A 401,456-nucleotide genomic window follows, 5' to 3' on the forward strand; every position below is an offset into this window, starting at 1 on the left:
GGCGCTGAACGCCGCCATTGAAGCGGCCCGCGCCGGCGAACACGGCAAAGGCTTTGCCGTGGTGGCGGCCGAGGTGCGCAAGCTGGCCGAGCGCAGCCAGGTCGCCGCGCAGGAAATCGGGGAAGTCGCCGCCAGCAGCGTCGGCATGGCGGAACAAGCGGGCACGCTGCTGAATCAAATCGTGCCAGCCATCCGCAAGACGTCGGAACTGGTGCAGGAAATCTCGGCCGCTTCCGAAGAACAAAGCCTGGGCATCGGCCAGATCAACTCGGCGATGGCGCACCTGAGCGAAAGCACCCAGACCAATGCCGCATCGTCGGAAGAACTGGCCGCCACCGCCGAGGAATTGAGCGGTCAGGCCGCGACCTTGCAGGACACGATGGAATTCTTCAAGGTCTGAAAAAAGCAGGGCACAGTGAACTGGGCCCTGCTTTTCATCCCTTACACCCCGACCGCCTTTTCCAGGTCATCGAACGCTTGCCCGATATACCCGCTGAGCGACTGCAGGTTCGGCAACTGGTCGGTGGCGATCAGGCCGAAGTGCAGCAAGCCGCCATAACTGAACAAGGTGATATTCAGCAGGTTACTTGGCGGCAGCGTGGAAATCGGATGCATTTCTTCCAGCAGCGCGCCCTTCAGGTACATGCGCTGCTTCGGCCCCGGCACATTCGACACCAGCGTATTGCCCATCGGCGGCACCCGCTCCGACAGCTTCAGCATTTCCGCCAGCTGGCCGATCAGCGCCGTCACGATGGTGTAGGTTTCAATCGCGGCGGGCGCCACGGAATCGACCATCACGCGCACGTTACGCAGCGAAAAGCCGATATTGCGCAGGCGGACATACGGGTCGTCGGTCGGCGGCGACAGTTCGACCTGCACGATACCGATCTTGTTGCCGGCTGCTTTCTCGCCTTCCTTGCGCAAGTTGACCGGCATCTGGATCACGATCGGCTGTTCCAGCTCCACACCCTGCTCTTCCAGGTAGCGGCGCATTGCCCCGTCCAGGCAAGTCAGCGCCACGTGGTTCAAGGTGGAACGGGTGGCGGCCTGGATGCGGGACACGCGTTCCATCGGGATGGTGATGGCGGAGAATTCGCGGCCCGACGTCACCTGGCCCGTCAGCGGCGTATGGCGGCTGGCCACGAATGGCAATGAAATAGCATTCTTGGTCAATTTCATCGATTCCAGCAGCAGCATGGCGGACAGCCTGCCGATGCCGAACAGCCGCTGGCTGACGCCCCGCGCGCCGCCGATGGCTTTGGACAGCGCGGTTTCCACCATGTCCTGCCCCAGCTTGCGGCGCAAACGTCCTTCGCTGCTGCTGTGCCGGACCGACCAGATCGGTTTCAGCTCATCGTCTTCCGGCGATTCCGACATGCTTTGCGCGAACCAGCGCGTCATCGTCATGCCGTCCGCATAGGCATGGTGCATCTTCTGGTACAGCGCAAAGCGCCCCCCTTCGAGGCCGTCAATCACGTGCATTTCCCACATCGGGCGCGAACGGTCCAGCACGGGCGTATGCAGTTCCGCGACGAATTTATACAAATCCTCGCGGGAGTTGGCGTCCTTGGGCATCTTGTGGAAATACACATGCTGTTCCATATCGACGTCGGCGCATTCCGCCCAATGCGGCAACGCCGTCAGCGAATACGCGAGGATGCGGTTGAACGGCGGCTCAAGGTGTGTGGCCGCCAGGTATTCTTCATACAGTTTCTTGGCAAACGTCGCACGCGCACCGGCCGGGCGCTTAAAGATCAGCAAACCGGCAACGTGCTTGGGACTGGCTTCCGATTCCGTGATCAGGAACCCGAGATCGAGGAGTGAGAGTTGGCTCATAGAAATTACTATAAATGTAATGAAAAACCAGTATCTCGCGCTGCAGGAATCGCAGTCAAGGAAGGAATCCTCGGGTTTTACGGGCTGTGCGAAATTGCGACGGATGGTGGGTGGTACAGGTTGACTTTCATGCATCTATGGCTCAGCATACGATTAACAAATTAGTTAATTCAATAATGAGCAAAGAGTTAGATAAAACTTTCGAGGCCCTGGCTTCGCTGCCGCGCCGCAAAATCATGGCGCTGTTGTCCCATGCGGAACTGACCACATCGGAACTGGCGGAGCATCTGGGCATCAGCGCCCCGGCCATTTCCCGGCACTTATCGGTGCTGGAAAACGCCGGGTTGGTCACCAACGAAAGACGCGGGCAATTCGTCTACTACCGGCTGAACGCGGACAGCCTGGTCAACACCTTGTCAGGCTTCCTGTTCGAACTGTGCCCAACTGCCGGCCCGCTGAAAAAGACATCGAAAGCATTGGCAAAGAAACGCGAAACCACCTAGGAGGCAATCATGCGCAGCGACCAGATGACGCACGTGAAAGATGGCAATGTCGTAAGCGGAACCATGCGCTGGTCGCCGGCGAAGTCGTTGTGGATCACCACCATGGCGACTGTCACACTGGTGGGCGGTTGCCTGACGTTTTCATGGTTTAACCTGCTGCTGTTTATCGGTTCAACTGCTTTTGTCCTGCTGTTCGGCCATACGCTGGGCAGCCACCGCAAGCTGATACACGACAGTTACCAATGCCCTGCATGGCTGGAATATGCGCTGGTCTATACGGGCGTCCAGGTGGGGTTGGCCGGCCCGCTGGGGCTGCGCCTGCAGCATGACTTGCGCGACTACGCCCAGCGCCAGCCGGATTGCCACCCATACTTGCGCCACGGCCGCCCATTACTGGCCGACGGCTGGTGGCAATTGCATTGCGAACTGACACTGGACCAGCCACCTCAACTCACACTGCCGGACGCCATCGCGCATAACCCCTTTTACCATTTCCTTGAGCGCACGTGGATGCTGCAGCAATTGCCGCCGGCCCTGTTGCTGTATGCCCTGGGCGGCTGGCCTTTTGTGATCTGGGGTGTCTGCGCCCGCATCACCGCTGGCGTGACGGGGCATTGGCTGATCGGCTATTTCGCCCATAACCACGGTCCGATGCACAATGCCATTGCCGGCGCCGCCGTGCAGGGACACAATGTCCGGCTGGCGTCCCTGATCACCCTGGGAGAGTCCTGGCACAACAATCACCATGCCTATCCCGGTTCGGCGCGGCTGGGCCTGTATCCAGGCGAATGGGATCCGGGCTGGTGGACGCTGATGCTGTTGCGCCGCTGGGGACTGGTGTGGCATATCACGCAGGCACAGGATTTACCGGCGCGGCCGGAACGCCTGGCGCTCGATGCCGCCGTATTACCCGGGGTGAAATCGCCGTCGCCGACCGTGCGGCATATGTTGGGTGCCTGTTTTGCCATGGCGCACACGAAGGGGGAATTGCAATTGAGCAGCCCTTGCACAACGTTGCCTGCATGGGTGCTGCGCCGCCTCGTTAAAGGCAATATTGCAATTTATACCAACACCACCCAGCATCGGCTTCAGTTAAATGGTCAGGGCATGACGCTGTATGGCTTGCCGGCACTGGCCCTGGCAATGTGGCGCTCCCGGCAGGTTGTGGCCGCGTGCGCCGCACTGGCGCTGCTGCCACTGGCCCTGGCAAGCGAGGCAGTACGGGGGCAATTTGCATAGTGCACACTGCGCAACCGTTGTGCGCAGCGCCTTTCTGTCAGATAATTCCGAACTATGAACGATACTACCCGCCCAGAACTGCCGGACCATCTGTCGATCGATCCGCGCAGCAAATTCCACGTCCCTGCCGTGTTTGAACACGAAGTAGGGATTACATTCAATGAAAAAGAACGCACTGATGTCGAGGAATACTGCATCAGCGAAGGCTGGATCAAAGTGCCGGCCGGCAAAGCACTGGATCGCCGCGGCAATCCGATGCTGATCAAGCTGAAAGGCAAAGTCGGCGTGTTCTACAAATAATCCTGCGCATTGCACGGGAAATGATGGCTGGCGCCGGGTAACCGGGCCAGCCATTTTTATTGGCTATGTCACCATGAACCGTGGAAAGTGTCCGATCGCTGCTTTAAGCATGCTTTCGGACGTATCGATACGACGCGCATCAAGCACGCAACGCCAGCCGAGGTAGTTCGGCAGATAGCGCGTGGCCACGCCGTGAAAACGGTGCAGCCAGTTGCGGAAACGGCTGTGATAAGCATTGACGTTTTGCACATGCAGCGCGCCACGGGTGCGCACCCCGGCGCGCAGGTTGACCGGTGCATGGCTGATGCCGGCCTCGCGGGCAAAGGCGCGATACGCGGCGTTGGCGTCCGTGACCAGCAGGATGTCGGGGTCCAGCGCGGGCAACAGGCACTGGTGCAGGCTGGTGGTGGTCAGCGGGCCACGCCCGGTGACGTAGTCCAGCGTGCGGCCATTGCGGTCGCGCGCCACCAGGATGCACACCTGCTCATGTGAAATGCCACACCAGTGCGCCTTGCCGCCCCGGCGGCGCGCCGGCCGGGACAGGTGGCGCGATCCCTTCTGCGATTCCAGCAAGAACATTTCATCGGCCTCGGCAATGCCATGCAGCAGCGGCGCGCGGTCGGTCCGGGGCAGCGCCAGGAAGCGGTGGCGCCAGCGGAAGCTGGTGTTGCGGTGCACGCCAAGGCGCGCCGCCGCCTGGCGCACCGTGTGCGAGGCCAGCATGCTGTCGAGGTAGGCCAGCCAGCGCTCCTTATGGTGCAGGCGCGCCAGCGGGGTGCCGGTCAGGGAGTTGAACGTCTTGCCGCAGGCGCGGCAGCGGTAACGCTGCAGGCCGCTTTCGCGGCCATGGCGGTACCAGTGGTCGGCGTGGCAGCGCGGACAGCACAACTGCGGCTGCGCCGCCTCATCCAGCAAGCGCCCAACCTGTTGCCGGGTATCGACTTGCCCCAGTTGCGCCTGCAGCAGCGCACACTGGCGCGCCGTCAGTTGCGGCAATTGCGCCAGCAGCAATCCAAAACTTTGCATTTCCATGATGCGCCTCCAATCCCGGGATCCGATTCCTTGGACCGGGGGCGCCTGGAGAAGTTCCACGATTGTTGCAGACAGCGCCTTTTTATTTGTCCGACGCTTCGTCATTTCGCCGCCGCGCCAGCGCGGCATCGCCGTACACCTGACGTATAATGCACATTCGTTACCCACATTCCTTATGCGCATTGGAGCGAACATGAGCCCGGCACGCTTGACCTCGCATGCAGCCAAAGCACCATCCAAAAAGGCCACCAATATCAGCCTGGCCACGGACGTCTACCTGGATGCAAAAAAATTCGGCCTCAACATTTCGCAAATTTGCGAACAACGCTTGCGTGAAGAAATACAGTCGCGCAAGGAACAGCAGTGGAATGAACAGCATGCCGATTTCATCGCAACCTACAACAACCAGGTAGAAACGGAAGGCGTTGCACTGCAAGAATGGCGGGCCTTTTGATGGCACGCTTCGATCTCTACTTCAATCCCGGCAAGAATAACGAAAGCATTCCTTATCTTGTTGACGTGCAAAGCAATGTCATCAGTGCTCTGGCAACCAGAATAGTGATTCCACTACGCACCTTGAGCAGATTTTCATCGCTGACTCCGCCAAGCGATCTGTTCCCTGTTATTGAAGTCGATGGTATCCCCCATTTTCTGGACACGCCGCAAATGGGCGCCATCCCGTGCAGCGAGCTCAAAGTCAAAGCAGGTTCTGCCCTGGCACATCAGTTTGACATCCAAACAGCGCTGGATCGGGTATTTGGCGCTTATTGAAATCCCGTCATAGGCCCAGCTTGCGCCACTCGGTGAGCTTCTGATCGAACGGCATTGCGGCATGCGCTGGCGACGTCGATGGCAGCACGACCGTCCGATACCCCTGCGCCGCAAACTGCGGGGCGAATTTGCCCGACGTTTGTCCGTTAAATCCCACCACCGCCAACTCCGGGCACAGCCGGTGCAAGCGCTCGAAATCATTGGCGGCGGGTTTGCGGATGGCCGAATCCAGGCTGCCCTTGCGCTCGCAGGCACCCAGCACATCCCACAAGCCGATGCCATGTGCCAGCAGACGCGGCAAACGCTGCGCATACGGCAACGACACCAGAGCGTCACCGGTGAGCGCCGCCAGGATCGGCCATAGCGCATTGCGCGGGTGTGCATAGTACTGCTGCGCCTTCAGCGACGCGTCCCCCGGGAAGCTGCCGAGGATCAAAATACGGGTATGGCGATCGAGAACGGGCGCCAGGCCAGTCAGGGGAATGGACGAACTCATGGCGGCATTTTAGCCCACGGTTCCAGTGTAGAATCAAACGAAAGTTCCAAATAACAAGTACTTCGGGAGATCTCCGTCATGAGCGAACCACGCCAGATCGACAGGCTGCTGGAACGGTACAGCGAAAGCCACCGGCATCCCCGCAACGAGTTAATCCACTTCGTTTGCGTGCCGGCGATCGTCTTTTCCCTGTTGGGCCTGATCTGGCATGTCAACCCCATGGCGGCGGTCGGCGCGAGTTTTCTGGCGCTCGCGTATTACGTCACCCTGTCGATTCCCTTTGCCGTCGGCATGCTGCTGATGTCGGGCGCCATGCTGGCGGTGCTGGCGTCGCTGCAACCGACCGTGATCCTGCCAATGTCGCTCACCATCTTTGTGGTGGCGTGGATCGGCCAGTTTATTGGCCACAAGATCGAGGGTAAAAAGCCATCGTTTTTCGAAGATGTACGCTTCCTGCTGATTGGCCCGCTGTTTGTGCTGGGCTTTCTGTATCGCCGGATGAAAGTTGCTTATTAACGCGAATTTAACGCGAAGTCGCCGGGAACCGCTGCCAAATAGTCTGTAAATCGCCTTCAAGTAGCCTGTCAGCAAGGATGGGCGAATATGTCTATACTGGTCGGATGTTTTCTTCTCCCGTCCTGTTTTCCGCCGCCTGCCTGATCTGGGGTTCCACTTTCTGGGCCATCACCCTGCAATTGGGCCACGTCGCGCCGGCCGTCTCCATTATTTACCGCTTCGGCCTGGCTGCCGCGACCTTGTTCGCATGGTGCCTGGTGCGCGGCGACAAGCTGGCCTTGCCCTGGAAAGTCCAGCGCTGGATGATGGCGCAGGGCTTCGCCACCTTTGCCGTCAGTTACCTGTGTACCTACACCTCGGAAGAACACTTGATTTCCGCCATGGTGGCGGTGCTGTTTGCCCTGATGGTGATCTGGACGCCGATTTGCAGCCGCGTCATGTTCGGCACGGCGCTGACCTGGCGCACCTGGGGCGCCGCTGCCGTGGCGATCATCGGCGTCACCATGCTGTTCTATGACTCGATCCATGCGTCCTGGAAAGATATCGTGGCGGGCGGCGCCGGCCATTTCCTGCTGGGACTGGGATTGGCGCTGACGGCCACCATTGCCGGCACGATCGGCAACATGATGGTGGTGAAAGTGCGCGAGCATTCGTCCAATGTGCTGTTGACCATGGCGTGGGCCATGTTGTGGGGCACCCTGTTCGTCACCGCCTTCGCCCTCGCGACCGGCGTGCATTTCACGCTGCCCGCGTCCACCAGTTACTGGGGCGGCCTGGTGTATTTGTCGCTGTTCGGTTCCGTGATTGCCTTTGCCGCCTACTTCACGCTGATCCACCGCTGGGGGGCGCAAAAGGCGGTCTATATTGGCGTGGTCACACCGGTGATTTCCGTGCTGATGTCGATCCAGCTGGAAAGTTACCGGCCCGGACCGGTTGAGTGGCTGGGTATGGTATTGTGCTTGTCCAGCGTCGCCTGGGTATTGAAATCGCCTGCGCCGGCTGTCAAGAAACCTTCAACCGACACGACATCGATCCATGAGCCTGACCATACGTCCAGCCGAACCGCATGATGTGAACGCCATTTTTGGCATGATCTTCGAGCTGGCGGTTTTTGAAAAACTCGAACACATCGTCGTCGCCGACGAAGCCAAGCTGCATGAAAGCCTGTTTGGCGCCCATCCCGCCGCCGAAGCGCTGGTCGGCGAAGAAGATGGCGAAGTCGTGACGTTTGCCCTGTTCTTCCACAATTTTTCCACCTTCCTGTGCCAGAAGGGCCTGTATCTGGAGGACTTGTACGTCAAGCAAAATGCCCGTGGCAAGGGTTACGGCAAGCAAATGCTGGTGGCGCTGGCGCAGCTGGCCGTGGACCGCCAGTGCGGCCGCTTTGAATGGTCGGTGTTGGACTGGAATGAAAACGCGATCAGTTTCTACCAGGGCATGGGCGCCACCGTGATGCCCGACTGGCGCATTTGCCGCGTGACGGGCGATGCGCTGACACAGTTGGCTTCGGAGTAATCCCCCCAAAAAAAAGACCGCGCAGTATGCTGCGCGGCTTGGAACCCAGTGTCATGTGGGAGGGGAGAATGGAGCGACGAGTTCAATATAGTCGCGCCCGCTTGACGCTGCCTCCCCCTTTACAAATGGTTACCGGCGCCGCCGATTCCTTACATTTTCCGGTGCACACAAGCACAGCCGTGGGGCGGCGCGCACCAGCGCGGCGCACGCTCCCCGCATTCGCACAATCCGCGCTGCAACATCTCTAATAATTGCTGGCACAACACTTGCGTTCCGTACTCATACCGAGACTACCGGGACCGAGACATGCTCAACTTCTACAATGAAATGCACGATAGCGCGGCCGCGACGCCGGTGCGCGAACACTACCGGGAGTTCTGCCGCTGGCTGGAGCAACAGCCGCAGGAAACGCTGGCGCGCAAGCGCGCCGAAGCCGATCTGCTGTTCCGCCGCGTCGGCATCACCTTTGCCGTGTATGGCGACGATGCGGGCACCGAACGCCTGATCCCGTTTGACATCATCCCGCGCATCATTCCCTCGACTGAATGGGCGCAATTGCAGACGGGCCTGGCACAGCGGGTCAAAGCCCTGAACATGTTCATCCACGATATTTACCACGACCAGAATATCGTCAAGGCCGGCATCATTCCCGCCGAACAGATTTACCGGAATGCGCAATACCGGCCTGAAATGCAAGGCATCAATGTGCCGTCCGACATTTATGCGCACATTGCCGGCGTCGATATCGTGCGCGCCGGCAAAGGCGAGTTTTACGTGCTGGAAGATAACCTGCGCGTCCCGTCCGGCGTGTCGTATATGCTGGAAGACCGCAAGATGATGATGCGGCTGTTCCCGGAACTGTTTGCCCGCAACCGCATTGCACCAGTCGACCATTATCCGGACTTGCTGCTCGATAACCTGCGCTCGGTCGCGCCGCAGGGCGTCGACAATCCCACCATCGTGGTCATGACACCGGGCATGTATAACTCGGCGTATTTCGAGCACGCATTCCTGGCCCAGCAAATGGGCGTGGAACTGGTGGAAGGCAAGGATTTGTTCGTGTCCGACAACGCCGTGTATATGCGCACCACGCACGGGCCGCGCCGCGTGGACGTGATTTACCGCCGGCTCGACGACGACTTCCTGGACCCGCTGGCGTTCCGTCCCGATTCGTCGCTGGGCGTACCGGGCCTGTTGTCGGTGTACCGGGCGGGACGGGTGACGCTGGCCAATGCGATCGGCACCGGCGTGGCGGACGACAAATCGATCTATCCCTATGTGCCGGACATGATCGAGTTTTATTTATCGGAACGGCCGGTCCTGAACAACGTGCCGACCTGGCAGTGCCGCCGCAAGGAAGACCTCGATTACACCCTGGCGCACTTGCCGGAACTGGTGGTCAAGGAAGTGCACGGCGCGGGTGGCTACGGCATGCTGGTGGGCCCGGCCTCGACGCGCGCACAAATCGAGGAATTCCGCCAGCGGCTGATCGCCAAACCGGATGGCTACATTGCGCAACCGACCCTGGCCCTGTCGAATTGCCCGACCTTCGTGGAATCCGGCGTGGCGCCGCGCCACATCGATTTGCGGCCCTTCGTGCTGTCCGGCAAAACCGTCTCCATGGTACCGGGAGGATTGACGCGGGTGGCGCTGCAAGAGGGATCGCTGGTGGTCAATTCGTCGCAGGGCGGCGGCACTAAAGATACGTGGATTTTGGAAGGGAATTCCTGATGCTAAGCCGCACACGTGACAATCGGATTTTGGAAGGGAGTTCGCCATGCTGAGCCGCACCGCCGACCATTTATTCTGGATGGCCCGCTATACCGAACGGGCGGAAAACACGGCGCGCATGCTGGACGTGCACGTGCAGGCCGCCATGCTGCCGCAATCGGCGCAAGACGCGGAGCGCAGCTGGCGCGCCCTGCTCGGGATTTCCGAATTGCAGCAAGCGTATGACGCCCGTTATGACACGGTCAATGCGGTGGACGTGATTGATTTCATGGCGCGCGACCCGGACAACCCGTCGTCGATCGCCGCGTGCCTGAAAGAAGCGCGGGAAAACGCGCGCGCCGTGCGCGGCACGCTGACCACCGAGGTGTGGGAAATCCTGAACCAGACCTGGCTGGACTGGAAAAAGCGCGTGCCCTTGTTGGAAAACGATCCAAGCCAGGTGTTTGAATGGGTCAAATACCGCTCGCACCTGTCGCGCGGCGTCACCCTCGGCACCATGCTGCGCGACGATGCGGTGCACTTCATCCGGCTCGGCACGTTCCTGGAACGGGCCGACAACACGGCGCGCATCCTGGACGTCAAATTCCACCGCGCGGACGACGCGACACAACGCGACTATTATTATTGGGCCGCACTGCTGCGCTCAGTGTCCGGCTTCGAGATTTACCGCAAGGTGTACCGCGACGTCATCACGCCCGAACGCATCGCGGAATTGCTGATGCTGCGCGCCGACATGCCGCGCTCGCTGCTGGCCTGCATGGATGAAGTGGTGCACAACCTGGCGCAGGTGCGCAACGACGTGTCCGGCGATACGGAGCGTTATGCGGGACGCCTGCACGCGCAACTGCGCTTCGGGTCGATCGACGATATCCAGAAGTCCGGTCTGCACGGCACGCTGACGACATTCCTTGCCAATATTTATGAGCTGGGCAACCGCATCAGCCGGGACTTCCTGGTACCACTGGCAGCCTAGGAATGACTTCGGCGATGCCCGCCAACAAGGAGATGTGATGCAACTATGGATACGGCATGAAACCACTTATACCTACACCGCGCAGCAGGCCTACAGCATCCAGCAACTGCACCTGACGCCGCGGGTGGAACCGCACCAGCATGTACTGTCCTGGCAGCTCAACGCGGCCGGACAATTACACGGCTACACGGATGCCTATGGCAACCTGTCGCACATGCTGACGCTCAATGCGCCACACCATGCGCTGGCCATCGTGGCGGCCGGCATGGTGGAAACCACTGCGCCCATCGGCGGACGGTTGAGCGGCACCGACACCTTGTCGCCGCTGGTGTATACGGTACCGACACGGCTGACCGCCGTGACGCCGGCCATCGCGGCGCTGGCGGCCAGCCATGCGGCGCCAGCCGGCGGCCTGCCCGCCACCGCCGATTGCATGCGGCTGGCGGAAAGCATCGCGGCCGCCGTGCGCTACGAGTCCGGCAGCACCGGGGTCGGCACCACGGCGGCGGCGGCGTTGGCGCTGGGCGCGGGCGTGTGCCAGGACCATGCGCACGTGTACCTGGCCTGTTGCCATGCGAATGGCTGGCCGGCGCGCTATGTGTCCGGTTACATCGACCCGGGCAATACCGGGCATGCGGCCAGCCATGCGTGGGTCGATGTCTGGGTCGATGATGGCAGCCACGTGGGCTGGGTGTCGCTCGATATCACCAATGCGCGGCTGATGTCCGATGCCTATTGCCGGCTGGCGGTCGGCCGCGATTACGATGGCGCGGCCCCGGTGCGCGGCGTGCGCCGGGGGGGCGGCGAGGAAACCATGGCAGCCATGGTGCAGGTGGCGTTGCAATAGGCGGCGCTGCAATCACCGGATGGGGAAAACCCGGATGGTAGAATCGGGGCTTTCCCCGTACGAACGAAAACAATGACTTATTGCGTAGCGATGCGGCTCGACGCGGGCCTGGTCTTCCTCAGCGATTCGCGCACCAATGCCGGCGTGGACCAGGTCAGCACGGCGCGCAAGATGCAGGTATATGAACATCCGGGCGAACGGATGATGGTGTTGATGACGGCGGGGAACCTGTCGATTTCACAGTCGATCCGTGAACTGCTGGGCAGCCACGTCGGGGCCAGCGGCCACACCATCTGGACCGCGCCCGGCATGTATGAAGCGGCGCGGATCGTGGGTGAAGTGGTGCGGCTGGTGCACGCGCGCGACGCCAAGGCGCTGTCGGAATTCGGCATTGATTTCAACGTCGGCATGATCTTTGGCGGCCAGGTCCGAGGCGAGCCCTGCCGGCTGTTCCAGGTGTATTCGGCCGGCAATTTCATCGAGTCGCACAATGAAGCGGCTTACTTCCAGATCGGTGAAGCGAAATACGGCAAACCCATTATCGACCGCGTGGTGACGCCCTCCACGCCGCTCGATGAAGCGGCCAAGTGCGCGCTGATTTCCATGGATTCCACCTTGCGCTCGAATGTCTCGGTGGGCTTGCCGCTGGATTTGCTGGTGTATGAAAACAATGCGCTGGCGGTCACGCAGTTCGCCACCATCGATGAAAACAACCAGTATTTCCGCATGATCCGCAGCACCTGGGGCCAGCAACTGAAATCCATCTTCGAAGGCATTGCCGCGCCCGTATGGAATGCCGCGCCGGAAGCCACCGGCAATGTGCTGTCGTCGGCCGCCTCGCGCAGCCAGCCGATGCGCGCGCCGCTGCCGCCGACGCTGGAACCCGGCGCGCAACCGTCGGCGCCGATCCAGACCCTGGCGCAGCAATTCCGCGACGGCCAGCAATAACCCGCCGGATGGCGCTTAGCGCCGGCGCCGGGACAGCCGTTCCAGCCCTTCAAACGCGCCCTGCACCAGCAGCGCCAGCACGGCGGCGGGCAAGGCGCCGGCCAGCAGCATGGTGTGGTCATTGAGCGCCAGTCCGGTGGTAATGCGTTCGCCATAACCGCCGGCGCCGATCAATGCCGCGATGGTGGCGGTGCCGACGCTCATCACGGCCGCGGTTTTCACCCCGGCCAGCAGCACCGGCATCGCCAGCGGCAATTCCACGTGGACCAGCCGCTGCCAGCCCCGCAGGCCCAGCGCCTGCGCCGCCAGTTTCAAGCCTTCCGGCACCTGCTCCAGTCCAGTGCAGGTATTGCGCACGATCGGCAGCAGCCCATACACCACCAGCGCCGCCAGCGCGGGCGCGGTACCGATCGCGCCCATCAGGGGAATCAGCATGGCCAGCAGCGCCAGCGACGGAATGGTTTGCAGCACGCCCGCCAGCGCCATGACCGGCTGGCGCACCGTAGGCTGGTACGCCGCCAGCACGCCCAATGGGATGCCCGCCAGGCACGCCAGCGCCACGGACAGTACCACCAGCGTGACGTGCTGACGGGTCAGCGGCCAGAAGTCGTCGGCGAACAGGCGGGCCAGCAAGGCGGAACGCGGGGTGTCGCCCTCCGCGCCGCCGGAGCGCGCCGGCATTGCCGCTGCCACACTGCCTGGCGCGGCAAGCTGCAACGCGGCCGGTGCTTCGGCGCCGCCCTGCCCTGCCGGATGCGCCGCCAGCCAGCCGCGTGCAATCGTGGCGAAGTCCTTGCCATCGATTTCCGCCGCCGCATTCATGGCGATCATGTCGCCGGCCGGAATCCGTCCCTGCAACTGGCGCAGCGCTTGCCACGCGGCGGGGAAGCGCTGCGCCGCATCGAGGCGGTACAGCAGCACGGCGTCATAGCGGGGAAAGTAGCCCCGGTCATCTTCCAGCACGCGCAAGCCGTATTGCCGGATTTTCGCATCCGTCGAATAAATATCGATGACGTCGACCTGGCGCTGTTGCAGCGCTTCATAGGCAACGCCGTGATCGAGGCCGCGCGGCGGCTGTGCCAGGCCATAGCGCCGCGCCAGTCCCGGCCAGCCATCGGCGCGGCCGATGAATTCGTGGGACAGGCCGAAGCGGTAGCCGCCCTTCCCGGCCAGGTCGCCCACCGTGCGCACGCCGGCCGTGTCACCCCGCACCGCGAGTGCGTACGTATTATTAAATCCCAGCGGCACATCGAGGCCAAGTCCCAGCACCGCCAGTTCATGGCGCATTTGCGCCAGTTCCGGTACTTGCGTGTGCTTGAGGATTTCCAGCGCAATGGTGCCGGTGTATTCGGGATAGACGTCGATCTCGCCCGCCTTCAGCGCGGCCAGGACAATGGCCGTGTTGCCAAGGCCTTGCCGGTGTTGCGTGCGGACGTGGGGCGCGGCGGTTTGCGCCAGCAGCTCGCCAAGGATGTACGACTCCGTGAAGCGTTTGGAACCGATGCGCAGCGTGCCGGCGGGCGTGCCGGCAGCCATGGCAGCCATTGCCACCGGCGCCGCCCTGGCGCCCGGCGTGACGCCGCTGAATGCCAGCCAAGCCAGCCAAACCAGCAGCGCCAGCCAGGGAGCGGCACCGCGCGGCAAGTCAGAGACCCGTGCGCAGCATCGGCGCCTTCAAGGCCTGGCTCAACGTTTCATAGCTTTCCGCCAGGTGCGCTTTCGCTTCCGGCGACAACGCGCCATTGCCCATCGCGCGCTGGATATCGCGCTGCAATTCCTGCGCGTGCAAGCGCTGCAGGCTGCGGCCGTCGGCGCGCATGGCGGGCGACGTGCGCACCAGCGCGGCCGTCACGCGCTTCAAATGTTCGCGCTGCAAATCGCGGCGCATGCCGGGGATTTCCTTGCCTGCTTTCAGCTCGCTCCACACCGCCGATTGCACGGTGGTGTACAGCTCATCGAGCGACAGCGCCAGCTTGGGGTTGTCGAGTTTTTCCTGCGAGTCGCGCAAGCGCCCCGCCACCGCATCGGACAGCAACTGGTCCAGTACGATGGTTTGCAGGTACAGCACCACGGAATTGATGGAGATGTCGGTCCGGTAGCTGAACATCATCTGGTTGCCCGACAGGCGGCTCAGCAGCGATGGCGAGAACTTGAAGCTGTCGGCCTTGAACAGGTGATTGGTCAGCAAGGACAGCGCTTCGCGCTGGCGCATCGCCGGCACCGGCTGGAACGGCGTGCGCCCCGAACCGGCGTGGTCGCGCACGTGCACGACACCGCCCACATACTTGACCATCACCGGCACCGAGCGCGCAAACTGGTCGATGCCGAAGACAAAGCTGCGGCGCAGCGATTCATAGCTTTCGCCTGGTTTCAACTGGCGCGCCTGGACCCGGTCCCACAATTCACGGGAAATCGTCAGCCGCTTTTGCGCATACGCCATCGGATCGCTGCCGAGGTCGAACAAGTTCACTTCCGGGTCGGACATGCCGTTGTAGGCTTCATTGTCGGTGGCGAACGCCAGCAGCGGCTCATTCGAGCGGCTGGCTATGCGCGCCAGTTCGTCTTTTTCCTGTTCCAGCGAAATCGGCTTGTACGCGTACTCGATCGCCCAATAATCGTAGGGTCCGAGCCGGTCCATCACATAGGCGCCCTGCTGCTCGCCTTTGATGGCCAGGTTGAACGGCGTGTAATCCATGACCGAACCGCTGATGCCATGCTTGTCCGTAAAAGCCTTGTCGCGCAGCTGGAACAGGCTGTAAATGGTCGAGGAGCGGAAGTTGTGGCGCAAACCCAGCGTATGTCCCACTTCATGCATGATGACGGACTTCACATACGCCTGCGCCAGTTCTTCCGCCTTCGGGCTGTCCATATCGAACTCGCCGCGCGCCTCCATCAAGTCCAGCGCAAACCCCATTTCCTGTGCGGATTCGTGGCCATATTCGCAGTGCGCTTCGCGCGGCGGCGATGGCCGCGGCGCCTCGGCCAGCAGCGGCGGCATGCCGGCCGTCGCGCCGTAAGCTGACAGTGCCTGCGTCCAGCGCATGTCTTCGCTGGCCTGGCGCCGCGCATTGCGGGCAAACACGTCGGACATGGCGATGTCCGCATCGAGGATTTCGCCGCTGCGCGGGTCCACCTGGCGCGGGCCGATCGCCATCCCGGCATCGGCGCCGACATACCAGCGCACGGACGCATGGCGCGCATCCATGGTGTCAAACGTATCGTTCGGTCCCTGCTGCCTCACCACGATGGCATTCTTGAAACCGATGCGCTCAAACGCATCGTTCCACGCCAGCACACCTTGCCGGACCGACTCGCGGTATTTTTCCGGGATGTTGCGGTCCAGCCAGTACGTGATGGGCTGTTTCGGTTCCGACAGCGCCTGCGACGGGTCGGCTTTTTCCAGCCGCCAGCGGTTCACCACGTGGGTGTACAGCGATGGTTTGACGTCATCGGTGTAATCGTAGGTGGTCGTGACGAAGTGCCCGAGCCGGTCATCCGCCTGGCGGCCATGCATGGCGGTTTCCGGCAGCGGCATGAAACTGTAGTACAGGCCCAGGAACAGGCTGCGCGGGTCGGGCACCGAATACGGCGGCGGCACATACGTCGGCAGGTACACCGGCGGCGCGGCCGGCACGCGCGGCACGAAGTAATGCGCATTGATGGCCAGGCCGGTCATGCCGGCATCGCTGCGGATGCTGGTAAAACTGCTGTTGCGCGCATCCATCGCGTATTGCATGCGGAACGCCGCTTCCAGCTGGGTGGAATAGGCGGGGATGTCGCCGAACAGCAGCGCATTGGCTTCCACCAGGATGCCTTTGGATTGCGGGTGCGCCGCGCTTGCCACCGGCGCCACGGCCAACAAGCTGTCGGAAAAGCCCTGCGACACGGCCGTGCCCAAGGCGGTACCGGGCTTGGCGCGGAAATCCGTGTTCAGCGCGATCAGTTGCACCAGGTTGCCCAGCTTGCGCAACACCACCACTTCGCTGCGGCCCATCTGGCTGCCGTAGATACCCCGCTCCCCCACCCCCTTGGTGGTGTTGACGCTCATGAAGAAGGGCTTGTCGAAATGTTCCGGGCGCAGCTCCAGCCAGACTTTTTCGTCTTTCTGGTACAGGTGGAAAAAGCCCGCCAGGTGCTGGGCGCCTTTGATCACATCGGCAAAGGGTTTGGCGGCGGTCGGATCGGTGGCGCGGGCCGCGGCGGCTGCCGCGGCGGCAGCGGCGGCAGCGGCGGCGATGGTGGCGGCTGACGGCGCCGACGGCGTGACCGGCTGCGGCGCGGCCGGTCCGTCCGGCCCAGGATTGGGCGGCACGGGAACCGGCGGTGTCGGCGGTGTCGGTACAGGGGGGACCGGCGTACTCTGCCCCGCAGCTTGGACGCTCAGGGCTAACAGGAGGGCGGCACTGACGGCTTTCAGGACTGGCTGACGCATGACGATTCTGACGCGGGTGCGGTGGTACAGGGATCTTCATACTGTACACGATCGCACGGGCGCTGCGGCGGAATTGGCCCTCTAATTTGTTATCTTATTTGCCAGCTTATTAATACCAGGCGCTTATATCAGGCGCCCGCCAAACACCACGCCCTGGCACGGGTTGAAGCCAAAGGCATACGACAAGTCCGCCGGACGCGCGATGTTCCACAGCGCGAAATCGGCGCGCTTGCCCACTTCCAGGGTGCCGATTTCGGCCTCGCGGCCCAGGGCTTTCGCCGCATGCACCGTGGCGCCGGCCAGTGCTTCGAGCGGCGTCAGGCGCCACAAGGTGCACACCATGTTCAGCGCCAGCAGCAAGGATGTCATGGGCGACGTACCCGGGTTGTTGTCGGTGGCGACCGCCATCGGCACCCCGGCCGCGCGCAACGCCGCCACCGGTGGCGGCGTGGTATCGCGCAGGAAGTAATAGGCGCCCGGCAGCAGTACCGCCACGGTGCCGGATTGCGCCATGGCGGCGATGCCATCCGGCGTCAAATGTTCCAGGTGGTCGGCCGACAGGCCCTTGTATTGCGCCACCAGTTGCGCGCCCTGCTGGTCTGACAATTGCTCCGCGTGCAACTTGACGGGCAAGCCGTGGCTGGCCGCCGCCTGGAACACTTTTTCCGTCTGGGCGCGGGAAAAACCGATGCGCTCGCAAAACGCATCCACCGCATCGGCCAGGCCCTGCTCCGCCAGCGGCGCGATCATGTTGCACACTTCGGCCACGTAATCATCGGCGCGGCCGGCAAATTCCGGTGGCAGCGCGTGCGCCCCGAGGAAGGTGGTGGCCACATTCACCGGCAACTCCCGGCCGATGCGGCGCGCCACGCGCAACATTTTTGCTTCCGCTTCCAGCGTCAGGCCGTAGCCGGATTTGATTTCAATGGTGGTGACGCCTTCAGCCAGCAACGCGCGCACACGGGGCAGGCTTTGCGCCAGCAACGCGTCGTCGGACGCCTGGCGGGTGGCGCGCACGGTCGACATGATGCCGCCGCCGGCGCGGGCGATGTCTTCATAGGTGGCGCCATTGAGGCGCGCTTCGAATTCATCGCTGCGGTTGCCCGCATGGACAATGTGGGTATGGCAATCGATCAGGCCCGGCGTCAGCCAGCAGCCGGCGCCGTCGTGCACCTGGGCGGCTTGTGCCTGGTCCGCGTCGGCCGCGCTGCCCAGCCATGCAATCTTTCCATCCTTGACCGCGATGGCGCCGTCGCGCAGTTCGCCATATCCCTCCACCATCGTTGCCAGGTGTACGTTCGTCACCAGCAAATCCCACGTTGCCATGCTGCCTCGCTCTTAATTATTGTTTTCGATGATGTCGACAATGAACACCGTGGCCTGCCCGGCCTCCAATGTCCAGACATCCTCGTCGTCCAGGATCACCGCGTCATAGCGCACCAGTGCGATGCGCTCCTTGCTGCTTTCCAGGTACAGGCTTTCGCCTTCCGCCAGGAACACGATGGTGATGTCGCTGCGCCGCTCCAGCGTGGAGAAATCGCGCACATCGCGGCGCTCCAGCTGGTGGCGGCAAACCGCGCGCCGCGTCATCACGTTGAAGTCGGTGGTCGAACCCGAAGAGACAGTCGCCGCCACCTGCGCCTCGCCCGGGAAAGCCACGGTCGGCTCGCGCTCGCTGAGCGCCACCTGGCGTTCGTTGCCCACGTCCAGCACGACGCCGGGACCGGACACCAGGGTCAGGGTGCGGTCTATGCCGGCAAAAGTGGAAAACGGGCCGCTCTGGGAAATCGTGGCCAGGCTGATGCGCCAGTCGAAATCGGCAAAGGTGGCGCCTTGCGGGGCAATGGCAATCTCGGTGGTGCTGCCGCCGCCGTTTTTCCACGGCGTGGCATGCAGGCTTGCGTACTGGATCAGCTTGCTCATCAGCGGTACTCCCTCAGCTCGGCCAGGGTCTGCCTGAAGCGCGCGGCGATGGCCTGTTGCGCCACGTGCTGCTGGCCGCGCACCACCCACTGGCCGCCGGCCATCACGTCTTTCACCAGATTATCGTTACCGCTGAATACCAGGCTGCCCAGCACTTCGTGCGCGGCGCGCCCGTACAAATTCGGGTGGTCCGCATCGAGCACGATCAGGTCGGCCCGCTTGCCCGCCGCCAGCGCGCCCACGGCGCGCCCTGCCGCCTGTGCCCCGCCCTGCAACGCGCCCTGCCACAGGAATTCGCCGACGTGGCGCTGGGCGCCCGACACGGCGATATTGCGGCGTTGCTCGCGCAGCCGCTGGCCGTATTCAAGCCAGCGCAATTCTTCCACCGGGCTCTGCGACACGTGACTGTCGCTGCCCACGCCAAACACGCCGCCCTGCGCCAGGAACGATTCCAGCGGGAACAGGCCGTCGCCCAGGTTGGCTTCGGTGGTCGGGCAAATGCCGGCGACCGCGCGGCTGCGCGCGATGGCCGTCACTTCCGCGTCCACCAGGTGGGTCGCATGCACCAGGCACCAGCGCGCATCGACTTCCAGCTCATCATACAGGTATTCGACCGGGCGGCGCTGACTGTAAGCGAGCGATTGCTGCACTTCGCCCTGCTGTTCCGCGATATGGATGTGGATCGGGCGCGAACGTGGTAAAGCCGCCACCACTTCGCGGATTTGCCCCACCGACGCGGCCCGCAGCGAATGCGGCGCGACGCCCACTTCCACCTGCGCGCCGCGCAGCGGTTCCAGCGCGCCGATGATATTGAGGATATCGGCGGCATCGGTCTTGAACCGGTTTTGCTGCGGGCTCAACGGCGCTTCGCCAAAACCGGACCAGTTGTACAGCACCGGCAACATCGTGATGCCGATGCCGGTGTGGCGCGCGGCGGCGATGACGCTTTCCGCCGTCTGCGCCACGCGGGGATACAGGGCGCCATCGGGCGCCCTGTGCACGTAGTGGAATTCGCACACCGACGTGTATCCATACCGCAGGCATTCCGCATACAACTGGGCGGCAATGGCTTCCATCTGGTCCGGGGTGATATTGCGGGCAAAGCGGTACATCAAGTCGCGCCAGGTCCAGAAACTGTCTTTGCTATCGCCCGCAATTTCCGTCAGCCCGGACAGCGCGCGCTGGAACGCGTGCGAATGGAGGTTGACCATGCCGGGCAAGACATATTCGGCACTTTCCACGCCGGCCGGCTTGATGGCATCCGGCGTCACGGCCTGCAAGTTGCCGGTACTGTCCCACTGCAGCAGCACGTCGCGCGCCCAGCCGGACGGCAGCAGCGCGTGGCTGGCAAACAGCGCGTTCATGGCGCCGCCTTTCCAGCCACCCAGCCGGCGCACGCCTGCACCAACTGTTTCAACAGCGGCTGCACCTCGCCCGCCAGGTCTTCGCGGTAGGCGTAAGGCGCGCGCTCATCCATGTAAGTGGACTGGCACATTTCCAGCTGGATCGCATGCACGCGGTCGGCCGGTTTGCCGTAATGGCGGGTGATATGGCCGCCCTTGAAACGGCCATTGACGGCCACCGAATAGCCGCCATGGCGGCGCGCCACGGAGGCGATGGCGTCCGTCATGCCGATGTCGCACGACGCGCCGTCTGCGCTGCCGAAGTTCAAGTCCGGCAGCTTGCCGTCAAAGAAACGCGGCACGTGCGAGGCGATCGAATGGGCGTCCCACAGCGCGACCGTGCCGTGGATGGCTTTCAAACGATCGAGCTCGCCGCGCAGTTGCGCATGGTACGGTTGCCAGTACAGGCGCAGGCGGCGCTGCACTTCCGCTTCATCCGGCGTCCCGCCTGCCGGATACAGCGGTTCGCGCCCGAACGTGTCGACCGGGCACAGGCCCGTCGTATCCTGGCCCGGATACAGGTTCGTGTTTTCCGGCGGACGGTTCAAGTCGATCACATAGCGCGACCAGCGCGCGGACAGCACGGACACGCCCATTTCCTTAAGGAAATCATACAACCGCACCAAATGCCAGTCGGTGTCGGTCTTGACGCTGGCGGCCGGTGCAAACGTGGCCGCGATATCGTCCGGGATGTCCGTGCCCACGTGGGGCATGGACACCAGCAATGGCAGTGTCCCTTCCGAGAACTGGAAATCCATGGTCATGGCAACCTCGTTCCTTACGGGTGCAGCGATGCGAACAGGGTCTTGCAGGTGGCGCTCAGCTCGCCCTTCAGCACCAGCTGCTTGGCGGCCTCGATGTCCGGTGCGAAGAAGCGGTCGGCATCGTAGAACGGCACGTGCTGGCGCAGTTGCGCATGCACGTGTTCCAGCTGTGGCGAGGTTTTCAGCGGGCGGTGGAAATCGATGCCCTGCGCGGCCGCCAGCAATTCAATGGCAACGATGGCGGCCGTGTTTTGCGCCATGTCTTCCAGGCGGCGCGCCGCAAAGGTGGCCATGCTGACGTGGTCTTCCTGGTTTGCCGAGGTCGGGATGGTGTCGACACTGGCCGGATGGGCGATCGACTTGTTTTCCGAAGCCAGTGCGGCGGCCGTCACGTGGGCGATCATGAAGCCGGAATTCAAGCCCGGTTCGCGCACCAGGAACGGCGGCAGGCCGGACAGGGTGGCGTCGATCAGTAGCGACACGCGGCGCTCGGAAATGCTGCCGATTTCCGCAATCGCCAGCGCCAGCGTATCGGCGGCAAACGCCACCGGTTCCGCATGGAAGTTACCGCCCGACAGCACGACCGCTTCACCGTTATCGTTGGTAAACAGCAGCGGGTTGTCGGTCACGGCGTTGGCTTCGATCAGCAGGGTGCGGCCCGCGTTGGCAATCAAATCCCAGCAGGCGCCCATCACTTGCGGCTGGCAGCGCAGGCAGTACGGGTCTTGCACGCGCTCGTCGCCGACCAGGTGCGAGGCGCGGATCGCGCTGTTGGCCACCAGTTGGCGATAGATGCCGGCGGCGGCGATCTGGCCCGGCTGGCCGCGCACTTCGTGAATGCGGGCGTCGAACGGGGAATCGGAACCCTTGGCGGCGTCCAGCGACAGCGCGCCCGTCACCATGCCCGCTTCCAGCAGGCGCTCGGCCATGAACAGGCCGTGCAGCGCCAGCGCGGTCGAAGCCTGGGTGCCGTTGATCAGCGCCAGGCCTTCCTTGGCGGCCAGCACCACCGGTGCGATACCGGCGGCTTTCAGCGCATCGGCGGCCTGCATCAGTTCGCCGTTCACGCGCACTTCGCCCACGCCCAGCATGGCCAGGGTCATGTGCGACAGCGGCGCCAGGTCGCCGGACGCGCCGACCGACCCTTTGGAAGGAATCGCCGGCACGATGCCAGCGTTGTACAGCGCAATCAGGGTGTCGACGATCAGCGGACGTACACCGGAAACACCGCGCGCCAGGCTGCCGACTTTCATCAGCATGATCAGGCGCACCACGGCGTCCGACATCAGCGCGCCGGTGCCCACCGAGTGCGACAGGATCAGGTTGCGCTGCAATTCTTCCAGCTTGTTATCCGGAATACGGGTTTTCGCCAGCAAGCCGAAGCCCGTGTTGATGCCGTAGGCGGCATCGCCCTTGGCGACAATAGCTTCCACCACGGCGGCCGAGGCCTGGATCGCGGCATAGGCTTCTGGCGCCAGCGCCACCGGCCCAGGGGCGGCCCAGGCGGCGCGCAGTTCGGTCAACGTGATTTTGCCGGGGTTCAGGGTCCAGCTGGAGGTGTTGTGGGTAGCAGTCATGGTCATTCCTTACTTAATCATCGGCAGGTTCAGCTTATTACGTTTTGCGCATTCAATGGCGGACTCGTAACCGGCATCCGCATGGCGCATCACGCCCGAACCGCAATCATTGACCAGCACGCGGGCCAGGCGCTTGGCGGCGGCATCGGTGCCGTCCGCCACGATCACCACGCCGGAGTGCTGGGAATAGCCCATGCCCACGCCGCCGCCATGGTGCAGCGAGACCCAGGTCGCGCCGCCGGCCGTGTTCAGCATGGCGTTCAGCAGTGGCCAGTCGGACACGGCGTCGGTGCCGTCTTTCATGGATTCGGTTTCGCGGTTCGGGCTGGCGACGGAACCGGTGTCCAGGTGGTCGCGGCCGATCACGATCGGCGCTTTCAGTTCGCCGTTGCGCACCATTTCATTGAAGGCCAGGCCAGCAATGTGGCGCTCGCCCAGGCCCAGCCAGCAAATCCGCGCCGGCAAGCCCTGGAAGGCGATACGGTCGCGCGCCATGTCCAGCCAGCGGTGCACGTGGGCGTGGTGCGGGAACAGTTCCTTGATTTTCGCGTCGGTTTTATAAATGTCTTCCGGGTCGCCGGACAGCGCCACCCAGCGGAACGGGCCACGGCCTTCGCAGAATTGCGGGCGGATGTAGGCCGGGACGAAGCCCGGGAAGTCGAAGGCGTTTTCCACGCCCTGGTCAAACGCCACCTGGCGGATGTTGTTGCCATAGTCGACCACCTTGGCGCCCAGTTGCTGGAATTCCAGCATCGCTTGCACGTGCGCGGCGCAGGAATCGGCGGCGGCGGCTTTCAGGCGCTCGTGGCGCTCCGGATCCTGTTGCGCGGCTTTCCAGTCCGCGACGCTCCAGCCGCGCGGCAGGTAGCCGTTGATCAAGTCGTGCGCGGACGTCTGGTCGGTCACCATGTCCGGCACCAGGCCACCGGCCCTGGCGCGCTTCACCAGTTCCGGCAGGATCTCGGCGGCGTTGCCGAGCAGGCCGATGGAAATCGCTTCCTTGCGTTCGGTATGGTATTTCACCAGTTCCAGGGCCTCATCGATCGAGGCGGCCTGCTTGTCCAGGTAGCGGGTGCGCAGGCGGAAGTCGATGGACGTCTGCTGGCATTCGATGTTCAGCGACACGGCGCCGGCGAACGTCGCGGCCAGCGGCTGGGCGCCGCCCATGCCGCCCAGGCCCGCCGTCAAGATCCAGCGGCCCGCCATGTCGCCGCCGAAGTGCTGGCGGCCGGCTTCGGCGAAGGTTTCATAGGTGCCCTGCACGATGCCCTGGGTGCCGATATAAATCCACGAACCGGCCGTCATCTGGCCGTACATGAACAAGCCCTGGCGGTCCAGTTCATTGAAATGTTCCCAGTTGCCCCATTTCGGCACCAGGTTCGAGTTCGCCAGCAGCACGCGCGGCGCATCTTCGTGGGTCTGGAACACGCCAACCGGCTTGCCCGACTGGATCAGCAGGGTCTGGTCCGCTTCCAGCTCTTTCAACGATGCCAGGATCTGGTCATAGCACGCCCAGTTACGCGCCGCGCGGCCGATGCCGCCATACACCACCAGGTGTTGCGGATTTTCCGCCACTTCCTTGTCCAGGTTGTTCTGCAGCATGCGGTAGGCCGCTTCCGCGCCCCAGGTTTTGCAAACGCGCTCAGGGCCGCGCGGGGCGCGGATGTCGCGGGTGGCGTCGAAACGCGGATCGTTGGCGAGGGAAGTGCTCATGTCATCTCCTTGTGAACTGGTGGGGCGGACGGCTGGTACGGGCATGCGGAGTCCGCGGATGATTCAAGGATAAGTTGTATATACAAATTCGTCAACCACTTTAGTCAACCGCTGTTCCGCCCCGCTGCCGGGTGGCGGCCAGCCCGCGCCGGTCGCTATCAAATTTGATCCAACATCCCCCTGCCTTACGAATAAAAAGAATGCCATTCCTCCGTACCACTATCAATCGAAATAAACCTTTCGATAACTATAGAAAACCGGGTAAAAACAAGAATAATTTTGCGACCGTCGCAAATTACCATTGTTTTCGCTGTTGAGCTTGTCAAGGTGTGGGGGGCTGACGCCAACCACGAAAAGTAGTCCGAAACACAATGCAGAGAGATCACTAGATGAAAACAATGAAGATCCGCAGTTCCGGGGCCCGTGAGCATGGCCAGTTGCGTTTGATCCTGATTGCCGGCGCCCTGCTGCTGGCGCTGAACCCGGCGTATGGCCAGCAGGCGGACGAGGAAGCGCCCGCCAACAAAGTGGTGTTGGTGGGATCCCGTTCCACCGCCAAGACTGCGCTCGACACCGCGGCGCCGGTCGGCCTCATCAATATCAAGGACATGCAAAATGCCGGCCCGCTGGAACTGGGCAAGCTGTTGCAAACACTCGACCCTTCGTTCAATTTTTCCTCCACCTTCATTAGCGACGGCACCGACAGTATCCGACCGGCCACGCTGCGCTCGCTCGGACCGGACCAGTTGCTGGTGCTGGTGAACGGCAAGCGGCGCCACCAGCAAGCCCTGGTCAACGTGCAGCAGACCATCGGCCGGGGTTCGGCCGGCACCGACATCAATGCGATTCCACTGTCGGCCATCCACCATATCGAAGTGCTGCGGGATGGCGCCGCCGCCCAGTACGGCTCGGACGCGATCGCCGGCGTCATCAATATCGTGTTGAAATCGCAGACGGGCGAAACCCAGTTTTCCGGCGAAGTCGGCCAGACCTCGGAAGGCGACGGCCGGGTCATCTCGGGCAGCATCAATCGCGGCTGGTCGATCGGCGACGGCGGCTACGTCAACCTGTCGCTGGAGGCGCGCAAACGCGGCGAGACCAACCGCGCCGGGTTGGACACGCTGCGCGTCAACCCGCCCCGCGTCACCCAGCACATCGGCGATTCCAACACCAAAGACGCTTACCTGTGGTGGAATGCGGCGCTGCCGCTCGACCAGAACAGCGAACTGTATGCGTTCGGCGGCCTGTCCAAGCGCCGTGGCGATTCGTTCGGCTTCTTCCGCTCGGCCGGCGACGGGCGCACCGTCCCGGCGCTGTATCCGGACGGCTTCCTGCCCAACATCGTCACCGACATCCAGGATGGCTCGTTCGCGCTCGGTTACCGGCGCGACCTGGCCGACGACTGGAAATTCGACCTGTCGCTCAACCATGGCGCCAGCCAGTTCGATTACAACGAAAAGAACACCGTCAACATCAGCTACTGGTACGAGCCGAAACCGGGCGGCGGCATCTACGCGGCCTCGCCGGTGTCGGCGCATACCGGCCGGCTCAAGTTCGACCAGACCACCGTCAACGCCGACCTGCGCGGCCCGCTGACGCTGGGCGGCGCCAAATTCGCCTTCGCCACCGGCTTCGAATACCGCACCGACAATTACCGCATCGACGCCGGCGATCCGGTGTCGTACCAGTATGGCCGCAGCAACAACCTGGCCATCGTGATCCTGGACCAGAACGGCGGCCGCGCCGCCGCCGGCACCCAGGGCTTCCCCGGCTACACCCCGGCCACGGCGGTGAACGACGGGCGCCACAATATTGCGCTGTATGCCGATGTCGAACATAACCTGACGCAGCAATTGATGGTGGCGGCCGCCATGCGCCATGAGCGCTATTCGGACTTTGGCAGCACCACCACCGGCAAGCTGTCGCTGCGCTACGACCCGGCCCCGACACTGGGCTTGCGCGGCAGCTTCTCGACCGGTTTCCGCGCGCCCAGCGTGCAGCAAGAGTTCTACAGCTCGGTGTCCACCAACCTCGACGGCGCCGGCAACCTGACGGAAACGCTGACCGCGCGCCAGGGCAGCGCCGTCACGCGCGCGTTCGGCATTGCGCCGCTCAAGCAGGAAACCTCGAAAAGCGGCAGCATGGGCCTGGTGGTACGGCCGGCGAAAAACATGTCCGTCACGGCCGACCTGTACCGGGTCGACATCAAGGACCGCATCGTGTTTTCCAGCGAAATCACGCCGGAAGCGGCGGCCGGCTGCAACGCCACGCTGAGCAATTGCCCGATCCGCAAGATTCTGACGCCGCTGGCGGTGGGCCAGGCGCAATTCTTCACCAACGCGGTCGATACCCGTACCACCGGCCTGGACATCGTGGCCGAGCACAGCAGCAACGTACCGCTGGGAAAGCTGGTGCTGTCCGGCCAGTTGGGCTTCAACCGCACCAAGGTGACGTCGCGCCATTCGCAATCGCCGGTGCTGGCCGGTAACCAGTTGTTCGACGACATGCAAGTGCTGCTGATCGAACACGGCCAGCCACGCCAGCACCACGTGCTGGCCGCCGACCTCAACGCCGGCGCCTGGAACCTCAATACGCGCGCCAATTACTTCGGCGCGGTGAAGGCCGGTTACTTCACCAATCCCTATGTGCAGACGTGGGAACCGCGTTGGGTGGTCGACAGTTCGCTGCGCTACAACTTCAGCAAGAAGAGCAGCGTGGCGTTCGGCGTGAACAACCTGTTCAACGTGTATCCAACCGAATGGGACAAGACCAAAGCCGCGCCCTTCCCGCAACTGGGCTTCACGCACTGCTGGGAAACCTGTCCCATCGGCATTAACGGCCGCTCGATGTACGTCCGCTACGACACCGCGTTCTGACAGGATGTACGAGGCGGGAGGCCGCACCCGCGGCCTGCCCGCATGACCGGGACGGCCCGCGCGGGCCGCCCCTCCCCAGCCGGATGGAGATATGCAATGAGCCTGTTCCGCACCAAAAACCTGGACCACATGGTGGCGCAAAGCCGCGCCACCGGTGGCTTGCAAAAAGTACTGGGGCCGCTCGACCTGGTCATGATGGGCATCGGCGCCATCGTCGGCACTGGCATCTTCGTGCTGACCGGCACCGGCGCGCTGACCGCCGGGCCGGCGCTGACGCTGTCGTTCGTGATCGCGGCGCTGGCCTGCGGTTTCGCCGCCATGTGTTACGCGGAATTCGCGTCGACGGTCCCGGTGGCCGGCTCGATTTACACCTATTGTTACGCCACCATGGGAGAACTGGTGGCATGGATGATCGGCTGGGATTTGCTGCTCGAATACGGACTGGCGACGTCGGCGGTGTCGGTTGGCTGGTCCGGCTATTTCCAGTCGCTCACCGCCGGTTTCGGCATCCGCCTGCCACTCGAACTGACGGCCGCGCCGGGCGCCGTGCCTGGCGTACAGACCTGGCTCAACCTGCCCGCGCTGGTGATCATGCTGCTGTTGACGGCCATGCTGTCGTGGGGCGTGCGCGAATCGGCGCGCCTCAACAGCATCATGGTGGCGATCAAGATCGGCGTGGTACTGCTGTTCATCGTTGTCGGCGCGCGCCATGTGCAGCCGGCCAACTGGCAACCTTTCATGCCCTTTGGCATGCAGGGCACCATGGGGGCGGCGGCACTGGTGTTCTTTGCCTTCATCGGCTTCGACGCGGTGACGTCGGCGGCGGAAGAAGTGCGGCGGCCCGAGCGCGACCTGCCGATCGGTATCATCGGTTCGCTCGCGGTCTGCACCGTGCTGTACGTGGTGGTGTCGGCGGTGATGACCGGCATTGTGCCGTTCCGGCAATTCACCGGCGTCGACCACCCGGTGTCGCTGGCCTTGCAGTACGCGCGCGAAAACTGGGTGGCCGGCTTCGTCGACCTGGGGGCCATCGTCGGCATGACCACCGTGATCCTGGTGATGACGTATGGCCAGACCCGCGTGATTTTCGCCATGTCGCGCGACGGCTTGCTGCCGGCCCGCCTGTCGGCGCTGCATGCACGCTACGGCACGCCGTTCTTCGCGACCTGGGTGGTGGGACTGGTGTTCGGCCTGGTCGCCGCGCTGATTCCACTGGGTGTGTTGGCGGAGCTGATCAATATCGGCACGCTGGCGGCATTTTGCCTGGTGTCGGCCGCCGTGCTGGTGCTGCGCCGGCGCCGCCCGGACTTGCCGCGCGGATTCCGCTGCCCCGGCGTGCCGCTGGTGCCGCTGCTGGCGATCGTTTTTTGCATGGCCTTGATGACATTCCTGAGCCGCACCACCTGGATCGCCTTCGGCGTCTGGCTGTTGCTGGGCTTGGCCGTGTACTTCGGCTATGCGCGCCGCCACTCCGCGCTGCAGCGGCGGCCCGGTGACAGCTGACCGTTCAGCGCCGGTTAAGGTTTGCCATAGACCTGCCGGCCCGCGACCCACGTCTGCAAGACCTGGATCTTGCCGATGTCCGTGACCGGTGCCTTGAACAGATCGGTGTCGGTCACGATAAAGTCGGCCCACTTGCCCGCCTCCAGCGACCCGATGACTTTTTCCTGGTGCGCCGCATAGGCCGCATCGAGCGTGAAGCAGCGGAATGCCTGCAGCAGGGTCATGGCCTGGTTTTTATACCAGCCGCCCATCGGCACGCCGGCGTTGTCCTGCCGCGTCACCGCCGCATGCAAGCCTTCGAACGGGTTCGGCGCCTCGATCGGGAAGTCCGAGCCGCAGGCGATTTTCGAGCCCTGTTTCAGGAAGGTATGCCAGGCATACGCGCCCTTGATGCGCTGCGGGCCGACGCGCTGTTCGGCCATGTTCTGGTCCGACGTCGCGTGAGTCGGCTGCATCGACGGGATGATGTTCAACGCCTTGAAGCGGGGAATATCCGCCAACGCCACCACTTGCGCATGTTCGATGCGGTGCCGCGCGCCCGCTGCTTGCGGATATTGCTTCAACAGTGCCGCATAACCGTCGAGGATTTGCCGGTTGCCGGCGTCGCCAATCGCGTGCACGTTGACCTGGTAGCCCGCCTTCAGCGCTTTTTCCATCTTGGCGCGCATGTCCGCATCGTTGTAGAACAGCAGGCCGTGCGTGTGCGGCGCGTCGCTGTAGGGGGCGATCAGCGCGGCGCCACGGCTGCCCAGCGCGCCGTCCGAATACAGTTTCACGGCGGCCAGCGCATATAAATCATTGGCGTACGATGTCAGCGGCCCTTGCCGCGCCAACTGGTCGAAGTCCGCCGTGGTGTCGCCGATCATCGCGTACACGCGCGTGGTGAGCTTGCCACTGTCGGCATAGCTGCGCAGCAAGCGGTCCTCAAGCACGCCGATGCCGGCGTCATGCACGCTGGTCAAGCCCACTTTCGCCAGCGCCGCCAGCGCGCCATCGAGCGACGTGCGCGCCTCCGCCTCGGTCGGTTTTGGAATCGCGGCGCGCACGATGTCCATCGCCGCATCGACCAGGATGCCGGTGGCGTGACCCTGCGCGTCGCGCTCGATCTTGCCGCCGGCCGGGTCCTTGGTGTCTTTCGTGATACCGGCCAATTGCAGCGCCCGGGTGTTGGCCCACACGGCATGGCCGTCGACCCGCGTCATCACCGCCGGACGGTCCGCCACAACACTGTCGAGTTCTTGCGCGGTCGGGAAGCGGCCCAGTTTCCAGATTTCCTGGTTCCAGCCATTGCCCAGCACCCAGGCGCGCTGCGGATTGGTTGTGCTGAAGTCGGCCACGGCTTTCAGCGCCGCGTCCAGCGATGGCTTGCCATACAACAGCACCGCCGTGGAAATCTCGCCCAGTCCAAACACGTGGCCGTGGGCATCGATCAATCCCGGCAAGACGGTCTTGCCCTGCATATCGATGCGCTGTGCGCCGGGCGCCCTGGCCGCGACAGTCTTGGCATTGCCGACCGCGAGGATGCGGCCGGCATCGTCATAAGCCAGGGAGGTAAAGCGCACCAGTTTGCCGGCGCTGTTGAGCGTATAGCCGTTGGCGTTATCGATGATGGTGGCGGCATGGGTCGGCAGGATCGCTGCGGCGGCCATGGCCAGGGCAAGTCGGGTCAATCGCATGAAGTCTCCGGGTCGGATTCGAAAGCAAACCTGGAGTGTAGCGAAATTCCCCGCCCTGTATCTTCAAAACGTTCCCTGCAGCGACAGCGACAGCAGCTTGGAGTCACCGAAGAACGGGTAGCTGTAGTGCGACTTGTCCTTGCTGATGTCGTACTGCGCCTTGAACGCCATGTTTTTACGGAAGTCCCAGCGCAGCGTCGCATACCGGGTACTGCGTGCCTCGATTGGCGCGGCCACGGTGGTGTAACGGGAGTAGGTCAGCATCGGCGTGAATTCCCCAATCTGGTAGCCCACGCCAAACAGCGCATATTTGTAAATGCCGTTCAGACCCTTGCCCCGGTCGACCTGTTCATAGCGGTCCACCTCGGTACGCACCAGCCAATCCTTGTAATCCATGTTGGCTGAGATCCCCATGATGCGGGTACGCTGACGGTCGATTAACGTGACCGGCCCTGTCGCGCCATCCTGCCACAGCGTGTCCTGGTAGGTCATGAACATGCCGCGCACGTCGAAAATACCGTTGTTGGCCGACACCGACAGGCCCGTGATGTGCTTCCATTTCTCGTGCGTGGGCGTGGTGTAGTAAATCAGCGTGTCGTACGCATCATTTTTTTGCTCATAGCCTCCGGCCCAGCCATGCACTGTGGCGGCCCAGCCGGAGTCGCCCAGTTGGGTGCGGTAGCTGGCGTTGGCGCCCAGGTAAGCGTAGATGGGCCAGCCATACACGTCCGGCGCCGGACGCACCCATGGATAGGCATAGCCGATGTACAGGTAATCGCTGTAGTAGTACAGCGGGATGCGGAATTTGCCGGCCTGGAACGTCCATGCGGAGTCAGCGTGCGGCTGCCAGGTCGCATAGGCCCAGTCCACCGTTGGCGTCGAATGATGGTTGGGATTGCGGGCGCGCATCACGATTTGCGCGGTGGCGGACAAGGTTGGGCTGAATTCCTTTCTGACCTGCACCCCCAGCAGCGATTCCTGGTCGAACTGCCAGCCCTCGCCTTTCTCATACACGGCCGCATATTCCCAGGCCTGCATCGAGCACGGGCATTTCCATTCCTGGTATTGCCATGGCGCGCTGCTCCCTTGCGCCGAACCACTCATTACTTTGGCCGCCGTGAGGCTGTAAAAGCCGGTCAGACGCAGGCTGCCGTCGCCGCCCAGGTCGATGGCGCCGGCACTGCCGGCAGCAAGCATGGCCGCCAGGGCCCATAAGTGTTTTTTCATCGGTGTCTCCATTCTGCGGGTAAAGGATCAAGGGATGGTGGCGATCACCTTGACGGTGTCATCGACCGCCGCCTTCTCGATGTACCCGATGGCATTGACGTTTTCGCTGACGACCTTCTTTACCTCGGCGCTGGATTTGCATTCCTTGGGCGCTTTGATCTTCCCCGTGAACAATAACTTGGACCAGATCGCCTCCACCTGGGACGGCGTTTTCTCCAGGACTTTCTTGTAAAACTCGGCACGGATGGGGGAGCTTTCCGGCTGCTCCACCGGCGAAAACTGCACCGAGCCACCCAGGAAGAATTGGGCCGCCTGGGAAGGGAACATGCGGGTCGCGGGATTTTGCGGGTGGACTATGATGACCAACTCGGCACGGGCCGGCGCCGCCAGGGCGGCTAACAACACAGCCGGTGCAAGCGGCTTATACAGACGTCTCATCGGTACTCCCTCTGATAACAATCCAATGAGTCCAGTCTAACAACAGCCCTCGTCGAAAATCCTGAAATTGTGATATTTGCGACACAATTTACGTGCGTCGTTTCCGTAAAACAACAAGCTACCGCGCATCATGCAAGATGAGACCCAGTGTGTGGCGGACGCCACTACGCAGGCGCGACACGCCATGCCGCATATTGACGCGGTAGACGCCGCGCGTGCCGTTCACCGGACGGTGGTGGACCGGGAATATCACCAGACTGCCCTGTTCCAGCGGCACCACTTCGGCCCGCGATTGCATGCGCGGGCGCTGTTCGGTCAGCACAAATTCGCCACCGGTGAAGTCGCGTCTTGGCTGGGACAGCAGCACGGCCGCCTGCAGCGGGAACACGTGCTCGCCATATAAATCCTGGTGCAGGCAGTTATAGTCGCCCGCCTGGTATTGCAGCAGCAAGGGCGTCGGCCTCACCTGCCCTGCGCCATGGCAGCGTTCGATGAAGTCCGCGTGCACCAAGGGGAAGCGGACATCAATGCCCATGGCCTCATGCCAGCGGTTGGCGACGTACGCCAGCGGCCCGTACAGCGCGGCGCGCAGCCGGGCGATCGGCGACGGCAGCGGATACGCGAAATACTGGTATTCGCCCTTGCCGAAGCCATGCCGCTCCATCACCACGCGGCTGCGGAACAGTTCCGGCTTCGCATAGGCCGCGGCCAGCCGCACGCACTCTTCCGGGCTGAAAAATCGCGGCACGACGGCAGCGCCCCACGCATCCAGTTCCGCGCCGATGGCTTCCCAGTCCAGTGCGGCGCAGCGGTCCGCGAGGCCGCTCCAGGGGGGGAACTCAGCGCTTGCGCCGTTCCGCTCCGGCGACACGGATGAGTGCACGCTGGTAGCCTCCATGCCCGCCACGCTCACTTGGCCCCCTCGCGCTCGAGCAACACCTGCTTGCGCTCCACACCCCAGCGGTAACCCGACAGTGAACCATCGGTGCGCACCACGCGGTGGCACGGGATCGCAATGGCAATCGCATTGGCGGCGCAGGCGCTGGCCACGGCGCGGGCGCCATTCGGTGCGCCCACCAGTGCCGCCAGCTCCGTATAACTGACGGTGCGTCCCGCCGGGATGTTGCGCAGCACTTGCCATACGCGCTGCTGGAACGCGGTGCCGCGCACATCGAGCGGCAAATCCAGGCCGATTTCCGGCGCTTCCACCATGCCGACCACGGCCGCCACCACGCGCTCGTAATCGGCTTGCGCCCCGGCCAACTCAGCGTTGGGGAAACGGTCCTGCAAATCGCGCGCCAGCAATTCCGGATCGTCGCCAATCAAAATCGCGCAAATGCCCTTATCGGTGCTGGCCACCAGGATCGCGCCCAATGAACACTGGGCGATCGCAAAGCGGATGGTTTCGCCCTGGCCGCCGCCCCGGTAGGCACGGGGCTGCATGCCCAGCGCGCCGTTCGACTGGGCATAAAAGCGGCCGCTGGAATTGAAGCCCGCCGCATAGATCGCATCGGTGACCTTGTTGCCATCGGCCAACTGTGCCTGCATGCGGCGCTGGCGCACGCCGGCCGCATAGGCTTTCGGCGTCAACCCGGTCTGCGCCTTGAAGATGCGGTGAAAGTGAAACCGGCTGATGCCGGACGCTTCGGCCAGGCTGGCCAGGTCCGGTTCGGTTTCCGCTTCTTCGATCAGGCGGCACATTTGCGCCACCAGCGCCGCATGGCGTTCGGCCAGCGGCGGCAAGTCGGGCTTGCAGCGCAGGCAGGGACGGAATCCCGCCTGTTCCGCCGCCTCGGCCGACGCATGGAATGTGATATTGACACGCTTGGCGTGGCGCGACGGACACGATGGCCGGCAATACACGCCGGTGGTGCGCACCGCGTAATAAAACGCGCCATCGGCGTCGCTGCTGCGCTGCTGCACGGCGGCCCAGCGCTCTTCGTCATTGACAAACATGTTGCACTCCCTCGGTTCACAGTATGCATCATGTTAGAAAGTTCCAGCCCCCACCACACTCCGCCGCTTGCTTTTGAATTCCCGCCATATGCAATAACCATGCATTGATGCGGCGCAGCAATGCTAAAATCGACACTTGCCCGCGCCGGCCCAGGCGCTGCCACGGAGACCAGGCTTTGGAACAATCAGCAACAGACAATACCCCCATCTTCCAGCGCATCAAGGATTATTTGCTGGCCCAGATCGCCGCCGGACAGTGGAAGGAAGGCGATGTCATCCCTTCCGAGCAGGCGCTGGTCAAGCAATTCGGCGTATCGCGCATGACCGTCAACCGCGCCGTGCGCGAATTGACGGCGGAACAGATCTTGACCCGGCGCCAGGGTTCCGGCACTTTTGTTGCAGCACAGAAATTCCAAGCCACCCTGCTGGAAATCCGCAGCATTGCCGATGAAGTCCGGGCCCGTGGTCACGCCCACCGCAGCAGCCTGCAATTGTTGGAGCAAACCAAAGCCGGCGAATTGCTGGCCAAACAGTTTGAGTTGTCGGCAGGAACTATTTTATTTCACTCCGTGATCGTGCACTTCGAAAGCGGCGTGCCGATCCAGGTGGAAGACCGCTGGGTCAATCCAGCCTGCGCGCCCGACTACATGAGCCAGGACTTCGCGGCCATCACGCCAAATGAATACCTGGTGGCGGCCGCTCCGCTGGCCGGCGCTGTCTATAGCGTGGAAGCGCTGAGCCCGCCGCGCGACATCGCCGACATGCTGGCCATCGATACCCGCCAACCATGCCTGGTGCTGAAGCGGCAAACCCGCTCGGCCGGACAGGTCGCGTCGATCGCCACCATGTGGCACCCGGGACACCGCTACCAGTTCACCGGCAGCTTTGCGTAACGGGATTTTGCAGGCGCGCTGAAAAGCTTCTAGCATGCTGCAAGCCGGATATGCCCCATAGGGTTTGCCGTCAGTAAATTCCGACACCGGGCTTGGGCTTCGATGCTATAGTTGATCGACCATGGACGGGCAGGTTCCCGTCCCGACCAATCGAAAGGGAAGCTCCTTGCAGCACCGCCGTCCTCTGTTCCTGCCGGGCCTGCGCCGCATCGCGGCCGCAGCGGCGTTTGCCTGCGCGGCAATGCCGGCCCTGGCGGTGGAACATGTCACGCTGCAGCTGAAATGGCGCCATCAATTCCAGTTTGCCGGCTATTACGCGGCGCAAGACAAAGGGTTTTATCGCGACGCCGGCCTCGAAGTGACCTTGCTCGAAGGCAAGCCTGACGAAGATGCGGTACGGCCGGTCCTGGAGGGCAAAGCCCAATATGGCGTCGGCAACAGCACACTGTTGCTGAAGCGGGCAGCCGGCGAACCGGTGGTGGTACTGGCGTCGATTTTCCAGCATTCCCCGGCCGTGCTGATTGCCCGCCGCGGCGACAATGGCGAGACGCTGAACCTGGCCGGCAAGAAGATCATGTTATCGCCCAGCAACGAGGAGTTGCAGGCCTACCTGAACAATTTCGGCGTCGCCAAAGACAAATACCAGCGCGTCCACCACAGCTACAACCTCGATGACTTAATCAGCGGCAAGGTGGACGCCATGTCCGCCTACCTGACGGCGGCGCCGTATGTGCTGGACCGCAGCAACCTCAAATACGACATCCTGGCGCCGCGCACGGCCGGCATTGATTTTTACGGCGACAACCTGTACACCACGGAAAGCGAGTTGCGTGAACATCCGCAGCGCGCCGCCGCCATGCGTGCCGCCACCTTGAAGGGGTGGCAATACGCGATGGAGCATCCGGGTGAAATCGCCGACCTGATCCGCGCGCGCTATCCGAACAGCCATACGCGCGAACACTTGATGTATGAGGCGCAACAAACCATTCCGTTGCTGGAGCAGCGGCTGATCGAGCTGGGCTACAGCAACCCGGAACGCTGGCGCGCCATTGCCGCCACCTTTGCCCAGCTCGACATGATGCCGGCCAATACCAGTCTGGACGGTTTTTTATACCAGCCTCCGCCGGATTACCGCGCCTGGCAACTCGGCGTCACCCTGGCCGGCATGGCGCTGCTGTTCGGCGGCCTCGCGTGGTGGCGCATCCGCCGCATGCAACGGGCGCTGCAGGAGGCCAACGAACGCACCGCCAAGGCCGACCGCCTGACCACGTTTGCGCTGGAAGGTTCCGGCGAAGGCGTGTGGGACTGGCAGCCGGTGGCCGATATCCTGACGGTATCGCCGCGCTATTGCGAAATCCTCGGCCACGACCCGCAGCAATTCAAGCCCGCCGCGCAGGATATCCTCGACCTGGTGCACCCGGACGACCGCGCCCGCGTCGACCAGGAATTCATGGTGCAGGCCAACGGGCCGGCCGATGGCAAGACCAGCCTGTCGTGCGAATTCCGGATCCGCTGCCGTGATGGCAGCTGGAAGTGGGTGCTGGGCCGGGGCATGGTGGTGGCGCGCGCAGCCGATGGCCGCGCCTTGCGCATGACCGGGACGCTGGGCGACATCAGCGACCGCGCGGCGGCGGAAGAAGCGCGCGTGGCGGCGATCCTGGAAGCGGCGCCGTCGGCCATGCTGGTGGCGGACCGCAACGGCATCATCCGCCAGGCCAATCACGTCAGCGCCGAATGCTTTGGCTACGACAGCATGGCGGGCCTGTCGCTCGACTTGCTGGTGCCCGACACCATGCGCAGCACCCCCGGCCGGCCGCGCGAACTGGTGTCGCGGCCCGGCTTGCCGGGCCGCGTCCTGACCGCCCACCGCAGCAATGGCAACCAGTTCCCGGCCATGGTGCAGATTGCGCCGATCCAGCTGGCCGGCCAGGGGCTGTCGATCGTGTCGCTGCGCGACGTCACGCAGCGCCAGCGCGCCGAGGAAGCCATGCAGGCGTCCACGGAACGCTACCGCCAGATCGTGCAGACCGCCGCCGAAGGCATCTGGATGACCGATGCCCACGACCACACCACCTTCGTCAATCCCACCATGGCGCGCATGCTGGGCTATGAAGTGGATGACATGCTCGACCAGCCGATGGCGTCGTTCATGGATGACGATGGCCAGGCGCTGCTGCGCCAGCACCAGCGCCGCCGTCCCTCCGGCCACGCGGAACAGGGCGACGTGCGCTTTTTCCGCAAAGACCACTCGACCATGTGGGGCTTGCTGTCGACCACGCAGGTCAACGATGAAACCGGGGCCTATGCCGGCATGCTGGCCATGATCACCGACATCACGGACCGCCGCCTGGCCGACCTGGCGCTGCGCAATTCCAGCCGCCGCATGGCGTCCGTGTTCAACGCCGTCACCAATGGTCTGGTGGTGCTCAATGGCGACGGCCTTATCCTCGAAAGCAATGCCGCCGCCGCGCGCATGCTCGGCCCGGCCGCGCAGCCCGGCGCGGGACTGTGGCCGGGCGTGCATGAAGACGGCAGCATCTTTGCCCGGGATGAACACCCGGTGTACCTGGCGCTGGTGTCGGGCCGCTCCGTGCGCGACGTGGTGATGGGCGTGCGCCAGGCCGACGGCACGCAATGCTGGCTGTCCGTCAATGCCGAGCCGATGAAGGATGAACTGGGCGACGCGCCGATGGCGGTGGTGGGCCTGACCGACATCAGTTACCGCAAGCGCAGCGAAGATGCGCTGCGCCAGGGCGAGCAGCGGCTGCAGGAAATCATCAAGATGATGCCGATCGGCCTGTTCATCAAGGCGCCGGACGGCCGCTTCCAGCTGATGAATCCCGCCTGCGAGGCGCAATTCGGTTTCCGCTTCCATGAATTGAACAGTGGCGACGATACGCCGTTCCACTCGCCGGACGTGGTGGAAGCAATCCGCGCACGCGACCGCGAAGCCTTTGCCGGCGGCGTGCTGGTCGATTACGAAGAAACCGTCTGGAACCCGACCCTGCGCGAACAGCGCCACCTGCGCACGTTCAAGAAGCCGGTGTTCGATGAGCAGGGCCGGCCCGCTTACCTGATCTGCATGTCGATCGACATCACCGACAGCAAGCGCGCCGAACGTGAATTGCGCGAATTGAATGAACACCTGGAAGAGCGGGTGGCGCGCCGCACCGAACAGCTCGGCCAGGCCAAGCAGCTGGCCGAGGAAGCCAGCCAGGCCAAGGGCCAGTTCCTGGCCAACATGAGCCATGAAATCCGCACCCCGATGAATGGCGTGATCGGCATGGCCTACCTGGCGCTGAAGACCGACCTCGATCCGCGCCAGCGCGATTACCTGGAAAAAATCCGCTTCGCCGGCGAACACTTGCTGGGCATTATTGACGACATCCTCGACATTTCGAAGATCGAAGCCGGCAAGCTGGAAATCGAGCATGTGGACTTCGCCCTGGACCACGTGATCCAGACCCTGACCACGGTGGTGGCGCCCAAGGCGGCCGGCAAGGGCTTGAACCTGGTGTTCGATATCGACGCCAACCTGCCGCCGGTGCTGCGCGGCGATCCATTGCGGCTGGGCCAGGTCCTGATCAATTACACCAACAACGCCATCAAGTTCAGTGACCAGGGCAACATCGTCGTCAAGGTCGTCAACGCGCAATCGGACGCCAGCCATTGCCTGGTGCGTTTCGAAGTGCGCGACCATGGCATCGGTTTGTCCGAGCAGGAAATTGCCAAGCTGTTCCAGTCATTCCAGCAAGCCGATACGTCCACCACGCGCGAACATGGCGGCACCGGCCTGGGGCTGGCGATCTGCAAACAGCTGGCGCACCTGATGGGCGGTGAAGTCGGCGTGACCAGCGCGCCAGGCCAGGGCAGCACGTTCTGGTTCACCGCGCAGTTGGGCGTGTCGAGCCGCGCGGTGCCGGAAATCATCAATTCCATCAGCGACGCGGCGGCCGAACTGGTGGCCTCGGCCCGCACCGCCGCCGTGATGCAGTCACTCAAGCACGCCCGCATCCTGCTGGTGGAAGACAATACCTTCAACCAGCAAATCGCGCTGGAAATGCTGGAAGAGGCCGGCACCTCCGTGTGCCTGGCCAACAATGGCGAGGAAGCGCTGGAATTGCTGCGCCAGGCCAGTTTCGATTGCGTCCTGATGGATGTGCAAATGCCGCTGATGGATGGACTGGAAGCGACCCGGCGCATCCGCGCCGATCCCAAGCTGGCGGACTTGCGCGTGCTGGCCATGACGGCCACCGCCACCAGTGAAGACCGGGTGCGCTGCCTGGATGCGGGCATGGATGACTTCATTTCCAAGCCGATCCAGCCGGCGCTGATGTACCAGACCATTGCCAACTGGCTGCCGGCGCAGCGGGTCGATGAAGAAGAAGCGCGCGCCGCCCAGCGTCCCGGCAGTACCTACAAGCCGACCTTGTCGGGCGACCCGGCGATTATCGATTTGTCGGTGCTGGCGCAATTGCTGGGCTACCACCCGCAAAAGATCCGCAAGTTCGCCTTTAAGTTCCTGCACACCACCAAAGATGGCTTCGATGAAATCGATGCCTGCATGAAGGCGGGCGACCTGGAGCGCATTCGCGAACTGGGCCACCGCATCAAGTCGGCCGCCCGCACCGTGGGTGCGCTGGGCATGGCCGATATGTGCGAAGATCTGGAGCACCTGCCCAAGGAAGAAGCCGGCGCGATCCAGGCCCGCAACGTCATGGCCCGGCTGTGGCCGCTGCTGGACCTGGTCACCGAGCAAATCATGACGAACACCACTTTTGCCAACGACGATTAATAACCCTATGAACGACCGCGCCTCCGCCGATCCCTTGCGCGTCCTGCTGCTCGACGATGACCCCTTCCAGCTGTCGCTGCTGGAAGACATGCTGGAAGACCTGGGCGATTTCGATGTCGCCAGCGCCACGCACTCGAAAGCCGCGCTGGCCATGCTGAAAACCAGCCCGCCCGACCTGATGGTGTGCGACTTGTCGATGCCGGATATGGACGGCATCGAATTTTTGCGCCATGTCGCGGAAGACGGCTATAACGGCACCGTGGTGCTGTTGTCCGGCATGGAAAGCGGCGTGCTGAAAGCCGCTGAACGGCTTGCCATGGCGCAGGGATTGACGATCCTGGGCGCCTGCGCCAAGCCCGTCGCACTGGTGGAATTGAGTGACCTGGTGAGCCTGGCGCGCATGCACCGCCGGCCCCGCCGCACCGCATAGGCTTTTAGCAAGCTTGAGATTAATCAAGCACCACGCAATTTCCGCGCGACAATTTGAGCAAAATCCGCACAGGCGGCAAAAATGCGTTATTATTTGAGCCATTCCCCGCCTGCTATCCGCTATTCCACACTTCCAGTTTGCCTTCCACACCGTTGCACACTGTTGAATTCCTGGATACGGTCACCATTTGCAGTCTGTCATCCGCGCAGCCCCGGACGGCATCCAGCGACAAATGGCATAATCATCCAGGCGACATTCCAATAACGTGAGAACAACATGAGCGAAAACATCAAACACATCACCGACGCATCCTTCGAAGCCGACGTACTGAAATCCGACCGCCCTGTGCTGGTTGATTTCTGGGCTGAATGGTGCGGTCCTTGCAAGAGCATTGCCCCGATCCTGGAAGAAGTTGCCAAGGAATACGACGGCAAGCTGACCATTGCCAAACTGGATGTGGACGCTAACCAGGCCGTGCCGGCCAAATTCGGCATCCGCGGCATTCCGACCCTGATTCTGTTCAAGAACGGTGTGGCAGCGGCACAAAAAGTCGGCGCGATGGCCAAAGGTCAATTGACCTCTTTCATCGACAGCAATATTTGAGTAAGATTTGAGACAATACGCAGCGTTGCGCCCGCAGCGCTGCCGAAGATTGCAGGGAACCGGACCATACCGCTTCCCGCTTTGATCAACCCCACGCAGTTCCCTCCCCTACCTTTACTTTCCCGTCACGGGACACTCAGACTATATGCATCTATCTGAATTGAAGGCCTTACACGTCTCCCAGCTGTTGGAGATGGCGATCGGCCTGGATATCGACAACGCGGCGCGCTTGCGCAAACAGGAATTGATGTTTGCAATCCTGAAAAAGCGCGCGAAAGCCGGCGAACAGATTTTCGGCGACGGCGCCCTGGAAGTGCTGCCGGACGGCTTCGGCTTCCTGCGCTCGCCAGACGCCAGCTACATGGCATCGACTGACGACATTTATATTTCCCCGTCGCAGATCCGCCGTTTCAACCTGCACACCGGCGATTCCATCGAAGGGGAAGTGCGTACGCCGAAAGACGGCGAGCGCTATTTCGCCCTGGTCAAGGTAGACAAGGTCAACGGCGAATCGCCGGAAGCCTCGAAACACCGCATCCTGTTTGAGAACCTGACGCCGCTGCACCCGAACCAGCCACTGCGCCTGGAACGCGAAATGAACGGCGCGGAAAACATCACGGGCCGTATCATCGACCTGATCTCGCCGATCGGCAAAGGCCAGCGCGGCTTGCTGGTGGCGTCGCCAAAATCCGGTAAATCCGTGATGCTGCAGCACATTGCGCACGCCATCACGGCCAATCACCCGGATGTGACCCTGATCGTGCTGCTGATCGATGAGCGTCCTGAAGAAGTGACGGAAATGCAGCGCTCGGTGCGCGGCGAAGTGGTGGCGTCGACCTTCGACGAACCCGCCACCCGCCACGTGCAAGTTGCGGAAATGGTGCTGGAAAAAGCCAAGCGCCTGGTGGAAATGAAAAAAGACGTGGTGATCCTGCTGGACTCGATCACCCGCCTGGCGCGCGCCTACAACACCGTGATCCCGGCCTCCGGCAAAGTACTGACCGGTGGTGTCGACGCCAATGCGCTGCAACGTCCGAAACGCTTCTTCGGCGCCGCGCGCAACATCGAAGAAGGTGGCTCGCTGACCATTATCGCCACCGCGCTGATCGAAACCGGTTCGCGCATGGACGACGTGATCTACGAAGAATTCAAGGGCACCGGCAACATGGAGGTGCACCTGGAGCGCCGCCTGGCGGAAAAGCGCACCTACCCGTCGATCAACCTGAACAAATCCGGCACCCGCCGCGAAGAGTTGCTGATCAAGGCCGACCAGCTGCAAAAGATCTGGATCCTGCGCAAGCTGCTGTACTCGATGGATGAAATCGAAGCGATGGAATTCATCCTCGACAAGATGAAGGCGACCAAGACCAACGTCGAGTTCTTTGACTTGATGCGCCGCGGCGGCTAACTCCGCTGGTTGGTAAGAAGAAAGCCCTGCGTTTACTGCGCCGGGCTTTCGTTGTATAATCGCAGGTTGTTTTTAACCCCAGGCAAGTGGATAGCAATCGGGTCGAGATGCCGTACTGACCGCCGAAGTGCCGTTTGGCTACCTATCTTTAGAGAGAAACACATGAAAGCAGAAATCCATCCAGATTACCGTGAAGTTGTTTTCCACGACGTTTCGTGCGACTTCAAATTCATCACCCGTTCGACCATCCAGACCCGCGAAACCATCAATCACGAAGGTAAAGACTACCCTCTGATCAAGATCGAGGTTTCGTCGGAGTCGCACCCGTTCTACACGGGTCAGCACAAGATCGTCGACACCGCCGGCCGCGTGGAAAAATTCCGCCAGAAGTTCGGCAAAGTCGGTTCGAAAACCGCCATTGCAGCAGGCTAATCAGCTTCGCAGCACGAAAAAAGGCAGCCTTGGCTGCCTTTTTTTTTCTTGACCCCTGATAAGCTTACGCACCATGAAGCCAGTCCGCCTCCCCGCCGCCGCCACCCTCGCGCTCCCCCGCTGGGCGCTGTTCGCCCTCGGCATGCTGTATATCCTGCCGGGCCTGATTGGCCGCGAACCGTGGAAAAATGACGATGCCGCCAGTTTCGGCGTGATGTGGACCATGGCGCAGGGCACCTGGCAAGACTGGCTGTGGCCGAACATTGCCGGCCTGTCGGTCCCGGACGAAGGCCCGCTGGCCTTCTGGCTGGGCGCGCTGTGCATCAAACTGTTTGGCCCGCTGCTGGGCGACGTGCTGGCGGCCCGGGTGGCCACGGTCGGCATTTTCCTGCTGGGCACGCTGTCGCTGTGGTACGTGACGTTTGCGCTGGGCCGCCGCCAGGATGCCCAGCCGTTGAAACTGGCCTTTGGCGGCCAGCCGGACCCGGATTCGTTTGGCCGCACCCTGGCCGATGCCGCGGTGCTGATTTACCTGGGCTGCCTGGGCTTGATGGTGCACAGCCATATGACCACCTCCGAACCGCTGCAGGTGTCGCTGCTGGCGCTGACCCTGTACCGCTCGGTGCGCTACATGGAATTGCCGTCGCTGCGCAATGCCGCGCTGATCGGCATGGCGCTGGGCTTGATGGCGCTGGTGCGCGGCTGGGTCGCCCCCGCCTTCTTTACCCTGGCGCTGCTGCTGTGCGGCGCGTTCCTGGAAAAACCGCTGGCCCGCACAGTACGCGACCTGGCCTTCGCTGTCGTGGTCGCCACCCTGCTGGTGGCGCCCTGGGCCATCGTCTCCATGCTGGCGCAGCCCTACGGCGCCTCGCCGCTGCCGGGCTGGATGCAGTGGAATATTGCCCAGTTGGCACTGCCGGGCGCAAATTCGGTGCGCTATTTCTTCCGCGTCGGCCTGTGGTTCTGCTGGCCCGCGTGGCCGTTTGCCGGCTGGGCGATTTACGCCTGGCGGCGCCAGACCCGCGTGCTGCACATCGTGGTGCCGGTCACCTTTGTCAGCATGGCGGCGCTGCTGGCGCTGTTTCATCCGGCGCCGGAACAGGGCCAGTTGCTGTTGCTGCTGCCGCCGCTGGCGATCATGGCCGCCTTTGGCCTGCTGACCATGAAACGGGGCGCCATCAACGCCATCGACTGGTTCTCCGTCATGGTGCTGACCCTGTGCGCCGCCACCTTGTGGCTGTTCTGGAACGCCAAGCTCAATGGCTGGCCCGCCAAGGCGTCGCATAACGCCCTCAAGCTGGTGCCGGGCTTCACACCGCAATTCGATACCGCCGCCGTGCTGGTGGCCCTGCTGGCAACGGTGGGCTGGTTCGTGCTGGTGCACTGGCGCCTGTCGCGCCGCCCTTCCGTGCTGTGGCGCGCCGTGGTGCTGTCGTCGGGCGGCGTGATCCTGGTCTGGATCCTGCTGATGACGCTGTTCTTGCCGGACATGAATTACAGCAAGAGCTACGCCACCGTGGCGCGCCAGGCGGCGGCCAGTTTGCCCGGCAACACCGATTGCGTGGAATCGAACACGGCGCCCGCCCAGCGCGCCTCGTTTGCCTACTTCGGCCACTTGCCGTTTGTCGGCGTCAAGGGGGGCCGCTGCAATGTCCTGCTGTTGCAAGACAACTTGCGGGTGCCCGATGAACAGGAAATCGTGCCCGCCTACCGTGCACCGCACTGGACCTTGCTGTGGGAAGGCCGCCGGGCGTCCGACCACCAGGAACGCTTCCGCCTGTACCGCCGGGAGGATGCGGCGGCGCAATAAGCACGGCCGCATCATTCGCCGTGGCAACTGTTACAGGGCCCATGCTATGCTGTCCATAACATGAAAGCCTTCCATCGATTTTCCTGCCTGGCGCTGCTGACAGCGCCGGCCGTGATGGCGGCGCAGCTGGCAAGCGCAGCGCCGCAGGAATCGCTATTCATCGTCGCCGAACACGCGCCGCCGGCCAGCATGAAGGAAGGCGAGGAAGTCACGGGCCGCGAGACGGAAAAAATCCGCGACATGCTGGCCCGGCTGGCGATTCCCTACAAGATCGACATCCTGCCGTGGAAGCGCGCCTTCACCATGGCGCAACAGCAAAAAAATACCTGCGTGTACTCGACCTCGCGCACGCCGGAGCGGGAAAAGCAATTCAAATGGATCGGTCCGACCGATGAGGCGGAATGGGTTTTCGTCGGCCGCGCCGACCACAAATTCCAGCTGCGCACCCTGGACGATGCCCGCTCGCTGCGCATCGGCACTTATAACGGCGACGCCCGCGATGAATTCCTGCGGGCGCGCGGGTTTAATGTGGAGCCCGCGCCCAACGATGCCTCGAATCCCAAGAAACTGTTATTGAACCGCATCGACCTGTGGGCGGTGGGCCTGCGTGCAGGCGCCTCGGTGCCGGCGGAATTTGCCGGCGACAAAGGAGAGATCATTCCCCTGCTCACCTTCCACCGTGTCAAAGTCTATTTGGCATGCAATCCCAGCGTGCCCGATATGCTGGTCGAACGCATGAATGCCGCGCTGGACACCATGCGCCGTGATGGTACTTTTGCCAAACTTGAACGCAAATACACCGAGTTGGAAAAGCGTAAATAACGCTTCCCGGAAACTCTTGTCATTCTGAAAAAATCTTTTGCAATCAAGGCATTGCAGCTTTTTCTATTGTGTTGCGGCAGGCTTTTTTTTCTCGCCCCGAACGCCCACAAATCAGGCAAACGCCGCTATAGTCGAGTGACAATCTCATGCCTCCCGGCATAGTCGCTGGCCCCGCCCCGCTCCGCGCGCCAGCCCGACAGGCCACGTTCCGCAGCGCCCAATCATCGCGCCGCGGCGGGTCACTGCGCTGTTTTTTGCTTAATCTGCCATGTTCAATTTATACAAACTACAGCTCGCGCTGAAAAATTTCTGGGTCCGCATTGCCTTGCTGGCTGGCATTGCCCTGGCGGTGGCACTGGCCGTGTGGAGTACGGAGGTGCCGCAAGACACCAGTCCGATCCAGCGCTCCCAGGATATTTCCCGCATCACGGCGCTGGCCATGCAACGGGACAAGCTGGAATACCTGGTGGTGGCCAAGCCACTGTCGGAAGCGCCCCGCTACATTTACAAATTCAAGGACGCGCCCGTATTGCACGTGGTGAAAGTGCCCAGTACATCCCACCTGAGCCTGGAGCGCGAAGTATTGCTGCGCAATAGCATCCCGTATGCCATTGCGCAAGATGCATGGCTGGCGTCGCACAAGGCGGTGCTGCAGGATGACGTCGGGCCGATGGCCGGCGCCAGTGAATTCCTGCGCCGCCATGCCTTTGACATCCTGGTCGTGGTGCTGCTGCTGTTTGTCTTGAAATTCGGCTTGCCGGGCATGAATCCCAGCGCCACGGTGCTGTCGCCGGACCAGTTGAAAGGCAGCCTGGACGACTTGATCGGCATGGAAGACATCAAGCAGGAAGTGCTGCACCTGGAAGACATGATCCGCAATCGCCACGTGTACAAATCGCACAATATCGACAAGCCATTCAATGTGATGCTGACCGGTCCCGCCGGCACCGGTAAAACCAAGCTGGCCGGCTACCTGGCCAAGCGCCTGAATATCCCGCTGATCCAGGCTTCCGGTTCCGCACTGGAATCGGGCTATATCGGTGGCGGCTCGAAAGCGCTGAACGCCCTGTACCGCAAGGCATGTGCGCGTGGCAATTGCATCATTTTCCTCGACGAAGCCCAGGCGCTGTTCATGCCGCGTGGCCGGGGTGAAAAAAAGTGGGAAGACGATACCGCCAATACGCTGCTGGGACTGCTCGATGGCGTGAAGAGCAACGATGGCGCCGGGGTGATCTGGGTGGTGGCGTCGAATTTCGACGACAGCAATTCGCAAATGGATGAAGCGATGCTGCGCCGCTTTTCCGTGAAGATCAATTTCCGTTTGCCGAACAAGAGCGAGCGGCGGGCGCTGGTGGAATCGTTCCTGAAACGCAAGCAGGATGGCTGTGTCAACTGGGACGACATGAACCTGGAGCAAGTGGCGGAAATCACCGCCAACCTCAGCCCGGCACTGCTGGAAACCGTGGTGGAACGGGCCAGCATGATTTCCATCCAGGAAGGCAAAGTCATCGATACCGACATGATGTTCCGCGCGTTCGAGCGCGCCACCATCGGCTTGACGGACCGCGCCACGACGGCGGAAAAAACCCTCCAGCGCGAACGCATCGCCTTGCATGAACTGGGCCACTTTTTCATGCAAATCGACCCGTACCTGCGCGCCGGCATGGCGCTGTCCGACATCAAGGAAAAATCGCACCTGCTGAAGATCAGCACGGAATCCGTGTCGAAACTGGGGGCGCTGGGCTATGTGCTGTCCGCCGGCGACGACATGTCGCTGCGCACGCTGGAAGAACTCGAACGCGACGTCATCCAGTTGTATGGCGGCGTGGCGGCGGAGGAATTATTTTATGGCGCGCGCGGTATTTCCGTCGGCAGCCAGAACGATATCCAGAAAGCCACGTCGATGCTGGACACGATGGTCAACCGGCTGTCGATGTATTCGCGCTCCAAGCTCGATTACAGCCAGTTCAAGCAGGAATCCAGCGGTGAACACACGCTGCGGCATGTGGAAACCAAGGCCGATGAACTATACAGCTACACCCTGCGCGCCATTGGCGATTACCGCGCCGCCATGGATGACATCAAGGAGGTGCTGCTGGAGCGCTATGTGCTGTCGAAAGACGATATCTTTGCGCTGCTGGCGCAGCGTGATGATATCCAGCCGGCGCTCCAGGCCGCGGCGTAACAACGCAGGGCGGTTTCGCCAGAGGCGGCAACCGCCCTGGTGTCAGCGCTTCGCCATCACAATGGTCTCGGCACGGTTCTTGACTGCCAGCTTTTCAACATCGCGGATCGATACCGTGTCGCCATAATCGCGGAACTGGATGCGGGCGCCATTGGCGGTCATGAAAACGCCGGGCGCTTGCGGGATCAGCTGCATCTTCAATCCACGTTCCTGTTTGACGTAATACTTGCCGACCTGCTGCGTGAATTCGACGCGGGTGCCATCTTCCAGCACAAACTGTTTGGCGTAGTCATTGAATTCGTTGACGGCCAGCTCGTAAGGGGCGCTTGGGGTCTGGGCCGAGGCGGCGCCGATGGCGGCGAAGCTGAAGAGTACTGCGTAGATGATTTTTTTCATTTCTGTTGTCCTGTTATCGGGTAAGGTGGGCACGCGCTGCGGGCGCAGCGCGGCGGCATGCGGTCTGCGATTCCTGTGGTGGTGTCAGCGCTTTGCCAGCACGATGGTGTCGGCCGGCAGCTTGCTGTTGACGGCCAGCCGTTCATAATTGCGGATCGCCACGGTATCGCCGTCATCGCGGAACTGGATGCGGGCGCCACTGGCCGTCGTGAAGACGCCTTCCGATTGCGGCAGCAATTCGGTTTTCTTTTCCCCTTCCAGCTGTGCGTAATAGTGGGCGACGCGCTGCGTGAACTTAATGCGTTTGCCGTTCTCCAGCACATAGGTGTAGGCGTATTCATCGAACTCGTTGTTGCCGAGCTGGTAGGCGGAAGGCGCCTTGATTTGCACGGTGTCCTGGTCGCCGGCCGGAGCGGCAACGGCGCTGGACATGACGGCTGCCGACAGGGCAATGGCAAGGAATGCGGTTTTCATGATGTTCTCCTGTGGTGTGACGTAAGGGCGCACTGCCATGTGCAGGCGCGCGACTGCACCGCCGCGCACCGCGGCACAGTCATCCAAGTAAGTTTTTTAAAAAGCCGGTACGCCGACTTCTGGCGTCAGGGCGGTCCGCCCCGGGGCTGCTGCCCGTCAGCGGCTCGCGATGTAGACGCGATCAGAAGAGACCGGCACCAACCCTGTGTAGGGGATGCGGTCCAGGTGGGTCACGGCGATTGTGTCGCCTTCATCCATGAATTCGACTTTCGCTCCTTGCGCGGTAGTGAATTTACCGGGCGCCTGAGGAAAGAGTTCAACTGGTGCTTCGTGATACATCTGAGTAAAGAACTGGCGGCGCCGCTGAAAAAAATGAATCACGATGCCGTTGTCGAGCAGGTACGGGCGGGCATAAGTATCAAACTCTTGCGGCGCCAGCCGGTAGGCCGGTGCCACGGTTGCCCTGCTAATCTGTACCTGCGGTGGGGCGCTACTATCTGTAGCCTGTTGCTGCGCCAGCGCGGTGCTCACGCACCCAGCCAGCAAGGCCGCAGCCATCGCGCCGATGGCCGTAGGTTTCATGCTTGCCTCCATTGATCAACACACATAGCAAGATCGCTCCTGGCAGGCAGCGACTTCTTCATACTAGCAGTCTGTTGCACTAACAACAGGCCGGCTGTGGCTGATTATTTCTATGCAAGGCGGGAACCCCATAGCCAGGCAGTACCGGCTATCCGGTGTGGCGCGGCGCGGTGCGGGGACACGGCGGGGTGAAGGCGACAGCGGAAACCGCTGCGGTGGGCGAGTTGAACATGATACGTCTCCTAAGGGTGGGCCTGGTCGCCCCCGGCACCTTCTGTAATGTGCGGGGACAAGTTCAAGATAGCAAAGCGCTACAAGGCTTGCGCGCGACGCGCGACAAACGGCGTTTTTTGTGGGACAGACTGCATGCAGAACGGACGAACTGCATGAAGGAAATCAAGCGAAAATTTGGCCGCAAGCAATGCGATACAGCCTGTGTTTACACGACAGGAAAGCCGTAATATCCGGCCCCGCACTGACAAGCCGGCACGCCGCGGGTAAGATAGGGTGATGTTGATCCGACCTTATTACCCTGGCGAAGAGGCGCAGTTGCATGCGATCTTCCACTCGGCCGTGCATGGCCTGGCGCACCGTGACTACACCGCCGAGCAATTGCACGCCTGGGCGCCGCACGACTATGACAGTGTGCTGTGGTCGCAGCGCATGCGCGCCAACCAGGCACTGGTGGCGGAACTGGACGGCCGCGCCGTCGCGTTTGCCGACTTGCAGCCGTCCGGCTACATCGACATGTTTTTTGTGGACGCGTCCTATGCGCGGCGCGGTGTCGGCAGCGCGCTGCTGCGCCATATCATGGCCATGGCGGGCGCCCGCACCATCGGCGTGCTGCGTTCCGATGTCAGCCTGACGGCGGAACCGTTCTTTGCCCGCCACGGCTTCCGGGTCGAAACCCGCAACCATGTGCAGGTGCGCGGCGTCACGTTCGACAACGCCACCATGAGCAAGATGCTGGCGCCATAAGCGGGTGGCGGCGCGCAGCCGCGGCGGGTTACGCCTGAACCGGGAACGGGAGCGCGCCGTGTCCGGGCTCGCGCCGGCGCCGCGCCGTCCAGCCCACCACGCCGAGACCCGCCAGCAGCATGCCATACGTGGCTGGCTCCGGCACCGGCGTCAGCACATACGCGCCACACGTACGCGGGTCGGCGATGGCGCAGGCCCTGCCCGTGATTTGCCCGGCATCATTGATGCCGGTCGCCGTTTGCAAGTCCCACCCCTGCGCGCCACTGCGGCTGGCCAGGGTATCCACATCGGTCCATATGCCGTTCCCATACAAGAAGGCGTCGCTGGAACCATGCCGGCTGACGATCTGCCCGTGGCGATTGATGCCTTCCGGTGCGAACGTGAGGTTGCTGACCGCACCCAAGTCGGTCATCGTGCCGTTCTGGTAGAGGAAGGTATGCCAGCTGTTCGCCTGGTCCGCATAGACACCGGCAATGGCGCCGCTCTCGCTGATGGTGGTGGCATAGGCTTGCTTGCCAGGTGTGGCCAGTTCGCGAAAGCCGGTCGCGTCATACACAAACGCGCGGTGGAAGCCTGCCGCGTTGACGAAGTTGCCCACCACCGTGCCCGCATCGTTGAGATCGGCAGCCTCCGCCGATCGCCCGCCAAAGGTGCCCAGGTCGGTCACCACGCCGCCAGCGGCAACAAAAGCGCTGCGCACGCCCTGCTCGCCATAGGTGGGCTCGAGATAGCCGGCGACCACGCCGCTGTTGTTGACCGCCTGGCCCATCACATCCCGGCCGGCAGGATTGGCGAGGTAGTTGCGCACGCCATTCTGGTAGAGGAAAGTGCGGTGCAACTGCCCCCAGTCGCCCTTGCTCCCCAGGACCGTTCCCTGGTTATTGATGTCGACGAATCGCTGGTATCCCTGTTCGGGGAAGGGATACCAGGCATGGTTGGCGGCCGGCTGCCACAGGGAGCCATAGTGGCTCATCATGGATGGGTCAGCAATCGTGCCAGCCACCATGCCGCCAGCATTGATGGAAACGTCACTATAAATCCCTGGCAAGACTTGCAGGCGGTAGCCTTCCGCCGCCTGCGCCAGTCCAGGCAGTGCGGCAATCAATCCTAAAAATTTCCAAACACGCATCATATTCCTCCAGGCAATTGTGTGCGCTTTGCAGCGCCGCTTTGATCGGAGGCACTATCCTAAGACAGGCTCCGGTCCGCACAATTGCCTTTTAGGCTATTTTTATTTTTATTTAACTTTATGACGCGGTAAAAACGGTTACACCTTCATCGGCAAGATCACCATCTGCAACCCTTCCAGGTGCAGCCGGCGCTGCACCGCCAGCGCGGCCTGGTTGTGCAGCACGCGGCTCATCCAGTTGTCGCTGGCGAAGATCAGTTTACTGGTGAAGAAAATCGCGTTCGGGAATTCGTTGCTGATCTCTTCGCACATGCGCGTGATTTCATCGACCGCGTCGGTGCCAAAGCCCAGGTACGATGACGACGCCATATTGTGGCTGTGGCAAAAATCAACGAAGTATTCCAGCGTGCTTTCCGCGTCGTGCCGCATGGCTTCCAGCGCGCCCTCGCCGCCATACGCGTGGGAATCCACGGTACGGGCATTAACGAAGATAAAGTTCTTGAAGTGGCCCGGGAACATGCGCTGCACCCACAGCAGCGCGTGCAGGCCGCCCCCCTTGGACGAACCGACGATGAAGACGGCGGTCTGGTTGTCCGGGTCCGGTTCCACCGCGTCCGGATGGGGGCCGAACGGCTGGCTGGCAAACACTTCATCGACCGAGTGGATCGCGTGCTTGGTCTGGCGGTAGTGGTTGCGGACCCACACGCAGATGGCGGCAATGCCGCCGATGATGACCGCCGCCGCCCAGCCGCCGTCCATGAACTTTTCCACCAGCAGCACGCCGAGAATACCGGCGCAAATGGTAAAACCGACCGTCGACAGCAGCAAGCGGGCGATCCACTTGCCGCCCGCATCGCGGTTGCGCACCCAGTACAGGCACAGGCCGAACAGGGCGATGGCAAAGGTCAGGAACACGGAAACCGAGTACAGCACCACCAGCAGGGTCACGCTGCCCTCGGTCCAGAACAGGATCGCCAGCGCCGCCACGCCCATCACGAGGATGCCGTTTTGCGTCACCAGGCGCGTCGACAGGTAGCGGAACTTGTGCGGCACCCACGAATCGCCCGCCATGTTCGACAGCACCGACGGACCGCCCAGGAAGCCGGTGTTGGCCGCCACGAACAGCAAACCCGCTTCAAACGCCAGCACCACCGCCAGCATGACCTGGTTGGCCAGCGGCGAGCCGGGATTCATATGGCTGATGATGCTGGCAAAGGTCGATGCATTCAAGGTCTGGCCTTCGGTCGGCCGCGCGTCCCACAGCAGGTACAGCATGATGATGCCGCCCGCGGTAAACGCCAGCGACAGCGCCATGTACAGCATGGTCATCTTGCCGGTGCGCACGCGCGGCTCGGCCAGCAGGTTGACGTTGTTCGAGACGGCTTCCAGCCCGGTATACGTGCCGCCGCCCTGCGAATACGCCAGCAGCAGCATGCTGGCCACGCCGGTCCAGCCGATGCTGCCGGCCAGGCTGACGGTTTCATTGATGGTGCCCGGCACCAGTCCCGGCAGGTTTTCCGAGTGCGCGACGATGCCATACACGATCAGGAACAGGTGCGTGATGACGAAGCCGATGAAGATTGGCAAGAGGATCTGGATCGCTTCCTTCAAGCCCCGCAAATTCATCACGATCAGCAAGCCGATGAAGAAGGCCTCGGCCCATAATTTATAGGGTTGGAACCCGAGCGGCAGGAACGACGCCAGCGCATCGACCCCGGACGCGATGGAAATCGCGATGGTCAGCACATAGTCGAGCACCAGCGCGCAGCCGGAAATCAATCCCATGTACGGCCCCACCAGCTTGGTGGCGACGCGGTAGCCGCCACCACCGGTGGGGAACAGTTCAATCACCTGGTTATAAGCCAGCGCAATAATGAAGACCGTGACCGCCGTGGCGATCGCCATGTACAAGCCCAGGTGCGTGTGGGCGCCCAGCGCCTTGAAGGTTTCTTCGGGGCCGTACGCGGACGACGACAAGCCGTCGGCGCCCAGGCCCACCCAGGCCAGGAACGCCACCAGGGCCATCGAATGGCGCGTTTCGCTTTTCATGGGGTCCAGGGCCTTGCCCAGGATGATTTCGCGGATCTTCTTATACTTCATGCGGATTGTCGGCGTTCGGCAGGGGTAGCAATGATGACACAAATGCTAGTGACGGACATCAACCCAAGATGAAGTATGCGCATTAAATGCGTGCGGGCCATTACAATTTTGTTTGGAGTGCACTATAATGTGGCTCTTGCACGAACATACCTGCCTCGGTGGTGGAATTGGTAGACGCAGCGGACTCAAAATCCGCCGCCGCAAGGCGTGCCGGTTCGATTCCGGCCCGGGGCACCAAACACCTGCATTACATTGAACCCGCATCACCTTTCCGGTATGCGGGTTTTTTGTTATGTCACGCACTACCTGGCAGCCAACTCCACCGCTGTCGCCTCCACTTGCTTGGCTCGTGTGTAATTCAATTCAGCCACACATGCCAGCCGCTTGATGTCGAGCGCGTTGCCGATAGCGCCGCCACCCAGCGCTACCGCCAATGCACACTGGGCTTCCCGGTTTTTACTGAAAACCTGCGAAGCGGCGGCCAGCCTCGATTTCGCTGCAACGACATACCTTTTATCCTCATCCCATCGGGATAACGCGACCGTCAGTTTGCCTTCGGCGTCCTTGACTGCCTGCTCGCTTGTTGCCACGTGCATCGCCAAACAATCCCGCATTCCAGCTTGGGAATAAGCACCACACTCATCGCGCAGCGCTCTCTCATCCAAAGTGCAGGAAGCAGAGCCAGACATGGCGGGTAACCCAAAGACGATCCCCACCCCAATGATTTTTACGATGCGCATGCAACCTCCTGCCCGTTATGCATAACGCTCAAGGCAAACTCCAGCTTCTCTGCATAGCCGGGATCGCCACCTCCGTTATATCGTCTGGCGATCGTATCCGTCGAGATAAGCCGCCACCCCACAATGACCCGCTGGGGCCGCATCCGCCTGCGCACTCTCCTGCCATCGGGTTGCGGCGAACCGACATCCGGACGCCGGTACTCGTAATTCGCCATGCGCATCAGCAAATAACCTATACCTGCCCTGATATTGTGACGCGGGATAGTCCGCGCAGATCCTGCTGTCAGCTGTTTTTGCCAGACGGGCGGTATGATCAGGTCTCCGCCTTCATTCCCCGACAATAGTGCCGCCAGGCCTGGATCGCCAGTCACACCGATTTGCATCGGTTTTCGTTCCCACTCCCGATGCGCAGCTCCAGTTTCAGTCCACACCATTGCCTTAATCAGCTTCCAGTCCAGCGCCGAATAACCTGGCGTGCCAGCCAAATGCCGGTTGAATTCGTTGACGGCGCTTCGGATCTCGCAATCCCAAGAGTTCCACTTCGTATCGTACGCGGCCTTGCTGATGCCATCCTGCCATTTCTGAAATCCTGTCTTCTGCGTTGCCATGCCTGCCTCCTCGTCAACAAAGATTCATTACCAGATGCTGCAAGAGGCATGATTGCTTGTGGCCGGCGTATCGGAATTGGCGACGATCAAATCGACGGGTGCGCTGCCGATTTGCTCTACAATGAGCGCCAATTCCCGCCTTGGTATGCGTTTTTTTTGTTCACCTGCCGTCCGTATCCCGCCTCCGATGACCACCCCCTACCCTCCGCTGGAACCCTACCGCCACGGCATGCTGCCAACCGATGCGCTGCATACGATGTACTGGGAAGAATCCGGCAATCCGCACGGCGTGCCGGTGCTGGTGCTGCATGGCGGTCCCGGGGCGGGCAGCTCGCCGCTCTGGCGGCAATTCTTCGATCCGGCCCATTACCGCATCGTGCAATTTGACCAGCGCGGCGCCGGCCGCTCGACGCCGGCCGGCGAATACCGCGCCAACACCACGCCACTGCTGGTGGGTGACATGGAAAAGCTGCGCGAATTGCTGGGTATTGAACAGTGGCTGCTGTTCGGCGGCTCGTGGGGCGCGACCCTGGCGCTGGCCTATGGCGAGGCGCATCCGGCACACTGCCTGGGGTTTATCATGCGCAGCCCATTCCTGTGCACGCGCGAAGAAATTGCGTGGTTCTTTGAAGGGGCGCGCCTGTTCCACCCGGAAGCCTATGCGGAGCTGGCGGCGGCGCTCCCCGCCGACGAGCGCGGCGATTTGCTGGCGGCCTACGCGCGCCGCCTGTTGTGCCACGACGCGACGCAATACCTGCCGGCCGCGCGGCGCTGGAGCCATTTCGAAATACGGCGCGCATCGCTGCGCGGCGTGCCGCCGGAAGGCTTGCCGCAATCGGACGCGCTCGATATCTGCCTGGCGCGCCTGGAAGTCCATTACTTCCGCCATGGCGGCTTTCTCGAAGATAACCAGTTGCTGCGCGACCTGCACCGCATCGCCCACCTGCCCGCCATCGTGATCCAGGGCCGCCATGACGTGCTCTGCCTGCCGCTGACGGCGTTCCGCCTGGCCGGCGCATGGCGCGGCGCGGTGCTGCGCATTATCGAGGATGGCAGCCACACGGCATTCGAGCCGGGCATGCAGGCCGCCTTGCTGGACGCCGTGGAACGCTTCAAGCGGGATCGCCGCTTCACCGCGTCCTGAACCTGGCAAACCGGTGAGGCGCCGCCGGTTTGCTCTACAATGAGCGCCATTTTCTGAATTGCCGATACTGCAATGGTTTTTAGCTCCGTCACTTTCCTGTTTTACTTCCTGCCCGCTTTCCTGCTGCTGTACTACGTGCTGCCGTGGAAAAACAGCGTGTTGCTGATTGCCAGCCTGCTGTTTTATGCCTGGGGTGAGCCGCGCTTCGTCCCGCTGCTGATGGCGTCCGCGCTGCTCAACTACGGGTTTGGCGTGGCCATTGCGCGCGCCGGCGCGCGCCGCACGCTGGTGCTGGGACTGGGCGTGACGGCCAACCTGGGCATGCTCGGCTATTACAAATACGCGGGCTTTTTCACCACCGTCGCCGCGCAGGTGACCGGCAACGACTTTGCGATCCCGTCCATCGTGCTGCCGCTGGGGATTTCATTCTTTGTGTTCCAGGGGATTTCCTACCTGGTCGACGTGTACCGTGGCGACGTCGATCCGCAAAAGAGTTTCTGGAACTTCGCCATGTATAAAGCCATGTTCCCGCAACTGATTGCCGGGCCGATCGTGCGCTACCGCCAGATCGCCGCCGATGTCGATCACCGCGACGTACCGGCGCAGCGGCTGTGGCAAGGCGTGCGCCAGTTCATGCTGGGCCTGGCGCAAAAAGTATTGGTGGCCAATACCGTGGCGCAGGCGGCCGACGCGCTGTGGCAAGCCGGCCCCGCCAACCTGTCCACCGCCGGCGCCTGGCTGGCCGTGGCGTGCTATACGATCCAGATCCTGTATGACTTTGCCGGCTATTCCAATATGGCGCTCGGCATCGGCCACATGATCGGCTTCACGTATCCGCCCAACTTCAACCGTCCCTACAGCGCCGTCTCCGTCACGGATTTCTGGCGCCGCTGGCACATCAGCCTGTCCAGCTGGTTCCGCGACTATTTATATATCCCGCTGGGCGGCAACCGCCATGGCGCGCTGCGCACGTATGTCAACCTGGCGCTGGTGTTCCTGCTGTGCGGCCTGTGGCACGGCGCGGCCTGGACCTTCGTGCTGTGGGGCGCCTGGCATGGCGCGCTGCTGGTGGCCGAACGCGGCTTCCTCGGCGCATGGCTGGAGCGCCTGCCACGTTCGCTGGCGCAGATGTGGACCCTGCTGATGGTGATGGTGGGCTGGGTCCTGTTCCGCGCGCCGGATGTGCCGACCGCGCTGCACATGCTGCAGACCATGTTCATCCCCACCGATGGCGGCGCCATGGCGCATCCATGGCGCATCGATGTCGGCGCCGTGCAATGGACCGCGCTGGTGGCCGGTACGGTGCTGGCGATCTGGCGCGTGCGGGAGTCCACCGGCACGGTCCCGGCCGCGCCGGCGCGCTGGAAACTGGCCGTGCAATTGCCGCTGGCGCTGGCCGCGTTCGTGCTGTGCAGCGCCAGCCTGGCGTCCGGCACCTATAACCCGTTCATTTATTTCCGATTCTGATGCAGCCCGTCCCACACAATAAAACGCTGTCGGCGCTGGCGAAGGCGTTGCTGGTCCTGCTGCTGGCCACGCCGGCCCTTGCCACCTTGAGCCACAAGCAGCGCGAAGGTGAAAACCGCCACCTGGCCGCGCCGCCGCAACGCCCGACGTCCGTTGAAGAAGCCTTGAAGTACAGCGCCTCGTTCGATGCCTGGGCCAATGACAACTTCAGCCTGCGCGCCGCGCTGGTGCGCCTCAATACCAAGGTCCGCTACAAGCTGTTTGGCCAGTATCCCACCGCGCAAGTGGTGCAAGGCCAGGAAGGCCGCACCTTCCTGACCACCTCGCACCCGGCTGCGCCGGCGTATGCCATGGTGTTTTCCGCCTGCGGCTACCAGACCGAGGTGACCGGCGCCATCGATACGCACATCCGGCGCCTGCTGTCGCTGTCGCGCGAACGGGGCATCGCCGCCAATTTGCTGGTGGTGCCGTCCGCCCCGGCCGTGCACGTGGATCAATTGCCAGGCTGGGCGAGTGCGCTGTGCCGCACCGCCACGCCGCCGATGCAGCGCTGGCTGGCGCAACCGGACATCGATCCGGCCGTGCGGCAGCATGTCGCCTACCCGCTGGACCAGATGCGCACCGCCTCGCGTGAAACCGACCTGTTCCCCCGTACCTTTTTCCACTGGGGCGGCGCCGGTCCGCGCCTGACGGCGGAGTGGACCTTGCGCCAGTTTTATGGCGTGGACCCGGACGCCGCCACGCGCTATGTCAGCCGCAAGGAATGGCTGCCGTCCGATATCGGCCACCTGTTCCCGGGCATCAAGCGGCCCAGCGAAGTCGATGTGATGGATATGGCGGCGTCGCATATCGACTTTTGCTACGGCGCGGTCTGTTTCAACAACGCGCCGGCCATCCTGAAGGATTTTGAAGTGATCCGCCTGCGCAACCAGTCTGCGCCGCGCAAACGGCTGGTCTTGATCACGGATTCGTTCGGTCCGCCCGCCGCGCCGTGGTTTGCCCGCTACTACCAGGAAACCGTGCTGGTCAACGCGAATACGCTGTACCTGGTCAAGCAGGAAGCGGACATGGAACAGGTACGGCAATTCGTGTTCGGCGATGCCGCCAACACCGACTTTATCGTGCTGTACCACGACGCCACCGTGCACGCGGCCCGCATCGAGCAGGATTTCTCGAAGTTGTTGCCGGGTTTTTAACAACGCCGCAACAACTTTGATATTTCCGTGTGGAAATATGCTACTGTATGTCGCTAGGTAAATTACCAATACTCTAACGACAACAATCCACTATGGCTTCCCAAGCTCCCGCCATGCTGGCCGGCTTTGCCATCGCCTGCGCCGTCGCGGTCTTCGCGATGGCGGCCTATGGCTTGCTGCGCTACCGCCGGCTGTATTACCAGTTGCGCCAGCGCGAAGGCTGGATGCGCGCCCTGCTGACCACCACGGTGGACGGCGTCATCACGGTGGACCGCCAGGGCGTCATCGTGGACTTCAACCGCTCGGCGGAACGCATCTTCGGCTGGCCGCGGGCGGACATCATCGGGCGCAATGTGGCGCTCCTGATGGCCGACCCCGCCTCGTCCGAACGCGAGGGCTTGCTATACCACCTGAAACGGGGCGACACCGGCGCCATCAAGAGCGACCTGGAATCGATGGGCGTGCGCCGCGATGGCAGCTGTGTGCCGATCCGCCGCGCGCTGGGCCACGCGCACAACCGGGGCCAGGATTTGTTCGTGCTGTTCATTACCGACATCAGCGAACGGCTGGCCATGACACAGGCGCTGCGCGAAAGCGAACAGCAATTCCGCTCGCTGATCAGCCATATCCCCGGCGTTTCGTTCCGCTGCCTGGCGCAACCGGGCTTTCCGCTGGTGTTTCTCAGCGATGGGGTGGAACTGGTGGCCGGCCACCCGGCGGCCGATTTCATGGGCACGGCGCCCCGCCGCACGCTGACGGAACTGATCCTGCCGGCCGATGCGCCGCGCATGGCCATCGCGCTGGCGCACAGCATCGCCACCGAGCAGCCTTACCTGATCGAATACGCGTTGCAGCACGCCGACGGCAGCATGCGCTGGATATGGGAACATGGCGCCGTGGTGCGCGATGCCGCCGGCGCGGTGCGCTGGATCGATGGCGTGATGCTGGACATCACGGAACGGCGCCGCATGGAGCAGGAATTACGCGGCGCCAAAGACAAGGCTGAACAGGCGGCCGCCGCGCGCGCCGCCTTTGTCGCCAACATGAGCCATGAAATCCGCACGCCGATGAATTCCATCCTCGGCTTCACCGACGTCTTGCTGGACGGCGCACTGCAGCCGGAACAGCGCCGCCACCTGGACACCATCCGCAGCGCTGGCCGTTCGCTGCTGCGCCTGCTCAATGAAGTGCTCGATACCGCCAAGCTGGATAAGGGCGCGGTGGAACTGGAGCTGGCCGACTACAGCCTGCTGGCGCTGGTCGACGAACTGGCGTCCACCGCCAGCGCCACCGCGCACGCCAAGGGACTGGCGCTGGACATGCACTATGCGCCGGACTTGCCGCGCCACGTCCATGGCGATGCGCTGCGCATGCGGCAAGTGCTGGGCAACCTGCTCGACAATGCCTTGAAATTCACCGCGTCCGGCAGTGTCGCACTGCATGCGGGCATCACGGACGGCTTGCTGCACCTGCAGGTGCGCGACACCGGCATCGGCATCGCCCGGGAACGCCTGGCCGCCATCTTCGATCCATTTACGCAAGCCGATGCGTCGATGACGCGCCGCTATGGCGGCACGGGGCTCGGCACCACCATCAGCAAGCAGCTGGTGGAATTGATGGGCGGGCACATCCGCGTCGACAGCGCGCCTGGCGAGGGCGCCTGCTTCCATGTGCTGTTGCCGCTGGTGCCGGCGCATGGCGAACCGGCGCCGGCCGCGCACCATGCCGGCGGCCCGTGTACGTTGCCGCCGCTGCGCGTGCTGGCGGCCGACGACGTCGCGCAAAACCTGGAATTGCTGCGCATCCTGATGGAAAAGCGGGGCCACATGGTGACCACGGTGGCCGACGGCGCCGCCTGTGTGCAACTGGCCACCCAGCACCAGTTTGACGTGATCCTGATGGACGTGCAAATGCCTGTGCTCGATGGCCTGGCGGCAACCCAGGCGATCCGCGCCGCGGAAGCGGGACTGGGCCGCCGGCGCACGCCGGTCATTGCCATGACGGCCAGCGTGCTCGATGCGCACCGCCAGGCCAGCCGCGACGCCGGCATGGATGGCTTTGCGTCAAAGCCGGTGGAATGGCATGCGCTGTCGCAGGAAATCGCCCGGGTGCTGGCGGCGCAGGGCGTTGGCGCTGCGCCAGCCTCCCCGGCTGGCCATGCGGCTGGCCACATGCCGGGCCTGGCGACGCCGCCGGTGACGCCAGCCTTCACGGCCGGCACGACCGGCACAACCATGACCGGCGCCGCTACCGGGCAGCCGCCTGTGCTGGAGCGCAGCGCCGGCCTGGCGCGCTGGGATGGCGACCTTGCCGCCTGGCGCGCCGCCCTGGGCCGCTGGGCCGATGACTACCGCGATACCGCGCGCCAGTTGCATGCGCTCGATGAAGCGGGCGACCGCGCCGCCATGGCGGCGCTGGCGCATCGCGCACGGGGCATTGCGATGAGCCTGGGCTTCGCCGCGCTGGCGCGCCTGCTGGACCAGGCCGAGCAATCGGCCACGCGCACCGACGGCACGGCAGCCTTTGCCCTGCATTCAGCACTGACGCAACTGGGTCCCGCGCTGGCCGATGCGCTTGATGCGGCGCGCAGGGAACAAGCCGGACAAGCACCCGGCGGCGTAGCTCGTGCAGCGGCAAGCGCGCCTGCCGTATTCTGCCCGCGGGAAGCCGCAACGGCGGCGCAAGCACTGGACCAAGCGCTGCGCCGTGGCGCGCTGGATGACGCCGCGCTGGCCCGGCTGCGGCAGCAAGCGCGGCACGCCGCAGCGGCGGATGCGCGCGAAGCATTGATTGCACTCGATGCGCTGGACGCCGCGCTGAACGACTTCGACTTCCCCCTTGCACAAACCCGTCTGGCCACCGCCATGGCCTCCCTCCCGCAATGTGAGCCGATAACATGAATGCCGCCCCGCAGCCGCTGATCCTGGCGGTCGATGATGAAGCCAACAACCTGCAATTGCTGCGCCATATCCTGCAAGACCACTACCGGCTGCTGTTCGCCAAGGATGGCGCGCGGGCGCTGGAACTGGCGCGGGACGAAGTGCCCGACCTGATCTTGCTGGATGTGATGATGCCCGGCATGAACGGCCACGAAACGTGCCGCGCCCTGAAAGCCGATCCCGCCACCAGCGCGATTCCCGTCATCTTCGCCACCGCGCTCAGCGATCCGGCGGATGAAGTGGCGGGCTTCGATGCGGGCGCCGTCGATTACATCACCAAACCACTGAGTCCGCCCATCGTGCGGGCCCGCGTACGCACGCATTTATCGCTGGTGCGCACCGATGAATTGCGCGAGACCCGGCTGCAAATCGTGCAGCGCCTGGGCCTGGCGGCGGAATACAAGGATAACGAGACCGGCCTGCACGTGATCCGCATGAGCCATTACGCGCGCATACTGGGACTGGCCGCGGGCCTGTCCGCAGTGGCGGCGGAAGATTTGCTGCATGCGGCGCCGATGCATGACGTCGGAAAGATCGGCATCCCGGACCGCATCCTGCAAAAGCCGGCCGCGCTGGACAAGGAAGAATGGGCGGTGATGCAATCGCACGCCGCCATCGGCGCGCACATCATCGGCGAACATCCGCATGGCATGCTGGCGCTGGCGCGCAACATCGCGCTGACGCACCACGAAAAATGGGATGGCAGCGGCTACCCGGCAGGATTACGGGAACGCGAGATTCCGCTGGAGGGGCGCATCGTGGCCATTGCCGACGTGTTCGACGCCTTGACGTCGGCGCGCCCGTACAAGGCGGCATGGCCGGTGGCGGAAGCCTGTGAATACCTACGCCAGCAAAAGGGACGGCACTTCGACCCGGAACTGGTGGACCTGTTCCTCGACAAGTTACCGGAGATGCTGGCGGTCAGGGAGAAATGGGCGGAGCGATAATCTGCCGCACGCCGGCAGCCTGCTTCAGCTCGCGGTATAGCTGCATATAGTTGTGGGCCATCTTTTCCGCTGTGAACAATTCCCAATAGCGCAACCCGGCGCGATGCCCCATTTCAGCGGCTTGCCGCGGGTTGTCCCACAGCGTGCGCATGGCTTCACGGAAGGCGCGGGGATCGCTGGGGGGCACCACCAGGCCGGTATCGCCATCGATGTTGATATAGGTGGTGCCGGTACCGATTTCGCTGGAAATCATGGGCTTGCCATACATCGCCCCTTCCAGCAGCGAGATGCCGAACGCTTCCGAGCGCAGGTGCGACGGGAACGCCAGCGCGTAGCACAATTCCAGCAGTGCGACCTTGTCTTCTTCGCCCACCGCGCCAACGAACATGACGTTCTTCAATCCCAGGCGCTGCGCATGCTGCTTCAATTCCAGCTCGATCGGGCCGGCGCCCACAATCACCACCGGATATTCCGTGTTCGCCACGGCGTCCAGCAGGATATGCAAGCCTTTGTAATAGCGCAGCACGCCAACGAACAGGAAGAACCGTTCACCGCATCGCTGGCGCCACTGTTCCTTGATTTCCGGACGCGGACGCGGATAAATCGTTTTATCCAGGCCAATCGGAATCACGCACGCCTTTTCCTGGTAGCGTGTCAGCACTGGCGACGACGCCAGGTAATTCGGCGACGTCGCGACGATCGCGCTAACGCTGCTCAGGAAGCGGCGCTTGAGCGGCGTGTACACCTTCATCAGGGCTTTCTGGCGCACGATGTCCGAGTGGTAGGTCACCACGCTGGGCTTGTCGATACGCGCCAGGAAGTGCGCCATGTCGGCAAACGGCCACGGGAAATGGTAGTGCACGACGTCCGCATCGCGCGCCAGGTGCGCCAGTTTGCGCACGGCGCCCAGCGACATGGCATTGGATGCGATTTCAAAATTCAACGGTGCGCGGTGCACCGTATGGCCTTCGAACTCCAGCTTGGCAGGACCGCTATCGCGCGTCAGGGTCAGTACATCGTTGCTGACGCCCAGGCGTCCCGTCCCCACGCAAATCTGGCGGATCACCTGCTCGATACCGCCCCACGAATCAGGATAATAAGTTTTGCAAAAATGGAGTACGCGCATAGGGACAGGGAACCATCAGGAAAGCAATTGGTTGTAAACCGCAGCCGTCTTGCGCGCGCACTCGGCCCACGTCAAGTCCAGCGCGCGCGCCTTGCCCGCGGCAATATGGCGCGCACGCAGCGCATCGTTGCGCGCCAGTTCCAGCATGGCGGCGCCAATTTCCGCCACCGACAATGGGTCCACGTCCACCGCGGCCCCCATCGTCACTTCCGGCAGTGAGGTGGTGTTCGATGTAATCACTGGCACGCCGGAGGCGAATGCTTCCGCCACCGGAATACCGAAACCTTCGTACAGCGATGGAAATACAAACACACCGGCCGCCGCATACACATGGCGCAACTGGTCGTGGCTGGTCAGGTTATCGAGCCAGATGACATTTTCGCCGTTTTGCTGCGCGGCGCGGATTTGCGCCTGCAACGCCGCACTGCGCCAGCCCGGCTGCCCCACGATCACCAGCTGGCGCTTGGCGCGCAGCACGGGCGGCAGCGCCAGGTAAGCTTCCAGTACGCGGCCCATGTTCTTGCGCGGCTGCAGCGTGCCAACCGTCAGGTAATAACCGGATTGCAAACCATACAGCGCCAGCGTGGCTTGCACATCCTCGGGCGCTGGCGCTTCCAGCCATTCTTCATCCATGCCACATGGCACCACGCTGATGCGGCGCTCGTCGACGCCAAAGCATTCCACCAGTTCGCGGATGGCGAATTGCGTATGCGCGATCACATGGTTGGCCTTGCGGGCGGCTTTCGCCTGCAGCCAGTTCTTCAGCTTGCGCAGGTGCGGGCTGCACCATTCCGGATGCTTGATGGTCAGCGCATCGTGCAAGGTGGCGACCACCATGCAGTCCATCCGCACGATGCGGTAATCCGTGGCGTGGTACAAGTCGACGTCCGGCATCTTCAGGCGCATCGCGCCCGGCAGCACCAGGTCGCGCAGGGTCGCCAGCGCGAACGCCGCCGGCAGGCGCGTCCCCGCTTCCAGCTCGATGCCGCCCGGCGCAAACGAATACGGCCGCACCGCGCAACCCTGGCGCGGCAGGCGGCGCACCAGCGCGCGGCTGTAGACGCCGATGCCGTCCAGCCGGCCGCCGTTCAGCGCCGGTTCTATGGTCGTGGTGGAGATTCCGATCCGCACGATATCAAGCCTCGTACATCCAGCGCAGCGTCTGCTCCAGCGGCGCTGGCGTGATGGCGCCAACCACGCCGGCCAGGCGGGTATTGTCCCCGACCAGGCGCACCACTTCATTGGCGCGCACGAACGCGGGATTGACACGCACCTCGATCTCATAGCCGGCGATGCGGTTCATCATGGCCAGCGCCTCGCCCAGTGAATAAGCGGTGCGCGAACTGATGTTGAACGCCTGGCCGGCGGCGGCCGGCGCCTTGTCGAGCAAGGCGCGGTAACTGGCGGCCACCAGGCGCACGTCGGAAAAATCGCGCCAGACGTGCAGGTTGCCCAGCTCGATGGCGGGCGCCTTGCGGCGGAAGTGCGCGACGATTTTTGGCAACAGGAAGTTTTCATGCTGGCCCACACCCGTGTAATTGAACGGGCGCGTGAAAATGATGGGCAGCTTGTCCATCCACAGCCGCGCCATGTATTCCATGGCCAGCTTGGAGACGGCGTAATCATTGGCCGGCGCGGGAGGCGTCTGCTCATCCAGCATCGGCACATCCGCATTGCCATAAATATTGGCGCTGGACGCGATCAGCACGGCGGTCGGCTTTTTCGGCTGGGCCGCGAGTGCTTCCAGCAGGTTGCGCGTTCCCATCACATTGACGTTGTAGAACTGCCCGATGTCGGCATGGGCGACAAAGGCAATGGCCGCCAGGTGCACCACGACGTCCGGCTGCACTTGCTCCACTGCGAAGAACACCGATGCGCGGTCGGTCAGGTCGACCGGCAGCAAGTCTTCGCTTGCGCCGTGGCCCGGCACGGTGGTGCCCACCACGCGGTAACCGGCCGCACGCAATTCGTCGGCCACATAACGGCCCGTAAACCCCGCCAGGCCGGTGACCAGCGCGGTTTTGCCTTCGCCTTCACGGCGCGGCGACAGCAATTGCAGCGTGGCGTCCATCAGAACGAGAAACCGGCCTGGTTACGGCGCAGGTCGGCGTCCACCATCATCTGGCACAGCTCTTCCAGCGTGGTTTTCGGTTCCCAGCCCAGTTCCGTCCGGGCCTTGGCCGGATCGCCGATCAGCAGTTCCACTTCGGCCGGACGGTAGAATTTTGGCGAGACGCGCACCAGCACTTTGCCGGTGTGGGCATCGTGGCCGGTTTCATGGTCGGCGCTACCCTGCCATTCGATCGCGATACCGACCGCTTTAAAGGCCATCGTCACGAAATCGCGCACCGTCTCGGTACGGTTGGTGGCCAACACGTAGGTATCCGGCTGATCCGCCTGCAGGATGCGCCACATGCCTTCCACATATTCCTTGGCAAAGCCCCAGTCGCGCTTGGCGTCCAGGTTGCCCAGTTCCAGCACTTCCAGCTTGCCCAGCTTGATCTTCGCGACCGAGTCGGTGATCTTGCGGGTCACGAATTCACGGCCGCGCAGCGGCGATTCGTGGTTGAACAAGATGCCGGACGCGCCAAAGATGCCATACGACTCGCGGTAGTTCACCGTCATCCAGTGCGCATACAGCTTGGCCACGCCATACGGGCTGCGCGGGTAGAACGGCGTGCTTTCCTTTTGCGGGATTTCCTGCACCTTGCCGAACATTTCGGAGGTGGATGCTTGGTAGAAGCGGATCTTGGGGTTAACGATGCGGATCGCTTCGAGCAGGTTGACCACACCCACGCCCGTGATTTCCGCCGTGGTGACCGGCTGCTCGAACGACACCCCGACGAAGCTTTGCGCCGCCAGGTTATAGATTTCATCGAAGCCCCCGTTTTGCAACAGGCGGATCGACGACGACAAATCCGTCAGGTCGTATTCGACCAGGTTCAGATTCGCGTGGTTTTGAATACCAAGTTCTTCAATACGCCAAAAATTGACCGAGCTGGTACGGCGATAAGTGCCAGTAACTTGATACCCTTTACTCAGCAGTAATTCAGCAAGATAGGCGCCGTCCTGGCCAGTGATGCCCGTGATGAGCGCTTTTTTGGTCTTATGCATGGTATTGAATGAATGACAAACAAACGGAATAGCCAGATATTGTAACAGAGACCCCAACGCGTCCCGCCAGCACGCCAGACGCATTACAGAAATTACATATTGTTACAGAGAAAGAAAAACCCCGGCACGAAGCCGGGGTCTGTGCGCTGCAGCAATTTTAACCGCTAATGGCGTCCTTACGCCGCACCGCTCTTACGCTGCGCCACAGCATCGACCACGCACAGCGCCGTCATGTTGACGATACGGCGCACCGTCGCGGACGGGGTCAGGATGTGCACCGGCGCCGCGCAACCCAGCAGGATCGGGCCAATCGCGATACCGTTGCCGGCGGCGGTCTTGACCAGGTTGTAGGAGATATTGGCGGCATCGATGTTCGGCATCACCAGCAGGTTGGCATCCTGCTGCAGGTACGAATCCGGCATGATTTTCTTGCGCAGTTTCGAATCGAGCGCGGTGTCGCCATGCATCTCGCCGTCGACTTCCAGTTCCGGCGCCTGTTCACGCACCAGCGCCAGCGCCTTGCGCATTTTTTGCGCGGATTCGCTGTTGGACGAGCCGAAGTTCGAGTGCGACAGCAGCGCGGCGCGCGGCACCATGCCGAAGCGGCGCATTTCGTCCGCCGCCATCACCGTCATGTCCGCCAACTGTTCCGCCGTCGGGTTTTCATTGACGTGGGTGTCGAGGATGGCCAGTTGGCGCTCCGGCAGCACCAGCACGTTCATCGCGGCATACACGTTGGCGCCCGGCTTCTTGCCCAGAACCTGGTCGATGTATTTCAAGTGCAGGTCGGTGGTGCCGAAGGTGCCGCAGATCATGCCGTCGGCATCGCCCTTCTTGATCATCATGGCGCCGATCAGCGAGTGGCGGCGGCGCATTTCCAGGCGCGCATATTCCTGCGTCACGCCCTTGCGGCTGGTTTCCTTGTAATACTCTTGCCAGTAATCGCGGTAACGCTCGTCGTAATCCGGGTTGATGACGTCGTAATCGACGCCCTGGCGCAGGCGCAGGCCGAATTTTTGCACGCGCGATTCCAGCACGGCCGGACGGCCCACCAGGATCGGACGGGCCAGGCGTTCATCGACCACCACTTGCACCGCGCGCAGCACGCGCTCTTCTTCGCCTTCCGCATACACGATGCGCTTCAGTTCGGCCGGGGTCTGTTTCGCCACCGTGAAGATCGGCTTCATGAAGGTGCCGGAACGGTAGACGAATTGCTGCAGGTGATCCGCATAGGCGTCCAGGTCCTTGATCGGACGGGTCGCCACGCCGGACTCCAATGCCGCTTGCGCCACGGCCGGTGCAATCTTGGTCAGCAGGCGCGGATCGAACGGCATCGGGATCAGGTATTCCGGACCGAACGACAGGTTCTGGATGCCATAGGTGGTGGCCACGATATCCGACTGTTCGGCATGCGCCAAGTCGGCAATCGCGTGCACCACGGCGATTTCCATTTCACGGGTGATCGTGGTGGCGCCGCAATCGAGTGCGCCACGGAAGATGTACGGGAAGCACAGCACATTGTTGACCTGGTTCGGGTAATCCGAACGGCCGGTGCAAATGATGGCGTCGCCGCGCACGGCCTTGACGTCTTCCGGCAGGATTTCCGGATTCGGATTGGCCAGCGCCAGGATGATCGGGTTCGGCGCCATTTGCTTGACCATGTCCTGCTTCAGCACGCCGCCAGCCGACAAACCCAGGAAAATGTCCGCACCAGCGATGCATTCGCCCAGCGTCCGGGCGCTGGTCTCGCGGGCAAAACGTTCCTTGTCCGGGTCCATCAGCTCGGTGCGGCCTTTGTAGACCACGCCGGCCAGGTCGGTCACCGTAATGTTTTCAATCGGGAAGCCCAGGTCCACCACCAGGTCCAGGCAAGCCAGCGCCGCGGCGCCCGCGCCGGACACCACCAGCTTGCATTCCTTGATGTTCTTGCCAACGACTTTGATGCCGTTCAGGATCGCCGCGCCGACGATGATCGCGGTGCCGTGCTGGTCGTCATGGAAGACCGGAATCTTCATGCGGTCGCGCAGCTGGCGCTCGATGTAGAAGCACTCCGGCGCCTTGATGTCTTCCAGGTTGACGCCGCCAAAGGTCGGTTCCAGCGATGCGATGATGTCGCACAGCTTGTCCGGATCCATTTCATTGATTTCGATGTCGAATACATCGATGCCGGCGAACTTTTTAAATAGCACCCCCTTGCCTTCCATCACAGGCTTCGCCGCCAGCGGGCCGATATTGCCCAGGCCGAGCACAGCCGTACCATTGGTAATCACTGCTACCAGGTTGCCGCGGGAAGTGTACTTGTAGGAATTAGCGGGATCGACAACGATCTCTTCGCAAGGGGCTGCTACGCCGGGGGAGTAGGCCAGCGCCAGGTCGCGCTGATTGGTGAGGGTTTTGGTGGGGGTGACGCTGATCTTACCGGGTTTGGGACATTCGTGATACTCAAGTGCGGCTTGTCGCAATTGCTGACGAATTTCCTCTTTCTTATCAGATGACGAGTCCATGCTGATGCGGCCTTCCTATTTGTCTATCGGAAAGGCCAAATTTTAGCAGAGGGCTACTTCTAATTCCCTAGGTATTTTCACCAACTCCGGGCGAAAAACTATTGACTTAAAGGTTATAATAGATTTCTTATATGTTGACGCATTCCTTAATATCGTAAACATATATCCACCGCGGTTTTATCGCGAAAATTGCATTAATAAAATATGTTGTTTCATATAATCGGTCGCAAAAACAGCAGGGATTTCACCTTGCTGTTCTTGCTGGACATGCGCGCCACACAGGCATAGACTGATTCCATTGCCTTCTTAGAAAGGGACGCAATGAGCTACCTGTTCTGGCACCGCTGCTTCCGCTATTCCCGCCTGCTGTTTCCCCTGACTTTTATCCTGTTGCTGTTCGTCCCGCAAGGCACCGGCATCGCCGCCATCCTGGCCGCCACGTCCGTCGCCTCGGCCATGCTGTGGCAATACAGTGAACGCCGCAGCCACCGCCCCAACGTCAACTACGCGCCGATGCAACTCGAAGACGAACACCATGCGTAACAACAACGCGGCGGGCATGGCGGCGGCCATCGCCATCGGCGCGGTTTTTGCGCTGGTTGCGGCGCCATTGGGCGGCATGGTGTTCCTGGCCGTGCTGGTGCTGGCCATCGCGGCGCTGTCGTTCTGCGTCTGGGCGCTGGTGCGCAACAGCCGCGGTGGATATGGAGGCGGTGATAGCGGCGGCGCCGGCGCCGGCCATGACGATGGCATGCCGTCGTACCTGGCCACCAGTACTTATCTGGACAGCGTCTCTTCCGGTTCGGATGACGGCCAGCGCGGTTGCCGCTTTGATGCGGCAGCTGACAGTTCGTCCGGTTTCAGCGACAGCGGAAGTTCAGGCGGCGATTGCGGCAGCAGTTCCAGCGACAGCGGCGGCGGCGGCGGCGATTAAGCCGGCGCGCGGTTTCGGTACAATGCCGCATGCTCTCCGAATTCGACCTCATCACTGAATACTTTGTCCGTTCCCGCCCCGGCACCGCGGTGCTGGGCATCGGCGACGATTGCGCCCTGCTGGCGCCCACACCAGGCATGCAAACCGCCATTTCATCGGACATGCTGGTCGAAGGCCGCCATTTCTTTGCGGGTGAAGACCCGCTGCGGCTGGGCCATAAATGCCTGGCCGTGAACCTGTCCGACCTGGCGGCGATGGGCGCCAAACCCACGGGTTTCACCCTGGCGCTGGCGCTGCCGGCCGCCGACCGCGCGTGGCTGCGCGGCTTTTCGCAAGGACTGTTTGCGCTGGCCGATCATCACGGCTGCGAACTGATCGGCGGCGATACCACCAAAGGCCCGCTCACTATCTGCATCACGATTTTCGGCGAAGTAGCGCCCGGGCATGCGCTGCGGCGCGATGCGGCGCAGCCGGGCGACGATATCTGGATTTCCGGCACCCTGGGCGATGCCCGCCTGGCGCTGGCCGGCTATAACAATGAACTGGTGCTGACCGCCGGCGAACAGGACGCGGCCGGCGCCCGCATGCACCTGCCAACGCCGCGCGTGGCGCTGGGCATGCTGCTGGCGTCGCAGCGGCTGGCCCGCGCCGCGCTCGATATCTCCGACGGGCTGGTGGGCGACCTCGGGCATATCCTGAAAAAATCGCAAGTGGGCGCCACGCTCGATGTGGATGCGCTGCCTTGCGGTCCGGTGCTGGCCACCAAGGACCGCGACTTGCGGCGGCGCTTCATGGCGGCGGGCGGCGATGATTACGAATTGTGCTTCACCGCGCCGGTGTCATCGCGCGAGGCGATCATCGCGGCGGGTGCGCAATGCGGCACGGCGGTAACACGGGTCGGCGTCATCGAAGCGGCGCCAGGGCTGCGGCTCGTGGATGGTAATGGGGCTGAGCTGGCATTGCGGCTGCAAGGATTCGACCACTTTGCCGGCACGGCGGCTTTGTAAAAGCCGCCCTACGGAGTTCAGGCCGCCGTCCATAAACAGTGCCTGCGGAAGCCGCCAAACTATGCCAGCGCAGTGTGATCCTGGTCTGGATCCCCGACACGGCGGCCGGTCCCATGCATCAGCCAATAATGATGGAACGCCAGCCGGACGTTATCGCGCAACTGCGTGTCATCCCATGGCTTGGTATAAAAGCGGTAAATCGCGCCCCGGTTGATCGAATCGAGCACCGATTCCACACCGGTATAGCCGGACAGGATGATGCGGATCGTGTCCGGGTACATTTCCTTGACCTTGCTGAGAAATTCCGTGCCGCTCATGATCGGCATGCGCTGGTCGCACAGGATCACTTGTACCGGGTATAAAGCCAGCAATTCAAACCCTTCGGCCGGCGACACGGCCGTCAGGATGCGGTAGCCATCGCGCCGGAACAGCCGGTGCAGCGACGACAGCACATTGACATCGTCGTCCACGATCAGCAGGGTTTGCTGCGGCTCACCCGACTGGTTCGGGTCCGGCGGCAAGCCCTTGCCCGCTTCCACCAATTGCCCCAGTTCGGCCGGTGGCAGCGGGCGGCTGAAGAAGAAGCCCTGGATTTCATCGCAGCGGTTGCGCCGCAGGTATTCCAGCTGCGCGCGCGCTTCCACCCCTTCCGCAATCACGCGCAATTTGAGGCTGTGCGCCATGCTGATAATGGCCACGGCAATCGCGGCATCGTTGGGATTGGTCGTGATGTCGCGCACGAACGCGATATCGATTTTCAGCTTGTCGATCGGGAAGCGCTGCAAATACGCGAGGCTGGAATAACCGGTGCCGAAATCGTCGATCGCGCATTTGACGCCCAGTTCCTTCAGCCGCGTCAGCACGCCGATAGTGCGTTCGGCATTCGACATCAGCGCGGTTTCCGTCAATTCCAGTTCCAGCAATTCCGCTGGCACCTTGTGACGATCCAGCGCAGTCCGGACTTCCCCCTCGAGGTCGCCCTCAATGAACTGGCGGCTCGACACATTGACCGCCACGTGCACCGGTCCCACCATCGAGCGGTTCCATGCGGCGATCTGGCGGCACGCGGTATCGATGATCCAGGCGCCGGCGCGGATGATCAGGCCGGTATCTTCCAGGATGGCCACGAACTCGGACGGATACACCAGCCCGACGCCGGGCCGCTGCCAGCGGATCAGCGCTTCCACGCCGCTGATGCGGCCCGTGGTGAGGTTGATCTTGGGTTGGTAATGCAGCACGAATTCATTGTCATCGAGTGCCCGGCGCAGCGCCATTTCCAGGTCCAGCCGCGCCAGCACCTGCACATTCATGCCGGCCGTGAAGAAGCGGTAGCCGTCACGGCCGGCCTGCTTGGCGCGCTCCATCGCGGTATCGGCATATTTGACCAGGGTTTCCGGCTCCGTTGCATCGTCCGGATACATGGCGATGCCGATCGACGCGGTCAGCGCGGCCTGGTGGCCATCGAGGTCGAATGGCGCGCGCAGCGCTTCGCGCACTTCATTGGCCACCGCCACGGCATCCTGCTGGTCGCGCGTCATGGTCAGGATCAGCCCGAACTCGTCGCCGCCCAGGCGGCCCACCGTGTCGCGGATGCGCACACATTGCACCAGCCGCGTGCTGAACTGGCGCAACAGATCATCGCCGGCCGCCGTGCCCAGCGTATCGTTGACGCCTTTGAAGCGGTCCAGTGCAATGAACAGCACGACAATGCGCCACTCCTTGTCGCGCGCCAGCTCGATCGCGTCCAGCAGCGTCTGGAAGAACAGCGTTCGGTTCGGCAATCCGGTCAGGCTGTCGTAATGCGCCATGTGGCGCAACCGTTCTTCCGCCAGGCGGCGTTCGGAGATGTCGCGCGCCACGCAAATCAGCGTGCTGCTGCCGCCGCCTTCCGTATGCACTTGCCAGTACAGTTCCACCGGCACCACCGTCAGGTCCTGGCGCGTCAATTCCTGTTCAAACAAGGCCGGCGCGCGGGCGCCCTCGCTGGCCGCATCGCGCGCTTCCCGGCTGCGCAGCGCCAGTTCGTCGCGCGAACCCAGGCCGATGCGGGTCAGGACCGGGGGCGCCATGCCGCCATGGCCCGGCACGGGATCCTGCATGGAATCGGGCGTCGGATGCAGCATCTGAGCGCGCCCGAAGCCCAGCATGCGGCAGGCGCCGTCGTTGATATCGACCAGCGCCAGCGTACCGGAATCGATCAGGAAGATCGCATCGGCGGTGGCGTCCATGGCGCTGCGGAAGCGCTGCAAGTCGGCCGTGCGTTCACGCACTGTCTGCTCCAGCAGCGCGTTATAGTGCATCGCTTCGCGGTGCATCAGCCGGACTTCCAGCATGCTGCGGATGCGCGTCAGGACTTCGATGGGATCAAACGGCTTGCTGACGAAGTCACGGGCGCCGGCTTCCAGCGCGGCCAGCTTGTGGTCCGGCTGCGCCGTCACCACCAGCACCGGCAGGTACGCATCGGTTTCCAGCGGCTTCAAGGCTTCCATGACGGCAAAGCCATCCATGCCCGGCATTTGCAGGTCGAGGATGATCAGGTCATAGCGGTTTTGTTCGTGCCACGGCGCGACCACGCGCGGGTCGGTGGTGGAGCTGACGGCGGTATAACCGGAAGAGGACAGCAGGTATTCCAGCAACTGGACATTGACCGCCTGATCATCAACTATCAAAATCTTGGCGTTCAGGATGTCCGCTGGCGTAATCATGTACCTACCTTGCTTGCCTTATTTTGTGCGAGATACACCACCGTACTGTTGATGGCGTCCGTGAATTCATCAATGTTGATCGGTTTGATGAGGTAACGGAAGAATCCTGCCGCAATTCCTTTTTCCACGTCGCGCGGCATGGCATTGGCCGTCAGCGCGATCACGGGAATGTGGCTGGTGCGGGGATCGGCTTTCAGCAATTTCAGCGCATCAATCCCGTTCACGCCCGGCAAATTGATATCCATGAGGATGATGTCCGGCTGGTGCGCGCGCGCCAGCTCGATGCCGAGATGGCCATCCGGCGCCGCCACCAGTTGCAAATCAGGCCGGAAGCTGATGATTTCCTGGACCAGCTTGAGGTTGGCCGGATTGTCCTCGACATACAGCAAGGTGGTGGGACGCGTCGGCATCGGTCCGTCGGTCGGCATCGCATCGGCAATCGCCTGCCCCACTTCCGGCAACAGGCGCAACGGTTCGGCCGCCCGCAGCTCGATCCAGAACATGCTGCCCACGCCCTGGCTGCTGGACACGCCGATCACGCCGCCCATCAGTTCCACCAGCCGCTTGGTCACCACCAGGCCGATGCCGGTGCCCTCTTCGCCACCGGTTTCCTGGCCCAGGCGGTTGAACGGCTGGAACAGTTGGGCGATCTGTTCCGGCTTCAAGCCCATGCCGGTGTCCTGGACGGACAAGCGCGCCATATCGGGCGCCTGCATCGAACAGTCGACCACCACGGCGCCGCCTTCGCGGTTGTACTTGATGGCGTTGGACAGCAGGTTGAGCAGGATTTGCTTGAGGCGCGTGCGGTCGGCCGCGACGTTGATATTGCACGCCGGAGGGAACAGCAGGCGGATGCCGCGGTTGCCGGCCAGCGGCGCCGTCATGGTCTGGCATTCCTGCAGGATTTCACCCAGGTCGACCGGCTCCATCGACAGCGCCACCGCGCCCGATTCAATCTTGGCCAGGTCGAGGATTTCATTAATCAGGGTCAGCAAGTGCCGGCCCGACTTCAAAATATGATTGGCGAATTCTTTTTTCTGCACCAGGGTCGAGGGCAGCTTGTCCGAAGTGAGGATTTGCGCGAAACCGAGGATGGCGTTGAGCGGCGTGCGCAATTCATGGCTCATCGATGACAGGAACGCGGACTTGGCCTGGTTGGCGCTCTTGGCTTCTTCCATCGCCATCGCCAGTTCGCCATTGATGGCTTCCAGCTGCAGCGTGCGTTCATGCACCCGCTCTTCCAGCGCCTCGTTCAGGCGCATGACTTCATGCTGCGCTTCGGCGCGCTGTTCCGCTTCACGCGCCAGTTCCAGGTTGGATGCTTCGAGTTCCTGCTTGCGCGCGCCCAGTTCCCTGGCGCGCGTCTCGATTTCACTGAGCATGGTGTTGAACGATTCCACCAGCTGCGCCACTTCATCTTCACTGGTGCGGGCGGCGCGGCGCGAATAGTCGCCGGTGGCAATCACGTCGCGCGCGACGTCGCGGATGTCGAGGATCGGACGGGTGATGATGAAGTCCGTGCGGCTCATGATCAGGTAAGCGATCAGCATGGCCGGCAAGATCACCAGCAAGGCGATGGTGAGGTAATCGCCGATGCGGCCCACCATTTCATATTCGGCCCGCAGGTACACGGTGCCCAGGGTTTCGCCATTGTCGACGATACGCCGGAACAAGGTCAGTTTACCCGCTTCATAACGCACCCCCTCTTCCTCCACGCCAGTGGGGAAATGGTCATCCTGGCCAGGCGCCACATAGCTGGCAAACAGTTTGCCTTTGGCATTGAAAATCGCACCGGCGTTGACTTTGGGGCGCAGCCGCAGCAGCGCCAGGGTTTCCTTGGCCAGGCGCTGGTCATCGAACGCCAGCGCGGCGGTGGACATGTGGCCGACCAGTTCGGCCTGTGTCGCCATGTCGGACGTCACACTCTGGTGGTAGGCGCGCAAGTCGTAGACGACGATGGTGGCCAGCGAGACCAGCAGCGCCACCAGCGTCGACAGCATCACCACGCCCAGGAGTTTTTGCCGCAATGAGCGCAAGGCAATCATGAGGCCCCCGTATTCACGCGGTAAGCCGCCGACAGCATACGTGCACTGATGCGCAGGCGCGCCGTCGCTGCGGGCTTGAGCGCGACTTCGAAGCGCAGCCGGTCATCGGCCACCACAAAATTGATGATGCTGCCGTGCGCATAGGCTTCCTCGTTGTCGGAAACAGTCAGCAGCGGCTGGTTGCGGCTGGCGTTCATGACGTCGGCCAGCGCAGCTTTGTCCATGACACCAAGGAACAGGATATGCACACTGCCGGTGGCCTCCCCTTTCTTGAGTTTGCGCACCTGCAGCGGACGGCCGTTGGCGGTATGCCCCGTCACCGTGCGTTCCAGCTGCTCGGCCAGCGCATCCGCGCCCATCACGCCGATGACCACCGGGCTGTCCGGCCGGACAAAGCTGCCTTCCGGCCACTCGACAAAGCCGGCGAATTTATACAGGTAGGCCGCCTTGATCTGGCGCTCGACGGGAGTGGGCGGCTGGGCATGGGCGAAGGCGGGCAGAAATGCGGGCAAACAAGCCAGCGCCAGCAACAGGCGCCAACAATGGAACAGGTAATGCGGAGGCAGATATGCCATGGATGCTCGGCCCAGGAAACGGCAATCGGAAAATGCCCGGCAGCGAATTGCCGCATCGTCTATTGTATCGCTCCCTCAGAGTTGTGTGCACCTGTTCAGAAGTGTCTGCGTGCATGCCGGCATGCCTGTGAGCATGCCCAACAACACTTGGCTAGCGATTTGCATGTTGAACCGCGCCGCAGCGCCGGATGCGGCCGGTGGGCTAGAATGGGCGCAGCCCAACAAAGCGGAGGATCAGTGGACAAGGCAATTGAAACGCTGGCAAGCGAGGTCGGCGCAGCGCTGCAGCGCAAAGGCTGGATGCTGGCCACGGCGGAATCGTGTACCGGCGGCGGCGTGGCGCAAGCCGTGACGGAGATCGCCGGATCGTCGGCCTGGTTCGACCGTGGTTTCGTCACGTATTCCAATGCCGCCAAGACTGCCATGCTGGACGTGCCGGCGGCATTGATCGTGCAACATGGCGCCGTCAGCGCGGAAGTGGCGGCCGCCATGGCGGCCGGGGCGCAGGCCAACAGCATGGCGCTGGTGGCGCTGTCGACCACGGGGATTGCGGGACCGGGCGGGGCGGTGCCAGGCAAGCCCGTGGGCACCGTGTGGTTTGGCTGGTCGGTGGATGGTGTGGTTGATACCGAGCACCGGGTATTCGACGGCGACCGGCAGTCCGTGCGCGAACAGGCCGTCGTGCATGCGCTGCGGGGCGTCTTGCGCAGGCTGGCGTAACCTTGCGGTGCTCCTTGAAGTCTTCCTTTCGGTATCTGTTTCGCGGCTTGCCTGCGCGCTGCACCTGGCTGGCAACGCTGTGTTGCGCCGCATCGGCGCACACTGCCGGCCCGGACACCGAGCCGGTCCGCGCCACCGTGTTTGCCGCGGGCGATATAGCCGATTGCCGCGCCAGCCGCCCGGCCTATTCCGGCGCCGCGCGCACTGCCGCGCTGATTGCCGCCGGACCGGCCGACGCCACCGTCCTGACCCTGGGCGACCATGTGTATCCCGTTGCCACCCCGGCTGCGCTGCACGGCTGTTATGACGCCACATGGGGCGCCTTCCGCGCGCGCACGCGGCCGGCGCCGGGTAACCATGATTATGCGGGCGGCACGGCCGACGCGTATTACCAGTATTTCGGCGCCCAGGCCGGGCCGCCACGGCGCGGCTATTACAGTTTCGAACTGGGCAACTGGCGCCTGTATGCACTGAACAGCCATTTAAAAGGCCCCGACCATGCGGCTCAGCTGCAATGGCTGAAGGATGAACTGGCGCGCCACCCGGCCCGCTGCACGCTGGCGTACTGGCATGTGCCGCTGTACAGTTCCGGCGGCCATGCGGCCAACCACCATATGCGTGAAACCTGGCGCGTCTTGCACGCGGCGGGGGCGGAACTGGTGCTGTCCGGCCACGACCACGATTACGAACGCTTCGAACCAATGGACGCGGAGGGCCGCATCGACGTACCGCGCGGCATCCGCCAGTTCGTGGCCGGCACCGGCGGCGCCTACCTGACCCCGTTCCTGTGGCCGGAACCCGGCAGCGCCGTCCGGCTGAACGCCAGCCATGGCGTTTTGAAACTCGAATTGCTGGCCGACGGCTACCGCTGGCAATTCCTCCCTGCCGATCCCATCGGCTACATCGCGGAATTCCCCGAACCGCCCCAACAAGACAGCGGCAGCGCGCCCTGCCATTAACTGCCACACCGTGGGGTCAGGCGTGCATTGATGCGTTTTTCTGGTGGGGTCAGGCGTGCAATCGTGCATTCCTGATCCGTGCGAAACCGCGCCGATGCTGGCTCTTAGGGGAAGCAGCATCGCGGGGGCAAGATGGGTTTGACACACCAAACCCGAACCGGACCAGGGAATTCCGCCCTTATTCCCGCATTTTCAAGGCCACAACGGCCATCGTGGCCTTGAAAATGCACGATTGCACGCCTGACCCCACAGATTGAATGCACGATTGCACGCCTGACCCCATGGTGTGCTAACATATGAATATATATTCATATGTTTAAATTATGACAGCCTCCCCTGTTTCCGACGCCTCCATTGCGCAGTTGGCGGATTTGTTTCATTTACTGGGCGACCCGACCCGCTTGCGCATCGTGCTGGCGTGTCTGAAAGAACCCATCGCGGTGGGCGACATTGCCGCATCGCTGCAACTGTCCGGATCGCTGGTGTCGCACCATTTGCGCCTGCTGCGCGCGGCGCGCATCGTCAAATCGGAACGCCAGGGCAAGCAAGTCTTTTATGCCGCCGCCGACGCCCACATCAGCGGCGTCCTCCACGATATGCTCGAACACATCGCCGAACCGGACTGACACCATGGGCCACGACCACCACCACGCACACGGCCATGACCATGGCCACGATCACAGCCACGATCGTCAAGGCTGCAGCCACGGCAAGCATGCCCATGACCACGGCCACGGCCACCATCACGGGCATGGCCACGGCCATCACCACCATCATCACGGCGATCCGAACAGCCAGGGCCGCGCCTTCGCCATCGCCATTGCGCTCAATGCCATCTTTGTCGCGATCGAATTCACTTACGGTTTCCTGGCCAACTCCACCGCGCTGATGGCCGATGCCGGCCACAACCTGTCCGACGTGCTGGGCCTGGCGCTGGCGTGGGGCGCCGCGATTCTCGCCAAACGGGCGCCCAGCGCGCGCTATACCTATGGCTTGCGCAGCAGTTCCATGTTGGCGGCGCTGTTCAACGCCATGTTGCTGATGGCGGCGTGCGGCGCCATTACCTGGGAAGCCGTGCTGCAGTTGATGAACCCGACACCGGTCGCGGGCGCCACCGTGTCCGTGGTGGCGGCCATCGGCATTGCGGTCAACGGCTTTTCCGCCATGCTGTTCATGTCCGGCAGCAAGGACGACATCAATATCCGGGGCGCCTACCTGCACCTGGCGGCCGATGCCGCGATTTCACTGGGGGTGCTGCTGTCCGGCCTGGCCGTGATGGGGACCGGATGGACCTGGCTCGACCCGGCCGTCAGCCTGGCGATCGTCGCCATCATCATGGTGAGCACCTGGTCGTTGCTGAAGGAATCGCTGAAAATGGTGATGGCGGCCGTGCCGGCATCGGTCGACGCCAACGCCATCGACCACTTCCTGCGTGAACGGGACGGCGTGAGCGACGTGCACGACTTGCACATCTGGGCCATGAGCACGACGGAAACCGCGCTCACCGCCCACCTGGTGATGCCCGGCGGTTATCCGGGCGACCAGGCGATCGATGACATTGCGGCGCGCCTGAAAGCGGAATTCTCAATCCACCACTGCACGCTACAGGTGGAACTGGGCACCACCGAACATGCGTGCTGCCTGCAAAAGCATTAAGCCTACGGCTGGTCGGCTAGCCCGGCATACAGCGCCGTGCTCAAATAGCGCTCGCCAAACGATGGAATGATCGTCACGATCACTTTCCCCGCGTTTTCCGGGCGCTGCGCCACCTGCATGGCGGCCCACAAGGCCGCGCCGGACGAAATCCCCACCATCAAGCCTTCCTCCGCGGCGGCCCGGCGCGCGGTGTCGAACGCGTCGTCGTTCTTCACGCAGATCACTTCGTCGTACACGTGGGTATTCAGCACGGCAGGCACGAAGCCGGCGCCGATGCCCTGGATCGGGTGCGGCCCCTTGGTGCCTTTCGACAGCATCGGCGAGGCTTCCGGTTCCACCGCGATACACTGGAATCCCGGCTTGCGCGCCTTCAGTACTTCGCCCACGCCGGTAATGGTGCCGCCGGTGCCGACGCCGGCCACCAGGATGTCGGCGCGGCCTTCGGTATCGCGCCAGATTTCTTCGGCCGTGGTGCGGCGGTGCACGTCCGGGTTGGCTGGGTTATTAAACTGTTGCAGCATCAGGTAGCGCGGATCGGCTTCCGCCAATTCTTCCGCCTTGCGGATCGCCCCCAGCATGCCTTCACTGCCCGGCGTCAAGATCAGCTGGGCGCCATAAGCGCGCAACAGCATGCGCCGTTCGCGGCTCATGGTATCGGGCATCACCAGGGTGCAGCGGTAGCCGCGCGCGGCGCAGACCATGGCCAGCGCAATGCCGGTATTGCCGCTGGTGGGTTCGATGATGATGGAATCAGGACGGATCAGTCCCCCCGCCTCCGCCGCTTCAACCATGGACAGGCCGATGCGGTCCTTGACGCTGTGGGCGGGACTATAGAATTCGAGTTTGGCCAGGATTTGCGCCGGGGCGCCGGCGGCCAGCCGGTTGATGCGAACGAGGGGCGTATTGCCGATCAGTTCCGTGACGTCATTGGCTATTTTCATAGGGACTCCGAACGGGTGGCGGGAGTCCCTAATTTACGCGCTTTATTTCACGCCGACCAGTTCCACGTCGAAGATCAGGGCGGAATTGGGGGGAATGTCGTTGCCCATGGCACGCGAACCGTACGCCAGTTCGGCCGGGATGATCAGGGTACGCTTGCCGCCGATCTTCATGCCCTGCACGCCCTGGTCCCAGCCCTTGATGACCTGGCCACGGCCCACGGTGAATTCCAGCGGTTCGCGGCCAACCGACGAGTCAAACTTCTTGCCGCGCTGGTTCTTGGCCAGCGGACGGTACAGCCAGCCCGTGTAATTCACGCGCACGGTATTGCCGGCCAGCGCTTCCTTGCCGGCGCCGACTTTATGGTCGGTGATGATCAACTGGTCCGCCACCGGTCCGGGCTGGGCGGAACCGGCCACCACCGGCGCCGATGCGGCCGATGGCGCGGCTTCCGCCTGGGCCACGGGTTTATCCTGAGGCGCCTCGGGCGTCTGGGGAGCCTGGGCAAAAGCCTGCGCCGTGGCCGCAGCAGCGAAAACGAATGCAAACAAACTACGGGTCATGATGTAATGTTTCCTTCAAATTAAGGTGCGCGAATGATATCAAATGACTCCCCCGCCACAGCCAAACGCAAGCTTTTTTTCGCGCTGTGGCCCGATCCCGCCACCCGCGCCGCCCTGGCCCGGCTGTTGCCGCTGGTGCAGGGACGCCACATTCCGCCGGCCAAGCTGCACCTGACCCTGGCCTTCCTGGGCCAGCAGGAAGAAACGCGGCTGCCCGCGCTGCTGGCCATCCTGGAGCGCCTGACGGTGCCCGCCATGCCATTGCGGATCGACTGCTTCGGCTATTTCGCCCGGCCCCATATTGCCTGGGCAGGCATGGCGCAACCGCCGGCCGCGCTACTGGACATGCAGGCGCAATTGATGGCGGAATTGACGGCAGCCGGGTTCGATCCGGCCACCCATGGCGCCTTCAAGCCGCACGTCACGCTGGCGCGCGAGGCCAAACATGCGCCGCCCACCACCGCGTTTGAACCCGTGTTGTGGAACGTGTCCCAGGTCGCGCTGGTGGAATCCGACATGGCGAGCAGTGAATACCGGCCGCTGGCGCTGAATCCGTAGGGCGGTTTTCGCAGCGCGAAAGCCGCCCTGCATGCAGCCCCGGCGAGCCACCGCGCCACGTTACCGCACGCATGGCTACTCGGTTTCAGCCGATGGCGTCTCCTGCGGGTCCGGCGCCACCTGCGCCGCCAGCTTGCGCAGCAAATGCCCCGCAGCCACCATGCCAAACGTGGCCGTCACCACCATCGATGAACCAAAGCCCGCGCAATTGAGGCCGGTCACGCCGGTGCCACGGTCATCGCCATCGACCGAACACACTTCGCCCGACTCGGGATATTGCAGCGGCTCCATGGAAAACACGGCGTCCACATTGAACTTGTTTTTCTCGCCGCGCGGGAAACCGTAATCGCTGCGCAAGCGCCGCCGCACTTTCTTCAACAGCGGTTCCTGTTCCGTCCTGGCCAGATCGCGCACGGCGATCTTGGTCGGATCGGTCTGCCCGCCCGCGCTGCCGATAATCACCAGCGGAATCGCTTTCTGGCGGCAATAGGCGATCAGCGCTGTCTTGGCCTTGGCGCTGTCGATCGCATCCACCACGTAGTCGTAGTGGTGCGCGCCGATCATGGCGTCGAGGTTATCCGGCGTGACGAAATCCTCGACTTGCGTGACCTGGCAATATGGGTTGATTTGCGTAATGCGCTCGGCCAGCGCATGGATCTTGGCCTGGCCGATGGTGCCGGTTAATGCCTGGATCTGGCGGTTGATATTGGACTCGGCCACATTGTCGAGGTCGATCAGGGTCAGGCGGCCGATGGCGCTGCGCGCCAGCGCTTCCACGATCCACGAACCTACGCCCCCCACGCCGACCACGCACACATGGGCGTCGCGGAAGCGCTGCAGCGCGGCCTGGCCATACAGGCGGCCGATTCCGCCAAAACGGCGGTCAAAATCAATGTCTTCTGGGTTGGTTAATGCGTTCATCCCGTCATTTTAACGGACGCGCGCACGAACTATCTCTTAGAATCCCATTATTGCCATCCTCGCCACGCCCCGCCATGAGCCCATCCCTGTTCGACACCGCCCCTGATTTCAGCCAGCCCATCGCCGTCCTCAAGCATTGCCACGACCGCATCCGCAAGCAACTGGCCACCCTGCAAAAACTGCAGGCGCACCTGCCGGAACACGGCGCCGACGCCCAGGCCCAGCAGGCAGCCCAGGCCGTGCTGAAGTATTTCAACAATGCGGCCCACCTGCACCACGAAGACGAAGAACACAACTTGCTGCCGATGCTGCAAGCCACGGCGCAAGGCGCCGATGCCGCGCTGTTAAATGACCTGGCGCCACGCATCCTGGCCCAGCACCAGCAAATGGACGCCGACTGGCTGGCCATCAAAGCGCAGCTTGACAACATTGCCACGGGAACGGACAGCGCGTTGTCCGGCGCCCTGGTGCGCCAATTTGCCGAGGCCTACACGGCGCACATGGAAGTCGAAGAACAAAACATTGCGCCGATGGCAAAGCGCCTGTTCAGTGACGAACAAATGCGCAGCCTGGGCGACGCCATGCAGTTGCGGCGCGGCATCGCGCCTGCCGCGCAGGGCGCCACCACCACGGCCGGCGGCGTCGATATCGCCGACTTGCGCCTCGATTACGGCCGCGCCAGCCTCGATGAAAGCGCAGTGCTGGGCCATCCGGTCGACCAGTTCGCCAAGTGGTTCGATGAAGCCATGAAAGCCGAGGTATTCGAAGCCAATACCATGAGCGTGGCCACGGCCGGCAGCGACGGCAAACCCAGTTCGCGCATCGTGCTGATCAAGCAATACGACCACAGCGGCTTCACGTGGTACACCAATTACGACAGCCAGAAAGGCCGCCAACTGGCGGAAAACCCCAACGCGGCGCTGCTGTTTTTCTGGCGTGAACTGGAGCGCCAGGTGCGCATCGAAGGCCGCGTGGAAAAGACCAGCAGCGAGGACAGCGACAAGTACTTTTACAGCCGTCCCGTCAAGAGCCAGCTGGCGGCGGTGGCTTCGCAGCAAAGCGAACCGATTGCCAGCCGTGAGCAGATGGAAACGAATTATGCGGCCGTGGAAGCGGCCAGCGGCGATCATCCGCAGCGTCCGCCACACTGGGGCGGCTACCGCCTGATTCCGGAACGCGTGGAATTCTGGCAAGGCCGCGCGTCACGCTTCCATGACCGCATCGTCTTCACGCGGCAAGCGGATGGCAGCTGGACCAAACAGCGGATCCAGCCTTAACGTCCACCGCCCGCCCCTGCGCCGCGCTATCGGGAGGGGCGCGAACTTTGTTGACAAAAAGAAAATTTCCAATTTATTATCCGTGGCTTTCCCCTTGCCAGAAAAGCCATGACCCCATTTCGCAGGACCGTCCTGCTTGCCGCGCTGGCAGCGGCATGCAACTCCCAGGCGGCGCCAGCCGCCCCCGCCACGCCGCAGACGCCGGCTGACTGGAGCGCATTGGCGCAGCGGGATTTACAAGCCGTCGCCGACGCGATACAGGCCGGCCATTACGGCATCCACGCCGCGCAACTCAATGTGGCCGAGCCGCTGCAGGCCGCGCTGCCGGTGGCGCGGCTGGAAGCCGCCGAGGTCGGCAGCGAAGTGCAGTACAACCGCATGCTGGCCCGCTTTGTCCGCGCGTTCGGCGATCCCCATACCGGCTTGCAACTGACGTTGCCGGTGCGCGCCTGGACCGGCGTGTTGCTGGACCAGGTGCATGGCCGCTACCGCGTCGCCTGGCGCGAGGCGGACTGGCCCGTACCGCTGCCGCCGGTCGGCGCGCAAGTGCAGCAATGCGACGGCGTCTGGATCGGCACCTACCTGCAAAGCCGTGTCGCCCCGTATAGCGCAACGGCCGGGGAATACCCGCATGCGCACAGCGACATGGCGCGCGCCGTCATGCAGGAGCAGGGCTATGGCTGGACGCCCGCCGCCTGCACCTTTGAACTGGCGGACGGCACGCGCCGCAGCTATGCACTGCCGCAACGCCGCATCGGGGACGACGTCGCCGCCGGCCGGCTCGACGCGGCATTGGGCCAGCTGATCGCCAGTGCCACGCCGGTGGCGGTGCGCCGGCTGGACGGCAACCAGTACTGGGTTGGCATGCCCGATTTCAATCCGTCCGATGGCGGCAAAGCCTACCAGGCGGTGTATGCGCAACTGAAAACTCTGAAGCAGCCGCAATGGGTGGTGTTCGACCTGCGCGGCAACGGCGGCGGCGATTCATCCTGGGGCACGCGCGCGCTGGAGGCACTGTACGGCAAGCCGTTCGCCGACCGCCTCGAGCCGCGCGGCGGCTACGCCGTGTACATGGTGGCCAGCCAGAATGTGATCGACTTACAGCGGCGCATGGCCGCCCATCCGAACTTCGCGCAGGCCAGGAATGCGTTGCTGGAAAATGCGGACAAACTCCAGCACGGCCTGGCGCAGGGCCGGAAAATTGTGCTGATATCGGGCGCCGATGGCGAGGCCGAGGCGCGGGAAGCCGGGCAAACCTGGGCGGCGCCGCAAGGACCGCGCGTGGCCGCCGTGATCGACCGGGGCTGCTTCAGCTCCTGCATGAATTTCGTGCAGCAACTGCGCGGCGTGCGCGGCGCCGTCGTCCTGGGCGAGGCGACCCAGGGTTATTCCCCGTATGGCGAAATCAGCCAGTCGGCGCTGCCCAGCGGCCGTGGTTCGTTCCAGCTGCCGACCGCCTTTTTCAAGACAGCGACGGCGACCCGCGAACCGCTGGCGCCGGATGAAACGTATCCGGGCAATATGGCCGACAATGCGGCGCTGATGCGCTGGGTGAACGCCCGGCTGGCGGCGCGCCGCTGATCCGCGCTCGGTGGCGCTCAGTGGCGCTGCGCGCCCCTGGCCGCCAGTTCGCGGTAGACCTCGGCCAACGCACCCGCCAGCGCATCGCCATCGGCGCTGCCCGCCAGCAGCCGCTCCGCCGCGGCAATCGCCTGCTGCGCGCCGAAGTTCACCAGCACGCCTTTTAAACTGTGCACCGCACGGGCCGACCGTGGATGGTCGCCCGCGGCGCGCGCCTCGAGCACTTCGCGCCACAGTTGTGGGCCATCCTGCAGGAACAGCCCGGCCAGTTCATGCAGCAAATCGACGTCGCCGTCCAGCCGCAGCAGCGCGGCGTCCCAGTCCAGCACCGGAGCGGCGGCCTGCGCCACGTACGGCGCCAGCGCCTGCCGCAGGCGCGCCAGGTCGATCGGCTTGGCCAGGTAATCGTCCATGCCCGCTTCCAGGCACTGTTCGCGGTCGCCCGCCATGGCGCGCGCCGTCATGGCAATGATCGGCACGTGGCGCTTGCCGCCCAGTTCCCACTGGCGGATATGGCGCGTGGCCGCCAGGCCGTCCAGCACCGGCATTTGCACATCCATCAGCACCACGTCGTAGTCGGTGCGGGTCGCCTCTTCCAGCGCGGCCACGCCGCTGTCGGCCAGCGTCGGCCGGTGGCCCAGCTTTTCCAGCAGGCGCAGCGCGAGGCGCTGGTTGACCGGGTTGTCTTCGGCCAGCAGCACGCGCAGGCTGCCCTGCGCCGCCGGTATGGCCTCCGCCGCCACCGGCGCCGGGCCGGCGGCCGCATCGGCGGCGCCAGCGCCGGCGGCGCGGTCGGCCGCCTGCGCACTGACCGTGCGCAGCGGCGCCACGGCGGCCAGGCCGGTATGGCGCAACGGCACCGTAAAGGAAAACCGGCTGCCCCGGCCAGGCTCGCTGCTGACGCCGAGTTCCCCCTGCATCAGGATCACCAGGCGGCGGCAGATCGTCAATCCCAGCCCGGTTCCGCCGAACTGGCGCGTGGTGGAGCCGTCCACCTGGGCAAACGGTTCGAAGATCAATTGCTGCTTGGCCAGCGGGATGCCGATGCCGGTATCGCTCACCATAAAGCCAATGCCGCACTGTTCATCGTCATCGTGTTCGAGCGCCAGCGCCACCTCCACATGGCCGCTGGCGGTGAATTTGATGGCATTGCCGATCAGGTTGATCAACACCTGGCGCAGCCGTCCCGGATCGCCGCGCACATTGCGCGGCAGCGACGCCGGCAGCGTGCAGCGCAACTCCAGCCCTTTCTGGCGCGCCCGCAGCGCCATCACGCGCACCGCATCCTCGACCATTTGCCGCAAATCGAACGGCACGTCCTCGATATCGAGCTTGCCCGCCTCCACCTTGGAAAAATCCAGGATGCCGTCGACGATATTCATCAACGCCTCGGCCGACGCCTTCACCAGCGCCAGGTCGGCGCGCTGTTCCGGCGTCAGGCTGGACTCCATCACCAGTTCCGTCATGCCGATGATGCCGTTCATCGGCGTGCGGATTTCATGGCTCATGTTGGCCAGGAATTCGCTCTTCGCGCGGCTTGCCGCCTCCGCCGATTCCACCGCCCGCTGCATGGCGTCGCGCGCGGCGCGCTGTTCGCTGATATCGATGAAATAACCCAGCATGTATTCATTGCCGCCGCTGCTGATGACGCTGCGCGACACCATCACGTCGCGCGGCGGGTCAAAGCCCATCAGGCGCCGTTCGCTGTGCACGTTCTGTCCCTGCCAGGCCAGCGCATCTTCGCGCCGCGTGGCTTCGGCCCAGCGCGGCGAAGCGATATGTTCAATCGTGCGGCCGAGGATTTCCTCGCGGGTGCGCTGGGTGACTTCCTCGAAGCGCTTGTTAAAGCGCAGGTAGTGGCCGGCGCGGTCCTTGAGGAAGATCGGGATCGGCAACTGATCGAGGATCTGTTCCGTCAATTCCTGGTTGTGCAGCACATCGTCTTCGCGGTGCAGCTGCAAGTCTTGCAGCAAGGACGCCAGGCGGCGCGCTTCTTCGCGGCCACTGCGCGTGCCCAGTCCGTGGCGCGCCGCTTCCTGGTGCAGCAGCAGGTTTTCCGCGCGCACCAGCGCCAGCTCCGCTTCCACTTCGCGCAGCCGCGGTTCCAGGCCGGGATCGGCCCGCTCGCCTTCCCGCAACAGCGTCACCAGGCCGTTGGCCAGCGAGGTTTCACCGATCGCCCGCAGCGACGCCAGCCGGTGCGCCATTTCTTCTTCATTGACGGCGCCCAGTGCGCGCCGTATCAGTTTCAGCAGGCGGAAATACTGCATGTCAGGCGCCGCCGGCGGCCTGCCCGCTGTCGGGTTCCGTTGCAGGCCCGGGATCTTCATAGCGGGCGCGCACGGCCTGCACATCGTCCCAGCGCGCCAGCAACGCCGCCACGCATTGCGGATCGAAGTGGCTGCCGCTGTTGTCGAGCAGATACTGGCGCGCCGCGTCCATGCTCCACGCCTGCTTGTAAGGGCGGCGGCTGGTCAGCGCGTCGAACACGTCGGCCACCGCGACGATCCGGCCCGCCAGCGCAATGGCGTCGCCCCGCAATCCGTTGGGATAGCCGGCGCCGTCATAGCGCTCATGGTGTGTCAGGGCGATGGTGGCGGCCAGCTGCAGCATGTGCGCCTGGCTGCTTTTCAGGATGTCGTAGCCGATTTGCGCGTGCTGGCGCATGATGGCCATTTCATCGCCGCTCAAGCGTCCCGGCTTCAGCAGGATCTGGTCGGGGGTGCCGACCTTGCCCACGTCGTGCATCGGCGCCGCATTAAAAATGTCGTCCTGTTCCTGCGGCGGCAACCCCAGTTCATGGGCAATCAGGCGCGAATAATGCGCCATGCGCAAGATATGGGCGCCGGTTTCCGGGTCGCGGTATTCCGAGGCGCGCGCCAGCAGCATGATGGTTTCCTGCTCGCGCGACCGCAATTCCTGCGTGGCCTTGGCCACTTCGTCGGCCAGCCAGCTGGCGCGGTGCTGCAAGCCGACCGTGGCGCGCCGCAATTGCAGCATGTTGCGGGTACGGGCCAGGAATTCGACTTTATCGATCGGCTTGATGAGGAAATCGCTGGCGCCGTTTTCCAGCGCGCGGTGCCGTACTTCGACATCCATGCTGGCCGTCACCATCAGCACCGGCGGGCGTTCGCGCGGGTCGCCCTGCAAGCGGGCGATCAATTCCAGCCCGTCCATGTCCGGCATCATGTAATCGATGATCAGCAAATCCCACGGGTGGCTGTTGCACCAGTCCAGCGCCGGCTGCGCCGCCTGGAACGTGACGGTCTGCACCCCATCGAGCTTGCCGATCAGGCGCGACATCAAGACCAGGTTGATATGGGTATCGTCGACGATTACGACGTTCATGTGCGCTTATCGGTATTTTTATGTGCGTTGCCAGGTGCGTTGTTATGTGCGGCTTTGCACGCGGCTATTTCAGGCGGTTGCTGTGCATCTTGCGGAATTTGACCACTTTCGGTTCCACCACGAAGGCGCAATAGCCCTGCAACGGGTGCTGTGCAAAGTAATTCTGGTGATAGTCTTCGGCCCGGAAATACGGCTGCGGCGCCGCCAGTTCCGTCACGATCGGCGCATCCCACACGGCGGCCATTTCCGCCATCACCTGGCGCGCCGTGGCTTCCTGTTCCGGCGACTGGTAATAAATCACGGAGCGGTACTGGGTGCCGACATCGTTGCCCTGGCGGTTCAGGGTGGTGGGATCGTGGATCGTGAAGAAAATTTCCAAGATATCGCGGTACGTGATGACGGCGGGGTCAAATACCAGTTTCACCACTTCGGCGTGGCCGGTGCCTCCGGTGCACACTTGTTCATACGACGGGTTCGATTGCTGGCCCCCGGTATAGCCGGATTCCACCTGGGTGACACCCCGTACTTCCAGGTAGACCGCTTCGATACACCAAAAGCAGCCGCCCCCAAGAACGGCAGTTTCCGTTGTCATACAGCCCCCTGCGCAGAGATCACTTTCATAAAGGCTACTGTAACGCAAATGGGGCCAGACTGCACTCTTGCGTTCTTTGGCATAATGGCGGAAAGATACAGGCATTCCCTATGAATATAAGCTCCCCCCGCGCCGAATCACGCGAATTCGATTCCCTGCATTTCCGGCAGGCGCTGTCGCAATTCGCCACCGGCGTCACCGTCATCACCACCCGCCTCGAAGACGGCAGTTTTCGCGGCTTGACGGCCAGTTCCTTCAATTCCGTGTCGCTCGACCCGCCGCTGGTGCTGTGGAGCCTGGGCGGCTCCGCCAACAGCCTGCCGATTTTCAGCGGCAATTCCCATTACGTCATCAATGTCTTGAATGCGGAACAGGCGCACCTGGCCAAGCTGTTTTCGCGCCGCTCCGACGATCCGTGGGACGGCGTGGAATTTGAATTGTCGCGCACCGGCATGCCGATCCTGAAAGGCGCGATTGCGTGGTTCGAATGCCACAACCGCAGCCGCTACCCGGAAGGCGACCACGTGATCTTCGTCGGCGAAGTCGAAGACTGCGCATTTGCGCCGCAGTCTCCTCTTATCTTCCATGGCGGGCAGTTCGGCAAGCTGAAGTAGGGTCAAAAACGGAAATTGGTGTCGCCATTTCAAAAGCCGCGCCGGTAACACCGTTCTAGAATGGCGGGATCATCCACCATAACGAGAGACCACTACGATGAGCCAAGCCCGCGCGCAATTCCACTGGGATGATCCCCTGTTGCTGAATAGCCAGCTGAGCGACGACGAGCGCATGGTGCGCGACGCCGCCGCCGCGTATTGCCAGGACAAACTGGCGCCCCGCATCCTGGAAGCCTTCCGCCACGAGCGCATGGACACCAGCATCTTCCGCGAAATGGGCGAACTGGGCCTGCTGGGCCCGACCATCCCGGAACAATACGGCGGCCCCGGCCTGAACTACGTCAGCTACGGCCTGATCGCGCGTGAAGTCGAGCGCGTGGACTCCGGCTACCGCTCGATGATGAGCGTGCAATCGTCGCTGGTGATGGTGCCGATCTATGAATTCGGCAGCGAAGCACAGAAGCAGAAATACCTGCCCAAACTGGCGACCGGCGAATGGATCGGCTGCTTCGGCCTGACCGAACCGAACCACGGTTCCGACCCCGGCTCGATGATCACCCGCGCCCGCAAAGTCGCCGGCGGCTATGAGCTGACCGGCTCGAAAATGTGGATCACCAATTCCCCGGTGGCCGACGTGTTCGTGGTCTGGGCCAAGGACGACGAAGGCGCGATCCGCGGCTTCATCCTGGACAAGGGCATGAAAGGCTTGAGCGCACCGGCGATCCACGGCAAATTCGGCCTGCGCGCGTCGGTGACCGGCGAGATCGTGATGGACAGCGTGTTCTGCCCGGAAGAAAACGCGTTCCCGGACGTACGCGGCCTGAAAGGCCCGTTCACCTGCCTGAACTCGGCCCGCTATGGCATCGCCTGGGGCGCCATTGGCGCCGCCGAAGATTGCTGGCACACCGCACGCCAGTACACCCTGGACCGCCAGCAATTCGGCCGCCCATTGGCCGCGAACCAGCTGGTGCAAAAGAAACTGGCGGACATGCAAACCGAGATCACCCTGGCGCTGCAAGGCTGCCTGCGCCTGGGCCGCATGAAGGATGAAGGCACGGCGGCGGTGGAAATCACGTCGATCATGAAGCGCAATTCCTGCGGCAAATCGCTGGACATCGCCCGCGTGGCCCGCGACATGCTGGGCGGCAACGGTATCTCCGACGAATTCGGCATCGTGCGCCACATGGTGAACCTGGAAGTGGTCAACACCTACGAAGGCACGCACGACATCCACGCCCTGATCCTGGGCCGCGCGATCACCGGTATCCAGGCTTTCCAGTAATCCGGCAAGTCTGAAACAAGAACGCCGCAGGGGTCACCTCCTGCGGCGTTTTTTTTATTCACGGCATACAACGATCTACTCGACATTTCGGGGCCTGGCCCCAAATAAAAAACGCCGCAGCGGAGTGACGCTGCGGCGTTTTGGGGTCCCGTTCCGTTAAACCACGGGGCCGGGGCGGATTACCACTTCCAGTTGAAGTTGTGGCCGACCGAAATTGCGACAGCGGTCGGATCCAGCGCGGCGACCTGGGTCTGGCCGGTCGAATACGTGGCGGTGGTTTTCAGCTTGGTCTTGACCATGTGCACGTCGACGAACCAGTTTTCCTTGAACGAAATCGTGGTGCCGATCTTGGCGCCGACGGCCCACTTGTTTTTCATGGAGAACGTGACCGGCTTGCCGCCCGGATCGAGCACGGCGGTCAACTGGCCGGAACCCGTTTCATTCTGGAAAATGGCATAGGTGATACCCAGGCCGACGTAGGGACGGATCTTGCTGTTCGGCTGGAACAGGTGGTACCGGATGAAGGAGGTCGGCGGCAACACTTCCGACGACCCCATCTTGCCCGTGCCTTCCAGCGCGCCCGCGCCGTACAGCTTGTGCTTGTACGGCACACCCAGGTCCACTTCCACCGAAATGTTATCGGTCAGCATGCGGGCGATGGTGACGACCGGCTGCATGTCCGCACCAATGTCCGCCCTACTGTTCGGCAATGCCGGGGCCGACACCGGCTCGCTCTTCACATCCGGCTCGATCTTGTTCATGCCGACCGCCACCACCCATTGGCCGGCCGACTGCGCCGACGCACCGGACGCCGCGCCCAGCGCCGCCGCCAGCGCCAGCAATTTCACTGCGCAATTGATTTGTTTTTTCATTGTGTCTCCAGTATCCGAGAGTTGCCGCGGCTTACAGCCAGCGCTTCACGACCATTTGTTCCGAAACGAAACGCGCCAGCAGCCAGTAGTTGTACGGCGTCGGCAACGTATCGTCGGCGAACGAGTAGCGGCCCACGTCACCCGGCTTCAGGTTGTTCAGGTTGCAAGTCAGCGAGCTGCCCAGCGGGTTTTTCGCCGGGCTCAGGTCGCATGCGGTGTCCTTGACGTTGGTCAGGCCATATGGCGCAGGATTGGTCGCCTGGTCGCGGGACGACGTGAACACGTCGATCAGCAGCACGGTATCGATGCCGGCCAGACCTTTGGTCAGCTCGTCATTGAAGGCTTTCACCATGGCCAGGATCAATTGCTGGTTGGCCGCCGACTGCGCCAGGCCCGACGGCGTGGTCGACACGTCTGGCAGGTTATTGACGGTCACATATTTTGCGCCATTCGACAGCAGCTGGTTTTTCACGATGGCAACCAGTTCCTTGCCGGCGGTCGCCATGGCCACCACTTGCTCCGCAGCATGCGCGGCAGCGTAGTCGGTACCGGCCTTGGTGCCGGTGGCAGTGGCTTCGGCCTGGGCCTTGGCCACCATCGGGCCATACACGGTTGGCGACGCTGCGGCGGTATTGCCCGCCATGACGGCGGCCGTCACGGCGGCAGCCACGACCGAGGCATCGGTCTTGGTCGGTTTCGCGGATTCCGCCGCCATCGCCAGGCCGATGGCCTGTGCCGCGGTTTGCGGATTGGTGGCGCCGGCAGCCAGTTGGCTGATCAGGCTGTTGGCAAAGGCCGTGGTGCCTGCGGCGGTGCCGGCAGCCGTTGCGGCGGCCGACAGGGCGCCCAGGTTGAACAGCAAGTCATTGCCGCCTGCCATCACGAAGACGATTTCATCGCCCTTGAACTTGCCACCGGCCGCAGCCAGGTGGTTTTTCACTTGCTGCACCACCGGCACCGTCAACAGGCCCACTGGGCTGCCAGTCAATTTGTGGCCAGGGCCAACCGGGCTGGTGACGCGGGCGCCGCCCTGCGCATAGCCGTAGCAGCCGGCTTTCGTCGTGACCGGGACGCTGAAGCCCTTGCTGGCATCGCCGTCGAGGCCGGTCATGGCGGCGCAAGGCGCCGGCAGGCCCAACTGGGCGGCCATGTGTTCGAGCCAGATCTTGCCGGAGAATTCAGGGCCGGTGCCGGTGGCGCCGTTGATGGCGTATTTGCCGCCGCCCAGTGCCTTCACGCCGCCGACCGCGTAGGTGCCGAGATCGGACAGGCTGTCGCCGAAGGAGACTTGCGAACCGAATTTGACCCGGATGGTTTGATCGCCGGCATCGGGTTTGCCGCTGTTGCCGCTGCAACCTGCCAGAACGGCCGCCATGGCCATGACTGCGAGCGCAATTTTCGTTTGTCGCATTGTGTCTCCTTAGAAATTTATTCTACTAATCGAACGTACGTGCTATTAGGCAATCCGCGTAATATGCCAGCCGGACACATCCTTGTATAGGGCAATTTTGTAAATTACTCAACTAACTGAGGGCGTATTCTAACGGGCAGTTAACGTGCGCGGAAGAAGTCCCGTGCGGCGCGCAGGCAAAAAGGCGCAACCAGTCCCGCGTGGTACGCGTCCCTGACCGCGGCATCACCGGAGCCGCCGCTGACAGCGGCATTGATCTTGACCGCACTCTTCGCGGCCAGGAACCCCAGCTTGGCTTGGGCATAGTCATCGCCCAGGCCCGGCGTACTGTCGACATTCACCACATGCAGCGGGGCGCCGGTCTTCTGTGCGCGGTAAAAATCAGCGGCTGCCGTGGTGTTGTAAAACGGCACAATCGGATCGCTGTCGCCGCCACACAGCAACAGCGGCGCCGACGGTCCATAGTTGCGCAAATCATTGCGCAACAGCCATTTGCGCAGCGGTTGCACCGGCGCGCACGCCAGTGGCTTTTCCGCCGTGGCGTTACACGGATTGTTGCGCATGTCGGCAGTCACGCTGTCGCGGTACGCGGTGCGCACCAGGTTGTTATCGCCAAAGAAAGCCTCATGGCCGCTGGTCTGCGGCACGGAATTGCCGGCAAACAGCGCCTTTTCCGGCAAACGGCCGCTACCAGCCAGGTCGCCCAGGGTTTGCGTGCCCGGCAACAGGGTTTCAATGCCGGCGGCATAGCGGCTTTCATACATGTCCGGGGCATTCGCATAGGCGCCCTCGCCGGCGCGCTGCGCGGCGGTCGTCAGCATCGGCAGGAACGCGGTGGCGCCGGTGGTCGGCGCGCCGCCAAAGATCGCCTCGCCAAACTTCAGCAAGGCGTAGGGACCGGACAAGCCGGCCGCCCCCGCCACGGAAAATTCCGTCGGATAGCGCAATTGCATGGCGCGCTGCGTGGCGACCGCCACGTGGCCGCCCTGCGAATACCCCGTCACAAACAGTTTGGAGGCGCCCAGCACTTGCGGGAACGCCTTGCGGGCCGCGCGCAGTCCATCGATCATGTCGGCGGCCTGCTGCTCGGCGTCGAGGTAAGCGTGGTAAGGCAGCGACGACCCGGCATAACCCGCATAGTTGGGCGCCACCACGATAAAGCCCTGGGCCGCAAAGATGCCCGCCACCAGGCGCGCTTCGGTGCCGGCCAAGTTGGTCATGTCATACGATTTCAGCGGCGAGGTGCCGTGCGCGTACAGCAGCACCGGACGGGCGCCCGTGCACGCCGGGTCCGTACCGGACGGCAGGTAGACCGCCGCCGACGCTTCCGTCGCTTCAAACCCGGACCCCACGGTGTTGTAGCGCACGGTCTGCACCGAAACCGCGCACACCGGTGTGCTGGTAATGCCGCTGGCGCCATATTGGGCGCCGTCCAGCATTTGCTTGAATTGCTGCGGTTCGAGCGTGTTGACGGCGACGCCGTTGACCATGACGGGGACCATGGACGGGCCGCCGACCAGCGTGCCGCGCTGCGGCGCCGGCGGTTGCGGCAAAACCACCACGCCGCCGCTGCTGGGGATACCGTTGCTGCCGCCGCTGCCGCCGCCGCAGGCGGTCAGCGCCACAGCGGCTAGCAACGTGAATGTGTGACGCATGTACTGCTCCCGATTAAACAATCGGGTCAGAATAGCAGACTGATGTGATCTAAGGACTTGCGGAATTGAAAAAGTCGCGCGCCGCCATCAGGCAAAAGCTGGCAGCGAGCCGACTGTGGTAACGGTCAGACACTGCCTTGTTAGGATCATTACCCTTTTTGGCAGCATCCTGCACCAGGTTGTGCAATTCACGCGCAAAACCCTGTTTTTGCGCCAGGTAGGCATCCTGTGCCTGGATGGTTTCCAGGTCGACCAGCACGGTGGCGGCGCCATGCGCGTTGTAGTACGCGCTGGCGCTTTCCGCATTGGCAAACGGCACCACGGGATCGCGCGCACCGCCGCACAACAGCAGTGGCGCTTGTGGCACAAAGCTGCGCAGGTCGTTTTTCACCATCCATTTGCGCAAGCCGTGTTCCGGGGCGCAGGCCAGCGGTTCGGCCAGGTCGCCGCGGCACGGATGCGCCGCCATGTCTTGCAGGTAGGCGTTGCGGTAGCTGGTGCGGACCAGGTTGCGGTCGGCAAAGAACGCGGACGCATCGACCGCCTGGGGTTGGGAATCGCGGGCAAACAGCGCGCCTTTCGGTAGCTTGCCCTTGCTAACCAAGTCATCGAGTTTCACCTTGGTCGGCAGCAGCGCTTCAATGCCTTCGGCATAACGGGCTTCATACAGATCTTCCGGCGCAGCATACAGCGCCGCCCCAGCGCGCTGGCCGGACGTGGTCAGCAGCGGCAGGTAAGCCGTGATGCCCGTGCTGGGACGCCCGCTGAAGATATCGTCGGCCATCTGCGTCAATGCGTACGGGCCGGACAGGCCGGCCGCCGCCGTCACCTTGAATTCTTCCGCGTGATGCTGCTGGATCGCGCGCTGCGTGGCCAGCGCCACAAAGCCGCCCTGCGAATAGCCCGTCAAGAACAGCCGCTGCGAGGGCTGCAATCCCAGCGCGCCATAGGCGGCGCGGGCCGCGCGCAGGGCATCGATCATGTCGGCGGCCTGCTGTTCCGCGTTCAGGTAGGGGTGGTAGGGCAGCGACGACACGCCATAGCCCGCGTAATCCGGCGCCACCACGATATAGCCCTGCGCCACGAACATGGCGGCCACCAGCCGCGCTTCGCCATTGAGCCGCGCCATGCTGAAGGTCTTATCGAGCACGGTGCCGTGCGCATACAACAGGACAGGACGGGGGCCGCTGCAGGCCGGGTCTTTGCCGGACGGCGCCATGATGACCGCGCCCGCATCCGTCGGCTCGCCCTGCCCGCCCACGGTCTGGTAGCGCAGGCTGTGGATGGCAATTGCGCAACGCGGTTCGCCGGTGATGTTCAGCAAGCCGTCACGCCGCTTCAACAGCGTGCGCAACAACGGCGGTTCCAGCTTGTCGATGGTGTCGGTGACGACGTCGATCGGCACCAGCGTGGGCCCCGACAGCAGGGTGCCCCGCGCTGGCGCTTGGCGCGCCAGCTGGACCGCGACCGTCCCTGCCACCGTGGCGCTGCCGCCGGCCATGGCGGGGGCATAGGCAGGCGCGGTGCTGACGGCAACGGCGGCATGAGACGGATCGGAAGGGTCGGACGGGCGCTCGGCGGCGCCAGCGGGAGCCATTGCCGAAGTGACAGCAATGACAAGGACAAATGCATACAAGCGCAAGACCATGGCTGGCCTCCTATTCTTGTTATGCGCGCCGGTTTTGAACCGGCGTGGCACTGTTCATCAGTACCACTCAACAATACCAGAATAGCAGATGCGTGCGAGGACACGCTGTGTGCGTGTGCGCACACAGCCATGTGTTTACGGCGACGGTTGCAACAGCCGGTCGACGATGCCGGCCGCGCCAAACGCGGCGCGGCGCAAGCGGTCATTCACGCCCAGCCAGGCATCGGTGTGCGGCGGCGCTTCCACCAGGATCAGTGGCGCATCGCTTTGGTCCATCGCGCGCAATGCCGCATACAGGCCAAAGGCATAGCCTGGCGCGTCGGACGGCATGTGCTGGTGCGCGCTGAACGCGCCGGCAGGCAGGCCCCCGTTGTCGCAATAATGGATGACGGCAGCCTGGTGGCCCTTGGCCGCCAGTTGCGCCAGCACCTCGGACAAGCGCGCGGCGTCCACCAGCGCCACCGGCGCTTTCGGCGCGTAATGCGATTCCAGCGTGCCGGAGGCGCGCGGTGCGCCCTGGTCCGGCAAGTTCGGCATCACGCCGATCACATCGCAGATATCCTGCGCGCCGATATGGCCGGGACGCAGCAGCACGGGGCCGTGGGTAGCGAGGCGGGACAGGTCGAGGATGGTCGATTCAATGCCCACCTGGCTGGAACCGCCATCGAGCACGGCCACGCGCAGGCTGCGCGCGGTATCGAACACGCGGGCGTCGGGGTTTTCCATGCGCTTGGTGATCATGGCCGCCACCGCGTGCGCCGCGGTTTCCGCCATGCCGGCAGCATCGAGCACATCGGCGCCGAATTCATCGCGCACGTGCTGCGCGGTGGTCGGGCTGACATTGCCGAACTTGTTGGCCGACGGCGCCGCCACGCCCCCTTTGCCGCCTTTGAACGCCGACAACAGGGCAATCGCCACCGGGTGCGACGGGCAGCGCAAACCCACCGTATCCTGGCCGCCGGAGACGGCGTCAGGAATTTGCGGATGGCGTTTCAGGATCAAGGTCAGCGGGCCGGGCCAGAAGGCGTCGACCAGCTGGCGCGCCGCCGGCGGGATGTCCGTGACCCAGTAATCGAGGTCGGCGCCGGGCGCCACGTGCACGATCACAGGATGGTCATTGGGACGGCCCTTGGCGGCATAAATCCGCGCCACGGCGGCGGGATTTTCCGCATCCGCGCCGAGGCCGTACACCGTCTCGGTGGGAAACGCCACCAGGCCGCCGGATTCAAGAATCGCGGATGCCTGGCCCAGGACCTTTTGGTCGATATTGCTCATGCTCACTACACCGCTCACGCAGGAATACCCAGGATAGCGCACGCGGCGTGCAACTGGCGCTGCGCATCGTCCAGCGTGGCGCTAATAAACGTGATGTGGCCCATCTTGCGGCCACGGCGCGGATCATCCTTGCCATACAGGTGCAAACACGCGCCCGGCAAGCCCAGCATCTGGTCCCAGGCCGGCGTGCGCGGGGTATCGCTGCCATCTTCGAACCAGACGTCGCCGAGGATGTTGAGCATCACGGCCGGCGAATGCTGGCGCACGTCGCCCAGCGGCAGGCGCGCCATGGCGCGCACTTGCTGTGCAAACTGGCTGGTGGCGCAGGCATCGATGGTGTAATGGCCGCTGTTGTGCGGACGCGGCGCCATTTCATTGACGACCAGGGTGCCGTCGGTCAGGACGAAGAACTCGATGCACAGCACGCCGACATAACCGAGTTCGGCCACGATGGCGGTGGCCGCCGCCTGCGCCGCCTGCGCGCACGCGGCCGAGATATTCGGGCCCGGCACGGTGGTGGTAAACAGGATGCCGTCGCGGTGCACGTTTTCCGCGATCGGATACACCACCGACGCGCCATCCGCGCCCCGTGCCGTCAGCACCGACACTTCATAGGCCAGCGGCAGCATTTTCTCCAGCAGGCAGGTGACCTTGCCCATGGCTTCAAAGGCGTTGCGCACGTCGTCGCGCGACTTCACGCGCACTTGCCCCTTGCCGTCGTAACCCATGCGCACGGTTTTCAAAATACCGGGCAACAAGTCATCGGTGATCGCATCGATGTCGTCCTGGGATGCGATGACCTTGTGCGGCGCCGGCAAAACACCGGACTTCGGCGCGCAACCGACAAAGAAGCGTTTTTCCGCAATCCGGTCTTGCGCAACCGAGACGCCATGGGCGTTCGGCGCGACAAACACGGTTTGCGCCAGGCGCGACAGCGAGTCGGCCGGCACGTTTTCAAACTCGGTCGTGACCGCCACGCACTGCTTCGCCAATTCGTCGAGACCGTTGGCGTCGCTGTAACCGGCATTGACCAGGCGCTGCGCGACTTGTCCGGCCGGACAATCGGCGGCGGGTTCCAGCACGGCCACCTGGTAACCCATGCTTTGCGCGGCCTGCGCAAACATGCGGCCCAGTTGGCCGCCGCCCATCACACCCAGCCAGCTCGGCGGGTTATGTGCATTATCGGCGCTGTTACTCATTCATTCACCGGCAACGTCATCGCTTGCGCCGCCGCCGTTTGCGTGGCGCGGAATTCCAGCAGCTTGGCCGCCAGCGCATCGTCGGTGGTGGCGATAATGGCCACGGCCGTCAGCGCCGCATTGGCGGCGCCCGCTTCGCCGATGGCGAAGGTCGATACGGGCACGCCTTTCGGCATTTGCACGATCGACAGCAGCGAATCTTCGCCGCGCAGGTATTTCGACGGCACCGGCACACCCAGCACCGGCACGATGGTCATGGCCGCCACCATGCCTGGCAAGTGGGCGGCGCCGCCGGCGCCGGCGATGATGGCGCGCAGGCCGCGCTCGCGGGCGCTTTTCGCGTACGCATACATTTCATCGGGCATGCGGTGGGCCGAGATCACTTGCGCTTCAAACGGCACGCCGAACTGCTTGAGGATGTTGGTAGCGTTTTGCATCACGTCCCAGTCCGAGGACGAACCCATGATGACGCCGACCAGTGGTTTGTTCACGTCAGTCATCGCTTACACCTTCAGCTTTTCGCCGGTCAGGCGTTCGATGGCTTCGAAATACTTGGCCTGGGTCTTGTTGATGACGTCCGCTGGCAGCGCCGGCGCGGGAGCGGTCTTGCCCCAGTCGGTCAGGGTTTCCAGGTAATCGCGCACGAATTGCTTGTCGAACGATGGCGGCGACATGCCTGGCGCGTACGAATCGGCTGGCCAGAAGCGCGACGAGTCGGCCGTCAGCACTTCATCCATCAGGTGCATCACGCCATTGTCATCGAGGCCGAATTCAAACTTGGTGTCGGCGATGATGATGCCCTTGGTGGCGGCGTATTCCGATGCGGCCTTGTACAGGGCGATCGAGACGTCGCGCATTTTCGCGGCGAGTTCCGCGCCGATGCGGCTTTCCATTTCAGCAAAGCTGATGTTTTCATCATGCTCGCCCAGATCGGCCTTGGCGGCCGGGGTGAACAGGGGCTCAGGCAGCTTCTCGGCCTGTTGCAAGCCTTCCAGTAGCTGGATGCCGCAGACGGAACCCGTTGCCTGGTAATCTTTCCAGCCCGAACCGATGATGTAGCCGCGCACCACGGCTTCCACCATGATCGGCTTCAAACGCTTGGCCACCACTGCACGGCCTTTGACCTGCTCCACTTCATCGGCCGCAACAACCGACTCTGGCGCCACGCCGGTCAGGTGGTTCGGCACGATATGGCCCAGTTTCTCGAACCAGAAATCGCTCATCTGGTTCAGCACCATGCCTTTGCCGGGAATCGGTTCGTTCATGACGACATCGAAGGCGGACAGGCGGTCGGTGGTGACGATCAGGATCTTGTCGTCGCCTACGGCGTAGTTGTCACGGACTTTGCCGTGACCCAGCAATGGCAGGGACTTGATGGAGGATTGGTAGAGGCTGTTCATAGCGGAGGGGATTTGTAGATATGCAAAACCGGCGGCCCTGAAAAGAGCCGCCGGCTGGAAAGTCGGGCTTGTGGTGAGCCCGTCCAAAAACAGAATTTTACTTCACAATCTGGGCCAGCGCGCCGGCCTTGTAACGCTCGGCCATCTTGTCCAGCGGCAGCGGCTTGATCTTGCCAGCCTGGCCTTCGCAGCCGAATGCCAGCAGGCGGGCCTTGACGATTTCCTCGGCGGCGGCACGGGCCGGCTTCAGGTAATCGCGCGGGTCGAATTTCGATGGATTTTCGAACAGGTATTTACGGATCGCAGCGGTCATCGCCAGGCGGATGTCGGTGTCGATGTTGATCTTGCGAACGCCGTGACGGATGCCTTCCTGGATTTCTTCGACTGGCACGCCATAGGTTTCTTTCATGTCACCGCCGAATTCGCGGATGATGGCCAGCAGATCCTGTGGCACCGACGACGAACCGTGCATCACCAGGTGGGTGTTCGGGATGCGCGCGTGGATTTCCTTGATGCGGTCGATCGCCAGGATGTCGCCGGTTGGCTTGCGGGTGAATTTATAAGCACCGTGCGAGGTGCCGATCGCGATTGCCAGCGCGTCGCACTGGGTGCGCTCGACGAAGTCGGCGGCCTGGGCCACGTCGGTCAGCAATTGTTCGCGGGTCATGGTGCCGTCGGCGCCGTGGCCGTCTTCCTTGTCACCCTTCATGGTTTCCAGCGAACCGAGCACGCCCAGTTCCGCTTCCACCGTCACGCCGATCGCGTGCGAGAATTTCACCACTTCGCGCGACACGTCGACGTTGTATTCATACGAAGCCACCGATTTGCCGTCCGCTTCCAGCGAACCGTCCATCATGACCGACGTGAAGCCCGAACGGATCGCGGCCATGCAGACTGCCGGCGACTGGCCGTGGTCCTGGTGCATGACGACCGGGATGTGCGGATACGCTTCCACAGCGGCGTCGATCAGGTGGCGCAGGAACGCTTCACCGGCGTATTTACGGGCGCCGGCCGACGCTTGCATGATCACCGGGCTGTTCAGCGCGTCGGCGGCAGCCATGATGGCTTGCACTTGTTCCAGGTTGTTGACGTTGAAAGCTGGAATGCCATAGCCGTTTTCTGCGGCGTGGTCCAGCAACTGGCGCATGGATACGAGGGACATGGTAAAACTCCAATAACAATGATAAAAAAGAAATCTTTACGCGGCGTCAGGCAAACTCGCCGACTTTGACGATCTTCAGGGCATTGGTGCCCCCCACCTGGCCCATGGGTTCACCCCATGTGACGACGATCATGTCGCCCTTGCGGACGATGCCATATTCCACCAGCAGCTCTTCCGCTTCCTTCAGCACGATCGCGCTGTCGGTGCCCTGCTGCAGCTGGTAGGCGCGCACGTTGCGGTACAGCGACGCCTTGCGCGCCGTGGTCACGCTCGGGGTCAGCGCGAAAATCGGGGTATCGATGCTGTGGCGGCTCATCCACAGCGCCGTGGAGCCGGATTCCGTCAGCGCCACGATGGCTTTCACGCGCAAATGGTGCGCCGTAAACAGCGCGCCGTACGCGATCGACTGATCGATGCGGGTAAATGTCACGTTGAGGAAGTCGGCGTCGAGCTTGTTGTATTCGGATTGCTCGGCCTCGACGCAAATGGCCGCCATCATTTCGACGGTTTCAATCGGGTATTTGCCGGCGGCGGTTTCCGCCGACGCCATCACGGCATCGGTGCCGTCCAGCACGGCATTGGCCACGTCCGACACTTCGGCGCGGGTCGGCACCGCGTTGACGATCATCGACTCCATCATCTGGGTCGCCGTGATCGCCAGTTTGTTGGCTTCGCGCGCCATTTTGATCATGCGCTTTTGCAGCGCCGGCACGGCGGCATTGCCCACTTCCACCGCGAGGTCGCCGCGCGCCACCATGATGCCGTCGGAGGCGCCCAGGATTTCAGCCAGCGCCGGAATCGCTTCGGCGCGTTCGATCTTGGCGATCATCATCGGCTTGTGGCGGTATGGCTCGCCGGCGATATTGGCCAATTGGCGCGCCATCGCCATGTCGGTGGCGTTTTTCGGGAACGAGATGGCCAGGTAATCAGCCTGGAAGCTCATCGCGGTCTTGATGTCTTCCATGTCCTTGGCGGTCAGCGCCGGCGCGGTCAGGCCGCCACCCTGGCGGTTGATGCCCTTGTTGTTCGACAGTTCACCGCCGATTTTCACGGTGGTGTGAATTTCACTGCCCACCACCCGCACCACGGTCAGCACGATCAGGCCGTCGTTCAACAGCAAGGTGTCGCCCGTATGCACGTCGGACGGCAGCGCCTTGTAATCGAGGCCGACTTTTTCCTGGGTGCCCAGTTCGCCGTTTTCACCCCATTTCGCATCGAGGATGAAAGGATCGCCATTGGCCAGTTCGATCTTGCCGTTTTCGAATTTGCCGATGCGGATTTTCGGTCCCTGCATGTCCGCCATGATCGCCACTTCGCGCCCGCATTCCGCCGCCGCGCGGCGCACCAGGGTCGCGCGGTCGATATGGTCTTGCGCTTTACCGTGCGAGAAATTCAGGCGGACGACATCGACGCCGGCCCGGATCATTTTGCACAAGACATCAAAGTCGGTGGAGGCTGGACCGATGGTGGCGACGATTTTAGTACCGCGGGACATAGGGTTCCTTCGCTGGGGTGGGCCGGGCGGCGTCCCTCCAGTGCATGCGGCGCCGCACCTTGCGGTGGGGCGCCAGGCATCCGCCGGCGGGACGGAATTACTGCTGCTTGCTGCTTCTTACTTGCTGTGACGCTGGGTCAGGATTTCCACGGCTGGCAGAATCTTGCCTTCCAGGAACTCCAGGAAAGCGCCGCCACCGGTAGAGATATAACCAATTTTATCGGCAATGTCATATTTTGCAATCGCTGCCAGCGTATCACCGCCCCCGGCGATCGAATATGCTTTGGAATCGGCGATCGCCAGCGCCAGGGTCTTGGTGCCCTCGCCGAACTGGTCGAATTCAAACACGCCGACCGGGCCATTCCACACCACGGTGCCGGCTGCGGCGATTTTCTCCGCCAGCAGTTTCGCCGTTTGCGGGCCGATATCGAGGATCATGTCGTCGTCGGCCACATCTGCCACGGCTTTCACGGTGGCCACGGCGGTCGGCGCGAATTCCTTGGCGCAGACGACATCCACGGGAATCGGCACTTCGGCGCCGCGCTTGGCCATGATTTCGATGATGGCCTTGGCTTCGTCCAGCAAATCGTTTTCCACCAGCGACTTGCCGATGTTCAGGCCGGACGCCTTCATGAAGGTGTTGGCAATGCCGCCGCCGACGATCAGGCCGTCGACTTTTTCCGACAGGGCTTTCAGGATCGACAGCTTGGACGATACTTTGGAGCCGGCCACGATGGCCAGCAATGGACGGGCCGGGGCGCCCAGCGCCTTGCCCAGCGCGTCGAGTTCGGCCGCCAGCAGCGGACCGGCCGCGGCGATCGGCGCGAACTTGGCGATACCGTGGGTCGAGGCTTCCGCGCGGTGCGCGGTGCCGAACGCGTCGTTGACGTACACGTCGCACAGCTGGGCCATTTTCTGGGCCAGTTCATCCGAATTTTTCTTTTCGCCCTTGTTGACGCGGACGTTTTCCAGCAAGACCACCTGGCCGTTTTGCAGGTTGTCCAGGCCAGCGCCATCGACCCAGTTCTGCTTCAGTTCCACCGGCTGGCCCAGCAGCTCGGACAGGCGCTGCGCGACGGGCGCCAGGCTGTCTTCGGCCTTGAATTCACCTTCGGTCGGACGGCCCAGGTGCGACGTCACCATGACTTTGGCGCCGGCATCCAGGGCGGCGCGGATGGCCGGCACGGAAGCGCGAACACGGGTGTCTTCGGTGATGTTGCCGGCGTCATCTTGCGGAACGTTGAGGTCGGCGCGGATGAAAACGCGTTTTCCTTGCAGTTGTGGGAGCAGGTCTTGCAGGCGGGTGAAATTCAGGACAGCTTGCATGGCTAGGCTAGGGGCAAAGTGTTGGAAAGCCGCTATTCTACCGCAATGCAGCACCGGATTCGTTTAAAAAACGTGCAACAGCCTGAGTGCCGTGAAGAAGGCCATGCCGAAAATTATGGTTTCCAGCATGTTGCGCCGTAGTAAATAAAATACAACAGAAACCAGCGCCGACACCAGTTTCGGGTTGCTGTAGTCGAAGTGCACCTGCCCTGCCGGGCCGAGCAATAAATCCGGCGCGACAATGGCCGCCAGCGCGCAGGCCGGGGCGTAACGCAGCACTTCATGCACGCGCTTTGGGATATTGATATGGTGGCCCACCACCCAGAACGACGCGCGGGTCGCGGCCGTGGCCACGGCCAGCGCCACGATGGTCAGCCAGATTTCCCAGTCAGCCACGGCGCATCCCCTTGAGTTTATCGGTCAATTCCTCGGCCGCCATGGCCGACACCATGCCCACCAGCACCGCCGCCAGCAAGCCCAGTTTATAAGGCAGCGCATGGCCCCAAACCGCCACACCGCCCGCCACCAATACCCCCACCAGCGCCGGCCGGTTGGCGATCAGCGGCACCAGGATGCACATGATGGCCAAGGTGCCGGCAAAGCCCAGGCCCCATTCGGCCGGCACGGCGCTGCCGGCAAAAATGCCGGCAATCGAACCGATTTGCCACGCTGCCCAGTTGGGATACATTAAGCCGGTTAAATACGACAGCTTGCCGCGCTGCGGCTGCTCCGATGGATAACGCTGCAGGAACAGGGCCGAGGTCATGTCGCCGGACGCATAGCCCAACAGGAAACGTTTGCGTAATGGCAAGTGCTGGAAATGCGGCGCCAGCAAGACGGAAAAGATCACAAAGCGCAGGTTGACGGCGATCGCCGTGCAAAACACCACCCAGACCGGCGCGCCGGCGGCGATCAGCGGCAACGCCGCCAATTGTGCGGAACCGGCGAACGCCAGGAAGGTCATGCCCAGCGCCTGCGCGATGGTCAGGCCACTCTTGACCATCGCCACGCCCACCACCAGGCCCCAGGCGCCGATGCCGAACAGGGTCGGCATGCCATCCTTCAAGCCATCGCGCCAGGCGGCTTCGTCGTGGGAATCAATGTCGGAGGGATGCGGCGGCGGCGCGCGGTGAGGTTCGGTCATGTCAAAAGATTGGCCATGCACGATTTGCAATTAGTTATCAACCAAGTTGCAATTATGGAATGTATCGCCGCAGGCTAGTGCTGGAATCAGCCGCTATTCTACCGATGATTTTTGCTGGCCGCCCGAATCCGTTAAAATCTGTGCTTTATCAGTTACCGCATCCGGAGATAGCCAAGATGAGCAATGCCACCACCCCAGCAGTCGAACTCGAAGGCAAGGATTTGCCGGCACACTGCCCGAACCCAGCGATGCCACTGTGGTCGTCGCACCCGCGCGTCTTCCTCGACTTCCACGACGGCCAGGCCAAGTGCCCGTACTGCGGCACCGCCTACCGCCTGAAGCCGGGCACGGTGGTTTCTCACCATTAATTTGTGAATGCCCGGAGCGCACCATGCCCACCAAAAGAAAGCAGTTGAACGGCAGCGCCGCTGAAGTCGAAGCTGCTTTTTACGATGCGCTGAACCGGGCCGATGTCGATGCCTTGATGGCGCTGTGGGCCGATGACGATGAAATCGCCTGCATCCATCCGGGCGGCCCGCGCCTCGTGGGCCACCGCGCGATCCGCGAATCCTGGTCGATCATCCTCGAGCATGGGGGTTTGCACATCATGCCGTCCGTGCTGCATGAAACCCATAACCTGATGTGCTCGATCCACTCCGTGGTGGAAGGCGTCACCGCCGCCAGCGGCGAAGCGGCGCACCTCATCGCCAGCAATGTCTATATCAAGACGCCGAAAGGCTGGCGCATTGTGCTGCACCACGTATCGGTCGCGCCCGGTCCCGTGCCGATTGAAAATCCGGCGCAAATACTGCATTGACCTGATGAAGTACACCGCCCCCTTCTGGCTGCCCAGCGGCCACCTGCAAACGATTTATCCGGCCACGTGCATCCGCAAACCGGACGTCCCGTTCCGGCGCGAGCGCTGGCCCACGCCGGACGGCGATTTCATTGATGTGGATTTCGTCGATGGCGATGCCGATAAACCGTTTGTCGTGCTGTTCCATGGCCTGGAAGGTTCGTCCAACAGCCACTATGCGCGCGCCATGATGGCGGAATTGAAAGCGCGGCGCTGGTCCGGCGCGGTGCCGCATTTCCGCGGCTGCTCGGGCGAGCCCAACCTTGCGCCCCGCTTTTACCATTCCGGCGACGCCGGCGAAGTCGACTGGATCGTGCGCCGTTTGCATACGCAGGCGCGGGCCGTCCCATGCAGCCGCTTTTATGCCACCGGCGTGTCGCTGGGCGGCAATGCCCTGTTGCGCTGGCTGGGCGAATCGCAATCCCAGGCCGGCTTTGTCGATGCGGCCGCGGCCGTGTCCGCCCCGCTCGACCTGGCGCGCGGCGGCGATGCCCTGTCGCGTGGTTTCAACCGCGTCTACACCCGCATGTTTTTGAAGACGCTGAAACCCAAATGCATCGCCAAGCTGAAGCAATTCCCCGGCTTGTATGACCTGGCGGCGCTGCAGGCGGCCAACGATTTATATGCCTTCGATAACGTGGTGACGGCGCCGCTGCACGGTTACCGCGATACCGATGATTACTGGCACCGCGCCAGCGCCAGACATGTGCTGACGGACATCACCGTGCCGACCCTGGTGCTGAATGCGCTGAACGATCCCTTCCTGCCCGGCATTCACTTGCCGCGCGAGGCGGCGCCGTGTGTCACATTGGACTATCCTGAACAGGGTGGCCACGTGGGATTTGCAGCCGGCGGCGTGCCGGGCAGCCTGGCTTGGCTGCCGCAGCGCTTGCTGCAATTCCTTGAAAACCCCGCCACCAGCACCGCTGGCGCGGCCGTGCAATCCTGCGAGGCGTAACCATGGACGAGATCGTCAAACAGGCGCTGGCGAAATGGCCGAACGTGCCGCACTGCTATGGCTGGCTGGGCCTCGATGCGAGGGGCAACTGGCGCATGCGCGACGAGCGCGCCCAGCATTTCAATTTGCCGGGCGACAAACTGACCCATCCCGCGCTGGTGGGGTTTATTGTCCGCAATTACGACCGCGACGAACGGGGCTGCTGGTATTTCCAGAATGGGCCGCAGCGCGTGTATGTGAACCTGGAAGCCGCACCATTTGTATGCCGCACCGACCCGGTCCACGGCTATGTGCTACATACGGGCGCGCCGCTGGGGGCAATCGATGCCGCGTGGCTGACGGATGAGGGCCACCTGGTATTGCGCAGCGGCGCGATCGTGGCGCAACTCGATGACCGCGACATGGCGCAGGCCATGGCGCAATTTGTCCCGCCAGGCGACGAGGCGCTGAGCGCATGGATGGACGGTGGAGACATCGCGCTGAAACTGGGTCCGGTGCCAGTGCAGCGGTTGGACACGGCGGACATGGCGGCAACATTCCAATTCCAACGGACGCCGGCCCCGTAAAGTCACGGCTCCTTGTACTTGTCCCCCATCGCCTCCTTGCGGCGCTGCTTGAATTCCCGCTCGCGCGCATCGATCTGCGACTGGTCATAAAACGACGCGTCGGCCGACTTGCGCGCCAGCCCCAGCTGGTCGATCGCCGCCAGCATGCCGCCTTGCAGCATGTACGATTCCGCCAGCGCCATATGCTGCAAAGCAATCTTGCCCTGCTTGGCATACGCTTCCGCCAATAAATCAAATCCTTCCGGCTCTTCGCGGTATTGTTGCACCTGGTCGCGCAGGAAGCGCGCCGCTTCCTCCAGCTTGCCGGACACGATCATTGCTTTCGCATACTGGTGCACGATGCCGCGCGACAGCGGGTATTTCAAATGCGCGCTTTCCGCCTCGGCCAGCGCAGCGGCGATCACGGGCGCATTGCTTTCCTGCGCCAGCTTGATGTCCAGCGCCAGGTTGATAAAGACTGTCGGCGCCGCATCTTGCCGCGCCACGCCGAACGCCCCCGGCGGTGGCGGCGCACCGACGGTCGCACGCGCCTTGTCGAGCCAACCCTGTGCGGCGGCAAAGTCGCCTTTCTTTAACATGGCAAACGCCAGGCCATACTGGCCCGCGGTTTTTTGCTGGCGGTTATCCTGCAACAGCAAATCCTGGAAGGTGCGAATCGATTCCGCCAGGCCCTGCGTACTTTCATCCTGCAGCACGCGGGCGCGGGCGCGGATCAAATGGAACGACAGGCTGTCGGCGCGCTGGCGGTAGGGCTGCTCACGGATACGGGCCTGGATATCGGCAATCCGCTCGGTGGTCAACGGGTGCGTCAACAGGTAAGCGGGAACGTTATCGCTGTAATTGCGGCTGGCCGTTTGCATGCGCTGGAAAAATCCCACCATGCCGCTGGTGTCATAACCCGCCTCGCCCATGATCTGGAACCCCACGCGGTCAGCTTCCCGCTCCGCATCGCGCCCGAAATTCAACTGGCGCTGGATGGCCAGGCCCTGCCCGCCCATCATCACGCCCATCGCCACGTCCGGACTCGATTTCATGGCCAGTGCGGCCAGGATCATCGCGGCCAGCGGAATCAGCGCATCGGTCTTTTGCTGGCCCAACTGGCGCGCAATATGGCGCTGCGCCACGTGGCCGATTTCATGTCCCAGCACGGACGCCAGTTCCGATTCGTTTTGCGCCGCCAGCAGCAGCGCGGAATGCACGCCGATAAAACCGCCGGGCAACGCGAACGCATTGAGCTGGTTGTCGCGCACGGCAAAGAAGCCATAGTCAAAGCTGGCCTCGCCCCGGGCGCCCGGATGGGCCGCCACCAGCTTGTTGCCCAACTCGTTCAAGTATTCGAGGATCGGGGCGTCGTCGAGATAATCCTTGTTGCTGCGGATCTCGTACATGATTTGCTCGCCCAGCTTGCGCTCCATCAGGGGCGACAATTCCTGCCGTTCCGTATCCCCCAGGCTGGGCAAATTGATCGGCTTGGACGGCGTCATTTGCGCGCCGCCTTGCGGCGCTGCGAACAGTAAGGAAATCGCGAGGGGGATTATCAGGCGCGATGAAAAACGTTGGAGAGTCACGATGCTATGATACCTATCAACACCAGCTAAGAATCCAACTATACATGAACAACACCAGCAATGACGAGAACGCAGGCCTGACCCACTTTGACGCCGCAGGACAGGCGCATATGGTCGATGTCGGCGGCAAGCAGGAAACCCACCGCATCGCGGTGGCCAGCGGCAAGATCAAAATGAAGCCGGAAACCCTGGCCATCATCGTATCGGGCTCGGCCAAGAAAGGCGACGTGCTGGGCATTGCCCGCATTGCCGCCATCATGGCGTCCAAGCGCACCAGCGATTTGATCCCCTTGTGCCATCCACTGGCGCTGACCAAAGTCGCGGTGGAATTCGACGTCGATGAACCCGCCGCCACCGTTCACTGCCGCGCGCAAGTGGAAACCTACGGCAAGACCGGGGTGGAAATGGAAGCGCTGACGGCCGTGCAGGTGGGGTTATTGACGATCTACGACATGTGCAAGGCGGTCGACCGGGGCATGGTGATGTCCGACATCCGGGTCATGGAAAAGCATGGCGGCAAGTCGGGTGACTGGAGTGTGACCAGTTAAGTTATTGATTTGACTTGTTCAACTCACTTCCGTTCCTGCCATTGCTGCTGTAAGCACCCGGCGCCAACATAGACAGTAGATCGTTAGTTCCGCTGATTTTCTGATTCTTGTCCCACGTTTGTCCCAATAGGAAAACGTAATGGCATCGATCAGACAACGTGCAGGCTCGTGGCAGGCACGCGTACGCCGCAAAGGCTACCCCGACGAAGTAAAGTCTTTCGCCACAAAGACCGAAGCACAGACATGGGCAAGGAGCCTTGAATCCGCAATGGATAAAGGCGCCCATGAATCGGCACGTTCAGCAAAGGACATTCTCTTATCCGACCTGCTCAAGCGCTACCGGGATGAAGTTAGTCCCACCAAACGCAGCATGGAGCGGTAGCACTACACCATTCACTTCCTGCTAAGGCACAAGATTGCTGCCTATAGCATGGACAAAATCACGCCGTCCGTGGTTGCCAGCTTCCGCGATGAGCACCTGAAGTCCATATCCGCAGGCACGATCATTCGTGACCTCAGCATTCTGTCCAGCGTCATTTCTCACGCACGCCGGGAATGGGGTCTACCCACACCAAACCCCTGCGCACTGGTTCGCAAACCAACTACACCTCAAGGCCGTAGCAGGCTCCTTGCTGCCGACGAGGAAGCTGCCCTGCTGCATGAATTGAGGCCGATACGGAGGCGCAGCCCATGGATGGTGCCATTAGTGTCGCTGGCGCTGGAAACAGCTATGCGGCGAGGTGAATTGCTCGCGCTACAGTGGGAACACGTCAACTTGAGCGCGCAGACTGCGTATCTGCCTATAACGAAGAACGGTACGTCTCGCGTTGTTCCGCTATCGAAGAAAGCCGTATCGATTCTTGATGCCCTTCCTCGGCATGACAGCGGCATGGTTTTTCCGCTTTCGTACATGGTGGTGAACAACTGCTTTGTCGCTGCTTGTGAGCGTGCAGGCATCGTGGACTTGCACTTTCATGACCTCCGGCACACCGCGACCAGCAAACTTGCTGAGAAGCTGCCGAATGTAATTGAACTGGCGTCGGTAACTGGACACCAGACTATCCAAATGCTGAAGCGCTATTACCATCCGAAAGCTGAAGCCTCAGCTCAGAAGTTAGGGTAACCAGGCAAGCCCTTCGCATTCAAGTAAATTTCCATTGGGGAATTTTACGAAAAGAAAAAACATAGAAAAGCACTCAACACGAAAGTTTTTTTGATAAAATTCCCGTAACCCGCAACATATCCATGAGGAAGTGTATGTCATCCGTATCTGCCGCTGGTATCAAAGACTTAGAAAAACTCATCATGCAGCACATCCCGCGTGACGCACTCATGGCTTTTGAGGATGCTTGTTACAACGGAGACGAAAAAGGGCGTATGCAAGCGACAACGTTTGCAAAAGGTCATCGCCCATCCGCAGTAGGCCAGAACCGACATTTCTTCACGAATGAAGCATTTTACGAGGCGCTGTTGGTTCATGGTGCAAATCCGACTGCACTGCGCGGCACGCAAGTTGTGATTGGGCAACTTGGCATCTTCAAAATTGCCCGAGTAAACGTTCCAGGCCATAAATGGTCGAGTGGATTCAAGCGCAGTGCGACTCGGCAACAGTTGTCTCAAATCAATATTGATATTGCCCGAATGTATGTACAGCCAGACATTTTCGATGAAGCATCATCTCCGGTTGGCGGAACGATTTTCATCATTGGCGTACTAGATGGGCAGGATGAAAATGGCATGTCAAAGTTGACGCAAGTAATGCTGGCGCTACCTGCTCCTGATATGCAATCATTCCTATATGTGAGTCCAATTCCGGACTTTTTGAATTTGTACGATCAACTCGACATTACTGTCCAGGCTGACGACGCCAAGCCTAAACTCAAGCCGAAGAAACAAACTGGCAATGACCAAAGGAATTAAAGACCTTCAACCAGAGCGCCTCGAACAAGCACTTGCTGCACGAGGCCTCACTAAAGGCCAACTAGCAAGCCTAGTCGGCGTGGCTGCCTCAACCATTACAAAATGGTGTAAAGGTGGCCAAGCTCCAGAAGCAGCTACTTTTGATCGACTTGCTTTTGAACTGAATGTTCAACCTGAGTGGCTAACACGCCCTATTTTGCAGCCTATTTCTAAACCACTCTTTCGAAGCAATGCCTCAGCACTTAAAACTGCTCGTAGTAAACTAGAAGCGCGTACAGGATGGGGGCAGGAAATTGCTCTCCTTCTTAGCGACTATGTTGATTATCCGGAACTAAGAATTCCAGAAAGAAATTTCAAAGACCCAGAGCAAATTAGCAGTAGCGACATCGAAGCTGCTGCTGAAGAATGCCGGAGTTTATGGCAACTTGGTCGTGGTCCTATCCAAAATCTTGCACTTGCCGCAGAAAGTGCCGGGATTCTCATTATCCGAGAGGAAACAGAAATTTCAGCTATTGAGGGGTTATCAAGCTGGAGCGCCATCTTGGGCCGCCCCATAGTGCTCCTTTCATCCGATAAAGCAAATGGGTTCCGTAGTCGTTTTGACTTGGCTCATGAAATAGGCCATCTCATTCTGCACAAGCATATACCTAGGTCCGACGAACTGGACCGATATAACCAAATGGAGAAACAAGCCCATCGGTTTGCTGGAGCACTTCTGCTCCCGGCTGAGACTTTTGCTCGTGAAGTTCGTGTACCAGCAAATCTTGACAATCTTCTGATCCTAAAACAGCGCTGGGGAGCCTCTGTTGCTGCAATGATGATGCGCCTTCATGCGCTTGGCCTCCTACGCGACGAAGAAAAGCTAGCGCTGTTCAAGCGTCGATCAGCTCGCTGGGGCTCTAAGTCAGAGCCTGGTGATGAGAAATGGGTACCCGAAACACCTCGCTTACTTCGTCGAACTATTGAACTACTGATTAGCGAAGGCATATTGCCAACGGAAGGTATTCCACGTCATCTCGGCTTCTCTCCCCGTGATGTGGAGAAGATCTGCGGCCTCCGCGATCATTATTTCGATGCCCCACCTGAAGTGGTTGAGCTTGCAACTCTTCGACCTCGGAATGCTGGAGCGACTAGCAGTAAGGTCGAGAGAAAGCCTGGGGCAGTTCTATCCTTCCTCAACTTTAAAAAAAGACAAGTTAGTAATTTTTGACTTGTCAGCTATCTCTTGGATAAACAAACGGCTATCTAGAATGGCCGTTTTTTTTGGCCACTTCCGTCGCAATAACAACCCCTTAGAACTTTTGCATCTTCTTCACCGCCACACCAGATGAAGCAACGCTGAAACTGATCCGTAAGTACGAGTTGGTGACACACGACACCGACAGCTTTCACGCCTTCGCTCCTGAAGCACAGCGGTTAAGTAAAGCCGGTGTTCGACTTGACTACGTGGCTGCGGAACAGCACAGCTTCAAGGCGACTAGACGTGCCAGAGCGGAAACAGCTCGACGCCAGAAAGTCGTCCTCTTGATCAAGTTCGTCAATGCGACCGAATGGAATACTCACTTACGTTACTTGCTGGAACTTTGACGGGCAATCAACTGGAAAGCCGCATCTGGATGAGAATACAACTTCTTTCGAGTGGTTATCCCAAATACTAGGTACTTAGTCAAGCCGAAGATTTTCTAGGTAATCATTCAGGCCAATGAACTTTGAGGCCGCCTCCTTCAACTCTCTCGCTGCGTGATCCCAGAAAACAACTTCAACTATGTAACCATCCTTTTTTAATTCATTTATCACCGGAACATAGTCCGCATCACCTGCAACCAATGTGAACAGATCCTCTTTCGGTTTTCCGGTCTTGTACGCGTCCTTTGTCAACAAGGTCGCTATTCCGGTATCGATTTTCTTTTCCTTATTCTTTACATTCCGATCTTCCAAGTGAAGTTCAAAACCAGCCTTCTCTGCAATCTTCCAGATTCCATCATTGGGTGGGGGACGCGATCCATATAGTGCAGCTCTTTTTATTGATTTATTATCGCTTCCACAAAGAAATTGGTAAAGCTTTCCAAAGCTGATGGTGTAAGCATGATCGAATATTCCATCGCGCATTGCTTCATTAATATCCGATGCCAATCTCTGCGATACAGCACTTGCTCTTCGCCCTTCAATGTAAAGATTCGAATTGTCTACGTAAATGAAATCCGCCATCACCATCTCCTTGAAAAGTTGTTTTCACATAATAGCAGGTGATGCAAGACGTGATGCCGCTTCGCAAGATTCGAAGCATCAGCGCAACAACTTCTGCATAAATGCTGACTATTGGTAATCTTATGGCATAATTTCCTATTCCACCTTCTTCCAGAGTGAGGCCATGTCGGCACCGTTATCTGATGCAATTCTCTTCGCTGTAGCTCGCCTTGTAGACGATGCGCAAAGTGAAACGAGAGAGCCAAGTCATTCCGACCTTGAATTTCTTTTCAAGCAAGCGAATTTACTGCAAGTTGATCCCCGTACGCAGGGGCAACTAGTTGGTAAGGCAAAGCGGGTCCGTGGAGTGTTGACTTGGGCGTTAGAGAACGACATTTCGGCAGGTGAAGCACTCGTTGCGAAGCTGATAGCCAAGCTTCGATCTTGTGGCGGGTTTCGGAGCAGTTCACCAAACTACGTAGGTGCCAATCCGATTCAAGATGCAATTGCTACTTTTAAGAATGAAGGTTATGTCCTGAGTTTGGATGGAGAACTTAGCTCTACTGTTCTTGATAATCTCTCAGGTGTAGCTCTGACCAATGCTTTGAAAGCGTATGTCCAAAGAGCAAAACGAGGTGCTGACGATGCTGCTTTACTGACTGGTACTAGTAAAGACCTTTTGGAAGCGGCGGCAAAACACATTCTTGTTGAGCGGAATGGTCAATCACCAGAGAGCGCAAATTTCGAAACTTTGCTTGGTATGGCTTTCGTTGCCTTGGGCCTAGCTACGCCACACCATCCACCTCAACCGGGTGAGCATCCAAAATGCAAAGCTGAACGTGGTATGTTTACCCTGGCATTGGGAATTAATACGATGAGAAACAAACTGGGGACTGGGCATGGAAGACCATGGTTGCCAGACATCACCGATATAGAAGGACGATTAGCAATACATTTCATCGGCGGGATAGTTGAATGGCTATTGCATGCACACGAAGGACGTCCTAAATAGGAAATCTATGCACCACCGCTTTCGCGATTCTTGGAAGAGGTTGCACTCAATTCTCTCATTAAGACCAATTAGTTTCTGAAGGGTTTCATGAATTAGATTTTCTAGCAGACTTTGTGAAGTGTGTTTTTGGAGAAGGCATCCGAGCGAATCCTTTGATGCTATGTGGATTTGGAAAGCTGGCGATGCTGGCCCGTACAGCGCAGACCTGCGTTGACGAGTACGGGACCTGTCAGGAATTTTGTGTGCGGGGCCAAAGTTTAATTAGCTGATCGCGTTGGTGAAACGCTCACCATACATGATGGCGAACTGGTTAACTGCCTGCTTCCAAGTTCGTGCAGGCATCTTCCAATCTTTTTCAATATTGCGCAATGCCAGGAAGAGCAGTTTGGTGGCCGCATCGTCGCTGGGGAAGTGGCCCCGGTTCTTGACGATTTTACGCAGTTGCATGTGCAGACTTTCGATGGCGTTGGTCGTGTAAATGACGGTGCGCACTTCCGGCGGGTAGGCAAAGAACGGGATCACCTGCTCCCACTGGCGCTTCCACATGGCCGCCACGGTCGGGAATTTGGTGCCCCATGGGCCAGCCGCAAAGTCGTCCAGGGCTGCGGCAGCCACGTCGGCGTTGACAGCCTGGTAGATGGGTTTGAGCGAGGCAGCCAGCTCCTTGCGATCCTTCCACGAAGTCAGTACCAAGGAGTTACGGATCAGATGGACGATGCACGTTTGAATCTGCGCCTGCGGATAGCCCCCCTCGATGGCTTCGGGGAAGCCTCGGGCATACATGCTGATGACGTGGTCGTCAAAGCCTTCCATGCGCCGCTGGTGCTTGGCGACCAGTTTCGGCTCGAAACTGGAAAGACGGTCGCGAGGGACATCCAACTGGATTTTCCCGCCCGGCGTCAGCACCGAGTACGTTGATTCTCTGGTGGCCTAGCGCTAGCCGCACGTTAGCGAGGCCCACACGTGAGCTTCACTTCCACGACATACTACGGCGTTCGGCGTGATCCACGGCTTGTAGGGTTTGAGGAAGATATCAAATTCGACCGCATGGAGTTCGGCGGTGACACCATCGATGCCACCGCCACCACCAGTAAGCTACCGTTCTAGTTCATCACATCGGCCACTGGTGCGGAATGAACGGAGCAACCAGTATCACGATGCCGATTACGTTCTTGGCGATACGCAGCCAAGTTTCCGCTTCCTTCAACTTCTCCAGCATCGATTTCTTCGGTTCCTGCGAGACATTCGGTTTCTTCGATTTGCACATAGCGCGTTCTCCTTGACGGTGAATTGAGACAACTACGTTTGAAAATAGCCATCGGTTTTTATTCCCGATGCGCTGTGTGTTTACTGTTTTGGTTTTCGCCTTATGGCTGTTGGGCTAGTTTGACGTCACGACTCCGACAAAACACAGAAAAGTGCGCAGATTAGGTACGCAAACCTAATTTCCGACTGCTTTTTCTCCGCAGCAACGATGTACCTACTTTGCAACAATCTCCTCGCCGAATTTACGTTCAGATTCCCGTACGTTGCCGCTGCACGCAAGCGTTCAGTGAAAGCCTTGAGCGTGATTGAGGTTCGTAGTTTCCTCGCCAGCGAGGCTACGAAAATACTAGATGCATACACTGAATGACCATACAATCACTGCATATTCACTTCAAAACGCAGCTCAATGACCATCAAGCCCGCCATCGTCTACCTGCGTGTGTCCGATCAAGAGCAGGGAAAATCCGGCCTTGGCCTTGAAGCTCAACACGAAGCCGTAAAACGTTTCGCTGCTGCGGAAGGGTTCGAACTGGTGGACGTGGTACGGGAGATAGCCAGTGGCAAGTTGGGCGTGGAAGACCGCGAAGGCTTGCGTGCAGCACTGGCCAAGGCCCGCAAGTTGCGCTGCCCGGTGATCGTCTCCAAGCTCGACCGTCTCAGCCGGGACGTAGCGTTCATCAGCGGCTTGATGTCCAAGGGTGTGCCGTTCATCGTGTCGGAACTCGGTGCCGATACCGACGCCTTCACCCTGCACCTGTACGCAGCACTGGCAGTGAAGGAACGCCGGTTGATATCGGAGCGTACCAAGGCGGCACTGGACAGGATCAAGGCCGAAGGGCGTACGCTGGGCAACCTCTCCAGCTTGGAAGCCCATCGGGCCAAGGGCTACGACACGAACAAGGCCCGTGGTGCAGCATGGCGTGCCAAAGCCATTGCCCGTATTGACCCGCTGCGCGCCGAAGGCAAAACCATGAAGGCCATAGCCGACCTGTTGAACGAAGAAGGCTTCGCTACCTTCAACGGTGGCCAGTGGCACCAGACGACAGTTACCCGGCTGTACCAGAATAGCGGCAAGGCATCACACGCGTAACTTGGCTGGCGTTCTCTCGCCGTTATTCGGCACTGAAATTCAATGCCGATTTGGTACGCCAAATTCAGCGGAGAGCTAGGCTAGATGTGGCTTCCAGGCCATAGAGCATCATCATCTTGGTCTGATTTGGAAGGCGTTTAGACCTGTGGTTGGTGCTTGCCGTGGTTGATATCTTGCGAGGTCACAGCACCCTTTCTAAGGCCCTACAAACTGGTTTAAATGGACATTGGGGCTTGCTCATATTTTGCCAACCTGAGCATTGAACGCTGTGGACTGCAACATATTCAGCCACATGCTGGTCACGGCTGGTATTTTGAAACACAGGTCACCTGCCATAAAGGAAAAATGCCGGGGCATGGAGAACATTAAGAATTGAGAACACTTGACCCAAACTCGCAATACTGATGAGCGAAGATCGCGAAACAGAAATCTGTCGGCATGGGACAACTAGCCCGTGCCGTCATCCAGCTGTAAACTGACACTAGGATCGGGTAAATCCTGTCCCATTTTTGTGTAACTAAGTGGTGACAAGAACCAGAAATTTGCGAACCCAACGCCACCGTCCACTGCCGCGCGCAAGTGGAAACCTACGGCAAAACCGGGGTCGAGATGGAAGCGCTGACGTCCGTTCAGGTGGGACTGCTGACCATCTACGACATGTGCAAGGCGGTCGACCGGGGCATGGTGATGTCCGACATCCGGGTCATGGAAAAGCATGGCGGCAAGTCGGGTGACTGGAGCGCCACCAGTTAATACCGTGCCGCGGTCCGCGCACGATCATGCCAAATTTACAACCATCGGTATATAATTGCCGCCCGAACATGGTTACAGCAAAGGACAGGCATGACCAGCAGCACAGCGGCGGCGGAAGCGCGGACGCAAGAGGTTGAGTTCGAGCAAATGAATTTGCAGGTGGGTGGACGGATCCAGTTGATCACGCACCGCACGCTGAAGCCGATCCAGCACTTTTCCACGGTCATCGGCTGGATCAAGGATGAATACATGATCGTCAAGGCGCCACTGGAAAATGGCGCCCCGGTCGCCTTGGCCGAAGGCGACAAGCTGACGATCCGCGTCTTTTCCGGCGTCAACGTGTGCGCTTTTTCCACGGTCGTGCAGCGCGTCTTCGACCGTCCACTGCTGTATGCGCATGTCGCCTTCCCTGCACGCATCCAGGGCACCAGCCTGCGCACGGCGATGCGCGTCAAAGTCGACATTCCCGCCCAGCTCGCGTGCGCGGGCGGCATCAAGGCCAACGTGTTCCTGGTCAATCTCAGTGTCTCGGGCGCGCTGCTCGAATCGGAATTGCCGCTGCCGGGAGGTGACGCCAAGGTCGGACTGTCGTTTACGTTGCTGGCGCCGCCGGATAACCGGCAAGTGCTGGTCAATACCTATGCGCACGTGCGCAACTCCAACGCCATCAAACCCGCCACGCCGGAGCGGCCGTCCATGCATACCTATGGCGTGCAATTCTCGGGGCTCGATCCGTCGCATTACACTTTGCTGCAAAACCTGACGTATGAAGCGTTGATCGCGGACCGGCAAAAGATTGTCTAAAAACAAAAACCGGGCCTCAGCCCGGTTTTTTTGCCGCCCTAACCGGGCGGTATCAGCCAGATGGATTAGTTGTTTTTCGTGATCGCCGCCGCAGCTGCGGTATTCGTCACGGTGGTGGTATTGTTCCAGGTGATTGCCGTGCCGTTGGCGGCAGCAGTTGGGGCCATGGTGATGACCAAGCCATCAACGCCGGTGCCGATGCCGGTTGCCAGCGTCACAGTAATCGTACCACCGGCAACCGTTGCCGATGCCACTTCCTTGGTCGCGGTAAAGACTGGAACGACGGTCACGGCGCCAGCGGCGGTCGTATTGCAACCGGTCAGCACGCCTCCAGCTTCCTGGGCGCACAGGCCAACCGCAGTTTTCAGCGGAGTAACGGCGCCCAGCGCATTAGCAATCTTGGCTTTTATCGTGTAATCACTGTACGCTGGAATCGCCACAGCCGCCAGGATACCGATAATGGCAACCACAATCATCAGTTCGATCAGGGTGAAGCCGGCTTGTGCTTGCTTCTTGATTTGTTTAATGGATTTCATTTTGATTCTCCTCAGGCGGTGATTGGTACAGGTTGTTTGGTGCCACGTTTGAGTAAGAGCAAACCGCGTGCCAGCCTGTTTTCGCCATTGAAAGTCATGATTTACGACAATTTCTGTCAATCCAGGCAGCCGGATTGACGTTTTTTGTCAGTCAACCGGCAAAATTTGTCAGCTCGCATGGCCAAAAATTGGCAACTGACAGATTTTGTCAGATCAATCTTGTCGAAATGCCATTTGCGTGCCGCTGAGATCGATAATGTCGCCGTTTTTCAGCCGCACCGGCTGCTTGCCCAGCACGGCGCCATTGACCAGGGTGGGCGCGTCGCCCTCCACCTGGGCAATGGAATATGCATCGACGCCACGGGAAATCACCACCACTTGCACCACCGGACGGCCCAGAGTCGTCAAGGGCTTGGTGAGCGCCAACTGCTTGCCGGCATTGGCGCCATTCATGACTTCGACCCGTCCTGGCGCCGTCACGGCCACCTGGGGCAGCGGCACGGTGGCGTCCGACGGCGTGGCGGCTTCGGCTTGCGGGCGCACGCCATCGGCCAGGTAATCGATCTGGTACTTGGCCAGTTTGATGGCGTCGCCATGCTGCAGGAAATGTTTGCCGATGCGCTGGCCGTTGACGAACGTGCCATTGGTGCTGCGAAGGTCTTCCAGGAAGGAATCATCGAGGATGGTCGTGATGACGGCATGTTCGCCGCTGACGGCCGGATGGCTGAGCACGATGTCGTTATGGCTGCGGCGGCCGATGGTCATGCGTTCCTTGTTCAACGCGATTTCCTGTTCGACCACGCCGTCGCGCGCAATGATGATCTTCCCCAACCAGCGCCTCCGAAGTAGGAATAAAAAAAGGGGAGCTTGACGCTCCCCCTTATTATTCACCAAAAGCTTGAATTACAGCATTGCTTTCAGCAGACGCGCCATTTCGGACGGGTTGCGGGTGACGGTAATGCCGCAGGCTTCCATGATTTCCAGCTTGGCATCCGCGGTGTCAGCGCCACCGGAGATCAGCGCGCCGGCGTGGCCCATGCGTTTGCCTGGAGGCGCGGTAACGCCGGCGATGAAGCCAACCACTGGCTTCTTCATGTTGTCCTTGATCCAACGGGCTGCGTTGGCTTCGTCCGGACCACCGATTTCACCGATCATGATGACCGCGTCGGTATCTGGATCTTCGTTGAACATGCGCATCACGTCGATGTGCTTCAGGCCGTTGATCGGGTCACCACCGATACCAACTGCCGACGACTGGCCCAGGCCCAGTGCGGTCAGCTGACCCACTGCTTCATAGGTCAGCGTGCCCGAACGGGACACCACGCCGATGCGGCCTTTACGGTGGATGTGACCTGGCATGATGCCGATCTTGATTTCGTCAGGGGTGATCAGGCCTGGGCAGTTCGGGCCCAGCAGCAGGGTCTTGGAACCAGCTTTGGCCATGCGGTCTTTGACTTCCATCATGTCGCGGACTGGAATGCCTTCGGTAATGCAAATAGCCAGGTCCAGTTCAGCTTCAACGGCTTCCCAGATCGCGGCGGCAGCGCCTGCCGGCGGCACGTAGATCACGGAAACAGTGGCGCCGGTTTCCGATTTGGCTTCCTTGACGGACGCGTAGATTGGAATGCCTTCGAAGTCTTCGCCGGCTTTCTTCGGGTTCACGCCAGCAACGAATGCTTCGCGGCCGTTGGCGTAGTCGCGGCAACCGCGGGTGTGGAACTGGCCGGTCTTGCCGGTGATGCCTTGGGTGATGACTTTGGTGTCTTTGTTGATCAGAATAGACATGTTGATTCCCTTAATTATTTACCAGCTGCAGCGGCAACAACGCTCTTGGCAGCGTCTTCCATGGTGTCAGCAGCGATGATCGGCAGACCAGAGTCAGCCAGCATCTTCTTGCCCAGATCTTCGTTGGTGCCCTTCATGCGCACGACCAGCGGCACTTGCAGGGAAACGGCTTTCGATGCGGTGATCACGCCTTCGGCGATCACGTCGCAACGCATAATGCCGCCGAAGATATTCACCAGGATGGCTTTCAGGCCAGGGTTCTTCAGCATGATCTTGAACGCTTCGGTCACTTTCTCAGCCGTGGCGCCACCGCCCACGTCCAGGAAGTTGGCAGGTTCGCCGCCGAACAGTTTAATCGTGTCCATGGTTGCCATGGCCAGGCCGGCGCCGTTCACCAGGCAGCCGATGTTGCCGTCCAGGGAGATGTAGGCCAGGTCGAATTTCGATGCTTCGACTTCGGCTGGATCTTCTTCGTCCAGGTCGCGGTAAGCGACGATTTCCGGATGACGGAACAGGGCGTTGGAGTCGAAGTTGAACTTCGCATCCAGGGCGATGACTTTGCCCGAACCGGTCAGGATCAGCGGGTTGATTTCAGCCAGCGATGCATCGGTTTCCCAGTACGCTTTGTACAGGCCTTGCAGGTTGGCGCGCGCGTCCAGGATCGATTCGGCTGGCACGCCGATTTTCGCCGCAACGGCGTCCGCATCCGCGTCGGTCAGGCCGACGGCTGGATCGATCACCACGTTGTGGATCAGTTCAGGGTGCTTTTCAGCGACTTCTTCGATGTCCATGCCGCCTTCCGACGACGCCATCAGCACAACGCGCTGGGTCACGCGGTCGGTGACCAGCGAGACGTACAGTTCTTTCTTGATGTCCGCGCCTTCTTCGATCATCAGGCGGCGTACTTTCTGGCCTTCAGGACCGGTCTGGTGCGTGACCAGCTGCATACCCATGATCTGGTCCGAGTACTCTTTCACTTGTTCCAGCGACTTGGCAACTTTCACGCCGCCGCCTTTACCACGGCCGCCAGCATGGATCTGCGCCTTGACCACCCACACCGGGCCGCCCAGGGTTTCAGCAGCTTTCACTGCCTCTTCCACGGACATGCACGGGATACCGCGCGGAACCGTCACTCCGAACTTTCGGAGGATCTCTTTGCCTTGATACTCATGGATTTTCATGCTGGCTTCCCTTTTGATTGGTACTGATAAAAATGATTAAACTGCTTGGTTAAACTGCCGGGGGGATTCTTCTGCGTTCGCCGGCTCAGCCGTGGTTGCCACCCAGCGCGGATAGAAGCGGGCAACCGCCCCGCCATCGGTGCGCAAGGCATGGCATTTATCGAGCTGAAACGGCTTGTTATGCGGCACGTCGGCGCTGGCCCCATCGTGCGTGGGCCAGACATCGTTGGCGAAAGCCTGGACTGCCGCCGTTGGCAAGACCTGGGCCAGTTCCGTAATGTGGGTACAACCAGCAATACCATTCAAGCGCTGCTTGAGTTCTTGCCGGAAACCTTTTAACAAGTTCAGTCCCACCAACGCCTGGTAAGCGGGCGCGATGGTGTCACAAAAACCTGGGTACGGAACGGAGGCGGAATCGGCTTCGGCTGCAACGATGTTCAGTTGACGGTCCACAGTAATGCGCAGCCACAGGTCATGCAGTGGCTGGCCAGCGGAACGCAGGCCGGAAGCGAGCAGGGTGTCTTTTTCTTTGATGTCGGTGATATGGGCGTCGAGGTCCCACAGGCCATCCTCGCGCGCATACGCCTGGATGTCTATGGCACGCGTGTGCCGTAGCGCACGTCGAGAGACTGGAGTTGACAAGGACATAATACCGATGCCGCTTTCGCGGCAGAAATTAAAAGCAGCCATGTACTTTTATGCATCAAAAAGCACGTTGCCGCAGCTTCTACGGACAACCACCGCCCCCGCGGTGCTGCAAAAACCGTCAAAGTGTAGCACACGATTGCGCGAGTTGCGATGTGCCTTATATCAACTAGCAGGCAAATTCACACTACTTAGTAATTAAATATGGCAGGGTGATTACCACTTACTCGTCGTCGTCCGGACTGCCCTTCAGCGCTTCGCGCACCGCCTTTTGCGAAAACCCCCGCTGCATCAGGAAGCGCATTTGTTTGGCTTTTTGCTGCGCATCTTGCGCCACCGCGCCGAACTTGCGGCGCCACACTTCGACGCAGCGCGCGGTTTCATCTTCCGCCAGACCCGCCTTTAACTCGTGCAGCGCTTCGCCCTGGATGCCGTGGCTTTGCAATTCCGCCACGATGCGGCTGGCGCCATAGCGGGCGGAACGGCGGTGCACCAGCGATTCGGAAAAGCGTTCCTGCGACAGCCAGTTATTCTTTTCCAGGAAGTCCAGCAAGGCATCGATATCGTCGCCCTCTTCCGCGTGCCGGGCCAGCTTGCGACCCAGCTCGAGCCGGCTGTGCTCGCGCGTGGACAGCAGGCGCAAGGCACGGGCTTTCAGGCTGGGTTTGGGCATGGGCATCACGGACTCCGGAAATAACAAAGGCGGATGACGCGCTTGCGCGTGTCTCCGCCTTACATTGCTACATACTAATTAAAGCTTAGTCGACAGCTTTCAGCTTCGGCGCCGGTGCGGCGTCTTCCGCCGAAGGCGGCAATTCCCGCACACCCAAGGCTGCACGCACCTTGTTCTCGATTTCGCGCGCCAGGGCCGGGCGCTCTTTCAGGAACGTGCGGGCGTTATCCTTGCCCTGACCGATACGCTCACCGTTGTAGCTATACCAGGAACCGGATTTCTCCACGATCTTGTGCTCGGCGCCCAGATCCAGGATTTCACCTTCGCGCGACGTGCCTTCGCCATACAGGATGTCGAAGTGCGCTTCCTTGAACGGCGGCGACACTTTGTTCTTGACGACTTTGACCTTGGTTTCGTTACCGATCACTTCATCGCCGGACTTGATGGAACCGGTGCGGCGGATATCCAGGCGTACCGACGCGTAGAACTTCAGCGCGTTACCACCGGTCGTGGTTTCCGGGCTGCCGAACATCACGCCGATTTTCATGCGGATCTGGTTAATGAACACCACCAGCGTGTTGGTGCGGTTGATGGAACCGGTCAACTTGCGCAGTGCCTGCGACATCAGACGCGCCTGCAAACCTGGCAGCGAGTCGCCCATGTCGCCTTCGATCTCGGCGCGCGGCGTCAGGGCGGCGACGGAGTCGATGACCACCATGTCCACACTGCCGGAGCGCACCAGCGCGTCGCAGATTTCCAGGGCCTGTTCGCCGGTATCCGGTTGCGAAATCAGCAACTCGCTCAGGTTCACGCCCAGTTTTTGTGCATAGACCACGTCCAGCGCGTGTTCCGCGTCGATGAACGCGCAGGTGCCGCCCAGTTTTTGCATTTCTGCAATGGTCTGCAGGGTCAAGGTGGTTTTACCGGACGATTCCGGACCGTAGATTTCCACCACGCGGCCGCGCGGCAAGCCGCCGACGCCCAACGCGATGTCCAGGCCCAGCGAGCCGGTGGACACGGTTTGCACTTCTTCGATCGGCACGCTGGAATCCATGCGCATCACGGAGCCCTTGCCGAATTGCTTTTCAATTTGCGCCAGCGCAGCGGCCAGCGCTTTGGCCTTTTCCGATGCGGGTACTGCGGCTTTCTTGTCGTCCATGATGGTCTCTCGGCGTGATGTTGACAGATGCGTGATTAGGTACAGGTGATACTGTATAAAAATCCAGTGGTTTTTGCAAGCGCTGTTTTTGCCGGCGTGCGAAATAACGAAATCGCGTAAAAGCTGGCAATGTTAAGCAAACTCTTACAAAATACCAACTCCCGCAGCTGATTCGAATCAACCATGCGTATTTTACTTGCCGAAGACGATAGCGTCCTGGCCGATGGCCTTACCCGTTCGCTGCGCCAGTCCGGCTATGCGATTGATTGCGTCAAGAATGGGCAGGAGGCGGACACTGCCCTGTCCACCCAGGAATTCGACTTGCTGATCCTGGACCTGGGCTTGCCGAAGATGCCGGGACTGGAAGTGTTGCGCCGGCTGCGCTCGCGCGGTTCGCTGCTGCCGGTCTTGATCCTGACGGCGGCCGATTCGATCGAACAGCGCGTCAATGGCCTCGACCTCGGGGCCGACGATTACATGGCCAAGCCGTTTGCGCTATCCGAACTGGAAGCGCGCGTGCGGGCGCTGACGCGGCGCGGCCAGGGCGGCGGCTCCACCGTCATCAAGCACGGCCCGCTGACCTATGACCAGGTCGGCCGCAGCGCCTATATCAATGACCAGATGCTGGATTTGTCGGCGCGCGAGCTGGGCTTGCTGGAAATCCTGCTGGCCCGCACCGGGCGCCTGGTGTCGAAAGAACAGTTGGTCGACCATCTGTGCGAATGGGGCGAAGAAGTGTCGAACAATGCCATCGAAGTCTACGTGCACCGCCTGCGCAAGAAGATCGAAGTGGGCGGCGTGCGCATTGCCACCGTGCGGGGGCTGGGCTATTGCCTGGAAAAATTCAGCGACGCCCCGCGCCCTGAATCCAAATAAAGCGCAGCGTGGGCGCCCCCTCCCCTGACGACGATCCCCAGTCCGCCTGGCAGGAGGGCGGCAGCAATGGTGGCGATGGCAGCGCGGAAATCCAGCATTCCCTGTTTGGCGAAATTCTCGACTGGATGCTGGCGCCCCTGCTGCTGCTGTGGCCCATGAGTATCGCCATCACCTACCTAGTGGCGAAATCCATCGCCAACCAGCCGTTCGACCACGCGCTGGAAGACAGCGTCACCGTGCTGGCCCAGCAAATCCGCGAAGTCGATGGCCGCATGGTGCCCCGCACCGGCGGTTCCGCCCGCGATTTGCTGCGCGCGGACGATGTCGACACCGTGTATTACCAGATCGTCGCACCCAGTGGCGAGATACAGGATGGCGACCGCGAATTGCCGCAGCCGCCGGAAGATGACCGCGACCGCCCGGGCGCGGTGCACTTCAGGAATGGCAACATGCATGGCACCCAGGTGCGCATCGCCTATTCTTTTGTTGTGCTGGAAGACCGCGGCGCGGAGGAAACCCGGCTGGCGCTGGTGCAGGTGGCGGAAACCCTGGAAAAGCGCGCCAAGCTGGCCAATGAAATCATCAAGGGCGTGATCCTGCCGCAATTCATCGTGCTGCCGATCGTGCTGGCGCTGGTGTGGTTTGCCCTGTCGCGCGGCTTGTCGCCGCTGGCGCAATTGCAGGAGCGTATCCGCGCGCGCAACCCGGATGATTTAAGTCCGATCGATGCGCGCCAGGTGCCGGAAGAAATCACGCCGCTGGTGCGCTCGCTCAATGACATGCTGGAGCGGCTGTCGCTGTCGATCGACATGCAAAAGCGCTTTATCGCGGACGCGGCGCACCAGATGAAAACCCCGCTGGCCGGCATGCGCATGCAGTCGGAACTGGCGCTGCGCCAGACCGACCAGGGAGAAATCCACCGCTCGCTGGAACAGCTGGCCAAAAGTTCGGAAGCGGCGACGCGCCTGGTCAACCAGTTGCTGGCGCTGGCCCGCGCGGAAAACCAGCCGCAGGCCGGCGCCGCGCTGTTGCCGCTGGACTTGCCGGAACTGGCCCGCAGCGCGGTGCGCGACTGGGTGCCGGCGTCCTTCAGCCACCGCATCGACCTCGGTTACGAAGGGCCGGACGACGGCATCGCGATTGCCGGCAATCCCACCATGCTGCGTGAAATGCTGTCCAACCTGATCGACAATGCGCTGCGCTATACGCCGCAGGGCGGCGCCGTCACCGTGCGCGTCAGGGCGGCCGGTGGCATGGCCGTGGTGGAAGTGGAAGACACCGGCCCGGGTATTCCGGAAACCGAACGGGGCCACGTGTTTGAACGCTTTTACCGCATCCTCGGCAGCACGGCGGAAGGTTCCGGCCTGGGACTGGCCATCGTGCGCGAGATCGCACAGCAGCATGACGCCAGCGTCGAACTGACAACCAACCCGCGCAGCCTGGCGCCGAAAATGCCGGGCTGCCTGTTCCGCCTGACGTTCCCTTTCTATACACCGCCGGCGCTGCCGGAATCGAGCGAGTATGAATGACCCCCGCCTGCATGCGCTGCGCATGGAACACTGGAGACAGACCCGCAACCTCACTGCCGTGCTGTTGCTGTTGTGGGTGGCCACGGTGTTCAGCGCGGTGTTCTTTGCGCGTGAACTAAGCGGCATGACCCTGTTCGGCTGGCCCCTGTCGTTTTACCTGGCGGCCCAGGGTGCGCTGCTGATGTTCCTGGCCATCATCGGCGGCTATGCGTGGCGCATGCGCGTGCTGGACCAGCGCTACCGGGACCAGTCGCCATGAAGCGCACCTTCTTCCAGCGCCTGTCGCGCTACTACCTGTTGTTTACCGGCGGTTTCGGCTGCTTCCTGCTGGCGCTGGCCATGCTGGAAAAAGAAGGCATGCCACGCGTGTGGATCGGCTATTTATTCATGCTGGCCACCATCACCCTGTACGCCTTCATCGGCCTGGTCAGCCGCACCTCGAACGTGTCGGAATATTATGTCGCGGGACGGCGCGTCCCGGCCCTGTTCAATGGCATGGCGACCGCCGCCGACTGGATTTCCGCCGCCAGCTTCATCAGCCTGGCCGGCACCCTGTACCTGCACGGCTTCGAAGGCCTGGCCTATATCCTGGGCTGGACCGGCGGCTATTGCCTGGTGGCGCTGCTGATCGCCCCTTACCTGCGCAAGTTCAGCCAGTACACGATTCCCGATTTCCTCGCGGCCCGCTATGGCGGACCGCATCACGGCCGCATCGTGCGCATGATGGCGGTGGCCGCCACCATCATTGTGTCGTTCACCTATGTGGTGGCGCAAATCTATGCGGTGGGGCTGATCGCGTCCCGCTTTACCGGAGTGGATTTCTCGGTCGGCATTTTCCTGGGCTTGGCCAGTATCCTGGTGTGCTCCTTCCTCGGCGGCATGCGCGCCATCACCTGGACCCAGGTGGCGCAATACATCATCATCCTGGTCGCGTTCTTGATGCCCGCCATCTGGCTGTCGGCCAAGCATGGCGGCAACCCTGTGCCGCAGGTGGCTTACGGAAAACTGTTGCCGCAATTGACCGCGCGCGAACAGGCCCTGCAGCACGATCCGAAAGAACAGGAAGTTCGGCGCCTGTACCAACAGCGCGCCGCCGACTATGCGGCCAAAGTGGAAGGCTTGCCCGGCACCTGGGACGCGGGGCGCTTTGACGCCCAGCGCCAGCTGGACGCCGTGAAGCAGCGCAATGGCAGTTTGCTGGAAATCCGCCAGGCGGAAAAAGCGCTGCTGGCCTATCCCAAGACCGTGGAAGAAGCCGCCGATGCGTGGGACGCGGCGCGGCGCTATTATGAACAGCGCGCCCTGCCCCCGGTACCACACGCGGAACCCTTTGCGGCGCCCAGCGCGCAGGCCTCCGATATCAAGCGCAATAACTTCCTGGCGCTGGTGTTTTGCCTGATGGTGGGCACGGCCGCCTTGCCGCACATCCTGATGCGCGCCTATACCACGCCGTCGGTGCATGAGACGCGGGTGTCGGTATTCTGGACGCTGTTCTTTATCCTGCTGATTTACCTGACCATTCCCGCGCTGGCCGTGATGGTGAAATACGACGTGTACACCGCCATGGTGGGCAGCAAATTTTCCCAGCTGCCGACCTGGGTGTCGTACTGGGCCAACGTGGACCGGGCGCACCCGCTGATCAGCATTGCCGACATCAACCGGGATGGCATCGTGCAACTGGCGGAAATCGCCTTCGATGGCGACGTACTGGTCCTGGCCACGCCGGAAATCGCGGGCTTGCCTTATGTGATTTCCGGGCTGGTGGCGGCTGGCGGCCTGGCGGCCGCCCTGTCCACCGCCGATGGCCTGCTGCTGGCGATTTCCAATGCGCTGTCGCACGACATTTATTACCAGACCGTCGATCCGCACGCGTCCACGCAAAAACGCGTGACGATTTCCAAGCTGCTGTTGCTGGCCGTGGCCTTCATTGCCGCCTATGCGGCATCAACCAAACCGGCCGACATCCTGTCGCTGGTCTCGGCCGCGTTTTCGCTCGCCGGCTCGACCCTGTTCCCGGCGCTGGTGCTGGGCGTGTTCTGGCGGCGCGCCACCCGCCAGGGCGCGGTGGCCGGCATGGCGATCGGGTTCCTGGTGTGCGTGTATTACATGCTGCACACCAATCCCATCCTGGGCGGCAACGCGGCCGGGCAATGGTTCCAGATCGCGCCGGTCTCGGCCGGCGTGTTCGGCGTGCCGGCCGGTGTGCTGGCGATGGTGATCGTGAGCTGGCTGACACCGCCGCCGGGCAAGGATGTGCTGGCGCTGATCGACTTTATCCGCACCCCGGAAGCGTCGCCGCGGGACCGGTGACGACTAGAGGGAGTTATCAGGCAGGCTAGCCAAATTGACAGGGCGATGTTAATCTAGGGAAATTATTTTCTTTATAACGTACGTCGTGCCGCTCCCATCCCTTCGCTTTGCCGCCAGCGCGGTTTTCGCTGCATTTTCCGCCGCATCGTCCCTGTCCATCCCGGCCCATGCCGCCGACGCGCCATTGATTCCCGCAGCGGATTTCTTTAGCAATCCCGCATTCGGCGGCCTCAAATTGTCGCCCAGCGGCCGCTACCTGGCGGTCAAGCTGACAGGACCCAATGGCCGTGAGCAATTGACCGTCACGAACATTGCAACCCACGAATCTACCACGGTCGCGTATTACAGCAAGGCCGACATCGGCCGTTTTGCGTGGGTCAACGATGAACGCCTGATTTACGACACGGCCGACAAAAAACTCGGCCTGGGTGACCAGCGATATGGTCCCGGCTTGTTTGCCGTCGACCGCAATGGCGAAAAAAACCGCCAGTTGGCCAGCCGCACAGGCTCGGTCATCCATAAAAACCAGTTCAGGGACATGCTGCCATGGCATACCTTCATGCTGGCGCAGGATGGCGCCCAGGACAAGGACGAGGTGTACGCCATCGACGCCGAATTCAATGCGCCTGGCGACTGGGCCTATTCGAAGCTGATCCGGGTGAATACAAAAACAGGCCAGCGCGCCACGCTCGACCGGCCCGGCGACGTCATGAACTGGCTGCTGGACGCACAGGGCGAACCGCGCCTTGCGACGACGCTCGATGCCGGCAAGGAAACCGTGCATTACCGCGATCCGCAAACGAAAGCCTGGCGCAAGCTGGCCACCTTCGACGCGTTCACCAGCGATAAAAACGCCTACGCGCCGCTGGCCTTCGGCCCGGACGGCGTGCTGTATGTCGCCGCGCGCGCTGGCCGCGACCACGCCGCCCTGTACACGCTGGACGTGGCGACAGGCGCCCTCGGCGCCAAGCCGCTGGTTGAGCTGGATGGCTACGATTTCCATGGCAAGCTCATTATGGGAAATGGCAAGCTGCTGGGCATCCGCTATCTCACCGACGGCGAAGGCACGACGTGGTTCGACGCCACCATGAAGGCAGCCCAAGCGGAAATCGACGCCAAGCTGTCGGACACCGTCAACGTGGTCACGCCTCCGGCGCGCCCGGAGACTCCCTATCTGCTGGTGGAAGCCTATTCCGACTCGCAGCCGAACACGTACTTTATCTACGATACGGCAAAAAAAACCCTGACGTCGATCGGTGGCGCCTATCCGAAAATCCGGCCGGCACAAATGGGAACCATGCATCTCGTACGCTATGCGGCACGCGATGGCTTGTCCATCCCCGCCTGGCTGACCTTGCCGAAAAACGAGAAAAAGAATTTGCCGCTGGTGGTCATGGCCCACTCCGGCCCGTTCCGTCGCGGTGGCGAATGGGGCTGGGACCCATCGGCACAATTCCTGGCGTCGCGCGGCTATGCCGTGCTGTCGCCGGAATTCCGTGGCAGCACAGGCTATGGCGAGAAACACTTCCAGGCCGGCTGGAAACAGTGGGGCCTGGGTATGCAGGATGACATCGCGGACAGCGTCAAATGGGCCACCGCCCAAGGCATCGCCGATCCGGGCCGCATTTGTATCGCCGGTACCAGCTATGGCGGCTATGCGGCGCTGATGGGCCTGGCGAAAAATCCTGAACTGTTCAAATGCGGCATTGAATGGGCCGGCATCACCGATCTGGGTCTGATGTACTCCGGCCACTGGAGCTTCCGCTCGGATTTGCCGCCGATGTGGAAGAAGTACGGTATGCCCGTGCTGATCGGCGACCCGGTCAAGGATGCGGAGCAGTTGAAAGCCACGTCGCCGGTGCACCAGGCGGCGCGCATCACGCAACCGCTGTTGATGGCGCACGGAGTCCTCGACATGAGCGTTCCGCTGTATCACGGCACCAAATTCCGCGATGCGGTCACGGTCCATAACAAACAGGTCGAGTGGGTTGAATATGAAGAAGAAGGCCACGGCTGGTTCCTGCCATCCAATCGTATTGACTTCTGGACCCGCGTGGAAAAATTCCTCGATAAACATATCGGCGCCGGTAAAACCGCCGCCAAACCAGCATCGTCAGCACAATGAAACACGTCACTTTGCGGCAAGCTGCCGCAGCCATCATCATGGCGCTACCCCTGCTGGCCGGCGCCCAGGCGCCGCAGGCCGTCTCCGCACCGCCGCCAATCGGGGATTTCTTTCAGAATCCCGACTTCAGCGCAGCCCGGCTGTCGCCCAGCGGCCGCTACCTCGCGGCCAAACGGATCGCGGAAAACGGCCGCGAACAACTGGCCGTGGTCGACTTGGTCAACACGTCGGCCAAATCCGTGGCGGTGTTCAAGGATACCGACATCGGCCGCTTTGCCTGGATCAGCGATGAGCGCCTGCTGTTCGACACCAGCGACAAACAGATCGGCGCCGGTGGCCGGCGCTATGGTCCCGGCCTGTATGCGGTGAACCGCGATGGCCAGGGTTTCCGCCAGCTGGCGCGGCACAGCAATCCGTTCATCCACAGCGGTGACGACCCGAAACTGTTGCCATGGCATACCTTCATGCTGGACGCCGATGGCGCCCAGGATTCCGAGCAGGTGTATGTCGTCAACGTCAATATCAATGCGCCCGGCAATGTCGACCATGTGGAATTGCTGAAGCTGAACACCAAGACCAGCCGCGCCACCACCGTCGAGGGTCCGGGCGACACGCGTGACTGGCTGCTCGACGCCAAAGGTGAGCCGCGCCTTGCCGTCACGCATGAAAAAGACGAGCAAGTGCTGCATTACCTCGACCCGAAAACCGGCCACTGGCGCAAACTGGCGTCGCACCCGATGTTTAAAGGCGGCAAGGGCGTCTTTTACCCGCTGGCGTTTGGCGGCGATGGCGTGCTGTACGTCAGTACCAGCACCGGCAACGGCATCGCCACCGTCCACACCATGGACCTGGAAACCGGCGCCATCAGCCCGCAACCGCTGGTCCAGCTGGGAGAATTCGACTTCAGCGGCAAACTGATTTTCAGTCGCGGCAAGTTGCTGGGCGTACGTTTCATGGCCGATGGCGAAGGCACACAATGGTTTGACGCCACCCTGCAGGCTGCGCAAAAGGAAATCGATGCCAAGCTGCCCCGCACCGTCAACATCGTCACGCCGCCCACCCGCGCGGAAACCCCATACCTGCTGGTGGAAGCGTATTCCGACCGCCAGCCGCGCACCTACTTCATTTATGACTCGGAAAAGAAAACATTAAGCCTGGCGGGCCATTCTTATCCGAACATCAAATCGTCGCAAATGGGCACGATGGACTTGCAGCATTATGCGGCCCGCGACGGCTTGCGGATTCCAGCCTGGGTCACCACGCCGGCCGGCGCCGGCAAAAACCTGCCCATGGTGGTGCTGGTGCATGGCGGCCCCTACGCGCGTGGCGGCGCCTGGGGCTGGGACCCGGAACGCCAATTCCTCGCATCGCGCGGCTATGCCGTGCTGGAACCGGAATTCCGCGGCAGCGCCGGTTACGGCTACCAGCACTTCCGCGCCGGCTGGAAGCAGTGGGGCTTGAAAATGCAGGACGATATTGCCGATGGCGTGAAATGGGCCATCGCGCAAGGCATCGCCGACCCCAAGCGGATTTGCATTGCCGGCGCCAGCTACGGCGGCTACGCTACCCTGATGGGGCTGGTCAATGATCCCGGCCTGTTCCAATGCGGCGTCAATTGGGTCGGCGTCACCGACATCAACCTGCTGTTTACCGGCCACTGGCGCTTCACGTCCGATTTCTCGCCGCTATGGAAAAAATACGGCATGCCGGACTTGATCGGCGATCCCGTCAAGGATGCCGAGCAATTCAAGGCCACGTCGCCGCTGCAGCAGGCCGCGCGCATCACGCAGCCGCTGCTGCTGGCCTACGGCGGCGCCGACATGCGTGTGCCCATTATCCACGGCACCAAGTTCCGCGACGCGGTCAAAGCCACCAATAAACAAGTCGAATGGATTGAATACGACGAGGAAGGCCACGGCTGGGCCTTGCCCAAGAACCGGATCGACTTCTGGTCCCGCGTAGAGAAATTCCTCGATAAAAACATCGGTTCCGGTAACGCCGGCGCCAAACAAACACCATCCGCACCATGAAACACGCTGTCTTGCGGCATACCGCAGCCCTCCTGATTGCCGTGCCACTGGCCGCCGCCGCACAGGCGCCGGCATCCGCACCGGCGCAACCGGCGCCATCAGCGCAGCAAGCAACCCAGCCCGCGCCTTCGCTGGCGGATTTCTTCAACAACCCGGAATTCGGCGGCGCCAAGCTGTCACCCAACGGGCGCTACCTGGCGGCCAAACTGGCCGCAGCCAACGGCCGCGAACGCCTGGCTGTGGTGGACCTGACCACGCAGAGCGCGGCCTCGGTGGCGTACTTCAGCGATGCCGATGTCGGCAACTTCACGTGGATTAATAACGAACGCCTGCTGTTCAACACCACCGACAAGCAACTGGGCCTGGCCGACAAACGCTTCGGCCCCGGCCTGTACGCGGTGAACCGCGACGGCAAGCAATTCCGCCAGTTGGCCAACCGCTCCGGCATCCTCGCGGCGTCGCCGACCGCGCGGCAACTGCTGCCCTGGCATACCTACATGCTGGGCCAGGATGGCGCGCAGGATAGCGAACATGTGTATGTCACCAGCAGCGTCATCAGCGGCACCGGTGACCTGGACGCGGAAAATCTGCTGCGCCTGAATACGCTGACCGGCCACTACACTTCGGTGCGCCGCCCGGATCATGCCCGTGAATGGCTGCTCGATGAAAAAGGCGAGCCGCGGATAGTCAACTCGTCGGACAAAGGCAAGAGCGCGATCCACCTGCGCGATCCACAGACCGGCGAATGGCGCATGCTGGTGGACTTTGCCACCTACAAGGGCGGCAAAGGCGCGTTTACGCCGCTGGCTTTCGGTCCGGACGGCGTGTTTTACGTCATGGCACGCCGTGGCCGCGACAAGTCCGCGGTATTCACGCTGGACCTCGCCACCGGCCAGACCAGCGAAAAGCCCGTGGTCGAACTGGATGGCTATGACTTCAGCGGCAAGCTGATGTTCAGCGACAGCAAGCTGGTGGGCGTGCGCTACATGACCGATGGCCAGGGCACCACGTGGTTCGACGAGGGCTTGAAAGCCATGCAGGCCGAGATTGACGCCAAACTGCCCGGCACCATCAATCTCGTGACACCGCCGAAACGCCCGGAAACCCCGTATGTGCTGGTGGAATCGTATTCCGATATCCAGCCGTGCGTGTTCTTCATTTACAACCGTGAAGCCAAGACGCTGCTCACGGTGGGCGCAGCCTATCCGAAGATCCAGCCGGCGCAGATGGCGCACCAGGATGCCGTGCGCTATACCGCGCGCGATGGCTTGCGCATTCCCGCCTGGGTGACCACACCACGGGGCGAAGCCAAGAACCTGCCGATGGTGGTGCTGGTCCACGGCGGCCCCTATTTGCGCGGCGGCGAATGGGGTTGGAACGCGGACGCCCAGTTCCTCGCGTCGCGCGGTTATGTGGTGCTGGAACCGGAATTCCGCGGCAGCACGGGCTTCGGCGCCAAGCACTTCCGCGCCGGCTGGAAACAATGGGGCCTGAAAATGCAGGACGACATCGCCGACGGCGTAAAATGGGCGATTGATAAAGGCCTGGCGGACCCGAAGCGGGTGTGCATCGCCGGCGCCAGCTATGGCGGCTATGCCACCCTGATGGGGCTGGTGAACAACCCGGAACTGTACAAGTGCGGCATCAACTGGGTCGGCGTCACCGACATCGGCCTGCTCAGCACCGGCCACTGGAGCTATGTCTCGGACATGTCCGATATGTGGAAAGAGTATGGCATGCCCACGATGATCGGTGATCCGGTCAAGGATGCCGAACAATTCAAGACCACCTCCCCGCTGCAACAGGCCGCGCGCATCACGCAACCGCTGCTGATGGCCTATGGCCGCGCCGACCAGCGCGTCCCGCTCTACCACGGCAACAAGTTCCGCGACGCCGTCACCCAGCACAACAAGCAGGTCGAATGGATCGTCTATGAAGAGGAAGGGCACGGCTGGGCGTTGCCGAAAAACCGGATAGATTTCTGGAGCCGGGTCGAGAAATTCCTGGACAAGCATATCGGCCAGCCATAAGGAGTCTCCATGCGCTTACACACTCTTGTCTTGATGCTTGCCTTGCTGCCAGCCACGGCGATGGCCGCTGTGCCGCCAGCGGAAGCATTCTTTTCCAATGCCCGCTACAGCGCGGCAAAGATATCCCCGGAAGGCACGCACGTGGCGATACGCGGCAGCATGGCGGGCCGGCGCGACGCCTTGTATGTGGTCGAATTGAACTCCATGGGGTCGAAACCGGTTGCCCAGTATGGCGATGCCGACATCGATGATTTCGAATGGGTCAATGAACAACGGCTGGTATACGACACCCGCGACCGCAACGCCGCTGCAGGCGACGTGAAATATGCGCCGGGCCTGTTTGCAGTCAATCGTGACGGCAGCGGCGCGCTGCAACTGGTCGATCGTGGCTACGACCGGCAATACACCACCGGCACCCACATCAAGCAAACCTTGATGCCTTGGGATACCTACCTGCTGGTCAACCAGCCAGGAAGGCAGGACAGCGACTATGTGTATGTGGAGCGTCCGGAAGAACATGGTGGCAAAACCGTCGGCTGGACGCTGATGCGCCTGAATACGAAAACCGGCCGCGCAATAGGCGTCCCCAAACCGCCCTTCATGCAGCATGTGCTGATCGATGCGGCCGGTGAAGCACGCGCAGCGACCTCCCTGCACAACGACCGTGCTTCCGTACACTACCGCGATCCTGGCACGGAAGAATGGCGCAAGCTGGCGGAGTTTCCCGCCTATGGCGTTTCGCCGGATACCTTCTCGCCTGTTGGCTTCGGTCCGGACGGCCTGCTGTATGTCGCCGCAGGCGCCAACTCCGACCGCCGCGTGGTACGCAGCTATGACGTCAAAACTGGAAAACTCAGCGACAAGGCTGTGATCGACCTGGGTGAATACGACTTCCGGGGCAGCTTTGTCACAACCGACAACAATGTCCTGGGCGTGCGCCTGTTGACGGACGCAAGCAGCACGCATTGGTGGAACAAGGAGATGGCGGCGCTGCAGGACACGGTCGACCAACTGTTGCCCGGCACCATCAATGAAATCAGTGTGCCGCGCCGGGGCGATGCGCCGTGGGTGCTGGTCAAGGCCTGGTCGGACCGCCAGCCGCCGGTCTACGTGATGTACAACAAAAAGACGCGTGAGCTGAAAAAACTGGGCGATTCCAATCCCGATATCCAGCCGGCTGCAATGGGTACGCGCTCGCTCATCCATTACACCGCGCGCGACGGCATGAAAATCCCCGCCTGGCTGACCATGCCGCCCGGCGGCAAGAAAGACAAGCTGCCGCTGGTGGTGCTGGTCCACGGCGGCCCGTTTATGCGGGGCGGCGAATGGAACTGGGATGCGGAAGCGCAATTCCTGGCGACGCGCGGCTATGCCGTGCTGCAGCCGGAATTCCGCGGCAGTATGGGCTTTGGCGCCCGCCACTTCCAGGCCGGCTTTAAACAGTGGGGCCTGGCGATGCAGGACGACCTGTCCGACGGCGCCCGCGCACTCGTGCGGCAAGGTGTGGCCGATGGCAGCCGCATTTGCATCGCTGGCGCCAGCTATGGCGGCTATGCGGCGCTGATGGGCGTCATCAAGGATGGCGATTTGTTCAAGTGCGCCGTCAACTGGGTCGGGGTCACGGACATCAACCTGCTGTACACGGGAACCTGGCGCATCATCGATGACCTGTCGGACGGCTGGAAAAAGTATGGCATGCCGGTGCTGGTTGGCGACCCGGTCAAGGATGCGGAACAGCTGCACGCCACATCGCCGCTGGCGCAGGCCGCGAAAATCAAGCGCCCTCTCCTGCTGGCCTATGGCACGCATGACCGCCGCGTCCCCATCGTGCACGGTGAACGCTTTTACAAGGCGGTCAAAGCACATAACCCGGATGTGGAATGGATTACGTACGACGGCGAAGGCCATGGCTGGACGTTACCGGAAAATCGCATTGATTTCTGGACCCGGGTCGAACGCTTCCTGAATAAACACATTGGCACCACGTCGCAACCGCAATAACTGATGAAACTCAACCACCTCTTCTCCCTCCTTCTGTTCACCATGGCCGGCGCCAGCCACGCTGCCGCGCCAGCCAAACAGTTCTTCGAAAACGCCGTCTTCAGCGACGCGCGCCTGTCGCCCAGCGGGCGCTATGTCGGGCTGCGCGTCGGCGGAGACACCACGCGCGACAGCCTCGTGATCATGGCGACGGACACCATGAAAGTGGTCGGTTCCGCACGCCTCGAGAAAGAAGACATCGGCACTTTCCGCTGGCTCAATGACAACCGGCTGGTCTTCACCATTAATGACCGCACCGTGGCGCCAGGCGACGTACGCTACGCGCCGGGCCTGTTTGCGATGGACCGCGACGGCAGCAATTTACGCCGGCTGGCGCACCGTAATGAGCCCGAGCTGTCAGAAACAGGGACCATGATCAAATCCCGGGTTCAGCCATGGAATACCTACCTGATGGCGCAGGAAGGTCCACAGGACTCTGACGTCGTGTATGTGCAGCGTCCGGTATGGCGGGAAGGCACCTATGAACGGGACCGCACGGAACTGGTCAAGCTGAACTCCGCCAACGGCGAAGCCGTGACGGTAGCGCGTCCCGGGGTACCGCAGGGCTGGCTGCTGGACCAGAAAGGCGAACCGCGCATCATGGTGCAAACGCGGCAAGGGCGCGAAAGTCTCCATTACAGGGATCACGTCACGGGCAACTGGCGCCAGGTGGCCGAATTCAACGCCTACGATCCGCAAGGCGGCATCAATCCACTCGGCTTTATCGATGACACGCACCTGCTGGTCGAATCGCTCGATGGCGGCAAGAGCACCTTGCGCCAATTCGACCTGGCGGCCGGCAAAGTGGGCGGGAACGCCCTCGTTTCCATGGCGGAGTACGACTTTTCCGGCGAACTGATTTACACCGGCAACAAGCTGGCCGGCGTACATTACCTGATCGATGGCCGTGGCACCGTCTGGTTCGATCCCGCGCTGAAGGCAGTGCAGCAAGACATCGACGCCCTGCTGCCCGCCACGACCAACCTGGTGACGCCGCCACGCCAGCCGCAGACGCCATGGATGCTGGTTAAATCCTACTCCGACCGCCAGCCGGCCATTTTCATGCTGTATAACACGCAGAGCAAGCAGTTGAGCATGCTGGGTGGCCAGCATCCCGACATCCAGGCCGGCGACATGGGGCTGCAGGATTTGGTGAAATTCAAGGCCCGCGATGGATTGACGATTCCCGCCTGGCTGACCTTGCCGAAGTCCGGCGGCAAAAACCTGCCGATGGTCGTGCTGGTGCACGGAGGCCCCTATGTGCGCGGCACCGAATGGCAGTGGGACGCGGAAAGCCAGTTCCTCGCCTCGCGCGGCTATGCCGTGCTGGCGCCGGAGTTCCGCGGCACCACCGGCTATGGCAGCACCCTGTTCAGCGCGGGTAAAAAGCAATGGGGCCTGGCGATGCAGGACGATATCGCCGATGCCGTCAAATTCGCGGTGGCGCAAGGCATCGCCGACCCGAAACGCATCTGCATCATGGGCGGCAGCTATGGCGGTTATGCCACTTTAATGGGGCTGGTGAAAGACCACGACTTGTACCAATGCGGCGTTGCCTATGCGGCAGTGACCGATATCCCGCTGCTGTTCAACAGCGGCGCCATGGTGTTGTCGGACATGAGCGAACAGTACAAGAAATACGGCGCGCCGGAATTGATCGGCGACCTGGAAAAGGACGCGCAACAGTTCATCGCCACGTCGCCGCTGCAACAGGCCGCGCGCATCAAGCGTCCGCTGCTGCTGGCGCACGGCACCGACGACGTGCGCGTTCCGCTCGTGCACTTCAAGAAAATGCGCTCGGCCCTGGAAAGCAACAAGGCCGACGCGGAATTCGTCGAATACGTGAGCGAAGGCCACGGCTGGTCGCTGCTGAAGACCCGGCTCGATTTCTGGACCCGGGTTGAAAAATTCCTCGACAAGCATATCGGCGACGCGCGCAAATAGGAGTACCCTGACGGCTGGCCAACTTCGCTGAAGGAGCTGCTTATGTCGTCTGGAAAAATACTGGTCGCCCAAGGCGGCGGTCCCACCGCCGTCATCAACCAGTCGCTGGTGGGGGTGGTGCTGGAAGCGCGGCGCCACCGCCATGTGACCCGCGTCTATGGCGCACTGCACGGGGTGCGCGGCATCGTCAATGAAGACTTCGTCGACCTGACCCAGGAAACCAGCCATAACCTGGAACTGGTGGCCGCCACGCCATCGTCGGCGCTGGGTTCCACCCGCGACAAGCCGGATGAAAAGTATTGCGCGCAAATTTTTGAGGTGCTGCGCGCGCATGAAATCGAACACTTCTTTTACATCGGCGGCAACGATTCGTCCGACACCGTGCGCATCGTCAGCCAGCAGGCGCAGGCGGCCGGCTACCCGCTGCGCTGCATCCATATCCCGAAAACCATCGACAACGATTTGGTCGGCAATGACCACACGCCGGGCTTCCCGTCCGCCGCGCGCTTCGTCGCGCAAGCGTTTGCCGGCGCCAACCTCGATAACGCTTCCCTGCCGGGCGTGTATGTCGGGGTCGTCATGGGCCGCCATGCGGGCTTTTTGACGGCCGCCGCCGCGCTGGGCAAGAAATTCCCCGACGATGGCCCGCACCTGATTTACATCCCGGAGCGGGTCTTCGACCTGGAGCGTTTCCTGGCCGATGTGAAAGCCATGTACGCCAGGCACGGGCGCTGCGTGATTGCCGTCTCCGAAGGCATCCACGACGCCTCCGGCGAACCGATCGCCACCCTGCTGGCCAACGAAGTCGAGCGCGATGCGCACGGCAATGTGCAACTGTCCGGCACCGGCGCGCTGGCCGACTTGCTGTGCGACGCCATCAAGGACAAGCTCGGTATCAAGCGCGTGCGCGGCGATACCTTTGGCTACCTGCAGCGTTCGTTCATCGGCTGCGTGTCGGACGTGGACCAGCGCGAAGCGCGCGAGGTGGGCGAAAAAGCCGTGCAATTTGCCATGTGGGGCGACCGCGACGGCTCCGTCGCCATCAAGCGCACCGGCTTTTATTCGGTCGATTATGAATTGCTGCCATTGGAAGCAGTGGCAGGCAAGACGCGCACCATGGAGGACGCTTTCATCACGCCGGAAGGCACCGATGTCACCGATGCGTTCCGGCTGTACCTGCGGCCGCTGCTGGGCTCCGGCATGCCGGACGCGTACCGCTTGCGGCCCGCGCCGGTGGCGAAAATCCTGAAACGCTAACCGGCGCCCAGCCATCCGGGCGGCGTCCTGCCGCCCGTCTTTACCTAACTTTACGTATTTTGACATCCGCTAACACCGAGTCGGCGGAGAATACAGACAGTTGCCTCACGGCACTTTTTAACGGTACAGCGCCGCGCAACGCGATCTGGCGCCAGCCCCTGTTCAGAGAGGACTGTCATGTCAAATACCCCAATGCCGGCCGCCGACGCGGCAAATCAACCGTTACGCCGCCGCGCCGCGCTCGGCGCACTGGGCTCGCTCAGCGCCCTGTCCCTGCTGGCCTGCGGCGGCGGCGGCACCGCCGGCAGCACTGCCGTCACCACCACCACGTCGGCCACGCTGATGGGTGGACTGAGCTTGTCGGATGGCGCGCTGTCGCCGGAATTCACGGCCGCCACCGGCAGCTATACCGCCAATGTGGCCAATGCCACGACCGCCATCGCGTTTACGCCCACGCTGACCGACAGCGCCGCCAGCGTGACGATCAATGGCGTCACCGTCGCCAGCGGCGCCAGTTCCAGCGCGTTTGCGCTGAATGTGGGCGACAACAGTTTCGACATCGTCGCCACCGCGAAAAGCGGCGGCGCCACCAGCACACACAAGGTGACCGTGAAGCGCGCCACGCCGGCGCTGTCGTCCGATGCCAGCCTGAAGTCGCTGACCATTTCCACCGGCAGTCTGTCGCCCGCCTTTGCCGCGGCCACCACCAGCTATGCGGTCACGGTGGCCAATTCCGTGACGTCGGTGACATTAACGCCGGCCGCCGCCGGCGCCGGCGCCACCATTAAAATCAACGACGCCACGGTTGCCAGTGGCAACGCTTCCGGCGCCCTCGCGCTCAACGTCGGCAACAACACGCTGAGCGTGACGGTGCTGGCGCAGGATGGTGTCACCAGCCGCAGCTACACCGTCACCGTGGTGCGCAGCGTGGCTACCGCCACCGTGTCCGGCGACGCCACCCTGAGCGCGCTGGCGCTGTCGGCCGGCACACTGTCGCCCGCTTTCGCTTCCGGCACCGTGGCGTACACGGCATCGGTGGCCAATACCGTGGCGTCCGTCACCCTGAGTCCGAGCGCCACCAATGCCGGCGCCACCATCACCGTCAATGGCAGCGTCGTGCGCAGCGGCGGCGCCTCGTCCGGCCTCGCGCTGGTGGTTGGAACCAATGTACTGTCGGTGGTGGTCAGTGCGGAAGACGGCACGCACATCATCACGTACACGGTGGCGGTGACGCGCGCGGCCGCCGTCTCCACCGACGCCAGCCTCAGTACGCTGGTCATTTCAGCGGGCACGCTGTCCCCCACCTTTGCTTCCGCCACACTGAGCTATACGGCATCGGTGGCCAATGCCATGGCGTCCGTGACCTTACGGCCGACCAGCAGCGCCAGCGCCACCATCAAGGTCAATGGCGCCACGGTCGCCAGCGGCGCCGCCTCGTCCGCGCTGGCGCTCAGTGTTGGCGCCAATACCTTATCGGTGGTGGTGACGGCGCAGGATGGCAGCACCACGCGCACCTATACCGTGATCGTCACGCGCGCCGCCGCGGTGCTGTCGTCGGACGCCACGTTGAGCGGCCTGGCGATTTCGTCAGGTACCCTGTCGCCATCGTTTTCCGCCGCCACCACCAGCTATACCGCCAGTGTGGCCAACGCAGTGGGCACGGTGACGCTGACGCCCGCGGCGGCCAGCAGCGGCGCCACCATCAAGGTCAACAGCGCCACCGTGGCCAGCGGCGGCACGTCCGCCTCGCTGGCGCTGAACGTGGGCAGCAATACGCTGAGCGTGGTGGTGACGGCGCAGGATGGCGCCACCAGCAAGACGTATTCGGTCACGGTGACGCGCGCGGCCGCCGCTTCCTGCGCCGTGATTCCCGAGGAAACCGCCGGCCCGTATCCGGCGGACGGCTCCACCGCCAGCAACCGCACCTATAACGTGCTGGCGCTGGCCGGCATCGTGCGCCAGGACATCCGCAATACGCTGGGCAGCGCCACCAAGGTGGAAGGCGTTCCGCTGACCGTCAACATCACGGTGCAAAACGTGAACAACGGTTGCGCGCCGCTGGCCGGGTATGCGATCTACCTGTGGCATTGCACGCGCGAAGGGGCATATTCCGTGTACACGGAATCAAGCGTCGACGCCAATTACCTGCGCGGCGTGCAGGCCACCGACGCCAATGGCGTGGCCACCTTCACCACCATCTTCCCCGGCTGCTATGCGGGCCGCATGCCGCACATGCATTTCGAGGTGTATCCGAGCGTGGCCAAGGCCACCACGGCGGGCAACAAGGTCAAGACGTCGCAACTGGCGTTCCCGACCGACATCTGCACCACCGTGTATTCGAGCGCCAGCGGCTACACCAGCAGCCTGCGCAACTTCAACAGCATCAGCTTCGCCACGGACAATGTGTTCAGCGATGGCTATTCGCTGGAAATGCTGTCGATCAGCGGCAGCGTGGCGACCGGGTATGTGGCCAATGTGACGGTATCGATCGCCGTGTAGCGGTTTGCTAATTGCGGGGAATGCCGGCCTGGATCCGGTATTTCTCGATCAAGCCTTCCTTCTTCATGTCCGCCAGCACTTGGCCCAGTTTCTGGGCCAGGTCGGCGTGGCGCTTGTTCAGGTGGGCATGGACGTCGGCACTGTCCATCAACGCAATTTTACGGATCGACGTGCCGCGGAATTCGTCGGCGGCCAGCAGCGCGTCAGCGACCGCATCGACTTCAACAAAGATATCGCTGCGCCCCACTTGCAGCTTGCGCAGGCCCAGCAGCGAGCTGTTGGCCACCATCAGGCGCTCCGGCGGCACCACCAGCGGCAATTGCGCGCTGGGCAAGGCGACGCCATTGCGGTACTCGACGCGAAAATCCGTCTGTTTCAGCGCTTGCCAGCCATTTCCAAGTATCAGGGGGCGCGCCGCGTAGGCGGAAAAACGGATCGCAAAATGCGGCACCGGCACTTTCACCAGTTCAGGGTGCATCTGGCTGTATTCGGCGACACGGTTGATTTCCCCATCCACTTCGCCGCTGTCGGACACCATGCTCGAACGCTTGGCTGGATAGGGCCGGTAATCGAGCCGGTAGCCAAGGCGGCCCAGTGCTTCCGTATAAATCAGCGCGAGCCATGGGCCGAAGGTATTGTGTATTTCAATCGCGCCGCTCAACACCAGCGCGGGACGCGGGTCGTGCGGGACGCCGGCGCCTGTCGCCGGCAACGTCGGCTGCGCCTGGCCATACGGCGCCAGCGCCAGCAGTGCTGCTGCCATGCCTACCCTGAATCCGGCCATCTGCGCTCCCACCAATAAAAAAGCGGACGATGCCACAGCATGGTCCGCTCCCGGGCATCACTGGCGCGTTCAATGAACGCGCCTTGCCGGCATTACACCACGATGGTCTGGTGCTCGCCATCCTGGCGTGCACGGATTTTGCCGATGCGGTACACGGTTTCGCCGGCGGCTTTCAGCTGGGCTTCGGCCGCATCCGCGTTGTCTGCCGAAACGATCACGGTCATGCCGATACCGCAGTTGAAGACACGGTGCATTTCCGCGTCGGCCACGCCGCCGTGCTGCTGCAGCCACTGGAACAGCGGTGGCAGGGTCCACGATTTGCCATCGAGTTCGCAGGTCAGGTGGTCTTGCAGCACGCGTGGGATGTTTTCCACCAGGCCGCCGCCCGTGATGTGCACCAGGCCTTTGACTTCCATGGAAGCCATCAGCGCCAGCAGCGGTTTCACGTAAATGCGGGTGGGTTCCATCAGCACGTCGGCCAGCTTGCGGCCGTGGAAGTCGCCTTCCAGGTCCGGTTTTGCCACTTCGATAATCTTGCGTACCAGCGAATAACCGTTCGAGTGCGCGCCCGACGAGGCCAGGCCCAGCACCACATCGCCCGGGGCGATCTTGGTGCCGTCGATGATTTTCGACTTTTCCACCACGCCGACCGCGAAACCGGCCAGGTCGTATTCGCCGGCCGGGTACATGCTCGGCATTTCAGCGGTTTCGCCGCCGATCAGCGCCGCGCCGGCTTGCTCGCAGCCCTGGGCGATGCCTTTGACCACGGCGGTCGCTTGTGGCACGTCCAGCTTGCCGCAGGCGAAATAGTCGAGGAAAAACAGCGGTTCGGCGCCCTGCACCAGGATGTCGTTGACGCTCATGGCCACCAAGTCGATGCCGACGGTGTCATGGCGGTTCAGTTCAAATGCCAGTTTCAGCTTGGTGCCGACGCCGTCGGTGCCGGACACCAGTACCGGTTCCTGGTATTTCTTGCTGATCTCGAACATGGCGCCAAAGCCGCCAATGCCGGCCATCACGCCTTCGCGCATGGTGCGCTTGGCAAACGGCTTGATCGCATCAACTAAAGCGTCACCCGCGTCGATATCGACGCCGGCGTCACGGTAGGACAGGGAAACATTAGAAGTTTGGCTCATGGTGTATTTCGCAGCGGAGGCGGTAAAATAGAAGGCGGTGGCCGGTTCCAGCGCTTTTGGCGTCGGTGGCGGCAAGACCGCTATTCTATCAAAATGCCTGTTCAATCTCCCATTTTTAGCCAAAAATCCCTAACCCTATGCCTTTTCCCCTCTCGGTAGAACAAAAGCAGACGGTATTCTGGGTGGCGGTTTGGGTGGCATTCTGGCTGCTGTTGCTGGCGCTGGGGCCGATTTTGACGCCTTTTTTGGCCGCCGCCATCATCGCCTATGCCTTGAATCCCGGGGTCGACCGGCTGGAACGGTTGCGCATTAGCCGCATCGGCGTGCCGCGCGCACTGGCCGTGGTGGTGGTGGTGGTGCTGTTTATCGCCGCCATCATGACGCTGGGCCTGATCGTGCTGCCCGTGCTGCAAAGTGAAATCCCCCTGTTGCAGGCGCAAATTCCCGCCTTCCTGGCCAAGGCCAGCGAAACCCTGGTGCCGCGCCTGCGCGAACTGGGGGTGAATGTGCCGATGAGCAGCGCCGGCATCAAGGAACTGGTCACCCAGCAACTGACCTCGTCCGGCGATGAAATCTGGCGCTCGCTGCTGGTCTGGGGCCGCGCCGGCGGCACCGCCGTGCTGGGCTGGCTGTTCATCGTGGTGCTGGTGCCGGTGTTGCTGTTTTATCTGCTGCTGGACTGGCACAAGGTGATTGCCCGGATTGCCGACTGCGTGCCGCGCCGCTATATCGGGCGCACCATCGCCATGGCGGAAGAAGTCGACACCTTGCTGGCGCAATACCTGCGCGGCCAGTTGCTGGTGATGCTGGTGCTGGCCGTGTATTACTCGGTGTCGCTGATGATTGCCGGTTTCGACGTGGCGCTGCCGGTCGGTATCCTGACCGGCTTGCTGGTATTTATTCCCTACCTCGGCTTTGGCCTGGGCCTGGTGCTGGCGCTGATTGCCGCGGTGCTGCAATTTACCGACTGGAGCGGCGTGATCGCGGTGGCCGTGATTTATGGCGCGGGCCAGGTGATCGAAGGGTTCTTCCTGACGCCGCGCCTGGTGGGCGAGCGCATCGGACTCAATCCGCTGGCGGTGATTTTCGCGTTGCTGGCGTTCGGCCAGCTGTTTGGTTTTGTCGGCGTGCTGCTGGCGCTGCCGGCATCGGCGGTGCTGATGGTGGCTTTCAAGCACTTGCGCCGCCACTACCTGTCCAGCAGCTTTTATAATGCGTAGTGTGATGACGACGACGCAAGGGCAAAGGCAATGAAACAACTGGTGCTGGATTTAGGCGCCGAGCCGGTGCTCACCCTCGATTCTTTCGAAATCGGGCAAAACGCGGAACTGGCCGCGCTGATGCGCCAATTCCAGGACCGCTCGTCGCGTGAGCATTTCGCCTATATCTGGGGCGACATGGGCGCCGGCAAAAGCCACTTGCTGCGCGCCCTGGGCACGGCCGACCGCGCCCGCTACATCTCGCCGTTTTCGATCGAGTCGGAATTCGTGTACTCGCCGGAGATCGACCTGTACCTGCTGGACGACTGTGAAAAGCTGTCGCCGCTGGCGCAGATCGACGCTTTTGCGCTGTTCAATGAAATCCGCGCCAACAACGCCTTCATGGTGTGCAGCGGAGCCGTCGCGCCGGCCGTGCTGCCGGTCCGTGAAGATTTGCGCACCCGCATGGGCTGGGGCCTGATTTACCGCCTGCACAGCCTGACGGACGATGAAAAGATTGCCGCTTTGACCACGGCGGCGGCGGCCCGGGGATTGACGCTGTCGGCCGGCGTGTTACCCTATTTGCTTTCCCATTACCGGCGTGACATGAGTTCACTGTCCGAAATGCTGGATGCGCTGGACCGCTATTCCCTCGAAACCCAACGCCCGATTACCCTGCCGCTGCTGCGCGAGTGGCTGCAGGAACAAGCTCAAAAATGATGAAACTGGCCCTGTTTGACCTCGACCACACCCTGTTGCCGATTGATTCCGATTTCGAATGGGGGCAATTCCTGTGCCGTATCGGCGCCGTCGACGCCACGGAATTCGCCCGCCGCAATGAGGGATTTTTCGCCCAATACCAGGCCGGCACGCTCGATCCGGTGGAATACCTGGAATTCTCGCTGGGCACCCTGGCCAGCTTCCCGCGCGCCAAGCTCGATGAAATGCAGGCGCAATTCATGCGCGAAGTGATTGCCCCGGCGATCCGCCCGTCCGCCCAAGCGTTGCTGCAGCAGCACCTCGACGCGGGCGACCTGGTGGCCATCGTGACCGCCACCAACCACTTCGTGACGAAACCGATCGCCGACGCGCTGGGCGTGGAACACCTGATTGCCGCCATGCCGGAAGTTTCCAGCGACGGCGCCATCACCGGCAAGCTGCTGGGCACGCCGACCCAGGGCGCCGGCAAAGTCGTCCACACCAAAGCCTGGCTGGAAAAGCTGGGCAAACGCCTGGAAGACTTCGAAAGCTCGCACTTCTACAGCGATTCGCATAACGACATTCCGCTGATGTCGGTGGTGACGCACCCGGTTGCCTGCAACCCGAACGCCGCCCTGACCAGCCACGCCGCCGCTCAAGGCTGGCCTACCATTAATTTGTTCAATGATTAAAAAACTGATCCGCAAAATCCTGGGCGTCAAAGGCAAGGAAGCTCCCAGCGGCCCGGTCATCCTGGGTCCGCAACAGCACAGCATCGATCCGAAACTGCTGTCGAATAACGCGGTACGGGTCACCAGCACCTTGCAGGAAGCCGGCTTCCAGGCCTTCGTGGTGGGTGGCGCCGTGCGCGACCTGCTGCTGGGCGTGAAGCCGAAAGACTTCGACATCGCCACCAACGCCACGCCGGAACAGGTCAAGCGGCTATTCCGGCGCGCCTTCATCATCGGCAAGCGTTTCCAGATCGTGCACGTGATGTTTGGCCAGGACTTGCTGGAAGTGACGACCTTCCGTGGTCCCGCGGTCGACAACGCGCCCAAGGATGAACATGGCCGCGTACTGCGCGATAACACCTTTGGCACCATGGCCGAAGACGCCGAGCGCCGCGACTTCACCATCAACGCCATGTATTACAACCCGGCCACGCAGGAAGTGATCGATTACCACGGCGGTATCGAAGACATCCGCGCCAAGACCCTGCGCATCATCGGCGTGCCGGAAGCGCGCTACCGTGAAGACCCGGTGCGCATGCTGCGCGTGGTGCGCTTTGCCGCCAAGCTGCAATTCACCATCGAACCGCATACCGGCGCGCCGATCCGCGTGATGGCGCCGCTGATCAACAACGTGCCGGCCGCCCGCGTGTTCGATGAAATGCTGAAGTTGCTGATGTCCGGCCAAGCGCTGGCCTGCCTGCAGCAATTGCGCAAGGAAGGCTTACATCACGGCTTGCTGCCGCTGCTGGATGTGGTGCTGGAACAGCCGCTCGGCGTCAAGTTCGTCACCCTGGCGCTCGATTCCACCGACCGCCGCATCCACGCCGGCAAGACCGTATCGCCGGGCTTCCTGTTCGCGTCGCTGCTGTGGCACCAGGTGCTGGAAAAGTGGAACGCGTATCTCGCCGCCGGCGAATTCCCGATTCCCGCATTGCACCAGGCGGCCGACGACGTGCTCGATTCGCAGACCGAGAAACTGGCCTTGCAGCGCAAGATCGGTTCCGACATGCGCGACATCTGGTCGATGCAGCCGCGCTTCGAGCGCCGCACCGGCAAGAACCCGTACAAGCTGCTGGAACACACGCGCTTCCGCGCCGGTTACGACTTCCTGCTGCTGCGTTGCGCCTCGGGCGAAATCGACCTGGAACTGGGCCAGTGGTGGACCGCATTCTACGAAGGCGACGAGACCGCGCGCGAAGCGCTGATCGCCGGCTTGCACACGCAATCGCAAGGCGGCGGTGCGGCGAAGCGCAAGCGCGCGCCACGCCGCGGTCCACGCAACCGCGAAGGCGGCGACGGCGCACCGGCACCAGCCCACCCTGATGGCGAGTAACCGCTTGGCGGCCACCACTTCCGTTACCGGCATGGTGACCGCCTATATCGGCATCGGCGCCAACCTGGGCGATGCGCGCGCCAATGTGCTCGACGCGGTCGCGCGCCTGGAACGCGCCCCCGGTTGTGTGGTGACGGCCGTCTCCAGCCTGTACCGCACCGCGCCGATCGACTCGTCCGGCGACGATTACGTCAATGCCGTGGCGGCAATCGGCACCACGCTCGACGCGGAAGCCCTGCTGCAGACGCTGCACGCGATTGAACAGGCGCACGGCCGCGAACGTCCTTACCGCAACGCCCCCCGCACGCTGGACCTGGACTTGCTGTTATATGGGCAGGAACAGATCGACTCGCCTACACTGACTGTGCCGCATCCGCGCATGTGCGAGCGCGCCTTCGTGCTGGTACCGCTGCTGGAAGTCGCCCCCGGCGTCAATATCCCGGGCCGCGCGCCGGCGCGCTGCTTTGAATCCGCTGTCCAAGACCAGGCCATAACAAAGGAGAATATATGACCACCCTGCGCCAACCATCGCAGCGCCGCCTGCGCAACACCAACAACCGCCAGCGCAAGAAACTGCACCTGGGCGACTATAAACAGCTGCGCGGCGACGTCTCGGTGCGCTTCAAGCAGGTGCTCGACAGCGCCGCGTTCGAAGCATGGCTGGGCGCGTGGATCGAATGGGTCGAGGCCAATGGCCTGTACGTCGCCTGCTTCGGCGGCGGCCAGCCGTTCGCCACCACCGACGGCATGCTGATCGGCGAAACCTCGCTGACGCAGGACCAGCTCGACGCCGCCGTGGCCTGGCTGAAAGCCCGCCCGGAAGTGGCGGAAGTCACGCAGGCAGTGCTGCGGGATGCGACCTACGACGAGTTCAAGTCGGTCGAATAATTCCTTTCGGCAATTCCCTTCCGTATCCCAAGCGGAGACAATCGTCTCCGTTTGGGATACATCTTCGCGCCACAAATCCCATGAACATCCCCGTCCTCCTGCAAACCGCCGGCCTGCTGACCCTGTCCAACATTTTCATGACCGTGGCCTGGTACGGCCATCTGAAAAGCCTCAACACCAAGGCATGGTATGTCGCCGCCATCGTCAGCTGGGGCATCGCGCTGTTTGAATACCTGCTGCAAGTGCCGGCCAACCGCATCGGCTATACGCAATTCTCGCTGGCGCAGTTGAAGATCATGCAGGAAGCCATCACCCTGGCCGTGTTCGTGCCGTTTGCCATGATTTACATGGGCCAGCCGTTCAAGACCGACTACATCTGGGCCGCCCTGTGCCTGATCGGCGCCGTCTACTTTATCTTTCGCTCATAATTTCCAGCAAGAAACTTCGAGCCCCCGCTCGGAAAAGAATGACCGTTCGGCGTTAGAATACGCGGTCCGCAGCGTAACGCCGCGATATTGAGGATCGAGGAACACATGTCTGGTTATTTGCAAGGAAATGAAATGGCCGCCAGCACCCCAGCGCCGGCCGCAAGCACCACGCCCGCACCGGCAAAGCCGGTCGCCAGCAAAGCCGTGACGGGGCCCGCGCTGATGGCGCGCCGCGCCGCCGGCGACAAGATCGCCATGATGACGTGCTACGACGCCAGCTTCGCATCGCTGATGGACAGCTGCGGCGTGGAAGTGCTGCTGATTGGCGATTCGCTGGGGATGGTGTGCAATGGCCTCGACTCTACCCTGCCGGTCACCCTGGACGACATCGCCTACCACACCCGTGCCGTGGCCCGTGGCAACAAGTCGGCGCTGGTGCTGGCCGACATGCCGTTCGGTACCTATGCCACCAAGGAAGAAGCGTTCGCCAACGCCGTCAAACTGATGCAGGCCGGCGCGCACATGGTGAAAATCGAAGGCGGTGCCTGGCTGGTGGACACCGTGCGCTTCCTGACGGAGCGCTCGATCCCGGTCTGCGCCCACCTGGGCCTGACGCCGCAATCGGTGCACCAGCTGGGCGGCTACAAAGTGCAAGGCAAGACCGCCGAAAGCGCGGACTTGCTGAAATCCGACGCATTGAAACTGCAGGCCGCCGGCGCCACCTTGCTGGTGCTGGAAGCCATTCCGACCGCGCTGGGCAAGGAAGTCACGGAGCTGCTGGCAATTCCCACCATCGGCATTGGCGCCGGTCCGGATTGCTCCGGCCAGGTGCTGGTCATGCACGATGCGCTGGGTGTATTCCCGGGCCGTAAGGCGCGCTTCGTGCGCAACTTCATGGAAGGCCAGGCCAGCATCGGCGCCGCTGTCAGCGCTTATGTGGCGGCGGTGAAGGATGGCAGTTTCCCGGCGTTGGAACACTGCTTCTGATCCACTGCGGCATGCCATACCGGTGGCGCGGGCATGGCGGCTTCCGCCTTTGGCGGAAACCGCCCTACGCATTGTGAGATAGCGGCTTACGCCACTGGATTTGGCCGCTACGTCATCCGACCTGGATCCAGGTCGTCTTCAACTCCGTGTACTTGTCGAACGCATGCAGCGACTTGTCGCGTCCATTGCCTGACTGTTTATAGCCGCCGAACGGCACCGTGATGTCGTCGCCGTCATACTGGTTCACGTGCACGGTCCCGGCGCGCAATGCGCGCGAAACCTGGATGGCTTTCGTCAGGTTGGCGGTCCATACCGCCGCATGCAAGCCATAGGGCGTGGCATTGGCCTGGCGCACCGCCTCGTGCACATCGGTGAAGGTCAGCACCGACAGCACCGGCCCGAAGATCTCTTCCTGCGCGATGCGCATGTTCGGGTTCACCTGGTCGAACAGGGTCGGCGCCACATAGTAGCCGCCGGACTCCGTGCGTACCCGTTCACCGCCCGCCAGCAACCGCGCCCCTTCCGCCTTGCCCGATTCGATATAGCCCAACACCGTGTTCATCTGCATGTCGTCGACCAGCGCGCCCATTTCCGTGGCCTGGTCGAGCGGATCGCCCGGCATGTGCGCGGGGATCAGTTTCAGCGCTTTTTCCATGAAGGCATCGCGGATGCTGGCTTCGACAAACAGGCGCGAGGGCGCGTTGCAGCTTTCGCCCTGGTTGAAATAAATCGAGCCGATCGCGGCCGACACCGCCGCGTCGAGGTCCGGGCAATCGGCGCAGACGATATTGGCTGACTTGCCGCCCAGTTCCGTCCAGGCCCGCTTCAAATTCGACTGCCCCGCCATTTGCATGATCAATTTGCCGGTGCGGGTCGAACCCGTGAAGCCGATGGTGTCGACATCCATGTGCAAGGCCAGCGCGCTGCCCGCCTCGTTGCCGTAGCCCGGCACCACATTGAACACGCCGGGCGGAATGCCCGCTTCCAGCGCCAGTTCGGCCAGCCGCATCGACGTCAACGGCGCCTTCTCGGACGGCTTCAGCACCACGCTGTTGCCCGCCGCCAGCGCCGGGCCGATCTTCCATGCCGCCATCAGCATCGGGTAATTCCACGGGATGATGGCGCCCACCACACCAACCGGTTCGCGCGTCACCAGCGCCAGCGAATTGCCGGCGGTCGGCGCGATTTCATCGTAGATCTTGTCGATCGCTTCGCCATACCAGCGCACGCAATTGGCGGCCAGCGCCACGTCCACGCTCTGGCTGTATTTGATCGGCTTTCCCATGTCGAGCGTTTCCAGCAGCGCCAGTTCGTCCTTGTGCTGCACCATCAGATCGGCAAAGCGGATCAAGGTGCGCTTGCGCTGCGCCGGGGCCACGTTGGCCCAGCGGCCATCGTCAAAGGCGGCGCGGGCGGCCGCCACGGCGGCGTCAATATCCGCCTCGCCGCAGCGCGCCACTTCGGCCAGCTTGCGGCCATCGATCGGGGATGCTTTATCGAAGCGCTGTTCCGTGCGCGACCAGACGCGCTGGCCATTGATAACGGCGCGGCCGTCGATGTTCAACGCGGCGGCACGTTCGTGCCAGTTAATGTCTGCCATGTTCTCTCCTCTACCGTTTTTCTTAACAGCAACGCATGTCACACCTGGGGTCAGACCCCATTTATGACAAAAGCAGACATTTTTTCGCAGCAGATGTCTACTTTTGTCACATTGGGGGTCTGACCCCAGGGTGTGACATCGGTTTATAGCCAGCCGCGCTGTTTGACTTCGGCCAGCGTCAGGTCCAGCGCGTGGCGGATCAGGTCCACCATTTCATCGATTTGCGCATGCGTCATCACCAGCGGCGGTGCAATGATCATGCGGTCGCCAACGGCGCGCATGATGACGCCGTTGTTGAACATGTGCGCGCGGCACACCATGCCCACGGACAGCGCCGGATCGAACGCCACTTGGTAATGCACGTTTTCCGCCTTGCGCTTGACCAGGTTCAGCCCCGCGACAAAACCGCAGGTCTCCGCCACGCCCACCAGCGGATGGTCCGCCAGTGCGGTAAAGCGCTGCTTCAGGTAAGCGCCGGCTTCTCCGGCCACCCGGCCCACCAGGTTTTCCGATTCGATGATGCGCAGGTTTTCCAGCGCCGCCGCGCACGCGACCGGATGGCCGGAATACGTGAAGCCATGGTTGAATTCACCGCCCTGCCGGATCAGCACGTCGGCCACGCGGTCCGACACCAGCACGCCGCCCAGCGGGATGTAGCCGGACGTGACGCCTTTGGCAAACGTGATCAGGTCAGGCTTGTACGGCTCCGACGCAAACCAGCGGCCCAGGCGGCCAAAGCCGGTGATGACTTCATCGGCAATCAGCAAGACGCTGTATTTGTCGCAGATGCGGCGGATTTCCGGCCAGTAGGTATCGGGCGGAATCACCACGCCGCCGGCGCCCTGCACCGGCTCGGCAATGAACGCGGCGACCTTGTCCACGCCCACCTCGAGGATTTTTTCTTCCAGCCAGGAAGCGGCCTTGACGCCGAATTCCTCGCGCGTCATGCCGACGCCGGACTCGATATAGTTGGGCTGGCCGATATGCACGATGCCGGGAATCGGCAAGCCGCCCTGCTCGTGCATGCCGCTCATGCCGCCCAGCGACGCCCCCGCCATCGTGCTGCCGTGGTACGCATTGTGGCGGCTGATGATGACGTGGCGCTCCGGGTAACCCTGCAAGTCCCAGTAGCGGCGCACCATGCGCACATTGGTGTCATTGGCTTCCGAACCGGAGCCCGTGAAAAACACGTGCTGGAATCCGGGCGGGGCCAGTTGCGACAGGCGGTGCGCCAGGTTCACCGCCGGCACCGTGGTGGTGTTGAAGAAGCTGTTATAGAACGGCAGCGTATCGATCTGTTCACTGATGGCTTTGGTCATGGTCGAACGGCCATAGCCGATCGCCACGCACCACAGGCCGGACATCCCGTCCAGCACCTTGTTGCCTTCGGAATCCCACAGATAAATCCCCTCGCCGCGCACCATCACGCGCACGCCTTTTTCACCGAGCGCCTTGTGGTCGGTGAACGGGTGCAGGTAATGCGCATGGTCGAGTTCACGCAGGGTATGGGTATCGTGTGTCGTCATGATGTTCTCCTGTCGATAACTTACACATGCAGCAGCAGGTGCTCGCGCTCCCACGGGCTGATCACCGTCATGAATTCCTGGTACTCCAGGTCCTTGATGGCGGCATACACGTCGATGAAGCGGTCGCCCAGCACATGCCGCAACTTGTCTTCGCGCCGCAGCGCCGCCAGCGCCTCGGACAGGCTTTGCGGCAATTCGTGGCGCTGTTCATACGCGCTGCCGGTGGTGACGGCGTTCGGTTCCAGCTGTTCAGTCATGCCGAGGTAGCCGCAGGCCAGGGTCACTGCCAGCGCCAGGTAAGGATTGGCGTCGGCGCCGATGATGCGGTTTTCCACGCGCCTGTCCTGCACGCCGGATTCCGGCACGCGGAAGCCCACCGTGCGGTTATCCACGCCCCACTGGATGTTGATCGGCGCGGCGGTGTGCCGCACCAGGCGGCGATAGGAATTCACGTATGGCGCGACGATGGCCAGCGCGTGCGGCATATAGCGCTGCAAGCCGCCGATGTAGTGCTTGAACAGGGACGATGGCGAACCGTCGCTGTTGCTGAAGATATTTTTGCCGGTATGCGCATCGACCACGCTCTGGTGCACGTGCATGGCCGATCCCGGCTCGCCCGCCATCGGCTTGGCCATGAAGGTCGCATACATGTCGTGCTTCAGCGCGGCCTCACGCAAGGTGCGCTTGAAGAAGAACACCTTGTCGGCCAGACTCAATGGTTCGCCATGCAGGAAGTTGATTTCCATCTGGCCGGCGCCGATTTCGTGGATCAGCGTATCGACGTCCAGCCCCATCAAATCGCAGTAATCGTAGATATCTTCGAACAGCGGATCGAATTCATTGACCGCATCGATGCTGTACACCTGGCGGCTGGTTTCCGCCCGGCCGCTGCGGCCGATCGGCGCCTTCAATGGCAAGTCCGGATCGGCGTTTTTCGCCGTCAGGTAAAACTCCAGTTCCGGCGCCACCACCGGCTTCCAGCCTTTATCCTCATACAGTTTCAGCACGCGCCGCAACACGGTGCGCGGCGCGAAATCCACCAGCTTGCCATCGGCAAAATAGCAATCGTGGATCACTTGCGCGGTCGGGTCGTTCGCCCACGGTACCATCGTGATGGTGGTGGGGTCGGCCCGCAACACCATGTCGCGGTCGGTCGATGAAATCGCGCGGTCATAGGCGTCATCTTCGGTCGGGTAATTGCCCGTCACCGTCATGCCCAGCACGGCTTCCGGGATGCGCATGCCGCGGTCTTGCGTGAATTTCCCGCGTGGCAGGATCTTGCCGCGCGCAACGCCGGTCAGGTCGGGCACCAGGCATTCGATTTCCGTGACCCGGTTTTCATTGAGCCACACATCCATGTCGGTGTAAGTAAAATTTTCGCGTATCGTCATAAGTTCCTCTCAAGGTTCAGGCCCGGCCAACATGGCCGGGTTGGCACAGGTTGAGAGGGGCGCTAGGGGATACGGTCGCGGTGCGCGCGGCAGGCATCGCCAAAGGCGGTAAACAGCCGCATCGACACCGGGTTATCGGTGACTTGCCACTCCGGGTGCCATTGCACGGCCAGCGCAAAAGGCGCGGCGCTGACGGAATACGCTTCCACCAGGCCGTCTTCAGCCAGCGCTTCCACCTGCAAGCCGGGCGCCAGGTTGGCGATGCCCTGGCCATGCAGGGAATTGACAGCGATATCGCGCGCACCGTCCAGCAGACGCGCCAGCATCCCATCCGCCTGCAGCCGGACCTTGTGCGCCGGCGCGTATTGCATCGCCAGCGGCTGGTCCTTGCTTTCGCGGTGGTCGTTCAAGCCCGGCACCTCATGCACAGCCTGGTGCAGGGTGCCGCCCAACGCCACGTTGACTTCCTGGAAGCCACGGCAAATCGCCAGCATCGGCAAGCCCCGCTCCAGGGCCGCGCGGATCAGGGGTAACGTCGTGGCGTCGCGGGCGGGGTCTTGCGGCAGCGACGGATCGCGCACCGGCTGCCCATACAGGCCGGCATGCACATTCGACGGCGCCCCGGTCAGCATGACGCCATCGGCGATGGCCAGCAGCGCGGCGAGATCCATGGCGCCGCCCAGCGCCGGCACGATCAGCGGCGTGCAGGCCGCCCCCTTGACGACGGCATCCACATACTTGTGCTGCGCGGCGTAATACGGATGCGCACCGATCTGGTGGCTGCACGATGGAACAAGGACGATGGGGTGGCGCATGGGATGGCATATTTGTTAAGCTGGTTCCATCATATGCCTGTTTTGGTATGATGACGAGCGCCACTTTTAGCAAATCGATAGAACCACTTTATGACGCCCGTCTCGGAAATGCTGGCCGCCACGTTGGCGCAAGCGGACTTCCAGTCCCGCCTGCCACGCCAGCGCCGCCTGTATGAAGCCGCCAAGGCGGCGATTTACCAGAACCGGCTGGCGGCCGGCAGCAAGCTGCCATCGAGCCGCGACCTCGCCGCCGACCTGGGGATTGCACGCAATACCGTCATTGCCGCTTTTGAGCAATTGGCGGCGGAAGGCTATGTGGTCAGCGTAGCAGGCAGCGGGACCTATGTCGCGGATTTAAAAGCGATGGCGCGCGCACAGCGCGGAGAACGCAACATCCGGACCACAAGACCGATCGAACAAGCGCCGCGCGGTGAGCAGGATGTCGCCCACGCCACAGAGGCAGTACGCCCTGCCACTGTGGCGCGTGCAAGCAAGATTGCGGTCAGTGCCCTCGGCACAGCCGATGCGGCGAACGCCGGCCGGCACGCGGCATGGGCGGGCAACGACGCAGACGATGCGGCGGCATTGCCCTCAGCCGCCACGCTGTCGCGGCGCGGCATGGAACTGACGCAATTTGCCGCCGGCGCCCGCTATGAAATCCAGCCCTTCGCGCCGGGCGAACCGGATTTTTCATCGTTCCCCGTCAAGCAGTGGCAACGCCTGCAAAACCGCGTGTGGCGCGATGGCCGTGCCGATTTGCTCGACTATGGCCAGTCCGGCGGCTACCTGCCGCTGCGCCGCGCCATCACGGAATATTTACGCCTGTCGCGTTCCGTCAGCGTGTCGGTGGAACAGGTGCTGATCACGTCCGGCACCCAGCAGTCACTGGACCTGTGCGCGCAATTGCTGGCCGATGCGGGCGATACCGCCTGGGTGGAAGACCCGTGCTACTGGGGCGCGCGCCGCGTGTTCCAGGCGCGCGACCTGCATTTGCATCCGGTCACCGTCGATGAAGACGGCATGGCTCTCGACGCGGACGACCTGGCAACAACGCCGCGCCTGGTGTACGTCACGCCGTCGCACCAGTACCCGACCGGCGCCGTCATGAGCCTGGCCCGGCGCCGCGCCTTGCTGGAAGCGGCGGCGCGCAAAAACGCCTGGATTCTCGAAGACGATTACGACAGTGAGTTCCGCTACAGCGGCCGTCCCCTCGCTTCGCTGCAAGGCCTGGATGGCGGCAACCGCGTGGTTTACATGGGTACCTTTTCCAAGGTGCTGTACCCGGGCATCAAAGTCGGCTACCTGGTGGCGCCGCCAACGCTGGTGGAACCGTTCAAAAGCGCGCTGTATGACTTGCAGCGTCCCGGCCAGATGATGGTGCAAGCGACCCTGGCGGACTTTATCGCACTGGGCCACTTCACCACCCATGTGCGCAAGCTGCGGCACACGTACGGCGCGCGGCGCGAACTGTTGCGGCATGCCTTGTCCCGGCACCTGGGGACGGACGCCGCCCAGTTGGCCACCATCAGCCGCCAGGAATCGGGCCTGCACCTGGTGGTGGAATTGCCTGATTGGGCCGACGACGTGGCGCTGCATGGCACGGCACGAGCAGCGGGACTGTCGGTCAATGCCCTGTCGATCTATTACCTCGCGCCGCCCATCCGCAAAGGATTACTGGTGGGCTATGCGTACGTGACGGAAGAAAAGATCGAGCGTTACGGCAAGGTGCTGGCGGCGCTGATCCGGGAGGCGGTACTGCGCTAGGCCCGGCCATCACACGTGCAGCAGCAAGTGCTCGCGCTCCCACGGACTGATCACCGTCATGAATTCCTGGTACTCCAGGTCCTTGATCGCCGCATACACGTCAATGAAGCGGTCACCCAGCACGAAGCGCAGCTTGTCTTCGCGGCGCAGCGCGGACAATGCTTCCGACAGGCTTTGCGGCAATTCATAGCGCAATTCATAGGCGCTGCCGGTGGTGGCGGCGTTCGGCTCCAGCTGTTCCGTCATGCCGAGGTAACCGCAGGCCAGGGTCACTGCCAGCGCCAGGTAAGGATTGGCGTCGGCGCCGATAATGCGGTTTTCCACGCGCCGGTCCTGGACGCCGGATTCCGGCACCCGGAAACCCACGGTACGGTTATCCACGCCCCATTGAATGTTGATCGGCGCGGCGGTGTGCCGCACCAGGCGGCGGTAGGAATTCACGTAGGGCGCCACAATGGCCAGCGCCGGCGGCATATAGCGCTGCAAGCCGCCGATGTAATGCTTGAACAATTGCGACGGCGAACCGTCTTCATTGCTGAAGATGTTCTTGCCGGTCTTGATGTCCGAGACACTCTGGTGCACGTGCATGGCCGAACCCGGCTCGCCCGCCATCGGCTTGGCCATGAAGGTCGCATACATGTCGTGCTTGAGGGCGGCTTCGCGCAAGGTGCGCTTGAAGAAGAACACCTTGTCCGCCAGGCTCAATGGTTCGCCGTGCAGGAAGTTGATTTCCATCTGGCCCGCGCCGATTTCATGGATCAGGGTATCGACGTCCAGCCCCATTAAATCGCAGTAATCGTAGATATCTTCGAACAGCGGATCGAATTCATTGACCGCGTCGATGCTGTACACCTGGCGGCTGGTCTCCGCCCTGCCGCTGCGGCCGATCGGCGCCTTCAGTGGCAAGTCCGGGTCGGCGTTTTTCGCCGTCAGGTAAAATTCCAGTTCCGGCGCCACCACCGGTTGCCAGCCTTTATCGGCATACAGTTTCAGCACGCGCCGCAGTACGGTTCGTGGCGCGAAATCGACCAATGCGCCGTCGGCAAAATAACAGTCGTGGATCACTTGCGCGGTGGGATCGGCGGCCCACGGCACCATCGTGATGGTGGTGGGGTCGGCGCGCAAGATCATGTCGCGGTCGGTATTGGAAATCGCGCGGTCATACGCCACGTCGTCGGTCGGATAATTACCCGTCACGGTCATGCCCAGCACGGCCTCTGGAATGCGCATGCCCCGCTCTTGCGTGAATTTCACGCGCGGTAAAATCTTGCCGCGCGCAACGCCGGTCAGGTCAGGCACCAGGCATTCGATTTCCGTGACCCGGTTTTCGTTGAGCCACACATCCATGTCGGTGTACGTAAAATTTTCCCGGATAGCCATATCAGTCTCGCTTGATGTCTTGATCGGACGCGGCCAGGGAATGGGGAAATGCAGGGCCGCGCACCTCGTGTGTGCAGACTAGGACTGGGCGTACCTAAGGAATGCGTTCCTGGTACGAGTGGCTGGCGGGGCTTGATGCGATGGCACGGCGCATGGCGTCAGTCTCTGGGCAGAGGCCTCTGTTAAGCGATAAGCCAATTTATCACATTTTTACGCCGGGAACGAACGCGCAACATGTCATGCACGAGTATCAATGCTGCCAGTATTGCAATACCCATTGCATGGCAGCGTCCACCGGACGGCGCGACCGGTGACGCCAGGGCGGACCGGTGGCCGCCCCGGGTGGCTCAGGCCGGCATTTCCGCGCTGATTTCCGCCCGCGTTTCAATCAGGATTTTCTTCAGTTCCGGCACGCACGAGCCGCAATTGCCGCCCGCCTTCACGCACGCCGTGACTTCCGGCACGGATTTCAAATCCTTGTCGCGGATCGCCGAGCAAATCGTATTGCGGCCCACGCCAAAGCACGAACACACGGTCGGGCCCGCATCGACGCCTTGTTTCATCGGACGTCCGATCAGCAAACCGGCACGGTCCAGATCGGACAGCGTCTCTTCCGCGAACAAGCCGGCCAGCCAGCCGCGCGCCGGTAAATCCAGGCGCGGAGACAGGAACACGCACTGTTCGATGCGGTCATTCACCACGTGCACGGCGCGGTACATGCGCTCGCTCTTGTCGGCATATTCGAGCCAGTCGGCGTCCGGGTCGGTCACGCCCAGCAATTCGCGCGCCCAGGCCGTGAAATCATCGATGTTCTTGCGCCCGGCCATTTCATAGCGGGCGAATTCCTTGCCCTGGATACGGGTCCAGTGCGCCACACTCTCCAGGTTCAGTTCCGTGCGCGACAGCACGAACGCATGCCAGTTCACACGGAATTGCTCGATGCGCACCGGCGTGTGCTTGAATTCCGGTTCGCCCGACACCGGGTCCACCACCGGATTGACCAGCGCACCGACGCGGGCATCGGACGAAGTCTGGTTATTCCAGTGGATGGGCACGAACACGCTGCCGCGCGCAATGCCGCCGCCATGCTGCACCCGCGCCACCATCGCGCCCCACTTGCTGGTGATGCGCGCCAGTTCGCCTTCGCGTACACCGTAAATCAGCGCATCTTGCGGGTGCATGTCGATGAATGATTCCGGGATGTGGTCGGCCAGCTTGGCGGAACGGCCTGTACGCGTCATCGTGTGCCACTGGTCGCGCACGCGGCCGGTGTTCAGGGTCAATGGAAAATCTTCTTCCGGCATGTTGGCAGGCAGGCGCGGGGCGGTGGCGATAAAGCGCGCCCGGCGGTCCGGGTGCGAGAAGCGGCCATCAAAGAACATCCGCTTCGCGCCCTCCTTGTCACCCGCCAGCAATGGCCACTGCACCGGCGCCATCGCGTCATAGGCTTGCGCGCCCTGGCCCGCCAGGCCGGCCATATTGAACTTGCGCGGCAAATCGCTGTCGTCATTGCGCCAGGCGGACAGGCGCGCGTGTTCATCGAAGACTTCATAGGCATTGGCGAAATCGAAGCCCGTATAGCCCATGCGCTGCGCGAATTGCGCAATGATCAGCCAGTCCGCGCGCGCTTCGCCCGGCGCCGGCAGGAAGGCGCGCTGGCGCGACACGCGGCGTTCGGAATTGGTGACGGTGCCATCCTTCTCGCCCCAGCCCAGCGCCGGCAACAGCACGTCGGCAAAGGCATTGGTGTCGGTGCGTTCGATGATGTCGGAAGACACCACCAATTCGCATTTGGCCAGCGCGCGGCGCACCTGGTCCGCATCGGGCAGGCTGACCACCGGGTTGGTCGCCATCACCCACACGGCTTTGACTTTACCTTCTTCGATCGCGTGGAACAGGTCCACGGCTTTCAGGCCGCCTTTATCGGCCATGCGCGGCGAATCCCAGAACGTGCGCACCGCGTTGCGGTGTTCCGCATTTTCCAGGTCCATGTGCGCGGCCAGCATGTTGGCCAGGCCGCCCACTTCACGGCCGCCCATGGCGTTCGGCTGGCCGGTGATGGAAAACGGGCCCATGCCTTCCTTGCCGATACGGCCGCCGATCAGGTGGCAATTGATAATCGCATTGGCTTTATCCGTCCCCGCCGATGACTGGTTCACGCCCATCGAGTAGCCGGTAATGACTTTCGCATTGGCGGCAAACGCTTCATAAAATTCCGTCAGCGCTTCGACACTGACGCGGCACGTCTTGGCCACCTTGGCGATATCGCCGCATTCCTGATCGGCAGCCGCCAGCGCGGCGTCCAGGCCATTGGTGTGCTCCGCGACAAACTCGGCATCGATGGCGCCGATCTGATTCAGGTAGCTCAGCAAGCCATTGAACAGCCAGACATCGGTGCCGGGTTTGACCGGCAAGTGCAAGTCCGCCAGTTCGCAGGTGGCGGTGCGGCGCGGATCGATCACGACCAGTTTGATGTCCGGACGCTTTTCTTTGGCTTTGGCGATGCGCTGGAACAGGATCGGATGGCACCATGCGGCGTTGGAACCGACCAGCACGATCATGTCCGCCGATTCCAGGTCGTCGTAGCAGACCGGCACCACGTCTTCGCCAAACGCGCGCTTGTGGCCGGCCACGGCGGACGACATGCACAGGCGCGAATTGGTATCGATGTTGGCGCTGCCGACGTAGCCTTTCATCAATTTGTTGGCGACGTAATAGTCTTCCGTCAGCAACTGGCCGGACACATACAGCGCCACCGCGTCCGGACCGTGTTCATCGATGATGGCTTGCCATTTATCGGCCACCTGTCCCAGCGCGTCATCCCACGAGACGCGGCGCAGCGCATCCGAACCACGCTGGTCACGCACCATCGGATACAGCAGGCGCCCTTCCAGGCTGATGGTATCGCCCAATGCGGAACCTTTGACGCACAGGCGTCCCGCGTTGGCCGGGTGCGCCGTGTCGCCGGCAATCTCAAAACCGCCGTCAGCCTTGGGCGTCGCCTTCACGCCACAGCCGACGCCGCAATAGGCGCAGGTGGTTTGTACGGACAGGGGGACGGTGGACAGGTTCACGATATTCTCACTTATTTCAATTTTTGCTTCAGTGGCGACTCATGGCGGCTTCCTGCGGAAACCGCCCTACGTTCCTCGGCACACCACGGTCCGTAGGGCGGCTTTTACAAAGCCGCCATGCAGTCACGCGGCGCTTAACTCTTCGCCAAACAACAAGGTCTGCCGCATACGCGTGATATCGGCCTTCTTCTGGATCAGGTCGAAGTACCACGGGCCATCCTTGACATCGCCATACAGCACGGCGCCGATGATGCAGCCTTCCTTCAATACCAGGCGTTTATAAACGCCCTTGCGCGGATCGCGCAGCACCAGGTCTTCGCTGCCTTCGCCGCCGATAAAGTCACCAACCGAATACAAGTCTACACCCGTGACTTTCAGGCGGGTCGGCGATGCTTGCTGGACGTAGCGGCGGTGGCCGGCGCCGGCCAAGTGGGCGCCGCAAACGCGCGCCTGGTCCCAGATCGGCGCCACCAGGCCAAAGGTGGCGCTGCGGTGCTGCACGCATTCGCCCACGGCATAGATACGGGGATCGTATGTCTGCAGCGTATCGTCCACCACGATGGCGCGGTCGCAATGCAGGCCCGCGTCCTTGGCCAGCGCAATGTTCGGACGCACACCGGCCGTCATCACCACCAGGTCGGCGGGAATCTCGGAACCATCCTTGAAGCGCACGCCGGTCACGCGGTCCGGGCCGGTAATCTCGGCGGTCTGCGCGTTGAGCAGGAAACGCAGGCCGCGCGCCTCCAGCGCTTTTTGCAGCAGCGCCGCGGCAGGCTTGTCCAGCTGCTGGTTCATCAGGCTGTCCGTCACATGCACCACCGTGACTTCCATCCCCTGGCGCATCAAGCCGTTGGCCGCTTCCAGTCCCAGCAAGCCGCCGCCGATCACCACCGCGTGGCGATGGTTGCGCGACGCTTCCAGCATGGTTTCCACGTCCTGGATGTCACGGAACGCAATCACGCCCGGCAATTCATGGCCCGGCACCGGGATGATGAACGGCTTCGAGCCCGTCGCCAGCAGCAGGCGGTCATAGCGCACTTCCTTGCCCGACTGCGCACGCACGATGCGGCGCGAACGGTCGATGTGGACCACCGGGTCGCCGGCGTGCAGGGTGATGTTGTGGCTGTCGTACCATTCACGCGTATTGAGCATGATGTCGTCCACCGTCTTTTCGCCGGCCAGTACGGGCGACAGCAGGATACGGTTGTAATTGCCGTAAGGCTCCGCGCCAAACACCGTGATGTCGTACAGGTCCGGCGCGAGCTTGTACAGCTCCTCGACGGTGCGCATGCCAGCCATGCCATTGCCGATCACTACCAGCGCGGGCTTCATGATTACGCCCCTACCAGCACTTTGCCGTTTTCAATCCGCGCCGGGTACGTTGCGATCGCATGTTCCGGCGCTTCCAGGCACTCGCCCGTTTGCAGGTCGAAGTGATGCTTGTAGATCGGTGAGGCCACCACGATGCGCTCACCGAGGTTGCCGACCAGGCCGCGCGACAGCACGGAGGCGTTGGAATTCGGGTCGAAGTTGGATACGGCAAACACGCGCTGCTCGCCATCGCTCAGATGGAACACCGCCACGGCTTCGCCGTTCAGCAGGGCGCACACGCCGGTGTTGGGCACGATGTCGGCCAGGTCGCACACGGTGGTCCAGTTGGCGGTCATATTGTCACGATGCATGATGTTCTCCTTACTGAGGATGCCCGGCCTGAAGGTCCGGCACCTGTGTCTGCTATGAGGATGCCCGGCCTGAAGGCCCGGCACCATGGTACTTAAGCTGCTTTGATCGGGATGATGCGGGCCTTGCGCTCTTCCAGCGTGGCCGGGCGGATCTGGCCGCGCTCGTCCATGAAGACCACGTTCGGATCGGCCTTGTCGCTGTTGACGAAGGTACGGAAGCGCTTGCGGGTTTCCGGATCCGTCACGGCCAGCTTCCATTCGCATTCGTAGGTATCAACCACGTGCTGCATGTCTTTTTCCAGCTCCGCTGCGATCCCCAGCTTGTCGTTGATGACCACGTCCTTCAGGTAATCCAGGCCGCCTTCCATGTTGTCGCGCCATACGCTGGTACGCTGCAGGCGGTCCGCGGTGCGGGTGTAGAACATCAGGAAGCGGTCGATGTATTGCACCAGCGTAGCCTTGTCCAGGTCGGACGCGATCAGTTCCGCGTGGCGTGGCTTCATGCCGCCATTGCCACACACGTACAGGTTCCAGCCCTTCTCGGTGGCGATCACGCCGACGTCCTTGCCTTGCGCTTCGGCGCATTCGCGGGTGCAGCCGGACACGCCGAACTTGATCTTGTGCGGCGCGCGCAAGCCCTTGTAGCGGTTTTCCAGTTCAACCGCCAGGCCCACCGAATCATCAACACCGTAACGGCACCAGGTCGAGCCCACGCACGATTTCACGGTGCGCAGCGACTTGCCGTACGCGTGGCCGGTTTCAAAGCCGGCGGCAATCAATTCTTCCCAGATCAGCGGCAATTGCTCGACGCGGGCGCCAAACAGGTCGACCCGCTGGCCGCCCGTGATCTTGGTGTACAGGCCATATTTTTTCGCCACCGTGCCGACCGCGATCAGGCCATCGGCCGTGACTTCACCACCGGCCATGCGCGGCACCACGGAATACGTGCCGTCTTTCTGGATATTGCCCAGGAAGTAGTCATTCGAATCCTGCAGGCTGGCGTGCTCTTTCTTCAGCACGAAGTCATTCCAGCACGATGCCAGGATCGATGCCGCCAGCGGTTTGCAAATATCGCAACCGAGGCCTTTGCCGTGCTGCTCGATCAATTGGCCGAAGCTGCGGATATTGCCGACTTTGATCAGGTGGAACAGTTCCTGGCGCGAGTAGGCAAAGTGTTCGCATACGTGGTTGTTGACATCCATGCCGAGTTTTTTCATCTCGGCCTTCATCACTTGCGTCACCAGCGGCACGCAGCCGCCGCAGGCCGTGCCGGCCTTGGTGCAGCTCTTCAGCGAACCGATCGTGGTGCAGCCGCCGGCCACGGCTTCGCACAGCGCGCCTTTCGACACGTCGTTGCACGAACAGATTTGCGCGGTGTCCGGCAGCGCATCCACGCCCAGGCCCGGCCGGGCCTTGCCATCGGATTGCGGCAAGATCAGGAATTCCGGCGATTCCGGCAATTCCATCTTGTTCAGCATCATTTGCAGCAAGGTGCCATATTCGCTGGCGTCGCCCACCAGCACGCCACCGAGCAGGTAGCGGCCGCAGCTCGACACGACGATTTTCTTGTACACCTGCTTGCGTTCATCCATGAACTGGTACGAACGCGCCCCCTCTTCCTTGCCATGCGGGTCGCCGATCGATGCCACATCGACGCCCATCAATTTCAACTTGGTGCTCATGTCGGCGCCGTTGAACTCAGCCGCCTCGCCCAGCATGTGCTTGACGGCCACGCGGGCCATTTCATAGCCCGGCGCCACCAGGCCGAAAATCAGGCCGCCCCACAGTGCGCATTCGCCAATCGCGTAAATGTCGCGGTCGGACGTCAGGCAATTGTTGTCGATCACGATGCCACCGCGCGCGCCGATTTCCAGGCCGCATTCCTTGGCCAGCATGTCGCGTGGACGGATACCGGCGGAGAACACCACCATGTCGGCATCAAGGTGCGAACCGTCAAAGAATTCCAGGCGGTGCGTACCGCTTTCACCGTTCACGATGGCGGTGGTGTTTTTCGCCGTGTGCACCGTCACGCCCAGCGCTTCGATCTTCGAGCGCAGCATGCGGGCGCCGCCATCATCGACCTGCACCGCCATCAGGCGCGGTGCGAATTCCACCACGTGGGTTTCCAGGTTCATGTCGCGCAGCGCCTTGGCGCACTCCAGGCCCAGCAAGCCGCCGCCGATCACCACACCGGTCTTCGAGCGGGCGCCGCATTCCGACATGGCTTCCAGGTCTTCAATGGTGCGATACACGAAGCAATCCTTGCGGTCCTTGCCTGGCAGCGGTGGCACGAAAGGATAGGAACCGGTGGCCAGCACCAGCTTGTCGTAAGACAGAACATCACCGTCATTGGTCGTCACGGTCTTGGCGGCCGGATCGATCACGGTAGCGCGGGTATTCAAGCGCAGCACCATGTCGTCACGGTCGAAGAAGCCTTCCTTCACCAGCGACAAGTCATCCGCGCTTTTCCCGGCAAAGAATTCCGACAGGTGTACGCGGTCGTACGCCGGACGGGGTTCTTCACACAGCACCGTCACTTGCACGTTAGTGCCAGGCGCCTTGTGCGTCGCCAGGCTTTCCAGGAACTTGTGGCCTACCATGCCGTGGCCGATGACGATGATTTTCATGTTCTTACTCCTTGAGGTTTTTAAGCGGCAGCCAGGGCTGTCTCTTCTACTTTTTCGGCGCTGAAGCGCGCTGCGATTGCGCACAGGGCGGAAGCCGCCACCAGTACGCCGAGGATGGTGAGGGTTTGCTGCGTGTCGCCGGTGCCCTTCATCAGGAAGCCCGCGGCCACGGCGCCAACGTTGCCGCCTGCGCCGATGATGCCGGCCACGCCGCCCAGGGCGCGCTTGTCAACGAACGGCACCAGCGCATAGGTCGAACCGCAAGCCATGTGGGTGAACAGGCCGAAGATCAGCATCGCAATGACGGCCATCGCCACGCTCTCGGCTTTCGCGAACCACAGCAGGCCGATGCCTTCACCGATCATCATGATGAACAGCACGGTCACGCGGCTGTTCAGGGTGCCTTTCAGTGCCGCCTTGTCCGAGATATAGCCACCCAGTGCACGGGCAAACAGCGCCAGCAGACCGAAGCTGCCCGCCGCCATGCCGGCCTGGCCGATGCTCAGCTTGAAGTGGTCAACGTAGTAGGTGGCGGCGATGTTGTGGATGAAGATTTCCACGCCGAAGCAGGCGCCGTACGTAATGAACAGCAGCCAGACGCGGTAGTTGCCAGCAGCCAGCTTGAAGCTATCCCAGCCGCCTTTTTTGCCGCCTTCGATGGCGACACCGGCAGCGCGCAAGTCGCTGTAGTTACCTTCCGGGCAGTCTTGCGTATATTTGTAGTACACCACCGACATGATCAGCATCAGCACGCCCGGCACCATCAGGGCGGCGCGCCAGCCCAGCGATTCATGCACGCCCAGCATCACCATGGCGCCCATCAGCAGTGGCATGGCCGCTTGTGCCGCGCCGCCGCCGGCGTTACCCCAGCCGGCCGACGCCGCGTTGGCGGTGCCCACGACTTTCGGGGCGAACATCACGGACGTGTGGTACTGCGTGATCACGAAACTCGCGCCGACCGCGCCGATCAACAGGCGGAAGAACAGGAAGGTTTCATAGGTCTGCGCGAACGCCACACCCAGCACCGGGATCGAGCCCAGCGCCAGCAAGCCGGTGTAGGTCTTGCGCGGGCCGTAGCGGTCGCACATAGGGCCGATGATCAGGCGCACGATGATGGTGATGGCGACGGCCGCGATATTGATGTTGGCGATCTGCGCCGGGGTCAGGCCGAATTCACCTTTGATGATCGGCATCAGCGGTGCGCAAGCGAACCAGGCGAAGAAGCAGACGAAGAATGCCATCCACGTCAGGTGGAACGCCCGCATTGGCGCCGAAGAGATTGAAAACAAGTTGATGCTGTTAGCTTTGGTGGCCATTTTTTTATCCCGAAATAAAAACGGCGTCCGCTCAGCACTGATCTATTACCAGTCTGGGCGGACGCCGTTGTCCTTAGCTGTTCCTCCGTTGGACCAGCAGAATGTTTGGGAGGATCGCCTTTGATCCTATGCCTTAGCTATTGCAAGAGGTGTGCCAGGTGTTTTGACGGTGTTTACTTGTTAGCTATGAAAGAAAAACAGACTTTCATGCATATTGCGGTGCAGCAGTGCACGCTTATGGTGCATCGGATTGGTGCGCATCAGGCGGCGTTGCGGGCAGCTTCGACAACATGGGCTTCGCCTGGCCACGCATCCGCACAGCGCACCACATCGCCCACCACGATCACGGCCGGGCTGCCGATACCGCTGGCCGCCAGCGCTGCCGGCAATTCGCCCAGGGTGGTGATCAACTGCCGTTGCGCCGTGCGGGTGGCCGATTGCACCACGGCGACCGGGGTCTCCATGGAAGCGCCGCCCGCCAGCAAGCCGGCCTGGATCTGCGCGCAGCGCGCCACGCCCATATAGATGACCAGGGTCAGCCTGCTTTGCGCCAGTGCGGGCCAGTTCGGTTCCGATTGCGCATCCTTGCCGTGGCCCGTGACGAACACCGCGCCCTGGCTCCAGTCGCGGTGGGTCAACGGAATGCCGATCGAGGCGGCGCCGGCCAGGCCGCTGGTAATGCCGGGCACCACGTCGACGGTAATGCCCTGCGCCAGCAAATGCGCGCGCTCTTCGCCGCCCCGCCCAAACATGTAAGGATCGCCACCCTTCAGGCGCACCACGTGGTGGCCCGCTCGTGCCTCCGCAATCATCAGGCGTTCGATGAATTCCTGCGGCGTCTGCGCGCAGCCACCGCGCTTGCCGACATACACGACGCGGGCCGATGACGGCGCCAGCGCCATGATGGCGTCGCTGACCAGGTCATCGACCAGCAATACGTCGGCCGCGGCAATCGCCTTGACGGCTTTGACTGTCAGCAAATCCGGATCGCCGGGGCCTGCACCTACCAATGTCACTTTGCTCATGTTGCACCTATCCTGTTCCTGCGGCCATTAAGCGCTGGCGGTAGCCAATGCTGTTTTCACCATGTCGTCGATCTCTCCCGTGATGCCGGACATCACGCCCGCCACCACCGCGAATTCCTTGCCGGCCGGCCCGGCCCGCGCCGCCACCACGCGCGCATTGAACGACACCATGCGCGCCTGCCGGGCAATGGTTTCAATGTCGGTGATCACGGAGCGCAGCTGGTTTTTCATCTTCAGTGCATGGCGCTTGGATTGTTCTTCATAGATCGCCGTCACCTGGTTCAGCAGCGCCAGCAGCGGCGTGGTGCTGGCCACCAGTTCCGCCAGCAAGCCCTGCACGCTGCGCAAGCCGTTTTCCGCCGCGCTCAGGGTGCGCTCGGCCAGTTCGATGAATTCGCGGATCTGGCGGTCGCCGCCAGTACGGCCGAAATATGCTTCTTCCAGCGCCGGGCAGAAAATGCCGGGCAAGGTGTCGCTGCCATTGACCAGCACCTGGTGCGCATCGCGGAACAGTTTCAGCGCCTCGCGCGCCACCGCCACCGCGCCTTCCTGGCCCTGGCCCGCCAGCACCGCATACAGCACCAGCCGTTGCGACGTGAACCGGCGGCGGCCGGACAGGTTGATCAATGCGCCAAATACTTCGCCCGACAGCTTGGGCGCGTCCTTCTTGACGGCGGCTGCTGCTGATCCGTGTGCCATATGCACCTCTCTCTATTTACTGCCTGATGCCGAACGACGCCGCATAGCGGGCCGGGTCGCGCCCGTCCCATACCTTGCCGTCCATCAGGGTTGAACTTCGCAATACGCCTTGCGGCACCGGTGTCTCCGTCCATTCCGCCGCCTCGCGGTACAGGCTGGTCTGATGAACTGCGCTGGCCACGTCGTGGTAATCCGGGTCGGATTTCAGCAAGCCCCAGCGGCGCTGCTGCGTCATGAACCACATGCCGTCCGACAGGTACGGGAAATTGACGGCGCCTTCGTGGTGGAAGCGCAGCGCATGCGCATCTTCCCAGCTGTGCCCCATGCCGTCCTGGTAATGGCCGAGAATGCGCTGGCTGATCGCATCCTTGCCGGTGTTCACATAGGCTGTGCCGGAAATGATTTCCGCCATCGCCATGCGGTTGGCGCTGGATGCATCGATCCAGCGGCTCGCGTCCAGCACGGCGGCAATCATGGCGCGGCTGGTATTCGGGTGGCTGCGCACGAATTCACTCGACGCCGCCAGCACTTTTTCCGGGTGTTCCGGCCAGATGTTCTGGCTGGTGGCCGCCGTGATGCCGACGCCATCCATGACCGCCTTGTGGTTCCATGGTTCGCCCGCGCAAAAGCCATCCATATGGCCGGCTTGCAGGTACGGCACCATTTGCGCCGGCGGCACCGTGATGGCGCGCACGTCGCGCAGCGGATCGATGCCATGCGCGGCCAGCCAGTAATACAGCCACATGGCGTGGGTGCCGGTCGGGAACGTTTGGGCAAACGTGTAGGTGCGCCGCTGTCCGTCATGGCTGCTGGCCATCAGCGCGGCCAGGCTGGCGCCATCGGTGGCGCCCTGCTCCGCCAGGCGGCGCGACAGCGTGATGGCCTGGCCGTTGCGGTTCAGGTTCATCAGCACGGCCATATCCCGTGCCGGGCTGCCGATCCCCAGCTGCGTGCCATACACCATGCCATACAGTGCATGGGCGGCATCGAGTTCGCCCGTCAACAGCTTGTCGCGCACATTGGCCCACGACGATTCCCTGCTGGGCACAATCTTGATGCCATACTTTTCATCGAAGCCCAGCACGGCGGCCATGACAATGGAGGCGCAGTCAGTCAGGGGATTGAAACCAATCCTGACCAGTTGTTTTTCCGGACTTGCCTTACCCGCCATTACCGTCGCCATCGTCATCGCTCCATTGCAAAATAAAAAAGCGTCCCTACGGCACGAAACCATTCGTACTGTCGAGACGCCATTGTCTGGTGGGACACGACCGCCGTTGGCCACGTCCACACTTTGTTATTTGCAAGGAGCGTGCCAGTGGCAGCACGCGTGAGAAGGGGGAAAGAAGCAGGAAAAACCGCACCATCGTGGTGCAAATGTGTTGCAATGCACCAAATCAGGCCAGGTTCAGCCCAATAAATCTTCCACGTCGAGGACTCGCTGGGCGATTTCCGCCAGCCGCAAATTCTTGTTCATGGCCATGGTGCGCAGCTTTTGATAAGCCTTGTCTTCGGAAATGCCGTGGCGCGCCATCAGCAAGCCCTTGGCGCGTTCGACAACTTTGCGCTCGGCCAGCTTCATGCGGGTATCGTCCAGTTCCGCCAGCAGCTTTTGCTCCTGGGCGAAACGGGCCAGCGCCACGTTGAGCACCGGCTTGATGCGTTCCGGCTGCAAGCCCGCCACGATATAGGCGGACACGCCGGCCGCCATGGCGGCTTCCATGCTTGATTCCGTCTCATCTTCGGTAAACATGACGATCGGGCGGCGCTCGTCGCGCGTGGCGACGACGATATGTTCCAGCACGTCGCGCGCGTCCGATTCCGCGTCAACGATGATCATGTCGGGCTGGATCTCTGCAATCCGTTCGGGTAAATGAAAGTCGGCCGGCAGTGAAGCGACCAGTTGGTATCCGGCTTTTTTCAGGCCCGCCTGGACGGCATGGGCCCGCAGCGAGGCGTCACTCTCGTCAGGCGGATGTACTAAAACGATGCGTAATTTGCGGCTCATGCCTCATTTGCAAGCAATAAACGCGCCAAGGAGGGGCACGCCAGCACATTTTACGCTGAATAGGCGCGGGCGAAGCCACTCTTTATATTTTCCTCTTCGACTTATCGTTACATGCCCCAACGGAGCACGGTGCGGCGTTCGAGCGAGCGAAACATATTCAGAAGGCTGGCCGCGCCAGCGGGCTATGGCGCCGCATCATGCAGGATGGCGCCGGCCCATAAGACCTGTCCGGAACAAAGCAAACGGCCCCGGCGCCATGTGGCGGCCGGGGCCGTTTCAAACAGAATGGCAGCGGGCTTTTACAGTTCCGCGTACAGCGACAGGCGCTTTTGCTGCGCCGGCGCCAGTTGATCCAGGCTGGAGACAGCCAACTGGTCGCGCAGGTGGCCGTCCTGCAAGCCATAGACCCAGCCGTGCACCGTCAATTCCTGGCCACGGGCCCAGGCATCCTGCACGATGGTGGTCGAGCACACGTTAACCACCTGCTCCATGGCGTTCAGCTCGACCAGGCGGTCGGCGCGCGCGCCTTCCGGCAACACGGCGCCCAGGTAGCGCTCATGTTTCTGGTGCACGTCCTGCACGTGGCGCAGCCAGTTGTCGGCCAGACCGACACGGGTATTGGTCATGGCGGCATGCACCCCCTTGCAGCCGTAGTGGCCCACGATGATCACGTGCTTGACCTTCATCTGTTCAATCGCGAATTGCAGGACGGACAGGCAGTTCAAGTCCGTGTGCACCACCACGTTGGCGATGTTACGGTGCACGAATACTTTGCCTGGAGGCAGGCCCAGCAGTTCATTGGCGGGAACGCGGCTGTCCGAGCAGCCGATCCACAGGTATTCCGGCGTGACCTGGGTCAGGTCCTTGAAATAATTCGGGTCGTGCTGGACCTTCAAGTGCGCCCAGGCGCGGTTATTCTCCAGCAGGTTGGCCAGTGGGGAAGTCGTGTTGATGTCGCTCATGTATGTCCTCTCATATACGATGCATGGATCGGCTTTTACGATTCCGCTATTCGCGGGCGCGCAAAAAACCGCCTGTTGCCGGTAAAGCAACAGGCGGTCCGGGGATTTGCCGCTATGGTACCTCAATCAGGCCGATTGATCATTGGCCCGGATTGATCCCACTTATTCGAAGAAGTCTTTGACCTTGTCGCGCCACGTCTTCGATTGCGGCGAATGCTTGGCGCCGCCTTCGGTCATGGATTGTTCAAAGTCGCGCAGCAGGTCTTTTTGCTTGTCGGTCAGCTTGACCGGCGTTTCCACCGCCACGTGGCAGAACAGGTCGCCCGGATAACCGGAACGCACGCCCTTGATGCCTTTCCCTTTCAGGCGGAACGTCTTGCCCGACTGGGTGCCTTCAGGAATCGTGAACGCGACTTTGCCGGACAGGGTCGGCACTTCGATTTCACCACCCAGCGCCGCACGGGCAAACGAAATCGGCATTTCGCAATGCAGGTCGTCGCCTTCGCGCTGGAACACCTGGTGCGGCTTGATATGGATTTCCACATACAGGTCGCCCGGCGGACCGCCATTGGTGCCCGGTTCGCCGTTGCCGGACGAGCGGATACGCATGCCGTTGTCGATACCGACCGGGATCTTCACTTCCAGCGTCTTGTTGCGCTTGATCCGGCCCGCGCCGCCGCAAGGCGAGCAAGGGTCGGTAATGATCTTGCCGGTGCCGTGGCACTTGGGGCAAGTCTGCTGGATGCTGAAGAAGCCCTGCTGCATGCGCACCTGGCCGTGGCCGCCGCAGGTCGAGCACGTGACCGGCGAGGTGCCCGGCTTGGCGCCGGAACCGTGGCAGGTATCGCACTTGTCCCACGAGGGTACGCGGATGGTGGTATCGAAACCGTTGGCAGCCTGCTCCAGCGTGATTTCCAGGTTGTAGCGCAAGTCGGCGCCGCGGTACACCTGCGGACCGGCACTGCGGCCGCCACGGCCACCACCGAAGATATCGCCAAAGATGTCGCCAAACGCGTCGCCGAAGCCGCCCGCGCCAAAGCCGCCGCCACCGCCGCCCATGTTCGGGTCAACGCCGGCATGGCCGTAGCGGTCATAAGCCTCGCGCTTTTCCGGATTGGTCAGCATCTCGTAGGCCTCTTTGACCTCCTTGAACTTCTCTTCCGATTCTTTGCTGTCCGGATTGCGGTCCGGATGGTATTTCATCGCCAGTTTGCGATAGGCTTTCTTGATCTCGTCTTCGGACGCATTTTTTGCGACCCCGAGAATCTCGTAAAAATCACGCTTTGCCATATTCTAGGCCTGATATGTGGATGCCCGGCCTGAAGGCCCGGCACCCAAGTTGTCCAACTTACTGATGTACTGATTATGCGAAAAAGCCGAGCCGGCCTGAAAAGGAACTCGGCTCGGCATCGGCGAACCCGGGGGCCCGCCCTACACAAACTGATTACTTGCTGTCTTTAACTTCTTTGAAGTCAGCGTCAACCACGTCGTCGTCTTTCTTCGCTTCGCCGCCTTGCGCGCCGGCGCCTGGCTGGGCGCCCGCTTCCGCGCCGCCGGCAGCAGCTTGCTGCGCCTGCATGTCAGCGTACATCTTTTCGCCCAGCTTTTGCGAAGCGGTCGACAGCGCCGCCACTTTGGCGTCGATGTCAGCCTTGTCGCCGTTCTTGATCGAACCTTCCAGGTCGGTGATGGCCGCTTCGATCTTTTCCTTTTCGCCGCCTTCCAGCTTGTCGCCGTATTCGGTCAACGATTTGCGGGTCGAGTGCACCAGCGAATCGGCCTGGTTGCGGGACTCAGCCAGTTCTTTCAGCTTCTTGTCTTCTTCCGCGTTCAGCTCGGCGTCCTTCACCATCTTCTGGATTTCATCTTCCGACAAGCCCGAGTTGGCCTTGATGGTGATCTTGTTTTCCTTGCCGGTGGCCTTGTCTTTCGCGCCCACGTGCAAAATGCCGTTGGCGTCGATGTCGAAGGTCACTTCGATCTGTGGCGTACCGCGTGCTGCCGGTGGAATGCCTTCCAGGTTGAATTCGCCCAGGCCCTTGTTGCCGGCGGCGATTTCACGCTCGCCCTGGTACACCTTGATGGTCACCGCAGGCTGGTTGTCGTCCGCGGTCGAGAACACTTGCGAGAACTTGGTTGGAATCGTGGTGTTCTTGTGGATCATCTTGGTCATCACGCCGCCCAGGGTTTCAATACCCAGCGACAGTGGCGTCACGTCCAGCAGCAGCAAGTCCTTGCGGTCGCCCGACAGCACGGAACCTTGAATCGCGGCGCCCACGGCCACGGCTTCGTCCGGGTTCACGTCCTTGCGTGGATCCTTGCCGAAGAACTCCTTCACTTTTTCCTGCACCTTCGGCATACGGGTCATACCGCCGACCAGGATGATGTCGTCGATGTCCGAAACCTTGACGCCGGCATCCTTGATCGCGGTGCGGCATGGCTCGATGGTGGCGTTGATCAGCTCTTCCACCAGCGATTCCAGCTTGGCGCGGGTAATCTTCAGGTTCAAGTGGACTGGCGCGCCGTTCGCCATGGCGATGTACGGCTCATTGATTTCAGTCTGCTGCGACGACGACAGTTCGATCTTCGCGCGCTCGGCCGATGCCTTGATGCGCTGCAGGGCGATTGGATCTTTTTTCAGGTCCAGGCCGTTGATCTTCTTGAATTCGTCGATGATGTAGTCGATCACGCGCTGGTCGAAGTCTTCGCCGCCCAGGAAGGTGTCGCCGTTGGTCGACAGCACTTCGAACTGCTTTTCGCCATCCACGTCAGCGATTTCAATGATCGACACGTCGAACGTACCGCCACCCAGGTCATACACGGCGATCTTGCGGTCGCCCTTGTCGGTCTTGTCCAGGCCGAACGCCAGTGCGGCAGCGGTTGGTTCGTTGATGATGCGCTTGACGTCCAGGCCGGCGATACGGCCGGCGTCCTTGGTGGCCTGACGCTGCGAGTCGTTGAAATACGCTGGCACGGTAATGACGGCCTCGGTGACTTCTTCACCCAGGTAGTCTTCCGCGGTTTTCTTCATCTTGCGCAGCACTTCCGCGGAAATTTGCGGTGGCGCCAGTTTCTTGTCGCGCACGCCGATCCACGCATCGCCGTTATCGGCTTTGGTGATTTCGTACGGCATCAGCGAGATGTCTTTTTGAACTTCTTTTTCTTCAAATTTGCGGCCGATCAGGCGTTTTACCGCGTACAGCGTGTTTTTCGGGTTGGTGACCGCCTGGCGTTTTGCCGGCGCGCCAACCAGGATTTCGCCGTCTTCCTGATACGCAATGATCGAAGGCGTGGTACGCGCGCCTTCCGCGTTTTCAATGACTTTTGGCTGACCGTTTTCCATGATGGAAACGCAGGAGTTGGTCGTACCGAGGTCGATACCGATGATTTTGCCCATGATTTATTTTCCTTGTAAGCGAAGTTTCTGTTGAACCGTATATTGGGAATTGCCGTGTAATTTCAAGCGTTTAAGTACGCCCTGGGCGCTTATTTTGCTTGCGCGGCAGTCACGATGGCCGGACGCAGCAGGCGGTCGGCAATCATGTAACCTTTTTGCAACACCGTCACAACGGTATTCGCTTCCTGGTCGGCCGGAACGACCGATACGGCCTGGTGTTTATTTGGGTCCAGTTTCTCACCCTGGGCCGGCTGGATTTCCAGCAGGCGATTGCGCTCGAAAGCCGAGCTCAGCTGTTTCAGGGTCATTTCAACGCCTTCCTTCAGCGATTCCAGCGATGGATTTTCGACCTTCAACGCCATTTCCAGGCTGTCACGTACTGGCAACATGGCTTCGGCAAAGCTTTCAACAGCGAATTTGTGTGCCTTGGCCACATCTTCCTGGGCGCGGCGACGGATGTTCTCGCCTTCCGCTTTGGCACGCATGAATGCTTCATGCATTTCAGCCAGACGTGCTTCGGTGCTGGCCAATTGCTCTTCCAGCGATGGGGTGGCGTCTGCCTGGGCTTCGGCGGGAGTCGATTCGGCCTGGGCCTGGTCCACCTCTGGATTCGGGACCGTTTGATTTTCCTGATCTTGCATCTAAAAGACTCCTACAAATCGTGTTTGTTTGATATTACTGCTTGCGGCACGGGCACCAAGTGGGGCTATAACCTTGCATTTCAAGGGGTCTTTCCAGACCCGGCGCCGGAAGTCACTGTCGAGTGACGTACGTTTGGCAAGTCCTGCAAACCGGATATTTTAACAGGCTGGCACTCACCGGCGGCAAGTGCTAATAATTGTTTTCAATTTTCCGCGCCGAGCTTGAGGGCGGCGGCGCGGGCCTTGTCCAGGTCTTTCCTCGCGATGTCCTGCTGCACCCCCGTGATCATCGTGGGCCAGCCGATCATTTGATGTTCCGCCAACTCCGCCAACGCCGCGATCCATGTCGGCGATTCATTCAGGCACGGGATGTAATGGAATTCCTTGCCCCCCGCCGATAAAAAGTCATGGCGCACTTCCATCGCGATTTCTTCCAGCGTTTCCAGGCAATCGCTGGTAAAGCCGGGGCAGATCACGTCCACGCGGCGCACGCCCTGTTGCGCCAGCGCCTGCACCGTGGGCGCCGTATACGGCTGCAGCCATTCGGCCTTGCCGAAGCGCGACTGGAACGTCACGAGGTAGTCGTCTTCCTTCAATTTCAATTTGGCGGCCAGCAGGCGCGCCGTCTTGTGACATTCGCAGTGGTACGGGTCGCCCAGCAGCAAGGTGCGCTTGGGCACGCCATGAAAACTCATCACGAGTTTTTCGCCGCGCCCATTGGCTTCCCAGTGGGCCAGCACGGTCTTTTTCAAGGCATCGATATAGCCGTCGTCATCGTGGTAGTCGCGCACCATGCGCAACTCCGGCACATTGCGCACGGTTTTGAAGTGATCAAACACGGCATCGTAGATCGAGCCGGTGGTGGTGCCGGAATATTGCGGATAAGCAGGCAGCACCACGATGCGGGTGCAGCCATCGGCTTTCAGGCGCGCCAGCACATCGGGCAGCGACGGCGAACCGTAGCGCATCGCCATGGCCACCGTCACGTCGCGGTGGCCCCGCTCGCCCAGCGCGCCGCGCAGCAGCAGCGCCTGCTTTTGCGTGTGGATTTTCAGCGGCGAACCCTCTTCGGTCCAGATCGACGCATATTTCTTGGCCGACTGGCCGGAGCGGAAAGGCAGGATCAGCAGGTGCAGGATGCACCACCAGATCGCGCGCGGAATTTCCACCACGCGCGGATCCGACAGGAATTGCTTCAGGTAGCGCCGCACCGCCGAGCGGGTCGGCTGGTCCGGCGTGCCCAGGTTGACGAGCACCACGGCGCTGCTCGAGCCGGTGCCGTGCGTGTGGGGGGGTTCTTTTTGGAAGGCCATGGATCTGCAATGACGGAGGGGAGCCGTCATTATAGATTCATTAGGTCGCCGTCGTTATTTACCTGCTATTTATAGTACCTGTATTACAGCGCCAGCAATTCCTGCGCATGCTTGCGCGTGGTGGCCGTGATTTCCAGCCCGCCCAGCATGCGCGCCACTTCTTCCACGCGGGCCCGCTGATCGAGCACGTCGATGCGCGACGCGGTCTTGCCCGTGGCCGTCAACCCTTTCGCCACCTGGAAGTGCTGGTTGGCCTGGCTCGCCACTTGCGGCAAGTGCGTCACGCACAGCACCTGGCGCGCTTGGCCCAGGCGTTTCAGCAAGCGCCCCACCACTTCCGCCACGCCGCCGCCGATGCCGCTGTCGACTTCATCGAAGATCAGCGTCGGCACGGTGGTCGCGTGCGAGGTGATGACGGAAATCGCCAGCGAGATACGGGCCAGTTCGCCACCGGACGCCACCTTGGCCAGCGGGCGCAGCGATACGCCGGCATGGCCCGCCACCAGGAATTCCACCTGCTCGACGCCAAACGCCGTCGGTTCGCACGGACGCAGCGCAATGGCAAACACGCCGCCCGTCATGTTCAATTCCTGCATGGCGGCCGTCACGGCAATGCCCAGACGGTGCACGGCGCGCTCGCGGATCGCGGACAACGCTTCGGCCGCCGCCATGTACGCGGCCTTGAGCTTTTGTTCTTGCTGGCGCAAGCCGTCGAGGTCCGACGCATCGGCCAGCTGGCGCAGCTTGGCGGCCAGGTTCGCATGCTCTTGCGGCAAGTCTTCCGGCGCCACGCGGAACTTGCGCGAGGCCGAATGCAGCGCTTCCAGGCGTGCATCGACCTGGCGCAAGCGGTCCGGGTCCAGCTCCACCTTGTCCAGGTAAGTGTTCAGCGCATACACGGATTCCTGCAACTGGATGCGCGCCGATTCAATCAATTCCACGGTCGGCTGCAATTCCGTATCGATGGCCGCCAGCTTGCCCAGCTTTTGCTGCAGCGACGACAGTTGCGACACGATCGGGTGGTCATCCGATTCCGACAGCGCGGCCAGGGTTTCCTGCGCGCCTTCGAGCAGGCTGGCGGCGTGCGACAGGCGGCTGTGTTCGTGCGACACCTCTTGCCATTCATCGGCTTTCGGCGCCAGCTTGTCCAGCTCGTTTACCTGCCATTCCAGGCGCTCGCGCTCGAACGCCAGGTTGGCGGCGTTGGTTTCGTATTCCTGCAATTGTTTGGCCAGCGCGCGCCAGGCGCGATAGGCGATGCCAACCGCTTGCAGCTGGCCCGCCACGTCGTCGCCGTCCTCGGCGCCATGCAGCCTGGCATAGTTATCCAGCAATTCGCGCTGCGCATCGGCTTTCAGCAGCGACTGGTGCGCATGCTGGCCGTGGATATCCACCAGCAAATCGCCGAGCTCGCGCAACTGCGCCGCCGTGGCGGCCACGCCGTTGATGTAGGCCTTGGTGCGGCCCGCATTGTCGATCACGCGGCGCACCAGCGCGCCGCCTTCTTCCGTGGCAAATTCATTGGCGGCCAGCCAGCTTGCCGCCACCGGTGTCACCACGAAGTCCGCCGTGATATCGGCCTTGGCCGCGCCCTCGCGCACCATGCTGGCATCGCCCCGCCCGCCCAGCGCCAGGGACAGCGCATCGATCAGGATGGATTTACCGGCGCCCGTTTCGCCTGTAAACACAGTGAAGCCGGCGGAGAATTCCAGTTCAATGGTATCGACGATGACGAAATCGCGGATGGACAGGGTACGAAGCATAGGCAGCAGGGTGTGTAGTTGAGGGGATCAGGCCAGTTTGCCTTCGCCTGACGGATATTCGTTCCAGTGCAGTTTTTCGCGCAGCGTATTGTAGTAACTCCACCCTTCCGGATGCAGGAACGTGATCGAGTGCGGCGAGCGCTGGATGATGATGCGGTCGTGCGCCTGCAGGCTGGCAAAGGTCTGCATGTCGAAATTCACGGTGATGTCGCGGCCTCGCATGATTTCAACCACGATTTCACTGGAGTCCGGCAACACGATCGGCCGGTTCGACAGCGCGTGCGGTGCAATCGGCACCATGACGATGCCGCCCAGGGTCGGATGCAGCAAAGGACCGCCGGCCGACAGCGCATAGGCGGTGGAACCGGTCGGCGTGGAAATGATCAAGCCATCCGAACGCTGGTTATACATGAACTGGCCATCGACATCGACCCGCAGCTCCGCCATGCCGGCGCCCGCGCCGCGCGACACCACCACGTCATTGAACGCGCGCCCCACATAGATATCCTGGCCGTCGCGCACCACGCGCCCTTCGACCATGGTGCGGCGCTCGGCCTGGTAGTGACCCGCCAGCATTTGTTCGAGCACCGGCAACATGCCGTCGAGCGGGATATCCGTCATGAAGCCCAGCCGCCCCTGGTTAATGCCGATCAGCGGCACGTCGAAGGGCGCCAGGCGGCGCGCCATGCCCAGCATGGTGCCATCGCCGCCCATGACAATCGCGGCATTCGCGTGTTCACCGATTTCAGCCGCCGTCATCGAGGGCACACCCGGCACGCTCAAATGCGCCGCGGTTTCTTCTTCGAACACGACGGTGTGACCGGCATGGCGCAGGAAGTCCAGCAAGCTGCCCACGGCTTCTTCAATGCCGGCGGTATTCTGGCGCACTACCAGGGCGATTGTTTTAAACAGAACTTGCGTAGCTGGCATAAATCTCTCGGGCTATAGGCCACAAATCGGGCCGCGAATGACATCGCGATACTGGGCAACAACACTGGGGTGGTAACACCCGGCAGAGTAACCCATAATGCAACCTTCTGCCATGCACGCAATACTGTACATACAACCAGTATAATTTGTGCAGCAACAGACTGCAAGCACACTCAACGGGGGAACAGATGGCAAAGGTACTTGGCGTGGGCGGTATTTTCTTCAAGTCGCGCAATCCGCAGGCATTGATGGCGTGGTACCAGGAACACCTGGGCTTTTCCACGGAATCCACCGACTACGCGAGCTTCTTTCCGGCCGCGATGCCCGATGGCGGCTGCACCGTGTTCAGTCCATTCAAGGACACCACCGGTTACTTCGCGCCATCGAAGCGCGACTTCATGTTCAACCTGATCGTCGACGACCTCGACGCCGCGCTGGCGCAAGTCAAAACCGGCGGCGCGGAACTGGTGGGCGATCCGCAATCGTTTGATTACGGACGCTTTGGCTGGTTCATGGACCCCGATGGCAACAAGGTGGAGTTGTGGCAGCCGGCCGCGAAAACCGAGTAAAAGCTTAGTGGGCCAATGCCAGGCCCACACCCCACGCCGATATGAACGCCATGCCGATTGAAATACTGTGCGCCAGCATCAGCAGCGACCAGCGGAAGAAGGTCGCCCAGCGGCTGCCGCCATAGACGCGGCGCATGGCCCAGGGCAGGTAGCCGACCAGCCAGCAGAATTCCAGGAATACCACGAAGCTATTCGCCGTCAGCTGGATGGCGGTAAACAACACAAATGCAAATGCGCTGGTGTGCAGCGCGAATAGCATGTGCTCGCCATAGCGTTTGCCGGAACCGAGGTACAGGAATTTCAAATACAGCGCAAACAAGGGCATCAGCGCAAACATCGCATACGGGCCGTATTTGAAGAAGCTTTCCGTCAGCAGTTCGCCGCGCTGTTCCGTATCGAGCGTATTCAAGTGGTCGATCTGCTTTTCAACATGCTTGGCCAGGCCCGGCGCCTCCTCGCGGAAGCGGTCCGGTAATTCAATCTGATTACCCCTCGCATCCACAGTCCTGCCGTTCTTGATAATCTCGTCGCGGATGCCGGCCGCCTCTTTGGTGATTTCCTTCGTCACCTGCTCTTGCTTTTCGGCGACCGCGCCCTTGCCCGTCATCTCCACCGGGTCGGTCCCGGTGAATTTCATCAGCGCAAAAAAGATAATCGACAGCGACAGGTACAAGCGCAGCGGTTCCACATAACGCTTGCGGCGCCCCCGCATGTATTCCAGGGTCAGCAGGCCGGGACGGAACATCAGCCGCGTGAACGTGCCCCACAGGCGCCCTTCCAACGCCACGTAATGGCCAATGAACTCATGGGCGAATTCGCCAAAGCTGGCTTTGTGCAGGCGCGTTTCCTGGCCGCAGTGCTGGCAATAGTTGCCGCCGCTGGTGGGCGTTTCGCAATTGGGGCAAATGGCCGGGATGTCGTGATGCTGGTGGGCGACGTCGTTCTTCATCTAAATTCCTGTGCAGTTAGCCGGGAAATGTTACCTGAGTTCATGCCGTAATTGCACTGTTTCAAAAAAGTTCAAACGCGCGACTGCACACAATTCACGGGACTATGATGGCCGCGAAGCGACGACAGGAGGACCCATCATGGTAACGGAAGCCAAAGACCGGCAAGTCAATACCGCCCTGCCGGCAAAGAGCGACGACGGCAAACGCTTGCCGCATGAGCGCGATGAATCGCCTGACGGCCATGATCCGAAACCCCGCAGCGTGATCCGCCAGGCCGCCAGCGACCTCGAACAGGGACTGGTCGACACGGATTTGCATGGTGTCCGGGGTGTGGAAAAAGTGCAACCCAAACCGCCCGGCACGGCGGTGCCGCAACCCGGCGGCAAGCGTGATTGAACAGGGCATATGACTGACAGGAGCCGACAATGAAGCCAGCAGTACCGTTTGCATTGATCGCCACGCTCAGCCTGACGGCATGGGCGCAACAGCCAGCTTATCCCCCGGGCTTCGGCCCCTCGCCCGCGCTGCCGCCACCGGAAAAATCGCTGATCCCCACCGTCAACGTGGCCGCCGTCGAACGCTTCAAGGACAACGAGGCGCCGGTGGCCGCGACGGGCTTCACGGTGCGCGCCTATGCGCGTGGCCTGGACCATCCGCGCTGGGCGTACGTGCTGCCGAACGGCGACGTGCTGGTGGTGGAAACCAATGCGCCGCCCAAGCCGGAAGACGGCAAGGGCATCAAAGGCGCCATCATGAAGTCGCAAATGAAAAAGGCCGGCGCCGTGACGCCCCCGGCCAACCGCATCACGCTGTTGCGCGATATCGATGCCAACGGCATGGCGAAAACCCGCACGGTCTTCCTGCAAGGCTTGCATTCCCCGTTCGGCGTGGCGCTGGTCGGCAATGATTTGTATGTGGCCAATACCGACGCGGTGCTGAAGTTCCCATATCAGCCGGGGCAAACCTCGATTACCGCGCCCGGCGTCAAGGTCATGGATTTGCCGGGCGGGACACTGAACCATCACTGGACCAAGAACATCATTGCCAGCCCCGATGGGAAGACGCTGTACGCCACCGTCGGCTCGAACAGCAATGTGGCGGAACACGGCATGGAGCGCGAGGAAGGACGGGCCGCGATCTGGCAGCTGGACCTGGCCACCAATAAGGCCACCTTGTTCGCCACCGGCTTGCGCAATCCGAACGGCATGGCGTGGCAGCCGCAATCGAAGGCGCTGTGGACCGTCGTCAACGAACGCGATGAACTGGGCAATGACCTCGTGCCCGACTACCTGACGTCGGTAAAACCGGGCGGCTTTTACGGCTGGCCCTACAGTTATTTCGGCCAGCATGTCGATGCGCGCGTGAAGGACCCAAAGCCGGACCTGGTGGCGAAAGCCATCGTGCCTGACTATGCGCTGGGCGGCCATACCGCCTCGCTGGGACTGACTTTTTATGAGCGGGATTTATTCCCCGCAACGTACCGTGGGGGCGCCTTCATCGGCCAGCACGGTTCATGGAACCGCAAGCCGCACAGTGGCTACAAGGTGGTGTTCGTGCCGTTTGCCAACGGCCAGCCATCCGGGCCGCCGCAAGACTTCCTGAGCGGGTTCCTCAGTGCCGAAGGCAAGGCCCGTGGCCGGCCCGTCGGCGTCGCAGTGGACAAGGCGGGCGCATTGCTGGTGGTGGACGATGTCGCGAACATCGTCTGGCGCGTCACGCCGAAGGGAAGCTGAACCATCGGCATCGGGCTAACTGACAGTTAACTTTCGCCGGTACAGCCCAGCCGGCTTACCAGGAGATTGCTATGAGCTATTTGGACAGAGATAAATTCGGTATTTACCGCGACCGTGACGCCGACGATGGCCCGGGGCCGCGCCTGATGGGCGCCGACACCCTGATGGGCGAAGACGTCTACAACCGCCAGGAAGAAGACCTGGGCGACATCAAGGAAATCATGATCGACATGCAGAGCGGGCGCATTGCCTATGCGGTGCTGTCGTTCGGCGGCCTGCTGGGCATGGGCGACAAGCTGTTTGCCGTGCCATGGCAAGCGCTGGAACTTGACACGACCAATAAACGCTTCATCCTCGATGTCAGCAAGGACCGGCTGGAAAACGCACCGGGCTTCGACAAGGACCGCTGGCCCGACATGGCCAGCAGCGAATTCACGTCGCAAGTGCACGGTTTCTATGGCACGCATCCGGATGCCGGCTACCGCACTTCGACCGGCAGCGTGATGGGACAAGGCACGAACACCATGCAAAGCAGCCCGCAAACGTCGGCCACGTACAGCACCGGCCAGGGCAACATCAGCCGCGGCACGGGGTCTTCCAGCCAGAGCGCTTATCCTGATGATGATGCGAAGGATTTACACCTGCGCGATAAGGATACGGGCAAGTATTAAGCCCATCCCAATGAAAAATGCGGGCCTGTGTGGCCCGCATTTTTTATGCCCGCTTCATCATGACGAACTGGCTTTTCGCGTGCAGTTGCGGCCGCAGCGCTTCCAGTTCCTGCTGCGCCTTTTCCAGGCTGGCCAGCTTGACGTGGCCAAAGCCGCGTACTTTTTCCGCTGCTTGCGCCAGCTTCAATGCCACCGGCTTGTTGTCCGCCGTCAGGCCGCCCGCCAGCTCTTCCGCCAGCGCCATCACCTGGTCGCGCCAGGCGCGCTCGGTGCGGCGTTCTTCCGTATAGCCGAACACGTCCAGCGCGGTCCCGCGCAAGCCTTTCAGCTTGGCCAGCATGCCCATCGCAGGCAGCATCCAGGCGCCAAACGTACGCTTGGCCGGAATATCGGTGCCAGGCTTGTGCTTCGGCAGCAGCGGCGGCGCCATGTGGAATTGCAGCTTGAAGTCGCCATCGAACTGCCCGGCGATCTGTTCACGGAAAGCCGGGTCGGCATGCAGACGCGCCACTTCATACTCGTCCTTGTACGCCATCGCCTTGTACAGGCTGCGCGCCATGGCTTTCGACAGCGCCAGTTTCGAGCCGTCGCCTTCCAGCGCGCGTTCTTTCTGCTCGACCAGGCGCACCAGCGCCACATAGCGGTCCGCATACTGGCGGTCCTGGTAATCGGTCAGCAATTGCACGCGCAGGGCGATCATCTCTTCCAGCGACTTCGGCTGCGCAAACTGGATCACTTGCTGTGGTTGCGCCAACCGGTCCACGGCACCCATGTCGGCAGCCGCCAGGCGGCCCAGCATGAAGGCGCGCTTGTTGAGGTCAATTGCCACGCCATTCAATTCAATCGCACGCATCATCGCGGGCAAGCCGACCGGCACCAGGCCGCGCTGCCAGGCATAACCCAGCATCACGATGTTGGCCGTGATCTGTTCGCCCAGCGCGCGCAGCGCCAGGTCGGCCGGGTTGATGCCGAAGACGTTTGCGTCACCGGCGCCGTGGCGCAGCTTGGCCAGCAAGCCATCCTTGTTGATGTCGGCATCCGGATTACGCGTAAATTCCGCAGTCGGCGTTTCACGTTCATTGGCCACCACTTGGGTGTGGCCATGACGCATCACGGACAAGGCGTCCGGCATGGCGGCCACCACCAGGTCGCAGGCCAGCAAGGCGTCGGCCTGCTGCAAGTCGATCCGGACCTGGTTCAGCAGCGCGGGCGACGCGGCCACCCGCACATGCGACATCACGGCGCCGCCCTTTTGCGCAAAGCCCATGAAGTCCAGCGCGGACGCGCCCTTGCCTTCCAGGTGCGCCGCCATCGTGATCAGCGCGCCCAGGGTGACGACACCGGTGCCGCCGATCCCGGCCACCAGCATCTCGAACGGTTTCGCGAAACCATAGGCCGGTGGCAGCGGATGGGCCGCCAGCATGTCTTCCAGCTGCTGCAGCGTGATCTGCGCGGCGGCCGGCTTTTTCAGCGCGCCGCCCAGCACCGAGACGAACGAAGGACAGAACCCTTCCACGCACGAGTAATCCTTGTTGCACGACGATTGCTCGATCTGGCGCTTGCGGCCCAGGTCCGTTTCCAGCGGCAGGATCGACAGGCAGTTCGACTGCGTGCCGCAATCGCCGCACCCTTCGCACACGGCCGGGTTGATCATCATGCGGCGGGCCGGGTCCGGGAACACGGTTTTACCAGGCTTGTTCTGCTTGCGGCGGCGACGCTTTTCAGCGGCGCAGGTCTGGTCGTAGATCAGCACCGTCACGCCCTGGGTATCGCGCAACTCGCGCTGCACCACGTCGAGTTCTTCACGCGGACGCACCGGCACGCCGGCAGGCAGCACCACGCCCGCATAGCGCGACACATCATCCGTCACCACCACGACCCTGGCAGCGCCTTCCGACACGACTTGCTGCGCAATTTGCGGCACCGACAAGCCGCCATCGACCGGCTGGCCGCCCGTCATGGCCACCGCATCGTTGTACAGGATCTTGTAGGTGATATTGGTGTTGGCGGCAATCGCCTGGCGCACCGCCAGGTAGCCCGAGTGGTAATAAGTGCCGTCGCCCAGGTTCTGGAACACGTGCGGCGCCTTGACGAAGCGCGACGCCGCCACCCATGTGACACCCTCGCCGCCCATCTGCGTCAGGTTGAACGTATCGCGCTCCATCCACGTTGCCATGAAGTGGCAGCCGATACCGGCCAGCGCACGCGAACCTTCCGGCAATTTGGTCGACGTGTTGTGCGGGCAGCCGGAACAGAAATACGGCGTGCGCTTGACGGCGTCCGCGCTGTTCGACAGCAAATCCGCCGCGCAGAACGAGGGCAGCTGGCGCTCCAGGCCCAGTTGCGGCAGCAGCGGCGCCAGCCAGCGGATCAATGCCGGGGCGATGCGCGATGGACGCAATTCACCCAGGCTGGAGAGCAACGGCTCGCCTTGCGCATCGGTCTTGCCGAGGATGACGGGACGGCTGGCGGCGGGCAGGTTGTACAGCAAGCCCTTGATCTGGTCTTCGATCACCGGGCCTTTTTCTTCCACCACCAGGATTTGTTCCAGGCCTTCGGCAAACGCGAACAGCCGGGTGCGCTCGAGCGGATAGGTCATGCCGGGCTTGTACAGGCGGATGCCCAGCTGTTCCAGCAAGTCGAACGATACGCCCATGCGCTGCAAGGCTTCCAGCAAGTCCAGGTACGCCTTGCCCGCGCTGATGATGCCCAGCTTGGCTTGCGGCGCTTTCACCACCAATTTATCGATGGAATTGACCTTGGCAAACGCTTGCACGGCGTTGAGTTTGGCCGCCAGGCGCTGTTCCAGCGCCAGTGACGGCAAATCCGGCCAGCGGTAATGCAAGCCGCCCGGCGGGTACAGGTAATCGGTCGGCACGTTGAAGTCGCGCGGCTCCGGCAACTCGACCACGGCGCCGCCTTCGACGGTTTCCGAAATCGCCTTGAAGCCGACCCAGTTGCCGGAAAAGCGGGACAGCGCCCAGCCATACAGGCCGAAGTCAAAGTATTCCTCGATATTGGCGGGATTCACCACCGGCATGTGCCAGGCCATCAGCGCCTGTTCGCTCTGGTGCGGCATCGACGACGACACGCAGCCGTGGTCGTCGCCCAGCACCACCAGCACGCCGCCGTGCGGCGACGAACCGTACACGTTGCCATGCTTGAGGGCGTCGCCGGAACGGTCGACCCCGGGGCCTTTGCCGTACCACATGGCAAACACGCCTTCGACGGTGCGGGTCGGATCCGATTCCACCTGCTGCGAACCGAGCACGGCGGTGGCGCCCAGGTCTTCGTTGATGGCCGGCAAGAATTCAATCGCGGCTTCCTTCAACAGCGGCGCGATGCGCCACGCTTCCTGGTCCACCGCGCCCAGCGGCGAGCCGCGATAGCCGGAAATGAAGCCGGCCGTATGCAAGCCGTGGCGTTCATCCATGCGCTTTTGCATGATCATCATGCGCAACAGCGCCTGCGTCCCGGTGATGAAAATGCGGCCGGTTTCGCGGCGCATATTGTCGTCGAGGCGGTAGTCCGGATCGGCCAGTTCACCCGATCCCGGTACCTGTTTTACCTCGTTCACATCATTCATCGACCCCATGTTTTATCTCCGCGTATTAGCTTGTATATAGCTTGTATAGGCAGGCTCATCGCCTGTAACATTGATGCAGAGATAGTAGGAGCCGGGGTGCGGAATAATTTTTCTGCTTTAGGTCAAAAACGGCTCAAAAAAGTACAAGATTTTTATTTTTAGGCATTCATGGAAAATCCCACTTTTGATGCGGTATCGCTGAAAATTCTTAGCGAATTGCAACAAAACAGCCGCATTTCGACCAACGAACTTGCTGAAAAAGTAGGCATGTCGGCAACCCCTTGCTGGCGCCGCCAAAAAGAGCTGGAAGAAAAAGGCGTGATTAAGCGCTACGCCGCCATCGTCGACCGGCGCAAGGTGGAGTTGTCGCAATGTTGCATGTTGCACATCTCGCTGACGCGGCATGACGCCGCGGTCGTGGCCGGTTTTGAAAACGCCATGATGCTGCGTCCCGAAGTGATGGAGTGCTATGAAGTGACGGGCAGTTCCGATTACATGGTCAAGCTGGTGGTGAAAGACATGAACGCGTACCACGACTTCCTGCATAACGTGCTGCTGAAACTGGCCGGCGTGTCGCAAGTGAACACCAGCGTGGCGCTGCGCGAAGTGAAGTATGAAACGGCGCTGCCGCTGGCCTAATTTTACGTGCCCATTTCCGGGTCGCTGACCCCGTGGCGCCCCGTCTCCAGCCTGCCCGCAAAGCGCCGCATCCAGCCGTCGGCCTGCACCGCATAGTCATACCAGTACTGTTGGCCATCGAGCGCCAGCAAAATCCGCGCGCTGTCGCCCGGCGCCAGGGTGCGCCATTGCACCGGCGCGTCGCCATAGGCCAGCTTGCGCAACGCGATATCGCGCGGCGCCGCGCCATCGTTGCGCAACGTGACGCGCAGCGCGCCGCGCAGTTCACCACGCAGTTCCCTGGTGATTGGCGCCAGTTCCAGCGCCAGCGCGGCGCCGTCCGCATCCACGCTCCCTTGCAGGCGGCGATGAAAACCGTTCGGTCCCAATACCCATAAATCGTAGCGGCCCTGGTCCGCCGCCGCAGGGGTCCACAGGTCCTCGAGCGACTTGCCCGCCTCCACCGTGTAGCGGCGCGGCAGGCGCTCCAGGTGCAACTGGTCATATACGTGAAAGACGGCGCCGGCCTGCCCGCTATTTACGAAGCGCAGCGACACTTGCTGGCGCGATGCCAGCACGCCGCACGCGACTTCCAGCTGATAAGGCAAGGCGCGTGACGGCCGCACGCCGCGCGGCTGGCGCGGTGCGCTTTGCATGCCTTCACTCGGCACGTCGATGCCGCCTTGCGCGCGCTGCTCCCGGCGCCATGCATCGGCCCATTGCCTGCCGCGCGAGACCTGCAATGGCGGCGAGGCATCGGGGTTGGCGAAATCAAAGCAGCTGCTCAAATCGCCGCAGACCGCGCGCCGCCACGGGCTGATGTTCGGCTCCCGCACGCCAAAGCGCAATTCCAGGAAACGCAGGATCGACGTATGGTCGAACACTTGCGAATTGACCCAGCCGCCCTTGCTCCACGGCGACATCACCAGCATCGGCACGCGCGGCCCGAGGCCGTACAGGCGCTGGTCCGTGTGGCATTCGTCGCCGCAGTCGACGGTCGACGCCCCGGCGCGGCTGCCATCGCGGTTGAACGCGGGCGCGGCCGGCGGCGGCATGTGGTCGAAGAAGGCATCGTTTTCGTCATACATTTGCAGGAACACGGTCTTGCTCCAGACAGCCGGATCGGCCAGCAGCGCTTCCAGTACTTGCTGCGTATAGACGCCGCCCTGCACCGGCGTCGATGGTCCCGGATGTTCGCAATACAGGCGCGGCGCGACGATCCAGCTCACTTGCGGCAGGCGCCCGGCCACCACGTCGTCGCGCAAGCCTTGCAGGTTGGCGTCCCACAAGGTGCTGCTCAAGCCCTTGTCGTACAGCGGCCCGGCCTTGCGGTCGTACTGTTCGCGGAACTGGCGGAACACGGCCAGCATGTTGCAGTCGTAATTGTCTTTCATGTCCTGGTACACCTTCCAGCTGACGCCGGCCTGCTCCAGGCGTTCCGCATAGGTGATCCAGGTAAAGCCGTCTTCCGGCCGGCCCAGTCCTTCCATGCGGTTATCGATGGCGGGACCGCCGCACTGCGCGCGCGGGTCGTTGGTGCCGGTCAGCATATACAGGCGGTTGGGATTGGTGCCGCCCTGCAGCGAGCAATGGTAGGCGTCGCACAAGGTAAAGGCATCGGCCAGCGCGAACTGGAACGGCAATTCCTTGCGCGTGTAATACGCCATGGACGCATCGGTCTTGGACCGGGCCCAGAAACTCATGCGGCCGTCATCCCACGCGGCTTGCGCATCCGGCCACGTATGCGGCAAGTCCAGCGCACACTGTGCATTGCCGGCTTCCTGGTCGAGGTGATACGGCATCACGATGCGCCGGCCATTGCTCTGTTCCCACACGCTGTTGCGGCCCTTGAGCGGAATCGTGAAACGGTCGCCGAAGCCGCGCACGCCGGGCAAGGCGCCGAAGTAATGGTCGAATGAACGGTTTTCCTGCATCAGGATCACCACATGCTGCACATCCATGACGCTGCCGGTGGCGCGGTGCGCCGGCACGGCCAGCGCCTGGCGCAGCAGCGGCGGCATAAAACCGGTCAATCCGGCAGCCAGGGCCTGGCCCAGAAAACGGCGGCGTTTGACTGTCACTGCGCTCTCCTTACATGATGATGCGTTAACGTTACCACGATAGCGCGTGGATGCAACTGTTTTTTCGCCTGCACGGATGGCGCGCAACGCCTACAATCGCAGTTTTACCCTCAAGGCACACCATACCATGCGAATCTTGCACACCATGCTGCGCGTCGGCGACCTGCAGCGCTCCATCGATTTCTACACCAAGGTGCTGGGCATGAAACTGCTGCGCACCAGCGACAACCCCGAATACAAATACACGCTGGCCTTCCTCGGCTATGGCAGCAATCCGGACCATGCGGAGCTGGAACTGACGTATAACTACGGCGTGGACAAATACGAGATGGGCACGGCCTACGGCCACATCGCCATTGCCGCCGACAACATCGTGGCGGCGTGCGACGCCGTGAAAGCCAATGGCGGCAACGTGACGCGCGAACCGGGCCCGGTCAAAGGCGGCACCACGGTGATTGCCTTCGTGACGGACCCGGACGGCTACAAGATCGAGCTGATTGAGCGCAGCTTTGACGGCGCGGGCGGCGGATTGCGCTGATCAAGAAAAAAGCCGGGCAAGCCCGGCTTTTGGGATGAAGGACAGCGGCAATCAGTTCTGCAGCAGCGCGTTGATCGGCGCCAGGTCCGCTTCCTTCAGCGAGCCCGCCGCCGATTTCAGGCGCAAGCCATTCATCAGCGTTTCGTAGCGGGCGCGGGACAGGTCGCGCTGGGTCGAGTACAGCTGGCGCTGCGCGTTCAGCACGTCGATGTTGATCCGCACGCCAACCTGGTAACCCAGCTTGTTCGATTCCAGCGCGGACTTGCTCGACACTTCCGCCGCTTCCAGCGCGCGCACTTGCGCCAGGCCGCTGTTCACGCCGAGGTATGCCGTGCGCGCACCCTGTGCCGCGGCGCGGCGGGTCGCTTCCAGGTCGTTGCGGGCCTTGTCTTCCAGCGCGATCGATTCACGCACCTTGCTGGTGACGTTGAAGCCGCTGAAGATCGGCACACTCCAGGTCACCCCGATCGAATTCGCCTTGTTGATGCCGAGGCCCGTGGTGCTGTCCCGGCCTTTGCTGGCCGTCAGGTCCAGGGTCGGCAAGTGGCCGGCGCGCTGGCGGGTGATTTCGCGCTTGGCGATTTCCACGTTCAACTGGGCGCCCACCACGCCATAGTTTTGCTGCTCCGCCGACGAGACCCAGGGTTCCATGACGGCTGGTTCCGGCGACGCAATTTTCACGCCGGTGCGCAGCGTGGCCAGCGAACCTGCCGGCTTGCCGATGATCTGTTGCAGCGCGGCGCGTTTGACTTCCAGGTCGCTTTGCGCGGCGAATTCCTGCGCCACCACCAAGTCGTATGCCGCTTGCGCTTCATGCGTGTCGGTGATGGTTTGGGTACCCACTTCGAAGTTGCGCTTGGCCGACGCAAGCTGTTCGGTAGTCGCCGTCTTTTGCGCCTGGATCGACGTCAGCGCATCCTGCGACGTCAGCACATCGAAGTACGCCTGCGAGACGCGCACGATCAAATCCTGCTGCGCCTGCGCGAACTGGGCTTCGGACACCGCCTGGGACAGTTTGCTCTGCTGGTACGATTCCCAGCGGTCCCAGCGGAACAGCGGCTGCGTCAGTTGCAGCGCATATTTATTGTTCGAGCTGTCCAGCGAGCGGTCCAGGGTCGGCGAATTCTTGGAGTCGAAGTCGCCCGTGGTTTTGGTGCTGCTGCCGCCCAGGCCGATCGTCGGCATTAACAGGGAACGCCCTTGCGTGGTCCGCTCCTGACCCGCTGCCAGTGCGGCACGCGCGCTGGCATACGTGGCGTCGTTGGCGAGCGCCTGCTGGTATACCTGGAGGAGGTCAGCCGCCTGTGCGTTCATCGTCAACATTGCGCTGCCGATCAGCATGGCGAGTAAGGGTTTCTGCATTGCGTTCTCCGTGGGAGTCATCGTTGTTGGAAAAGACAGCTTAATATTTTGGCATGGCGCTGTCGACTTGCACAGCCCATGCGTGAATACCGCCGGTCAGGTTAATGACCTTGCCAAAGCCGTGGTGTTCCAGGAATGCCGCCACATTCATGCTGCGCGCGCCGTGATGGCAAATGCATACGATGGTGGCCTCTTCATCGAGATCGTCGATGCGGGCCGGGATCGTATTCATCGGCATCAGGGCCGAGCCTGCGATATGGCAGGTTTCGTATTCCCAGTTTTCACGCACGTCCAGCAAAAACGGGCTGGGACGCGCTTCATCAGCCAGCCAGTCGGCCAGTTCAGGTGCGGTAATGTGCTGCATGGCCGGCGCCTCCTCAGAACGTGAAATGCGAAGGCGTGACAGCCGATTGCAGCGGCTTCACATTGGTTTCAAAGACTTTGACGGTGTCGTAGCCGGCTTCACCGGTGCGGGTGATCACATGGCCCGACATCACCGGCGCTTCGCCGATGATCGCGAAAATGCGGCCGCCCGTTTTCACTTGCTTGAGCAGCGCTTCCGGCAACACCGGCACCGAGGCGGCAATCACGATCACGTCGAATGGCGCGCCATTGGCCCAGCCTTGGGCGCCATTACCCAGCTCGACCGTCACGTTGGTGACGCCGCTGGCGGCGAGGTTGGCTTCAGCCTGGGCTTTCAGTTCCGCCGAGATTTCCACGGAAGTGACATGGCGGCCACGGTGCGCCAGCAGGGCAGTCAGATAGCCGCTGCCGGTACCGATTTCCAGCACGTTTTCGTGCTTTTTCAATTGCACTTCCTGCAGGATGCGGGCTTCCAGCTTCGGGGTGAACATGAATTCGCCGCCGCCCAGGGGAATTTCGGTATCGACGAAAGCCAGGTTCTTGTGTGCAGCCGGGACGAATTTCTCACGCTTGACGACTTGCAGCGCATCCAGCACGTCCGTATCGAGGACGTCCCAGGGACGGATTTGCTGTTCGATCATGTTGAAGCGGGCTTGTTCGATATTCATCTTTAGACTCGTGATGGATTAGTTGGTAATGAATGGCGCCTGATACTACCGGTGTCAGGTGCCACTGATTGGAATAATCCGACATTTTATCGTTGAACTGCAATGGACGGCATATTAACTATATCGGCAGCGGCGGGCAGGAAATTGCGACAGCCTGCAGTTTGGCGGGGTTGAATGCACAAATTTGACCCAAATCTGCTTATTTATTGTGCAAAGTCGTGGCGGACGCCAATGGCATGCAGTAGGGCGCGCCCTCTGGCGCGGCGGGCGGACGCAAGCCGCGCAAGGTGTTGTCGATGAAGGCGCCCAGGAACACGTACGGGTCGATATCGGCGCCGGCGCACAGCTGGGGCGACTGCGACCACAGCATCAGCATGAGCACCGGCGCCGTCAGCACCGGCATCATGACGTCCGGGTCCACCGGCCGGAATTCGCCGCGCGCCACGCCGCGCGCCAGGATGTTGGAAATCAGGGCATTGCCCCGGGCGATGACTTCCTCGTTATAAAACTGCATCAATTCCGGGAAATTGGCGGCTTCCGCGATCATCAGCTTGGTGATGCCGGCGGCCCGCGTGGCGCCGACCTTGTCCCACCAGCGCATCAGCAGGGTGCGCAGCAAATCCGCGCTGTGGCCCTCGCCGGCGGCAAAGTCGGTTTCCGCCTCGCCGATCGGCTGTACGATGGATTCGCGCACCACAGCCTTGAACAATTCTTCCTTGTTGGCGAAATACAGGTACAGCGTCCCTTTGGACACCCCGGCGCTGCGCGCCACGTCTTCCAGCCGGGTGGCCGCATAACCGCGGCTGACGAACAGGTCCAGCGCGGCGGCCAGCAATTCCTGGGGCCGGGCATCCTTGCGCCGCTCCCAGCGCGGCTTGGATTCTGTTGGATCGTGCATGGTGGCGGACGAAGTGATGACTTGATAGTTACTTACTCTAAGGTCATTAATGGTAGACCTCGGGTATGGCCGCGTCAAGGCGGCCAGCCCGTCCATGCACGACGCCGGCGCTTACCCGTCAAAGCTTGCCGATTTGCCGATCAATCGCCTTGAGCGCCCGCTCGTTGCGCTCGCTGTAGCGGTCGGTCAGGTAGTCCGTACGCCCGCGCAGCAGCAAGGTCATCTTGAACAGTTCCTCCATCACGTCCACCACGCGATCGTAATACGCCGACGGCCGCATGCGCCCCGCATCGTCAAACTCCTTGTACGCCATCGGTACCGACGACTGGTTCGGGATGGTGAACATGCGCATCCAGCGTCCCAGCAGGCGCATGGTATTGACCACGTTGAACGATTGCGAACCGCCGCACACCTGCATCACCGCCAGCGTACGCCCCTGGCTTGGACGGATCGCCCCCTGCTCCAGCGGAATCCAGTCGATCTGGTTCTTCATCACAGCCGTGATGGCGCCATGCCGTTCCGGGCTGCACCAGACCTGGCCCTCGGACCAGATGCACAGCTCGCGCAACTCGACCACCTTGGGATGGTCTTCCGCCACGCTGCCCACCATCGGCAGCTCCATCGGGTCGAAGATTTTCACGTCGGCCCCAAAATGCGCCAGGATGCGCGCCGCCTCATAGGTCAGGAAGCGGCTGAACGAGCGCTCGCGCAGCGAGCCGTACAGCAGCAGGATGCGGGGCGGATGCGCCATGTCGCCTTGCTGGACCAGCTTGGCCATGTCCGGCATGTCCAGTTGCGCCTCCTTGATGTTCGGCAAGTCCGAAATCACCATCACGCCCCCGCTTTCCTGGTGGTGTCCGCGAAATCACCGGGCGGGACCGTGCCTCCCACCGTCGCATTGGCCGGTGGCGCCGGGTACAGCCAGCAAAACAACACGGACGCGGACGCGGCCCCGGCCAACTGCGCAAGGATAAAGCCTGGCGCATCGATCGGTCGGATTCCGGCAAAGGTGTCGGTCGCGGCGCGGGCCAGCGTGACGGCCGGATTGGCGAACGACGTCGACGACGTGAACCAGTACGCCGCCACGATGTAAGAGGCCACGGCAAACGGCGTGACGGCCGGGCGGCTGCGCGAAGTGCCGATGATGACGGCGATCAGGCCGAACGTCGCCACGCATTCGCTCCACCATTGCGCCGGTCCCGTCCGCACGTGCTGCGATGCCAAGAACAGCGGCTCGCCGAACATGCCGTGCGCCGCCGCGACGCCGGCAAAGGCGCCGATCACCTGCGCCGCGATATAGGGCAGCACTTCGCGGCCCGGCACATTACCTTGCCACGCTTCCGACAGGGTGACCACCGGGTTGAAATGGGCGCCCGAGATGGTGCCGAACATCAGGATCAGCGCGATCAGCCCCGCGCCGGTGGCCATCGCATTGGCCAGCAACGCGATGGCGACATTGCCCCCCGCCAGCCGCTCGGCCATGATGCCCGAGCCCACCACCACGGCCAGCAGCAGCGCCGTGCCCAGGCCCTCGGCCACGATGCGCCGTGCCAGCGTCATGCCAGGTCTCCGATCCGGTCCAGCTCCACCTTCATGCGCGCCGGATCGTTCTTCAGTTCGTCCAGCGGCAGTGCCAGGAACGCTTCGATCCGGGCGCGCAGGATGCGGTAGGCCGTCATGAAGGCCGCGTTGATTTCCTCATCGGTGCCGGTGGCATGGGCGGGATCTTCCACGCCCCAGTGCGCGCGCAGCACCGGGCCCAGGTAGGCCGGGCAGGTTTCGCCGGCGGCATTGCCGCACACGCTGATGACGATGTCCGGCGTCACCGGCAGGTTTTCCCACGATTTGCTGTGATATCCCTCGATGGCGATGCCTTCGCGCTGCAGCAGCGCAAGCGAGCGCGGGTGCACATAGCCGGCCGGTTTGCTGCCGGCGCTGATGGCGCGCCAGCCGGCCGGCGCCAGGTGGTTAAAAGTGGCTTCGGCCAGGATGGAGCGGCACGAATTGCCGGTACACAGCATCAATACGTTCATGAGGTTTTCCTTGGTTTCAGTGGAGATCAGGCGCAGCCCTGGCCCGATGGCGCAGGACTGCAAGCGACCGGCACGGCGCACGGGATGCCGCCGCAGCAGTTGTCAGTCAGAAAAGCGAGCACGCCGTTCATGGTGTCGAAGTTGGCGCTGTAAATGATGAAGCGGCCGTCCTGCCGGGCCGTGATCAGGCCGGCGTGGCTCAACTCCTTCAGGTGGAACGACAGCGACGATGGCGCCACATCGAGTTGCTCGGCGATCTTGCTGGCCGCCAGCCCGCCCGGTCCGGTCTGCACCAGCAGTCGGAAGGCGGCCAGTCGCGACTCCTGCGCCAGGGCGGCCAGCGCGGCGATGACTTGTTTGGTTTCCATGATGAGGGGCTTTGAAGTGGGCGTGCCGGCGATAATACGACATTTCGAAGAATATCAAAATATATTGACAGGACGATGACAACGGCCGTAATCTTCGTTCGTTAAGTGACGAATGACGAATATGACCAACTGCTGCACCGTGGGAACCGGCGAGAACGCCATGGAAGTGAACGCCGAAGAGATTGCCATGCTGTGCAAGGCGCTGGCGCATCCGGCTCGCGTGCAGTTGCTGAAATACCTGGCCGCCTATGGCGCCTGTTACTTCGGCAACCTGGCCGACGTGCTGCCCCTTGCGCCGTCGACCATTTCGCAGCACGTCACGATACTGAAGCAGGCCGGCCTGATCCTGGGATCGTCGGACGAGCAGCGCGTGTGCTATTGCGTCAATCCGGAGCGCATCGCCCAGCTCAAAGCCCTGGTCGCCGCTTTATAGGAAAAAAATTTGCTTATCAATTCGTAATTCGACGAATAACAAACAGGAGAATGCCATGACTGCCGTATCCGCACTTGCCATCCGTACCGCCGCTGCCGCCGACTGGAGCGCCATTGCCGCCATGCTGACAGCAGCGGACTTGCCGCTGGACGGCGCGCGGGAACACCTGGAGCATTTCATCGTAGGCGAGCACGAGGGCCGCATCGTGGCGGCCGCCGGACTGGAACCCTACGGCGACACAGCACTGCTGCGCTCGGTAGTGGTGGACGGCGCCCTGCGGGGGCATGGCTATGGTGAGCAGCTTCAAAAGGACATCGCACAGCGCGCCGCCGCGCAAGGCATTCACCGCCTGATCCTGCTGACCACCACGGCGGCGGCCTTCTTTGCCAAACGGGGTTTCCGCACCATTGCGCGCAGTGACGCGCCCGCCGCGCTGCAGGCGTCACGCGAGTTCCAGGGGGTGTGCCCGGCATCGGCCACTGTGATGCGGAAAGACTTGCTGCCGGTGGCCGTGCTCGGCGCGGGACCGGTCGGCCTGGCGGCGGCGGCCCACCTGGTCGAGCGCGGCATGACGCCGCTGATCCTCGAAGCGGGCCGCACGATCGCGGCCAACCTCGACAGCTACCGCCACGTGCGCCTGTTCTCGCCATGGCGTTACAACATCGACCAGGCCGCCAAAACACTGCTGGAACGGGCCGGTTGGCAAGCTCCGCCGCAGGACGCCCTGCCGACCGCCGGCGAGCTGGTTCGGCAATACCTGCAGCCGCTGGCTGAACTGCCCGTCATCGCCGCGTCGCTGAAACTGGGCCATCGAGTCACCGCCATCACCCGCCTGGCAACGGACAAGGTGACAACCCGTGGCCGCGAACAGGCGCCGTTCGTGATCCGCGCCATGACGCCGGACGGTGAACGCACCTTCCTGGCCAGCGCCGTGATCGACGCCACCGGCACCTGGAACCAGCCCAATCCGCTGGGTGCGGACGGCCTGCCAGCGCTGGGAGAAAAAGCCGGGCACGAACAGATCGCCTATGGCATGCCCGACGTGCTGGGGGCCGCGCGCGCACGCTACGCCGGGCGTCATGTGCTGGTGGTGGGCGCCGGCCACTCCGCCGCCGGCACGTTGCTGGCACTGGCGCAACTGGCGGAGGAGGCGCCGGACACCCGCATCGCATGGGCCATGCGCGGCACCAGCTTCACGCGCATATTTGGTGGCGGCGCCGCGGACGGCTTGCCGGCGCGAGGCGAACTGGGCGCCCGATTGAAGGCGTTGAAGGAATCCGGCCAACTTGAACTGCATACGGGCTTGCGCATCCAGGCGATCGAGCCGCATCAGGGCAAACTGCGCATTGCCGGCCAGGCAGGCGTCCCCGGCATTGACGGCATCGACGAAATCATCGCCGCCACCGGCGCCCGGCCGGACCTGTCTCTGGCGCGCGAACTGCGCGTGCGCAACGACCCATGGCTGGAAAGCACGGATGCCCTGGCGCCGCTGATCGACCCGAACGAACACAGTTGCGGCACGGTGCGCCCACATGGCCATGCGGAACTGGCGCATCCGGAACCAGGCTATTACGCGGTGGGCGCCAAGAGCTATGGCCGCGCGCCGAACTTCCTGCTGACCACCGGCTACGAACAGGTGCGCTCGGTGGTGGCCGCGCTGGCGGGCGATTTGGCCGCGGCCAACGATGTGCAGCTGGCGCTGCCGGAGACCGGCGTATGCAATACCCGTCTGGTAACGGGCGAGGCAGCCGGCGCCGCGTGCGGTATCCAATCAGCCGCCGTGGCGTCGGGCTGCTGCGGTGGTCCGGCTCCGGCGGAAAGCAACGCCTGCTGCCAGCTGGACGCGGCAGCCAAGGCGCAAGGCCAAGCCGGCTGCGGCTGCGCCTGACCCGGCAATACGAAAGCATGCCATGCAACTGATCATGACACGCTGGTTTTTCCCCACGGCGCTACTGGCCAGCATCGTATCGTTTTTCGCGGTGCATGCCGCCGGCGGTAACCTGGAACTGGCGGTGGTGCTTCCCGGCGCCGTCACACTGGTCCTGGCCATGATGTTGGAACGCCGGGCGCCATTGCGTCCCGAGTGGAACCGCGCCGACGGCGATACGGGCACGGACTGGTTCAGCATGGCGGCGCTGCTGGCGGTGATCGATCCGGTGCTGAAATGGGGGGGGCCGATGCTGGTGGTCGCCCTCCATGGCCACCTGGGCGTGGCGGGCAAGCTGTTTCCCGTCGGCCTGCCATTCGCGCTGCAGGTAGCCATCGCCACCCTGGCCGCCGAGTTCGGCTATTACTGGGCACACCGCCTGCACCACAGCCGTCCCGCGCTGTGGTGGCTGCATGCGCTGCACCACGGCAGCGGGCGGCTGTACACGGTGAACAATTTCCGCCTGCACCCGCTCAATCACGCCCTGAACTATGCCTTCGGCATGCTGCCGCTGCTGGCGATCGGCGCGCCCGCCGACGTGTTGTACGGCTATCTCGCATTGACTTACCCGGTGCTGATGCTGCAGCACGCGAACCTGCCGCTGCGCAGCGGCTGGCTGAACTACGTGTTCAGCACCAATGAAGTGCACCGCTGGCACCATTCGGCCGTCGATGGCGAAGGCGACAGCAATTTCGGCCGCTCGCTGGTGCTGTGGGACATGGTGTTCGGCACCTTCCGCTACCAGCCGCAGGGCGCCAACCTGCCGCGCGCCATCGGCCTGTATGCCGGCTCGGCCTATCCGGCCCACGCCTCGTACTGGCATCAGGTAATGTCCATGTTATTACCGCGCTGCTGCAAGGCGGCCTCCTAGCGGATCACCAGGCAAGCATCACCATGCGCAATGACGCCACCTCAAGCAGGCACCTGCAGACGGTATCCAACAGCGGTTTCCGTGAGCAGGTATTGCGGCTGGGTCGGATCGTCTTCCAGTTTGTGGCGCAAGTGCCCCATATAAATGCGCAAGTAGTGCGCGTTGTCGGTTTGCGCCGGCCCCCACACGGCGCGCAGCAATTGCGTCGCGGTGATGACACGGCCGGCATTGGCCACCAGGACCGATAGCAGCCGGTATTCCGTCGGGGTCAGGTGAACCGGTGTCCCTGCCTTGCTGACACGCCGGTTTGGCAAATCGACTTCCACATCGCCAAACCGTACCACCCCTGCCAAGCTGGCCTGCGGCTGGCGCTGGCGGCGGATCGTTGCCCGCACCCGCGCCAGCAGTTCGGACACGCCGAACGGCTTGGTCAGGTAGTCGTCCGCGCCGGCATCGAGCGCCATCACCTTGTCCGCCTCGCTGACCCGCGCCGACAGGACGATCACCGGCACCGTCGACCATTTACGCAAGTCGCCCAGGAAATCAATGCCGTCGCCATCGGGCAACCCCAGGTCAAGAATGATCAAGTCCGGATGGCGCGTGCCGGCGTCGATCAGCCCGCGCTGCATGCTGGTCGATTCATGGACATTCCAGCCCTCCTCCTCGAGGGAGCTGCGCACGAAACGCCGGATTTGCGGCTCATCTTCCACCAGCAAGACGACCGGCGCGACTTCAGTCAGTGGTTTATTCATCAAAAAACTTCCTCAATTTCCGGCGCCTCTGGCGGCGTACCGACCGGCAGCGTGAAGCACACTGCCGCTCCACCCAGCGGCGACTGGGCGGCGTCGATGGCGCCGCCATGCGCCTGGACAATAGCACGGCAAATGGCCAGCCCGAGCCCGACACCGGGCTTGGCCGACTCTTTCTCGCCACGCGTAAATTTCTCGAAGATGGCTTCCTCGCGGCCCTTGGGCAATCCCGGCCCGTCATCATAGACCGTCACCCGCACCAGGTCGCCGCTCTGCCGGGCATGCACCACGATCGAGGAGCCAGGCGCCGTGTACTTTGCGGCGTTTTCCAGCAGGTTGCACAACACACGTTCCACCAGCACGGCGTCAAAGCGCAACAGCGGCAAGGTCGCCGGCAATTGCGTGCTGACATGATGTTCCTTCAACGGCAACCGGCTGGCGCGCAGCGCGCTGCCGACCACCTCTTCCAACGGCTGCCATTGCAGGTTGAATTTCAGCCCACCACTCTCGATGCGCGCCATGTCGAGCAAATTGGCCACCAGGGCGCTCATGCGCAGCGACTCGGCATGCAGGGAATGGGCCAGTTCCAGCTGCTGCGCGGACAAGGCGGGCCGGGAGCCCGCCAGCGATTCGGACAGGCCCACCAGGGACGTCAGCGGCGTGCGCAAATCGTGCGACAGCGCCGCCAGCAGAGAGTTGCGCAAGCGCTCCGATTCCATATTGACCAGCGCTTCCTGCGCCACTTCAATGTAGTGGACGCGCTCGAGCGCGATGGCGGTCAAGGCGGCAAACGTATCGAGGTGCTGCCGCTGTTCTGGAATCATAATCCAGCGCCTTTGTTGCGGCTCCACCGCCAGCACGCCCCGGGTGCGCATCGGCGCCACCAGCGGCATATAGAACATCGGGCTGGCGGGCAGGGTATCCGTCCCCAGGCCGGCCCCTTCCGCATGGTCGAAAGCCCATTGCGCTACTCCGATATCGAGCGTGGCCGGCGGCTCGGTGCCCGGCGGCGGCCCAAGGCGGCCCGCCGCATCGGGCACCAGCAACGTCGCCCTGGCGCCGAAGGTCGACTGCACGAAGCGGGCCGTGGTGTCGACAATCTGTTCCGTCAGCAGCACGCCCGACAATTCACGGGCAAATTCATACAAGGCACGCGCCCTGGTTTCGCGGTAGGAGGCGACCCGCGCCTGAAACCGCAGGCCCGCCGTCAGGTGACCAGTGATCAAGCCCACCGCCAGCATGACGGCAAACGTGATCGTGTACTGCAGGTCCGAGATGGCAAAGCTGAAGCGTGGCGGCACGAAGAAGAAATCGAAGCACGCCACGCTGACGCAGGTGGCCAGCACCGAGGGCCCACGGCCAAAGCGCACCGCCACCAGCAGCACCACCAGCAAGAACAGCATGGCGATGTTGGCCAGGTCGAACCAGGCCAGCAGCGGGGTTGCCAACAGCGCCATGCCCAGGCTGGCCCCGGCTGCGGTGGCGTAAGCCCCCACGCGCAATGGCGCCTGCGCATCCTCCTCCGTGTCGGTGGCGGCGGCCGTATTGAGGCGGGAGCCGGCATCGGGTTCGCCAACGGACACCTCGGTCAAATCGATATCCGGCGCATACTCCGCCAGCCGCAGGATATGCGAGCGGCGCCAGGGCCAGGTCCAGTGGCCGCGCCCCATCGTGATCCGCGACAGATTGTGGCTGCGCGCATAATCGGCCGCCGTGGCGGCGATATCGCCGCCCGACAGGACCGCGGTGACCGCGCCCAGATCCTCCGCCATCTTCAGGGTCTTCAGAATGCGTTCGCGCTCGGCATTGGGCAGGCGCTGCAGCACCGGTGTTTCAACATAAATCGCATGCCATTCGGTTCCCAATTGCCCCGCCAGCCGCGCGGCGCTGCGCACCACCTTTTCGCAGCCGGGACGGGGACCGATCAGGGCCAGCACCGACGCCCCGGTCTTCCACACCGCATCGATCGATTGCTCGACGCGGTAGGCGCGCACATCGTCCTCGATGCGGTCGGCCGTGCGGCGCAACGCCAGTTCGCGCAAGGCGATCAGGTTCCCCTTGCGAAAGAAATTTTGCGCGGCGCGCTCGGCCTGCTGGGCGTGGTACACCTTGCCGCCTTTCAGGCGCGCCAACAGTTCGTCGGCGGGGATATCGACCAGCACCACCTCGTCGGCGGCGTCGAACACGGTGTCCGGCACGGTTTCCTGCACCTGGATGCCGGTAATGCCGCCCACCACATCGTTCAGGCTTTCCAGGTGCTGGACATTGACGGTGCTGAAGACATCGATGCCCGCCTCCAGCAATTCTTCGACGTCCTGCCAGCGCTTGGGATGGCGCGAACCCGGTGCGTTCGAGTGCGCCAGTTCGTCGATCAGGATAAGGCTTGGGCGGCGCTCCAGCGCGGTGTCGATGTCGAATTCACCCAGTGCCTTGCCCCGATAGACAATCTGGCGCAGCGGCAGCACTTCGAGCCCCGTCACCTGGGCGGCCGTCTCGCTGCGTCCGTGGGTTTCGACGATGCCGACCAATACCCCGGCGCCGGCCGCCTGCACCTTGCGCGCGGCCGACAGCATGGCGTAGGTCTTGCCGACGCCGGCCGAGGCGCCGAAATAGATGCGCAGCTTGCCGCGCGCGGCCTTGCGCTCCAGTTCCCGCACCTGGGCCAGCAGCGCATCCGGGTCGGGGCGGTCGTCGTCGAAAGGCATCATGTCAGTATCAACGGGTATGGAGTGTCTTGCCGTCCAGCGCCAGGTTCAGCGCGAGGACATTGACACGCGGCTCGCCAAACACGCCGAAATACTGTTGGCTCGCATGCTGGCCGATCAGCGCTTCCACCTGCTGCAGCGTCATGCCGCGCTGGCTGGCGACGCGCCGGGACTGGTAATACGCGGCGGCCAGGCTGATTTCCGGATCCAGGCCGCTGCCCGACGCCGTCACCAGGTCGACCGGGATGGCCGCCGTGTTAGCGGGATCGGCCGCCTTCAATGCACCGATGCGGCCCTTGACGGCATCGGTGAAGGCCGGATTCAGCGGTCCCTGGTTGGAGCCGCTGGAACCGTTCGCGTTGTAGGGCATCGGACCGGTGGCCGACGGACGGCCCCAAAAATACTTCGGCGACGTGAACTGCTGGCCGATCAGGGAAGAACCGGCCGGCTTGCCGTCCACCTCAAGCATGGAGCCGGCCGCTTGCGCCGGAAAGACGGCGGCGCCGACACCGGTGACGGCGAGCGGATACAAGACGCCGCAGGCGACGGTCAGGGCGCCAAACAGTACCAGCGCGGGGCGGAACGTTGAAATCATGGTCATCTCCATCTCAAATAAGATTGAACGCCGCCAGCAGCAGGTCGATCAGTTTAATGCCGATAAACGGCAGCACCAGGCCACCCAATCCGTACACCAGCAAATTGCGGCGCAGCAGCGCGGTGGCGCCGATCGCGCGGTAGCGCACGCCTTTCAGGGCTAGCGGTATCAGGAACACGATGATCAGGGCATTGAAGATCACGGCCGACATGATCGCCGAATTCGGGCTCGACAATTGCATGATATCGAGCGCCTTCAATTGCGGATAGGTGCCGACGAACGCGGCCGGGATAATGGCGAAGTACTTCGCCACATCGTTGGCGATCGAGAACGTGGTGAGCGAGCCGCGCGTCATCAGCATTTGCTTGCCGATTTCAACGATCTCCAGCAGCTTGGTGGGGTTCGAGTCGAGGTCCACCATATTGCCCGCCTCCTTGGCGGCCTGGGTGCCGGAACTCATCGCCACGGCCACATCGGCCTGGGCCAGCGCCGGCGCATCGTTGGTGCCGTCGCCCGTCATCGCCACCAGGCGGCCATCGGACTGATAGTCGCGAATCAGTTTGAGCTTGTCTTCCGGCGTCGCTTCGGCCAGGAAGTCATCCACGCCGGCTTCGGCCGCGATCGCGGCGGCGGTCAGCTTGTTGTCGCCGGTGATCATCACGGTTTTGATGCCCATGCGGCGCAGTTCGGCGAAGCGTTCCTTGATGCCGCCCTTGACGATGTCCTTCAGCTCGACAACGCCGATGACCCGGGCGTTATCGGCCACCACCAGCGGCGTGCTGCCCCTGCGGGAGACGTCTTCCACGCAGCGCGCCACTTCCGCCGGCCACTGCCGGCCGGCGGCCTCCACGTGCTTGCGCAACGCCTCGGCGGAACCCTTGCGGATTTCGCGGCCGTCCAGGTCAACTCCGCTCATGCGGGTATTGGCGGAAAACGGAATAAACTGCGCATGCAGGGATGACAGTTCGCGTTCGCGGATATTGAACTTTTGCTTGGCCAGCACCACGATACTGCGCCCTTCCGGCGTTTCGTCGGCCAGCGAAGCCAGTTGCGCCACGTCGGCCAGTTCGCGCTCGGTCACGCCGGCCGCGGGATAGAAAGCGGAAGCCTGGCGGTTGCCCAGCGTGATGGTGCCGGTTTTGTCCAGCAACAGCACGTCCACGTCGCCCGCCGCCTCCACCGCGCGGCCCGAGGTGGCGATCACATTGGCCTGCATCATGCGGCTCATGCCGGCCACGCCGATGGCCGACAGCAAGCCACCGATGGTGGTCGGGATCAGGCACACCAGCAACGCGATCAGCACCGTGATGGTGACCGGCGTACCGGACTGCGCGGCTTCCACCGAAAAGATCGACATCGGCAGCAGGGTCGCGGTGACCACCAGGAACACGATGGTCAGCGCCACCAGCAAGATGGTGAGCGCAATCTCGTTCGGGGTTTTCTTGCGCTTGGCGCCTTCCACCATCGCAATCATGCGGTCGAGGAAGGTTTCGCCCGGATTGGACGTGACCTGGATCACCAGCCAGTCCGACAATACCCGGGTGCCGCCCGTCACCGACGAAAAATCGCCGCCCGATTCGCGGATCACCGGCGCCGATTCGCCCGTAATGGCGGACTCGTCCACCGACGCCACACCCTCGATCACGGTGCCGTCGATGGGAATGACATCGCCCGCTTCGGCCAGCAGGTAATTACCCTTGCGCAGGTCGGTGGCGGGGCATGGCAGCCATGCCGTGCCGTGTTTGGGCGCCTGCAGTTTCTTGGCGCTGACACTTTGCTTCAAGCTGCGCAGCGACGCGGCCTGCGCCTTGCTGCGGCCTTCGGCCAGCGCTTCCGCGAAATTGGCGAACAGCACGGTGAACCACAGCCAGACGGCGATGGCCAGGATAAAGCCCGGGGCGGCCTCGCCCTGCCCTGTCAGCGCCTGGGCATACAGCAGCGAAGTGACGATGCTACCGACATAGACCACGAACATCACCGGGCTGCGCCATTGCACGCGTGGGTTCAGCTTGTAGAACGATTCAATGATGGCCGGCCAGAGCAGCGTCGACTCGAACAGTTTCAGGCGTTTTCCTGGCTGGGCGGCGCTCATGGATTGCGCTTGTGATTGCGACATGTTGACGCCCTCCTTATTTAGTCAGTTGCAAATGTTCAATCACCGGGCCCAGGGCCAGCGAGGGAACATAGTTCAGGACACCCACCAGCAGCACCACGGCCACCAGCAGGAAAATAAACATCAGGCCGTGCGTCGGCATGGTGCCGGCATTGGCTTGCAGGCGCTGCTTGCCCGCCAGCGAACCGGCAATCGCCAGCACCGGCACGATCACGGCGAAGCGGCCGAACCACATGGCCACGGCCAGCATGGTGTTGTAGAACGGCGTATTGGCGGAAATGCCGGCAAAGGCGCTGCCATTGTTGTTGGCGGCCGAGCTGAAGGCGTACAGGATTTCCGAGAAGCCGTGCGCGCCGGGGTTGGCCACACTGCCCTTGCCGGCGTCCAGCATGACGGCGATGGCGGTCCCCGCCAGTACCAGGGTCGGCGTCACCAGAATGGCGATCGACGTCATCTTCATTTCATAGGACTGGATTTTCTTGCCCAGGTATTCCGGCGTGCGGCCAATCATCAGGCCGGCGATGAACACCGCCATGATGGCGAAGATCAGCATGCCATACAGGCCGGAACCCGCACCGCCGAACACCACTTCGCCCAGTTGCATCAACAGCATCGGTCCCATGCCGCCCAGCGGCGTGAAGGAATCGTGCATGCCATTTACTGCGCCGCAGGAAGCGGCCGTGGTGACGGTGGCGAACAGGCTTGTCGCGGCGATGCCGAAGCGCGCTTCTTTGCCTTCCATATTGCCGCCCGGTTGGAGGCTGCTGGCCGTCTGGTCGACGCCCATCGCGTGCAATGCCGGATGCGCCTGCTGTTCCGCGGCCATGACGCCCCAGGCGGCCAGCACGAACATGATGGTCATGGCGGCCAGCACGGCCCAGCCCTGGCGGCGGTCGCCCACCAGTTGGCCAAAGGTGAAGCACAGGCCGGCCGGAATCAGGAAGATCGCCACCATCTGTGCAAAATTGGCCAGCGGCGTCGGGTTTTCATAAGGGTGCGCCGAGTTGGCGTTGAAGAAACCGCCGCCATTGGTGCCCAGCATTTTAATTGCCTCCTGCGAGGCGACCGGTCCCATCGCAATCAACTGGGTGGAGGAGTGTTGCTCTTCCATGACAGGCTGGCCGGCGGCGTCCTTCACAGGTTGCCCGTCCGCGCCGGTCTTCGGCACGGAATACGTGACCGGTTCGACAAGCTGCACTTCCTTGTACGCCGAGAAGTTCTGGATCGCGCCCTGCCCCACCAGGAAAATGGCGAACACGAACGACAGCGGCAGCAGCACATATAGGGTGACGCGGGTGATATCGACCCAGAAGTTGCCGATCGTTTTAGTGGAACGGAAGGCGAAGCCTCGGATCAGGGCGAAGGCCACGGCAATGCCGGTGGCGGCCGAGAAGAAGTTCTGGCCGGTCAGGGCCAGCATCTGGCTCAGGTAGCTCATGGTCTGTTCGCCCACATAACCCTGCCAGTTGGTGTTGGACACGAAACTGATGGCGGTATTGAACGAGGAATCGGGGCCGACATTGGCCAGCCCCTGGGGATTGAGCGGCAGCCATGCCTGCAGGCGCTGCAAGGCGTAGACGAACAGCACGCCCACGCCATTAAACACCAGCAGCGCGAACGCGTAGGCCTTCCAGCCCATGCCTTGCTTCCCGCTGTCGAGCGGCACGCCGGCGGCGCGGTAAATCCATTTTTCGGCAAAGGCCAGCCAGCCCAGGCCGGGAATGGCGCGGCCGTCGGCGACGCGCGTCAGCAACATGCCGACCGGCCAGGCCATGGCAAGCAGCACGACCAGGAAGACCGCCAACAACAAGAATGATTGCGTGGTCATGTTACAGCTCCTCCGCGTTCAACAGGGCCACCAGCAGGTAGACCAGCAGGCCCGCCGTGGTGAGCGAGCCCAGGATGTAAAAGGCGCTCATTGCCGGCCTCCCAGCTTGTCACAGCCGCTGGCCATGGCGGCCACCAGCACGAAGAAGGCGGCGAACGCGCCGATAAATACGAAGTCCATTTCTGTTCCCGAAAGGTCTTGTTTGGATAAGGGAAGCTTAGCCAGCACCGTATAAAATCAGTGTAAACACTGGCCATCGCGGTGTAAAAAAGGTGTAAAAATGGCGCCTTGCGGCGCCAGAGACAGTGCCCGCCGTGGCAATCAGAAAGTTCTACCGAGCGTCAGCAGCACCGCGTTCTTGCCCATGAACTTGCCATTGGCGGGCGACGCATACGCCGTCTTGCCAGCATTGGTGCCGACGGCGGCCAATTGCAGGCTGGCGAATCCGACATCCCTGGTGACACCGATCTTCCAGTCGGTGTAGTTGGCGGCGCTGGTGTTCTTCACGTCCTGGTGGCCGGCGTGCAGGTTGAGGGTCCAGCCTTCAACCACCGCAATATTGGCGCTGAGGTCCAGGTAGCCGCTGTTCTTGCTGTTCACAAAACCGAACAGGTTGGTGACGGCGTGCGAATACTTCAGCGTCGCCGGGCCATAGCCGAGCTGGCCATAGATTTCCGTGGTGTCGGTGTTGGCGAAACCTGGAACATGTTTTAAATCGTTGCCGGCATAGACATAGGCCAGCACACCGACGTCGTAGCTGATCGCCTCGCCGAGCTGGCCGCGCTTGCCACCGTAGATGTCCAGTTCCACGTCGCCACCACCACCAGCATCCCTGGTCCATTTGATGGTGGACGCCCAGGCGCCGGCATACAGGCCGGCTGGATTATTGACATAGTCCGCGCCGCCCTGCAGCGCGGGTTTCAGGCGGGTCTGGGAAATGCCACGGTAGCGGTAGTCCGACGTGACGGCGGCATTGAAGCTCACTTCATGGTCCGGCTTGGCTTCCTCGGCGGAAGCAGCCACCGACACGGAGAAAGCCGTCAACATGGCGGCGGCAAGGACGATTTTTTTCATGGTTTCAGGTTCCTATCGATACAAATCACCGCGGGTGCGGCAGGCCGAAACTGTATCGAACGCCCCGTAAAAACGGTCTAAAAAGCCATGATGACAAAGTAAAAATGGTGTATACGGCCGGCTCGGATCGAGCACCGCTTACGAGAAGACGTATTCCTTTCCCTCACGCCGCCGCCAGTTGCTGCCGCAACGGCAACACCACCCGGAACGTGGTGCCCTCGCCCTGCGCGGTCGTCACTTCGATGCGCCCCTGGTGCCGCTGCACGATGCCATATGACAGCGACAGTCCCAGCCCCGTGCCCTTGCCGATTGCCTTGGTGGTGAAGAACGGGTCAAAAATACGGGGCAGGACATCCTCCGGTATGCCGCAGCCGCTGTCCTGCACTTCGAACCACGCTTCGCTGCCGGCCGCTCCCGTGCGGATCACGATATGTCCCCGCTCCGGCCCCACCGCATGCACCGCATGCACCGCGTTGACCAGCAAGTTCATCACCACCTGGTTCAGTTGCGACGGCAGGCACTCGACGTGCGGCAATTCGCCATAGTCGCGCACCACATCGGCCGCCTTGCGCAGGTCGCAGGCAATGATCGTCATGGTCGATTCAATGCCCCGATGCAGGTCGGCCCACTCCCATTTCTGTTCGGTGTCGGCGCGCGAAAAATCCTTCAGCGATTGCACGATCCTGGCCACCCGCTCCATCCCGTCTTTCGACTCCGCGATCAGCACGGGTATATCCGCGCGCAGGAAGTCCAGCTGCGATTGTTCGCGCAAGCGGCGGATCGGCGTCGCCGCCGCTTCCGCCATCCCGGCCTCGGCCGACTCGTAGGCACTCAGCATGGCGAGCACACTGCCCAGGTATTCTTCCAGCATGCCGAAGTTCGACGATAAGAAGCCCAGAGGGTTGTTGATTTCGTGCGCCACACCGGCCGCCAACTGGCCGATCGACGCCAGCTTTTCCGTCTGCACCATCCGGCTTTCCAGCTGCATGCGCTCGTCGATTTCCGCCTGCAGCCGGTGGTTGGCCTGCGAGAGCTCTTCAGTGCGCTGGCGCACCGCGGTTTCCAGCGTGTCATTGGCCTGCTGCAGGCAAGTGTTATAGCGGTTGATGAGGGCGTGGTTGCGCAGCAGGCGCAAGGCGGCATACAGCAACAGGGCGCTGAGCGCCACCGACAAGGCCAGCAGGTAAAAGCGGTGCTGGCGCACACGCTGCGACGCCAGCTGCAGTTCGCGCGACAACAGCACCTGCATTTTATCCAGCAAGGTGTCGGTCGGCACTTTCGTGATATCGCCCAGCAAGCGGTTGACGGCCGCGCGCTCGCGCAGCACGATGCTGGCGTGAAGTCCGAAACTGTCCACCATGCGCTGCAACTCCCGGCTACGCACACCTTGCGCCTGGCCGGCCAGGCCGGACAGGCGGTGCTGTAAGCCTTCCGGTTCTTCGGCGCCGCTAAATTCGATGTACTTGAGGATGTCCAACAATATTTCGTGCAACGAACGGGCCAGGCCGGCATGCGCCGGCATGTCCTGCGTCGCCAGTTCCGCCTCGTTCGACACCGAGATCAGGTAAGTCAATGAATTGCGAAATACCGCGTTATGCGACTTGAACGATTCCACCAGTTCGGCCTTGGCCTCCTGCGCCTGCAAATACTCCGTGACACGGGCAGCCAGTGCGCTGTTGCCGGGATACTGGTGCAACTGGCGCGGCAAGTGCGTCATCTCGGCCAGCGGCGCCACCAGCGCATCATAGCCATGCAACATGTCCAGGCGCGCCAGCAGCAAATCCTGCTCCCACTGCGCATCGAGCTGGCGTATCCGCTGCACCCGCGCGACATCGGCGAAATAGGCCGGCTCGTCATACTCCGGCGCCTGCGACAGCACATACAGCAGCGCCGCCATCAGCGCCAGCGCCAGCGCCATGCCAACATGCAGGCGCGGCTTCATGGCTGTTCCGCCGGTTCGGCGTTCAGCGTCGCCAGGAAAGCGGCGATCAGCTTGCGGTCCTCGGGACTGCCGGCGCGTCCCAGCTGGTAGCGGAACATGGCGTCGATCGCCTGGTCCAGCGTGGCGGCGGAGCCGTCGTGCAGGTAGGGCGCCGTGCGCGCCACGTTGCGCAGGCCGGGCACCTTGAATACGTGCATGTCCTGCGGATTGCCGGTGACGCGGAAACGTCCCAGCTCCATGCCTTTCACCAATGGCGGCGAGGCAACCACGCCATATTTCTGGAACATGTTTCCTCCCACATTGACGCCCTGGTGGCACGCCACGCAGCCATATTGTTTGAAGCGCTGGTACCCGGCCTTTTCCGCCACCGTGATGGCGCCCCGGTCGCCTTTCAGGTAGCGGTCAAAACGGGAATCCGGCGTCACCAGCGTCCGTTCATAGGTGGCCAGCGCATGCTCGATATTGGCGCGGGTGATGCCGCCGTATGCCGTGTCAAAGGCGCGCCGGTAATCGCTGTCCGCCGCCACCTTGCGCACCACGTCCGGCCAGCGGGCGCCCATCTCCACAGGATTTTCCACCACCATGCCGACCTGCTGTTCCAGCGTGGCCGCCCTGCCATTCCAGAATTGCCGGAAGTTGAGCGCGGCATTGAGCACCGTGGGCGTATTGAAGCCGGTCAGGCGGCCGCCGAAACCCATCGACCGGGCATTGCCATCCATGCCCCCTTTGCCGACATCGTGGCAGCTGGCGCAGGACACAGTGCCATTACCCGACAGGCGCGGGTCGGAAAACAAACGGCGTCCCAGCGCCACCCTGGCGGGATCCTGTGGCACCGCTGCCGGCACAGGCAGGATCGGTTCCTCCATCCGTACGCCGCCGGCGATGGCAGACATGGCCAGCAAGCCTGCCGCGCCCCACAGCCAGCGCGATCGCCGCGTCATGCGCATCGCATACCCCTTATGCCACCACCGTCTGTGCTTCAGCCGGCGCCATGCCATACCGCTGCCAATAATCGCGGAACGCATCGCGGATATTGTCGCGCAATACCTGGTTGCTCCACGGCTTGGTATAAAAACGGTATAGCGAACCGCGGTTGATGGACTCCATGATGGTGGCCAGGTCGGTATAGCCGGACAGGATGATGCGGAACGTATCCGGATACATATCCTTGATCCGGTCCAGGATTTCCGTACCGCTCATGCCTTCCATGCGCTGGTCGCACAGCACCAGGTGGACCGGGTGCTGCGCCAGCAGGCTGAATGCGTCCGCCGCGCATTGGGCTGTCAAGATGTGGTAGCCGTCCGGGCGCAGCAGGCGCTGCAGGGCCGACAGCACGTGCGGTTCGTCGTCGATGATCAGCAAAGTACGCCGCTGCACTGCCGGCGCCACGGGCGCGGCCAAGCCGGAATGGCTGTTCAGCAGGACTTCGCACTGGCCCGCAGGCAGCGGCCGGCTGAAGTAGTAACCCTGGATATGGTCGCAGCGGCGCCGCGTCAGGTATGCCAGTTGCTCGGCGGTTTCCACGCCTTCCGCCACCACGTCCAACCCCAGGCTGTGCGCCATCGCAATGATGGCGTCCACCAGCGCGGCATCGCCCGGGTTGCGCGTGACTTCGCGGATAAAGGCGATATCGATTTTCAGCGTATCGACCGGCAACCGTTTCAGGTACGCCAGGCTGGAATAGCCGGTGCCAAAATCATCCACCGCCACATGGACGCCGAGCCGGCGCAACGCGGCCAGGATACCGGCGGCGCGGTCGGTGTCGTCCATCACGGCGCTTTCCGTCACTTCCAGGCTCAGCATGGCCGGTTCGATGCCATGCGCGATCACCGCCTGGCGCACGATGTCTTCCAGGTTGCCTTCGGCGAACTGGCGGCTGGCGACGTTGACGGCGATATGGAATGGCTGGCTGGTCACGTTTTGCCACAGGGCGGCCTGGCGGCAGGCTTCATCGATGACCCATGCGCCCACCGCAACAATCAGCCCGGTTTCTTCCAGCACGGGAATGAAGTCGGCCGGCGACACCATGCCGTGCCCCGGCCGGTTCCAGCGCAGCAGCGCTTCCACGCCGGCCACGCGGCCGCAACTGATATCCATCTTGGGCTGGTAATACAGTTCGAATTCACGCTGGTTATAGGCCTTGCGCAGCGCGTTTTCAAATTCAAAGCGCTGCTGCACCTGGGTGTTCATGCTCTCGGTGAACCAGCGGCAACTGTTGACCCCGGCCATGCGAGCCTGGTGCAAGGCCACACCGGCGTGCCGCACCAGGGTGGCGGCATCGGCGGCGTCTCCCGGGTGCAGCGCAATGCCGATGCTGGTGGTCAGGCATACGTCGCCACCGTCGGTGACAAACGGTTCGCTGCACACCAGGCGGATTTTTTCCGCCATGGCCAGCGCCACGGCGGGCGACTCCAGCGCCGTCAGCGACAGCGCGAATTCATCATTGCCGACCCGCGCCAGCGAAGCGCTGGCCGGCGCGCACTGCTGCAGGCGGCGCGCGGCCTGCTTCAGCACTGTGTCGCCGGCGGCCTGGCCCAGCGTATCGTTGACGCGGGAAAAACCATCGAGGTCAACCAGCAGCACAGCGCTCATGTGCTGCGCGCCCTGCCGCTCCTCCGCCACCATCATATGTTCCAGTGCGCGCTGAAACAGTTCCCGGTTCGGCAACCCTGTCAATGCATCGTAATTTTTCATCCGCTCTCCATGGCTGCAGGACTCGTTGTACAGCAGCCGCACTTCCAGCATATTGCGGATGCGGCTCAGCACTTCCGGGTGATCGAACGGCTTGGCGACAAAGTCCTGGGCCCCCTCGGCCAGCGCGCGCAGCTTGTATTCCGGCGCCGCCGTCAACGCCAGGATCGGCAGGTAATGATCGTTATTGAGCTGCTTCAGGTGCTGCATCACCGCGAAGCCATCCATGAACGGCATGTTCAGGTCGAGCAGGATCAAATCGTAATTATGCGCACGGTGCAGCTCGCACACTTCGCGCGGATCCATGGTGGACGTAACGTCGGTATAGCCGGCCATCTGCAGCATGGCGGCCAGCACCGCCACATTGAATGGATGGTCGTCGACGATCAGGATTTTCGCTCCCGATATTTCAGCTGCACTGATCATGTTATTCCTCCTGCTGTAACGATTGAGCCCAGGTACTGCAAGCAATGGACACCGCATCAAGCAGCGCCCTGATATCCATCGGTTTGCGCAGGTACGCCGCCGGCTGCAGGCGCAGCGCGCGCGCATGGTCTTCCGGGTTATAGCGGCCGGTGACGAACACCACGCCGGTACGCGGCGATACCTGCGCCAGCTGCGCCTGCACCTCAAAGCCGGACATGGCGGGCATGTGCACATCGAGCACGGCACAGCATGGGGCGCAGCCATCGAGGGCATCGAACAGCGAGGCGCCCGATTCGAAAGCGCGTGCGGCGATGCCGGCGGAACGCAGCAGCCGGACCAGCGCGCGGCGTATCGCCGCTTCGTCGTCCACTATCGCCACCCAGGGGGAATTGGTATCCATGGAGTCCAAGATAGCCCGCCCGTGGCGGACTGGATATTGGACCTTGTGCTTACAGCTCGGGTTCCGAGGGGGCAGTGCGCAAGCGGTCCACCATCCGCACCAGCGCGGACACGGATTTCGCTTGCATTTTCGTCATCACGCGTGCCCGGTGCACCTTCACGGTTTTTTCCACCGTGCCCAGGGCGGCGGCAATCTGCTTGTTCAGCAAGCCTTCCGCCACCAGGTCCATGACTTCGCGTTCGCGCGGCGTCAGCGTGTCCAGCCGGCGGCGGATATCGTCGCGTTCCGCGCCGTCGGCCAGGCTGCGGCGGTTGCGCTCGAATGCGGCCTCCACCGCCGCCAGCAAGCGCTCATCATTGACCGGCTTGGTCAGGAAATCAGCCGCCCCCTGCTTCATCGCTTGTACGCCGGTGGCGATGTCGCCCTCGCCCGTCAGGAAAATCACTGGCAAGTGGCTGTTGCGCAGCGCCAGTTCCTGTTGCAGCGCCATGCCGCCCATGCCTGGCATGGCCAGGTCCAGCACCAGGCAGCCGGGCGTGCCGGCGTCGCCGCTGTCGAGAAATTCGCGGGCCGACGTGTAACTTTGCACCGCATAGCCGGCCGAGGCCAGCAGCCGGCCCAGGGCCTTGAGGATCGCCGGCTGGTCGTCGACCAGGAAAACGCGGGGTGTCATGGCAGCTGGCTACTCCTGTAACGGCAAGACCACGTGGAACGTGGCGCCCTGTTCCGGGTTGTTTTCCGCCCACAGCTCGCCGCCGTGCGCCTTGATGATGGTGCGGCAAATCGACAGTCCGAGTCCCATGCCGCGCGCCTTGGTGGTATAGAAGGACTCGAAGATCCGCTCCAGCATCGCTTGCGGGATGCCGCTGCCGCTATCGGTGACGGCAATGTCCGCGCGCCCCGCCTCCGCCAGTCCGGCACGCACCGTAACCGTGCGCTCACGATGCTGGTCGGCCATCGCGTCGCAGGCATTCATCATCAAATTCACCAGCACCTGCTGCAATTGCACCGGATCCGCAGACACCGCCATCCCGGCCGGCGCCGGCTCCAGTATCAGCTTGACGTCATGGTTGATCAAGTCGTTGCGCAGCAATTGCACGACACCCTGCACCAGCTCATTGAGTTCGACCGGCTGGCGCGGCATGTCGGCATTGCTGAACAGGCGGCGCAAACGGCGGATGATGTCACTAGCGCGCTGGTCTTCATCGACGATGTCTTGCAGGATGTCGCGCACTTCGTCCAGGTTGGGCTGTGGCTGGCGCATGAAGCGCTGCGCCGCCTGCGCGTTGCTGAGGATGGCGGTCAGCGGCTGGTTCAATTCATGCGCCAGCGCGCCGGACAATTCGCCCAGCATGGTCACACGTGACAAATGCATGATTTCCTTTTGCTTATGCTGCACTTCCAGTTCCGCCAGTTTGCGCTTGGTGATGTCGAGCGACATGCCGCGCGCCAGGCTGGCCTGGCCATCGGCGCCACATTCGATGCGGCCATGCGAACCAATCCAGCGCAACGTGCCATCGGGCAGCACGACCCGGTATTCCGTCTGGTAGACGCCACCCCGCTCCTGCGCTTCATACAGCGTCCGCATCAGGGCGGCGCGGTCATCGGCATGCACCCGCTCGAGGAACTGGCCCATGGTGACTTCCTGCTCCGGCGCAAAGCCCATCAATTCGCGCCAGACATCCGACGCCCAGACGCCACCATGCACCAGGTCGCGCACCCAGATCCCCATCCGCGCAGCATCGGCCGCCAGCGCCAGCCGCTGTGCGCTTTCACGCATATTGGCCTGCGCATCGCGCACCACGGCTGCGGCCTCGTGCAGCGCCAGCGCCACTTCATTGGCTTCGCGCACCGCCAGCTGCGGCAACGGCGCCATGCCGCCGCCGGCCACGTCGCGCGCCGGCTCCACCAGCGCGTGCACGGAACGCGCGATGCCGCCGCCGATACGCCATGCCAACGCCAGCCCCGACGCCAGCGCGGCCAGCGTGCCGACGATCAGCCAGGCCAGTGAGCGGCGCAAGCCCACCGTCAGTTCGTCGAGCGGAATACCGAGCGCCACCGACCAGCCGCTGGCGGCGGAGCGGCTATACGCCGTCAGCACGGGAATGCCGTCGAGCGTTTGCGCCTTCAGCACGCCTTCGCTCGATACGCGCAACCGCTGCAACAGGGCCGGCACCACCTCCTTGCCGATAAACCGGGCGTTCTCATGGCTGCGCGCCGCGATGTGGCCTGAACTGTCGATAATCGCCGCGCGCCAGGCCGGCGCCAGCTTTTGCTCCGCCAGCACGCGCTGCAGGCGTATCGGTGTCCACGTCGCATTGAGCGACATGACAATCTCGCCCTCGCGCCGCACCGGCACGCCAACGGTGTAGACATACTGGCCGCCGATCGGGCCCATGAACATGTCGGACACGCCGGGTTGACCGGTCTTCAGGATGCGTTTTAATAATGGCGTGCCCGGCAGGCGAGGCAGCGGCGCGCCATACGGACGGCGGGTGGATAGCAGTAACGCGCCCGATGGCGCCACCAGCACGAGACTGTCCGCATGGATCATCTCCAGGACATCAACCGCTCTTGCATGAAAGTCTTTCAATTCATCGTCATGCAGCTGGCGCGATGTTGCCAGGGCTTGCAGCGCGGAGGCGGTACTTTCGAAGCCATGGTCCACCACGGCCATGATGGCGCGGGTGCGGCTGAGCATGTTTTCCGTCAGCACGGCTTGTTCGCGCTCGTAGAAATCGACTATCAGGAAAGCAGCGACAGAAGCCAGCGGCAACACGCATCCGACCACCAGCACGGCCAGGCTGGCCCTGACGCCGGGGACTTTTCTCCGCTTGATTTCCGATTGCGCTATTGCGGGCATCGCGCCGCACTCCGGGAGGCTGGACTTGATACCGATTGTATATAGAAAAAAAAGGCCCGTCTGCCTTTTAAGCGACGGGCCAAACATTCAATGGGAGAGACTATGAACGGTAGCTCGCATCATGACAGCCAATTGTTACGTGGTGATGACGCCGCCAGTCACCCGCGTTGCGACGACGATTCCACCTTCTCTTCAAAGTAGTAACCGACCCCATACATGGCATGGATAAACCCGCGGTCCGGCGCCAGCTGCTTCAGTTTGCGCCGCAGGTTTTTAATGTGGGTGTCGATCGCGCGGTCGCCGATGTCGCGCATTTCCACGCTCATCGCATTGATCAGCGCTTCACGCGTAAACACCCGCCGCGGCGCCGCGGCCATGGTGCGGAACAGCCGCTCTTCGATGCGGGTCAACGGCACCGGCTGGCCGTCAAACAGCACGCGCTCACTGGCGCCGCCGATCACGAAACCGGTTTGCGCCGGTTTGACTTTCAGTGACGGATCCGCGCGCCGCAACAGCGCGTGCACACGGGCCACGATTTCACGGGGAGAAAACGGCTTGCAGACATAATCGTCGGCGCCGGAATTGAGGCCATTCAAGCGATCTTCTTCCGACGACAGCGCCGTCAGCATCAGGATCGGCACCGGACTGCTGTGGCGCACCGTGCGGCACACGGCAATGCCATCCATGCCAGGCAGGGTCACGTCGAGGATCACCACCGACGGTTCGTCATCGAGGATGCCTCGCAGCGCTTCGCGTCCGTCGGCGACGCGCCGCACAGCAAAGCCTTCCCGCACCAGGTAGTCCGACAGCACGCCGGCAATCTGGTCATCGTCTTCCGCGATCAGCACTGTGTAACTCATGGCGCCTGGTCCTCCGGAGTGGTCGGCAATTCGATCCGCACCAGCACACCGCCCAGTGCGGACCCCGCGACGCCGATGGCGCCATGGTGCGCATCGACGATTGCTCGGCAAATCTTCATGCCAAGGCCGCTGCCGTCGCTGCGGCGGCTGCGCGCCGCCTCGGCGCGGAACAACGGCTCAAACACTTGCGCCAGTTCCTCGCGCGACAGGCCCGGGGCGCTGTCTTCAATCACGATGCGCACGCGCTGTTCCAGCGGCGTGACCCGCACCGTGATACGGCCCGGCGCGTCGGTGTAAGCGATGCTGTTGGACAGCAGGTTGATCAACAGCTGGTTGATCCGTGCGCTATCCCATATTGCCGTTGTTTGCGGCGCATCGCAATGGACTTCCAGTTCCAAGCCCTTTTTACGGGCTTCGCCGGCGAAATAAGGCGACAGGTCGGCCAGCAATTGCTGGTAGTCGAGCGGTGCGAACTTGCAGCGCAACGGCCGCAGGTAACTCATGGCAAGTTCATGTAAATCGTCCACCAGCCGGGTCAGCCGCTCGCAGGTGCGGTGCAGCGACTCCACGTGTTCCATGTCGATCGGATGCACGCCATCGAGCATGGCTTCGATTTCGCCCACCAGTCCCGCCAGCGGCGTGCGCAATTCGTGGCTGATTTCCGCGATCCAGTGGCGCCGCGCGCCCTCCAGGCGCGCCAGCGATTCCGCCATGGCGTTGACGCTGACCGCCAGCGGCTGCATGGCGCCATCGTCCGGCAGCGCCAGCCGCGCCGTGAATTCGCCGCCCGCCACGCGTTGCGTGACGGCGCCCACTTCGGCGACAAATGCCGCGCGCCGTTCCATCGCCGCCATGGCATTGCTGCGGTTGACCATTTCCGCTTCCAGGAAGGCATTGCGCTCGGCCAGCGCGCGCTCGTGGTCTTGCTCCAGCTTGCGCTGGCGGTCTTGCATGCGGCGCACGTGGTCATGCTGCGCCACCGCCAGCAGCAGCAATTCGGCAAAGTAAATGCCCTGGAAATTCACAAATCCGTCATAGGCATAAAAGCCGAGGCGGATGCCGGCCAGCCCGACCGCCACCGGCACCGTGCTGCAGAACTGCGCGAAGAAGAACCAGCGCGCATGGACCATGCCCATGCGCCACGCATGCCAGGCCGCCAGCGCCGTAATGGACGTCATCGCCATCAGCAGCAGGGTCAGTTGCGTCACGGGTGTGAATACGCCGCACAGGCGCAGTGCGATACCGATGCAGGCCGCCACGATGATGGCCACGAAGATGCGGTCATAGCGCGGCATGCGGGTGCGCGTTTGCAGGAACTGGCGCGCAAACAGGATCAGGAATATCGTCTGCACCAGCATCAGCATGTGCAGCAGGTTGTTGAACAAGTCCGGATCGTCGAAATGCAGGAAGCGCGCGAAGTGGCCATTGAAGCCGATCCAGGTGGCGATGGTGGCCAGCGCATACAAGCCATAAGTGGAAAAGCGCCGGTCGCGCGCGACGGCGGCGCCCACCATCGAGGAAAAAGCCAGCGCCAGCGGCACGCCGTACAAAATGCCCAGCTGGTTTTCACTGCGCGCCATGTTGGACACAAACGACGCCAGCGTATCGAGCCGGAACACCATCTGCATTTCCGCTTTATTAATATTGCCAAGGCGGATATACACTTCCGCACTTTCCCCCGGCGCGGACGTGAACTTAAAGCTGGGCAAATGCGCCGGCAACTGGCGCTCATCGACCCGGGTGCGGTCGCCCGCCACTTCGTGCATGCGCACCTGCCCTGTCAAGACCCACGCTTCCACATAATCCGTAAACGGCAGGCGGTGCTGCAGCACCCAGACCACCGGCCGCGGTTCGGGATTGGTCAATGTGAAACGCACCCAGTAGGCGGAAGCGGTGAAACCTTTGGTGAAGTTGTCCGGCGTGAGTGGCGTATAGCGCTGCGCCGGCAAGGCGCGCACCTGGTCCAGGGTCAAGTGGCCGGACGCGTCTTCCACATATTCGAGCTTTCCTTCTAACCGCAGCGGGAAGCGCTCCGGCAATTCCATCACGGTGCGCGTGGCGTGCGCGCCGGACGATGCGCCCAGGGCGAGCAAGAGGAAAAACAGGCGGAACAGCCAGACAATGGACGGGGGGCTTGTCATCGTGCGCGCCCTCTAATTTGCATTATTGAAACAGAAATTGTAACGCAGACATACAACACTCTCCACATTCTGGACTAAATGTTCACAATTTCTCCACAACTGTTTTGTATCCTCACCAACCTGCCTGAACGTCACGCCCAGACCCCTGCGTGCGGCTGGCATATAACCACAACAACGCTTTGGGATGACATCATGCTACAAGCTTCAAAAGCGCCAGCCCCACAATTGCTGGCCAAATTCGTACTGGGCGCTATCGCGGCGGTGATCCTGCCGATGCAGGGCGCCAGTGCGGGCGCCGGCAACTCGCTGGCAGCCGCCCGCCCCGGTTTTCAGGAACAGGTGGATTTGCGCAACACGGAAGGCTATACGGAATCGGCGCGCCTGTGTACCTTGCGCGCATCAAGCAGCGGTGAAATCACCGCCATGCTGGTGCGTCCGGGCGACCGCGTGAAAGCGGGCCAGGTGCTGGCGCGCGTCGGCCACTCCGACATCACGGCGCCGTACGACGGCATGGTGTCGGCGGTGCTGGCGCGCGTGGGCGAATCGGCCGCGTCGGGCCGCCATTTGCTGACCGTGTTCGATCCATCCCGCATGCGCGTGGTGGCGTCGATTCCCCGCTCCAAATTGCGTGACGTGAACGTGGACGAGCCGGTGGAAATCGAATTCCCATCGAGCAACCAGCGCATGACGGCGCAAAAAGTCATCGTGATTTCGCAGGCCGAGCGCCCGATGCAGATGGCCAAGGTGTACCTGGAACTGGGCGCCAATTCGGGCTTGCAGCCGGGGCAACTGGCGCGGGCGAATTTCGCGCCGGGTAAGCAGTAAGCCGCCGGCACCGGCTACAGCGGGCACGGGAGCTTGCGGTACAATCCCCCTTTCGCCCGTTTGTTTTTTCTCTATATGGAATGCCGTCCCAACTGCGGCGCCTGCTGCACGGCGCCGTCCATCACCTCCCCGATTCCCGGTATGCCGAACGGCAAGCCCGCCGGCGTGCGCTGCATCCAGCTGGCCGATGACAACCGCTGCCTGATTTTCGGCAAGCCGGAACGCCCCGCCTTTTGCGGCGGCCTGCAACCGGCGGCCGACATGTGCGGCGACAGCCGGGAATATGCGGTGCACTGGCTGGGGGAACTGGAACGGGCGACACGGCCGCACGGATGACGGCGCACGTCGATCCGGAATTGCTGCGCCGCTGGCTGACCGCGCGCTCGGTGGCGCGCGGCTTGCCATTGCCGGTCGCCTGCCATGGCGGCTGGCGTGTCGATACCGGGCTGCCGGCTGAGCGCTGCCGTCATGTTTTCGCCGGCCCGGTGCCAGGCATCCACGCGCTGGCGCCGACGGTCGATGATCCCCTCACCTTCATCAAGATGTGCGGCACCGGCGAGCAATTGCTGGCGCTGATGCCGCCGGGATGGCGGCTGCAGCACATCGGCTACTTGATGGTTCACGGCGGTGCGCCCATGGCGGCACAGCCGCTGCCTGCGGGTTACCGGCTGGCGATCTCCGTGGAAGGCGCCGCGACTGTGGCACGCATTTTCTTTGAAGATGATTCTCTTGCCGCCAGCGGCTATGCCGTCGAGCATGACGGCGTCTTTATCTTCGACACCATCGTCACGGAAGCACCGCACCGCCGGCGCGGCCTGGGCAAGGCGCTGATGGCGGCGTTGGGCGCGGCACAGCAATCGGCCGCGTCGCGCCGGGTGCTGGTGGCCACGGAAGAAGGACGGGACTTATATCTGGCGCTGGGGTGGACGATATTGTCGCCGTATGCGACAGTGGGGTTGTAACACCTGCCCACAGCCCGTGCGGCGAATACGGGCGCTAATCCCCGCATATTGTGCGGAGATTAATCCAGCAAGGCGGATCAAGCGCCAGCATGCAGCCGCCACAGCACATCAAATTCCCATGCACAGATTTCCGCGCCGTGGCGCTGCGGATCCGCATTGATCTGATCCAGTCCAGGCAACGGCGCCGGGTCCAGTTCCGTACTGCCAAACGCAAAATCGCCTGCCGCAAACCCCACGCCCCGCGTACGGAAAAATTCCAGCTTGCGCACTTCATAACGGTGCGCATCGAGTTCCGACACGATGCGCACAGGTTGCCGGTCATTGGTATGCAGCCACAGCACGTCAAGATAAGTCATGGGAACTCACTGTGACATGACATAGTGGGCGCGGTAGGCGATGTCGAGCACGCGCTCGGCCCACTGGGCCGCTTCGTGCGCGGGACGCTGCAGCGTCTTTTCGTAATAGGCGGCCAGCGCCTGTTGCGCCAGCGGATATTGCTGCACGATCTCCTGGTACAGCTTCCTGCTGGCCGCGTCGCCTTCCGCCCATTCCCGCAAGCCCTGGTCGACGCGCTGCCGCGAATTATGGGGCTCAGCCATCGCCCACGGACGCACCGCCGCATTGGCCCAGGTCTGCTGCACGGCCAGGCGCAAGCGCGCGGTCTGTTGCAGCGTCCCCTCATCCTGGCCTGATCCCATGGTCCGGTCCAGCAACGTTTCCAGCCGCTGTACCGGCAGCGGCAACAGGCTGGCGGCTTTTTCCACCTGTGCATGAAAGCGGATCGTGCAGCGCGGCGCCAGCCTGTCCGGCTCCACCGAATAAACGGTCCAGTCATGGAGGAAATGGTACGGCTCTCCCATGTCCAACAACCACAGCGCAGCGCCATCACGCAAGACCAACGGCGGCCACCAGCGGTCGGATAGCACTTCCCGGGCCGGCAGCGCCGCGCGTTGATTCAGCGCGCGCTGGAAGGCGTCCCGGGACGTGGCAGGTTCGACCAGGAAATAGCTGTGCATGTCGCCGCGCCATCCCACCGGCCAGACAACGACCGCCAGCCGCACGCCCTGCTCCGCCCGCGACTGCCACATCACGCTGACACCATCGCTCCGCGCTTTCTCGAATACCTGGGCGTCCAATACCAAGCCATCGCCTTCGCCATCAAACAGGTCGAGCGATGCCGGCGCCAGCGCCAGCGTGCTGCCAAACTGGTCCGGTATAGGCTGAGGCGCATACAGCGTCGCCAGCCGGGACTCGAACCGGCCGGCCGCCATCCGCATCGCCTGGCCACAAATCGCCGAACCGGCGCCGCCAATCTGCTGCGGCCAGGTGTCCGGTTTGCCGCCGGCCGCCTTGCGGCGTTCGAATTCCACCAGCCGTTCCTGATAACGGGCCGTCACGCACGCGGCGTCTTCGCAGGCATTGCGCTGCTTGAGCCAATACAGTTGCGAGGCTTTCACGACATGCTCGTCCGGCCCCTGGCCGGCCAATTCGCGGTAGGCAGCGCCCAACTGTTCGTCGAGCCGGGACAACCGCGGTTCGCTGCAAATCAGGCGCTCCGTCTTGCCGGCAACTTTGGCGCAGTCGAAACTGGCGGCGGACGCCGCTCCCGTCCAGCACATCACGGCAGCCAGCATGCCCCGTCCAACCATTCGCACTGCGCCCATCGCTCACCTCTTTTTCGCATTCACCGCCAGCGGCCGCACATGTTCCAGCAAACTCACCAGCATCTTGCCCGGCTCTTCCCACGGCATCATGTGCGCGGAATGTTCGAACATCACGGTGCGTTTATACGGCGCCTTCACTTTATTCATCCATTCGACCGTGGGCGTGGCCGGCGTCGTGTAATCGTGGCGGCCCAGGAACATCACGACGGGAATCGGGAATGCGCGCACGCCCTTGAAATCGACTTCGACAAATTCCGGCAGGATTTTCCCCAGCGTGTAGACGTTGCCTTCATCGATGGCTTTCGCATCGGCCTTGTCATATTCGGGCGACAGCAGCGGTGCGCCATAGTAGTACTGCGACGAATCGCGGTAAGCCGTCAGGCCGCCATAGTATTGCGGCCATTTGCGCGCCGTGATGATGCGCTCGCGCGTGATCGGCTGGTCGCCCGGATACGGCGCGATCGACGCCAGTTCCTTCAGCGCTTCTTCATTGTTCTTTTCTTTCGCCACCCGCACCGCATAGTCATAGCTGATGCGCTCGTTGTCGCGCACATTGATGACCTGCCCCACGCCGACATACGCATGGAACAAATCCGGCCGTTTCAGCGCCGCCTGCATCCCGACGATGGTGCCCCAGCTGTGGCCCAGCAGGATCACCTTGTCTTTCTTATAGCGCTGGCGCACGTAGTCCGCCACTTCGATCGCGTCATCGACATAACGGGCAATGTGGATGGTGTCGGCAATCGACGCGGGATCGGTTTCGCGGAAAGTTTTCCCGGCGCCGCGCTGGTCCCAGTGCACCACCGTGAAATATTCCTCGATGGGGCGCTGGAATTGCCACAGGGTCGGCATGGCTGTCGAGGCCGGGCCACCGTGGACGAACAAGATGATCGGATTGTCCTTGCTCTGGCCACGCACATTGAGCCACTGGTCGATGCCGCCGATGCGCGTCTTGTACGACTCCTGCAGTCCGCCCGGCGCCAGGATGCGGCCCAGGTCCGCCACCACGGCCCGCTCCTTGCAGCCGGCGTCACCGGCGGCGCACTGCTGCGCGCGGGATGCATTCGCCGCCAGGATCAACACTGCCGCCACCATCGCCAGTTTCTTCATTCCGCCCGCTCCGTCACATGTGAAAAGGCTAGTGTGACACGCACAATATTGCCGTGCAATTAACATGCGTATGGCTACCGACAGTTCCTATAATGGATACAACATCAGGGAGAACACCATGAGCACAGTGGAACGCGCGCTTGCCATTGCACGCGAAGCGCACCAGGGACAAGTCGACAAAGCCGGGGCGCCGTATCTCGGCCATCCGGTCCGGGTGGCCCATTCCTGCGTGTCGGACGATGCGAAAATCGTCGCGCTGCTGCACGACGTGGTGGAAGACTGCGACGGCTGGAGTTTCGAGCGCCTGCGCGCGGAAGGTTTTAGTGACGCCGTGATGGCCGGCATCGACTCGGTCACCAAGCGCGATGGCGAGGTGTATGACGATTTCGTGCGCCGTGCGGCGGCCAACCCGCTGGGACGCGAAGTCAAACTGGCCGACCTGGCCGACAACATGGACTTGTCGCGCATTGCACAGCCCACGGCAAAGGACATCGCCCGTATCGAAAAATACCGCCATGCGACCGCATTGCTGCAGTCGCTCGGCTAGTGTATTGGTGAATTAATTAAAGCCCGCCACCGCGTGCGGGATATACGCTTCTTCCAGCAGGCGGATTTCTTCCTTCGTCAATTTGACTTTCAGCGCCGCCACAGCGTCATCGATATGGCTGTTTTTTGCCGCACCGATGATCGGCGCCGTCACCGCCTGCTGTTGCAGCACCCACGCCAGCGCCACCTGGGCGCGCGGTATGCCGCGCGCTTCGGCCACCTGCTTGACGCGCTCGGCCACGATGCGGTCGGCCGCCTCGGTCGCCGTATACATTTCCTTGGCAATCAGGTCGGTTTCCGAACGGTGGCTCGCTGCATCCCAGTCGCGCGTCAAGCGGCCGCGCGCCATCGGGCTCCACGGAATCACCCCGATCTGTTCATCGGCGCACAGCGGCAGCATTTCGCGCTCTTCTTCGCGGTTGATCAGGTTCAGCTGGTTTTGCATGCTGACGAAACGGGTCCAGCCATTGCGCTCGGCCACATGCAGCGCCTTGGCAAATTGCCACGCATACATCGACGAAGCGCCGATATAGCGCGCCTTGCCGGCCTTCACAATGTCGTGCAGCGCTTCCAGCGTTTCTTCGATCGGCGTGTGGTAATCCCAGCGGTGGATCTGGTACAGGTCGATATAGTCCGTGCCGAGGCGGCGCAGGCTGTTGTCGATTTCCGCCATCAGCGCCTTGCGCGACAGGCCGCGCTGGTTCGGTCCCTTGCCCTGCGGGAAAAACACCTTGGTGGCGATCACCACTTCATCGCGGCGCGCGAAGTCGCGCAGGGCGCGGCCGGTGATTTCTTCGCTGGTGCCGTCGGAATACGAATTCGACGTGTCAAAGAAGTTGATGCCGGATTCCAGCGCATGGCGGATGATGGGACGGCTCTTGTCTTCATCCAGGGTCCATTCATGGCCGCCACGATCCGGCGCGCCAAAGGTCATGCAGCCCAGTACCAGGCGGGATACTTTCAGGCCCGTACGGCCCAGGTTGACGTATTCCATCGCGATCTCCGAGTTATAGGAAAGTTAATATAACCTGCTTCACCCCATCTCACTAGATGCGTAGAGTGATATGACTAACAACCACCGGTTGTAAATCCAGGGCCATCAACCCAACACAGCGTCCGGTACGCCGGGGTAACAGGGTAGAATACCGACCTCAGCGCACAGTACATCTTGCAATGCGCCCACCATGGTAAGCTTCGACTCCCCGCCGTTTCCTGATTGACAATTAACATGGATATCACACTCGTAATTCAGGCCTTCATCATGGGCCTGGTTGAAGGCTTTACCGAATTTCTACCCATTTCTTCCACCGGCCACCTGATCCTGGCCGGCAGCCTGCTCAATTTCGTCGGCGACAAAGTCAAAGTTTTTGAAATCGTCATCCAGACCGGCGCCATCGTCGCCGTCATGTGGGAATACCGCGTGCGGATTGCCACCGTGTTGTCCGGCATGTTCAGCGACAGCCGCGCGCAACGCTTCATCGTCAACCTGATCATCGGTTTCCTGCCTGCCGCCATCCTGGGTTTCCTGTTCAACAAGGCCATCAAGGCTTCGCTGTTCACTCCGGTGCCGGTGGCGCTGGCGTTCATCATCGGCGGCTTCGTCATCCTGTGGGTGGAAAAGCGCGCCAAGGCCAATCCCCACGCGGTGCGCGTGCACACGGTGGACGACATGACCGCGCTGGACGCCTTCAAGGTCGGCTGCGCGCAAGCATTTGCCCTGATCCCGGGCACCAGCCGTTCCGGCGCCACCATTATCGGCGGCATGATGTTTGGCCTGTCGCGCAAAGCCGCCACGGAATTCTCGTTCTTCCTGGCGATCCCACTGCTGCTGATCGCCAGCGCGTACTCGCTGTACAAGGAACGCGCACTGCTGTCGGCCGCCGACTTGCCGATGTTCGGCATCGGCCTGCTGTCCGCCTTCATTTCCGCCTTCCTCTGCGTGCGCTGGCTGCTGCGTTACATCAGCTCGCACGACTTTACGATCTTTGCCTGGTACCGTATCGTGTTTGGTCTGGTTGTCATCGCCACTGCCTACTCGGGCATGGTGGTCTGGGCTGACTAAATACTCTCTATTCAATGAACGATACCGCCGACCGCTCGCTGCACCTGCTGCAAACCGTCTTTGGCTACCCGGAATTCCGCGGTAACCAGGCCGACATCGTCGAGCACGTCGGCAACGGCGGCGATGCGCTGGTGCTGATGCCCACCGGCGGCGGCAAGTCGCTGTGCTACCAGATTCCGGCCATGGTGCGCGACGGCGTCGGTGTCGTGGTCTCGCCACTGATCGCGCTGATGCAGGACCAGGTCGATGCATTGGAAGAAGTCGGCGTGCGCGCCGCGTTCCTGAACTCGACCCAGACCTTTGAAGAGACCAGCCGCATCGAGCGGCTGGTGCGCACCGGCCAGCTGGATTTGGTCTACGTGGCGCCGGAACGCCTGATGACGCAGCGCTGCTTCGACCTGTTCCAGGATTCGAACATTGCACTGTTCGCCATCGATGAAGCGCACTGCGTGTCGCAGTGGGGCCATGACTTCCGGCCCGAGTACATCAAGCTGTCGGTCTTGCATGAACGATTCCCGGACGTGCCGCGCATCGCGCTGACGGCCACCGCCGACCAGCAAACCCGCGCGGAAATCGTGCACCGGCTGGCGCTCGACAATGCGCGCCAGTTCGTGTCGTCATTCGACCGCCCCAACATCCGCTACCAGATCGTTGAAAAGGCCAATGGCCGCAAACAGCTGATCGATTTCATCACGGCCGAGCACCAGGGCGATTCCGGCATCGTGTATTGCCTGTCGCGCAAAAAGGTCGAGGAAACCGCGGAATTCCTGGTGGAACACGGCATCAAGGCGCTGCCCTATCACGCCGGCATGGAACACGCGAAACGGTCCAGCAACCAGGCCCGTTTCCTGCGCGAAGACAATATCGTCATGGTCGCCACCATCGCGTTCGGCATGGGGATCGACAAGCCGGACGTGCGCTTTGTCTGCCACCTGGATTTACCAAAAAGTATCGAGGGCTATTACCAGGAAACCGGCCGCGCCGGCCGCGACGGCATGCCCGCAAGCGCGTGGATGGCTTACGGTTTGCAGGACGTGGTGCTGCAGCGCCGGATGATCGATGAATCCGAAGCGGACGAGAATTTCAAGCGCGTGCTGAGCATGAAGCTCGACGCCATGCTGGGCCTGTGCGAAACGCTCAGTTGCCGCCGCATGCGCCTGCTTGAATACTTTGGCGAACCCGCCACGCCGTGCGGCAATTGCGATACCTGCCTGATTCCACCGGTGTCATTCGACGGCACCGTGCAAGTACAAAAACTGTTGTCGGCGATTTACCGCGTGGACCAGCGCTTCGCGGCCGGCCACGTGGTCGATGTCTTGCGCGGTATGGAAAGTGAGCGGGTGCAAACTTGGCATCACAATAAATTATCCGTGTTCGGCATTGGCGCGGAAATCTCGGAACAGGAATGGCGCGCCATCCTGCGCCAGGTGATCGCACTGGGCCTCGTGACCGTCGATCACGAGCAATACAGTTCGCTGAAACTGACGGATGCGGCACGCCCGGTATTAAAGGGTGAGCACAAGGTGCGGCTGCGCCAGTACCAGAAACCCGTCAAGCACAAGCGCACCTCGTCATCTTCGTCGCGGGACTATGTGGAAACCACGTTGTCGTCCGGCGAACAGGCGATCTTCGAAAAACTGCGCTGGTGGCGCCAGGGCACGGCGCGTGAACACGGCGTGCCGGCTTATACGATCTTCCACGATGCGACCTTGCGGGAAATCGCCAAGATCCAGCCCAACACATTGGGCGAACTGCGCGGCATCAGCGGGGTCGGCGAGAAAAAACTGGTGTCGTATGGCGACCAGATTCTTGCCATCGTGGCGGAAATGGCCTGAGCGGCCCTATACGCCCCGGGACCATCAACCTGGCGGTACGGCATCTGCGTAGGGCGGGTTCTACGAACCCGCCATGCGTGCGTCAATGCGGCGCATGCATGGCGGCTTCGCTGGCGCGAAACCGCCCTACGGGATTTACCACGCGGCTCAAATCCATATCAGGCCAGCGCCAGCCGGTACTTGCCCGGCGGCGCGCCAATCGCCGCCTTGAAACGGTGGCTGAAATGACTCAAATCCGCATAACCACACAGATCGGCGACTTGCTGCAATGGCAAGGCGGTTTCTTTCAACAGCGCGCGCGCCCGGTCCAGGCGGCGCTGCGCGACCCAGCCTGACGGCGGCATGCCAAACGAGACGCGGAACATGCGCGCCAGGTGGAATTCCGACAAACAGGCAATCTGCGCCAGTTCGCCCAGGGTGATGGGACGGGCCAGGTTGGCGTCGATGTAATCGGCCAACCGGCGCCGCACCGCCGTCGACAGGCCGCCGCGCAAACGCGCCCCGGGATCCGTCATCGCCTGCGACTGCAGCAACTCGGACAGGGCCGCATGGGTGATTTCATTGACGCGCAACAGCGCATCGGCGCCCTGCCACGGTGTTTCCACCAGCCGTTCGCACAGCGCCAGCAGGCGCGGATGTTCGAAATAGGTACGGTCGGCCAGGGTCAGTTCGCGCGGTTCGCGGTCCAGTTCCAGCACGGCGCGGCTGGTGAAGTGTTCCGGCATGAAGTAGACGTGCAGCAGGCGCAGGTTGCCCCGCACCATCCACGACGATTCATGCCAGTCTGGCAAGGTGCACAGCCGGTTCGGGCCGCCGTAGACACCCGGCGTGCCATTGCGCTCGGTGCGGTAGCCGCCGCCGAGATAGCACGAAAACGTGTGGTGGCCCGGCTGCGAATACGTGGTTTCCGCCTCGACCGTCTCGCGTTGCCAGATCGCCGCCGCCATGCCATCGCCCAGCCATGCAAAGCGCTCCAGGGTCGCATCGGTGCCGCGCATCGTGTTGAACACAGCGTGCGCAATCGCGTTCGCACCGGGCGCGAAGGAAGCAACGGCTGAAGGGGAATTGGAGGCCATATAGCCAGTCTAGCACCGGGAAAGTCACCTTGCAGGCCAGCGAACAAAAGTGCGCAAGATCAGACAATTGCACCGTAGGGCGGCTTTTACAAAGCCGCCGCAGAGCCGTCGAAACGCATCCATGGCGCCGCGACATTTGCGCAAGCCAAGACAAGCGCATACGTCGATCACCCCGCAAGATGGCAGCATCGAACCTGGGACCACCACCATGAATGCCTTTCTCTACCTGCTCACCGTCCTGATCTGGGGCACCACCTGGATCGCCATCAAATTCCAGCTCGGCGCCGTCCCCGCCCCCGTTTCCATTGCCTACCGTTTCTGGCTGGCCGCCGCCGTCATGCTGATTGTCCTGCAACTGTTGCGCAAGCCGGTGTGGCCGCCGCGCGCCGCCTGGCCTTATTTGCTGGCGCAGGGCCTGGCCCTGTTTTGCTGCAATTTCCTGTGCTTTTATTACGCCAGCCAGTGGGTGCAGAGCGGCCTGGTCGCCGTGGTATTTTCCACCGCGCCGATCTGGAATGCGCTGAATGGCCGCCTGTTCCTGGGCCGCGCCATCAAGCCGCAAGTGGTGGCGGGGGCATTGCTTGGCTTATCCGGCATTGCGCTGCTGTTCCTGCCGCAAATGCAGGGACACTGGAATGACAGCGGCATGCTGGCCGGCCTGGCGCTGGCGCTGCTGGGCACCCTGTTCTTTTCAACCGGCAATCTGCTGTCGAGCCGCATGCAGGCGCTGGGCCTGACGCCCTGGACCACCAACAGCTGGGCCATGCTGATCGGCGCCACGATACTCACCACCGGCGCGCTGGTACTGGGCATGCCGTTCACGTTCGAACCGAGCGCGCGCTATGTGGGATCGCTGCTGTACCTGGCGATTCCCGGTTCGGTCATCGCGTTTACCGCCTACCTGTTGCTGGTGGGCCGCATCGGTCCCGACCGCGCCGCCTATTCCACAGTATTATTCCCCATCGTGGCGCTGACGGTGTCCACGGTGTTTGAAGGCTACCACTGGAGCGCCGCCGCATTCGGCGGGCTGGCGCTGGTATTGGCAGGCAACCTGCTAGCCTTCCTCCCGGGCCTGCGCTGGCCCTTTAACAAACCCGCACTGGAATAGGAGTACCGGATGGACCATCAGGCAGCAGGCAGGACCCGCGCCCCTTCGACCGCACCGTTCGCAGCGTTTGCCACGTCCGCAATGGCGGCGATGGCGGTAGCGATCGCAACCTGCCTGCCTGCCGCCGCATCGGCTGCCGCTCCTGCCACTGCAGCAGCCGACACCGTGTACCGCAACGGCTACGTCTACACCATCGATGCGCAAAACAGCGTGCACCAGGCGCTGGCGGTGCGTGCCGGCCGCATTGCCTATGTCGGCGATGACGACGGTGCGCAAGCGCATATCGGCAGCCGCACCCGCGTGGTGGATTTGCAGGGCCGCATGCTGATGCCGGGACTGGTCGACGCCCACATGCACCCGCAATCGGGCGGCTCGCGGCTGCTCAATTGCAGCCTCAATTACGAGCGCCTGACCGTGCCGCAATTCCAGGCCCGCATCCAGGCCTGCCTGGACCAGGAAGCCGATGATCCGCGGCGCTGGCTGATTGTCGTCAACTGGTTCCAGCAAGGCATGCAGCCGGAAACTGCGGACATGACCCGCGCCGTGCTCGATACCCTGAAAACCCGCCGCCCCATCGTCGTACGCTCGTCGTTCGGCCACTCCGTACTGCTCAACACCAAGGGCTTGCAACTGGCCAAGGTCACGCGCGATGTGAAAGATCCGCCGGCCGGAAAAATCTCGCGCGACGCACACGGTGAACCGAGCGGCCTCCTGGAAGACGCCGCCCAGGATATGGCGATGGACTTGTTGCCGGCCCTGACGCCCAAACAAAACCTGGCCGCCACCAACGCCGCGCTGGACGCGATGCGGCGCCAGGGCGTCACCACCTTCCTCGATGCGTTTACCGACCCGGAAACCCTGACGGCCTACCGGCAAGTACAACGCGCCGGCAAGCTGACGGCGCGCGCGCATTTCGCCGTGCTGATCGACCATAACAAGGAAGCGCCGGGCAAGGGTGTGGCCAACGCCGTCAAACTGTCCCGGCAATTCGACCAGGGCGCGATCCGGCCCGCGCCCTCGATGCAGGTGCGCCACGCCAAGCTGTTCATGGATGGCGTGATTTCCGCCCCCGCGTTTACCGGCACCATGCTGGAACCCTATTGGGTCAACCGTGGCACGGCGGAGACACCTGACTGGGGGCCGGGCGATAACAAAGGACCGGACAGCTACTTCAGCCCCGCGCTGCTGCGCGCCACCCTGCACGCACTGGCCAAGGTCCGTATCGATCCGCACATCCACACCGATGGCGACCGCGCCGTGCGCGACACGCTCGATGCACTGCAAGCTGTGCGCACCACCCCGGCCGGCAAGGCGCTGCGGCCCGCGCTGGCGCATGCGGAAATCATCGACCCGGCCGACTATCCCCGCTTTGCGCAACTCGATGCGACGCCGGTGCTGTCATTCCAGTGGGCCAAACCCGCGCCGGACACGGTCGGCGCGCTGAAGGATTACATGGGGCCGCAACGCTATGCACTGGTGGAACCGCAAGCCGTGCTGCAGGCGGCCGGCGCCCGCGTGGCATTCGGCAGCGACTGGCCGGTCGATCCGCTGGACCAGTGGTTTGCCCTGAAAGTCGCCGTGACCCGCGCGGCGGCGCCGGATGCGGGCGCGGAATATGCGGGACGGCTGACGCGGCAGCCCGGCATGTCCGTGGCGGATGCGCTGCGCGCGATGACCATCAACGCGGCCTACACGCTGCGCATGGAACATCAAACGGGATCGCTGGAAGTGGGCAAGCTGGCCGATATGATCGTGCTGGACCGGAATGTGTTCACCATTCCGCCTGACGACCTGGCCAATGTGAAGGTGGAACAGACGGTGGTCGGAGGACGCACCGTCTGGCCTTGACGATTATTTTTTCGTGAACACCAGGTCCCACACGCCATGGCCCAGTTTCAGGCCACGGTTTTCAAACTTGGTCAGCGGGCGGTAAGCCGGTTGCGGCGCATAGCCGTCGGCCGTGTTTTGCAGGCCCTCTTCCGCGCCCAGCACTTCCAGCATTTGCACGGCGTAATCTTCCCAGTCCGTCGCGCAGTGGATGTAACCGCCCGGCGCCAGCTTTTGCACCAGGTGTTTGACGAATGGCGACTGGATCAGACGGCGCTTGTTGTGGCGCGCCTTGTGCCATGGGTCCGGGAAGAAGATATGCACGCCGGCCAGTGAATTGTCGGCCACCATGAAGTTCAAGACTTCGACCGCGTCATGCTGGATGATGCGCAGGTTGGTGAGCTCTTGCTCACCGATCAGTTTCAGCAGGCTGCCGACGCCGGGCGTGTGCACTTCAACACCGATGAAATCCTTGTCCGGCATGGCGGCGGCGATATGGGCGGTGGTGCCGCCCATGCCAAAGCCGATTTCCAGGATCACGGGCGCCTTGCGGCCAAACGTCTGCTCGTAGTCCAGCGGCGCTTTGGTGTATTCAACCAGGAATTTCGGGCCGTGCTCGTCCAGCGCGCGCGCCTGTCCGGTCGACAGGCGTCCGGCGCGCGTCACAAAACTGCGGATGCGGTGCTCGGTCGGGTCATACAGCATACCGCGCACAGGACTGGTATTCGGCTTGTTATCAGGCGTATCAGAAGACATGGATGTGCATAAAAATCGGAGACAATCCACCATTATACGTCCGTTGCCGCCATCGTCCTCCAGCCTGCGATAATAGCGGCCTTGTTTCCCTCACCGTTACCGATATGATCGACGCACTCTTGCTGGCCGCCATGGCCCTGTCGCTGGCCGCCATGGCCTGGCTGCTGAAAGGCGGCTTCCGCGCGCCCGCGCCACCGCCCGCCGCGTTGAAAGACACGCGCGCCTATACGCCGCCTTCCCCGCCGGAACCGGCGGCGCACTGGTCCGACGGCGGCCGGATGCAAACCGAAGTGGTGGCCGAATCGCGCTATGCCGACACGGTGCGGGAACTGGCGGGCCAGCACGGCGACGACGGCGCCGACACCCGTGCGCCGGCCGTGCTGATGGTCGATGCAGCCAATCCCTATGACGACAAGCCGGTCGCCGTCTTCGTGGCGGGCAGGATGGTGGGCTACCTGGCGCAGAAGGATGCACAGGCGTTCCGCGCGCAGCTGCTGCGCCAGGCGCTGGAAGGGCAAGCCGTGTCGTGCGACGCCGCCATCCGTGGCGGCAAATTATGGAATGGCAAACACCTGACCTACGCGGTGTGGCTCGACATCGAACCGCAACGCTGACGATATTCCCGAGGCGTTGTCACATTGACCTTCAGTTCAATTGGAACACGCCGATAAGGACAGCAGACGGGCTGCTTCGTATAATGGCGGGACCCCGCAAGCTGCATGGACGTGCCATGACGGCCTCGTTTTCATGGAGTTTGTATGACCACTGTCGCAATCAATTATTCCCAGGCGACGCTTGATGCGCTGGCGGCGCAGCGCGCCAGCGCTCCCATTGCCCCGACGCTGGGCAAGGTCTTCAACCAGGTGATCCAGGCCGGCTACGACTTCGCCGCCAACCACTATTACTACAGTGACATCCTGCTGGAAGCGCCGGAAGGCTGGCTGACGTACCCGGACGGCGCCTACCAGTATTTTTATGGCATGACCAAGACGGGCACCACCAGTGGCGCCATTACCGCCACCCGGCTGGAAGATTATGTGCCGGATGCCTACAAGCTGACCTATGACGGGCAGCTCAAGTTCGGCTATACCACCACGCCCACCAGCGGCACCGTGCTGACCAACGAAGGTGGCACCATCAACAGCGTCGCGCTGGAATCCCGGCTGGCCGCCAGCGATGCGCTGTATGACAAGGTGTTCGGCAATACCGTCACCACGGTGAAAGGCGCGCTGTCCACCGTCGATACGGTCCAGTTCAACAGCACCATCACATCGATCGACATCACGGCGGAAAATGTGCTGGCCTCGACCCGGATCACCGGCTCGATCACTGCATCGGGCAATACCGTCGATGTCGGACTCGGCACGTCCAGCGCCACGGTGAGCGGCACCCTGACGTCACTGGTCCAAACCTATGTGGATGGCAGCACGTTTACCATCGGCAGCCCCATGGCCGCCACCGGCGCCCTGGTGCTGGACGACCGCATCCTGGCCGACAGCACCTATTTCTCCGGCAACGACACCATCAGCGTCACCTTGCCGGCCAGCGTCACCAGCCTGACCAGCGCATATAGCGCCAATGGCGGCGATGGCAACGACCGCATCACCATTACCGGCGCCGGCAGCATGCTGTCGGCCAATGGAGGCAACGGCAATGACACCATCGTGCTGGGCGACCATGGCCACACAGTGAACGGTGGTACGGGCATGGATACCGCCATCTTCAGTGGCACGCGCGCCACCTACACGGTAGCGGCCAGCACCAGCGCCGCCGGCAACAGCACGGTCACCTTGAACGGCGGCGCCAGCGACACGCTGTCAGGCATCGAACGCATCCAGTTTGACAATGCCTACCTGGCGCTGGACATCACCGGCAACGCGGGCCAGGCCTACCGCCTGTACCAGGCCGCCTTCCACCGCACGCCCGACTCGGCCGGCCTGGGTTACTGGATCAAGCAGATGGATAACGGTATGAGCTTGCTGGATATGGCGCGCAACTTTTCGCATTCCGCGGAATTCCAGTCGCTGTATGGGGTAAATCCCACCAATGATGAACTGGTCACCAACTTTTACCGCAACGCGCTGCACCGTGAAGCGGAACCGGCGGGCCGCGCATATTGGCTCGATGTGGTGGACCGGGGCCTGGTGACGGCCACCGAAATGCTGGCGTTTTTCAGTGAGAGCGCGGAAAACCAGGCGGCGGTGCAGCCGGTGATCATTACCGGGATCGCCTACACGCCCTACGGTTGAAGTTGAAGAGTGATGGCTGTTGGCAACACCGCCGGTGTTAACAGCTTGTAAAGGATAACTTTCGGATAGTAATATCAAAGCGAAAGTTTTATTTATCCGGTGCAAGTTGCCCAACGACTGGCGCCGGATGACCACCTCGTGCGCTCCGAAGGAGAAGTCTCATGGCTGCAATTGGGAATAGTCCTAAGCCTTGCCAGCGCACCGATCAGCGGACGGAAGCTATCGTCCAGCATGCGATCGCGCTGATGTCCGTTGCCGGCGTCCAGGAAGCGGCGCGCTACCTGCGGCGCTTCAACGTCGCACCGGAAACCATAGAACGGATCGTGGGGAATGGCCGGCGGCGTTTGGTGCCGCTGCGCAGTGTGCGCTGACGAGAAGGAAAGCTGGAGCGGGTGAAGGGAATCGAACCCTCGTATGAAGCTTGGGAAGCTGCCGTTCTACCATTGAACTACACCCGCGTTAGCCGCATTCTACGCGGCTTTGCACGTTGTTGACAAGATCGCAAACCGGGTAGTGTGATGGGATCGAGATCGCCGAAATCATGAAGCAGCAGGTTTTGCCCTTTGCAGACCCGAGGCTACCACTTACGCTCAGTTGTCCGTCAACTTCAGGTACTTCACCAACAGCCGCTCGTGCTCGGCCTGCCGTACTTCCGCCAGCGCTTTCCAAATCTTCTCCGCCATGCCGGGATGACGCTCGTTAAACTGGTGGCTGATCTGCAGATAGTAATCGCGCGTGATAATGGGCGGCCCGGATTTGACGATGCCGCTGAACGCGGCATTCTTACGCAGCACGATATCGCCGAAATCCGTCAGCTGCGCAAAGCCGTCGGCACGCCCGGCCTGCAGCATGCGGAACGCGTCGTCCGGGCTATTGACCTCTTTAACCGCGATGCTCATGTTGCGCAACTCGCTGACGATAGCATAGCCACGGATGGCAATCAGGCCATACTGGAGATTGGCAAAGCTGCGGCCATCCCACGTCAACGGTGCATCGCGCAGCTTGTACAGGCTATAAGACTTGGTGTCAATGCGGTAGCGCCGGTCATCCCGGCCGTCCACCATCGGGTAAATACCCAGCTTCATGCGCTCGGGCCGGAAACTGCTGGAAAACACCCCGTCGATCGTCCCCACCTCCAGCTCGGCCAGGCAGCGCACCCATGGTTTGCGGTAAAACACGATGCGCAGGTTCGGTATCTTTTTTTCAATCATGCCGACCAGTTCCACCACGATGCCGGGATTGCTCAGCATGGTGGTGCCGACGCCCATGTGGTCATGCGAGTCCTTGTCTTCGTAGGCGACACGAAATTCCACCGCCTGCGCCCGGGCGGCAGGCGGCGTAAGGAACAGCCCCCCAAGAATCAGCAGCACGCGCAAGGCAATCGGCATGGTTTTCCTCGCAGATGGCAACCTCAAAAACAACGGCTTCTCCAGTGTAACCGAAGCGCAAACGGCTGCGGGCAACGCTGCTTACCTGAGCGCATCCATCCAGGACGGCATGCCGCTGCCAGCCGCCATTCCAGCAGTGAACGACACCCGCATGCCTCGCACGGCTTATTCCGGCGCCTGCACCGTATAGCCTTTGGCCTGCAATTCCGCCAGCAAGCCTTTCGGGTTCATTAATTCACGCATCGACAGCACCGCGAACGTGGTGTTGTTGGCGGCCAGCGCCTTGTCCGCCGCCGCCAGCCACATCGTGCGCTGGCGCTGTTCGGCGTCTTTCAGCGCCACCTGGTCGCGCATGCCGCCGGCGCCGAACACGGCGTCGTTGCAGGCTTTTTCACGTGTGTTGAAATCGACTTTGCGGATCACTTCCATATCGCCGATCGCCCAGGCCGCCGCCCGCTCGCGCATGGCGCCGATCTCGCTCTCGACGCGATCGAGTGTCTTGGCAAAGCATTCCGCATCTTCCATCGGCGTCTTCTTGAAGTTGCGTACCGTCTTGACCGGATCTTCCATATCGAGCGCCAGATGCGTGGGCGTGAATTTGACTTTGTGCTGCTTGGCCATCTGGTCGATGGTCTTGGTCACGTCCCGGCTGTTCGTCAGTCCCGCCTGGGACAAGCCTTTGCTCATCAAGTTTCCCGCAGCAAAGAACGGACGCTGGCGCTCGATATCGTCATCGGCGCCGATATATTTTTCCTTCAGCGCCAGCCAGCGTGCATAGGTGTCGGCCGGCAGCACGTCTTTGAGGCGCGCGCCATCCGGATTGTTTTGAATTCCAGGCAGGAACGGCAGCACCGTCAGGCTGCGGAAAAAGCCCACTTCCACCGACACGCCCGGCATGCCGATGTATTCCTGCGCTTGCGACAGGATGGATTCGACCTGCTGCGAACGCCATTCCATTTTTTTCGGCAGCGGGCCATACGTGCCGAAGATCCACATGACGTGGTCACCGCTGCTGACTTTCCATAAGCCCGGGCCGGGGCGTTGGCCCGTGATCTGGATGGATTGCAATTCCTCCACCGCCGCTTCGGACGATACAGGTGCGGATGCGGGTGCGGGTTCAGACTGGGACCAGGCGGGCGCCATGGCGGCGCACAGGCACAGCGCGGGAATCAAACGTTTCAGCATCGGTCATCTCCTGGAAAGGGAAGCCGATGTTACAACGAAGAAATTTAAATCTGACAACTCATTCGTTACAAATTGTGTAAGAACGCGATCCGGCGGCGGCAAATTTTGTCAAACCCGTGCCATGCGGGTATCGTCATGGTCCTGTCCCGCCTGATCCACGTTGACGCCATGCCCAAGCCAGCCCGCCTGATTGCCTCCACATTGCTTTCCATGGCGGCGCTGGCCGCCTCCGCGCAGGCGGCGCTGCCGCAAGCGGCCGGTATCACGGACAACATGCCAGCCTTCCAGCAAGCGTTGAAAGCCAGGCTGGCATTCCCGCTGGCGTGGTCACCGCAAGTGAACGATCTGACCGCGTGGCGCGCGGCGGGCCGCGCCAGGGTATGGGAAGCGACCTTGCAGGCGCCGGACCACACACCCTTTGCACCACAGGTGCTGGCCGAGCAAGACCGGGGCGCTTACGTGGCGCGCGACATCGTGTTCAGCGTGAATCGCGACAGCCGCGTGCGCGCGCTGCTGCTGGCGCCGAAAGGCGCCGGCCCCTTCCCCGCCGCGCTGATGCTGCATGACCATGGCGGAAAATTCGACATCGGCAAGGAAAAAGTGATTGCGCCGTGGGGCGATGCGGCGCGCATTAGCGCGTCACAGGCGTGGGCCGACAAATATTTCAGCGGCCGCCACCTGGGCGATGAACTGGCGCGGCGCGGCTACGTGGTGCTGGCGGTGGATGCGCTGGGCTGGGGCGACCGTGGGCCGCTGACGGGCGAGGCGCAACAAGCGCTGGCGGCCAACAGTTTTAATCTCGGCACCTCGCTGGCGGGCATGATGGCGCAAGACGATGTGCGCGCCGCCGCGTTCCTGGCAGCGCAGCCGCAAGTGGACCCGCGCCGCCTGGCCGCGATTGGTTTTTCCATGGGCGCTTACCGCGCGTGGCAAGTGGCGGCGCTGTCCGATGCGGTGACGGCCGTGGTGGCGGCCAACTGGATGGCCACCACCGAGGGCTTGATGGTGGCGGGGAACAACCAGTTGAAAGGCAGCTCCGCATGGCACATGCTGCACCCGGGCCTGGTGCGCTATCTCGATTACCCCGACATCGCCAGCCTGGCCGCGCCCAAGCCGGCGCTGTTCCTTGCCGGCGCCAGCGATCCGCTGTTCCCGGCCGCCTCCGCGCAAGCCGCGTTCAGCAAGATGGCGCTGGTGTGGAAAGCATGGCAGGCGCCCGGGCGCTTCGAGGCGCGCATGCTGCCGCATGCGCACGCATTTCCCAGGGAAGCGCAGGACGCCGCATTTGAATGGCTCGACCAGCAGTTTCAGCGGGCAACCCCATAAACCGGATCACGCCCGCAACAGCAGCAATGCCTGGTTCGGCAGCGAATTGGCTTGCGCCACCATGGCCATGCCGGCCTGTTGCAAGATTTGGTTGCGGGTCAGTTGCATGGTTTCCGTCGCGTAGTCCGCGTCGCGGATGCGGGAGCGGGCGGCGCTGGCGTTTTCCACGCTGTTGACCAGGTTATCGTGGGCGGCGCTGAGGCGGTTTTCCGTTGCGCCCAGCATGGAGCGCATGGCATTGATGCTGTCGAGCTTACCGTCGATAAAGTCCAGCATGCTGGTGGCGCTGGCCGCCGTACTGAGGTCGATCGGCGGGTCGCCGGATCCCACGGCCCGCACCGCCATGACCGTGGCGCCGGTCGCCTGGGGCGGGATGACACCGCCGGCGAATCCCGCGATGCCGGGATTGCTGCCCGCGATGACCACATTTTCCGCATCGATCGACGCGATATTGGTCAGCGTGACTTTGCCGTGATGCATGGTGGCGGTCAGGCCCAGTCCGGCCGCCGCCGTGCCGCCGATAGCAATATCGCGCCCGTCGGCAGCTTCCAGCGTGATGGTGCCGCCGCTGGCGCTGGCGACCACGCCCGAACTGCCGGCCGCGCCGCTGATGGCGCCGGCGGCCGCCGCCGCATAGGCCGCCGGCGAACCGCCGGAAAAGCCGCCGATCGCCACGCCATTGATGGTCAGGTCGCCCGCTTGCGCCGTCCCGCTGGCGCCCGCCGTGCCGGACACCTGGTTTTCCGCCGTGGCGGTCACGCCGGACGGGTTGGCATTGTTGATGGCGCGCGCCACCGCCCAGGCGGAAAAACTGTTTTGCCCCGGATCGATGCCGGCCGCCGACGCGCCGATCACGCCGCCGTTGATCACCAGGCTGCCCGTCGCCAGCGCGCCCTGCACCTGCCCGACGGCCTTGACCTGCATGACCGGCGTTTCCACCAGTTTGATCTGGGTCTGGTTGGCGGGAATGACGGCCGGAATCGCCAGCGACACGGTTTGCCCGACTTTGTCGCCGACCTGGAAATCTTCGCGGAACGAGCCGTCGAGCAAATTGAGGTTGTTGAAACGGGCGCCCTGGATGATGTCGGTGTTGGCCTTCATCAGCGCCGTCACTTCGCCCTGGATCGACTTGCGGTCATCGGCCGTGTACGTGCCATTGGCCGCCTGCACCGCCAGTTCGCGGATGCGCTGGAAGTTATTGGCCAGCTGGCTGGCCGCCCCGTCGGCCACCTGCAGCAACGAAATCCCGTCATTGACGTTTTTCGCGGCCCGGTTCATGCCGTTGACACCCGCCGTCAGGCGCTCGGAAATCGACAGCCCCGCCGCGTCATCTTTCGCGGAATTGATGCGCATGCCGGAAGACAGCCGCGCCATGCTGACGCCAACATCGGACGCCGACCGCAGTAAGCTGCGGCCGGCCGTCATCGCATCGATGTTGGTGTTGATTTGCATTTTTTGCAATTATCCAGGGAAAGGCGGTTCTACGCTGGGTAACGGCAGGTTAACCGGCCGGCTTTAACTGGTGGAAACAAATAAAGGCGGAGTGAGTACTTACAGCAATATGGCCTGCGCTGGCGGTGACGCTGGCATGGCGGCTTCCGCTTTGCGGAAACCGCCCTACTCAGTTTGATCTTGCGGGTGAAAAAAGGGGCCGGTCAGGCCGGCAACAATTCCGTGCGTTGGTGGACCAGCGCCAGCTGCGCCTCATCCATGCGCGAGGCCGCCGCCTGCATGTAGCGGGCCGCGCCTTGCGCGCCGCCCTTGTCGGCCATGGCCAGCCACAGCCACGCCTGCGCCATGTCGGCCGGCACGCCCTGGCCGCTGTAATACATCAGGCCGACATTGAACTGGGCCCGCACGTGGCCCTGCTCCGCCGCCCGCAGGTACCACATCAGCGCCTGCGCATAGTCACGCCGACGCGCATCTTGCCTCATCCCCTGTCCGATATCCTGCCCCGCGCCCGGTCCGAGGCCCTGGCCGGTATCGAAGCGCAGCCCGATTTCAAACTGCGCCAACGTATGGCCCTGCTCCGCCGCCCTGGCATACCACTGCGTGGCCTGGGCCGGATCGGGCGCCGGGCCGTCATCGCGGTCCAGCAATTGGGCCAGGTTGTATTGGGCCGCCACGTAATCCTGTTCGGCCGCCTTGCGGTACCACAGCAGCGCCTTGCGCGCATCGTGCGGCACGCCGCGCCCGGTTTCATAGCGCAGGCCCAGGTCGAATTGGGCGCGCAAATGGCCCTGGTCGGCCGCCTTGCGGTACCAGAACACGGCTTCCTGCGCATCTTGCGGCACGCCGTTGCCATTGTCATACAGCAGGCCAAGGTGATACTGGGCGGCAGGGAAACCCTGTTCCGCCGCCTTGCGGTACCACTGTTCCGCGCGCAGGTAATCCTGCGCCACGCCCTGGCCATGGTCATAGCGCAAACCCAGGTTGTTTTGCGCGGCCGCGTGGCCCTGCTCGGCCGCCTTGCGGTACCAGTGCAGCGCCTTCTGTTCATCGCGCGGCACGCCATGGCCATTATCGTAAATCAGCCCCAGGTTGAATTGCGAGCTGGCGTGGTTTTGCTCCGCCGCGCAGCGGTACCACTGGATCGCCTGCGCGCTGTCCTGCTGCACGCCGTCACCCTTGTCATAACGCAGCGCGAGGTTGAACTGGGCCGGGGCATAGCCCTGGTTGGCCGCCTTGCGGAACCAGGAAATGGCCTGGTGCACGTCCTGCTGCACGCCTTGGCCATTGTCATAACGCAGCGCCAGGTTGAATTGCGCGCGCGGATAGCCCTGTTCGGCCGCCTTGCGGTACCAGTGGATCGCTTGCCGGAAATCCTGCGGCACACCCTTGCCGGTGTCATACATCATGCCCAGGTTGTTTTGCGCCCCCGCGTCGCCCTGCTCGGCCGCCTTGCTGAACCAGTACATCGCCTGCTGCGTATCGGACGGCACGCCCTGGCCTTTGGCATACATCCAGCCCAGGTTGTACTGCGCCGCCGCATAGCCCTGCTCCGCCGACAGCTGGTACCAGCGCGCCGCCTCGGTCAAGTCCAGTTCGACGCCCTGGCCCTTCTGGTACATCACGCCGAGGTTGTATTGCGCGTGTTCCAGCCCCGCGTTGGCCGCTTGCCGGTACCAGGCCAGCGCCAGCTCATAGCTTTGTTCGACGCCCTGGCCATTGAAGTACATGAAGCCCAGGCTGTGCTGGGCGTTGGCCACGCCGCGCTCCGCCAGGTCTTTGACACGTAAAAACTCGGCGGTGTAACTGCTGGCGCCCGAAGCCTCCGCTTCCGTGGCCGTATATTTCTGCATGATGCTGCCTTATGCCTGGATCGCCACCATCGACGGCGCCGCGTGCAGCACTTGCGGCGACAGGTCGCCCGCTTCCTGCCTTTGCAGCACCGTAATGAAGTCCGTCAGCGAAATCGGCCGGTGGTACAGGTAACCCTGCATCGTGGTGCAACCGTTGGCCTGCAGGTAGCGCGCCTGCGTAGCGGTTTCCACGCCTTCCGCCACCAAGTGCAAGCCCAGGCCGCGCGCGATGGAAATGATGGCGAGGATGACCGGATAGTGGCCATGCTCGTCGTGGATTTCCTTCACAAACGACTGGTCGATCTTCAGGGTGTGGATCGGGAAACGGTGCAGGTAAGACAGCGATGAATAGCCGGTGCCGAAATCGTCGATCGCCACCGAGACGCCCAGCTGGCACAGTTTATTCAACTGTTCGATCGCATACAGCGGATTGCGGATGCAAATGTTTTCCGTGATTTCCACTTCGATCTGCGCCGGCGAAATGCCATAGCGCGTCAGCGCGCCACGCATCTTTTCAAAGAAGTCGCCACGGTCCAGGTATTGCGGCGACAGGTTCAGCGACAGGCGCATATGCTCGCCGCCCGCCGCGTTCCACTGCAGCAGGTCGCGGCACAGCGCGCCCAGCATCCAGTCGGAAATCGGCAGCATCAAGCCGTTTTCTTCCGCGAACGGCAGGAACTCGCCGGCCGACAGCAAGCCGCGCTGCGGGTGATTCCAGCGCATCAAGCCTTCCGCGCCCGTGATGCGGCCGGTGTTCACATCGACCTGCGGCTGGTAATACATTTCCAGCTCATTATTTTCCAGCGCGCGGCGCAGTGCCTGTTCCAGCGCGATCTTCTGGTGCGACATGTCCAGCATCGAGTTGTGATAGAAGCTGTGGCCGTTCTTGCCCAGCGCTTTCACCTGGTACATCGCGATGTCCGCATGGCGCAGCAATTCATCGATGGTTTCACCGTCGGACGGATAAATCGCGATGCCGATCGAGGCGGAAATGTGGACCTGGTGGCCATCGAGATCGAACGGCTTTTGCAAGGTTTCCAGGAACTTTTCCGCAATGACTTTCGCATCCTGGCGGTCGCGCAATTCCGGCAGCACAATGGTGAATTCATCGCCGCCCTGGCGCGCCAGCGTATCGCCACGGCGCAAACAGTCTTTCAGGCGCAAGGCGGCCTGCTGCAGCAATTCATCGCCTTTCACATGGCCCAGCGTATCGTTGACCAGTTTAAAACGGTCCAGGTCGACGAACATCACGGCCAGTTCGGTCAGCTTGCGCTTGGCCTGGATCACGGCCAGGCCCAGGCGGTCCTTGAACAGCATGCGGTTCGGCAGGTCGGTCAGGATGTCGTGATATGCCTGGTAGGAAATCACTTCTTCCGCGCGCTTGCGGTCCGTGATGTCGCGCGCCACGCCGTAAATGCCGTAATGCTGGTGCCGCGCATGTTCACTCTCAGGCACGTGCATGCCGATCGCATTGAGCGGTATCGTCATCAGGGTATTGCTGAACGTGCGCTCGATGCCATTGCCTTTGCAGCGCAGGCGCAATTCCACGTTGCGCGAGGCGCGCTCGTCGCCACGGCGTTCGGTGAACACATAGCGCGCGCGTTCCTGGTCTTCGTCATGCACCAGCACCGAGTAATGCCGGCCGATCAATTCATCGCGCGTAAAACCCAGCAACTGGTAGGCGCGGTCATTGACGAAGGTGATGTGGCCTTCGTGGTTCAAGGTGTAAATGATGTCCGGCGAGCTGTCGACCAGGTAGCGGTACATGCGCTCGGAATTTTCCAGGCGCTGTGCGATGCGCTGGTTTTCAACCGCGAGGCGGCGCTGCTGCAGCGCGTTTTCCACGGTCTTCAGCAATTCTTCGCGGCTGTACGGCTTGCGCAGGTAGTCATAGGCGCCGCGTTTCAGCGCGCCGATCGCCGCTTCAATGCCGACGTCGCCGCTCATCACGATCACGTCGGCATCGATGCCTTTGCCGTTCATGAAATCCATGATTTCATGGCCGCTCATGTCAGGCAGGCGCAGATCAAGCAGCACCAGGTCGAAGTGCAGGCGGTTCAGCTGCGCCAGCGCTTCGCTGCCGCACGTGGCCGTGACCAGGGTGTAATCGCGGTCGCGCAGCAATTCATACAGCGACGACAGCAATCGGGGTTCATCGTCCACAAGTAACAGCCGCGGGCAGTAATCGCTGGTAAGCGGTACCGCGTGCGGCGCGTCAGTTGCCAGATGCAGGGTTTGGGCGTTGGCAGGAGTCGCGTTCATCTCGGATTTAGACTGAATCCATCGCCCGCGCTTGTACGCTGGCGATTTGGCTGGAGCTGCCGCGGGCCGGCAGCAGGATTTCGAAGGTAGTGCCGGTTTTCCCGCTACGGCATGTCACCATGCCGTTTAACTTCTTGACCAGGCTGTGGACGATCGACAGTCCCAGCCCATGGTGTTTACCTTCCTTGTCGCTGCGCACCGGCGTAAACAGGTTGGCCAGCACATCGGCCGGCATGCCGGGACCACTGTCGGCGACCACCAGTTCCAGGTACAGGCGGCGCTCGCGGTTGACGTGGCCACGGTTGGCGATTTCAATCTTGCCGCCGCCGCGCAGGGCTTCCACGGAGTTCTTGATCAGGTTGACCAGGATTTGTTTGAGGACGTCCGCGTCGCCATCGATTTCCGCCGGCTCATCCTGCATGCGTACCAGGATCTGCACCGAGGCCGGCACGAATTCGGTGGCGCGGAACAGGCGCAGCACATCATCGACCACCCGCGCGACGTTGGTGACTTGCGTGGTGTCGGTCGGCTGCAAGTCGGCCAGGCCATTGATCAGTTGACCGACGCGGTCGATTTCCTCGTTCAGGATCGACATTTCGCCGACCACCGGTTCACGCCGCGCCAGTTTGGAGTCCAGCACCGACAGGTAATTCTTGATGATCGACAGCGGGTTGTTGACTTCATGGACCACGCGGCGCGACGCTTCGCGGTATTCCTCGGCCACGTGCGCGATCTGGCGCCGCGCATGGCCACGCTCACTGAGCGCTGTTTCCAGCGCCGATGCGGCCTGGTTGCCAAACGCCTGCAGGAAGCGCTCGCGCTTCTGGTACGACGGCAATTGCCAGGCGGCCGTACCGCCAATCAGCACGCCAAGGCAACGCTGGCCCGCCACCAATGGCAGGCAGACCAGGCTTTCCGAACCGAGGATACGGAACAATTGTTCTTCGGCGATGCCCAGGTTCGGTTGGCCCACCCGGGTCAGCAGCGCCAGCTTGCGCTGCTGCGCGCTGGCCGCAATCGCGCCGCCTTTGGCCAGCGGAATGGAAAACTCGGCCAGACGCTGCTGGTGCTCGCCGGCGGCCACGCCGACCAGCGCCTGGCCGGTCGGGTTTTCCAGCAAGATCACGCACGAACTGAAATCAAACAGGATGCGCGCCGAACGTGTCATCGCTTCCAGCATGCCGGTTTCGCCCTGCTGGCGCGCAAAGGTCTGGCCCATTTCCTGGACCAGCACCATGTTGCGCACTTCTTCGGACAGGCGCTGCTGCACCGGATCGGCCGGCGGCATGTAGGCGGGCGGCGGCACGATATCGTCCGCGCCGGCCAGATCGATGCCGAGGTAATCGGCGGATTTTTCCACCTGGCGCGCGGCGGCCTTGACGATCGCATGCAGCGTCTCGCCCTCCAGGCTGCACAGGCCCGCGCCGGTGGCCACGGCTTCATCCACATCGTCGTGATTGGCCAGCACGTGCGCCAGGCGCACGATGCGAATCAGCGGATGGGCCGATTCCAGGCGGCTGACCGGTTCGTGGTGGTACAGCACCGAATCGGCCAGGAAGGAATCGAGGTTCCAGCGTTCGATCAGCCACGCGCCGGCTTCGGCATGGGTGATTTGCAGGGTGCGCTGCTCGACTGCGCACAAGTCTTCGTCGTCGCGCGCCGTGAAATTGAACGCATATTCTTTCGGGGCGGTGGCCAGCAAAGCCAGGCGTCCCACGTTATGCAGCAAGCCCGCCAGGTAAGCTTCTTCGACGTGCGGGTATTCCAGGTTTTTGGCGATATCGCGCGCAATCACGGCGGTGGTCAGCGAACTTTTCCAGAACGCGCGCAAGTCGGTGCTGCCGGAATGGGGGAAGCTGTTGAAGGTCTGGAATACGGATTCGCTGATGACCAGCGTCTTGATCATGTCCGTGCCCAGCGACACCAGGGATTGTTCCAGTCCCACCGCGCGGCCGTTGCGGTGATAGGCGGAACTGTTGGCGACCGCCAAGATCTTGCTGGTCATCCCGGCGTCCTTGGCGATCAGCGCCGCCAGCTCCGGCATGCCGGCGTCGTCCGCCTGCAAGTGCTCGATCAACTTGATCAATATCTGCGGCATGGCCGGCAGACGGGCAATCAGCAAGCGATTGCGGATGTCATTGTCTGATTGATGCATCGTATCAAGCATTTGCCGCTAAGAGTGGACGTCGACGAAAGTGCAAGCGCCCAACGGCATCGGCGCTTAGCAAATGATAAAAAGCCATCTGACCACAGATAGTGATGCATGGCAACTTTTTTGCATGGAAAAATCATACTAGCACAAACGAAGTCGGCAACTTATCAGACCAGGGCATTACCCTAAACTATTTTCTAAAGTTGCCGTTATAACTCACCGTCCGGCTGGCGTAGTAGCATGCTACGGTATTGTCTTGACGTCAACCATAATGCCAGCGCTGTCAACGTAAAAGTGAGTTGACCGTAGGCCAGCCACAACACCGAGTGCCATAGCGCCGGTGCGATCGCCCCCGCCACCACCGCCGCCAGCAGTGTTACCGTGAATGACTGGCAAGATGCCGCCGTGCCCCGCAAGTGCGGGAACAAATCAAGACCTAACAGGGTGGCAGCCGGCGACACCGTGGACATCCCGATCGTGTAAAAGAACAGCGGCGCCACGGTCCAGGGCAATGCGGGCGGCTGGAACAGGTGGTACAGCACATTGCAGGCGGCCGCCGCCAGCATGAAGCCGAAGCCGATCGCGATCTGGCGCGCAAACGAGATCTTGCCCGCGATGCGGTTGGCGAACAGCGCGCCCAGGAAAATACCGCTGACGGCGGGAATGAACAGCCAGCCGAACTGGTCCGGCCCCAAATGCAGATGTTGCGGCAGCATGAAGGGCGCGGCGGTAATGTAGACAAACAAGCCCGCGAAATTCAGCGCCACCACGGTCGCCTTGATGTGGAACAGCGGCGAACCCAGTACCGTGCGGTAGTTGTGCAGCAAATAGCGGGGATTGAACGGTTGCCGCTTATGCAACGGCAGGGTTTCCGGCAAACGCCGCCAGCACACAATAAACAGTCCGATCGTATAGACGAACAGGAACAGGAAAATCGCCCGCCAATTCAGGTGCTTGACGATATAACCGCCGAACACCGGCGCCAGCGCCGGGGCGATGGAAAAGATCATGGTCACCATCGACAGCAGCCGGGCCGCCTGCGCATCGGCATAACGGTCGCGGATGATGGCCCGCCCGACCACCACCCCGGCGCCGGCCGACACGCCCTGCAGCACGCGGAAGAACCATAAATAATGGACGTTCGCGGACGCCGCGCAGCCCATGGTGCCGATCGCGAACAGCACCAGCGAGACCAGCACCACATTGCGCCGGCCAAAGGCATCGGACAGTGCGCCATGCCACAGCACCATGCCGGCAAATGCCAGCATGTACGCGGTCAGGCTTTGCTGCACTTCCAGCGGCGACGCGTTCAAGCTGGCCTGGATGTCGGGAAACGCAGGCAGGTAGGCATCGATGGAAAACGGGCCCAGCATGGACAGTGACGCCAGCACGAAGGCCAGGGCGACCCGGGACAGCGGTTTGTGGTGACTGGGTTCGGGCGGGGGGATGTGGACGTCGTCAGAGGATGTGCTGGCGGGGGAGTCTGGGAACATCTGGGAGTCCTCATTGCGCCGCCAACACGCGGCATTGAATGCGTAGGGCGGTTCGCTTAGCGAGCCGCAATGCATGCGTCCCGGCGGCGCATGCATGGCGGGTTCGTGGAACCCGCCCTACGTTGTCACAACACGACGGAAATTAAGCCTTCGGCTTCGCTTCTTCGCGGCGGTTGAACCCGGCCACCATATCGAAGCGGAACAAGCGGCATTCCAGCGCGCCGTTGAAGAATGGCGTCTTGCGCGCTTCCTTCAAACGCAGCAGTTTAGGCAAGCCCAGGTCCGCAGTGAACAGGAACGCGGTCCAGCCGGCAAAGCGCTGCTTCAGGGTGGTGCCGAAGGCCGAATAGAACGTGGTCGCCAGTTCGTCTTCGCCCAGCGTACTGTCGCCGCGCACGCCGATACGCTCGCCGTACGGCGGATTGGTCAGCATGATGCCCGGCACGCTGGTCGGCGCCTGCACTTGCTGCGCTTCGATCTGCTTGAGCGGCACCTCGAACAGGATACCGGCGCTGCGCAAATTATGGCGCGTCATGGCCACCATGTCGCCGGAAATGTCGGAACCGAAAATCGTCGGCTCGGCCGGCAGCGGATTGGGCTTGATCGCGGTTTTCATGTCCATCCACGGCTGCGGATCGAAGTCATGGAATTTCTCGAACGCGAAACGGCGGCGCGCGCCCGGTGGAATGCCCTGCACCATTTGCGCGGCTTCGCACAGGATGGTGCCGGAACCGCACATCGGGTCGAACAGCGGCACGCCCGGCTTCCAGCCGGAGACGCGCAGCAAGCCCGCCGCCAGGTTTTCACGCAGGGGCGCGTCGCCGGTTTCATCGCGCCAGCCGCGCTTGAACAGCGCTTCGCCGGACGTGTCGAGATAGACGATGTACTGGTGCTGGTCGAGGAAGCCGACGATGCGCATGTCCGGCTCGCGCGTATTGACCGACGGCCGCTTGTTATACATGTCGCGGAAGCGGTCGCAGATCGCATCCTTGATCTTCAGCGTGGTGAACTCCAGGCTCTTCAAAGGCGATTTCACCGCCGTGACATCGACGCGGATGGTGTGGTCGGTGCCGAACCATTCTTCCCAAGGCTGTGCCAGGGTCAAGTCGTAGATATCGTTTTCATTCTTGTAGCCGCCGGCGGCCATGCGCATCAGCACGCGCGACGCGATGCGCGAGTGCAGGTTGACGCGGTACGCATCTTCCAGCGATCCGGAACAGTGCACACCGCCCGGCACCTGGTTGTGCACTTTCAGCGTGCTGCCAGGCAGTTGGGTGATTTCACCGAGTTCTTCGGCCAATGCCGCTTCCATGCCGCGCGGGCATGGGCAAAAATAGGAAGCCATAGGGGAACCTTTTATCCGTTAATTGAAAACTACTGCTGGCGCCGCTTCCTGGGGTCAGACCCCAGGGTGTGACACATTCTGGTCAGAATGGCCGTACGATCACCAGGATTACGATGCCAACCAAGAGCAGCACCGGCACTTCATTGAACCAGCGGAACCACGTGTGGCTGCGCTGGTTCTTACCCATCTCGAATTTCTTGAGCAGGCTGCCGCACGCGTGCGAATAGCCGATTGCCAGCACCGCCAGCGTGATCTTGGCATGCAGCCAGCCCGGCATCTTGCCGCCGCCTTCCAGGTACAAGGTCCAGACCAGCCACGCACCCAGCAACACGGCCGGCACCGACAGCATCATCATGAAGCGGTACAGCTTGCGCGCCATCAGCAGCAACCGTTCGGTTGCCACGGTTTCCTTTTCCATCGCCAGGTTGACGAAAATGCGCGGCAAATAAAACATGCCGGCGAACCAGGAAATGACGAAGACGACGTGAAACGCTTTCACCCACAACATGCGTTGAGCCCTTTTTATTTGCGAATTTCGCCGTGGCCGAACACCACGTACTTCAGCGACGTCAGTCCTTCCAGTCCGACCGGGCCGCGTGCATGCAGCTTGTCGTTGGAAATGCCGATTTCCGCACCCAGGCCATATTCAAAGCCGTCCGCAAAGCGGGTCGAGGCATTGACCATGACGGACGACGAATCGACTTCGCGCAGGAAGCGCAGCGCATCCGTGTAGTCTTCCGTGACGATGGCTTCCGTATGTTTCGACGACCAGGTATTGATATGGTCGATCGCTTCATCGAGGCCGCCGACGACCTTGATGGACAGGATCGCCGCCAGGTATTCGGTGGCCCAGTCTTCTGCCGTGGCGTGCGCCAGGTGGGCATACTGTACTCCGGCCAGGATCGCGTGCGCCTCGGCATCGGCGCGCAATTCCACTCTCCTGGTGGCGTACAGCCTGGCCAGTTCCGGCAGCACTTGCGGTGCAATCGCACGGTGCACCAGCAGGGTTTCCATCGTGTTGCAGGTGCCGTAGCGGTGGCATTTGGCGTTGAAGGCGATATCGAGCGCTTTTTGCAGGTCGGCCCTGGCGTCGATATACACGTGGCAAATGCCATCGAGGTGCTTGATCATCGGCACCGTGGCTTCTTCCATCAGGCGCGCGATCAAGCCCTTGCCGCCGCGCGGCACGATCACGTCCACATATTGCGGCATCGTGATCAGGGCGCCGACCGCGGCGCGGTCCGTGGTGTCGACCACTTGCACGCCGTTTTCCGGCAGGCCGGCCCCAAGCAGGCCTTCCTTGACCAGCTTGGCCAGCGCGCGGTTGCAGTGGATCGCTTCCGAGCCGCCGCGCAAGATGGTCGCGTTGCCGCTCTTGATGCACAGGCCGGCGGCGTCCACCGTCACGTTCGGGCGGGCTTCGTAAATGATGCCGATCACGCCCAGCGGCACGCGCATCTGGCCGACCTGGATACCGGTCGGGCGGAATTTCATGTTCGAGATTTCACCAATCGGATCCGGCAGCGCGACGATCTGGCGCAAGCCTTCCACCATGGTTTTAATGGCGGCATCCGACAGCGCCAGGCGGTCCAGCATGGCCGGCGCCAGGCCGTTGGCGGCCGCCGCGTCCATATCCTGCTTGTTGGCGGCGCGAAGCAGCTCCGCTTCGCGTTCGATCGCTTCGGCGATCAGCAGCAGCGCGCGGTTGCGCTGCGCGGAATCGGCGCGGGCCATGGCGCGCGATGCGACACGCGCCTGCTGGCCCACTTGTTCCATGTACTGCTTGATATCCATTTCAAATCCTCAGTCGTCAACCACGTGCAACTTTTAGCGCCAATTGCAGCATCGCGTCCCAGTGGTCGCCCGCATAGGCTTTGGCGCGCAAGCCTTTGATCATCTTGTCGACCTGCGCCGCATCCTGCATCGCCCGTTCCAGGGTGGGCAGCGATATACGGCGCAGGGCAGGTTCCATCATGCGCTCGCGCGGTCCCCAGATGCGGTACTCCTTGAGCAACGCCCCCAGTGGCCGGCCTTGCGCCATTCCGGCCTTCAATTTTAGCAGCGTACGGATTTCCTCGGAGACCGCCCATAAAACCAGCGGCAAGGCTTCGCCTTCGCCCTTGAGCCCTTCGAGCATCCGTACCAGCCGCGCGGGATCGCCGGACAGCATGGCTTCGCTGAGTTTGAACACGTCGTAACGCGCCACATTGAGCACGGCATCGTGTACCTGCTCATAGGTGAGCTTGCCCGCTTCATGCAGCAAGCCCAGTTTCTGGATTTCCTGGTGCGCCGCCAGCAAATTGCCTTCCACGCGGTCGGCAATGAAATCAATGCTCTGGCGGTCGGCGCCCTGCCCCTGGGCGGCCAGGCGCGAACCTATCCACCCGGGCAATTGCGCCCGCTCGACATTCGGGATGTCGATATACACGGCAGCCTGCTGCAAGGCCGCCACCCAGGCGGCCTTTTGCGTCTGCCAGTCCAGCTTCGGCAACGTGATCAACGTCAGGTTGTCCGGGCTGAGGTCTTTCACGTAATTTTGCAGCGCCGCGCCGCCATCCTTGCCCGGCTTGCCGGAAGGGATGCGCAGCTCGATCAGCTTTTTATCGCCAAACAGCGACAGCGCCTGGTTGGCCGCCAGCAGTTCGCCCCATTTGAAGCTGCGCTCGACGGTCAGCACATCGCGCTCGGAATAGCCCTGCGCGCGCGCCGCGCGGCGGATCTTGTCGGCCGCTTCCAGCGCCAGCAAATGCTCGTCGCTGGTGATCACATACAGGGGCGCCAAGGTTTTCGCGACATGCGCGTCCAGCGCTTCCAGCCTTAACTGCATGTCATTCCTTTGGCGCCATCGACATCAGCGCCACCGGCTTGATGGCCGCCATGCGGCGCATCATTTGCTGCACCAGGTCGGTCTGCATATCCTTGTACAGCAACGCTTCTTCCTGCTCTTTCGCCAGCAATTGCGTTTCATTGAACGTGATCGGGCGGTTCAGCGAGATTTGCGTGGGCGCCAGCAATTCATTGCCCAATTTATCCCGCACGCGGAACATGATGGTATAGGTGAGCAAGTACTCACGCACACGGCCATTGCTGTTCAGCGACAGGATGGATTTGCTGCGGGTTTTTTCGGGATCGGTCAAGACCTCGATCACGCCATCGGCCAGCTTGGGGTCACCCACGACCTCGGTGCTGCCATTGGCGCGGATGTTGCGTTTCAAGTCGATCGCCAGCGGCGACGATTCCGGCAAGCCCACGTACATGGACGGGAATGGCAGCCGGTAATGGCCACCATCGCCGCGCAGGTGGAAGCCGCAGGCGGACAGGGAACCGGCCAGCGCTGCCGCCAGCAAGAACTTGCCCAGCGTGCGGCGGCCATTCGTGTGATTACCGGAATGCGTCGTCATAGCGTTACACCACGATGTTGACCAACTTGCCAGGCACCACGATGACCTTTTTCGGCGTGCCTTCGATGAACTTTTGCACGCTTTCCTCGGCCAGCGCCGCCGCTTCGATGGCGGCCTTGTCGGCAGCCTTCGGTACTTTGACGGAGCCGCGCAGCTTGCCGTTCACCTGGATCATCATCTCGATTTCCGACTGTTCCAGCGCGGACGCATCGACTTGCGGCCATGGCGCGTTCAGCAAGTCGCCGGCGGCCTTGGCGTAACCGAGTTCGTCCCACAGCACGTGCGTGATGTGCGGCGCCACCGGGTTCAGCAAGCGCAGGAAGATCGCGAAGCCTTCGGCGATCACCGCGTTCGATTCCGCCGAATCATCGAGCTTGGCCGACTCCAAAGTGTTCAGCATTTTCATGCAAGCCGACACCACGGTGTTGTACTGGATGCGCTTCAAGTCGTAATCGGCTTGCTGCAGGATCTTGTGGACTTCGCGGCGCAGGGTTTTCTGCGCATCGGTCACGGCATTGCCCACCAGCGCGCCGCCAACTGCGGCAATCGCGTTTTTCTGTGCATAGCCGAACGCCCACACGCGGCGCAGGAAGCGGTTCGCGCCTTCCACACCGGAGCCGGACCATTCCAGGGTCTGTTCCGGCGGCGAAGCGAACATCGTGAACAACCGGGCCGTGTCGGCGCCGTACTGCTCGATCTGGGCTTGCGGGTCGATACCGTTGTTCTTCGACTTCGACATCTTTTCCGTGCCGCCAATGTGCACCGGCTGGTTGTCCGCTTTCAGCAACGCGCTTTGCGGACGGCCTTTGTCGTCGGTGGTCAGTTCGATGTCGGCCGGGTTGTACCAGGTTTTCTTGCCGGCTTCATCTTCGCGGTAGTACGTTTCATTGAGCACCATGCCCTGCGTCAGCAGGTTGACGAACGGCTCGTCGAACTTCACCAGGCCGAAGTCGCGCATGACCTTGGTCCAGAAGCGCGCGTACAGCAAGTGCATGACCGCGTGTTCGATACCGCCGATGTACTGGTCCATCGGCATCCAGTAATCGTTGCGGGCATCGACCATCGCGTCGGCGCCCGGCGACGTATAGCGCATGTAGTACCACGACGAATCCACGAAGGTGTCCATGGTGTCGGTTTCGCGGCGTGCCGGCTTGCCGCAGCTCGGGCAGTCGCACTTCAGGAAGGCTTCATGCTTGTTCAGCGGGTTGCCGGTGCCGTCCGGTACGCAATCCTCCGGCAATACCACCGGCAAATCTTTTTCCGGCACCGGTACGGAACCGCAGGATTCGCAGTGGATCATCGGGATCGGCGTACCCCAGTAGCGCTGGCGCGAAATACCCCAGTCGCGCAGGCGGAACGTGATTTTCTTTTCGCCCAGGCCTTTGGCGGCCAGGTCGGCGGCCACCGCATCGACCGCGGCGGCGTAGTTCAAGCCATCGTACTTGCCGGAATTGGTCACGACCGAGACTTCCTTGTCGCCATACCATTCCTGCCATTCCGTGGCCGAGTATTCAGGCTGTTCAGCCGTGGTGATGACTTGCTTGATCGGCAGCTTGTATTTGTTGGCGAACGCGAAATCGCGCTCGTCGTGCGCCGGCACGCCCATCACGGCGCCATCGCCGTAGGTCATCAGGACATAGTTACCAACCCACACTTCCACTTGCTCGCCCGTCAGCGGGTGCGTGACGAACAGGCCGGTCGGCATGCCTTTCTTTTCCATCGTCGCCATGTCGGCTTCGATCACGGAACCCATCTTGCATTCAGCGATGAACGCTTGCAGTTCCGGCTTGTCCTGGGCGGCGTGCGCGGCCAGCGGGTGCTCGGCGGCCACGGCGCAGAAGGTCACGCCCATGATGGTGTCGGGACGGGTGGTGAACACATACATCTTGCCGTCCTGGATCAATGCGCCGTCGGCGCCCTTGATCTCGTGCGGGAACGCAAAGCGCACGCCGGTCGACTTGCCAATCCAGTTGGTCTGCATGGTGCGCACGCGCTCCGGCCAGCCTGGCAGCTTGGTGTCGACGTACTCCAGCAATTCATCGGCGTAGTCCGTGATGCGCACGTAGTACATCGGGATTTCGCGCTTTTCAATCGGCGCGCCGGAACGCCAGCCCTTGCCATCGACCACCTGTTCGTTGGCCAGCACGGTCTGGTCGATCGGGTCCCAGTTCACGGTACCGGTCTTCTTGTAAATGATGCCTTTTTCCAGCATCTTCAGGAACATCCACTGGTTCCACTTGTAGTACTCAGGCTTGCACGCGGTCATTTCGCGCGACCAGTCGATGGCCAGGCCCATCATCTCCATTTGCGAACGCATATGGGCGATGTTGGAGTACGTCCAGTTGGCAGGCGGCACGTTGTTGGCCATCGCCGCGTTTTCCGCCGGCATGCCGAACGCATCCCAGCCCATCGGCATCAGCACGTTGTAGCCGTTCATCCGCAGGTAGCGGTACATCACGTCATTGATCGTATAGTTGCGCACGTGGCCCATGTGCAGCTTGCCCGAAGGGTATGGCAGCATCGAGCAAGCGTAATACTTGCCTTTAGGGAAACGCGGGTCGTTTTCGACGGCCTTGTAGGCATCGATGGCTTTCCAGTGGGCCTGGGCGGCTTTTTCAACGTCGGCGGGACTATATTTATCTTGCATGATGGTTGCGGCCAGTAGGAATATTGGTGGATATTGATGAATATGAACCTTTCATTATACTGGTTCGCGCCCTCAGTTAGCACGCACAGTCATATACCCCATGGTCTACGAAGAAATCCCGCCGCATCCCCTGCTGCGCCGTTACGTCGCGTGCCTGTGGCGCAGTCATTCCGCCGGCGGCTTGCCGGGGGCGTCGCACCGGGTGTTGCCGGACAATTGCATCGATATCCTGTGGCAGGATGCCGGCCGGCCCGCCTTTGCGGTCGGCATGATGACACGCGCCATCCACGTGCCGCTGGGCGCGCCCGTGCGCACCGTGGCGGTGCGCTTCCTGCCCGGTGCGGCGGGCTGGTTTCTCGGCGTGCCGTTGCATGAACTGACGAACCTCGACGTGGCGGTGACGGAATTCCGTGCGTTAGGCGGCGTGGACCGGCTGGCGGAACTGCTGTGGCAGGACGGCATGGACGATACGGCGCGGCTGGCGCTGATCGAACAGCATTTATTGTCGCGCTTGCAAGTGATGGCATTGCCGGCGGGCCCGTCGCTGGTGGGCACGGCGCTGGCCATGCTCGATGGCAGCGGCGGCGCTGTGAGGATTGAGTCATTGGCCGATCAGTTAGGCGTGTCGCGCCAGCACCTGGCGGCGCAATTCCGCACGCACGTGGGCTTGTCGCCGAAACTGTACGCCCGCATCCAGCGCTTCCGCCGCGCGGCCGGGGCGCTGCGGGGCCCCGATCCGGCCGCGCTGGACTGGGCGCAATTGGCGCTGGACTGCGGTTATTTCGACCAGTCGCACTTGATCCGGGATTTTCGGGAGTTTGCCGACAGCACGCCGGAAGGATTCTGCGCGTGACTGGGGCCTGCGTCCCATTCAACCCTGTACGGTAAACGTTCTGGGATACCATCTGATTTGTTCTGATTTCGCCTTTTTTGAACTGGTTTTCCGAAAAACAGAGCAAAGCCAATGAAATCAGACCATTTCAGACGACATTACAGTCGGTTTACCAGACAGGCGGCGGTGACAGGGCTCACCTGCATCACTTTCCATTTTTCCAATCGCGCCCGCCGGCGGCGTGGCATCATGCCTGCATTGCAACCTTTTCAGGAGACTCAAGATGATCAACGGCCTGCGCACCGTCAAGTACCCCGTCAGCGACCTGGATAAAGCCAAGTCGTGGTACACGGAAGTGTTCGGCACGGCGCCCTACTTCGACCAGCCGTTCTATGTGGGTTTTGCCATCGCCGGCTTTGAACTCGGTCTGGTGCCGGATGGCGAACCCGGTGTGGCCGGCTGCTGCGCGTACTGGGGCGTCGATAATATTGAAGCGGAAGTCGAGCGCATCACCGGGTTGGGCGCATCCGTGCATGCGGCGATCCAGGATGTCGGCGAAGGCATCAAGGTGGCGGAACTGGCGGACCCGTACGGGAACTTGCTGGGGTTGATTTATAACCCGCTGTTTAAATTGGAAGACGTGCGCTGAACCAGGTTCACGCGGCATCCGATAGCGGCACATCCGGCGGCGGGAACGCTGCCTTGAACGTGAACGCAGCTTCGGTGGGACCATTTGCCCGCAACAACTCCAGCCTGGCGATGGCGTCCGCCACACTGGGGCGGTGACCGGCGGGCACCCACCACAACACCATATACGCTTCCCGCATCCGTTCAAACCATTCCTGACGGCGGCGCATGATTTCCACATGCGCCGCACCGTACACATAGCTGTTCAGCGCCTCGACATCGCTCCAGACCGACATATTGACCAGCGTATCCTCGCCCATCGGGCGCACCGCCGTGGCATCCCCCTCTTCCGTTTGCAAGCGCCAGATAAAGCCGGGCGATGCCTCGGCCAGGGCATTGATACGATCCAGATTGGCCACGAAATCGGCCATGCCTGGCGATTCCAGTGACTCCTTCATGACGGCGATGTTCAGTTGGGCGAGTTCATAAGCGGGCATAGCATCTCCTGTGGTTGCATTAAAAATAACATGCTTTACCACCCTGGCGCCATTGCCAATTCATGGTAATATACGTTTCATATACACTTCATATATAACTCATACTCCATGGGCATCGTAAAAATCTCCGACCAGATGCATGAAAACCTGCGCATCGCGAGCACGGCACTGAACCGTTCGATCAATGCGCAGGCCGAGCACTGGCTGCGTATCGGCTTGCTGGCCGAAACCAATCCCGACTTGCGCTACAGCGACATCTGCCAGATGTTGATGCGCACCGCCTCCAGCGAAGGCGGCCTCACCCTGGCGGACGCCATGGCGGGAGGCGTGCATGCGTAAGAAGAAAGACAACGCCATCCTGATCAAGACCCCCGCGCAAATCGAAGAAGCGCGCGTGGCCGCGAAATTGGCAGCCGATGTGCTGACCATGATCGGCCCGCATGTGCAGGGCGGCGTCAGTACCGAATACCTCGACAAACTGTGCCACGAATACATCGTCGACGAGCTGAAAGTCATCCCGGCCAATGTCGGCTATGGCGGCTTCCCGGCGTCGATCTGCACGTCCGTCAATGAAGTGATTTGCCACGGCATCCCATCGCCCAAACGCGTCTTGCGCGACGGCGACATCATCAATATCGACGTGGCCGTCATCAAGGATGGCTGGCATGGCGATACCAGCCGCATGTATTACGTGGGCCAGCCCTCGAAACAAGCCGAGCGTTTGGTGAAAACCACGTACCAGTCGATGTGGGCAGGCATCCGCGCCGTCAAACCGGGCGCGACCCTGGGTGACGTCGGCCATGCAATCCAGCAGTTGGCGGAAGAAGCGGGCTATTCCGTGGTGCGCGATTATTGCGGCCACGGCATCGGCCTGGTGTACCACGAAGAACCGGAAGTGCGCCATTACGGCCGCCCGGGCGCGGGCATGGTGCTGCAGCCAGGCATGCTGTTCACCATCGAACCGATGATCAACGCGGGCAAGCCGCAATCGCGCCAGATGCCTGATGGCTGGACCGTGGTGACGGCGGACCGGTCACTGTCGGCCCAGTGGGAACATATGGTGGCGGTGACGGAGACGGGGTTTGATGTGCTGTCGCTGGCGCCGGGGGAATCAGCGTAACGTCAGTTTCAGCGCCGGCTTCTCGCCATAATCTTCATAGCGCTCATTGATGCCGCCAATGCAATACGTGATTTCTTCGACGATGTCCGGCGCTGCCGCCTGCATCGCCGCGGCATCCTTGATGACGATTTCCAGCACTTCATTCGGCTTCAGGCGGAACTTGGTCATGCCGTCTTCATCGCGCAAGTAAGACAGGCAGTCGACCCACGCATCCATGGTGTCGCCATACGAATCGGGGAAACCGAATGCAACGCGGCATGCGCTGTGGAAGGTGGCGAAATCCTTGATTGCTGCGCCGTTCAATTCTGCGGTAGCCATTATTTTTTATCCTTGGGGTCGGTGACGAAGCCCATCTTTTCCAGGCCGCGCGCCTGCGCCGCCCCCATCACCTGGGCAACCGTTTCGTAACGGGTGTCCTTGTCGGCGCGCAGCTGCAATTCCGGCTGCGGCGCCATCTTCGCGGCTTCCTGCAGGCGCTGTTCCAGCACCGGCATCGTCACCGCCTGATTGTTCCAATAGAGTGCGCCGGCAGCGTCAATCGCCACCGTCACGGTGGCGGCCGGCTGTTGCGCCGCCTGCGCCTCGGCCTGCGGCAAGTCGAGTTTCACGGCGCCCGTAAACACCGGCGCGCCGAGGATGAAAATCACCAACAGCACCAGCATCACATCCACCATGGGCGTGACGTTAATGTCCGACATCGCTTCTTTTTGCCGGTGGTGATTGAATCCGCCGAACGCCATGTTCAGCCTTTCAAGTGGGCGCGGTCGCCCGTCGTCAGGTACGCATGCAAGTCGTAGGCAAACGCGTCCAGCTCGGACAGGGTCAGGCGGTTCACGCGGTTGAAGCCATTGAAGGCCAGCACGGCGGGAATCGCCACCATCAGGCCGATGCCCGTCATCACCAGCGCTTCGCCGACCGGGCCGGCGACCTTGTCGATCTGCACCGCGCCGCCGGACGACACCGCGCCCAGCGCGTGATAAATGCCCCACACGGTGCCCAGCAAGCCGACAAAAGGCGCCGTGGCGCCGATCGACGCCAGCAGGGTCAGCCCGCTCTCCAGCTTCATGGTGGAACGGTGGATGGCGCCGCGCAGCACGCGCGTCACCTGTTCGCTATAGCCCATTTCACCGGCTAGCGTATGGCGGGTGCCGACCGCCATTTGCGCTTCGCCCTGGCGCGCCAGGCCGACATAAATCTGTTCGGAATCGGTGGCCGCCAGCGCCGCCACGCCGTCGGCGATGGTGGGGGCGGACCAGAACGCATCGACCGCGCCCGCCGAACGGCGCACCCGCCATGACAGCAGCGCCTTGGACAGGATGAAATACCAGCTGACCAGCGACATCGCCAGCAAGGTGTACGCCACCGCGTGGCTCAGGGCATCGCCCTGCGCCCAGTAGCGCGCCAGGCTGAAATGATTTTCGACCAGGCCGGTATCCATTGATTACTTCAGGTTCAGCACGTCGTACATGTCGTACAGGCCGGTGCTCTTGTCGGCCAGGAAGCGGGCCGCGCGCAGCGAACCGTGCGCATACGATACGCGGCTGCTGGATTTGTGGCTGATCTCGATCCGCTCGCCGTCACCGGCGAACAGCACGGTGTGGTCGCCAATGATGTCGCCGCCGCGCACGGTGGCAAAGCCGATCGACGATGGATCGCGCGGACCGGTCACGCCTTCGCGCGCATAGACCGCGCACTCTTTCAAATCGCGGCCCACCGCGTCGGCAATCACTTCGCCCATCTTCAGCGCGGTGCCCGATGGCGCATCGACCTTGTGGCGGTGGTGCGCCTCGATGATTTCAATGTCATAGCCCGTCGCCATTTGTTTGGCGGCGAATTCCAGCAATTTCAGCGTGACGTTCACGCCCACGCTCATGTTCGGCGCGAACACGATGGCGGTCTTCTCGGCCGCTGCCGCGATCGCGGCCTTGCCGGCGTCATCGAAACCGGTGGTGCCGATGATGACCTTGATACCGTGGTCGGCGCAGTATTTCAAATGTTCCAGCGTGCCTTCCGGACGCGTGAAATCAATCAGGAACCCGGCGCCGGCCAGGCCCTTGGCCAAGTCCGATTCAATCGCCACACCGGCTGGTTTACCCAGGAAAGCAGCCGCATCGGTGCCGAGGCCGGGCGCGCCCGGCACGTCCAGTGCGCCGGCGAGCGTCATGTCCGGCGCTGCCTGCACGGCTTCGATCAGCATGCGGCCCATGCGGCCGCCTGCCCCTGCAATTGCGATATTCAACTGACTCATGATGTCCTTATTTCTTGTCGATCTTCGGCGTGACGTCGACCGGCTGCGCTGGCGAAGTATCCGTCCCGGCCGGCAATGGCGCGCCTTGCGCTGGCAATACCGTCTTTTGTTCCCTCAATACTTCTTTCGCGCTTTTGGCGGGATTGGCGATCAGGGCGATGTATTCCTTCTCGGTCGGCAAATTGCCGCCTTCGAAGCGCTCGACTGTACCGTTCTTGAAATGGACCACCACGGCGCTTTCGATGACTTCGCCATTGCCACGCGCCAGGCGGAACGGGTAGTCCCAACGGTCGGCGTGGAAGATGTCCGTCAGCAGCGGCGTACCCAGGATAAAGCGCACCTGGTCACGCGTCATGCCGACTTTGAGTTGCTGCAGCATTTCCTCGGAAATGAAGTTGCCTTGCTGGATGCTCGGGCGGTACGGGGAAAAGAACCACATGAACTTTTGCAGCTGGCTGATGGTCCTCACTTGCGCGCCCTGGCTGGCGACGACAGTCGAGTCTTCCTTCGTATCATTCGCGCCCAGCTTATTGGTGGACGCGCAACCGCCTACGGCGAATGCGACGCAAATCATGCCCGCAATCACGGGTGTACGGCGTTTCAAACGGTGCAACAGGGACTGCGGTAAAGCCAGGGTGACGCGCATAAGGACCTCAATTCATTTGAGCATAAGTGCCAAAACACTATATGATAAAGCACTTTGCCCCCCAACCGAGTAAGAAACATGAGTAACAATCCTGCAGACCTGAAGGCAAGCGGCCTGAAAGCGACCTTGCCGCGTCTGAAGATCCTCGACATTTTCCAGAACAGCCCGGTGCGTCACCTGACGGCGGAAGATGTCTACAAGATTTTACTGGCTGACAACATGGACGTGGGTTTGGCCACGGTCTACCGTGTCCTGACCCAGTTCGAACAGGCCGGCCTGCTGCACCGTAACCATTTCGAAACCGGCAAGGCGATTTTCGAATTGAACGCCGGTACGCACCATGATCACCTGGTATGCCTCGATTGCGGTCGCGTGGAAGAGTTTGTCGATGAAGAAATCGAAAAGCGCCAGCATTCGATCGCCGAGGAACGTGGCTTCCACATTGCGGAACACGCTCTGGCGATTTACGGTAATTGCACCAAGAAGGAATGTCCGCACCGCCAGCACTAAGCACGGCGGCGGATGAAAAAACCGGGCTCATTAGCCCGGTTTTTTACATCTTCTTACACTTAATTGTTGCTCAGCGCATTCGACAACAGCTTGGCTGTAATGTCGACGATCGGAATCACCCGCTCATACGCCATGCGCGTCGGCCCAATCACCCCGAGGGTGCCGACGATCTTGCCGTTGGCTTCATAGGGCGCCGTCACCACGCTCATTTCATCCATCGGCACCAGGTTCGATTCGCCGCCGATGAAAATCTGCACGCCGGAGGCCTTGCTCGAGACGTCGAGCAATTGCATCAGCCCGGTCTTTTGCTCGAACATGTCGAACATCTGGCGCAGCGACGTCATGTTCGACGACAGGTCGCTGACCGACAGCAAGTTGCGTTCGCCGGCAATCACCATGTCTTCCGCACTCTCGGCCATGGCTTCGCTGCCCGCCTCCACCGCCGCCTGCATCAGCCGGCCCATATCGCTTTGCAACTGGCGCAATTCGCCTTGCAGGCGGGTGCGCACATCGTCAAAGGCCAGGCCGCTGAAATGCTGGTTGATGTAATTGGCCGATTGGATCAGCTGGGCCGGCGTGTAATCCACGTCGGTCAGCAGCAAGCGGTTTTGCACGTCGCCGCCTGGGCCGACAATCACCAGCAAGATGCGCTTCTCACCGAGCCGCAGGAATTCGATTTGCTGGAACACGGATTCATGGCGCGGCGTCATCACCACGCCGGCGAATTGCGACAGCGACGACAGCATTTGCGCCGCATTGGCAATGAGTTTTTGCGGCTGCTGGTGCTGCAGGCGCATGCGCGATTCAACCGAACTTTCATCGATATGCTGCACCGTGAGCAAGGTATCAACAAAGATGCGGTAGCCGCGCGGGGTCGGAATCCGGCCAGCCGACGTGTGCGGACTGGCCACATAGCCCATCTCTTCCAGGTCGGCCATGATGTTGCGGATGGTGGCCGGAGACAATTCCAGCCCTGAAATCTTGGACAGCGCGCGCGAGCCGACCGGCTGGCCGTCAGCAATATAGCGTTCCACCAGCGCTTTCAGCAGGGTTTGGGCACGGATATCGAGTTGCATGTTTCTAAACTTCCAAGCTACGCATGTTTGCGCCTCATTGAGGCGCCTGAGTGATTCGCCTATTATGCACGCAGCCACAGGCCGTGGCGAAAATCATTGTTCCAGGTGCGCTTCCAGCCACGCCAGCAATTCATCAAGCGTGGAGCATACGGCATCGGGCGCAATGCCCAGTTCCACGTGGGCGCGACTCCCGGTGCGGTTCATCCAGACGGCGCGCAAGCCGGCTTTTTGCGCCCCTTCCACGTCGAACTTCAAGTCATCGCCGACATACACGGTTTCGTGTGGCGCCACGCCCAGCGCGGCGCAGGCGGCATGAAAAATCGCCGGGTCCGGCTTGGCGGTGCCGAAATCGCAGGCCGCCAGCGATACCTTGAAATGGTGGGCCATGCCCACGACTTCCAGGTCGGCGTTGCCATTGGTGACGGTGCCCAGCACCAGCCGGTCTTTCAGCTTCAGCAAACCGGGCAGCACGTCGTCATACGGCGTCACGGCATTGCGGGCCGCCAGGAAGTGGCGCATCGCGCCATCGATGTGCGCCACATCTTCGCCCGCTTCGGCAAATGCGGCTTCCAGGCCCAGTCGGCGCAATTGCGCCAGGTTGAAATGCAACTGCGGCTGCTGCGCCAGCAGCGCCATGCGGCGCGCGCGCAGGGTCTCGATGGAAAACTGTTGCGCGACTTTCGGGGCGTGTTCCGCCAGCCACGCGTGCAGGGTGGCTTCGGCCTGCGCAATCACCGGGGCGATCGGCCACAGCGTGTCGTCGAGGTCGAACAGGATGGCTTTGATGGGAGGTGCGGGATTCATTTGGGTATTGTCGCATGCCGGGCGGCGGCGGAAATCAGGGCGGCCCATGGTAAATTAGCGGATTGCCCCTCTGGAGCCGCCCTTGCCCACGCTCTTCCCTCTTAGTGCCCAACTTGGCGCCCCACCCGGCGCCCTGCCCGCCTTATTGGTCCCGCTGGTCCCGCTGGCCCTGCTGGCCGGCTGCGCCGTGCCGCCCACGGCCACGCCGCCCGCCGAACTCACGGCCTACGTCATCATGGGCGAACAGGGCGCGGCCATGGCCCGGGTGGTCACCCCCGCCGCCAGTTGCCCGGCGTTGACCGTGGATGGCAAGCCGCTGGCCATGACTGTGCGCGCCCTGCCCGCCACCATGCCGCTGCGGCCGACCGCCTCGAAACCGGAGGAAAGCAAACCGTCGGCGTTCCCGCTGCTGACCTGCGAAGCCACGCTGCCGGCCGGCGCCCTGGCCGCCAGCGTGCAAGGCCAGGCGCTGCCGGTGCCGCGCGCCGCGCCGCGGCGCATCGCCGTGCTGGGCGATACCGGCTGCCGGATGAAACAAAAGGATAACGAGTTCCAGGAATGTAACGACCCGCAGCGCTTCCCGTTTGCCACGGTCGCCGCCGCTGCCGCCGCGTGGAAGCCGGACCTGGTCGTGCACGTGGGCGATTACCACTACCGCGAAAACGCCTGCCCGGAAGGCAATGCCGGCTGCGCAGGCAGTCCGTGGGGCTATGGCTGGGATACCTGGAACGCCGACTTGTTCGCGCCTGCCGCGCCGCTGCTGAAGGCGGCGCCATGGGTCGCGGTGCGGGGCAACCATGAAAGCTGCGAACGGGCCGGCCAAGGCTGGTGGCGTCTGCTGGACCCGCGTCCGCTGCTGCCGGGCCGCGACTGCAACGCGTCCACCGATGACAGCCGGGGCGACTACAGCGATCCCTATGCGGTGCCGCTGGGCGGCGACGCGCAATTGCTGGTAATCGATACCGCCGCCACCACGTGGAAAGGCTTCAAGCCCGGTTCGACCGGCTATGAAAAATACCGTGACACGTACCGCAAGCTCGATGCACTGTCACAGCGAGCCACGTGGAATATCGGCCTGACGCATCACCCTATCCTCGGCGTGGGTGCGGACCGCAAGCCCAATGGCGACTATGACTGGCACAAGGGCGACCTGGGCTTGCAGCAAAGCTTTGGCTCGATCAACCCGCGCCTGCTGCCCGATAAGGTGCAAGCCATGCTGTCCGGGCACGTACACCTGTGGGAACAACTGAGTTTTTCCAGCGGCCACCCGAGCCAGTTCATTGCCGGTTTTTCCGGTTCGGCGGAAGATACGATCCCCCTGCCGGCCGTGCTGCCGCTTGACGCCATGCCGGCGCCCGGTGTCACGGTCGAACATTTCAGCTCCTGGATCGACGGTTTCGGCTTCATGGGACTGGAGCGCAGCGGGCCGGGCGACTGGAATGTGACAGTGTTCGACCGCCATGGACAGATAAAAAACCGCTGCAAGATCAGCGGCAGACGCTCCGTGTGCGACGTGGCGCAGGTAAAATAGCCGGTTTGGTCACAAGCTGTTACAAGTTCAATCTTGTGGATGCACTAGAATAGGCGCCGTTTGCGTGCGCCACAATGCCGCCACACCCCGGCCTTCCGGCCTTTGTTTTGGAGAGTTTGATGAAGAGTTTGACTATGCGTTGCGCCGCCCTCACGCTGTGCGCAACCACGCTGGCGGCATGCGGTGGCGGCAGCGGCGGCAGCATTCCCCTCAGTGGCAGCATTTCGGGCCTGAACCGCGGCGGCCTGGTCCTGACCAACAAGGGCAAGGATCTGACCCTGACGGCAGCCGCCGCCACCTTCACGTTCGCCGAACTGGTGGCGAACGATTCGGAATTTGAAATTCTCGTGAAAACCAACCCGGTCGGCCAGGTGTGCACGCCATCGAATAACAAGGGCCGCGCCAACTACTATTCGTACACGCAGACCATCATCACCTGCACCACGGACCTGTACACGCTGGGCGGCACCGTCAACGGCCTGAAAGGCGCCGGCCTGGTGCTGGCCAACGGCTCGATCACGGTCGCGGTGCCGGCCAACGCAACCACGTTCACCTTCGGCAAAACCGTGCCGAATAAGCTGCCCTATGGCATCACCGTCCTGGCGCAGCCTGCCGGCCAGACTTGCTCGGTGCAAAACGGCGCCGGCGAAGAAATGTCGGTCGGCGATAAAAACGACGTCATCATCACTTGCATTTGAAAGTAGAGCATCCCATGAAAGCAATCCCTGTGCGCAACGCAGCTGCGCTGGCCCTGCTGCTGGCGCTGGGCGCCTGCGGCGGCAAAGCGTCGTTTGAACTGACCGGCAACCTGGTGGATACCTTCGAGCAGCCAAAACCGCTGGCCAATGCCGGCCTGGTGCTGGCCAATGGCGACCAGCGCCTGAGCGTGCCGGTCGGTGCGACCACCTTCAAATTCGCGAACACGATTTCGTACGGCACGGAATACGCGATCACGGTGTCGCAGCAGCCGAACCATATGAAGTGCACGTTCACCCGGGGATCGACCGGCGCCGCCGGCCGCACCGCCACCATTTCCGCCTACCTGGTCTGCCTGCAAAACTCGTACACGGTGGGCGGCATCGTCAAAGGCCTGGGCACCGATTCGCTGAAACTGGTGAACGGCACCGATACGCTGGAAATCACGCAAGCCAAAACCGACTTCACGATGCCAAGCGAAGTGCCGGACGGCACCGTGTACGGTGTGACAGTGCTGAAGCAACCGGTCGGCCAAACCTGCACGGTGGCCAACGGCACCGACGTGATGGGTGAAGCGCCACGCAATAACATCGTGGTCACCTGCGTGAATAACTGACCGGATATTCAGGGGGAGAATGGCTGGTATGGCCAAAATAAATTGGCCACACCGTTAAGACCGCAGCATAATGAATCCGTCTCCTCCACTTCTTCACAAAGAAATGGATTCAGCCCGCTCCCGTAGCGGGCTTTTTTTTATGCAGTGGGTTTCAGCAGGTTCGCCAGCGCCACGTAGCCTTCCAGCGGCACGGTTTCCGGACGGTCGGTTGGCGTCACGCCGGCGGCGATGATTTGCTCTTCCGTGAACATGCCGGACAGGCAATTGCGGATCACCTTGCGGCGCTGCGAAAACGCTTTGGCCACCACGGCTTCCAGGGTCGCCTGGTCGCACGGCAGCGGATTGGCGACCGGGATCATGCGCACAATGGCCGAATCGACTTTCGGCGGCGGATCGAACGCGTCCGGCGGCACGATGAACAACAGCGTCATGTGATAGCGCCACTGCAGCATCACCGACAAACGGCCATAGGTCTTGCTGCCCGGTTCCGCCACCATGCGCTCGACCACTTCCTTTTGCAGCATGAAGTGCTGGTCTTGCACGCCGGCCGTAAATTGCGCCAGGTGGAACAGCAGCGGGCTGGAAATGTTGTATGGCAGGTTGCCGACCACGCGCAGCTTCTGGCCTTCCGGTACGGGGATCGAGCCGAAATCAAACTTCAGCGCATCGCACGAATTGACCGTCAGGCGCTCGCGCGGGTACTGCTTTTCCAGGCGCGCCACCAGGTCGCGGTCCAGTTCCACCACGTGCATGTGCTTGACGGAGCGCAGCAGCAAATCCGTCATGGCAGCCAGGCCCGGACCGATTTCCACCATGGCGTCATTGGCTTGCGGGTTGATCGAGTCAATGATGTGGCCCAGGACATTGTCGTCCTGCAGGAAGTTCTGGCCGAAGCGTTTGCGTGCGATGTGTTTCATGTTCTTCAGTCTTATTGGTTGTTGCGGGCGGCCAGCACGGCATCGGCCATGGCCACCGCCGTGGTGATGGCTTCCATCATGCTGCCGTGGTCGGCGTGGCCCAGGCCGCGCGCCGCCAGGTCCAGCGCGGTGCCGTGGTCGACCGAGGTGCGGATCAGCGGCAAGCCCAGGGTAATGTTGACGCCCCGTCCAAACGTGGCGTATTTCAGCACCGGCAAGCCCTGGTCGTGGTACATGGCCAGCACGCAGTCGGCGTCTTTCAGGTATTTGTGCTGGAACAGCGTATCGGCCGGATACGGGCCGGTGGCGGCAATGCCGCGCGCCTGCGCGGCGGCCACCGCCGGTCCCACCACGTCGATATCTTCGCGGCCCAGGTAACCATTTTCACCCGCGTGCGGATTCAGCCCGGCCACGAGAATGCGCGGCGCGGCGATGCCGAATTTGGTCTTCAAGTCATGGGCCAGGATGTCGAGGATCGCGCCCAGCCCTTCCTGCGTGAGCGCGCCCGCCACGTCTTTCAGCGGCAAGTGCGTGGTGGCCAGCGCCACCCTGAGCGGTGGCGCATCGGCCGGGGCGAACGGCTGCCCCGCCAGCATCATCACCACCTGCCGGGTATTGGTTTGATCGGCAAAGTACTCCGTGTGGCCGGAAAACGGCACGCCGGCATCGTTGATGGTACTTTTTTGCAGCGGCGCCGTGGCCACGGCTTCGAACCAGCCGGCCTCGATGCCTTCAATCGCGGCATCGAGTGTGGCCAGCACGGCGCGGCCGTTTTCCTTGTCGAGGATGCCGGGTTTGACGTGGGCCGAGACAGGAATGTCGATGACGGTGATGCGGTCCGGCCCGAAATGCGGCACGCCGCCATTGCGCACCGCCATCAGCGACAGCGAAGAAACGCGGATGGCCGGATCGATGTCGGCCGCCGTCATCGCAAGGAAGGCGGCATCGCCCAGCAGCACGCAATGGACTTGCTCGCGCAACGCCCACGCTGCGCGGATGGCGATTTCCGGGCCGATGCCGGCCGGTTCGCCGCACGTGACGGCAATCGCAGGACGCGCTCCACGGCGCCGGTTGTTGAATTGGGCGCTCATGGAACGTTCCCTCCCTGTCTTATTTTGTTTCTTTCAAGTCTTCCGCGCGGTACTCGACGTAGGCACGATCCCGCACCTGGCGTTGCCAGTCTTCGTTCGCTTCCTCGGTCTTGCGTTCGCGGATCGCATTGCGGGCCGCATTGCGTTCTTTTTCCTTCGACACGTCTTCCGTTTTGCGCTCCAGCACTTCGATCAGGTGGAAGCCAAAGTTGGTTTCCACTGGCTGCGACACTTCGCCCAATTTGAGGCCATTCATGGCGGCTTCGAATTCCGGCACGGTATCGCCTGGATACAGCCAGCCCATGTCACCGCCCTTGCTGGCCGAACCATCGTTGGAGAACAGGCGCGCCAGTTCTTCAAACTTTGCCGCCTTGTTATCCAGGCGCTCTTTCAATTCCGTCAGCTTGCGCTTGGCGTCCGCCGCAGGCACCGCCGGCGTCACCTTGATCAGGATGTGGCGCGCGCGGGTTTGCTGCACGGAAGCCGCCGCCTGGGCTTCGGCCACGCTGCGCTTGTCCACCAGCTTGATGATGTGGAAGCCCGACACGCTCTTGATCACTTGCGTGGTCTGGCCCGGCTTCAGCTTGGACAGGGCTTCGGCAAAGACCGGCGGCAGGCGGTCCGCCGTACGCCAGCCCACTTCACCGCCTTTCAGCGCATCGGACGAATCCGAATAGGTGGCCGCCATCTTGGCGAAGTCGCCGCCCACGCGCAGCTGGCGCATCACTTCATCGGCGCGCGCCTTGCGCTGCGCAATGACTTCCGGCGAAGCGTTTTCCGGGATACGCACCAGGATTTGCGAAATGTTCATTTCAAACTGTTCGGCCGCGGCAGCTTTTTCCAGCGCGATGTGGGCATCGACTTCAGCTTCGGAAATATTGATCTTCGCATCGACTTCATGTTCGCGCAGGCGCGTCATGATGATTTCTTCGCGGATCTCTTCGCGGAACGCGGCAAATGTCGTGCCGTCCTTTTCCAGCTGGTTGCGCATCTGCTGCACCGTCAGCTTTTGCTGTTCGGCGATGCGGCTGATGGTGCGGTCCAACTGGTTGTCATCGACCCGTACGCCCATTTCCTTGGCCAGCTGCATTTGCGCGCGTTCGACGATCATGCGTTCGAGAATCTGGCGCTGCAAATCGGCTTCCGACGGCAACTGCACGTTTTGCGCCTTCATGCGCTGCATCACGGTTTTCACCCGCTCCGTCAATTCTCGACGCGTGATGACGTCTTCATTCACCACCACGGCGATCGAATCGACCGCCGTGTTGTTGGTCTGGCCGACCGGCACTGGCGGAGTAAAACCTTTGCTTTGCGCCGCTGGCGCAGCAGCCTGCGGGTTTGCAGCCTGGGCCAGAGCTTCCCCGGAAGCGCCGGCGGCGAGTGCGCACAGCAGGGCTGCGATCTTCAGTTGGTGCATACGGGCATTACGCATAAAAGTGACGCTCATGTGGTTCATGGATTAATGACGGCCTTCGTTCAGGCGCTGGTAGCCAGGGATGCTGTTGCGCAGCACCTCCAGCGGGTTGCCGAAGCCGAAATCGGACAAGCCATTCAGCTCCAGGCGGAAAAAGATCGGGGTCGACGCCTGGTTGGCCGTCGTCACGAAGCGCTGCGCGCCCATGCGGAAAACCCAGCAATCGCCTTTGTACTCAAGCCCGATCAGGCTTTCGAGGATTTTTTTGTCTTTCAGCGAATAGCTGACACGGCCCACGCCATACCAGCGCGTCGACAACGGCCACTGGCTCGACACATCGACGTTGCGGAAACCATCGTTGTTGCGCACGCCGGTGGAACTGTTGAACGTGTCGCGCAGGTAGCGGTAGCCCAGGTTCAGCACTTTCTTCGGGGCCGGCATGAAGTTCAGCGCCATGTTCGAGCTGACCACGTGCTTGTCCGACGGATTGTACTGTACCGCGGAGTCGAGGCCCCAGGTCTCGGAAATGCGGCCCTGCGCGGCCAGCAGCATGTCGGACTTGGCATCCTTGGTCGGCGTGCTGGCGTCCAGCTGCACGCGCTGGTCGGCAAAGTAAAAGCGCTGGCCGAACGCCAGGCGCATACGCTCGGCGCCGCTTTCTTCCAGGAAGCGCGACACCACGGCCGCCGTCACCTGGTTGGCGTCGCCAATGCGGTCGGCGCCGACGAAACGGTTTTCGCTGAAAATCTGCGAGAAGTTGAACGTCGATGCGGCGGTATCGAAGTTCGGGAAATCCTTCTGGTCGCGGTATGGCGTCTTCACGTAAAACAGGCGCGGTTCCAGCGTTTGCGTGGCAGCGCGGCCGAACATCGTGGTTTCGCGCTCGAACACCAGGCCGGAATCGAGCGACACGGTCGGCACAGTGCGCGTCAGCGACCGCTGTGCCGTGAAGACCGTCCCTTCGGTATGCGGGTCGAGCTGGTAGGCGCTGGCGTGCAGCTGGATTTTCGGCGTGATGAAGAAGCTTGGGCCGATCACCGGGTAACTGATCTGCGGAATCGCGACAAAACGGTTGCCACGAATCGCCGTCGGGTGCCAGAAGCTGGTCAGCTCACTGTCCACGGCCCAGTCGAAACCACCGACGTCATAGCGCGCCGCATGGAAATTGATGGCCGGCAGGCGGTCATACGGCCGCGTGACGAACAGCGTTGAATTGGTGATCGACGCCGGGTCTTGCAGCACCTGGTACTTTTGCACGCGCGCCGACAGGCTCCAGAATTCACCGCGGTAATCGCTGCGCAATTCGCGCAGCAGTTGGCGTTCCACGCTGCCGGCCACGGTCTTGGAAAAGTCGTTCGGATAGTTTTCGTCCGACGCCGCGCGCGCATTCCAGCCAAAGGTCCAGTCTTTCGCAATCGCCTGCGTGTGGCTGGTGTTGATCATCCAGCGGTCCATATGCCGCTGGCTGTCGTTCGGCAGGTATTCAATGAACGTATCGCCGGCATAGCCGCCCGCATCGGTTTCACCGATATAACGGCCGTGTGCGCCGAGCTGGAAGCCGCGGCGTGCGATCAGGCGCGGGTACACGGTCAGGTCGCGGTTGGGCGCAATATTGAAGTAGTACGGCACCGTCAATTCGGCGCGGCCCTTGGAGCCGAAGCCCGGGATCGGCGGCAGCCAGCCGGAGCGGCGCGCGCCCGACAGCGAGAACGACAGCGCGGGCGTGCCGATCAGCGGCACGCCTTTGAAATACACCACGGTTTTGCCGGCCACGCCCACATCGCGCCCGGAATCGAGGTTCAGGGTTGACGATTTCAGGTACCAGTCCGGATTCGGCCCCTGGCACGTGCTGTAGGTGCCGTCGACCACTTCGGCGACATCTTCGTTGATGAAGTTGACGCGGCTGGCCTTGCCCTGCGCATGATTCAATTCCAGCTGGTAGGTCGGGTTCAGCAGGTAACCCTTGCCCGAATCCAGGTTCAGCTTGAACTCATCGCCGGTGTAATAGTCGCCATAACGCCAGATGCGCACATGGCCTTTCGCTTCCACCTCATCTTCCACCTGGCGGAAACAGGCCACATCGGCCGTCACGCGGGTTTTATCGCGCACCAGTTCAACGTTGCGCTCCAGGTTCAGTTCCCGGTCCGGACGGCCAGCGATGTCTTCCGCCTGCACAATAGTGGGTGCATCCTTGTCCGTCACGTGCTGGGGACGTGGTTTGGGCGGAGTTTGGGCGTGGCTTGTCGTTGCGGTAACGAGCGCGGTGAAGGCGAACGCCCAGCGGTGCGCGTTGGGTGGGGCTTTAAACCGGCTCATGAAGGTAGGGGTCGTAACACTGGCGATTTTTTAAGTTGAATCCCTTATTATATGGGAATCTACGACTTCGACTGCTTTTGTCAGACTTTGTTTCATGTCCTTATTGCCTAATTCATCACACGACGCCCGTTTCGATTCCCTGCAAACGTGGCTGTCCGCAACCGCCCTGGTCGATGTGGCCAGCGCCCGCCCCGCCTCGGCCGACGCCAGCTTCCGCCGCTATTTCCGCGTCGATGTGCTGCCGGAACACCAGACCAAACACGGCGCCACCCTGATCGCGATGGATGCGCCGCCCGAGCGGGAAAACGTGCCGGCCTTCCTGAAGGTCGACCAATTGCTGCAGGATGCCGGCGTGACCGTGCCGGTCATCGTGGCGCAAGACCTGGAACAGGGTTTCGTGCTGATGTCCGATCTCGGAGTAAGCACTTACCTGCAAGTGCTGGACCACGACAATGCCGCCACCCTGTATGCGGAAGCGCTGGGCGCGCTGGTGAAAATCCAGAAAGCCAGCCAGCCGGGCGTGCTGCCGGAATTCGACCGCGCCTTCATGCTGCGGGAAATGAATTTGTTCCCCGAGTGGTATATCGAAAAACACCTGGGCGCCACCCTGACCGAAGCGCAAAGCGCGGAATTGCAAAAAGTGTTCGATGCGATCCTGGCCAATTGCCTGGCGCAACAGCAAGTCTATATGCACCGCGACTACCATTCACGCAACCTGATGTGGATCGATGACCTTAAGAACCCGGGCATCCTGGACTTCCAGGACGCCGTGTATGGTCCGATCACGTACGACGTGGCGTCCCTGCTGCGCGACGCCTACGTCCAGTGGGATGAGGAACTGGTGCTGGACTGGGCGATCCGCTACTGGCAGCAGGCGAAGGCGGAAGGCTTGCCGGTCCACCGCGATATCGATGCGTTCTACAAGGACATGGAATACATGGGCTTGCAGCGTCACATCAAGATCCTCGGCATTTTCTGCCGCCTCAATTACCGCGACGGCAAGGCCAACTACATGGGCGATTTGCCGACCGTGATGGAATACGTGCGCAAGGTGGCCAACCGCTACAAGGACTTGCGTCCACTGGTGAAGCTGCTGGACACGCTGGAAAACACGGCGCCCCAGGTCGGCTACACGTTCTAAAGGACCGCAATGAAAGCAATGATTTTCGCCGCCGGCCGCGGCGAGCGCATGCGTCCGTTGACGGACACGGTCCCGAAGCCCCTGCTGAAAGTACGGGGCCGTCCGCTGATCGTATGGCACATCCTGAACCTGGTGCGCGCCGGCATCACGGAGATCGTCATCAACCACGCCCACCTGGGCCACATGATTGAAGAAGAACTGGGCGACGGCAGCAAGTATGGTGCAAAGATCCAGTATTCGCGCGAAGCGGAAGCACTGGAAACCGCCGGCGGCATCGCCTATGCGCGCGCACTGCTGGGCGATGAACCGTTCCTCGCGATTTCCGGCGATATCTATTGCCCCTACTTCGATTTCGAACAGGTCAAGGATGTCTTGCACGACAAGGATATGTGGGGCAATCCGTATGCCAAGGACAAGCGCGACGTGGCGTGGCTGTACCTGACGCCGAACCCGTGGCACAACCCCAAGGGCGACTTCGCGATGAACATGTACACCTTGGCCAATACCGGCGAGACGCTGTGGAACTTCGGCAATATCGGCGTGTACCGTCCTGAAATGTTCGACGGCATCGAACCGGGCACCAAGGCCGGCCTGGGCAAGCTGCTGCGCGACTATGTCGAACGGGGCCAGGTTGGCGGCGAACTGTATGAAGGCGAATGGGTCAATGTCGGCACCGTGCAGCAACTCGACGAGCTCAATGGCGCCAAGGCGGGAGGCAAACCACAATGACGTTTAATCCGGCGGCATTTGCCGCGAGGCGCACTCGCCTGCTCGGGCAAATGGAGCCGGGGTCCGTGGCCGTGCTGGCCACGGCGCCGGAAGTGGCGCGCAATGCCGACAGTGACTACCCGTACCGTCACGACAGCCATTTCTTTTACCTGACCGGATTTCCGGAGCCGGAAGCGGTGCTGGTATTGGTGGCCGCGCAGGGCGACAAGCCGGCGCAATCGCTGCTGTTTTGCCGCGAAAAAAATGCCGAGCGCGAAATCTGGGATGGCTTCCGTTATGGTCCCGAAGCGGCGCGCGGCACGTTTGGTTTCGATGCCGCGTACGCCATTACCGCCCTCGATGCGGAAATGGCGAAATTGCTGGCCGATGCGCCCGCCGTGTATTACCCGCTGGGCCGCGACCGCAAAACCGACATGCAAGTCAAGCGCTGGCTCGACGCCGTGCGCGCGCAATCGCGCAGCGGCGTGACGGCGCCGGACACGGCGCACAACCTGCTGCCGGTGATCGATGACATGCGCCTGGTCAAAGACGACACGGAAATCGCCACCATGCGCCGCGCCGCCGCGATTTCCGCGCAAGCCCATGCCCGCGCCATGCGCGCCACGCAGGCGGGCATGCGCGAATATGAAATCGAAGCGGAATTGCTGCATGAATTCCGCCGCAACGGCGCGCAATCGCCGGCCTACACCTCGATCGTGGCGGCCGGCGCCAATGCCTGCGTGCTGCATTACGTCGCCAACAATGACACCATCAACGATGGCGACCTGGTGCTGATCGACGCGGGCTGCGAACTCGATGGCTATGCCTCCGACATCACCCGCACCTATCCCGCCAACGGCCGCTTTACCGAACCACAGAAGGCGCTGTATGAACTGGTGCTGGCGGCGCAATCGGCGGCGTTGGAAGCCATCCGCCCCGGCCAGCCTTACCAGTCGGTGCACGACGCCGCAGTCCGCGTGCTGGTGCAAGGCATGCTGGACCTGGGCCTGCTGTGCGAGGACAAGCACGGCACCGTTGATGAAATCATCGCCACCAAGGCGTATACGCGTTTTTACATGCACGGCACCGGCCACTGGCTGGGCATGGATGTGCATGACGTCGGCCAGTACCGCGACGTGCACACGCCGGGCAAGCCATCGCGCCCGCTGCGTCCCGGCATGGTGCTGACGGTGGAGCCGGGCATTTATGTGCGTCCCGGCGACGACGTGCCGCAACAATACTGGAACATCGGCATCCGGATTGAAGACGATGTGCTGGTGACGAACGATGGCTACAGCATCCTCAGCGTGGGGGCGCCGAAAACCGTCGAGGAAATTGAACAAACGATGGCAACTGCATGACCGGCTTGGCAACTGATGATATTCCGGGTGAAACGCCCGACTACGACGTCGCCATTTGCGGCGCCGGCCCGGCCGGCATGGCGCTGGCGGCGCTGCTGGTGAAACGCGGCATAGCGGCCAGCCGTATTGCGCTGATCGATGCCCGCACCTTGCAGCAGGCAGGCAACGACCCGCGCTCGCTGGCGCTGTCGTATGGCAGCCGGCAAATCCTCGAGGAGATTGGCTGCTGGCCCGTCCCTGCCACCGCCATCAACGAAATCCACGTTTCGCGGCGCGGCCAGTTCGGCCGCAGCATGATCACCAGCGGTGAACACAAGCTGCCCGCGCTGGGTTATGTGACGCGCTATGGCGCGCTGGTGGCGGAACTGGGCGGCGCCTGCGAGCGGCTTGGCATCACGGCCCTGCGCCCGGCGCTGGTGACGGCGCTGCGCGAAGCGGACAGCCACGTGGCGCTGGACCTGGCGGAAGATGCCAATGGCAGCGCTGGTGCCGGGACTGCCGCAAGCACTGCGGCGGCGGCCTTGGTGGGCACGGCAGAGCCCATGGCGGCGGCCGGTGCTGGTGCGGCCGGCGATGTGCGCAACGCGGCGTCAGCCGCGCCGCATCGGAACCGTACGATCACTGCCTCGATCGTGGTACAAGCCGAGGGCGGCCTGTTCGGCGAACAGACCGTGAAATCCATGCTGCGCGATTACGGCCAGACCGCCGTCATTGCGCAGGTGCGCGCCAGCCGCCCGATCGCCCACCGCGCCTACGAGCGGTTCACGGACGAAGGCCCGCTGGCCCTGCTGCCGCAAGACGACGAGTACGCGCTGGTCTGGTGCGCCACGCCGCGCACCACCGAAGAATTGATGGAACTCGACGATGCAGAATTCCTGGCGCGCCTGGGCAATGCCTTTGGTTCGCGCCTCGGCGCGTTCACCCACACGTCGCGCCGCGTCGCCTTCCCGCTCGGTTTGAACGCGGGCGCACAGGGCACCGCGCGCATCGCCGCCATCGGCAATGCCGCGCAAACCCTGCACCCGGTGGCGGGCCAAGGCTTGAACCTGGGCCTGCGCGACGCCACCGTGCTGGCGCGGCTGCTGTCGCAAGGAGCGAATCCCCTCAACCTGGCGCAATTCCACGGCCAGCGCGAAAAAGACCGCACCACGACCGTGCACCTGACCGATGCGATGGCCACGCTGTTTGCCAATCAGTCGCCGTTGCAAGCGGTGCTGGGCGCGTCGCTGGCCGCGATCGACCTGGTCAGTTCGGCGCGCGGGGTGCTGGCGGAATTGATGATGTACGGACGGCGATAGCACAAGTACTTCCTGGCCCATGAATCAGCCCTTGAGCCATGTCTTGCGAAATGCTACCGTGGATGCAGACCTGCAACGGAGCTGTCAAATGAACGTACCGCACCGCCTTTTCCAGCAACCGCTGGCGGCCACGCTGGCCGCCATGTGCGCTACTGTGCTCACCACGGCGTTCGCCACGGCGCATGCCAGCGCAGCCACGGAAACCATGGTCTGGGTCATGCCCGACTTCCCGCCCGCATCGATCCCCGAAAACGGCCAGCCCGGCAACGGCGTGGCCGACCGCGTGGTGCGCTATATCGTGTCGAAATGGCCGGAAGCGGAACACCGTTTTATTTACGCCAACGCCAAGCGCACCTGGCAAATGCTGGAACAGGGCGACAAGGTCTGTTACGCCGCAGCGCTGCGGACCAGGGAGCGGGAACAGGTCGCCTATTTCACCAATACCAATATGCTCGCGCCGCCCAGCCTGATTGTGCGGCATGCATCGCTGGCGGCGGTGCCGCGCAATGCCGCCGGTGAAGTGGACTTTTCCACCTTGCTGGCCAGCCGCAAGCTGCGCGGCCTGCTGGTGGAAAAACGCAGTTATGGCGCGAAGGTCGATGACTTGATTGCGCGCAGTCCGCAACAGGCACGGCCGGCGACCACGTCCACCGGCAACTACGGCCAAAAGATCTTCCAGATGATCGTCGCCGACCGCGTTGATTACACCATCGATTACGACTTCACGTTCAGCTATGAATGGTCGCGCCACAGTGAACTGGCGGCGCTGCAAACCATCCCCATTGCCGGCAATACCGCGCTGGTCACCACCGGGGTGGCGTGTCCCCGCACCGACTGGGGCCGTGCCGTCATCACCAAGGTCGACCGCATTGTCGGCACGAAGGACGGGGCCGACGCGCTGCTGCAGGCGCAAAACGCGTGGCACACGGAAGAAGCCAAGCAGCGCTATGCGGCCCAGTTTGCGGAATTCGCGCGGCAGCGCGCCAAACCGGCGCCTGCCACGGAGTACAAATAAAAAAACGGATCCCGGGGGATCCGTTTTTTGTGGTGTGCGATCAGTCTTATTCGACTGCTTTCACCATGTCTTCAATGACTTTCTTTGCGTCGCCAAACACCATCATGGTGTTGGCCTGGTAGAACAGGTCATTGTCCAGGCCCGCGTAGCCGGACGCCATCGAGCGCTTATTGACGATGATGGACTTGGCTTTGTACGCTTCCAGGATCGGCATGCCGGCGATCGGCGACTTCGGATCTTTCGCGGCGGGATTGACCACGTCATTGGCGCCCAGCACCAGCACCACGTCGGTCTGGCCGAATTCGCCGTTGATGTCTTCCATCTCGAACACCTGGTCATACGGCACCTCGGCCTCCGCCAGCAGCACGTTCATGTGGCCAGGCATGCGGCCCGCCACCGGGTGGATCGCATACTTCACGGACACGCCCTTGTGGGTCAGCTTTTCCACCAGCTCTTTCAGCGAGTGCTGGGCGCGGGCCACCGCCAGGCCATAGCCCGGAACGATGATGACCGACTCCGCGTTGGCCATGATGAACGACGCATCGTCGGCCGAACCGGATTTCACCGGACGGGCCGCCTGCGCCGCGCCACCGGCCGAAGCCGCCGCCGCGTCGCCGCCGAAGCCGCCCAGGATCACGTTGAAGAACGAACGGTTCATGGCCTTGCACATGATGTACGACAGGATCGCGCCGGAGGAACCCACCAGCGAGCCGGCAATGATCAGCATCGAGTTGTTCAGCGAGAAGCCGATACCGGCCGCCGCCCAGCCCGAATACGAGTTCAGCATCGACACCACCACCGGCATGTCGGCGCCGCCGATCGGGATGATGATCAGCACGCCCAGCACGAAGGCGATCGCCGTCATGATCAGGAACGGGGTCCACGCAGGTTCCACACCACCGGCAAACACGAACACCAGGCCCAGGCCCACCATCACGGTTGCCAGCACCAGGTTCAGCATGTGCTGGCCCGCGAACACCACCGGCGCACCCTGGAACAGGCGGAACTTGTATTTGCCCGCCAATTTGCCGAACGCAATCACGGAACCGGAGAACGTGATCGCGCCAACAAACGTACCGATGAACAGTTCGATCCGGTTACCCATCGGCAGTGCTCCGTCGGCTGCGGCAATACCGAACGCCTGTGGCTCGGAGACCGCCGCCACCGCGATACACACCGCCGCCAGGCCGATCAGCGAGTGCATTGCCGCGACCAGCTCCGGCATCTTCGTCATTTCGACTTTTTTCGCCAGGGTGGCGCCAATACCGCCGCCCACGATGACGCCCAAAGCGACCAGGCCGAAGCCCATGCCACCGGTGGACGATGCGGCTTCCGCCTGCAATTTGAGGATCAGCGCCAGCGTGGTGACCACCGCGATCGCCATGCCGATCATGCCAAAGGCATTACCCTGGCGCGCGTTGGCGGGAGAAGACAAGCCTTTCAGTGCCTGGATGAAGCAAACCGATGCCACCAGGTACAGCAGGGTAACGAGATTCCAGCTGATGAAACTCATGCCTTGTTCCCCTTATCTTTTTTCTTGAACATTTCCAGCATGCGCTGCGTCACGAGGAACCCGCCGAACACATTGACCGCGGCCAGCGCCACGGCCACCGTGCCGGCGATCTGGCCGACCTTGCCCTGCGTCAGCGCGGCCGCCAGCATGGCGCCCACGATGATGATCGCGGAAATCGCGTTGGTCACCGCCATCAGCGGCGTGTGCAGCGCGGGCGTGACGGTCCACACCACGTGGTAACCCACGTAGATGGCCAGCACGAAAATGATGAGGTTGATGATGGTATGACTGACTTCCATGTCGCTTCCCCTTATTTGCGCAGCACTTCACCGCCGAAGGCGATCAAGGTGGCTTTAATGATTTCATCTTCCCGGTCGATGACCAGCTTGTCCTCTTTGTCGATGACCAGCTTCAGGAAGTCCAGCACGTTGCGCGCATACAGCGCGGACGCGTCGGCCGCCACCAGGCACGCCAGGTTCGGTTCGCCAATGATGTGCACGCCGTGTTTGGTTACCGTCTTGCCCGCTTCCGTCAGCGGGCAGTTGCCGCCCTGCTCGGCCGCCAGGTCGACAATCACGGAACCCGGCTTCATGGCTTTCACGGTCTCTTCGGAAATCAGGACCGGGGCTTTGCGGCCCGGGATCAGCGCGGTGGTGATGATGATGTCGGCCAGTTTCGCGCGTTCGTGCACCAGTTCGGCCTGGCGCTTCATCCATTCTGGTGGCATCGGACGGGCATAACCGCCGACACCCTTGGCGATTTCCTTTTCCTCATCGGTCAGGTACGGCACGTCGATGAATTTCGCGCCCAGCGATTCCACCTGTTCCTTGACCGGCGGACGCACGTCGGACGCTTCAATCACGGCGCCCAGGCGTTTCGCGGTCGCAATGGCTTGCAAACCGGCCACGCCGACGCCCATGATCAGCACGCGGGCCGCTTTCACGGTGCCCGCCGCCGTCATCAGCATCGGCATGAAACGCTGGTACGTGTTGGCCGCCATCATGACCGCTTTGTAGCCGGCAATGTTTGCCTGCGACGACAGCACGTCCATCGATTGCGCACGGGTAATACGGGGCGCGGCTTCCAGCGCAAACGCGGTCAGGCCGGCTTGCGCCATCAAGCCCGTGTTATCCGCGTCGAACGGGTTCAGCATGCCGATGACGACCGTACCGGGCTTGATCTGGGCCCGTTCCGCGTCGTTCGGCGCACGCACCTTGAGCACCATGTCCGCGCCAAACGCTTCTTGCGCCGACACGATGGTGGCGCCCGCCGCCACGTACGCTTCATCGGTAATCGATGCCTGCAAGCCTGCGCCGGACTGCACCAGTAACTGGTGTTTTGCGGCCAGCTTCTTCACCGTTTCGGGCGTTGCCGCCACCCGCGTTTCTCCCGGCCTTGTTTCGGCCGGTATGCCTATCCTCATAACTACCTCCGGTAATGTCGAATATGAAATTTATTAAAATTATGGATGGGAAAAGTTGCAAAAGTATGACGTTCTGCTAAGACCATAACATGAATTTTGGGAAAGTTACCCCTTTTTAGAGCGCAATAACCATATTCTGTAGCGCATGACCAACCGCATGTTTCATAGCGTGAAAGCAATATCTCACTTCGTGCAATTAACCGGTTTTAATAGAAGATACTGTCAAATTCGGCACCAATCGTAGTCCGTTAGGACGTGATGTCGAATTTGCATCGGAAAACCGCAGCTTTTCGGAGCTTCGTTCCCGGAACAAGATAAAATGGCGGCTCTTTCATGGACGACCCTATGCCGCGCACCTGGAAACCCTCTGTCACTGTTGCCGCCATCATTGAAAAAGATGGCAAGTTTTTGCTGATCGAAGAAGAAACCAGCGAAGGCATCCGCCTGAACCAGCCGGCCGGCCACCTGGATCCGCATGAATCGCTGGAACAGGCCGTGGTGCGCGAGGCGCTGGAAGAGACCGCGTATGAATTCAAGCCGACCGGCCTGGTCGGCATGTATATGTCGCGCTACCGTTCGGCCCGCACGGGTGAGGCGGTGACGTATTTGCGCTTTGCCTTTTGCGGCGAAGTGGGCGCCAAACTGGACCGCCCGCTCGACGACGGCATTTTGCGCACCATGTGGCTGACGCGCGAAGAAATCGCCGCCTGCCCGGAACGCCACCGCAGCCCGCTGCTGTTGACGTGCATTGATGAATATTTGGCGGGCAAGCGCGCGCCGCTCGATTTGCTGCACACGCATGCGTCGGTGTTCGGCGAGATTTGATGTGTTTTACATGTAATTTAATAAGTAACTAAGCGGAATTAGCACTATGAGCAAGAAACGTGTCGTGATCGGGATGTCTGGCGGGGTCGATTCCTCGGTCTCGGCATGGCTGCTGAAAGAACAAGGCTATGAAGTCATCGGCCTGTTCATGAAAAACTGGGAAGACGACGACGATTCGGAATACTGTTCGACCCGCCAGGACTGGATCGACGCGGCCAGCGTGGCCGACGTGGTCGGCGTGGACATCGAAGCCGTCAACTTTGCCGCCGAATACAAAGACCGCGTGTTCGCGGAATTCCTGCGGGAATACCAGGCCGGCCGCACGCCAAACCCGGATGTGCTGTGCAACGCGGAAATCAAGTTCAAGGCCTTCCTCGACCACGCGATGCACCTCGGCGCGGATTTGATCGCCACCGGCCACTACGCGCGCGTGCGGCAAAATACCGCGTCGGGCAAGTTCGAATTGCTCAAAGCGCTCGACCATACCAAGGATCAAAGTTATTTCCTGCACCGCCTGAACCAGGCGCAGCTGTCGAAAACCTTATTCCCGCTCGGTGAAATCCCGAAAACCGAAGTGCGCAAGATTGCCGAACAACTCAAGTTGCCGAACGCGGCCAAGAAGGACTCCACCGGCATTTGCTTCATTGGTGAGCGCCCGTTCCGCGAATTCCTGAACCGCTACCTGTCGCACCAGCCCGGCCCGATGAAAACGCCGGACGGCAAGGTCGTGGGCCAGCATATCGGCCTGTCGTTCTACACGCTGGGCCAGCGCAAGGGTATCGGCATCGGTGGCGTGAAGTCGTACCAGAACGCCGATGGCAGCAGCGACGCATGGTATGTGGCGCGCAAGGATGTGGCGGAAAATACGCTGTGGGTGGTGCAGGGCCATGACCATCCGTGGCTGCTGTCGCCGGCCTTGCAAGCCAGCCAGGCCAGCTGGGTGGCGGGCGAAGCGCCGGCCGCCGGCCGCCTGTCGGCCAAGACCCGCTACCGCCAGGCCGACGTGCCGTGCGACGTGACGGCGGATGGCTTGCTGGATTTCTCGCTGGCGTTCCCGGATGCGCAGTGGGCCGTGACGCCGGGCCAGTCGGCCGTCTTGTACGACGGCGACGTGTGCCTGGGCGGCGGGATTATTGCTTAAAAATTAATATCAGGCGGCGTCATTCCCGGCGCTGCCGCCGGTCGCCGCCTGCATGTCCGCCTGCGCTTTTTGCTGGCGCTTGACCATGGTGATAATGGTACTGCGGATGGTTTTCAGCACCGTGCCGGCATTGAACGGCTTGACGATAAAGCCGATAAAGCCCATGGCGTGCGCTTTTTGCACGGTGGGCGCGTCGAATTCACTGGACACCATGAACAGCATGGCTTTCGGCCAGCCCTTGCGTACTTCGGCAATCGACGCTTCGTCGGCCTCCACCACGTCACGCGCAATGCAAACGATTTGCGGATTGTGCTTCACCATCAGTGCAATGGCGCTGGCGCCCGTGTGTCCCTGCCCCACCACGTCATAGCTGCCATCCATCAGTACGGTATTGAGCAAGCCGCGCGCCACCGCACTGGAATCAATAATGACCGCCTTTAACATCTTGTCCCCTGTTTATTTTTTAGTTATGTTGCCAGGCCAGCATGTTCCAGCTGACGCCGACTTTGACATCGGTTTTCAGTTGCACCAGTTGGCGCGAAAGATACAGCATTTCACGTTCTTTCCGTAACGTTTCGCCCAGAGTATCTTTCAATATACCAGCCCCAGCCATAATCGCATCCAATGTGCCGTATGTGCGCAACAGCCTGGCAGCGGTTTTTTGCCCCACGCGCGACACGCCGGGAATGCTGTCGGTGGCGTCGCCCATCAGCGCCAGCAAGTCCGGCAACAGTTCCGGCGGCACGCCCCATTTGTTTTCCACCCAGGCATAGTCATGCCACTCGCTCTTGAAGTGATCCCACACCAGCGCGCCGTCGGCGATCAGGCAGTGCAAATCCTTGTCGGTGCTGGCCACCACGGCATCGCCCCGCCCCTCACTCAGCCAGCGCATGACGACCGTGCCGATCACGTCATCGGCTTCCACCCCGGGCAGCGACACCGGCAGCAAGCCGATTTTTTCCAGCGACACATAAAAGCCGGGCAAGGCGGCGCGCAGCGGTTCCGGCATCGGCGCCCGGCCTTCGCGGTAGCCTTCATACAGGTCGTGACGCCAGGTGCGGCCGCCGAAATCAAACGCGGGCAGCACGTGGCTCGGCTCGTGGCCGTTGATCAAATGGCGGAACGACGACAGGGCGTGGCGCAGCGCGATGTCCGCCTTCAAGTCCGAATCCGGTTCGGGACTGGCTTCATACACGCGGCGCACGATGTTCAAGCCGTCGATGGCAAGGAGTCTGGCCATGGTGGAATACAAATGTTACTGATCCGATATTGTACCCGCTCGCCGGCACTGCCCTATTTGATCAACTCGTAAGGACCGCCCGCCTTGAGCGCCTTCTTGTACGCCGGCCGCGCATGGATGCGCTTCAGGAACGCCGTCAGCTTCGGCCGCTCCTTGGCCAGCCCGCCGCGCGCCGATGCCGCTTCCAGCGGAAAACTCATCTGCACGTCCGCCGCGCCGAATTCCGCGCCGGAAAACCAGGGCGCCTTGGCCAGCTCGTCTTCCAGGTAATCGAGGTGGGTTTCAATCTGCGGCTGGATGTAGGTGCTGAGCACCTTGTGCGCGATGGCTTTCGCGATCGGTTTCACAAAGAACGGCGCGGGCGCCGATGCCACCCGGTCAAACACCAGCTTCATCAATAGCGGCGTCATCAGCGAGCCTTCCGCATAGTGCATGAAATAGCGCCAGCGCAGCTTGTCCGGCGTGCCGGCGGCGGGAACGAAGCGGCCATCGCCATAGCGCTCCACCAGGTATTCGACGATGGCGCCCGATTCCGCCACCGTCACGTCGCCATCGGTGATGACCGGCGACTTGCCCAGCGGGTGGATGGCGCGCAGCGACGCCGGCGCCAGCATGGTTTTCGCATCGCGCTGGTAACGCACGATTTCATACGGCAAACCCAGTTCTTCCAGCAGCCACAGGACGCGCTGCGAGCGGGAATTATTGAGGTGATGGACTACGATCATGGCAATCTTTCAGAAAAAAAGCACGGCCGTGCGCCGCAAGCTTCCAGCTTAACAGTTTCGCCAATATTGCGTCGCAGATGGCCTGAATATCAATGCAAATGATAATAATTCACATTTACTTACAGGTAAGAAGTTTGCTATCATCTTTCGGATATTCACTACTTTCCTAAGAAAAAGATCATGGCAATCAAGAGCCGCAAACATTCGACTCCAGGTTATACCCAGATGAGTACTGTCCTGGCCGCCATGCTGTTGCCGGTTGCAGCAGCGCACGGTGCCGACGCCACGCCTGCCCCGCCGGTGGTTGCCGGTGGCGTGATGCAGGAAGTGCGTGTCGAAGGCGTCAAGGAAAACGAATTCAAGGCCGACCGCGCCAACTCCACCAAATACACGGAATTGCTGGTCAACACGCCGCAAACCATCACCGTCATCAAGAAAGAATTGATTGAGCAGCAAGGCGCCGTGACCCTGGCCGACGCGCTGCGCAACACCCCGGGCGTGGGCGCCTTCTTCCTCGGTGAAAACGGCAACACCAACACTGGCGACGCGATCTATATGCGCGGCTTCGACGCCTCGTCCAGCATTTACGTCGATGGCCTGCGCGACATGGGCTCGATTTCGCGCGACATCTTCAATATCGAACAGATCGATATCGTCAAGGGCCCGGCCGGCACCGACGGTGGCCGTGGCTCGCCGACCGGCTCGATCAACCTGGGTTCCAAGCAGGCGACCATGCAAGATGCCTATTCCGGCATCGTGACGGCCGGCAGCGGCCAGCAAAAGCGCGCCACTGCGGACTTGAACAAGGTCATCGACCTCAACAGCGGCACCGCCTTCCGCCTGAACGTGCTGGCGCAAGATTCCGGCAATCCGGCCCGTGACGTGATCAAGAACAAGCGCTGGGCCGTGGCGCCGACCATCGGATTCGGCATCGGCAGCCCGACCCGCGTGTCGCTGAGCCTGCTGCACGTGGACCAGGACAATATGCCCGATGGCGGCGTGCCGACCATCGGCTTGCCTGGCTATACCAGCCCGGACAGTGCCAACACCGTGGCCGCCAAGCGCCGCCTGTACCTGAACGACGCGATGCGCGTCGATCCACGCGGCTTCTATGGTTCGACTTCCGACTATGACAAGGTCAAGGCCGACATGGCGACCGTGCGCATCGACCACGACTTCTCGCCGTCCGTCAAACTGCAAAACATGACGCGCTATGGCAAGACCCAGCAGGATTACCTGTTGAGCGCGTTCCGTGGCAATGCCGCCAACCTGGTGACGGAAACCGCCGCCGGCGTGGTGCTGCCGGTTGCGCAATGGAGCTTGAAGCGCCCTGACCTGCGCACCATCAAGGACCAGGAAAACCAGCTGCTGGCCAACCAGACCACGGTGACCTTCGACTTCAATGGCGCGGGCATGAAGCACACGGCGGTGGCCGGCCTGGAACTGATCAATGAAAAGCAGCTGACCTACGGCTATGACACGGCCAGCCTGGGCGTGCTGGCCGATGCCAACCTGTACAACCCGAATCCATCGGCGCCGTTCAAGACCGCGCCGGCGCCCAAGCGCAACGGTGTGTACAGCGACGCTTCCACCAACACGCAGGCGCTGTACCTGTTCGACACGGCCAAGCTGGGCGAGCAATGGATGTTCAGCGGCGGCGTGCGCGTCGACCACTACAGCACCAGCTACAACGCGGTGGTGCTGACCACGGCCACCTCGAACCCGCCAGTCCCGGCCGGCGTCTTCCTGCCGGTGAAACTGGACCTGGCCGATACCCTGCTGACCGGTAAACTGTCGGCCCTGTACAAGCCGACGGAAAACAGCAGCGTGTATGCCACCGTGGCGACGTCCAAGCAGCCTCCGGGCGGCGGCACGTTCGTCCTGAGCACCTCGGCCAGCAGCGCGGCCAATCCGAAGTTCGATCCGCAATCCACGGTCACCAAGGAAATCGGCGGCAAGTGGGACTTGCTGAAGCAAAAGCTGGCGCTGGCTGGCGCGATCTACCGCACCGAGGTGCGCAACGAGATCGAGCAGGACCCGACCGACCTGCTGTACTACCAGACCGGCAAGAAGCGCGTGGATGGCATTGAAATCAGCCTGACGGGTGAAATCGCCCGCAACTGGCTGATCTCGGGCGGCTACGCGCACATGAAGACCAGCGTCACCTCCGGCAAGGTCATGACCGCCGCAAACGAAAACGTCCTGAGCTACACGCCGAAGGATTCGTTCACCGTGTGGACGTCGTACACCCTGCCAATGGGCCTGAAACTGGGCGGCGGCGCCAACTACGTCGGCAAGCTGATGCGCGGCACCGACAGCGCCGTGGGCACCCCGGCGTTTGCCGATGCCTACTGGGTCGCCAACGCGATGGCCGCCTACCAGGTCACCCGCAACGTCGAGCTGCAAGTCAACATCAACAACCTGTTCGACAAAGAGTACATCCAGGCAATCAACAAGTCCGGCTACCGCTACACCCCAGGCGCCCCGCGCTCGGGCAGCGTGACGGCCAACATCCGCTTCTAACCGGATCAGGCTCCAACGCAAAACGCCACCTTCGGGTGGCGTTTGTCATTGTGGGGTCAGGCGTGCATTGATGCGTTATTACGGTGGGGTCAGGCGTGCATTCGTGCATTCGCGGTGCACCACCCGGTTTCCCCTGCATTAGAAGGCATTCGTTGCGAGGAATGGATGCAGTAATGGCATGTCCACGGCGCGCCCGCATCGATGCCTGCGGCCGTGAGGGTACGCCGCATAAGGCTTCCTGAGAAATGCACGAATGCACGCCTGACCCCACAGGTTTTGTGCATCAATGCACGCCTGACCCCACGGGGGGGAGAAAAAAATCAGCGCTGCACGTGCAGGCGGATCACGCGGCGGGTGGTGGTGGTATCGGTTGGCGCGGGTGCGCCGATGGGGGGCGACGATGTCCCGCAGGCGGAAGCTTTGGACGACGACGACGACGCGGCGCCGCAGCTGCCGCAACCGCTGCCGCAGCTCGATTCGGTTTTAAACAGCTTGGCCAACCGCGCCTGGTTGAAGCCGCGGCGCGTCAGCACATAGACGATCTGCTGGCGCCAGGCCAGCGGCAGGTAGCGCGCGCCCGCATGCACGGCGCATGCGGCCACGATCACGCCAACAGTTATCTCTTGCCACATATCAGCCTCCCAGGGCCAGCGCAACACGGTAAGTGATGAACGACGCCGCATACGCCAGCGCAAACATGTAGCCGGCCATCATGAACGCATAGCGCACATGGCCCGTCTCGCGGCGCACCACCGACAAGGTGGAAATGCACTGCGGCGCAAACACGTACCACGCCAGCAGCGACAGCGCGGTCGGCAAGGGCCAGCTTTGCGTCAGGATCGGTTCCAGCTGCGCGGCCAGTTCATCGCCGGTCTGCGACAGCGCATACACGGTGCCCAGCGCGCCCACCGCCACTTCACGCGCGGCCAGTCCCGGCACCAGCGCAATGCAGATCTGCCAGTTGAAGCCGATCGGCGCGAAGATGACTTCCAGGCCACGGCCCAGGATCCCGGCGATGCTGTAGTAAATCGGCGGATGGGTCGCGCCGTCCGGTGCGCCCGGGAAGCTGGACAGGAACCACAGCAAGACCATCAAGGTCAGGATGATGGTGCCGACGCGGGACAGGAAAATCTTGGCGCGTTCCCACAGGCCCAGGCCCAGGTTGCGCAGGTGCGGAATGTGATAGCTCGGCAGTTCCAGCATCAGCGGCTGCTGGCGGTTGGAACCCATGGTGCGCTTCATGAAATACGCCACCGCCATGGCCGACACGATACCGGCCACATACAGGACAAACAGCACCAGCCCCTGCAAATTGATCATGCCGCCCACCATGCGATCGGGAATAAACGCGGCAATCACCAGCGCATACACCGGCAAGCGCGCGGAACACGTCATCAGCGGCGCGATCATGATGGTGACCAGGCGGTCGCGCGGGTTTTGAATGGTGCGCGCCGCCATCACGCCGGGAATCGCACAGGCGAAGCTCGACAACAGTGGAATGAACGCGCGGCCCGACAAGCCCACGCCGCCCATCAGCCGGTCCAGCAGGAAGGCGGCGCGCGGCAGGTAGCCGCAATCCTCCAGCACCAGGATAAAGAAGAACAAAATTAAAATCTGCGGCAGGAACACCAGCACGCTGCCGACCCCGCCCAAAATGCCATCGACCAGCAGCGACCGCAGCACGCCATCGGCCATCTGCGCTTTGACCAGTTCCCCGAGGCCTTCCACGCTTTCCTTGATGAAGTCCATCGGCACCGCAGCCCAGCTGAACACCGCCTGGAACACCAGGAACATCAATACCGCCAGGATGATGGGACCGGCCACCGGATGCAGCACCACGTCATCGATCTTTTCCGAGAAATTGCCGGTGTCGGCCGTGGTATTGACCACCAGCGCCAGGATGCGGCGCACTTCCTTCTGGGTCTGCTCCACCGGCACCGCGTCGATCGCGGCCAGCGGATTCGGCGCGCCCTGCCGCAGCGGCCACATGCTGTCGAGTTGCTGCAGCAGCGCTTTCTCGCCGCCGCTGTGCACCGCCACGGTTTGCACCACCGGCATCCCCAGTTCCTGGGACAGCAGCGCGGCATCGACAATGATGCCGCGCTTTTGCGCCACATCCATCATGTTCAGCGCCAGCACCATCGGCAAGCCGAGGCGTTTGATTTCCAGCACCAGGCGCAGGTTCAGGCGCAAGTTGGTCGCATCGACCACGCACACCACCATATCGGGCGCCGCGTCGCCGGCGCGCAAACCGGCCACCACGTCGCGCGTGATTTCCTCGTCCGGCGTGTGGGCCGACAAACTGTATGCGCCCGGCAAATCCAGCAACCGGAATGGATGCCCCGCCGGCGACGTGAACTGGCCTTCCTTGCGTTCGATCGTCACGCCCGCATAGTTCGCCACTTTTTGGCGCGCGCCCGTCAGGCGGTTGAACAAGGCCGTCTTGCCGCAATTCGGGTTACCCAGCAGCGCCACCATCGGCGACTGCGCCACGGCTTGCGCCGGCTTTTCTACTGCACCCATTATTTATTCCGGTTGGATAGAGATCAGCGCCGCTTCGAAGCAGCGCAAGGCGAAGGTCGCGTTGCCAACTTTAATGGCCAGCGGTTCGCCGCCCGGCATGCCGCGTTTCAGCATGCGGAGCCGTTCACCTGGCACAAAACCCAGTTCCATCAGGCGCCGCGCGAGGTCGGCGCCATCTTCATAATTGCCGGGAGCAACGTGGACCACGGTGCCGCTCTTGCCGACCGCCAGGGTGTCGAGCTGGATCAAGGTTGGAGCTTGCGTCATGGTCATTCCGAGGGTTCTGTGAGGAAATTTTGAGCAGCCATTATAAAGCGTAAATGGGAATGGTTTGTATTCTCAGGATTTTCTTGCATTGTACGCTGGACTGGGGCAGAATAGGAAACGTAATGATAACGATTCTCATTAACCAGAAGGCAATAGTGAAAGATCGTTATCAACATCAATCCCGTTTAGCCAGAAGGTAACGCAATGATCGTTTGTGTCTGCAACAACATTTCCGACCGCGAAGTCCGTCAAGCCATCGAACTGGGTATCACTTCTTTGGATGAATTGCGCCGCGACCTCGGCCTCGCCACCTGCTGTGGCCAGTGCGCCGACACCGCTGCGGAAATCCTGAATGAACACCTGGGCAGCTTGAACGAGACTGTGCTCAAGCGCCCTACCTTCACTGCTTAAGGACGCTATGAACACAATGACGATGCCGGCGCCTGGCGCCGACGAGACGCTGGCTGGCCTGTCTGCCTTTTGGCAAGAGAAGCGCAGCAAGATCATCAAGGTATCCGTCGTTGTGGGCTTGCATGTGGGCCTGGCATATGGCCTGCAGTCCGGCATGCTGCACAGCGCAGTGCAAGCGGTCATGCCGGAACCGGTCATGGTCACGTTCGTGACCCCGCCTCCGCCACCAGAAAGCAAGCCGCAGCCGAAGACGGTGGAAGTCGCCAAGGCGCCGACCGTCACGCCGCCGCCCCTGCCGCAAATCAATACCGTGGTGGAAAACACCATCACCCTGCCGCCGCCCGCGCCGCGCGTGGCGCAGGAAACTCCGGCCGCGCCCGCCGCCGTCGCCTCGGCCCCGCCGGCACCCCCGGCCCCACCCGCCCCCGCAACACCGCGCACGGTGCAAGGCGTGGAATATGTCCGCCCGCCGGCACTGGTCTATCCATCGGTCTCGAAACGCCTGGGTGAAACCGGCGTCGTCATGCTGCGCGTGCTGATCAGTGAAAAAGGCCAGGCCGAGCAAGTGCAAGTGCATAAATCGTCCGGCCATACCAACCTTGACGAAGCCGGCCGCCAGGCCGCGATGCGCGCCCTGTTTAAACCTTACCTGGAAGATGGCAAGGCCGTGCCGGTGTATGTGCTGGTGCCGATCAATTTCTCGCTGAGCTGACGCCAGGCGAATCGCGCAAGTTACGAGGCAACACCCCTTCAGCGCCCAACCCACGAGCAATCCAGGCAGGGACTTTTTTGAGGGGACAACAGGGGCCATGCATGGCCCCTTTGCTGTTTACATGTCGGCCCACATCCGCAACAGGTTGTGGTAATGCCCCGTCAGTCCCACCACCGCATCGCCATCCCCGATTTGCGCGCGCAGCTTCTGGATATTCTGGTCCAGGTCGAACAGGATGGAACGCTGCCAGTCATCGCGCACCATGCTTTGCGTCCACAGGAACGACGCCACCCGCTCGCCTTGTGTCACGGGCGCGACGCGGTGTACGCTGCTGGACGGATAGACGATGGCATCGCCGGCCGGCAACTTCACTTCGTGCGCGCCATAGGTATCCATGACGATCAGTTCGCCACCTTCATACTCATCGGGATTGCTGAGGAAAACCGTGGTCGAGACGTCCGCGCGCATGCTCTGCATATTGGTACTGTTGACGCGCACGGCGCCATCGATATGCAAGCCATATTGCTCACCGCCGGCATAGCTGTTGAAGTATGGCGGCAAGACGCGGTGCGGCAGCACGGCGGAGAAAAACAGGGGATTGGCGGTCAGCGCACGCGTGACGATGTCGCCCAGTTCCAACGCCAGCGGCGACCCTTCGGCCAGCTGGCGGTTGCGCTTCACTTGCGCGCCCTGCGCGCCGACGCTGGCGCGGCCATCGACCCACTCCGTGGCAGCCATCTTCTGGCGGAAATATTTGACTTGATCCGGCGTCAAAATGCCGGGTATGTGCAGCATCATGTTGCTATCCCTTCCGGTTAACTCAGCCGTCATTATGCGACATCCAAAGCATAATGAGAACGATAATTATTCGCGCTCTCACCAGCATTTTTGCCACCAATGTTATCTAGCCATTTTTTCATCATTTACTTACAGTTATCAGCAAGTTCGTGGCAAAATGGCGAAAAATCCCGCTCCATTAACTGATATGTGGATGCCCGGCCTGAAGGCCCGGCACCCAGTTATCCAACAATAAAAAGGTACTCCCATGAAGGGCGATAAAGACGTTATCCGTCTGCTGAATGCACAGCTGACCAATGAATTGACTGCGATTAACCAGTACTTCCTGCATGCCCGCATGTACCGCCACTGGGGCTTCGAAAAGCTGGCGAAGAAAGAGTACGAAGAATCGATCGGCGAAATGAAACACGCCGACAAACTGATCGACCGCATCCTGATGCTGGACGGCCTGCCGAACCTGCAAGCGCTGCACAAGCTGCTGATCGGTGAATCGACCCAGGAAATGCTGGAATGCGACTTGAAACTGGAACGTGCCGCCCACGTCACGATCAAGGAAGGCATCGCCACCGCTGAAAAAGCCACCGACTATGTGTCGCGCGATTTGCTGCTGATGATCCTGGAAGATACGGAAGAACACATCGAGTGGCTGGAAACCCAGATCGACCTGATCGGCAAGATCGGCCTGCAGAATTACCTGCAAAGCCAGATGGCGTCCGGCGAATAAACCGTCCCTGCCAAATTGAAGATGCCCGGCCTGAAGGCCCGGCACCCGTGACGAACATACCAAAGGCGCCGGCGTTGTCCAACGCGGCGCCTTTGGCATTTATGCGGGCACGCCCTGCGCGAGCGGCGCATCCTTCCCCGCCACCTTCACGAACAGCACCGCCACCGCGCCGCACAGCAGCAGCGCACCCGCCAGCCGGATCACGTTTTCCGGATGGCCGCCCAGCCACGCGTGGTAATACAGCGGCAAGGTCAGGATCTGGATGATCATCGGGATCACGATGAACATGTTGAAGATCCCCATGTAGACGCCGGTGCGCTCGGGTGGAATGCTGCCCGCCAGCATTACATACGGATTGCCCATCATGCTGGCCCACGCCAGGCCGATGCCGATCATCGGCACGAACAGCAACGCCGGCGAGGTGATCATCGGCAAGCACAGCATGCCGATCCCGGCCAGCACCAGGCACACGCTGTGCATGGCTTTCGGCCCATAGCGGCGCGTGAACGGCACCAGCGCAAAGGCCGCGATGAAGGCCACGAAGTTATAAAACGCCCCGATTTCACCGTTCAGCAAGCCGGCCTGGCGGAACCCGGCCGACGACGAATCCGTGGTGCCATACAAGGTCGAGGACAGCGACAGCATGATGTACTGCCAATAGCAAAACATCGCATACCACTGGAACAGTTTCACCAGCGCCAGCTGGCGCATGGTCAGCGGCATGTTGCGCAGCGCATCGGCGATTTCCGCCAGCGTATCGCGCCAGCCGCCGGGCGCGGCCCGCAGGCGCGCCAGTTCGGCCGGCGCCAGCGGCAATTCCGGCGTGGTTTTCACGGTCCACAGCACCGACGCCAGCGAAAACACGGCGCCGATCAAGAACGCGGCAATCACCGTATGGGGGATATGGTGGCTGTTGACCGCGTCGCGGCTCATGCCGAACGCCACCAGCAGCGACGGCGTCAGGTACGCCAGTGTCTGCCCCAGCCCCGTGAACGCGCTTTGGGTCAGGAAGCCCAGCGAATGCTGCTCCCGCTCCAGCCGGTCGCTGACGAAGGCCCGGTACGGCTCCATCGTCACGTTGTTGGCCGCATCGAGTATCCACAGCAGGCTGGCCGCCATCCACAGCGCGGGGCTGAACGGCATCGCCAGCAAGCCCAGACTGCACAAGATGGCGCCAATCAAAAAGTACGGCGTGCGGCGTCCCCAGCGCGACACCGTGCGGTCGCTCATCGCGCCGATCAGCGGCTGCACCAGCAGCCCCGTCACGGGGCCGGCCAGCCACAGGTAAGGCAGGCTGGCCTCATCGGCGCCCAGGTATTTGTAGATCGGGCTCATGCTGCTCTGCTGCAGGCCAAAACTGAACTGGATGCCGAAAAAACCCACGTTCATGTTGACCACTTGCCAGAACGACAGGCGAGGTTTGTACTGCGCCATTTTCTTGCTCCGGTTGGGTGAAAGGGGCGGTCAGCTGGCTAACCAGCGCCCGTTCCAGTCAGAATAAAAGGACAAGTCGGCCGGCACCGCGCCGGCCAGCCCGCACACGGCGCCGGCAAACGCGTTGGCGCGCTGCAAAGTGGTGTCCAGCGGCCAGCCGCGGGCGCGGCCCGCCAGATAGACGGCGGAAAACGCATCGCCCGCGCCCACGGTATCGACCAGCCGTTCCAGCGGCGTGCCCTCCACCGCCGTCATGCCGCCATCGGCGCCGTAGTGCACCGCGCCGCGTGGTCCCAGGGTCACGATCATGCCCTGCAGCGTGAAATTCGACATCAGCTGCGCGCATGCCATGCGCACATCGAGGCTGGCCATGTCGTCCAGCGGCGGACACAGATGGCTGTACCACTCAAACAATTGCGCCAGCTCGTCTTCATTGACTTTCAGGATATCGGCCTGCGACAGCGAATCGAATACCGTGCGTTCGGTGTACTGGCCGTCGCGCAAATTCAAGTCGAGGTAGCGCAGCGCCCCCGCCGCCTTCAGCACCGCTTGCAAGGCCGTGCGCGACGCTTCTTCGCGCTGCGCCAGCGTACCGAAATACAGCACATCCGGCTGCGCCTGCGCCGCCGCCTGGGCCGCCGCCTGCGCATCGATCGCGTCATACGCCTGGTGCGGCAGGATCTCGAAGCGGTGGCTGCCATCGGGCGCCATCTCCACCGCGACGCGGCCGGTGGCTTCGCCTGCGCCGGTTTGCAATCCCGCGTCCGCCATGCGGTAGCGCGTGAACTCATCGCGCACCAGCGCCCCATTGGCATCGTTGCCGATACGTGTGACCATCAGCGCCGGCAAACCAAGTCCGGCCAGGTGGCGCGCCACGTTGAACGGGGCGCCGCCCACCACTTGCACCGTGCCGAAATCATCGACCAGCGCTTCACCGAATACTGCAATTTCCTGCCTGACCATCGTCGTCTCCTGTGCATTCATGCCGCACGCTCCAGCCACAGCAGGGCGTACGGTTCCAGCACCACTTCACCTGAAAAGCCCTGGCCGGTCAAGCAATCGGACCATGCGCCATCGAGCGCCTGCGCCTGCTGCTGTTGCGAGAAATTGCACAGGCAAAGAAAGTCATCGCCGCGCGCCAGCGCCAGCACCGGGGCATGCGACGGCAACACCGTGCGCGGCGCGCCGGCCGCCAGCGCGGGCAGGCGGCGCCGTGCTTGCAACAACGCGCGCAAGCCCATGAACATGTGGCCGGCAGGCGTTTGCACATCATGGCGCTGCACCAGCGCCGCTTCATCCAGGTAAGGCCGCTGCAGCCAGCGGCTGTCCATCGCGTGTTGCGGACGCTGGAGGTAGCGGTCGTCGTTCAATTGCGCCAGCTCATCGCCCATGTACAGCACCGGCAAGGCGCCGAAGGCCAGCGTTAGCCCATGCAGCAGCAGGTTGCGCCGCAGGGCTGCCGCACGCTCGGCATCATTGCCCGCCGACTGCAATCCCAGCAGCGACGCGGTGGCGCCATTGCTGCCGTGCGCCGCGTTCGGATCGCTGCTCTGGAACGATGCGCCGGCCGCATAACTGCCTTCCTCGCCCATGTAAAAGCGCGCGATTTTTGCCAGGCGGGCAGCGGCATCGCCGCCGCCAGCGCCGGGACTTGCGGCGGCCAGTGCAATCCGAGCTGCGCCAGGGGCATCCGCTTCCGCCGCCTCGGCGCGCAGCACGTTCCAGCCGATATCGTCATGGCAGCGCACATACGACAGCCACGAGGCGGCAGGCGGCAACGCCGGCGTGCGTGCAATCACGGCCTTTAACAGCGCCGCATCCTGCTCGGCCAGCGCGCCCCAGCCGGCCGCCATCAGGCTGCTGTGGTACGCGATATGGCATTCGGCCGCGCCGCCGTCACTACTCTGGCTGCCCTGGCTGCCCAGGTAGGCGGGCAACTCCCGCGTCGGCACGATGGCTTCGGCCTTCAGCAACACACCCGGCGCGGCAATCGCCACGATGGCGCGCAGCGCCTGCAACAGCAGGTGCGCTTCCGGCTGGTTCATGCAGTTGGTGCCTTCCCGCTTCCACAGGAAGGCAGTGGAATCGAGCCGGAACACGTCGATGCCCCGGTTCGCCAGCCGCAGCAGCGCCTGCGCCATGTCCGCAAACACGGCCGGATTGGCGTAATTCAAATCCCACTGGTACGGATAAAACGTGCTCCACACCCAGCCTTGCAGCGCTTCCACGTACGTAAAATTGCCGGGCGCCACTTGCGGGAAGACCTGGCCCAGCGTGGCTTCATAGCGGTCGGGCACGGCGCGGTCCGGGTACACCAGGAAGTAATCGCGCAGCGCCGCGTCGCCCGCCTTCGCCCCCTGCGCCCATGCATGGTCATCGGCCACGTGGTTGAGGATGAAATCCGAACACAGGCTGATGCCGGCCTGGCGCAGCCTGGCCGCCAGCAGGTCGAGGTCGCCGTTTTCGCCCAGCGCCGGATTGACGTCATCAAAGCTGGCGACCGCGAAGCCGCCATCGTTTTCTCCTGCGCGGGGACGCAGGAACGGCAGCAAATGCAGGTAGCGCACGCCCAGCTCTTCCAGGTAGGGAATGCGCCGCGCGACACCGCGCAGGGTGCCGCCGAAGCGGTCCACATAACTGCAGTAACCCAGCATGCGCTGGTCGAGGAACCAGTCCGGGTCCGCCTCGCGGCGCGCATCCTGCGCCTGCAGGGCGTTTGGCCGCTGCGCCAGCAGGCCGCCGATGGCGCCCAGCAGCGTGGCATACCACTGCGGGAAATCCGGGCGCTGGCCATACAGCGCATGCAGCCGCTGGTGCAGCACCGCGTGCTGCGCCGCGTAGCGGCGGGCCGCCGTGTCGCGCAGCCCGCCTGCCAGCGGCGTGACCAGTGCAGGTAAAAAGTCAGGAAAATCAGTCATCGCATCAGCATCAGTTAGAACGAATATTGCAGGCTGGCCTTGATGGAGCGCCCCGCGATGGCGCGCGCGGCATGGCCGTCGCCTTCCACTTCGGTGTAGCCCAGCTTGTTGAACAGGTTGTTGGCCGACAGCGTGACCGTTGCCTGCGGCGTCACCTGGTATTGCAGGGATGCGTTCACCACGTGGTAGGCCGGCATGATGATGGTATGCGCATCGTCCGCCCACGATTTACCGGTGCCGATCAGCGACACGCCAATGGTGGCGTCGCCAATGGTGTAGCTGGGCGCCAGCTGGTACACGACTTTGGCCTGGCGGCGCGGCGTGTGGCCGATCACGGCTTCCTGGCCGGGCGCCGTGCCGGTGATCTTGGCATCGGTCACGGTCAGGCCGCCATTGATGCGGAAATCGCCCGCGCTGTATGCCGCTTCCAGTTCCACGCCTTTCGCGCTGTAGCGGTTCGAGGTGCTGATTTGCGTGGTGGCTTCGTAATTGCTCTCGGCGGTCTTGGCCTGGAACAGCGTGATGAACGCACTGGCGCCGCCCTGCCGCCATTTCACGCCGCCCTCGATCTGCTTCACCATGTTGATGCTGACCGGCGCGCTGCCGTCGAGCGGCGTGCCGAACAGGATGCGGTCGGCGTTGAACGCCACGCCGTCGCTGACGCGGGCAAACAGGGACAGGTTGCGCTGCAACTGGTAATTGCCGCCGACCGAATACGACGTGCGCGCGAGATCGTAATTGACCAGTTGCTGCGTGGCCGGGTCATAGCGCAAACCAGCGGTGGCGATGTTGGCGCTGCCGGTGGCGCGCTGGCTGTCGCGGCGCACGCTGGCGTCCATGTTCAGCGGGCCGCTTTCCCAGCCCACGTTCACATACGGCGACACCAGCTTGTATTCCATGTCAACCGCGCGCATGCAGCAATTGCCCCAGGCCGGGCCGATATAGCCGGGCGTGCTGCTCGCGGTTTTCAACAGCGCCGGGCTGTCGGTCTTCGCCTGCAGCAGGTATTCATTGAAGTTCCACGTCAGGCCCAGGTTTTGCAGCGACGAATACAGGCCGGCGGTCCCTGTCAGTTTGCCGCCGTCCAGCGCCCAGGTCTTGGACAGCTTGACATCGTTGAGCGTATTGCCCGCGTCATCGATCGACGTGTTGAAGACCACGGCGCGCATGGCGCGGCCGTTGTACAGCTGGCCGGTTTGCGGGCCGGTAGCGATGGTGTAGGCGCCGACCGTGCCGTTATCGGCCGGGAACACGCCGATAAAGCGGCCCGTGTTGCGGCTGTGGCGGAAGCTTTCCGTCAGCGCCACGCCCTGCCCCAGGTCCAGCGACAGCGCCACGCCAAACGTGTCGCTCTTCACCGACAAGCCATCGTTGACGTTGGACGAGACCTGGCCATTCCCCTTGGCCAGCGACACATCCTGCACCCAGTACGGTGAATAGAAACTGGCTGTGCGCGGATCGATGCCGGCAATGGTGTTGACGCGGCCGCCGGTGACGGACACCGGTACCGGCAGCGCGGTCGGCGACTTGTCATCGAGGTGCTTGAACGACAGGCGCAGGTAGCCACGGTCGAATTCGTGGGTCAGGTTGCCCTTGATCTGGCCGCCGCTTTCCGTGCTCATGCCGGTGGGGCGAATGCCTTCGCCGGTGCGGTAATGGCCACCGATAAAGAAGCGGGTTTTCTCCGTCAGCGGCGCGCCATACGAAAAGTCATAGCGGGTCTGGTCGTAATCGAGGCCGCGCGTGATGCCGATGCTGCCGCCCTGGCGTTCGCCGGTCTTGCTGATGAAGTTGATAATGCCGCCCGGCGAATTGCTGGCCAGGGTCGAGGCGGAGCCGCCGCGCACGGCTTCGACGTGGTCCAGCGTGCCGTCGATTTTCACGTAGCTGTCCGGCGTGATGAAGTTGAAATCGCCCGACTGCAGCACCGGCAAGCCATCTTCCTGCATTTGCACATAACGCGAACCGCCGGCGGAAATCGGCACGCCGCGCACGGTGATGTTGGCGTTGCCCTCGCCGCCGGACGATTCGGCGCGCAAGCCTGGAATCGAGCGCAGCAATTCCGCCGCGCTGGTCGGCACGGCGCGGGCAATGGCGTCGTCATCCATGGTGGACACCGACACGCTGGTTTTCATTTTCGACTGGCCACGGGCGGTGCCGGTCACCACGATACGTTCGAGTTTCAAGCCATCATCAGCGGCGGCCGTTGTCGTGGCGGCAGCCGGGGCGGTGGTTTCAGTGGCGGCGGTGTCAGTTGCCTGCTGGGCTTGGGCGGCAAAGTGCATCAGGGCGGCGGCGACAGCGGTCGCCATGCGGCCGCGCTGGGCGGTACGAACTTGCATGATTCATCTCCGGTTATAGGTGGGCGCCGCTGCGCTGGCGGCTGCTGGTTCTGCACTGCAGATGCCACATTATTTATCAACTGGATTTTTATTGCAATCGATTGCAATAACATTTTTACGACTATTTGCAGAACACGCGTGCGGCTAACTTGAAATCATATGCAAACGGTTGCAAACGAAGTGGCAAGCATGTCACTCCCTGGGGTCAGACCCCATTTGTGACAAAAGCGGACATATCCCTTCGGAAATGTCCACTTTTGTCATATTCGGGGTCTGACCCCAGAGGGTGACACAGCGGGTTCAGCGGCTGCTGGCGCGGATGATCAGTTCGGTGGGGAGTTGTTGCGAGACGGCGCTGCGGCCTTCGGCCAAGTCCAGCACGGTGGCGACCAGCGCGCGGGCCGCGTCGGCCAGGGGCTGGCGGATGGTGGTCAGCGGCGGATGGAAGTACGTCGATTGCTCGATATCGTCATAGCCGGCCACCGCCACGTCGCGTGGGACGGTGCGGCCCTGCGCGCGCAGCGCGTTAATCGCCGTCATGGCCAGCAAGTCGCTGCAGGCAAACAGCGCGTCATAGGCGGCATCGCGGCGCGCCAGTTCCTGCACGCCTTCGGTACCGCCCTCCGGCAGGAACGAGACCGGCACGTGCAAGGCCGGATCCGGCGCCAGCCCGGCCTCTTCCAGCGCCTGGCAATAGCCCTGGTGGCGCATGGCCGCTTCCGGCATCGCGGTGTCGCCCAGGAAGGCGATGCGGCGGCGCCCCTGTTGCAGCAGATGGCGCGTCGCCAGCAAGCCGCCCGCCACATTGTCGCCGCCCACCGTGCAATACAGTTGCTGCGGCAATTGCGCGCCCCACACGGCGATCGGCACCCCGCGCGCCGCCATCTGGTTCAACTGGTCATGGTGGCGCCACTGGCCAATCAGGATCACGCCGATCACGCGACCGGTATCGTAAGGCTGCGCGGCCGCATCGAGCTGGTCGGCATCGACCCGCGACAGCAGCATGTCGAAGCCCTGTTCCGTCAGCGCATCGGCCAGGCAGCCCAGCATGCCGAGGAAAAACGGGTCGGTCAGGTGCTGCCGCGTGTGCGCATCCGACACGGCGGGAATCACCACGCCAATCGTACGGTTTTGCTTCAGGCGCAGGTTCTGGGCGCCGATATTGATGGTGTACTTCAGCGAGCGCGCCAGTTCCATCACGCGGTCGCGGGTTTCCTGGTTGACCAGTTTGCTGCCACTGAGGGCGCGCGACACCGTGGACGTCGAGACACCGGCCAGGCGCGCGATATCGGCCATTTGCAGGCGGCGGTTGTCCGCGTTCGACAGGGGGGACGTTGCGGTGGACGTTGCGGCGGGCGGCGCAGCCGGATCGGGCTGCGCGGGCACTTTTTTCGGCATCAGCGGATTACGGGATAGGGGCGGGATTTATTGCGGGACCGTGTCGCGGAACGAGGGACGCTCGGACAATTTATCGTACAGGCGGGCCAGGTTCGGATGGTCGCCGCGCCAGTCGATTTCCGGGAAGCGGAAGGCCAGCCAGCCCACCGTGCAGCCGACAGCCACGTCGGCCAGCGAATAATGGTTGCCGGCGCAGTATGGCGACTCGCCCAGCTTGTCCGACAGGAACGCCAGGCCCTGACGGACCTTTTGCAGCTGGCGCTCGATCCACTCCTGGCTTTGCTGCGATTGCGGGCGCTGGGTGCGCTCCAGGCGCACCAGCACACCGGCGTCCAGCACGCCGTCGGCCACGGCTTCCCAGCATTTGATATCGGCACGCTCGCGGCCATTCGGCGGCAACAGCTTGCACACCGGGGTCAACGTATCGAGGTATTCCACCATGACGCGCGAATCGACCAGGGCGTGGCCATCTTCCATGATCAGGCACGGCACCTTACCCAGCGGATTCACGTCGTGAATGCGGGTGTCCGCTTGCCACACGTTTTCCAGCTCAAACTGGTAATCGAGCTTTTTTTCAGCCAGGACAACCCGGACTTTCCTTACGTAAGGACTGGCGAGAGAACCGATAAGTTTCATAGACGCTAACAAAAGGAGGTTAGGAAGCAGTATAGCATCGGGTTTGCAGCCCATCGACTATCACCGGCCGCCGGCAAGCGGGGACCGGGCAATGGTAAAATCCTGACTTCACGTGTTGTTTGCCTGTTTTTTCAGGCGCCGCCACCCCTTTACGGCATCGTTGTGGCGACAACGGTGCGGCGTGGTTTTCCCACCACGCCGCGCATCGGCCACATGCAGTATTCCCTTGCTTTACCCACTTTTAACTTAGCATCCGCTTCCCATGACCACTACGCCCTACTCCACCCTGTCGGCCCTGTCCCCGCTGGACGGCCGTTATGCATCGAAGACCGATAAACTGCGCCCGATCCTGTCGGAAGCCGGCTTCATGCACAACCGCGTGAAAGTTGAAATTTCTTGGTTGCAAGCCCTGTCGCACGCCGGCTTTGCTGAAATCAAGCCATTTTCGCCTGACGCGACCGCACTGCTGGACAAGCTGGCGTCGGACTTCTCGGAAGCCGATGCGGCCCGCATCAAGGAAATCGAAGCCGTCACCAACCACGACGTCAAAGCCGTCGAGTACTGGCTGAAGGAACAAGTGAAGGATGTGCCGGAACTGGTCGCGGCAAGCGAATTCATCCACTTCGCCTGCACCTCGGAAGACATCAACAACACGTCGCACGGCATGATGCTGAAAGCCGCCCGTGACGGCGTGATGCTGCCGTCGCTGCAGGCCGTGGTGGCCAAGCTGACCGAAATCGCCCACGTCAACGCGGAATTGCCGATGCTGTCGCGCACCCATGGCCAGACCGCCAGCCCGACCACCCTGGGCAAGGAATTCGCCAACGTGGTGGCCCGCCTGCAGCGCGCCATCAAGCGCATCGAACAAGTGGAAATCCTGGGCAAGATGAATGGCGCCGTGGGCAACTACAACGCCCACCTGTCCGCGTATCCATCGTTCGACTGGCCAACCTTCTCGAAGAACGTGATCGAACAGCGCCTGGGCCTGGTGTTCAACCCGTACACCATCCAGATCGAACCGCACGATTACATGGCCGAACTGTTCGACGCGTTTGCCCGCGTCAACACCATCTTGCTGGACTTGAACCGCGACATCTGGACCTATGTGTCGCTGGGCTACTTCAAGCAAAAGCTGAAGGCCGGTGAAATCGGTTCGTCCACCATGCCGCACAAGGTCAACCCGATCGACTTTGAAAACTCGGAAGGCAACCTGGGCCTGGCCAACGCCGTGCTGAAACACCTGTCGGAAAAACTGCCGGTGTCGCGCATGCAGCGCGACCTGACCGACTCCACCGTGCTGCGCAACATCGGCGTGGGCTTCGGCTACACCCTGCTGGCCTACGACAGCTGCCTGCGCGGCCTGAACAAGCTGGAAGTCAATCCGCAGCGCCTGGCCGCCGACCTGGACGCGAACTGGGAAGTGCTGGCCGAGCCGGTGCAAACCGTGATGCGCCGCTATGGCATTGAAAACCCGTACGAACAGTTGAAAGAACTGACCCGTGGCAAGGGCATCTCGAAAGATGCGCTGCAAGTGTTCATCAATGGCCTGGCGATCCCGCAAGAAGCCAAGGATGTGCTGCTGCAGATGACGCCGGCGAATTACATCGGTATCGCCGACAAGCTGGCCAAAGCCATCTAATCCATATTGAAGTTCCGACATGCAATATGCCGGAACTGCTGTAAAGTTTAGGGCGGATCAATGATCCGCCTTTTTGTTTTATCCCCGTTTAAGCGTCCCGTAATTCTTCCGTTCAGCAAAGTTCCCGTTTCTTTGTTATATTTTAGTCCTAACACGTACTAATTCGAAGGACCACCATGGAACGCTACACCAAGACCGCCATGCTGCTGCACTGGCTGGTAGCCATCCTGATCATCGCGGCTTTTTTGCTGGGCCTGACGATGGTCGATATCAAGGGCATCACCCCCACCAAGCTGAAGTACTACTCGTGGCATAAATGGCTGGGCGTGACCGTGCTGTTCCTGGCCGTGGTGCGTGCCTTGTGGCGCGCCAACCATACGCCGCCGCCGCACCCGGCGCACATGCCGGTATGGCAAAACAAGGCGGCCGATGCGGTCCACTACCTGCTGTATTTCTTTATCTTCGCCGTGCCCATTTCCGGCTACCTGTATTCGCTGGCGGCCGGCGTGCCCGTGGTCTACCTGGGGGTCTGGCACATGCCGGTATTGTTCGAAGGCACGCCGGAACTGAAAGCCTTCTTCAAGCCGGTCCACTACTGGCTGACCATGAGCATGGCGCTGTTTGTCATCGCCCACGCCGGCGCCGCGTTAAAACACCACTTCATTGACCGCGATGGCGTGCTCAAACGCATGCTGCCATAACCCGAATTTCGACCCATTTACCGGAGCTGATCAACATGAAACAACGCGTATTGCTGGCCTCGCTGCTGGGCCTGTCGCTGGCGGCCAGCGCGGCCGTCCTGAAAACCGATGCCGCGAAAAGCTCGGTGTCCGCCACCTTCAAGCAAATGAATGTGCCGGTCGAATCGAAGTTCAAGAAGCACAACATCGTCATCGATTACAACGACAAGTCGCCGGAAGCGTCAAAGGCCACGGTTGAAATCGACACGGCCAGCCTGGACCTGGGCGATGTGGACATGAACAAGGAAGTCGCGAAGAAGGAATGGTTTCATTCCGCCCAGTTCCCGAAAGCCACCTTCACGTCCACCTCGATCAAGAGCGCCGGCGCCGGCAAGCTGACCGTCACCGGCAAGCTGACCATCAAAGGCAAGGCCGCCGACGTGTCCTTCCCTTTGAGCGTGAAAGCCGACGGCAAGAACCAGGTATTCGATGGCGCGCTGCCGATCAAGCGCCTGGCCTTCAACATTGGTGAAGGCGAATGGAAAGACACCAGCATGGTGGCCGACGAGGTCACCATCAAGTTTCACGTCATTGCAGCGCAATAAGCGCAGCAGATTACGCAGTACAACACCCTCACACACGGAGACACCCGCATGAAAGCTAAAGTCCTGATCGCCGCCCTGATCGCCGCCACCGCAGGTTCGGCCTTCGCCGCCGACACCTACAACATCGATCCCAACCACACCTACCCAAGCTTCGAAGCGGACCACCTGGGTATTTCGGTATGGCGCGGCAAGTTCACCAAAACCTCCGGCAAGGTGACCGTGGACCGTGCCGCCAAGACGGGCACGCTGGACATCGTCATCGATGCGAAATCGATCGACTTTGGCCACGAAAAAATGAGCAATCACGCGCGCTCGCCGGAAATGTTCAACGTCGAAAAATTCCCTGAAGTGACGTACAAGAGCAAGTCGCTGAAATTCGACGGCGACAAGCTGGTCTCCGTGGAAGGCGACCTGACCCTGATGGGCGTGACCAAGCCGGTGACCCTGACCGTGAAATCGTTCAAGTGCATCCAGCATCCGATGCTGAAACGCGAAGTCTGCGGCGCCGACGTTGCCGCGGAATTCAAGCGCAGTGACTTTGGCCTGAACTACGGCCTGCCACGCTTCTCGCCGGAAGTGAAACTGGCGATCCAGGTGGAAGCCGTCAAGGCCGACTGATCGTACGCCCCTGTTGGCAAGGGCCGGCCGGAGATTCCAGCCGGCCCTTTGTACTTATGGGGTTTCGCGGTAAGGATCCCCCGGATTCGGGTTATTCACCCGGTCCCAAGCGGCGCGCGTTGCCGTCTTGGCCTGTTCCCAGTTCAGCCGCGAACGCTCCTTGGTGGTTTCCCAGTCATTGCGCAGACGCGCTTCCGCCGCATCCCAGTTGCCGCCATAACGGCCATGACTGTTGTAACCCAGCGCGTAAGCCGGACCATAATCGTCATAGTCATAACCCGGCACATAGTAATCTTCGCGCCGGAAGTGATCTTGCCAGTAGCGCTGTTCGTCGGCCGGATTGATGGCCGCCCCCACCCCCAGCCCCACCGCGCCGCCCGCCAGCGCGCCAATCGCCGCGCCTGCCGCCATGCCCACGGGACCGCCGGCCGCACCGATGGCCGCACCCGCCATGGCGCCGCCACCGCTACCGATGCCTTCCGCCATGTGATGGTCTTCCAGCTCATCGCCCGGCTTCGGATTGACCACTTCGGCCGCGCCTTTACCAGCCAGGCCGCCGGCAATCCCGCCAATCACGGCGCCGGCCGCCATCCCCACCGGTCCGGCCGGCGCGCCTGCCGCAATACCGGCCAGGGTTCCCGCCCCCGCACCGACACCGGTGCCCAGCACGTGTTCGCCCGCTTCCTCTTTCCAGCTATCGGCCAGGTAGGCCGCATCGGCTTCGGAACGGGCGTGTATGCCCATCACGATGCCGCCGTTTTTAATGCCCTCTTCATACAGCTGCGCGCGTTCTTCCGGAATACCGGCGCCCACCAGCGCCCCCAGCACGCCGCCCGTCAGGGCGCCCGCGCCCGCACCGGCAATCGCGGCAGCCACCGGCCCCGCCACCACCACACCGATGCCCGGCAACACCACCGTGGTGCCCACCGCGGCAATCGCCGCCAGTACCGCCCCCACCGCGCCGCCGATGCCGGCGCCTACACCGGCGCCTTCCGCCGCCATGCTGCCCAACTCCGTGTCGTCCTTGCTGAAATGGCGCTTGCGCGCCTCGTCCGACATCACCAGATTGACGTCGTCCTTGCCGTAGCCGCGCTGGGCGGCCCGGTGGTATGCGCGCTCGGCGCTGTCGCGGTCATGGAATAGGCCGGTGACCAGCCGGCTGCTGTCATAGTTACTCATCATTAGTCTCCCAAGATGGTTGTCATTGCAAGACTGTCACCTTACGGCCGCAATCCCCCCGCATCTGTGCGGGCACGCACACGGCCGCCTGGCGGCTCTGCCGTTTGAATTGCACAGGTGAAAAGCCGTATAAGGCAGATGGCGTCTGTTCGTTGGCGCACGGACGCACAACTGGTGACGCGAACACAATGGGTTCAAGGGCCATCCCACCCGGGCTGGTCCGTCGTCTATCGATAGGAGGGCATATGAGCTTCGTACTTTGGATCGTCATTGGCGGTATTCTCGGCTGGCTGGCCAGCATGGTGATGCGCACTGACGCACAACAGGGCATCTTCCTCAACATGATTGTCGGGATTGTCGGCGCCTTGCTGGGCGGCTGGCTGCTGACACCATTCTTTGGCGGCGGCACCATCAATGCCGATGATTTCAGCGCGGTGTCACTGATCGTGTCGTTCCTCGGCGCGCTCGTCTTGCTGGGCGTGGTCAACCTGATTTTCCGCGGCCGCCTGCGCTGACCCTGAAACATCCTTCCGGCCGGGCTGTCGTCCGGCCAACTCCCCTCCGCTCCTCCCCATGATGTGCAGTTTTACTCATTACTATTTCCGTCCGTAATTAAATAAACACCAATTCCAATTTCCATAAAATAATTAATATATTCAATCTGGTTTTTGATTTGTCATTCAGCCGACATTTAATTTGTCACCCTATTGACAATTCAGAAGTTTATTTAATTTAGATGGTTGACTTTCGGTTTTTCGGAGTCTAAAGTTCGGTCCGGGTATTGAGAAATATCCAATTTGATTGAATAATAAACCTTTCCACGAGAATTGAAATGAAGAAAATCTCCGCCATCAAGAAGCAGGAACTAAAAACCACCACCATGGCAATGTATCCGCTCTTTTGCAGTTGGCCATTTCCGCTGTAGCAAATAAAAATACCTGGTTATTTACATTTAATGACCGGCACACAAAGGGATGTTAGAAATATTAGTTAATAACGCTGTCTATTAAAAATCAATAAATAGCCTTCCACGCTTATTAATAATTCCAGGCATTGAGGAATCGAAATGCTGAATACCACCCACCTGTACCGCATCCGCCCAGTCCAGCAACTGGATGCGCCCGCGCTGGCCACCGCCGTGCGCACGTATGAACTGGACGCCAGTTTCGCCCACCACGGCGTCTGGGCCGGCGCCAGCAACCTGGTTGAACAGGCCTATCTTTATTACGCCGCTCAAGGCCGCCAGGATGTGCTGGATGAACACAATTACGCGCTGTATATGATGTTGCCGCAACACCGCGACGCTATCGGTTTGAAATATGCATGCCTGACCGACACGGCCAGCTTGGCGGAAAAAACCCGCAATTTCCCGCTCGACCGCGCCTACCGCCTCATCAATGGCGCGGTGGGATTGATCCGCGCCTGGAAAGCCGAAGCCGGCGCCGTCGAGCAATGGGCGCTGCTGGTGCGTAACTTCGATGCGGCCGGCCACCTGGCGTCGCGTTTCGTGACGGAACTGGCGCGCCGCCTCACCATCGGCAGCCACATCGTGGTGTGCATCGAATCACCCGCCGCGCCCGATCCGGCCGCGCCGCCACTGGCCGGATCGCACCTCGCCATGACGCCGGAAACCGGCTTCCTGCCGTTGAACCGCTTGACGCCGCAAGACGATGCGCCGGCGGTGGTGGAAGGCTTGACGTACCAGGATTTGTACGGCGCCGGCATGGCGGAGTGGCAGCGGCTGTACATCCCGCTGCTGCGCTATTACCGCAACCGTGGCGACGGCTTGAATACGGCCCGCGTGGCCATGCGCGCACTGTGCGTGCACAACCACTATGGCTTTTATCATGAAGCGGCGGGCTTTGCCGATACCGTGCTGCCATGGCTGGACCAGCTGGTGGGCGGCGATGAAGCGGCGCGTTGGGACTACATCGGCAATATCTTCCAGGCCCTGGTCACGACCGGCCACGAACAGCGGGCGCTGGAGATCGTGGAAAAACACGCGCTGCCATACCTGTCCCACAACGTGCTGAAAGCCAGGCTGCACTACCTGCTGTCGATGGTGCACTTGCGCTACCTGCCGGAACAAAGCGTGCCGCTGTCGCACATGCACCTCGAACAGGCGCTGCATTGCCTGCAACTGGCCGAAGGGGAGATCCCCGATGAACAGTTCGCGTTCCTCAATGTGTTCCTCAATAATGCCCTGGCGCTGGTGCGGATGCGCCAGGGCCGGCCGGACGAGGCGCTGGCGCTGTGCCAGCAAGGCTTCCAGCATTTGACGGACATGCTGGGCGACGATGCGCACCGGCTGCACCGTTCGGTACTGCTGTATAACGCGGCGCAAGTGCTGTCCGCGCTGGACCAGCACGACGATGCGCTGCACTATTACTACCGCGCCATGGAAATGGACCCGTACTACTCCGAGTACTACAACGAGAGCGGCAATATCCTTCAGCGGCTGGGCCGCTTTGATGAAGCGCTGGCCATGTACAGCCTGGCGGCGCGCTACAGCGCACCGTATCCGGAAGTGTATTTCAACAAGGGCGCATGCCATGCCCAGCTGGGACAATGGGACGCCGCCCTGGCGTGCCTGCGCACCAGCCTGGAACTCCAGCCACAACAGCCGGAAGCGCAACTGCTGCTGGGTGAAACGTTCGACATGCTGCAGCGTCCGGTTGATGCGCAGGCGGCCTACAGCGCCGTCATTGAACTGGATCCACTGCACGTGGCGGCGCGCGTCAACCGCGCCGTCAACCACTATGCGCATGGCGACCTGGCCGCCGCGCTTGCCGATATGGACCGCGTACTGGAACTGGAACCGATGGTGGCCAGCCACTATGCCAACCGCGCGGAAATCTACAAGGCGCTGCAATTGCGCGACATCACCGCCATGCGGCAATACCAGGAGGCAGCGTAATGAATACCCAACGTCCCGCCACGCAGCTGACGCGCCGCGCCCTGGTGCTGGTCGCCGCGCTGAGCGCCACCTTTATCGCCCTGATCCTGTTTATGGGCGGTTTCATCATGTACACCCAGGCCGTCGCCGTCGAAGCCCCGTCCAAGCCGCCGGCCAGTAATGTTGCAAATAAGAAAATTCAAGAGCGGCCGCTAAAACAGAGTTGACGTGGGGTTGACGTATACGTAAAGCGGGAGGATACTCACGCGCTGTGGCCCGATCCGGGCCACAGTCATATCCAACCCGCCAAGAGCCCGTAATGAAAAAAACCCTGATCGCGCTCGCGATTCTGAGCACCGCCAATGCCTATGCCGATGAAGGCATGTGGATGCCCCAGCAACTGCCGCAAGTCGCCAAACAATTGAAGGCCGCCGGCCTGAAGCTGGACCCGGCCACCCTGACCCAGCTGACCGCGTTCCCGATGAATGCCATCGTCAGCCTGGGCAATTGCTCGGCATCGTTTGTCTCGCCGCAAGGCCTGGTTGCCACCAACCACCATTGCGTGTACGACAGCGTCGCGCACAACTCCACCGCCGCCAACGATATCCTGACCAATGGTTTCCTGGCCAGGACGCTGGCGGAAGAGGTGCCGGCCAAGCCGGGCAGCCGCATCTACGTGACCAAGGACGTGTCGAACGTAACCACCAAGGTCATCACGCCGGACGTGGCGAAGCTCAACGGCAAGGCGCGCAGCGACGCGATTGAAAAGCACCAGAAAGCCCTGGTGGCCGAGTGCGAAAAAGATGAAGGCCACCGCTGCACGGTCGCCGCCTTCTACGGCAGCCTCGAGTACTACATGATCAAGCAGCTGGAAATCCGCGACGTGCGCCTGGTGCACGCGCCGCCAGCCGGCGTCGGCAAGTTCGGCGGCGATACGGACAACTGGATGTGGCCGCGCCACACCGGCGACTATGGCTTCTACCGCGCCTACGTCAGCAAGGATGGCAAGGCTGCCGACTACAACAAGGACAACGTTCCTTACCTGCCGAAGTCGCACCTGAAACTGGCCAAGGAAGGCGTCAAGGAAGGCGATTTCGTCATGGTGCTGGGCTACCCTGGCCGCACCAACCGCCACCGCCTGCCATCGGAAGTGGACTTCACGTTTGGCTGGAACTATCCGAGCTTCGTGAAAGCGTCGGGCGACGACCTGGCCATCATCGACCGCGAAACCAAGGGCGACCGCGACATGGCGCTGAAATACGCGGGCCGCGTCGCCAGCGTCAACAACTACTACAAGAACCGCCAGGGCATGCTGGATTCGTACGCGAACAGCGACTTCCTGGCCCGCAAGACCAAAGAACACGCGGACATGAAAGCCTGGGTCAACGCGGACGCCAAACGCAAGCAGGAATACGCGGCCGGCATCGACCAGGTGGAAGGCTTGATCGCCAAGCGCGACGCCGAAGTTAAACGCGACTTTGAACTGAGCAATGCCCAGCCACGCCTGCTGAACGCAGCGCGCCAGCTGTACCGCCTGGCCAATGAATCGCAAAAACCGAACGCCGAACGCAAAGCCGGCTACCAGGAACGCGACCTGCCGCGCATCAAGGCCAACATCGCCGCCATCTCGCGCAGCTACGACGCAAAAGTCGACCAGGCGCTGGTGCTGCACCACCTGGCCAAATATGCCGCGCAGCCAGCCGCCGAGCACAATGCCAACTGGGACGCCGCGGTCGGCGTGAAAGCCGGCATGGGCGCGGCGGAACTGAAAGCGGCGATGGACAAGCTGTACGCCGGCAGCAAGCTGGGCGACGCAGCCACCCGCGAAGCGTGGATTGGCAAGACCCCGGCCGACTTCAAGGCCAGCGACGATGCGTTCATCAAAGCCGCCGTCGCCATGTATGACGTGGCGATGAAGGAAGAAGCGCAAGAGGAAGAGCTGGCGGGCAACCTGCAGCAAGCCTATGCGACTTACATGAAAGCCAAGATTGCTTACATGACGTCCAAAGGCCAGGCTGTGTACCCTGACGCCAACAGCACCCTGCGCGTGACCTTCGGTAATATCGCCGGCCGCCCATGGGGCACCGCCGACGGCCTGGCATGGAATGCGTTCACCACCGTGAAAGGCATCACCGCGAAAGCCACCGGCGAAGGCGAGTTCAATGCGCCGAAAGCCCAGCTGGACGCCATCAAGAACAAGGACTTCGGCAAATACGTCGATCCGAAGCTGGGCACGGTGCCGGTCAACTTCCTGGCAACCCTGGACATCACGGGCGGCAACTCCGGTTCCGCCGCGCTGAACGCCAAGGGTGAATTCGTGGGCCTGGCCTTTGACGGCACCCTCGATTCCATCATTTCCGACTGGGACTTCAACAAGGCCAACACCCGCGACATCCAGGTCGACCTGCGCTACATGTTGTGGAACATGAAGCACATCGACAAGGCGGGCAACCTGCTGAAAGAAATGGGCGCGGAGTAATTTCGCAGGCCACGGCGCTGGCGTTCCGCTGCCGCTGTAGGGCGGTTTCGCGTCAGCGAAGCCGCCATTGCATGCAGCCCGACATTGTCCGCCACCGTGGCGGCGCATGCATGGTGGCTTCCGCTAGCGCGGAAACCACCCTACGCATTTACGATTCTCAAGCCAGCGATCCCCACCACAATCAGCGCAATCAACATCAGCCGCAACGGCGACGCGCTCTCCCCGAAATACACGATCCCCAGCGCCGCCACGCCGGCCGCGCCCAGTCCCGTAAACACGGCAAAGGCCGTCCCCACCGGTAACTGCTTGAGCGAGACCGTCAGCAAGACAATCGCCCCGTTGGCCAGCGCCAGCCCCAGCACACTGGGCCACAGGCGGGTCCAGCCCTGCGCGTATTTCAAAGCGATGGCCATGCCGACATCGGCGATGGCCGCCGCCAGCAGCAATAGCCAGGCCCCCATCACACGCGCTCCCCCACCGCGCAAGCCGCCACCCGCCTGGTTTGCGCCACGCCGCGCCGCACCGCATCGCGTGCGCCGATACGCGCCAGCCAGCTTGCCACGTGCGGATACTCGGCCATATCGATCCCCAGTTCCTGGTGCGACACCAGCCACGGCCACGTCGCGATGTCGGCAATCGAATATGCGCCGCCCGCCAGCCATGCATGCGTGGCGAGGCGCTGCTCATAGACGCCATACAGCCGCCGCACTTCGCGGTCATAGCGCTGCAAGGCCTGCGCGTTATCTTTCCCGCTTTCCTTGGCTGTATGGCGGAACCACCACAGTTGCCCCAGCATCGGCCCCACGCTGCCCACTTGCATGAACAGCCATTGCAGCACGTCGCTGCGCGCCGCGCCAGACGCTGGCAGCAAACGGCCCGCCTTGTCCGCCAGGTGGATCAGGATCGCGCCGGATTCAAACACCGCGCGCCCGTCATCGACCAGCAGCGGAATCTTGTGGTTCGGGCTCATCGCCGCAAATGCTTCCGTGTGCTGTTCGCCCGCATTCAGGTCGACCAGTTGCACCGTGTGCGGCAGTTCCAGTTCCTGCAAGGCGATGGTGGCTTTGTGGCCGTTGGGCGTATCGGCGGTGTACAGGGTCAGCATGGTGAAACTCCTTGTCGGTGAATGATAGAGCCCAGTATAGATTCGGCAAAAACGCATTAATATTCTGAATATCCTCAAAATAGTTATGCAAATATGCCGAACCAACCCGACCGCCTCGACTGGGAAGATTTACGCTATTTCGCGGCAGTCTGCGATGGCGGCAGCATCGCCGCGGCGGCGCGCGCGCTGGCCGTCAGCCACTCGACTGTCCTGCGCCGGCTGGACAGCCTGGAACGCACTCTGGGCGTGCGCCTGTTCGAACGCTTCCAGACCGGCTATGTGATGACGCCGGCCGGCGACACGCTGCGTGAAAAAATGGGACCGCTGGCGGAACAGGTGGCGGCCGCGCAGCGCGCCGTCGAAGGGCGCGACACGGCGCTGTCCGGCGAGATCCGCATCACCACCACCGATACCCTGGCGCGCTCGATGCTGTTGCCGGCGCTGGCCCGCTTCCGCCTGCTGCATCCGGACGTGCGGCTGCACCTGGTGGTCAACAATGCGTTTTTAAACTTGAACCGGCGCGAAACGGATATCGCGCTGCGCCCGTCGAATACGCCGCCCGAGACGCTGGTGGGCAAGCGCCTCGGCGCCATGCACAGCGCCATCTTTGGCGCCCCAAGCTACCTGAAAGCCGCGCGGAGCCGGGGCATCGCGCCGGACAACTGGGCCGCACATGACTGGGTCGGCCTTGACGATTCCCTGGCGCACCTGGCGCAGGCGCGCTGGCTGGCGGACAACGTGCCGGAACAGCGCATCGCCCTGCGCGCCGACAGTTTGCTGAACATGGTGGACGCCGTGCGTACAGGCATTGGCCTGGCGCCGCTGCTGCTGCACCTGGCCGGCAATGACCGCCACCTGCGCCAGCTGGCCCCACCCGATCCCGCCTTCGATACCGGACTATGGCTGCTGACGCACCGCGACCTGAAAGACACGGCCCGCATCCGCGCGCTGCTCGATTTCCTGTACGGCGAGTTGCGCACTTTTTTCACGCCTGAGGTACATTGACATCTTATTCCTTCAACAACAACCGGAGTCTGTGATGCCCAAGAAAATCGCTGTCCTGATTGGCAGCCTGCGCAAGGATTCGCTGAACCGCAAATTTGCCCAGGAATTGATCGCGCTGGCGCCCGCGTCGCTGGAATTCGAAGTGGCGGAAATTGGCGACCTGGCCTTGTATAACCAGGACCTCGACGATGCCGGCGCCGCGCCCGCGCCCTGGACCCGCTTCCGCGAACAGTTGGCCAAGGTGGACGGCGTGCTGTTTGTCTCGCCCGAATACAACCGTTCGATGCCCGCCACCATCAAGAATGCGATCGACGTCGGCTCGCGTCCGTGGGGCAAGAGCATCTGGAATGGCAAGGCCGCCGCGGTCTTCACGGCGTCGCCCGGCGGCGTGGGCGGCTTTGGCGCCAACCATGCGATCCGCCAGTCGCTGGTGGCCCTGAACGTGGCCACCATGCCGGCGCCGGAAGCCTACATCGGCAACGCGGCCAACCTGCTGGGCCCGGACGGCCGGGTTAATAATGACCAGACGCGCGAAGTGCTGGCCAAGTTTGTCAATGCGTTTGCCACCTGGGTGGACAAGAACGCCCCTGCCGCGTAATCAAACCCGGGCCGGCGCAATACGGGAAAGACGGAACCCCACCGCAAACCCCGCGCCGGCCAGGCCCCACACCAGCGCCGAGACGATTTCAAACATATTGCGCAATTCCGGGTGCGAAACCATCAGCGGCCACAAGACCAGCCCGCGCAACAGGCATACCGCCGCCATCCCACACAACATCAGGCGCAGCAACGGCAAACGCCGGATGCCGCCGGCGGCGGAAAACGCATAGGCGGCGCACAGCGCCATCAGCGCGGCGATCACTGCGGCGCTGATGGGCGCCAGCCAGGTCCCGTCGCGCGCCGAGGCGACGACGACGGGCGGCGCGCCAAACCAGGCATACCAGGCGGCCCCGCCCGCGATCGCCGCCACATGTATCAACGCCCCCAGCACGGCAATCCCGCCCGCCATTCGTACCCACACCACACCTGCCTGCTTCATGCGTCCTCCAAACAAAAATCACAGGCAGCGATAGTAAGCTGGGAATATAAATTTAACAATATTCACTTGAGTGCGATATCGCGCGGGTGCTAGCATGACGGGCTTACCGGAGTCCTGCCCATGCCTGTCCGTCCCTTGTTATCCGCGATCGCCTTGGCGGCGCTGCTTGCCGCCTGTGGCGGCGCCGATACCCCTGCCACCTCCGCAGACACCACGCGCGTGCGCCAGGGCCAGGCCATTGATACTGAAACAGCCTACTGGTTTTCGCCAGGCCTGCGCGCCAATTACACGGTGACTGCCGCCAATGGCATGCTGACCATCACGGACAATGTCGGCAGCATGCCGGTGCGCAGCGGCCCAGTGCCGAAACTTGTGAGGTTCGCCGATAGCCTGCTGGCGTTCGAACCGGATGGTGCGCCGGGCCAGGCATACCGTATTTACCAGGCAGCCTTCGACCGCAAGCCCGATGGCGCGGGCCTGGGCTACTGGATTAGCACCATGCGCAACGGCGCCAGCGTCTTCGAAGTGGCGGCAGCCTTTGTCGCGTCCGACGAATTCAAGACCCTGTATGGCGCAGCGCCGTCGAACCGCGCGATGGTGACGCAGTTTTACCGCAACGTCTTGCACCGGGCGCCGGACCAGGCCGGCCTGGATTACTGGGTCGACGTGCTCGACCGGGGCGCCGCCACGCCGGCCGCCGTGCTGGCCAGTTTCAGCGAAGGGCCGGAAAACAAGCAGCAGGTGGCGGACGCCATCGCCAACGGCATCGCTTACACCCCTTATCCCGGCATCGCTTATAGCCCGGACGATGCCTATCTCAGCGCAGGCGGAGAGCTGGACACGTGCCGCTGGTTTGACTGGAGCGCGGGCGGCGCGGCGGCCGGATGGAACAATGGCCTGACTTTGCAGACCAGCGCCACGGCCAGCCCGTCGCTGGGAAAAATCATTTCGCAGTTCAGCGTGCGCGATGACTTCACCGTGGAAATCAACGTCAATGTCGATGACGCGTTTGAACAGGCGATCCCGGGCAATGCGCAAAAATATGCGGGGTTCGGCGTGCAAGTGGATAACCACAATTACGCGCTGCTCAGCCTGGCGCGTGAAGGAACGCGGACCGTCATCAAGCCACTGGTGGCGCGCAACGGCGTGTTTGACAACCTGCCGGTGGCGGCCCTCTCTGGCCGCAGCGCGCGGTTGCGCATCGCCTCCATCGGCGGCACGCTGTCGTTCGGCTATTGGAACGCCGACAATACCGCACTGATCCCGCTGGGCGGCACGGCCAGGCTGGGCGACGGCGAATACCAAGTGACCATTAACGCCAACACTATCGGCGTGCAGCAGGCGTTCACAGCCACGTTTGGCAATTTCCAGGCCGGCAGCGGCAGCACCACCAGCTTCCGTCCCTACATCAAGGGACCGCTGGCCACGCGCAGCGGCTTCATGACCGGCGGCGTCATCGAAGGCTATCCGTACGATAAATTCCTGGGCGCGGACAACTGGGGTAATACCGACATGTACGCCGTGCTGGCCGCCAACGGCATGCAATGGCAGCGGGTGGCCGTCACCACGCAATCCATCGCCACGCTGCGCAATACGCCTGTCAGCAACTGGAAGTCGCTGCCATGGGATGGCAATTACTGGCAATCGCAGGAAGTCGTCGATGAAATGCTGCGGCTGGGGAAAAATCAGGGGCTCAATCCGCTGCTGGTGTTTTACTTCAGCGATATTGCCGCCAATTCCGGCAACCAGAACGCGCCTGCCGCATGGAAGGGCTTGTCGGTGGAAGAAACCGCCAACCGCCTGCGCCAGCATACCCACGACGTGGCGGCCGCCTACAAGGCCAAAGGCTACAACATTGCGGTCTATGAACTGGGCAATGAAATCGATTCCGGCATCCTGAATTTTACCGCCGGCGACCGCATTCCCTTGCCAGCCAGCGGCGATCCCGTGGGCGACCTGGCCTACATGCGCGACAAAGTGTGGTCGGTGGAAGCCACCCTGCTGAAAGCCGCTGCGGAAGGCGTGAAAAGCGTGAATCCCGACGCGAAATTCGTGCTGCACGCGGCCATGACAGGCGTGACGCCAAGCGACGTCTATGTCAAAGCGTTTTACAAGGCCATGAAGGACTTCGGCGTGCCCTACGACATTGCCGGCCTGTCGATTCCTTATCCGCAGGGACAATGGAATTTGCACCGCTACAGCCAGCAATGCTGGTTCCAGCGCCTGCAGGAAACCACTGACTACATTGCCCGCATCGGCAAGCAAAGCATGATCAGCGAAGCGTCATATGCCAGCAGCGCGGCCGGCACCGTCGCCGCGCCAATGGCGGGATTCCCGTATACGGAAGCGGGACAAGCCGAGTGGGTGCGCGAATACCTGCGCTTTGCCAACAATAATCCCAACATGGCAGGCTTCATGTATTTCTATCCGGACTGGTACGCGGGCCGCTCGCGCAACGACCCGGGCACGCTGGTACTGGACAGTTATGGCTTGTTCTATCCGGATAAAACCGCCAAGCCGGCGCTGAAGGCATTCAAATTACCGCTGGCTGCGCCGCAATAAGCAGCGGCACGGCATTCATCGCCGCTTCACCGCCACGATGCCATAGGCCGGATCTTCCGGCCGCAGCGCCACTTCCCGCATCACCCGGCTGCCGTCGCGTCCCGCCTCGACGGCAGCCAGCACCGGCGCCCCGCCGCGCCGCACGATCGCCAGATCGGCGCCGGGGAACCGCTGCGCCAAGCTGGCCAGCGCCGGGCCATCGGCTTCGCCGCCCGCATAAATGCGGTATGACGTCCCTTTGCCATCCGAGAAATCCATCATCACGCCCGGCACCGCCGCCAAATCCGGCTGGCCCGGTTGTTCTGGCTGGCCCGGCAAGGCGGCATCATGGTTCCCGGTCACGGCCGGCATCACTGTCAGGCGCACGGCGCCCGCGCCCAGCTTCAAGGTATAGGCCCCCCACATGCCCAGTACCTGGATCCGGCGCACACCCTGTCCCCGCACTTCCGTCGTGCACTGGCCGCCCGGCGTGGCCACCACGGCCACGGCGCGGTCCAGCCGCTGGCGCGCCAGCCAGGCCAGTTGCGCGGGGCCGCAGCCGCGCAACAGCACCAGGTCCACCGGCGGCACCTCCACCGCCCCGCCGTCGGGATCGACCAAGACCGTCATGCCCTTGAAACGCACCAGCGCGCGGCCGCCGTCGAAGCGGATCGCATCGCCGCCATCACGCTGCGGCTGCGCGGTATGCACCGTGGCGCCCGCCCCCTGCACTTTCGGCGCGATGGCCACCGTCGCCAGCGCCGACAGCAGCGCCGTGCAAATGCCGACTTTCAACCCGATATGCAACCGGTTCCGTTGCTTCATTTTCTGGTTCATTTGCCGCTTCATTTGCCACCTCCGCACGCAGACGCCGGGCGCACATGCACCCTGGCCGGAAATCCAGTGGAGCATGGCAATCCGGGCCGCCATATGAAGGAGCGCAAGCCCGGCGCAAAGCGCCTGAAAAAAGGCCGCCGCGCGGCATGGGGCGCGGCTGGCGCGCCACACCGGTGATACAATTCTTCCCCTGCGCCTACCCGGCCGATCCCGCAGTTTCCATCGACATATCCTCTGAGATCCAGACGCCATGCACCCAGAAATGCTCACGCCTTATGAAAAGGGCAACCGTAACCAGACCACCCTTTGGACCGAATGCATCGCCTTTTATGAAGAATTGGCGCGCCGTTTCCCGCAGGTGCTGCGCTTCGGCCAGATCGGCGTTTCCGATGGCGGGATTCCGATCCACCAGGGCGTGGTCAGCTTTGATGGCGTGTTCGACCGCGACGCCATCAAGCGCGCCGGCCGCACGGTGTTCTTCAACAATAACGGCATCCACCCGGGCGAACCGGAAGGCGTGGACGCCTGCATGGCCATGGTGCGCGACCTGTGCTTCGAACCGGAGCGCCTGGCGGCGCTGGGCGACACCGTGCTGCTGTTCGTGCCGGTCTATAACGTCGATGGTTGCCTGAACCGCGCCGATACCTCGCGCGTAAACCAGGATGGCCCGGAACAATTCGGTTTCCGTGGCAACAGCCGCCACCTGGACTTGAACCGCGACTTCATCAAGTGCGACAGCGTCAATGCGCAAGTGTTCAACCAGTTGATCACGGCCTGGGACCCGGACGTGATGGTCGATACCCACACGTCGAACGGCGCCGATTACACGTACACGATGACCCTGATCCACACCCAGGCTGACAAGCTTGGCGGCGGCCTCGGTCAATTCCTGCGCAACACCATGCTGCCGGCGATCTATAGCGACATGGACCGGCGCGGCTGGCCGACCTGCCCGTACGTCAATCCGATGACCGACGTGCCGGACGACGGCCTGGTGGAATTCCTCGAAGTGCCGCGCTTCTCGACCGGCTTCACGGCGCTGCACCACATCATCGGCTTCATGCCGGAAACCCACATGCTGAAACCCTTCGCGGACCGCTACGATTCGATGCGCGCGCTGGTGGAATCCGTGATGGCGTTCACCGTCGCCAATGGCGCGCACATCAGGCAGTTGCGCGCCGCCGCCAAAGCCGAAGGCCGCACCCGCGCCGAATGGCCCGTCATGTGGCAACTCGATGAAACCAATACGGCGACCTTCCGCTTCAAGGGCTATGCGGCCAAGCGCCACGCCAGCGTGATCGGCAATTACACGCGCCTGTCGTATGACCGCTCGCAGCCGTGGGAACGCGATATCAAGTACTACAACAGCTTCCCCGTCAGCGTGGCGGTGCGCGCCCCGAAAATGTACGTGGTGCCGCAGCAGTGGCGTGAAGTCATCGCGCGCCTGCAATGGAACGGCGTGCAAATGACGCGCGTCGAACAGGCCACCACCGTCGAGGCGCAGTACTACCACATCGCGTCCGTGACTTCGCGCCCGACCGCGTACGAAGGCCACATGTTCCACGATGACGTGCAGGTCGAAGCGCGCACCGGCGCGTTCGGGCTGGCGGTGGGCGACTACCTGGTGCCGCTGGACCAGGACAACGCCCGCTATGCGGTGGAAACCCTGGAACCGCAAGGCCACGACAGTTTCTTCCGCTGGGGCTTCTTCAACAGCGTGCTGGAAAAGAAGGAAGCGTTTTCCGATTACGTGTTCGAAGACCTGGCGCTGGAAATGCTGGAAACCGAACCGGAACTGCGTACGAAATTCGAGGCCTGGAAACAGGCCAACCCGGAACTGCTGGCCAACCAGGACGCGGTGCTGACCTTCATCTTCCACAACGGCAAACGCCATGCGGAACCTGAATGGCGCCGCTACCCGGTGCTGTCGGTGTTCTGACCTGCCAGTCTCTTTGAAATACGTAGGGCGGTAAGCCACAGGCTTGCCGCCGTGCGTGCTCTGCCGCGCTGCGTGATGCCGGCGCAACGCCGGCATGGCGGCTTTGCTGCGCAAAACCGCCCTACGGATTCATGGTTCCCACATGCATTACGCTTTAAATCCCCGCACCTTCTTCTACAGTCATTACTTCCACCTGGGCCTGCGCTTTGCCGCAGGCCTGATTGGCGTCACCCTGATCGCCTTGCCGCTGTCCGACATGAACACGGCAATGACGGTCTGCATCGGCGCGCTGTGCACGGCGCTGATGGACATGCCCAGTCCCCTGCGCCACAAATTCAATGAAATGCTGGCGTCGGTGCTGCTGTGCACGGGCGTGACCCTGGTCATCAGCCTGTGCGGGCCGTATCCGTGGCTGTTGATGCCGATGATGGTGGCGGTCAGCTTCTTTGCCTGCATGATGGTGGTGTACGGTAAAAAGTCGATGCCGCTGCAACTGGCGGCGCTGTTCATCATGACCATGTCGATGGAGCACACGATGACGGCGCGCCAGGCGCTCGGCCATACCGGCTTGTTCCTGCTGGGCAGCGTCGCCTATCTCGGCTATGCGATGGCGCTGGCCTGGCTGCTGCGCCACCGCATCAAGCAGCAGGTGCTGGCCGAGGCGCTGTTCGAGCTGGCCGCCTACATCGACATCAAGGCGGATTTCTACGACACGCGCTTCAACCTGACGGAACAGTTCAACCGCCTGGTGCGCCACCAGAGCGTGCTGGCCGACCGCCAGCAGGCGTCGCGCGATCTGATCCTGCGCGCCCACCAGAACCGCAAGGACGCGATCGTGGTGCAAATCCACGTGTGCATGCTGGACTTGTATGAACTGGTGTTATCGACCCATACGGATTACGCGCTGCTGCGCGCCCACCTGGCCGATTCGCCGGTGCTGAAAGCACTGCACGACCTGGCGTATAAAGCGGCGCGCGATATCGAATCGGTCGGCTATGCCGTCACGCGCAAGCAGGCGTCCACGCAGGCGATCGATTACAGCGCCGAACTCGATACCCTGGAGCGCCACATTGCGCAATTGCAGCAGCAGGTGGCGGCGGGCGTTCCGGCGCAGGAAGCGCTGGCCGTGCTGCGCGCGCAGCGCAACAAGATCCGCGCCCTGATCCGCGCCATCGGCGAATTGCACGTGGCCAGTCAAAAGGCTTACGACGGCACGCCGTTCTGGGTCGACGCCGACATGCAGCCGTTCCTGTCGCAGCAAAAATATGAATTGCAGCTGATGTGGTCGCACCTGCGGCGCGATTCGCCGGTGTTCCGCTTTGCGCTGCGCGTGGCGCTGGCCATCAGCACAGGGCTGGCCGTGGCGGAGTGGCTACCCTATGCGGCGCACAGTTACTGGATCGTGCTGACCATCGTCATCATCCTGAAACCGTCGTTTGCCATCACCAAACAGCGCCGTGCCGACCGTATCGTCGGCACCGTGATCGGTTGTGTGATCACGGCGCTGGTGCTGAAGTTTTTCCCGTACACGCCGGTCATCATCGGTGTGCTGATCCTGGCCACCGTGGCCACGCCGACTTTCCTGTATGTGCGCTACCGCTACGCGGCGATTTCCGTGTCGGTGATGATCCTGCTGCAAATGTACCTGGTCGCTCCCGGCAATACGAATCTCGTGATGGAACGGCTGGTCGATACGTTTATCGGCGCGGCGGTCGCCACGCTGTTCAGCTTTGTGCTGCCGAACTGGGAATTCCAGTCGCTGCCGCGCCTGGTGCGGCAAGTGCTGGAAGCGAATTTGCGCTACATGGAATCAAGCTTTGAACTGTTGCAGGGCAAGTGCCGCAACGATTTCCGCTACCGCATCGACCGCAAGCACCTGATGGACAGCCTGGCCGCGCTGTCCGCCGCGATGGTGCGCATGCTCGATGAACCGGCCAGCAAGCAGCGCGCGGCGGAAGACATCAATTTGTTCGTGGTGCAGAATTACCTGCTGGTGGCGCACGTGGCGGCGCTGCGCGCGATCCTGCGCCGCCACGTCAACGATATTCCGGCAAGTCCCGTCAATGCGCTGCTGGAGCACAGCCATGCGCAAGTCTGCAAACCGCTGGCGCGCGCCCTGGCGCAAACGCTGGCACAGCAAGACGCCAGCGTTGCCACCAAGCAGGATGCACCGGCACCGGAAATCCACGGCGACGCGGTGGCCTGGTCCGGCTGGCCGCTGGTGCAGCGGCGCATCCGCCTGCTGCAGGCCGATGCGGAAAAAATCATCGTGCACAGCGAGGCGATCCGCCGCAACGCCACGGTCTAGGCAACGCGCGGCAGGCTGATTCGGGATTCACTTGGCGTACTGGTTCAGGACGGCGGCAACACTGCCATCCTGCACCAGCGCATCGATGGCATGCTCGGCCTGGGCGAACGGGATTTTCGAGCGCAGTGAAAACGCGCACTGCGTCATCACCGTCGCATACACGACTTCCTTGCGCAGCGGCAGCGACGGTTCCTGGCGCATGCGGTATTCATACGCGGTCTGGTCGATCGTCGCATAGTGCATGCGGCCCACGAGCAGCTTGCGGAGATTGAGTTCCGTGCTGGGCGCATCTTCGCGCGCAAAATGCTTGCCCAGCGCACGCTCGAGTTCCGGATAGCGGTAGCCGATCACGGTGCCGATCGGCTTGTCGGCCAACTCGCCCAGTGATTTCACGACCGGCGCTTCCTTGCGCGCCACGATGACCGCGTTGGACGTAATGAACGGCTTGCTCCAGTTATAGCGGCCATCGATCCATACCGGCACCACATAGCACAGCGCATCGGCGCCGCCGGCGGACAGTACTTCGCTGACCCGCTTGCTGGGCACGCTGACATACACGGCGCGCCGCTCCATGCGCCGCGCAATCAAATCGCCCAGGTCTTTCAGCACGCCATCGACCAGCATGCCGTCGCGGAATTGCGCCATCGGCATGGTGTGGTTGGTGGGGGCGATGAAGACGATGTCTTGCTGCTGCGCGATGACGGCGCCGTGCGCCAGGGCGCAGAGGGTCAGCAAGGCGGACGGGATGGGTTTCATGGATGGGCCGTAGGGTGATTTCAGTATAGCTGAGCATTCCCACGCTGGCACCGGTTCGCTGCGGTCATGCCACGGCAATGACACGCCGGCGACACACCGCAGCAACAGCGGGTATCATGGCAGCCGGTCTTTGTTTCGCTGTCATCCGATGTCATCTTGCCAAAGCTGCGGCGCCTGCTGCGCCAATTTCCGTGTTTCGTTTTACTGGGCCGAGTCCGACGACCATCCGGGCGGCTCGGTGCCGGCCCGCCTGGTGATTCCCGTTACGCCGCACCACGTGGCGATGCGCGGCACCGAGCGCAAGCCGGTGCGCTGCATTGCGCTGCAGGGGGAAGTCGGGACGTCGGTGGGATGTTCGATTTACCTGCAGCGCTCCTCGACCTGCCGCGAATTCACGGAAGGCACGCCGGAATGCGACAAGGCGCGTGCGGCGCACGGATTGCCCGCGCTGGCCGCCGTCGAAGAAGGGTGAACCGCTTTCACCTCACGCGTGACACACGCGGTTACGCCCCGTTTCCTTGGCCTTGTACAGCAACTCATCGGCCTTTTGCAGCATGGCTTCCGCCGTGCCCGCCGCGTAATCGGCATACACGCCCATGCTCATCGTGACCTTCAGGTTTGGATGCACTTCGTGCCACGGGTGCGCTTCAATCATGGCGCGCAACTTGTCACACAGCACGGCTGCCTGGCCGGCGTCGGTGTCCGGCAGCGCCAGCACGAATTCTTCACCGCCATAACGCGCCACCAGGTCGGACAGGCGCACGTGCTGGCGCAGGATCGCGCCGACGTGGCGCAACACCACGTCGCCCGTCGCATGCGAGAAGTTATCGTTGATCTTCTTGAAGAAATCGATATCGCCAATGACCAGGCTGATCGGACGCTTGTGGCGCACGGCCTGGTGGTACAAGGTATTGGCCTGTTCATCGAAGTGGCGGCGGTTGTACAGGCTGGTCAGCGCATCGCGGATGCTCAGCTCTTTCAGCTGTTCGGCCTGTTCCAGGATGGTCTGGTGCGACGCTTTTAATTCTTCATGGCTGCGCGCCAGCTGTTCACTCATTTCATTGAAGGCGCCGGCCAGCGCCGCCACTTCATCCTTGCCGTCCACCGGCACTTGCTGGCGCAGCGCGCCGCCCTGCATGGCGCGCACCGCGCCCGTCAGTTTGCTCAGGCGGCTGCTGAGGCCACCGGCCAGCAGCAAGCCCAGGCCCAGCGCCAGCGCGGCCGCCGCACCGGCGCCGGCCAGCAGCGATGACTGCATCGCGTCGAGGAATTCCTGTTCCTGCTTGCTGGGGGTGATGACGCCCTCGGTCGAGACGTAGGCGACGGTTTCGCCTTTGACGACAATCGGGCGCGCCTTGGCGCGCGCCTCGTCGGCCAGCACGGAGCCGGGGCCATATAGTCCGGCGCCCAGCAGCACCGTGTAATGCTTGTCGGCCAGCACGAAGCGGAATGGCGGCGGGCCGCCGGGACGACCATCGCGGTCGCGCGGACGGGGGCCACGCTCGCCGTCGCCTTCCGCGCGCGGCGGGAAAGGAGAACCATCCAGCGCACGGCGCAGGTCGTCGCGGCTGCCGCCAGGGCGGCGGTCATCGGCGTGGCGCTCATCGGTACCACTGTCGTCGTTGTGGCCGTCACTGGCCGATGCTGGTGTGCTGGTTGCGGCGGCGGATGCGGCTGGGCCGTATCCGGCGCGGTACACCTGCGCTGGCGGCAGCGCACCCTGGACCTGCGGCGGGCGCTCGCCGTCGCGTGGACGGCCTTCCGGCGGCCCGTCACCGGGGCGGGGACGCATGCCGTCGCGCGGCGGCGGGCGCGAACCGTCGGCGGGCGGCCGCATGCCATCCCGTGGCGGTGAACGCATGCCGTCGTGTGGAGGCCATGGCTGACCGTCCGGTGGCGGCGGGCGCATGCCATCGCGCGGTGCGCGCCCCTCGTCGGCGCCGCCGGCACGAGGCTGGCCCGACTGGCCGTCAGGCTGTCGCGGTGCGCCATAGGCCGGTGGGCGCTGGCGCTCAGGTTGCCCGTCCGGTTGAGCACCATGTGGCTGGACACCACCCTGGCGTGGCGCACCATACGCTGGCGGCCGGGCACCATCCTGCGCTGGCTGGCGTGCATCGCCTGGCTGTTCCGGACGGAGGCGTCCATCCGGGCCCCGTTCCGGCCCCGGCTGTTCAGGCCGGCCATCCTGTCCGAGCCGCCGCTCTGGCGGACGGCGTTCGTCAGGACCGGGCCGGCCATCTTCGCCGGGGCCACCCCGGTGTGACTTCTGGTCGATACCCGGCGGCATGCGTTCCAGCATGTCACTGGCGCGTTCGCCCTGTGGTGGCGCCTCGGCCGTTTCCTTGCGCTGCACAAACCGGTCGAACGATTCGGTCGAGATGGCGGTTTCCCAGTCACCGTATTCGGTGAGGTAAGCCGTCATGTAGTGGTGGAAATGGTCCGCCGCCTGGTGATTGCGGATGCTATCGAACTTGGAATGCACGCTGTATGAAGTCAGGCCGCCCACCATGGCGACGGCCGCCAGTCCGGTAACAAACAGCGCCAGCATCAGCTTGATGCGCAAAGACATTGCAGCTCCCCTGATTTACTTGCTTATAAGTATCAATGATACCTGAGTGCCGGTTTGTTAATCACAGGGGGCCGAATCTCACAACAAGATATTCACATTTCAAATCGCCTGCATCACAAATGAAAAGTTCAATTATTTCTCGCCAGTCCATATACTTCAACGCAGCAACTCATTGAAAGGATGCACATCATGGAACTGTTCGCCATCATCACCACCGTTATCGGCGCCGCCGCCGTCGCTGCCCGCCTGTGCCTGCTGCCGGTACTGGATTGCTCGCTGGAAGAATTCGAAGCGCTGTCCCGCAAATAAAAAACCCGGCGCGCGGCCGGGTTTCATGGGGACGTACCAGGCTTAGACGCCTTGTGGCGCCGCCCCGCCATTGCGGTTCATGTTGGAATTGCGCATGCCATACAGGAAGTACATGGCCACGGCGGCCACCATCCAGATCGCGAAGATGCGGAAGGTGGTGGCCGACAGGTCGCGCATGATGTACAGGCAGGCGAAGATCGACAGGCACGGAATCAGGTAAGGACCGAACGGGACGCGGAAGCCCAGGCGGCCGCTGGTATCCCCCGTCAGCCGGTCTTTGCGGCGCAGCACCGGCACCGCCATCGACACCACCATGAACGCGGTCAGCGTACCCATGCTGACCATGTCCCACAGGAAGGTCGCATCGACCAGGCCCGCCACCAGCCCCACCACCACGCTGACGATCACCGTGTTGGCCACCGGCGCGGCCGTGCGCGGATTGACGCGCTTGAACGCTTTCGGGATCAGGCCATCCTTGGCAATCGCGTACAGGATGCGGGTCTGGCCGTAAATCGTCACCAGGGTCACGCTGAACACGGAAATCACTGCGCCCGCCGACAGCACCAGCGCCGGCCACGTTTTACCGGTCACATTCGACAGGATCACGGCCAGCCCGGCTTCCTGACCCGCGAACTTGGCGGCAGGCTGCGCGCCCAGCGCGGCCACGGCCACCAGCAAATAAAACACCGTCACGATGCCCAGCGCGGCCAGGATCCCGATCGGCACATTGCGTTTCGGGTCTTTGACTTCCTCACCCGCGGTGGCCACCGTGTCAAGGCCGATGAACGAGAAGAACACGGTGCCGGCGGCCGCCGTCACACCAGCCATGCCGCCCACGCTCTTGGCGCTGACTTCCGTGAAGAACGGGTGGAAGTTATTGATGTCGAACCCCGTGAAGGCGACCGCCACGAAGAAAATCAGGATCGCCAGCTTGACCAGCACCATCAAGGCATTGGTGGTGGCCGATTCCTTGGCGCCGCGCGCCAGCAGGAAGCAGCACAGCGCCACCAGGATCATCGGCGGCAAGTTGAAATGGCCCGCATGCCATTCCACCCCGTTCGGGCCGGACACGATCATGGGCTTGTGCAGCGCCGCCGGTATCTGCCAGCCGAAGGCATTGGTCAGGAAATTGTTCAGGTAATCGGACCAGCCAATGGCCGTGGCGCTGGCCGCCAGTCCGTATTCCAGCAGCAGGCAGGCCGCCATGATAAAGGCCAGGAATTCGCCGACGGTGGCGTAAGCAAACGAATACGACGAACCGGAAGCGGGAATGCGGAACGCCAGTTCGGCATAGCACAGCGCGGTCAAGCCGGCGGTAATCGCGGCCATCAGGAACGACAGGATCACGGCCGGGCCGGCCTTGGGAACTGCTTCAACCATCGTAAAGAAGATACCGGTGCCGATCGTGGCGCCCACGCCGATCATGGTCAGCGGGAACAGGCCGATCGAGCGTGCCAGGCCGGTCGAAGCGTGCGCATCGCCGTGGTCGGCTGCGGGCGGCTTGGTACGGGTCAATTTCTGGACCAGGGTTTGATTCACAGGCGATTCCTTGTATAGGTAGAGCTGCCGCGCCGGTTGTGCCGCCGCGTCCTGCTGCGATTCTCAGAAAACTAGCGATTATAGGGCTACACCGGTTGCCCCCACGAGCATTATTTGTACAAGAAGGCAACTGTGTTGCGGACTGTGGCAGTTACACATACTTACTTTTGATACAGCTCACGGGCTAGCTTTGCGTTATTGCAAAACGATAATCTTGAGGCTCGTACAAAACCAAGGAAAACAAGGAGCCCAGGATGGCCATCATCAAGAAAATCCCAACCGTCAGCAACCGTGTGCCTGCCATGGCCGCCATGGCAACAGGTTCCGTGATTATTCTGTGTGTGGCCGCGACCGCAGCCATCCTGGGCTGGATGCCTGCGCACCAGCAGCGCGCCAACGCGCTGCCGCCGGTGTCGTCGGCGCCGGAAGCCGTCGACAGCGCGCTGCGCAAAGTGTCGCTGCCGGCCGCACCGGCCGCCAAGCAGCACGCGCCGCGCACACTGCAGACAGCGTCCGCGACGTAACCCCACCCGCCCCTTTCCCCGACGCCCCGTGGTTCACGCCACGGGGCGTTTTTTTGTCCGCCATTTATCAATTTGTTTTACCTATGAGACGGTGATTTTTATTTGAAACAGAAGTTGGGCTGAAACAGATTCTCAACTATATTTCATAGCCATGAACAACACGCCTGAACAAGACGATAACGGCGCCGATAAATACACGGTGCCTGGCCTGGAACGCGGCTTGCGCCTGCTGTGCGAATTCAGCCGCCATGAACGCAGCCTGTCCGCGCCGGAACTGGCCAGGCGCCTAGACGTGCCCCGTTCCACGGTATTCCGCCTGCTGGCGACCTTGGAACGCATGGGCTTTGTCGAGCGCAACGAAGGTGGCCGTGACTACAAGCTGGGCATGGCGGTGCTGCGGCTCGGCTTTGAATACCTGGCGTCGCTGGAGTTGACGGAAATCGGCCGCCCCTTGCTGGAACGCCTGCGCGAAGAGATCCAGTATTCCACCTGCCTGGTGGTGCGAGACCACCGCTCCATCGTGTACGTGGCCAAGGCCACCATGCCGGAGCCCTTCGTCAGCGCGGTCAATGTCGGCACCCGCCTGCCGGCACACGCCACGGTACTGGGCCGTGTCCTGCTGCAAGACATGAGCTTGCCGCAGTTGCGCGAACTCTATCCGGAAGAGCAACTGAAAGTGTATTCGGACAGCACGCCGAAGACGGTGCGGGACTTGTTCGCTCTGCTGCAGGCCGACCGCGAGCGCGGCTATGTGCAGGAGGAAGGCTTCCTGGAACGGGGGATCTGCACCGTGGCCGCGCCGGTGCGCGACCACAGTGGCCACATCGTCGCCGCGCTGGGCATCACGATTCCCGCACCGCGCATTGCCGCCAACGAGCTCGATTACATGGTGGCGCAGGTGTGCATGTCGGCCGCCGAACTGTCCCGCCTGCTGGACCATGCGCCGCCCCCTCAACCCGCCGTCACCGCGTAAGGAGCCACCATGCTGCATGTATCGATGATCGGTTGCGGCGCCATCGGCGCCGGCGTGATGGCGCTGCTGAAAAGCGATCCGGAAGTCGTGTTCGACCTCGTGATCGTGCCGAAGGCCGCACTGGAAACGGCCGGCGCCACCGTGCGCCAGTTGGCGCCGCACGCCAGGGTCGGCGTGGGTCTGAATGGATCGCGTCCGGACTTGCTGATCGAGTGCGCGGGCCACCGGGCAATTGAAGAACACATTATTCCCGCACTGGCATCCGGTATTCCATGCATGGTGGTGTCGGTCGGCGCGCTGTCCGAGCCCGGCCTGGCGGACAAGCTGGAGCTGGCCGCGCGGCGCGGCAAGACGCAGGTGCAATTGCTGTCCGGCGCGATCGGCGCCATCGATGCGCTGGCGGCCGCCCGCATCGGCGGCCTCGACTCCGTCGCCTACACGGGCAGCAAACCGCCCGCCGCCTGGAAAGGCACGCCTGCGGAACAGCAGGTGGACCTGGACCAGCTGGAACAGGCGGCCGTGATCTTTGAAGGCACGGCGCGCGAAGCGGCGCGCCTGTATCCAAAGAACGCCAATGTGGCGGCCACCCTGTCGCTGGCGGGCCTGGGCCTGGACCGCACGCAAGTGCGCTTGCTGGCCGATCCCGCCGTGACGGAAAACGTGCACCACGTGGCGGCGGCCGGCGCATTCGGCGACTTTGAATTGACGATGCGCGGCAAGCCGCTGCCGGCCAACCCGAAAACCTCGGCGCTGACCGTGTACAGCGTGGTGCGCGCCCTGAACAACCGCGCGCACGCGCTATCAATCTAAGCGGCGGAGGGCAAGGATGGAAGAAATACGCATCGCCACATGGTCGGAATTCATGGCGCTGACGGACACGCTCGATGCCTGGGCCTTCCGTGGCCAGCAGGATGCGCGCTGGCCGCTGCTGACCTCCCTGTCGCGCTACCTGCAAGCGTACATTCCCAATCAAGCCCTGTGGCGCGCCCGCGAAGAGCGTGCCATCCGCATTTTCCGGCGCAAGGCGCACAACTACCTCGGCGACATGCCGGGACTCGACAACATCCTGCGCTGTCTCGCACTGATGCAACACCATGGCGCCCCGACCCGGCTGCTGGACTTCACCAAGTCACCTTATGTGGCGGCGTTCTTTGCGCTGCAATCGGCCACCTGCGATGCGGCCGTCTATGCGCTCAATACTCCGAAGCTGTGGGTGGCGTCACCGGACGGTCCGCCCGGCATGGGCCGCGACCAGATCGACCCGCGCGTGCCGGGCAACTTTGAACAACTGTATCTGTCCAATGCCAACGCGATTATCTGGACCGGCGAGCCGGAGGAAATGGACCGGCGGCTGGTGGCGCAAGCCGGTACGCTGGTGGTGCCGGGCATGCTGGACAAGCCGCTCGATGAAATCCTGGGTTTTTATGGCGACAGCGGCGTGCTACTGAAGAAAATTGTGTTGCCGCTGGCGATGCGCTCGGAAGCCATGCGGGCGCTGTACCGGATGAATATCACGATGGCGACCTTGTTTCCCGATCTGGATGGGTTGGCGCGGTCGATTGGGTTGGAGCTGGAGATGACGTGGCCGGCGGGGGAAGGGGATACCAGTCGCCCACCGCATGCAGTTTAGTGGTACGCTAAAATGCACCAATAGTATGAATTTCGATCCACACCGGAGATCTGCCATGGGAACCGTGCGCAAGACCATCACATTGACTGATCAGCAAGACAACTGGATCAAAGCCCAGATTGACGCTGGCCACTACACCAACGACAGCGAGTACATCCGTGATCTTATCCGCCGTGAGCAGGAGCGCGGCGCGGAGATCGAAGCGATCCGCGCCGCACTAATAGAAGGAGAAGCCAGCGGGGAGCCACAGCCCTTCGATGTGAACGCGTTCAAGCAGCGCATGCGAGCAGCGCGTGGCTGAATATCGGCTCTCCCCGGCTGCAGAATTTGATCTGGAGACGATCTGGGAATACACGCTCAAACAATGGGACGAGCAACAGGCAAGCCGTTAGCTCAACAATTTGAAATTCATTAGGTTCAATGGTTGCTCGAAGCGTATTGAAACCGATAAACAATGCCGCCATCCCCATGATTAATGAAGCGCGCAGGTGGGGGGCGATGTTCCCTGGATCAGGCGTACTTGCCGAGGTAATCAAGCTTCCCGATCTTGACACCCTGCGCCCGCAAAATGTCGTACGCCGTGGTCACGTGGAAGTAAAAGTTCGGCAGCACAAACGTCAACAGATAATCCTGCCCGGTAAACGTCTGGCTGAACGGTCCAAACGTCAGCGTGATTTCACGCTCCTCGCTGCCCGCAAACTGCTTGTCGTTGACGCTCTTGAGGAAGGCCACCGTGTTGGCGATCCGTTCCTGCAACTGCTGGAACGAAGCTTCGTCATCGTCGAATTTGGGGGCGTCAATGCCGCACAGGCGGGCGACGCAGAATTTAGCGGTGTCGCTGACGCGCTGGATTTGCGCGGTCAGGGGCATCATGTCTTCGGCCAGACGGGCGCCCAGTAAAACGTCCGGCACGATGCCGTGGGCCGCAGCGTGTTCCTCGCCTTTGGCCAGCACTGCGGACAGCACATTCAGTGCGCGCAGGAAGGCGGGAACGGAAACCTGGAACATGGTCAGGGACATGATGGGAACTCCAGAGGTTGGCGTGTCCTTATCTTACACCGCTCAGCTGAGAGTGAAGCACTGGGCAGTCCCCTCCCACATCCTGTCTGGCTAACTGTCTGCAAACCTTGTCTTTTTTTGTCTGATTCCTCCCCCTATTGAACCTTTTTCAAAAACACAGGTCAAAAGGAGCTGGATCAGACAGAAAAAGACAGGAGGCCAGAATGTTTACCAGACTGACCGTGGAGATACCCCACACCCTGCTCCTCGAATTACTGGAGCATTTGAAAACCCGTCGTGACCAGTGCAATGTTGATCGGGCCACGGTGGACGCGCTGCGGTGCTGGCTGCTGGCGCAGACCGGCAAGGCACCAGTAGAACCCGGCGTTCGCGGCTACCAGTGGAAAATGCTGTTCCTGCCCGAAGGCACCTGCCTGCGCCCGTGGAGCTATGGCGAACACAATTATGCTCGCGTGGTCGGCGATGAAATCATCTGTGATGGACGCTCCGTCACGCCCAACCAGTTCGCACGCTCACTGGCCCGCACTGAACGCAATGCATGGCGCGACTTATACATTAAACGGCCGGAAGATAAAAACTGGCAAATTGCCAGCCGTCTGCGCAAACAATTACTGGCAGAAGCAGCAAACAACAAGCTTAATGGCGTGCCATTGGCTGCTGCCAGAAAGACCGCAGACAGCCAGGCATCTGCGAAAACGGCGGAGCCCCGCTGTACCGGCCCCGCCAGCACCGCGCAGGCAATAGGGGCCTGCGCGCGGGACTTGTTACGACACCCGCACCACCATCAGCGCCGCCCGCAACCCGATCCGCACATCCGGATTCGGGAACACCACCAGTTCTTCCGGATGTTCAACCCGGTACACCGTATCGCCATCGCGGGCGATTTCGTCGCCCTGTTTCAGCGGCGTGAAGTTCCACGTCTCGCGGCCGAAGGCCATCGTGAACGCATCGCTCAATTTGATGACCTGGCGCGCCGTGTTGTACACATTCGGCTGACGTGCATCGCCCTGCGCCGCCTTGCCGCGCAACAGCGCATCGAGCGCCCGCGACGCATCGTCAAACTGTTCCAGGTTGTTCTGGCCCAAGGTGCCGATGCGGCCCAGTTCCACCGTGGTGCCGGCCGCGCCGTGGTGCTCCGCCGAGTAATAGCTGTAGGTACCCACCGACTTCGGATTCATGATGACGGCGCCCACACCGGCCTTCCCCAGCCAGGAAATCAGCCGGGTGCGGGCTTTATCCTCGATCAGTTCCGGCACGATGGCAAACGCCGGATAGTGCGACGGGCGGATCGCCGTGTGCAAATCCAGGTGCCAGCGCTGCGGACCGGCGTTGACGAAGAAATCATCCGTCACCGCGATCATTTCATCGGCCCGCGCCGCTTCCGCCGTACCGGCCAGGGTACCGCGCTCGGTGCGGAACATGCGGTTCAAGTCCGCATCGATGAAGCGCTTGCCGGCACGGATCGCGCCGATATTGCCGACGCAAAGCATCAAATCCACTTTCAGCGCCTGCGGTTCGCGCGACAGCGCGTCCAGCAGGTAAGCCAGGATTTCAATCGGGCCGGTTTCATCGCCATGCACGCCCACCGACACCAGCACCGCGGGGCGCTGGTGGCCGGAATCGCTGTGGATCGTCAGCACGCCATCGGCGGGCTGCGACACATCGAACCCGGCATGGGAAAAACGCTGCGCGACCGCGTTGAAGTCGGCGGTCGCGAAGGCCCGGACGCACTCAGGTAACTGAGCGTCCAGGCCTTCCGGCAGTCGTTGCGGTTGCTGCATATCTTGCTGTACTGCCGTCATACTTTACGCCGCCATAGGAATGCCGTTCACCGCTTCAGACAGCGCCCACACATCCAGCATCGCCTGTTCCAGATCGGTCGATTGCGCGTAGCCCGACAAGCCCAGCGTGTTGGTCACCAGTTCCACCGCCTCGCCGGCATCGTGGCCGTTGGTCGCGCGGCTCAGCACTTGCGTCAACAGGCGCTGCTGGGTACGGCGCAGCGCTTGCTGTGCATAGCTGCGCAGCTGCTCTTGCGAGCGGGTGTGCGCCGGCAGTTTCAGGCCGCGTTCCAAGGTATCGATGCCGGCCTGGCTGCGCAGGGCCATGCCCACTTGCAGGAAGGCTGGCAAATCCATGCCTTGCGGACGTTTCACCGACAGCGCGGCGAACACGAATGCCGCCACGCCTTCGATCGCATCGACGGCTTTCCACGATTGCACGAATTGCGCGCGCAGGCCTGGCGCGGCGGCGTCGGCATCCGACTCCACTTTGGCCGTCATCGATTGCAGCATGGCCGGATCGGCGAACAAACGGGTCAGTTCGGCCAGGCCGGCGCCCGGGTTGTTGGCATGACGCAGCTGGTCGCTTGGCACCGACAGCACGCCTTGCATCACGGCGCGCAGCATGGCGCGGGTGCGGGCATCAACCTTGGTTGCCACGGCGCGCGGCACGTTCAGCGCGTCCGCATCCAGCGTATCGAACACCGGCGCCAGGTTCAGCGCAGTCCATGCCTGCGCCCACGCCAGGATCACGTCGGTTTCATCGACGTTATGTTCGGCAGCCAGTTCACGCAGCATCAGCGGGCCGCAGCGGTTCACTACTTCGTTGGCCAGCATGGTCGACAGGATCGCGTTCGACAGCGGGTGCGCCAGCGGTTTGCGGGTGGCCACCAGTTGCGCCGGGAAGTAGGGACGCAACACGGATTCCGCCCAGCTTTCATCGGTCAGCGGCAAGGCCAGCAACAGGCGCTTGTAGCGGTTCTTCACGTTGGCGATCACCACCGCCAGTTCCGGCGTGGTCAGGCCACGGCCATCGGCCTTGCGGCGCGCCAGTTCCGCCACGGAAGGCAACTGTTCCAGTTCGCGCGACAGCGCGCCCTCTTCTTCCAGGCTGGCGATCAGCGCGGCGTAGCCATCCTGCACGGCGGCATCAAACTGCGCCTGCTGTTCGCGCACCAGCAAACGGGTTTGCTGGGTGTTGTCGCGCAAGACCAGGCGTTCCACTTCCATGGTCATGTCGTTCAACAGCAGGTTACGGTCGGTTTCCGACAGCTGGCCGGCGTTCATTTCCACGTCCAGCCACATCTTGCAGTTCACTTCGTGGTCGGAGCAATCCACACCGGCCGAGTTGTCGATCGCATCGGTGAAGATGCGGCCGCCGGCCAGGGCGAATTCGATACGGCCAGCCTGGGTCGCGCCCAGGTTGCCACCTTCGGACACCACCTTGCAGCGCAGTTCATTGCCGCTGACACGGATATTGTCGTTGGCGCGGTCTTTCACCTGGGCGTGGGTTTCGCTCGATGCCTTGATGTAGGTACCGATACCGCCGTTGTAGAACAAGTCCACCGGCGCCAGCAGGATGCGGTGCATCAGTTCTTCCGGCGTCAGCGCGGTTTCTTCGATATCGAGCGCGGCGCGGATTTCCGGCGACAGTTCGATCGAACGCGCATTGCGCGGGAATACACCGCCACCTTGCGAGATCAGATCCTTGTTGTAGTCTTCCCACGACGAGCGTGGCAGCGCGAACATGCGCTGGCGTTCAGCGAACGACACGGCGGTGTCCGGATTCGGGTCCAGGAAGATGTGGCGATGGTCGAACGCTGCCAGCAGCTTGATCTGGTTGGACAGCAGCACGCCGTTGCCAAACACGTCGCCCGACATGTCGCCCACGCCCACCACGGTGAATGGCGTGGTGTTCATGTCGTGGTCCATCTCGTAGAAGTGGCGCTTCACGGCTTCGAACGCGCCCTTGGCGGTAATGCCCATCTTCTTGTGGTCATAGCCATTCGAACCACCCGATGCGAACGCGTCGCCCAGCCAGAAGCCGCGCTTGACGGCGATGCTGTTGGCGATGTCGGAGAAGGTTGCGGTGCCCTTGTCGGCCGCCACCACCAGGTACGGGTCGTTGCCGTCGTAGCAGATGGTGTCCTGTGGCGACACGATATCGCCCAGCACGCGGTTGTCGGTCACTTCCAGCAGGCTGGCAATGAACAGGCGGTACACGGCTTCGCCTTCGGCCGCCACCACTTCACGGGTCGCGTCTTTCGGCATCATCTTGCACACGAAACCGCCCTTCGCGCCGGCCGGCACGATCACGGCGTTTTTCACCATCTGCGCTTTCACCAGGCCCAGCACTTCGGTGCGGTAGTCTTCCATGCGGTCCGACCAGCGCAAGCCGCCACGGGCGACCGGGCCGCCGCGCAGGTGCACGCCTTCGAAGCGGCGCGAGAACACGTAGATTTCGCGGAACGGACGCGGTTCCGGCACCAGCGCCAGGTTGCTGGTGTCGAACTTGAAGATGATCTTGTCGCCCTGCTGGTCGTTCTGGTAGTAGTTGGTGCGCAGGGTGGCGTTGATCAGGTCAACGTACGCTGCGGCGATTTCTTCGGTATCGGCGTGATTCAGTTTGCCCAGGCCGGCCTTGATTTCCGCCAGCTTGTCTTTCGCGGCGGCGCGGGTGGCTTCATCGTTGGCTGGGTTGAAGCGCTGTTCGAACGCATCGACCAGCGACTTCACCAGGGCCGGCTGCTTGCGCAGGGTTTCCGCCACATAGCGCACCTGGAAGCGGGCGCCGGCCTGGCGCCAATAGCTCATGTACGCGCGCACCAGCTGCACCTGGCGGGTCGACAGGCCACCTTCGATCACCAGGCCATTCAGGCGGCCATCTTCAGCCTCGTTGTTGAACAGCGACGTGACCAGGTCTTGCACCACTTCGGCCACACCAGGCTGCGCCAGTTTGGCGGCGCTGGCGGCGTCCACCAGCAGGCTGGTGACGAAATGGCGCTTGCCATCGGCCATCGCGATCGAATACGTATGTTCGCGGTCGATGGCGACGCCGGCATTGTGCAGCGCCGGCAGGATGGTCGACAGCGATTGCACTTTTTCCACCGAATACATGCGGATGGTGGTGGCAGGGCTTTCCGCGGTGCCCAGTTCCACGCGAGCGGATACATGGGAAACTTCGCGATGACCCTCGGCTTGCGCCAGCAGCACGCCCAGGTCGTGGTACGCCACGGCCGGCGCGGTGGCGGCAACATAATCCACCGGCAAGGTGGCGCACAGCTTGCGCAGCGACGAGCGCTTGCCTTCATCGGCTTCAGCGTCGGACAGCGTGGAGAACGTGTTGTGCCAGCCATCGAGCACCGACAGCAGCGGACGCTGGATATCGCTTTCCAGGTCCAGCGGGTAGCGGGCCGCGTGCGCGATCAGGTAGACGCGGGCCAGCGGGCCATCGGCCACCAGGGTTTGCGTCGACACGTGGGTCGCGCCCGAGCTTTGCTGCAGGGCCTTGGCCAGTGCGTGGGCCACGCTGGCCGAGTAGCGTTCGCGCGGCAGATACACCAGCACGTTCAGGTGGCGGGCGTAGACGTCGCGGCGGGCGAAGACTTTGGTGCGCGGCTGCTTGTACAGCGACACGACTGCGCCGCACACGTCGGCCAGCCATTGCGGCTCCGCTTCCATGGCTTCAGGACGCGGCAGCGATTCCAGGATTTCAACGAATTTCTCTGCGCGGAAGCCTTCCTTGCGCACACCGGCGATTTGCAGCACTTGTGCAATGCGGCCGCGGGCGAATGGCATGCGCGCCAGCGGCGTGATCGATGCCGCACGGGTGAACAGGCCGACGAAGCAATGTTCGCCCAGGATCGCGCCTTGCGCATCCGTGTGGCGCACGCCGATGAAGTCCAGCGCCTGGTCGCGGTGCAGGGTGCCTTCGACGTCGGCTTTGACGATCGACAGCGAGTGCGCGCGCTTGGACAGCGTGTCGAAATCGCCAGGGATATTGGCCAGGCAGGTGCCATACACCGGATGCGCGGTATCCTGCAGCACGCCGATACGGGATGGGACGTCGCGCTCCAGTTCACGCACGCCTGGAATCACTTTGTAGTAGGCGTAGCCGAACGGTTCGAAACCTTCGGTCTTGGCCCAGTCCAGGAAGGCGGCAACTTCCTTGCCTTCGTCGCCGTTCGCGGCGGCCGCTTCAGCGCCTACTTTATCGAACAGGTTTTGCATCGCCACCAGGTCGCGGCGCACGACAGCGGCGTCGCTTGCCACCATCTCGATGCGCGACACCAGCGCGCCCAGAGCGCTGCCTGGCAAGTCTTCCGACAACAATACCAGCACATACGATTCCGCCTTGCCTTCGCCGCCCACGCTGGTCGCCACGCCATCGGCGGTACGGGTCACCGGCAACACGGCATTGAGCACGCCATTGGCGGTCAAACGCTGCTTGCGCAATGCCATCACGATGGAGTCGACCAGGTAAGGCATGTCATCGTTCAGGATCAGCAATGCGGTAGCCATGCCGCCACGGCCATCCGCGTAGCGCAATTTGGCGACTTCGCAACCGGCCGCTTCGCGCTTGGCTGCCTGGGTGAAGCCTTCCCACAGCACGGGAACCAGGCTGTCGGGCGCAACGCCGGACAGGTCTTCTTCATCGATCGCGGCGAGCCAGGCGCCGATCAGTGCGGAAACTTGGCCGCTGTCGGCACTCTTGTTCGCATTGATCAGGTCCAGCGTCTGCTTGCGCAAATCTTGTGGCATTTGTGTCATCGTTGCTTCTCCAATACGTTGTAGGTATTACTGCAGGCCCGGATTAGCTTGTGGCTGGGCCGGCGGTGAATGCTGGTGCGGCGCGGGGGATCACCCCGCAGCCATATTAGGTGTCGAATTCTGCTTCTAAAACGGCTTTAAGGCAACCAAAACCCATCTCACACGTAGGGCGGTTTCCGCCTTGGCGGAAGCCGCCATGCATACGGCGCGGTAACGCATGGCGGCGTTGCTAGCGCAAAACCGCCCTACGGTCCGCGGCGGTTCATCTTAAAACTCGTACAGGCCCGGCAATCCCAAAATCCGGCTCAAGTCTTCCAGCGCGGCGTGCACTTCCAGCGCCAGTTGCGGATCGGCCAGGTCGGATGGCTCCAGGCGGTCGCGGTAATGTTTCTCGACCCAGGCCACCAGGGTCTGGTACAGGGCTTCCGTCATCACGACGCCCTGGTGCATGGCGTTGGCTTCCTCATCCGTCAGCGCCACACGCAGGCGCAGGCACGCCGGGCCGCCGCCATTGCGCATCGACTGGCGCAGGTCGAAATGGATCAGTTCATCGACCGGGCCGCCGGACGCCACCATGGCTTTCAGGTAGCGGTCGACCGCGCCGATTTCCTCGCATTCGTGCGGGATCACCAGCGCCATCTTGCCGTCGGCTTTCGACAGCAGCTGGCTGTTGAACAGGTAGCTCGATACCGCGTCCTGCACCGACACTTCGGCGGTCGGCACGCGGATCGCCTGCAGTTGCGCGCCCACGCCTTCCATCGCGGCTTTCAGGCGCGCCAGGCCGGCCGCTTCGTCGGCGAATGCCTGTTCATGGTGGAACAGCACATTGCCATTACCGACCGCGATCACGTCGTTGTGGAACACGCCCTGGTCGATCACGTCCGGGTTTTGCTGGAGGTAGACGGTGCGCTCGCCAACCAGGCCATGCAGGCGGGCCACCGCTTGCGATGCTTCCAGGGTCTGGCGCGCGGGATAGCGGGTTGGCGCCGGGGCCGATGCGTCAAACTCCACGCGGCCATACACGAACAATTCCACGCCTTCCTTACCGTGCGCGGCGCACAAACGGGTGTGGTTCGCGGCGCCTTCATCGCCAAACGCCGGGGTGCCTGGCAGTGCGTCATGCACGGCGAAGTAGCGTTTGTCGTGGAAGATGGCGCGCAGCGCGCGCGCCGATTGCGGGTGTTCGAACGCGCGGTGCAGCTTGTTGTTCAGGTTCGCCGCGGTGAAGTGCACGCGGCCATCGCCGGTGTCGGCCGACGGGCTGACGGTGGCGGCATTCGCGGTCCACATTGGCGAGGCTGAATAGGCGCAGGCCAGGATCACCGGGGATTCTTTATAGGCCTTGGCGATGATGTCGGCATCGCTGCCGGTGAAACCCAGGCTGCGCAGCAAACGGAAATTCGGACGGTCTTGCGGCGGCAGCAACGCCTGCGCAAAACCGCGCTGCGCCAGCGCGCGCATCTTCGCCAGCCCTTGCAGGGCCGCCTGTTTCGGGTTCGACGCGCTCTTGACGTTGTTGAACGAGGCGACGTTGCCGAACGACAGGCCGGCGTAGTTGTGGGACGGGCCTACCAGGCCATCGAAGTTGTATTCGCGTGCTGGGCGCATGGTTTTTTTCCTCTGCTTTAGAACGTCATGCCTGGCGACAGTTTGGCCGGCATTTCAAGGGTGCTGTTTTCGATCGATGCGACCGGGTAGGCGCAGTAATCGGCGGCGTAATACGCGCTTGGACGGTGGTTGCCGGACTTGCCGGTGCCGCCGAATGGCGCGCTGGACGCCGCGCCCGTGGTCGGACGGTTCCAGTTGACGATCCCGGCGCGGGCCAGCACCTGGTATTTCTTCCACAGCGCTTCATCTTCCGACAGCAGGCCGGACGCCAGGCCGTAGCCGGTATTGTTGGCGGCCTTGATGGCGGCGTCGAAGTCTTTCACGCGGATCACTTGCAACAGCGGGCCAAACCATTCCTCGTCCGGGATGCCAACCGCGCTGGTGGTATCGACGATACCGGCCGAGACGAAGCCCGTGCCTTCCTGCAGCAATTTCATTTCCAGCAGCATCTTGCCGCCCTTGGCGACCATGTCTTGCTGCGCCTGCACCAGGCGCTTGGCGATCGCCGCCGACACGACAGGGCCCATGAAGGGCTGCGGTTCCGCGTCGGATGGGCCCACCACCAGTTTCGAAGCCACCTCGATCATGCGGGCAATGAACGCATCGCCTGCGGCGCCCTCTTGCACGATCATGCGGCGCGCGCAGGTGCAGCGCTGGCCGGCCGAAATGAAGGCCGACGAAATCGCCATGAAGACGGCGGCGTCGACGTTTTTCACGTCCCACACCACCAGCGGGTTATTGCCGCCCATTTCCAGCGCCAGCAGCTTGCCGGTCTGGCCCGCGAACTGGCGGTGCAGCGCGGCGCCGGTCTGGCTGCTGCCAGTGAACAGGACGCCGTCGATTTCCGTATTCTGGCCCAACGCGATACCGGTATCGCGGCCGCCGTTGACCAGGTTGACGACACCGGCGGGAATGCCCGCTTTTTCCCACAGCTGCACGGTTTTCACGGCGGTGCGCGGCGCGTATTCGCTCGGTTTGAACACGATGGTGTTACCGGCGATCAGGGCCGGAACGATATGGCCGTTCGGCAGGTGGCCAGGGAAGTTATAAGGGCCGAACACGCCGAACACGCCATGCGGACGGTGGCGCAGCACGGCGTCGCCGTCGGCGATCTTGTTGCGCGATTCACCGGTGCGGGTGTTGTACGACTGGATCGAGATATCGACCTTGTTGGCCATGGTCGTCACCTCGGTGCGCGCTTCCCACAGTGGCTTGCCCACTTCCTCGGCAATCAGGCGCGCCAGTTCTTCCGCTTCTTCCTTCAGCAAGTCACGGAAACGCGTCACGATGGCGATACGGTCTTCCAGCGACGTCAATGCCCAGCCTTCGAAGGCGGCGCGCGCCGCACTTGCGGCTGCGGCCACATCTTCAGCGGTGGCCTCACGGCTGGACCAGGTCTGGCGGCCATTGGATGGATCGACGGTAACCAGTTCGGCGCCGTGGCCCGCTTGCCATTGACCGTTAATGAAGTTCGAAAGGGATGTGGTAACTGCGTCAGACATTATTCTTCCTCGCGTTGAGAGTCAGGGTACGCACCGTGCTGCCGGGTTTGCAGCGCAGCACTTGCTGTTCTTCCGTGGACAGGTCGATATGCCCATTCACGGTGGCGGCTTCCGACAGGATCATGCGGAAGTCGCGCAAATCGGTATTCGACACCAGGGTCGGTTCCAGTTCAGGGGCGCAGGCGTGCGCCATATCGGTATCCGGATCGACCACGGCCAGCACGCTGTCGCGCACCGCGCGCAATTCGGAGACGCGGCCTTGCAGCACCGGGCCCGCGTCAAAGATATCGACGTAGCCTTCGTAGTGCATGCCTTCCTGCTCCAGCAGGCGGCGCGCCGGCGCGGTGGACTTGTGCACCGCACCCACCACGTCCTGCGCTTCCTGCGGCAGGTAAGCGACATACAAGGGCTGGCGCGGCATCAGCTCGGCGATGAACGATTTCTTGCCGACAGCGGTCAGCGCATCGACGTCATCGAATTCCATCTTGAAGAAGTGGCGGCCCAGGCCTTCGTAGAATGGCGAGCGGCCATTCTCATCCTGGTAGCCACGCATTTCCGCAATCATCTTTTGCGTGAACAAATGCTGGAATTGCGAGATGAACAGGAAGCGGCATTTCGACAGCAGCTTGCCGTTGTTGCCCTTGCGGTAATCCGGCGCCAGGAACAGCGAGCACAGTTCCGAGCTGCCCGTCAGGTCATTCGACAGGTACAGGGTTTCCATGCGCGTAAACACTTTCAGTTCACGGCTGGAGTGCACCAGGGTACCGATGCGGTAGTTGTAAAACGGTTCTTCCAGGCCCACGGCAGCCTTGATCGCGCACACGCCCGCGATGCGCTGGCTGTCCGTGTCTTCCATGACGAACATGTAATCGCGCTTTTCCGGCGCGATGGTTTCCGCAAATGAAGCGCAGGCGATTGCCACACGGTCGCCCAGCATCTTCATGTCGGGCTTCAGGGTGGTCATGCCCGAGCCCACCTGGGTCGCCATCGTGTACAGGGCGTCCAGGTCGTGCTCTTGAATGGCGCGTACTACCAGCATAACGGTCTCTCTTCAGTTTCTCGGTTTTACTTCAGATGCGGACGCAGATCACATCGTCGCCTTCGGCGACCTGCAGCACATCGAGCACTTCCTGCGGCAGCGCGATACTGATGCCGCCTTCGATCGATGGCACGGACACGATCACGGCGCGGAACTGCTGGCCCGCGTTGGCCGCCACCGCGTATTGCACCACCGGCTCGCCGGCGCGCGACGGACGGTACAGCACGGCGCGGCACTGCATCGATTGGGTAATCGTACGCAGCGCATGCTTGTGCGCCTGCAGGATCGGGCCGCCATCGAAAATATCGATGTAGTCATCGGCTTCGAAACCTTCGGACGTCAGCAGGCCGAACGCCAGTTCGCCCGATGGATGGATCTGGCCCATGACGGCTTGCGCCTCGCCCGGCAACAGCGGCACGTACACCGGGTAATGCGGCATCAGTTCGACGATCGCGGTGCGGTTACGGGCGCCGCCGATGGTGCCTTCGGCATCGAGGAAATCCATCTGGAAGAATTTGCGGCCCAGCGCATCCCAGAACGGAGAACCGCCGTTGTCGTCCGTGACCCCGGCCAGCGGCACGAAAAAGCGGTCGGAAAAACGCTGCGGCGCCAGCGCGGCAAACATCAGACGGGCACGCGACAGCAGCGCGGCTTCCGGGCGGTTTTGCACGCGCTCGTCCACATAAAAACTGGACAATTGCGAATACGACGTCAGTTCCGAGCACAGGGTCAGCGCATGGATGCTGTGGCTGATGCCCAGGTCGCGCGACACTTGCTGGATGACGTCATTACGGAACGAGAAATAGGTGCCATTGGAACCGGCTGCGGCGTGGATCGTGGCGGTGCCGACCAGCGACTGGTCAGCCAGTGCTTCCAGCACGAACAGGTACGATTCTTCGCTGGGAATATCGACCTGGGCGCCGAACGACGCGATCGAGGCTTCGACCGCTTGCACGATTTTTTCGCGCGTCTTCGGCAAGGTATGAACACCCGGCATGCTTACCGCAGCCAGCTTTTCCAGCGCCGCGATATCCGCAAGTTCTACCGGACGGACTACATACATGAGAACTCCTTTGTTGTTATCTTACGGACAGGCCGGGTTGTAGTGGCGGGCATGGCGGCTTCAGCGTTGCGGAAACCGCCCTACGGTTCATGGTCCGGCCCCCGCCAAAAAATCGGGGACGTCAACTCCGTAGGGCGGCTTTTACAAAGCCGCCAAGCTCCGCCTGCGGCTTAAGCAGCCGCCTTGAGCCCATCCAGCGCCAAGCGCAAGATGCGGCCCGCCTCATCGATCTGCGCATCGGTCACGATCAGCGCCGGCGCGAAACGCACCACGTCGGTACCGGCGATCAGCATCATCAGGCCCTGTGCTTCAGCGGCTTTCTGGATGTCTTTCGACTTGCCTTTCCACGCATCGGCCACGACCACGCCTTGCAGCAGGCCGGCGCCGCGCACGGACAACAGGATTTCCGGATAGTCCTTGCACAGACCGTTCAGCATCGCCACCAGCTTGGCGGCGGCTTCGTTAACGCGCGCCAGGAAGGCTGGCTGGTTGATGGTATCGACCACGGCCAGCGCCACGGTCGCGGCCAGCGGGTTGCCGCCGTAGGTGGTGCCATGGCTGCCCACGTTCAGGGTGGCTGCCAGTTCATTGGTGGTCAGCATCGCGCCGATCGGGTAGCCGTTGCCCAGCGCCTTGGCCGAAGTCAGGACGTCCGGGGTCACGCCGTAGCCCTGGTAGGCGAACAGGTGGCCGGTACGGCCCATGCCGCATTGCACTTCGTCGAAGATCAGCACGGCGCCGGTCTTGTCGCACAGGTCGCGCAACTCTTGCAGGAATTCCTTGTTGCCCGGTACCACGCCGCCTTCGCCTTGCACCGGCTCGACGATCACCGCGCACACATCATCGGTAATGGCGGCGCGCGCCGCTTCGATGTTGTTGTACTCGATGTGGTTGATCGCTGGCGGCAGCGGCTCGAAACCTTCGGTGTACTTGGCCTGGCCGCCGACGGAGACGGTGAACAGGGTACGGCCGTGGAACGACGAGAAGCACGACACGATACGCGACTTGTGCGCGCCGAACTTGGTGTGGGCGTGCTTGCGCGCCAGTTTCAGGGCGGCTTCGTTGGCTTCCGCGCCGGAGTTGCAGAAGAAAGCGCGGTCGGCGAAGGTGGCTTCGGTCAGCGCCAGCGCCAGGCGCAGCACCGGCTCGTTGGTGTAGCCGTTACCCAGGTGCCACAGGGTGTTGGCTTGCTTGGTCAGGGCTTCCACCAGCACCGGGTTGCAGTGGCCCAGCGAGGCCACGGCGATACCGGACGTGAAGTCCAGGTAATGCTTGCCGTTCTGATCCCACAGGTCCAGGCCCGAAGCACGCACCGGCACCATCGCGGCTGGCGCGTAGGTCGGGACGATCACATCATCAAAAGTCTGCCGGGTGACAGGGCGGGTGGTTACAGAAGAGTCAAGCTTTGCATTCATGGCATTCCCCAAAAGTAGAGATACGGTCCCCATAGCGACGAGGTGTGGTATCCCATTATAAAAAGCGGGATGCTAAAACTCTTTTGCGGATGCGACAAGGTTTTTCATTTTTCAGAAGGTATGCAAAATCCCCGCTTGCAAGCCCTTGATATCTCCCCCCGGCAGCGGCGAGCGCACTTGCGCGCCGGGCGATACAACCGCCGCCCCGCTGAGGAAAAAACTGTTACGCAAGGCTTGCTGCTCCAGCCGCGACAGCGTGCCGTACAAGGTGGTCCTTGTTGACAAAAAATAACGCCCCATCAGGCCCAGTTGTGAGGCATCGCCGTGGCCGGCGCCGCCGGCCCGGTCGCGCAAGCCGGTCCAGCCAATACTGAGCGAGGCTTGCGGACGGAAGCGGTATTGCGCCGAGACCTGGGCAATGCGCGTATCGATCCGGTTAACCAAGGCGCCATCGGTGCGGCGCTCCGCCCCGGCGGAACCATAGACGGTCCAGGCGCCGTTGATCCGGTACGACGCGCCCACGGTGGTGCGTTTGGCGCTTGCATTCAGGGCCGCCGTCCGTACCGCCTGCCAGTTGGCGCCTATATATAAGTCGCCCTGGCTGTATTCCGCGCCGAGGTGCGTATTGCGGTTGGCGGCCCGTTCATCGAGCGGCGCGGCGCCGCCGGTGGCGCCACGGGCCAGCAGCACCTGCACTTTGACGCCATACACTTCGGAAAACAGGCCGATCGCGTTGTCGGCGCGCGGCGGCGCGCCCACCAAATTGTTCCAGCCGGAGGCCTGGGTGCCGCTGGTAAAGGCATCGTATTTGCCGTTCATGATGAATTGCGGCGTGTTTTGCCGGCCCAGGCGGATTTCCCCCATGGTCCCGGCCAACCCGACCCACGCCTGCCGGTTGGCCAGGCGGTTGCCATCGGGCGCGGTGCCGTCGTCGCCATTGAGGCCAATCTCGAGCGTGAAGTTCGCGCTGGTCCCGCCGCCCAGGTCTTCCCTGCCCCGGAAACCCAGGCGGCTGGCCAGCAGGCTGCTGGTATCCATGCGCGTCACGGCGGGCGCGCCATCGGCATGGATGCTGGTGACGAAGGTATCGAGGACGCCATACACGGCGACATTGCTCTGGGAGTAAGCAACGTCGCAGCAGAGCAGCAACAGCGAGGCCAGTACGGGGGGATGGCTGGAATGACGCATGATGCACTCTCTCCTTTTTTATTATCTACCCTGTCAGCTTGCGCTGCCGCTCTTCCCTCGGTGTATTGCCAAACAGCGCGCCAAACGCGGTGGAGAAATGCGAGCCCGATGAAAACCCGCACATCAGTCCCACCTGCACGATCGAGTGATTGGTTTCCAGCAGCAGCTGGCGTGCCCGCTGCAGGCGCAATTCCAGGTAATACCGTGATGGCAGGCTGCCGAGATATTGCTTGAACAAGCGTTCCAGCTGGCGCCGCGACAAGCTCACCAGCCCGGCAATGTCATCGGTGGACAACGGTTCTTCGATATTCGCTTCCATCAGGGTCACCGCTTCCGACAACTTCGGCTGCAGCGCCCCAAAGCGTGCCTGCAAGGCCACCCGCTGCCGTTCTTCCGGCCCGCGCACCTTGTCGATGCACAGCGCTTCCTTGATTTCCGCCTGGACGTTGGCGCCATACAGCGCGTCCACCAGGGTCAGGGCGAAGTCCGCGCTGGCGCCGCCGCCACAGCAGCTCAAATGCGGACCATCGAGTTCATACAGGTTGGGCGCGAGGATGGCGCCCTGGTCGATTTCTTCCGCGTCGCCATACAAATTCCACGGCAGCGCGATGCGCACGCCGCCCATCAGGCCGGCCTGCGCCAGCCACAGCACGCCCGCACCGACGCCGCCCCAGAAAGGCGCGCTGCGGCAACGCTCGATCACGGCGCGCAGTTGCTGCGGCGGCAGCGGCGCTTGCATTTCATCGGCCACCAGCAACCCGATATGCCAGCCTGCATTCATCGGGCCGCCGGCGAGCAATTGCTGCGGCGTGCACACGTCCAGCACCAGCTGCTGCGCCTTGATGCGGGCAGCCAGCCGCAAAGGCTGGATCAGGCCGGCCCAGGTCAGGGTGTCCGCCTCGCCCGCATTCACCAGCAACACGCGCAGCGGCTGCTCCTGGGCCAGGTGGGACAAATTTGCAAACGACATCGGCGATACGATCGTGGTTATTCGGGAGCGAGGACAGTCGGCGGACGCGCTGTGCTCCACTGACTGGCTATCATACCGGAGATCATCAATGCCGCGCCCAGCAAGCCGCTCCACGCCAACGTTTCCCCCAGCCAGAAATAGGCAAAGATGGCCGCACAGCCCGGCTCGAACGCGTACATGACGGCTGCTTCATTGGCTGTGCTGTGGCTCTGGCCCCACGTTTGCAGTGAAATGATGGCGGCGGTCGCCACCACGCCCAGGTACAGCAAATTCGCCTGGTACATCTGCAATCCCTTGGCAATGTATTCCCAGTAGTCGCCGATATCCTGCGGTCCCGCCACGTCGCCACGCGGCATTTCACGCAAGGCGATCCACAGCGCCGCGCACACGGCCACCGTGAATACTTGCGCCGCCGTCAGCGACATCAGGCGCTCCGCCTTGCGGGTCTGCACTTCCATCAGCTTGACGTACAGGCCAAAGGTCAGTGCAGCCATCAACGCCAGGGTATCGCCTTTGCCCCACGTGAAGCTGCCATCCCAGCACAGCGCGAACAAACCGGCCAGCGCCAGCAACAGCGCCACCACGATGCGGCGCTCCGGCAACTTGCCGATGAAAATGCCCAGCAGCGGCGGCACCAGCACATTCAGCCCGCACACGAACGCATTGCGGTTCGACGTGGTCAAGGCAAGCCCCTCGACCTGGAACAGGTAGCAAAAGAACAGCAGCACGCCGCTGATGGCGCCATAACGTAAATCGGTCGCCGATGACCGCAGCAGGAATGGCGACAGCAGCAGGCTGGCGATACTGAAACGGACCACCACGATCCAGTTGGCGGACAGGTAATCCGTCATGTCTTTCATGGCGGGGAAGGTCGTCCCCCACACGATGGTGACGACGAACAGGGCAAGAATGCCGCGGAAATGAGCTGTCATGGTCATTTTGACTATATGCGTGAACCGCATATAGTACCGTGGCTGCGTCCTTGACGTACTGTCATCGTTACGGGACGCTATAATCAAACTCTATGGGCGAACGATATTTGAAGAGTATCCGGCTGCTGGCCGAATGCATGCAGGGCTTTGAGCGCCTGTCGGGTGAGCACGTGCGACAGTGCGGACTGACCCATGCCCAATTCGACATCATTGCCACCCTGGGGAACACGGAAGGCATGTCATACAAGGACCTGGGCGACAAAACCCTGATTACCAAGGGTACGCTGACGGGCGTGATCGAACGACTGGAACAAAAAGGCCTGGTCGAACGCGAACGCAGCCTCGATGACAAGCGCTCGTGGTTTATCCGCCTGACGCCGCAGGGCGACCGGGTGTTCCGCGACGTGTTTCCCCAAGTTGTATCGAAAGGCGGCGCCGTGTTTGCGCACTTTACTGAAGATGATTTCGCCGCCCTTGAAAAAACGTTGTCCGGCCTGAAGCAAGTGATCACGGCCGGCAGCGACCGCTAATCCCAGACACTCAAGAACATTTAAAAAACCTATGTCCCTGAAAACCACCCTGATCCCCGGCGTCGCGGCGCCTGACTTCGACAAGCAAATCACGACCAACCTGTTGCTGGACCACGTCACTCCGGACGAAGTGCGCCAGCAAAAACTGTTGATCGGCATCCGCAACGATGATGGCGATATTTACCGTTTGATCGGCGCCACCAAGCACAACAGCTTTACCAACGCCATCGAAGAATTGTTCGACCTGGACCTGGCCGATGAGTTGCAGGATACCGAAGGCACGCAGGAAGGCTGCGACGCCATCTTCAGCGCGGCGGAATAAACCCGCCCTGCGCTTTTTAGGCGCATAATTTTGCGGAAAATTTCAGCAAAGTGTGTCACAATGGATTAATTCCACAGGGCAACATTCTGGACGATTTCGCAATGACTCGACTGGCCGCCTTCAAGCACATTTCCGCGCAGGCTGCGCGGGGGGAACTTGCGTTCCCGACCAATGTGACGGCCTCGCTGAAATTGCAGCGGGCGCTCAACGATCCCGATTGCCATTCCGATACGGCCGTCAAACTGATCCAGGCCGATCCGCTGATGGCGGCCCGCACGGTCGCCATCGCCAATTCCGTCGCCTACAACCGTTCCGGCACGCCAATTTCCGGCGTGCGTCCGGCCGTCCAGCGCCTGGGTGTGCGCACCTTGCAATCGCTGGTGGCATCGCTGATCGTGCGCCAGCTGGGCAGCACTATTACCGACCCCGTGTTGAAAACCATGACGTCGCAACTGTGGGAGCACACGGCCCATGTGGCGGCGCTGGCCCAGGTGATTGCGCGCCGCGTCACCCACGTCGATCCCGATACCGCGCTGTTTACCGGCATCGTGCATGAAGTAGGCGGCTTTTACATGCTGTCGCGCGCCCAGGAATTCCCCGGCATCCTGGACGGCCACCCGGAAGACTGGGTTGAACATGGCGAAGTGGAAATCGGCCGCGGCGTGCTGCGCAAGCTGAACGTGCCGGAAGCCGTGATGAATTCCGTGGAAGCCATGTGGGAAGGCTTGCGGGCGCTACCGCCGGAAAATCTCGGCGACACCCTGCTGCTGGCCAACGACTTGGCGCCCGTCCCCTCCCCCCTGCACCAGCCGCCCGGCGCCACCACGCGCGCGGGCGCCCGCACCATTGATTTCGTAGTGGGCGATGGCACGCTGGACGACATCCTGCGCGAGTCGGAAGAAGAAGTGAAATCGCTGATTGCGGTGCTGATGCTGTAGTCCTGGCAGCTATTAGTAGCCCAGCTCTACAGGCCATATTTGTGCGATGCAATAACGTTAGTCGGTTTGGTGATATATTAAAACCAATCTCAACTAACATACCTTCAAGCAATGATCGCCGCTCCGCAAGTCGATAGCCTCAATCTCGTCCTCCCTTCCGAACCGTTGCTGATGATGGGCGCCGGCCCCGTGCCAATCCCGCACAGTGTCGCGCAAGCCAACTCCATCGTCATCAACCACCTGGGCGACACCATGGCCAAGGTGATCCACCAGATGAAGGAAATGGCGCGCTATGTGTTCCAGACTGAATCGCGCTGGATCCTCGGCGTGGCGGGTCCGGGTTCGGCGGCGATGGAAATGAGCGTGGCCAACCTGGTATACCCGGGCACGCGCGTACTGAGCGTGTGCAACGGCTACTTCGGCAAGCGCTTTGCGGAAATGGCGACCCGTATCGGCGGCGTGGTGGAAATCGTCAACGTACCCGATGGCGCAGCCGCCCAAATTGAGGTTGTGCGCGAACACCTGGAACGCTTCAAGCCGGAAGTGCTGACCATCGCGCAGGGTGAAACCTCGTCCACCGTGTTCAACCGCCACCTGCCGCAAATCACGCGCATGGCGGCCGAATATGGCTGCTATGTGATTGTCGATGCCGTGTGCACCTTGAGCACGATGCCGTGCGAAATGGATAACTGGAAAATCGACGCCGTGGTGTCGGGCGGCCAGAAAGGCTTGTCGTCGATTCCCGGCGTGTCGCTGATCGCGTTTTCCGAGCGGGCCTGGGACCGCATCAGCTCCCGTACCGCCACGCCGCCACACTGGTGCCTGGACGCCAAACTGGCGGAAAACTTCTGGCACAACGCGTCCTACCACTACACTGCGCCGGTGTCCGGCATCCTGGCGCTGCATGAAGCACTGCACCTGGTGTGCAAGGAAACCCTGGAAGGCCGTTTCGAGCGCCACCTGCGCTGCTCGCTGGGCTTGCAGCGCGGTATCGAGGCGATGGGCCTGAAACTGTTTGCACCGACGGAATCGCGCTTGAATTCCGTGGTCGGCATCAATGTCCCGGAAGGCGTCAAAGGCGCGGACATCTGCAAGCAAATTTCGCTGAAATACCGGGTGGAGATCGCCGGCTCGTTCGGTTTGAATATCGTGCGCATCGGCCAGATGGGCGAACAGTGCCGCGAACACAACCTGTTCCGCACCCTGCACGCGCTGGGCTCGACCATGAAAGACCTGGGCTTTGACGCCGACGTGGCGTCCGGCGTGGCGGAACTGGAGCGCGGACTGCAGGGCAACCACTGACAATCGCTAAATCGGCAGCCGGTGATCCGCTTTGTGCTGGCGGATCACAAACAGGGAACGGTACGACTTTACGTTGCTGTCAGCCGCCAGGTGTTCTTGCGCAAAGCCGGAAAACTCGGCCATGTCGCGCACCACCACATGCAGCAGGAAATCGCTGTCGCCAGCGATTTCGCTGCAGCTCAATACATTCCTCAGCGGCTGCATGCGCCGCGCAAACGCCTGCACTGCCGCTGCCGAGTGGTTGTGCAGCGCTACTTCCGCATGACAATGCAAACCCAGTCCCAGCTTCAGTGCATCGACCACGATGGTGTCGTGGCGCAGCACACCGGCTTTGCGCAGCGTACGGATACGGCGCAGGCAAGTCGGCGCTGACATCCCAACCTTTTCCGCCAGTGCCCTGACCGTTTGCTGGTTGTCTTCTTGTAGCAGCCGCAGCAAGGCACGGTCCAGCTCATCCACATTCACTGTCATCCGGCGCTTTCTCATGAAACAAATGCGAAGAATGATAACTGAATTGTTTCCTCTGATACATCGGAATCCCGGACAATACCCCCCACCCCGCCATGATTGAAAAGGACTGGAATTGATCAAATCGTCGACCCGCGCCGTGGCCTTGCTGCTTTGCTGCGCTGCGCCAGTGCATGCGGAAAGTGTGCCGGACCTGGCAGACCGGCTGTTCGCGCCATGGCACAAGGACACCACGCCCGGCTGTTCGCTGGCGGTTGCCCAGGCGGGTCAACCGGTATTCCAGCGCGCCTACGGACTGGCAAACCTGGAAACCCGCACGCCGAACACCCCGGAAACCGTATTTGAATCCGGTTCAATCGCCAAGCAATTCACCGCCGCCGCGATCCTGTTGCTGGTGCAGGACGGCAAACTGGCGCTGTCTGACGATATCCGCAAGTACTTGCCGGAGATGCCGGATTATGGCGCGCGCATTACCGTGGACCACTTGCTGATGCACACCAGCGGCTTGCGCGACTGGGGCAGCATCGCCGACCTGGAAGGATGGCCGCGGGGCACGCGCGCCGTCACCATGGAGCAGGCGCTCAGTATGGTGGCGCGCCAGCGCGCCTTGAATTTCCAGCCCGGCGAACGCTATTCGTACACCAATACCGGCTACGTGCTGGCAGCCCTCATCGTGCAGCGCGTGTCAGGCCTGTCCCTGGCGGAATGGACCCGCCAGCGCCTGTTCCTCCCGCTGGGCATGCACCAGACGCAATGGCGCGACAATTTCCGGCGGGTGGTCGCGAACCGGGCCGTCGCCTACAGCCGTACCGACGCAGGCTATGAGCAAGACATGCCGTTCGAAGACGTGTACGGGCATGGCGGCATGCTGACCACGGCAGCCGACCTGCTGGCCTGGAATGACGCGCTGGCCCGCAACTTGGCCAGCCCCGCCCTTGCCGGCCAGTTGGCGCAAAAACCGCCGCTGCCCGCCGGCCAGGCCAGCCACTATGGACGCGGCCTGTCATTGCTGGCGTATCGCGGCACGGCGGAACTGTCGCACGACGGCGCCACGGCGGGCTATCGCACCTGGCTGGCGCGCTTTCCTGAACATGGCTTGTCGATCGCCGTGCTGTGCAACAGCGCCGATGCGCATGCGGCCCGGCTGGGACGCGCGCTGGCGCAGGGCATCCTGCGATTGCCCGCCACCGCACCGGATGAGGCAACGGACTTGCCGGTGGCATCCGATATGGCGGCGTATGCCGGCGGTTATTACAACGAGCTCAATGGCAGCCCGGTACAACTGGCGTGGCGCGATGGCGTACTGGCGCTGTCAAACGGCACACCGCTGCGCGCGCAGGGTGGGCGACGGTTCGCGGTGGGGAGCGGGACGTTTACCTTTGCCGGCGCTGACGCCTTTGTGGCGCAGTCGGCATCCACGGAACCGGTGCGCTACCGCAGGATGGCCAAGGCGCAGTCTGCGCCGGCGGCATTGCAAGCCTACACGGGCACGTACCGCAGCGATGAAGCGCAGGCGGCATACCAAGTCGCCAGCGACCATGGCCAGTTGGTGTTGCGGCATGCAAGCCGGCCGGAATATGTGTTCCGGCTGGCGCCGCTGGCATCCGATACCTTCGGCGCCGGGAATATCGTGGTGCGCTTCCAGCGCGACGGCAAGCAGCGCGTAACAGGCGCCAGTGTTTCAACCGATCGCCTGTTCGGCATGGCGTTCACACGGATGCGTTGATCGAAGGGCGCCTTGCAGGCGGACCGCATGCAAGGCGCCGGACACTACGAGGCTGCCGTGCAGGCGCGGTCGAACTGCATGCCCGGCCGCGGCGGCCCGGCAAGCTTGCTGGTCAATCCCGCCCGCTGTAAAAACTGTTGCGCCGTCTGTTCCAGGCGCAACTTTTCCACTTCCTGCCGCTGGCGCGCCCGGCGCGCCGTATCGCAAATCATGCACATGTTCAGGTTCCAATCACTGTGGGGTCGACAGTCTGCTGCCATGCCGGCAGTTGCTGGATGCGGGCAAACCAGGCCAGCAGGTTCGGATAATCATCCACTGGCAGCGCAGCCTTGGCGCGGTACATCAGCGGCGCCGCCACCGCGTAATCCGCCAGGGTGACGTGGTCGCCGACCAGCCAGGTGCGGTCTTTCAGGTGGCTGTCCAGCACGGCGGCGTATTGCGTCAGCTCTTCACAGCCGCGCGCTTCTTCACGCGGATCGGCTGGCTGGCCGGTGACAAAGCCTTTCCAGATGCGCTCCCACGTCAGGACGGCGACCGATGCCGAAAAGTGCTGGCAAGCCCAGAACATCCAGCGGTTGATGTCGGCGCGCACCTGGATATCCCATGGGTACAACGGATCCGGCTCGCCGCGCTGCTGGGCGGTCTTATCGGCCAGGTATTGCATGATGGCGCACGACTCCCACAGCACGAAGCCATTGTCTTCGAGCACGGGGATCTTGCTATTGGGATTCACTTCACCCAGGCGGCGGCGGTCGTCTTCACTGGCCAGGTTGATCTCGATGATTTCCACATCAGCCTTCAGGGCAGCCACCACCATATTGACGCGGCGGGAATTGGAAGAAATCGAGTGGGTGTACAGGCGCATGTCAAATCTCCTTATCGTGGGTGGCTGATAAAGAAATGATAAGACGGTGCTGCGACAGTTTCTGTCAGTAGCAAAAAAAACCCCGCCGGGGAGCAGCGGGGCGAAGTCCAAAACTAGGGATGTCCTGAAAGAGACGAGTCCATGGTATGCCCATGGATTGCCGCATTCTGTGCGTTACTTCACACTTGAAGCATATTCATGTCGCATGCCATGTCACGCATCGTCGCGGATATGGTTTTCCGCGCGCCACGCCTTCAGCAGCGCATGGCGCGGCGTCGGGTAGCGTTCCGTGATCGTATCGGCGGCCTGGATCCGGTCGATGCGGAAATGGCGCAGCGCGGCACGCATTTCACACCACGCCGCCAGCAGGCGCTTGCCCTCCATGTACGCCAGTGCAAACGGCCACACCACCCGTTCCGAGGTGCGGCCCTGCTCGTCGCTGTAATGGATGCGCATCTTGTGCTGGTGGCGGATTGCCAGCCGCGTGGGCGTGATGAAGGTTTCGTCGGGCGGCTCATCCATACCCAGCGGCACCCATAAACTGGTTTCCGCCATGCTGTCGCGTAAGTCTCTCGGCGACGCGGTGGCGATCTTGGCCAGCGCGCTGGCGGCGGCTTTCGCCAGTTCCGCATCGCCTTGCCGTTTCACCCAGCGCGCGCCCAGCACCAGCGCTTCCAGTTCATCGGCGCCGAACATCAGCGGCGGCAAGAAGAATCCGGCGCGCAGCATGTAGCCGATGCCCGCCTCGCCCTGCAGCGGCGCACCGAGTTCCGCCAGCGTTTGCATGTCGCGGTAAATGGTCCGCTCGGACACACCCAATTGCTCCGCCAACGCGGCCGCCGTCACGGGGCGGCGATTGCCCCGCAACGCATCCATCAACTGAAACAGGCGGCCGGTACGACTCATGATTGAATGGTTAGAAACAAAAAAAACGCCGGGTTGTGACCCGGCGTTTTCGGTTTGACACAATTGCGCTATTACACCACAGCGCCGTCGGTTTCGTCTTTTTCCTTGACCGGCTTGATCAAGTCTTCGCGCTTCACGCCCAGCCACATGGCGACAGCGGCCGCCACGAACACCGACGAGTAAATACCGAAGCAGATACCGATGGTCAGCGCCATCGCGAAGTAATGCAGGGTCGGGCCGCCGAACACCAGCATCGACAGCACCATCATTTGCGTGCAGCCGTGGGTGATGATGGTGCGCGAGATGGTCGAGGTGATCGCGTTGTCGATCACTTCATGCACCGACGCCTTGCGCTGCTTGCGGAAGTTTTCGCGGATACGGTCGAAAATCACCACCGATTCATTGACCGAATAACCCAGCACCGCCAGCACGGCGGCCAGCACGGTCAGCGAGAATTCCCACTGGAAGAACGCGAAGAAGCCGAGAATGATGACCACGTCGTGCAAGTTGGCGATGATGGCCGCCACGGCGTATTTCCACTCGAAGCGGACCGCCAGGTAAATCATCACGCCGACAATCACCATCACCAGCGCGTTCAAGCCGTTCTGCGCCAGTTCCTCGCCCACTTGCGGGCCGACGAATTCCACCTTGTGCAGTTCCAGCGCTTCCTTGCCGGCCGCGTCCACGCAGGCGTCTTTCGCCACCTGCTCACCCTTGGCCGTCGTGGTGTCGATGCGCTTGATGCTGCCGCTGTCGGCCTTGCACAGCGCCTCGAACACACGGGCCGAGGCGCCGGCGGCGTCCTTGCCGGCGGCGCCGGAAATCGGCAGGCGCAGCATCACGTCGCGCGCGGTGCCGAAACTGGTGACTTCAGGATGCTCGTAACCAAGGCTGGACACCGTACCGCGTATCTTTTCCAGATCGGCCGCGTGCTGGTATTGCAATTCCATCACGGTGCCGCCGGTGAATTCGATCGACAGGTGCAAGCCCTTGTGGAACAGGAAGAACACGGCCGCCACGAAGGTCAGCGCGGAAATCGCGTTGAAGACCAACGCGTGGCGCATGAACGGAATGTCTTTTTTAATGCGGAAAAATTCCATGTCTTATACCCCTTATTTCGACTGGCCAGGAACCCAGACCGTGCCGATCGACACCGACTGCAGTTTCTTCTTGCGGCCATACCACAGGTTGACCACGCCACGCGATACGAACACGGCGGAGAACATCGACGTCAGGATACCCAGGCAGTGCACCACGGCGAAGCCGCGTACCGGACCGGAACCAAACACGTACAGCGCAATGCCGACGATCAGGGTGGTGACGTTGGAGTCGATAATCGTGTCCCATGCGTGCTTGAAGCCGTCCGCAATCGCCGACTGTGGCGAATTGCCTTTGCGCAGTTCTTCACGGATACGCTCGTTGATCAGCACGTTGGCGTCAATTGCCATACCCAGCGCCAGCGCGATTGCGGCAATACCCGGCAGGGTCAGGGTCGCTTGCATGCGCGACAGCAGCGCCATCAGCAACAGCAGGTTGACGCCCAGCGCCAGCACCGAGAAGAAGCCGAACAGCATGTAATAGCCAACCATGAAGATGGCGATGGCGGCAAAGCCATAGATCATCGACATCTTGCCCTTCTCGATGTTTTCCGCACCCAGCGCCGGACCGACGGTGCGTTCCTCGATCACGGTCATCGGTGCGTACAGCGCGCCGGAGCGCAGCAGCAGCGCCAGTTCCGCCGAGTTTTCAGCGTTGCCCATGCCGGTGATCTGGAAGGTGCTGCCCAGTTCACTCTGGATGGTGGCCACCGACAGCACTTCCGGTTTGCCCTTTTGTTCGTACAGCACGATGGCCATTTTCTTGCCCACGCGGTCGCGGGTGGCTTCACGCATCTTGCGGCCGCCGTCGCCGTTCAAGTCGATCGATACGGCAGGCTGCTGGTTCTGGTCAAACGAGGCGGTGGCGCGGGAAATATAGTCGCCGGACAGCACGATGTCCTTGTACAGCACGACCGGTACGCCTTTGCCGACGGTGAACAGTTCGGAATTGAATGGCACCGCCGATTGCAATTCCGTGCCGGGCACGATGGTTTCATCGACCATGCGCACTTCCAGGGTCGCGGTACGGCCGATCAGCGCTTTCGCGCGGGCCACGTCCTGCACGCCCGGCAACTGCACCACGATACGGTCGGCGCCCTGTTGCTGGATGATCGGTTCAGCCACGCCCAGTTCATTGACGCGCTTGGACAGCGTTGCGATATTTTGCTTCACGCCATTGTCCATGGCTTCTTTCAGCGCGGCCGGTTTCAGGCTCAGCACCAGTTTCAAGTCGGTGCTGTCGGCGCCTGGCGCGCCGTCGGCGATGTTCAGTTCCTGCTGTTCAGCGATGATGGCGCGGGCTTTCTTGCGGGTCTCGTCATCGCGGAATTTCACTTCCACGGTGTTGCCCTTGCGCTCGATACCGGCGTGGCGGATGTTCTTGTCACGCAACGCGGCGCGCACCGAGGTCTGGATACCCGACACGCGCTTTTCCAGCGCGGCCTGCACGTCCACCTGCATCAGGAAGTGCACGCCGCCGCGCAAGTCCAGGCCCAGGTACATCGGCAGCGCACGGATTTTCTGCATCCATGCCGGGGTATTGGCGGTCAGGTTGTTGGTGACGATAAAGGCGGGATCGGTGGCGTCCGGGTTCAGCGCACGCTCCAGCGCCAGCTTGGCCTTGAACTGGGTGTCGGTGTCGAAGAAGCGGGCGCGCACGGAAACGTGGCTGCCTGTGCCGTCCAGCGAGATGCCGTCCGTCTTGAGGCTCTCCTGCTTCAGCACTTGCTCGACTTTGGCGGTCAGGTCGCTCGTGACTTTGACCGTGGACTTGCCGCTGGTGACCTGCAGTGCAGGCGACTCGCCGAAGTAGTTGGGCGCCGTATACAGTGCGCCCAGCAACACCGTAATGGCAATGACGATATATTTCCAGACTGGATAGCGATTCATGGTTATCTGCGTTCGGGAAGAAACTTAAACGGGCCTGGATCGCAGGCCCGTCTCGGGGATTACAGCGCTTTGAGCGTGCCTTTTGGCAGCAGCGTGGTGATCGACGCTTTTTGTACGATCATTTCGTTACCTGCGGACACTTCCAGGGTCACGTAGACGTCGGTGACCTTGACGACCTTGGCCAGGATACCACCGGCGGTCACGACTTCGTCGCCTTTGGCCAGCGCATCCATCATGGCTTTCTGTTCCTTGGCGCGCTTTTGCTGAGGACGGATCATGAGGAAATACATGACCACGAACATCAGGATCAGCGGCAGGAAGCTGGTGAGGTTGCCACCCAGGCCGAGTGGATCTGCGGCGGCTTGGGCGTAGGCGTTGGAAATGAACACAGTAAACTCCAGTGAGATTGTGAAAAAATTAGCGCTGTATTCTAGCACCCGTGACCGAGCGCAAAGACATCCGGGCGTATGTGAGGCTGATGAAATGTTTTACAAGGTGACAATTGCGCGACAACCGTCACCTTGGCAAGGCGAACAAGCAGTTGGTAAGTACTTACACGCCGCGTGCACGATCCTTGTGGAATTCCAGGGTCCACGCATGGAAGCGGTCGTCATCCAGGGCTTCGCGCATCTGGCGCATGATGTCCAGGTAATAGTGCAGGTTGTGGATGGTGTTCAGGCGCGCGCCCAGGATTTCCTGGGTACGGTGCAGGTGGTGCAGGTAAGCGCGCGAGAAATTGCGGCAGGTGTAGCAGGCGCACGTCGCATCGAGCGGTTCCTTGTCATCCTTGTAACGGGCATTCTTGATTTTCACGTCGCCAAAGCGGGTGAAGATCCAGCCGTTACGGGCATTGCGGGTCGGCATCACGCAGTCGAACATGTCGACGCCATTCGACACGCCGGCCACCAGGTCTTCCGGTGTACCGACGCCCATCAGGTAGTGCGGCTTGTTGGCCGGCAGGCGCGGGCCCACGTGTTCCAGCACGCGCATCATGTCTTCTTTCGGCTCGCCGACCGACAGGCCGCCGATCGCCAGGCCCGGGAAGTCGATTTCTTCCAGCTTGGCCAGCGATTCGTCGCGCAGGTTTTCAAACATGCCGCCCTGCACGATGCCGAACAGCGCATTCGGGTTTTCACCGCGCTTGAACTCATCCATCGAGCGCTGCGCCCAGCGCAACGACATGCGCATGGATTTCGCCGCTTCATCGAGCGTGGCGGGACGGTCGTTGATTTTATAAGGCGTGCATTCGTCGAATTGCATGACGATGTCGGAATTGAGCACGCGCTGGATCTGCATCGAAATTTCCGGCGACAGGAACAATTTATCGCCATTGATCGGCGACTGGAAGGTCACGCCCTCTTCGGTGATCTTGCGCATCTCGCCCAGCGAAAACACCTGGAAGCCGCCCGAATCGGTCAGGATCGGCTTGTCCCAGCCCATGAAACCGTGCAGGCCGCCAAACTTCGACATGATGTCGTTGCCCGGGCGCAGCCACAGGTGGAAGGTGTTGCCCAGGATGATCTGGGCGCCGATTTCCTTCAATTCCAGCGGCGACATCGCCTTCACGGAGCCATAGGTGCCAACCGGCATGAAAATCGGCGTTTGCACTTCACCGTGGTTGAGTTTGACGGTACCGCGGCGCGCCTTGGTCAGGCCGCTGGTATCAGTCTTAATCAGTTTAAATTCCAACATGGTTATCTTTCGTGTTTTATGCGGCGCGCGATTGCGTGGTCAGCAGCATCGCATCGCCATAGCTGAAGAAGCGGTATTCGCTGGCGATCGCATGGGCATAGGCGTTGCGGATCTCGTCGAAACCGGCGAAGGCCGACACCAGCATCAGCAGGGTCGACTTCGGCAAGTGGAAGTTGGTGATCAGCCTTGTCACCGTCTTGAATTGATATCCGGGCGTGATGAACAGCGCCGTATCGGCACTGCCCGCCTCCAGCTGGCCCGTTTGCGACGCGGATTCCAGCGCGCGCAGGCTGGTTGTTCCCACTGCCACCACGTCGCGGCCCGCCGCGCGGGTTGCCCGCACGGCGTCCACGGTTTCCTGTGGCATGGTGTACCACTCGGTGTGCATTTTGTGCTCGGACAGGTTTTCCGTCCGCACCGGCTGGAACGTGCCGGCGCCCACGTGCAGGGTCACGTAAGCAAAATTGACGCCCTTGTCTTTCAGTTGTTGCAGCAGCGCATCATCGAAGTGCAGGCCGGCCGTCGGCGCGGCCACGGCGCCCGGCACCTTGTTGAACACGGTCTGGTAGCGCGTTTCATCGAATGCGTCCGCCGCGTGTTCGATATACGGTGGCAGCGGCAGGCGGCCATACGTCTCGATCAGGTCGAACACGTCGCCTTCAAAGTGCAAGGTAAAGAATTCGCCGGCGCGTTCGCCCACCGTGACGTCAAACGCATCGGCCAGCCGCAGCCTGGTGCCGGGCAGCGGCGAGCGCGAGGCGCGCACCTGGGCCAGCACGGTGCGGGTATCGAGCACGCGTTCGACCAGCGCTTCGACCTTGCCGCCGCTTTCCTTCATACCGAAGAAACGCGCTTTCAGCACGCGCGTGTTGTTCATCACCAGCAAGTCGCCAGGCTGCAGCAAGTCGAGGATGTCGGTGAACTGGCGGTCGACCAGCGTGCCGCCGTCGACGTGCAGCAGGCGCGAAGCACTGCGGTCCGGCAGGGGAAATTGTGCTATCCGCTCTGGCGGCAAGTTAAAATCGAAGTCTGATAAGGAATACATGAAAACGCGTGTATAAAACCGTGGGGCAACCCTCTATTGTACACGAGCTTCTGAAACACCCTGAATTGCCGCCCGATGCCGTCTACCCTGCCTGAAATGCCGCCTGACGTTCTGCCGCCCGCTCTTTCCACAGCGGCAAAGCCTGCGAAGAAGCCGGCGGCCAAAGCCCCCGCCAAGAAACCCGTCACACTGGAAGCCAAGCTGGCCCGGCTGGGTTTGCGCACGGATATGGACCTGGTGCTGCATTTGCCGATGCGTTACGAGGATGAAACGCAAGTCATCTCCATCCAGGAAGCGTGCCTGCATGGCGGTGAAACGTCGCAGGTGGAAGGCATCGTCACCAGCAATGAAATCACGTATAAACCGCGGCGCCAGCTGCTGGTCCACATTTCCGATGGCACCGGGGACTTGCAGCTGCGCTTCATGAATTTCTATGGCAGCCAGGTCAAGCAACTGGAGGAAGGCACGCGGGTGCGGGCCCGGGGCGACTTGAAACACGGCTTTTTTGGCGCGGAAATGGTGCATCCGCACTATAAAGTCGTCAATGCCGGCGCGCCGCTGCCAACCTCGCTGACGCCGGTGTATCCGGCCGGCGAAGGTTTGCCGCAACACGTCATGCGCAAAGCCATCGCCGATGCGATGAAACGGGTGGATTGGTCCGACACCCTGCCACCGCGCCTGCTGGAACGGCTCGAACTCGGCAATTTCGAACCCGCCGTGCGCCTGCTGCACAACCCGCCGCAGGATGTCGATACCTACACCCTGCTGGACCGCACCCACCCCGCGTGGACGCGCATGAAATTCGATGAATTGCTGGCGCAGCAATTGTCGCTGAAGCGGGCACAAAAGGCGCGCCGCGCCAAGGGTTCGCCGCCGCTGTCGGTGGTGGGTACATTGTCGGAAAAGTTCCAGCAAGCACTGCCGTTCAAGCTGACCGGTGCGCAACAGCGCGTACTCGATGAAATCCGCGCCGACATCAGCGAGGCGTATCCGATGCAGCGCCTGCTGCAGGGCGACGTCGGCGCCGGCAAGACCGTGGTGGCGGCACTGGCGGCCGCGCAAGCCATCGACAGCGGTTACCAGGCGGCCCTGATGGCGCCGACGGAAATCCTGGCGGACCAGCACTTCCGCAAGATCGCCGCCTGGATGGAGCCACTGGGGGTGAAGGTTGCATGGCTGACCGGCAGCCTGACGAAAAAGAACAAGGCCGCCGCCACGGAACTGGTGGAAACCGGCGAAGCGCGCCTGGTGATCGGCACCCACGCCATCATCCAGGACACCGTGCAATTCGCCAACCTGGGCCTGGTGATTGTCGATGAACAGCACCGCTTCGGCGTGGGCCAGCGCCTCACCTTGCGCAACAAGGGCAACGAAGGCGCCGTGCCGCACCAGTTGATGATGTCGGCCACGCCGATTCCCCGCACCCTGGCCATGACGTATTACGCCGACCTGGAAGTGTCGGTCATCGATGAATTGCCGCCGGGGCGCAGCCCCATCGTGACGCGCTCGATCGACCAAAACCGGCGCGATGAAGTCATCGAGCGGGTCCATGCGGCGGCGCAGGAGGGGCGGCAAGTGTATTGGGTCTGTCCACTCATTGAGGAGTCGGAAGCGCTGCAATTGCAAACGGCCACGGAAACCCATGCGCTACTGGCCGAAGCGCTGCCCGACCTCAACGTCGGCCTGGTGCACGGCAAATTGAAGCCGGCGGAAAAGCAGGCGATCATGGATGCGTTTTCCGCCAACACCATGCAAGTGCTGGTGGCCACCACCGTGATCGAAGTGGGCGTCGATGTGCCGAATGCCTCGCTGATGGTGATCGAGCACGCGGAGCGCTTCGGCTTGTCGCAGCTGCACCAGTTGCGCGGCCGCGTGGGGCGGGGCTCGGCCGCGTCGGCGTGCCTGCTGCTGTACCAAAGCCCGCTGGGCGGCGTGGCCAAGCAGCGCTTGATGACGATGCGCGAAACCACCGATGGCTTTGAGATTGCGCGGCGCGACCTGGAAATCCGGGGCCCCGGCGAATTCCTCGGCGCGCGCCAGTCAGGACAGGCCATGCTGCGCTTTGCCGACCTGGAAGCCGATGCGTGGCTGGTGGACCGGGCGCGCGACGTGGCGGCCGCGCTGCTGAAGGATGAAAAATACCTGCCCGTGGTGGAAGGCCACCTGGAGCGCTGGCTGGGCGGGCGGGAAGAATTCCTGAAAGTCTGATCCTGCTACGGGCTGGTCGCTTAATCCCGGTAAGTCAGCCGCAAGCCCACCGTGCGGGGCAGCTCCGCGCGGAATGGCAACGGGCCGTATTCCGCATGGGCGCCGTTGAGGTTCTGGCCCACCAGCGCCAGTTCCCATGGCGGGCTGATACGCCAGCCCAGCCGCGCATCGACTGCCGTGTAGCCCGGCACGGACTGGTTGCGCAACTGACCGATCCGGCGCAGCCCGACATCGATTTCCACGCCGTTCGCCAGCGTGTGGCTGGAGCGCAGCTGCAACTGGTGATGCGGATCGCGCCCCGACGTGGCGGGCGACGCGGTATCGTTGCTGCCAGGCTTGCGCCAGAAGCGCTCGTTCAATCCGGTGAAACCGCCCGACAGCCGCCAGGCCGGCGATAGTTGCACACTGCCCCACGCTTCGATCCCCGTGGCCTTGCCTTCCATGCCGCTGGCAAAAATCGCAAACCTGCGCGACGGTGCAATTTCCTGCGTGCGCAAGTCGTCATAACGGTGCTGGAACAGCGTGACGGCGGCGGAAACGCCGGCGAAGGGCTGGCCCCGATAGCCGATTTCATAGACGCGTGCCACTTCCGCCTTCACGGCATTTCCACCGTTGAGCAGGAAGGGCGGCTTGCCGGGAATGTAGGTATCGACGTCGAGCCGGGATGGCGCCCGCACCGTGCGCGAAGCGCCGCCCCACAGCAAGGCCCGATCGGCCGCCATCCAGGCCAACCGTATGCTGGGCAGGAATTCCGCGCCGGTATAGGGATTGCGTTCGACACGCGCCCCCGCGGTCAGGCGCAAGCCGGGCCGCAAGGTCCATTCATCCTGTGCAAAGACGCTGGCCCAGCTCTGCGTCACATGGGCCGGCAGGAACGCCACCGTGGCGCTGTTGGTGGCGCGGTCGCGGTCGACGCGGTAATTGACGCCCCAGGTCGGCTGGTGCGCGGCGAACATGCCAGTCCCGGCGGCCAGCGTATGCAATAACTGGAAATCCAGCACGTCCAGCCGCTGGCTGTAGGTCGGCGGCACCGTGCGTTCGGTATGGTCCAGGTAGGCTTGCAGCGACAGGGCGCCGCCATCGGCAAACTGGCGGGTCCAGGCCGCCGTCACATTGGCGCCGGCGGAATCGATATCGCCCAGCACCAGGGTGGTGCCCGTCACGGCAATCGATCCCGGCCTGGGCTGGCCGCTGCGGCCATCATAGGCATTGCCATGCACGGTCAGGCGGTCATTACCCATGGCGATATCGCCACGGAATCCCGCCTGCGTATGGCGCCGCTGGTCGCTGATGGCGGTCCCGGCGGCGGTGGCCGTATGCCGCTGGTGAACGGTGCGGGCGTACGCGCGCCAGTTCTCCGCGCCATAGCGCACGGCGGCGCTGCCGCCCGGGTTGCCGCCGTTGACCGCCGCCAGCAGGCCGCTGGCTTGCTGACGGGTAATGATGTTGATCACGGCATTGACGGCGTTCACACCCCACAGTACGCCGCCCGGCCCACTGATGACTTCAATGCGCTCGATGTCTTCCAGCAGCGTATCCTGGACATCCCACAGCACACCGGAAAAGAACGGGGAATACGTGGAGCGCCCGTCGATCAGCACCAGCAGTTTATTGGGCGTGCTGTTCTGGGTGCCGTTCATGCCGCGCGCGCTGACCGCGTAGGTGAAACTGTTGGTGCGCGCCACTTGCAGGTTCGGCGCCAGGCGCAATACTTCCGGCAGCGCATCGGCGCCGGAGCGGCGGATGTCTTCCGCTGTAATGACATAGACCGAGGCGGCAGCCTGCCCCAGCACCTCGGGTTTGCGCGATACGGACGTGACCCGGATCTGGGACAATTCCTCGATCGATAAATCAACAAAATTGGTTTCAGCCGCCGCGGCCCCGGTAAACAGAAGCGGCAGCGCAGTCAATAGTGTGCGCATTGCGGTCCGTACTCGTGAGTGTGTCTCATTATGCGGCAGCGCATGGCAACACAAGCGCCCGGGATGCAAATTTAACAATACTGTCCCGGACAATTCGCAGGTGCGCCAGCGTCCCGCTAATTGCGTTCCATGGCCTGCTTGTACAGGCTGCGCCGCGGCGTGGCAAAGACGCGCCGCAGGATCGGCATGAATTCACTGATCGGCAGGGTGTCATAGTCTTCGTCAAACGACGGGTTGTCATAGCACTCGCAAAATGCCGCCGTCTTTTCGTAGCAGGGATGATGGCGGAGCTGGTCGCGCATGTCGCGGTCCATGCCGAGGTGATGGAAAAAATAATGGCCCTGGAAAATGCCGTGGTGCTTCACCATCCACAGGTTGTCATCTGACACGAACGGTTGCAGCATGGCGGCGGCAATATCAGGGTGATTGAACGTGCCCAGCGTGTCGCCGATGTCGTGCAGCAACGCGCACGCCACATATTCATCATCGCGGCCATCGCGCAGCGCGCGGCTGCCGGTCTGCAGTGAATGGGTGTAGCGGTCCACCGGAAAACCGCCGAAGTCGCCCGTGAGCAGCGCCAGGTGCGCGGCGATCCGGTCCGGCAAGCCCTCGGCGAAATGCATGAATTGGCCTGCGATGTTCAGCCAGTCGTCGCGGGTGCTTTGGTCCAGGCTGGTAAATGACGCGGTTTTCATGGCTGTCTCCTTTGCATCAACCATTGTGCTCCCGCTCGGCCGGTTCAATGCGGCTATCGCCATCGTTGTCAGCATTTCACAACATGGCAAGCCGTCAACTGAGAAAATACCAATGTTGCATTAGGGAATCGAAATTCCTTGCGCGAGATCAGCCCCTGTGCGACACTCGCCTGCTATGCCGAAACTTGCTCAACTTACGCTCGCCCTGTTGCTGGCCGCCAGTCTGCCGGTACACGCCACCGGTACGCCGGAGCCCTCCGAAGCCCCGGCCTCGCGCTGGAACCTGCCGCTCGATGGCGGGAAAGTCAGCAGTTTCTTTGGCGCGCTGCGCGGCAAACGCGCCCACGGCGGCGTTGATTTTTCCACCCCGACCGGCACACCGATCAAGGCAACCGACAGCGGCACGGTGGTGGCGTCCACCAACCGCTACGACGGTGACAAGAAGTATGGCGAGGTGGTGGTGATCGAACATTCGAACGGCTTGCGTTCACTGTATGCGCACTTGAAGGAGCGCCTGGTGCGCGTGGGCGATATGGTCTCGGCTGGCGAACTGATCGGTCATTCCGGCATGACGGGCCGCTCCACCGGTCCACACTTGCACCTGGAAGCGTTCAAGGATGGCAAACGCATCGACCCGCAACACTTGCTTGATGAGCCGCTGGAAGACAACGCCCTGCGCCAGGCGCTGAACGCGAAGCGCAACGGCGATGCCGATGCCGTGTATTCCGCGCCCCGCTTCGAAGCCAAAGCCGGCAAAACCAGCAAACGTACCCGCCACGGCGGCGGCAAGGCCGCAACGGCCAAGGCGCCAACCAAGGCAAAAGCCGTCGCATCCAAATCAAGCAAACGCACCAGGCGCGGTTAAATGACGCGAACCGATGGCAGCGCCCGCGTCAAAAACACAGCGCGATCCGATTCCCCAAATCCAGCATAAAATCCGGCCGCAAATAAGCAGCGAAGGCCAGCGCCGTCGCCGCCATGGCCAGCGCCCACGCCAGCCACGGTTTCATCACGCAGCCTTCAGCGCGCCGCCGCGCACGACGGGACGCTCATCGACCGGCAAGTTGGCCAGCGCGGCAAACACGCCCAACGCAATCGCAATGCCCCACACCACGTCGTAATTGCCTTGCAGCGCGAACAGGTACCCCCCCAGCCATACGCCGAGGAAGCTGCCGATCTGGTGCGAGAAGAACACCACGCCGGCCAGCATCGACATGTGCCACACCCCGAAGATGCCGGCGATGATGCCGTTCGTCAGCGGTACCGTCGACAGCCACAGGAAGCCCATCGCGGCGGCGAACAGGTACACCGAGACCGGCGACAACGGCGCCAGCAGGAACAGCACGATGGCCACGGAGCGCAGCGAATAAATCCCCGTCAACAGATAGCGCTTGGGCACCACGCCGCCCCATTTACCGGCCAGGAACGAGCCAAAGATATTGAACAGGCCGATCAGCGCCAGCGCCAGCACCGCGACTTTCGGGTCGGCGAGGCCCTTGTCTTTCAGGTAGGCCGGCAAATGCACGCCGATGAACACCACCTGGAAGCCGCACACGAAGTATCCGGCCACCAGCAGCAGGAACGAGCGGTTGCCCAGCGCTTCCCCCAATGCTTCGCCGATGCTCTGGCGCGGGCCATCGGCATGGGCAACGGCGGGTTCGCGCAGCCAGAACGAGGAAGGCACCATGGCCAGCACCAGCACGCCGGCCAGCAGATAAAACGCTTGCTGCCAGCCCAGCGCGGTAATCAGGAATTGCTCGAGCGGCATCATCAGGAACTGGCCAAACGAACTGGCCGCGCCGGAAATGCCGAAGGCCCACGAGCGCCGTTCCACCGGCGCAACGCGGCCAATGATGCCGCTGACGGCGCCAAACGCGGTACACGCCAGGCCCAGCCCGATAAATACGCCGGAACCCATGACGAACAGCATCGGCTGCGTCACGAACGCCATCCACAGCAAGCCCGCCATATACGCCAGCGCGCCAACCAGCACCACGCGCATGGTGCCAAAGCGGTCGGCCGCCATGCCGGCGAAGGGGCCGAACGCGCCCCACAGCAGGTTTTGTACCGCCAGCGCCAGCGAATAGGTTTCGCGGGTCCAGCCATTGGCCTGGGAAATCGGCTGCATCCAGAAGCCGAAACCATGGCGCACGCCCATGGCCAGGGTCAGCACGACACCGCTGGCCAGCAGCACGGATTTCAGCGACGGGGCGCGGTCGGTGGTAAACATGGGCGCCTCCTTATGCGTCGGCGGCAACGTCGGCGGCATACCGCACGCCAATCTGTTCGCGCATGGTGTCGAGCCAGCCCATCAGCGCCACCGATTCCGCCAGCGGCATCACGGGACTTTCCAGCAAGCCCTCGCGCAGGCAGCGGTTCACTTCCAGCGCTTCGTGCGCATAGCCGTTGCCGATGCGCGGCGCGGACAATTCGCGCCTGCTGCCGTCATTCAAACCAATGGTCAGCGATTCAGTGCAGTAAAAGCGCGGGTTCAGGCGCAGGAAACCCTTGCTGCCGGAAATCGTCAATTCATTCGGTGTATGCGCGCGCAGGCTGCTGACGCACGATGACAGCGCGCCCGACTCATGGCGCAGCACGAACGAGGCCTGCATGTCGACGCCGGTGCCGGCCAGTTCGCCGACGGCTTTCACACCGGCGACAGGCCCCAGGAAATACGCCGCCAGCGACAGCGGATAAATACCCAGGTCCAGCAGCGAACCGCCGCCCAGGTCCGGATTGAACAGGCGATGTTCCGGGCCCACCACGGCGGCAAAGCCAAAGTCCGCCGACAGGCCGGCGGGAACGCCGATCGCGCCGCTGTCGAGCAAGCGCTTGGCTTCCATGATGGCCGGCAGGAAGCGGCTCCACATGGCTTCCATCACGAACAGTTGTTTCTCGCGCGCCAGCGCGGCAATCTGCCCGGCTTCGCGGCGGTTGACGGTAAACGCTTTTTCCACCAGCAGCGCCTTGCCGCCCTTCAGGCACATGATGGCGTTTTCATGGTGCATCGGATGCGGCGTGGCGATATACACCACGTCGACATCCGGATCATCCGCCAGTTCCTGGTAACTGCCATGGCAGCGCGCGACGCCAAACTCCGCGCCGAAGCGGGCCGCGCCGGCCGCCGTGCGCGATGCGACCGCTACCAATTCAGCGCCGGGCGTATCGCGCAAGCCATGTGCCATGGCCTTGGCGATTTTGCCCGTGCCCAGGATGCCCCAGCGGATGATTTTTTCCATTTACCGTTCCTTTGTTTATCTGGTCTGTGCAATGCGCTTGGGGCGGAACACCGCCGTATCGCCATAAAACGCATCGTCCTGTTGCGGCCACCAGCCCGGCACGCCCAGCATGGGCAGCGGCGTGAAGCAGCCTTTGCTCAACCCTTCGGCAGCCAGTTCATTGGCCACCCTGTCGTCCACCCATGCGCGGCGGCCGGTACTATCGCGCGCAAAATAACCGTCGTCCGCCAGCACCACGCGCGTGTGCGCGGTGATCGCCTTGTAGGGCGCCACCAGCTTTTCCATCAGCGCGTGGCCGAACAGCCAGACTTGCGCGTCGCGTCCAAACACGTCGCGCAAGCCGACGAACGCCATCCGCCAGTCATGGCTGCGCAACGCCTGCACCAATTGGCGGCCCGGCTCCGCATCCCGCACCACCAGCAGCGCCGCGTTTTCATCGAACAAGGTGGCGGCGTCGCGCGCCGGTCCGCGCGATTTGCCGACGCCATCCTGCGCGATCTGCGCCGCCTGCAAGGCATTCAATTGCTGCTTGATGCGGGGGAAACTGAGCCAGACCAGCGCATTGAAAAAATCATGCAGGTTTTCGCGCGTGGGCACATTGCCGGTGGCGCCGATGAATGCTTCATAGGCGACGCCTTCCGGCAGCGCGCTTTGTGGCACGAACTGCAACGGCAAGCCTTGATGATTACATAATTCGCGCGACGCTGCTTGCGCGCACAAGGAGGGAATAATGCTGGCGGCATCGAGATCGATGCCGCCGGCGGCATCCCGTACCGAGTCGTACCAGGATTGCCGCCAGTCGATATCAGAAAACACGTTGTATCAGACTATCTGCTTAAACCATCTTCCAGTGGATGGTTTCACCGGCGTTCAGCGGCACCACGTCCTGGTCGCCCAGCGGCAGGGTGGCCGGCAGGGTCCATGCTTCGCGCTTCAGGGTGATGCTGTCCTGGTTCGGTTCAACGCCGTAGAAGGCCGGACCATTCAGGCTGGCGAACGCTTCGAGTTTATCCAGCGCACCGGCGCGCTCAAAGGCTTCCGCATACAATTCCATCGCGTGCAGCGCGGTATAGCAGCCGGCGCAGCCGCAGGCGTTTTCCTTGGCGCCCTGCGCGTGCGGCGCGGAATCGGTGCCCAAGAAGAAGCGCTCATCGCCGCTGGTGGCGGCCGTGACCAGCGCCAGGCGGTGTTCTTCGCGCTTCAGGATCGGCAGGCAATAGTAGTGTGGACGGATGCCGCCCTTGAAGATTTCATTGCGGTTGTACAGCAAGTGGTGCGCCGTGATGGTGGCGGCAATCGGGCCTTCCGCTTCCGCCACGTATTCGGCGGCGTGGCGGGTGGTGATGTGCTCGAACACGACTTTCAATTCCGGGAAGCTCTTGCGCAGCGGACGCATCACGCGTTCGATGAACACGGCTTCACGGTCGAACACGTCCACTTCCGGATCGGTGACTTCACCGTGCACCAGCAACGGCAAGTCCAGTTCCTGCATGACTTCCAGCGTCTTGTGGCAATTGGCGATGTCGGTCACGCCGGCGTCGGAATTGGTGGTGGCGCCGGCCGGGTACAGCTTTACACCATACACAAAGCCGCTGTCGACCGCGCGGCGGATTTCATCGGGCGGCGTATTGTTGGTCAGGTACAAGGTCATCAGCGGTTCGAACGCCATGCCTTGCGGCAGCGCCGCCAGGATACGACCACGGTACGCTTCGGCGGCCGCCACCGTGGTGACCGGCGGTTTCAAATTCGGCATGACGATGGCGCGGCCGAACTGGCGCGCGCTGTGCGGCAGCACGCTGGCCAGGGTGGCGCCGTCGCGCAGGTGCAAATGCCAGTCGTCTGGACGGATGAGGGTGATGCTGTCGGGAGTGTCAATGTGGGACATGGCGGCTGCTCGCAGGGTGTCGGATGAAAAGAATCCCGACATTTTACCGCGTGGCGCGTGATGTCACTCCCTGGGGTCAGACCCCGTTTGTGACAAAAGTGGACATTTCCTTGTGACAATGTCCACTTTTGTCATATTTGGGGTCTGACCCCAGTGGTGGACATTTATTGGGAGGCTACCCAAGCCTTGGCGTCCGCCAGCAGCTTGTCCAGCCGCGCCCGGTCGTAAATGTCGCCGCGTGACACCACCATGCGGATCTTGCGCGTATTGGCAATGTCTTTCAGCGGGTCCGCATCGAGCACCAGTAAATCCGCCACCTTGCCCTGTTCCACGCTGCCGTAACGGTCCAGCTTGCCCAGGAAACGGGGGCCGTTGATGACCGCCGTGCGCAGCGCCTGCGCTGGCGTCAGGCCATAGCGGACATACAGGCCGATCTCGTCATGCAGCGCCGGGCCGGGGTAATCAAATGAATTCAAAAACCCCGCATCCGTGCCGGCAATGATGGCCACGCCTTCCTGCGCCAGCAACGGCAGCAGCGCTGCGGACTTCTCAAAAATCGCATGGCGCAGCGCAACCGCTTCCGGCTTGTCTTGCGCGGCGCGCTGCACGCGCCAGTCATACGTGGCGCGCAAGCCCTTGCCGATGTATTGCAGGTAGGCGTCCTTGCTGTGGTCTTCCTGGTCCAGGTAGGCGGTGATGCGCGACACCGATAAGGTCGGCACCACGGCCGTGCCCCTGGCCGCCATGTGGCGGAACGCGGCGCGCGCGGTCGCTTCGTCATAACTGTCCAGGCTATGCTTCATCGCTTCGCGCGACGTCATGGTTCCCGCCGCCACCTGCGCCGTCAATTCCCGCTCGCGGGGCGTAGCGGCGCGCAGCAGGTAGGACTGGTGTTCCACCGTGCCCAGCCCCGCGTCGAAGACGTCCCCCAGGGTCAGTTGCACCGGCAAATGGCCGGATGTGCGCATCCCGCGCGCCTTGGCCTGCTTCAGCGCTTCCAGGTAAATCGCCGGGGTCATGGTGTTTTCCGTGATCTTCACGAAATCGACTTGCTGGCCCTGCAATTTATCCAGCGCGGCCGATACTTCGGCCGGCGTGCCCACTTCGATCGTGCCTTTCCACAGCGGCTTGTAGCCTTCCAGCTTGGCGCCGGACGTGTAGATGGTCGGCCCCGCCAGCTTGCCGGACGCCACTTGCGCGCGCCAGTCCAGCACGATGTCGGCCAGGTCGCCCGAGCAATCGCGCACCGACGTGATGCCATGCGCCAGGTACAGCGGCAGCAATTGCTTGTTTTCTTCGATCAGTTCAGGGCCGCCTCCGAAGTGCATGTGGGTGTCCCACAGTCCCGGCATCAGGTATTTTCCTGGCAATTTGATGGTCTTCTTCGGCGCGTAATTCTTTAGTGTCTTGTCGTCGACCACGGCGGCAATCGCGCCGCCGTTGATGATGACGGACTTGCCTTTAATATGCGTACCGCGTTCGGCATCGATGATGGTCGCTTGCGTCAAGACCGCATCGACGGGAAGTCTGGCCGCATAGGCCGGGTGCAACATGCCGAGCGCCAGCATGCTTGCCGCGAGAGTGGTGAGTTTCATTTTGCGCTCCAGGGAAAGGCGGCAGTGTACTCCTTAGCGGATGATGGCCACGCGCCGCTGCAGTTGCCGCACCAGCCACGACAAGCCGCTGCACAGCACGAAATACACCAGCGCCACGAACAGATACATTTCCACCAGCCGCCCGTCGCGCTGCGCCACCTTGCTGGCCAGCCCGACAAAATCCGGCGCAGACAGCACATAGACCAGCGACACGTCCTGGAACAGTACGATGGTTTGCGTCAGCAGCACCGGCAACATGTTGCGGAACGCTTGCGGCAACACCACCGTGCCCATCACTTGCCAGTAACGCAGGCCCAGCGCCTGTGCCGCCAGCACCTGGCCACGGGGGATCGCCTGTATCCCGCCGCGCATGATTTCACAGTAATACGCGGCCTGGAACAAGATAAAAGTCACCAGCGCCGACCAGAATGCCCCGACCTTGACCGGTTCCGGCGCGCCGATCAGCCACGCGCCGATATACGGCACCAGGAAATAAAACCAGAAAATCACCAGCAGCAGCGGCACGGCCCGCATCAGGTTCACATACCCGGCGGCCAGCCACGACAACGGCGCAATCGGCGACAGCCGCGCCAGCGCCAGCAAGGTCCCCAGCACCACGCCGCCCAGCATGGACAGCACCGTCAGCTTCAAGGTGAACAGCATGCCGACCTGGAACAGGTAGACCCACGAGCGCGAAATCACATCAAAGTCGAATTGGGAGAACATTATCGTACGCCCTCCCCCAGGGTGCCGGGCAGCGCCAGCCGCCGTTCCAGCCCGTGCATACCGGCCACCACGATGATGTTGAGCGCCACATAGATGACGGTCGCGGCGGTGAACGCTTCAAAGACCTGGAAGGAAAATTCCTGGATCGCATTGGCGCTGTTCATTAATTCCACCAGCCCGATGGTCAGCGCCACCGCGCTGTTCTTGATGATGTTCAGCCCTTCGCTGGCCAGCGGCGGCAGGATCACGCGCAACGCCAGCGGCAGCAGCACATAACGGTAAGCCTGCGGCCGCGACAGGCCCAGCGCCAGTGCCGCCAATTGCTGGCCGCCGGCCAGCGATTCGATCCCCGCCGTCACCTGCACCGCCACCCGCGCCGACGTATAAAAGCCCAGCGACACCACCGCCGCGACAAACGGCAAGTTGGGCAGCACCTTGACCCAGGCGCCGGCGGCGGCCGGCAACAATTCGGGCGCCACGAAATACCACAGGAACATTTGCACCAGCAGCGGGATATTGCGGAACACTTCGATATACGCATTGCCCGCCACGCGCAGCCAGCGCCCGGACGCCGACGATTGCGGCAAGGTGCGCAAGGTGCCGATCAAGACACCCAGCACCAGCGCGATAATCCAGCCGCAGCCCGCAGCGGCCAGGGTCCACTGCAGCCCGTCGATCAGCGTTGCGCCATAGGTGCGCACGCCGTCCGGCGATTCTTCCCAGAAGATGCGCCAGTTCCAGTGGTAATTCATGCGGTGCTTACTTCGCTTTTCTCTTGGCCGCGGCTTGCTGCGCCGCCGGCACGGCGGCATAAGCCGCGGGGTCAGGCGAATCGGTGGGTTTCACCAGCACCGCCTTTAGTTGCGGCGGCATCGGGAAATTCAGGTTGATGCCCTTGGGCGGGATCGGGCTCATGAACCACTTGGCATAGACTTTCTGGTAATCGTCGGTCTGGTAAAAGCGCGCCAGCGTGGCATCGGCCAGTTTCTTGAATTCGGCGTCATCGCGCCGCAGCATGATGCCGTACGGTTCCACCGACAGCGCTTCCTGCGCAATCGCGAAATCGGCGGGATTTTTTGCCGCCGCCACCTGCGCCGCCAGCAAGATATCGTCATTGGCTTCGGCCACGGCGCGCCCGGTCTCCAGCATCAGGAACGATTCCGGGTGGTCCTTGCCGATCAGGATCGTCATGCCCAATCCCATCTCGTTATTCAAGATCGTCATTTGCTTCAAGGTCGTGGTGCCGGCCGTCGCCACCAGGGTCTTGCCCTTCATGTCCGCCAGCGAATGGATATTCGACGCTTTTTTCGCCAGCAGTTTATTGGCCACCACGAACATGGTGGGCGCGAACGCCACCTGTTTTTGCCGCTCCGCGTTATTGGTGGCGGAGCCGCATTCGAGGTCGATGGTGCCGTTCGCCATCAGCGGAATGCGGTTGGCCGGCGTCACCGGCTGCAGGATGACTTTCACGTCCGTCATGCCCAGCTGCTTTTGCGCGGCGGTGACGATTTTCATGCACAGGTCGACTGAATAGCCCAGGTATTGCTGCTTGTCGTCCAGGTACGAGAACGGTACGGAGCCATCGCGCACACCAAGGGTGATGGTGCCGGTGCGCTTGATCTTGGCCAGGGTGCCGGTCGGTTCCTGGGACGATGCCGTGACCGGCACAGTGGAAAACGCAGCCAGCAAGAGTAATACGGACAGCCTGTGCAGCGCCATGATGCCCTCCCCTGTAATGAACGACTTCTAATGAATAATACGCGCGAGGAAATCCCTGGCGCGCTCGGACCGGGGCGCGCCGAAAAACTCATCCTTGCCGCAATCTTCCAGGATGCGGCCCTTGTCCATGAACACCACGCGGTTGGCGACCTTGCGGGCAAAGCCCATTTCATGGGTCACCACCATCATGGTCATGCCTTCCTGCGCCAGTCCCACCATCACGTCCAGCACTTCATTGATCATTTCCGGGTCCAGCGCCGACGTCGGCTCATCGAACAGCATGGCGATCGGGTCCATCGACAGCGCGCGGGCAATCGCGACCCGTTGTTGCTGGCCGCCGGACAGCTGGTTCGGAAATTTATCCTGTTGCGCCAGCAAACCGACCCGGTCCAGGTAGCGCAAGCCCCGCTCGACGGCTTCGTCGCGGCTGCGCTTCAATACTTTAATTTGGCCCAGGGTCAGATTGTCGCGCACCGATAAGTGGGGAAACAACTCAAAATTCTGGAACACCATGCCGATGCGGGCGCGCAACGCCGGTAAATCCGTGCCTTTTGCCCCCACCGACGTGCCATCGACCAGGATTTCCCCCTGCTGGAACGGTTCCAGCCCGTTGACGGTCTTAATCAGTGTGGACTTGCCGGAACCGGATGGACCGCAAATGACCATGACATCCCCCCGGGCGACACTGGTGTTGCATTCCGTCAACACCTGGAAATGGCCATACCACTTGCTGAGGTTCTTGATGTCTATCATAAATTCCGAGAAAAATATCCGGTTGTACCAACTCTTTTCCGTCTGACACACAGTTGCTTGACATGCATCAGGGTCGCAACGATACTCCCGACTTCCCTGCTTACAGATTCATCAATTCTACCGGTAGTGACGGTTTGCACTGCAAAACAGTGTGGCTGGACAGTACCACAGGAAACACGCACATGAAAATCGACAACAGCGCTTCCGGCGCCAGCCCTTCCTCCCGCAGCAATCTCACCACCTACATCCTGGTCAGCCTCGTGCTGGGCATCGTGGTTGGCTATTTTGCCAACGCCAACATGGCCAAGCCGACTGACTTTGCCGACTATATGTCGCTGCTGACAACGATTTTCCTGCGCCTGATCAAAATGATCATTGCGCCGCTGGTCTTTTCCACCCTGGTGGTGGGGATTGCGCGCATGGGTGACGCCAAGGAAGTGGGCCGCATCGGCCTGAAAACCCTGGGCTGGTTCCTGGTGGCGTCCGTGGTGTCGCTGACCCTGGGCCTGATCATGGTCAACCTGTTCCGTCCGGGCGACGCCCTGGTCGGTCACCTGCCGGCCGCCGCTTCGACCGGCATCGCCGCCACCAGCCTGTCGCTGAAAGAATTCATTACCCACCTGGTGCCGGCGTCCATCATCGACGGCATGGCCAAGAATGAAATCCTGCAAATCGTCGTGTTCTCGCTGTTCTTCGGCACCGCGGCCGCCGCGGTCGGCAAGAAAGCCGAACCGCTGGTGGACGCCATCGACGGCCTGGCCCACATCATGCTGAAAATCACCGGCTATGTGATGCAATTCGCCCCAGTGGCGGTGTTTGCCGCCGTGGCCGGCACGATTGCCAAGAGCGGCCTGGGCGTGCTGGGCACGTACGGCGTGTTCATGGGCGAGTTCTACCTGAGCATTGCCATCCTGTGGGGCATCCTGATCTTTGCCGGTTTCCTGTTCCTGGGCAAACGCATCTTCGCGCTGATCGCGGAATTGCGTGGTCCGTCGCTGATCGCGTTTTCGTGCGCATCGAGCGAAGCCGCCTATCCGAAAACCCTGGAAGGCCTGGAGCGTTTCGGCGTGCGCAACCGCATCGCCTCGTTCGTGCTGCCGATCGGCTATTCGTTCAACCTGGACGGCTCCATGATGTATTGCACGTTCGCCACCGTGTTCATTGCACAGGCGTACGGCATTGAAATGTCGCTGGGCACACAAATGACCATGATGGCGGTATTGATGCTGACGTCCAAGGGCATCGCCGGTGTCCCGCGCGCCTCGCTGGTGGTGATCGCCGCCACCCTGGGCCAGTTCAACATCCCGGAAGCAGGCTTGCTGCTGTTGCTGGGCATTGACCACTTCCTCGACATGGCGCGCTCCGCCACCAACGTGATCGGTAACGGTATCGCCGCTGCCGTGGTCGCGAAGTGGGAAGGCGAGCTGGTAGAGCCGCTGCAACGCGAACTGTCGGATTCGCCACTGCCATAACCGGCACGGCATCAACGGAGGCATCCCACAAGGGTGCCTCTTTTTTTTCAGCGTACGGCTTGTCAAGAAGGAAAGCACAGACTTTCCCGGGAATGGGCCGGCGTTCTCTATTGGAGGAGACAGATGGACCGTAGGAGTATGTTGGGCTTGTTTGCCACATCGTTTGCCGCGTCGTACATGGCGCCCAAGGCATTCGCGGCAAGCAGCAATTGGGAAGACGACTTTTCCCGTTTCATGAACGATGGCTTGCGCAAGACCGGCACCGCCGGCGTCAGCGTGGCCACCGTGCGCAATGGCCGGACCCAGTTCGTGCGGGGCTTCGGCCTGGCCGATGTGCAGGCGCGTACCCCCGTCACCCCGGACACGGCATTTCACATCGCCTCGGTCAGCAAGGTCGTCACCGGCACGGCCATGATGATGCTGCATGAACAGGGCGCGTTCCGCCTGGATGACCCGATCGCGCCGTACCTGGATTTCCCCGTGGTGCACCCGGCTTTCCCGGACACGCCGATCACGTTCCGCCACTTGCTGAGCCATACGTCCGGCATTGCCGACACCGTGTATAACGAGCGCCATGGCGATTTTTCCGCCGGCGTCACGTTGCAATTGCGCGACTTCCTGGCGGGCTACCTGTCGCCCAATGGCCGCTGGTATGCCCAAGCCGGTTCGTTCAGCGAGACGAAGCCAGGCAGCACCTGGACCTATTCGAATGTCGGCATTGCGCTGCTGGGCTACCTGGCCGGCCGCGTGAATGCGGAGCGCCAGGGCCTGGACGTGCTGACGCAAAAGCGCCTGTTCTCCCCGCTCGGCATGCGCCACACCGGCTGGACCCTGGCGGCCATGGGCAAGGCGCCGCTGGCGCAGCCGTACGCCCGCCTGGACCATGGCTTGAAGGCGATGGCGCCGGCCGGCGCGCCAAGCTGGCCGGCCGGCCTGCTGCGCTCTTCCGCCCGCGATTTCGCCCGCATCCTGGAAATCTTCAGCGGCGAAGGCGCGGTCGATGGCCGCCGCTACCTGCAGCAAGGCACGCTGGCCACGTTCCTGTCGCCGCAGCCAGTGGCGGTGGATCAGAACGTGCAGCAAGCACTGATCTGGACCCTGCGCGAGCAAAACGGCAACATGGCCATGCACTACGGCGGCGATGTGGGCGCGGATTCCGTGGCGGCGCTGGATGTGAGCAAGCGCGTCGGCGCGCTGATGTTCAGCAACGTGACGGGCAATGACGAATTCCGGGCCTTCCAGAAGGAAGCCATGGAGCGCTTGCTGGAGCGGGCGCGCACGGCGTAAGTAGTTTTGCATGCACGGCGGCTTTGCATGCGATGCGGGCCACCTGGTCCCAATCGCCCTGCGGCGTGATTCCGTAGGGCGGTTTTGCGCAGCAAAGCCGCCATGCCTGCGTCAAGCCAGCCCCGGCCTTCCCGCCACCACCGAAAAGGATGCGACAGTGGCGATCTTGCTCCCCGCATCCCGCACCTCGTCCAGCCCCCGGAAATCCACCACACACCGCTCCGGCCGCACATCGAGCAACATGAACCCGCGCTTGTCGCTGCGGCCATATTTCAGCTGCGCATTCATGTCGACATACTGCTGCGTCCGCGCCTGCGGCCGCGAACTGGACGTAATCGACGTGCCGCAAAACTCCGTCGCCACCAGCCGGTTGGCCTTGCTCGCGGGCCGCAATGGATCGGGCCGCAATTCCGCCGCATAAAACGTATGGACGTCGCCCGACAGCACCAGCGGATTACCCGCGCCGCTGGCCTGCAAGACGTCATACAGCCGCTGCCGCGCGGCCGGATACCCATCCCAGCCATCGGTCCAGTAGCGGCCATCGCGGCTGTCGCCCCGCAGCGCCAGCGGCAACTGGCTGCATTGCGCCATCAGGGTTTGCTGGGCCAGGATATTCCAGCGCGCGGCGGAGGTTTTCAAGCCCTGTTCCAGCCACCGTTCCTGCTCGCCGCCCAGCATCGAGCGGCGCGGATCCAGCAAGGCGCCGCAATCGCGCGGCCGCACCGAGGTGGAACCGCCCCGCCCCGCCGTACAGGCCTGCGCCGCGCGGTACTGGCGGTTGTCGAGCACGTGGAAGCGGGCCAGCCGCCCCCAGTCATAGCGCTGGTGCATGCGCATCATGCCGTTCTGGATGCCCGGCGCGGGCAGGCGCAGCGGCTGGTGTTCGTAGTACGCCTGGTAGGCGGCGGCGCGGCGCGCGGCAAAGTGCGCATCGAGCCGTTCGTCGCGCAATCCGGCGTAATCATTGGCCACTTCATGGTCGTCCCACGCGAGGATCCATGGCGCCGCATGGTGCGCCGCCTGCAAGTCCGCATCGCTTTTGTATTGCGCATAGCGGGCGCGGTAGTCGGCCAGCGTGAAACTTTCGTCGGAACGCACGGCGCGCGCGGGATGGCGCAACTGGTAGGGGCCCCACTCGTAAATGTAATCGCCGACAAAGGCCACCAGGTCCGGCGCGGCGGCCGCGATATGGCGGTGCGCCGCATAGGTGCCGAACTCCCAGTGCTGGCACGAGGCCACCGCCAGCTTCAGGGCCGCCGGCAAATCCTGCGCGGCGGGCGCGGTGCGGGTGCGGCCGACGGGACTGACCGCATCGCCCAGCATGAAGCGATACCAGTACCAGCGCGCGGGCGACAGGCCGCGCACATCGACGTGCACGCTGTGCGCCAGTTCCGGCAGCGCGGTGGCGGCGCCTTGCGCCACGATGGTCCGGAACGCGTCATCGGCCGCGACTTCCCAGCGTACCGGCAGCGCCACCGGCGGCGTGGCGTGTGCATTCAGAGGGTCATGCACAATGCGGGTCCAAAGCACCACCGCGTCGGGCAAGGGGGCGCCAGAGGCGACGCCCAGCGTAAACGGATACTTGCCGTGTCCATTGCCGGCGGCGCGCGCCTGGAAGGAGGTGACGCCAGCGGCAGCCAACCCCGCCAGCGCCGACACGCGCGCCGCCGTCAGCAGCAGCGCGCGGCGGCTAACGGCGGCGCGCGTGTCGGGCGGCATGGAACGCGTTGCAACGATTACTGGAAGGTTTCCAGCGGCGGCACCTGGCGCGGCTTGCGGTCCGGGCCGGTGGCAACGTAGGTCAGCGTGGCTTCCGTGACCTTGACGATCGATGCCTGCAAGCGGTTACGCTCCGCATACACTTCGACATTGACGGTAATCGACGTATTGCCGACCTTGACGATGTCGGCATAAAACGAAAGCAAGTCGCCAATGAACACCGGGTTCTTGAACACGAACGAATTCACGGCGACCGTGGCGACGCGGCCATTGGCGCGGCGGGTGGCCGGCAGCGAACCGGCAATGTCGACTTGCGCCATGATCCAGCCGCCAAACACGTCGCCGTAGACGTTGGCGTCGGCCGGCGCGGGCATCACGCGCAGTTCCGGCATTTTTCCTGGAGGCAGGCCGCGGCGTTCCGCGGAAAGTTCGGGCGTTTCTGGCGTGGTCATGGGGTTTTCTCACAAGGGCTACAATTGAGGGGAAATTGTAAACTACAGGAACCAGCCCTGCCATGCGCCGTCAGTCTTCCGAACCACTGCCCCCCGACCCTTCCGGCAAACCGCCCCGCAGCGACCTTGCCACCCTCAAAACCCTGATGCCCTATCTGTGGGTCTATAAATGGCGCGTGCTGGCCGCCCTGATGGCGCTGGTGGGCGCCAAACTGGCCAATGTGGGCGTGCCGGTGGTGCTGAAAAAGCTGGTCGATGACATGACCGTCACGCCCGAGCATCCGCACGCGCTGCTGGTGCTGCCGGTGGCCGCGCTGGTCGCGTATGGCCTGCTGCGGCTGTCCACCACCCTGTTTACCGAGTTGCGTGAATTCCTGTTTGCCCGGGTCACGCAGCGCGCCGTGCGCACCATCGCCCTGCAAGTGTTCCGGCATTTGCACTCGCTGTCGCTGCGCTTCCATTTGAACCGGCAAACCGGCGGCATGACGCGCGATATCGAACGGGGCACGCGCGGCGTCGGTTCGCTGATTTCCTACACGCTGTTCAACATCCTGCCGACCCTGGTGGAAATCTCATTGGTGCTGGGCTACCTCGTCACGCACTACGACATCTGGTTCACCGCCATCACCTTGACCGCGCTGGTCAGCTATATCGCGTTCACCGTCATCGTCACGGACTGGCGCACGCACTTCCGCCGCACCATGAACGACCTCGATTCGAAAGCCAATACCAAGGCCATCGATTCGCTGATCAACTATGAAACCGTCAAATACTTCGGCAACGAAGATTATGAAGCCAAGCGCTATGACGAAGGCTTGCAGCGCTACGAAGCGGCGGCCGTCAAATCGCAAACTTCGCTGTCGTTCCTGAATACGGGCCAGTCGCTGATCATCGCCACCGCCGTCACCCTGATCCTGTGGCGCGCCACGCAAGGCGTGATCGATGGCACCATGACCCTGGGCGACCTGGTGCTGGTCAATGCCTTCATGATCCAGCTGTATATCCCGCTGAATTTCCTCGGCGTGATTTACCGTGAAATCAAGCAAAGCCTGGCCGACATGGAGCGCCTGTTCGGTTTATTGGACCAGAACCGCGAAGTCGACGATGCGCCCGATGCCAGGCCGCTGGTCACACATGGCGCGCAAGTGCATTTCTCGCACGTGGATTTCAGTTACGAATCCAAACGGCAAATCCTGTTCGACGTCGACTTCACGATTGCCGCCGGCACCACCACCGCCATCGTCGGCCACAGCGGTTCCGGCAAATCCACCCTGTCACGGCTGCTGTACCGGTTTTACGAGGTCGGCTCGGGCGCGATCACCATCGATGGCCACGATATCCGCGCCGTCACGCAACATTCGCTGCGCCACGCGATCGGCATCGTGCCGCAAGATACCGTGCTGTTCAACGACACCATTGAATACAACATCGGCTACGGCAAGCCCGGCGCCACCAAGGACGACATCGTGGCCGCCGCGCGCGCCGCATCGATCCACGACTTTATCGTTACCCTGCCGGACGGCTATGCCACCGTGGTGGGCGAGCGCGGCTTGAAACTGTCGGGCGGTGAAAAGCAGCGGGTGGCAATTGCGCGCACGCTGCTGAAAAATCCCGCAATTCTGATCTTCGACGAAGCCACGTCGGCGCTGGACTCCAAGGCGGAACAGGCGATCCAGGCGCAATTGAAGGACATCGCGAAAAACCGCACCACCATGGTCATCGCGCACCGCCTGTCCACCGTGGTGGAAGCGCAGCAAATCATCGTGCTCGACCACGGCCGCATCGTGGAACGCGGCACGCACCACGCGCTGCTGGCGGCCGATGGGTTATATGCCCAAATGTGGCAACGCCAGCAGGCCAACAAGGAAGACGAAGCCGAAACAATCTAACCGTAGGGCGGTTTTCGTGGGGGCGCCGAGCCCAGCGAAAGCCGCCATGCATGCAGCCCGGCGTGCTATGGCGCCAGGTTGCCGCATGCATGGGGCGGCTTTGCCTCTGGCAAAACCGCCCTACAAAAAAAGGCGCCGTGCATTCACGCGGCGCCTTTTTCTTTGCAACAGCCAGGGACTTACGCGGCTTCTTTCGCCTTCGGCTTTTCATCGCGCAATTCGCGCCGCAGGATCTTGCCGACATTGGTCTTCGGCAGTTCATCGCGGAACTCGATGTATTTCGGCTTCTTGTACGCGGTCAGTTCATTCTTGCAGAATTCCTGCAGCGCTTCGGCCGTCAGGTTCGGGTCTTTGCGGACCACGAACAGTTTCACGGCTTCGCCGGAATTCTTGTCCGGCACGCCGATGCAGGCCACTTCCAGCACGCCAGGGTGCGACGCCACCACGCCTTCCACTTCGTTCGGATAGACGTTGAAGCCGGACACCAGGATCATGTCTTTCTTGCGGTCGACGATGCGGGTGTAGCCGCGTTCATCCATGATGCCGACGTCGCCGGTCTTGAAGAAGCCATCGGCCGTCATCGACTTCGCGGTTTCCTCCGGACGGTTCCAGTAGCCCGCCATCACTTGCGGGCCACGGATCGCGATTTCACCGGTGGCGCCGATCGGCAGCACATTGCCGTCGTCGTCCAGGATCTGCACTTCCGTCGAGGGAATCGGCAAGCCGATGGTGCCGGTGAATTCCTTGATGTCGACCCGGTTGGCGGTCGCCACCGGCGACGTTTCCGACAAGCCGTAGCCTTCGATGATCGGCGTGCCCGTCAACTTCAGCCAGCGGTCCGCCACCGCCTTTTGCACGGCCATGCCGCCGCCGTTGCAAATCTTGTAGGATGAGAAGTCCAGCTTGGCGAAGTCCGCATTGTTCAACAGCGCGTTGTACAGCGTGTTCACGGCCGGGAACACCGTCACCTTGTACTTCGCCAGTTCCTTGACGAAACCCGGGATATCGCGCGGGTTCGGGATCAGCAAGTTCAGGCCGCCCATGCGCATGCTCATGAAGCACGAAATCGTCAGCGAATAAATGTGGTACAGCGGCAGCGCGGCCACGAATACCATTTGCTCGCTGCTGGCCTTGAATTGCAGCCACGCTTCGTTTTGCAGCACGTTCGACACCACGTTACGGTGCAACAGCACGGCGCCTTTCGACACACCGGTGGTGCCGCCCGTGTATTGCAGGAACGCGATGTCGTCGTGCGTCTGCTTCACAGCCCTCATCTTCAGGCGCGAACCTTCGGCCAGCATTTGCTTGAACGAGATGGCTTTCGGCAGCGAATACGCTGGCACCATCTTCTTCACTTTGCGCACCACCAGGTTGACGATCATGCCTTTCAGGCCACCGAGCAGGTCGCCCATGCTGCCGACGATCACGTGCTTGACCTTGGTCTGGCCCAGCACCTGCTGCACGGTGGTGGCGAAGTTTTCCAGCACGATGATGGCTTCCGCGCCGGAGTCGTTCAACTGGTGCGCCAGCTCACGCGGCGTGTACAGCGGATTGACATTCACCACCACGTAGCCGGCGCGCATGATGCCGGCCATGGCGACCGGATATTGCAGCACGTTCGGCAGCATGATCGCCACGCGGGCGCCTTTTTGCAGGCCCTTGTTCTGCAGCCAGGCGCCGACGTGCTGCGACATCGTATCGACGTCGCGGTACGTCAGCGTCTTGTCCATGCAGGCATACGCGTCACGGTCGGCATAGTTACGGAAAGACTCTTCCAGCAATTGCGTTACTGAGCTGTACTGCGTGTTGTCGATCTCCGCCGGCACGCCTTCGGGATAGGATTTCAACCAGATCTTTTCCATCTATAGCCTCGTGTTGGATGTGTCAATAATTTTTCTTATGCCGCTTTCTTGCCCTCGTCACGCAAGGCGCGGCGCAGGATCTTGCCGACGTTCGTCTTCGGCAACTCATCGCGGAATTCGATGTACTTCGGTTTCTTGTAGCCGGTCAGGTTGTCCTTGCAGTACGCCATCAGGGTTTCCGCCGTCAGGTTCGGGTCCTTGCGCACCACGAAGACTTTGACCGCTTCACCCGAATGTTCGTCCGGCACGCCGATGCACGCGCATTCCAGCACGCCCGGGTGCGACGCCACCACGCCTTCCACCTCGTTCGGGTACACATTGAAGCCCGAGACCAGCACCATGTCTTTCTTGCGGTCGACGATTTTCACGTATCCGTTGGCATCCATCACGCCCACGTCGCCCGACTTGAAGTAGCCGTCCGGCGTCATGACCTTGGCGGTTTCTTCCGGGCGGTTCCAGTAACCCGCCATCACTTGCGGGCCGCGAATTGCGATTTCGCCCGGCTGGCCCAACGGCACTTCATTGCCGTCGTCGTCCAGGATGGCAATCTCGGTGGAGCAGACCGGCAAGCCGATGGTGCCCGTGAATTCCCTGCCGTCGCCCCGGTTGCCGGTCGCCAGCGGCGACGTTTCAGACAAACCATACGCTTCGAGGATCGGCACGCCAGTGGCCTTCAGCCATTTGTCGTTGACCGCCTGCTGCACGGCCATGCCGCCGCCGTTGCAAATCTTCAGGCCGGAGAAGTCCACTTTGGAAAACTCGGGGTGATTCACCAGCGCGTTGTACAACGTATTGACAGCCGGGAACATGTTGAACTTGTACTTGCCCAGTTCCTTGATGAAGCCGCCGATATCGCGCGGGTTCGGCACCAGCACGTTCAGGGCGCCGGCATGGGTGCCCCACATGGCGCAGGCCGTCAGCGCAAAGATGTGATACAGCGGCAAGGCGCAGATGATGGTCAGCGGATCCACTTGCGGCGCTTTTTCCAGCGCCGGCGCGGCCCACGCATCGATTTGCAGCAAGTTCGCCACGATATTGCGGTGCGTCAGGGTGGCGCCCTTGGACACGCCGGTGGTGCCGCCCGTGTATTGCAGGAATGCGACGTCGGACGATTTCAGCTCGACCGGCGTGAGCTTCATGCCGGCGCCCTGCCCCAGCACGGACTTGAAGCGCACCGCGTTCGGCAGTGAAAAGGCCGGCACCAGTTTCTTCACGTTGCGCACCACGAAGTTGACGATGGCGCCTTTCAGGCCGCCCAGCATTTCCCCCATGTTGGCCACGACGATGTGCTTGACCTTGGTGCGCGGCAGGACCTGCTCCAGGGTGGTGGCGAAGTTTTCCAGGATGATGATGGCTTCCGCGCCGGAATCGTTGAGCTGGTGTTCGAGCTCGCGCGGGGTGTAGAGGGGATTGACGTTGACGACGGTGTAGCCGGCGCGCAGGATGGCGGCGATCGACACCGGGTATTGCAGCACGTTCGGCATCATGACAGCCACGCGCGCGCCTTTTTTCAGGCCCCGGCTTTGCAGCCACGCGCCCAGTTGGCGCGACAGCTTGTCCAGCTCGGCGTAGGTCAGGAACTTGTCCATGCACACGTACGCGTTGCGGTTGGCGTATTTCTGGAACGATTCTTCCAGCAGGTGTACCAGCGACCGGTATTGGTCAGGATCGATCTCGGCGGGAACGCCGGGGGGATATGACTTCAGCCAAATTTTGTCCATCCTGTGCCTCGTCTCTCAGTGGTTTTTATATGTGGCGCGCGGCGCACAGTGCCGGCGTTGAAAGCTGCTGCAAGCTAAAAATAGTACGCTCGTACACAAATACTATGATGATGCTATCGGGCTGCCGCCCGGTATGCAAGCAGTTTTGTATTTTTTGAACGCCTCCTCTACGGGAAAACCAACGCTTGCCGCAGTGCTGTTCTTGCTGCTATGCAGCAAGGCTTACTGCCCATCGACTGCGCATTTACTGCACAGGCAAAGCTATCGATTGCGTAGCCACCGAATTGCTTACGTCAGCGCCCGCTGGCGGTTGAGGCTGGGCCAGTTGTATCAGTTGGGCTTGACGCTCCGCCTGGCTCAGGTTTTTCATGCGCTGCACTGCAACATAGAAGCGCGGGAAGGTTTTTTCCTGCGCCAGCAGGGCACGGAACCCGGGCAGGAAATCATTATAGGTTGCAACAGAGGCAAGGTGGGCATTGTTTAAGTGGTCCGAAAAATACCTGTCGTAACCCGCATATCCGCCCCAGGCGCCATTGCGCAGCGTCTGGTATTCCGCCTTCAGCGACGCAAAGATGCGCGCCTTTTCTTCGCGCTTTTTCTTGTCGCTGACTTTGCGCGCGTAATTGTCGGCCAACAGCTGGCGGTGTTTGACCAGCAATTCCAGGAAGTCCTGGCGCCGCGCGTTGTAGCGCAGGTAGCCTTCGCGCATGGCTTCATTGCCGTACATTTCCAGCCACTTGTGCACGCCCGCTTCTTCCACGGCCGATGCAAACGCTTCATTGAAACGGGAATCGCCTTCGGCATACACCACCTGGTGCGCCAGTTCATGGAACACCATGCGCGCCAGTTCCACGTCCGAATAATTGATGAACGATGACAGCAGCGGATCGCTGAACCAGCCCAGCGTGGAATAGGCCGGCACGCCGCCGATCTGGACGTCATTGCCTTCCGCGCGCAATTGGTCAGCGTAGCCTTCCGCATCGTCCTTGCTGTAATAGCCACGGTAGCTGACGCAGCCGGCAATCGGGAAACACCACTGGATCGGGCGCAGCGACAGTTCCGGCGTGGCCACCACATTCCACAATACATACGGGCGTTTCAGCGCCGCGTAATTCTTGTAGCTGGCATTGTCCGGCAAGTTCAGTTCCTTGACGGCGAAACGGCGGATCAGCAGCGCCTTTTCCAGGCGCGCCTTGAGTTTGGGATCGGTGGTGGGGTCGCCCAGCCAGTCTTCAATCGGCCGGGCGTCGGACCAGAGCGCATACTGGCCCTGGGCCGCCTGGAAGTAATACTTAAACTGTGCACAACCCGCGAGCATCAGTGCGCACGCACCCGCCGCCAGCCAGAATCTGGCGCGCCTTAATTGACGGGCAATTTCGCGCATTCTTCACCTTCAGGTGCATTTCTCTACCTGAACCAGTGTATCGTAAAAAGTCGGCGCACGGCCCATATCCGTAAGGCGCTGGCTGGTGACTTCATTGGCGTTCTTGCCATCTCCGGCCAGCTTTTTCCACCAGATCGACAGCCCCACCACTAGGCCGGCACGGGCTTTGTCCGTCACCCGGGCCTTGCACGTGAAACTGCCCCGATCGTTGTATATCCGCACCATGTCACCGTGTCCGATACCGCGTGCGGATGCATCTGTTGGATGAATGTCCAGATGCGGCTCGCCCTCGGTGGCGCGCAGGCTGGACACATTGACAAAGGTGGAGTTCAGGAAGTTGCGCGCCGGTGGTGAAATCATGGCAAGCGGATAGCGTTTTGCCAGTTCCGGATTGCTGGCCACCGATTCATAGGGCGCGATGTACGCCGGCAACGGATCGAGGCCGTCGGCCAGCATCGCGGCGGAATAAAACTCGCATTTGCCCGATGGCGTCAGGAAGCCGCCGTTGGCAAACGGCGCGGCTGGCATGTTCAGCTTTTGCCAGCCATCGCGCTTCAGCGATTCCCAGTCGAAGTGGATGGCGCGCACGTCTTGCTGATTGAACGCCTGCGCCGCCAGGGCGTCGTCGGACTCCTTGAAGCACGGGTCATCCATGCCCATACGCTCGGCCAGCAGGCGGAAGATTTCCGTGTTGGCTTTGGCTTCGCCCATCGGTGCGATGGCCGCGTTATTGGCCATCATGTACAAGTGGCCATACGACGTGTGCGTATCGACGTGTTCCAGCTGCGTGGTGGCGGGCAGCACGATGTCAGCGTAATCGGCGGTATCGGTCTGGAAGTGTTCCAGCACCACGGTGAACAGGTCTTCGCGGGCGAAGCCCTGCGCCACTTTGGCCGACTCGGGCGCCACCGCCACCGGGTTCGAGTTGTAGACAATGACGGCTTCCACCTGGGGCCCGAATTCCGGTGATGACGGTTTTAACAGATCATCGCCGATGGTGGACATGTTGATCGTGCGCGGCGTGCGGCCGGCCAGCAAATCCGGGCGCTGCAGCTTGGCCTTGTTGGTCGGGAAGGAACCGGACGACGACAATTGCACGCCGCCGGCCGGATGGCGCCACGCGCCCACCAGCGCCGGCAGGCACGCGATATTCCGCACCGCCATGCCGCCGCCTTTGACGCGCTGCACGCCGTAATTCATGCGGATGGCGACCGGTTCGCCGGCTTTGGCCATGCCGCCATACAGGCGCGCCAGCTGTACCACCTCGTCTTCCGTAATGCCACAGGTTTCCGCCGTGCGTTGGGGCGTCCATTCCGTCACGCGCTGCTTCAACTCTTCGTAACCGATGGTGTAGCCGGCAATGTACTCGTGGTCGAGCAAATCTTCCGCGATCAGCACATGCATCAGGCCCAGCGCCAGCGCCGCATCGGTGCCGGGCAGCGGCGCGATGTGCTGGTGGCATTTCTCGGCCGTCAGCGAGCGGTAAGGGTCAATCGCGATCAGCTTGGCGCCGTTGCGTTTGGCCGCTTGCGCGCGGGTCCAGAAATGCAGGTTCGAGGCGATCGGGTTGCCGCCCCAGATGATGATCAGTTTGGCATCCTGGAATTGCTCCATGTCGGTGCCGATCGATGCGCCCACCGTATAGCGGTAGCCGGTGGCGCCCGCCATCGCGCAAATGGTGCGGTCCAGCAGCGAGGCGCCCAGCTGGTGGAAGAAGCGCTGCGCCATCGATTCGCCCTGTACCAGGCCCATGGTGCCGGCGTAGCTGTACGGCAGGATGGCTTCGGGGTCGCGCGCGGCGATCGGCTTCAGTTTGGCCGCGATGGTGTCGAGCGCCTCATCCCAGCTGATGCGCTCGAACTTGCCTTCGCCTTTTTTGCCAATGCGGCGCAATGGCGTCAGCAGCCGGTCCGGGTGATACGTGCGTTCCGCATAGCGGGCGACCTTGGTGCACAGCACACCGGCGGTGGTGGGGTGATCGGGATCGCCTTTCACTTCGGTTGCGACGCCGTTTTCGACGGTAACGATCAGCGCGCAAGTATCGGGACAATCGTGCGGGCAGGCCGCACGAACATGGGTGGTGGTCATGGAATTCCCTGGAAATACATCGATGAAACCGCCATCGTAAACCATTTTCAGCGCGCTCTCAGACTGCCCTTCCGCGCCCGGCGAGGCTACAATGCAAGGATAGCAACTGGCATGGTGGAGACCAGGTATGAAACTTGTAGAACCTATCATTGCATTTCAATCCGAACTGCAACAAATCCGGCGCGATATCCACGCGCACCCCGAACTTTGCTATGAAGAGCAGCGCACTTCCGACGTGGTGGCCGACAAGCTGGCGGAATGGGGCATCCCCGTCATCCGCGGCATGGGCACCACCGGCGTGGTCGGCATCATCAAGAGCGGCACGTCGGGCCGCGCGATCGGCCTGCGCGCCGATATGGATGCGCTGCCCATGCAGGAAATCAACACCTTCCCCCACGCTTCGCGCCACCCGGGCAAGATGCACGCCTGCGGCCATGACGGCCACACGGCCATGCTGCTGGGCGCCGCGCATTATCTGTCCCGGCACCGCGATTTCGACGGCACCGTGTACCTGGTGTTCCAGCCGGCCGAAGAAGGCGGCGCCGGCGCCCGCGCGATGATCAGCGATGGCTTGTTTGAACGCTGCCCGATGGATGCGATTTACGGCATGCACAACTGGCCGGGCGAAGCCACCGGCACCCTGAGCGTGACGGAAGGCCCGATGATGGCGTCCAGTAACGAGTTCCATGTGACGGTGCGGGGTAAAGGCGCCCATGCGGCGCAGCCGCACAACGGGATCGATCCCGTCATGGTGGCCGTGCAAATTGCGCAAGCATGGCAAACCATCATCACCCGCAATAAGAGCCCGCTGGATACGGCGGTGTTGTCGATCACGCAAATCCACGCCGGCAGCGCCACCAATGTCATCCCCGACGACGCCAAGCTGGTGGGCACGGTGCGCACCTTCACCACCCAAGTGCTGGATCTGATTGAAAGCCGCATGCGCGCGCTGGCCGAAGGCATTGCCGCCGGCTTTGGCGCGGAAGTCGATTTCACGTTCCGCCGCAATTACCCGCCACTGGTCAACCACGCGAAGGAAACCCGGTTCGCGGTGGAAGTCATGAAGTCGCTGGTGGGCGAAGACCGTGTCAACGACAAGGTCGAGCCGACCATGGGCGCGGAAGATTTCGCGTTCTTCCTGCAAGAAAAGCCGGGCTGCTATATCTTCATTGGCAACGGCGACGGCGACCACCGCGACGGTGGCCACGGGCTGGGGCCATGCGTGCTGCACAACGGCAGCTATGACTTCAATGACCAGTTGCTGCCGATCGGGGCGAGTTTCTGGGTCAAGCTGGTGGAAGCGTCGCTACCGAAAAACCAGTAATTACGGCAACTGGTCCGGGCCGCTGCCCACGCGGTGGCCCGTATTCAATTGTTCCAGCGCCAGCAGCGCCGCCGAATGGTCCGCATGCGGGAACACCTTCTCGATCGACTCATAACGCTGCGTCACCAGGTCCGTCACCGGCAACTCCACCCCCGCGTCGGCTGCCGCTGCCAGGATATTGTACTGGTCCTTCAACTGCGTCTTGACCTGCCCGCCCGGCATGAAATTACGCTCCAGCATGCGCTGGCCATGCACTTCCAGCACGCGGCTTTCCGCAAAGCCGCCACGGATCGCATCGCGCACGGCGGCCGGATCGGCCCCTGCCGCCTGCGCCAGCAACAGCGCTTCGGCCACGATATTGATGGTGCCGCCCACGATCAGCTGGTTGCACAGTTTCGATACCTGTCCGGCGCCGGCCGGCCCCACGCGGGTGGAGCGGCCCATGGCGGAAAACACCGGCTGCGCTTGCGCGTAATCGTCTTCGCCGCCACCGGCCATGATGGCCAGCGTTCCCGCCTGGGCGCCACCGACGCCGCCCGACACGGGCGCATCGATAAAGCGGCACCCCGCCGCGGTGAGGCTGCGGTGGAACGCCTGCGCTTCCGACTGGCGCGTGGAACTCATGTCGATCCACAGCGCGTTGGCCTTCAGCGACGGCAGCGCCGCATCGATCACGAGGCCGACCACCGGCCCCGCCTCCAGCATGGAAATCACGATATCGGCCGACGAGACGGCGTCGCCCAGGTCAGCGACGGGCATGGCGCCGAATTCAGCGAGCGGCTCGGCTTTGCTGGCCGTACGGTTCCAGACCGTGACGGCGTAACCGGCGTTGAGCAGGCGGCGCACCATGGGATCCCCCATCAAACCGATGCCGAGGAAAGTGATTTGCATTAGGATCTCCAAACAAGTTGAGAACAATGGGTGCCGGGCCTTCGGGCCGGGCATCCACATATCAGTATCTGGTCAGCATCTTAGCGCCACCGGATCGTTTTTGTGAATGTCGCTACAATGAGGGAATGCTATATAACTCGAGATATGGCATCGACTATGAAAGAGCCTATGCACACATTCAAACTTATCGCGGTTGCAAGCGCCATGCTGGCCATGCAATCCGCCCAGGCGGCACCCGATATCGACACGGCTTACACGGAATTTGGCAGCGGATCAAAGGTCCGCATGGTGCGCGCAGGCGTCACCTCCGACTGGAACACGCGCTGGTTCCAGTCCAACGGCACCCATGTCACGGCCTACTGGGATGCCAGCTTCGGCGCATGGCGGGGCACGCGGGCGCGCAATATTCCGGGCGCGCACCAGAACCTGGTGGACGTCGGCCTGACGCCGGTATTCCGCTTCCAGCGTGACGACGGCCTGGGATTATTTGCGGAAGCCGGTATCGGCATGCACCTGCTGTCCAAAAAATACGACAATAATGACGACCGGCTGTCGACCACTTTCCAGTTCGGCGACCATATCGGCGTCGGCTATGTGTTCAACAAAAACTGGGAAGTGGCGCTGAAGATGCAGCACTATTCCAACGGCGGCATCAAGAAACCCAACAGCGGCGTGGATTACGGCGTGGTGAAGGTGTCGTACCGCTTCTAGGCACCTGGATGAGGATGCCCGGCCTGAAGGCCCGGCGCCCATTTATAAAACTCAATAAAAAACCCTCCGCAAGCGCAAGCCTGCGGAGGGTTTTTATTTGCTGCTACGGCTTATTCAGCGACGTCGGTACCGACGTTGATGGCGGCGTAGGCACGCTGCACGGCTTTCGCTTCCGCGCTGTTGGCACCATACAGTTCCGTCGCGGCGGCCAGCACTTTGGTGCGGGCATCGGCATAGTTGGTCGACGACGTAAACTTGGTGGTCAGCGCCTTGAACCAGATGCGGTATGCCTTGTCCAGGCCGATGCCGGTCATGTTTTTCGGCGACTGGGTCAGGTACGGCGAGTAGTAGTCGCTGGACGTGGTGGCGCTGGAACCCTTGGCCAGGAAGTAGAACATGCGGTTGTTCGGGCCGCTGCTGTAGTGCACGTCCAGGCGTTTCAGCGACGAACTCCATGCATCTTTCGATGCGCCGTCTTTCGAAGGTTTGTACATCCAGCGCAGCGGATTGCCATCCTTCGAAATTTCCTTGCCGGTCATCCAGTCGTTGGCGCCAGGCGATGGCAGCGATGCGCCGGTGCCGCCGGCGCGGGCATAGGCTTCCACGGCTTCGCCAGCGATGTCCGATGCCGATTCATTCAGGCCGCCCGATTCGCCGCGGTAGGCCAGGTTGGACGTGGCGGCGGTGATGCCGTGGCCCATTTCATGGCCGATCACGTCGATCGAACCCAGGTTGTTGAAGTACGAACCGCCGTCGCCGATGTACATGCACTTGCAACCGTCGCTGTAGTACGCATTGTCATACGCGGTGTTGACGTGGGCCGCGATATAGGTGGCGGTATTGTTACCGTCCAGCGATTGCCAGCCCAGCACGTTCTTGTGCATGTCGTAGGTGTTCATCAAGCCCCACAGTGCGTTCACCGCGGCGGTCTGGCCGTTGGCGTTGGTGGTGCTGCCGCCGGCGATGTATTGCTGGCCATCGCCCCAGATATTGGTGGCGTTGGTGTACACGCTGCCGGCGCTGGTGGTGTGGTTGGCGTTGGTGATGGCCATGGCGCCGAAGGTGCCGCCGGTGCCGCGCGAACCATCGATCATCTTGTAGTTGGCGCCGTCATAGGTGGTGTTGATCGGCACCTGGCCGTTGTACTGGCTGTGGCCGGTGCCGATCACGGTTTGATGCATGTTCCACTGGTCGAGCACAGCGCCATTGGCCGCGTCCACGATGGTGTTGTGGAAGACCGGCTTGTTGCCATTGGCCTGGCGGGTCTGCACCAGGTACGCCAGCTTGTAGCTGTCCACCACGTCTTGCACGTCGGTCGCGTTCAGGTCCGCTTCGGCCTTGTTGGCGGCGCCGGCGACACGCACGGTTTTCATCACAGGGAAAATGATCAGTTCCGCGCTTGGCGGGTCGATCTGTACATTGTGGGAACCCACTTTGCCCAGCGCGACCTTGATGGCGTCCTGGCCGCTCATGGACGGCTTGGTGTTGATGCGCTTGGCGCTCAGGTCTTTGCGGCGCTCGGCAATCGATTCGCTGACGATGTTGCCGCCCGCATCGGAGACCACCACGGATTCGGATTCAAACACGCGCACACCCTTGTAGGTGTGGTTCAGGCGGCTGATGGCGTGGCCACGTTCGCCCGGGTGCTGGGAAGCGATGGCGAAACCATGGTCGGCATCCAGGCCATGTTTGCTGCGCTCACCATTCAGCGTGCTGACCAGGCGAGCCTTGTCTTGCTGGGAAAACGATGCCGGGGTGCCCATCATGGGCGCGGCGAATGCGGAACCTGCGATCGACACAATTGCTGCTGCAATCAGGGTCTTGCGAATTGCCATGGTTTCTCCGTTATAGATTTGGGTAGCGACGGCTACCTCGTGACCGCCACCTTACCGAAGCACCACAGGCCATGACAAAAAAATCGGGAATTACGACGAAAAGTGTGCACTTGTCTCAATTTGAAATTTTTTGTCGAACGTATCCATGTTTTTTTGTAGCGCGATACGGAAACAACGCAGCACTTGTGCGGTGTTGAATCATTCGTTCTGACTGGGCTATGCTGAATTAAGTAACCGGTGCAACACCGGTTGCAGCATAGTCGGGAGAGACCGGTCCACCATAGCCGGCGCCGAAGGAGCAACCGCCCCGGAAACTCTCAGGCCCATGAACCGGCTATGCTGATCAGAACTCTGAAGAGCCGCCCGGCCGCATGGCCATGGCGCACCGAAGGAGCAAGCGGCGCTACCGCCCGTGAATCTCTCAGGTCCGGAACAGAGGGGGCAACCGCTGTGCGTACGTCCTGTGCGCGCAGTTCTCAATCCATCTTGTGACGAAAGTCCGTGCCTTGACCGCATCGACCGCGTTTGCGCCGCGTTTTGCGCCGCGTTTTGCGCCACATTTTGCGGTGCGGGCCTCGTACACCCTGAAAAGGAGAAGCATCCATGCAGCACCAACGTTCCACCCGGCGTGCATTGCTGGCGCCATTGGCCTTGTTCACGATCCTGGGCCTGTCCGGCATACCCGCCATGGCGCAAAACGCCACGGCGATTGCCGCCAAAGACGGCGCATCGGCGCAAGCGGCGGCACAGCGCGACTTCGCGCAATTTGCCGCGTACCAGCTGCGCACCCGGCCCGGTGTCGCCCCGGTTGATTTCCCGCTCGAAATCGGCGACATGCAGGACTTGAAGGATGCTGTGATCGGCTACGGCTTTCCTGTCCATTCCGTGGAAGCCAAAGACATCGTCGCGGGCCGCGCGGATTTGCAGGCCATGGCCAAGCCTACCGGGCAGTGGCGCTTCATCGTCTCCGTGCGCGGCAAGCCGGTCGGCCTGGCGACCGTGGAGCAGGTCAACGGCCGCTATGAAACCGTTTCGTATGGCGCCGCCATCCTGGCAAAAGATGTCGATGCGTTGACGGCCCATCATGGCAATGCGGCGCGCAACAACCTGCGTTTCGTCCGCATTTACCAGGCGCGCGCCGACTTCCTGGAAGTCTCCGGTGAAGGCCGTACCCGTTATGCGCCACTGCATTCGGCACGCGAATCGCTGCTGCTGCAGGCGCGCGCAATGAAAACGGGTCAGGGCGACACGTCACTGATGGAAGCGTCCGAAGTGCTGCAGCCGCTGCGCGCAGCCGTCAAAGCCAACCTGGATGCGTTCCGCTGATCCTCATATCTGAATCTGGAGAGACCCATGAAATTGAAGCATCTCGCAATCGGCGCCGCCATGGCGCTGGCCATGCCGATGGCCATGGCGCAATGGCGCACCTTGTCCGTGCCGCTGACCACGCAGGAACACAGCCAGTGGTGCTGGTCCGCATCGAGCAAGGCAATTCTCAGCTATTACTGGGCCAATTACCCAAGCCAGTGCCAGATCGTGAACTGGGCGTATGGCTTGAACTACGCTTGCGGCAACAGCACGTTTAACTGGAACAGCAACGCCAACCAACCGAACTCCATGTATGGTTCATCCGGCAGCGTGCAAAACATCCTGGCCAATTGGAGCGTGCCAAACACCGCGATCAATAATTACCTGTCGTGGAACACCGTGGTTTCGGACATCAACGCCAACCGGCCGTTCGTGATCCGCTACGGCTGGACCGGTGGCGGCGGCCACATCATGGTGGGACGCGGCTATGAAACATATAACGGCGTCAATTACGTATACATCATGAACCCGTGGCCAGGCGAAGGACAAACCTGGCGCACCTATGCGTCGGCGGTCAGCGCGTCGGACCATAACTGGACCCATACGCAGCGCATGAATATCAGCCGCGCGAACTGACCTGTGCAAAAGCCGGCCCGGCATTGAGTGGGCTGGCTTTTGAAATTACTCAGCAATGTCGGTCCCAACATTGATGGCTGCATACGCCCGCTGCACCGCCTTCGCTTCAGCGCTGCTGGCGCCATACAGTTCTTGCGCCGCCGCCAGCACCTTGGCGCGCGCATCGGCGTAATTGGTCGACGAGGTGAATTTGGTGGTCAGTGCCCGGAACCAGATGCGGTAAGCCTTGTCCAGGCCAATGCCCGTCATCGCCAGCGGGGCTTTGGTCAGGTACTTCGAATAGTATTCGCTGGTGGTGCTGGCATTGGAACCCCTGGCCAGGAAGTAGAACATGCGGTTGTTCGGGCCACTGCTGTAGTGCACATCGAGGCTTTTCAGCGTCGTACTCCACGCGTCCGGGCTCTTGCCATCTTTGCTCGGCTTGTACATCCAGCGCAGCGGCTGGCCACTTTTTGAAATCTCCTTGCCCACCATCCAGTCGTTGATGCCGGGCGACGGCAGCACGGCCCCCTTGCCGCCAGCGCGCGCATAGGCTTCCACGGCTTCGCCGGCGATATCGGATGCCGACTCGTTCAGGCCGCCGGATTCACCGGTATAGAGCAGGTTGGAGGTGGCGGCCGTGATGCCATGGCCCATTTCATGGCCAATCACGTCGATGGCGCCCAGATTGTTGAAATACGTGCCACCATCGCCGATGTACATGCATTTACAGTTACCGGAGTAGTAGGCATTGTCATAGGCGGTGTTGACGTGGGCGGCGATGTACGTCGCCGTATTGTTACCATCCAGTGACTGCCAGCCCAAGACGTTCTTGTGCATGTCATACGTGTTCATCAAGCCCCACAAGGCATTCACTGCCGCGGTCTGGCCATTGGCGTTGGTGGTGCTGCCACCAGCAATGTATTGCTTGCCGTCTCCCCAAGTGTTACTGGTGCTGGTGTACATGCTGCCGGCGCTGGTGGTGTGGTTGGCATTGGTGATGGCCATGCCGCCAAAGGCGCCACGCGCGCCGCGGCTGCTGTCCAGCAGGCGGTACGTGGCGCCGCTCAAGGTGGTGTTGATGGCGACGGTGCCGCTGTACTGGCTGTTGCCGGTGCCGGCCACGGTCTGCAGCATATTCCATTGCCGCAGCACGCTGCCGTCTTCCGCGCTGACGATGGTGTTGTGATATCGCGGCTGGTCGCCGTTGGCCAGGCGCGTTTGCACCAGGTAGGCCAGCTTGTAGCCATCGACCACGTCCACCACGTCGAGCGCATTGAGTTCGCTCTCAGGTTTGTTCTCCGTACCCGCTAGGCGGACGGTCTTGATGAGCGGGTAAATGATCAGCTCCGCGCTGGGCACCTCGACCTGCGCACTGTACGCGCCGATCGTGCGCAACGCGGCATTGAGCGCCTCTCTCTGCTGGAGTCTGGGGGTAACGTTCATGCGCTTGCCACTCAGCGCCGCACGGCGGTCGGCGATGGATTCGCTGACGAGATTACCGTTCCCGTCGCTGACCACGACGGATTCCGAGGCAAACAGGCGCACGCCTTTATAGGTATGGTTCATGCGGCTGATGGCCATGCCCCGCTCACCGGGATGCTGGCTCTCGACAGAGTAGCCATGATCACTGTCGAGGCCATGCTTGCCACGCTCGCCATTGAGTGTGGTGACCAGGCGTGCCGTCTCTTGCGCATTAAAGGAGACGGGATCGCCCATCGTGGGTGCCGCGTCGCCGGTCCGGGCAGCAGCCAGCATCACGATAATGAGCATTTTACGATTGGCCATGTTTTCTCCTTTGTGTGCCTGGCCATTTTCGGGCAAAACACAGCATTTGCGATGCGGGAGAGGTGTAAAACCAGGTAAAGACGGGACGTGGAAAAGCAAAAAACCCCGCCAGAATGAACTGACGGGGTTTTTCTATATAACTAGCCTGACGATAACCTACTTTCACACTGGTTGCAGCACTATCATCGGCGCAAAGTCGTTTCACGGTCCTGTTCGGGATGGGAAGGGGTGGGACCGACTTGCTATGGTCATCAGGCTTTGACTTGTCGCGTTGCACGCTATGGCGCACAACTGCAATCCGGAAGAAGTAAAGTTGTTGGGTAACTCATCATCGAGTAAATGCGTATAACCGGCAAGGTTATAGGGACAAGCCGTACGGGCAATTAGTACTGGTTAGCTTAATGCATTAC

352 protein-coding genes, 2 tRNA genes, 1 rRNA gene, 2 pseudogenes and 1 riboswitch (1 of these 358 running past the window's edge) are annotated in these 401,456 nt (G+C 62.2%); of the genes and pseudogenes, 149 read left to right on the top strand and 208 right to left on the bottom strand.

Annotated elements, in window-relative coordinates:
• On the top strand, nucleotides 1-400 hold the end of the coding sequence (locus AC1RRC_RS14285) for a methyl-accepting chemotaxis protein (RefSeq protein ID WP_493056150.1). The gene continues 1,484 nt to the left of window position 1, outside the view; 400 of the gene's 1,884 nt are visible here — the last part of the coding sequence; the start codon falls outside the window, past its left edge; the stop codon is at nucleotides 398-400.
• 41 nt (nucleotides 401-441) lie between these two features.
• Here the strand turns inward: AC1RRC_RS14285 and AC1RRC_RS14290 are convergent, their stop codons facing one another.
• Nucleotides 442-1,836: a wax ester/triacylglycerol synthase family O-acyltransferase gene (locus AC1RRC_RS14290; protein ID WP_493056151.1), complete on the bottom strand. Its 1,395-nt coding sequence runs from the start codon at nucleotides 1,834-1,836 to the stop codon at nucleotides 442-444.
• Between the two features lie 176 nt (nucleotides 1,837-2,012).
• On the opposite strand from AC1RRC_RS14290, the gene AC1RRC_RS14295 reads away from it, so the two are divergent.
• From AC1RRC_RS14295 to AC1RRC_RS14305, 3 genes are read left to right on the top strand one after another with little or no spacing between them, the layout of a single operon-like run.
• Entirely contained in the window at nucleotides 2,013-2,339 is a 327-nt protein-coding gene (locus tag AC1RRC_RS14295; protein ID WP_493056152.1) for an ArsR/SmtB family transcription factor, read from the top strand.
• 9 nt (nucleotides 2,340-2,348) lie between these two features.
• Nucleotides 2,349-3,578, top strand: a complete 1,230-nt coding sequence (locus tag AC1RRC_RS14300; protein ID WP_493056153.1) for a hypothetical protein — start codon at nucleotides 2,349-2,351, stop codon at nucleotides 3,576-3,578.
• A 54-nt stretch (nucleotides 3,579-3,632) separates the two neighbouring features.
• Nucleotides 3,633-3,878, top strand: coding sequence for a DUF3297 family protein (locus AC1RRC_RS14305; protein WP_493056154.1), 246 nt, complete (start codon nucleotides 3,633-3,635; stop codon nucleotides 3,876-3,878).
• Nucleotides 3,879-3,941: 63 nt separating this feature from the next.
• On the opposite strand, the gene AC1RRC_RS14310 is transcribed toward AC1RRC_RS14305, so the two are convergent.
• Nucleotides 3,942-4,910: an IS1595 family transposase gene (locus AC1RRC_RS14310; protein ID WP_493056155.1), complete on the bottom strand. Its 969-nt coding sequence runs from the start codon at nucleotides 4,908-4,910 to the stop codon at nucleotides 3,942-3,944.
• On the opposite strand from AC1RRC_RS14310, the gene AC1RRC_RS14315 reads away from it, so the two are divergent.
• On the top strand, nucleotides 4,909-5,364 hold the full coding sequence (locus AC1RRC_RS14315) for a type II toxin-antitoxin system CcdA family antitoxin (protein ID WP_493056156.1): 456 nt from the start codon (nucleotides 4,909-4,911) through the stop codon (nucleotides 5,362-5,364). The genes AC1RRC_RS14310 and AC1RRC_RS14315 overlap by 2 nt on opposite strands.
• A complete protein-coding gene (locus AC1RRC_RS14320; protein WP_493056157.1) occupies nucleotides 5,364-5,681 on the top strand; it encodes a CcdB family protein in 318 nt (105 codons plus the stop codon). The genes AC1RRC_RS14315 and AC1RRC_RS14320 overlap by 1 nt, the downstream gene beginning before the upstream one ends.
• 7 nt (nucleotides 5,682-5,688) lie before the next feature.
• Here the strand turns inward: AC1RRC_RS14320 and AC1RRC_RS14325 are convergent, their stop codons facing one another.
• Nucleotides 5,689-6,177 (bottom strand): DNA-deoxyinosine glycosylase, encoded by a 489-nt coding sequence (locus tag AC1RRC_RS14325; protein WP_493056158.1) that lies wholly within the window; start codon nucleotides 6,175-6,177, stop codon nucleotides 5,689-5,691.
• Nucleotides 6,178-6,255: 78 nt separating this feature from the next.
• Here AC1RRC_RS14325 and AC1RRC_RS14330 point away from each other — a divergent pair, with 78 nt between their 5' ends.
• From AC1RRC_RS14330 to AC1RRC_RS14360, 7 genes are all read left to right on the top strand, one after another.
• Nucleotides 6,256-6,693, top strand: coding sequence for an Mpo1 family 2-hydroxy fatty acid dioxygenase (locus AC1RRC_RS14330; RefSeq protein ID WP_493056159.1), 438 nt, complete (start codon nucleotides 6,256-6,258; stop codon nucleotides 6,691-6,693).
• 104 nt (nucleotides 6,694-6,797) lie between these two features.
• Nucleotides 6,798-7,763, top strand: coding sequence for a DMT family transporter (locus AC1RRC_RS14335; protein ID WP_493056160.1), 966 nt, complete (start codon nucleotides 6,798-6,800; stop codon nucleotides 7,761-7,763).
• Nucleotides 7,729-8,208, top strand: coding sequence for a GNAT family N-acetyltransferase (locus AC1RRC_RS14340; RefSeq protein WP_493056161.1), 480 nt, complete (start codon nucleotides 7,729-7,731; stop codon nucleotides 8,206-8,208). Before AC1RRC_RS14335 ends, AC1RRC_RS14340 begins: the two co-directional genes overlap by 35 nt.
• 306 nt (nucleotides 8,209-8,514) lie before the next feature.
• On the top strand, nucleotides 8,515-9,939 hold the full coding sequence (locus AC1RRC_RS14345) for a circularly permuted type 2 ATP-grasp protein (RefSeq protein ID WP_493056162.1): 1,425 nt from the start codon (nucleotides 8,515-8,517) through the stop codon (nucleotides 9,937-9,939).
• Nucleotides 9,940-9,985: 46 nt separating this feature from the next.
• Nucleotides 9,986-10,912, top strand: coding sequence for an alpha-E domain-containing protein (locus AC1RRC_RS14350; protein ID WP_493056163.1), 927 nt, complete (start codon nucleotides 9,986-9,988; stop codon nucleotides 10,910-10,912).
• 37 nt (nucleotides 10,913-10,949) lie between these two features.
• The gene (locus tag AC1RRC_RS14355) at nucleotides 10,950-11,759 is read left to right on the top strand and encodes a transglutaminase family protein (RefSeq protein ID WP_493056164.1); all 810 of its coding nucleotides are present in this window, start codon (nucleotides 10,950-10,952) and stop codon (nucleotides 11,757-11,759) included.
• Nucleotides 11,760-11,831: 72 nt separating this feature from the next.
• Nucleotides 11,832-12,707: a proteasome-type protease gene (locus AC1RRC_RS14360; RefSeq protein ID WP_493056165.1), complete on the top strand. Its 876-nt coding sequence runs from the start codon at nucleotides 11,832-11,834 to the stop codon at nucleotides 12,705-12,707.
• A gap of 15 nt (nucleotides 12,708-12,722) precedes the next feature.
• On the opposite strand, the gene AC1RRC_RS14365 is transcribed toward AC1RRC_RS14360, so the two are convergent.
• The 8 genes from AC1RRC_RS14365 to hutU form a co-directional block, all read right to left on the bottom strand.
• Nucleotides 12,723-14,252, bottom strand: a complete 1,530-nt coding sequence (locus AC1RRC_RS14365) for a glycine betaine ABC transporter substrate-binding protein (protein WP_493056510.1) — start codon at nucleotides 14,250-14,252, stop codon at nucleotides 12,723-12,725.
• Between the two features lie 100 nt (nucleotides 14,253-14,352).
• Nucleotides 14,353-17,019, bottom strand: coding sequence for a zinc-dependent metalloprotease (locus tag AC1RRC_RS14370; protein ID WP_493056166.1), 2,667 nt, complete (start codon nucleotides 17,017-17,019; stop codon nucleotides 14,353-14,355).
• A gap of 243 nt (nucleotides 17,020-17,262) precedes the next feature.
• A complete protein-coding gene (gene hutI / locus AC1RRC_RS14375; RefSeq protein ID WP_493056167.1) occupies nucleotides 17,263-18,465 on the bottom strand; it encodes an imidazolonepropionase in 1,203 nt (400 codons plus the stop codon).
• Between the two features lie 12 nt (nucleotides 18,466-18,477).
• A complete protein-coding gene (locus tag AC1RRC_RS14380; RefSeq protein WP_493056168.1) occupies nucleotides 18,478-19,062 on the bottom strand; it encodes a HutD/Ves family protein in 585 nt (194 codons plus the stop codon).
• The gene (locus tag AC1RRC_RS14385; protein WP_493056169.1) at nucleotides 19,062-20,426 is read right to left on the bottom strand and encodes a formimidoylglutamate deiminase; all 1,365 of its coding nucleotides are present in this window, start codon (nucleotides 20,424-20,426) and stop codon (nucleotides 19,062-19,064) included. Before AC1RRC_RS14385 ends, AC1RRC_RS14380 begins: the two co-directional genes overlap by 1 nt.
• Nucleotides 20,423-21,223, bottom strand: a complete 801-nt coding sequence (gene hutG, locus AC1RRC_RS14390; RefSeq protein WP_493056511.1) for an N-formylglutamate deformylase — start codon at nucleotides 21,221-21,223, stop codon at nucleotides 20,423-20,425. Before hutG ends, AC1RRC_RS14385 begins: the two co-directional genes overlap by 4 nt.
• Before the next feature lie 20 nt (nucleotides 21,224-21,243).
• Entirely contained in the window at nucleotides 21,244-22,806 is a 1,563-nt protein-coding gene (gene hutH / locus AC1RRC_RS14395; RefSeq protein ID WP_493056170.1) for a histidine ammonia-lyase, read from the bottom strand.
• 9 nt (nucleotides 22,807-22,815) lie between these two features.
• Nucleotides 22,816-24,519, bottom strand: a complete 1,704-nt coding sequence (gene hutU / locus AC1RRC_RS14400) for a urocanate hydratase (protein ID WP_493056171.1) — start codon at nucleotides 24,517-24,519, stop codon at nucleotides 22,816-22,818.
• A gap of 389 nt (nucleotides 24,520-24,908) precedes the next feature.
• Here hutU and AC1RRC_RS14405 point away from each other — a divergent pair, with 389 nt between their 5' ends.
• Nucleotides 24,909-27,395 (top strand): TonB-dependent receptor plug domain-containing protein, encoded by a 2,487-nt coding sequence (locus tag AC1RRC_RS14405; protein WP_493056172.1) that lies wholly within the window; start codon nucleotides 24,909-24,911, stop codon nucleotides 27,393-27,395.
• A gap of 96 nt (nucleotides 27,396-27,491) precedes the next feature.
• Nucleotides 27,492-28,898 (top strand): branched-chain amino acid transporter BcaP, encoded by a 1,407-nt coding sequence (bcaP, locus tag AC1RRC_RS14410; protein WP_493056173.1) that lies wholly within the window; start codon nucleotides 27,492-27,494, stop codon nucleotides 28,896-28,898.
• 14 nt (nucleotides 28,899-28,912) lie between these two features.
• Here the strand turns inward: bcaP and AC1RRC_RS14415 are convergent, their stop codons facing one another.
• The 5 genes from AC1RRC_RS14415 to ada form a co-directional block, all read right to left on the bottom strand.
• Nucleotides 28,913-30,574, bottom strand: a complete 1,662-nt coding sequence (locus tag AC1RRC_RS14415) for an amidohydrolase (protein WP_493056174.1) — start codon at nucleotides 30,572-30,574, stop codon at nucleotides 28,913-28,915.
• Nucleotides 30,575-30,637: 63 nt separating this feature from the next.
• Nucleotides 30,638-31,801, bottom strand: coding sequence for a hypothetical protein (locus AC1RRC_RS14420; protein WP_493056175.1), 1,164 nt, complete (start codon nucleotides 31,799-31,801; stop codon nucleotides 30,638-30,640).
• 27 nt (nucleotides 31,802-31,828) lie between these two features.
• Nucleotides 31,829-32,239 (bottom strand): type 2 periplasmic-binding domain-containing protein, encoded by a 411-nt coding sequence (locus tag AC1RRC_RS14425; protein WP_493056176.1) that lies wholly within the window; start codon nucleotides 32,237-32,239, stop codon nucleotides 31,829-31,831.
• Nucleotides 32,240-32,357: 118 nt separating this feature from the next.
• The gene (locus AC1RRC_RS14430; RefSeq protein WP_493056177.1) at nucleotides 32,358-33,137 is read right to left on the bottom strand and encodes a 2OG-Fe(II) oxygenase; all 780 of its coding nucleotides are present in this window, start codon (nucleotides 33,135-33,137) and stop codon (nucleotides 32,358-32,360) included.
• 11 nt (nucleotides 33,138-33,148) lie between these two features.
• On the bottom strand, nucleotides 33,149-34,195 hold the full coding sequence (ada, locus tag AC1RRC_RS14435; protein ID WP_493056178.1) for a bifunctional DNA-binding transcriptional regulator/O6-methylguanine-DNA methyltransferase Ada: 1,047 nt from the start codon (nucleotides 34,193-34,195) through the stop codon (nucleotides 33,149-33,151).
• Between the two features lie 176 nt (nucleotides 34,196-34,371).
• On the opposite strand from ada, the gene hutC reads away from it, so the two are divergent.
• The 9 genes from hutC to AC1RRC_RS14480 all read left to right on the top strand — a co-directional run bounded on the left by hutC (nucleotide 34,372) and on the right by AC1RRC_RS14480 (nucleotide 47,573).
• Nucleotides 34,372-35,088, top strand: coding sequence for a histidine utilization transcriptional repressor HutC (gene hutC, locus AC1RRC_RS14440; RefSeq protein WP_493056179.1), 717 nt, complete (start codon nucleotides 34,372-34,374; stop codon nucleotides 35,086-35,088).
• A gap of 166 nt (nucleotides 35,089-35,254) precedes the next feature.
• Nucleotides 35,255-39,883 carry a PAS domain S-box protein gene (locus AC1RRC_RS14445; RefSeq protein ID WP_493056180.1) on the top strand — a complete coding sequence of 1,543 codons (4,629 nt, stop codon included), beginning with the start codon at nucleotides 35,255-35,257 and terminating at the stop codon, nucleotides 39,881-39,883.
• Nucleotides 39,884-39,890: 7 nt separating this feature from the next.
• Nucleotides 39,891-40,313, top strand: coding sequence for a response regulator (locus tag AC1RRC_RS14450; RefSeq protein ID WP_493056181.1), 423 nt, complete (start codon nucleotides 39,891-39,893; stop codon nucleotides 40,311-40,313).
• A gap of 276 nt (nucleotides 40,314-40,589) precedes the next feature.
• Nucleotides 40,590-40,916, top strand: coding sequence for a thioredoxin TrxA (gene trxA, locus AC1RRC_RS14455; RefSeq protein WP_093556417.1), 327 nt, complete (start codon nucleotides 40,590-40,592; stop codon nucleotides 40,914-40,916).
• Between the two features lie 145 nt (nucleotides 40,917-41,061).
• Nucleotides 41,062-42,324, top strand: a complete 1,263-nt coding sequence (rho, locus tag AC1RRC_RS14460; RefSeq protein WP_493056182.1) for a transcription termination factor Rho — start codon at nucleotides 41,062-41,064, stop codon at nucleotides 42,322-42,324.
• 162 nt (nucleotides 42,325-42,486) lie between these two features.
• The gene (locus AC1RRC_RS14465; RefSeq protein WP_493056183.1) at nucleotides 42,487-42,756 is read left to right on the top strand and encodes a type B 50S ribosomal protein L31; all 270 of its coding nucleotides are present in this window, start codon (nucleotides 42,487-42,489) and stop codon (nucleotides 42,754-42,756) included.
• A 73-nt stretch (nucleotides 42,757-42,829) separates the two neighbouring features.
• The gene (locus tag AC1RRC_RS14470) at nucleotides 42,830-44,566 is read left to right on the top strand and encodes an ArnT family glycosyltransferase (RefSeq protein WP_493056184.1); all 1,737 of its coding nucleotides are present in this window, start codon (nucleotides 42,830-42,832) and stop codon (nucleotides 44,564-44,566) included.
• 60 nt (nucleotides 44,567-44,626) lie between these two features.
• Nucleotides 44,627-45,388, top strand: coding sequence for a substrate-binding periplasmic protein (locus AC1RRC_RS14475; RefSeq protein ID WP_493056185.1), 762 nt, complete (start codon nucleotides 44,627-44,629; stop codon nucleotides 45,386-45,388).
• Nucleotides 45,389-45,656: 268 nt separating this feature from the next.
• Nucleotides 45,657-47,573 (top strand): AAA family ATPase, encoded by a 1,917-nt coding sequence (locus AC1RRC_RS14480; protein WP_493056186.1) that lies wholly within the window; start codon nucleotides 45,657-45,659, stop codon nucleotides 47,571-47,573.
• A gap of 42 nt (nucleotides 47,574-47,615) precedes the next feature.
• Here the strand turns inward: AC1RRC_RS14480 and AC1RRC_RS14485 are convergent, their stop codons facing one another.
• From AC1RRC_RS14485 to AC1RRC_RS14495, 3 genes are all read right to left on the bottom strand, one after another.
• Complete coding sequence (locus tag AC1RRC_RS14485; protein WP_493056187.1) at nucleotides 47,616-47,969, bottom strand: hypothetical protein; 354 nt, start codon at nucleotides 47,967-47,969, stop codon at nucleotides 47,616-47,618.
• A gap of 84 nt (nucleotides 47,970-48,053) precedes the next feature.
• The gene (locus AC1RRC_RS14490) at nucleotides 48,054-48,443 is read right to left on the bottom strand and encodes a hypothetical protein (RefSeq protein WP_493056188.1); all 390 of its coding nucleotides are present in this window, start codon (nucleotides 48,441-48,443) and stop codon (nucleotides 48,054-48,056) included.
• 156 nt (nucleotides 48,444-48,599) lie between these two features.
• Entirely contained in the window at nucleotides 48,600-49,025 is a 426-nt protein-coding gene (locus tag AC1RRC_RS14495) for a hypothetical protein (RefSeq protein ID WP_493056189.1), read from the bottom strand.
• Nucleotides 49,026-49,535: 510 nt separating this feature from the next.
• Between AC1RRC_RS14495 and AC1RRC_RS14500 the strand changes: the two genes are divergently transcribed.
• Nucleotides 49,536-50,003: a GNAT family N-acetyltransferase gene (locus AC1RRC_RS14500; protein ID WP_493056190.1), complete on the top strand. Its 468-nt coding sequence runs from the start codon at nucleotides 49,536-49,538 to the stop codon at nucleotides 50,001-50,003.
• Between the two features lie 28 nt (nucleotides 50,004-50,031).
• Here the strand turns inward: AC1RRC_RS14500 and AC1RRC_RS14505 are convergent, their stop codons facing one another.
• Nucleotides 50,032-51,135 carry an FxDxF family PEP-CTERM protein gene (locus AC1RRC_RS14505; protein WP_493056191.1) on the bottom strand — a complete coding sequence of 368 codons (1,104 nt, stop codon included), beginning with the start codon at nucleotides 51,133-51,135 and terminating at the stop codon, nucleotides 50,032-50,034.
• Nucleotides 51,136-51,270: 135 nt separating this feature from the next.
• A complete protein-coding gene (locus tag AC1RRC_RS14510; protein ID WP_493056192.1) occupies nucleotides 51,271-53,232 on the bottom strand; it encodes an APC family permease in 1,962 nt (653 codons plus the stop codon).
• Between the two features lie 152 nt (nucleotides 53,233-53,384).
• On the opposite strand from AC1RRC_RS14510, the gene AC1RRC_RS14515 reads away from it, so the two are divergent.
• Nucleotides 53,385-53,469: transfer RNA gene (locus AC1RRC_RS14515), tRNA-Leu, on the top strand.
• Between the two features lie 65 nt (nucleotides 53,470-53,534).
• On the opposite strand, the gene AC1RRC_RS14520 is transcribed toward AC1RRC_RS14515, so the two are convergent.
• The gene (locus AC1RRC_RS14520) at nucleotides 53,535-53,972 is read right to left on the bottom strand and encodes a lysozyme inhibitor LprI family protein (RefSeq protein ID WP_493056193.1); all 438 of its coding nucleotides are present in this window, start codon (nucleotides 53,970-53,972) and stop codon (nucleotides 53,535-53,537) included.
• Nucleotides 53,960-54,580, bottom strand: a complete 621-nt coding sequence (locus AC1RRC_RS14525; RefSeq protein ID WP_493056194.1) for a LysM peptidoglycan-binding domain-containing protein — start codon at nucleotides 54,578-54,580, stop codon at nucleotides 53,960-53,962. Before AC1RRC_RS14525 ends, AC1RRC_RS14520 begins: the two co-directional genes overlap by 13 nt.
• Nucleotides 54,581-54,767: 187 nt before the next feature.
• On the opposite strand from AC1RRC_RS14525, the gene pip reads away from it, so the two are divergent.
• The 5 genes from pip (at nucleotide 54,768) to AC1RRC_RS14550 (ending at nucleotide 62,273) form a co-directional block, all read left to right on the top strand.
• Nucleotides 54,768-55,724 carry a prolyl aminopeptidase gene (pip, locus tag AC1RRC_RS14530; protein ID WP_493056195.1) on the top strand — a complete coding sequence of 319 codons (957 nt, stop codon included), beginning with the start codon at nucleotides 54,768-54,770 and terminating at the stop codon, nucleotides 55,722-55,724.
• A gap of 72 nt (nucleotides 55,725-55,796) precedes the next feature.
• Nucleotides 55,797-57,191 (top strand): MBOAT family O-acyltransferase, encoded by a 1,395-nt coding sequence (locus AC1RRC_RS14535; protein WP_493056196.1) that lies wholly within the window; start codon nucleotides 55,797-55,799, stop codon nucleotides 57,189-57,191.
• Nucleotides 57,191-58,387 (top strand): alginate O-acetyltransferase AlgX-related protein, encoded by a 1,197-nt coding sequence (locus tag AC1RRC_RS14540; RefSeq protein ID WP_493056197.1) that lies wholly within the window; start codon nucleotides 57,191-57,193, stop codon nucleotides 58,385-58,387. The genes AC1RRC_RS14535 and AC1RRC_RS14540 overlap by 1 nt, the downstream gene beginning before the upstream one ends.
• A gap of 92 nt (nucleotides 58,388-58,479) precedes the next feature.
• Nucleotides 58,480-61,287 carry a PAS domain S-box protein gene (locus tag AC1RRC_RS14545; protein WP_493056198.1) on the top strand — a complete coding sequence of 936 codons (2,808 nt, stop codon included), beginning with the start codon at nucleotides 58,480-58,482 and terminating at the stop codon, nucleotides 61,285-61,287.
• Nucleotides 61,284-62,273, top strand: coding sequence for a response regulator (locus AC1RRC_RS14550; RefSeq protein ID WP_493056199.1), 990 nt, complete (start codon nucleotides 61,284-61,286; stop codon nucleotides 62,271-62,273). The genes AC1RRC_RS14545 and AC1RRC_RS14550 overlap by 4 nt, the downstream gene beginning before the upstream one ends.
• Here the strand turns inward: AC1RRC_RS14550 and AC1RRC_RS14555 are convergent.
• The 5 genes from AC1RRC_RS14555 to AC1RRC_RS14575 form a co-directional block, all read right to left on the bottom strand.
• On the bottom strand, nucleotides 62,248-63,399 hold the full coding sequence (locus AC1RRC_RS14555) for a glycosyltransferase family 4 protein (protein WP_493056200.1): 1,152 nt from the start codon (nucleotides 63,397-63,399) through the stop codon (nucleotides 62,248-62,250). The genes AC1RRC_RS14550 and AC1RRC_RS14555 overlap by 26 nt on opposite strands.
• A 15-nt stretch (nucleotides 63,400-63,414) precedes the next feature.
• On the bottom strand, nucleotides 63,415-64,530 hold the full coding sequence (locus AC1RRC_RS14560) for a glycosyltransferase family 4 protein (RefSeq protein WP_493056201.1): 1,116 nt from the start codon (nucleotides 64,528-64,530) through the stop codon (nucleotides 63,415-63,417).
• 4 nt (nucleotides 64,531-64,534) lie between these two features.
• Entirely contained in the window at nucleotides 64,535-65,470 is a 936-nt protein-coding gene (locus AC1RRC_RS14565; protein ID WP_493056202.1) for an NAD-dependent epimerase/dehydratase family protein, read from the bottom strand.
• Nucleotides 65,470-66,513, bottom strand: coding sequence for a GDP-mannose 4,6-dehydratase (gene gmd, locus AC1RRC_RS14570; protein ID WP_493056203.1), 1,044 nt, complete (start codon nucleotides 66,511-66,513; stop codon nucleotides 65,470-65,472). The genes AC1RRC_RS14565 and gmd overlap by 1 nt, the downstream gene beginning before the upstream one ends.
• Before the next feature lie 176 nt (nucleotides 66,514-66,689).
• Nucleotides 66,690-69,017, bottom strand: coding sequence for an NADP-dependent malic enzyme (locus AC1RRC_RS14575; protein WP_493056204.1), 2,328 nt, complete (start codon nucleotides 69,015-69,017; stop codon nucleotides 66,690-66,692).
• Nucleotides 69,018-69,338: 321 nt separating this feature from the next.
• Here AC1RRC_RS14575 and AC1RRC_RS14580 point away from each other — a divergent pair, with 321 nt between their 5' ends.
• From AC1RRC_RS14580 to thiL, 3 genes are read left to right on the top strand one after another with little or no spacing between them, the layout of a single operon-like run.
• Nucleotides 69,339-69,560 (top strand): hypothetical protein, encoded by a 222-nt coding sequence (locus tag AC1RRC_RS14580; RefSeq protein ID WP_493056205.1) that lies wholly within the window; start codon nucleotides 69,339-69,341, stop codon nucleotides 69,558-69,560.
• Nucleotides 69,553-69,951 carry a hypothetical protein gene (locus AC1RRC_RS14585; RefSeq protein ID WP_493056206.1) on the top strand — a complete coding sequence of 133 codons (399 nt, stop codon included), beginning with the start codon at nucleotides 69,553-69,555 and terminating at the stop codon, nucleotides 69,949-69,951. Before AC1RRC_RS14580 ends, AC1RRC_RS14585 begins: the two co-directional genes overlap by 8 nt.
• Nucleotides 69,952-69,980: 29 nt before the next feature.
• Complete coding sequence (gene thiL, locus AC1RRC_RS14590; RefSeq protein WP_493056207.1) at nucleotides 69,981-70,958, top strand: thiamine-phosphate kinase; 978 nt, start codon at nucleotides 69,981-69,983, stop codon at nucleotides 70,956-70,958.
• A gap of 59 nt (nucleotides 70,959-71,017) precedes the next feature.
• Here the strand turns inward: thiL and AC1RRC_RS14595 are convergent, their stop codons facing one another.
• The 3 genes from AC1RRC_RS14595 to AC1RRC_RS14605 are packed head-to-tail and all read right to left on the bottom strand — an operon-like array spanning nucleotide 71,018 to nucleotide 76,283.
• On the bottom strand, nucleotides 71,018-73,663 hold the full coding sequence (locus AC1RRC_RS14595) for an EAL domain-containing protein (RefSeq protein ID WP_493056208.1): 2,646 nt from the start codon (nucleotides 73,661-73,663) through the stop codon (nucleotides 71,018-71,020).
• Complete coding sequence (locus AC1RRC_RS14600) at nucleotides 73,660-75,708, bottom strand: sensor histidine kinase, YfiR-like protein-associated (RefSeq protein WP_493056209.1); 2,049 nt, start codon at nucleotides 75,706-75,708, stop codon at nucleotides 73,660-73,662. Before AC1RRC_RS14600 ends, AC1RRC_RS14595 begins: the two co-directional genes overlap by 4 nt.
• A complete protein-coding gene (locus AC1RRC_RS14605; protein WP_493056210.1) occupies nucleotides 75,705-76,283 on the bottom strand; it encodes a TOL_0243 family YfiR-like periplasmic protein in 579 nt (192 codons plus the stop codon). The genes AC1RRC_RS14600 and AC1RRC_RS14605 overlap by 4 nt, the downstream gene beginning before the upstream one ends.
• 207 nt (nucleotides 76,284-76,490) lie before the next feature.
• Between AC1RRC_RS14605 and AC1RRC_RS14610 the strand changes: the two genes are divergently transcribed.
• From AC1RRC_RS14610 to AC1RRC_RS14625, 4 genes are all read left to right on the top strand, one after another.
• On the top strand, nucleotides 76,491-77,003 hold the full coding sequence (locus AC1RRC_RS14610) for a CinA family protein (RefSeq protein WP_493056211.1): 513 nt from the start codon (nucleotides 76,491-76,493) through the stop codon (nucleotides 77,001-77,003).
• A 14-nt stretch (nucleotides 77,004-77,017) separates the two neighbouring features.
• Nucleotides 77,018-77,962 (top strand): metallophosphoesterase family protein, encoded by a 945-nt coding sequence (locus AC1RRC_RS14615; RefSeq protein ID WP_493056212.1) that lies wholly within the window; start codon nucleotides 77,018-77,020, stop codon nucleotides 77,960-77,962.
• A gap of 323 nt (nucleotides 77,963-78,285) precedes the next feature.
• Nucleotides 78,286-78,588, top strand: coding sequence for an ArsR/SmtB family transcription factor (locus tag AC1RRC_RS14620; protein WP_493056213.1), 303 nt, complete (start codon nucleotides 78,286-78,288; stop codon nucleotides 78,586-78,588).
• Between the two features lie 4 nt (nucleotides 78,589-78,592).
• Nucleotides 78,593-79,618, top strand: a complete 1,026-nt coding sequence (locus AC1RRC_RS14625) for a cation diffusion facilitator family transporter (RefSeq protein ID WP_493056214.1) — start codon at nucleotides 78,593-78,595, stop codon at nucleotides 79,616-79,618.
• Nucleotides 79,619-79,620: 2 nt separating this feature from the next.
• Here the strand turns inward: AC1RRC_RS14625 and cysK are convergent, their stop codons facing one another.
• Together cysK and AC1RRC_RS14635 are read right to left on the bottom strand one after the other, a co-directional pair.
• Complete coding sequence (gene cysK / locus AC1RRC_RS14630; RefSeq protein ID WP_493056215.1) at nucleotides 79,621-80,559, bottom strand: cysteine synthase A; 939 nt, start codon at nucleotides 80,557-80,559, stop codon at nucleotides 79,621-79,623.
• 42 nt (nucleotides 80,560-80,601) lie between these two features.
• The gene (locus AC1RRC_RS14635; protein ID WP_493056216.1) at nucleotides 80,602-81,120 is read right to left on the bottom strand and encodes an FKBP-type peptidyl-prolyl cis-trans isomerase; all 519 of its coding nucleotides are present in this window, start codon (nucleotides 81,118-81,120) and stop codon (nucleotides 80,602-80,604) included.
• A 33-nt stretch (nucleotides 81,121-81,153) separates the two neighbouring features.
• Here AC1RRC_RS14635 and thpR point away from each other — a divergent pair, with 33 nt between their 5' ends.
• Nucleotides 81,154-81,678 carry an RNA 2',3'-cyclic phosphodiesterase gene (gene thpR / locus AC1RRC_RS14640; protein WP_493056217.1) on the top strand — a complete coding sequence of 175 codons (525 nt, stop codon included), beginning with the start codon at nucleotides 81,154-81,156 and terminating at the stop codon, nucleotides 81,676-81,678.
• A 75-nt stretch (nucleotides 81,679-81,753) separates the two neighbouring features.
• Here thpR and tcdA read toward each other — a convergent pair whose 3' ends face one another.
• Nucleotides 81,754-82,599, bottom strand: a complete 846-nt coding sequence (tcdA, locus tag AC1RRC_RS14645) for a tRNA cyclic N6-threonylcarbamoyladenosine(37) synthase TcdA (protein WP_493056218.1) — start codon at nucleotides 82,597-82,599, stop codon at nucleotides 81,754-81,756.
• Nucleotides 82,600-82,673: 74 nt separating this feature from the next.
• On the opposite strand from tcdA, the gene pdxH reads away from it, so the two are divergent.
• Both pdxH and AC1RRC_RS14655 read left to right on the top strand, forming a co-directional pair.
• On the top strand, nucleotides 82,674-83,876 hold the full coding sequence (pdxH, locus tag AC1RRC_RS14650) for a pyridoxamine 5'-phosphate oxidase (protein ID WP_493056219.1): 1,203 nt from the start codon (nucleotides 82,674-82,676) through the stop codon (nucleotides 83,874-83,876).
• 108 nt (nucleotides 83,877-83,984) lie between these two features.
• The gene (locus AC1RRC_RS14655; protein ID WP_493056220.1) at nucleotides 83,985-85,457 is read left to right on the top strand and encodes a S41 family peptidase; all 1,473 of its coding nucleotides are present in this window, start codon (nucleotides 83,985-83,987) and stop codon (nucleotides 85,455-85,457) included.
• 17 nt (nucleotides 85,458-85,474) lie between these two features.
• Here the strand turns inward: AC1RRC_RS14655 and AC1RRC_RS14660 are convergent, their stop codons facing one another.
• From AC1RRC_RS14660 to msrA, 3 genes are all read right to left on the bottom strand, one after another.
• Nucleotides 85,475-87,727: an ATP-binding protein gene (locus tag AC1RRC_RS14660; RefSeq protein ID WP_493056221.1), complete on the bottom strand. Its 2,253-nt coding sequence runs from the start codon at nucleotides 87,725-87,727 to the stop codon at nucleotides 85,475-85,477.
• Between the two features lies 1 nt (nucleotide 87,728).
• Complete coding sequence (locus AC1RRC_RS14665; protein ID WP_493056222.1) at nucleotides 87,729-88,805, bottom strand: HD domain-containing phosphohydrolase; 1,077 nt, start codon at nucleotides 88,803-88,805, stop codon at nucleotides 87,729-87,731.
• A gap of 64 nt (nucleotides 88,806-88,869) precedes the next feature.
• Complete coding sequence (gene msrA, locus AC1RRC_RS14670; protein ID WP_493056223.1) at nucleotides 88,870-89,397, bottom strand: peptide-methionine (S)-S-oxide reductase MsrA; 528 nt, start codon at nucleotides 89,395-89,397, stop codon at nucleotides 88,870-88,872.
• Nucleotides 89,398-89,507: 110 nt separating this feature from the next.
• On the opposite strand from msrA, the gene AC1RRC_RS14675 reads away from it, so the two are divergent.
• Both AC1RRC_RS14675 and AC1RRC_RS14680 read left to right on the top strand, forming a co-directional pair.
• Entirely contained in the window at nucleotides 89,508-90,011 is a 504-nt protein-coding gene (locus AC1RRC_RS14675; RefSeq protein ID WP_493056224.1) for a flavin reductase family protein, read from the top strand.
• 97 nt (nucleotides 90,012-90,108) lie between these two features.
• Entirely contained in the window at nucleotides 90,109-91,293 is a 1,185-nt protein-coding gene (locus AC1RRC_RS14680; RefSeq protein ID WP_493056225.1) for an acyl-CoA dehydrogenase, read from the top strand.
• A gap of 179 nt (nucleotides 91,294-91,472) precedes the next feature.
• On the opposite strand, the gene AC1RRC_RS14685 is transcribed toward AC1RRC_RS14680, so the two are convergent.
• The 13 genes from AC1RRC_RS14685 to AC1RRC_RS14745 form a co-directional block, all read right to left on the bottom strand.
• Nucleotides 91,473-92,165, bottom strand: coding sequence for an OmpW/AlkL family protein (locus AC1RRC_RS14685; protein ID WP_493056226.1), 693 nt, complete (start codon nucleotides 92,163-92,165; stop codon nucleotides 91,473-91,475).
• A gap of 31 nt (nucleotides 92,166-92,196) precedes the next feature.
• Nucleotides 92,197-93,576 carry an SGNH/GDSL hydrolase family protein gene (locus AC1RRC_RS14690; protein WP_493056227.1) on the bottom strand — a complete coding sequence of 460 codons (1,380 nt, stop codon included), beginning with the start codon at nucleotides 93,574-93,576 and terminating at the stop codon, nucleotides 92,197-92,199.
• Between the two features lie 140 nt (nucleotides 93,577-93,716).
• A complete protein-coding gene (locus AC1RRC_RS14695; protein WP_493056228.1) occupies nucleotides 93,717-95,231 on the bottom strand; it encodes an alpha/beta hydrolase family protein in 1,515 nt (504 codons plus the stop codon).
• A gap of 49 nt (nucleotides 95,232-95,280) precedes the next feature.
• Complete coding sequence (locus AC1RRC_RS14700; protein WP_493056229.1) at nucleotides 95,281-96,879, bottom strand: alpha/beta hydrolase family protein; 1,599 nt, start codon at nucleotides 96,877-96,879, stop codon at nucleotides 95,281-95,283.
• Between the two features lie 135 nt (nucleotides 96,880-97,014).
• Complete coding sequence (locus AC1RRC_RS14705) at nucleotides 97,015-98,154, bottom strand: L-threonylcarbamoyladenylate synthase (protein WP_493056230.1); 1,140 nt, start codon at nucleotides 98,152-98,154, stop codon at nucleotides 97,015-97,017.
• A gap of 14 nt (nucleotides 98,155-98,168) precedes the next feature.
• Entirely contained in the window at nucleotides 98,169-99,353 is a 1,185-nt protein-coding gene (locus AC1RRC_RS14710; protein ID WP_493056231.1) for a 5-(carboxyamino)imidazole ribonucleotide synthase, read from the bottom strand.
• A complete protein-coding gene (purE, locus tag AC1RRC_RS14715) occupies nucleotides 99,350-99,853 on the bottom strand; it encodes a 5-(carboxyamino)imidazole ribonucleotide mutase (protein ID WP_493056232.1) in 504 nt (167 codons plus the stop codon). The genes AC1RRC_RS14710 and purE overlap by 4 nt, the downstream gene beginning before the upstream one ends.
• A gap of 3 nt (nucleotides 99,854-99,856) precedes the next feature.
• Nucleotides 99,857-100,753, bottom strand: coding sequence for a phosphoribosylaminoimidazolesuccinocarboxamide synthase (locus AC1RRC_RS14720; RefSeq protein WP_493056233.1), 897 nt, complete (start codon nucleotides 100,751-100,753; stop codon nucleotides 99,857-99,859).
• Nucleotides 100,754-100,850: 97 nt separating this feature from the next.
• Nucleotides 100,851-101,915, bottom strand: coding sequence for a class II fructose-bisphosphate aldolase (gene fba / locus AC1RRC_RS14725; RefSeq protein ID WP_493056234.1), 1,065 nt, complete (start codon nucleotides 101,913-101,915; stop codon nucleotides 100,851-100,853).
• A 46-nt stretch (nucleotides 101,916-101,961) separates the two neighbouring features.
• Nucleotides 101,962-103,410: a pyruvate kinase gene (gene pyk / locus AC1RRC_RS14730; RefSeq protein ID WP_493056235.1), complete on the bottom strand. Its 1,449-nt coding sequence runs from the start codon at nucleotides 103,408-103,410 to the stop codon at nucleotides 101,962-101,964.
• 117 nt (nucleotides 103,411-103,527) lie between these two features.
• Nucleotides 103,528-104,736 carry a phosphoglycerate kinase gene (locus AC1RRC_RS14735; protein ID WP_493056236.1) on the bottom strand — a complete coding sequence of 403 codons (1,209 nt, stop codon included), beginning with the start codon at nucleotides 104,734-104,736 and terminating at the stop codon, nucleotides 103,528-103,530.
• A gap of 63 nt (nucleotides 104,737-104,799) precedes the next feature.
• Nucleotides 104,800-105,132 carry an AzlD domain-containing protein gene (locus AC1RRC_RS14740; protein WP_493056237.1) on the bottom strand — a complete coding sequence of 111 codons (333 nt, stop codon included), beginning with the start codon at nucleotides 105,130-105,132 and terminating at the stop codon, nucleotides 104,800-104,802.
• Nucleotides 105,125-105,880, bottom strand: a complete 756-nt coding sequence (locus AC1RRC_RS14745) for an AzlC family ABC transporter permease (protein WP_493056238.1) — start codon at nucleotides 105,878-105,880, stop codon at nucleotides 105,125-105,127. The genes AC1RRC_RS14740 and AC1RRC_RS14745 overlap by 8 nt, the downstream gene beginning before the upstream one ends.
• Before the next feature lie 176 nt (nucleotides 105,881-106,056).
• On the opposite strand from AC1RRC_RS14745, the gene AC1RRC_RS14750 reads away from it, so the two are divergent.
• The 4 genes from AC1RRC_RS14750 to AC1RRC_RS14765 are packed head-to-tail and all read left to right on the top strand — an operon-like array spanning nucleotide 106,057 to nucleotide 108,260.
• A complete protein-coding gene (locus AC1RRC_RS14750; RefSeq protein ID WP_493056239.1) occupies nucleotides 106,057-106,248 on the top strand; it encodes a zinc-finger domain-containing protein in 192 nt (63 codons plus the stop codon).
• A gap of 23 nt (nucleotides 106,249-106,271) precedes the next feature.
• On the top strand, nucleotides 106,272-106,697 hold the full coding sequence (locus AC1RRC_RS14755) for a YybH family protein (protein ID WP_493056240.1): 426 nt from the start codon (nucleotides 106,272-106,274) through the stop codon (nucleotides 106,695-106,697).
• Nucleotides 106,698-106,701: 4 nt separating this feature from the next.
• Nucleotides 106,702-107,694, top strand: coding sequence for a YheT family hydrolase (locus tag AC1RRC_RS14760; protein ID WP_493056241.1), 993 nt, complete (start codon nucleotides 106,702-106,704; stop codon nucleotides 107,692-107,694).
• A gap of 2 nt (nucleotides 107,695-107,696) precedes the next feature.
• Nucleotides 107,697-108,260, top strand: coding sequence for a DUF2946 family protein (locus AC1RRC_RS14765; protein WP_493056242.1), 564 nt, complete (start codon nucleotides 107,697-107,699; stop codon nucleotides 108,258-108,260).
• A 2-nt stretch (nucleotides 108,261-108,262) separates the two neighbouring features.
• Here the strand turns inward: AC1RRC_RS14765 and AC1RRC_RS14770 are convergent, their stop codons facing one another.
• Nucleotides 108,263-109,744, bottom strand: coding sequence for a M48 family metallopeptidase (locus AC1RRC_RS14770; RefSeq protein WP_493056243.1), 1,482 nt, complete (start codon nucleotides 109,742-109,744; stop codon nucleotides 108,263-108,265).
• A gap of 128 nt (nucleotides 109,745-109,872) precedes the next feature.
• On the opposite strand from AC1RRC_RS14770, the gene moaC reads away from it, so the two are divergent.
• From moaC to AC1RRC_RS14795, 5 genes are all read left to right on the top strand, one after another.
• On the top strand, nucleotides 109,873-110,376 hold the full coding sequence (gene moaC / locus AC1RRC_RS14775) for a cyclic pyranopterin monophosphate synthase MoaC (protein ID WP_493056244.1): 504 nt from the start codon (nucleotides 109,873-109,875) through the stop codon (nucleotides 110,374-110,376).
• A gap of 139 nt (nucleotides 110,377-110,515) precedes the next feature.
• Nucleotides 110,516-110,758 carry a hypothetical protein gene (locus AC1RRC_RS14780; protein ID WP_493056245.1) on the top strand — a complete coding sequence of 81 codons (243 nt, stop codon included), beginning with the start codon at nucleotides 110,516-110,518 and terminating at the stop codon, nucleotides 110,756-110,758.
• 48 nt (nucleotides 110,759-110,806) lie between these two features.
• Entirely contained in the window at nucleotides 110,807-111,499 is a 693-nt protein-coding gene (locus tag AC1RRC_RS14785) for a site-specific integrase (RefSeq protein WP_493056246.1), read from the top strand.
• Nucleotides 111,500-111,633: 134 nt separating this feature from the next.
• Nucleotides 111,634-112,296, top strand: a complete 663-nt coding sequence (locus tag AC1RRC_RS14790; RefSeq protein WP_493056247.1) for a hypothetical protein — start codon at nucleotides 111,634-111,636, stop codon at nucleotides 112,294-112,296.
• On the top strand, nucleotides 112,280-113,506 hold the full coding sequence (locus AC1RRC_RS14795; protein WP_493056248.1) for an XRE family transcriptional regulator: 1,227 nt from the start codon (nucleotides 112,280-112,282) through the stop codon (nucleotides 113,504-113,506). Before AC1RRC_RS14790 ends, AC1RRC_RS14795 begins: the two co-directional genes overlap by 17 nt.
• A 452-nt stretch (nucleotides 113,507-113,958) precedes the next feature.
• Here AC1RRC_RS14795 and AC1RRC_RS14800 read toward each other — a convergent pair whose 3' ends face one another.
• Nucleotides 113,959-114,504 carry an NYN domain-containing protein gene (locus AC1RRC_RS14800; protein ID WP_493056249.1) on the bottom strand — a complete coding sequence of 182 codons (546 nt, stop codon included), beginning with the start codon at nucleotides 114,502-114,504 and terminating at the stop codon, nucleotides 113,959-113,961.
• A 163-nt stretch (nucleotides 114,505-114,667) separates the two neighbouring features.
• Here AC1RRC_RS14800 and AC1RRC_RS14805 point away from each other — a divergent pair, with 163 nt between their 5' ends.
• Nucleotides 114,668-115,495 carry an abortive infection family protein gene (locus AC1RRC_RS14805; protein ID WP_493056250.1) on the top strand — a complete coding sequence of 276 codons (828 nt, stop codon included), beginning with the start codon at nucleotides 114,668-114,670 and terminating at the stop codon, nucleotides 115,493-115,495.
• 261 nt (nucleotides 115,496-115,756) lie between these two features.
• On the opposite strand, the pseudogene AC1RRC_RS14810 reads toward AC1RRC_RS14805, so the two are convergent.
• Nucleotides 115,757-116,404, bottom strand: a pseudogene (locus AC1RRC_RS14810) (transposase); the annotation flags it as partial.
• Nucleotides 116,405-116,606: 202 nt separating this feature from the next.
• Nucleotides 116,607-116,762 carry a hypothetical protein gene (locus AC1RRC_RS14815; RefSeq protein ID WP_493056251.1) on the bottom strand — a complete coding sequence of 52 codons (156 nt, stop codon included), beginning with the start codon at nucleotides 116,760-116,762 and terminating at the stop codon, nucleotides 116,607-116,609.
• Nucleotides 116,763-117,167: 405 nt separating this feature from the next.
• On the opposite strand from AC1RRC_RS14815, the gene AC1RRC_RS14820 reads away from it, so the two are divergent.
• From AC1RRC_RS14820 to AC1RRC_RS14830, 3 genes and pseudogenes are all read left to right on the top strand, one after another.
• Nucleotides 117,168-117,851, top strand: coding sequence for a recombinase family protein (locus AC1RRC_RS14820; protein WP_493056252.1), 684 nt, complete (start codon nucleotides 117,168-117,170; stop codon nucleotides 117,849-117,851).
• Between the two features lie 555 nt (nucleotides 117,852-118,406).
• Nucleotides 118,407-118,604, top strand: a pseudogene (locus tag AC1RRC_RS14825) (cyclic pyranopterin monophosphate synthase MoaC); the annotation flags it as partial.
• A gap of 90 nt (nucleotides 118,605-118,694) precedes the next feature.
• A complete protein-coding gene (locus tag AC1RRC_RS14830) occupies nucleotides 118,695-119,408 on the top strand; it encodes a flagellar brake protein (RefSeq protein ID WP_493056253.1) in 714 nt (237 codons plus the stop codon).
• 65 nt (nucleotides 119,409-119,473) lie between these two features.
• Here the strand turns inward: AC1RRC_RS14830 and AC1RRC_RS14835 are convergent, their stop codons facing one another.
• From AC1RRC_RS14835 to recA, 7 genes are all read right to left on the bottom strand, one after another.
• Complete coding sequence (locus AC1RRC_RS14835) at nucleotides 119,474-119,944, bottom strand: pilin (RefSeq protein ID WP_493056254.1); 471 nt, start codon at nucleotides 119,942-119,944, stop codon at nucleotides 119,474-119,476.
• Nucleotides 119,945-120,157: 213 nt separating this feature from the next.
• Nucleotides 120,158-120,775, bottom strand: coding sequence for an FHA domain-containing protein (locus tag AC1RRC_RS14840; RefSeq protein ID WP_493056255.1), 618 nt, complete (start codon nucleotides 120,773-120,775; stop codon nucleotides 120,158-120,160).
• A gap of 72 nt (nucleotides 120,776-120,847) precedes the next feature.
• Nucleotides 120,848-121,729, bottom strand: coding sequence for a succinate--CoA ligase subunit alpha (sucD, locus tag AC1RRC_RS14845; RefSeq protein ID WP_493056256.1), 882 nt, complete (start codon nucleotides 121,727-121,729; stop codon nucleotides 120,848-120,850).
• Between the two features lie 14 nt (nucleotides 121,730-121,743).
• The gene (gene sucC, locus AC1RRC_RS14850) at nucleotides 121,744-122,910 is read right to left on the bottom strand and encodes an ADP-forming succinate--CoA ligase subunit beta (RefSeq protein ID WP_493056257.1); all 1,167 of its coding nucleotides are present in this window, start codon (nucleotides 122,908-122,910) and stop codon (nucleotides 121,744-121,746) included.
• 36 nt (nucleotides 122,911-122,946) lie between these two features.
• A complete protein-coding gene (locus AC1RRC_RS14855) occupies nucleotides 122,947-123,600 on the bottom strand; it encodes a DUF2889 domain-containing protein (RefSeq protein ID WP_493056258.1) in 654 nt (217 codons plus the stop codon).
• A 178-nt stretch (nucleotides 123,601-123,778) separates the two neighbouring features.
• On the bottom strand, nucleotides 123,779-124,234 hold the full coding sequence (recX, locus tag AC1RRC_RS14860; RefSeq protein WP_493056259.1) for a recombination regulator RecX: 456 nt from the start codon (nucleotides 124,232-124,234) through the stop codon (nucleotides 123,779-123,781).
• Between the two features lie 79 nt (nucleotides 124,235-124,313).
• Nucleotides 124,314-125,387: a recombinase RecA gene (recA, locus tag AC1RRC_RS14865; RefSeq protein ID WP_493056260.1), complete on the bottom strand. Its 1,074-nt coding sequence runs from the start codon at nucleotides 125,385-125,387 to the stop codon at nucleotides 124,314-124,316.
• Between the two features lie 183 nt (nucleotides 125,388-125,570).
• Between recA and AC1RRC_RS14870 the strand changes: the two genes are divergently transcribed.
• The 11 genes from AC1RRC_RS14870 to AC1RRC_RS14920 all read left to right on the top strand — a co-directional run bounded on the left by AC1RRC_RS14870 (nucleotide 125,571) and on the right by AC1RRC_RS14920 (nucleotide 144,027).
• Nucleotides 125,571-126,263, top strand: coding sequence for a response regulator (locus AC1RRC_RS14870; RefSeq protein WP_493056261.1), 693 nt, complete (start codon nucleotides 125,571-125,573; stop codon nucleotides 126,261-126,263).
• 8 nt (nucleotides 126,264-126,271) lie between these two features.
• Nucleotides 126,272-127,792: a sensor histidine kinase gene (locus tag AC1RRC_RS14875; RefSeq protein ID WP_493056262.1), complete on the top strand. Its 1,521-nt coding sequence runs from the start codon at nucleotides 126,272-126,274 to the stop codon at nucleotides 127,790-127,792.
• The gene (locus AC1RRC_RS14880) at nucleotides 127,785-128,051 is read left to right on the top strand and encodes a DUF4212 domain-containing protein (protein WP_493056263.1); all 267 of its coding nucleotides are present in this window, start codon (nucleotides 127,785-127,787) and stop codon (nucleotides 128,049-128,051) included. Before AC1RRC_RS14875 ends, AC1RRC_RS14880 begins: the two co-directional genes overlap by 8 nt.
• The gene (locus AC1RRC_RS14885) at nucleotides 128,048-130,102 is read left to right on the top strand and encodes a sodium:solute symporter family protein (RefSeq protein WP_493056264.1); all 2,055 of its coding nucleotides are present in this window, start codon (nucleotides 128,048-128,050) and stop codon (nucleotides 130,100-130,102) included. Before AC1RRC_RS14880 ends, AC1RRC_RS14885 begins: the two co-directional genes overlap by 4 nt.
• Nucleotides 130,103-130,187: 85 nt before the next feature.
• Nucleotides 130,188-132,227: a S9 family peptidase gene (locus AC1RRC_RS14890; protein WP_493056265.1), complete on the top strand. Its 2,040-nt coding sequence runs from the start codon at nucleotides 130,188-130,190 to the stop codon at nucleotides 132,225-132,227.
• Entirely contained in the window at nucleotides 132,224-134,257 is a 2,034-nt protein-coding gene (locus AC1RRC_RS14895) for a S9 family peptidase (protein ID WP_493056266.1), read from the top strand. Before AC1RRC_RS14890 ends, AC1RRC_RS14895 begins: the two co-directional genes overlap by 4 nt.
• Entirely contained in the window at nucleotides 134,254-136,287 is a 2,034-nt protein-coding gene (locus AC1RRC_RS14900; protein WP_493056267.1) for a S9 family peptidase, read from the top strand. Before AC1RRC_RS14895 ends, AC1RRC_RS14900 begins: the two co-directional genes overlap by 4 nt.
• Nucleotides 136,288-136,296: 9 nt before the next feature.
• Nucleotides 136,297-138,288: an alpha/beta hydrolase family protein gene (locus AC1RRC_RS14905; protein WP_493056268.1), complete on the top strand. Its 1,992-nt coding sequence runs from the start codon at nucleotides 136,297-136,299 to the stop codon at nucleotides 138,286-138,288.
• Nucleotides 138,289-138,291: 3 nt separating this feature from the next.
• Nucleotides 138,292-140,271: an alpha/beta hydrolase family protein gene (locus tag AC1RRC_RS14910; protein ID WP_493056269.1), complete on the top strand. Its 1,980-nt coding sequence runs from the start codon at nucleotides 138,292-138,294 to the stop codon at nucleotides 140,269-140,271.
• A gap of 42 nt (nucleotides 140,272-140,313) precedes the next feature.
• Nucleotides 140,314-141,528 carry a 6-phosphofructokinase gene (locus AC1RRC_RS14915; protein ID WP_493056270.1) on the top strand — a complete coding sequence of 405 codons (1,215 nt, stop codon included), beginning with the start codon at nucleotides 140,314-140,316 and terminating at the stop codon, nucleotides 141,526-141,528.
• A gap of 177 nt (nucleotides 141,529-141,705) precedes the next feature.
• Nucleotides 141,706-144,027 carry a cadherin-like beta sandwich domain-containing protein gene (locus AC1RRC_RS14920; RefSeq protein ID WP_493056271.1) on the top strand — a complete coding sequence of 774 codons (2,322 nt, stop codon included), beginning with the start codon at nucleotides 141,706-141,708 and terminating at the stop codon, nucleotides 144,025-144,027.
• 7 nt (nucleotides 144,028-144,034) lie between these two features.
• On the opposite strand, the gene AC1RRC_RS14925 is transcribed toward AC1RRC_RS14920, so the two are convergent.
• Both AC1RRC_RS14925 and purM read right to left on the bottom strand, forming a co-directional pair.
• Nucleotides 144,035-144,790: a hypothetical protein gene (locus tag AC1RRC_RS14925; RefSeq protein WP_493056272.1), complete on the bottom strand. Its 756-nt coding sequence runs from the start codon at nucleotides 144,788-144,790 to the stop codon at nucleotides 144,035-144,037.
• Between the two features lie 113 nt (nucleotides 144,791-144,903).
• Complete coding sequence (purM, locus tag AC1RRC_RS14930; RefSeq protein ID WP_493056273.1) at nucleotides 144,904-145,947, bottom strand: phosphoribosylformylglycinamidine cyclo-ligase; 1,044 nt, start codon at nucleotides 145,945-145,947, stop codon at nucleotides 144,904-144,906.
• 137 nt (nucleotides 145,948-146,084) lie between these two features.
• Between purM and AC1RRC_RS14935 the strand changes: the two genes are divergently transcribed.
• From AC1RRC_RS14935 to panB, 8 genes are all read left to right on the top strand, one after another.
• The gene (locus AC1RRC_RS14935; RefSeq protein ID WP_493056274.1) at nucleotides 146,085-147,167 is read left to right on the top strand and encodes an AI-2E family transporter; all 1,083 of its coding nucleotides are present in this window, start codon (nucleotides 146,085-146,087) and stop codon (nucleotides 147,165-147,167) included.
• Between the two features lie 30 nt (nucleotides 147,168-147,197).
• On the top strand, nucleotides 147,198-147,866 hold the full coding sequence (gene hda, locus AC1RRC_RS14940) for a DnaA regulatory inactivator Hda (protein WP_493056275.1): 669 nt from the start codon (nucleotides 147,198-147,200) through the stop codon (nucleotides 147,864-147,866).
• Nucleotides 147,866-148,537: a histidinol-phosphatase gene (locus AC1RRC_RS14945; protein WP_493056512.1), complete on the top strand. Its 672-nt coding sequence runs from the start codon at nucleotides 147,866-147,868 to the stop codon at nucleotides 148,535-148,537. Before hda ends, AC1RRC_RS14945 begins: the two co-directional genes overlap by 1 nt.
• On the top strand, nucleotides 148,530-149,909 hold the full coding sequence (gene pcnB / locus AC1RRC_RS14950) for a polynucleotide adenylyltransferase PcnB (protein ID WP_493056276.1): 1,380 nt from the start codon (nucleotides 148,530-148,532) through the stop codon (nucleotides 149,907-149,909). Before AC1RRC_RS14945 ends, pcnB begins: the two co-directional genes overlap by 8 nt.
• Complete coding sequence (gene folK, locus AC1RRC_RS14955) at nucleotides 149,899-150,420, top strand: 2-amino-4-hydroxy-6-hydroxymethyldihydropteridine diphosphokinase (RefSeq protein ID WP_493056277.1); 522 nt, start codon at nucleotides 149,899-149,901, stop codon at nucleotides 150,418-150,420. Before pcnB ends, folK begins: the two co-directional genes overlap by 11 nt.
• On the top strand, nucleotides 150,417-150,797 hold the full coding sequence (locus AC1RRC_RS14960) for a 50S ribosome-binding protein YggL (protein ID WP_493056278.1): 381 nt from the start codon (nucleotides 150,417-150,419) through the stop codon (nucleotides 150,795-150,797). The genes folK and AC1RRC_RS14960 overlap by 4 nt, the downstream gene beginning before the upstream one ends.
• Before the next feature lie 80 nt (nucleotides 150,798-150,877).
• Nucleotides 150,878-151,225: a DMT family protein gene (locus AC1RRC_RS14965; protein WP_493056279.1), complete on the top strand. Its 348-nt coding sequence runs from the start codon at nucleotides 150,878-150,880 to the stop codon at nucleotides 151,223-151,225.
• 105 nt (nucleotides 151,226-151,330) lie between these two features.
• On the top strand, nucleotides 151,331-152,212 hold the full coding sequence (gene panB, locus AC1RRC_RS14970; protein WP_493056280.1) for a 3-methyl-2-oxobutanoate hydroxymethyltransferase: 882 nt from the start codon (nucleotides 151,331-151,333) through the stop codon (nucleotides 152,210-152,212).
• A gap of 112 nt (nucleotides 152,213-152,324) precedes the next feature.
• On the opposite strand, the gene AC1RRC_RS14975 is transcribed toward panB, so the two are convergent.
• From AC1RRC_RS14975 to AC1RRC_RS14990, 4 genes are all read right to left on the bottom strand, one after another.
• The gene (locus tag AC1RRC_RS14975) at nucleotides 152,325-153,812 is read right to left on the bottom strand and encodes an aldehyde dehydrogenase (RefSeq protein ID WP_493056281.1); all 1,488 of its coding nucleotides are present in this window, start codon (nucleotides 153,810-153,812) and stop codon (nucleotides 152,325-152,327) included.
• Between the two features lie 143 nt (nucleotides 153,813-153,955).
• Nucleotides 153,956-155,338, bottom strand: a complete 1,383-nt coding sequence (locus AC1RRC_RS14980) for an aspartate aminotransferase family protein (protein ID WP_493056282.1) — start codon at nucleotides 155,336-155,338, stop codon at nucleotides 153,956-153,958.
• A gap of 20 nt (nucleotides 155,339-155,358) precedes the next feature.
• Nucleotides 155,359-156,729, bottom strand: coding sequence for a glutamine synthetase family protein (locus tag AC1RRC_RS14985; RefSeq protein ID WP_493056283.1), 1,371 nt, complete (start codon nucleotides 156,727-156,729; stop codon nucleotides 155,359-155,361).
• Between the two features lie 62 nt (nucleotides 156,730-156,791).
• On the bottom strand, nucleotides 156,792-157,544 hold the full coding sequence (locus tag AC1RRC_RS14990; RefSeq protein WP_493056284.1) for a gamma-glutamyl-gamma-aminobutyrate hydrolase family protein: 753 nt from the start codon (nucleotides 157,542-157,544) through the stop codon (nucleotides 156,792-156,794).
• 90 nt (nucleotides 157,545-157,634) lie between these two features.
• Between AC1RRC_RS14990 and pdxR the strand changes: the two genes are divergently transcribed.
• Nucleotides 157,635-159,308 (top strand): MocR-like pyridoxine biosynthesis transcription factor PdxR, encoded by a 1,674-nt coding sequence (gene pdxR / locus AC1RRC_RS14995; protein ID WP_493056285.1) that lies wholly within the window; start codon nucleotides 157,635-157,637, stop codon nucleotides 159,306-159,308.
• 9 nt (nucleotides 159,309-159,317) lie between these two features.
• On the opposite strand, the gene AC1RRC_RS15000 is transcribed toward pdxR, so the two are convergent.
• The 17 genes from AC1RRC_RS15000 to AC1RRC_RS15080 form a co-directional block, all read right to left on the bottom strand.
• Nucleotides 159,318-160,688 (bottom strand): glutamine synthetase family protein, encoded by a 1,371-nt coding sequence (locus AC1RRC_RS15000; protein ID WP_493056286.1) that lies wholly within the window; start codon nucleotides 160,686-160,688, stop codon nucleotides 159,318-159,320.
• A gap of 347 nt (nucleotides 160,689-161,035) precedes the next feature.
• Nucleotides 161,036-163,762, bottom strand: coding sequence for a molybdopterin-dependent oxidoreductase (locus tag AC1RRC_RS15005; protein ID WP_493056287.1), 2,727 nt, complete (start codon nucleotides 163,760-163,762; stop codon nucleotides 161,036-161,038).
• 123 nt (nucleotides 163,763-163,885) lie between these two features.
• Complete coding sequence (locus AC1RRC_RS15010) at nucleotides 163,886-165,094, bottom strand: NAD(P)/FAD-dependent oxidoreductase (protein ID WP_493056288.1); 1,209 nt, start codon at nucleotides 165,092-165,094, stop codon at nucleotides 163,886-163,888.
• Between the two features lie 2 nt (nucleotides 165,095-165,096).
• Nucleotides 165,097-165,444, bottom strand: coding sequence for a nitrite reductase small subunit NirD (nirD, locus tag AC1RRC_RS15015; protein ID WP_493056289.1), 348 nt, complete (start codon nucleotides 165,442-165,444; stop codon nucleotides 165,097-165,099).
• A gap of 92 nt (nucleotides 165,445-165,536) precedes the next feature.
• Nucleotides 165,537-168,071 carry a nitrite reductase large subunit NirB gene (nirB, locus tag AC1RRC_RS15020; protein ID WP_493056290.1) on the bottom strand — a complete coding sequence of 845 codons (2,535 nt, stop codon included), beginning with the start codon at nucleotides 168,069-168,071 and terminating at the stop codon, nucleotides 165,537-165,539.
• A gap of 20 nt (nucleotides 168,072-168,091) precedes the next feature.
• Nucleotides 168,092-169,387 (bottom strand): MFS transporter, encoded by a 1,296-nt coding sequence (locus AC1RRC_RS15025; RefSeq protein ID WP_493056291.1) that lies wholly within the window; start codon nucleotides 169,385-169,387, stop codon nucleotides 168,092-168,094.
• A 260-nt stretch (nucleotides 169,388-169,647) separates the two neighbouring features.
• The gene (gene cobA / locus AC1RRC_RS15030) at nucleotides 169,648-170,412 is read right to left on the bottom strand and encodes a uroporphyrinogen-III C-methyltransferase (protein WP_493056292.1); all 765 of its coding nucleotides are present in this window, start codon (nucleotides 170,410-170,412) and stop codon (nucleotides 169,648-169,650) included.
• Between the two features lie 27 nt (nucleotides 170,413-170,439).
• Nucleotides 170,440-171,111, bottom strand: coding sequence for a methyl-accepting chemotaxis protein (locus AC1RRC_RS15035; protein ID WP_493056293.1), 672 nt, complete (start codon nucleotides 171,109-171,111; stop codon nucleotides 170,440-170,442).
• Nucleotides 171,112-171,127: 16 nt separating this feature from the next.
• On the bottom strand, nucleotides 171,128-172,282 hold the full coding sequence (locus AC1RRC_RS15040) for a CmpA/NrtA family ABC transporter substrate-binding protein (RefSeq protein WP_493056294.1): 1,155 nt from the start codon (nucleotides 172,280-172,282) through the stop codon (nucleotides 171,128-171,130).
• Between the two features lie 237 nt (nucleotides 172,283-172,519).
• Entirely contained in the window at nucleotides 172,520-173,119 is a 600-nt protein-coding gene (locus AC1RRC_RS15045) for an ANTAR domain-containing response regulator (RefSeq protein WP_493056295.1), read from the bottom strand.
• A gap of 299 nt (nucleotides 173,120-173,418) precedes the next feature.
• The gene (can, locus tag AC1RRC_RS15050) at nucleotides 173,419-174,081 is read right to left on the bottom strand and encodes a carbonate dehydratase (RefSeq protein ID WP_493056296.1); all 663 of its coding nucleotides are present in this window, start codon (nucleotides 174,079-174,081) and stop codon (nucleotides 173,419-173,421) included.
• 162 nt (nucleotides 174,082-174,243) lie between these two features.
• Complete coding sequence (gene dnaJ, locus AC1RRC_RS15055) at nucleotides 174,244-175,371, bottom strand: molecular chaperone DnaJ (RefSeq protein WP_493056297.1); 1,128 nt, start codon at nucleotides 175,369-175,371, stop codon at nucleotides 174,244-174,246.
• A gap of 154 nt (nucleotides 175,372-175,525) precedes the next feature.
• Nucleotides 175,526-177,478 carry a molecular chaperone DnaK gene (gene dnaK, locus AC1RRC_RS15060; RefSeq protein WP_493056298.1) on the bottom strand — a complete coding sequence of 651 codons (1,953 nt, stop codon included), beginning with the start codon at nucleotides 177,476-177,478 and terminating at the stop codon, nucleotides 175,526-175,528.
• An 89-nt stretch (nucleotides 177,479-177,567) separates the two neighbouring features.
• Nucleotides 177,568-178,119: a nucleotide exchange factor GrpE gene (grpE, locus tag AC1RRC_RS15065; protein WP_493056299.1), complete on the bottom strand. Its 552-nt coding sequence runs from the start codon at nucleotides 178,117-178,119 to the stop codon at nucleotides 177,568-177,570.
• 203 nt (nucleotides 178,120-178,322) lie between these two features.
• Nucleotides 178,323-179,432, bottom strand: coding sequence for a ferrochelatase (hemH, locus tag AC1RRC_RS15070; RefSeq protein WP_493056300.1), 1,110 nt, complete (start codon nucleotides 179,430-179,432; stop codon nucleotides 178,323-178,325).
• Between the two features lie 83 nt (nucleotides 179,433-179,515).
• Nucleotides 179,516-181,195, bottom strand: a complete 1,680-nt coding sequence (gene recN / locus AC1RRC_RS15075) for a DNA repair protein RecN (protein WP_493056301.1) — start codon at nucleotides 181,193-181,195, stop codon at nucleotides 179,516-179,518.
• A 27-nt stretch (nucleotides 181,196-181,222) separates the two neighbouring features.
• Nucleotides 181,223-182,125 carry an NAD kinase gene (locus tag AC1RRC_RS15080; RefSeq protein ID WP_493056302.1) on the bottom strand — a complete coding sequence of 301 codons (903 nt, stop codon included), beginning with the start codon at nucleotides 182,123-182,125 and terminating at the stop codon, nucleotides 181,223-181,225.
• A 188-nt stretch (nucleotides 182,126-182,313) separates the two neighbouring features.
• Between AC1RRC_RS15080 and AC1RRC_RS15085 the strand changes: the two genes are divergently transcribed.
• A complete protein-coding gene (locus tag AC1RRC_RS15085; RefSeq protein WP_493056303.1) occupies nucleotides 182,314-182,694 on the top strand; it encodes a VOC family protein in 381 nt (126 codons plus the stop codon).
• A 4-nt stretch (nucleotides 182,695-182,698) separates the two neighbouring features.
• Here the strand turns inward: AC1RRC_RS15085 and AC1RRC_RS15090 are convergent, their stop codons facing one another.
• A complete protein-coding gene (locus AC1RRC_RS15090) occupies nucleotides 182,699-183,643 on the bottom strand; it encodes a DUF3667 domain-containing protein (RefSeq protein ID WP_493056304.1) in 945 nt (314 codons plus the stop codon).
• Between the two features lie 139 nt (nucleotides 183,644-183,782).
• On the opposite strand from AC1RRC_RS15090, the gene AC1RRC_RS15095 reads away from it, so the two are divergent.
• The 3 genes from AC1RRC_RS15095 (at nucleotide 183,783) to AC1RRC_RS15105 (ending at nucleotide 186,048) form a co-directional block, all read left to right on the top strand.
• Nucleotides 183,783-184,040: a hypothetical protein gene (locus tag AC1RRC_RS15095; protein ID WP_493056305.1), complete on the top strand. Its 258-nt coding sequence runs from the start codon at nucleotides 183,783-183,785 to the stop codon at nucleotides 184,038-184,040.
• 29 nt (nucleotides 184,041-184,069) lie between these two features.
• Entirely contained in the window at nucleotides 184,070-185,377 is a 1,308-nt protein-coding gene (locus AC1RRC_RS15100; protein WP_493056306.1) for a PQQ-dependent sugar dehydrogenase, read from the top strand.
• A 71-nt stretch (nucleotides 185,378-185,448) separates the two neighbouring features.
• Nucleotides 185,449-186,048, top strand: a complete 600-nt coding sequence (locus AC1RRC_RS15105; RefSeq protein WP_493056307.1) for a PRC-barrel domain-containing protein — start codon at nucleotides 185,449-185,451, stop codon at nucleotides 186,046-186,048.
• A gap of 43 nt (nucleotides 186,049-186,091) precedes the next feature.
• Here the strand turns inward: AC1RRC_RS15105 and AC1RRC_RS15110 are convergent, their stop codons facing one another.
• Complete coding sequence (locus AC1RRC_RS15110; RefSeq protein WP_493056513.1) at nucleotides 186,092-189,634, bottom strand: indolepyruvate ferredoxin oxidoreductase family protein; 3,543 nt, start codon at nucleotides 189,632-189,634, stop codon at nucleotides 186,092-186,094.
• Nucleotides 189,635-189,802: 168 nt separating this feature from the next.
• Between AC1RRC_RS15110 and AC1RRC_RS15115 the strand changes: the two genes are divergently transcribed.
• Nucleotides 189,803-190,273 (top strand): Lrp/AsnC family transcriptional regulator, encoded by a 471-nt coding sequence (locus AC1RRC_RS15115; protein ID WP_493056308.1) that lies wholly within the window; start codon nucleotides 189,803-189,805, stop codon nucleotides 190,271-190,273.
• Nucleotides 190,274-190,275: 2 nt separating this feature from the next.
• Here the strand turns inward: AC1RRC_RS15115 and AC1RRC_RS15120 are convergent, their stop codons facing one another.
• Entirely contained in the window at nucleotides 190,276-192,333 is a 2,058-nt protein-coding gene (locus AC1RRC_RS15120; RefSeq protein WP_493056309.1) for a phosphocholine-specific phospholipase C, read from the bottom strand.
• A gap of 127 nt (nucleotides 192,334-192,460) precedes the next feature.
• On the opposite strand from AC1RRC_RS15120, the gene gloA reads away from it, so the two are divergent.
• Nucleotides 192,461-192,871, top strand: a complete 411-nt coding sequence (gloA, locus tag AC1RRC_RS15125) for a lactoylglutathione lyase (RefSeq protein WP_493056310.1) — start codon at nucleotides 192,461-192,463, stop codon at nucleotides 192,869-192,871.
• Nucleotides 192,872-192,922: 51 nt separating this feature from the next.
• Here the strand turns inward: gloA and AC1RRC_RS15130 are convergent, their stop codons facing one another.
• From AC1RRC_RS15130 to AC1RRC_RS15165, 8 genes are all read right to left on the bottom strand, one after another.
• Nucleotides 192,923-194,233, bottom strand: a complete 1,311-nt coding sequence (locus AC1RRC_RS15130) for a TolC family outer membrane protein (RefSeq protein ID WP_493056311.1) — start codon at nucleotides 194,231-194,233, stop codon at nucleotides 192,923-192,925.
• Between the two features lie 40 nt (nucleotides 194,234-194,273).
• Entirely contained in the window at nucleotides 194,274-194,597 is a 324-nt protein-coding gene (locus tag AC1RRC_RS15135) for a rhodanese-like domain-containing protein (RefSeq protein WP_493056312.1), read from the bottom strand.
• A gap of 13 nt (nucleotides 194,598-194,610) precedes the next feature.
• Entirely contained in the window at nucleotides 194,611-195,264 is a 654-nt protein-coding gene (locus tag AC1RRC_RS15140; RefSeq protein ID WP_493056313.1) for a protein-L-isoaspartate O-methyltransferase family protein, read from the bottom strand.
• Nucleotides 195,265-195,463: 199 nt separating this feature from the next.
• Nucleotides 195,464-196,162, bottom strand: coding sequence for a TetR/AcrR family transcriptional regulator (locus AC1RRC_RS15145; protein ID WP_493056314.1), 699 nt, complete (start codon nucleotides 196,160-196,162; stop codon nucleotides 195,464-195,466).
• 118 nt (nucleotides 196,163-196,280) lie between these two features.
• Nucleotides 196,281-196,994 (bottom strand): arsenical resistance protein ArsH, encoded by a 714-nt coding sequence (arsH, locus tag AC1RRC_RS15150; RefSeq protein ID WP_493056514.1) that lies wholly within the window; start codon nucleotides 196,992-196,994, stop codon nucleotides 196,281-196,283.
• Complete coding sequence (locus AC1RRC_RS15155) at nucleotides 196,994-197,722, bottom strand: MIP/aquaporin family protein (RefSeq protein ID WP_493056315.1); 729 nt, start codon at nucleotides 197,720-197,722, stop codon at nucleotides 196,994-196,996. Before AC1RRC_RS15155 ends, arsH begins: the two co-directional genes overlap by 1 nt.
• Complete coding sequence (locus AC1RRC_RS15160) at nucleotides 197,719-198,195, bottom strand: arsenate reductase ArsC (RefSeq protein ID WP_493056316.1); 477 nt, start codon at nucleotides 198,193-198,195, stop codon at nucleotides 197,719-197,721. The genes AC1RRC_RS15155 and AC1RRC_RS15160 overlap by 4 nt, the downstream gene beginning before the upstream one ends.
• A gap of 26 nt (nucleotides 198,196-198,221) precedes the next feature.
• Nucleotides 198,222-198,563 carry an ArsR/SmtB family transcription factor gene (locus tag AC1RRC_RS15165; protein ID WP_493056317.1) on the bottom strand — a complete coding sequence of 114 codons (342 nt, stop codon included), beginning with the start codon at nucleotides 198,561-198,563 and terminating at the stop codon, nucleotides 198,222-198,224.
• Nucleotides 198,564-198,675: 112 nt separating this feature from the next.
• Between AC1RRC_RS15165 and AC1RRC_RS15170 the strand changes: the two genes are divergently transcribed.
• From AC1RRC_RS15170 to AC1RRC_RS15180, 3 genes are read left to right on the top strand one after another with little or no spacing between them, the layout of a single operon-like run.
• Nucleotides 198,676-198,996, top strand: a complete 321-nt coding sequence (locus AC1RRC_RS15170) for an ArsR/SmtB family transcription factor (RefSeq protein WP_493056318.1) — start codon at nucleotides 198,676-198,678, stop codon at nucleotides 198,994-198,996.
• 55 nt (nucleotides 198,997-199,051) lie between these two features.
• Nucleotides 199,052-200,884, top strand: coding sequence for an arsenic resistance N-acetyltransferase ArsN2 (gene arsN2, locus AC1RRC_RS15175; RefSeq protein ID WP_493056319.1), 1,833 nt, complete (start codon nucleotides 199,052-199,054; stop codon nucleotides 200,882-200,884).
• A 22-nt stretch (nucleotides 200,885-200,906) separates the two neighbouring features.
• The gene (locus AC1RRC_RS15180) at nucleotides 200,907-201,794 is read left to right on the top strand and encodes a sterol desaturase family protein (RefSeq protein ID WP_493056320.1); all 888 of its coding nucleotides are present in this window, start codon (nucleotides 200,907-200,909) and stop codon (nucleotides 201,792-201,794) included.
• Between the two features lie 41 nt (nucleotides 201,795-201,835).
• Here the strand turns inward: AC1RRC_RS15180 and kdpE are convergent, their stop codons facing one another.
• From kdpE to AC1RRC_RS15255, 15 genes are all read right to left on the bottom strand, one after another.
• Nucleotides 201,836-202,546: a two-component system response regulator KdpE gene (gene kdpE, locus AC1RRC_RS15185; RefSeq protein WP_493056321.1), complete on the bottom strand. Its 711-nt coding sequence runs from the start codon at nucleotides 202,544-202,546 to the stop codon at nucleotides 201,836-201,838.
• The gene (kdpD, locus tag AC1RRC_RS15190) at nucleotides 202,546-205,251 is read right to left on the bottom strand and encodes a two-component system sensor histidine kinase KdpD (RefSeq protein WP_493056322.1); all 2,706 of its coding nucleotides are present in this window, start codon (nucleotides 205,249-205,251) and stop codon (nucleotides 202,546-202,548) included. The genes kdpE and kdpD overlap by 1 nt, the downstream gene beginning before the upstream one ends.
• A 7-nt stretch (nucleotides 205,252-205,258) precedes the next feature.
• A complete protein-coding gene (kdpC, locus tag AC1RRC_RS15195) occupies nucleotides 205,259-205,843 on the bottom strand; it encodes a potassium-transporting ATPase subunit KdpC (RefSeq protein ID WP_493056323.1) in 585 nt (194 codons plus the stop codon).
• A 13-nt stretch (nucleotides 205,844-205,856) separates the two neighbouring features.
• Nucleotides 205,857-207,959, bottom strand: coding sequence for a potassium-transporting ATPase subunit KdpB (gene kdpB / locus AC1RRC_RS15200; RefSeq protein ID WP_493056324.1), 2,103 nt, complete (start codon nucleotides 207,957-207,959; stop codon nucleotides 205,857-205,859).
• Nucleotides 207,960-207,972: 13 nt separating this feature from the next.
• Nucleotides 207,973-209,784 (bottom strand): potassium-transporting ATPase subunit KdpA, encoded by a 1,812-nt coding sequence (gene kdpA, locus AC1RRC_RS15205; RefSeq protein ID WP_493056325.1) that lies wholly within the window; start codon nucleotides 209,782-209,784, stop codon nucleotides 207,973-207,975.
• A 1-nt stretch (nucleotide 209,785) separates the two neighbouring features.
• Complete coding sequence (locus AC1RRC_RS15210; protein ID WP_493056326.1) at nucleotides 209,786-209,875, bottom strand: potassium-transporting ATPase subunit F; 90 nt, start codon at nucleotides 209,873-209,875, stop codon at nucleotides 209,786-209,788.
• A 230-nt stretch (nucleotides 209,876-210,105) separates the two neighbouring features.
• On the bottom strand, nucleotides 210,106-210,858 hold the full coding sequence (locus AC1RRC_RS15215; protein ID WP_493056327.1) for a TorF family putative porin: 753 nt from the start codon (nucleotides 210,856-210,858) through the stop codon (nucleotides 210,106-210,108).
• Between the two features lie 163 nt (nucleotides 210,859-211,021).
• On the bottom strand, nucleotides 211,022-212,800 hold the full coding sequence (locus AC1RRC_RS15220; protein WP_493056328.1) for a DAHL domain-containing protein: 1,779 nt from the start codon (nucleotides 212,798-212,800) through the stop codon (nucleotides 211,022-211,024).
• A complete protein-coding gene (locus AC1RRC_RS15225; RefSeq protein ID WP_493056329.1) occupies nucleotides 212,797-213,741 on the bottom strand; it encodes a cytochrome-c peroxidase in 945 nt (314 codons plus the stop codon). Before AC1RRC_RS15225 ends, AC1RRC_RS15220 begins: the two co-directional genes overlap by 4 nt.
• Nucleotides 213,742-213,757: 16 nt before the next feature.
• A complete protein-coding gene (locus AC1RRC_RS15230) occupies nucleotides 213,758-215,917 on the bottom strand; it encodes an EAL domain-containing protein (RefSeq protein ID WP_493056330.1) in 2,160 nt (719 codons plus the stop codon).
• Nucleotide 215,918: 1 nt separating this feature from the next.
• Nucleotides 215,919-216,317, bottom strand: a complete 399-nt coding sequence (locus tag AC1RRC_RS15235) for a response regulator transcription factor (RefSeq protein WP_493056331.1) — start codon at nucleotides 216,315-216,317, stop codon at nucleotides 215,919-215,921.
• 49 nt (nucleotides 216,318-216,366) lie between these two features.
• Nucleotides 216,367-216,990, bottom strand: coding sequence for a response regulator transcription factor (locus tag AC1RRC_RS15240; RefSeq protein WP_493056332.1), 624 nt, complete (start codon nucleotides 216,988-216,990; stop codon nucleotides 216,367-216,369).
• Nucleotides 216,991-216,999: 9 nt separating this feature from the next.
• Entirely contained in the window at nucleotides 217,000-219,180 is a 2,181-nt protein-coding gene (locus AC1RRC_RS15245; RefSeq protein ID WP_493056333.1) for an ATP-binding protein, read from the bottom strand.
• A 158-nt stretch (nucleotides 219,181-219,338) separates the two neighbouring features.
• Complete coding sequence (locus AC1RRC_RS15250; RefSeq protein WP_493056334.1) at nucleotides 219,339-220,040, bottom strand: response regulator; 702 nt, start codon at nucleotides 220,038-220,040, stop codon at nucleotides 219,339-219,341.
• A complete protein-coding gene (locus tag AC1RRC_RS15255) occupies nucleotides 220,037-222,181 on the bottom strand; it encodes a 7TM-DISM domain-containing protein (RefSeq protein ID WP_493056335.1) in 2,145 nt (714 codons plus the stop codon). Before AC1RRC_RS15255 ends, AC1RRC_RS15250 begins: the two co-directional genes overlap by 4 nt.
• A gap of 192 nt (nucleotides 222,182-222,373) precedes the next feature.
• On the opposite strand from AC1RRC_RS15255, the gene AC1RRC_RS15260 reads away from it, so the two are divergent.
• The 3 genes from AC1RRC_RS15260 (at nucleotide 222,374) to AC1RRC_RS15270 (ending at nucleotide 223,968) form a co-directional block, all read left to right on the top strand.
• Nucleotides 222,374-223,006: a biotin/lipoyl-containing protein gene (locus AC1RRC_RS15260; protein ID WP_493056336.1), complete on the top strand. Its 633-nt coding sequence runs from the start codon at nucleotides 222,374-222,376 to the stop codon at nucleotides 223,004-223,006.
• Nucleotides 223,007-223,081: 75 nt separating this feature from the next.
• On the top strand, nucleotides 223,082-223,342 hold the full coding sequence (locus AC1RRC_RS15265; protein ID WP_493056337.1) for a YkgJ family cysteine cluster protein: 261 nt from the start codon (nucleotides 223,082-223,084) through the stop codon (nucleotides 223,340-223,342).
• A complete protein-coding gene (locus tag AC1RRC_RS15270) occupies nucleotides 223,339-223,968 on the top strand; it encodes a GNAT family N-acetyltransferase (RefSeq protein WP_493056338.1) in 630 nt (209 codons plus the stop codon). Before AC1RRC_RS15265 ends, AC1RRC_RS15270 begins: the two co-directional genes overlap by 4 nt.
• Nucleotides 223,969-224,045: 77 nt before the next feature.
• Here AC1RRC_RS15270 and AC1RRC_RS15275 read toward each other — a convergent pair whose 3' ends face one another.
• The 3 genes from AC1RRC_RS15275 to AC1RRC_RS15285 are packed head-to-tail and all read right to left on the bottom strand — an operon-like array spanning nucleotide 224,046 to nucleotide 226,742.
• Nucleotides 224,046-224,324, bottom strand: a complete 279-nt coding sequence (locus tag AC1RRC_RS15275) for a DUF6881 domain-containing protein (protein ID WP_493056339.1) — start codon at nucleotides 224,322-224,324, stop codon at nucleotides 224,046-224,048.
• Nucleotides 224,325-224,330: 6 nt separating this feature from the next.
• Nucleotides 224,331-225,632 (bottom strand): lysozyme inhibitor LprI family protein, encoded by a 1,302-nt coding sequence (locus AC1RRC_RS15280; protein WP_493056340.1) that lies wholly within the window; start codon nucleotides 225,630-225,632, stop codon nucleotides 224,331-224,333.
• A gap of 3 nt (nucleotides 225,633-225,635) precedes the next feature.
• Nucleotides 225,636-226,742, bottom strand: coding sequence for an alpha/beta hydrolase (locus AC1RRC_RS15285; RefSeq protein WP_493056341.1), 1,107 nt, complete (start codon nucleotides 226,740-226,742; stop codon nucleotides 225,636-225,638).
• Nucleotides 226,743-226,860: 118 nt separating this feature from the next.
• Here AC1RRC_RS15285 and AC1RRC_RS15290 point away from each other — a divergent pair, with 118 nt between their 5' ends.
• Nucleotides 226,861-227,289 carry an HD domain-containing protein gene (locus tag AC1RRC_RS15290; protein WP_493056342.1) on the top strand — a complete coding sequence of 143 codons (429 nt, stop codon included), beginning with the start codon at nucleotides 226,861-226,863 and terminating at the stop codon, nucleotides 227,287-227,289.
• Nucleotides 227,290-227,301: 12 nt separating this feature from the next.
• On the opposite strand, the gene AC1RRC_RS15295 is transcribed toward AC1RRC_RS15290, so the two are convergent.
• Nucleotides 227,302-228,282 (bottom strand): aldo/keto reductase, encoded by a 981-nt coding sequence (locus tag AC1RRC_RS15295; protein ID WP_493056343.1) that lies wholly within the window; start codon nucleotides 228,280-228,282, stop codon nucleotides 227,302-227,304.
• 234 nt (nucleotides 228,283-228,516) lie between these two features.
• On the opposite strand from AC1RRC_RS15295, the gene AC1RRC_RS15300 reads away from it, so the two are divergent.
• Nucleotides 228,517-229,350 (top strand): undecaprenyl-diphosphate phosphatase, encoded by an 834-nt coding sequence (locus AC1RRC_RS15300; RefSeq protein WP_493056344.1) that lies wholly within the window; start codon nucleotides 228,517-228,519, stop codon nucleotides 229,348-229,350.
• A gap of 14 nt (nucleotides 229,351-229,364) precedes the next feature.
• Complete coding sequence (recQ, locus tag AC1RRC_RS15305) at nucleotides 229,365-231,185, top strand: DNA helicase RecQ (RefSeq protein ID WP_493056345.1); 1,821 nt, start codon at nucleotides 229,365-229,367, stop codon at nucleotides 231,183-231,185.
• 158 nt (nucleotides 231,186-231,343) lie between these two features.
• Here the strand turns inward: recQ and AC1RRC_RS15310 are convergent, their stop codons facing one another.
• On the bottom strand, nucleotides 231,344-232,261 hold the full coding sequence (locus AC1RRC_RS15310) for a helix-turn-helix transcriptional regulator (RefSeq protein ID WP_493056346.1): 918 nt from the start codon (nucleotides 232,259-232,261) through the stop codon (nucleotides 231,344-231,346).
• Between the two features lie 208 nt (nucleotides 232,262-232,469).
• On the opposite strand from AC1RRC_RS15310, the gene AC1RRC_RS15315 reads away from it, so the two are divergent.
• On the top strand, nucleotides 232,470-233,369 hold the full coding sequence (locus tag AC1RRC_RS15315) for a DMT family transporter (RefSeq protein ID WP_493056515.1): 900 nt from the start codon (nucleotides 232,470-232,472) through the stop codon (nucleotides 233,367-233,369).
• A gap of 9 nt (nucleotides 233,370-233,378) precedes the next feature.
• On the top strand, nucleotides 233,379-235,217 hold the full coding sequence (locus AC1RRC_RS15320; protein ID WP_493056347.1) for an amidohydrolase: 1,839 nt from the start codon (nucleotides 233,379-233,381) through the stop codon (nucleotides 235,215-235,217).
• Between the two features lie 3 nt (nucleotides 235,218-235,220).
• Here AC1RRC_RS15320 and trmB read toward each other — a convergent pair whose 3' ends face one another.
• Complete coding sequence (trmB, locus tag AC1RRC_RS15325) at nucleotides 235,221-235,901, bottom strand: tRNA (guanosine(46)-N7)-methyltransferase TrmB (protein WP_493056516.1); 681 nt, start codon at nucleotides 235,899-235,901, stop codon at nucleotides 235,221-235,223.
• A 155-nt stretch (nucleotides 235,902-236,056) separates the two neighbouring features.
• On the opposite strand from trmB, the gene AC1RRC_RS15330 reads away from it, so the two are divergent.
• From AC1RRC_RS15330 to AC1RRC_RS15340, 3 genes are all read left to right on the top strand, one after another.
• Complete coding sequence (locus AC1RRC_RS15330) at nucleotides 236,057-236,566, top strand: hypothetical protein (RefSeq protein ID WP_493056348.1); 510 nt, start codon at nucleotides 236,057-236,059, stop codon at nucleotides 236,564-236,566.
• A 144-nt stretch (nucleotides 236,567-236,710) separates the two neighbouring features.
• Nucleotides 236,711-238,201 (top strand): DUF4214 domain-containing protein, encoded by a 1,491-nt coding sequence (locus tag AC1RRC_RS15335; protein WP_493056349.1) that lies wholly within the window; start codon nucleotides 236,711-236,713, stop codon nucleotides 238,199-238,201.
• Nucleotides 238,202-238,362: 161 nt separating this feature from the next.
• Nucleotides 238,363-238,572, top strand: coding sequence for a hypothetical protein (locus AC1RRC_RS15340; RefSeq protein ID WP_493056350.1), 210 nt, complete (start codon nucleotides 238,363-238,365; stop codon nucleotides 238,570-238,572).
• Nucleotides 238,573-238,585: 13 nt separating this feature from the next.
• On the opposite strand, the gene AC1RRC_RS15345 is transcribed toward AC1RRC_RS15340, so the two are convergent.
• Together AC1RRC_RS15345 and AC1RRC_RS15350 are read right to left on the bottom strand one after the other, a co-directional pair.
• Nucleotides 238,586-238,659, bottom strand: a tRNA-Gly gene (locus tag AC1RRC_RS15345).
• Nucleotides 238,660-238,791: 132 nt separating this feature from the next.
• Complete coding sequence (locus AC1RRC_RS15350; protein WP_493056351.1) at nucleotides 238,792-239,589, bottom strand: substrate-binding periplasmic protein; 798 nt, start codon at nucleotides 239,587-239,589, stop codon at nucleotides 238,792-238,794.
• Between AC1RRC_RS15350 and AC1RRC_RS15355 the strand changes: the two genes are divergently transcribed.
• Nucleotides 239,588-239,779, top strand: a complete 192-nt coding sequence (locus tag AC1RRC_RS15355; RefSeq protein WP_493056352.1) for a hypothetical protein — start codon at nucleotides 239,588-239,590, stop codon at nucleotides 239,777-239,779. The two genes, AC1RRC_RS15350 and AC1RRC_RS15355, sit on opposite strands and share 2 nt — an antisense overlap.
• Here AC1RRC_RS15355 and AC1RRC_RS15360 read toward each other — a convergent pair.
• On the bottom strand, nucleotides 239,755-240,774 hold the full coding sequence (locus tag AC1RRC_RS15360; protein WP_493056353.1) for a TraB/GumN family protein: 1,020 nt from the start codon (nucleotides 240,772-240,774) through the stop codon (nucleotides 239,755-239,757). The two genes, AC1RRC_RS15355 and AC1RRC_RS15360, sit on opposite strands and share 25 nt — an antisense overlap.
• Before the next feature lie 135 nt (nucleotides 240,775-240,909).
• Here AC1RRC_RS15360 and AC1RRC_RS15365 point away from each other — a divergent pair, with 135 nt between their 5' ends.
• On the top strand, nucleotides 240,910-242,100 hold the full coding sequence (locus AC1RRC_RS15365) for a dienelactone hydrolase family protein (RefSeq protein WP_493056354.1): 1,191 nt from the start codon (nucleotides 240,910-240,912) through the stop codon (nucleotides 242,098-242,100).
• Nucleotides 242,101-242,106: 6 nt separating this feature from the next.
• On the opposite strand, the gene AC1RRC_RS15370 is transcribed toward AC1RRC_RS15365, so the two are convergent.
• The 11 genes from AC1RRC_RS15370 to leuS all read right to left on the bottom strand — a co-directional run bounded on the left by AC1RRC_RS15370 (nucleotide 242,107) and on the right by leuS (nucleotide 258,702).
• Nucleotides 242,107-243,552 (bottom strand): flagellin N-terminal helical domain-containing protein, encoded by a 1,446-nt coding sequence (locus AC1RRC_RS15370; RefSeq protein ID WP_493056355.1) that lies wholly within the window; start codon nucleotides 243,550-243,552, stop codon nucleotides 242,107-242,109.
• Between the two features lie 203 nt (nucleotides 243,553-243,755).
• Nucleotides 243,756-245,402, bottom strand: coding sequence for a tetratricopeptide repeat protein (locus tag AC1RRC_RS15375; protein ID WP_493056356.1), 1,647 nt, complete (start codon nucleotides 245,400-245,402; stop codon nucleotides 243,756-243,758).
• 9 nt (nucleotides 245,403-245,411) lie between these two features.
• Nucleotides 245,412-247,664, bottom strand: a complete 2,253-nt coding sequence (locus AC1RRC_RS15380; RefSeq protein ID WP_493056357.1) for an EAL domain-containing response regulator — start codon at nucleotides 247,662-247,664, stop codon at nucleotides 245,412-245,414.
• A gap of 7 nt (nucleotides 247,665-247,671) precedes the next feature.
• Nucleotides 247,672-249,819, bottom strand: a complete 2,148-nt coding sequence (locus AC1RRC_RS15385) for an HDOD domain-containing protein (RefSeq protein ID WP_493056358.1) — start codon at nucleotides 249,817-249,819, stop codon at nucleotides 247,672-247,674.
• A 206-nt stretch (nucleotides 249,820-250,025) separates the two neighbouring features.
• Entirely contained in the window at nucleotides 250,026-251,309 is a 1,284-nt protein-coding gene (locus AC1RRC_RS15390; RefSeq protein WP_493056359.1) for a multidrug effflux MFS transporter, read from the bottom strand.
• A gap of 142 nt (nucleotides 251,310-251,451) precedes the next feature.
• Entirely contained in the window at nucleotides 251,452-252,654 is a 1,203-nt protein-coding gene (locus AC1RRC_RS15395) for a THUMP domain-containing class I SAM-dependent RNA methyltransferase (RefSeq protein ID WP_493056360.1), read from the bottom strand.
• Nucleotides 252,655-252,736: 82 nt separating this feature from the next.
• Complete coding sequence (locus tag AC1RRC_RS15400; protein ID WP_493056361.1) at nucleotides 252,737-253,162, bottom strand: CopD family protein; 426 nt, start codon at nucleotides 253,160-253,162, stop codon at nucleotides 252,737-252,739.
• Between the two features lie 14 nt (nucleotides 253,163-253,176).
• Nucleotides 253,177-254,448 (bottom strand): glutamate-5-semialdehyde dehydrogenase, encoded by a 1,272-nt coding sequence (locus AC1RRC_RS15405; protein WP_493056362.1) that lies wholly within the window; start codon nucleotides 254,446-254,448, stop codon nucleotides 253,177-253,179.
• A gap of 16 nt (nucleotides 254,449-254,464) precedes the next feature.
• Complete coding sequence (gene holA, locus AC1RRC_RS15410) at nucleotides 254,465-255,481, bottom strand: DNA polymerase III subunit delta (RefSeq protein WP_493056363.1); 1,017 nt, start codon at nucleotides 255,479-255,481, stop codon at nucleotides 254,465-254,467.
• A gap of 1 nt (nucleotide 255,482) precedes the next feature.
• Nucleotides 255,483-256,055 carry an LPS-assembly lipoprotein LptE gene (locus AC1RRC_RS15415; protein ID WP_493056364.1) on the bottom strand — a complete coding sequence of 191 codons (573 nt, stop codon included), beginning with the start codon at nucleotides 256,053-256,055 and terminating at the stop codon, nucleotides 255,483-255,485.
• 4 nt (nucleotides 256,056-256,059) lie between these two features.
• A complete protein-coding gene (gene leuS / locus AC1RRC_RS15420) occupies nucleotides 256,060-258,702 on the bottom strand; it encodes a leucine--tRNA ligase (protein WP_493056365.1) in 2,643 nt (880 codons plus the stop codon).
• Nucleotides 258,703-258,802: 100 nt separating this feature from the next.
• Here leuS and AC1RRC_RS15425 point away from each other — a divergent pair, with 100 nt between their 5' ends.
• A complete protein-coding gene (locus AC1RRC_RS15425; protein WP_493056366.1) occupies nucleotides 258,803-259,555 on the top strand; it encodes a DUF6597 domain-containing transcriptional factor in 753 nt (250 codons plus the stop codon).
• 262 nt (nucleotides 259,556-259,817) lie between these two features.
• Nucleotides 259,818-260,183: a VOC family protein gene (locus tag AC1RRC_RS15430; protein WP_493056367.1), complete on the top strand. Its 366-nt coding sequence runs from the start codon at nucleotides 259,818-259,820 to the stop codon at nucleotides 260,181-260,183.
• A gap of 7 nt (nucleotides 260,184-260,190) precedes the next feature.
• On the opposite strand, the gene AC1RRC_RS15435 is transcribed toward AC1RRC_RS15430, so the two are convergent.
• Nucleotides 260,191-260,658: a DUF3291 domain-containing protein gene (locus AC1RRC_RS15435; RefSeq protein ID WP_493056368.1), complete on the bottom strand. Its 468-nt coding sequence runs from the start codon at nucleotides 260,656-260,658 to the stop codon at nucleotides 260,191-260,193.
• A 108-nt stretch (nucleotides 260,659-260,766) separates the two neighbouring features.
• On the opposite strand from AC1RRC_RS15435, the gene AC1RRC_RS15440 reads away from it, so the two are divergent.
• Complete coding sequence (locus tag AC1RRC_RS15440; RefSeq protein WP_154380003.1) at nucleotides 260,767-260,997, top strand: ParD-like family protein; 231 nt, start codon at nucleotides 260,767-260,769, stop codon at nucleotides 260,995-260,997.
• Nucleotides 260,990-261,778, top strand: a complete 789-nt coding sequence (map, locus tag AC1RRC_RS15445; RefSeq protein ID WP_493056369.1) for a type I methionyl aminopeptidase — start codon at nucleotides 260,990-260,992, stop codon at nucleotides 261,776-261,778. The genes AC1RRC_RS15440 and map overlap by 8 nt, the downstream gene beginning before the upstream one ends.
• Here map and AC1RRC_RS15450 read toward each other — a convergent pair.
• Genes AC1RRC_RS15450 through AC1RRC_RS15470 form a run of 5 tightly spaced genes read right to left on the bottom strand, consistent with a single transcriptional unit; the run spans nucleotide 261,770 to nucleotide 264,672 of the window.
• Nucleotides 261,770-262,096 carry a barstar family protein gene (locus AC1RRC_RS15450; protein ID WP_493056370.1) on the bottom strand — a complete coding sequence of 109 codons (327 nt, stop codon included), beginning with the start codon at nucleotides 262,094-262,096 and terminating at the stop codon, nucleotides 261,770-261,772. The genes map and AC1RRC_RS15450 overlap by 9 nt on opposite strands.
• The gene (locus tag AC1RRC_RS15455) at nucleotides 262,096-262,518 is read right to left on the bottom strand and encodes an ExbD/TolR family protein (RefSeq protein ID WP_493056371.1); all 423 of its coding nucleotides are present in this window, start codon (nucleotides 262,516-262,518) and stop codon (nucleotides 262,096-262,098) included. Before AC1RRC_RS15455 ends, AC1RRC_RS15450 begins: the two co-directional genes overlap by 1 nt.
• 2 nt (nucleotides 262,519-262,520) lie before the next feature.
• Nucleotides 262,521-263,216 (bottom strand): MotA/TolQ/ExbB proton channel family protein, encoded by a 696-nt coding sequence (locus tag AC1RRC_RS15460; protein WP_493056372.1) that lies wholly within the window; start codon nucleotides 263,214-263,216, stop codon nucleotides 262,521-262,523.
• 3 nt (nucleotides 263,217-263,219) lie between these two features.
• Nucleotides 263,220-264,026, bottom strand: coding sequence for a 4-hydroxy-tetrahydrodipicolinate reductase (gene dapB / locus AC1RRC_RS15465; protein ID WP_493056373.1), 807 nt, complete (start codon nucleotides 264,024-264,026; stop codon nucleotides 263,220-263,222).
• Nucleotides 264,027-264,033: 7 nt separating this feature from the next.
• Nucleotides 264,034-264,672: an outer membrane protein assembly factor BamE gene (locus AC1RRC_RS15470; protein WP_493056374.1), complete on the bottom strand. Its 639-nt coding sequence runs from the start codon at nucleotides 264,670-264,672 to the stop codon at nucleotides 264,034-264,036.
• Between the two features lie 78 nt (nucleotides 264,673-264,750).
• Here AC1RRC_RS15470 and fur point away from each other — a divergent pair, with 78 nt between their 5' ends.
• Nucleotides 264,751-265,182 (top strand): ferric iron uptake transcriptional regulator, encoded by a 432-nt coding sequence (gene fur / locus AC1RRC_RS15475; RefSeq protein WP_493056375.1) that lies wholly within the window; start codon nucleotides 264,751-264,753, stop codon nucleotides 265,180-265,182.
• A gap of 59 nt (nucleotides 265,183-265,241) precedes the next feature.
• Here fur and hrcA read toward each other — a convergent pair whose 3' ends face one another.
• A complete protein-coding gene (gene hrcA, locus AC1RRC_RS15480; RefSeq protein ID WP_493056376.1) occupies nucleotides 265,242-266,258 on the bottom strand; it encodes a heat-inducible transcriptional repressor HrcA in 1,017 nt (338 codons plus the stop codon).
• 93 nt (nucleotides 266,259-266,351) lie between these two features.
• Nucleotides 266,352-267,062 (bottom strand): HAD family hydrolase, encoded by a 711-nt coding sequence (locus AC1RRC_RS15485; RefSeq protein ID WP_493056377.1) that lies wholly within the window; start codon nucleotides 267,060-267,062, stop codon nucleotides 266,352-266,354.
• 82 nt (nucleotides 267,063-267,144) lie between these two features.
• Between AC1RRC_RS15485 and AC1RRC_RS15490 the strand changes: the two genes are divergently transcribed.
• The 3 genes from AC1RRC_RS15490 (at nucleotide 267,145) to AC1RRC_RS15500 (ending at nucleotide 269,905) form a co-directional block, all read left to right on the top strand.
• A complete protein-coding gene (locus AC1RRC_RS15490) occupies nucleotides 267,145-268,593 on the top strand; it encodes a metallophosphoesterase (protein WP_493056378.1) in 1,449 nt (482 codons plus the stop codon).
• A gap of 119 nt (nucleotides 268,594-268,712) precedes the next feature.
• A complete protein-coding gene (locus AC1RRC_RS15495) occupies nucleotides 268,713-269,291 on the top strand; it encodes a hypothetical protein (protein WP_493056380.1) in 579 nt (192 codons plus the stop codon).
• Between the two features lie 14 nt (nucleotides 269,292-269,305).
• Nucleotides 269,306-269,905, top strand: coding sequence for a hypothetical protein (locus tag AC1RRC_RS15500; RefSeq protein ID WP_493056381.1), 600 nt, complete (start codon nucleotides 269,306-269,308; stop codon nucleotides 269,903-269,905).
• A 137-nt stretch (nucleotides 269,906-270,042) separates the two neighbouring features.
• Here AC1RRC_RS15500 and rsmA read toward each other — a convergent pair whose 3' ends face one another.
• Genes rsmA through AC1RRC_RS15520 form a run of 4 tightly spaced genes read right to left on the bottom strand, consistent with a single transcriptional unit; the run spans nucleotide 270,043 to nucleotide 275,643 of the window.
• A complete protein-coding gene (rsmA, locus tag AC1RRC_RS15505) occupies nucleotides 270,043-270,822 on the bottom strand; it encodes a 16S rRNA (adenine(1518)-N(6)/adenine(1519)-N(6))-dimethyltransferase RsmA (protein WP_493056382.1) in 780 nt (259 codons plus the stop codon).
• 11 nt (nucleotides 270,823-270,833) lie between these two features.
• Nucleotides 270,834-271,913: a 4-hydroxythreonine-4-phosphate dehydrogenase PdxA gene (gene pdxA, locus AC1RRC_RS15510; RefSeq protein ID WP_493056383.1), complete on the bottom strand. Its 1,080-nt coding sequence runs from the start codon at nucleotides 271,911-271,913 to the stop codon at nucleotides 270,834-270,836.
• A gap of 19 nt (nucleotides 271,914-271,932) precedes the next feature.
• Nucleotides 271,933-273,330 carry a peptidylprolyl isomerase gene (locus tag AC1RRC_RS15515; RefSeq protein ID WP_493056384.1) on the bottom strand — a complete coding sequence of 466 codons (1,398 nt, stop codon included), beginning with the start codon at nucleotides 273,328-273,330 and terminating at the stop codon, nucleotides 271,933-271,935.
• 42 nt (nucleotides 273,331-273,372) lie between these two features.
• A complete protein-coding gene (locus AC1RRC_RS15520; RefSeq protein ID WP_493056385.1) occupies nucleotides 273,373-275,643 on the bottom strand; it encodes an LPS-assembly protein LptD in 2,271 nt (756 codons plus the stop codon).
• Between the two features lie 94 nt (nucleotides 275,644-275,737).
• Here AC1RRC_RS15520 and AC1RRC_RS15525 point away from each other — a divergent pair, with 94 nt between their 5' ends.
• The 5 genes from AC1RRC_RS15525 to AC1RRC_RS15545 all read left to right on the top strand — a co-directional run bounded on the left by AC1RRC_RS15525 (nucleotide 275,738) and on the right by AC1RRC_RS15545 (nucleotide 281,166).
• Nucleotides 275,738-276,784 carry an aminoglycoside phosphotransferase family protein gene (locus tag AC1RRC_RS15525; protein WP_493056386.1) on the top strand — a complete coding sequence of 349 codons (1,047 nt, stop codon included), beginning with the start codon at nucleotides 275,738-275,740 and terminating at the stop codon, nucleotides 276,782-276,784.
• Between the two features lie 9 nt (nucleotides 276,785-276,793).
• The gene (gene murU, locus AC1RRC_RS15530; RefSeq protein WP_493056387.1) at nucleotides 276,794-277,513 is read left to right on the top strand and encodes an N-acetylmuramate alpha-1-phosphate uridylyltransferase MurU; all 720 of its coding nucleotides are present in this window, start codon (nucleotides 276,794-276,796) and stop codon (nucleotides 277,511-277,513) included.
• Complete coding sequence (gene pepP, locus AC1RRC_RS15535; protein WP_493056388.1) at nucleotides 277,510-278,853, top strand: Xaa-Pro aminopeptidase; 1,344 nt, start codon at nucleotides 277,510-277,512, stop codon at nucleotides 278,851-278,853. The genes murU and pepP overlap by 4 nt, the downstream gene beginning before the upstream one ends.
• A 5-nt stretch (nucleotides 278,854-278,858) precedes the next feature.
• Nucleotides 278,859-280,151, top strand: a complete 1,293-nt coding sequence (locus tag AC1RRC_RS15540; RefSeq protein WP_493056389.1) for an FAD-dependent monooxygenase — start codon at nucleotides 278,859-278,861, stop codon at nucleotides 280,149-280,151.
• An 88-nt stretch (nucleotides 280,152-280,239) separates the two neighbouring features.
• Nucleotides 280,240-281,166, top strand: a complete 927-nt coding sequence (locus AC1RRC_RS15545; protein ID WP_493056390.1) for a TIGR02285 family protein — start codon at nucleotides 280,240-280,242, stop codon at nucleotides 281,164-281,166.
• A gap of 46 nt (nucleotides 281,167-281,212) precedes the next feature.
• Here AC1RRC_RS15545 and AC1RRC_RS15550 read toward each other — a convergent pair whose 3' ends face one another.
• Genes AC1RRC_RS15550 through AC1RRC_RS15560 form a run of 3 tightly spaced genes read right to left on the bottom strand, consistent with a single transcriptional unit; the run spans nucleotide 281,213 to nucleotide 284,102 of the window.
• Nucleotides 281,213-282,679: an NAD(P)(+) transhydrogenase (Re/Si-specific) subunit beta gene (locus AC1RRC_RS15550; RefSeq protein WP_493056391.1), complete on the bottom strand. Its 1,467-nt coding sequence runs from the start codon at nucleotides 282,677-282,679 to the stop codon at nucleotides 281,213-281,215.
• Complete coding sequence (locus AC1RRC_RS15555; RefSeq protein ID WP_155437623.1) at nucleotides 282,676-282,978, bottom strand: NAD(P) transhydrogenase subunit alpha part 2; 303 nt, start codon at nucleotides 282,976-282,978, stop codon at nucleotides 282,676-282,678. Before AC1RRC_RS15555 ends, AC1RRC_RS15550 begins: the two co-directional genes overlap by 4 nt.
• Nucleotides 282,979-282,989: 11 nt before the next feature.
• Nucleotides 282,990-284,102 carry a Re/Si-specific NAD(P)(+) transhydrogenase subunit alpha gene (locus AC1RRC_RS15560; RefSeq protein ID WP_493056392.1) on the bottom strand — a complete coding sequence of 371 codons (1,113 nt, stop codon included), beginning with the start codon at nucleotides 284,100-284,102 and terminating at the stop codon, nucleotides 282,990-282,992.
• A gap of 345 nt (nucleotides 284,103-284,447) precedes the next feature.
• Between AC1RRC_RS15560 and AC1RRC_RS15565 the strand changes: the two genes are divergently transcribed.
• Both AC1RRC_RS15565 and mnmA read left to right on the top strand, forming a co-directional pair.
• Nucleotides 284,448-284,927: an NUDIX hydrolase gene (locus AC1RRC_RS15565; protein ID WP_493056517.1), complete on the top strand. Its 480-nt coding sequence runs from the start codon at nucleotides 284,448-284,450 to the stop codon at nucleotides 284,925-284,927.
• Nucleotides 284,928-284,973: 46 nt separating this feature from the next.
• Nucleotides 284,974-286,068, top strand: a complete 1,095-nt coding sequence (mnmA, locus tag AC1RRC_RS15570; protein ID WP_493056393.1) for a tRNA 2-thiouridine(34) synthase MnmA — start codon at nucleotides 284,974-284,976, stop codon at nucleotides 286,066-286,068.
• 9 nt (nucleotides 286,069-286,077) lie between these two features.
• Here the strand turns inward: mnmA and AC1RRC_RS15575 are convergent, their stop codons facing one another.
• Genes AC1RRC_RS15575 through AC1RRC_RS15585 form a run of 3 tightly spaced genes read right to left on the bottom strand, consistent with a single transcriptional unit; the run spans nucleotide 286,078 to nucleotide 288,033 of the window.
• Nucleotides 286,078-286,512 (bottom strand): response regulator, encoded by a 435-nt coding sequence (locus tag AC1RRC_RS15575; RefSeq protein ID WP_493056394.1) that lies wholly within the window; start codon nucleotides 286,510-286,512, stop codon nucleotides 286,078-286,080.
• Nucleotides 286,513-286,531: 19 nt separating this feature from the next.
• Nucleotides 286,532-287,308: a 5'-3' exonuclease gene (locus AC1RRC_RS15580; protein ID WP_493056395.1), complete on the bottom strand. Its 777-nt coding sequence runs from the start codon at nucleotides 287,306-287,308 to the stop codon at nucleotides 286,532-286,534.
• A gap of 53 nt (nucleotides 287,309-287,361) precedes the next feature.
• Nucleotides 287,362-288,033: a glutathione S-transferase family protein gene (locus AC1RRC_RS15585; protein ID WP_493056396.1), complete on the bottom strand. Its 672-nt coding sequence runs from the start codon at nucleotides 288,031-288,033 to the stop codon at nucleotides 287,362-287,364.
• Between the two features lie 225 nt (nucleotides 288,034-288,258).
• Here AC1RRC_RS15585 and AC1RRC_RS15590 point away from each other — a divergent pair, with 225 nt between their 5' ends.
• Nucleotides 288,259-290,556: a catecholate siderophore receptor Fiu gene (locus tag AC1RRC_RS15590; RefSeq protein WP_493056397.1), complete on the top strand. Its 2,298-nt coding sequence runs from the start codon at nucleotides 288,259-288,261 to the stop codon at nucleotides 290,554-290,556.
• A gap of 320 nt (nucleotides 290,557-290,876) precedes the next feature.
• Here AC1RRC_RS15590 and AC1RRC_RS15595 read toward each other — a convergent pair whose 3' ends face one another.
• The 4 genes from AC1RRC_RS15595 to AC1RRC_RS15610 all read right to left on the bottom strand — a co-directional run bounded on the left by AC1RRC_RS15595 (nucleotide 290,877) and on the right by AC1RRC_RS15610 (nucleotide 293,853).
• The gene (locus tag AC1RRC_RS15595; protein ID WP_493056399.1) at nucleotides 290,877-291,188 is read right to left on the bottom strand and encodes a DUF6587 family protein; all 312 of its coding nucleotides are present in this window, start codon (nucleotides 291,186-291,188) and stop codon (nucleotides 290,877-290,879) included.
• Nucleotide 291,189: 1 nt separating this feature from the next.
• Entirely contained in the window at nucleotides 291,190-293,079 is a 1,890-nt protein-coding gene (gene feoB / locus AC1RRC_RS15600; protein WP_493056400.1) for a ferrous iron transporter B, read from the bottom strand.
• A 3-nt stretch (nucleotides 293,080-293,082) separates the two neighbouring features.
• Complete coding sequence (locus AC1RRC_RS15605) at nucleotides 293,083-293,346, bottom strand: FeoA family protein (protein WP_493056401.1); 264 nt, start codon at nucleotides 293,344-293,346, stop codon at nucleotides 293,083-293,085.
• A gap of 138 nt (nucleotides 293,347-293,484) precedes the next feature.
• Entirely contained in the window at nucleotides 293,485-293,853 is a 369-nt protein-coding gene (locus AC1RRC_RS15610) for a hypothetical protein (protein ID WP_493056402.1), read from the bottom strand.
• Nucleotides 293,854-293,911: 58 nt separating this feature from the next.
• Here AC1RRC_RS15610 and AC1RRC_RS15615 point away from each other — a divergent pair, with 58 nt between their 5' ends.
• Complete coding sequence (locus AC1RRC_RS15615) at nucleotides 293,912-294,469, top strand: energy transducer TonB (protein ID WP_493056403.1); 558 nt, start codon at nucleotides 293,912-293,914, stop codon at nucleotides 294,467-294,469.
• A gap of 117 nt (nucleotides 294,470-294,586) precedes the next feature.
• On the opposite strand, the gene AC1RRC_RS15620 is transcribed toward AC1RRC_RS15615, so the two are convergent.
• Complete coding sequence (locus AC1RRC_RS15620; RefSeq protein WP_493056404.1) at nucleotides 294,587-295,267, bottom strand: Fe2+-dependent dioxygenase; 681 nt, start codon at nucleotides 295,265-295,267, stop codon at nucleotides 294,587-294,589.
• 247 nt (nucleotides 295,268-295,514) lie between these two features.
• On the opposite strand from AC1RRC_RS15620, the gene bfr reads away from it, so the two are divergent.
• Nucleotides 295,515-295,991: a bacterioferritin gene (gene bfr, locus AC1RRC_RS15625; protein ID WP_493056405.1), complete on the top strand. Its 477-nt coding sequence runs from the start codon at nucleotides 295,515-295,517 to the stop codon at nucleotides 295,989-295,991.
• A 99-nt stretch (nucleotides 295,992-296,090) separates the two neighbouring features.
• Here the strand turns inward: bfr and AC1RRC_RS15630 are convergent, their stop codons facing one another.
• The 6 genes from AC1RRC_RS15630 to AC1RRC_RS15655 all read right to left on the bottom strand — a co-directional run bounded on the left by AC1RRC_RS15630 (nucleotide 296,091) and on the right by AC1RRC_RS15655 (nucleotide 304,719).
• Nucleotides 296,091-297,425, bottom strand: coding sequence for an MFS transporter (locus AC1RRC_RS15630; protein WP_493056406.1), 1,335 nt, complete (start codon nucleotides 297,423-297,425; stop codon nucleotides 296,091-296,093).
• 30 nt (nucleotides 297,426-297,455) lie between these two features.
• Nucleotides 297,456-298,409, bottom strand: coding sequence for a PfkB family carbohydrate kinase (locus AC1RRC_RS15635; protein WP_493056407.1), 954 nt, complete (start codon nucleotides 298,407-298,409; stop codon nucleotides 297,456-297,458).
• On the bottom strand, nucleotides 298,406-300,343 hold the full coding sequence (locus tag AC1RRC_RS15640; protein WP_493056408.1) for an alpha-amylase family glycosyl hydrolase: 1,938 nt from the start codon (nucleotides 300,341-300,343) through the stop codon (nucleotides 298,406-298,408). Before AC1RRC_RS15640 ends, AC1RRC_RS15635 begins: the two co-directional genes overlap by 4 nt.
• A gap of 14 nt (nucleotides 300,344-300,357) precedes the next feature.
• Nucleotides 300,358-302,685: a TonB-dependent receptor domain-containing protein gene (locus tag AC1RRC_RS15645; RefSeq protein WP_493056409.1), complete on the bottom strand. Its 2,328-nt coding sequence runs from the start codon at nucleotides 302,683-302,685 to the stop codon at nucleotides 300,358-300,360.
• A gap of 300 nt (nucleotides 302,686-302,985) precedes the next feature.
• A complete protein-coding gene (locus tag AC1RRC_RS15650) occupies nucleotides 302,986-304,083 on the bottom strand; it encodes a LacI family DNA-binding transcriptional regulator (protein ID WP_493056411.1) in 1,098 nt (365 codons plus the stop codon).
• A 27-nt stretch (nucleotides 304,084-304,110) separates the two neighbouring features.
• Nucleotides 304,111-304,719: a glutathione S-transferase family protein gene (locus AC1RRC_RS15655; protein WP_493056412.1), complete on the bottom strand. Its 609-nt coding sequence runs from the start codon at nucleotides 304,717-304,719 to the stop codon at nucleotides 304,111-304,113.
• A gap of 262 nt (nucleotides 304,720-304,981) precedes the next feature.
• On the opposite strand from AC1RRC_RS15655, the gene purB reads away from it, so the two are divergent.
• From purB to AC1RRC_RS15675, 4 genes are all read left to right on the top strand, one after another.
• The gene (purB, locus tag AC1RRC_RS15660; RefSeq protein ID WP_493056413.1) at nucleotides 304,982-306,358 is read left to right on the top strand and encodes an adenylosuccinate lyase; all 1,377 of its coding nucleotides are present in this window, start codon (nucleotides 304,982-304,984) and stop codon (nucleotides 306,356-306,358) included.
• Between the two features lie 176 nt (nucleotides 306,359-306,534).
• Nucleotides 306,535-307,059, top strand: a complete 525-nt coding sequence (locus AC1RRC_RS15665; protein WP_493056414.1) for a cytochrome b — start codon at nucleotides 306,535-306,537, stop codon at nucleotides 307,057-307,059.
• A 35-nt stretch (nucleotides 307,060-307,094) separates the two neighbouring features.
• Nucleotides 307,095-307,643: a YceI family protein gene (locus AC1RRC_RS15670; protein ID WP_493056415.1), complete on the top strand. Its 549-nt coding sequence runs from the start codon at nucleotides 307,095-307,097 to the stop codon at nucleotides 307,641-307,643.
• 48 nt (nucleotides 307,644-307,691) lie between these two features.
• Nucleotides 307,692-308,261: a YceI family protein gene (locus tag AC1RRC_RS15675; RefSeq protein ID WP_493056416.1), complete on the top strand. Its 570-nt coding sequence runs from the start codon at nucleotides 307,692-307,694 to the stop codon at nucleotides 308,259-308,261.
• A gap of 54 nt (nucleotides 308,262-308,315) precedes the next feature.
• Here AC1RRC_RS15675 and AC1RRC_RS15680 read toward each other — a convergent pair whose 3' ends face one another.
• Nucleotides 308,316-309,443, bottom strand: a complete 1,128-nt coding sequence (locus tag AC1RRC_RS15680) for a hypothetical protein (RefSeq protein ID WP_493056417.1) — start codon at nucleotides 309,441-309,443, stop codon at nucleotides 308,316-308,318.
• A 242-nt stretch (nucleotides 309,444-309,685) separates the two neighbouring features.
• Here AC1RRC_RS15680 and AC1RRC_RS15685 point away from each other — a divergent pair, with 242 nt between their 5' ends.
• The 4 genes from AC1RRC_RS15685 (at nucleotide 309,686) to AC1RRC_RS15700 (ending at nucleotide 314,815) form a co-directional block, all read left to right on the top strand.
• Entirely contained in the window at nucleotides 309,686-309,955 is a 270-nt protein-coding gene (locus AC1RRC_RS15685) for a GlsB/YeaQ/YmgE family stress response membrane protein (RefSeq protein ID WP_493056418.1), read from the top strand.
• 551 nt (nucleotides 309,956-310,506) lie between these two features.
• The gene (locus tag AC1RRC_RS15690) at nucleotides 310,507-312,357 is read left to right on the top strand and encodes a tetratricopeptide repeat protein (protein ID WP_493056421.1); all 1,851 of its coding nucleotides are present in this window, start codon (nucleotides 310,507-310,509) and stop codon (nucleotides 312,355-312,357) included.
• Nucleotides 312,357-312,563, top strand: coding sequence for a hypothetical protein (locus AC1RRC_RS15695; RefSeq protein ID WP_493056423.1), 207 nt, complete (start codon nucleotides 312,357-312,359; stop codon nucleotides 312,561-312,563). Before AC1RRC_RS15690 ends, AC1RRC_RS15695 begins: the two co-directional genes overlap by 1 nt.
• A 92-nt stretch (nucleotides 312,564-312,655) precedes the next feature.
• On the top strand, nucleotides 312,656-314,815 hold the full coding sequence (locus AC1RRC_RS15700; protein WP_493056425.1) for a S46 family peptidase: 2,160 nt from the start codon (nucleotides 312,656-312,658) through the stop codon (nucleotides 314,813-314,815).
• Nucleotides 314,816-314,955: 140 nt separating this feature from the next.
• Here the strand turns inward: AC1RRC_RS15700 and AC1RRC_RS15705 are convergent, their stop codons facing one another.
• Nucleotides 314,956-315,276, bottom strand: a complete 321-nt coding sequence (locus tag AC1RRC_RS15705; RefSeq protein ID WP_493056427.1) for a DMT family transporter — start codon at nucleotides 315,274-315,276, stop codon at nucleotides 314,956-314,958.
• A complete protein-coding gene (locus AC1RRC_RS15710; protein WP_493056428.1) occupies nucleotides 315,276-315,920 on the bottom strand; it encodes a glutathione S-transferase family protein in 645 nt (214 codons plus the stop codon). The genes AC1RRC_RS15705 and AC1RRC_RS15710 overlap by 1 nt, the downstream gene beginning before the upstream one ends.
• Nucleotides 315,921-316,013: 93 nt before the next feature.
• On the opposite strand from AC1RRC_RS15710, the gene AC1RRC_RS15715 reads away from it, so the two are divergent.
• Both AC1RRC_RS15715 and AC1RRC_RS15720 read left to right on the top strand, forming a co-directional pair.
• Nucleotides 316,014-316,925: a LysR family transcriptional regulator gene (locus tag AC1RRC_RS15715; protein ID WP_493056429.1), complete on the top strand. Its 912-nt coding sequence runs from the start codon at nucleotides 316,014-316,016 to the stop codon at nucleotides 316,923-316,925.
• A 34-nt stretch (nucleotides 316,926-316,959) separates the two neighbouring features.
• Entirely contained in the window at nucleotides 316,960-317,523 is a 564-nt protein-coding gene (locus AC1RRC_RS15720) for an NADPH-dependent FMN reductase (protein WP_493056430.1), read from the top strand.
• Here the strand turns inward: AC1RRC_RS15720 and AC1RRC_RS15725 are convergent, their stop codons facing one another.
• Nucleotides 317,524-317,964, bottom strand: coding sequence for a hypothetical protein (locus AC1RRC_RS15725; RefSeq protein ID WP_493056431.1), 441 nt, complete (start codon nucleotides 317,962-317,964; stop codon nucleotides 317,524-317,526).
• 120 nt (nucleotides 317,965-318,084) lie between these two features.
• On the opposite strand from AC1RRC_RS15725, the gene AC1RRC_RS15730 reads away from it, so the two are divergent.
• Entirely contained in the window at nucleotides 318,085-320,526 is a 2,442-nt protein-coding gene (locus AC1RRC_RS15730; protein ID WP_493056432.1) for a glycosyl hydrolase 53 family protein, read from the top strand.
• Between the two features lie 15 nt (nucleotides 320,527-320,541).
• On the opposite strand, the gene AC1RRC_RS15735 is transcribed toward AC1RRC_RS15730, so the two are convergent.
• Complete coding sequence (locus AC1RRC_RS15735; protein ID WP_493056433.1) at nucleotides 320,542-321,354, bottom strand: hypothetical protein; 813 nt, start codon at nucleotides 321,352-321,354, stop codon at nucleotides 320,542-320,544.
• A gap of 238 nt (nucleotides 321,355-321,592) precedes the next feature.
• On the opposite strand from AC1RRC_RS15735, the gene AC1RRC_RS15740 reads away from it, so the two are divergent.
• Together AC1RRC_RS15740 and AC1RRC_RS15745 are read left to right on the top strand one after the other, a co-directional pair.
• Nucleotides 321,593-323,281 (top strand): M14 family zinc carboxypeptidase, encoded by a 1,689-nt coding sequence (locus AC1RRC_RS15740; RefSeq protein ID WP_493056434.1) that lies wholly within the window; start codon nucleotides 321,593-321,595, stop codon nucleotides 323,279-323,281.
• A gap of 142 nt (nucleotides 323,282-323,423) precedes the next feature.
• Nucleotides 323,424-325,589 (top strand): FUSC family protein, encoded by a 2,166-nt coding sequence (locus AC1RRC_RS15745; RefSeq protein ID WP_493056435.1) that lies wholly within the window; start codon nucleotides 323,424-323,426, stop codon nucleotides 325,587-325,589.
• A gap of 27 nt (nucleotides 325,590-325,616) precedes the next feature.
• Here AC1RRC_RS15745 and AC1RRC_RS15750 read toward each other — a convergent pair whose 3' ends face one another.
• A complete protein-coding gene (locus tag AC1RRC_RS15750) occupies nucleotides 325,617-326,345 on the bottom strand; it encodes a substrate-binding periplasmic protein (RefSeq protein ID WP_493056438.1) in 729 nt (242 codons plus the stop codon).
• Between the two features lie 148 nt (nucleotides 326,346-326,493).
• On the opposite strand from AC1RRC_RS15750, the gene AC1RRC_RS15755 reads away from it, so the two are divergent.
• The gene (locus tag AC1RRC_RS15755) at nucleotides 326,494-326,817 is read left to right on the top strand and encodes a YkgJ family cysteine cluster protein (RefSeq protein ID WP_493056441.1); all 324 of its coding nucleotides are present in this window, start codon (nucleotides 326,494-326,496) and stop codon (nucleotides 326,815-326,817) included.
• A 12-nt stretch (nucleotides 326,818-326,829) separates the two neighbouring features.
• On the opposite strand, the gene AC1RRC_RS15760 is transcribed toward AC1RRC_RS15755, so the two are convergent.
• Together AC1RRC_RS15760 and AC1RRC_RS15765 are read right to left on the bottom strand one after the other, a co-directional pair.
• Nucleotides 326,830-328,914, bottom strand: coding sequence for a sensor domain-containing diguanylate cyclase (locus tag AC1RRC_RS15760; RefSeq protein ID WP_493056442.1), 2,085 nt, complete (start codon nucleotides 328,912-328,914; stop codon nucleotides 326,830-326,832).
• A gap of 351 nt (nucleotides 328,915-329,265) precedes the next feature.
• A complete protein-coding gene (locus AC1RRC_RS15765; protein WP_493056444.1) occupies nucleotides 329,266-330,762 on the bottom strand; it encodes an APC family permease in 1,497 nt (498 codons plus the stop codon).
• 254 nt (nucleotides 330,763-331,016) lie between these two features.
• On the opposite strand from AC1RRC_RS15765, the gene AC1RRC_RS15770 reads away from it, so the two are divergent.
• The 5 genes from AC1RRC_RS15770 to AC1RRC_RS15790 all read left to right on the top strand — a co-directional run bounded on the left by AC1RRC_RS15770 (nucleotide 331,017) and on the right by AC1RRC_RS15790 (nucleotide 334,190).
• Complete coding sequence (locus tag AC1RRC_RS15770; RefSeq protein ID WP_493056445.1) at nucleotides 331,017-331,286, top strand: hypothetical protein; 270 nt, start codon at nucleotides 331,017-331,019, stop codon at nucleotides 331,284-331,286.
• Nucleotides 331,287-331,437: 151 nt separating this feature from the next.
• Nucleotides 331,438-332,259, top strand: a complete 822-nt coding sequence (locus tag AC1RRC_RS15775) for an IclR family transcriptional regulator (RefSeq protein WP_493056446.1) — start codon at nucleotides 331,438-331,440, stop codon at nucleotides 332,257-332,259.
• 9 nt (nucleotides 332,260-332,268) lie between these two features.
• Nucleotides 332,269-333,069 carry an aspartate dehydrogenase gene (locus tag AC1RRC_RS15780; RefSeq protein ID WP_493056447.1) on the top strand — a complete coding sequence of 267 codons (801 nt, stop codon included), beginning with the start codon at nucleotides 332,269-332,271 and terminating at the stop codon, nucleotides 333,067-333,069.
• Nucleotides 333,070-333,085: 16 nt separating this feature from the next.
• A complete protein-coding gene (locus AC1RRC_RS15785) occupies nucleotides 333,086-333,889 on the top strand; it encodes an FRG domain-containing protein (protein WP_493056448.1) in 804 nt (267 codons plus the stop codon).
• A gap of 55 nt (nucleotides 333,890-333,944) precedes the next feature.
• The gene (locus AC1RRC_RS15790; RefSeq protein ID WP_493056449.1) at nucleotides 333,945-334,190 is read left to right on the top strand and encodes a type II toxin-antitoxin system ParD family antitoxin; all 246 of its coding nucleotides are present in this window, start codon (nucleotides 333,945-333,947) and stop codon (nucleotides 334,188-334,190) included.
• Nucleotides 334,191-334,399: 209 nt separating this feature from the next.
• Here the strand turns inward: AC1RRC_RS15790 and AC1RRC_RS15795 are convergent, their stop codons facing one another.
• From AC1RRC_RS15795 to AC1RRC_RS15845, 11 genes are all read right to left on the bottom strand, one after another.
• Nucleotides 334,400-334,909, bottom strand: a complete 510-nt coding sequence (locus AC1RRC_RS15795) for a DUF1993 domain-containing protein (RefSeq protein ID WP_493056450.1) — start codon at nucleotides 334,907-334,909, stop codon at nucleotides 334,400-334,402.
• A 764-nt stretch (nucleotides 334,910-335,673) separates the two neighbouring features.
• Nucleotides 335,674-336,690 carry a succinylglutamate desuccinylase gene (locus AC1RRC_RS15800; RefSeq protein ID WP_493056518.1) on the bottom strand — a complete coding sequence of 339 codons (1,017 nt, stop codon included), beginning with the start codon at nucleotides 336,688-336,690 and terminating at the stop codon, nucleotides 335,674-335,676.
• A 24-nt stretch (nucleotides 336,691-336,714) separates the two neighbouring features.
• Nucleotides 336,715-341,460: an NAD-glutamate dehydrogenase domain-containing protein gene (locus tag AC1RRC_RS15805; RefSeq protein WP_493056451.1), complete on the bottom strand. Its 4,746-nt coding sequence runs from the start codon at nucleotides 341,458-341,460 to the stop codon at nucleotides 336,715-336,717.
• Between the two features lie 267 nt (nucleotides 341,461-341,727).
• A complete protein-coding gene (gene astB, locus AC1RRC_RS15810) occupies nucleotides 341,728-343,068 on the bottom strand; it encodes an N-succinylarginine dihydrolase (protein ID WP_493056452.1) in 1,341 nt (446 codons plus the stop codon).
• Nucleotides 343,069-343,085: 17 nt separating this feature from the next.
• Nucleotides 343,086-344,570: a succinylglutamate-semialdehyde dehydrogenase gene (gene astD / locus AC1RRC_RS15815; RefSeq protein ID WP_493056453.1), complete on the bottom strand. Its 1,485-nt coding sequence runs from the start codon at nucleotides 344,568-344,570 to the stop codon at nucleotides 343,086-343,088.
• Nucleotides 344,563-345,609: an arginine N-succinyltransferase gene (gene astA / locus AC1RRC_RS15820; RefSeq protein ID WP_493056454.1), complete on the bottom strand. Its 1,047-nt coding sequence runs from the start codon at nucleotides 345,607-345,609 to the stop codon at nucleotides 344,563-344,565. The genes astD and astA overlap by 8 nt, the downstream gene beginning before the upstream one ends.
• Before the next feature lie 31 nt (nucleotides 345,610-345,640).
• A complete protein-coding gene (locus AC1RRC_RS15825; protein ID WP_493056455.1) occupies nucleotides 345,641-346,672 on the bottom strand; it encodes an arginine N-succinyltransferase in 1,032 nt (343 codons plus the stop codon).
• A 170-nt stretch (nucleotides 346,673-346,842) separates the two neighbouring features.
• The gene (locus tag AC1RRC_RS15830; RefSeq protein ID WP_493056456.1) at nucleotides 346,843-348,087 is read right to left on the bottom strand and encodes an acetylornithine/succinyldiaminopimelate transaminase; all 1,245 of its coding nucleotides are present in this window, start codon (nucleotides 348,085-348,087) and stop codon (nucleotides 346,843-346,845) included.
• A 111-nt stretch (nucleotides 348,088-348,198) separates the two neighbouring features.
• A complete protein-coding gene (locus tag AC1RRC_RS15835; RefSeq protein ID WP_493056457.1) occupies nucleotides 348,199-349,275 on the bottom strand; it encodes a porin in 1,077 nt (358 codons plus the stop codon).
• Nucleotides 349,276-349,300: 25 nt separating this feature from the next.
• Complete coding sequence (locus AC1RRC_RS15840) at nucleotides 349,301-350,245, bottom strand: GlxA family transcriptional regulator (RefSeq protein WP_493056458.1); 945 nt, start codon at nucleotides 350,243-350,245, stop codon at nucleotides 349,301-349,303.
• A gap of 17 nt (nucleotides 350,246-350,262) precedes the next feature.
• Nucleotides 350,263-351,177, bottom strand: coding sequence for a DMT family transporter (locus AC1RRC_RS15845; RefSeq protein ID WP_493056459.1), 915 nt, complete (start codon nucleotides 351,175-351,177; stop codon nucleotides 350,263-350,265).
• Nucleotides 351,178-351,269: 92 nt separating this feature from the next.
• Between AC1RRC_RS15845 and AC1RRC_RS15850 the strand changes: the two genes are divergently transcribed.
• The 4 genes from AC1RRC_RS15850 to AC1RRC_RS15865 all read left to right on the top strand — a co-directional run bounded on the left by AC1RRC_RS15850 (nucleotide 351,270) and on the right by AC1RRC_RS15865 (nucleotide 354,269).
• On the top strand, nucleotides 351,270-351,707 hold the full coding sequence (locus tag AC1RRC_RS15850) for a MarR family winged helix-turn-helix transcriptional regulator (protein WP_493056460.1): 438 nt from the start codon (nucleotides 351,270-351,272) through the stop codon (nucleotides 351,705-351,707).
• Nucleotides 351,708-351,738: 31 nt separating this feature from the next.
• Complete coding sequence (locus AC1RRC_RS15855; protein ID WP_493056461.1) at nucleotides 351,739-352,029, top strand: hypothetical protein; 291 nt, start codon at nucleotides 351,739-351,741, stop codon at nucleotides 352,027-352,029.
• 101 nt (nucleotides 352,030-352,130) lie between these two features.
• Nucleotides 352,131-352,967: an HDOD domain-containing protein gene (locus AC1RRC_RS15860; RefSeq protein ID WP_493056462.1), complete on the top strand. Its 837-nt coding sequence runs from the start codon at nucleotides 352,131-352,133 to the stop codon at nucleotides 352,965-352,967.
• A 111-nt stretch (nucleotides 352,968-353,078) separates the two neighbouring features.
• Nucleotides 353,079-354,269: a pyridoxal-phosphate-dependent aminotransferase family protein gene (locus AC1RRC_RS15865; RefSeq protein WP_493056463.1), complete on the top strand. Its 1,191-nt coding sequence runs from the start codon at nucleotides 353,079-353,081 to the stop codon at nucleotides 354,267-354,269.
• Between the two features lie 6 nt (nucleotides 354,270-354,275).
• Here AC1RRC_RS15865 and AC1RRC_RS15870 read toward each other — a convergent pair whose 3' ends face one another.
• Nucleotides 354,276-354,740 carry an Lrp/AsnC family transcriptional regulator gene (locus AC1RRC_RS15870; RefSeq protein WP_493056464.1) on the bottom strand — a complete coding sequence of 155 codons (465 nt, stop codon included), beginning with the start codon at nucleotides 354,738-354,740 and terminating at the stop codon, nucleotides 354,276-354,278.
• A gap of 112 nt (nucleotides 354,741-354,852) precedes the next feature.
• Between AC1RRC_RS15870 and AC1RRC_RS15875 the strand changes: the two genes are divergently transcribed.
• Nucleotides 354,853-356,463: a serine hydrolase domain-containing protein gene (locus AC1RRC_RS15875; RefSeq protein ID WP_493056465.1), complete on the top strand. Its 1,611-nt coding sequence runs from the start codon at nucleotides 354,853-354,855 to the stop codon at nucleotides 356,461-356,463.
• A 44-nt stretch (nucleotides 356,464-356,507) separates the two neighbouring features.
• Here the strand turns inward: AC1RRC_RS15875 and AC1RRC_RS15880 are convergent, their stop codons facing one another.
• The 8 genes from AC1RRC_RS15880 to queA form a co-directional block, all read right to left on the bottom strand.
• Nucleotides 356,508-356,681, bottom strand: coding sequence for a hypothetical protein (locus AC1RRC_RS15880; protein WP_493056466.1), 174 nt, complete (start codon nucleotides 356,679-356,681; stop codon nucleotides 356,508-356,510).
• A gap of 2 nt (nucleotides 356,682-356,683) precedes the next feature.
• Nucleotides 356,684-357,328 (bottom strand): glutathione S-transferase family protein, encoded by a 645-nt coding sequence (locus AC1RRC_RS15885; protein ID WP_493056467.1) that lies wholly within the window; start codon nucleotides 357,326-357,328, stop codon nucleotides 356,684-356,686.
• Between the two features lie 213 nt (nucleotides 357,329-357,541).
• Entirely contained in the window at nucleotides 357,542-358,234 is a 693-nt protein-coding gene (locus tag AC1RRC_RS15890; protein WP_493056468.1) for a helix-turn-helix transcriptional regulator, read from the bottom strand.
• Nucleotides 358,235-358,305: 71 nt separating this feature from the next.
• A complete protein-coding gene (gene secF / locus AC1RRC_RS15895) occupies nucleotides 358,306-359,334 on the bottom strand; it encodes a protein translocase subunit SecF (RefSeq protein ID WP_493056469.1) in 1,029 nt (342 codons plus the stop codon).
• 12 nt (nucleotides 359,335-359,346) lie between these two features.
• Complete coding sequence (secD, locus tag AC1RRC_RS15900) at nucleotides 359,347-361,221, bottom strand: protein translocase subunit SecD (protein WP_493056470.1); 1,875 nt, start codon at nucleotides 361,219-361,221, stop codon at nucleotides 359,347-359,349.
• A gap of 59 nt (nucleotides 361,222-361,280) precedes the next feature.
• A complete protein-coding gene (gene yajC, locus AC1RRC_RS15905; protein WP_493056471.1) occupies nucleotides 361,281-361,610 on the bottom strand; it encodes a preprotein translocase subunit YajC in 330 nt (109 codons plus the stop codon).
• 163 nt (nucleotides 361,611-361,773) lie between these two features.
• On the bottom strand, nucleotides 361,774-362,913 hold the full coding sequence (gene tgt / locus AC1RRC_RS15910; RefSeq protein WP_493056472.1) for a tRNA guanosine(34) transglycosylase Tgt: 1,140 nt from the start codon (nucleotides 362,911-362,913) through the stop codon (nucleotides 361,774-361,776).
• A 16-nt stretch (nucleotides 362,914-362,929) separates the two neighbouring features.
• Nucleotides 362,930-363,958, bottom strand: coding sequence for a tRNA preQ1(34) S-adenosylmethionine ribosyltransferase-isomerase QueA (queA, locus tag AC1RRC_RS15915; protein ID WP_493056473.1), 1,029 nt, complete (start codon nucleotides 363,956-363,958; stop codon nucleotides 362,930-362,932).
• A gap of 75 nt (nucleotides 363,959-364,033) precedes the next feature.
• On the opposite strand from queA, the gene recG reads away from it, so the two are divergent.
• Entirely contained in the window at nucleotides 364,034-366,166 is a 2,133-nt protein-coding gene (recG, locus tag AC1RRC_RS15920; RefSeq protein ID WP_493056474.1) for an ATP-dependent DNA helicase RecG, read from the top strand.
• A 20-nt stretch (nucleotides 366,167-366,186) separates the two neighbouring features.
• Here the strand turns inward: recG and AC1RRC_RS15925 are convergent, their stop codons facing one another.
• Both AC1RRC_RS15925 and AC1RRC_RS15930 read right to left on the bottom strand, forming a co-directional pair.
• Entirely contained in the window at nucleotides 366,187-368,088 is a 1,902-nt protein-coding gene (locus tag AC1RRC_RS15925; RefSeq protein WP_493056475.1) for a TOL_0244 family TonB-dependent receptor, read from the bottom strand.
• A gap of 116 nt (nucleotides 368,089-368,204) precedes the next feature.
• Nucleotides 368,205-368,783 carry an HD domain-containing protein gene (locus tag AC1RRC_RS15930; RefSeq protein WP_493056476.1) on the bottom strand — a complete coding sequence of 193 codons (579 nt, stop codon included), beginning with the start codon at nucleotides 368,781-368,783 and terminating at the stop codon, nucleotides 368,205-368,207.
• A 175-nt stretch (nucleotides 368,784-368,958) separates the two neighbouring features.
• Between AC1RRC_RS15930 and AC1RRC_RS15935 the strand changes: the two genes are divergently transcribed.
• Nucleotides 368,959-369,648: a M23 family metallopeptidase gene (locus AC1RRC_RS15935; RefSeq protein ID WP_493056477.1), complete on the top strand. Its 690-nt coding sequence runs from the start codon at nucleotides 368,959-368,961 to the stop codon at nucleotides 369,646-369,648.
• A 144-nt stretch (nucleotides 369,649-369,792) separates the two neighbouring features.
• Here AC1RRC_RS15935 and AC1RRC_RS15940 read toward each other — a convergent pair whose 3' ends face one another.
• From AC1RRC_RS15940 to AC1RRC_RS15980, 9 genes are all read right to left on the bottom strand, one after another.
• Complete coding sequence (locus tag AC1RRC_RS15940) at nucleotides 369,793-371,013, bottom strand: MFS transporter (RefSeq protein WP_493056478.1); 1,221 nt, start codon at nucleotides 371,011-371,013, stop codon at nucleotides 369,793-369,795.
• A gap of 10 nt (nucleotides 371,014-371,023) precedes the next feature.
• On the bottom strand, nucleotides 371,024-372,022 hold the full coding sequence (locus AC1RRC_RS15945; RefSeq protein ID WP_493056479.1) for a Gfo/Idh/MocA family protein: 999 nt from the start codon (nucleotides 372,020-372,022) through the stop codon (nucleotides 371,024-371,026).
• Nucleotides 372,023-372,037: 15 nt separating this feature from the next.
• Nucleotides 372,038-372,838: a DUF3025 domain-containing protein gene (locus tag AC1RRC_RS15950; RefSeq protein ID WP_493056480.1), complete on the bottom strand. Its 801-nt coding sequence runs from the start codon at nucleotides 372,836-372,838 to the stop codon at nucleotides 372,038-372,040.
• A 19-nt stretch (nucleotides 372,839-372,857) separates the two neighbouring features.
• Complete coding sequence (gene pyrC / locus AC1RRC_RS15955; RefSeq protein ID WP_493056481.1) at nucleotides 372,858-373,907, bottom strand: dihydroorotase; 1,050 nt, start codon at nucleotides 373,905-373,907, stop codon at nucleotides 372,858-372,860.
• Between the two features lie 164 nt (nucleotides 373,908-374,071).
• Entirely contained in the window at nucleotides 374,072-375,502 is a 1,431-nt protein-coding gene (locus AC1RRC_RS15960; protein WP_493056482.1) for an amidohydrolase family protein, read from the bottom strand.
• Nucleotides 375,503-375,535: 33 nt separating this feature from the next.
• Nucleotides 375,536-376,228: an amino acid ABC transporter permease gene (locus tag AC1RRC_RS15965; RefSeq protein ID WP_493056483.1), complete on the bottom strand. Its 693-nt coding sequence runs from the start codon at nucleotides 376,226-376,228 to the stop codon at nucleotides 375,536-375,538.
• A complete protein-coding gene (locus AC1RRC_RS15970; protein ID WP_493056484.1) occupies nucleotides 376,228-376,980 on the bottom strand; it encodes an amino acid ABC transporter permease in 753 nt (250 codons plus the stop codon). The genes AC1RRC_RS15965 and AC1RRC_RS15970 overlap by 1 nt, the downstream gene beginning before the upstream one ends.
• Nucleotides 376,981-376,987: 7 nt before the next feature.
• Nucleotides 376,988-377,947: an amino acid ABC transporter substrate-binding protein gene (locus AC1RRC_RS15975; protein WP_493056485.1), complete on the bottom strand. Its 960-nt coding sequence runs from the start codon at nucleotides 377,945-377,947 to the stop codon at nucleotides 376,988-376,990.
• 27 nt (nucleotides 377,948-377,974) lie between these two features.
• Nucleotides 377,975-378,700, bottom strand: a complete 726-nt coding sequence (locus AC1RRC_RS15980) for an amino acid ABC transporter ATP-binding protein (protein WP_493056486.1) — start codon at nucleotides 378,698-378,700, stop codon at nucleotides 377,975-377,977.
• A gap of 182 nt (nucleotides 378,701-378,882) precedes the next feature.
• Here AC1RRC_RS15980 and AC1RRC_RS15985 point away from each other — a divergent pair, with 182 nt between their 5' ends.
• Nucleotides 378,883-380,172 carry a dicarboxylate/amino acid:cation symporter gene (locus AC1RRC_RS15985; RefSeq protein ID WP_493056487.1) on the top strand — a complete coding sequence of 430 codons (1,290 nt, stop codon included), beginning with the start codon at nucleotides 378,883-378,885 and terminating at the stop codon, nucleotides 380,170-380,172.
• Between the two features lie 123 nt (nucleotides 380,173-380,295).
• Nucleotides 380,296-381,459, top strand: coding sequence for a serine hydrolase domain-containing protein (locus AC1RRC_RS15990; protein ID WP_493056488.1), 1,164 nt, complete (start codon nucleotides 380,296-380,298; stop codon nucleotides 381,457-381,459).
• Nucleotides 381,460-381,570: 111 nt separating this feature from the next.
• Here the strand turns inward: AC1RRC_RS15990 and AC1RRC_RS15995 are convergent, their stop codons facing one another.
• Entirely contained in the window at nucleotides 381,571-383,178 is a 1,608-nt protein-coding gene (locus AC1RRC_RS15995; protein ID WP_493056489.1) for an alkaline phosphatase D family protein, read from the bottom strand.
• Between the two features lie 17 nt (nucleotides 383,179-383,195).
• Entirely contained in the window at nucleotides 383,196-383,630 is a 435-nt protein-coding gene (locus AC1RRC_RS16000; protein ID WP_493056490.1) for an acyl-CoA thioesterase, read from the bottom strand.
• Between the two features lie 62 nt (nucleotides 383,631-383,692).
• Between AC1RRC_RS16000 and AC1RRC_RS16005 the strand changes: the two genes are divergently transcribed.
• A complete protein-coding gene (locus tag AC1RRC_RS16005) occupies nucleotides 383,693-385,519 on the top strand; it encodes an ABCB family ABC transporter ATP-binding protein/permease (protein ID WP_493056491.1) in 1,827 nt (608 codons plus the stop codon).
• A gap of 179 nt (nucleotides 385,520-385,698) precedes the next feature.
• Here the strand turns inward: AC1RRC_RS16005 and AC1RRC_RS16010 are convergent, their stop codons facing one another.
• The 4 genes from AC1RRC_RS16010 to AC1RRC_RS16025 form a co-directional block, all read right to left on the bottom strand.
• The gene (locus tag AC1RRC_RS16010; protein ID WP_493056492.1) at nucleotides 385,699-387,381 is read right to left on the bottom strand and encodes a long-chain-fatty-acid--CoA ligase; all 1,683 of its coding nucleotides are present in this window, start codon (nucleotides 387,379-387,381) and stop codon (nucleotides 385,699-385,701) included.
• Between the two features lie 35 nt (nucleotides 387,382-387,416).
• A complete protein-coding gene (locus AC1RRC_RS16015) occupies nucleotides 387,417-389,102 on the bottom strand; it encodes a long-chain fatty acid--CoA ligase (RefSeq protein WP_493056493.1) in 1,686 nt (561 codons plus the stop codon).
• A gap of 244 nt (nucleotides 389,103-389,346) precedes the next feature.
• Complete coding sequence (locus AC1RRC_RS16020; RefSeq protein WP_493056495.1) at nucleotides 389,347-390,486, bottom strand: aminopeptidase; 1,140 nt, start codon at nucleotides 390,484-390,486, stop codon at nucleotides 389,347-389,349.
• A gap of 9 nt (nucleotides 390,487-390,495) precedes the next feature.
• A complete protein-coding gene (locus AC1RRC_RS16025) occupies nucleotides 390,496-392,574 on the bottom strand; it encodes a molybdopterin-containing oxidoreductase family protein (RefSeq protein WP_493056496.1) in 2,079 nt (692 codons plus the stop codon).
• Between the two features lie 127 nt (nucleotides 392,575-392,701).
• Here AC1RRC_RS16025 and AC1RRC_RS16030 point away from each other — a divergent pair, with 127 nt between their 5' ends.
• The gene (locus AC1RRC_RS16030; RefSeq protein WP_493056497.1) at nucleotides 392,702-393,898 is read left to right on the top strand and encodes a M20 aminoacylase family protein; all 1,197 of its coding nucleotides are present in this window, start codon (nucleotides 392,702-392,704) and stop codon (nucleotides 393,896-393,898) included.
• Here AC1RRC_RS16030 and AC1RRC_RS16035 read toward each other — a convergent pair whose 3' ends face one another.
• On the bottom strand, nucleotides 393,899-394,789 hold the full coding sequence (locus tag AC1RRC_RS16035) for an NAD(P)-dependent oxidoreductase (RefSeq protein WP_493056498.1): 891 nt from the start codon (nucleotides 394,787-394,789) through the stop codon (nucleotides 393,899-393,901).
• 168 nt (nucleotides 394,790-394,957) lie between these two features.
• On the opposite strand from AC1RRC_RS16035, the gene AC1RRC_RS16040 reads away from it, so the two are divergent.
• Nucleotides 394,958-395,500, top strand: a complete 543-nt coding sequence (locus tag AC1RRC_RS16040) for an acyloxyacyl hydrolase (RefSeq protein WP_493056499.1) — start codon at nucleotides 394,958-394,960, stop codon at nucleotides 395,498-395,500.
• Nucleotides 395,501-395,610: 110 nt separating this feature from the next.
• On the opposite strand, the gene AC1RRC_RS16045 is transcribed toward AC1RRC_RS16040, so the two are convergent.
• Nucleotides 395,611-397,335 carry a M4 family metallopeptidase gene (locus AC1RRC_RS16045; RefSeq protein WP_493056500.1) on the bottom strand — a complete coding sequence of 575 codons (1,725 nt, stop codon included), beginning with the start codon at nucleotides 397,333-397,335 and terminating at the stop codon, nucleotides 395,611-395,613.
• Between the two features lie 251 nt (nucleotides 397,336-397,586).
• Nucleotides 397,587-397,678: riboswitch (glycine riboswitch) on the top strand.
• Between the two features lie 260 nt (nucleotides 397,679-397,938).
• On the opposite strand from AC1RRC_RS16045, the gene AC1RRC_RS16050 reads away from it, so the two are divergent.
• Both AC1RRC_RS16050 and AC1RRC_RS16055 read left to right on the top strand, forming a co-directional pair.
• The gene (locus AC1RRC_RS16050; RefSeq protein WP_493056501.1) at nucleotides 397,939-398,661 is read left to right on the top strand and encodes a hypothetical protein; all 723 of its coding nucleotides are present in this window, start codon (nucleotides 397,939-397,941) and stop codon (nucleotides 398,659-398,661) included.
• Nucleotides 398,662-398,688: 27 nt separating this feature from the next.
• On the top strand, nucleotides 398,689-399,279 hold the full coding sequence (locus tag AC1RRC_RS16055; protein WP_493056502.1) for a C39 family peptidase: 591 nt from the start codon (nucleotides 398,689-398,691) through the stop codon (nucleotides 399,277-399,279).
• Between the two features lie 45 nt (nucleotides 399,280-399,324).
• Here the strand turns inward: AC1RRC_RS16055 and AC1RRC_RS16060 are convergent, their stop codons facing one another.
• Nucleotides 399,325-401,046 carry a M4 family metallopeptidase gene (locus AC1RRC_RS16060; protein WP_493056503.1) on the bottom strand — a complete coding sequence of 574 codons (1,722 nt, stop codon included), beginning with the start codon at nucleotides 401,044-401,046 and terminating at the stop codon, nucleotides 399,325-399,327.
• Nucleotides 401,047-401,189: 143 nt separating this feature from the next.
• Nucleotides 401,190-401,302: ribosomal RNA gene (gene rrf / locus AC1RRC_RS16065) — 5S ribosomal RNA — on the bottom strand.
• Nucleotides 401,303-401,456: the final 154 nt, after the last annotated feature.

It is taken from the genome of Pseudoduganella sp. GW821-FHT12E03 (assembly GCF_058807115.1).

What these genes read in the sequence shown, in the direction of transcription:
- AC1RRC_RS14290 (WP_493056151.1), bottom strand. Translation starts at nt 1,836, where the DNA reads ATGAGCCAACTCTCACTCCTCGATCTCGGGTTCCTGATCACGGAATCG.
- AC1RRC_RS14295 (WP_493056152.1), top strand. Translation starts at nt 2,013, where the DNA reads ATGAGCAAAGAGTTAGATAAAACTTTCGAGGCCCTGGCTTCGCTGCCG.
- AC1RRC_RS14300 (WP_493056153.1), top strand. Translation starts at nt 2,349, where the DNA reads ATGCGCAGCGACCAGATGACGCACGTGAAAGATGGCAATGTCGTAAGC.
- AC1RRC_RS14305 (WP_493056154.1), top strand. Translation starts at nt 3,633, where the DNA reads ATGAACGATACTACCCGCCCAGAACTGCCGGACCATCTGTCGATCGAT.
- AC1RRC_RS14315 (WP_493056156.1), top strand. Translation starts at nt 4,909, where the DNA reads ATGATGCGCCTCCAATCCCGGGATCCGATTCCTTGGACCGGGGGCGCC.
- AC1RRC_RS14310 (WP_493056155.1), bottom strand. Translation starts at nt 4,910, where the DNA reads ATGGAAATGCAAAGTTTTGGATTGCTGCTGGCGCAATTGCCGCAACTG.
- AC1RRC_RS14320 (WP_493056157.1), top strand. Translation starts at nt 5,364, where the DNA reads ATGGCACGCTTCGATCTCTACTTCAATCCCGGCAAGAATAACGAAAGC.
- AC1RRC_RS14325 (WP_493056158.1), bottom strand. Translation starts at nt 6,177, where the DNA reads ATGAGTTCGTCCATTCCCCTGACTGGCCTGGCGCCCGTTCTCGATCGC.
- AC1RRC_RS14330 (WP_493056159.1), top strand. Translation starts at nt 6,256, where the DNA reads ATGAGCGAACCACGCCAGATCGACAGGCTGCTGGAACGGTACAGCGAA.
- AC1RRC_RS14335 (WP_493056160.1), top strand. Translation starts at nt 6,798, where the DNA reads ATGTTTTCTTCTCCCGTCCTGTTTTCCGCCGCCTGCCTGATCTGGGGT.
- AC1RRC_RS14340 (WP_493056161.1), top strand. Translation starts at nt 7,729, where the DNA reads ATGAGCCTGACCATACGTCCAGCCGAACCGCATGATGTGAACGCCATT.
- AC1RRC_RS14345 (WP_493056162.1), top strand. Translation starts at nt 8,515, where the DNA reads ATGCTCAACTTCTACAATGAAATGCACGATAGCGCGGCCGCGACGCCG.
- AC1RRC_RS14350 (WP_493056163.1), top strand. Translation starts at nt 9,986, where the DNA reads ATGCTGAGCCGCACCGCCGACCATTTATTCTGGATGGCCCGCTATACC.
- AC1RRC_RS14355 (WP_493056164.1), top strand. Translation starts at nt 10,950, where the DNA reads ATGCAACTATGGATACGGCATGAAACCACTTATACCTACACCGCGCAG.
- AC1RRC_RS14360 (WP_493056165.1), top strand. Translation starts at nt 11,832, where the DNA reads ATGACTTATTGCGTAGCGATGCGGCTCGACGCGGGCCTGGTCTTCCTC.
- AC1RRC_RS14365 (WP_493056510.1), bottom strand. Translation starts at nt 14,252, where the DNA reads ATGGCTGCCATGGCTGCCGGCACGCCCGCCGGCACGCTGCGCATCGGT.
- hutI (WP_493056167.1), bottom strand. Translation starts at nt 18,465, where the DNA reads ATGGCAACGTGGGATTTGCTGGTGACGAACGTACACCTGGCAACGATG.
- AC1RRC_RS14380 (WP_493056168.1), bottom strand. Translation starts at nt 19,062, where the DNA reads ATGAGCAAGCTGATCCAGTACGCAAGCCTGCATGCCACGCCGTGGAAA.
- AC1RRC_RS14385 (WP_493056169.1), bottom strand. Translation starts at nt 20,426, where the DNA reads ATGAACGCGCTGTTTGCCAGCCACGCGCTGCTGCCGTCCGGCTGGGCG.
- hutG (WP_493056511.1), bottom strand. Translation starts at nt 21,223, where the DNA reads ATGGATTTCCAGTTCTCGGAAGGGACACTGCCATTGCTGGTGTCCATG.
- hutH (WP_493056170.1), bottom strand. Translation starts at nt 22,806, where the DNA reads ATGACTGCTACCCACAACACCTCCAGCTGGACCCTGAACCCCGGCAAA.
- hutU (WP_493056171.1), bottom strand. Translation starts at nt 24,519, where the DNA reads ATGAGCACTTCCCTCGCCAACGATCCGCGTTTCGACGCCACCCGCGAC.
- AC1RRC_RS14405 (WP_493056172.1), top strand. Translation starts at nt 24,909, where the DNA reads ATGAAAACAATGAAGATCCGCAGTTCCGGGGCCCGTGAGCATGGCCAG.
- bcaP (WP_493056173.1), top strand. Translation starts at nt 27,492, where the DNA reads ATGAGCCTGTTCCGCACCAAAAACCTGGACCACATGGTGGCGCAAAGC.
- AC1RRC_RS14415 (WP_493056174.1), bottom strand. Translation starts at nt 30,574, where the DNA reads ATGCGATTGACCCGACTTGCCCTGGCCATGGCCGCCGCAGCGATCCTG.
- AC1RRC_RS14420 (WP_493056175.1), bottom strand. Translation starts at nt 31,801, where the DNA reads ATGAAAAAACACTTATGGGCCCTGGCGGCCATGCTTGCTGCCGGCAGT.
- AC1RRC_RS14425 (WP_493056176.1), bottom strand. Translation starts at nt 32,239, where the DNA reads ATGAGACGTCTGTATAAGCCGCTTGCACCGGCTGTGTTGTTAGCCGCC.
- AC1RRC_RS14430 (WP_493056177.1), bottom strand. Translation starts at nt 33,137, where the DNA reads ATGGAGGCTACCAGCGTGCACTCATCCGTGTCGCCGGAGCGGAACGGC.
- ada (WP_493056178.1), bottom strand. Translation starts at nt 34,195, where the DNA reads ATGTTTGTCAATGACGAAGAGCGCTGGGCCGCCGTGCAGCAGCGCAGC.
- AC1RRC_RS14450 (WP_493056181.1), top strand. Translation starts at nt 39,891, where the DNA reads ATGAACGACCGCGCCTCCGCCGATCCCTTGCGCGTCCTGCTGCTCGAC.
- trxA (WP_093556417.1), top strand. Translation starts at nt 40,590, where the DNA reads ATGAGCGAAAACATCAAACACATCACCGACGCATCCTTCGAAGCCGAC.
- rho (WP_493056182.1), top strand. Translation starts at nt 41,062, where the DNA reads ATGCATCTATCTGAATTGAAGGCCTTACACGTCTCCCAGCTGTTGGAG.
- AC1RRC_RS14465 (WP_493056183.1), top strand. Translation starts at nt 42,487, where the DNA reads ATGAAAGCAGAAATCCATCCAGATTACCGTGAAGTTGTTTTCCACGAC.
- AC1RRC_RS14470 (WP_493056184.1), top strand. Translation starts at nt 42,830, where the DNA reads ATGAAGCCAGTCCGCCTCCCCGCCGCCGCCACCCTCGCGCTCCCCCGC.
- AC1RRC_RS14475 (WP_493056185.1), top strand. Translation starts at nt 44,627, where the DNA reads ATGAAAGCCTTCCATCGATTTTCCTGCCTGGCGCTGCTGACAGCGCCG.
- AC1RRC_RS14480 (WP_493056186.1), top strand. Translation starts at nt 45,657, where the DNA reads ATGTTCAATTTATACAAACTACAGCTCGCGCTGAAAAATTTCTGGGTC.
- AC1RRC_RS14485 (WP_493056187.1), bottom strand. Translation starts at nt 47,969, where the DNA reads ATGAAAAAAATCATCTACGCAGTACTCTTCAGCTTCGCCGCCATCGGC.
- AC1RRC_RS14490 (WP_493056188.1), bottom strand. Translation starts at nt 48,443, where the DNA reads ATGAAAACCGCATTCCTTGCCATTGCCCTGTCGGCAGCCGTCATGTCC.
- AC1RRC_RS14495 (WP_493056189.1), bottom strand. Translation starts at nt 49,025, where the DNA reads ATGAAACCTACGGCCATCGGCGCGATGGCTGCGGCCTTGCTGGCTGGG.
- AC1RRC_RS14500 (WP_493056190.1), top strand. Translation starts at nt 49,536, where the DNA reads ATGTTGATCCGACCTTATTACCCTGGCGAAGAGGCGCAGTTGCATGCG.
- AC1RRC_RS14505 (WP_493056191.1), bottom strand. Translation starts at nt 51,135, where the DNA reads ATGATGCGTGTTTGGAAATTTTTAGGATTGATTGCCGCACTGCCTGGA.
- AC1RRC_RS14510 (WP_493056192.1), bottom strand. Translation starts at nt 53,232, where the DNA reads ATGAAGTATAAGAAGATCCGCGAAATCATCCTGGGCAAGGCCCTGGAC.
- AC1RRC_RS14520 (WP_493056193.1), bottom strand. Translation starts at nt 53,972, where the DNA reads ATGCGCATCGTAAAAATCATTGGGGTGGGGATCGTCTTTGGGTTACCC.
- AC1RRC_RS14525 (WP_493056194.1), bottom strand. Translation starts at nt 54,580, where the DNA reads ATGGCAACGCAGAAGACAGGATTTCAGAAATGGCAGGATGGCATCAGC.
- pip (WP_493056195.1), top strand. Translation starts at nt 54,768, where the DNA reads ATGACCACCCCCTACCCTCCGCTGGAACCCTACCGCCACGGCATGCTG.
- AC1RRC_RS14535 (WP_493056196.1), top strand. Translation starts at nt 55,797, where the DNA reads ATGGTTTTTAGCTCCGTCACTTTCCTGTTTTACTTCCTGCCCGCTTTC.
- AC1RRC_RS14540 (WP_493056197.1), top strand. Translation starts at nt 57,191, where the DNA reads ATGCAGCCCGTCCCACACAATAAAACGCTGTCGGCGCTGGCGAAGGCG.
- AC1RRC_RS14545 (WP_493056198.1), top strand. Translation starts at nt 58,480, where the DNA reads ATGGCTTCCCAAGCTCCCGCCATGCTGGCCGGCTTTGCCATCGCCTGC.
- AC1RRC_RS14550 (WP_493056199.1), top strand. Translation starts at nt 61,284, where the DNA reads ATGAATGCCGCCCCGCAGCCGCTGATCCTGGCGGTCGATGATGAAGCC.
- AC1RRC_RS14555 (WP_493056200.1), bottom strand. Translation starts at nt 63,399, where the DNA reads ATGCGCGTACTCCATTTTTGCAAAACTTATTATCCTGATTCGTGGGGC.
- AC1RRC_RS14565 (WP_493056202.1), bottom strand. Translation starts at nt 65,470, where the DNA reads ATGGACGCCACGCTGCAATTGCTGTCGCCGCGCCGTGAAGGCGAAGGC.
- gmd (WP_493056203.1), bottom strand. Translation starts at nt 66,513, where the DNA reads ATGCATAAGACCAAAAAAGCGCTCATCACGGGCATCACTGGCCAGGAC.
- AC1RRC_RS14575 (WP_493056204.1), bottom strand. Translation starts at nt 69,017, where the DNA reads ATGGACTCGTCATCTGATAAGAAAGAGGAAATTCGTCAGCAATTGCGA.
- AC1RRC_RS14580 (WP_493056205.1), top strand. Translation starts at nt 69,339, where the DNA reads ATGAGCTACCTGTTCTGGCACCGCTGCTTCCGCTATTCCCGCCTGCTG.
- AC1RRC_RS14585 (WP_493056206.1), top strand. Translation starts at nt 69,553, where the DNA reads ATGCGTAACAACAACGCGGCGGGCATGGCGGCGGCCATCGCCATCGGC.
- thiL (WP_493056207.1), top strand. Translation starts at nt 69,981, where the DNA reads ATGCTCTCCGAATTCGACCTCATCACTGAATACTTTGTCCGTTCCCGC.
- AC1RRC_RS14595 (WP_493056208.1), bottom strand. Translation starts at nt 73,663, where the DNA reads ATGATTACGCCAGCGGACATCCTGAACGCCAAGATTTTGATAGTTGAT.
- AC1RRC_RS14600 (WP_493056209.1), bottom strand. Translation starts at nt 75,708, where the DNA reads ATGATTGCCTTGCGCTCATTGCGGCAAAAACTCCTGGGCGTGGTGATG.
- AC1RRC_RS14605 (WP_493056210.1), bottom strand. Translation starts at nt 76,283, where the DNA reads ATGGCATATCTGCCTCCGCATTACCTGTTCCATTGTTGGCGCCTGTTG.
- AC1RRC_RS14610 (WP_493056211.1), top strand. Translation starts at nt 76,491, where the DNA reads ATGGGCGCAGCCCAACAAAGCGGAGGATCAGTGGACAAGGCAATTGAA.
- AC1RRC_RS14620 (WP_493056213.1), top strand. Translation starts at nt 78,286, where the DNA reads ATGACAGCCTCCCCTGTTTCCGACGCCTCCATTGCGCAGTTGGCGGAT.
- AC1RRC_RS14625 (WP_493056214.1), top strand. Translation starts at nt 78,593, where the DNA reads ATGGGCCACGACCACCACCACGCACACGGCCATGACCATGGCCACGAT.
- cysK (WP_493056215.1), bottom strand. Translation starts at nt 80,559, where the DNA reads ATGAAAATAGCCAATGACGTCACGGAACTGATCGGCAATACGCCCCTC.
- AC1RRC_RS14635 (WP_493056216.1), bottom strand. Translation starts at nt 81,120, where the DNA reads ATGACCCGTAGTTTGTTTGCATTCGTTTTCGCTGCTGCGGCCACGGCG.
- thpR (WP_493056217.1), top strand. Translation starts at nt 81,154, where the DNA reads ATGATATCAAATGACTCCCCCGCCACAGCCAAACGCAAGCTTTTTTTC.
- tcdA (WP_493056218.1), bottom strand. Translation starts at nt 82,599, where the DNA reads ATGAACGCATTAACCAACCCAGAAGACATTGATTTTGACCGCCGTTTT.
- pdxH (WP_493056219.1), top strand. Translation starts at nt 82,674, where the DNA reads ATGAGCCCATCCCTGTTCGACACCGCCCCTGATTTCAGCCAGCCCATC.
- AC1RRC_RS14655 (WP_493056220.1), top strand. Translation starts at nt 83,985, where the DNA reads ATGACCCCATTTCGCAGGACCGTCCTGCTTGCCGCGCTGGCAGCGGCA.
- AC1RRC_RS14660 (WP_493056221.1), bottom strand. Translation starts at nt 87,727, where the DNA reads ATGCAGTATTTCCGCCTGCTGAAACTGATACGGCGCGCACTGGGCGCC.
- AC1RRC_RS14665 (WP_493056222.1), bottom strand. Translation starts at nt 88,805, where the DNA reads ATGAACGTCGTAATCGTCGACGATACCCATATCAACCTGGTCTTGATG.
- msrA (WP_493056223.1), bottom strand. Translation starts at nt 89,397, where the DNA reads ATGACAACGGAAACTGCCGTTCTTGGGGGCGGCTGCTTTTGGTGTATC.
- AC1RRC_RS14675 (WP_493056224.1), top strand. Translation starts at nt 89,508, where the DNA reads ATGAATATAAGCTCCCCCCGCGCCGAATCACGCGAATTCGATTCCCTG.
- AC1RRC_RS14680 (WP_493056225.1), top strand. Translation starts at nt 90,109, where the DNA reads ATGAGCCAAGCCCGCGCGCAATTCCACTGGGATGATCCCCTGTTGCTG.
- AC1RRC_RS14685 (WP_493056226.1), bottom strand. Translation starts at nt 92,165, where the DNA reads ATGAAAAAACAAATCAATTGCGCAGTGAAATTGCTGGCGCTGGCGGCG.
- AC1RRC_RS14690 (WP_493056227.1), bottom strand. Translation starts at nt 93,576, where the DNA reads ATGCGACAAACGAAAATTGCGCTCGCAGTCATGGCCATGGCGGCCGTT.
- AC1RRC_RS14695 (WP_493056228.1), bottom strand. Translation starts at nt 95,231, where the DNA reads ATGCGTCACACATTCACGTTGCTAGCCGCTGTGGCGCTGACCGCCTGC.
- AC1RRC_RS14700 (WP_493056229.1), bottom strand. Translation starts at nt 96,879, where the DNA reads ATGGTCTTGCGCTTGTATGCATTTGTCCTTGTCATTGCTGTCACTTCG.
- AC1RRC_RS14705 (WP_493056230.1), bottom strand. Translation starts at nt 98,154, where the DNA reads ATGAGCAATATCGACCAAAAGGTCCTGGGCCAGGCATCCGCGATTCTT.
- AC1RRC_RS14710 (WP_493056231.1), bottom strand. Translation starts at nt 99,353, where the DNA reads ATGAGTAACAGCGCCGATAATGCACATAACCCGCCGAGCTGGCTGGGT.
- purE (WP_493056232.1), bottom strand. Translation starts at nt 99,853, where the DNA reads ATGACTGACGTGAACAAACCACTGGTCGGCGTCATCATGGGTTCGTCC.
- AC1RRC_RS14720 (WP_493056233.1), bottom strand. Translation starts at nt 100,753, where the DNA reads ATGAACAGCCTCTACCAATCCTCCATCAAGTCCCTGCCATTGCTGGGT.
- fba (WP_493056234.1), bottom strand. Translation starts at nt 101,915, where the DNA reads ATGTCCCTCGTATCCATGCGCCAGTTGCTGGACCACGCCGCAGAAAAC.
- pyk (WP_493056235.1), bottom strand. Translation starts at nt 103,410, where the DNA reads ATGTCCCGCGGTACTAAAATCGTCGCCACCATCGGTCCAGCCTCCACC.
- AC1RRC_RS14735 (WP_493056236.1), bottom strand. Translation starts at nt 104,736, where the DNA reads ATGCAAGCTGTCCTGAATTTCACCCGCCTGCAAGACCTGCTCCCACAA.
- AC1RRC_RS14745 (WP_493056238.1), bottom strand. Translation starts at nt 105,880, where the DNA reads ATGACCGAACCTCACCGCGCGCCGCCGCCGCATCCCTCCGACATTGAT.
- AC1RRC_RS14750 (WP_493056239.1), top strand. Translation starts at nt 106,057, where the DNA reads ATGAGCAATGCCACCACCCCAGCAGTCGAACTCGAAGGCAAGGATTTG.
- AC1RRC_RS14755 (WP_493056240.1), top strand. Translation starts at nt 106,272, where the DNA reads ATGCCCACCAAAAGAAAGCAGTTGAACGGCAGCGCCGCTGAAGTCGAA.
- AC1RRC_RS14760 (WP_493056241.1), top strand. Translation starts at nt 106,702, where the DNA reads ATGAAGTACACCGCCCCCTTCTGGCTGCCCAGCGGCCACCTGCAAACG.
- AC1RRC_RS14765 (WP_493056242.1), top strand. Translation starts at nt 107,697, where the DNA reads ATGGACGAGATCGTCAAACAGGCGCTGGCGAAATGGCCGAACGTGCCG.
- AC1RRC_RS14770 (WP_493056243.1), bottom strand. Translation starts at nt 109,744, where the DNA reads ATGACGCCGTCCAAGCCGATCAATTTGCCCAGCCTGGGGGATACGGAA.
- moaC (WP_493056244.1), top strand. Translation starts at nt 109,873, where the DNA reads ATGAACAACACCAGCAATGACGAGAACGCAGGCCTGACCCACTTTGAC.
- AC1RRC_RS14780 (WP_493056245.1), top strand. Translation starts at nt 110,516, where the DNA reads ATGGCATCGATCAGACAACGTGCAGGCTCGTGGCAGGCACGCGTACGC.
- AC1RRC_RS14785 (WP_493056246.1), top strand. Translation starts at nt 110,807, where the DNA reads ATGGACAAAATCACGCCGTCCGTGGTTGCCAGCTTCCGCGATGAGCAC.
- AC1RRC_RS14790 (WP_493056247.1), top strand. Translation starts at nt 111,634, where the DNA reads ATGTCATCCGTATCTGCCGCTGGTATCAAAGACTTAGAAAAACTCATC.
- AC1RRC_RS14795 (WP_493056248.1), top strand. Translation starts at nt 112,280, where the DNA reads ATGACCAAAGGAATTAAAGACCTTCAACCAGAGCGCCTCGAACAAGCA.
- AC1RRC_RS14800 (WP_493056249.1), bottom strand. Translation starts at nt 114,504, where the DNA reads ATGGCGGATTTCATTTACGTAGACAATTCGAATCTTTACATTGAAGGG.
- AC1RRC_RS14805 (WP_493056250.1), top strand. Translation starts at nt 114,668, where the DNA reads ATGTCGGCACCGTTATCTGATGCAATTCTCTTCGCTGTAGCTCGCCTT.
- AC1RRC_RS14815 (WP_493056251.1), bottom strand. Translation starts at nt 116,762, where the DNA reads ATGTGCAAATCGAAGAAACCGAATGTCTCGCAGGAACCGAAGAAATCG.
- AC1RRC_RS14820 (WP_493056252.1), top strand. Translation starts at nt 117,168, where the DNA reads ATGACCATCAAGCCCGCCATCGTCTACCTGCGTGTGTCCGATCAAGAG.
- AC1RRC_RS14830 (WP_493056253.1), top strand. Translation starts at nt 118,695, where the DNA reads ATGACCAGCAGCACAGCGGCGGCGGAAGCGCGGACGCAAGAGGTTGAG.
- AC1RRC_RS14835 (WP_493056254.1), bottom strand. Translation starts at nt 119,944, where the DNA reads ATGAAATCCATTAAACAAATCAAGAAGCAAGCACAAGCCGGCTTCACC.
- sucD (WP_493056256.1), bottom strand. Translation starts at nt 121,729, where the DNA reads ATGTCTATTCTGATCAACAAAGACACCAAAGTCATCACCCAAGGCATC.
- sucC (WP_493056257.1), bottom strand. Translation starts at nt 122,910, where the DNA reads ATGAAAATCCATGAGTATCAAGGCAAAGAGATCCTCCGAAAGTTCGGA.
- AC1RRC_RS14855 (WP_493056258.1), bottom strand. Translation starts at nt 123,600, where the DNA reads ATGGCTGCTTTTAATTTCTGCCGCGAAAGCGGCATCGGTATTATGTCC.
- recX (WP_493056259.1), bottom strand. Translation starts at nt 124,234, where the DNA reads ATGCCCATGCCCAAACCCAGCCTGAAAGCCCGTGCCTTGCGCCTGCTG.
- recA (WP_493056260.1), bottom strand. Translation starts at nt 125,387, where the DNA reads ATGGACGACAAGAAAGCCGCAGTACCCGCATCGGAAAAGGCCAAAGCG.
- AC1RRC_RS14870 (WP_493056261.1), top strand. Translation starts at nt 125,571, where the DNA reads ATGCGTATTTTACTTGCCGAAGACGATAGCGTCCTGGCCGATGGCCTT.
- AC1RRC_RS14880 (WP_493056263.1), top strand. Translation starts at nt 127,785, where the DNA reads ATGAATGACCCCCGCCTGCATGCGCTGCGCATGGAACACTGGAGACAG.
- AC1RRC_RS14885 (WP_493056264.1), top strand. Translation starts at nt 128,048, where the DNA reads ATGAAGCGCACCTTCTTCCAGCGCCTGTCGCGCTACTACCTGTTGTTT.
- AC1RRC_RS14895 (WP_493056266.1), top strand. Translation starts at nt 132,224, where the DNA reads ATGAAACACGTCACTTTGCGGCAAGCTGCCGCAGCCATCATCATGGCG.
- AC1RRC_RS14900 (WP_493056267.1), top strand. Translation starts at nt 134,254, where the DNA reads ATGAAACACGCTGTCTTGCGGCATACCGCAGCCCTCCTGATTGCCGTG.
- AC1RRC_RS14905 (WP_493056268.1), top strand. Translation starts at nt 136,297, where the DNA reads ATGCGCTTACACACTCTTGTCTTGATGCTTGCCTTGCTGCCAGCCACG.
- AC1RRC_RS14910 (WP_493056269.1), top strand. Translation starts at nt 138,292, where the DNA reads ATGAAACTCAACCACCTCTTCTCCCTCCTTCTGTTCACCATGGCCGGC.
- AC1RRC_RS14915 (WP_493056270.1), top strand. Translation starts at nt 140,314, where the DNA reads ATGTCGTCTGGAAAAATACTGGTCGCCCAAGGCGGCGGTCCCACCGCC.
- AC1RRC_RS14920 (WP_493056271.1), top strand. Translation starts at nt 141,706, where the DNA reads ATGTCAAATACCCCAATGCCGGCCGCCGACGCGGCAAATCAACCGTTA.
- AC1RRC_RS14925 (WP_493056272.1), bottom strand. Translation starts at nt 144,790, where the DNA reads ATGGCAGCAGCACTGCTGGCGCTGGCGCCGTATGGCCAGGCGCAGCCG.
- purM (WP_493056273.1), bottom strand. Translation starts at nt 145,947, where the DNA reads ATGAGCCAAACTTCTAATGTTTCCCTGTCCTACCGTGACGCCGGCGTC.
- AC1RRC_RS14935 (WP_493056274.1), top strand. Translation starts at nt 146,085, where the DNA reads ATGCCTTTTCCCCTCTCGGTAGAACAAAAGCAGACGGTATTCTGGGTG.
- hda (WP_493056275.1), top strand. Translation starts at nt 147,198, where the DNA reads ATGAAACAACTGGTGCTGGATTTAGGCGCCGAGCCGGTGCTCACCCTC.
- AC1RRC_RS14945 (WP_493056512.1), top strand. Translation starts at nt 147,866, where the DNA reads ATGAAACTGGCCCTGTTTGACCTCGACCACACCCTGTTGCCGATTGAT.
- pcnB (WP_493056276.1), top strand. Translation starts at nt 148,530, where the DNA reads ATGATTAAAAAACTGATCCGCAAAATCCTGGGCGTCAAAGGCAAGGAA.
- folK (WP_493056277.1), top strand. Translation starts at nt 149,899, where the DNA reads ATGGCGAGTAACCGCTTGGCGGCCACCACTTCCGTTACCGGCATGGTG.
- AC1RRC_RS14960 (WP_493056278.1), top strand. Translation starts at nt 150,417, where the DNA reads ATGACCACCCTGCGCCAACCATCGCAGCGCCGCCTGCGCAACACCAAC.
- AC1RRC_RS14965 (WP_493056279.1), top strand. Translation starts at nt 150,878, where the DNA reads ATGAACATCCCCGTCCTCCTGCAAACCGCCGGCCTGCTGACCCTGTCC.
- panB (WP_493056280.1), top strand. Translation starts at nt 151,331, where the DNA reads ATGTCTGGTTATTTGCAAGGAAATGAAATGGCCGCCAGCACCCCAGCG.
- AC1RRC_RS14975 (WP_493056281.1), bottom strand. Translation starts at nt 153,812, where the DNA reads ATGGCAGACATTAACTGGCACGAACGTGCCGCCGCGTTGAACATCGAC.
- AC1RRC_RS14980 (WP_493056282.1), bottom strand. Translation starts at nt 155,338, where the DNA reads ATGACGACACACGATACCCATACCCTGCGTGAACTCGACCATGCGCAT.
- AC1RRC_RS14985 (WP_493056283.1), bottom strand. Translation starts at nt 156,729, where the DNA reads ATGACGATACGCGAAAATTTTACTTACACCGACATGGATGTGTGGCTC.
- AC1RRC_RS14990 (WP_493056284.1), bottom strand. Translation starts at nt 157,544, where the DNA reads ATGCGCCACCCCATCGTCCTTGTTCCATCGTGCAGCCACCAGATCGGT.
- pdxR (WP_493056285.1), top strand. Translation starts at nt 157,635, where the DNA reads ATGACGCCCGTCTCGGAAATGCTGGCCGCCACGTTGGCGCAAGCGGAC.
- AC1RRC_RS15000 (WP_493056286.1), bottom strand. Translation starts at nt 160,688, where the DNA reads ATGGCTATCCGGGAAAATTTTACGTACACCGACATGGATGTGTGGCTC.
- AC1RRC_RS15010 (WP_493056288.1), bottom strand. Translation starts at nt 165,094, where the DNA reads ATGAAGCCCGCGCTGGTAGTGATCGGCAATGGCATGGCTGGCATGCGC.
- nirD (WP_493056289.1), bottom strand. Translation starts at nt 165,444, where the DNA reads ATGCATCGTGACAATATGACCGCCAACTGGACCACCGTGTGCGACCTG.
- nirB (WP_493056290.1), bottom strand. Translation starts at nt 168,071, where the DNA reads ATGAAAATCATCGTCATCGGCCACGGCATGGTAGGCCACAAGTTCCTG.
- AC1RRC_RS15025 (WP_493056291.1), bottom strand. Translation starts at nt 169,387, where the DNA reads ATGGCCACCAAAGCTAACAGCATCAACTTGTTTTCAATCTCTTCGGCG.
- cobA (WP_493056292.1), bottom strand. Translation starts at nt 170,412, where the DNA reads ATGAGCAAAGTGACATTGGTAGGTGCAGGCCCCGGCGATCCGGATTTG.
- AC1RRC_RS15035 (WP_493056293.1), bottom strand. Translation starts at nt 171,111, where the DNA reads ATGGCACACGGATCAGCAGCAGCCGCCGTCAAGAAGGACGCGCCCAAG.
- AC1RRC_RS15040 (WP_493056294.1), bottom strand. Translation starts at nt 172,282, where the DNA reads ATGGCGGGTAAGGCAAGTCCGGAAAAACAACTGGTCAGGATTGGTTTC.
- AC1RRC_RS15045 (WP_493056295.1), bottom strand. Translation starts at nt 173,119, where the DNA reads ATGAGCCGCAAATTACGCATCGTTTTAGTACATCCGCCTGACGAGAGT.
- can (WP_493056296.1), bottom strand. Translation starts at nt 174,081, where the DNA reads ATGAGCGACATCAACACGACTTCCCCACTGGCCAACCTGCTGGAGAAT.
- dnaJ (WP_493056297.1), bottom strand. Translation starts at nt 175,371, where the DNA reads ATGGCAAAGCGTGATTTTTACGAGATTCTCGGGGTCGCAAAAAATGCG.
- dnaK (WP_493056298.1), bottom strand. Translation starts at nt 177,478, where the DNA reads ATGGGCAAAATCATCGGTATCGACCTCGGTACGACCAACTCCTGCGTT.
- grpE (WP_493056299.1), bottom strand. Translation starts at nt 178,119, where the DNA reads ATGCAAGATCAGGAAAATCAAACGGTCCCGAATCCAGAGGTGGACCAG.
- hemH (WP_493056300.1), bottom strand. Translation starts at nt 179,432, where the DNA reads ATGGCCTTCCAAAAAGAACCCCCCCACACGCACGGCACCGGCTCGAGC.
- recN (WP_493056301.1), bottom strand. Translation starts at nt 181,195, where the DNA reads ATGCTTCGTACCCTGTCCATCCGCGATTTCGTCATCGTCGATACCATT.
- AC1RRC_RS15080 (WP_493056302.1), bottom strand. Translation starts at nt 182,125, where the DNA reads ATGCCAGCTACGCAAGTTCTGTTTAAAACAATCGCCCTGGTAGTGCGC.
- AC1RRC_RS15085 (WP_493056303.1), top strand. Translation starts at nt 182,314, where the DNA reads ATGGCAAAGGTACTTGGCGTGGGCGGTATTTTCTTCAAGTCGCGCAAT.
- AC1RRC_RS15090 (WP_493056304.1), bottom strand. Translation starts at nt 183,643, where the DNA reads ATGAAGAACGACGTCGCCCACCAGCATCACGACATCCCGGCCATTTGC.
- AC1RRC_RS15095 (WP_493056305.1), top strand. Translation starts at nt 183,783, where the DNA reads ATGGTAACGGAAGCCAAAGACCGGCAAGTCAATACCGCCCTGCCGGCA.
- AC1RRC_RS15100 (WP_493056306.1), top strand. Translation starts at nt 184,070, where the DNA reads ATGAAGCCAGCAGTACCGTTTGCATTGATCGCCACGCTCAGCCTGACG.
- AC1RRC_RS15105 (WP_493056307.1), top strand. Translation starts at nt 185,449, where the DNA reads ATGAGCTATTTGGACAGAGATAAATTCGGTATTTACCGCGACCGTGAC.
- AC1RRC_RS15110 (WP_493056513.1), bottom strand. Translation starts at nt 189,634, where the DNA reads ATGAATGATGTGAACGAGGTAAAACAGGTACCGGGATCGGGTGAACTG.
- AC1RRC_RS15115 (WP_493056308.1), top strand. Translation starts at nt 189,803, where the DNA reads ATGGAAAATCCCACTTTTGATGCGGTATCGCTGAAAATTCTTAGCGAA.
- gloA (WP_493056310.1), top strand. Translation starts at nt 192,461, where the DNA reads ATGCGAATCTTGCACACCATGCTGCGCGTCGGCGACCTGCAGCGCTCC.
- AC1RRC_RS15130 (WP_493056311.1), bottom strand. Translation starts at nt 194,233, where the DNA reads ATGCAGAAACCCTTACTCGCCATGCTGATCGGCAGCGCAATGTTGACG.
- AC1RRC_RS15135 (WP_493056312.1), bottom strand. Translation starts at nt 194,597, where the DNA reads ATGCAGCACATTACCGCACCTGAACTGGCCGACTGGCTGGCTGATGAA.
- AC1RRC_RS15140 (WP_493056313.1), bottom strand. Translation starts at nt 195,264, where the DNA reads ATGAATATCGAACAAGCCCGCTTCAACATGATCGAACAGCAAATCCGT.
- AC1RRC_RS15145 (WP_493056314.1), bottom strand. Translation starts at nt 196,162, where the DNA reads ATGCACGATCCAACAGAATCCAAGCCGCGCTGGGAGCGGCGCAAGGAT.
- arsH (WP_493056514.1), bottom strand. Translation starts at nt 196,994, where the DNA reads ATGGTGATTTCGGACTTGCCGAACATCAAGGAGGCGCAACTGGACATG.
- AC1RRC_RS15155 (WP_493056315.1), bottom strand. Translation starts at nt 197,722, where the DNA reads ATGACGCTGGCACGGCGCATCGTGGCCGAGGGCCTGGGCACGGCGCTG.
- AC1RRC_RS15160 (WP_493056316.1), bottom strand. Translation starts at nt 198,195, where the DNA reads ATGAACGTATTGATGCTGTGTACCGGCAATTCGTGCCGCTCCATCCTG.
- AC1RRC_RS15165 (WP_493056317.1), bottom strand. Translation starts at nt 198,563, where the DNA reads ATGGAAACCAAACAAGTCATCGCCGCGCTGGCCGCCCTGGCGCAGGAG.
- AC1RRC_RS15170 (WP_493056318.1), top strand. Translation starts at nt 198,676, where the DNA reads ATGACGAATATGACCAACTGCTGCACCGTGGGAACCGGCGAGAACGCC.
- arsN2 (WP_493056319.1), top strand. Translation starts at nt 199,052, where the DNA reads ATGACTGCCGTATCCGCACTTGCCATCCGTACCGCCGCTGCCGCCGAC.
- AC1RRC_RS15180 (WP_493056320.1), top strand. Translation starts at nt 200,907, where the DNA reads ATGCAACTGATCATGACACGCTGGTTTTTCCCCACGGCGCTACTGGCC.
- kdpE (WP_493056321.1), bottom strand. Translation starts at nt 202,546, where the DNA reads ATGAATAAACCACTGACTGAAGTCGCGCCGGTCGTCTTGCTGGTGGAA.
- kdpD (WP_493056322.1), bottom strand. Translation starts at nt 205,251, where the DNA reads ATGATGCCTTTCGACGACGACCGCCCCGACCCGGATGCGCTGCTGGCC.
- kdpC (WP_493056323.1), bottom strand. Translation starts at nt 205,843, where the DNA reads ATGATTTCAACGTTCCGCCCCGCGCTGGTACTGTTTGGCGCCCTGACC.
- kdpB (WP_493056324.1), bottom strand. Translation starts at nt 207,959, where the DNA reads ATGTCGCAATCACAAGCGCAATCCATGAGCGCCGCCCAGCCAGGAAAA.
- kdpA (WP_493056325.1), bottom strand. Translation starts at nt 209,784, where the DNA reads ATGACCACGCAATCATTCTTGTTGTTGGCGGTCTTCCTGGTCGTGCTG.
- AC1RRC_RS15210 (WP_493056326.1), bottom strand. Translation starts at nt 209,875, where the DNA reads ATGAGCGCCTTTTACATCCTGGGCTCGCTCACCACGGCGGGCCTGCTG.
- AC1RRC_RS15215 (WP_493056327.1), bottom strand. Translation starts at nt 210,858, where the DNA reads ATGAAAAAAATCGTCCTTGCCGCCGCCATGTTGACGGCTTTCTCCGTG.
- AC1RRC_RS15220 (WP_493056328.1), bottom strand. Translation starts at nt 212,800, where the DNA reads ATGAAGCCGCGCCTGCATGTTGGCATGGCGCTGGCGCTGGCGCTGATG.
- AC1RRC_RS15225 (WP_493056329.1), bottom strand. Translation starts at nt 213,741, where the DNA reads ATGACGCGGCGATCGCGCTGGCTGTGGGGCGCGGCAGGCTTGCTGGCC.
- AC1RRC_RS15230 (WP_493056330.1), bottom strand. Translation starts at nt 215,917, where the DNA reads ATGATCAGTGCAGCTGAAATATCGGGAGCGAAAATCCTGATCGTCGAC.
- AC1RRC_RS15235 (WP_493056331.1), bottom strand. Translation starts at nt 216,317, where the DNA reads ATGGATACCAATTCCCCCTGGGTGGCGATAGTGGACGACGAAGCGGCG.
- AC1RRC_RS15240 (WP_493056332.1), bottom strand. Translation starts at nt 216,990, where the DNA reads ATGACACCCCGCGTTTTCCTGGTCGACGACCAGCCGGCGATCCTCAAG.
- AC1RRC_RS15245 (WP_493056333.1), bottom strand. Translation starts at nt 219,180, where the DNA reads ATGCCCGCAATAGCGCAATCGGAAATCAAGCGGAGAAAAGTCCCCGGC.
- AC1RRC_RS15250 (WP_493056334.1), bottom strand. Translation starts at nt 220,040, where the DNA reads ATGAGTTACACAGTGCTGATCGCGGAAGACGATGACCAGATTGCCGGC.
- AC1RRC_RS15255 (WP_493056335.1), bottom strand. Translation starts at nt 222,181, where the DNA reads ATGACAAGCCCCCCGTCCATTGTCTGGCTGTTCCGCCTGTTTTTCCTC.
- AC1RRC_RS15260 (WP_493056336.1), top strand. Translation starts at nt 222,374, where the DNA reads ATGCTACAAGCTTCAAAAGCGCCAGCCCCACAATTGCTGGCCAAATTC.
- AC1RRC_RS15265 (WP_493056337.1), top strand. Translation starts at nt 223,082, where the DNA reads ATGGAATGCCGTCCCAACTGCGGCGCCTGCTGCACGGCGCCGTCCATC.
- AC1RRC_RS15270 (WP_493056338.1), top strand. Translation starts at nt 223,339, where the DNA reads ATGACGGCGCACGTCGATCCGGAATTGCTGCGCCGCTGGCTGACCGCG.
- AC1RRC_RS15275 (WP_493056339.1), bottom strand. Translation starts at nt 224,324, where the DNA reads ATGACTTATCTTGACGTGCTGTGGCTGCATACCAATGACCGGCAACCT.
- AC1RRC_RS15280 (WP_493056340.1), bottom strand. Translation starts at nt 225,632, where the DNA reads ATGGGCGCAGTGCGAATGGTTGGACGGGGCATGCTGGCTGCCGTGATG.
- AC1RRC_RS15285 (WP_493056341.1), bottom strand. Translation starts at nt 226,742, where the DNA reads ATGAAGAAACTGGCGATGGTGGCGGCAGTGTTGATCCTGGCGGCGAAT.
- AC1RRC_RS15290 (WP_493056342.1), top strand. Translation starts at nt 226,861, where the DNA reads ATGAGCACAGTGGAACGCGCGCTTGCCATTGCACGCGAAGCGCACCAG.
- AC1RRC_RS15295 (WP_493056343.1), bottom strand. Translation starts at nt 228,282, where the DNA reads ATGGAATACGTCAACCTGGGCCGTACGGGCCTGAAAGTATCCCGCCTG.
- AC1RRC_RS15300 (WP_493056344.1), top strand. Translation starts at nt 228,517, where the DNA reads ATGGATATCACACTCGTAATTCAGGCCTTCATCATGGGCCTGGTTGAA.
- recQ (WP_493056345.1), top strand. Translation starts at nt 229,365, where the DNA reads ATGAACGATACCGCCGACCGCTCGCTGCACCTGCTGCAAACCGTCTTT.
- AC1RRC_RS15310 (WP_493056346.1), bottom strand. Translation starts at nt 232,261, where the DNA reads ATGGCCTCCAATTCCCCTTCAGCCGTTGCTTCCTTCGCGCCCGGTGCG.
- AC1RRC_RS15315 (WP_493056515.1), top strand. Translation starts at nt 232,470, where the DNA reads ATGAATGCCTTTCTCTACCTGCTCACCGTCCTGATCTGGGGCACCACC.
- AC1RRC_RS15320 (WP_493056347.1), top strand. Translation starts at nt 233,379, where the DNA reads ATGGACCATCAGGCAGCAGGCAGGACCCGCGCCCCTTCGACCGCACCG.
- trmB (WP_493056516.1), bottom strand. Translation starts at nt 235,901, where the DNA reads ATGCTGTATGACCCGACCGAGCACCGCATCCGCAGTTTTGTGACGCGC.
- AC1RRC_RS15330 (WP_493056348.1), top strand. Translation starts at nt 236,057, where the DNA reads ATGATCGACGCACTCTTGCTGGCCGCCATGGCCCTGTCGCTGGCCGCC.
- AC1RRC_RS15335 (WP_493056349.1), top strand. Translation starts at nt 236,711, where the DNA reads ATGACCACTGTCGCAATCAATTATTCCCAGGCGACGCTTGATGCGCTG.
- AC1RRC_RS15340 (WP_493056350.1), top strand. Translation starts at nt 238,363, where the DNA reads ATGGCTGCAATTGGGAATAGTCCTAAGCCTTGCCAGCGCACCGATCAG.
- AC1RRC_RS15355 (WP_493056352.1), top strand. Translation starts at nt 239,588, where the DNA reads ATGGTTTTCCTCGCAGATGGCAACCTCAAAAACAACGGCTTCTCCAGT.
- AC1RRC_RS15350 (WP_493056351.1), bottom strand. Translation starts at nt 239,589, where the DNA reads ATGCCGATTGCCTTGCGCGTGCTGCTGATTCTTGGGGGGCTGTTCCTT.
- AC1RRC_RS15360 (WP_493056353.1), bottom strand. Translation starts at nt 240,774, where the DNA reads ATGCTGAAACGTTTGATTCCCGCGCTGTGCCTGTGCGCCGCCATGGCG.
- AC1RRC_RS15365 (WP_493056354.1), top strand. Translation starts at nt 240,910, where the DNA reads ATGGTCCTGTCCCGCCTGATCCACGTTGACGCCATGCCCAAGCCAGCC.
- AC1RRC_RS15370 (WP_493056355.1), bottom strand. Translation starts at nt 243,552, where the DNA reads ATGCAAATCAACACCAACATCGATGCGATGACGGCCGGCCGCAGCTTA.
- AC1RRC_RS15375 (WP_493056356.1), bottom strand. Translation starts at nt 245,402, where the DNA reads ATGCAGAAATATACGGCCACGGAAGCGGAGGCTTCGGGCGCCAGCAGT.
- AC1RRC_RS15380 (WP_493056357.1), bottom strand. Translation starts at nt 247,664, where the DNA reads ATGAACGCGACTCCTGCCAACGCCCAAACCCTGCATCTGGCAACTGAC.
- AC1RRC_RS15385 (WP_493056358.1), bottom strand. Translation starts at nt 249,819, where the DNA reads ATGCATCAATCAGACAATGACATCCGCAATCGCTTGCTGATTGCCCGT.
- AC1RRC_RS15390 (WP_493056359.1), bottom strand. Translation starts at nt 251,309, where the DNA reads ATGTTCCCAGACTCCCCCGCCAGCACATCCTCTGACGACGTCCACATC.
- AC1RRC_RS15395 (WP_493056360.1), bottom strand. Translation starts at nt 252,654, where the DNA reads ATGGCTTCCTATTTTTGCCCATGCCCGCGCGGCATGGAAGCGGCATTG.
- AC1RRC_RS15400 (WP_493056361.1), bottom strand. Translation starts at nt 253,162, where the DNA reads ATGTTGTGGGTGAAAGCGTTTCACGTCGTCTTCGTCATTTCCTGGTTC.
- AC1RRC_RS15405 (WP_493056362.1), bottom strand. Translation starts at nt 254,448, where the DNA reads ATGGATATCAAGCAGTACATGGAACAAGTGGGCCAGCAGGCGCGTGTC.
- holA (WP_493056363.1), bottom strand. Translation starts at nt 255,481, where the DNA reads ATGCAGTTAAGGCTGGAAGCGCTGGACGCGCATGTCGCGAAAACCTTG.
- AC1RRC_RS15415 (WP_493056364.1), bottom strand. Translation starts at nt 256,055, where the DNA reads ATGACGACGCATTCCGGTAATCACACGAATGGCCGCCGCACGCTGGGC.
- leuS (WP_493056365.1), bottom strand. Translation starts at nt 258,702, where the DNA reads ATGCAAGATAAATATAGTCCCGCCGACGTTGAAAAAGCCGCCCAGGCC.
- AC1RRC_RS15425 (WP_493056366.1), top strand. Translation starts at nt 258,803, where the DNA reads ATGGTCTACGAAGAAATCCCGCCGCATCCCCTGCTGCGCCGTTACGTC.
- AC1RRC_RS15430 (WP_493056367.1), top strand. Translation starts at nt 259,818, where the DNA reads ATGATCAACGGCCTGCGCACCGTCAAGTACCCCGTCAGCGACCTGGAT.
- AC1RRC_RS15435 (WP_493056368.1), bottom strand. Translation starts at nt 260,658, where the DNA reads ATGCCCGCTTATGAACTCGCCCAACTGAACATCGCCGTCATGAAGGAG.
- AC1RRC_RS15440 (WP_154380003.1), top strand. Translation starts at nt 260,767, where the DNA reads ATGGGCATCGTAAAAATCTCCGACCAGATGCATGAAAACCTGCGCATC.
- map (WP_493056369.1), top strand. Translation starts at nt 260,990, where the DNA reads ATGCGTAAGAAGAAAGACAACGCCATCCTGATCAAGACCCCCGCGCAA.
- AC1RRC_RS15450 (WP_493056370.1), bottom strand. Translation starts at nt 262,096, where the DNA reads ATGGCTACCGCAGAATTGAACGGCGCAGCAATCAAGGATTTCGCCACC.
- AC1RRC_RS15455 (WP_493056371.1), bottom strand. Translation starts at nt 262,518, where the DNA reads ATGGCGTTCGGCGGATTCAATCACCACCGGCAAAAAGAAGCGATGTCG.
- AC1RRC_RS15460 (WP_493056372.1), bottom strand. Translation starts at nt 263,216, where the DNA reads ATGGATACCGGCCTGGTCGAAAATCATTTCAGCCTGGCGCGCTACTGG.
- dapB (WP_493056373.1), bottom strand. Translation starts at nt 264,026, where the DNA reads ATGAGTCAGTTGAATATCGCAATTGCAGGGGCAGGCGGCCGCATGGGC.
- AC1RRC_RS15470 (WP_493056374.1), bottom strand. Translation starts at nt 264,672, where the DNA reads ATGCGCGTCACCCTGGCTTTACCGCAGTCCCTGTTGCACCGTTTGAAA.
- fur (WP_493056375.1), top strand. Translation starts at nt 264,751, where the DNA reads ATGAGTAACAATCCTGCAGACCTGAAGGCAAGCGGCCTGAAAGCGACC.
- hrcA (WP_493056376.1), bottom strand. Translation starts at nt 266,258, where the DNA reads ATGCAACTCGATATCCGTGCCCAAACCCTGCTGAAAGCGCTGGTGGAA.
- AC1RRC_RS15485 (WP_493056377.1), bottom strand. Translation starts at nt 267,062, where the DNA reads ATGAATCCCGCACCTCCCATCAAAGCCATCCTGTTCGACCTCGACGAC.
- AC1RRC_RS15495 (WP_493056380.1), top strand. Translation starts at nt 268,713, where the DNA reads ATGAAGAGTTTGACTATGCGTTGCGCCGCCCTCACGCTGTGCGCAACC.
- AC1RRC_RS15500 (WP_493056381.1), top strand. Translation starts at nt 269,306, where the DNA reads ATGAAAGCAATCCCTGTGCGCAACGCAGCTGCGCTGGCCCTGCTGCTG.
- rsmA (WP_493056382.1), bottom strand. Translation starts at nt 270,822, where the DNA reads ATGAAACACATCGCACGCAAACGCTTCGGCCAGAACTTCCTGCAGGAC.
- pdxA (WP_493056383.1), bottom strand. Translation starts at nt 271,913, where the DNA reads ATGAGCGCCCAATTCAACAACCGGCGCCGTGGAGCGCGTCCTGCGATT.
- AC1RRC_RS15515 (WP_493056384.1), bottom strand. Translation starts at nt 273,330, where the DNA reads ATGCACCAACTGAAGATCGCAGCCCTGCTGTGCGCACTCGCCGCCGGC.
- AC1RRC_RS15520 (WP_493056385.1), bottom strand. Translation starts at nt 275,643, where the DNA reads ATGAGCCGGTTTAAAGCCCCACCCAACGCGCACCGCTGGGCGTTCGCC.
- AC1RRC_RS15525 (WP_493056386.1), top strand. Translation starts at nt 275,738, where the DNA reads ATGTCCTTATTGCCTAATTCATCACACGACGCCCGTTTCGATTCCCTG.
- murU (WP_493056387.1), top strand. Translation starts at nt 276,794, where the DNA reads ATGAAAGCAATGATTTTCGCCGCCGGCCGCGGCGAGCGCATGCGTCCG.
- pepP (WP_493056388.1), top strand. Translation starts at nt 277,510, where the DNA reads ATGACGTTTAATCCGGCGGCATTTGCCGCGAGGCGCACTCGCCTGCTC.
- AC1RRC_RS15545 (WP_493056390.1), top strand. Translation starts at nt 280,240, where the DNA reads ATGAACGTACCGCACCGCCTTTTCCAGCAACCGCTGGCGGCCACGCTG.
- AC1RRC_RS15550 (WP_493056391.1), bottom strand. Translation starts at nt 282,679, where the DNA reads ATGAGTTTCATCAGCTGGAATCTCGTTACCCTGCTGTACCTGGTGGCA.
- AC1RRC_RS15555 (WP_155437623.1), bottom strand. Translation starts at nt 282,978, where the DNA reads ATGGAAGTCAGTCATACCATCATCAACCTCATCATTTTCGTGCTGGCC.
- AC1RRC_RS15560 (WP_493056392.1), bottom strand. Translation starts at nt 284,102, where the DNA reads ATGAGGATAGGCATACCGGCCGAAACAAGGCCGGGAGAAACGCGGGTG.
- AC1RRC_RS15565 (WP_493056517.1), top strand. Translation starts at nt 284,448, where the DNA reads ATGCCGCGCACCTGGAAACCCTCTGTCACTGTTGCCGCCATCATTGAA.
- mnmA (WP_493056393.1), top strand. Translation starts at nt 284,974, where the DNA reads ATGAGCAAGAAACGTGTCGTGATCGGGATGTCTGGCGGGGTCGATTCC.
- AC1RRC_RS15575 (WP_493056394.1), bottom strand. Translation starts at nt 286,512, where the DNA reads ATGTTAAAGGCGGTCATTATTGATTCCAGTGCGGTGGCGCGCGGCTTG.
- AC1RRC_RS15580 (WP_493056395.1), bottom strand. Translation starts at nt 287,308, where the DNA reads ATGGCCAGACTCCTTGCCATCGACGGCTTGAACATCGTGCGCCGCGTG.
- AC1RRC_RS15585 (WP_493056396.1), bottom strand. Translation starts at nt 288,033, where the DNA reads ATGATCGTAGTCCATCACCTCAATAATTCCCGCTCGCAGCGCGTCCTG.
- AC1RRC_RS15590 (WP_493056397.1), top strand. Translation starts at nt 288,259, where the DNA reads ATGAGTACTGTCCTGGCCGCCATGCTGTTGCCGGTTGCAGCAGCGCAC.
- AC1RRC_RS15595 (WP_493056399.1), bottom strand. Translation starts at nt 291,188, where the DNA reads ATGTGGCAAGAGATAACTGTTGGCGTGATCGTGGCCGCATGCGCCGTG.
- feoB (WP_493056400.1), bottom strand. Translation starts at nt 293,079, where the DNA reads ATGGGTGCAGTAGAAAAGCCGGCGCAAGCCGTGGCGCAGTCGCCGATG.
- AC1RRC_RS15605 (WP_493056401.1), bottom strand. Translation starts at nt 293,346, where the DNA reads ATGACGCAAGCTCCAACCTTGATCCAGCTCGACACCCTGGCGGTCGGC.
- AC1RRC_RS15610 (WP_493056402.1), bottom strand. Translation starts at nt 293,853, where the DNA reads ATGATCTTGCTGCGCTTCTCTTGCCAAAAGGCAGACAGGCCAGCCAGC.
- AC1RRC_RS15615 (WP_493056403.1), top strand. Translation starts at nt 293,912, where the DNA reads ATGCTGCACAGCGCAGTGCAAGCGGTCATGCCGGAACCGGTCATGGTC.
- AC1RRC_RS15620 (WP_493056404.1), bottom strand. Translation starts at nt 295,267, where the DNA reads ATGATGCTGCACATACCCGGCATTTTGACGCCGGATCAAGTCAAATAT.
- bfr (WP_493056405.1), top strand. Translation starts at nt 295,515, where the DNA reads ATGAAGGGCGATAAAGACGTTATCCGTCTGCTGAATGCACAGCTGACC.
- AC1RRC_RS15630 (WP_493056406.1), bottom strand. Translation starts at nt 297,425, where the DNA reads ATGGCGCAGTACAAACCTCGCCTGTCGTTCTGGCAAGTGGTCAACATG.
- AC1RRC_RS15635 (WP_493056407.1), bottom strand. Translation starts at nt 298,409, where the DNA reads ATGAATGCACAGGAGACGACGATGGTCAGGCAGGAAATTGCAGTATTC.
- AC1RRC_RS15640 (WP_493056408.1), bottom strand. Translation starts at nt 300,343, where the DNA reads ATGACTGATTTTCCTGACTTTTTACCTGCACTGGTCACGCCGCTGGCA.
- AC1RRC_RS15645 (WP_493056409.1), bottom strand. Translation starts at nt 302,685, where the DNA reads ATGCAAGTTCGTACCGCCCAGCGCGGCCGCATGGCGACCGCTGTCGCC.
- AC1RRC_RS15650 (WP_493056411.1), bottom strand. Translation starts at nt 304,083, where the DNA reads ATGCCGAAAAAAGTGCCCGCGCAGCCCGATCCGGCTGCGCCGCCCGCC.
- AC1RRC_RS15655 (WP_493056412.1), bottom strand. Translation starts at nt 304,719, where the DNA reads ATGAAACTTATCGGTTCTCTCGCCAGTCCTTACGTAAGGAAAGTCCGG.
- purB (WP_493056413.1), top strand. Translation starts at nt 304,982, where the DNA reads ATGACCACTACGCCCTACTCCACCCTGTCGGCCCTGTCCCCGCTGGAC.
- AC1RRC_RS15665 (WP_493056414.1), top strand. Translation starts at nt 306,535, where the DNA reads ATGGAACGCTACACCAAGACCGCCATGCTGCTGCACTGGCTGGTAGCC.
- AC1RRC_RS15670 (WP_493056415.1), top strand. Translation starts at nt 307,095, where the DNA reads ATGAAACAACGCGTATTGCTGGCCTCGCTGCTGGGCCTGTCGCTGGCG.
- AC1RRC_RS15675 (WP_493056416.1), top strand. Translation starts at nt 307,692, where the DNA reads ATGAAAGCTAAAGTCCTGATCGCCGCCCTGATCGCCGCCACCGCAGGT.
- AC1RRC_RS15680 (WP_493056417.1), bottom strand. Translation starts at nt 309,443, where the DNA reads ATGATGAGTAACTATGACAGCAGCCGGCTGGTCACCGGCCTATTCCAT.
- AC1RRC_RS15685 (WP_493056418.1), top strand. Translation starts at nt 309,686, where the DNA reads ATGAGCTTCGTACTTTGGATCGTCATTGGCGGTATTCTCGGCTGGCTG.
- AC1RRC_RS15690 (WP_493056421.1), top strand. Translation starts at nt 310,507, where the DNA reads ATGCTGAATACCACCCACCTGTACCGCATCCGCCCAGTCCAGCAACTG.
- AC1RRC_RS15695 (WP_493056423.1), top strand. Translation starts at nt 312,357, where the DNA reads ATGAATACCCAACGTCCCGCCACGCAGCTGACGCGCCGCGCCCTGGTG.
- AC1RRC_RS15700 (WP_493056425.1), top strand. Translation starts at nt 312,656, where the DNA reads ATGAAAAAAACCCTGATCGCGCTCGCGATTCTGAGCACCGCCAATGCC.
- AC1RRC_RS15705 (WP_493056427.1), bottom strand. Translation starts at nt 315,276, where the DNA reads ATGGGGGCCTGGCTATTGCTGCTGGCGGCGGCCATCGCCGATGTCGGC.
- AC1RRC_RS15710 (WP_493056428.1), bottom strand. Translation starts at nt 315,920, where the DNA reads ATGCTGACCCTGTACACCGCCGATACGCCCAACGGCCACAAAGCCACC.
- AC1RRC_RS15715 (WP_493056429.1), top strand. Translation starts at nt 316,014, where the DNA reads ATGCCGAACCAACCCGACCGCCTCGACTGGGAAGATTTACGCTATTTC.
- AC1RRC_RS15720 (WP_493056430.1), top strand. Translation starts at nt 316,960, where the DNA reads ATGCCCAAGAAAATCGCTGTCCTGATTGGCAGCCTGCGCAAGGATTCG.
- AC1RRC_RS15725 (WP_493056431.1), bottom strand. Translation starts at nt 317,964, where the DNA reads ATGAAGCAGGCAGGTGTGGTGTGGGTACGAATGGCGGGCGGGATTGCC.
- AC1RRC_RS15730 (WP_493056432.1), top strand. Translation starts at nt 318,085, where the DNA reads ATGCCTGTCCGTCCCTTGTTATCCGCGATCGCCTTGGCGGCGCTGCTT.
- AC1RRC_RS15735 (WP_493056433.1), bottom strand. Translation starts at nt 321,354, where the DNA reads ATGAAGCGGCAAATGAACCAGAAAATGAAGCAACGGAACCGGTTGCAT.
- AC1RRC_RS15740 (WP_493056434.1), top strand. Translation starts at nt 321,593, where the DNA reads ATGCACCCAGAAATGCTCACGCCTTATGAAAAGGGCAACCGTAACCAG.
- AC1RRC_RS15745 (WP_493056435.1), top strand. Translation starts at nt 323,424, where the DNA reads ATGCATTACGCTTTAAATCCCCGCACCTTCTTCTACAGTCATTACTTC.
- AC1RRC_RS15750 (WP_493056438.1), bottom strand. Translation starts at nt 326,345, where the DNA reads ATGAAACCCATCCCGTCCGCCTTGCTGACCCTCTGCGCCCTGGCGCAC.
- AC1RRC_RS15755 (WP_493056441.1), top strand. Translation starts at nt 326,494, where the DNA reads ATGTCATCTTGCCAAAGCTGCGGCGCCTGCTGCGCCAATTTCCGTGTT.
- AC1RRC_RS15760 (WP_493056442.1), bottom strand. Translation starts at nt 328,914, where the DNA reads ATGTCTTTGCGCATCAAGCTGATGCTGGCGCTGTTTGTTACCGGACTG.
- AC1RRC_RS15770 (WP_493056445.1), top strand. Translation starts at nt 331,017, where the DNA reads ATGGCCATCATCAAGAAAATCCCAACCGTCAGCAACCGTGTGCCTGCC.
- AC1RRC_RS15775 (WP_493056446.1), top strand. Translation starts at nt 331,438, where the DNA reads ATGAACAACACGCCTGAACAAGACGATAACGGCGCCGATAAATACACG.
- AC1RRC_RS15780 (WP_493056447.1), top strand. Translation starts at nt 332,269, where the DNA reads ATGCTGCATGTATCGATGATCGGTTGCGGCGCCATCGGCGCCGGCGTG.
- AC1RRC_RS15785 (WP_493056448.1), top strand. Translation starts at nt 333,086, where the DNA reads ATGGAAGAAATACGCATCGCCACATGGTCGGAATTCATGGCGCTGACG.
- AC1RRC_RS15790 (WP_493056449.1), top strand. Translation starts at nt 333,945, where the DNA reads ATGGGAACCGTGCGCAAGACCATCACATTGACTGATCAGCAAGACAAC.
- AC1RRC_RS15795 (WP_493056450.1), bottom strand. Translation starts at nt 334,909, where the DNA reads ATGTCCCTGACCATGTTCCAGGTTTCCGTTCCCGCCTTCCTGCGCGCA.
- AC1RRC_RS15800 (WP_493056518.1), bottom strand. Translation starts at nt 336,690, where the DNA reads ATGCAGCAACCGCAACGACTGCCGGAAGGCCTGGACGCTCAGTTACCT.
- AC1RRC_RS15805 (WP_493056451.1), bottom strand. Translation starts at nt 341,460, where the DNA reads ATGACACAAATGCCACAAGATTTGCGCAAGCAGACGCTGGACCTGATC.
- astB (WP_493056452.1), bottom strand. Translation starts at nt 343,068, where the DNA reads ATGCGCCCAGCACGCGAATACAACTTCGATGGCCTGGTAGGCCCGTCC.
- astD (WP_493056453.1), bottom strand. Translation starts at nt 344,570, where the DNA reads ATGTCTGACGCAGTTACCACATCCCTTTCGAACTTCATTAACGGTCAA.
- astA (WP_493056454.1), bottom strand. Translation starts at nt 345,609, where the DNA reads ATGCTGGTAGTACGCGCCATTCAAGAGCACGACCTGGACGCCCTGTAC.
- AC1RRC_RS15825 (WP_493056455.1), bottom strand. Translation starts at nt 346,672, where the DNA reads ATGTATGTAGTCCGTCCGGTAGAACTTGCGGATATCGCGGCGCTGGAA.
- AC1RRC_RS15830 (WP_493056456.1), bottom strand. Translation starts at nt 348,087, where the DNA reads ATGAATGCAAAGCTTGACTCTTCTGTAACCACCCGCCCTGTCACCCGG.
- AC1RRC_RS15835 (WP_493056457.1), bottom strand. Translation starts at nt 349,275, where the DNA reads ATGCGTCATTCCAGCCATCCCCCCGTACTGGCCTCGCTGTTGCTGCTC.
- AC1RRC_RS15840 (WP_493056458.1), bottom strand. Translation starts at nt 350,245, where the DNA reads ATGTCGTTTGCAAATTTGTCCCACCTGGCCCAGGAGCAGCCGCTGCGC.
- AC1RRC_RS15845 (WP_493056459.1), bottom strand. Translation starts at nt 351,177, where the DNA reads ATGACAGCTCATTTCCGCGGCATTCTTGCCCTGTTCGTCGTCACCATC.
- AC1RRC_RS15850 (WP_493056460.1), top strand. Translation starts at nt 351,270, where the DNA reads ATGGGCGAACGATATTTGAAGAGTATCCGGCTGCTGGCCGAATGCATG.
- AC1RRC_RS15855 (WP_493056461.1), top strand. Translation starts at nt 351,739, where the DNA reads ATGTCCCTGAAAACCACCCTGATCCCCGGCGTCGCGGCGCCTGACTTC.
- AC1RRC_RS15860 (WP_493056462.1), top strand. Translation starts at nt 352,131, where the DNA reads ATGACTCGACTGGCCGCCTTCAAGCACATTTCCGCGCAGGCTGCGCGG.
- AC1RRC_RS15865 (WP_493056463.1), top strand. Translation starts at nt 353,079, where the DNA reads ATGATCGCCGCTCCGCAAGTCGATAGCCTCAATCTCGTCCTCCCTTCC.
- AC1RRC_RS15870 (WP_493056464.1), bottom strand. Translation starts at nt 354,740, where the DNA reads ATGACAGTGAATGTGGATGAGCTGGACCGTGCCTTGCTGCGGCTGCTA.
- AC1RRC_RS15880 (WP_493056466.1), bottom strand. Translation starts at nt 356,681, where the DNA reads ATGTGCATGATTTGCGATACGGCGCGCCGGGCGCGCCAGCGGCAGGAA.
- AC1RRC_RS15885 (WP_493056467.1), bottom strand. Translation starts at nt 357,328, where the DNA reads ATGCGCCTGTACACCCACTCGATTTCTTCCAATTCCCGCCGCGTCAAT.
- AC1RRC_RS15890 (WP_493056468.1), bottom strand. Translation starts at nt 358,234, where the DNA reads ATGAGTCGTACCGGCCGCCTGTTTCAGTTGATGGATGCGTTGCGGGGC.
- secF (WP_493056469.1), bottom strand. Translation starts at nt 359,334, where the DNA reads ATGGAATTTTTCCGCATTAAAAAAGACATTCCGTTCATGCGCCACGCG.
- secD (WP_493056470.1), bottom strand. Translation starts at nt 361,221, where the DNA reads ATGAATCGCTATCCAGTCTGGAAATATATCGTCATTGCCATTACGGTG.
- tgt (WP_493056472.1), bottom strand. Translation starts at nt 362,913, where the DNA reads ATGTTGGAATTTAAACTGATTAAGACTGATACCAGCGGCCTGACCAAG.
- queA (WP_493056473.1), bottom strand. Translation starts at nt 363,958, where the DNA reads ATGTATTCCTTATCAGACTTCGATTTTAACTTGCCGCCAGAGCGGATA.
- recG (WP_493056474.1), top strand. Translation starts at nt 364,034, where the DNA reads ATGCCGTCTACCCTGCCTGAAATGCCGCCTGACGTTCTGCCGCCCGCT.
- AC1RRC_RS15925 (WP_493056475.1), bottom strand. Translation starts at nt 368,088, where the DNA reads ATGCGCACACTATTGACTGCGCTGCCGCTTCTGTTTACCGGGGCCGCG.
- AC1RRC_RS15930 (WP_493056476.1), bottom strand. Translation starts at nt 368,783, where the DNA reads ATGAAAACCGCGTCATTTACCAGCCTGGACCAAAGCACCCGCGACGAC.
- AC1RRC_RS15935 (WP_493056477.1), top strand. Translation starts at nt 368,959, where the DNA reads ATGCCGAAACTTGCTCAACTTACGCTCGCCCTGTTGCTGGCCGCCAGT.
- AC1RRC_RS15940 (WP_493056478.1), bottom strand. Translation starts at nt 371,013, where the DNA reads ATGTTTACCACCGACCGCGCCCCGTCGCTGAAATCCGTGCTGCTGGCC.
- AC1RRC_RS15945 (WP_493056479.1), bottom strand. Translation starts at nt 372,022, where the DNA reads ATGGAAAAAATCATCCGCTGGGGCATCCTGGGCACGGGCAAAATCGCC.
- pyrC (WP_493056481.1), bottom strand. Translation starts at nt 373,907, where the DNA reads ATGTCCCACATTGACACTCCCGACAGCATCACCCTCATCCGTCCAGAC.
- AC1RRC_RS15960 (WP_493056482.1), bottom strand. Translation starts at nt 375,502, where the DNA reads ATGAAACTCACCACTCTCGCGGCAAGCATGCTGGCGCTCGGCATGTTG.
- AC1RRC_RS15965 (WP_493056483.1), bottom strand. Translation starts at nt 376,228, where the DNA reads ATGTTCTCCCAATTCGACTTTGATGTGATTTCGCGCTCGTGGGTCTAC.
- AC1RRC_RS15970 (WP_493056484.1), bottom strand. Translation starts at nt 376,980, where the DNA reads ATGAATTACCACTGGAACTGGCGCATCTTCTGGGAAGAATCGCCGGAC.
- AC1RRC_RS15975 (WP_493056485.1), bottom strand. Translation starts at nt 377,947, where the DNA reads ATGGCGCTGCACAGGCTGTCCGTATTACTCTTGCTGGCTGCGTTTTCC.
- AC1RRC_RS15980 (WP_493056486.1), bottom strand. Translation starts at nt 378,700, where the DNA reads ATGATAGACATCAAGAACCTCAGCAAGTGGTATGGCCATTTCCAGGTG.
- AC1RRC_RS15985 (WP_493056487.1), top strand. Translation starts at nt 378,883, where the DNA reads ATGAAAATCGACAACAGCGCTTCCGGCGCCAGCCCTTCCTCCCGCAGC.
- AC1RRC_RS15990 (WP_493056488.1), top strand. Translation starts at nt 380,296, where the DNA reads ATGGACCGTAGGAGTATGTTGGGCTTGTTTGCCACATCGTTTGCCGCG.
- AC1RRC_RS15995 (WP_493056489.1), bottom strand. Translation starts at nt 383,178, where the DNA reads ATGCCGCCCGACACGCGCGCCGCCGTTAGCCGCCGCGCGCTGCTGCTG.
- AC1RRC_RS16000 (WP_493056490.1), bottom strand. Translation starts at nt 383,630, where the DNA reads ATGACCACGCCAGAAACGCCCGAACTTTCCGCGGAACGCCGCGGCCTG.
- AC1RRC_RS16005 (WP_493056491.1), top strand. Translation starts at nt 383,693, where the DNA reads ATGCGCCGTCAGTCTTCCGAACCACTGCCCCCCGACCCTTCCGGCAAA.
- AC1RRC_RS16010 (WP_493056492.1), bottom strand. Translation starts at nt 387,381, where the DNA reads ATGGAAAAGATCTGGTTGAAATCCTATCCCGAAGGCGTGCCGGCGGAG.
- AC1RRC_RS16015 (WP_493056493.1), bottom strand. Translation starts at nt 389,102, where the DNA reads ATGGACAAAATTTGGCTGAAGTCATATCCCCCCGGCGTTCCCGCCGAG.
- AC1RRC_RS16020 (WP_493056495.1), bottom strand. Translation starts at nt 390,486, where the DNA reads ATGCGCGAAATTGCCCGTCAATTAAGGCGCGCCAGATTCTGGCTGGCG.
- AC1RRC_RS16025 (WP_493056496.1), bottom strand. Translation starts at nt 392,574, where the DNA reads ATGACCACCACCCATGTTCGTGCGGCCTGCCCGCACGATTGTCCCGAT.
- AC1RRC_RS16030 (WP_493056497.1), top strand. Translation starts at nt 392,702, where the DNA reads ATGAAACTTGTAGAACCTATCATTGCATTTCAATCCGAACTGCAACAA.
- AC1RRC_RS16035 (WP_493056498.1), bottom strand. Translation starts at nt 394,789, where the DNA reads ATGCAAATCACTTTCCTCGGCATCGGTTTGATGGGGGATCCCATGGTG.
- AC1RRC_RS16040 (WP_493056499.1), top strand. Translation starts at nt 394,958, where the DNA reads ATGCACACATTCAAACTTATCGCGGTTGCAAGCGCCATGCTGGCCATG.
- AC1RRC_RS16045 (WP_493056500.1), bottom strand. Translation starts at nt 397,335, where the DNA reads ATGGCAATTCGCAAGACCCTGATTGCAGCAGCAATTGTGTCGATCGCA.
- AC1RRC_RS16050 (WP_493056501.1), top strand. Translation starts at nt 397,939, where the DNA reads ATGCAGCACCAACGTTCCACCCGGCGTGCATTGCTGGCGCCATTGGCC.
- AC1RRC_RS16055 (WP_493056502.1), top strand. Translation starts at nt 398,689, where the DNA reads ATGAAATTGAAGCATCTCGCAATCGGCGCCGCCATGGCGCTGGCCATG.
- AC1RRC_RS16060 (WP_493056503.1), bottom strand. Translation starts at nt 401,046, where the DNA reads ATGGCCAATCGTAAAATGCTCATTATCGTGATGCTGGCTGCTGCCCGG.